Source organism: Minwuia sp. IMCC3060 (assembly GCF_029909435.1).
Lineage (GTDB): Bacteria > Pseudomonadota > Alphaproteobacteria > Minwuiales > Minwuiaceae > Minwuia.
The window spans coordinates 113,615-573,304 of sequence record NZ_CP123782.1 but is presented as its reverse complement, the minus strand read 5'-3'; the positions used below and the strand labels follow the sequence as shown (position 1 = coordinate 573,304).

420 protein-coding genes, 3 tRNA genes and 1 other RNA gene (2 of these 424 only partly in view) are annotated in these 459,690 nt (G+C 65.0%); 213 read left to right on the top strand and 211 right to left on the bottom strand.

Annotated elements, in window-relative coordinates; all coding sequences use genetic code 11:
- The 3 genes in view from QGV54_RS02635 to QGV54_RS02625 are tightly spaced (at most 37 nt apart) and all read right to left on the bottom strand, a layout consistent with a single transcriptional unit that may run on beyond the window.
- Positions 1-654, bottom strand: the 5' portion of a protein-coding gene (locus QGV54_RS02635; RefSeq protein ID WP_281018420.1) for a sulfite exporter TauE/SafE family protein. It extends 117 nt beyond the left edge of the window; only the first 654 of its 771 coding nucleotides appear in the window; the start codon lies at positions 652-654; the stop codon falls past the left edge of the window.
- Between the two features lie 37 nt (positions 655-691).
- Complete coding sequence (locus QGV54_RS02630) at positions 692-1,537, bottom strand: crotonase/enoyl-CoA hydratase family protein (protein WP_281018421.1); 846 nt, start codon at positions 1,535-1,537, stop codon at positions 692-694.
- Positions 1,538-1,557: 20 nt separating this feature from the next.
- The gene (locus QGV54_RS02625; protein ID WP_281018422.1) at positions 1,558-2,823 is read right to left on the bottom strand and encodes an MFS transporter; all 1,266 of its coding nucleotides are present in this window, start codon (positions 2,821-2,823) and stop codon (positions 1,558-1,560) included.
- A 100-nt stretch (positions 2,824-2,923) separates the two neighbouring features.
- Between QGV54_RS02625 and QGV54_RS02620 the strand changes: the two genes are divergently transcribed.
- Positions 2,924-3,436, top strand: coding sequence for a thiamine pyrophosphate-binding protein (locus QGV54_RS02620; protein WP_281018423.1), 513 nt, complete (start codon positions 2,924-2,926; stop codon positions 3,434-3,436).
- A gap of 7 nt (positions 3,437-3,443) precedes the next feature.
- Here QGV54_RS02620 and QGV54_RS02615 read toward each other — a convergent pair whose 3' ends face one another.
- Complete coding sequence (locus QGV54_RS02615) at positions 3,444-4,283, bottom strand: AraC family transcriptional regulator (RefSeq protein WP_281018424.1); 840 nt, start codon at positions 4,281-4,283, stop codon at positions 3,444-3,446.
- Positions 4,284-4,344: 61 nt separating this feature from the next.
- Between QGV54_RS02615 and QGV54_RS02610 the strand changes: the two genes are divergently transcribed.
- Entirely contained in the window at positions 4,345-4,938 is a 594-nt protein-coding gene (locus QGV54_RS02610; RefSeq protein ID WP_281018425.1) for a LysE family transporter, read from the top strand.
- Between the two features lie 36 nt (positions 4,939-4,974).
- Positions 4,975-5,583, top strand: a complete 609-nt coding sequence (locus QGV54_RS02605; protein ID WP_281018426.1) for a thiamine pyrophosphate-dependent enzyme — start codon at positions 4,975-4,977, stop codon at positions 5,581-5,583.
- A 9-nt stretch (positions 5,584-5,592) separates the two neighbouring features.
- On the opposite strand, the gene QGV54_RS02600 is transcribed toward QGV54_RS02605, so the two are convergent.
- A complete protein-coding gene (locus QGV54_RS02600; protein WP_281018427.1) occupies positions 5,593-6,135 on the bottom strand; it encodes a PAS domain-containing protein in 543 nt (180 codons plus the stop codon).
- Positions 6,136-6,322: 187 nt separating this feature from the next.
- Entirely contained in the window at positions 6,323-6,694 is a 372-nt protein-coding gene (locus QGV54_RS02595) for a cytochrome c family protein (RefSeq protein WP_281018428.1), read from the bottom strand.
- 261 nt (positions 6,695-6,955) lie between these two features.
- On the opposite strand from QGV54_RS02595, the gene QGV54_RS02590 reads away from it, so the two are divergent.
- From QGV54_RS02590 to QGV54_RS02570, 5 genes are all read left to right on the top strand, one after another.
- Positions 6,956-8,542 carry an ABC transporter substrate-binding protein gene (locus tag QGV54_RS02590; protein ID WP_281018429.1) on the top strand — a complete coding sequence of 529 codons (1,587 nt, stop codon included), beginning with the start codon at positions 6,956-6,958 and terminating at the stop codon, positions 8,540-8,542.
- A gap of 152 nt (positions 8,543-8,694) precedes the next feature.
- Positions 8,695-9,678 carry an ABC transporter permease gene (locus QGV54_RS02585; RefSeq protein WP_281018430.1) on the top strand — a complete coding sequence of 328 codons (984 nt, stop codon included), beginning with the start codon at positions 8,695-8,697 and terminating at the stop codon, positions 9,676-9,678.
- 1 nt (position 9,679) lies between these two features.
- A complete protein-coding gene (locus QGV54_RS02580; RefSeq protein WP_281018431.1) occupies positions 9,680-10,612 on the top strand; it encodes an ABC transporter permease in 933 nt (310 codons plus the stop codon).
- A 4-nt stretch (positions 10,613-10,616) separates the two neighbouring features.
- Entirely contained in the window at positions 10,617-11,606 is a 990-nt protein-coding gene (locus tag QGV54_RS02575) for an ABC transporter ATP-binding protein (RefSeq protein ID WP_281018432.1), read from the top strand.
- On the top strand, positions 11,603-12,613 hold the full coding sequence (locus tag QGV54_RS02570; protein WP_281018433.1) for an oligopeptide/dipeptide ABC transporter ATP-binding protein: 1,011 nt from the start codon (positions 11,603-11,605) through the stop codon (positions 12,611-12,613). The genes QGV54_RS02575 and QGV54_RS02570 overlap by 4 nt, the downstream gene beginning before the upstream one ends.
- A gap of 388 nt (positions 12,614-13,001) precedes the next feature.
- On the opposite strand, the gene QGV54_RS02565 is transcribed toward QGV54_RS02570, so the two are convergent.
- The 6 genes from QGV54_RS02565 to QGV54_RS02540 all read right to left on the bottom strand — a co-directional run bounded on the left by QGV54_RS02565 (position 13,002) and on the right by QGV54_RS02540 (position 16,646).
- Positions 13,002-13,388, bottom strand: coding sequence for a DUF971 domain-containing protein (locus QGV54_RS02565; RefSeq protein ID WP_281018434.1), 387 nt, complete (start codon positions 13,386-13,388; stop codon positions 13,002-13,004).
- Positions 13,388-13,585: a Trm112 family protein gene (locus tag QGV54_RS02560; protein WP_281018435.1), complete on the bottom strand. Its 198-nt coding sequence runs from the start codon at positions 13,583-13,585 to the stop codon at positions 13,388-13,390. Before QGV54_RS02560 ends, QGV54_RS02565 begins: the two co-directional genes overlap by 1 nt.
- Before the next feature lie 57 nt (positions 13,586-13,642).
- Positions 13,643-14,308: an LON peptidase substrate-binding domain-containing protein gene (locus QGV54_RS02555; RefSeq protein WP_281018436.1), complete on the bottom strand. Its 666-nt coding sequence runs from the start codon at positions 14,306-14,308 to the stop codon at positions 13,643-13,645.
- Between the two features lie 19 nt (positions 14,309-14,327).
- Positions 14,328-15,260 carry a thioredoxin gene (gene trxA / locus QGV54_RS02550; protein ID WP_281018437.1) on the bottom strand — a complete coding sequence of 311 codons (933 nt, stop codon included), beginning with the start codon at positions 15,258-15,260 and terminating at the stop codon, positions 14,328-14,330.
- 99 nt (positions 15,261-15,359) lie between these two features.
- Positions 15,360-15,863 (bottom strand): prolyl-tRNA synthetase associated domain-containing protein, encoded by a 504-nt coding sequence (locus tag QGV54_RS02545; RefSeq protein WP_281018438.1) that lies wholly within the window; start codon positions 15,861-15,863, stop codon positions 15,360-15,362.
- 24 nt (positions 15,864-15,887) lie between these two features.
- Positions 15,888-16,646, bottom strand: coding sequence for an enoyl-CoA hydratase-related protein (locus tag QGV54_RS02540; RefSeq protein ID WP_281018439.1), 759 nt, complete (start codon positions 16,644-16,646; stop codon positions 15,888-15,890).
- Between the two features lie 174 nt (positions 16,647-16,820).
- Between QGV54_RS02540 and QGV54_RS02535 the strand changes: the two genes are divergently transcribed.
- Positions 16,821-17,654, top strand: coding sequence for an MBL fold metallo-hydrolase (locus QGV54_RS02535; protein WP_281018440.1), 834 nt, complete (start codon positions 16,821-16,823; stop codon positions 17,652-17,654).
- A 65-nt stretch (positions 17,655-17,719) separates the two neighbouring features.
- Positions 17,720-18,538, top strand: coding sequence for a class I SAM-dependent methyltransferase (locus QGV54_RS02530; protein WP_281018441.1), 819 nt, complete (start codon positions 17,720-17,722; stop codon positions 18,536-18,538).
- 21 nt (positions 18,539-18,559) lie between these two features.
- On the opposite strand, the gene QGV54_RS02525 is transcribed toward QGV54_RS02530, so the two are convergent.
- Positions 18,560-19,498, bottom strand: a complete 939-nt coding sequence (locus QGV54_RS02525) for an AEC family transporter (RefSeq protein WP_281018442.1) — start codon at positions 19,496-19,498, stop codon at positions 18,560-18,562.
- A gap of 157 nt (positions 19,499-19,655) precedes the next feature.
- Here QGV54_RS02525 and argC point away from each other — a divergent pair, with 157 nt between their 5' ends.
- On the top strand, positions 19,656-20,717 hold the full coding sequence (gene argC / locus QGV54_RS02520) for an N-acetyl-gamma-glutamyl-phosphate reductase (protein WP_281018443.1): 1,062 nt from the start codon (positions 19,656-19,658) through the stop codon (positions 20,715-20,717).
- A gap of 67 nt (positions 20,718-20,784) precedes the next feature.
- Here argC and QGV54_RS02515 read toward each other — a convergent pair whose 3' ends face one another.
- The 5 genes from QGV54_RS02515 to znuC all read right to left on the bottom strand — a co-directional run bounded on the left by QGV54_RS02515 (position 20,785) and on the right by znuC (position 25,042).
- A complete protein-coding gene (locus QGV54_RS02515) occupies positions 20,785-21,582 on the bottom strand; it encodes a DUF169 domain-containing protein (protein ID WP_281018444.1) in 798 nt (265 codons plus the stop codon).
- A 73-nt stretch (positions 21,583-21,655) separates the two neighbouring features.
- A complete protein-coding gene (locus QGV54_RS02510; protein ID WP_281018445.1) occupies positions 21,656-22,690 on the bottom strand; it encodes a nickel/cobalt transporter in 1,035 nt (344 codons plus the stop codon).
- The gene (locus QGV54_RS02505; RefSeq protein ID WP_281018446.1) at positions 22,678-23,319 is read right to left on the bottom strand and encodes a DUF1007 family protein; all 642 of its coding nucleotides are present in this window, start codon (positions 23,317-23,319) and stop codon (positions 22,678-22,680) included. Before QGV54_RS02505 ends, QGV54_RS02510 begins: the two co-directional genes overlap by 13 nt.
- Before the next feature lie 50 nt (positions 23,320-23,369).
- Complete coding sequence (locus QGV54_RS02500) at positions 23,370-24,182, bottom strand: iron chelate uptake ABC transporter family permease subunit (RefSeq protein ID WP_281018447.1); 813 nt, start codon at positions 24,180-24,182, stop codon at positions 23,370-23,372.
- On the bottom strand, positions 24,182-25,042 hold the full coding sequence (gene znuC, locus QGV54_RS02495; protein ID WP_281018448.1) for a zinc ABC transporter ATP-binding protein ZnuC: 861 nt from the start codon (positions 25,040-25,042) through the stop codon (positions 24,182-24,184). The genes QGV54_RS02500 and znuC overlap by 1 nt, the downstream gene beginning before the upstream one ends.
- Before the next feature lie 202 nt (positions 25,043-25,244).
- Here znuC and wrbA point away from each other — a divergent pair, with 202 nt between their 5' ends.
- The 6 genes from wrbA (at position 25,245) to QGV54_RS02465 (ending at position 33,502) form a co-directional block, all read left to right on the top strand.
- Positions 25,245-25,847 (top strand): NAD(P)H:quinone oxidoreductase, encoded by a 603-nt coding sequence (gene wrbA, locus QGV54_RS02490; protein ID WP_281018449.1) that lies wholly within the window; start codon positions 25,245-25,247, stop codon positions 25,845-25,847.
- Between the two features lie 284 nt (positions 25,848-26,131).
- On the top strand, positions 26,132-28,789 hold the full coding sequence (acnA, locus tag QGV54_RS02485; RefSeq protein ID WP_281018450.1) for an aconitate hydratase AcnA: 2,658 nt from the start codon (positions 26,132-26,134) through the stop codon (positions 28,787-28,789).
- 102 nt (positions 28,790-28,891) lie between these two features.
- The gene (locus tag QGV54_RS02480) at positions 28,892-29,653 is read left to right on the top strand and encodes a DUF1223 domain-containing protein (RefSeq protein ID WP_281018451.1); all 762 of its coding nucleotides are present in this window, start codon (positions 28,892-28,894) and stop codon (positions 29,651-29,653) included.
- Between the two features lie 151 nt (positions 29,654-29,804).
- Positions 29,805-30,662 (top strand): FAD binding domain-containing protein, encoded by an 858-nt coding sequence (locus QGV54_RS02475; RefSeq protein ID WP_281018452.1) that lies wholly within the window; start codon positions 29,805-29,807, stop codon positions 30,660-30,662.
- A gap of 3 nt (positions 30,663-30,665) precedes the next feature.
- The gene (locus QGV54_RS02470) at positions 30,666-31,139 is read left to right on the top strand and encodes a (2Fe-2S)-binding protein (protein ID WP_281018453.1); all 474 of its coding nucleotides are present in this window, start codon (positions 30,666-30,668) and stop codon (positions 31,137-31,139) included.
- Entirely contained in the window at positions 31,136-33,502 is a 2,367-nt protein-coding gene (locus tag QGV54_RS02465) for a xanthine dehydrogenase family protein molybdopterin-binding subunit (RefSeq protein ID WP_281018454.1), read from the top strand. The genes QGV54_RS02470 and QGV54_RS02465 overlap by 4 nt, the downstream gene beginning before the upstream one ends.
- Before the next feature lie 14 nt (positions 33,503-33,516).
- Here the strand turns inward: QGV54_RS02465 and QGV54_RS02460 are convergent, their stop codons facing one another.
- Complete coding sequence (locus QGV54_RS02460) at positions 33,517-34,461, bottom strand: LLM class flavin-dependent oxidoreductase (protein WP_281018455.1); 945 nt, start codon at positions 34,459-34,461, stop codon at positions 33,517-33,519.
- A gap of 62 nt (positions 34,462-34,523) precedes the next feature.
- On the opposite strand from QGV54_RS02460, the gene QGV54_RS02455 reads away from it, so the two are divergent.
- From QGV54_RS02455 to QGV54_RS02405, 11 genes are all read left to right on the top strand, one after another.
- On the top strand, positions 34,524-37,346 hold the full coding sequence (locus QGV54_RS02455; RefSeq protein WP_281018456.1) for a [protein-PII] uridylyltransferase: 2,823 nt from the start codon (positions 34,524-34,526) through the stop codon (positions 37,344-37,346).
- A 116-nt stretch (positions 37,347-37,462) separates the two neighbouring features.
- The gene (locus QGV54_RS02450) at positions 37,463-38,419 is read left to right on the top strand and encodes an acetamidase/formamidase family protein (RefSeq protein ID WP_281018457.1); all 957 of its coding nucleotides are present in this window, start codon (positions 37,463-37,465) and stop codon (positions 38,417-38,419) included.
- A gap of 146 nt (positions 38,420-38,565) precedes the next feature.
- On the top strand, positions 38,566-39,021 hold the full coding sequence (locus tag QGV54_RS02445; RefSeq protein ID WP_281018458.1) for a hypothetical protein: 456 nt from the start codon (positions 38,566-38,568) through the stop codon (positions 39,019-39,021).
- Between the two features lie 101 nt (positions 39,022-39,122).
- Complete coding sequence (locus tag QGV54_RS02440) at positions 39,123-39,614, top strand: SUF system Fe-S cluster assembly regulator (protein WP_281018459.1); 492 nt, start codon at positions 39,123-39,125, stop codon at positions 39,612-39,614.
- Between the two features lie 3 nt (positions 39,615-39,617).
- The gene (gene sufB / locus QGV54_RS02435; RefSeq protein WP_281018460.1) at positions 39,618-41,087 is read left to right on the top strand and encodes a Fe-S cluster assembly protein SufB; all 1,470 of its coding nucleotides are present in this window, start codon (positions 39,618-39,620) and stop codon (positions 41,085-41,087) included.
- Positions 41,088-41,145: 58 nt separating this feature from the next.
- The gene (sufC, locus tag QGV54_RS02430; RefSeq protein WP_281018461.1) at positions 41,146-41,898 is read left to right on the top strand and encodes a Fe-S cluster assembly ATPase SufC; all 753 of its coding nucleotides are present in this window, start codon (positions 41,146-41,148) and stop codon (positions 41,896-41,898) included.
- Positions 41,899-41,905: 7 nt separating this feature from the next.
- Positions 41,906-43,135 (top strand): Fe-S cluster assembly protein SufD, encoded by a 1,230-nt coding sequence (gene sufD, locus QGV54_RS02425; RefSeq protein WP_281018462.1) that lies wholly within the window; start codon positions 41,906-41,908, stop codon positions 43,133-43,135.
- Positions 43,128-44,381 carry a cysteine desulfurase gene (locus QGV54_RS02420; RefSeq protein ID WP_281018463.1) on the top strand — a complete coding sequence of 418 codons (1,254 nt, stop codon included), beginning with the start codon at positions 43,128-43,130 and terminating at the stop codon, positions 44,379-44,381. Before sufD ends, QGV54_RS02420 begins: the two co-directional genes overlap by 8 nt.
- A gap of 10 nt (positions 44,382-44,391) precedes the next feature.
- Complete coding sequence (locus QGV54_RS02415; RefSeq protein WP_281018464.1) at positions 44,392-44,820, top strand: SufE family protein; 429 nt, start codon at positions 44,392-44,394, stop codon at positions 44,818-44,820.
- Positions 44,821-44,856: 36 nt separating this feature from the next.
- Positions 44,857-45,255 (top strand): SUF system Fe-S cluster assembly protein, encoded by a 399-nt coding sequence (locus tag QGV54_RS02410; protein ID WP_281018465.1) that lies wholly within the window; start codon positions 44,857-44,859, stop codon positions 45,253-45,255.
- Between the two features lie 40 nt (positions 45,256-45,295).
- Entirely contained in the window at positions 45,296-45,691 is a 396-nt protein-coding gene (locus QGV54_RS02405) for an iron-sulfur cluster assembly accessory protein (RefSeq protein ID WP_281018466.1), read from the top strand.
- 12 nt (positions 45,692-45,703) lie between these two features.
- Here the strand turns inward: QGV54_RS02405 and QGV54_RS02400 are convergent, their stop codons facing one another.
- The gene (locus tag QGV54_RS02400) at positions 45,704-46,303 is read right to left on the bottom strand and encodes a TIGR02444 family protein (protein WP_281018467.1); all 600 of its coding nucleotides are present in this window, start codon (positions 46,301-46,303) and stop codon (positions 45,704-45,706) included.
- A gap of 153 nt (positions 46,304-46,456) precedes the next feature.
- Between QGV54_RS02400 and QGV54_RS02395 the strand changes: the two genes are divergently transcribed.
- The 4 genes from QGV54_RS02395 (at position 46,457) to QGV54_RS02380 (ending at position 50,694) form a co-directional block, all read left to right on the top strand.
- A complete protein-coding gene (locus QGV54_RS02395) occupies positions 46,457-46,672 on the top strand; it encodes a DUF465 domain-containing protein (protein ID WP_281018468.1) in 216 nt (71 codons plus the stop codon).
- 212 nt (positions 46,673-46,884) lie between these two features.
- Positions 46,885-47,478 carry a superoxide dismutase gene (locus tag QGV54_RS02390; RefSeq protein WP_281018469.1) on the top strand — a complete coding sequence of 198 codons (594 nt, stop codon included), beginning with the start codon at positions 46,885-46,887 and terminating at the stop codon, positions 47,476-47,478.
- A 168-nt stretch (positions 47,479-47,646) separates the two neighbouring features.
- Complete coding sequence (locus QGV54_RS02385) at positions 47,647-49,368, top strand: long-chain fatty acid--CoA ligase (protein WP_348637638.1); 1,722 nt, start codon at positions 47,647-47,649, stop codon at positions 49,366-49,368.
- 126 nt (positions 49,369-49,494) lie between these two features.
- Positions 49,495-50,694 carry an aromatic ring-hydroxylating dioxygenase subunit alpha gene (locus QGV54_RS02380; RefSeq protein ID WP_281018471.1) on the top strand — a complete coding sequence of 400 codons (1,200 nt, stop codon included), beginning with the start codon at positions 49,495-49,497 and terminating at the stop codon, positions 50,692-50,694.
- A 26-nt stretch (positions 50,695-50,720) separates the two neighbouring features.
- Here QGV54_RS02380 and QGV54_RS02375 read toward each other — a convergent pair whose 3' ends face one another.
- From QGV54_RS02375 to speD, 3 genes are all read right to left on the bottom strand, one after another.
- Positions 50,721-51,851 carry a type III PLP-dependent enzyme gene (locus QGV54_RS02375; protein WP_281018472.1) on the bottom strand — a complete coding sequence of 377 codons (1,131 nt, stop codon included), beginning with the start codon at positions 51,849-51,851 and terminating at the stop codon, positions 50,721-50,723.
- Between the two features lie 82 nt (positions 51,852-51,933).
- Complete coding sequence (gene speE, locus QGV54_RS02370) at positions 51,934-52,803, bottom strand: polyamine aminopropyltransferase (protein WP_281018473.1); 870 nt, start codon at positions 52,801-52,803, stop codon at positions 51,934-51,936.
- Positions 52,800-53,249, bottom strand: coding sequence for an adenosylmethionine decarboxylase (gene speD, locus QGV54_RS02365; protein WP_281018474.1), 450 nt, complete (start codon positions 53,247-53,249; stop codon positions 52,800-52,802). The genes speE and speD overlap by 4 nt, the downstream gene beginning before the upstream one ends.
- 447 nt (positions 53,250-53,696) lie before the next feature.
- Between speD and QGV54_RS02360 the strand changes: the two genes are divergently transcribed.
- From QGV54_RS02360 to QGV54_RS02350, 3 genes are all read left to right on the top strand, one after another.
- The gene (locus QGV54_RS02360) at positions 53,697-54,743 is read left to right on the top strand and encodes a DUF2332 family protein (RefSeq protein WP_281018475.1); all 1,047 of its coding nucleotides are present in this window, start codon (positions 53,697-53,699) and stop codon (positions 54,741-54,743) included.
- A gap of 283 nt (positions 54,744-55,026) precedes the next feature.
- Positions 55,027-56,487: an OB-fold domain-containing protein gene (locus QGV54_RS02355; RefSeq protein WP_281018476.1), complete on the top strand. Its 1,461-nt coding sequence runs from the start codon at positions 55,027-55,029 to the stop codon at positions 56,485-56,487.
- A 182-nt stretch (positions 56,488-56,669) separates the two neighbouring features.
- Positions 56,670-57,872: an acetyl-CoA acetyltransferase gene (locus QGV54_RS02350; RefSeq protein WP_281018477.1), complete on the top strand. Its 1,203-nt coding sequence runs from the start codon at positions 56,670-56,672 to the stop codon at positions 57,870-57,872.
- A gap of 128 nt (positions 57,873-58,000) precedes the next feature.
- Here QGV54_RS02350 and QGV54_RS02345 read toward each other — a convergent pair whose 3' ends face one another.
- Both QGV54_RS02345 and QGV54_RS02340 read right to left on the bottom strand, forming a co-directional pair.
- A complete protein-coding gene (locus QGV54_RS02345; RefSeq protein ID WP_281018478.1) occupies positions 58,001-59,359 on the bottom strand; it encodes a PleD family two-component system response regulator in 1,359 nt (452 codons plus the stop codon).
- Positions 59,360-59,365: 6 nt separating this feature from the next.
- Positions 59,366-59,731 (bottom strand): response regulator, encoded by a 366-nt coding sequence (locus QGV54_RS02340; RefSeq protein ID WP_281018479.1) that lies wholly within the window; start codon positions 59,729-59,731, stop codon positions 59,366-59,368.
- Positions 59,732-59,969: 238 nt separating this feature from the next.
- Here QGV54_RS02340 and QGV54_RS02335 point away from each other — a divergent pair, with 238 nt between their 5' ends.
- From QGV54_RS02335 to ettA, 6 genes are all read left to right on the top strand, one after another.
- Positions 59,970-60,242, top strand: a complete 273-nt coding sequence (locus QGV54_RS02335; protein ID WP_281018480.1) for a DUF3572 domain-containing protein — start codon at positions 59,970-59,972, stop codon at positions 60,240-60,242.
- A gap of 94 nt (positions 60,243-60,336) precedes the next feature.
- Positions 60,337-61,506 (top strand): serine hydrolase domain-containing protein, encoded by a 1,170-nt coding sequence (locus tag QGV54_RS02330; protein WP_281018481.1) that lies wholly within the window; start codon positions 60,337-60,339, stop codon positions 61,504-61,506.
- A 22-nt stretch (positions 61,507-61,528) separates the two neighbouring features.
- Entirely contained in the window at positions 61,529-62,188 is a 660-nt protein-coding gene (locus QGV54_RS02325; RefSeq protein ID WP_281018482.1) for a hypothetical protein, read from the top strand.
- A 14-nt stretch (positions 62,189-62,202) separates the two neighbouring features.
- Positions 62,203-63,090 carry an ROK family protein gene (locus tag QGV54_RS02320; protein ID WP_281018483.1) on the top strand — a complete coding sequence of 296 codons (888 nt, stop codon included), beginning with the start codon at positions 62,203-62,205 and terminating at the stop codon, positions 63,088-63,090.
- 26 nt (positions 63,091-63,116) lie between these two features.
- Positions 63,117-64,355 carry a DNA polymerase IV gene (locus tag QGV54_RS02315; protein WP_281018484.1) on the top strand — a complete coding sequence of 413 codons (1,239 nt, stop codon included), beginning with the start codon at positions 63,117-63,119 and terminating at the stop codon, positions 64,353-64,355.
- A gap of 258 nt (positions 64,356-64,613) precedes the next feature.
- On the top strand, positions 64,614-66,293 hold the full coding sequence (ettA, locus tag QGV54_RS02310; protein ID WP_281018485.1) for an energy-dependent translational throttle protein EttA: 1,680 nt from the start codon (positions 64,614-64,616) through the stop codon (positions 66,291-66,293).
- A 299-nt stretch (positions 66,294-66,592) separates the two neighbouring features.
- Here ettA and rplS read toward each other — a convergent pair whose 3' ends face one another.
- The 5 genes from rplS to ffh are packed head-to-tail and all read right to left on the bottom strand — an operon-like array spanning position 66,593 to position 70,143.
- The gene (gene rplS, locus QGV54_RS02305; RefSeq protein WP_281018486.1) at positions 66,593-66,973 is read right to left on the bottom strand and encodes a 50S ribosomal protein L19; all 381 of its coding nucleotides are present in this window, start codon (positions 66,971-66,973) and stop codon (positions 66,593-66,595) included.
- A gap of 4 nt (positions 66,974-66,977) precedes the next feature.
- A complete protein-coding gene (trmD, locus tag QGV54_RS02300; RefSeq protein WP_281018487.1) occupies positions 66,978-67,685 on the bottom strand; it encodes a tRNA (guanosine(37)-N1)-methyltransferase TrmD in 708 nt (235 codons plus the stop codon).
- Positions 67,682-68,278 (bottom strand): ribosome maturation factor RimM, encoded by a 597-nt coding sequence (rimM, locus tag QGV54_RS02295; RefSeq protein WP_281018488.1) that lies wholly within the window; start codon positions 68,276-68,278, stop codon positions 67,682-67,684. The genes trmD and rimM overlap by 4 nt, the downstream gene beginning before the upstream one ends.
- 18 nt (positions 68,279-68,296) lie before the next feature.
- Positions 68,297-68,740, bottom strand: coding sequence for a 30S ribosomal protein S16 (gene rpsP / locus QGV54_RS19810; protein ID WP_348637639.1), 444 nt, complete (start codon positions 68,738-68,740; stop codon positions 68,297-68,299).
- 50 nt (positions 68,741-68,790) lie between these two features.
- Positions 68,791-70,143, bottom strand: coding sequence for a signal recognition particle protein (gene ffh / locus QGV54_RS02285; RefSeq protein ID WP_281018489.1), 1,353 nt, complete (start codon positions 70,141-70,143; stop codon positions 68,791-68,793).
- A 370-nt stretch (positions 70,144-70,513) separates the two neighbouring features.
- Between ffh and QGV54_RS02280 the strand changes: the two genes are divergently transcribed.
- A complete protein-coding gene (locus QGV54_RS02280) occupies positions 70,514-71,401 on the top strand; it encodes an alpha/beta hydrolase (RefSeq protein ID WP_281018490.1) in 888 nt (295 codons plus the stop codon).
- 3 nt (positions 71,402-71,404) lie between these two features.
- On the opposite strand, the gene QGV54_RS02275 is transcribed toward QGV54_RS02280, so the two are convergent.
- Positions 71,405-71,551 (bottom strand): DUF2256 domain-containing protein, encoded by a 147-nt coding sequence (locus QGV54_RS02275; protein WP_348637660.1) that lies wholly within the window; start codon positions 71,549-71,551, stop codon positions 71,405-71,407.
- Positions 71,552-71,688: 137 nt separating this feature from the next.
- Between QGV54_RS02275 and QGV54_RS02270 the strand changes: the two genes are divergently transcribed.
- Positions 71,689-72,882, top strand: coding sequence for an MFS transporter (locus tag QGV54_RS02270; protein ID WP_281018492.1), 1,194 nt, complete (start codon positions 71,689-71,691; stop codon positions 72,880-72,882).
- Here QGV54_RS02270 and QGV54_RS02265 read toward each other — a convergent pair.
- Entirely contained in the window at positions 72,866-73,435 is a 570-nt protein-coding gene (locus tag QGV54_RS02265; RefSeq protein ID WP_281018493.1) for a VOC family protein, read from the bottom strand. The two genes, QGV54_RS02270 and QGV54_RS02265, sit on opposite strands and share 17 nt — an antisense overlap.
- 82 nt (positions 73,436-73,517) lie before the next feature.
- Here QGV54_RS02265 and QGV54_RS02260 point away from each other — a divergent pair, with 82 nt between their 5' ends.
- From QGV54_RS02260 to QGV54_RS02250, 3 genes are all read left to right on the top strand, one after another.
- Positions 73,518-74,501 (top strand): Gfo/Idh/MocA family oxidoreductase, encoded by a 984-nt coding sequence (locus QGV54_RS02260; protein WP_281018494.1) that lies wholly within the window; start codon positions 73,518-73,520, stop codon positions 74,499-74,501.
- A gap of 72 nt (positions 74,502-74,573) precedes the next feature.
- Entirely contained in the window at positions 74,574-76,307 is a 1,734-nt protein-coding gene (locus QGV54_RS02255; RefSeq protein ID WP_281018495.1) for an amidohydrolase family protein, read from the top strand.
- A 24-nt stretch (positions 76,308-76,331) separates the two neighbouring features.
- A complete protein-coding gene (locus QGV54_RS02250) occupies positions 76,332-77,009 on the top strand; it encodes a TetR family transcriptional regulator (RefSeq protein ID WP_281018496.1) in 678 nt (225 codons plus the stop codon).
- Here the strand turns inward: QGV54_RS02250 and phnE (QGV54_RS02245) are convergent.
- The 4 genes from phnE (QGV54_RS02245) to phnC form a co-directional block, all read right to left on the bottom strand.
- Positions 76,971-78,311, bottom strand: a complete 1,341-nt coding sequence (gene phnE / locus QGV54_RS02245; protein ID WP_281018497.1) for a phosphonate ABC transporter, permease protein PhnE — start codon at positions 78,309-78,311, stop codon at positions 76,971-76,973. The two genes, QGV54_RS02250 and phnE (QGV54_RS02245), sit on opposite strands and share 39 nt — an antisense overlap.
- Positions 78,308-79,120, bottom strand: a complete 813-nt coding sequence (gene phnE / locus QGV54_RS02240; RefSeq protein ID WP_281018498.1) for a phosphonate ABC transporter, permease protein PhnE — start codon at positions 79,118-79,120, stop codon at positions 78,308-78,310. Before phnE (QGV54_RS02240) ends, phnE (QGV54_RS02245) begins: the two co-directional genes overlap by 4 nt.
- A gap of 153 nt (positions 79,121-79,273) precedes the next feature.
- A complete protein-coding gene (gene phnD / locus QGV54_RS02235; protein ID WP_281018499.1) occupies positions 79,274-80,182 on the bottom strand; it encodes a phosphonate ABC transporter substrate-binding protein in 909 nt (302 codons plus the stop codon).
- A gap of 55 nt (positions 80,183-80,237) precedes the next feature.
- Positions 80,238-81,062 carry a phosphonate ABC transporter ATP-binding protein gene (gene phnC, locus QGV54_RS02230; RefSeq protein ID WP_281018500.1) on the bottom strand — a complete coding sequence of 275 codons (825 nt, stop codon included), beginning with the start codon at positions 81,060-81,062 and terminating at the stop codon, positions 80,238-80,240.
- Positions 81,063-81,213: 151 nt separating this feature from the next.
- Here phnC and QGV54_RS02225 point away from each other — a divergent pair, with 151 nt between their 5' ends.
- Complete coding sequence (locus QGV54_RS02225; RefSeq protein ID WP_281018501.1) at positions 81,214-81,777, top strand: HD domain-containing protein; 564 nt, start codon at positions 81,214-81,216, stop codon at positions 81,775-81,777.
- A 15-nt stretch (positions 81,778-81,792) separates the two neighbouring features.
- Here QGV54_RS02225 and chrA read toward each other — a convergent pair whose 3' ends face one another.
- Both chrA and phnF read right to left on the bottom strand, forming a co-directional pair.
- Positions 81,793-83,097, bottom strand: coding sequence for a chromate efflux transporter (gene chrA, locus QGV54_RS02220; protein WP_281018502.1), 1,305 nt, complete (start codon positions 83,095-83,097; stop codon positions 81,793-81,795).
- A gap of 111 nt (positions 83,098-83,208) precedes the next feature.
- Positions 83,209-83,970 (bottom strand): phosphonate metabolism transcriptional regulator PhnF, encoded by a 762-nt coding sequence (gene phnF, locus QGV54_RS02215; protein WP_281018503.1) that lies wholly within the window; start codon positions 83,968-83,970, stop codon positions 83,209-83,211.
- A gap of 155 nt (positions 83,971-84,125) precedes the next feature.
- Between phnF and phnG the strand changes: the two genes are divergently transcribed.
- The 10 genes from phnG (at position 84,126) to QGV54_RS02165 (ending at position 92,259) form a co-directional block, all read left to right on the top strand.
- On the top strand, positions 84,126-84,542 hold the full coding sequence (gene phnG, locus QGV54_RS02210; RefSeq protein WP_348638780.1) for a phosphonate C-P lyase system protein PhnG: 417 nt from the start codon (positions 84,126-84,128) through the stop codon (positions 84,540-84,542).
- Positions 84,542-85,150, top strand: coding sequence for a phosphonate C-P lyase system protein PhnH (phnH, locus tag QGV54_RS02205; protein ID WP_281018505.1), 609 nt, complete (start codon positions 84,542-84,544; stop codon positions 85,148-85,150). Before phnG ends, phnH begins: the two co-directional genes overlap by 1 nt.
- Before the next feature lie 3 nt (positions 85,151-85,153).
- Positions 85,154-86,251 (top strand): carbon-phosphorus lyase complex subunit PhnI, encoded by a 1,098-nt coding sequence (locus QGV54_RS02200; protein WP_281018506.1) that lies wholly within the window; start codon positions 85,154-85,156, stop codon positions 86,249-86,251.
- A complete protein-coding gene (locus QGV54_RS02195; RefSeq protein WP_281018507.1) occupies positions 86,248-87,132 on the top strand; it encodes an alpha-D-ribose 1-methylphosphonate 5-phosphate C-P-lyase PhnJ in 885 nt (294 codons plus the stop codon). The genes QGV54_RS02200 and QGV54_RS02195 overlap by 4 nt, the downstream gene beginning before the upstream one ends.
- Entirely contained in the window at positions 87,129-87,917 is a 789-nt protein-coding gene (gene phnK / locus QGV54_RS02190; RefSeq protein ID WP_281018508.1) for a phosphonate C-P lyase system protein PhnK, read from the top strand. The genes QGV54_RS02195 and phnK overlap by 4 nt, the downstream gene beginning before the upstream one ends.
- A gap of 3 nt (positions 87,918-87,920) precedes the next feature.
- Entirely contained in the window at positions 87,921-88,628 is a 708-nt protein-coding gene (gene phnL / locus QGV54_RS02185; protein WP_281018509.1) for a phosphonate C-P lyase system protein PhnL, read from the top strand.
- A 72-nt stretch (positions 88,629-88,700) separates the two neighbouring features.
- Complete coding sequence (locus QGV54_RS02180) at positions 88,701-89,408, top strand: DUF1045 domain-containing protein (RefSeq protein ID WP_281018510.1); 708 nt, start codon at positions 88,701-88,703, stop codon at positions 89,406-89,408.
- A 1-nt stretch (position 89,409) separates the two neighbouring features.
- A complete protein-coding gene (locus tag QGV54_RS02175) occupies positions 89,410-90,552 on the top strand; it encodes an alpha-D-ribose 1-methylphosphonate 5-triphosphate diphosphatase (protein ID WP_281018511.1) in 1,143 nt (380 codons plus the stop codon).
- Positions 90,545-91,135 (top strand): phosphonate metabolism protein/1,5-bisphosphokinase (PRPP-forming) PhnN, encoded by a 591-nt coding sequence (phnN, locus tag QGV54_RS02170; protein ID WP_281018512.1) that lies wholly within the window; start codon positions 90,545-90,547, stop codon positions 91,133-91,135. Before QGV54_RS02175 ends, phnN begins: the two co-directional genes overlap by 8 nt.
- Before the next feature lie 113 nt (positions 91,136-91,248).
- A complete protein-coding gene (locus QGV54_RS02165) occupies positions 91,249-92,259 on the top strand; it encodes a glutathione S-transferase C-terminal domain-containing protein (RefSeq protein WP_281018513.1) in 1,011 nt (336 codons plus the stop codon).
- Positions 92,260-92,268: 9 nt separating this feature from the next.
- Here the strand turns inward: QGV54_RS02165 and QGV54_RS02160 are convergent, their stop codons facing one another.
- The 5 genes from QGV54_RS02160 to dctP all read right to left on the bottom strand — a co-directional run bounded on the left by QGV54_RS02160 (position 92,269) and on the right by dctP (position 97,486).
- Positions 92,269-93,570 carry a TRAM domain-containing protein gene (locus tag QGV54_RS02160; protein WP_281018514.1) on the bottom strand — a complete coding sequence of 434 codons (1,302 nt, stop codon included), beginning with the start codon at positions 93,568-93,570 and terminating at the stop codon, positions 92,269-92,271.
- Positions 93,567-94,307 carry a TlyA family RNA methyltransferase gene (locus tag QGV54_RS02155; protein WP_281018515.1) on the bottom strand — a complete coding sequence of 247 codons (741 nt, stop codon included), beginning with the start codon at positions 94,305-94,307 and terminating at the stop codon, positions 93,567-93,569. The genes QGV54_RS02160 and QGV54_RS02155 overlap by 4 nt, the downstream gene beginning before the upstream one ends.
- 25 nt (positions 94,308-94,332) lie before the next feature.
- On the bottom strand, positions 94,333-95,700 hold the full coding sequence (locus QGV54_RS02150; protein WP_281018516.1) for a TRAP transporter large permease: 1,368 nt from the start codon (positions 95,698-95,700) through the stop codon (positions 94,333-94,335).
- Complete coding sequence (locus QGV54_RS02145) at positions 95,697-96,329, bottom strand: TRAP transporter small permease (protein ID WP_281018517.1); 633 nt, start codon at positions 96,327-96,329, stop codon at positions 95,697-95,699. Before QGV54_RS02145 ends, QGV54_RS02150 begins: the two co-directional genes overlap by 4 nt.
- Before the next feature lie 107 nt (positions 96,330-96,436).
- Positions 96,437-97,486, bottom strand: a complete 1,050-nt coding sequence (gene dctP, locus QGV54_RS02140; protein WP_281018518.1) for a TRAP transporter substrate-binding protein DctP — start codon at positions 97,484-97,486, stop codon at positions 96,437-96,439.
- Positions 97,487-97,687: 201 nt separating this feature from the next.
- Between dctP and hpnC the strand changes: the two genes are divergently transcribed.
- From hpnC to hpnE, 3 genes are read left to right on the top strand one after another with little or no spacing between them, the layout of a single operon-like run.
- Positions 97,688-98,560 carry a squalene synthase HpnC gene (gene hpnC, locus QGV54_RS02135; RefSeq protein ID WP_281018519.1) on the top strand — a complete coding sequence of 291 codons (873 nt, stop codon included), beginning with the start codon at positions 97,688-97,690 and terminating at the stop codon, positions 98,558-98,560.
- A complete protein-coding gene (hpnD, locus tag QGV54_RS02130) occupies positions 98,557-99,405 on the top strand; it encodes a presqualene diphosphate synthase HpnD (RefSeq protein WP_281020052.1) in 849 nt (282 codons plus the stop codon). Before hpnC ends, hpnD begins: the two co-directional genes overlap by 4 nt.
- Entirely contained in the window at positions 99,405-100,658 is a 1,254-nt protein-coding gene (gene hpnE, locus QGV54_RS02125; protein ID WP_281018521.1) for a hydroxysqualene dehydroxylase HpnE, read from the top strand. The genes hpnD and hpnE overlap by 1 nt, the downstream gene beginning before the upstream one ends.
- Before the next feature lie 2 nt (positions 100,659-100,660).
- Here the strand turns inward: hpnE and QGV54_RS02120 are convergent, their stop codons facing one another.
- Together QGV54_RS02120 and gdhA are read right to left on the bottom strand one after the other, a co-directional pair.
- Positions 100,661-102,136, bottom strand: a complete 1,476-nt coding sequence (locus tag QGV54_RS02120) for an adenylate/guanylate cyclase domain-containing protein (protein ID WP_281018522.1) — start codon at positions 102,134-102,136, stop codon at positions 100,661-100,663.
- A gap of 76 nt (positions 102,137-102,212) precedes the next feature.
- On the bottom strand, positions 102,213-103,538 hold the full coding sequence (gene gdhA, locus QGV54_RS02115; protein ID WP_348637640.1) for an NADP-specific glutamate dehydrogenase: 1,326 nt from the start codon (positions 103,536-103,538) through the stop codon (positions 102,213-102,215).
- Positions 103,539-103,887: 349 nt separating this feature from the next.
- Here gdhA and QGV54_RS02110 point away from each other — a divergent pair, with 349 nt between their 5' ends.
- The 5 genes from QGV54_RS02110 to QGV54_RS02090 are packed head-to-tail and all read left to right on the top strand — an operon-like array spanning position 103,888 to position 112,915.
- Positions 103,888-108,681: an NAD-glutamate dehydrogenase gene (locus tag QGV54_RS02110; protein ID WP_281018524.1), complete on the top strand. Its 4,794-nt coding sequence runs from the start codon at positions 103,888-103,890 to the stop codon at positions 108,679-108,681.
- 32 nt (positions 108,682-108,713) lie between these two features.
- On the top strand, positions 108,714-109,400 hold the full coding sequence (locus QGV54_RS02105) for a glutathione S-transferase family protein (protein WP_281018525.1): 687 nt from the start codon (positions 108,714-108,716) through the stop codon (positions 109,398-109,400).
- A 20-nt stretch (positions 109,401-109,420) separates the two neighbouring features.
- The gene (locus QGV54_RS02100; RefSeq protein WP_281018526.1) at positions 109,421-110,659 is read left to right on the top strand and encodes an amidohydrolase family protein; all 1,239 of its coding nucleotides are present in this window, start codon (positions 109,421-109,423) and stop codon (positions 110,657-110,659) included.
- 10 nt (positions 110,660-110,669) lie between these two features.
- The gene (locus QGV54_RS02095) at positions 110,670-112,082 is read left to right on the top strand and encodes a phosphotransferase family protein (protein ID WP_281018527.1); all 1,413 of its coding nucleotides are present in this window, start codon (positions 110,670-110,672) and stop codon (positions 112,080-112,082) included.
- Between the two features lie 11 nt (positions 112,083-112,093).
- Positions 112,094-112,915, top strand: a complete 822-nt coding sequence (locus tag QGV54_RS02090) for an SDR family NAD(P)-dependent oxidoreductase (protein ID WP_281018528.1) — start codon at positions 112,094-112,096, stop codon at positions 112,913-112,915.
- Between the two features lie 107 nt (positions 112,916-113,022).
- Here QGV54_RS02090 and QGV54_RS02085 read toward each other — a convergent pair whose 3' ends face one another.
- From QGV54_RS02085 to yajC, 6 genes are all read right to left on the bottom strand, one after another.
- Complete coding sequence (locus tag QGV54_RS02085) at positions 113,023-114,000, bottom strand: acyltransferase (protein ID WP_281020050.1); 978 nt, start codon at positions 113,998-114,000, stop codon at positions 113,023-113,025.
- Between the two features lie 80 nt (positions 114,001-114,080).
- The gene (locus QGV54_RS02080; RefSeq protein WP_281018530.1) at positions 114,081-114,962 is read right to left on the bottom strand and encodes a squalene/phytoene synthase family protein; all 882 of its coding nucleotides are present in this window, start codon (positions 114,960-114,962) and stop codon (positions 114,081-114,083) included.
- Positions 114,959-115,336 (bottom strand): Mth938-like domain-containing protein, encoded by a 378-nt coding sequence (locus tag QGV54_RS02075; protein ID WP_281018531.1) that lies wholly within the window; start codon positions 115,334-115,336, stop codon positions 114,959-114,961. Before QGV54_RS02075 ends, QGV54_RS02080 begins: the two co-directional genes overlap by 4 nt.
- A 2-nt stretch (positions 115,337-115,338) precedes the next feature.
- Positions 115,339-116,283 carry a protein translocase subunit SecF gene (gene secF / locus QGV54_RS02070; RefSeq protein WP_281018532.1) on the bottom strand — a complete coding sequence of 315 codons (945 nt, stop codon included), beginning with the start codon at positions 116,281-116,283 and terminating at the stop codon, positions 115,339-115,341.
- 13 nt (positions 116,284-116,296) lie between these two features.
- Complete coding sequence (gene secD, locus QGV54_RS02065; RefSeq protein ID WP_281018533.1) at positions 116,297-117,898, bottom strand: protein translocase subunit SecD; 1,602 nt, start codon at positions 117,896-117,898, stop codon at positions 116,297-116,299.
- A gap of 57 nt (positions 117,899-117,955) precedes the next feature.
- Complete coding sequence (yajC, locus tag QGV54_RS02060; RefSeq protein ID WP_281018534.1) at positions 117,956-118,348, bottom strand: preprotein translocase subunit YajC; 393 nt, start codon at positions 118,346-118,348, stop codon at positions 117,956-117,958.
- Between the two features lie 132 nt (positions 118,349-118,480).
- Here yajC and QGV54_RS02055 point away from each other — a divergent pair, with 132 nt between their 5' ends.
- The 6 genes from QGV54_RS02055 (at position 118,481) to QGV54_RS02030 (ending at position 121,804) form a co-directional block, all read left to right on the top strand.
- Entirely contained in the window at positions 118,481-119,188 is a 708-nt protein-coding gene (locus QGV54_RS02055; RefSeq protein WP_281018535.1) for a methyltransferase, read from the top strand.
- Entirely contained in the window at positions 119,185-120,093 is a 909-nt protein-coding gene (gene ubiA, locus QGV54_RS02050) for a 4-hydroxybenzoate octaprenyltransferase (protein WP_281018536.1), read from the top strand. The genes QGV54_RS02055 and ubiA overlap by 4 nt, the downstream gene beginning before the upstream one ends.
- 75 nt (positions 120,094-120,168) lie before the next feature.
- Positions 120,169-120,245 (top strand) — tRNA-Arg (locus QGV54_RS02045).
- Between the two features lie 37 nt (positions 120,246-120,282).
- A complete protein-coding gene (locus QGV54_RS02040; protein WP_281018537.1) occupies positions 120,283-120,591 on the top strand; it encodes a hypothetical protein in 309 nt (102 codons plus the stop codon).
- Entirely contained in the window at positions 120,588-121,385 is a 798-nt protein-coding gene (locus QGV54_RS02035; protein ID WP_281018538.1) for an enoyl-CoA hydratase-related protein, read from the top strand. Before QGV54_RS02040 ends, QGV54_RS02035 begins: the two co-directional genes overlap by 4 nt.
- A 2-nt stretch (positions 121,386-121,387) precedes the next feature.
- A complete protein-coding gene (locus tag QGV54_RS02030) occupies positions 121,388-121,804 on the top strand; it encodes a hypothetical protein (RefSeq protein WP_281018539.1) in 417 nt (138 codons plus the stop codon).
- A 3-nt stretch (positions 121,805-121,807) separates the two neighbouring features.
- On the opposite strand, the gene QGV54_RS02025 is transcribed toward QGV54_RS02030, so the two are convergent.
- The 3 genes from QGV54_RS02025 to QGV54_RS02015 all read right to left on the bottom strand — a co-directional run bounded on the left by QGV54_RS02025 (position 121,808) and on the right by QGV54_RS02015 (position 125,167).
- The gene (locus QGV54_RS02025; protein WP_281018540.1) at positions 121,808-122,989 is read right to left on the bottom strand and encodes an SGNH/GDSL hydrolase family protein; all 1,182 of its coding nucleotides are present in this window, start codon (positions 122,987-122,989) and stop codon (positions 121,808-121,810) included.
- A 91-nt stretch (positions 122,990-123,080) separates the two neighbouring features.
- Complete coding sequence (locus QGV54_RS02020; RefSeq protein WP_281018541.1) at positions 123,081-124,259, bottom strand: VWA domain-containing protein; 1,179 nt, start codon at positions 124,257-124,259, stop codon at positions 123,081-123,083.
- Between the two features lie 50 nt (positions 124,260-124,309).
- Positions 124,310-125,167, bottom strand: a complete 858-nt coding sequence (locus QGV54_RS02015; RefSeq protein ID WP_281018542.1) for a MoxR family ATPase — start codon at positions 125,165-125,167, stop codon at positions 124,310-124,312.
- A 147-nt stretch (positions 125,168-125,314) separates the two neighbouring features.
- On the opposite strand from QGV54_RS02015, the gene QGV54_RS02010 reads away from it, so the two are divergent.
- Genes QGV54_RS02010 through QGV54_RS01995 form a run of 4 tightly spaced genes read left to right on the top strand, consistent with a single transcriptional unit; the run spans position 125,315 to position 127,685 of the window.
- A complete protein-coding gene (locus QGV54_RS02010; RefSeq protein WP_281018543.1) occupies positions 125,315-125,698 on the top strand; it encodes an Hpt domain-containing protein in 384 nt (127 codons plus the stop codon).
- A gap of 33 nt (positions 125,699-125,731) precedes the next feature.
- A complete protein-coding gene (locus QGV54_RS02005) occupies positions 125,732-126,100 on the top strand; it encodes a response regulator (RefSeq protein ID WP_281018544.1) in 369 nt (122 codons plus the stop codon).
- Between the two features lie 30 nt (positions 126,101-126,130).
- On the top strand, positions 126,131-127,054 hold the full coding sequence (locus tag QGV54_RS02000) for an NAD-dependent epimerase/dehydratase family protein (RefSeq protein WP_281018545.1): 924 nt from the start codon (positions 126,131-126,133) through the stop codon (positions 127,052-127,054).
- A gap of 7 nt (positions 127,055-127,061) precedes the next feature.
- The gene (locus tag QGV54_RS01995) at positions 127,062-127,685 is read left to right on the top strand and encodes an acetyltransferase (RefSeq protein WP_281018546.1); all 624 of its coding nucleotides are present in this window, start codon (positions 127,062-127,064) and stop codon (positions 127,683-127,685) included.
- 95 nt (positions 127,686-127,780) lie between these two features.
- Here QGV54_RS01995 and QGV54_RS01990 read toward each other — a convergent pair whose 3' ends face one another.
- The 3 genes from QGV54_RS01990 to QGV54_RS01980 form a co-directional block, all read right to left on the bottom strand.
- Positions 127,781-129,313: an acyl-CoA carboxylase subunit beta gene (locus tag QGV54_RS01990; RefSeq protein ID WP_281018547.1), complete on the bottom strand. Its 1,533-nt coding sequence runs from the start codon at positions 129,311-129,313 to the stop codon at positions 127,781-127,783.
- Between the two features lie 62 nt (positions 129,314-129,375).
- On the bottom strand, positions 129,376-130,107 hold the full coding sequence (locus QGV54_RS01985; RefSeq protein ID WP_281018548.1) for an ATP12 family protein: 732 nt from the start codon (positions 130,105-130,107) through the stop codon (positions 129,376-129,378).
- Positions 130,104-130,799, bottom strand: coding sequence for an HAD-IA family hydrolase (locus QGV54_RS01980; protein WP_281018549.1), 696 nt, complete (start codon positions 130,797-130,799; stop codon positions 130,104-130,106). Before QGV54_RS01980 ends, QGV54_RS01985 begins: the two co-directional genes overlap by 4 nt.
- A 55-nt stretch (positions 130,800-130,854) precedes the next feature.
- On the opposite strand from QGV54_RS01980, the gene queF reads away from it, so the two are divergent.
- The 3 genes from queF (at position 130,855) to QGV54_RS01965 (ending at position 132,256) form a co-directional block, all read left to right on the top strand.
- The gene (gene queF / locus QGV54_RS01975; RefSeq protein ID WP_281018550.1) at positions 130,855-131,304 is read left to right on the top strand and encodes a preQ(1) synthase; all 450 of its coding nucleotides are present in this window, start codon (positions 130,855-130,857) and stop codon (positions 131,302-131,304) included.
- Between the two features lie 4 nt (positions 131,305-131,308).
- Positions 131,309-131,908, top strand: coding sequence for a hypothetical protein (locus QGV54_RS01970; protein WP_281018551.1), 600 nt, complete (start codon positions 131,309-131,311; stop codon positions 131,906-131,908).
- Positions 131,909-132,040: 132 nt separating this feature from the next.
- Positions 132,041-132,256, top strand: a complete 216-nt coding sequence (locus QGV54_RS01965) for a hypothetical protein (protein ID WP_281018552.1) — start codon at positions 132,041-132,043, stop codon at positions 132,254-132,256.
- 141 nt (positions 132,257-132,397) lie between these two features.
- Here QGV54_RS01965 and QGV54_RS01960 read toward each other — a convergent pair whose 3' ends face one another.
- Together QGV54_RS01960 and QGV54_RS01955 are read right to left on the bottom strand one after the other, a co-directional pair.
- The gene (locus QGV54_RS01960) at positions 132,398-133,546 is read right to left on the bottom strand and encodes a GGDEF domain-containing protein (protein WP_281018553.1); all 1,149 of its coding nucleotides are present in this window, start codon (positions 133,544-133,546) and stop codon (positions 132,398-132,400) included.
- A gap of 282 nt (positions 133,547-133,828) precedes the next feature.
- Positions 133,829-134,251 carry a hypothetical protein gene (locus tag QGV54_RS01955; protein WP_281018554.1) on the bottom strand — a complete coding sequence of 141 codons (423 nt, stop codon included), beginning with the start codon at positions 134,249-134,251 and terminating at the stop codon, positions 133,829-133,831.
- Between the two features lie 157 nt (positions 134,252-134,408).
- On the opposite strand from QGV54_RS01955, the gene QGV54_RS01950 reads away from it, so the two are divergent.
- Positions 134,409-135,224, top strand: a complete 816-nt coding sequence (locus QGV54_RS01950) for a helix-turn-helix transcriptional regulator (RefSeq protein WP_281018555.1) — start codon at positions 134,409-134,411, stop codon at positions 135,222-135,224.
- Positions 135,225-135,284: 60 nt separating this feature from the next.
- On the opposite strand, the gene QGV54_RS01945 is transcribed toward QGV54_RS01950, so the two are convergent.
- Positions 135,285-136,106 carry a flagellin gene (locus QGV54_RS01945; protein ID WP_281018556.1) on the bottom strand — a complete coding sequence of 274 codons (822 nt, stop codon included), beginning with the start codon at positions 136,104-136,106 and terminating at the stop codon, positions 135,285-135,287.
- Between the two features lie 282 nt (positions 136,107-136,388).
- A complete protein-coding gene (gene tyrS, locus QGV54_RS01940) occupies positions 136,389-137,654 on the bottom strand; it encodes a tyrosine--tRNA ligase (protein ID WP_281018557.1) in 1,266 nt (421 codons plus the stop codon).
- 81 nt (positions 137,655-137,735) lie between these two features.
- On the opposite strand from tyrS, the gene QGV54_RS01935 reads away from it, so the two are divergent.
- Entirely contained in the window at positions 137,736-138,836 is a 1,101-nt protein-coding gene (locus QGV54_RS01935; RefSeq protein ID WP_281018558.1) for an anhydro-N-acetylmuramic acid kinase, read from the top strand.
- Between the two features lie 15 nt (positions 138,837-138,851).
- Here QGV54_RS01935 and QGV54_RS01930 read toward each other — a convergent pair whose 3' ends face one another.
- Positions 138,852-139,505 carry an alpha/beta hydrolase gene (locus QGV54_RS01930; protein ID WP_281018559.1) on the bottom strand — a complete coding sequence of 218 codons (654 nt, stop codon included), beginning with the start codon at positions 139,503-139,505 and terminating at the stop codon, positions 138,852-138,854.
- A gap of 229 nt (positions 139,506-139,734) precedes the next feature.
- Between QGV54_RS01930 and epsC the strand changes: the two genes are divergently transcribed.
- Genes epsC through QGV54_RS01910 form a run of 4 tightly spaced genes read left to right on the top strand, consistent with a single transcriptional unit; the run spans position 139,735 to position 143,129 of the window.
- Complete coding sequence (epsC, locus tag QGV54_RS01925; RefSeq protein ID WP_281018560.1) at positions 139,735-140,481, top strand: serine O-acetyltransferase EpsC; 747 nt, start codon at positions 139,735-139,737, stop codon at positions 140,479-140,481.
- Positions 140,482-140,512: 31 nt separating this feature from the next.
- Entirely contained in the window at positions 140,513-141,634 is a 1,122-nt protein-coding gene (locus tag QGV54_RS01920; protein ID WP_281018561.1) for a cysteine desulfurase family protein, read from the top strand.
- Positions 141,631-142,785 carry a cysteine desulfurase family protein gene (locus tag QGV54_RS01915; RefSeq protein WP_281018562.1) on the top strand — a complete coding sequence of 385 codons (1,155 nt, stop codon included), beginning with the start codon at positions 141,631-141,633 and terminating at the stop codon, positions 142,783-142,785. The genes QGV54_RS01920 and QGV54_RS01915 overlap by 4 nt, the downstream gene beginning before the upstream one ends.
- Positions 142,782-143,129: a 2Fe-2S iron-sulfur cluster-binding protein gene (locus QGV54_RS01910; RefSeq protein WP_281018563.1), complete on the top strand. Its 348-nt coding sequence runs from the start codon at positions 142,782-142,784 to the stop codon at positions 143,127-143,129. The genes QGV54_RS01915 and QGV54_RS01910 overlap by 4 nt, the downstream gene beginning before the upstream one ends.
- A gap of 80 nt (positions 143,130-143,209) precedes the next feature.
- Here the strand turns inward: QGV54_RS01910 and QGV54_RS01905 are convergent, their stop codons facing one another.
- Together QGV54_RS01905 and hppD are read right to left on the bottom strand one after the other, a co-directional pair.
- Positions 143,210-144,220, bottom strand: coding sequence for a fumarylacetoacetate hydrolase family protein (locus QGV54_RS01905; protein ID WP_281018564.1), 1,011 nt, complete (start codon positions 144,218-144,220; stop codon positions 143,210-143,212).
- A complete protein-coding gene (gene hppD / locus QGV54_RS01900; RefSeq protein ID WP_281018565.1) occupies positions 144,217-145,293 on the bottom strand; it encodes a 4-hydroxyphenylpyruvate dioxygenase in 1,077 nt (358 codons plus the stop codon). The genes QGV54_RS01905 and hppD overlap by 4 nt, the downstream gene beginning before the upstream one ends.
- Before the next feature lie 121 nt (positions 145,294-145,414).
- Here hppD and QGV54_RS01895 point away from each other — a divergent pair, with 121 nt between their 5' ends.
- Entirely contained in the window at positions 145,415-145,849 is a 435-nt protein-coding gene (locus tag QGV54_RS01895; protein WP_281018566.1) for a MarR family winged helix-turn-helix transcriptional regulator, read from the top strand.
- On the opposite strand, the gene QGV54_RS01890 is transcribed toward QGV54_RS01895, so the two are convergent.
- Positions 145,836-146,627, bottom strand: a complete 792-nt coding sequence (locus tag QGV54_RS01890; protein WP_281018567.1) for a methyltransferase domain-containing protein — start codon at positions 146,625-146,627, stop codon at positions 145,836-145,838. The two genes, QGV54_RS01895 and QGV54_RS01890, sit on opposite strands and share 14 nt — an antisense overlap.
- A gap of 74 nt (positions 146,628-146,701) precedes the next feature.
- Here QGV54_RS01890 and QGV54_RS01885 point away from each other — a divergent pair, with 74 nt between their 5' ends.
- The 5 genes from QGV54_RS01885 to QGV54_RS01865 all read left to right on the top strand — a co-directional run bounded on the left by QGV54_RS01885 (position 146,702) and on the right by QGV54_RS01865 (position 154,548).
- Positions 146,702-147,493: an enoyl-CoA hydratase-related protein gene (locus QGV54_RS01885; RefSeq protein WP_281018568.1), complete on the top strand. Its 792-nt coding sequence runs from the start codon at positions 146,702-146,704 to the stop codon at positions 147,491-147,493.
- Between the two features lie 6 nt (positions 147,494-147,499).
- On the top strand, positions 147,500-148,039 hold the full coding sequence (locus QGV54_RS01880) for a carboxymuconolactone decarboxylase family protein (protein ID WP_281018569.1): 540 nt from the start codon (positions 147,500-147,502) through the stop codon (positions 148,037-148,039).
- A 403-nt stretch (positions 148,040-148,442) separates the two neighbouring features.
- On the top strand, positions 148,443-152,474 hold the full coding sequence (locus QGV54_RS01875) for a calcium-binding protein (RefSeq protein WP_281020049.1): 4,032 nt from the start codon (positions 148,443-148,445) through the stop codon (positions 152,472-152,474).
- Positions 152,475-152,673: 199 nt separating this feature from the next.
- Positions 152,674-153,516, top strand: a complete 843-nt coding sequence (dapD, locus tag QGV54_RS01870; protein ID WP_281018571.1) for a 2,3,4,5-tetrahydropyridine-2,6-dicarboxylate N-succinyltransferase — start codon at positions 152,674-152,676, stop codon at positions 153,514-153,516.
- Positions 153,517-154,548: a DUF2125 domain-containing protein gene (locus QGV54_RS01865; RefSeq protein ID WP_281018572.1), complete on the top strand. Its 1,032-nt coding sequence runs from the start codon at positions 153,517-153,519 to the stop codon at positions 154,546-154,548. It abuts the gene before it with no gap.
- A 6-nt stretch (positions 154,549-154,554) separates the two neighbouring features.
- Here QGV54_RS01865 and ppk2 read toward each other — a convergent pair whose 3' ends face one another.
- Positions 154,555-155,553 carry a polyphosphate kinase 2 gene (ppk2, locus tag QGV54_RS01860; RefSeq protein WP_281018573.1) on the bottom strand — a complete coding sequence of 333 codons (999 nt, stop codon included), beginning with the start codon at positions 155,551-155,553 and terminating at the stop codon, positions 154,555-154,557.
- A gap of 119 nt (positions 155,554-155,672) precedes the next feature.
- On the opposite strand from ppk2, the gene QGV54_RS01855 reads away from it, so the two are divergent.
- The 4 genes from QGV54_RS01855 (at position 155,673) to QGV54_RS01840 (ending at position 159,878) form a co-directional block, all read left to right on the top strand.
- Entirely contained in the window at positions 155,673-156,368 is a 696-nt protein-coding gene (locus tag QGV54_RS01855) for a VOC family protein (RefSeq protein ID WP_281018574.1), read from the top strand.
- A gap of 106 nt (positions 156,369-156,474) precedes the next feature.
- The gene (locus tag QGV54_RS01850; RefSeq protein WP_281018575.1) at positions 156,475-156,933 is read left to right on the top strand and encodes a biotin/lipoyl-containing protein; all 459 of its coding nucleotides are present in this window, start codon (positions 156,475-156,477) and stop codon (positions 156,931-156,933) included.
- Between the two features lie 3 nt (positions 156,934-156,936).
- The gene (locus QGV54_RS01845) at positions 156,937-158,544 is read left to right on the top strand and encodes a carboxyl transferase domain-containing protein (RefSeq protein WP_281018576.1); all 1,608 of its coding nucleotides are present in this window, start codon (positions 156,937-156,939) and stop codon (positions 158,542-158,544) included.
- A gap of 110 nt (positions 158,545-158,654) precedes the next feature.
- On the top strand, positions 158,655-159,878 hold the full coding sequence (locus QGV54_RS01840) for an EAL domain-containing protein (RefSeq protein ID WP_281018577.1): 1,224 nt from the start codon (positions 158,655-158,657) through the stop codon (positions 159,876-159,878).
- A gap of 17 nt (positions 159,879-159,895) precedes the next feature.
- On the opposite strand, the gene QGV54_RS01835 is transcribed toward QGV54_RS01840, so the two are convergent.
- The 3 genes from QGV54_RS01835 to QGV54_RS01825 are packed head-to-tail and all read right to left on the bottom strand — an operon-like array spanning position 159,896 to position 162,188.
- Positions 159,896-160,759, bottom strand: coding sequence for an alpha/beta fold hydrolase (locus tag QGV54_RS01835; RefSeq protein ID WP_281018578.1), 864 nt, complete (start codon positions 160,757-160,759; stop codon positions 159,896-159,898).
- 2 nt (positions 160,760-160,761) lie between these two features.
- Positions 160,762-161,568, bottom strand: coding sequence for an enoyl-CoA hydratase-related protein (locus QGV54_RS01830; RefSeq protein WP_281018579.1), 807 nt, complete (start codon positions 161,566-161,568; stop codon positions 160,762-160,764).
- A complete protein-coding gene (locus QGV54_RS01825) occupies positions 161,565-162,188 on the bottom strand; it encodes a 2-hydroxychromene-2-carboxylate isomerase (RefSeq protein ID WP_281018580.1) in 624 nt (207 codons plus the stop codon). Before QGV54_RS01825 ends, QGV54_RS01830 begins: the two co-directional genes overlap by 4 nt.
- 167 nt (positions 162,189-162,355) lie before the next feature.
- Here QGV54_RS01825 and QGV54_RS01820 point away from each other — a divergent pair, with 167 nt between their 5' ends.
- Complete coding sequence (locus QGV54_RS01820; protein WP_281018581.1) at positions 162,356-163,270, top strand: alpha/beta hydrolase; 915 nt, start codon at positions 162,356-162,358, stop codon at positions 163,268-163,270.
- Positions 163,271-163,309: 39 nt separating this feature from the next.
- Here the strand turns inward: QGV54_RS01820 and QGV54_RS01815 are convergent, their stop codons facing one another.
- Genes QGV54_RS01815 through QGV54_RS01805 form a run of 3 tightly spaced genes read right to left on the bottom strand, consistent with a single transcriptional unit; the run spans position 163,310 to position 166,822 of the window.
- Entirely contained in the window at positions 163,310-164,014 is a 705-nt protein-coding gene (locus QGV54_RS01815; RefSeq protein ID WP_281018582.1) for an SDR family oxidoreductase, read from the bottom strand.
- Between the two features lie 37 nt (positions 164,015-164,051).
- Positions 164,052-165,290 (bottom strand): MFS transporter, encoded by a 1,239-nt coding sequence (locus tag QGV54_RS01810; RefSeq protein WP_281018583.1) that lies wholly within the window; start codon positions 165,288-165,290, stop codon positions 164,052-164,054.
- A complete protein-coding gene (locus tag QGV54_RS01805) occupies positions 165,287-166,822 on the bottom strand; it encodes an acetyl-CoA acetyltransferase (protein WP_281018584.1) in 1,536 nt (511 codons plus the stop codon). Before QGV54_RS01805 ends, QGV54_RS01810 begins: the two co-directional genes overlap by 4 nt.
- Before the next feature lie 153 nt (positions 166,823-166,975).
- On the opposite strand from QGV54_RS01805, the gene QGV54_RS01800 reads away from it, so the two are divergent.
- Together QGV54_RS01800 and QGV54_RS01795 are read left to right on the top strand one after the other, a co-directional pair.
- Positions 166,976-167,221, top strand: a complete 246-nt coding sequence (locus QGV54_RS01800) for a type II toxin-antitoxin system ParD family antitoxin (RefSeq protein ID WP_281018585.1) — start codon at positions 166,976-166,978, stop codon at positions 167,219-167,221.
- A complete protein-coding gene (locus QGV54_RS01795; RefSeq protein WP_281018586.1) occupies positions 167,211-167,510 on the top strand; it encodes a type II toxin-antitoxin system RelE/ParE family toxin in 300 nt (99 codons plus the stop codon). The genes QGV54_RS01800 and QGV54_RS01795 overlap by 11 nt, the downstream gene beginning before the upstream one ends.
- Positions 167,511-167,546: 36 nt before the next feature.
- On the opposite strand, the gene QGV54_RS01790 is transcribed toward QGV54_RS01795, so the two are convergent.
- The 3 genes from QGV54_RS01790 to QGV54_RS01780 form a co-directional block, all read right to left on the bottom strand.
- Positions 167,547-168,698: an NADH:flavin oxidoreductase/NADH oxidase gene (locus tag QGV54_RS01790; protein WP_281018587.1), complete on the bottom strand. Its 1,152-nt coding sequence runs from the start codon at positions 168,696-168,698 to the stop codon at positions 167,547-167,549.
- 11 nt (positions 168,699-168,709) lie between these two features.
- Positions 168,710-169,513, bottom strand: a complete 804-nt coding sequence (locus tag QGV54_RS01785) for an SDR family oxidoreductase (RefSeq protein ID WP_281018588.1) — start codon at positions 169,511-169,513, stop codon at positions 168,710-168,712.
- 81 nt (positions 169,514-169,594) lie between these two features.
- A complete protein-coding gene (locus QGV54_RS01780; protein ID WP_281018589.1) occupies positions 169,595-170,443 on the bottom strand; it encodes a 3-hydroxyacyl-CoA dehydrogenase family protein in 849 nt (282 codons plus the stop codon).
- 161 nt (positions 170,444-170,604) lie between these two features.
- On the opposite strand from QGV54_RS01780, the gene QGV54_RS01775 reads away from it, so the two are divergent.
- The 4 genes from QGV54_RS01775 (at position 170,605) to QGV54_RS01760 (ending at position 174,331) form a co-directional block, all read left to right on the top strand.
- The gene (locus QGV54_RS01775; protein ID WP_281018590.1) at positions 170,605-170,871 is read left to right on the top strand and encodes a hypothetical protein; all 267 of its coding nucleotides are present in this window, start codon (positions 170,605-170,607) and stop codon (positions 170,869-170,871) included.
- Positions 170,872-170,963: 92 nt separating this feature from the next.
- Complete coding sequence (locus tag QGV54_RS01770) at positions 170,964-171,197, top strand: hypothetical protein (protein WP_281018591.1); 234 nt, start codon at positions 170,964-170,966, stop codon at positions 171,195-171,197.
- Between the two features lie 330 nt (positions 171,198-171,527).
- Positions 171,528-172,733, top strand: a complete 1,206-nt coding sequence (locus tag QGV54_RS01765; protein ID WP_281018592.1) for an acyl-CoA dehydrogenase family protein — start codon at positions 171,528-171,530, stop codon at positions 172,731-172,733.
- Between the two features lie 74 nt (positions 172,734-172,807).
- Positions 172,808-174,331, top strand: coding sequence for a carboxyl transferase domain-containing protein (locus QGV54_RS01760; protein WP_281018593.1), 1,524 nt, complete (start codon positions 172,808-172,810; stop codon positions 174,329-174,331).
- Between the two features lie 197 nt (positions 174,332-174,528).
- On the opposite strand, the gene QGV54_RS01755 is transcribed toward QGV54_RS01760, so the two are convergent.
- From QGV54_RS01755 to QGV54_RS01740, 4 genes are read right to left on the bottom strand one after another with little or no spacing between them, the layout of a single operon-like run.
- Positions 174,529-175,875, bottom strand: a complete 1,347-nt coding sequence (locus QGV54_RS01755; RefSeq protein WP_281018594.1) for a glutamine synthetase family protein — start codon at positions 175,873-175,875, stop codon at positions 174,529-174,531.
- Positions 175,872-176,630: a gamma-glutamyl-gamma-aminobutyrate hydrolase family protein gene (locus QGV54_RS01750; RefSeq protein WP_281018595.1), complete on the bottom strand. Its 759-nt coding sequence runs from the start codon at positions 176,628-176,630 to the stop codon at positions 175,872-175,874. Before QGV54_RS01750 ends, QGV54_RS01755 begins: the two co-directional genes overlap by 4 nt.
- The gene (locus tag QGV54_RS01745) at positions 176,627-177,244 is read right to left on the bottom strand and encodes an outer membrane lipoprotein carrier protein LolA (RefSeq protein WP_281020048.1); all 618 of its coding nucleotides are present in this window, start codon (positions 177,242-177,244) and stop codon (positions 176,627-176,629) included. Before QGV54_RS01745 ends, QGV54_RS01750 begins: the two co-directional genes overlap by 4 nt.
- 14 nt (positions 177,245-177,258) lie before the next feature.
- Entirely contained in the window at positions 177,259-177,456 is a 198-nt protein-coding gene (locus QGV54_RS01740) for a DUF1674 domain-containing protein (RefSeq protein ID WP_281018597.1), read from the bottom strand.
- Between the two features lie 129 nt (positions 177,457-177,585).
- On the opposite strand from QGV54_RS01740, the gene htpX reads away from it, so the two are divergent.
- The 7 genes from htpX (at position 177,586) to QGV54_RS01705 (ending at position 185,722) form a co-directional block, all read left to right on the top strand.
- Complete coding sequence (htpX, locus tag QGV54_RS01735) at positions 177,586-178,542, top strand: zinc metalloprotease HtpX (RefSeq protein ID WP_281018598.1); 957 nt, start codon at positions 177,586-177,588, stop codon at positions 178,540-178,542.
- Positions 178,539-179,852, top strand: coding sequence for a transcription antitermination factor NusB (locus QGV54_RS01730; protein ID WP_281018599.1), 1,314 nt, complete (start codon positions 178,539-178,541; stop codon positions 179,850-179,852). Before htpX ends, QGV54_RS01730 begins: the two co-directional genes overlap by 4 nt.
- Before the next feature lie 76 nt (positions 179,853-179,928).
- Entirely contained in the window at positions 179,929-180,624 is a 696-nt protein-coding gene (gene rpe / locus QGV54_RS01725) for a ribulose-phosphate 3-epimerase (protein ID WP_281018600.1), read from the top strand.
- A 14-nt stretch (positions 180,625-180,638) separates the two neighbouring features.
- Entirely contained in the window at positions 180,639-182,255 is a 1,617-nt protein-coding gene (locus QGV54_RS01720) for a heparinase II/III family protein (protein ID WP_281018601.1), read from the top strand.
- Positions 182,256-182,312: 57 nt separating this feature from the next.
- On the top strand, positions 182,313-183,899 hold the full coding sequence (gene purH, locus QGV54_RS01715; protein WP_281018602.1) for a bifunctional phosphoribosylaminoimidazolecarboxamide formyltransferase/IMP cyclohydrolase: 1,587 nt from the start codon (positions 182,313-182,315) through the stop codon (positions 183,897-183,899).
- Between the two features lie 220 nt (positions 183,900-184,119).
- The gene (locus tag QGV54_RS01710) at positions 184,120-184,956 is read left to right on the top strand and encodes a CoA-transferase (RefSeq protein WP_281018603.1); all 837 of its coding nucleotides are present in this window, start codon (positions 184,120-184,122) and stop codon (positions 184,954-184,956) included.
- Positions 184,957-184,960: 4 nt separating this feature from the next.
- Positions 184,961-185,722 carry a CoA-transferase gene (locus QGV54_RS01705; protein WP_281018604.1) on the top strand — a complete coding sequence of 254 codons (762 nt, stop codon included), beginning with the start codon at positions 184,961-184,963 and terminating at the stop codon, positions 185,720-185,722.
- Positions 185,723-185,786: 64 nt separating this feature from the next.
- On the opposite strand, the gene QGV54_RS01700 is transcribed toward QGV54_RS01705, so the two are convergent.
- The 4 genes from QGV54_RS01700 to QGV54_RS01685 form a co-directional block, all read right to left on the bottom strand.
- Entirely contained in the window at positions 185,787-185,981 is a 195-nt protein-coding gene (locus QGV54_RS01700) for a hypothetical protein (RefSeq protein WP_281018605.1), read from the bottom strand.
- 3 nt (positions 185,982-185,984) lie between these two features.
- Positions 185,985-187,703 carry a hydantoinase B/oxoprolinase family protein gene (locus QGV54_RS01695; protein ID WP_281018606.1) on the bottom strand — a complete coding sequence of 573 codons (1,719 nt, stop codon included), beginning with the start codon at positions 187,701-187,703 and terminating at the stop codon, positions 185,985-185,987.
- 17 nt (positions 187,704-187,720) lie between these two features.
- Positions 187,721-189,745, bottom strand: a complete 2,025-nt coding sequence (locus QGV54_RS01690) for a hydantoinase/oxoprolinase family protein (RefSeq protein WP_281018607.1) — start codon at positions 189,743-189,745, stop codon at positions 187,721-187,723.
- 234 nt (positions 189,746-189,979) lie between these two features.
- Positions 189,980-190,147: a YdcH family protein gene (locus QGV54_RS01685; RefSeq protein WP_281018608.1), complete on the bottom strand. Its 168-nt coding sequence runs from the start codon at positions 190,145-190,147 to the stop codon at positions 189,980-189,982.
- Positions 190,148-190,442: 295 nt separating this feature from the next.
- Between QGV54_RS01685 and QGV54_RS01680 the strand changes: the two genes are divergently transcribed.
- A complete protein-coding gene (locus QGV54_RS01680) occupies positions 190,443-191,138 on the top strand; it encodes a response regulator transcription factor CtrA (RefSeq protein WP_281018609.1) in 696 nt (231 codons plus the stop codon).
- A gap of 40 nt (positions 191,139-191,178) precedes the next feature.
- Here the strand turns inward: QGV54_RS01680 and QGV54_RS01675 are convergent, their stop codons facing one another.
- From QGV54_RS01675 to QGV54_RS01665, 3 genes are read right to left on the bottom strand one after another with little or no spacing between them, the layout of a single operon-like run.
- Positions 191,179-191,451: a PqqD family protein gene (locus tag QGV54_RS01675; RefSeq protein ID WP_281018610.1), complete on the bottom strand. Its 273-nt coding sequence runs from the start codon at positions 191,449-191,451 to the stop codon at positions 191,179-191,181.
- Complete coding sequence (locus QGV54_RS01670; protein ID WP_281018611.1) at positions 191,448-192,302, bottom strand: hypothetical protein; 855 nt, start codon at positions 192,300-192,302, stop codon at positions 191,448-191,450. The genes QGV54_RS01675 and QGV54_RS01670 overlap by 4 nt, the downstream gene beginning before the upstream one ends.
- Complete coding sequence (locus QGV54_RS01665; RefSeq protein WP_281018612.1) at positions 192,299-193,603, bottom strand: glycosyltransferase family 4 protein; 1,305 nt, start codon at positions 193,601-193,603, stop codon at positions 192,299-192,301. The genes QGV54_RS01670 and QGV54_RS01665 overlap by 4 nt, the downstream gene beginning before the upstream one ends.
- A 185-nt stretch (positions 193,604-193,788) precedes the next feature.
- Here QGV54_RS01665 and QGV54_RS01660 point away from each other — a divergent pair, with 185 nt between their 5' ends.
- On the top strand, positions 193,789-195,006 hold the full coding sequence (locus QGV54_RS01660) for a hypothetical protein (RefSeq protein ID WP_281018613.1): 1,218 nt from the start codon (positions 193,789-193,791) through the stop codon (positions 195,004-195,006).
- A gap of 22 nt (positions 195,007-195,028) precedes the next feature.
- Here the strand turns inward: QGV54_RS01660 and QGV54_RS01655 are convergent, their stop codons facing one another.
- From QGV54_RS01655 to QGV54_RS01645, 3 genes are read right to left on the bottom strand one after another with little or no spacing between them, the layout of a single operon-like run.
- Positions 195,029-195,391: a nuclear transport factor 2 family protein gene (locus QGV54_RS01655; protein WP_281018614.1), complete on the bottom strand. Its 363-nt coding sequence runs from the start codon at positions 195,389-195,391 to the stop codon at positions 195,029-195,031.
- Between the two features lie 44 nt (positions 195,392-195,435).
- Complete coding sequence (locus tag QGV54_RS01650; RefSeq protein ID WP_281018615.1) at positions 195,436-195,894, bottom strand: YcgN family cysteine cluster protein; 459 nt, start codon at positions 195,892-195,894, stop codon at positions 195,436-195,438.
- The gene (locus QGV54_RS01645; RefSeq protein ID WP_281018616.1) at positions 195,891-196,709 is read right to left on the bottom strand and encodes a LytTR family DNA-binding domain-containing protein; all 819 of its coding nucleotides are present in this window, start codon (positions 196,707-196,709) and stop codon (positions 195,891-195,893) included. Before QGV54_RS01645 ends, QGV54_RS01650 begins: the two co-directional genes overlap by 4 nt.
- Positions 196,710-196,856: 147 nt before the next feature.
- Between QGV54_RS01645 and QGV54_RS01640 the strand changes: the two genes are divergently transcribed.
- The 8 genes from QGV54_RS01640 to QGV54_RS01605 all read left to right on the top strand — a co-directional run bounded on the left by QGV54_RS01640 (position 196,857) and on the right by QGV54_RS01605 (position 203,987).
- On the top strand, positions 196,857-197,321 hold the full coding sequence (locus QGV54_RS01640) for a DUF2141 domain-containing protein (RefSeq protein ID WP_281018617.1): 465 nt from the start codon (positions 196,857-196,859) through the stop codon (positions 197,319-197,321).
- Between the two features lie 11 nt (positions 197,322-197,332).
- Positions 197,333-198,865, top strand: coding sequence for a carotenoid oxygenase family protein (locus tag QGV54_RS01635; RefSeq protein WP_281018618.1), 1,533 nt, complete (start codon positions 197,333-197,335; stop codon positions 198,863-198,865).
- Positions 198,866-198,932: 67 nt separating this feature from the next.
- Positions 198,933-200,252 (top strand): ActS/PrrB/RegB family redox-sensitive histidine kinase, encoded by a 1,320-nt coding sequence (locus QGV54_RS01630; RefSeq protein WP_281018619.1) that lies wholly within the window; start codon positions 198,933-198,935, stop codon positions 200,250-200,252.
- Between the two features lie 46 nt (positions 200,253-200,298).
- The gene (locus QGV54_RS01625) at positions 200,299-200,874 is read left to right on the top strand and encodes an ActR/PrrA/RegA family redox response regulator transcription factor (RefSeq protein ID WP_281018620.1); all 576 of its coding nucleotides are present in this window, start codon (positions 200,299-200,301) and stop codon (positions 200,872-200,874) included.
- 93 nt (positions 200,875-200,967) lie between these two features.
- Positions 200,968-201,516, top strand: a complete 549-nt coding sequence (locus QGV54_RS01620) for a response regulator (protein ID WP_281018621.1) — start codon at positions 200,968-200,970, stop codon at positions 201,514-201,516.
- 9 nt (positions 201,517-201,525) lie between these two features.
- On the top strand, positions 201,526-202,059 hold the full coding sequence (locus tag QGV54_RS01615) for a response regulator (RefSeq protein WP_281018622.1): 534 nt from the start codon (positions 201,526-201,528) through the stop codon (positions 202,057-202,059).
- Positions 202,060-202,212: 153 nt separating this feature from the next.
- Positions 202,213-203,463, top strand: coding sequence for a sulfotransferase (locus tag QGV54_RS01610; protein ID WP_281018623.1), 1,251 nt, complete (start codon positions 202,213-202,215; stop codon positions 203,461-203,463).
- Positions 203,460-203,987, top strand: a complete 528-nt coding sequence (locus tag QGV54_RS01605) for an adenylyl-sulfate kinase (RefSeq protein WP_281018624.1) — start codon at positions 203,460-203,462, stop codon at positions 203,985-203,987. Before QGV54_RS01610 ends, QGV54_RS01605 begins: the two co-directional genes overlap by 4 nt.
- Positions 203,988-203,994: 7 nt before the next feature.
- On the opposite strand, the gene QGV54_RS01600 is transcribed toward QGV54_RS01605, so the two are convergent.
- The 8 genes from QGV54_RS01600 to QGV54_RS01565 all read right to left on the bottom strand — a co-directional run bounded on the left by QGV54_RS01600 (position 203,995) and on the right by QGV54_RS01565 (position 210,479).
- Positions 203,995-204,705: a phosphocholine cytidylyltransferase family protein gene (locus QGV54_RS01600; RefSeq protein ID WP_281018625.1), complete on the bottom strand. Its 711-nt coding sequence runs from the start codon at positions 204,703-204,705 to the stop codon at positions 203,995-203,997.
- A complete protein-coding gene (locus QGV54_RS01595; protein ID WP_281018626.1) occupies positions 204,705-205,319 on the bottom strand; it encodes a gamma-glutamyl-gamma-aminobutyrate hydrolase family protein in 615 nt (204 codons plus the stop codon). Before QGV54_RS01595 ends, QGV54_RS01600 begins: the two co-directional genes overlap by 1 nt.
- Positions 205,316-207,631, bottom strand: a complete 2,316-nt coding sequence (locus tag QGV54_RS01590) for a PEP/pyruvate-binding domain-containing protein (RefSeq protein ID WP_281018627.1) — start codon at positions 207,629-207,631, stop codon at positions 205,316-205,318. Before QGV54_RS01590 ends, QGV54_RS01595 begins: the two co-directional genes overlap by 4 nt.
- Before the next feature lie 8 nt (positions 207,632-207,639).
- Positions 207,640-208,389, bottom strand: a complete 750-nt coding sequence (locus QGV54_RS01585) for a methyltransferase domain-containing protein (protein ID WP_281018628.1) — start codon at positions 208,387-208,389, stop codon at positions 207,640-207,642.
- Positions 208,390-208,498: 109 nt separating this feature from the next.
- Entirely contained in the window at positions 208,499-208,717 is a 219-nt protein-coding gene (locus QGV54_RS01580) for a hypothetical protein (RefSeq protein ID WP_281018629.1), read from the bottom strand.
- Positions 208,718-208,821: 104 nt separating this feature from the next.
- Positions 208,822-208,896 (bottom strand) — tRNA-Gln (locus tag QGV54_RS01575).
- A 52-nt stretch (positions 208,897-208,948) separates the two neighbouring features.
- Positions 208,949-209,452, bottom strand: a complete 504-nt coding sequence (locus QGV54_RS01570; RefSeq protein WP_281018630.1) for a MarR family transcriptional regulator — start codon at positions 209,450-209,452, stop codon at positions 208,949-208,951.
- Positions 209,453-209,543: 91 nt separating this feature from the next.
- Entirely contained in the window at positions 209,544-210,479 is a 936-nt protein-coding gene (locus QGV54_RS01565; protein WP_281018631.1) for a nitronate monooxygenase, read from the bottom strand.
- A gap of 85 nt (positions 210,480-210,564) precedes the next feature.
- On the opposite strand from QGV54_RS01565, the gene QGV54_RS01560 reads away from it, so the two are divergent.
- Both QGV54_RS01560 and QGV54_RS01555 read left to right on the top strand, forming a co-directional pair.
- Complete coding sequence (locus QGV54_RS01560) at positions 210,565-212,340, top strand: lytic transglycosylase domain-containing protein (RefSeq protein WP_281018632.1); 1,776 nt, start codon at positions 210,565-210,567, stop codon at positions 212,338-212,340.
- Positions 212,340-212,783: a hypothetical protein gene (locus QGV54_RS01555; RefSeq protein WP_281018633.1), complete on the top strand. Its 444-nt coding sequence runs from the start codon at positions 212,340-212,342 to the stop codon at positions 212,781-212,783. The genes QGV54_RS01560 and QGV54_RS01555 overlap by 1 nt, the downstream gene beginning before the upstream one ends.
- 124 nt (positions 212,784-212,907) lie before the next feature.
- Here the strand turns inward: QGV54_RS01555 and ppa are convergent, their stop codons facing one another.
- Positions 212,908-213,432 (bottom strand): inorganic diphosphatase, encoded by a 525-nt coding sequence (gene ppa, locus QGV54_RS01550; RefSeq protein ID WP_281018634.1) that lies wholly within the window; start codon positions 213,430-213,432, stop codon positions 212,908-212,910.
- Positions 213,433-213,515: 83 nt separating this feature from the next.
- On the opposite strand from ppa, the gene QGV54_RS01545 reads away from it, so the two are divergent.
- Complete coding sequence (locus QGV54_RS01545; protein WP_281018635.1) at positions 213,516-214,940, top strand: FAD-binding oxidoreductase; 1,425 nt, start codon at positions 213,516-213,518, stop codon at positions 214,938-214,940.
- 46 nt (positions 214,941-214,986) lie between these two features.
- On the opposite strand, the gene QGV54_RS01540 is transcribed toward QGV54_RS01545, so the two are convergent.
- The 3 genes from QGV54_RS01540 to nth form a co-directional block, all read right to left on the bottom strand.
- Entirely contained in the window at positions 214,987-216,177 is a 1,191-nt protein-coding gene (locus QGV54_RS01540) for an acyl-CoA dehydrogenase family protein (protein ID WP_281018636.1), read from the bottom strand.
- A 25-nt stretch (positions 216,178-216,202) separates the two neighbouring features.
- Positions 216,203-216,721 (bottom strand): MaoC family dehydratase, encoded by a 519-nt coding sequence (locus QGV54_RS01535; protein ID WP_281018637.1) that lies wholly within the window; start codon positions 216,719-216,721, stop codon positions 216,203-216,205.
- Between the two features lie 122 nt (positions 216,722-216,843).
- Positions 216,844-217,479 carry an endonuclease III gene (gene nth, locus QGV54_RS01530; protein ID WP_348637661.1) on the bottom strand — a complete coding sequence of 212 codons (636 nt, stop codon included), beginning with the start codon at positions 217,477-217,479 and terminating at the stop codon, positions 216,844-216,846.
- 172 nt (positions 217,480-217,651) lie between these two features.
- Between nth and QGV54_RS01525 the strand changes: the two genes are divergently transcribed.
- The 5 genes from QGV54_RS01525 to QGV54_RS01505 all read left to right on the top strand — a co-directional run bounded on the left by QGV54_RS01525 (position 217,652) and on the right by QGV54_RS01505 (position 224,058).
- Entirely contained in the window at positions 217,652-218,485 is an 834-nt protein-coding gene (locus tag QGV54_RS01525) for a mechanosensitive ion channel domain-containing protein (protein ID WP_281020047.1), read from the top strand.
- A complete protein-coding gene (locus tag QGV54_RS01520; protein WP_281018640.1) occupies positions 218,478-219,326 on the top strand; it encodes a hypothetical protein in 849 nt (282 codons plus the stop codon). The genes QGV54_RS01525 and QGV54_RS01520 overlap by 8 nt, the downstream gene beginning before the upstream one ends.
- Positions 219,323-220,651 (top strand): magnesium transporter, encoded by a 1,329-nt coding sequence (locus QGV54_RS01515; protein ID WP_281018641.1) that lies wholly within the window; start codon positions 219,323-219,325, stop codon positions 220,649-220,651. The genes QGV54_RS01520 and QGV54_RS01515 overlap by 4 nt, the downstream gene beginning before the upstream one ends.
- 83 nt (positions 220,652-220,734) lie before the next feature.
- A complete protein-coding gene (locus tag QGV54_RS01510) occupies positions 220,735-221,622 on the top strand; it encodes a DMT family transporter (RefSeq protein WP_281018642.1) in 888 nt (295 codons plus the stop codon).
- Between the two features lie 120 nt (positions 221,623-221,742).
- Positions 221,743-224,058 (top strand): xanthine dehydrogenase family protein molybdopterin-binding subunit, encoded by a 2,316-nt coding sequence (locus QGV54_RS01505; protein ID WP_281018643.1) that lies wholly within the window; start codon positions 221,743-221,745, stop codon positions 224,056-224,058.
- An 83-nt stretch (positions 224,059-224,141) separates the two neighbouring features.
- Here QGV54_RS01505 and QGV54_RS01500 read toward each other — a convergent pair whose 3' ends face one another.
- A complete protein-coding gene (locus tag QGV54_RS01500) occupies positions 224,142-224,879 on the bottom strand; it encodes an enoyl-CoA hydratase/isomerase family protein (protein ID WP_281018644.1) in 738 nt (245 codons plus the stop codon).
- A 183-nt stretch (positions 224,880-225,062) separates the two neighbouring features.
- On the opposite strand from QGV54_RS01500, the gene QGV54_RS01495 reads away from it, so the two are divergent.
- The 4 genes from QGV54_RS01495 (at position 225,063) to QGV54_RS01480 (ending at position 227,877) form a co-directional block, all read left to right on the top strand.
- Entirely contained in the window at positions 225,063-225,761 is a 699-nt protein-coding gene (locus QGV54_RS01495) for an ABC transporter permease (protein ID WP_281018645.1), read from the top strand.
- Positions 225,754-226,527, top strand: a complete 774-nt coding sequence (locus QGV54_RS01490) for an ATP-binding cassette domain-containing protein (RefSeq protein ID WP_281018646.1) — start codon at positions 225,754-225,756, stop codon at positions 226,525-226,527. The genes QGV54_RS01495 and QGV54_RS01490 overlap by 8 nt, the downstream gene beginning before the upstream one ends.
- Positions 226,527-227,333 (top strand): substrate-binding domain-containing protein, encoded by an 807-nt coding sequence (locus QGV54_RS01485; RefSeq protein ID WP_348637662.1) that lies wholly within the window; start codon positions 226,527-226,529, stop codon positions 227,331-227,333. Before QGV54_RS01490 ends, QGV54_RS01485 begins: the two co-directional genes overlap by 1 nt.
- Before the next feature lie 100 nt (positions 227,334-227,433).
- Complete coding sequence (locus tag QGV54_RS01480; RefSeq protein ID WP_281018648.1) at positions 227,434-227,877, top strand: isoprenylcysteine carboxylmethyltransferase family protein; 444 nt, start codon at positions 227,434-227,436, stop codon at positions 227,875-227,877.
- A gap of 1 nt (position 227,878) precedes the next feature.
- Here the strand turns inward: QGV54_RS01480 and typA are convergent, their stop codons facing one another.
- The gene (gene typA / locus QGV54_RS01475; RefSeq protein WP_348637663.1) at positions 227,879-229,696 is read right to left on the bottom strand and encodes a translational GTPase TypA; all 1,818 of its coding nucleotides are present in this window, start codon (positions 229,694-229,696) and stop codon (positions 227,879-227,881) included.
- Positions 229,697-229,833: 137 nt separating this feature from the next.
- Here typA and QGV54_RS01470 point away from each other — a divergent pair, with 137 nt between their 5' ends.
- The gene (locus QGV54_RS01470) at positions 229,834-230,217 is read left to right on the top strand and encodes a hypothetical protein (RefSeq protein ID WP_281018650.1); all 384 of its coding nucleotides are present in this window, start codon (positions 229,834-229,836) and stop codon (positions 230,215-230,217) included.
- 125 nt (positions 230,218-230,342) lie between these two features.
- Here QGV54_RS01470 and QGV54_RS01465 read toward each other — a convergent pair whose 3' ends face one another.
- The 5 genes from QGV54_RS01465 to QGV54_RS01445 all read right to left on the bottom strand — a co-directional run bounded on the left by QGV54_RS01465 (position 230,343) and on the right by QGV54_RS01445 (position 232,856).
- On the bottom strand, positions 230,343-230,882 hold the full coding sequence (locus tag QGV54_RS01465; RefSeq protein WP_281018651.1) for an ATP F0F1 synthase subunit B: 540 nt from the start codon (positions 230,880-230,882) through the stop codon (positions 230,343-230,345).
- Complete coding sequence (locus tag QGV54_RS01460; protein ID WP_281018652.1) at positions 230,882-231,367, bottom strand: hypothetical protein; 486 nt, start codon at positions 231,365-231,367, stop codon at positions 230,882-230,884. The genes QGV54_RS01465 and QGV54_RS01460 overlap by 1 nt, the downstream gene beginning before the upstream one ends.
- Positions 231,368-231,471: 104 nt before the next feature.
- Positions 231,472-231,699 (bottom strand): F0F1 ATP synthase subunit C, encoded by a 228-nt coding sequence (locus QGV54_RS01455; protein WP_281018653.1) that lies wholly within the window; start codon positions 231,697-231,699, stop codon positions 231,472-231,474.
- Positions 231,700-231,766: 67 nt separating this feature from the next.
- Positions 231,767-232,507, bottom strand: coding sequence for a F0F1 ATP synthase subunit A (locus tag QGV54_RS01450; protein ID WP_281018654.1), 741 nt, complete (start codon positions 232,505-232,507; stop codon positions 231,767-231,769).
- A 1-nt stretch (position 232,508) separates the two neighbouring features.
- Entirely contained in the window at positions 232,509-232,856 is a 348-nt protein-coding gene (locus QGV54_RS01445) for an AtpZ/AtpI family protein (RefSeq protein WP_281018655.1), read from the bottom strand.
- A 348-nt stretch (positions 232,857-233,204) separates the two neighbouring features.
- Between QGV54_RS01445 and QGV54_RS01440 the strand changes: the two genes are divergently transcribed.
- Both QGV54_RS01440 and parE read left to right on the top strand, forming a co-directional pair.
- Complete coding sequence (locus QGV54_RS01440) at positions 233,205-233,789, top strand: amino acid synthesis family protein (RefSeq protein WP_281018656.1); 585 nt, start codon at positions 233,205-233,207, stop codon at positions 233,787-233,789.
- A gap of 167 nt (positions 233,790-233,956) precedes the next feature.
- Positions 233,957-235,924 (top strand): DNA topoisomerase IV subunit B, encoded by a 1,968-nt coding sequence (gene parE, locus QGV54_RS01435; protein ID WP_281018657.1) that lies wholly within the window; start codon positions 233,957-233,959, stop codon positions 235,922-235,924.
- A gap of 376 nt (positions 235,925-236,300) precedes the next feature.
- Here parE and QGV54_RS01430 read toward each other — a convergent pair whose 3' ends face one another.
- The 3 genes from QGV54_RS01430 to hemH all read right to left on the bottom strand — a co-directional run bounded on the left by QGV54_RS01430 (position 236,301) and on the right by hemH (position 238,392).
- On the bottom strand, positions 236,301-236,747 hold the full coding sequence (locus QGV54_RS01430) for a MaoC family dehydratase (protein WP_281018658.1): 447 nt from the start codon (positions 236,745-236,747) through the stop codon (positions 236,301-236,303).
- 15 nt (positions 236,748-236,762) lie between these two features.
- Entirely contained in the window at positions 236,763-237,257 is a 495-nt protein-coding gene (locus tag QGV54_RS01425; RefSeq protein WP_281018659.1) for a MaoC family dehydratase, read from the bottom strand.
- 106 nt (positions 237,258-237,363) lie between these two features.
- Complete coding sequence (gene hemH / locus QGV54_RS01420; RefSeq protein WP_281018660.1) at positions 237,364-238,392, bottom strand: ferrochelatase; 1,029 nt, start codon at positions 238,390-238,392, stop codon at positions 237,364-237,366.
- 192 nt (positions 238,393-238,584) lie between these two features.
- Between hemH and QGV54_RS01415 the strand changes: the two genes are divergently transcribed.
- The 4 genes from QGV54_RS01415 (at position 238,585) to QGV54_RS01400 (ending at position 242,579) form a co-directional block, all read left to right on the top strand.
- Complete coding sequence (locus tag QGV54_RS01415) at positions 238,585-239,991, top strand: HAMP domain-containing sensor histidine kinase (RefSeq protein WP_281018661.1); 1,407 nt, start codon at positions 238,585-238,587, stop codon at positions 239,989-239,991.
- 155 nt (positions 239,992-240,146) lie between these two features.
- On the top strand, positions 240,147-240,875 hold the full coding sequence (locus tag QGV54_RS01410) for a sulfite exporter TauE/SafE family protein (RefSeq protein WP_281018662.1): 729 nt from the start codon (positions 240,147-240,149) through the stop codon (positions 240,873-240,875).
- A gap of 75 nt (positions 240,876-240,950) precedes the next feature.
- Positions 240,951-241,226, top strand: coding sequence for a DUF2312 domain-containing protein (locus tag QGV54_RS01405; RefSeq protein WP_348637641.1), 276 nt, complete (start codon positions 240,951-240,953; stop codon positions 241,224-241,226).
- Between the two features lie 42 nt (positions 241,227-241,268).
- Positions 241,269-242,579: a 3-hydroxyacyl-CoA dehydrogenase family protein gene (locus QGV54_RS01400; RefSeq protein WP_281018664.1), complete on the top strand. Its 1,311-nt coding sequence runs from the start codon at positions 241,269-241,271 to the stop codon at positions 242,577-242,579.
- Positions 242,580-242,807: 228 nt separating this feature from the next.
- On the opposite strand, the gene QGV54_RS01395 is transcribed toward QGV54_RS01400, so the two are convergent.
- From QGV54_RS01395 to ribA, 3 genes are all read right to left on the bottom strand, one after another.
- On the bottom strand, positions 242,808-244,262 hold the full coding sequence (locus QGV54_RS01395; protein ID WP_281018665.1) for a DegQ family serine endoprotease: 1,455 nt from the start codon (positions 244,260-244,262) through the stop codon (positions 242,808-242,810).
- A 286-nt stretch (positions 244,263-244,548) separates the two neighbouring features.
- A complete protein-coding gene (locus QGV54_RS01390) occupies positions 244,549-244,938 on the bottom strand; it encodes a hypothetical protein (protein WP_281020046.1) in 390 nt (129 codons plus the stop codon).
- A 195-nt stretch (positions 244,939-245,133) separates the two neighbouring features.
- The gene (ribA, locus tag QGV54_RS01385; protein ID WP_281018667.1) at positions 245,134-246,249 is read right to left on the bottom strand and encodes a GTP cyclohydrolase II; all 1,116 of its coding nucleotides are present in this window, start codon (positions 246,247-246,249) and stop codon (positions 245,134-245,136) included.
- Between the two features lie 256 nt (positions 246,250-246,505).
- Here ribA and QGV54_RS01380 point away from each other — a divergent pair, with 256 nt between their 5' ends.
- A complete protein-coding gene (locus QGV54_RS01380) occupies positions 246,506-247,195 on the top strand; it encodes a response regulator transcription factor (RefSeq protein WP_281018668.1) in 690 nt (229 codons plus the stop codon).
- Between the two features lie 62 nt (positions 247,196-247,257).
- On the opposite strand, the gene QGV54_RS01375 is transcribed toward QGV54_RS01380, so the two are convergent.
- From QGV54_RS01375 to QGV54_RS01365, 3 genes are all read right to left on the bottom strand, one after another.
- Positions 247,258-248,202, bottom strand: coding sequence for an AEC family transporter (locus tag QGV54_RS01375; protein WP_281018669.1), 945 nt, complete (start codon positions 248,200-248,202; stop codon positions 247,258-247,260).
- Positions 248,203-248,265: 63 nt separating this feature from the next.
- Positions 248,266-249,558: an adenylosuccinate synthase gene (locus QGV54_RS01370; protein ID WP_281018670.1), complete on the bottom strand. Its 1,293-nt coding sequence runs from the start codon at positions 249,556-249,558 to the stop codon at positions 248,266-248,268.
- Positions 249,559-249,600: 42 nt separating this feature from the next.
- A complete protein-coding gene (locus QGV54_RS01365; protein WP_281018671.1) occupies positions 249,601-250,734 on the bottom strand; it encodes an ATP phosphoribosyltransferase regulatory subunit in 1,134 nt (377 codons plus the stop codon).
- A gap of 189 nt (positions 250,735-250,923) precedes the next feature.
- Between QGV54_RS01365 and QGV54_RS01360 the strand changes: the two genes are divergently transcribed.
- Together QGV54_RS01360 and QGV54_RS01355 are read left to right on the top strand one after the other, a co-directional pair.
- The gene (locus QGV54_RS01360; protein WP_281018672.1) at positions 250,924-253,479 is read left to right on the top strand and encodes a helicase-related protein; all 2,556 of its coding nucleotides are present in this window, start codon (positions 250,924-250,926) and stop codon (positions 253,477-253,479) included.
- Positions 253,480-253,481: 2 nt separating this feature from the next.
- Positions 253,482-253,775 (top strand): RNA-binding S4 domain-containing protein, encoded by a 294-nt coding sequence (locus tag QGV54_RS01355; protein ID WP_281018673.1) that lies wholly within the window; start codon positions 253,482-253,484, stop codon positions 253,773-253,775.
- A 9-nt stretch (positions 253,776-253,784) separates the two neighbouring features.
- Here QGV54_RS01355 and QGV54_RS01350 read toward each other — a convergent pair whose 3' ends face one another.
- Positions 253,785-254,339 (bottom strand): sugar transferase, encoded by a 555-nt coding sequence (locus tag QGV54_RS01350; protein ID WP_281018674.1) that lies wholly within the window; start codon positions 254,337-254,339, stop codon positions 253,785-253,787.
- Between the two features lie 135 nt (positions 254,340-254,474).
- Between QGV54_RS01350 and QGV54_RS01345 the strand changes: the two genes are divergently transcribed.
- From QGV54_RS01345 to QGV54_RS01330, 4 genes are read left to right on the top strand one after another with little or no spacing between them, the layout of a single operon-like run.
- Positions 254,475-254,645: a hypothetical protein gene (locus QGV54_RS01345; RefSeq protein ID WP_281018675.1), complete on the top strand. Its 171-nt coding sequence runs from the start codon at positions 254,475-254,477 to the stop codon at positions 254,643-254,645.
- Entirely contained in the window at positions 254,642-255,700 is a 1,059-nt protein-coding gene (locus QGV54_RS01340) for a hypothetical protein (RefSeq protein ID WP_281018676.1), read from the top strand. Before QGV54_RS01345 ends, QGV54_RS01340 begins: the two co-directional genes overlap by 4 nt.
- Before the next feature lie 36 nt (positions 255,701-255,736).
- Positions 255,737-257,371 (top strand): cobalamin-dependent protein, encoded by a 1,635-nt coding sequence (locus tag QGV54_RS01335; protein WP_281018677.1) that lies wholly within the window; start codon positions 255,737-255,739, stop codon positions 257,369-257,371.
- A gap of 3 nt (positions 257,372-257,374) precedes the next feature.
- A complete protein-coding gene (locus tag QGV54_RS01330; protein WP_281018678.1) occupies positions 257,375-258,067 on the top strand; it encodes an acylneuraminate cytidylyltransferase family protein in 693 nt (230 codons plus the stop codon).
- On the opposite strand, the gene hisH is transcribed toward QGV54_RS01330, so the two are convergent.
- The 3 genes from hisH to QGV54_RS01315 form a co-directional block, all read right to left on the bottom strand.
- Positions 258,057-258,713, bottom strand: a complete 657-nt coding sequence (gene hisH, locus QGV54_RS01325) for an imidazole glycerol phosphate synthase subunit HisH (protein ID WP_281018679.1) — start codon at positions 258,711-258,713, stop codon at positions 258,057-258,059. The genes QGV54_RS01330 and hisH overlap by 11 nt on opposite strands.
- A gap of 4 nt (positions 258,714-258,717) precedes the next feature.
- Entirely contained in the window at positions 258,718-259,461 is a 744-nt protein-coding gene (locus QGV54_RS01320; protein WP_348637664.1) for an imidazole glycerol phosphate synthase cyclase subunit, read from the bottom strand.
- Between the two features lie 72 nt (positions 259,462-259,533).
- Entirely contained in the window at positions 259,534-260,865 is a 1,332-nt protein-coding gene (locus QGV54_RS01315; RefSeq protein WP_281018681.1) for an N-acetyl sugar amidotransferase, read from the bottom strand.
- A gap of 121 nt (positions 260,866-260,986) precedes the next feature.
- On the opposite strand from QGV54_RS01315, the gene QGV54_RS01310 reads away from it, so the two are divergent.
- Complete coding sequence (locus QGV54_RS01310; protein WP_281018682.1) at positions 260,987-262,201, top strand: CDP-glycerol glycerophosphotransferase family protein; 1,215 nt, start codon at positions 260,987-260,989, stop codon at positions 262,199-262,201.
- Positions 262,201-263,709: a lipid II flippase MurJ gene (locus tag QGV54_RS01305; RefSeq protein WP_281018683.1), complete on the top strand. Its 1,509-nt coding sequence runs from the start codon at positions 262,201-262,203 to the stop codon at positions 263,707-263,709. Before QGV54_RS01310 ends, QGV54_RS01305 begins: the two co-directional genes overlap by 1 nt.
- On the opposite strand, the gene neuC is transcribed toward QGV54_RS01305, so the two are convergent.
- Both neuC and QGV54_RS01295 read right to left on the bottom strand, forming a co-directional pair.
- Positions 263,703-264,860: a UDP-N-acetylglucosamine 2-epimerase gene (gene neuC, locus QGV54_RS01300; RefSeq protein WP_281018684.1), complete on the bottom strand. Its 1,158-nt coding sequence runs from the start codon at positions 264,858-264,860 to the stop codon at positions 263,703-263,705. The two genes, QGV54_RS01305 and neuC, sit on opposite strands and share 7 nt — an antisense overlap.
- Complete coding sequence (locus QGV54_RS01295; RefSeq protein WP_281018685.1) at positions 264,857-265,888, bottom strand: N-acetylneuraminate synthase family protein; 1,032 nt, start codon at positions 265,886-265,888, stop codon at positions 264,857-264,859. Before QGV54_RS01295 ends, neuC begins: the two co-directional genes overlap by 4 nt.
- Positions 265,889-265,990: 102 nt before the next feature.
- On the opposite strand from QGV54_RS01295, the gene QGV54_RS01290 reads away from it, so the two are divergent.
- Together QGV54_RS01290 and QGV54_RS01285 are read left to right on the top strand one after the other, a co-directional pair.
- Positions 265,991-267,799 (top strand): feruloyl-CoA synthase, encoded by a 1,809-nt coding sequence (locus tag QGV54_RS01290; RefSeq protein ID WP_281018686.1) that lies wholly within the window; start codon positions 265,991-265,993, stop codon positions 267,797-267,799.
- Positions 267,796-268,221 (top strand): GFA family protein, encoded by a 426-nt coding sequence (locus QGV54_RS01285; protein WP_281018687.1) that lies wholly within the window; start codon positions 267,796-267,798, stop codon positions 268,219-268,221. The genes QGV54_RS01290 and QGV54_RS01285 overlap by 4 nt, the downstream gene beginning before the upstream one ends.
- Positions 268,222-268,223: 2 nt before the next feature.
- On the opposite strand, the gene QGV54_RS01280 is transcribed toward QGV54_RS01285, so the two are convergent.
- Positions 268,224-269,387 (bottom strand): PLP-dependent aspartate aminotransferase family protein, encoded by a 1,164-nt coding sequence (locus QGV54_RS01280; protein ID WP_281018688.1) that lies wholly within the window; start codon positions 269,385-269,387, stop codon positions 268,224-268,226.
- Between the two features lie 24 nt (positions 269,388-269,411).
- On the bottom strand, positions 269,412-270,623 hold the full coding sequence (locus QGV54_RS01275; RefSeq protein WP_281018689.1) for a TauD/TfdA family dioxygenase: 1,212 nt from the start codon (positions 270,621-270,623) through the stop codon (positions 269,412-269,414).
- A 180-nt stretch (positions 270,624-270,803) separates the two neighbouring features.
- Here QGV54_RS01275 and QGV54_RS01270 point away from each other — a divergent pair, with 180 nt between their 5' ends.
- From QGV54_RS01270 to QGV54_RS01255, 4 genes are all read left to right on the top strand, one after another.
- Positions 270,804-271,550, top strand: coding sequence for an aldolase (locus tag QGV54_RS01270; RefSeq protein ID WP_281018690.1), 747 nt, complete (start codon positions 270,804-270,806; stop codon positions 271,548-271,550).
- A gap of 28 nt (positions 271,551-271,578) precedes the next feature.
- Positions 271,579-271,866 carry a DUF4031 domain-containing protein gene (locus tag QGV54_RS01265; protein ID WP_281018691.1) on the top strand — a complete coding sequence of 96 codons (288 nt, stop codon included), beginning with the start codon at positions 271,579-271,581 and terminating at the stop codon, positions 271,864-271,866.
- Positions 271,863-273,047, top strand: a complete 1,185-nt coding sequence (locus QGV54_RS01260) for an FAD-dependent oxidoreductase (RefSeq protein ID WP_281018692.1) — start codon at positions 271,863-271,865, stop codon at positions 273,045-273,047. The genes QGV54_RS01265 and QGV54_RS01260 overlap by 4 nt, the downstream gene beginning before the upstream one ends.
- Positions 273,048-273,123: 76 nt before the next feature.
- Complete coding sequence (locus QGV54_RS01255; protein ID WP_281018693.1) at positions 273,124-274,455, top strand: aspartate aminotransferase family protein; 1,332 nt, start codon at positions 273,124-273,126, stop codon at positions 274,453-274,455.
- 31 nt (positions 274,456-274,486) lie between these two features.
- Here the strand turns inward: QGV54_RS01255 and QGV54_RS01250 are convergent, their stop codons facing one another.
- From QGV54_RS01250 to QGV54_RS01240, 3 genes are all read right to left on the bottom strand, one after another.
- On the bottom strand, positions 274,487-274,762 hold the full coding sequence (locus tag QGV54_RS01250; protein WP_281018694.1) for a hypothetical protein: 276 nt from the start codon (positions 274,760-274,762) through the stop codon (positions 274,487-274,489).
- Positions 274,763-274,903: 141 nt separating this feature from the next.
- On the bottom strand, positions 274,904-276,667 hold the full coding sequence (locus tag QGV54_RS01245; RefSeq protein WP_281018695.1) for a PAS domain-containing sensor histidine kinase: 1,764 nt from the start codon (positions 276,665-276,667) through the stop codon (positions 274,904-274,906).
- Between the two features lie 21 nt (positions 276,668-276,688).
- A complete protein-coding gene (locus QGV54_RS01240; RefSeq protein ID WP_281018696.1) occupies positions 276,689-277,723 on the bottom strand; it encodes a 4-hydroxyproline epimerase in 1,035 nt (344 codons plus the stop codon).
- 99 nt (positions 277,724-277,822) lie between these two features.
- Between QGV54_RS01240 and QGV54_RS01235 the strand changes: the two genes are divergently transcribed.
- Together QGV54_RS01235 and pyk are read left to right on the top strand one after the other, a co-directional pair.
- Positions 277,823-279,094: a glycerate kinase gene (locus QGV54_RS01235; RefSeq protein ID WP_281018697.1), complete on the top strand. Its 1,272-nt coding sequence runs from the start codon at positions 277,823-277,825 to the stop codon at positions 279,092-279,094.
- Complete coding sequence (pyk, locus tag QGV54_RS01230; RefSeq protein ID WP_348637642.1) at positions 279,039-280,511, top strand: pyruvate kinase; 1,473 nt, start codon at positions 279,039-279,041, stop codon at positions 280,509-280,511. The genes QGV54_RS01235 and pyk overlap by 56 nt, the downstream gene beginning before the upstream one ends.
- A gap of 12 nt (positions 280,512-280,523) precedes the next feature.
- Here pyk and QGV54_RS01225 read toward each other — a convergent pair whose 3' ends face one another.
- The 5 genes from QGV54_RS01225 to QGV54_RS01205 form a co-directional block, all read right to left on the bottom strand.
- Positions 280,524-281,594: a serine hydrolase domain-containing protein gene (locus tag QGV54_RS01225; protein ID WP_281018699.1), complete on the bottom strand. Its 1,071-nt coding sequence runs from the start codon at positions 281,592-281,594 to the stop codon at positions 280,524-280,526.
- A 109-nt stretch (positions 281,595-281,703) separates the two neighbouring features.
- A complete protein-coding gene (locus QGV54_RS01220) occupies positions 281,704-283,740 on the bottom strand; it encodes an ASKHA domain-containing protein (RefSeq protein WP_281018700.1) in 2,037 nt (678 codons plus the stop codon).
- Between the two features lie 19 nt (positions 283,741-283,759).
- Entirely contained in the window at positions 283,760-284,683 is a 924-nt protein-coding gene (locus QGV54_RS01215) for a dihydropteroate synthase (RefSeq protein ID WP_281018701.1), read from the bottom strand.
- Entirely contained in the window at positions 284,683-285,591 is a 909-nt protein-coding gene (locus tag QGV54_RS01210; protein ID WP_281020045.1) for a methylenetetrahydrofolate reductase, read from the bottom strand. The genes QGV54_RS01215 and QGV54_RS01210 overlap by 1 nt, the downstream gene beginning before the upstream one ends.
- Positions 285,584-285,886, bottom strand: a complete 303-nt coding sequence (locus QGV54_RS01205) for a virulence factor (protein ID WP_281018703.1) — start codon at positions 285,884-285,886, stop codon at positions 285,584-285,586. The genes QGV54_RS01210 and QGV54_RS01205 overlap by 8 nt, the downstream gene beginning before the upstream one ends.
- A 204-nt stretch (positions 285,887-286,090) precedes the next feature.
- On the opposite strand from QGV54_RS01205, the gene QGV54_RS01200 reads away from it, so the two are divergent.
- On the top strand, positions 286,091-286,747 hold the full coding sequence (locus QGV54_RS01200; protein ID WP_281018704.1) for a DUF899 family protein: 657 nt from the start codon (positions 286,091-286,093) through the stop codon (positions 286,745-286,747).
- A gap of 17 nt (positions 286,748-286,764) precedes the next feature.
- Here the strand turns inward: QGV54_RS01200 and QGV54_RS01195 are convergent, their stop codons facing one another.
- From QGV54_RS01195 to QGV54_RS01185, 3 genes are all read right to left on the bottom strand, one after another.
- On the bottom strand, positions 286,765-288,438 hold the full coding sequence (locus QGV54_RS01195) for a sensor domain-containing diguanylate cyclase (protein ID WP_281018705.1): 1,674 nt from the start codon (positions 288,436-288,438) through the stop codon (positions 286,765-286,767).
- 112 nt (positions 288,439-288,550) lie between these two features.
- A complete protein-coding gene (locus tag QGV54_RS01190; protein WP_281018706.1) occupies positions 288,551-289,774 on the bottom strand; it encodes an ABC transporter substrate-binding protein in 1,224 nt (407 codons plus the stop codon).
- Positions 289,775-289,888: 114 nt separating this feature from the next.
- The gene (locus QGV54_RS01185) at positions 289,889-290,578 is read right to left on the bottom strand and encodes a YggS family pyridoxal phosphate-dependent enzyme (protein WP_281018707.1); all 690 of its coding nucleotides are present in this window, start codon (positions 290,576-290,578) and stop codon (positions 289,889-289,891) included.
- 20 nt (positions 290,579-290,598) lie between these two features.
- Here QGV54_RS01185 and QGV54_RS01180 point away from each other — a divergent pair, with 20 nt between their 5' ends.
- A complete protein-coding gene (locus QGV54_RS01180; protein ID WP_281018708.1) occupies positions 290,599-291,192 on the top strand; it encodes a thiamine phosphate synthase in 594 nt (197 codons plus the stop codon).
- A gap of 4 nt (positions 291,193-291,196) precedes the next feature.
- On the opposite strand, the gene QGV54_RS01175 is transcribed toward QGV54_RS01180, so the two are convergent.
- Both QGV54_RS01175 and QGV54_RS01170 read right to left on the bottom strand, forming a co-directional pair.
- A complete protein-coding gene (locus tag QGV54_RS01175; RefSeq protein ID WP_281018709.1) occupies positions 291,197-291,988 on the bottom strand; it encodes an enoyl-CoA hydratase-related protein in 792 nt (263 codons plus the stop codon).
- A gap of 47 nt (positions 291,989-292,035) precedes the next feature.
- On the bottom strand, positions 292,036-292,782 hold the full coding sequence (locus QGV54_RS01170; RefSeq protein WP_281018710.1) for an SDR family oxidoreductase: 747 nt from the start codon (positions 292,780-292,782) through the stop codon (positions 292,036-292,038).
- Between the two features lie 92 nt (positions 292,783-292,874).
- On the opposite strand from QGV54_RS01170, the gene QGV54_RS01165 reads away from it, so the two are divergent.
- A complete protein-coding gene (locus QGV54_RS01165; protein WP_281018711.1) occupies positions 292,875-293,633 on the top strand; it encodes a glucose 1-dehydrogenase in 759 nt (252 codons plus the stop codon).
- A gap of 88 nt (positions 293,634-293,721) precedes the next feature.
- Here the strand turns inward: QGV54_RS01165 and QGV54_RS01160 are convergent, their stop codons facing one another.
- Positions 293,722-295,083, bottom strand: a complete 1,362-nt coding sequence (locus tag QGV54_RS01160) for a pitrilysin family protein (RefSeq protein WP_281018712.1) — start codon at positions 295,081-295,083, stop codon at positions 293,722-293,724.
- Positions 295,080-296,465, bottom strand: a complete 1,386-nt coding sequence (locus QGV54_RS01155; protein WP_281018713.1) for a pitrilysin family protein — start codon at positions 296,463-296,465, stop codon at positions 295,080-295,082. Before QGV54_RS01155 ends, QGV54_RS01160 begins: the two co-directional genes overlap by 4 nt.
- A gap of 161 nt (positions 296,466-296,626) precedes the next feature.
- Between QGV54_RS01155 and QGV54_RS01150 the strand changes: the two genes are divergently transcribed.
- The 7 genes from QGV54_RS01150 to bmt all read left to right on the top strand — a co-directional run bounded on the left by QGV54_RS01150 (position 296,627) and on the right by bmt (position 306,549).
- Positions 296,627-298,363, top strand: coding sequence for an AMP-binding protein (locus tag QGV54_RS01150; RefSeq protein WP_281018714.1), 1,737 nt, complete (start codon positions 296,627-296,629; stop codon positions 298,361-298,363).
- Between the two features lie 81 nt (positions 298,364-298,444).
- Positions 298,445-301,120 carry a DNA mismatch repair protein MutS gene (gene mutS, locus QGV54_RS01145; RefSeq protein WP_281020044.1) on the top strand — a complete coding sequence of 892 codons (2,676 nt, stop codon included), beginning with the start codon at positions 298,445-298,447 and terminating at the stop codon, positions 301,118-301,120.
- Positions 301,110-301,808 (top strand): 7-cyano-7-deazaguanine synthase QueC, encoded by a 699-nt coding sequence (queC, locus tag QGV54_RS01140; protein ID WP_281018716.1) that lies wholly within the window; start codon positions 301,110-301,112, stop codon positions 301,806-301,808. The genes mutS and queC overlap by 11 nt, the downstream gene beginning before the upstream one ends.
- Positions 301,809-301,844: 36 nt before the next feature.
- Positions 301,845-302,417, top strand: a complete 573-nt coding sequence (locus tag QGV54_RS01135) for a VUT family protein (RefSeq protein WP_281018717.1) — start codon at positions 301,845-301,847, stop codon at positions 302,415-302,417.
- Positions 302,418-302,495: 78 nt separating this feature from the next.
- The gene (locus QGV54_RS01130; protein ID WP_281018718.1) at positions 302,496-303,947 is read left to right on the top strand and encodes a HAMP domain-containing sensor histidine kinase; all 1,452 of its coding nucleotides are present in this window, start codon (positions 302,496-302,498) and stop codon (positions 303,945-303,947) included.
- Positions 303,940-305,412, top strand: coding sequence for a HAMP domain-containing sensor histidine kinase (locus QGV54_RS01125; RefSeq protein ID WP_281018719.1), 1,473 nt, complete (start codon positions 303,940-303,942; stop codon positions 305,410-305,412). The genes QGV54_RS01130 and QGV54_RS01125 overlap by 8 nt, the downstream gene beginning before the upstream one ends.
- Before the next feature lie 120 nt (positions 305,413-305,532).
- Positions 305,533-306,549, top strand: a complete 1,017-nt coding sequence (gene bmt, locus QGV54_RS01120) for a betaine--homocysteine S-methyltransferase (protein WP_348637643.1) — start codon at positions 305,533-305,535, stop codon at positions 306,547-306,549.
- Positions 306,550-306,591: 42 nt separating this feature from the next.
- Here bmt and queG read toward each other — a convergent pair whose 3' ends face one another.
- A complete protein-coding gene (gene queG / locus QGV54_RS01115) occupies positions 306,592-307,761 on the bottom strand; it encodes a tRNA epoxyqueuosine(34) reductase QueG (protein ID WP_281018721.1) in 1,170 nt (389 codons plus the stop codon).
- The gene (locus QGV54_RS01110) at positions 307,742-308,416 is read right to left on the bottom strand and encodes a glutathione S-transferase family protein (RefSeq protein ID WP_281018722.1); all 675 of its coding nucleotides are present in this window, start codon (positions 308,414-308,416) and stop codon (positions 307,742-307,744) included. The genes queG and QGV54_RS01110 overlap by 20 nt, the downstream gene beginning before the upstream one ends.
- 118 nt (positions 308,417-308,534) lie before the next feature.
- Here QGV54_RS01110 and QGV54_RS01105 point away from each other — a divergent pair, with 118 nt between their 5' ends.
- From QGV54_RS01105 to QGV54_RS01095, 3 genes are read left to right on the top strand one after another with little or no spacing between them, the layout of a single operon-like run.
- On the top strand, positions 308,535-309,341 hold the full coding sequence (locus QGV54_RS01105) for an undecaprenyl-diphosphate phosphatase (RefSeq protein ID WP_281018723.1): 807 nt from the start codon (positions 308,535-308,537) through the stop codon (positions 309,339-309,341).
- A 45-nt stretch (positions 309,342-309,386) separates the two neighbouring features.
- Positions 309,387-310,223, top strand: a complete 837-nt coding sequence (locus tag QGV54_RS01100; RefSeq protein ID WP_281018724.1) for a TauD/TfdA family dioxygenase — start codon at positions 309,387-309,389, stop codon at positions 310,221-310,223.
- Positions 310,224-310,269: 46 nt separating this feature from the next.
- The gene (locus QGV54_RS01095; protein WP_281018725.1) at positions 310,270-311,064 is read left to right on the top strand and encodes an enoyl-CoA hydratase-related protein; all 795 of its coding nucleotides are present in this window, start codon (positions 310,270-310,272) and stop codon (positions 311,062-311,064) included.
- 35 nt (positions 311,065-311,099) lie between these two features.
- Here QGV54_RS01095 and QGV54_RS01090 read toward each other — a convergent pair whose 3' ends face one another.
- The 3 genes from QGV54_RS01090 to QGV54_RS01080 form a co-directional block, all read right to left on the bottom strand.
- Entirely contained in the window at positions 311,100-311,360 is a 261-nt protein-coding gene (locus QGV54_RS01090; protein ID WP_281018726.1) for a hypothetical protein, read from the bottom strand.
- Between the two features lie 176 nt (positions 311,361-311,536).
- Positions 311,537-311,761 (bottom strand): hypothetical protein, encoded by a 225-nt coding sequence (locus tag QGV54_RS01085; RefSeq protein WP_281018727.1) that lies wholly within the window; start codon positions 311,759-311,761, stop codon positions 311,537-311,539.
- Positions 311,762-311,849: 88 nt separating this feature from the next.
- Positions 311,850-317,723 carry a calcium-binding protein gene (locus tag QGV54_RS01080; RefSeq protein ID WP_281020043.1) on the bottom strand — a complete coding sequence of 1,958 codons (5,874 nt, stop codon included), beginning with the start codon at positions 317,721-317,723 and terminating at the stop codon, positions 311,850-311,852.
- 341 nt (positions 317,724-318,064) lie between these two features.
- Here QGV54_RS01080 and QGV54_RS01075 point away from each other — a divergent pair, with 341 nt between their 5' ends.
- Entirely contained in the window at positions 318,065-318,493 is a 429-nt protein-coding gene (locus QGV54_RS01075) for an MmcB family DNA repair protein (RefSeq protein ID WP_281018729.1), read from the top strand.
- Positions 318,494-318,525: 32 nt separating this feature from the next.
- Here QGV54_RS01075 and QGV54_RS01070 read toward each other — a convergent pair whose 3' ends face one another.
- The 5 genes from QGV54_RS01070 to QGV54_RS01050 form a co-directional block, all read right to left on the bottom strand.
- Positions 318,526-319,386 (bottom strand): VanZ family protein, encoded by an 861-nt coding sequence (locus QGV54_RS01070; protein ID WP_281018730.1) that lies wholly within the window; start codon positions 319,384-319,386, stop codon positions 318,526-318,528.
- Positions 319,387-319,570: 184 nt separating this feature from the next.
- Entirely contained in the window at positions 319,571-320,764 is a 1,194-nt protein-coding gene (locus QGV54_RS01065; protein WP_281020042.1) for a glycosyltransferase family 4 protein, read from the bottom strand.
- Between the two features lie 14 nt (positions 320,765-320,778).
- On the bottom strand, positions 320,779-322,092 hold the full coding sequence (locus QGV54_RS01060; RefSeq protein WP_281020041.1) for a UDP-glucose/GDP-mannose dehydrogenase family protein: 1,314 nt from the start codon (positions 322,090-322,092) through the stop codon (positions 320,779-320,781).
- Between the two features lie 91 nt (positions 322,093-322,183).
- Positions 322,184-324,199: an alginate lyase family protein gene (locus QGV54_RS01055; RefSeq protein WP_281018733.1), complete on the bottom strand. Its 2,016-nt coding sequence runs from the start codon at positions 324,197-324,199 to the stop codon at positions 322,184-322,186.
- Positions 324,199-325,374: a glycosyltransferase family 4 protein gene (locus QGV54_RS01050; RefSeq protein ID WP_281018734.1), complete on the bottom strand. Its 1,176-nt coding sequence runs from the start codon at positions 325,372-325,374 to the stop codon at positions 324,199-324,201. Before QGV54_RS01050 ends, QGV54_RS01055 begins: the two co-directional genes overlap by 1 nt.
- 260 nt (positions 325,375-325,634) lie before the next feature.
- Here QGV54_RS01050 and QGV54_RS01045 point away from each other — a divergent pair, with 260 nt between their 5' ends.
- The gene (locus QGV54_RS01045; RefSeq protein WP_281018735.1) at positions 325,635-328,076 is read left to right on the top strand and encodes a DUF4962 domain-containing protein; all 2,442 of its coding nucleotides are present in this window, start codon (positions 325,635-325,637) and stop codon (positions 328,074-328,076) included.
- Positions 328,077-328,158: 82 nt separating this feature from the next.
- Here QGV54_RS01045 and QGV54_RS01040 read toward each other — a convergent pair whose 3' ends face one another.
- Positions 328,159-329,343 (bottom strand): acetyl-CoA C-acyltransferase, encoded by a 1,185-nt coding sequence (locus tag QGV54_RS01040; RefSeq protein ID WP_281018736.1) that lies wholly within the window; start codon positions 329,341-329,343, stop codon positions 328,159-328,161.
- A 320-nt stretch (positions 329,344-329,663) separates the two neighbouring features.
- Here QGV54_RS01040 and QGV54_RS01035 point away from each other — a divergent pair, with 320 nt between their 5' ends.
- From QGV54_RS01035 to QGV54_RS01020, 4 genes are all read left to right on the top strand, one after another.
- Positions 329,664-332,450 carry a molybdopterin oxidoreductase family protein gene (locus QGV54_RS01035; protein WP_348638779.1) on the top strand — a complete coding sequence of 929 codons (2,787 nt, stop codon included), beginning with the start codon at positions 329,664-329,666 and terminating at the stop codon, positions 332,448-332,450.
- A complete protein-coding gene (locus QGV54_RS01030) occupies positions 332,447-333,181 on the top strand; it encodes a 4Fe-4S dicluster domain-containing protein (RefSeq protein WP_281018738.1) in 735 nt (244 codons plus the stop codon). Before QGV54_RS01035 ends, QGV54_RS01030 begins: the two co-directional genes overlap by 4 nt.
- Positions 333,178-334,104, top strand: coding sequence for a DmsC/YnfH family molybdoenzyme membrane anchor subunit (locus QGV54_RS01025; RefSeq protein WP_281018739.1), 927 nt, complete (start codon positions 333,178-333,180; stop codon positions 334,102-334,104). The genes QGV54_RS01030 and QGV54_RS01025 overlap by 4 nt, the downstream gene beginning before the upstream one ends.
- A gap of 225 nt (positions 334,105-334,329) precedes the next feature.
- On the top strand, positions 334,330-335,418 hold the full coding sequence (locus tag QGV54_RS01020; protein WP_281018740.1) for a PAS domain-containing sensor histidine kinase: 1,089 nt from the start codon (positions 334,330-334,332) through the stop codon (positions 335,416-335,418).
- Positions 335,419-335,432: 14 nt separating this feature from the next.
- Here QGV54_RS01020 and QGV54_RS01015 read toward each other — a convergent pair whose 3' ends face one another.
- The 6 genes from QGV54_RS01015 to QGV54_RS00990 all read right to left on the bottom strand — a co-directional run bounded on the left by QGV54_RS01015 (position 335,433) and on the right by QGV54_RS00990 (position 342,471).
- On the bottom strand, positions 335,433-336,344 hold the full coding sequence (locus QGV54_RS01015; RefSeq protein ID WP_281018741.1) for a hypothetical protein: 912 nt from the start codon (positions 336,342-336,344) through the stop codon (positions 335,433-335,435).
- A 98-nt stretch (positions 336,345-336,442) separates the two neighbouring features.
- Complete coding sequence (dusA, locus tag QGV54_RS01010) at positions 336,443-337,450, bottom strand: tRNA dihydrouridine(20/20a) synthase DusA (protein ID WP_281018742.1); 1,008 nt, start codon at positions 337,448-337,450, stop codon at positions 336,443-336,445.
- A 160-nt stretch (positions 337,451-337,610) separates the two neighbouring features.
- The gene (locus QGV54_RS01005) at positions 337,611-338,372 is read right to left on the bottom strand and encodes a nuclear transport factor 2 family protein (RefSeq protein WP_281018743.1); all 762 of its coding nucleotides are present in this window, start codon (positions 338,370-338,372) and stop codon (positions 337,611-337,613) included.
- A 13-nt stretch (positions 338,373-338,385) separates the two neighbouring features.
- On the bottom strand, positions 338,386-339,066 hold the full coding sequence (locus QGV54_RS01000) for a DNA-3-methyladenine glycosylase I (protein ID WP_281018744.1): 681 nt from the start codon (positions 339,064-339,066) through the stop codon (positions 338,386-338,388).
- 81 nt (positions 339,067-339,147) lie between these two features.
- Positions 339,148-341,523 (bottom strand): heavy metal translocating P-type ATPase, encoded by a 2,376-nt coding sequence (locus QGV54_RS00995; protein WP_281018745.1) that lies wholly within the window; start codon positions 341,521-341,523, stop codon positions 339,148-339,150.
- An 84-nt stretch (positions 341,524-341,607) separates the two neighbouring features.
- Complete coding sequence (locus tag QGV54_RS00990) at positions 341,608-342,471, bottom strand: DUF547 domain-containing protein (protein ID WP_281018746.1); 864 nt, start codon at positions 342,469-342,471, stop codon at positions 341,608-341,610.
- Between the two features lie 163 nt (positions 342,472-342,634).
- Here QGV54_RS00990 and QGV54_RS00985 point away from each other — a divergent pair, with 163 nt between their 5' ends.
- The 6 genes from QGV54_RS00985 (at position 342,635) to gltX (ending at position 349,454) form a co-directional block, all read left to right on the top strand.
- The gene (locus tag QGV54_RS00985) at positions 342,635-343,372 is read left to right on the top strand and encodes a hypothetical protein (RefSeq protein ID WP_281018747.1); all 738 of its coding nucleotides are present in this window, start codon (positions 342,635-342,637) and stop codon (positions 343,370-343,372) included.
- 59 nt (positions 343,373-343,431) lie between these two features.
- On the top strand, positions 343,432-343,674 hold the full coding sequence (locus tag QGV54_RS00980; protein ID WP_281018748.1) for an Lrp/AsnC ligand binding domain-containing protein: 243 nt from the start codon (positions 343,432-343,434) through the stop codon (positions 343,672-343,674).
- Between the two features lie 3 nt (positions 343,675-343,677).
- Positions 343,678-344,304, top strand: a complete 627-nt coding sequence (pncA, locus tag QGV54_RS00975; RefSeq protein WP_281018749.1) for a bifunctional nicotinamidase/pyrazinamidase — start codon at positions 343,678-343,680, stop codon at positions 344,302-344,304.
- Positions 344,305-344,421: 117 nt separating this feature from the next.
- Positions 344,422-346,341, top strand: a complete 1,920-nt coding sequence (locus tag QGV54_RS00970; RefSeq protein ID WP_281018750.1) for a PhoX family phosphatase — start codon at positions 344,422-344,424, stop codon at positions 346,339-346,341.
- Positions 346,342-346,453: 112 nt separating this feature from the next.
- The gene (locus QGV54_RS00965) at positions 346,454-348,115 is read left to right on the top strand and encodes an NAD+ synthase (protein ID WP_281018751.1); all 1,662 of its coding nucleotides are present in this window, start codon (positions 346,454-346,456) and stop codon (positions 348,113-348,115) included.
- 4 nt (positions 348,116-348,119) lie between these two features.
- Positions 348,120-349,454 carry a glutamate--tRNA ligase gene (gene gltX / locus QGV54_RS00960; RefSeq protein WP_281018752.1) on the top strand — a complete coding sequence of 445 codons (1,335 nt, stop codon included), beginning with the start codon at positions 348,120-348,122 and terminating at the stop codon, positions 349,452-349,454.
- A gap of 45 nt (positions 349,455-349,499) precedes the next feature.
- Here gltX and QGV54_RS00955 read toward each other — a convergent pair whose 3' ends face one another.
- Positions 349,500-350,381, bottom strand: coding sequence for a hypothetical protein (locus QGV54_RS00955; protein ID WP_281018753.1), 882 nt, complete (start codon positions 350,379-350,381; stop codon positions 349,500-349,502).
- 229 nt (positions 350,382-350,610) lie between these two features.
- Between QGV54_RS00955 and cimA the strand changes: the two genes are divergently transcribed.
- Positions 350,611-352,212, top strand: coding sequence for a citramalate synthase (gene cimA, locus QGV54_RS00950; protein WP_281018754.1), 1,602 nt, complete (start codon positions 350,611-350,613; stop codon positions 352,210-352,212).
- On the top strand, positions 352,212-352,991 hold the full coding sequence (locus QGV54_RS00945; RefSeq protein WP_281018755.1) for an RNA methyltransferase: 780 nt from the start codon (positions 352,212-352,214) through the stop codon (positions 352,989-352,991). The genes cimA and QGV54_RS00945 overlap by 1 nt, the downstream gene beginning before the upstream one ends.
- A gap of 10 nt (positions 352,992-353,001) precedes the next feature.
- Here the strand turns inward: QGV54_RS00945 and QGV54_RS00940 are convergent, their stop codons facing one another.
- The 6 genes from QGV54_RS00940 to QGV54_RS00915 form a co-directional block, all read right to left on the bottom strand.
- A complete protein-coding gene (locus tag QGV54_RS00940) occupies positions 353,002-353,565 on the bottom strand; it encodes a phosphoribosyltransferase family protein (RefSeq protein ID WP_281018756.1) in 564 nt (187 codons plus the stop codon).
- 18 nt (positions 353,566-353,583) lie between these two features.
- Complete coding sequence (locus QGV54_RS00935) at positions 353,584-354,885, bottom strand: HlyD family type I secretion periplasmic adaptor subunit (RefSeq protein WP_281018757.1); 1,302 nt, start codon at positions 354,883-354,885, stop codon at positions 353,584-353,586.
- Entirely contained in the window at positions 354,882-356,699 is a 1,818-nt protein-coding gene (locus QGV54_RS00930) for an ATP-binding cassette domain-containing protein (RefSeq protein WP_281018758.1), read from the bottom strand. The genes QGV54_RS00935 and QGV54_RS00930 overlap by 4 nt, the downstream gene beginning before the upstream one ends.
- 51 nt (positions 356,700-356,750) lie before the next feature.
- Positions 356,751-373,724, bottom strand: a complete 16,974-nt coding sequence (locus QGV54_RS00925) for a FecR domain-containing protein (protein WP_281020040.1) — start codon at positions 373,722-373,724, stop codon at positions 356,751-356,753.
- A 57-nt stretch (positions 373,725-373,781) separates the two neighbouring features.
- On the bottom strand, positions 373,782-375,083 hold the full coding sequence (locus QGV54_RS00920; protein ID WP_281020039.1) for a TolC family protein: 1,302 nt from the start codon (positions 375,081-375,083) through the stop codon (positions 373,782-373,784).
- Positions 375,084-375,550: 467 nt separating this feature from the next.
- Positions 375,551-375,871 (bottom strand): DUF1476 domain-containing protein, encoded by a 321-nt coding sequence (locus QGV54_RS00915; protein ID WP_281018761.1) that lies wholly within the window; start codon positions 375,869-375,871, stop codon positions 375,551-375,553.
- Positions 375,872-376,095: 224 nt separating this feature from the next.
- On the opposite strand from QGV54_RS00915, the gene purC reads away from it, so the two are divergent.
- The 8 genes from purC (at position 376,096) to QGV54_RS00875 (ending at position 383,799) form a co-directional block, all read left to right on the top strand.
- Complete coding sequence (gene purC, locus QGV54_RS00910; RefSeq protein WP_281018762.1) at positions 376,096-376,857, top strand: phosphoribosylaminoimidazolesuccinocarboxamide synthase; 762 nt, start codon at positions 376,096-376,098, stop codon at positions 376,855-376,857.
- Between the two features lie 64 nt (positions 376,858-376,921).
- Positions 376,922-377,188 carry a phosphoribosylformylglycinamidine synthase subunit PurS gene (gene purS, locus QGV54_RS00905; RefSeq protein ID WP_281018763.1) on the top strand — a complete coding sequence of 89 codons (267 nt, stop codon included), beginning with the start codon at positions 376,922-376,924 and terminating at the stop codon, positions 377,186-377,188.
- The gene (gene purQ, locus QGV54_RS00900; protein WP_281018764.1) at positions 377,185-377,850 is read left to right on the top strand and encodes a phosphoribosylformylglycinamidine synthase subunit PurQ; all 666 of its coding nucleotides are present in this window, start codon (positions 377,185-377,187) and stop codon (positions 377,848-377,850) included. The genes purS and purQ overlap by 4 nt, the downstream gene beginning before the upstream one ends.
- Positions 377,847-380,063: a phosphoribosylformylglycinamidine synthase subunit PurL gene (gene purL, locus QGV54_RS00895; RefSeq protein WP_281018765.1), complete on the top strand. Its 2,217-nt coding sequence runs from the start codon at positions 377,847-377,849 to the stop codon at positions 380,061-380,063. Before purQ ends, purL begins: the two co-directional genes overlap by 4 nt.
- 48 nt (positions 380,064-380,111) lie before the next feature.
- Complete coding sequence (locus tag QGV54_RS00890) at positions 380,112-380,345, top strand: BolA family transcriptional regulator (RefSeq protein ID WP_281018766.1); 234 nt, start codon at positions 380,112-380,114, stop codon at positions 380,343-380,345.
- A 50-nt stretch (positions 380,346-380,395) separates the two neighbouring features.
- Entirely contained in the window at positions 380,396-380,737 is a 342-nt protein-coding gene (gene grxD, locus QGV54_RS00885) for a Grx4 family monothiol glutaredoxin (protein ID WP_281018767.1), read from the top strand.
- Between the two features lie 43 nt (positions 380,738-380,780).
- Complete coding sequence (locus QGV54_RS00880; RefSeq protein ID WP_281018768.1) at positions 380,781-381,980, top strand: mechanosensitive ion channel family protein; 1,200 nt, start codon at positions 380,781-380,783, stop codon at positions 381,978-381,980.
- Positions 381,981-382,218: 238 nt separating this feature from the next.
- Positions 382,219-383,799 (top strand): ATP-binding protein, encoded by a 1,581-nt coding sequence (locus tag QGV54_RS00875; protein WP_281018769.1) that lies wholly within the window; start codon positions 382,219-382,221, stop codon positions 383,797-383,799.
- A 150-nt stretch (positions 383,800-383,949) separates the two neighbouring features.
- Here QGV54_RS00875 and rpsD read toward each other — a convergent pair whose 3' ends face one another.
- From rpsD to ffs, 6 genes are all read right to left on the bottom strand, one after another.
- A complete protein-coding gene (gene rpsD / locus QGV54_RS00870; RefSeq protein WP_281018770.1) occupies positions 383,950-384,570 on the bottom strand; it encodes a 30S ribosomal protein S4 in 621 nt (206 codons plus the stop codon).
- Between the two features lie 161 nt (positions 384,571-384,731).
- The gene (locus QGV54_RS00865) at positions 384,732-385,547 is read right to left on the bottom strand and encodes a division plane positioning ATPase MipZ (protein WP_281018771.1); all 816 of its coding nucleotides are present in this window, start codon (positions 385,545-385,547) and stop codon (positions 384,732-384,734) included.
- Between the two features lie 39 nt (positions 385,548-385,586).
- Positions 385,587-386,180, bottom strand: coding sequence for a recombination mediator RecR (gene recR / locus QGV54_RS00860; protein WP_281018772.1), 594 nt, complete (start codon positions 386,178-386,180; stop codon positions 385,587-385,589).
- Between the two features lie 24 nt (positions 386,181-386,204).
- Positions 386,205-386,528 (bottom strand): YbaB/EbfC family nucleoid-associated protein, encoded by a 324-nt coding sequence (locus QGV54_RS00855; RefSeq protein WP_281018773.1) that lies wholly within the window; start codon positions 386,526-386,528, stop codon positions 386,205-386,207.
- The gene (locus tag QGV54_RS00850; protein WP_281018774.1) at positions 386,525-388,324 is read right to left on the bottom strand and encodes a DNA polymerase III subunit gamma/tau; all 1,800 of its coding nucleotides are present in this window, start codon (positions 388,322-388,324) and stop codon (positions 386,525-386,527) included. Before QGV54_RS00850 ends, QGV54_RS00855 begins: the two co-directional genes overlap by 4 nt.
- A gap of 70 nt (positions 388,325-388,394) precedes the next feature.
- Positions 388,395-388,492, bottom strand: an RNA gene (ffs, locus tag QGV54_RS00845) — signal recognition particle sRNA small type.
- 121 nt (positions 388,493-388,613) lie between these two features.
- Between ffs and QGV54_RS00840 the strand changes: the two genes are divergently transcribed.
- Positions 388,614-388,868: a hypothetical protein gene (locus tag QGV54_RS00840; RefSeq protein ID WP_281018775.1), complete on the top strand. Its 255-nt coding sequence runs from the start codon at positions 388,614-388,616 to the stop codon at positions 388,866-388,868.
- A gap of 66 nt (positions 388,869-388,934) precedes the next feature.
- Here the strand turns inward: QGV54_RS00840 and QGV54_RS00835 are convergent, their stop codons facing one another.
- The gene (locus QGV54_RS00835) at positions 388,935-389,834 is read right to left on the bottom strand and encodes a DMT family transporter (protein ID WP_281018776.1); all 900 of its coding nucleotides are present in this window, start codon (positions 389,832-389,834) and stop codon (positions 388,935-388,937) included.
- 169 nt (positions 389,835-390,003) lie between these two features.
- On the bottom strand, positions 390,004-391,143 hold the full coding sequence (locus QGV54_RS00830; protein WP_281018777.1) for an EAL domain-containing protein: 1,140 nt from the start codon (positions 391,141-391,143) through the stop codon (positions 390,004-390,006).
- 71 nt (positions 391,144-391,214) lie between these two features.
- Between QGV54_RS00830 and QGV54_RS00825 the strand changes: the two genes are divergently transcribed.
- A complete protein-coding gene (locus QGV54_RS00825; RefSeq protein ID WP_281018778.1) occupies positions 391,215-391,793 on the top strand; it encodes a glutathione peroxidase in 579 nt (192 codons plus the stop codon).
- Between the two features lie 49 nt (positions 391,794-391,842).
- On the opposite strand, the gene trmFO is transcribed toward QGV54_RS00825, so the two are convergent.
- From trmFO to QGV54_RS00785, 8 genes are all read right to left on the bottom strand, one after another.
- Complete coding sequence (gene trmFO, locus QGV54_RS00820) at positions 391,843-393,207, bottom strand: methylenetetrahydrofolate--tRNA-(uracil(54)-C(5))-methyltransferase (FADH(2)-oxidizing) TrmFO (RefSeq protein WP_281018779.1); 1,365 nt, start codon at positions 393,205-393,207, stop codon at positions 391,843-391,845.
- Complete coding sequence (locus QGV54_RS00815; RefSeq protein ID WP_281018780.1) at positions 393,204-393,593, bottom strand: hypothetical protein; 390 nt, start codon at positions 393,591-393,593, stop codon at positions 393,204-393,206. Before QGV54_RS00815 ends, trmFO begins: the two co-directional genes overlap by 4 nt.
- The gene (locus tag QGV54_RS00810) at positions 393,584-394,513 is read right to left on the bottom strand and encodes a lipid kinase (RefSeq protein ID WP_281018781.1); all 930 of its coding nucleotides are present in this window, start codon (positions 394,511-394,513) and stop codon (positions 393,584-393,586) included. The genes QGV54_RS00815 and QGV54_RS00810 overlap by 10 nt, the downstream gene beginning before the upstream one ends.
- Before the next feature lie 41 nt (positions 394,514-394,554).
- Complete coding sequence (locus QGV54_RS00805) at positions 394,555-395,106, bottom strand: HNH endonuclease (RefSeq protein WP_281018782.1); 552 nt, start codon at positions 395,104-395,106, stop codon at positions 394,555-394,557.
- A gap of 209 nt (positions 395,107-395,315) precedes the next feature.
- Positions 395,316-395,795: a nuclear transport factor 2 family protein gene (locus QGV54_RS00800; RefSeq protein WP_281018783.1), complete on the bottom strand. Its 480-nt coding sequence runs from the start codon at positions 395,793-395,795 to the stop codon at positions 395,316-395,318.
- A gap of 26 nt (positions 395,796-395,821) precedes the next feature.
- On the bottom strand, positions 395,822-396,979 hold the full coding sequence (gene argE / locus QGV54_RS00795) for an acetylornithine deacetylase (protein WP_281018784.1): 1,158 nt from the start codon (positions 396,977-396,979) through the stop codon (positions 395,822-395,824).
- Positions 396,980-397,031: 52 nt separating this feature from the next.
- Entirely contained in the window at positions 397,032-398,105 is a 1,074-nt protein-coding gene (locus tag QGV54_RS00790) for a phosphotransferase family protein (protein WP_281018785.1), read from the bottom strand.
- Positions 398,106-398,211: 106 nt separating this feature from the next.
- Entirely contained in the window at positions 398,212-398,667 is a 456-nt protein-coding gene (locus tag QGV54_RS00785; protein ID WP_281018786.1) for a GatB/YqeY domain-containing protein, read from the bottom strand.
- Positions 398,668-398,884: 217 nt separating this feature from the next.
- Between QGV54_RS00785 and carA the strand changes: the two genes are divergently transcribed.
- The 3 genes from carA (at position 398,885) to greA (ending at position 403,862) form a co-directional block, all read left to right on the top strand.
- Positions 398,885-400,072: a glutamine-hydrolyzing carbamoyl-phosphate synthase small subunit gene (gene carA, locus QGV54_RS00780; protein WP_281018787.1), complete on the top strand. Its 1,188-nt coding sequence runs from the start codon at positions 398,885-398,887 to the stop codon at positions 400,070-400,072.
- A complete protein-coding gene (gene carB / locus QGV54_RS00775) occupies positions 400,065-403,313 on the top strand; it encodes a carbamoyl-phosphate synthase large subunit (protein ID WP_281018788.1) in 3,249 nt (1,082 codons plus the stop codon). Before carA ends, carB begins: the two co-directional genes overlap by 8 nt.
- 75 nt (positions 403,314-403,388) lie before the next feature.
- Positions 403,389-403,862: a transcription elongation factor GreA gene (gene greA / locus QGV54_RS00770; protein ID WP_281018789.1), complete on the top strand. Its 474-nt coding sequence runs from the start codon at positions 403,389-403,391 to the stop codon at positions 403,860-403,862.
- A gap of 118 nt (positions 403,863-403,980) precedes the next feature.
- Here the strand turns inward: greA and QGV54_RS00765 are convergent, their stop codons facing one another.
- A complete protein-coding gene (locus QGV54_RS00765; protein WP_281018790.1) occupies positions 403,981-405,138 on the bottom strand; it encodes a DUF2336 domain-containing protein in 1,158 nt (385 codons plus the stop codon).
- A gap of 83 nt (positions 405,139-405,221) precedes the next feature.
- Here QGV54_RS00765 and QGV54_RS00760 point away from each other — a divergent pair, with 83 nt between their 5' ends.
- On the top strand, positions 405,222-405,590 hold the full coding sequence (locus QGV54_RS00760) for a TraR/DksA family transcriptional regulator (protein ID WP_281018791.1): 369 nt from the start codon (positions 405,222-405,224) through the stop codon (positions 405,588-405,590).
- A gap of 3 nt (positions 405,591-405,593) precedes the next feature.
- Entirely contained in the window at positions 405,594-406,457 is an 864-nt protein-coding gene (locus QGV54_RS00755; RefSeq protein ID WP_281018792.1) for a DMT family transporter, read from the top strand.
- A 12-nt stretch (positions 406,458-406,469) separates the two neighbouring features.
- Here the strand turns inward: QGV54_RS00755 and QGV54_RS00750 are convergent, their stop codons facing one another.
- From QGV54_RS00750 to QGV54_RS00735, 4 genes are read right to left on the bottom strand one after another with little or no spacing between them, the layout of a single operon-like run.
- Positions 406,470-407,855, bottom strand: a complete 1,386-nt coding sequence (locus QGV54_RS00750) for a cystathionine beta-synthase (protein ID WP_281018793.1) — start codon at positions 407,853-407,855, stop codon at positions 406,470-406,472.
- Between the two features lie 37 nt (positions 407,856-407,892).
- Positions 407,893-408,897, bottom strand: coding sequence for a threonine/serine dehydratase (locus tag QGV54_RS00745; RefSeq protein ID WP_281018794.1), 1,005 nt, complete (start codon positions 408,895-408,897; stop codon positions 407,893-407,895).
- Positions 408,878-409,756 (bottom strand): alpha/beta hydrolase, encoded by an 879-nt coding sequence (locus QGV54_RS00740; protein ID WP_281018795.1) that lies wholly within the window; start codon positions 409,754-409,756, stop codon positions 408,878-408,880. Before QGV54_RS00740 ends, QGV54_RS00745 begins: the two co-directional genes overlap by 20 nt.
- Positions 409,757-410,446, bottom strand: a complete 690-nt coding sequence (locus QGV54_RS00735; RefSeq protein WP_281018796.1) for a haloacid dehalogenase type II — start codon at positions 410,444-410,446, stop codon at positions 409,757-409,759.
- 178 nt (positions 410,447-410,624) lie between these two features.
- On the opposite strand from QGV54_RS00735, the gene QGV54_RS00730 reads away from it, so the two are divergent.
- Together QGV54_RS00730 and QGV54_RS00725 are read left to right on the top strand one after the other, a co-directional pair.
- Entirely contained in the window at positions 410,625-411,668 is a 1,044-nt protein-coding gene (locus QGV54_RS00730) for an amino acid ABC transporter substrate-binding protein (protein ID WP_281018797.1), read from the top strand.
- A 43-nt stretch (positions 411,669-411,711) separates the two neighbouring features.
- Complete coding sequence (locus tag QGV54_RS00725; protein WP_281018798.1) at positions 411,712-413,679, top strand: ATP-binding protein; 1,968 nt, start codon at positions 411,712-411,714, stop codon at positions 413,677-413,679.
- A 51-nt stretch (positions 413,680-413,730) separates the two neighbouring features.
- Here QGV54_RS00725 and QGV54_RS00720 read toward each other — a convergent pair whose 3' ends face one another.
- The gene (locus QGV54_RS00720; protein ID WP_281018799.1) at positions 413,731-415,794 is read right to left on the bottom strand and encodes a lytic transglycosylase domain-containing protein; all 2,064 of its coding nucleotides are present in this window, start codon (positions 415,792-415,794) and stop codon (positions 413,731-413,733) included.
- 146 nt (positions 415,795-415,940) lie between these two features.
- Between QGV54_RS00720 and dapA the strand changes: the two genes are divergently transcribed.
- Both dapA and smpB read left to right on the top strand, forming a co-directional pair.
- Positions 415,941-416,816, top strand: coding sequence for a 4-hydroxy-tetrahydrodipicolinate synthase (gene dapA / locus QGV54_RS00715; protein WP_281018800.1), 876 nt, complete (start codon positions 415,941-415,943; stop codon positions 416,814-416,816).
- Between the two features lie 77 nt (positions 416,817-416,893).
- The gene (smpB, locus tag QGV54_RS00710) at positions 416,894-417,346 is read left to right on the top strand and encodes an SsrA-binding protein SmpB (protein ID WP_281020038.1); all 453 of its coding nucleotides are present in this window, start codon (positions 416,894-416,896) and stop codon (positions 417,344-417,346) included.
- A 19-nt stretch (positions 417,347-417,365) separates the two neighbouring features.
- On the opposite strand, the gene QGV54_RS00705 is transcribed toward smpB, so the two are convergent.
- The 4 genes from QGV54_RS00705 to QGV54_RS00690 are packed head-to-tail and all read right to left on the bottom strand — an operon-like array spanning position 417,366 to position 420,499.
- Positions 417,366-418,301: an AEC family transporter gene (locus tag QGV54_RS00705; protein ID WP_281018802.1), complete on the bottom strand. Its 936-nt coding sequence runs from the start codon at positions 418,299-418,301 to the stop codon at positions 417,366-417,368.
- On the bottom strand, positions 418,298-419,194 hold the full coding sequence (locus QGV54_RS00700) for a hypothetical protein (protein WP_281018803.1): 897 nt from the start codon (positions 419,192-419,194) through the stop codon (positions 418,298-418,300). Before QGV54_RS00700 ends, QGV54_RS00705 begins: the two co-directional genes overlap by 4 nt.
- The gene (locus tag QGV54_RS00695; RefSeq protein WP_281018804.1) at positions 419,191-419,628 is read right to left on the bottom strand and encodes a thioesterase family protein; all 438 of its coding nucleotides are present in this window, start codon (positions 419,626-419,628) and stop codon (positions 419,191-419,193) included. The genes QGV54_RS00700 and QGV54_RS00695 overlap by 4 nt, the downstream gene beginning before the upstream one ends.
- Before the next feature lie 40 nt (positions 419,629-419,668).
- Positions 419,669-420,499, bottom strand: coding sequence for an SDR family oxidoreductase (locus QGV54_RS00690; protein ID WP_281018805.1), 831 nt, complete (start codon positions 420,497-420,499; stop codon positions 419,669-419,671).
- 73 nt (positions 420,500-420,572) lie between these two features.
- On the opposite strand from QGV54_RS00690, the gene QGV54_RS00685 reads away from it, so the two are divergent.
- Entirely contained in the window at positions 420,573-421,085 is a 513-nt protein-coding gene (locus QGV54_RS00685) for a hypothetical protein (RefSeq protein ID WP_281018806.1), read from the top strand.
- Here QGV54_RS00685 and hmgA read toward each other — a convergent pair whose 3' ends face one another.
- The 5 genes from hmgA to QGV54_RS00660 all read right to left on the bottom strand — a co-directional run bounded on the left by hmgA (position 421,086) and on the right by QGV54_RS00660 (position 426,757).
- Complete coding sequence (gene hmgA, locus QGV54_RS00680) at positions 421,086-422,441, bottom strand: homogentisate 1,2-dioxygenase (protein ID WP_281018807.1); 1,356 nt, start codon at positions 422,439-422,441, stop codon at positions 421,086-421,088. It abuts the gene before it with no gap.
- Between the two features lie 80 nt (positions 422,442-422,521).
- Positions 422,522-423,664 carry a PA0069 family radical SAM protein gene (locus QGV54_RS00675; protein ID WP_281018808.1) on the bottom strand — a complete coding sequence of 381 codons (1,143 nt, stop codon included), beginning with the start codon at positions 423,662-423,664 and terminating at the stop codon, positions 422,522-422,524.
- Positions 423,665-423,788: 124 nt separating this feature from the next.
- The gene (locus tag QGV54_RS00670) at positions 423,789-424,925 is read right to left on the bottom strand and encodes an OmpA family protein (RefSeq protein ID WP_281018809.1); all 1,137 of its coding nucleotides are present in this window, start codon (positions 424,923-424,925) and stop codon (positions 423,789-423,791) included.
- 86 nt (positions 424,926-425,011) lie between these two features.
- Positions 425,012-425,539 carry a molybdenum cofactor biosynthesis protein B gene (moaB, locus tag QGV54_RS00665; protein ID WP_281018810.1) on the bottom strand — a complete coding sequence of 176 codons (528 nt, stop codon included), beginning with the start codon at positions 425,537-425,539 and terminating at the stop codon, positions 425,012-425,014.
- A gap of 3 nt (positions 425,540-425,542) precedes the next feature.
- Positions 425,543-426,757: an argininosuccinate synthase gene (locus QGV54_RS00660; protein WP_281018811.1), complete on the bottom strand. Its 1,215-nt coding sequence runs from the start codon at positions 426,755-426,757 to the stop codon at positions 425,543-425,545.
- A 171-nt stretch (positions 426,758-426,928) separates the two neighbouring features.
- On the opposite strand from QGV54_RS00660, the gene QGV54_RS00655 reads away from it, so the two are divergent.
- The 5 genes from QGV54_RS00655 to QGV54_RS00635 all read left to right on the top strand — a co-directional run bounded on the left by QGV54_RS00655 (position 426,929) and on the right by QGV54_RS00635 (position 431,878).
- On the top strand, positions 426,929-427,528 hold the full coding sequence (locus QGV54_RS00655) for an ABC transporter ATP-binding protein (RefSeq protein ID WP_281019848.1): 600 nt from the start codon (positions 426,929-426,931) through the stop codon (positions 427,526-427,528).
- The gene (locus QGV54_RS00650) at positions 427,525-428,319 is read left to right on the top strand and encodes an ABC transporter permease (RefSeq protein WP_281018812.1); all 795 of its coding nucleotides are present in this window, start codon (positions 427,525-427,527) and stop codon (positions 428,317-428,319) included. Before QGV54_RS00655 ends, QGV54_RS00650 begins: the two co-directional genes overlap by 4 nt.
- 133 nt (positions 428,320-428,452) lie before the next feature.
- On the top strand, positions 428,453-429,751 hold the full coding sequence (locus QGV54_RS00645; protein WP_281018813.1) for an MATE family efflux transporter: 1,299 nt from the start codon (positions 428,453-428,455) through the stop codon (positions 429,749-429,751).
- The gene (locus QGV54_RS00640) at positions 429,748-430,770 is read left to right on the top strand and encodes a sulfotransferase (RefSeq protein ID WP_281018814.1); all 1,023 of its coding nucleotides are present in this window, start codon (positions 429,748-429,750) and stop codon (positions 430,768-430,770) included. The genes QGV54_RS00645 and QGV54_RS00640 overlap by 4 nt, the downstream gene beginning before the upstream one ends.
- Positions 430,771-430,852: 82 nt before the next feature.
- Positions 430,853-431,878, top strand: a complete 1,026-nt coding sequence (locus QGV54_RS00635) for a TIGR03617 family F420-dependent LLM class oxidoreductase (RefSeq protein ID WP_281018815.1) — start codon at positions 430,853-430,855, stop codon at positions 431,876-431,878.
- 235 nt (positions 431,879-432,113) lie between these two features.
- Here the strand turns inward: QGV54_RS00635 and QGV54_RS00630 are convergent, their stop codons facing one another.
- Complete coding sequence (locus tag QGV54_RS00630) at positions 432,114-435,611, bottom strand: indolepyruvate ferredoxin oxidoreductase family protein (RefSeq protein ID WP_281018816.1); 3,498 nt, start codon at positions 435,609-435,611, stop codon at positions 432,114-432,116.
- Between the two features lie 168 nt (positions 435,612-435,779).
- Here QGV54_RS00630 and QGV54_RS00625 point away from each other — a divergent pair, with 168 nt between their 5' ends.
- The gene (locus QGV54_RS00625) at positions 435,780-436,181 is read left to right on the top strand and encodes a VOC family protein (protein WP_281018817.1); all 402 of its coding nucleotides are present in this window, start codon (positions 435,780-435,782) and stop codon (positions 436,179-436,181) included.
- A complete protein-coding gene (locus QGV54_RS00620) occupies positions 436,178-438,628 on the top strand; it encodes an FAD-dependent oxidoreductase (RefSeq protein WP_281018818.1) in 2,451 nt (816 codons plus the stop codon). The genes QGV54_RS00625 and QGV54_RS00620 overlap by 4 nt, the downstream gene beginning before the upstream one ends.
- Positions 438,629-438,707: 79 nt before the next feature.
- On the opposite strand, the gene QGV54_RS00615 is transcribed toward QGV54_RS00620, so the two are convergent.
- From QGV54_RS00615 to QGV54_RS00575, 9 genes are all read right to left on the bottom strand, one after another.
- Positions 438,708-439,364: a hypothetical protein gene (locus tag QGV54_RS00615; RefSeq protein WP_281018819.1), complete on the bottom strand. Its 657-nt coding sequence runs from the start codon at positions 439,362-439,364 to the stop codon at positions 438,708-438,710.
- A gap of 184 nt (positions 439,365-439,548) precedes the next feature.
- Positions 439,549-441,546, bottom strand: a complete 1,998-nt coding sequence (locus tag QGV54_RS00610; RefSeq protein ID WP_281020037.1) for an adenylate/guanylate cyclase domain-containing protein — start codon at positions 441,544-441,546, stop codon at positions 439,549-439,551.
- A gap of 123 nt (positions 441,547-441,669) precedes the next feature.
- Positions 441,670-443,571, bottom strand: coding sequence for an SUMF1/EgtB/PvdO family nonheme iron enzyme (locus tag QGV54_RS00605; protein WP_281018821.1), 1,902 nt, complete (start codon positions 443,569-443,571; stop codon positions 441,670-441,672).
- A gap of 127 nt (positions 443,572-443,698) precedes the next feature.
- Positions 443,699-444,502: a metallophosphoesterase gene (locus QGV54_RS00600; protein WP_281018822.1), complete on the bottom strand. Its 804-nt coding sequence runs from the start codon at positions 444,500-444,502 to the stop codon at positions 443,699-443,701.
- A 202-nt stretch (positions 444,503-444,704) separates the two neighbouring features.
- On the bottom strand, positions 444,705-445,205 hold the full coding sequence (locus QGV54_RS00595; protein WP_281018823.1) for a polysaccharide biosynthesis/export family protein: 501 nt from the start codon (positions 445,203-445,205) through the stop codon (positions 444,705-444,707).
- Positions 445,206-445,357: 152 nt separating this feature from the next.
- The gene (locus QGV54_RS00590; protein ID WP_281018824.1) at positions 445,358-446,572 is read right to left on the bottom strand and encodes an outer membrane beta-barrel protein; all 1,215 of its coding nucleotides are present in this window, start codon (positions 446,570-446,572) and stop codon (positions 445,358-445,360) included.
- 101 nt (positions 446,573-446,673) lie between these two features.
- A complete protein-coding gene (locus QGV54_RS00585) occupies positions 446,674-447,276 on the bottom strand; it encodes a hypothetical protein (protein WP_281020036.1) in 603 nt (200 codons plus the stop codon).
- 253 nt (positions 447,277-447,529) lie between these two features.
- Positions 447,530-448,786 carry a sugar transferase gene (locus QGV54_RS00580; protein ID WP_281020035.1) on the bottom strand — a complete coding sequence of 419 codons (1,257 nt, stop codon included), beginning with the start codon at positions 448,784-448,786 and terminating at the stop codon, positions 447,530-447,532.
- A 310-nt stretch (positions 448,787-449,096) separates the two neighbouring features.
- Positions 449,097-449,173 (bottom strand) — tRNA-His (locus QGV54_RS00575).
- A 229-nt stretch (positions 449,174-449,402) separates the two neighbouring features.
- Between QGV54_RS00575 and QGV54_RS00570 the strand changes: the two genes are divergently transcribed.
- Together QGV54_RS00570 and QGV54_RS00565 are read left to right on the top strand one after the other, a co-directional pair.
- Positions 449,403-450,227, top strand: a complete 825-nt coding sequence (locus tag QGV54_RS00570) for a protein-disulfide reductase DsbD domain-containing protein (protein WP_281018827.1) — start codon at positions 449,403-449,405, stop codon at positions 450,225-450,227.
- 141 nt (positions 450,228-450,368) lie between these two features.
- Positions 450,369-450,854 (top strand): peroxiredoxin, encoded by a 486-nt coding sequence (locus QGV54_RS00565; protein WP_281018828.1) that lies wholly within the window; start codon positions 450,369-450,371, stop codon positions 450,852-450,854.
- Between the two features lie 71 nt (positions 450,855-450,925).
- Here the strand turns inward: QGV54_RS00565 and QGV54_RS00560 are convergent, their stop codons facing one another.
- The 5 genes from QGV54_RS00560 to efp form a co-directional block, all read right to left on the bottom strand.
- The gene (locus QGV54_RS00560) at positions 450,926-452,275 is read right to left on the bottom strand and encodes a peptidoglycan -binding protein (RefSeq protein ID WP_281018829.1); all 1,350 of its coding nucleotides are present in this window, start codon (positions 452,273-452,275) and stop codon (positions 450,926-450,928) included.
- Entirely contained in the window at positions 452,275-453,414 is a 1,140-nt protein-coding gene (locus tag QGV54_RS00555; protein WP_281018830.1) for a hypothetical protein, read from the bottom strand. The genes QGV54_RS00560 and QGV54_RS00555 overlap by 1 nt, the downstream gene beginning before the upstream one ends.
- 3 nt (positions 453,415-453,417) lie before the next feature.
- Positions 453,418-454,377: an OmpA family protein gene (locus QGV54_RS00550; protein ID WP_281020034.1), complete on the bottom strand. Its 960-nt coding sequence runs from the start codon at positions 454,375-454,377 to the stop codon at positions 453,418-453,420.
- A gap of 121 nt (positions 454,378-454,498) precedes the next feature.
- Entirely contained in the window at positions 454,499-455,305 is an 807-nt protein-coding gene (locus QGV54_RS00545) for an inositol monophosphatase family protein (protein WP_281018832.1), read from the bottom strand.
- A 13-nt stretch (positions 455,306-455,318) separates the two neighbouring features.
- Positions 455,319-455,879: an elongation factor P gene (efp, locus tag QGV54_RS00540; RefSeq protein WP_281018833.1), complete on the bottom strand. Its 561-nt coding sequence runs from the start codon at positions 455,877-455,879 to the stop codon at positions 455,319-455,321.
- A 197-nt stretch (positions 455,880-456,076) separates the two neighbouring features.
- On the opposite strand from efp, the gene QGV54_RS00535 reads away from it, so the two are divergent.
- The 3 genes from QGV54_RS00535 (at position 456,077) to QGV54_RS00525 (ending at position 459,330) form a co-directional block, all read left to right on the top strand.
- On the top strand, positions 456,077-456,784 hold the full coding sequence (locus tag QGV54_RS00535; RefSeq protein ID WP_281018834.1) for an SDR family NAD(P)-dependent oxidoreductase: 708 nt from the start codon (positions 456,077-456,079) through the stop codon (positions 456,782-456,784).
- A 63-nt stretch (positions 456,785-456,847) separates the two neighbouring features.
- On the top strand, positions 456,848-458,374 hold the full coding sequence (locus QGV54_RS00530) for an altronate dehydratase family protein (protein WP_281018835.1): 1,527 nt from the start codon (positions 456,848-456,850) through the stop codon (positions 458,372-458,374).
- Complete coding sequence (locus QGV54_RS00525) at positions 458,374-459,330, top strand: alpha/beta hydrolase (protein ID WP_281018836.1); 957 nt, start codon at positions 458,374-458,376, stop codon at positions 459,328-459,330. The genes QGV54_RS00530 and QGV54_RS00525 overlap by 1 nt, the downstream gene beginning before the upstream one ends.
- A 27-nt stretch (positions 459,331-459,357) precedes the next feature.
- Here QGV54_RS00525 and QGV54_RS00520 read toward each other — a convergent pair whose 3' ends face one another.
- Positions 459,358-459,690, bottom strand: partial view of an NAD(P)H-dependent glycerol-3-phosphate dehydrogenase gene (locus QGV54_RS00520; protein ID WP_281018837.1) — the 3' portion only. The gene runs 570 nt beyond the window's last position; 333 of the gene's 903 nt are visible here — the last part of the coding sequence; its start codon lies off the right edge, out of view; its stop codon occupies positions 459,358-459,360.

The window sequence follows — 459,690 nt, the reverse complement described above, 5'->3', positions numbered from 1 at the left end:
GGCGCGCATGGCCACCGGGCAGACCGGAGCCAGAACCAGCGCGGTCAGCAGGTTGGTCTGGTTCAGCAGGCCCAGCCAGGCATAGGGCACCAGCTTGGCGTAGTTGACTGCCATGAAGAAGATCACCGTAGTGCCGACGAAGACCCGCTTGTCCAGCCGCAACGGCAGCAGATAGACCTGCAGCGGGGGGCCGCCCGCATGTCCGACAAAGCTGGTGAAACCCGAGACAGCCGCCCAGAAGATACCGCTGACCCGGTTCTCCGGCTTCGCCGCGACGACCGTGCCCCTGCCCCGCCATTGCCTGCGCCAGTGATCCAGCGAGAACAGCACCGCGATGGCCCCGACCATGACGCGGATCATGTGTTCATCCACCAGCCCCGCCGTCAGCGTGGCAATACCGATGCCCAGCACGGCCCCCGGCGCCAGGTAGAGCATCATCGAACGGCTCCAGGACCGGCGATAGCTCCAGACCCCGACCAGGTCCATCAGGCAGAGCAGCGGCAGCATGATGCCGATGGCGGTCAGCGGCGGAACCACCAGGGAGATCGCCGGGGCCGCGACGATGCCGATCCCCGACCCGAAACCGCCCTTGGAGATGCCGACAAGCATCAGGGCGGGGATCGCGACCGCATAGAAGACGGGATCGGTGATCATGGCGCGAGGGATCCGCGCTGACTGTTCGGGAACCGGATCAGTTGCTGCCAGGCCCCAGCGGTTCACCGGAATCGCGCTTGCGCACGGCCTCCTTGAAGCCGACCTGCTCGCTCAGTTCCTTGAACCAGAGCCCCTCCGGGCTGTGGCGGGTGATGCCGTCGAACAGGGTCGCGATCATCTGGGTGTTCTGCATGCCCTGTGCGTCGATGGCCTGATTGATCATCAGCTTCTGCATCATCAGCTGGTTCTTCGGCACGCCGGACATGCGCGCCGCCAGTGCCGTCACGCGCGCGTCCAACTGGTCTGCCGGAACCGACTCCAGCGCCAGACCGATACGCACGGCCTCCGGCCCGTCGATCAGGTCGCCGGTGAAGAGCATCCGCTTGGCCTGCTGCGCGCCGAGACGATGCACCCACATGCCGGTGGACGGACAGCCCCATACCCGTGTCGGCGGATAGCCGATCTTCGCGTCGTCGGCCATGACGATCAGGTCACAGCAGAGCGCGATGTCGCTGCCCCCCGCGACAGCAAAGCCGTGCACCTTGGCAATCGTCGGCTTGTAGCAGCGCCAGAGCGTGGAGAAGGCATCCGTGTTCGCCTTCATCAGGCGATAGTCGATCATCGGATCCCAGGGCATGGACTGGGTATAAACGTTCTCCTGATCGCCCTCCGCATATTGCTTCAGGTCATAGCCGGCGCAGAAGGCGCTGCCTGCACCCTGCAGGATGATCGCATGCACATCGTCGTCATCGTCGGCACGGCGCACTGCCTCTGCCAGTTCCCGCGGCAGGTCGTCGTTGATCGCGTTCATCCGCTCGGGGCGGTTGAGGGTGATCGTCGCCACCCTTTCGCTGACTGCGTAGAGGATCGTGTTCCAGCTCATGCCCGTGTCTCCCCTGCCGGTCAGCCCTGCGCGGCACCGAACCGCCGGGCCCGCCATTTCGCCGGTGCCGGCATCGCCAGAATGCAGAGCGCACCGACACCACACAACCCGGCACCGATGAGGATCGGCAGGTCATAGGTCTGTGCCGCGTCGTACATGTAGCCCGCGATCGGGTTGCCGATCAGCGCACCGATCGCGACGGAGGAATAGACGAACCCAAGGATGCCACCCGCATGACCGACACCGTAATAGTCTGCCACCAGGGCCGGCGCGAGCGCGACGAAGCCGCCGTAGAGCGTGCCGAAGACCACCCCGAAGAAGAGCAGCATCCAGAGCGAGACGGACAGGTACCAGAAGACGAAGATCGCGGCGAGACCGATGAAGAGCCCCAGTACCACCGGCTTGCGCCCGAAACGTTCGGCAATCGGACCCAGGATCATCCGCCCCAGGATGGAGCCGATACCGACCGAGCTGACGACCCAGATTCCCTGCTGTGCCGTCAGTCCCAGGTCCTGTGCGAAGGGTTTCAGGTGAACGAACGGCATGAAAAGACCGATGGAGACCAGCAGGGAGCCAGAATAGACCAGCCAGATCGGCAGGGTCCTGCGGGCGGCCTGGACATCCATTGATTCGGCGGCATCGGCAGCAGCCGGCGGGGTGGCGGCTCCATCGGGAAACTGGCCGCGCCGGGCCGGCGAATTCTCCAGCAGCAGGCCGCTGATCACCCCAAGCACCAGCACCACGCCCGCGAGCACCAGATAGGTCTGCCGCCAGTCGAGCAGCGTGATGAGTTCATGCGCCGCCATCGGGGCGACGAATGTGCCGACACCGATGCCGGTGATGGCCAGGCCGGAGGCTGTGGCGCGGCGGCGCGCGAACCAGCGCTGCACCGCACCGACAGCGGGCACATACATGCAGCCGACGCCGACACCGACCCCCAGCCCGTAGCCCCAGTAGACCTGTTCGATCCGGGTGGCCGTGGCCGCGAAATAGAGGCCCAGCGCCGCGACGATCGCGCCAAAGACCACCACCTGCTTCGGCCCCAGCCGGTCACCCGCGGGACCGGAGAAGGCCCCGAGGAAGAAATAGAGGAACCCGGCGATGCCGAAGACGAAGGATGTATCGCCGCGCGTCGCCCCGAACTCGTTCTGCAACGGGGTGAAGAAGGCGGGAAAGCTGTAGGCCGCGCCGAAGCTGACGAACAGGATGGTGAAGGCGGCCCAGACGATCACCCAGCCGTAGAACATGCCGCCCCCGGCACTTTCGCCTGTCTCTGCCTCTGCCAATTCTCGTCCCTCCCCGGATCGGCCGACAGTTTGTGTGGACGGCAGGCGGAGCGCAACTATCATCGGGGTCACGCTGGTATGACCGTGGGGAGGGGACCGCATGTCCGATTGGCCGGATCAGATCTTCGAGGCGCTGCAGGGTGCCGACGTGCGCCAGATCGCCTATGTTCCGGACGCCGGACACAAGCGGCTTATCGAGCGTGCGCGTGCGGACAGCACCATTCATGCCGTCTCCCTGACGACGGAGGCGGAGGGACCGGCGGTCCTGGCCGGAGCCTGGCTGGGTGGCCAGCGCGGCGCGCTGCTGATGCAGTCGAGCGGCGTCGGCAATTGCCCGAACATGCTGGCGACCACCCAGACCTGCCGCTTCCCGCTGCTGATGCTGGTGACGATGCGGGGCGAGTTCGGGGAATTCAATCCCTGGCAGCTTTCCATGGGGCAGGCCGCCGGACCGATGCTGGAGATGATGGGAACCCGCACCTTCCGGCTGGACGATGCCGCAGACGCGGGGCCGATGACCGCCGCCGCCGCCGCCATGGCGTTCGAGGGGCAGATGGCGGTCGCCGTGCTGATCGCGCAGCGGCTGATCGGCACCAAGAACTTCGGGAAATAGCCCCCGTTCAGTTCGCCTGCATGTCGCGCCAGCGTCCCGGGGTCAGGCCATAGGTCGCCCGGAAGTGCCGCGTCATGTGGCTCTGGTCGGCAAACCCGGCCGCGACGGCGACATCGGCGAGGGAGACGCCCTGCCGCAGCATGAGGCGTGCACGGTCAAGCCGCCGCAGCAGGATGAAGCGACTGGGCGTCACCCCGTATGCGCGCCGGAAGTCGCGGCTGAGGGTGAACCGGTCCACGCCGTGACGGCGCTCGAGATCGCGAATCATCACCGGCGCATCCGCCACCGACATCAGGTCCTCACGCACGCGCCGGATCAGCGGATCGATCCGTTTCCGTCGCCGTGCCTTTCCGGGTGAACCGTGCTGGTCCGAAACGCGCTCGAACAGGTCCGCCATCTGACAGACGGCATCATTGACCGCCAGTTCATCAGGCGCCCCCCCGGACCAGGCATCAAAGACCGAGAGGACGAGTTCGGAAACTGCCTGCGCGTCGTGGACCGGTTCCGGACTGAACGGAAGGGCGGACTGGTCCAGCGCCGCCAGCACATGATCCGGTGACAGGTAGACCGCGCGAAAACCGAATCCCGCCTCGGTTCCGGGACGTCCGTCATGTCTTTCGTCCGGATGCAGCAGAAAGACCTCCCCCGGCAGAGACAGCCTTTCGGCACCGCGATAGGTAAAGCGCTGCACACCCTTGCCCGTGACACCGACCACATAGCCATCATGGCGGTGCGGCGTGAACTGGTGCTCGGGAAAGTCCGCTGCCGCCCATTCGAGGCCAGGCGCGACCTCGCCCCCCGACCAGCGGTTCCCGGCCCGAATGTCCACATCCGGTTCGCTGCACATACGTTCTATCCCCACGCCTCACACACCAGTCAGACTGCGCCCCAGTCTGACGGAGGCGACGATGAACGAAAACCTGTTGGTGCTCTATCTGGCCGCGATCCCGCTGATGGGCAGTCCGGGACCGGCAACCCTGACCGTGGCCGCGACAGCGGCCGCCTTTGGCTCCCGTCCTGCCCTGCCCTACCTCTGCGGGATCATCCTCGGCACTGTCGGGGTGCTGTTGCTGGTCGCGACCGGCGTCACCGGTGCAATCCTGGCCGTGCCGGCACTTGGCTCCGTCATCGCCATCGTCGCGGCGTGCTACATCCTCTATCTCGCCTGGCGCATCGCGACCGCGCCCCCGCTCGGGCAAGGCATGGACGCGGGCAAGCGTCCCTCCCTGACCGCGGGCTTCCTGCTGGCCATTGCCAACCCGAAGGCCTTTGCCGCCATTGGTGCGGTCTTCTCCGGCCATCAGCTGATCGGCGGAGACGTGCTGACCGACAGCCTGGTCAAGATCCTGGCGCTGGCACCGCTGATCGTCCTCATCAACAGCGCCTGGCTCGCATTCGGTTCGCTGATCGCGTCGGCACTGCGGGACCCGCGCCTGTCACGCATGGCCAACATCTGCTTTGCAATCCTGCTCGTCATCTCCGTCGGTTTTGCCTTAGTCTGACGCCATACGGGGATGAGACTGACTGGGGATGACGCCATGACCGACCGCGCGAACAGCTTCGAGATCCGCCGCCGCGAGGTCGCGCAGCGGCTGCTGGACGACAATCCCGACGCCCTTGTCATTGCCGGACTGGGTGCCACGGTCTGGGATCTGACGGCTGCGGGCGACAGGCACAGCACCTTTCCGCTCTGGGGTGCCATGGGCGGTGCGGCGGCGATGGGCCTGGGGCTCGCCCTGGCGCAACCCGAGAAACGCGTGATCGTGGTGACCGGCGATGGCGAACAGCTGATGGGTCTCGGCGCGCTCGCCACGGTGGCGGTGCAGCGCCCTGCCAATCTGGCCATCGTCGTCTTCGACAACGAAAGCTATGGCGAGACCGGCATGCAGGCGACGCACACGGCCGCCGGTGTCGATCTGGCCGGGGTCGCCCGCGCGGCAGGCTTCCCCACCATCGTCAGCGCCAATACCAACGCGGAACTGGATGATGCGCTGCAGACCGTGTCCAGCGGCAAGGGACCTGTATTCGCGTGGCTGAAGGTGCGGGCAGAGGCGTCCCCCTTCGCCCTGCCGCCAAAGGATGGCGCATGGCTGAAGGACCGGTTCCGCCGTCACCTGCTGGGACCGGCTGCCGTCGGGGAGGGCTGAACCCGCGGTTCAGTGCCAGTCAGGACCGGTTTGGTCCCCTGGTGGCAGCTTCGGGTGAAACACCAGCCCGCCAAAGACCATGTCGATGGTCTCGCCATCCGTCGACAGGGGAAGATTCAGCGCCTCGTAGGTATAGAACTTCCTGTCCGGGTAGAAGCTTTCGCCATGCGTCCTGAGCGGTTGCCCGTTCTGGAACATCCAGCGAAAACTGCGATAGATGGCTTCAAGCAGCTCTGGCTCATAGATCTCGTCATAGAACTTGCCGGTTGAATTGCGCCGCATGACGTCGGTGATGCGGGTGCCGAGCAATCGGTACCGCAGCCGCAGCGGGTCGTGAAACACATCAATGAGGATGACGTTGGCCAGGTGAGGCACGATTTCCGCCGGATCGATATCCCGTCGGGACGGAAACTTCCGCCCCCTCTTCTTGCTTTCCCAATATCCGTGCAGTTCCTGCAGCGACTGATCGCGGCACACCATCCCCGGGTCCAGATTGACCCAGAGGTCCTGTGACGGTGATTCCTGATCATGAGCCGGTTCGGTTGAAACCATCTTCCGGGAGGCACCTTCCGTTTGCATCGGGAACAGCAAATCCACTCAGCGATACCATAATACTCCATCAACGCGCATGTGCCAGTGCCGGTGCAGAAGGGCGCGGAGCGGGCAATCATTTCAGAAACAGAATGGGGCGCCGTCTCCGGCGCCCCATGAATTCAATTCAGCTCGTTCCGAAAGCTTCTCACATCGTCTCCGCTTTCAGGAAGGCGATGATATTGTCCAGATCCTTCTGCTTCTTCAGACCGGGGAAGGCCATCTTGTTCTTCGGGATGTAACCGCGCGGATCGGCCAGATAGGCCGCGATGGTCTCCTCGTTCCAGACAATGCCGGAATCCTTCATGGCGTTGGAGAAGCGGAAGCCATCCAGCGTACCGGCAGTGCGCCCGAACACGCCATGCAGCGATGGCCCGACCTTCTTCTTGCCTTCCTCCAGCGAATGGCAGATCGCGCACTTCTTGTAGACCTTCTTGCCGGCCTCGGCATCGCCAGCGGCCTGTGCGGCGCCGGTGCCAAGCGCAAGCGCCATGGTGGCTGCAACTACAAACTTCTTCATGACAACCTCTTTGGTACGTTTATTGGAACCTGCCCCTCAGATAGTTGGCCCCGGACCGAATTCCCAATGGCCAAACGACGCACCGCACATGCTGCATGAACCCGGCCAAGGGGCCTTGCATGTTGACGCCGGGGCACCCCGCAACACCCTGAAAAATCCGACAAAGGCGTTGACGGTTGTTCCGGCAGACGCCCACTATGCCCGCGAAATGGCGTGCCAAGCGCCTGAAACATGTCTGGGAACCATAGCGGGAGACAATTCATGAATATCCGCAATACCTTGCTGGCCGGGGCGGCAGTCCTTGCACTTGCTGCCGGGGCGGCGCAAGCCAAGGAAATGACGTTCGCCTTCCAGGGGGACGCCAATTCCATGGACCCCTACAACCTGAATGAGACCTTCACGCTCGGCTTCATGGCGAACATCTATGAAGGCCTGATCCGGCGCGGTCCCAATCTGGAAATCGAACCGGCCCTGGCGGAAAGCTGGGAGATCATCGAGCCGACGCGCTGGCGTTTCCATCTGCGCAAGGGTGTGAAGTTCCATGGCGGCGAGGATTTCACGGCTGATGACGTGCTGTTTTCCGCGGACCGTGTCCGGGGCGAAGGTTCCGACCTGAAGACCCGCCTGGCCGGCGTCACCGATATCATCAAGGTCGATGACCACACGGTTGATTTCGTGACCGAGGCCGCGAACCCGATCCTGCACTTCGAATGGGCCACCTGGGCCATAATGTCGAAGACCTGGGCGGAAAAGAACGGTGCGGTTTCCGCACAGTCCGCGACCGGTGACCAGGAAAACTTCGCCACCCGCAACGCCAACGGCACCGGCCCGTTCATGCTGCAGAGTCGCGAGGCCGACGTGCAGACCGTGGCCGTCGTCAATCCGAACTGGTGGGACAACGCCAACAAGGAACACAATCTGACCAAGGTCACGCTGAAGCCCATCAGCTCCGACGCGACCCGTGTGGCGGCGCTGCTGTCCGGTCAGGTTGACATGGCCTATCCGATCCCGGTGCAGGACATGAACCGCGTCGACAGCAATTCCGGCACCTCCATGCTGGTGGGCCCGGAACTGCGGACCATCTTCCTCGGCATGGACCAGCATCGCGACGAGCTGCTGTACTCCAATATCAAGGGCAAGAACCCGTTCAAGGACATCAAGGTCCGTGAAGCCATGTATCGCGCCATCGACGTGGAAGCGATCAAGAAGAAGGTGATGCGTGGCCTGTCGGAGCCGAGCGCCCTGATGGTCGCCCCCGGCATCAACGGGTCCGATCCGGCCTTCACGCGGCTGGAACTGGATGTGGATCTGGCCAAGAAGCTGCTGGCTGACGCCGGTTATCCGGACGGTTTCGAAGTCGGCATGGACTGCCCGAACGATCGCTACGTGAATGACGAGGCGATCTGCCAGGCCGTGGTCTCCATGCTGGCCAAGATCGGCGTGAAGGTGAACCTGCTGGCCCAGCCGAAGGCGCTGTACTTCAAGAAGGTCCTGGCCCCCAGCCTGGATACCTCCTTCTACCTGCTGGGCTGGACCCCGGGCTCCTTCGACAGCTGGAACCCGCTGTTCAACCTGCATGGCTGCTACGACGCCGAGACCGGCAATGGCAAGTTCAACCTGGGTCGCTACTGCAACCCTGAAGTGGACGAGCTGACCGCCAAGGTGCTGTCGGAAACCGATGCGGTGAAGCGTAATGCCATGATCCGCGACGCGTGGGTGCACACCACCCGTGACATCGCCTACATCCCGCTGCACCAGCAGGCCCTGGCCTGGGGCGCACGGGACGGTGTGAACGTGAAGCAGCGTGCGGACAACCAGTTCGCATGGCGCCACGTGACCATCGACTGACCGATCAGGAACCGGATGGACTCCGCCGCGATACCCGGCATGGCGGCGGAGTCTCCGTTTCCGTTCGTTCGAAAGACGGCCTGACCGGTGGGAATCCGGTTCAGGCAAGGGTCGGCAACCGCCGCCCCCCTCTCATTTTCCGGGGAAGCTGAATGATCGCCTTCGTCATTCGCCGCCTCTTCCAGGCCCTGCTGGTCATGCTCGTGGTGGCGCTGATCGGGTTCACCATGTTCCGCTATGTCGGCGACCCGGTGGCCCAGATGGTCGGCCAGGACACCTCGCTGGAGGATCGCGCCAAGCTGCGCCAGGACCTGGGCCTGAACGATCCGGTGCCGCTGCAGTTCGCCCGTTTCATCGGCAATACGGTGCAGGGCAAGTTCGGCATTTCCTATCGTATCGGACGCCCGGTGGATGAACTGCTGGCCGACCGGCTGCCCGCGACACTGGAGCTTTCCCTGCTCGCCGCCCTTTTCGCCATCGTGGTCGGCGTGCCGCTGGGGGTCTATACCGGGCTCTATCCACGACGATGGCTATCGCATGTATTCCTGACGGTTTCGCTGATCGGCATATCACTGCCAACCTTTGTCATCGGTATCCTGCTGATCCTGCTCTTCGGCGTGACACTTGGCTGGCTGCCCACGTTCGGGCGCGGCGAGACCGTTGACATCGGCCTCTGGGATACCGGTCTGCTGACGGTCAGTGGCTGGCAGAGCATCATCATGCCGGCCTTCACGCTCGGCATGTTCCAGCTGGCCCTGATCATGCGCCTCGTCCGTTCCGAGATGCTGGAGGTGCTGCGGACGGACTTCGTGAAGTTCGCCCGCGCCCGCGGCCTGTCGAACCGCGCGGTGCACTTCGGCCACGCCCTGAAGAACACGCTGGTCCCGGTCATCACCATCACCGGCCTTCAGGTCGGTTCCCTGATCGCCTTTGCCATCATCACGGAGACGGTGTTCCAGTGGCCCGGCATGGGGCTGCTGTTCCTGCAGGCGATCCAGTTCGTCGATATTCCGGTGATGTCCACCTACCTGATCCTGGTGGCGTTCATCTTCGTGGTGATCAATCTGATCGTGGATCTGCTCTACTACGTCGTCGATCCCAGACTGCGGGTCGAACGCAGCGGCGGGGGTCACTGACATGGGTCCCGTCGCACGCATCCAGGACAACTTCGCGCGCTTCCTCGACAGCGACATCTGGTACAGCTTCCGCACCAGCCCGGTGACGGTAGTTGCCACCGTGCTGGCCATCGTGATGATCGTTGCCGCGGTCATCGCCCCGCTGATCACGCCGCAGGATCCCTTCGATCCGGCCTCCCTCGACCTGCTCGACGCCTTCACGGCACCGGTCTGGACGGAAGACGGGCAATGGCGCTTCCCGCTGGGCACCGATGATCAGGGGCGCGATCTCTATTCGGCGATCCTCTACGGCTCCCGCATCTCCATCGGGGTCGGCTTCGCCTCCGTCATCCTGTCGATCATCATCGGCGTCACGCTGGGACTGATCGCGGGCTATGTCGGCGGCACCACCGATGCCGTGATCATGCGTATCGCCGATGTGCAGATCAGCTTCCCCGCCCTGCTGGTGGCGCTGCTGCTGAACGGCGTACTGCGCTCCGTCCTGCCGGGCAGCAGCCACGAGACGCTGGCGCTGGTGGTCATCATCTTCTCCATCGGCATGTCCATCTGGCCCCAGTTCGCCCGAACCGTCCGGGGGTCGACGATGGTGGAGAAGAGCAAGGAGTACGTGCAGGCGGCCCGGGTCATCGGCCTGTCCAGCCGCGCCATCATGTTCCGCCACGTGCTGCCCAACGTCATGGGGCCGGTACTGGTCATCGGTACCATCAACCTGGCGATTGCCGTGCTGCTGGAGGCCACCCTGTCGTTCCTCGGTGTCGGGGTGCCGCCGACCGAGCCATCGCTCGGCACCCTGATCCGGATCGGGCAGGATTTCCTGTTCTCCGGCGAGTGGTGGATCGTGATCTTCCCCGGTGTCTTCCTGGCGCTGCTGGTCCTGTCGGTCAATCTGCTGGGCGACTGGCTGCGCGACGCCCTGAACCCGAAGCTGAGGTAGCACCATGGCCAATCCTCTGCTGGAAGTCCGAAACCTGCGCGTCGAGTTCCCGACGCGAAAGGGAACGCTGGTCGCGGTGGACGACATCTCGCTCAGTATCGCGCCGGGCGAAGTGCTGGGTGTGGTCGGCGAATCCGGTGCCGGCAAGTCCATGACCGGCGCCGCCATCATCGGCCTGATCGAACCGCCGGGCCGGGTCGCGGATGGCGAGATCCTGCTGGACGGTCGCCGCATCGACAACCTGTCCTATGACGAGATGCGCAAGATCCGGGGCAAGGAGATCGGGGCGATCTTCCAGGATCCGCTGACCAGCCTGAACCCGCTCTACCGGGTGTCGGAGCAACTGATCGAGACCATCACCACGCACATGGACCTGACCGAGAAGCAGGCCCGGGCGCGGGCGCTGGACCTGCTGAAGGAAGTCGGCATTCCCGCGGCGGAGGAACGGCTGGACCACTACCCGCACCAGTTCTCCGGCGGCATGCGCCAGCGCGTCGTCATCGCCCTGGCGCTGTGTGCGGAGCCACGGCTGATCATCGCCGACGAGCCGACGACGGCGCTCGATGTCTCCATTCAGGCCCAGATCATCACCCTGCTGAAACGGCTCTGCCGCGAACACCAGACCGCCATCATGCTGGTAACGCACGACATGGGCGTCATCGCCGAAACGGCGGACCGCGTGGCCGTGATGTATGCGGGACGCATCGCGGAGGTCGGCCCCGTGCAGGACGTCATCAAGCGGGCCCGGCATCCCTATACGGAGGGGCTGATGGGCGCGATCCCGACCATCGGCGGGCGCGATGACCTGCTGACCCAGATCGACGGCTCCATGCCACGTCTGACCGCGATTCCCAATGGCTGCGCCTTTCACCCCCGGTGTCCGAAGGTGCATTTCAAGTGCCACACCGTGCGTCCCGACCTGATCGGCGACGGCAGCCATTCCGCGTCCTGCTGGCTGATGGAGAAACAAGCGGCGCAGGGGGACAGCCAATGACCGATACCCTGCTGAAGGTCGACAATCTGGTCCGCCATTTCGATGTTTCACCGCCCTGGCTGAACCGCGTGATCGAGCGTCGGCCAAGGTCCGTGGTCAAGGCCGTCGATGGTGTCGGCTTCGAGATCGGGCGGGGTGAGACATTCAGCCTGGTGGGCGAGTCCGGTTGCGGCAAGTCCACGGTCGCCCGGCTGGTGGTCGGCCTCTACAACCCCACCGCCGGGAGCCTCGAATTCGACGGCATGGACATCTCCTCCGGTGCCGCGCGATCCCGCAATCGCACGGCCCAGCGCCGGATGCAGATGATCTTCCAGGATCCCTACGCCAGCCTCAATCCGCGCTGGCGGGTGATGGACATCGTCGCGGAGCCGATCCGGTTCAACCGGCTGGTGAAGGGTGACGCCGCGATCCGTGAACGGGTCGGCGAACTGCTGGAACAGGTCGGCCTGTCCGCGGCGGATGGCGAAAAGTACCCGCACGAGTTCTCAGGCGGGCAGCGCCAGCGCATCTCCATCGCCCGCGCGCTTGCGGGATCACCGGAATTCCTTGTCTGCGACGAGCCGACCTCGGCGCTGGACGTCTCGGTGCAGGCCCAGATCCTGAACCTGATGAAGAAGCTGCAGCGGGAACTGGGGCTGACCTACCTGTTCATCAGCCATGACCTGGCCGTGGTCTATCACGTCTCGACCAAGGTCGGTGTGATGTACCTGGGACGGCTGGTGGAATGGGGCGAGACGGAGGTGATCTTCTCCGCGCCACGCCATCCCTACACGCGGATGCTGCTGGACGCGATCCCGGATCTCGACATGTCGGGCCGCGCCCGTACGCCCGTCGCCGGGGAAGTGCCGAGCCCGATCGACCCGCCGTCGGGCTGCGCCTTCCATCCGCGCTGCCCGCTGGCAACCGACCGCTGCAAGCGCGAGGCCCCGAAACCGGTCAGTGTCGGCGCCGCCATGGTCGCCTGTCACGCGGTGGAGGAAGACCGCCTGCCGGAATGGCACGGCTGAGCGCACTGTCATCTGGCTGCGTGTGAAAGTGTAGGGAACACCGGCGTCACCACCCACACGGACGTTGCCGCCGGACCTGATCCGGCGGCCCGGTGTGCCGCACCGACCTCGGAGACTGGGCTCGCGGATCAAGTCCGCGAGCAGCGTGATGGGTGGGGCAGTCTCGCCGAACTCTCCCACCCCACCGACGTCGTACCCGGGCTTGACCCGGGTACCCAGGGTGCCGCACCGGCGTGGGAGACTGGACTCGCGGATCAAGTCCGCGAGCGGCGTGGAGGGAGGGGATCGGTCTCGCCGAACTCTCCCACCCCACCGACGTCGTGCCCGGGCTTGACCCGGGTACCCAGCGCGCCGCACTGGCGTGGGATAGGATCGCAGGGGCCGCTGATCAGGGCTCCCGGCTGAGGCCCATTTCGTCCAGGGTCTCGCAGTAGCGGTCCCAGATCTGCTCGTACTGGTCGCCATATTCATACAGGAAACCCCAGGAGTAGATCCCGGTGTCGTGCCCGTCGTCGAAGCGGATGCGGACAGCGTAGTTTCCGACAGATTCCAGGCTCTCGAAGCCGACATGCAGCTTTCCCGGCACCCACTGGCGCTGTGTCGGGCTGTGGCCGCGCACTTCAGCGGACGGGCTTTCGACCCGCAGGAACTCGGCGGGAAACACGAAGCTGCGACCGTCCTCGAAATCGATCTCCAGCACCTTCTCCGCCTTCTTCAGACGGATTTCGGTCGGCTGTGGCCGCCCGGCCTGATCATACATCTCCATGGATGTCATCAGGCGGCGCCCTCGGCGTCGTCCAGCTTGCGGGCTTCATCCACCAGCATGATCGGGATGCCGTCGCGCACGGGGAATGCCAGACCGGCACGGCGGCTGATCAGTTCCTGTGCCTTCGCGTCATAGTCCAGCGGCCCCTTGGTCAGCGGGCAGACCAGGATCTCCAGCAGCTTCGGGTCCAGCGTGTTCTGTGTCATCTCTTGCCCCATGCCCTGCCCCTGAGGGGCGGTTCCCATCCGGCCAGGCCGGTCGTTTCACTGCACCGGCGAGTCACCATCGCCGGCCATCAGCGACATCTCGATCAGCGTCGTCAGTATATCCGCGCGTTCCGGCACATTCGCAGCCTCCAGCAAGGCCTGCTTCTCGCTGGGGTCGAGCGGCAGCATCATCGAGAGCGAATTGATCAGCGCAACATCGCTCGCCCGTTCCGCAGCTTCCCAGTCCGCCTTCAGCCCCTGCCGGTCGAGGAACATCCGCAGGCTGCCCACCAGACGCTGGCGGTCAACGCTGCGCCCCGCGGTCTCTTCCTCGCCAAAGTCCTCCGGATAATCGGAATAGTCGGCCAGCACCTGTCGGTAGGCCGTGTCGCTTGCCACTTCCTGTGCCACCCTGAACCGGCAGACGCCCGTGAGCGCGATCTGGTAGCGCCCGTCGCCCGTCTCCGCGAATTCGGTGATGCGGCCCAGACAGCCGATGCCATAGATCGGCGGCGTGTAGGTTTCCTCGTCCGTCTCGCGCGGCTGGATCATGCCGATCAACCGGCCACCGGCCATCGCATCGCGGGTCATGGCGAGATAGCGCGGTTCGAAGATGTTCAGCGGCAGCCGCCCGCCAGGCAGCAGGATGGCGCCCCGCAGCGGAAAGATCGCGATTCGCTCCGGCAGGCTCTCCGGCCCGGTCGGGCGATCCGGATTGGCCATGCGTGCGACCTCCCCGGCCTCAGCTGAACATCAGGGTCGAGAGGCGCCGACGGGACTTGAGCGTCAGCGGATCCTTGTTGCCCCAGGCTTCGAAGAGCTGCACCAGCTTCTTGCGAACCGCCTGTTCCTCCCAGTCGCGGTCACGACGGAAGCATTCCAGCAGTTCCGCCACCGCTTCCTCGCGCTGGTCGGCGGCGAGCAGGGCATTGGCATGGTCGAACCGCAGCTGCATGTCGTCGGGCGCGGCCTCCAGCGCGGCGGCGAGGCGGCTGACTTCCTGCATCGCGGCCGGATCGCTCGTCTGCTGCGCCAGTTCCAGCGCGGATTTCGCTCCGGCGATCTCGCCATGGGTGGAAATCGCCACCGGCACCTGGTCGAGGATCTGCTGGGCACCGTCGAAGTCACCCATCAGCACATAGGCCCGGATCAGCCCGGCAAAGGCCTGCGGGCTTTCGGGATTGGCCTGGATCATCTGCGCGAAGGCACCGGCTGCGGTCTCGCCGTCGCCTGCTTCCAGCGCCGCCGTACCGGCCTCCAGGAACTGTTCCTCCGGGCTGGGGCCGATACCACCGGCCACCTTGTCGATGAATTCCCGCACCTGGCTTTCGGGCAGCGCGCCCATGAAGCCATCGACCGGCTGTCCGCCCTTGAAGGCAAAGACGGCCGGGATCGACTGGATGCGCATCTGCTGCGCGATTTCCTGGTTCTCGTCGATGTTGATCTTGACCAGGCGGACCTTGCCGCCCGCTTCCGTCACGACCTTCTCCAGAACCGGGGTCAACTGCTTGCAGGGGCCGCACCATGGCGCCCAGAAGTCCACCAGCACGGGGACTTCCTGCGATGCCTGGATCACATCCTCCATGAAGGTCGCGATGGAACTGTCCTTGATCAGGTCCGCTGCGGCGGCCTGCCCCGGTGCCTGTCCCTGCGGCTGTCCGATGATGGTTTCCATGTCTGTCCTACCTCTGCACGTCAATCCCGGCCCCGGTCGGCGGAGCTGGCCAAGATGTAGGGGGTTCGGCGGTGAAGGGCAATGCGCGGGTTGGGCCAATCAGTCCTGGCGCTCGTCGATCTGGCTCAGAACCGGCTCATGACCGCAGTCGCGGCAGAACGTCAGCAGGTCGGCGGGCGCGATCCGCGTCGTCGCCGTATTGACCAGCGGGTGGGCGTTGACCGGATCGTGCTGCATCAGGTCCGCGTCCAGAATCAGCTTCACCCGCCCCTCGGGGTCATTGATGACCGCAAGGGGCGTGACGGAACCGGGTTCCACGCCCAGAACCTCCATCAGCAGGTCCGGCTTGCCGAAGCTGAAACGGGGCGCCCCCAGCCGTTTCGACAGGGCATTCATGTCCACGCCGCGATCCTCCAGGCAGACAACCAGCCACAGGCCGCCCTTCTTGTCCTTCAGGAACAGGTTCTTGATGTGGCCGCCGGACATCTGGCCACGATGGGCCTTGGCTTCCTCGACCGTGAACACGGCCTCATGCTCGATGGTTTCCGTCGTGATCCCCAGGGCATCCAGGCGGGCCTGCAGGTCTGCGCGCGTTGCGGGCATCAGGTCTCTCCTTCCATGGCGGACTCAGGTGCCCCTGAAGACCGGCTTGCGCTTCGCGGCAATGGCGGCACGTCCTTCAAGGAAATCGTCGGAGGTAAAGCACTCACGCACCCCCTCCATCGCCCGGGCATAGTCCAGGTTGCCCCGCGCGCTGGCGTTCAGGACGTATTTCATCCCCTTGACGGCCAGGGGGGCCATCGCCGCCAGTTCCGCCACGTAACTGGTGACGAAGTCCGCGTGCTGATCCGGATCAATGGCATGATCCAGAAAGCCGCAGGCCTTCATTTCGGTCGCGTCGAAGGTCTCACCGGCCAGGTACAGCCGCTTGGCCGCCGACATGCCGATCCGCTCCTGCGCCCGGCGCAGCCCGTTGATCGGATAGTGGATGCCGAAGCGCGCCGGCGGGATGAAGGTCCGTGCCGTCGTCTTGCCGATTCGAAAGTCGCAGGCCAGCGCCAGATCGGTTCCACCGCCGTAGACGGCGCCGTTCAGGGCACAGACGGTCGCGAAGGGCAATGCCTCCAGCCGCGACGAGATCGTGTCCAGCGGGTTCTCCCACCAGGGAAAGTTCTCGTCCACGCCAGTCAGGTCGGCGCCGGCACAGAACGTCCGCTCCCCCGCCCCGGTCAGAACCAGCACACGGATGGTGCTGTCGGAGCCGAGGTCGTTCAGGGTGTCGGTCAGGTTCCGCATGGCTGCCAGATCCAGCGCATTGTGTTTCTCCGGCTGGTTCAGCCGCAGGGTGACAACACCGCCCTCTCGTGTGACCTGCAATGGATCCACGTGTCTTTCTCCCCCCGGTGGCCGAAAACCCGACCGGTATGTGCATACCGTCGCAGTTTCTTGGCTTTTCCTGTCCAAAAGCACAGTATACGTAGTCGAAGGACAGGCGCACTGTCCACGGGCGCCTGCAAGCCATCATTCAAATGGTCCGCGCACCTTCATCGGGGGAGCCACTTGGCCGATCAAAATGAATTCTCGGTACGGTTCTGGGGCGTAAGAGGCTCTATCGCCTGCTCGGCACAGGATGTGATCCGCTATGGCGGCAATACCTCGTCCCTGGAGGTCACGGCGGGCGACCGGACGTTGCTGTTCGATGCCGGTTCGGGCATCCGCTACCTGGGCAAGAAGATGGCGCAGCAGAAGCCGCACCAGGCCGACATGTTCCTGACCCACACCCACTTCGACCATGTCTGTGGCCTGCCGTTCTTCGTGCCGTTCTTCGTGCCCGGCTGGAACTTTCGTGTCTGGGCCGGACATCTGCTGCCCGACCACACGCTGTCCAGCGTGCTGGAAGACATGATGATCGCGCCCCTGTTTCCGGTGCCGCCCGCGATCTTCAATGCCAACATCGACTACATCGACTTCCGCTCCGGCGAGACGCTGGACCTGGGCGACGGCATCACTGTACGCACGGCCCCCCTGATCCACCCCAACAACGCCAGCGGCTATCGCGTGGAGTTCGAGGGCAAGTCGATCTGCTACATCACCGATACGGAGCATCCCGGCGAAGGCAATGACCCCGTTCTGGTGGAGTTCCTGCGCGACGCCGATGTGGTGATCTACGACGCCAGCTACAGCGACGAGGAATACAAGACCCGCGTCGGCTGGGGCCACAGCACCTGGGAGGCCGGCGTCCGCCTGTGTGATGAGGCAAATGCGAAGACCTACGTGGTTTTCCACCACGACCCGGAACATGACGACGACTTCATGGACGGTGTGGCAAGGGATGTGGAGAGCGCTCGGCCCGGCTCCATCGTTGCCCGTGAAGGCATGGTGATCGAGCCCTGAGCACCAGATCGAGCACCACTGGCACCGGCGCTGGCAAGCCCGACTTCGCCACACGCGTTCGCACGATGGCGGAGGCGACGCTGAACGGTGACGTGCAGGGCTGGTTCATCCCCTATCGCCACGCGGCGGAGGTGGTGACACCTGCACCGGCGCCTGTGGTCGCCTATCCCGCAATTGCTGACCTCTTTCACGCCGCACGGGGCGACTGCCTGAACCTGCTGCAGGTGATCAGCGGGTACAGGGAAGACCTGCTGGCGATCTCGGCCACCGATGACACGGCCCGGCCGCGCTGGCTGCAGGACTGGTTCGGCGGTCTCGACGCGGCGGCGGCCTATTGCATGGTGCGTCATCACCGCCCTGCCCGCATCGTCGAGGTCGGGTCGGGGCATTCGACCCGTTTCATGAAGCGCGCGGCGGACGACGGCGGCTACCCTGTCAACATGCTGGCCATCGATCCGGCACCGCGTGCCGACATTCACGACCTGGGCATCCGCATCCGGCAGACAGTGGTTCAGGCGGCACCGGCAGACAGCTTCGCCGATCTGGTCGCGGGCGATCTGCTGGCCATCGATTCGAGCCACATCCTGATGCCCGGCAGCGATGTCGATCACCTGCTGAACAATGTCATTCCCGCCCTGCCCGCCGGTGTGCTGGTCCACATCCACGACATGTTCCTGCCGGGCGGCTATCCGCGGAGCTGGGCCCTGCGCGGCTACAACGAACAGAACGGGGTGGCACCGCTGCTGAGTGGCGGCAGGCTGCGCGTCCTGTTCGGCAGCCGCTACTGCCTTGACCACATGGCCGACGACGTCGCGCGGCTGGCAGGCTTCATCCCGCGCCCGGTCCCGGTGCTGGAGAGCAGCCTGTGGGCCATCACCGCCTGACTGCTGCCGTCACCGCCCCCCTCAACCGGGTGGAAAGAAGATGAAATAGACCGAGATCGTCGCGACCGAGAGTACCGTGCTGGTCAGGATCATCGACGAGGTGCGCAGCACATAGACGCCGTATGCCTGCGCCAGCACGAAGCTGCCCGCCCCCGTCGGCAGGGCCGCCATCAGGATCGCGACCTTGGCCCACAGCGGATCAACCGGCAGGATCACCAGCACCATCAGTGCCGTGACCAGAGGCTGACCCACCAGCTTGGTCAGCGTCATCACGCCGACCTCCACCCGCCCCTCACTGCGGGGCTTGCCCACCATGAACAGGCCGATGGCGAACAGCGCACAGGGTCCCGCCGCGACCCCCAGGATATTGGTGAAGGAATCGACCGGCACGGGCAGGCTGACGCCGGTCGCCGCCCAGCACAGGCCCAGGACCGGTGCCACCAGCATCGGGTTGCGGGCCATGGCGGAGAGCACATTGCCCAGTACGCGGAACGGATTGCCGCCGCCCTTGGTCCCGAACTCGATCAGGAAGATGGCGACCCCCACCACCAGCGCGGTATTGATGACCGTGGCCACGATCGCGGGCAGCGCGGCGGCGTCCCCGAACGCGGTCAGCGCCAGCGGGATGCCCATGTAGCCGGAGTTGCCATAGACACCGTTCATGGCATGGATCGCCGCCTCCGCCAGATTGCGCCGGAACAGCAGGCAGGCCACGACCGTGGTGATGACCCCGATCAGCACGACAGCGCCGAGAAATCCCAGGAAGAAGCCAGGATTGTAGACCTGCGCCAGATCGACCGTCGCCATGGCCCGGAACAGCATCGCGGGCAGCGCCACCCAGTAGACGAAACGGTTCAGCGCAACCGAACTGTCCTCCCCCAGGAGGCCGCGCACACCACACAGGTATCCCGCGCCGACGATGGCGAAGACAGGCAGCACGATATTCAGGATCGGTTCCATCCGGGCTCCGGCAAGAGGGCCGCTTCAGCGCGGTGCGGCGGAACCTAGTCGGAATCGGTGCGGGAGGGAATTGGCAGTGGCCGCTTGCAACACTGCCCTGCAGTCCCGTAAAACCCGGCGGCTGCACGAACGCAGCGGACAATTCGGGACAGGAACAATGGCCAAGATGATCAAGGCGGGCATTCTGGGGGCAAGCGGCTATACCGGCGGCGACCTGGTGCGACTGCTGGTCCGCCATCCGAATGTCGAAATCAGCTTCATGACCGCCGACCGCCACGCGGGCAAGCAGATCGCGGAGGTCTTTCCGCATCTGATCGGCCTGGACCTGCCGAAACTGGTCAGCATCGACGAGATCGACTGGCCGACCGCCGATGCGGATGTGGTCTTCTGCGGCCTGCCGCATGGCACGACGCAGAACATCGTGAAACAGATCCTGACGGAGAATGACCGCATCCGGGTCGTGGACCTTTCCGCCGACTTCCGGCTGGACGACACCGCCGTCTATGCGGAATGGTACGGCCATGAGCACTATGCGCCGGAGATCCAGCCCCTGGCCGTCTATGGCCTGCCTGAGTTCTATCGCGAAGGGGTGAGGTCATCGCGGCTGGTGGCCAATCCGGGCTGCTATCCCACCGCCGCCCTGCTGGGTCTGGTGCCGCTGGCCGCCGCCGGGCAGGTCGATGTGGCCGATGTCATCATCGACGCCAAGTCCGGTGTTTCCGGTGCCGGGCGCGGCCTGAAGGAGAACCTGCTGTTCTGTGAGGTCGGCGAGGGCATTCATCCCTATTCCGTCGGCACCCACCGGCATGCACCGGAGATCGAGCAGGAGATTGCCAAGGCTGCGGGCGGCGCCGACACCCACGTCAACTTCACGCCGCACCTGATGCCGATGAACCGGGGTGAGCTGTGCACCTGCTACGTGCGCATGGTGGGCGGGGCCAGCGTTGACGACCTGCGCCAGACCCTCACCAGCCGCTTTGCCGACGAACCCTTCGTGAATGTGGTGCCGGAGGGTGTTTCCCCCGCCACCCGCAACGTCCGGGGGTCGAACTACTGCCAGATCGGCCTCTATGCCGACCGCATTCCGGGCCGCGCCATCGTCGTCGCGGTGATCGACAATCTGGTCAAGGGATCATCGGGTGAGGCGATCCAGAACATGAACCTGATGTTCGGCTTCCCCGAGACCACGGGCATCGAACAGATCGCCCTGTTCCCCTGAAACCTGCCTTTCCGCTCCTGCGGCGCGACGTGCGCCCAGGAGTGGAAAGCGCGGTATCTTCAGCCGTCTACCGGTCGCCGTAGGACGCCGACATGCCGGCGCGGACATCCATCTGGATGCCGTACTGCGGGATCGGATAGCGCAGGCCGTTGCCGGACAGGTGTGCCAGTCCGTCGATGACCTTGGGCAGGAACTTCGGCGGGATGGCCATCAGCAGCTCATCCTCCATGACGCCGCCATAGCGCCGCTCCGCGAAGCAGGGAATCGACAGGCTGGGTTCACCGGTGCTCAGCGCACGGCCCCAGCTGTCGGCGCAGGAGCTTTCCCCCACGCAGGCCCAGTCAAGCTTCCTGTATCCGGCCCACTGCAGGCCGTTGATGAACAGGATCATCTGTGCCGGGGTCGCATAGATCAGCGCAATGTCCGGCGGGTCCAGCCGCCCCGCCACCAGCGGGGAGCAGGCCATGGCCTCGTACTGACCGGCAGGAACCACATTCATCGCCCCCTGGTGCGCACGTGTATCGGTCTCCGTCTCGTACCAGACGCCGACCATGCCGCGACCCGACTGCCATTCGTCATCCTGCGGACGCAGGCCGATGACCGCGCCGCACTGCGCCCCCACCAGATCCGCCATCGTGATGCCGACGGTCCAGCCCAGCCGGGATGCCTGCCCGACGATCTGATCAGTCGTGTGGATGGCGCGCGGGCGACGGATGCGGGGTATCGCCTCCATCTCCTCCACCGTGCGGAACAGCTTCATGCCGATGGGTGTGGTGCGGAGCCTGAGATACTGGTTCAGGCCATCGACGATCGCCTTCCAGTCATAGGTGTCCGGTTCCGTTACATTCCAGGCGGTGTCTGCCATGTCCTTCATCCTCCCCGAGATTGACCGGGGCAGTATGACGGGCAGATACCTTGTGCAGCAAGCCGGACGAGGCTCAGATGCCAAAGGGTGAGCGCGGGGCACCCATGCTTGCCAGCAGGAACAGCGCACCGAAGGCCAGAAGCGCCAGGCCGCCGAACAGTCGCAGCCCGGTCTCGATCCGCCCCGCCCAGGACATGTCGCGCCGGGCGAAGCGCAGCACCAGGCCCTTCGATGTCAGCGTCAGGATGGCAAGGACGGAGACCGTCAGGCCGGTACCCAGCGACATGGCGAAGGTCGCTCCGATGCCGGCGAACACGAGCCCGTTCGTCAATGCGAAGACAAGCACGATCAGTGCCCCGCCGCAGGGCCGGATGCCGACGGCCAGAATGATCGGCACGGCCCGGCGCAGCGTCAGCCCCTGCCCGTCGCCACTGGCTGGCGGCAGCGCCACATGCCCATGATCGTGACCGTGGCTGTGGCTGTGATCATGCCCGTCGTGGTCATGACCGTGTCCCTCATGGTGGTCATGATCATGGTGATGATGCCCGCGACCGGTCAGCACCTGCCAGATCATGTAGAGGCCGACGGCGGCAATCAGGCCGAAGCTGAACTGTTCCATCGACCAGGCGCTGTCGAGCAGACGCTGCCCGGCGAGGTCGAAGACCCATGCCCCGCCCACGACAAGCACCACCGCCGTGACCCCCTGCATCAGCGACGAGAGCAGGGAAAGCACGATGCCCTGACGCACCGCGCGCTCGTTGGCCAGCAGGTAGGAGGTGATGACGGCCTTGCCGTGTCCCGGACCGACGGCGTGAAACACACCATAGAGCAGGCTGATCGCGATCAGGCCCCATGCCGTGGACAGGCTGTAGTCCTTCTTGAGGGCGCGCACGCCAAGTGAGAGTTCGCGATAGAGTTCCGACTGGACCTGCCGGACCTGGAACATGAGTCGCTCGTACATGCCAGGTTCACTGGCGGGCTCCGCGGCCGCGGGCTTGCCGGGCATCTGGAAGGGCGAGGCCTGTTGCGCCAGCGCCGCCGAACCCGCAAATCCGAGCCAGCCGAGCAGGAGCAGCAGCGGCAGGCACCTGGAAATCAGTCGGTGCATTCAATCGCCACCTTCGGCGCGAAGCTGGAGGCCCAGTTCTGATCCGCGGCCAGGCTCATGGCCAGGGAGTCGCTGACCGTCTTCGGCGTCTCTTCGGGTCCATAGGTCGCGACCTTGCATTCCGGCGGCATGTCCCCGGTGGCCACGGCCGGGCGCTCCGCGTCATTCTGGAACGCGATGTAGTAGCTGGGATCGACGCTGGACATGCGCAGCAGCTGCTGGCGGGGATCAACCGGCGTGACCAGAGGCAGCGTGAAACTGAACGTCAGGATGCCGTCATCGTTCACATTGCTGAAGCTGTCGACCGTGCCGACGGCAACCTGCACCCCATCCGCCAGAATGCTGGTGAAATAGTTCCACTGCTTCAGGTACTCGACATTGATGCTGCCGAGTTCGGTCAGTTCCTCCGGCGTGGTGACACCGTCGCGGTTCCCGTCGGCCCCCTGGATGGCGAAGGCCGAATAGAGGTCATCGAAGCGCCAGATGAGCGTCACGGCGCGGACCTGCCCGGAAGCATCGAACCGGAACGTCGCCGAACTGTCGATCCAGACATGGGGATGCGCCCGCACCCCGACGGTCAGAACGGTCCCCAGCAACAGAACGATGGCAGCGAGTGATCTTGACCGCATTTGCCCCTCCCAGAGCAGATGTGCGCGTGATTTCCGCACTCTACAGGTTTTCAGCGCCGCCTGTCAGTGCCGCCTGCGACCAGACCTGTTCCGGCAAGCACCAGCACGAAGAGAATGATCGCGGCCAGGACGATACTGGGGCCTGAGGGTGAATCGATCCACAGCGACAGACCAAGTCCCCCGCCAACCGAGATCGCCCCCAGCAATGCCGCGACCAGCGCCATGACTTCCGGCGAGCCACTCACCCGGCGGGCGGCGGCTGCCGGAATGATCAGCAGGGCTGTAACAAGCAGGATTCCGACGATCTTCATCGCCGCCGCGATCAGCAGCGCCACCAGCAGGGCGAAGATCAGACGGACCCGCCCCACCGGCACGCCCTCCGCCTTCGCCAGGTCGGCCTGTACGGTCGCAGCCAGCAGATCCCGCCAGATCAGGCCCAGGGCGAGCATGGTGATCGCGACACCGGCGGCGATCCAGATCAGGTCCTGGCGTCCGATGGCAAGGATGTCACCGAACAGATAGCTCATGAGGTCGATCCGCAGGCCGGGCACCGTGGAGGCCACCACCAGGCCCACGGCGAGACTGCCGTGCGCCAGCATGCCGAGCGCGGTGTCGCTCGCCAGCCACCGGAACCGTTCCAGCCAGAACAGGGCAAATGCAGCGATCACCACCACCAGCGCGACACCGATGACCGGCTGTATAGAGAGCAGCAGCCCGAGCGAGACACCCAGCAGCGCGGAATGGGCCATGGTGTCGCCGAAATAGGCCATGCGCCGCCAGACCACGAAGCAACCCAGTGGTCCCGCGACCAGCGCCACCATCACGCCGCCAAGCAGCGCCCGGAACAGGAAATCATCAAGCATCACTCATGCCCTGAATGCGAATGGTGGGCATGGTGACCGTGCCCGTGAGGGTCCGGCGCGTGATCACCGTCCGCTTCGTCGGCCACCACATGTCCATGCAGGTCGTGGTCGTGATCGTGTTCATGCCGGTACACGGCCAGCGTGGCCGCGGCCTGACGCCCGAAGAGACGCAGGAACTCGGGATGGCGGGAAACGTCCGACGGCACCCCGGCACAGCAGATGTGGCCGTTCAGGCAAAGCACCTGATCGGTCGCAGCCATCACCACATGCAGGTCATGCGAGACCATCAGAACCCCCAGGCCCATCTCGTCACGCAACTCACCGATCAGTGCATAGAGCGCCGCCTCGCCCGCGAAATCCACCCCCTGCACCGGCTCGTCGAGTACCAGCAGGTCCGGCTGCCGCAGCAGTGCCCGCGCCAGCAGCACCCGCTGCGTCTCGCCGCCCGACAGGCTGGCGACATCCGCGCGCCGCAGATGCGCCACGCCCACACGTTCCAGCGCCGCACCGATGGCGCTGGCGGAGGCTGGCGCCGTCAGCGTCATCAGCCGGTCGACCCGAAGCGGCAGGACGGCATCGACGCCGAAACGCTGCGGGACATATCCGATGCGGGTGCCCGGCATCAGTCGGGCGCTGCCCTGCGTCACGGAGATCAGGCCGAGCAGGGCCTTGACCAGGGTCGTCTTGCCGGACCCGTTCGGGCCGATGATGGTCACGATCTCTCCGGCCGCGATGTCCATGTCGACGCCGCTCAGTACCGCGCGCCCGCCGAACTGGACCTCCAGTGCCTGCGCACGGGCCAGCAGGCGGCGGTCGCCACCGTGGTTCTCCTGTCCGCCGATCACGGCTGCTGCGCCCATCCTGCTGCCCCGCACGTCAAGCCATGTTCCACGCAACAGATTGTTTACGGCATGGAAACACAAGCAAATTCAATTCATTAGACACCATTTCACCACTGCCGAAATGTTTGCCCCGTCAGCAATGTCGGCGCACCCCTGCCAAATGGACCGGTCCCGACCAGATGGATTTCCATCGAACATCCCAACGGAAGGATCCGGGACAATGACCAAGGTACTGGTGCTCTACTACAGCTCTTATGGCCATATCGAAAGCATGGCCAATGCAATCGCAGACGGCGCGCGCTCCGTCGACGGTACGGAAGTCACCGTCAAGCGTGTGCCGGAACTGGTGCCGGAGGAGGCGGCACGGAACGCAGGCATCAAGCTCGACCAGGCTGCCCCAGTCGCCGAGCCGTCGGAACTCGCCGACTATGATGCGGTGATCTTCGGGACCCCGACCCGGTTCGGCATGATGGCCGCGCAGATGCGCAATTTCCTCGACCAGACCGGCAGCCTCTGGGTGCAGGGCAAGCTGGTGGGCAAGGTTGGCAGTGTCTTCGCGTCCTCCGCCACCCAGCACGGCGGCCAGGAAAGCACCATCCTGTCCTTCCACACCACGCTGCTGCATCAGGGCATGGTCATCGTCGGACTGCCCTACAGCTTCCAGGGCCAGATGGGCCTCGACGAGATCAAGGGGGGATCGCCCTACGGTGCAACGACCCTCGCCGACGGCGACGGATCGCGTCAGCCGTCCGAAGTCGAGCTGGAGGGTGCGCGGTTCCAGGGTGCGCATGTGGCACGCACGGCGGCAAAGCTGTCCGCCTGAGGTTCCGAAGCGCCGGAACCGGGGATGCCGGTCGCGTCAAACAGGCGCGGTCGGCATTTTCCATGGCCCCGGGATACGGAAACTTCCCTGCCCGACTTGCCGAACGTCACGTAAATATTGCAAGAATACGGATACTGCTTCGTCTATTATCGACGCGAGCGACTGTTGCGGGACGACACGGCAGGCCGGATTCCGGCACCGGCGTCCGCATGGGGGGTCGCCCGTCGATGGTTCGGGTTTCATGAATTCTTGGGAAGAGGAGCTGGCTTGTGGGTCTGGACAGCTTGAAGACACGCCGCACGCTTAATGTTGGCGGCAAGGAGATTGACTATTTCAGCCTGAAGGCCGCCGAGGCCGAGCTGGGTGACATCTCCGCCCTGCCGAAATCGCTGAAGGTGCTGCTGGAGAACCTGCTGCGGTTCCAGGACGACCGCACGGTCAGCGTCGATGACGTCAAGGCCATGGCCGGCTGGCTGAACGACCGGGGCGCCAAGGGGCAGGAGATTGCCTACCGCCCGGCGCGCGTGCTGATGCAGGACTTCACCGGCGTGCCCGCCGTGGTCGACCTTGCCGCCATGCGCTCCGCCATCGAGGCGATGGGCGGCGACCCGAACAAGATCAATCCGCTGAACCCTGTCGATCTGGTGATCGACCATTCGGTCATGGTGGATGCCTTCGGCAACAACACCGCGTTCAAGACCAATGTCGATCTGGAGTACCAGCGCAACAAGGAACGCTACGAGTTCCTGCGGTGGGGATCGCAGGCATTTGACAATTTCCGCGTCGTGCCGCCGGGAACCGGTATCTGCCATCAGGTGAACCTGGAATATCTCGCCAAGGTCGTCTGGACCAGGGAAGAGGACGGCCGCACGGTCGCCTATCCCGACACGCTGGTCGGCACCGACAGCCACACCACCATGATCAATGGCCTGGGTGTGCTGGGCTGGGGTGTTGGCGGCATCGAGGCGGAGGCCGTGATGCTGGGCCAGCCGACCTCCATGCTGATTCCGGAAGTCGTCGGCTTCAAGCTGACCGGCAAGCTGAAGGAAGGCACCACTGCGACCGACATGGTGCTGACCGTGACCGAAATGCTGCGCGCCCGCGGCGTTGTCGGCAAGTTCGTCGAGTTCTACGGCTCCGGCGTCAGCCAGATGAGCCTCGCCGACCGGGCCACCATCGCCAACATGGCACCGGAATATGGCGCCACCTGCGGCTTCTTCCCCGTCGATGACGAGACCCTGGCCTACATGCGCTCCACCAACCGCCCGGCCGAACTGATCGAGCTGGTGGAAGCCTATGCGAAGGAACAGGGTCTGTGGCTGGACGATGCGGAGCCGGTGTTCACCGATACGCTGGAGCTGGATGTCTCCACCGTGGAACCGTGCCTGGCAGGGCCGAAGCGCCCGCAGGACCGGGTGCCGCTGTCGACCGCAGCGACCGCCTTCTCCAAGGCGGAGAAGGACGTGTTCGGCGTCTCCAACCCGGATGCGCGGTTTGCCGTGAAGGGCGCGGACTATGATATCGGCCATGGCGACGTCGTCATTGCCGCCATCACGTCCTGCACCAACACCTCCAACCCCGGCGTCATGCTGGGTGCCGGACTGGTGGCACGGAACGCGGCCAAGCTGGGACTGACCGTGAAGCCATGGGTCAAGACCTCGCTCGCCCCCGGCAGCCAGGTCGTCTCCGACTATCTGGAGAAGGCCGGACTGACCGACGATCTGGACAAGCTCGGCTTCAACCTGGTCGGCTATGGCTGCACCACCTGCATCGGCAACTCCGGCCCGCTGCCGGATCCGATCGCGAACACCATCAGCGAGAACGATCTGGTGGCCTGTTCGGTGCTGTCGGGCAACCGCAACTTCGAAGGCCGCGTGAACCCGCATGTGCAGGCGAACTATCTCGCCTCCCCCATGCTGGTAGTGGCCTACGCCATTGCCGGGTCGATGAAGGTCGATCTGTTCAATGATCCGCTGGGTCAGGACAAGGACGGCAACGATGTCTTCATGAAGGACATCTGGCCGAGCAACGAGGAAGTCGTCGAGACCGTCCGGAGCTGCGTGCTGCCGGAGATGTTCGAGGAGCGTTACGGCAATGTCTTCGCCGGTGACGAGGACTGGCAGAAGGTGCAGAGCAGTGGCGGCCTGACCTACGAGTGGGACATGACCTCCACCTACGTGCAGCATCCGCCGTACTTCGAAGGCATGAAGCTGGACCCGCCGGAAGGCTTCGAGGATGTGGAGAATGCCCGGATCCTGGCGATCCTGGCCGACTCGGTGACCACCGACCACATCTCCCCCGCCGGTTCGATCAAGGCGGACGGCCCGGCCGGCAGCTATCTCAGCGGCAACCAGGTTCCGACGCGTGACTTCAACTCCTACGGCTCCCGCCGCGGAAACCATCAGGTCATGATGCGCGGCACCTTCGCCAACATCCGCATCCGCAACGAGATGGTGCCGGGTGTGGAAGGCGGCATGACCCGCCACATTCCGTCGGGCGAGACCATGTCGATCTATGACGCCGCCCAGAAGTACGCGGAGGAGGGCCGCAAGCTGGTCGTCTTCGCGGGCAAGGAATATGGCACGGGCTCGTCGCGTGACTGGGCGGCCAAGGGAACCAACCTGCTGGGCGTCAAGGCCGTGATCGCGGAGAGCTTCGAGCGTATCCACCGTTCCAACCTGGTCGGCATGGGTGTCCTGCCGCTGGTGTTCCCGGAGGGGACGGATCGCAAGACGCTGGGTCTGACCGGTGACGAGATCGTCACGCTGAAGGGCATCTCCGACGGCATCAAGCCGCGCATGAATGTTCCCTGCGTGATCGAGCGCGCGGACGGCTCGACGGTCGAGGTTGACCTGCTCTGCCGCATCGACACGCTCGACGAGGTTGATTACTTCCGTCACGGCGGCATCCTGCAGTACGTGCTGCGCAGGCTCGCGGCCTGATCAAGGCGGTGTAACGAAAACGCGAGGGGGCGATATTTCACTGACAAGTGACTCGTCGCCCCCTCGTCCGCCGCCTACCTTCGCAGCATGCGAAATCACCTATTGAACAGACTCCCCGGTCGCGCACGTCGCGGCATCACCGCTGCCCTCATGCTGGCGGCGTCCGGCCTTGGCATGCTGGTGGCCGCACCGGATGCACGCGCGGCCGACCACCCCCTGGTCGTGGTGGAACTCTTCACCAGCCAGGGCTGCAACTCCTGTCCCCCTGCCGATGAACTGCTGGGCGAACTGGTGAAGCGCGACGATGTGCTGGGCTTCAGCTTTCACGTCGACTACTGGGATTACATCGGCTGGCACGACACCTTCGCGATGCCGGAGTCGGGGCAGCGCCAGCGCAGCTACGTCAGTCGCGTCGGCGGACGCTACGTCTATACCCCGCAACTGGTGATCGGCGGCAAGGAGCAGGTCGTCGGCCACGACAAGCGTGCGGTGGAGGCCGCGATCGAGGCCACGGCCAGCCGCCCGATGGTGAGCGTCTCGACCCACAAGGGCCGAGGCAAGGGCCAGTGGGTCGTCGATCTGGCGCCAGCCGATCTCGAAACGCCCGCCACCATCTGGCTTGTCGCCTTCGACAATCGCCACGATGTCGATATCCAGCGCGGCGAGAACCGGGGCAAGACGCTTGCCTACTACAATGTCGTCCGGAAGATGGAGCGCGTCGGCACCTGGGACGGCACGTCGGCCCTCAGCCTGCCGGTGGACATGCAGGCCGTCTGGGCCGAGGGCCGTGACGGCTGCGCCGTCATCGTCCAGGCCGACGGCTTCGGCCCGATCCTGGGGGCGGTGCGGGTTGGCGCCAACTGACCATTAGACATGCCTACGGCGCACTGCGCGTCGCTTGACGTTGTTCCCCTGTCCGCACTGACGAATACTCGCCGCTGTATCAGTTCGGCATTCCGGCGGTCGTTCCCATGACCGCGCGCGCCGTCAGACAAGGGTTGGCCGTCAAGTGGACATGACAGCAGGCAGCAGTTTTCTCACCCCCGCCACCATCGCGCAGGCCGTTTCCCTGCTGCGGGACCTGAACGGGACCGGCGTTGCGCTGGCCGGCGCGACATGGATCAGCCGCGCCCCCGTGCGCTGCGAGACACCGCCGCAGACCTATGTCAGCCTGGCGGGTATTTCCGCGCTGCACGAGATTCAGGTCGATGCGGAGCAGGCGTCCATCGGCTGTCTGGCAACCCATGCGCGGATCGCCAACGCCCTGGACAGTTGCGCCGACCTGCGGGCGCTGGCGATGGCTGCCGGATCGTCCGCCACGCCTGCCATACGCCGCATGGCCACCATCGGCGGCAACCTCTGCACCACCGGCTTTGCCCCGGCGGACCTGATTCCGCCGCTGCTGGTACTGGACGCGGAGATCGAGGTTCAGAACCAGGAAGGCATCGCGATCATGCCCGTCGCGGCATTCCTGGCGCAGCGTGGGGACATCACCCCCACCCACCTGGTCACACGCATCATCCTGCCCCGCCATGCCCGACGCAGCGCCCATGCGCGCCTGACGCTGCGCCAGGCGGGGGAGTATCCGGTTGCCCATGTCAGCATCGCCGTGGCCACCGGGGCGGACGACACCATCGCGGATGCCGCCGTGGCTGTGGGTGCCGTCGAGGCCACTGCCCGCCGCTGGCCGGAACTGGAGGCCGCGCTGGTCGGCGAACGGCCTGACCCTGACAGGATGAAGGCCATCTCCGCGTCCCGTGCCGGCGACTTCACCGGGCGCGATGCCACGGACGCACCGGGCTGGTACCGGGAGCGGGTTCTGCCGGGCCTGGTGGCCCGTGTCTTCACGGCGCTTGCCGAAAGAGAGGACTGATCCATGAGCGTGACTCTCAGCGTCAACGGGGAGGAACGCACCTTCACCGGCGACCCGCGCACTCCCCTGATCGATGTGCTGCGCGACCACATGCGCCTGACCGGGGCCAAGTCCGTCTGCCGGGAGGGGTTCTGCGGTGCCTGCACCGTGCATGTGGATGGCGAACCCATGGTATCCTGCCTGATCCCGGTGGGAACGCTGGCCGGGCGGGCTGTCACGACGATCGAGGGCATTGCCGGTGGCGGCGCGCAGCTCAACGCCGTGCAGCAGGCGCTGCTGGATCATGATGTGGTGCAGTGCGGAATGTGCTTTCCCGGCATGGTCATGACCCTCAGCGCCTTTCTGGAGACATCAGCCCAGCCGACCCGCGCGGCACTGAAGGCGGAACTTTCGGGCAATGCCTGCCGCTGCACGGGCTACGAACGCATCATCGATGCAGCCCTTTCCGTGACAGGGCAGGAGGTGGCAGCGCCATGACCGACGCAGGCCATGCCGAGAAGGCCGTGATGAACTTCCCGCGCCGGGATGCGCAGGACAAGATCACCGGCCGGACCCGCTACACCACCGATGTCGGCGGGTCGGAAGTGATCCATGCCGTACTGCTGCGCGCGGAGGTGGCTTCGGCGCGCATCGTGCGGCTGGATGTGGAGCCTGCCCGCCGGATGCCGGGGGTCCGCGCCATCGCCACCGCCGACGATGCACCGGGCCTGTACGGCATAGGCATTGCCGATCACCCGCTGCTGGCTAGGGATGCCATCCGCTATCACGGGGAACCCATCGTGGCACTGGCCGCCGACACGCTGGATCAGGCGCGGGCCGCGCTGGCCGTGATCGAGCTGGAGCTGGCCCCGCTTCCCGCCGTGCCCACGATGGCCGCCGCTCTGGCCGAGGATGCGCCGCTGGTGCACCCGGACTGGAAGAGCTACGAGGTCCTGGCGGAAGGCTCGGTGCGGCAGGGCAATGTGGCCTGGGAAGCCACCGTGACGCGCGGCGACTCCGATGCCGCCTTCGCCCGCCCGGACGTCACCATCGTGGAGGGCTGCTATCAGGTCGGACGGCAGAGTCATGTGCCCTTCGAACCGCGCGCGGCTGTGGTCTCCTACGAGGACGGGCGTTTCCACATCCACACCTCCACCCAGGTCCCATGGACCGTCCGCGATGTCACTGCCCGCGCGCTGGGGGTACCCGAATCGCAGGTGCGGGTCACCGTGCCCGCCGTCGGCGGCGGCTTTGGGCTGAAGTTCGATGCCTCCATCGAACCCTGCGCCGCGGTCCTGGCGCGCATGTCGGGTCGCACGGTCTCGATCGTCAATTCCCGCCGGGAGGAGCAGATGACTTGCCTCTCCCGCGAGAATGCCGAGATCCGCATCCGCTCCGCCGTCACACAGGAGGGGGAAATCGTCGGACGGGAAGCCACCGTGCTGATGGACTGCGGGGCCTATGGCGGGGAACAGGTCTTCCTGACATCCATGACCGCACACACGCTGGGCGGCAACTACAGGCTCGGCACGGCCCGCCTCTCCAGCCGCGCCATCTATACCAACACGCCGCCCAACGGGGCCTTCCGCGCCTGCAACGGCGTCTACAACACCTTCGCGCTGGAACGGCACACCGACGAGATCGCGGATGCCATCGGCATGGACCGCCTTGAATTCCGCCGCCGCAACGTGCTGGGTGACAAGGACCTCGGTTCCACCGGCCAGGTGTTCGAAGGCAACGTGCTGGGCCCGATGATCGACCGCATGGAGGCACTGCGCGCCAGCTCCGGCGACAGGAAGGCGCTGGCTGACGGAAGGCTCTATGGCCGAGCCACCACGGTCGGCACATGGTTCATCTTCGTCGGCCTGTCTGCCGCGACGGTGAACCTGAACTCCGATGGCAGCGCCACACTGGTCACGACGGGCGTGGAGATCGGACAGGGCACCATGATGCAGGCCCTGCCGCAGATCGTGGCAGCCAGTCTCGGCATCCCACCGGAGCAGGTCATCGTGAAGTCAGCCGACACCGACGCCGCCGGTCGCGATCTGGGTGTGGGCGGCGGACGCACCACGGTTTCCATAGGCGCCGCCAGCGTCGCCGCCTGCGAGGAGGTGAAGGCCAAGCTGCTGGATGTCGCCAGCGAGATGCTGCAGACCGACCGCAGCGAACTGGTGCTCGCCGATGGCCGCATCGAGATCGCCGGACGCCCCGGTACCGGCACCACCATCCAGCAGGTGATCGCGGAGGTGGAAAGCCGGACAGGCCCCGTCTCCGGCAATGGATCCTTCACTGCCCCCGGCGCGGTCTCCGCGCTGCCGGGCTGTGTTGCCGGGCATTTCCTGGACGCCATCGACCTGCCGGTCTTCGCCGTGCATGACTGCGAACTGGCCATTGATCCCGACACCGGTCAGGTCGAGATCCTCGCCTACCGCGTGGTGCAGGATGTCGGCCGCGCCCTCAATCCCCGCGCCATCCACGGCCAGATCCAGGGCGGTGTCGCGCAGGGGCTGGGCTATGCCCTGCATGAGGAAATCACCATCAATGACAGCGGTGCCTTTGACCAGCAGGGGTTCGAGAGCTATCACCTTCCCCTGGCAGCCGACGTCATCCCGGTGGAGTTCGACCTCTATGAAGGCGCACCGTCCTGCGGTCCGCTGGGGACGAAGGGCGCAGGAGAAGTGCCGATCCTGAATGTCGGTGCCACCGTCGCCTGCGCCGTGGCCGACGCCACGGGCACGAAGGTCTCCTCACTGCCGCTGACGCCGCCGAAGGTGATGGCTCTGATCGACGGCAGGCAACCGGAACTGCAGCACCATCACATCAGCCCGGTCTGGGTGGAGAACACGCTGCAGTCCGCCTGAGCCGGCAGCACGCCTCAGAGCAGGTCGGCCAGCAGCGGCTTCACCTCCGTCGCGAAGCGCTGAAGCTGGGCGTGGCTTTCGTCCAGCGGGCCGGTGTGGTCCAGCACCAGATGGCGGACACCTGCGGCATGGAACTTTCGCACGCTCTCGGCCACCTGCTCCGGCGTGCCCAGCGCGGCATAGCGCTTGGCGGGCTTTCGGAAATCCATGGCGTAGCGGGTCGACAGGTGGTCGGTCGCCTTGTCCCAGGCGGTGTCGAAGTCATCGTCGATGCGGAAGAACAGCAGGTGACCGGTCCCGAAGCCGTCAACGCTGCGCCCGGCCTCCGCCATGTTGGCCTGGATGGTGGCCAGCGACTCGGCGAACATCTCCGGTGTCACCACATACGAGATCCAGCCGTCGGAGAGCGTGGCCGCCCGGCGCAGCGCGGCGGGGGAGCGTCCGCCGACCCAGATCGGCGGGCCACCGGCCTGCACCGGGGCGGGCAGCATCCGCGTCGGCGGCAGCTCGAAATGACGGCCCTTGTGGGTGATCTCCTCCCCCGACCAGAGCTTGCGGATGACCTCGATGGATTCGGAGGTTCGGGCGCCGCGCTCCTTGTGCGGCACCCCGGCGGCGGCAAACTCCCCCGGGAACTCACCGCCGACACCGGTGCCGAAGATGAAGCGCCCGCCGGAGATGTGGTCCAGCGTCGCCGCCATCTTGGCGGTGGGCGTCGGGTGCCGCAGGGCAAGCAGGTAGACACCGGTCGCCACGGTCAGCCTGTCCGACAGGGCCGCAGCCTGCGCAAGCTGGATCAGCGGATCCAGGATCGGCACCGCGAAGACCAGGTGATCCCCCAGCCAGAGCGAGTCGAAGCCGTTGCGGTCCGCCAGGTCCACCACCGCGACGGCTTCGTCGCGGGTCGACATCCGCGCCATGAACCCCAGCTTCAACCCCTCGTTCAGCGTCATCGACATGGCTCACCCTCCCCGGATCGCAGTCATTTGGTCTACTTGAATGTTGCTGTATGTTGCGCCGCATGGAACAGGTTCGCAATCGCCGACAGATCATTGACCGCCGTGCCGTGGGCACCCGTATCGCCAGCCTCGCCGAGAAGCAGGAGGCGGATCTGCGCAATGCCGTCTTCGCCGAACTGCGCGAAGCGATGGAGGAAGGCCGCGCGGCGATCGAGCAGCGTTTCGTGAATGGGGAGGCCGGGGACCAGTCAGCGCGGGCGATGGCGTTTCTGGTCGATCAGATCATCCGGCTGCTCTACGACCACGCCCTGAACGACGTGTTTCACGCGGCCAATCCGACCGACGGCGAGCAGATGTCCGTCGTCGCGGTCGGCGGCTATGGCCGGGGCCAGATGGCGCCGCAGTCGGATGTGGATCTGCTGTTCCTGCTGCCCTACAAGCAGACCGCCTGGTCGGAGAGCATGATCGAATACATGCTCTACATGCTGTGGGACCTGAAGCTGAAGGTGGGCCACTCGACGCGCACCATCGACGACTGCATCCGCCTGTCGAAGCAGGACACGACCATCCGCACCGCACTGCTGGAAGCCCGTTTCATCTTCGGCGACCAGAACCTGTTCCTGGAACTGCAACGGCGGTTCCGCAAGGACGTGGTGCAGGGCAGCGGCACCGAATATGTGGAACTGAAACTGGCGGAGCGCGATGAGCGCCATCAGCGCTTCGGCGACTCGCGCTACGTCAACGAGCCCAATCTGAAGGAAGGCAAGGGCGGGATGCGCGACCTGCACACCCTGACCTGGATAGCCAAGTACGTCTACAAGGTGGCCGACGTCGGTGACCTGGTGGAACGGGGCATCATGACTGCCGCAGAGTACCGGCGCTTCGTCAAGGCGGAGCGCTTCCTCTGGTCGGTACGCTTTCACCTGCATCTGCTGACCAACCGGCCCGAAGAGCGCCTGACCTTCGATGTGCAGACCGAACTGGCAACCCGCCTGGGATATACGGACCGCGCCGGTGCGCAGGCCATCGAGCGCTTCATGAAGCATTACTATCTGGTGGCGCGGGACATCGGTGACCTGACGCGGGTCATCTGCTCCTCCATCGAGGCGGAGAACCAGAAGAAGCCGCTGTTCCGCCTGCCCCGCTTCGGCCTGCGCACGAAGCAGATCGACGGCTTCGTGGCGGAAGGCAGCTGGCTGAATGTCGAGGATGAGGAGATGTTCGCCGAGGACCCTGTGGCCATGCTGCGCATCTTCCAGGTGGCACAGGCGAACGATCTGGACATTCACCCCGATGCCCACCGGCTGCTGCGGCGTCACCACAAGAAGATCAATCGCGCGGTGCGCAATGATCCGGTAGCCAACCGCTGCTTCCTGGACATCATGACCTCCAGGAAGGACCCGGAGACCCACCTGCGGCGGATGAGCGAGGCCGGTATCCTGGGCCAGTTCATCACCGACTTCGGGCGGGTCGTGGCGCAGACCCAGCACGACATGTACCACCATTACACGGTTGACGAGCACACCCTGCGCGCGGTCGGGCTGGTCTGGAAGATCGAGCAGGGGGGGCTGGCGGAGGAGCATCCGCTGAGCCACGAGATCGTGCACCAGGTGCTGTCGCGCGAAGTGCTCTACATGGCGGTCTTCCTGCACGACATTGCCAAGGGCCGTGGCGGTGACCATTCGGTTCTGGGGGAGAAGGTGGCGCTGAAGCTGTGCAAGCGCCTCGGCTTCAGTGCGGGCGAGACGGAGATGGTGGCCTGGCTGGTGCGCGCGCATCTGCTGATGTCGGCAACCGCCTTCAAGCGTGACCTGTCCGACGCCAAGACCATCCAGGACTTCGTGGCCCTGGTGCAGAGCCCGGAACGGCTGCGCCTGCTGCTGATCCTGACCGTAGCCGACATTCGTGCCGTCGGTCCCGGAGTCTGGAACGGCTGGAAGGGCCAGCTGCTGCGCGATCTCTACTACCGGGCGGAGGAGGCCCTGTCAGGCGACATGCGCGCCAGGGGTCCGAAGCAGCGGGTCGCGGCGGCGAAAGAAGCCCTGGCCGAAGTCCTCAACACCTGGTCGGCGGAAGATCTGGAGGCGCATACGGAGCGTTTCTACGATGGCTACTGGCTCGGCATCGATACCGATACCCAGGCCTGGCACGCCGGGGTCATGCGCAAGGCGGACCAGAACCAGGAACAACTGGCCATCGCCACCCGCTCCGACCAGTTCAAGGCCATGACGGAGATACTGGTCTATGCGGCCGACCATCCGGGCCTGTTCAGTCGCATTGCCGGCGCCATGGCCGTGGCGCGGGTCAACATCGTCGATGCCCGCATCTCCACCACCCATGACGGCATGGCGGTGGATACCTTCATCGTGCAGGACATGGACGAGAACGCCCTGTCCGACCCGCAGCGGCTGGACAAGCTGCGCGAAGCCGTTGCCCGGACGCTGGCGGGCGAGGTCAGGCCGCGCGGCGTCATAGCCGAACGCAAGCCGGGCTATGCGGAACGCACCCGGGTCTTCAAGGTCGAGCCGGTCGTCCTGATCGACAACAATATCTCCAACACCTGGACGGTGATCGAGGTCAATGGCCGCGACCGCCCCGGCTTCATCCACGATGTTGCCTGGGCGCTGTTCAATCTGTCCCTGAACGTCGGTCGCGCCCGCATCGCCACCTACGGCGAGCGCGCCGTGGACGTTTTCTATGTCCGCGACATGTTCGGCCTGAAGATCGACGACCCCAACCGCCACGAACGCATCCGCCAGCGCCTGATCGAGGCGATCCAGCAGACGACAGCGGCACCGGCTGCGGCTACGCCTGCGAAATCGGCGGCCGCGAAGCCGGCAGCAACCAAGCAGACACCAAAGGCGCAGAAGGCGACAAAGCGCTAGGCAGGTTCCGTTGGCGGGCACGGAACCGCCAGCATCAGTTCGGCAATGTTCAGGACCCCGGGCACGCGCAGACCCCGCGTCGCGCAACGCGGTCCACAGACCAGGAGAAGGCGACCATGGCCCATTCGCTGCATGTTCCGGCAACGCCGGACACTGTTCATTGGGGCTATTTCGACCCGAAACTCCCTGCGGTTGCCTGGGTTCAGGCCGGGGAACAGGTTCTTGTCGAGACCGTCTCCGGCGGCGAGAGCGTGCTGCCACCTCCCCCGATGACGGTACGCGATGACCACCGGCGCATCCTGGACGAGGTCAAGCACAGGATGACGCCCGGCCACACGCTGACAGGTCCGGTCGGCATCAGGGATGCCGAATGCGGCGATGCGCTGTCGGTGAAGATCGAGAGCGTCGAGCTTATCTGCGACTGGGGCTGGAACGCGATCAGGCCCCTGTCTGGCACCCTGCCGGAAGACTTCGATGAATCGCGTCTGCTGCACATCCCGATCGATCAGGCGGCAAGGACCGCAAGCCTGCCCTGGGGCACGACGCTGCCCCTGTCTCCGTTCTTCGGTGTCATGGGCGTTGCGCCGCCCGATCACTGGGGCATCCAGTCATCGATCGTACCGCGCGCCTTCGGCGGAAACATCGACTGCAAACTGCTTGGCGCCGGGGCCACCCTGCATCTGCCTGTCTTTCAGGACGGCGCGCTGTTCTCCTGTGGCGACGGTCACGCGAACCAGGGCGACGGCGAGGTCTGCCTGACCGCCATCGAGACATGCATGAGTGGTGTGTTCTCGTTTCAGGTGGAGAAGGGCGCGGCCGAGAACATGCCGGGACCATGGATGCCGTGGGCGGAAACCGAGGACTCGTTCATCACTTTCGGTTTTGATCCCGATCTGGAGAACGCGGCGAAACAGGCGCTCCGGGCCATGATCCGGCTGATCTCAACGCGCGCCGGCCTGTCACGCGAGGATGCCTACACGCTCTGCTCGATCGCCGCGGACATGCACATCACCCAGCTCGTGAACCAGCACAAGGGCGCACACACCGTCCTGCGGAAATCGGCCCTCGGCTGAATTGCTGCGGACCTCTCTCGCGACCGCAAGCACTGGCGAGGCGACGATCCCGGACCCCGCGCGGATCCCTGCGGCATTGCTTCCGGATCATGTGCTGCGCCAGAATGCACGTGGTGCATGACCACAAGCGGGGGAGGACCCATCTGATGACCATGACAACCGAATTCGGAAACGGGAACATCCCGTGGCGGCCGTTCGCGGGCTTCGAGGGACTGTATTATCACCTGCTGTCGGTGGATGACCGCACGCAGGTCGTGGACATGCTGATGAAGTTCGATCCGCACGCGGAATGTGTGCCGCACCGGCATGTCGGACCGACAAAGACACTGGTGATCGAGGGGGAGCACCGGCTGTTCGAACCGGTGCTCGACCATGGCGCCCCGCATACCGCCCGCGTCTCAGCCGGTTTCGGAACCAACAATGGCGATGAGACGCATATCGAGGGCGGCGGCGAGAACGGTGCCACGATCCTGCTGCAGATGACCGCTGTGGACGGCGTCGTCTACGAGATCCTGGACGCCGACGGCAACATCGACCGCATCATCACCCTGGACGACTTCCGTCGCGGGCTGGCGAAGCAGCAGGCCCGCGCCGCAGCCTGAAACGGATCAATCCGTACTGTTCCGGTCTTGATTTATCACCGGCTTCCGGTAGATAGAGGACCAATGAAGTCCTGTTTCATGGCGCGGGGGCAGACCGGCTGATGATGCGATTGAGCAAACTGACGGACTACGCGGTGGTGATGATGGTCCACATGGGCCAGGTCAGCGAAGCCGCGACGGCAGATGTGCTGTTCACCGCCACCCGGCTGTCCGATGAGACCGGCGTGCCGCAGCCGACCGTGGCCAAGGTCCTGAAGTCCCTGGCCCGCGCCGGCCTGCTGCGTTCCGTTCGCGGGGCGCAGGGCGGCTACGTGGTCGAGCGGACGCCGGAGCAGATTTCCATCGCCGAGATCGTTCAGGCGCTGGACGGTCCCATCGCGCTGACCGCCTGTGTCGACGGGGCAGACGACAGCTGCAATGTGGAGAGCCTGTGCGGCATGCGCGGCAACTGGAACCGGGTCAACGAGGCGATCCGTTCCGCGCTGGGTCGCGTGACCCTGGCCGACATGGCCCTGACACCCATGGAATTTCCCGTACCTGACGCGCCCCGTCCGGCCTACGGGCACTCAACCAGCACCTCAAGGGGGGCCTGACGCATGGCTGCAACTGCCGAAACCATCCAGCAGGTCAAGGAACTGGGGGACCGCTACAAGTACGGTTTCTCCACCGACATCGAATCCGACATGGCACCGAAGGGGCTAAGCGAGGACATCGTCCGCTTCATCTCCGCCAAGAAGGAGGAGCCGGAATGGCTGCTGGAATGGCGGCTGAAGGCATACCGCCACTGGCTGACGATGCCGGAGCCGGAATGGGCCTTCGTCGACTTTCCCCAGATCGACTATCAGGACGCCTACTACTATGCGGCGCCGAAGACCGGCGACAAGCCGAAGAGCCTGGACGAGGTCGATCCGAAGCTGCTGGAGACCTATGCCAAGCTGGGTATCCCGCTGCGCGAGCAGGAAGTGCTGGCCGGGGTCGAGGGCGCACCGAAGGTCGCCGTCGATGCCGTGTTCGACAGTGTCTCCGTCGGCACCACCTACAAGAAGCAGCTTGAAGCCAAGGGCATCATCTTCTGCGCCATCTCGGAAGCCATCCAGACACACCCGGAACTGGTAAGGAAGTATCTCGGCTCCGTCGTGCCGGCGGCCGACAACAAGCATTCCTGCCTGAACTCCGCCGTCTTCACCGATGGCAGCTTCGTCTACATTCCGAAGGGCGTGCGCTGCCCCATGGAACTGTCGACCTATTTCCGCATCAATCAGGAGAATACGGGGCAGTTCGAACGGACGCTGATCATCGCCGATGAAGGCTCCTACGTCAGCTATCTGGAGGGCTGCACCGCGCCGATGCGCGACGAGAACCAGCTCCATGCGGCGGTGGTCGAACTGATCGCGCTGGATGATGCGGAGATCAAGTACTCCACGGTGCAGAACTGGTATCCGGGCGACGAGAACGGCAAGGGCGGCATCTACAACTTCGTCACCAAGCGCGGTGCCTGCCGGGGCCGGAACTCGAAGATTTCCTGGACCCAGGTGGAGACGGGATCGTCGATCACCTGGAAGTACCCGAGCTGCATCCTGCAGGGCGACAATTCGGTGGGCGAGTTCTACTCGGTCGCCATCACCAACAACCGCCAGCAGGCCGACACCGGCACCAAGATGATCCACATCGGCAAGAACACCCGGTCGACGATCATCTCCAAGGGCATCTCCGCCGGTCGCGCCAACCAGACCTACCGTGGTCTGGTGCGCATCCAGCCGGGGGCGGAGGGCGCGCGCAACTATACCCAGTGCGACTCCCTGCTGATCGGCGACCAGTGCGGGGCGCACACCGTGCCCTACATCGAGGCGAAGAACTCCAGCGCCCGTGTGGAGCATGAGGCCACGACCTCGAAGATCTCCGACGAGCAGCTGTTCTATTGCCGCCAGCGCGGGCTGTCCGACGAGGAGGCGGTGGCGCTGATCGTCAACGGGTTCTGCCGCGAGGTGATGCGGGAACTGCCGATGGAATTCGCGGTGGAGGCAACCAAGCTGGTGGGCATCAGCCTGGAAGGCAGTGTCGGCTGAGGCAACGGCCGACACCGAACCGCGCAACGCAACAGACAGACAAGCCGAAGGCGACAACATGCTGAAGATCGAGAACCTGCACGTCGAAGTGGATGGCAAGGAAATCATCCGGGGCCTGGACCTGGAAGTCCCGAAGGGCGAGGTGCATGCCATCATGGGCCCGAACGGGGCCGGCAAGTCCACCCTGTCCTATACGCTGGCGGGGCGCGACGGCTACACGGTGACCGACGGCAGGGTCACGTTCCAGGGCCGCGACCTGCTGGACCGGGAACCGGAGCAGCGGGCCGCCGACGGGCTGTTCCTGGGCTTCCAGTATCCGGTGGAAATTCCAGGTGTCGCGACGCTGACGTTCCTGAAAACCGCCGTGAACGCGGTGCGTCGCCAGCGCGGCGAGGAAGAATATGACGCCATGCAGTTCATGAAGCTGGTGCGCGGCAAGGCGAAGGACCTGAACATCTCCGACGAGATGCTGAAACGTCCCGTCAATGTCGGCTTCTCCGGTGGCGAGAAGAAGCGCAACGAGATCCTGCAGATGGCGGTGCTCGACCCGGCGTTCTGCCTGCTGGACGAAACCGACTCCGGTCTCGACATCGATGCGCTGAAGGTCGTGGCCGATGGCGTCAACGCCCTGCGCGGGCCGGAACGCGGCATGCTGATCATCACCCATTACCAGCGGCTGCTGGATCACATCGTTCCCGACCGGGTGCATATCCTGGCGGAGGGCCGGATCGTCGAGAGCGGTGACAAGAGCCTGGCGCTGGAACTGGAAAAGAAGGGCTATGCGTCCTTCGGCTCGGACCGGGCGGCCTGAGGCAGTCATGGACAGCACAGCCGAAATCCTTCTGGAACGCTTCAGCGGCGATGCCGATACCGACCGGACCGCAGCGCGCGACCGGTTCCGGGACGCGGGCCTTCCGACGCCGAAGCAGGAAGCCTGGAAGTTCACCAACCTGCGCCCGCTGGCCCAGTTCCTGGATGCGCGGACGGAGCCTGCGAACGACAGCCGTCCCGCCATTCCGGACACGCTTGTGGATGGGGCCTACCGGGTGCTCATCATTGACGGTCGTATCGACGGTGACCTTTCGGATGCCGGGATCGACGGCCTGAGCCTCGCGCAGGGCAGCGGTCTGCAGGCCGACACGGACAGCGGTCGTGCCCTGCGCGACCTCAGCATTGCGATGGCGGACGACGGGCTGCGCATCACGCTGGATGCCAACGCGACGCCGCCCCGGGCGCTGGAGCTTGTCTTCATCGGCACCGGCAGCCGTTCGGGCGGTCATCATTTCACGCTGGAGATCGCGCTCGGCAGCAACAGCGCGCTGACCGTGGTGGAACATCATCTGGGCAGCAACGCCTATGCCGCGACCCTGGCCACCGATGTACGGCTGGCGGACGGCGCGCGCCTGCGTCACGTGAAGCTGCAGGACGAAAGCACCGAGGCCTTTCACCTGTCGGACTGCGCGGTGGAGATCGGGCGCGACGCGAGCCATGAACGTTTCGTGCTGTCCGTCGGCTCCAGGCTGGCACGGGATGAGGTGCATGTCGCGCTGAACGGTCAGGGCAGTTCCGTGCGCCTGCTCGGGGCCTATGCAGGCCGTGGGCAGCAGCACCTGGACCACACCACCCACATCGACCACGCGGTGCCCAACACCAGCAGCCACGAAGTCTACAAGGGCGTGCTGGATGACCGGTCCCGTGGCGTCTTTCAGGGCGGCATCCGGGTGATGAAGGACGCGCAGAAGACTGCAGGGCATCAGTTGAACAAGGCCCTGCTGCTGTCGCGCCAGGCGGAGATCGATTCCAAGCCGGCGCTGGAGATCTATGCCGACGATGTGGTCTGCAGCCACGGCGCGACCGCAGGCGAGATCGACGAGGACGCGCTGTTCTATCTGCGCGCCCGCGGCATCGACGCGCAGGCCGCGAAGAGCCTGCTGGTGCAGGCCTTCCTGGACGAGGCCTTCGACGGTATCGCCGACGAAGGACTGCGCGAGCGCCTGAAGGACCGGGTGCACGGCGCCCTGCAGCTGGAGGGTGCGGCCCATGGCTGATACCGTTTCGGACCACACGAACAGTACCGTTCTGGATGTGGACGCGGTGCGCCGTGACTTTCCGATCCTTTCGGAGACCGTCTATGGCAAGCCGCTGGTGTTCCTGGATTCAGGGGCCAGCGCGCAGAAGCCGCGTCAGGTCATCGACGCCATGCGCCACTGCATGGAACACCAGTATTCCAACGTCCATCGTGGGGCGCACTACCTGTCCGCCGCGACCACGGATGCGTTCGAGCAGGCGCGGGATCGCGTCGCGCGGTTCCTGAATGCGGCCAGCCCGGACGAGATCATCTTCACGTCCAATGTGACCGCCGCCATCAACCTGGTGGCCCATGCCTATGGCCGCGCCTTCCTGAAGGCGGGGGACGAGGTCATCGTTTCCGAGATGGAGCATCACGCCAACATCGTGCCCTGGCAGCTGCTGGCGGAGGCGACGGGTGTCGTGCTGCGCGTGGCACCGGTGGAGGACGACGGCAGCTTCCGGATCGAGCGGTTCGCGGAACTGCTGAACGACCGCACCAGGCTGGTCTCCATCACCCATTGCTCCAACGTGCTGGGCACCAACGTCCCGGCGAAGGAAGTGGCGCGGCTGGCCCACGACGCGGGTGCGAAGGTGCTGTTCGACGGCGCACAGGCGGTCGTGCACGGCCCTGTGGACGTCCAGTACATAGACGCCGATTTCTATGGTTTCACCGCCCACAAGCTCTATGGGCCGAGCGGCCTTGGCGTGCTCTACGGCAAGCTGGATATCCTGAACAGCATGCCGCCGTTCCTGGGAGGCGGCGACATGATCGACAAGGTCTCCTTCAAGGGATCGACCTTCAAGGAAGCCCCGCACCGGTTCGAGGCCGGAACCCCTGCGATCGTGGAGGCCATCGGCCTGCATGCGGCGATCAACTATGTCGCGGACATCGGCTTCGACGCCATCCGCGCGCATGAGGCGGGCCTGCGCGACTATGCGCATGAACGGCTGTCCGCCATCGACGGAATGCGCCTGATCGGCACCGCGCCGGACAAGGCCGCCATCATCTCCTTCCTGGTCGACGGGCTGCACCCCTATGACGTGGCCGCCGTGCTGGACCGTCAGGGCGTTGCCTGCCGCGTCGGCCACCATTGCGCGGAGCCGCTGATGGACCGGCTGGGGATCATCGGCACCGTCCGCGCGACACTGGCGATGTACAACACGAAGGCCGAGATCGATGTGCTTGGGGAAGCCATCGAGAAGGCCAAGAAGATGCTGGCCTGAAGGGGGCACCATGGCACGAGAGGAATATGAGGATTTCGCGGAGACCCTGGAGGCGCTGGACGACGACATGCGCTTCGAGTTCCTGCTCGATCTGGCGAAGAAACAGGATGCGACAGACTTCCCGGAGGAATGGAAGACCGACGCGAACCTGATGCACGGCTGCATGTCGAAGGTGTGGCTGGTGCACGAGGAAAAGGACGGCCTGCACTGGTTCAAGGGCGCCTCCGAGGCGGCAATCGTGAAGGGGCTGGTGCACATGATGGTGCGGTCCTTCAGCGGCCTGACGTCGGAGGAGGTTCGGGAAATCAGCCTGGATGACGTGCGGCGGCTGAACCTGGGCGCCCTCACCTTCCAGCGCCAGGTCGGCATGATGGCAATGCTGAAACAGATCCAGAAACTGGCCGGCCAGCCGGTGGCCCGCGAAAGCGCCGGTGCCTGATGCGCACAAACCTGCTCTCCACACAGGGGAATTGAAATGACCATGACACCTGACCACAGTCCCGGCTTGCTGGACTTCATGGAAGTCCCGGACGTCGTCGCCTATGCGGGCGAGAAGCGGGAGGGCCTGAGCGAACTCGGCTCCGAACCGCTGATCGCGGCGATGAAAACCGTCTATGACCCGGAGATCCCGGTGGACATCTACGAACTCGGCCTTATCTACAGGCTGGAAGCGAAACCGGACGGCGATGTCGAGGTCGACATGACATTGACCGCCCCGGCCTGCCCCGTGGCGGGTGAACTGCCGCAATGGGTGGCGGACGCGGTGGCCACTGTCGAAGGCACCGGCCTCGTCACCGTGCAGTTGGTGTTCGAGCCGCCGTGGACGCCGGAGCGCATGTCGGACGAGGCCCGTCTCGCCCTCGACATGTTTTGAGTGACGCGGAATTCAGACCAACCTGTTCAGGAGTGAAATGATGTTCCAGACCGAGGGTGGCAAACCGATCCTTACCGTCACGCCGCGCGCCGCCGAGCAGGTGCAGCGGCTGATGCAGCGGGCGGAGGCCAAGGGCGACACGGCGCTCGGCGTGCGCGTCGGCGTCAAGACCGGCGGCTGTTCCGGCATGACCTACAATGTCGAGTATGCCACCGAGCAGAAGAAGTTCGAGGAAGTGGTGGAGGCCGAGGGCGCGCGCGTCTTCGTCGACCCGATGGCCACCATGTTCCTGCTGGGCGCGGAGATGGACTACGAGGAAACCCAGTTCCGCTCCGGCTTCACCTTCTCCAACCCGAACGAGGCGGAACGCTGCGGTTGCGGCGAGAGCTTCTCCGTCCAGCCGGCTGTGGGTGAGGCGGCGAAGCGGACGTCCTGACGGGTCTCTGCGTCAGCGACGACCGGCGCGCAACCTGAAGGCTGCCCCCGCGGCCAGGCTCTCGATGCGCCCCGGCAGTTCGTCGGGGAAGGCCGCGATCAGGATCTCGATCAGGGCGGCCAGGTCGCTGTCGTCGGCCTGGATACCGACCCGCGCCAGATAGGCGAAGAGGTTGGACAGTGAATCCTCGATCTGCCGCAGGCGGTCGAAGGTACCGGTGCCGGCCCGGGTCATGGAGGCATGCAGCATCAGCACCTCGACATGCTCCGCATGCAGTTCACTCTCCACGATCACCCGCCGCAGATCGTCGGACAGCGGCCGCGGTGCCGGGGCGGTATCGCCCTTCAGATAGAGTTTCAGACCGTGCAGCGCATTGATGGCATTGCCGCGCCAGTCCGCCACGGCCCGCAACGCCTGATCCAGTTCGCCGTCACGGAAGGTGCCGCGCCCGCTGGAGGCGACCCAGCAGCAGAACAGCATGACATTGACGTCCAGCCCGTGCCGGTCCTGCAGGGCCAGACAGGCCTGCTTCGCAGCGCCGCGCGCATAGACACGCGTGGCGTAGTCCCACAGGTCATTGGGGGGGAAGACTCCGGACGAGAATACCGCCATGAAACGATCCAGTGTTCAGCGTTCAATCGTGGTCCGGCGATGCCGCCGACCGTGATCCCGATGCGCGGTCATGTTACTCTTGGGGGATCAGCTGCATGCGCGCGGCGCGACTATGGCATGGCTGACGGGCACGGCAAAGGAGAGACCGGTGACATGACTGTAGCGGAGGGCGAGACACGGACCTACATCGAGAAGCGCCTGGCGGAACAGCGGATTGCGCACCAGGATCTCGACGCGGCAATCGCGGCCCTGGTGGAAAAGGGCGCCTTCGATGATCTGCAGATGCAGCGCCTGAAACGACAGAAACTGAAGGTGAAGGACGAGATCCTGCGGCTCGAAGGCATGCTGATGCCCGACATCATTGCCTGAATGCTGCGCAACACGGGCTTCACGACCGTCGCGGGCTTGACCTGAGACGGTCTGACGCCTTTATTCACGCGCGAAACGCACCAGATCGTACTGTAACGGACCAGAGTGCCCACCCGGGGACCGACAGCGGCAGGGCACAGAACGGAATTCACCGGCCATCACGCCAGCACGGCGGCGTGGCCAGAAGCAACCAACAGACGGAGAAAACCGACATGGCATTCGAACTTCCCCCCCTGCCCTACGCCGACAACGCGCTGGAGCCGCACTACTCCGCCAACACCTTCAGCTTTCACCACAAGAAGCATCACAATGCCTATGTGACGAAGGCAAACGAGCTGGTGGCCGGCACCGATCTGGACAAGGCCAGCGTCGAGGAAGCGATCGCGGAGGCCCACAAGGCGGGCAACCAGGGTCTGTTCAACCAGGTCGCCCAGATCTGGAACCACACCTTCTTCTGGAATTCCATGGCCCCGAACGGCGGCGGCGCGGCAACCGGTGACATCGCCGATGCCATCAAGGCCGACTTCGGCTCCACCGAGGAACTGGTCGCGGCCTTCAAGGCATCCGCAGTCGGCAACTTCGGTTCCGGCTGGACCTGGCTGGTGCAGGACGGCGGCAAGCTGAAGGTCGTCAATACCTCCAATGCCGGCACCCCGCTGACCGACGGGCAGAAGCCGATCCTGACCGTCGACGTCTGGGAGCATGCCTACTACCTGGATTACCAGAACCGCCGCCCCGACTTCGTGCAGGCGTTCTGGGACAACCTGGTGAACTGGGACTTCGCGAACGCGAACCTGAAGGGCTGACGTTCAGCTTCAGTTCTGTTGAAGGGGCCGCCGGGCAGCACTGTCCGGCGGCCTTTTTCGTTTCAATTCCGGCCTATTGCGTATTGCGGCAATTTGGCACGCGGGGTATGTCTCGGTGGAGAATACGGACGGCGAAATTGCTGCGAGGGCCGGACGATCCGGCGCCAGATGACAGGGAGAATTCGTGTGGGTGAACATCCGTGGCTGAAATCCTATTCCGCTGGCGTGGACTGGCATGCCCCGATCGACACCTTTCCCGTCTACCAGATCCTCGATGATGCGGTCTCGCGCTGGCCCGACCAGCCCGCCACGGACTTCATGGGCAAGGTGCTGACCTACCGCGAACTCAGCGACCTGGTCTCCCGCGCCGCGAAGGGCTTTCAGGCACTGGGCGTCGGACCCGGCGTCCATGTCGGCCTGTTCCTGCCGAACACCCCCCACTACGTCATCTGCTTCTACGCCATCCTGAAGGCCGGCGGGACAGTGGTGAACTATTCGCCGCTGGATGCCGCCAAGGTGCTGGAACACAAGATCGAGGACAGCCAGACCGACATCATGGTCACGCTGGACCTGACCGCGCTGTATCCGCAGATGGCGGAGATGCTGGGCAAGACCCGGCTGAAGAAGATCGTCGTCGGCGGCCTGCCCGACGTGCTGCCGTTCCCGAAGAACCTGCTGTTCCCGCTGGTGAAGTCGAAGGAGATCGCGAAGGTCCCGAACGACATGCACCATGTCCGGTTCAAGAAGCTGATCGCCAATGACGGCAAGTACAATCCGGTCGCGATCGGCGATCCGGCGGAGACCCTGGCCGTGCTGCAGTACACCGGCGGCACCACCGGCCTGCCGAAGGGCGCGATGCTGACCCATGGCAACCTGACCGCCGCGACCAGCATGTATGTCGTCTCCAACACCGGTGACGAGCCGACCCTGGTAGAGGGCAAGGAGAAGATCCTGGCCGTCCTGCCGCTGTTCCACATCTATGCGCTGCAGATCAACATGCTGCTGGCGATGCGGTTCGGGGCGGAGATCGTGCTGCATCCGCGCTTCGAGCTGGAGGCAGTGATCAAGGACCTGGGATCGAAGAAGCCGACCATGTTCCCCGGCGTGCCGACCATGTTCACGGCCATCATCAACTATCCCGGCATTCAGGACATGGATCTGTCGTCGCTGAAATTCTGTGCTTCGGGCGGCGCACCGCTGCCGGTCGAGGTGGCGGAGAAGTTCGAGAAGCTGACCGGCTGCAAGCTGGCCGAAGGCTGGGGCATGACGGAAACCAGCCCCGCCGGGGTCTCCACGCCGGTGCACGGGGTCGCGAAGCCCGGGTCCTGCGGCATCCCGATGCCGGGCATCGAGATCAAGTTCATCGACGTCGATGATCCGTCGAAGACCATGCCGATGGGAGAGCGTGGCGAGATCTGCATCCGTGGCGCGAATGTCATGAAGGGTTACTGGAACAAGCCCGAGGCGACGGCGGAGAGCTTCACCGAGGACGGGTACTTCCGCACCGGTGACGTCGGCTACATGGACGATGACGGCTACATGTACATCGTGGACCGCACCAAGGACATGATCCTGTGTGGCGGCTTCAACGTCTATCCGCGCAATATCGAGGAAGCGATCTACCTGCATCCGTCCGTCGAGGAGGTCTCCGTCATCGGCATCCACGACGATTATCGCGGCCAGGCGCCGAAGGCCTTCATCAAGCTGAAGGCAGGGGCTGACAGCTTCACCTTCGACGAACTGAAGGCCTTCCTGAAGGACAAGATCGGCAAGCACGAGATGATCTCCGAGATGGATATCCGCGCCGAGCTACCCAAGACCCTTGTGGGCAAGCTGTCCAAGAAGGAACTCTACGAAGAGGAAGAGAAGCGCCGCGCCAAGGCCGCCTGACACGGGCAGTCGGCTGCCATCCGGCGACCGTTGTCCGCCCGCCCGGGTAGGTCGTGGCGAGTCGCAAGGGACAAATAATACGCATGCGTATTGTCTCGTTGCCCTGTTCGCGCCAGATTGGGCGCCATGAGACATCCACGCGCCTTGCAGACAAGACTGATCCGCGAATCCATTGACCGCCTGAAAGCCCAGGATCCGCCACTCGCAGCCGGATCGGTGGAGGCGTCGGCCCGCCGCTACAGCGATACCGACTGGCTGTCGCGGGAAACCGGCACGATCTTCCGCAACGAGCCCCAGTACCTTGGTCTTGCAGGCGAAATTCCGGACGCCGGCGACTACATGACCCGCGAACTGCCCGGCGTCTCCCTGCTTGCCGTTCGCGGGAAGGACCAGCAGATACGCGCCTTTCGCAACCGCTGCCGCCACCGGGGCACCCGCGTTGCGGAGGGGGAAGGCAAGGCCCGCAGGTTCACCTGCCCCTACCACGCGTGGACCTATGGACTTGACGGCATTCTCGCCAGTGTTCCGGAAGCCTGCCACTTCGATACGGTCGAACCCGGCGTCGATGGCCTTTGTCCGGTCCCCATTCTGGAGTGGGCCGGAATGCTGTTCTTCCTGCCGCCAGGCACGGACGAGGCCACGGCACGCGCGAGGCTGCACCCCATCGTCAGCGAACTGGAGGGGTTCGACTTCCATGCCTACAGGTCACGCCGCACGTTCAGCACCGGAAAGCCGACGAACTGGAAACTCGGCGTCGATACGTTTCTGGAGGCCTATCACGTCCCCGTCCTGCACGCCCGGACGATCGGCAGGACACTGGTGGGTGGCTTTGCGCTCTACGAACCGTTGCAGCCCCACGCGCGTCTCGTCGCGCCGCGCCGCCCGATCCTTGATCTGACGGAAGAGCAGATCACCTCCGATCCCCTGCACCGCCATGCCATCATCGTCTACCGGATCTTCCCGAACACCGTCATCGTCTCGATGGAAACCCACGCGGAGATCCACCGCTTCAATCCGGTTCAGGGACAGCCGAACCGCATGACGTGGGATCTGACCGTCGCGGCCTCTCCCCTGGGGCAGTCGCTCGACATCGACTGGGACAGGATCCTCGATCTCGCCGCGGGTGTGGTGGAGCGCGAAGACCTGGTCATGATGGCGCAGATCCAGGCAAATCTGGACAGTGAGGGCCCGGAGTCCACCGTCACGTTCGGCCGCAACGAGCCTGCGCTGCAGGACTTCCACGCCGAGATCGACCAGGCAATGGGAGAACCGGAGCCGCTCAGGCGGCCGGAAGAAGGGCTTCCGGCCGCCCTGGCTGCGCGGTGACAGGTTTCAGACGGGGCGCCGCCTGATCAGATGCAGATGCAGGCCAGCGGCGGGAAGCCGTTGAAGCCGTTGGCGGCGTAGGTCGTCGTATAGGCACCTGTGGATTCGATCAGCAGGGTCTCGCCGATCTGCAGCGACACCGGCAGCATGATCGGCGTCTTCTCGTACATCACGTCGACCGAATCGCAGGTCGGGCCGGCCAGGATCATCGGCTCGAAGGCATCATCGTCATGATCGGTGCGGATGGGATAGCGAATGGCCTCGTCCATCGTCTCCGCCAGTCCGCCGAACTTGCCGATGTCGAGATAGACCCAGCGCATCGGATCATCGTCGGACTTGCGCGAGATCAGGACGATCTCGGAGCGGATGATACCGGCATCGCCGACCATGCCCCGCCCCGGCTCGATCACCGTCTGCGGCAGGCGATTGCCGAAGTGGCGGCGCAGTGCGTTGTGGATCGACTGGCCGTAGCGCCCGACCTCCGGCACGTCGCGCAGATAGCGCGTCGGGAAACCGCCGCCCATGTTGACCATGCGCAGATAGATGCCCTGATCCGCCAGGTTGCGGAACAGCGTCGCGCAGGTGGCCAGCGCGCGGTCCCACATCTCCGAATTCGTCTGCTGAGATCCGACATGGAACTGCAGGCCGAACGGCACCAGTCCCAGACCCGGCGCACGGGCCAGCAGGCGCTCCGCCATCTCCGGCACACAGCCGAACTTGCGCGACAGCGGCCATTCGGCGCCTTCGCCATCGCACAGCAGGCGGCAGACCACACGGCTGCCCGGCGCGACCCGCGCCAGCTTCTCCAGCTCCGCCTCGCTGTCGAAGGCATACTGGCGCACACCCAGCTGCCAGGCGCGGCCGATGTCACGCTCCCGTTTGATGGTGTTGGAAAAGGCGATGCGGTCGGCGGTCGCGCCCGCAGCCAGCGCCATCTCGATCTCCGGCACCGAGGCCGCATCGAAGCTGCTGCCCAGGTCCGCCAGCAGGGACAGGACCTCCGGCGCCGGATTGGCCTTGATGGCGTAGTAGATCGTCGTGTCCGGGAAGGCACGGGCAAAGCCCGCGTAATTCTCCCGCACCCGGTCCAGATCCACCACCAGGGTGGCACGGTCATGGGGGGTCGCGGACAGGTACTGGCGAATGCGGTCGGTCATGGGACGACGGCCTTTTCGAAAAAAGCAGGGTCGGGAAAACAAGGGAAACAGTGTCGGCAATGGTCGGTCTGGCGACCGGGTCTCAGTCAGGTTCGACGAGCTTTTCGACATATCCCGGTAACGCGAACGCGCCCCGATGGACTGCCGGCGTGTAATAGCCCGGCGCGAAGTCCAGTTCCGCCAGTCGTTCGGCCAGCGTCGGTTCACTGACATGCAGCAGGGCTGCATCATCCGTCCCGAATCCGAGTGCCATCGGTCCGCCGGTATAGGTCGGAACCGTGACGAGATAGCAGGTGGCCACCTGGAACAGCGACCGGAACGCCCGCATGGTGCCACGCAGTTCGTCCGGTTGCAGGAACGGCACCCCGTTCTGCGTCACGACGACACCGCCCGGGTTCAGCAGGCGCTGCACATGGCCATAGAAGCTGTCGGTGAACAGCACCTCGCCCGGTCCGATGGGGTCGGTCGAATCGACGATGACCACATCGAAGCGGTCCTGCGTGTCCCGCACGAAGGCGGCACCGTCGGCGATCACCAGGTTCAGGCGCGGGTCATCGAAGGCACCGTTGGAGACGCTGGGCAGCCACTCCCGCGAGAACGACACCACTCCGGCGTCGATCTCCACCATCGTGGCCTGTTCCACGGTCGGGTGCCGCAGCACCTCCCGCAAGATGCCACCGTCACCACCACCGATGATCAGCACGCGGCGGGCGTTGCCATGCGCCAGCATCGGCACATGGGTCAGCATCTCGTGGTAGACGAACTCGTCGCGCTCCGTCACCTGGGTGACGCCGTCCAGGGACAGCATCCGCCCGAAGATCGGATTGTCGACCAGCACCAGCCGCTGCTGCCCGGTCTCGGTATCGAACAGGACACGGTCCGCCCGGTAGCTGGAACGGAAGGCTCCGTGCAGCTGCTCGGTGATCCAGTTGTCCCAGTCGCGGAGTGTCATCCCACCAGGCCCTTGCCACGACGGACTTCGTCCACCAGCACTTCGCCGGCCCGGAAGGCGCGACGCAGGACCGGCACGGCGTTCTGCGGCTGTGCGTCACCGCACATGAAGACGTCCAGCGCCGCATAGCCGTACTCCGGCCAGGAATGGATCGAGATGTGGGACTCGGCCAGGATCGCGACACCGGACACGCCGCCATTGGGCGTGAAGTGATGCAGGTCGATCGACAGCAGGGAGGCACCGGCAGCGGTGACACACTCGCGCAGGGTCTTCTCGATGTGGTCGATGTCGTCCAGCCGGGACGCATCCTTGACGTCGATCAGCAGATGGGTGCCAGCGAAGTTCTCGCCGTCCTTGCTGATGAAGAAATCCTTCCGGCCCTCATCGGCCAGGGTGTCGACGTCGGTGATCTCGGCCGGAGCGAAGGTGGTGTTGGTGAAGTCCATTGTTTCATCCCCATGAACGCAGATGAGTACTGCCCATACGCCCGAGGGGTTCGGCGGGCGACGGGTGCGGTATTCCAGATATGGAAAATTGGGTGTGGCGGCGCATCCCGGGAAACGGGCGCTGCGGCGTCACGCATCGATCACGATGTCAGGTCTGTCTGCAGAACGGCACGGCACTTCTCCAATAGCCCCAGCCACAATGGCCAGATAAGACAAACTAAGCTCTCAGAGACGCTCACGCCGTGACGGGAACCGGGGGACTGCCGACGGGTCGAACAGCGGTCCGTCCAATGTCCGTGCGATTGCGTTCGAGGGGGCATCTAGCGTCTCTGAAGCCCCCTGTCAATGGCCATTCTTTCGCGAATGCGAACTGCCCTGTCGTGCACAGGGTGGCCGTGCCGGTCCCGCTCGCTATGATCGCCGCGAACCGGACAGGAGTTGATGGATATGGGAAGTCTGACCCGCCGCCATTTCGAGCGGCAGGCAGAGGTGTGCGGGGGCATGAACTCACCCTTCACGGCGCGGCTGCTGCACCTTGCCGGTGCGCGTATGAAGCCGGAAACGACATTCACGACACGGGTTCTCGACTGGCCGGACGACAGGATGCGCGATGACGCCCTTTCGCTGCGGTTCGCAGGTGCGCTGCACGCCTGCGTGCTTGCCGGGCGGTCCGAGGCGCTGGCAGGCTGTTATCCGCCCAATGCCGCACCGGTCGACGATGATGCCTTCTGGGACATCATTCGCCAGACGATGGTGGCGGATGACGAGTTCCTGAGCGCCTTTCTGGATCATCCGCCGCAGACCAACGAGACCGGCCGGGCCGCCGTGCTGCTGCTCGGGTTCCAGCGTGCCGCCCGGGACACGGGATACCCGCTGTCGATGCTGGAGCTCGGCGCCAGTGCCGGACTGAACCAGAACTGGGACCGCTTCGCCTATGACCTCGGCGGTACCCTTTGGGGCGACATGGATTCCGGCGTCCGCCTGGCCCCCGAATGGCGTGGACGCGCACCGGAACCGCTGGATCCGATCGAGGTTGCCGAGAGACGCGGCTGCGACCTCAATCCGTTGCAGCTCGACGATCCTGCACAACGGCTTCGCCTGCGCAGCTATGTCTGGCCTGACCAGCTGGAGCGTCTGGAACGACTGGACGCGGCCATCGGGATCGCACTGCAGCAGGAAACCCGGCTCGCCCGCGCCAATGCGGCGGACTGGGCGGAGGCCTGCCTGGCCATGCCATCAATGGGCAGGACAACCGTGATCTATCACTCGATCTTCTGGCAATACATGCCTGCGGAAATCCAGCGCTCCCTGCGTTCCACGATCGAGGTCGCGGGCGCGATGGCCACGGAGGAATCGCCTCTGGCCTGGGTCCGCATGGAACCGTTCGAGGACGATCCGAAATGCGCCGCGCTCTACTACACCCTCTGGCCTGATCCGGAGCGGCAGGTGCTGGCACTGTGCGACTATCACGGGCGCTGGATCGAACCCTGCTGACCGGCAGCCCCTTTTCGTGGTCGCGGTCTCCGCCAATCCCCGTCGATGATGCATCCCTGCCCTGTCGCCAGACGGGCACTGCCGGTCTTGCAGTGTCCTGTCAGGTCGGGTTAACTCAACGGCGAGCGACGGGGAGGGTCGCCTGAACGCTGCCACGGACCACTGGTCCCGGCGCGGCAGTCCCGAATCCTTCCGTCGAATCTTCTGTTTGTGATCCTGATGCGCGGTGCGTTTCCGCATGCAGTACAGGGTCAGGGCAACAATAGGGCGAGGGAAGAGGCGAATGGCAGGAATTACCGGTTTTGGTGGCTACGTGCCGCGGCTGCGGCTGCAGCGCAAGTCTGTGGTCGAGGCCAATGGTTGGTTCAATCCCGGACTGGCCGGTCTCGCCAAGGGCGAACGGTCCATGTGCAACTGGGACGAGGACAGTCTGACCATGGCCGTCGAGGCCGGGCGCGACTGCATCGGCGAGAAGGGTCCGGCGGACCTGCGGGCGATCTATCTCGCCTCCACCACCCTGCCCTTTGCCGACCGCCAGAACGCCACAGTGGCCGCAACGGCGCTGGATCTGGGCGAGGACCTGAAGACCGTTGACCTGACCTCGTCACAGCGGGCCGGCACCTCCGGCCTGATCGATGTGCTGGAGGGGATGGGCGAGCGCGACGGGCAGGTTCTCTTTCTCGCCGCCGACCACCGCCAGACCGCGGCCTCCGGCGCGCAGGAACTGCAGATGGGTGACGGCGCCGCCGCCATGCTGCTCGGCCAGAACAACGTGATCGCGGAGTATCTCGGCAGCCATCAGGTCTCCGTGGACTTCGTTGACCATTATCGCGGCCAGAACCGCGACTTCGACTACAACTGGGAAGAGCGCTGGATCCGCGACGAGGGCTATTTCAAGATCGTGCCGCGCGGCATCGATGCCCTGTTCGCCAAGGTCGACGTCGCCCCGTCCGACGTTGACGTGATGATCATGCCCGCGCTGATCCGCGGCGTGCCGCAGAAGATCGCCAAGGGCGCCGGCATTCCCGACACCGCCGTGCAGGACAACCTGCATGCGGTGATGGGTGAGGCCGGTACGGCCCACGCGCTGATCATGCTGTCGAAGGCACTGCAGAACGCCAAGCCGGGCCAGGTCATCCTGGTCATCGGCTGGGGTCAGGGCTGTGACCTGATGCTGTTCCGGACCACGGATGCCGTCACCAGCTTCAAGCCCGCACTGGGCGGTGTCGAATCGTCTCTGGCCCGCGGCAAGGCGGAAACCAACTACAACCGCTATCTCGCCTTCAACGACCTGATCGACCGCGACAAGGGCATTCGGGCGGAGACGGACGCGCAGACGGCACTGTCGACGCTCTACCGGAAGCGGGAGATGGTTCTGGGCTTCAAGGGCGGCAAGTGCACCAAGTGCGGCACCGTGCAGTACCCGAAGGCGCATATCTGCGTGAACCCGAACTGCGGTGCCTGGCACAGCCAGGAAGACTACCGCTTCTCCGACGTGCCCTGCACCGTGCAGAGCTGGACTGCGGATGGCCTGACCTACTCCCCGGACCCGCCCACCCATTTCGGCATGGTGACGTTCGAGGGTGGCGGACGGCTGATGGCCGACCTGACCGACGTGGACAAGGGCGGTGTCGAGGTCGGCATGCCCCTGCGCATGGTCTTCCGCATCAAGGTCGAGGACGAGCGCCGCGGCTTCAAGAAGTACTTCTGGAAGGCAGCACCGGACCATCGCAAGACGGCCTGACCTTTCCGGGACTGTATCGAGACGACAAGCGGCTCCGATCATTCGGGGCCGCTTTTCTTTTGGGACATCCGTGACAACGGGGTATCGCAGATCGGCCATGCCGACGAAGCTGTTTGACTAAATCGTTCGCAAGCGTACTTTTCCACTACGTGTTCACGCAAACATCCGGGGAGTGTCTGATCATGCCAGCAGGAATCAGGGATCGTGTCGCCATTCTGGGCATGGGCTGTTCGAAATTCGGCGAGCGCTGGGACTGCGACGCCGACGATCTGATCATCGAGGCCTATGAGGAATGCCTGAAGGATGCGGGCATCGAGACCAGTCAGATCGAAGCCGCGTGGTTCTCCACCGCAATCGAGGAAATCCATGTCGGCAAGTCCGCCGTGCCGCTGTCCGTCGCGCTGCGCCTGCCCTACATCCCGGTGACCCGTGTCGAGAACTATTGCGCCTCCGGCACCGAAGCCTTCCGTGGCGCGGTCTATGCCGTGGCCTCCGGTGCCGCTGACATCGCCCTGGCGGTCGGCGTCGAGAAGCTGAAGGACACGGGCTATGGCGGCCTGCCGCAGAACATGGCCGGCGCCGTCTCCAACATGACCTGGGCCAACGCCTCCGCGCCCGGATCGTTCGCCCAGCTCGCCACCGCCTACCAGAAGAAGCATGGCGTGAAGCCGGAAGACCTGAAGCGCGCCATGGCGCAGGTCTCCGTGAAGAGCCACGCCAACGGGGCCAAGAACCCGAAGGCACACCTGCAGAAGGAAATCGACACGGACGCCGTGCTGAACGCACCGATGATCGCGGAGCCGCTGGGCCTGTTCGACTGCTGTGGTGTGTCCGACGGTTCGGCCGCTGCCATCGTCACCACGCCGGAGATCGCGCGGAAGCTCGGCAAGAAGGATCTGGTGACCGTGAAGGCACTTCAGCTCGCCGTCTCCAACGGCATCGAATCCAGCGGCGAAGGCTGGGACGGTTCCTATTTCATGACGACCCGGAAGGCCGCCGAGCGGGCCTACGCCGAAGCCGGGATCACCAATCCCCGCGAACAGGTGTCCATGTTCGAATGCCATGACTGCTTCTCGATCACCGAACTGGTGACGGCCGAAGACCTCTACATCTCCAAGGAAGGCACGGCCTGGAAGGATTTCCTGGACGGTTTCTTCGATGCGGATGGCGGCGTACCGGCGCAGATCGACGGCGGCCTGAAATGCTTTGGCCACCCCATCGGCGCATCCGGCCTCCGCATGCTCTACGAGATGTACCAGCAGTTGCTGGGACGGGCCGACAAGCGCCAGCTGGCGGACCCGAAGATCGGCCTGACGCACAATCTGGGCGGCTTCCCGCACCACAATGTCTCGTCCATCGCCATCGTGGGGCTGGAGGGCGCCTGATCGCGGGCAGTCCTGCCGGAAACACGGCCCGGACAACAAGGCGCGGGTTCGCGTAACGGTCCCGAGAGTTCACCGTTCCCTGTATCGGCAGGGGACGGTGACCGGTCCTCTTCGGAGGGTGGCTGGACCTATTCGGCCATCACCATCTTGTTGCGGCCCGCATTCTTTGCCTTGTAGAGGGCCATGTCGGCGCGCTTCATCAGGGATGGTGGGTCTTCCCCATCCCGCAGCGTGGCCCCGCCGACCGAGCAGGTGACGTCGATCGAACCGACGTCCTCGCCGGTCCCGAAGGGCTCGACCTCCATGGCCCAGCGCAGGCGCTCGCCGACCTTTTCGGCCAGTACCCTGTCAGCTTCCGGCATCATGACCACGAATTCCTCGCCACCGAAGCGGGCGCAGAGGTCGAAGCCGCGCACGCTGCGCTCGATCCGCTCCGCGAACTGCTTCAGGATCTTGTCGCCGACGGCATGGCCATAGGTGTCGTTGACCGCCTTGAAATGATCGATGTCGAGCAGCAGGAATGACAGCGGCTTGCCTGCCGAGCGGTTGCGCTGCATCGCCATCTCGAGATGCTGGTCCAGATAGCGGCGGTTGTAGAGACCCGTCAGCGGGTCCGTCATCGCCATGGTGATGGAGGCCTCGACGCTTTCGCGGAGCTGGTCCTGGAACCGCTTCCGGCGCACCTGCGTCTTGGCGCGGGCGGTCAGTTCGTTGCCGTCGATCGGACGCAGCAGATAGTCCGTGACACCAAGCTCCAGCCCCTTGGCAATCCGCTCGTTGTCGCTTTCCTCCCCGATCATCAGGATGGGCACCTGGCGGGTCACGGCATCATTGCGAATGCGCGACGTCAGCCGCAGCGGGTCGGTGCCGCGGTGGTCGAGTGACAGGATGATCAGGTCGGGATTGCCTTCACGCGCCCGTGTGATCGCGGCTTCCGGCTCGGCCTCGAGGGTCAGGCTGAACTTGTCGCCCATGTGGCGCTTGACGTGCCGATTGTCGGACGCATTGTCGTCAATCACCAGAACCGGCGCGCCCTCCACCGTCATCTCGCTCTCGGTGGAATACATGCCCAGCCGCTCACCGGTCTGGCGGCGCAGCTTCAGCTCGTCCATCGTCATCTTGAGCCGGACCAGCGAACGCACGCGGGAGAACAGGGCCATGTCATTGACTGGCTTGGTCAGGAAGTCGTCGGCGCCGGCCTCAAGCCCCTGCACCCGGTCGGATGCGTCGGACAGGGCCGTCACCATGACGACAGGAATGTGGGAAACAGCGGGGTTGGCCTTCATCCGGCGGCAGACCTCGAAGCCATCCATGCCGGGCATCATCACATCCAGCAGCACGATATCCGGATTGTCGCGTTCAACGACTTCCAGCGCCTCCGGGCCGTTGCTGGCGGTGAACACCTGATAATACTCGCTGGAGAGCTTCGCCTCCAGAATACGCACGTTCGGCAGAACGTCATCGACCACGAGTACGCGGGCAGACATCTGCGATTAACCCAGGAACTGCTTGACCGTATCAATGAAGGTCCCGACAGAGATCGGCTTCGAGATATAGGCCTCGCAGCCACCGTCGCGAATCTTCTCCTCATCGCCCTTCATGGCGAAAGCCGTGACGGCGATAACGGGTATGGATCGCAGGTCATCGTCTTCCTTGATCCACTTGGTAACCTCCAGCCCCGAAACCTCCGGCAACTGGATGTCCATCAGGATCAGGTCAGGACGGTGCTCACGTGCCAGCTTCAGCGCCTCCATCCCATCCTTGGTCTGCACGGTGGCATATCCATGGGCATCAAGCAGATCATGAAACAGCTTCATGTTCAGCTCGTTGTCTTCGACGATAAGAACGGTTTTCGACATGCTATCCTCAAACGGCCTTCTGCCGCGTCATGTTCATCCTGTCCACCGGATCCGAACGATCCCCGATGAACGGCTTGGGCCCAGTGCCAACACTTCGGAACAACTGCGCTTTTTGCCCCGCAGGACGGATCATCGCAGTGGCGTGTAAAGCAAGAGTTAACGTTCCGGACCCAACGGGGTAACCTTGGTGTCGGGATCCAATCACACATTTCTGCATTTACGGGAACAGCAATCAATCATGGATCGTGACGCTGCGGAAGTGCTCGCCATCAACGCTCTTGGTTTCCTTGCCGCCGACGCGGACCGGATCGAGGCATTTCTGGCACTCGCCGGGGTCTCCCCGTCGGAGTTACGGCGTAGCGCCGGATCGCCGGAATTCCTTGCGGGTGTCATGGATCACCTGTTGCAGAACGAAGGCTTGCTGCTGGATTTCTGCGCCGATCAGGGGATCGATCCCGCCGAACCGGCCCGTGCGCGCAGGCAATTGCCGGGTGCCAGCTTCGATTACTGATCTCGCGCGAACCCTACCACATGCCTCGGCCTGTTGGCTATGATCCGTTTGGCCAGGACCGGTACTGGCGGCATGATCATCGGGGAGAAGTGACTTGGACGTTCAGCAGATACTCGATGCCCTTCTGGGCGCGGCAACCGATGCCGGGACCGTGCCCGGTGTTGTCGCGCTGGTGACGGATACCAACGGCACAACCTATCAGAACGCGTTCGGGGAGCGTGCGCTGGGTTCCGGCACACCGATGACCACGGATACCGTGTTCTGGATCGCCTCCATGACCAAGGCCATCACCGGGGCGGCGGTGATGCAGCTTGTCGAGCAGGGCCGTCTCGACCTCGACGCCCCTGCCCGCACGGTCCTGCCGGAAATCGGGGAACTGCAGGTCCTGGAGGGCTTCGACGCGGGCGGGCAGCCGAAACTGCGCCCGCCGCAACAGGACATCACCCTGCGGCACCTGCTGACCCACACGGCAGGCTGCGTCTATGACATGTGGTCCGACGACATCGCGCGGTGTGTCGAGGCTCTTGGCATTCCGCCGATCAGCAGCCGCAAGCGGGCGTCCCTGATGATGCCCCTGCTGTTCGATCCCGGGACCCGATGGGAGTACGGCACCGGCATCGACTGGGCGGGCCTGATGCTGGAGGCGGTCAGCGGTCAGACCCTTGGCGCCTACATGGCCGAGCACCTGTTCGCCCCCATGGGCATGACCAGCACCGCCTTCGCAAGCACCGACGAGATGCACAGCCGCAAGGCCAGGATGCATGTGCGCGGCCCCGATGGTTCGCTGCAGGTGCAGCCGGATTCTCCCCCATCCGACACGGCCGAGTTCGAGATGGGCGGCGGCGGCCTGGTGGGCACGGTGGAAGACTATGGCTGCTTCATCCGCATGATCCTGAACCGGGGTCAGGCCGGTGGCCGGCAGATCCTGAAGCCCGAGACCGTTGCGCAGATGTCGGTCAACCAGATGGGGGCCAGCCGGGTCACGAAACTGAAGTCGGCAGGCGGCGTCTCCAATGACGCCGAATTCTTTCCCGGTATCGAGAAGACCTGGGGCCTGTCGTTCATGATCAACGAGCAGGATGCCCCGACCGGGCGCGCCGCTGGCTCACTTGCCTGGGCGGGTCTGGCCAATACCTACTACTGGATCGACCCGAAGAACGGTATCGGCGGCGTCTATGCCACCCAGATCCTGCCCTTCGCGGACGACCAGGCCCTGCCGCACTTTCTTGCCTTCGAGAAAGCGGTATATGACTGCCTGAACTGAACAGCACGAGACAGGACTTCCCATGACCGAGCTTGACCCGGCGATCCGGGCGCAGATCGACGCCATCGACATCATTCCCGGTCGCCCGCTGGTGATCAGCGACGCGGACGAGGTACTGTTCGCGTTCATGGAAGGGCTGGAGCGGTACCTGAACAGCGTCGACCTGACTTTCGACTGGTCATCGTTCGGCATTACCGGCAACGTCCGTGACGCGGACGGGCGTGCGCTGGAGGGCAAGGAGGTCCGTACCCACCTCGGCACCTTCTTCGCCAACCATACCGCCGAGCTGACCCCCGTGCCCGGTGCCGCTGAAGCGCTGGCGCACCTGTCGGAGCGGGCGCAGATCGTGGTCCTGAGCAACATTCCGGCCAACGGGGCGGAGGGGCGGCGGCAGGCACTGCGCCGCCACGGCATGGACTTTCCGCTGGTCGCCAACGAAGGTCTGAAGGGGCCGGCGGTGCGCCTGCTGCAGCAGCGCGCGGGCGCGGAGGCGATCTTCATCGACGACATTCCGCACAACCATACCTCCGTGGCCAGGTCGGCAGTGGATGTGCATCGGCTGCACTTTGTCGCCGACCCCAGGCTGGCACCGATGCTGCCGATGGCGGAAGATGCGCACCACCGTGCCGATACCTGGCCGGAGGCCACCCCCTTCATCGAAGCCCGCCTGTTCGGCGACTGACCGGAGCAGACAGGATGCGCATCGGCGTTGATCTGGGCGGTACGAAGATCGAGGCCGTGGCGATGGACGCCCAAGGCACGATCCGCCTGCGCCGCCGCGTGGCAACGCCACAGACCGACTATGCCGCGACCGTGCGGGCCGTCCGTGATCTTGCTCTCGGGATCGAGGCGACGGTGGGTGAGACCTGCACCGTCGGTGTCGGCACACCGGGCGCCATCTCCCCCGCCACCGGCCTGATCAAGAATGCCAATTCGACCTGTCTGATTGGACAGACGCTGGACCGCGACCTTGCCGCCGCGCTGGACCGGCCCGTGCGCCTCGCCAACGACGCCGACTGCTTTGCCCTGTCGGAGGCCGTGGACGGCGCCGCCGCCGGGGCCTTGTCGGTGTTCGGTGTCATCCTGGGGACCGGTGTCGGCGGTGGTCTGGTCTGGCGCCAGCACCTGATCCACGGACCCAACGCCATCGCCGGGGAATGGGGGCACAATCCCCTGCCGTGGCCGCGCGACAGCGAACGCCCCGGCCCACCGTGCTACTGCGGCAAGCATGGCTGCATCGAGGCTTTCCTGTCCGGCCCGGCCGTAAGCGCCAGCTATGCCGCCTCCCACGGGCAACAGCGTCAGGCGGGCGAGATCACCGACGACCTGTTCTGGCGGACCTATGCCGACCGGCTGGCCCGGGCGCTGGCCAGCGTGATCAACGTGCTGGATCCGGAGGTCATCGTGCTGGGTGGCGGGCTGTCGAACATCGACCGGCTCTATCGCGATGTGCCTGAACGGCTTCCCGACTGGGTCTTCTCCGATCACGTCGCGACACGGCTGGTCCGGGCAAGGCACGGCGATTCTTCCGGAGTGCGCGGTGCGGCCTGGCTCTGGCCGCCGGACAGTGATCCGCGATCATGAGCTGGCTCTGCCGGGATTGTTTCGCGATGGCCGACAGGGCACCGGCGTCCGGCATCTGCCGCACCTGCGGATCACCGCGCGGCATTGCCCACGACGAACTGGACCGCCTCAGCCTGGCCCATGTGGACTGCGACGCCTTCTATGCGGCTGTCGAGAAGCGCGACAACCCCGACCTGGCCGACAAGCCGCTGATCGTCGGCGGCGGCACCCGTGGCGTGGTTTCCACCGCCTGCTACGTCGCCCGCATCTACGGCGTGCGGTCCGCCATGCCCATGTTCAAGGCGCTGAAGGCCTGCCCCGACGCGGTCGTCATCAAGCCGGACATGCAGAAATACGTCGCCGTCAGCCGCGAGATCCGCGCCCTGATGCAGGACCTGACGCCCATGGTGGAACCGCTGTCGATCGACGAGGCCTTCCTGGACCTGTCGGGCACCGCGCGCGTCCATCACGCCCCGCCGGCGGTCATGCTCGCCCGCCTCGCCGCGCGGGTGGAGCAGGAAGTCGGGGTCAGCATCTCCGTCGGCCTGTCCTACAACAAGTTCCTGGCCAAGCTGGCCTCCGACCTCGACAAGCCGCGCGGTTTCGCGGCGATCGGAGAGGCCGAAGCGGTGGACTTCCTGGCAAAGCGCCCGGTCTCCGACATCTATGGTGTCGGCAAGGCGTTTCACCGGAAGCTGAATGCCGACGGCATCCGTCTGATCGGCGATTTCCGCAAGTTTACGGAGGCTGACCTGATGCGCCGCTATGGCGCCATCGGCAAGCGGCTGCATGCCTTCGCCCATGGCCGCGACGCCCGCGACGTCAGTCCCGACAACCAGGCAAAGAGTGTTTCATCGGAAACCACCTTCAACAGCGACCTGCGTGATGCGGACGAACTGGCACGGCATCTTTGGCGTCTGTCGGAGCGGGTTTCCGCCGATCTGAAACGCAAGGATCTGGCCGGACGCACGGTTACCCTGAAGCTCCGTGCAGCCGACTTCTCCATCCGCACCCGCAGCCGGACCCTGGACAATCCGACCCAGCTTGCCGGTGTGCTCTATGACGCTGCCGAGCCACTGATGCGGATCGAGGCGGATGGCCGGACCGCCTTTCGCCTGATCGGCATAGGCGCCGCCGGACTGGTACAGGGTGCGACCGCCGACGCGCCCGACCTGCTGGACACCGACCGCCAGCGCCGCAAGAAGATCGAAAGCGCCCTGGACCAGGTCCGCGCCCGCTTCGGCAAGGCCAGCATCGGTGAGGGACGCGGCCGGAAGGAGAAATGAAGGCGCGCCCGTTCGTGGACCGTTCCACCACTCTCCCTTCCCTCCACGTCGCTCGCGGACCTGATCCGCGAGCCCAGTCTCCCACGCCCGAGCGGCACACTGGGTACCCGGGTCAAGCCCGGGTACGGCGTCGGTGGGGTGGGATGGAATGGTCAGCGCATCGATCCGCCACATAGATTGCCCGCCGCCGCCACATTCGCTACAACCCGCGCCAGCGGCATTCCCCGAACCGATGACCTGAGCCGAGAGGATCCAGAGATGGCGAGCTATCAGTACGTCTACACCATGCAGGGCCTGACCAAGAACTGGCCGGGCGGCAAGACGGTGCTGAAGGACATCAACCTCTCCTTCCTGCCCGGAGCCAAGATCGGCGTGCTGGGCATCAACGGCTCCGGCAAGTCCACCCTGCTGAAGATCATGGGCGGGGAAATCACGGAGTTCGGCGGCGAGGCCTGGGCGGCGGACGGTCTGAACGTCGGCTACCTGCGGCAGGAGCCGGAGCTGGATGAGGCCAAGACCGTGCTGGGCAACGTCATGGACGGTGTGGCGGAGAAGCAGGCGATCCTGGACCGCTACAACGAGATCTCCATGAAGTTCGCCGAACCCATGGACGATGACGAGATGAACGCCCTGATCGAGGAGCAGGGCCAGTTGCAGGAGGAGATCGACGCCGCCGACCTGTGGAACCTGGACCGGGAGGTCGAGGTGGCGATGGACGCGCTGCGCTGCCCGCCGTCCGACTGGGCCATCGACAAGCTGTCGGGGGGTGAGCGCCGCCGGGTCGCGCTGGCGCGGCTGCTGCTGTCGAAGCCCGACATGCTGCTGCTCGACGAGCCGACCAACCATCTGGACGCCGAATCCGTGCTCTGGCTGGAGCGGTTCCTGCACGACTATCCAGGCACCGTCGTGGCCGTGACCCATGACCGCTATTTCCTCGACAATGTCGCGGGCTGGATCCTGGAACTGGATCGCGGGCGCGGCATTCCCTACCAGGGCAACTATTCCGGCTGGCTGGAGCAGAAGGAGAAGCGCCTGCAGCAGGAATCCCGCGAGGATGCATCGCGCAAGCGCACGCTGGCCAGCGAACTGGAATGGATCCGGCAGAGCCCGCGGGCACGCCAGGCCAAGTCCAAGGCCCGTGTCTCGGCCTATGAGGAACTGCTGTCCGTCGAGTCGGAGGAACGCCGCGCCGAGATGCAGATCTACGTCCCGCCGGGGCCGCGCCTAGGCAACAATGTCATCACGTTCGAGAATGTCACCAAGGGCTTTGGCGACAAGCTGCTGATCGACGATTTCTCCGCCAAGATCCCGCCGGGTGCCATTGTCGGCATCATCGGCCCCAACGGCGCCGGCAAGTCGACCATGTTCCGCATGATCACGGGGCAGGAGCAGCCCGACAGCGGCAAGGTCGAGATCGGCGAGACCGTGAAGCTCGGCTATGTCGACCAGAGCCGTGACGCGCTGGACCCCAACAAGAACGTCTGGGAGGAAATCTCCGGCGGGGTCGACGTGCTGGAACTGGGCAAGCGCACCATCCAGTCGCGCGCCTACGTCGGTTCGTTCAACTTCAAGGGCGGCGACCAGCAGAAGAAGGTGGGGCAGCTCTCCGGCGGTGAGCGGAACCGGGTGCATCTGGCGCGGACACTGAAGTCAGGGGCCAACGTGCTGCTGCTCGACGAACCGACCAACGACCTGGACGTCGAGACCCTGCGGGCACTGGAAGAGGCCATGGTCAGCTTTGCCGGCTGCGCGCTGGTCATCAGCCATGACCGCTTCTTCCTCGACCGTATTGCCACCCACATCCTCGCCTTCGAGGGCGAGAGCCACGTGGAATGGTTCGAAGGCAACTTCGAGGACTACGAAGCCGACCGCAAGCGCCGCCTGGGTGACGACGCCGACCAGCCCCACCGCATCCGCTACAAGAAGCTGATCGCCTGACCATTCGGATGCACGGGCCACACGCGCCACGCTGCGCGCGGACCTGATCCGCGGGCCCGGCATCCCACGCCTGTGCGGCACGGCTGGGTACCCGGGTCAAGCCCGGGTACGGCGTCGGTGGGGTGGGAGATTTCAGTGAGACCGCTCGCCCCTCACCACGCCGCTCGCGGACTTGATCCGCGAGCCCAGTCTCCCACGCCGAACGGGGCAATACCGGACAACCAGCGCACCTCCCGCAACGAAAAAGGCCCGGAGCACGCTGTGCTCCGGGCCTTTCCGTTTCGGTCTGCGATGCAGGATCAGGCGGTCTTTTTGGCCCGCTCCGTCCGGCGCTCGGCGATACGGGCGGACTTGCCGCGACGGCCGCGCAGGTAATAGAGCTTCGCCCGGCGCACGACACCGCGGCGCACGACGACGATGGAATCAATGATCGGCGAGTAGAGCGGGAACACACGCTCCACGCCTTCATTGTAGGAAATCTTCCGGATGGTGAAGGAGGAATTGAGGCCCCGGTTGCGGCGCGCGATGCAGACGCCCTCGAACGCCTGGACGCGCTCACGGCTGCCTTCCGTCACCTTCACGTTGACGCGGACGGTATCACCGGCCTGAAAGGACGGGATCTCCTTGCCTTCGGTCACACGCGCGATCTCCTCGCGCTCGATCTCTTCGATCAGGTTCATCTGGTCACCTGTTTTCTTTTTCCTTGTAGCGTCGCCATAGGTCCGGTCTCCGTTCCTGCGTCAGGGCCTTCGACTGGTCCTGCCGCCAGGCATGGATGCGGGCGTGATCGCCGCTCAACAATATGTCAGGAGGGGTCAGCCCCTCCCATTCACGCGGACGCGTGTAGTGCGGATATTCGAGAAGCCCGTCCGCAAAGCTCTCTTCCGCCAGACTGGCGCTGTTGCCCGTTACCCCCGGCACCAGCCGGACAATGGCATCGAGCATCGCCAGTGCCGCAAACTCACCCCCTGACAGCACGAAGTCGCCGAGGCTGACTTCCATCACGGGACGGGCCTGCAGAACCCGTTCGTCCACCCCTTCGAAGCGACCGCAGATCAGGGTCACCTCACCGGCATCCCGCACCTGCTCCACCAGCGCCTGGTCCAGAGGACGTCCGCGCGGGCTGAAGTAGATCAGGGGAGCCGGCGCCACATGGTTCGCATCAATCGCCTGCGCAAGCAGATCAGGCCGCATCACCATGCCCGCACCGCCGCCGAAAGGGGCATCATCGACAGCGCGGTGCTTATCGCGCGCGAAGTCGCGGATGTCCACCACTTTCAGTGACCAGAGCCCCTTCTCCAGACCCTTCCCCGACAGGGCCGTCCCCAGCGGTCCGGGAAAGATATCCGGATAGATCGTCAGCACCGTTGCGCGGAAGGCTGCTTCGGTCATTCCCGGGCGGTCTCGTCACCGTCAGCGACCAGCGCCCCGTCCCCCTCCGAGGACGCGCCTTCCTCATCCTCGGGCCGGGCCTCGATCTCCTCCGGCGGGTCGATGGTCACCTGCCCGCCGGCCAGATCGACCACCGGCACGGCAGCCCTGGTGAACGGAATCAGCAGGGTCCGGCGCCCGGCGCGCAGCGACGGCTGGATCTCCAGCACCTCCCCCGCGCCAAGCGTGTGCACAGCCTTCACGCGGCCCAGCCGCTGGCCATCCACATGCACCGCCTCCAGCCCGATCAGATCGGCCTGGTAATAGTCTTCCGTATCATCCAGCGCGGGCAGCCGGTCCCGTTCCACATGCAGGGTGGTCCCCTTCAGCGCCTCCGCCTGGTCGCGGTTGCGGATGCCCGAAAGCTCCGCGATCACGCCCCCCTTGGTGGAGCCGGTGACACGCACGTCGAACTGCCGCTCCCCGCTCTCGTCGGTCAGCGGGCCGAAGGTGCCGACATTCTCCGGCACCTCCGTGAAGGTCTTCAGTTTCACGCGGCCGCTGACGCCGTGAGCGCCCGCGACCGCGGCAACGATGACCCTGGCTGACGGCATGGCGACAGACTCCGCTGCTTACGCTTCCGCTTCGGCGGCAGCTTCCTCGGCAGGGGCTTCCTCGGCCGGTGCAGCAGCAGCCTCGGCAGCGGCGGCAGCGGCATCAGCCTTGGCCTGCTCGGCCTCCTCGGCCTTCATCTTCGCGGCCTCCAGACGCTCCTGCGCCTTCGCCTTCGGCTTGGCCTTCTGGGGATTGTTGTGGGTACGGGCTTCCATCAGACCCGCGTCGCTGAGGAACTTCGCCACACGGTCGGTCGGCAACGCACCATGGCTCAGCCAGTGCTTCGCACGCTCCAGGTCAACCTTGACGCGGGCCTCGGAATCCTTCGGCTGCATCGGGTCATAGGTGCCGATACGCTCGATGAACTTGCCATCACGCATGGCGCGCACGTCGGCAACAACGATGCGATAGAAAGGACGCTTCTTCGCGCCGCCGCGGGACAACCTGATCTTGACTGCCATTTTCTCTGATCTCCGTATTTCTGAACTGGTATTCGTTGCGTTTCAGGGTGTTACATCTTGGGCAGGATTCCGGAGAGACCGGCGCGCATCATGCCCGACTTCCCCATCTTCTTGACCTTCTTCATCATCACCGACATCTGCTTCCACTGTTTCAGGACGCGGTTGACTTCCGGCACCGTGGTGCCCGAACCGGCGGCGATGCGCTTCTTGCGCGACCCGTTGATGACATCGGGGCGACGGCGTTCCTTCGGCGTCATGGAGGAAATGATCGCCTCCTGCCGCTTCAGCATCTTCGGGTCGATGTTTGCCTGGGCGAGCTGCTGCTTCATCTGCTTGGCGCCAGGCAGCATGCCGGCCAGCCCTTCCAGACCGCCCATCTTCTGCATCTGCTGCAACTGGCCGCGCAGGTCCTCCAGATCGAACTGGCCCTTCTTCAGCTTCTTCGCGAGCTTCTCGGCCTCGGCGGCCTCCATCGACTCGCTGGCACGTTCCACCAGGCTGACGACATCGCCCATGCCGAGGATGCGGTTGGCGATGCGGTCGGGGTGGAAGGCTTCCAGCGCGTCCAGCTTCTCGCCCACGCCCAGCAGCTTGATCGGCCGACCGGTGACCGCACGCATCGACAGGGCCGCGCCACCGCGCCCGTCACCATCGACACGGGTCAGCATGATGCCCGTCAGACCGACACGCTCGTCGAACTGCTTCGCGACATTGACCGCGTCCTGACCGGTCAGCGCATCGGCGACCAGCAGGGTCTCGCCCGGCGACACGGCGTCCCGCACCGCAGCGACCTCTGCCATCAGCTGCTCATCGACATGCAGGCGACCGGCGGTATCCAGCAGCACCACGTCATAGCCCTGCAGCCGGGCCGAGGCCATGGCACGCTTGGCGATCTCGACAGGCTGCTGTCCGGCGACGATCGGCAGGGTCGTGACCTCCGCCTGTTCTCCCAGTACCCGCAACTGTTCCTGCGCGGCGGGGCGACGGACGTCCAGCGACGCCATCATCACCTTCTTCTTCTCCCGCGTGCGCAGGCGATAGGCGATCTTGGCGGTGGAGGTGGTCTTGCCCGAACCCTGCAGGCCGACGACCAGGATCGGTACCGGCGGCACGGCGTTGAGGCTGAGGCCGTCGGACTCCTTGCCCAGCACCTCGGTCAGATGATCGGAGACGATCTTGATGACCATCTGGCCCGGCGTGACGGAGCGCAGCACATCCTGGCCCACCGCCTGCTTCTTCACCTCGGCAATGAAGTCCTTGACCACGGGCAGCGCCACGTCAGCTTCCAGCAGCGCCACGCGCACTTCACGCATCGCCTCCGACACGTCGCTTTCGGTCAGCGATCCGCGGCGTTTCAGGGCGTCGAAGACGCCGCCAAGCCGTTCGCTCAAGGATTCGAACATCGGTTCCCTTCCCGTGTTCAGCCAATAACCAAGGTCAGCAACAGACCGCCACGCAATGCGTTGCACACCGGCGGACGAAACTCGTCGGCCAGTGGGTACCTGTCCTCCGAAACCCTGACGAGCCCCTCGGAACCTGCACGGATGGTGTCTGCCATTACCGTAGAAGGGTTGGCTTGTACGCCTGCACCGTACCTGCGTCAAGCAGGCCGGGCGTTGCGGACCCGTCAGGCACATTCTCAGATGCCCCCACGAAAGTACGCTAGATCGGCCACTCCATCGCCCTGGGATCGATGTCGGAGTCTGACTTCGCCATCTGGCTGTGCAACAATTCCGTCAAGGCTGGGGACTGAAACACGATGGGGAGGACGGGATGCCATATGCAAGTTCGGACGGGGTGAAGCTCTACTTCGAGGAAACGGGATCCGGCACGCCGATCATCTTCGTGCATGAATTCGCCGCCGACTGGCGCAGCTGGGAGGCACAGGTGCGCCATTTCGGACGTCACTATCGCTGCATCGCCTACAGCGCGCGCGGCTATACCGGTTCCGATGTGCCGACCGACCAGAGCCTCTACAGCTATGAGCATTTCGCCGACGATATCGGCGTGGTGCTGGACCATCTCGGCATCGACAGGGCCTATGTCGTCGGTCTCAGCATGGGGGCCTATGCCGCGCTGCAGTTCGGCCTGCGTGCGCCCGAGCGGGTGCTGGGTCTGGTGCTGGCAGGCGTCGGTTCCGGCTCCCCGCCGGACGAGCGCGCCGCCTTCATGGAACAGACGGCAAAGCTGGCCGACCTGATCGAGGCAAAGGGGTCCGAGGGTCTGGTGGACGCGGTCGCGGAGGGACCGACCCGCATTCACCTGCAGAACAAGGACCCGCGCGGGTTCGAGGAATTCCGCCGCAACCTCGGCGAACATCCGGCGCTCGGTTCCGCCTACACCATGCGCAACTATCAGGGCCAGCGCCCGTCCCTGACGGACTTCACGGCAGAGCTTGCCGCAATGACCCTGCCGGTGCTGATCGCTGTGGGTGACGAGGACGAGCCCTGCATCGAGACCAGCCTGTTCCTGAAGCGCACCATCCCCGCCTCCGGCCTCTGGATGGCACCGAAGACCGCGCACGGCATGAACCTGGAGGAACCGGCGGCGTTCAACGATCAGGTGGAACGGTTCCTTCATGCCGTGGAACTGGGCAAGTGGGGCCCCCGCGATCCGCGCGCGCAAGGGAACGCGCCGATGCCGACGAAGGGCCAGGATTGAAGCTCAGCCCTTGCCCCGACGCGCGGATCGCAGACAGCGTTCGGAGCAGTAACGGACCTGCGCCCAGTTGAGCGCCCACTTGCGCCGCCAGGCAAAGGGGCGCTGGCAGGTGGCGCAGGTCTTGACCGGCAGATCGGATTTTCGCTGCATCTTCATGAATGCGCCTGTCCAGCAGGAGATTGCGCAAGACATACGAGCGGAATGCGGAACAGGATTGCTTCGGTGGAGCTGGTTCACCCTCCGGGAGATGCTCCCAACGACAGGATCAATGCCATGAGAGCAGACCATTGCCTGCCCTGACCACCTTTCCCCTGATCCCGCTGCTGATCGGCCTGTTCGTGCAGACGCTGGTCACCATGGCGGCCTATTCGGTGCCGGCCGCGGCACCGGCCATCGCCGCTGACCTGGGCGTGGCGGGGGAACGTGTGGGGGTGTTCATCTCCATCGTCTATGGCGTCGGAATGATCTCCGCCATCCTGTCGGTCAGCTTCATCCACCGCTACGGCGCGGTCAGGGTCAGCCAGGTGATCATCCTGGCGGGGATTGCCATGATCGCTGCCGCGTCACTGGGCGGGACAGTGCTGGCGCTGGGACTGTCGGCGGTGCTGCTGGGTCTGGGCTATGGCGCGACCGCCCCCACCAGTTCGCACCTGCTGATGAAGCGGACACCGCCGTCGATCCGCAATCTGGTCTTCTCCATCCGCCAGATCGGCGTGCCGCTGGGCGGCGTGCTGGGCGGCCTGATCGTGCCGCCGCTGGTGCTCGGCTTCGACTGGCAGACGGCAATCGGGGTGCAGATCATCCCGGCCCTGATCATGCTGGTGCTGCTGCAGGTGGTGCGCGGCACCTATGACACCGGGCGCAATCCGGCGCATGTCATCACCGCGTCCGGGCTGCTCGGCCCCTTGCGCCTGCTGCGCAGCCTGCCGGAGATCCGCAGCCTGACCCTGGCTGTCTTCTTCTACGCCGGCATGCAGCTCTGCTTCGTGTCGTTCATGAGCGTGCATCTGACCAGCCGTGCCGGGTTCGATCTGGTCGGTGCGGGCCAGATGCTCGCCGCCTACCAGATCTCCGGCGTCATCACGCGACCCATCTGGGGCGTGGTCGCCGACCGTTGGATACCCGCGCCGCGGATGCTGGCCGTGATGGGACTTGTGATGGGGGCCATGGGGGCACTTGCCGGCATGTTCTCGGCCGACTGGCCCTGGGGCGGCATCCTGCTGGTCGCCGTCGTCGCGGGGGCCACGGCCAGCGGCTACACCGGTCTCGCCTTCGCCGAGTTCGCCCGCATCGGCGGGCAGGAGAATGTGGCCGAGGCGGCGGGGCTGGGTGCCTTCAGCCAGTTCTTCGGCGTCATGGTCCTGCCCAGCCTGTTCAGCGTGCTGGTCACCCTGTCGGACTATGGTCTGGCCTACAGCACCATGGCCGTGCTTTCGGGACTGACCGGGATCGCCCTGCTGCGGATCAGACCGCCCGCCTGAACTGCGCGCCAAGGCGTTCCGGCTGGTCGGAGCGGAAGATCAGATCGTCCACGGCCTCGCCCGACCGATACCGCGCCACCAGCGCATCCGGATCGAACACCTCCCCCACCGGATTGGCGGCGAATGCCTCCGTGCGCATGAAGTCATTGGCCTGTTCCGGCGTCATGAGGTCGACCTGGAACTCCAGCCCATTGCCGTCGGGGTCGCAGTAGTACATCGACAGGGTAAAGCCGTGCCGGATCGGGCGGACCGGCAGGATGCCCTGCGCCTTCAGACGGCTGTAGGTGTCCAGCAGATCGTCGATCCCGGCCCAGGTGTAGGCCAGATGGTTGAGGCCGGCTCCGGCGCGCTTGCCCTGCTCGGCGTCGCCCGGTTCCTCCGGACCCAGATTGGCGAAGGCGAACCGGTGATGTTCGTCGTCGTAGGTCAGGAATGCCAGCCGCTTGCCCTGATGCTGCACCCGCGCCTCGAACACCACGGCGTACCAGTCGATCATCTGCTGATAGCGATGGGTGTTGAACACCACATGCGCGAACTTGGTCGGTGCGGCCATCGGTTCCTCCAGCCCTCTGCCATCCGAAGCCCAAACACTCTACGCTCCCGCTCCGATCAGGAACAACCGGAGGGTCAACGACATGACAGGACGCAGCGTAAAGCTCGGCATCATCGGCTGCGGCATAATGGGGGAGCGGATCATCCGCGCCACCCTTTCACTGGACCCGGACCTGATCACGCTCTCGGCGCTCTGGGACCCGGACCCGAAGGCGCGGGCGCGGCTGACCGCCGAAATGCCGGATCTGCCGTTCGTCGATCACGCGCCCGACGTCGCGGCAGCGGCGGACGTGATCTACATCGCGTCCCCCCCTGCCACCCACCTCGGCCATGCGCGCATCGCCCTGGGCGCCGGGCGCGCCGTGTTCACGGAGAAACCGCTGGCTGTCTCGATGGAGGAAAGCCAGGCATTCCTGGAAATGGTGGACCGGTCGGGGCTGGCAGCGGCAGTGAACTTCATCTTCGCCTCCTCCCCCGCCGTCGCTTCGCTGAAGAAATGGCTGGCGGAGGGCGTGATCGGCACGCCTGAACTGCTGGAGATCAGCACCGAGTTCGCCCAATGGCCCCGCCCCTGGCAGATGGATGCCGACGGCTGGCTTTCGCGCCGGGCGGAGGGCGGCTTCACCCGCGAAGTGGTCTCCCACTTCCTGTTCCTGACCCGCCGCCTCTGCGGGCCGCTGCGCCTGGGGAGCGCATCCGCGAGATTCCCCGGCGGCGACATGGCGGAGACAGCCATTGCCGCAGACATGACCGCCGGGGACCTGCCGGTCAGGCTGAAGGGCGGTGTCGGCACCACCGATCAGGCCGACCACAATCTCTGGACACTGACCGGCACGGATGGCGCGATCCGGCTGCGGGACTGGTCCTTTGCGGAGCGACTGACCGCCGACGGTAACTGGGTCGGAGACCCCGAAGCCCCCAGCCACGAAGTCGCCCGCCCGATGATCCTGCAGGGCCAGGTCACGAAACTGGCGGCCATGGTGCAGGGCGAACCCCATGATCTTGCCACGGTGGCGGAGGCGCTGGAGGTCCAGTCGGTCGTCGAACGCATTCTGGCGACCGGCTGAAGCTCGCACTGCTTGACACCGGAACCACCTTGATTGAACATTCGTTCAAATTGGTTCCGGGGAGGAAAGCACATGGCTAAATTTGATCGGGTCATCAAGAACGGGATGATCGTGGATGGTACGCGGGCGCCGCGCTATCGCGGTGACATCGGCATTCGCGACGGTGTCATTGCGGAGATCGGACACATCGATGCCGCTGACGGGGCGGAGGTGATCGACGCGACGGGCCTGATCGTTGCGCCGGGCTTCATCGACCTGCACACGCATTATGACGCGCAGCTCTTCTGGGATCCCTATTGCACCATTTCCGGCTGGCACGGCATCACCTCCGTCGTCATCGGCAACTGCGGTTTCGGCTTTGCCCCGGTGCATCCGGAGGCGCGGGAGCGGGCGATGATGTCGATGACACGGGTGGAGGCGATCCCGCTGCCGTCGATGGAGGCCGGGCTGCCCTGGGACTGGGTGACGTTCCCCGAATTCCTGGACAGCGTCGACCGGGCGCCGAAGTCGGTGAACATCCTGCCCTATGTGCCCATCGGGCCGCTGCTGATCTGGGTGCTGGGTTTCGAAGGGGCCAAGGCCGGACGGATGCCGACCGACGCCGAGCACGCGGAACTGCGGCGCCTGCTGCATGAGTCGCTGGATGCGGGCGGCTGTGGATGGTCGGCGCAGCGGATGCTGCCCACGGGTCCGGCGGCGGTGCAGCGCGACTTCGACGGCACCCCCATGCCGACGGATGTGATGCATGACGAGACCTGCCGCGAGCTCGCGAAGGTGCTGCGGGAGCGGAACGAGGGCTTCATGCAGATGCTGCTGGTCTCCGGTGACAACGACAAGGACCAGAAGTTCTACGAGGAGATGGCGGAGATTTCCGGCCGGCCCATGATCATGAATGTGGTGCAGGCCTTCGACCACCGCCCCGAGATCCATCGCCGCGTGCTGGCATGGCTGCAGAGCTGTCGCGAACGCGGCATCCAGGTGGTCGGCCAGGGTCTGACCACCGACGCCGGTTTCACCTTCACGTTCGAGGACTGGAACCTGTTCGACGATATCGAGGCCTGGTGCGAGGCGACGACCGGCACCTTCGAGGAGCGCAAGCAGAAGCTGGCCGATCCGGAACGGCGCAAGGCGCTGCGGGAGAACATGCCCCGCACCGCCACCGGGCCGCTGGACCAGATCGTCATCGTCGGGCCGAAGCTGGATCACAACCAGGAATGGCTGGACCACACGCTGGCCCTCGCGGCGGAGAAGATGGGCAAGCATCCGGTGGATGTCATGCTCGACATGGCCGTGGAGGAAAATCTGGAGACCGAGTTCTTCGCCGCACCGCCCAATGGCCGCATCGACTATCTGAAGGAGATCGTCGACGACCCCTACGTGCTGTTCGGCGTCTCCGACGGCGGTGCGCACACCAAGTTCCTCACCGCCGGGCGCTATCCGACGGAGACCCTGGTCAAGATCGTGCGCGAGCACGGCATGATCAGTCTGGAGGAAGCCCACTGGCGGCTGTCCGCCCTGCCGGCGCAGCTTGCGGGCTTCGTCGGGCGCGGTGTGCTGCGCAAGGGCGCACCGGCCGACATCCTGGTCTATGACTACGAGAATCTGGAAGTCCTGGAGCCGGAGATCGTGCATGATCTGCCGGCCGGTGAATGGCGCCGTGTGCAGCGTGCCTCCGGCTATCGCCACGTCCTGGTGAACGGCGAGGTGACGATCCGCGATGACCAGCCGACCAACGTCCATTCGGGTCGGCTGCTGCGCTTCGGTACCGGCATGGCACAGACCGACGGGGCCATGGCCGCCGAGTAGGCGGCGCAGGGGAGAGCACACCAGATGACGGCACAGACCGCCCGGACGACCGGGCGACGCGCAGGCTCCGCGTCAACGGCGGGTACCGAAGGGTCCGGGCGGGAGGCCGTGCTGAAATCGGCGCTGGAGGCGTTCTTCGCGCACGGGTTCCACGACACCTCCATGCGCAAGATCGCCGACGGTGCGGGCACCGCGATCTCCCACGCCTACTACTACTTCCCCTCCAAGGTGGAGATCCTGCGCACGCTGATGATCGGCGTGACAACGGACCTGATCCATGTGCTGGAGGCCGCGCGGGATGCGGCGGGCGACGACCCGGTGGAGCGGCTGGCCGCGCTGGTGCGCAACCATGTGCGCCTGCATACGGAGCGCCAGGCGGAATCCTTCGTCGCCAATACCGAACTGCGCAGCCTGTCGGCGGAGGAGCGGCAGGAGATCGTGGCCCTGCGCGACCATATCGCCACCCTGTTCAAGGACGCTGTGGACGACGGTCTGCGGCGCGGGTGCTTCCACACCGCTAACCGGGATGAGGCGGTCCTGGCCATCGTCACCATGTGCACCGCCGTCGCGAGCTGGTACCGAAGCGACGGGCCGAAGGCACCGGAGGTGATCGCGGATGGCTACGCCGCACTCGCCCTCGACATGCTCGGGTGCCGACGCGGGTCAGCGGTCGCCGGTAAACCGACGGCGCAGGCGGGTTGACAGGGCGTCCATCACGATCACCATCAGCACGGTCAGGATGATGATGTAGAGCGTGTTCTCCCAGTCGCGGGAGGTCTTGATCGTCTCCACCAGCATCAGCCCGATGCCCCCTGCCCCCAGCGCACCGATGACGGTGGCGGAGCGAGTGTTGGATTCCAGATAGTAGAACCCCTGCGAGATGAAGATCGGCAGGATCTGCGGGATGACACCGAAACGGTAGCTCTGCAGCTTGGAGGCCCCCGTGGCGTTCACCCCCTCCACCTGACGCCGGTCGATGTTTTCCAGCGCCTCGGAGAACAGCTTGCCCAGCGTGCCGGTATCCGTGAAGGCGATGGCCAGCGCGCCCGTCAGCGGGCCGAGCCCGAAGGAGCGAATGAAGATCAGCGACCAGATCAGCATGTCGATGCCCCGCACGAAATCGAACAGCCGGCGCACGAAGAATCGCACTGGTCCGGAGGGCGTGAAATTGCGTGCCGCCAGGAATGCCAGCGGCAGGGCCACGAAGACCGCCGTGAAGGTGCCCAGCACCGCCATCAGCAGGGTTTCCAGCAGCGCGACGAAGACATTGCCGTGCTGCCAGTCCGGATTGGTCCAGAAGGTGTCGAGGATCAGCAGCCAGTTGGCGGTGCCCGGCTCCAGTTCCTCGTCGCTCAGGGCCAGGTCCAGCAGTTCACCCGCCGTGAGGACGCTCAGCGGTGACCGGAAGGGAAAGAAGAAATTCTCCCAGCCCGCGAAGTAGCGGTGCACCTCCATCTTGGCGCGGGAGACCTGAACCCGGCGGCTCAGATCGGGACGGGCGTCGAACTTGGCGCTGGTGGCCCGCAGCCAGTCGGGTTTCCGCCCCGGCGGCAGTTCGGTGATGACCCGACCGTCCTGCACCGAAACCCTGATCAGGCCATAGTCCGGGACATCAAGGGTCAGGGAGGTCGCGCGCATGGTGACCGTGTAGCCGTCCTCCATGTCGATGGTCAGTTTCTCCCCATCGACGGCCACCCAGTCGGGCGGCGTCTCGTAGGTCGCCGTCCGCTCCCCCTCTATCGCGATGGACGTGGTGCCGCGTCGCAGCAGGCGGGTGACATGGACCTTGTGAGCCACAGCGTCGGTGGCCAGCAGCGCCGCCTGCTCCGGCTTGGCGCTCTTGATCAGGGCCGGGACGTCGAAGGCGAACCAGGTGTAGGTCAGATAGACCAGCAAGAGCGCCAGCATCGCGAAGCCGATCCGCGTGGTCCGGCGCAAGGCGCGGGCGACGGTATCGCGCTGCACGGTCAGACCGGAATCCAGGGTCATGCCGGTGGCGCTCATGTCAATGCCTCCGTCTGGGCAATGCGCTGTCGCATCCATGACGACGCCTGGTCGATCAGGAAGATGGTCAGGATCAGCAGCACGAACAGGGCCGCAGTCTCATCGCCGGCCCGCTGCCCCCAGCCGATGGTCCGCCGCAGTTCGGAACCGATCCCGCCCGCGCCGACAAAGCCCAGGATGGCGGAGGCGCGCACATTGATCTCGAACCGCATCATGAAATAGCTCAGGTAGTTCGGCAGCACCTGAGGCAGGACCGCAAAGCGCATCCGCTGGAACCAGCTTGCGCCACAGGCCCCCAGTCCCTCCACCGCGCGGGTATCGATGTTCTCGTTCACTTCGGAGAACTGCTTGCCCAGCGCCCCTGTGGTGTGGAACGCCACGGCGATCATTGCCGGGATCGGACTGGAACCCAGCACGAAGATCAGGAAGAGCGCGATGATCAGTTCCGGGAAGGCGCGCATCACATCCATGATCCTGCGCGCGACCGGCACGACCGGCGGCCAGACATTGAGGTTGCTGGCCCCCAGGAAGGCAAAGACCATGGCCCCGAGACCGCCCAGGATCGTTGCAACGGCGGCAATGTTCAGCGTCTCGATCAGCGCGGGCAGGAAGCGCCAGAGCAGGCCGGGAAACGCGGCCCCCGCATCCCAGGCTTCCGCGACGATCTCACCGGGATAGTCGAAGAACTTGGCCAGACCACTGATGAACCCGCCGGAGTTCATCTCGTTTGCCTGTCCGTACCCCCCCACCATGACGACAGTCAGCAGCACCACGATGGCTGCGGAATAGAGTTGGCGCCTGCGCTTCATCTGCAGGATTTCGTCTCTCAGGTGGGCAGATGCGATCATGAACGGGCGCACTCACGGCTGGACTGGAAGAAGGGTGATGGCAGGCAATGGCAACGGCGAACGGACGGCCCGGAACATTCCGGACCGTCCGCCCTCGTCGCGAACCGTGATGGCTCAGTTGGACTTCGCCTTGCGCGCGGCCACGATGACCTCGTAGTCGGCATGGCTGATCGGAGCGATCGCCTTGATCTTGCCGGCCATGAAGCCGTAGGCGCATTCCGGATCCATCGAGGGCAGGCTGGCCAGCATGGCCACCATCTTGATCTTCACATCGGCCGGCAGATCCTTGCGCAGCACGATGGGGCCTTCCGGGATGACCTTGGAGCGCCAGATTTCCACCAGCTGGGTCATGTCGACCAGACCGGCATCGGCGGCCTTGCGGAAGGCGCCGCTGTTGTAGCCGTCTTCCCAGTTGCCCAGGCCATCGGCCCAGCTGACACCACCGTCGATATCACCATTCTGCACGGCGACGATGGTCTGCTCATGACCGCCGGTGAAGACGACCTCACCGAAATGCTCACCGGACTTCATCGTGTAGCCGGCAGCGGGGATCTCGATGGACGGGATCAGGTAGCCGGAGGTGGAATTCGGATCACCGAAGCCGAACTTCTTGCCCTTCATGTCGTCCAGGTTCTTGATGCCGCTGTCGACACGGGCAAAGCCGATGGAGTGATAACCGAAGGAACCGTCGGCATTGATCTTGGTCAGGACCGGCTCAACCGCATTCGGGTCGGTCAGGTAGACCTTGGCATAGCCGGAAGCGCCCAGCCAGGCCATGTCCAGGTTGCCGCCCAGCAGCCCCTCGATCACGCCATTGTAGTCGGCGGGGGCGAACAGCTTGGTCTCGACACCCAGCAGGGCCTCGGTCTTCTCGACCAGGCACTCGTTGCTGCGCAGGCGGTCGGAGGCATTCTCGCCACCCAGGATGCCGATGCGGAATTCGCTGATGCCGCTGTCAGCCAGGGCGACGCCGGACAGCATCGTGGCTGCGGCGGCGAGTGTCGCGATACGGGTGAATTTCATCGTCTTGTCCCTCCAGAGAATTGACTGATGTGATGGTGGTAGTTGCTGCGTCGGATCAGGCGGGCACAGCGGCGGGGCCAAGTCCCTGCGGCTGTCGTGCCCCGCGACCCAGCGCGGTAGACGTCATGGATTCATCGATTTCGTGATCGGCACCGTAGATCTCGCGCACCGTCGCGGCACTCAGGGCGCTGGACGGACCGTCGAAGACCAGTTCTCCCTGACGCATCCCGATCACCCGGTCACAATAGGCACGGGCGGTATCCAGGGTGTGCAGGTTGCACAGCACCGTCATCTGGTCGCGTTCATGGATCTGGCGCAGCGACTTCATCACCGTCTCGGCGCTCAACGGGTCCAGCGATGCGATGGGTTCATCGGCCAGGATCATCTTGGGGTTCTGCGTCAGGGCGCGGGCGATGGCGACGCGCTGCTGCTGGCCACCGGACAGGGTCTCGGCCCGCTGCAGCGCCTTGTCGGCAATGCCCAGCCGGTCGAGTGCCGCCAGCGCGCGGTCAATGTCCTCGTCACTGAAGATGCTGAACAGGCTGCCGATCAGGCCATGGCCATTCAGCCGCCCGAGCATCACGTTGGTCACCACATTCAGGCGCGGCACCAGATTGAACTGCTGGAAGATCATGGCGCAGTCCCGCTGCCAGGCCCGCTTCTCCCGCCCCCGCAGTTGCAGCACATCAACGTCGTTGACCAGGACGGCACCGGCGCTCGCCGGTGTCAGGCGATTGATCATGCGGAGCAGCGTGGACTTGCCTGCGCCCGAGCGACCGATGACGCCGACCATCTGCGGACGCGCAACGTCGAAACTGACATCCTTGACAGCCACGACACCGCCGCCGAACTGCTTCTCCAGCTTTCGGACTTCCAGCATCAACCCCTCCTGAAGTTCGGGAGCAGGTCTAGTGGTGCGCCATGAAACGCAGATGACAGTCCTGTGAAGCTTTTTTGACGGTCGATGGTCATTGGGCTGCAACAGTCAGATGCGATAATCAGTTCCGTTTGTCTGTATCCGGGAGGTCGGAATGCCCACGAAAGCTGTCGAGCGCCTTTTCACCCGTCTGGCGGAGCGTGGCAGCGGCAGCTATGGCCTCTCCGACGTTTCCCAGCTGGAGCATGCGCTTCAGTCCGCCACGCTGGCGGAGGCGCAGGGTGGCGATGACGCCCTGGTGATTGCCGCGCTGCTGCATGACATCGGGCATCTGGTGACCGACACGGACGAGGCGCTGGCTGAAAGGGGTATCGATGACCGGCATGAAGTCGCGGGCGCGCGGACACTCGATCTCGTGTTCGGACCGTCGGTGGCCGACCCGGTGCGGCTGCATGTGGCTGCCAAACGCTATCTCTGCACGGTCGAACCGGACTACTTCGATCTGCTGTCCGCCGATTCCGTGCGCAGCCTGGAACTGCAGGGTGGCCTCATGGACGAGGCCGAGCGGACCGCATTCGAGGCCGAGCCGGGCCACCGCGCCGCGATCAAGCTGCGCCGCATCGACGACGCCGCGAAGGTGCCGGGGATGGAGACGCCTGTGTTGCAGGACTATCGGGACATGGCCGATGGTCTGGCCGCCGCGCATCAGGGCGGGTGATCCTCGACCCGCAGGTCACTGCATTTCTGCAAGGACCCATCCGGTCGCGGCAGAGATCGCCAGCACACGGCCGATTCCCCAGTGCAACCGCAGCAGCAGCACAGCACTCAACAGCGACAGCACCGGGACACGCCAGTCGATACTTGCCAGCTCCGGCTGCCACAAGGTCAGCGGCCCGACGGTCTGCCGTGTGACATTGGCGAACATCACATGCAGCGCGAACCAGATCGACAGGTTCAGCATGACCCCGACCACCGACGCCGTGATCGCGGCCAGCGCCCCCCGGAGGCGCGGCTGGCCGGAGATCCATTCGATGTAGGGCGCCCCGGCGAAGATCCAGAGAAAGCATGGTGCGAACGTCGCCCATAGGGTCACCATGGCTCCGGCGAGCCCGAGCCAGAGCCCGCCGCTCCGGAACCCGGCGAGAAAGCCGACGAACTCCGTCACCAGTATCAGCGGCCCCGGCGTCGTTTCCGCCAGACCAAGCCCGTCCAGCATCTCCCCTGCACTCAGCCAGCCGAATCCCGTGACGACCTGCTGCGCCATGTAGGCCAGGACCGCATAGGCGCCACCAAAGGTCACGACCGCCAGCTTGGAGAAGAAATGGCCGATCGTGGCGAGTACCGGGGCCGCCGCCAGCAGGTCCAGCAGCAGCAGCGGCGCCCACCAGACGAACAGCCAGAGCAGGACCGTCTGTCCCGTTGACCTGACAGAAACGGGGGCGGGCGCAGCACGCCCTGCCTCCCGCGCATCCGCCGCACCGGGCCGCAGGCTGAACCCGACGACCGCCGCGGCGACGATGATCAGCGGGAACGGCAACTCGAACAGGAATATCCCGCCAAAGGCCGCACCGGCGATGATCCAGCCGGTCAGACGATGCAGGGCCCGTCGCGCCACCTTCAGCAGTGCTTCCACGACGATCACCAGGACCGCAGCCTTGATGCCCAGAAACAGCGTCGCCAGCAGCGGGGTCTTGCCGAAATGGGCGTAGAGAATGGCCAGGCCAAGGACCACGCAGGCACCGGGAATGACAAAGAGCATGCCCGCCAGCAAGCCACCCGGAACGCCGCGCAACCGCCAGCCCGCATAGGTCGCAAGCTGCATCGCCTCCGGCCCCGGCAGCAGCATGCAGAAGCTCAGCGCGTCGAGATACTGCCGCTCCGAAAGCCAGCGCTTCTCCTCCACCAGCACCCGGTGCATCAGAGCGATCTGGGCGGCGGGTCCCCCGAACGAAAGCAGACCGATGCGCCCGAACGCGCGGAAGACATCCGGCCAGGCCGGCGCTCCGGCGGGCAGACGGACGGAGGCGGATTCAGTCATGGCGTTCATCCATTGCATCGCCGCACCGGCGATGGGGTGCTTGGTGGAGGACAATTCCGGCCTGCAGCAGTTGCAGGTCATCGCGAAACTTTCGTGACAGACCGGCCTCTCTCAGGCCTGATCTATCACGATCTCGACGCGGTCGGCGGCGAAGCGGGTTTCCGAAAGCTGGATCGGGGCGCCGTGCAGATCCACATTCAGGGCGCGCGCAACCATGACGAGACCGTCATCCGTCAGGTCGAGCTCGGTCGCCTCCACCGGCAGGGCGCGTCGTGCCTCCAGCACCGTGGAGCGGCGTACATAATCGGCAACGCCGCAGGCCGCGAGGGCCCGGGTTATGGAGCCGGTGCGGTCCAGATGTACAGGCAGGTCTGCGAAGCGGGCGGCATCGAACCAGTGTGTGGCGAAGCTGATCGGCGTCTCCTCCGCCATGCCACGGGTCTCCAGCATCACGACGTCGGCCCCGACGGCGAGCCGCAGCGCCTCCGCTACCACCGCGTCGGCCGCGACCCGCGCGTGGCGCAGCAGCAGCAGCCGGCCCGAACTGTTCTGCGCCTCCAGCGCCGTGGAGAATCGCGTACGGCGGCCGATCGGATAGGTGATGCGCGGACGCCGCACCACGAAGGTTCCGCGCCCCCGCTCGCTGCGGATCACCCCTTCGCGACCGAGTGCGGAGAGGGCAGCCCGCACGGTATGGCGGTTGACGCTGAAACGGGTGGCAAGCTCGGCCTCGGAAGGCAGACGGCCGTCCCGCTCCGCCGACCACAGCGCCAGATCCTGGCGAATCCGGTCCGCGATCTGGCGCCAGAGCGCCACACCGCTGCGGCGGCCCACGTCAGCCGTATCCGTCATCTTGTCTGTCAGTTCCGTCACCTGTCGTGGTCCCTGTCACATGGCTGTCACGCCGACACTATAACCGGATGACAGGGAAACAACAGTTGTCTATACAAATAGACAACTATGACGACCGGCATCGGAGCAGACCCGTGAGCACCACCGAACCAGACCTTCAGCCCAGGCGCGACCGCATGGCCGTGCTGGCCCGTGCGGAGGGCAAGCAGTTGCGCGAACTCTGGGGCGGTCTCGGGATCGATCCGGCCTTCGAGATGGTGCGCGGACCGGAGACCGGACTGGCCACCGTGCGCGGCCGGATCAGCGGCGATGGTGCCCCCTTCAACTTCGGTGATGTGACCGTCACCCGCGCCAGCGTCCGGTTGCAGGACGGCGCGGTCGGTCATGCCTATCGCCTCGGCCGTGACCAGGGGGCAGCCCGACTCTGCGCCGTCATCGACGCGTTGGCCGATGACGCGGCGATGGCGGCGACCATCGACAGCCGGCTTGTGGAGCCGCTGCGCGAAGCACTTGCCGCGCGGGACCGGCAGCGGCAGGCGGAGACCGCTGCAACGAAGGTTGATTTCTTCACGCTGGTGCGGGGAGAGGACTGATGGCCGAAACGGATTTCCTCTCGGGCGGCCTCGCCGATCCGGTGATTGCCGGCCAGTCAGCCTTCCGCGCCATCATGCAGGCCATGGCGGAACCCGGGACGATCCAGGCCATTACGGATTGCCCGACGCCGCCGAAAGGTCTGCGTCGGACCATGGCCTCCATCGCGACCACGCTCTGTGATGCCGACACGCCGATATGGCTGGATCCTGAACTGGCGGGCAATCCGCTGGTCGTGAAGTGGCTGGCGTTTCATACCGGCGCGCCGGTCACGGCAGACAGTGCAGCGGCCATGTTCGCCTTCGTCAGCGACCCGTCTTCCATGCCTGCGCTGGATCGCTTTGCCAAGGGCACGGATGCCTACCCGGATCGCTCCACCACTTTGGTACTGGCGGTGGACGGCTTCGACAGGGGCACGCCACTGTCGCTCACGGGACCCGGAATCGAACACCTGCGCCGGTTCACCTTCGCCCCCATGCCGGAGGCCTTCATCGACCAGTGGAGCGGGAATCGCGCCCTCTTCCCCCGCGGCGTGGACCTGATCCTCGCCGGGCCCGAAGCGGTCGCCTGCCTGCCGCGCTCGACGCGGATCGGGAAGGGAGAGGACTGAGCCATGTATGTTGCCGTGAAGGGTGGCGAGACCGCCATCGACAATGCCCACAAGCTGCTGGCCGACCGCCGTCGCGGCAATCGGGACGTGGCCGACCTGGGTCTGGACCAGATCATGGAGCAGCTTTCGCTGGCCGTGGACCGGGTGATGAGCGAGGGCGCGCTGTATGACCGTGAACTGGCCGCGCTGGCCATCAAGCAGGCGCGGGGCGACCTGATCGAGGCGATCTTCCTGGCCCGCGCCTATCGCACCACCCTGCCCCGCTTTGGCTATACCCAGCCCGTGGATACCGGCCGGATGCAGGTGGAACGGCGCATCTCGGCCTGCTTCAAGGATCTGCCGGGGGGACAGCTTCTGGGACCCACGTTCGACTATACCCACCGCCTGCTCGACCCGGCGCTGGCGGGTGGCGCCGCTCCTGAGACACCTGAGGTGCGCGACCCGGACGGTGCCCCGATGATGCGCGTCTCCGACTTCCTGGGGCAGGAGGGGCTGCTGGAACCCGCACCCGACGCCGCGGACAAGCCGGTGCCCGACGACATTGCCCGCAACCCGATGAGCTATCCGATGGACCGGGACGCCCGGCTGCAGGCGCTGGCGCGCGGCGACGAGGGCTTCCTGCTGTCGATGGGCTACTCCACCCAGCGCGGCTATGCCCGCAGCCACCCCTTCGCCGGAGAAATCCGCATCGGGGAGGTGGAGCTGGAGATCGCGGTGCCGGAACTGGATTTCGCCGCACCGCTGGGCCGCATCCAGGTCACCGAGTGCCAGATGGTCAACCAGTTCCAGGGCTCGGCCAAGGCCCCGCCCCAGTTCACCCGCGGCTATGGTCTGGTCTTCGGTCAGGCGGAGCGCAAGTCCATGGCCATGGCCCTGGTCGACCGGGCCCTGCGCGCCACGGAACTGGGGGAGGATCTGACCGCCCCGGCGCAGGACGAGGAGTTCGTCATCGCCCATTCAGACAACGTCCAGGCGACCGGTTTCGTGGAGCATCTGAAACTGCCCCACTACGTCGATTTCCAGTCGGAACTGAACCTGGTCCGGCGGATGCGGGCAGAGGTGGAAGCGCGCACTGAAACACATCAGGAGGCGGCGGAATGAGTGCCCTCGACGCCGGAAACGAACAGGTCATCGCGACCTACAATTTCGCCTATCTGGACGAGCAGACGAAGCGCATGATCCGCCGCGCGCTCCTGAAGGGGATAGCCGTGCCGGGCTACCAGGTGCCTTTCGCCAGCCGGGAAATGCCGATGCCCTATGGCTGGGGCACCGGCGGCGTGCAGGTCACCGCCGCGATCATCGGACCCGACGACCGGCTGAAGGTCATCGACCAGGGCGCCGACGACACCACCAACGCCATTTCGATCCGCAAGTTCTTCGAGCGCACGACCGGTGTCGAGACCACCACGGCCACGGCAGAGGCCAGCATCATCCAGACCCGCCACCGCATCCCGGAGACACCGCTGACCGCAGGGCAGATTCTCGTGTTTCAGGTGCCGATTCCGGAGCCGCTCCGGTTCCTGGAACCGCGCGAGACCGAGACCCGGACCATGCACGCGCTGGAGGAATACGGCGTCATGCATGTGAAGCTGTATGAGGACATTGCCCGCCACGGCCACATCGCCACCACCTATGCCTACCCGGTGAAGGTGGAGGGGCGCTATGTCACCGACCCCTCCCCCACACCGAAGTTCGACAATCCGAAGATGCACCGCAATCCGGCGCTGCAGCTGTTCGGGGCAGGGCGGGAGATGCGCATCTATGCCATTCCGCCATGGACGGAGGTCGTCAGTCTGGATTTCGAGGATCACCCGTTCGAGGTGCAGGCATTCGATCGGCCCTGCGCGCTGTGTGGCGCTGAAGACGTGTTCCTGGACGAGGTCATCACCGATGACCGGGGCGGGCGGATGTTCGTCTGCTCCGACACCGACCATTGCAACAGGCGTCAGGCAGAGGGCCATGCGGGGGAGCAGGCGGCATGAGCATGCAGGACAATGATCCGCCGCTGATGCGTGTCAGCAACCTGACACACATGTACGGTGACCGTATCGGCTGCCGCGATGTCAGCTTCGATCTCTATCCGGGGGAAGTGCTGGCGGTCGTCGGCGAATCCGGTTCCGGCAAGACCACCCTGCTGAACTGCGTTTCCGGCCGGCAGCACTGCACCGCAGGCACAATCAGCTACCGCATGCGGGACGGTCGGCTGCAGGACCTCAATGCCCTGTCAGAGGCGGAGCGGCGGTTCCTGATGCGCACCGACTGGGGTTTCGTGCACCAGAATCCCGCCGACGGGCTGCGCATGAACGTCTCCGCCGGGGCGAATGTGGGGGAGCGGCTGATGGCGGTGGGGCAGCGCCACTATGGCCGCATCCGCGAAACCGCCGACGACTGGCTGGGACGGGTGGAGATCAGCCATGACCGTATCGACGACCGCCCCGGGACCTTCTCGGGCGGCATGCGGCAGCGGCTGCAGATCGCACGCAATCTCGTCACCGGACCACGGCTGGTCTTCATGGATGAGCCGACCGGAGGGCTGGATGTCTCGGTTCAGGCGCGGCTGCTGGACCTGTTGCGGGGTCTGGTCGATGACCTGGGCCTGTCTGCCATCGTCGTCACCCACGACCTCGCCGTGGCGCGGCTGCTGTCCCAGCGGATGATGGTCATGAAGGACGGACAGGTGATCGAGACCGGCCTGACCGACCGGGTGCTGGACGATCCCCAGGCGCCCTACACGCAGCTTCTCGTTTCCTCCATCCTGCAGGTCTGAGCCATGACACAGCGCCTTCTTCTGACCGGTGTCGACAAGTCCTTCACCCTGCATCTGCGCGATGGCGTGACCCTGCCGGTCGTTGCCGGGGTCAGCTTCCATGTCGATGGCGGCGAATGTGTTGTCCTGGGCGGACAGTCCGGGGCGGGCAAGAGTTCGATCCTGAAGATGGTCTATGGCAACTATGGCGTCGGTGCCGGGCAGATCCTGATCACCCATGCCGGTGACCAGGTCGACATGGCCAGCGCGGACGCGCGGCTGGTGATGCAGGTCCGGCGACAGACGCTGGGCTATGTCAGCCAGTTCCTGCGCGCCATCCCGCGGGTTGCGGCCATCGACGTGGCAGCGGAACCGCTGGTGCGTGCCGGTGTCACCGCCGAGGCGGCGCGGGAGCGCGCGGCGGCACTGTTCGCGCGCCTCAATCTGCCCGAACGGCTCTGGTCCCTGCCACCCGCGACCTTCTCCGGCGGGGAGCAGCAGCGCGTGAACATCGCGCGCGGTTTCCTGCCCGATCTGCCTGTCCTGCTGCTGGACGAGCCGACGGCATCGCTCGACGCCCGCAATCGCCAGGTGGTGATTGACATGATCGCGGAGAAGAAGGCGAACGGGACCGCACTTCTGGGTATCTTCCACGACGCGGATGTCCGTGAAGCCGTGGCCGACCGAATCGTTGATGTCAGCCGGTTCGCAACCGCTGCGGTGGCCGCATGACCGGTCGCGAAGCTGTCATGACGATCAGGTATTCGATGCGCGAATCGGGCTGACGTAGAAAGGGGTCCAACGATGCGACATGCCATCTACTTCGTGCCACCGCCGGAGGATCCAATGGGCCGGATCGCGACCCAGTGGCTTGGCCGGGATGTCTTCACCGGTACCGTCAGTCGCAATCCTGCGGTCGGCAACCTGAGTTCGGCCGACGTCGCCTTCCACACCGCAGCCGCCCGGCGATACGGCTTTCATGCGACCATGAAGGCACCTTTCAGGCTGGCGCGGGGCCGCGGCGAATCAGAACTGGTGCAGGCCTTTCTGGACTTCTGCCTTGATGAAACCGCCTTCATCGTGCCGCACATGAAGATCGCCCGCATCGGTCGATTCTTCGCCCTGGTTCCGGCCCGGCCCTCGCTGGAGATCGACGCCCTGGCCTGCAAGGCAGTGTTGGCATTCGAGCGGTTTCGCGCGCCATTGAGCGAAGCTGAACTGGCCCGCCGCCAGCCCGGTTCCCTGACCATCGCGCAATTGCGCAACCTGCATCGCTGGGGCTATCCGCACGTGCTGGATACCTTCCGTTTCCACATGACCCTGACCGGACCCGTGCCCGACTCCGACCGTGCGACCGTGGAGCATGCGTTGCAGGAATGGTTTGCACCCGTGATCGATCTGCCGATGACCCTCGGCAGCCTGGCCCTGATGCGGGAGGCGGAGCCGGGTGCGCCGTTCCGCGTCCACGAACATGCCCCGCTGCAGCAGCTGAATGAACGGATGACCGCCTGAAATGAGCCAAGAGACACTGTTGAAGAATGCCCGCCTGGTGCTGGAGGACGAGGTCGTGACCGGCTCCGTGCTGCTGCGTGACGGTCTGATTGCCGATGTGGGCGGCGCGTCGGAAGCTGCAGGAGACGACATGGGTGGGGACTACCTGCTGCCCGGTCTGGTGGAACTGCATACCGACCATCTGGAGGGTCATTACGCCCCCCGGCCCAAGGTCCGCTGGAACCCCTTTGCCGCCGTGCAGGCGCATGATGCGCAGATCGCAAGCTCTGCCATCACCACGGTCTTCGACGCGCTGCGGGTCGGCAATACGGACGGAGATCATGATCTGGTCACCGACGACATGGTGGTGCTGGCCGAGGCCATACAGAGCGGCATGGCGACCGGGCGACTGCGCGCCGACCATTTCCTGCATCTGCGGTGCGAGGTCTCATCACCCGATTGCCTGGCCGCCTTCGAAAGGCTGGGCGGCAAGCAGGGGGTGCGTCTCGCCTCCCTGATGGATCACGCGCCGGGACAGCGGCAGTTCGCCAATCTGGATGCCTACAAGATCTATTACCAGGGCAAGCTGAAGATGACCGATGCCGAGTTCGCGGCGTTCTGCGACATGCGTGTGGACCAGTCGCGGCAGAACTCCGACCACAATCGCGGCGCCATCGCCGAAATCGCGCGGCAGCGTGGCATCGTGCTGGCCAGCCATGATGACGCCACCCGCGAACACGTCGACGAGGCGGAGGACAATGGCGTGCGCGTCGCCGAATTCCCGACGACCGAGGCCGCCGCCAGATCGTCCCATGAGCGCGGCATGGCCGTCCTGATGGGCGCACCCAACGTTGTCCGCGGCGGTTCCCATTCCGGCAATATCGCGGCGCAGCACCTCGCGGAACTGGGACTGCTCGACATCCTGTCGTCGGACTACATCCCCTTCAGCCTGATCCAGGCGACATTCCAGCTTGCGGAGACCGTAGACGGCATCTCCCTGCCCCAGGCCGTAGGCATGGCGACACACCAGCCCGCACGTTCGGTGGGACTGGACGACCGGGGCGTGATCGCGGTAGGCAAGCGCGCCGATCTGGCGCGCGTCCGTGTCCAGGATGGCGTACCTGTGGTGCGCACGGTCTGGCGTCAGGGGGAACGGGTTGTCTGAACAGGGTGGCGGCGACAGGGACGGCGATACAGGCGGCGCGCTGCTGGTCATCGTCGGGCCGAGTGGCGCGGGCAAGGACACCCTGATCGACGGACTCCGGCTCCACTTCGCCGACGATGCCCGTGTCCGCTTCGTGCAGCGCACCGTGACTCGAAAGGCCGACCCGAATGCCGAGGCGCACGCGAGCATGACCGTGGCCGACTTCGAGGCCGCGCAGCAGGCCGGAGCCTTCTCCGTGACCTGGGACGCCAACGGCCTGAAATACGGTCTCCCTGCTGATGTTGCCGACCATCTGGCCAGCGGCGGGCTGGCCATCGCCAATGGTTCCCGTCAGGCGCTGCCTGCGATCCGTGCCGCGTTCGCCCGCGTGATCGTGGTTGCCGTGACCGTCGCCGAGGCCGAACTCGCGCGCCGTCTTGCCGCCCGTGGACGGGAAACTGCCGAGGAGATCAGGGCCCGCCTGCAGCGCGCCCGAGACCTGAAGGTCAGCGGCGATGACGTGCTGCACCTGGACAACTCCGGTCCGCCGGAAGTCGCGACGGCACGGCTGTGTCGCGTGGTCGAGGATGCGCTTCAGCCCTGAAACGGGTTCCGGAGCGCCCATTTGTCCATGACACGCCGCTCCATTGTGTAGGATGATCCCGGTGAAACTGCCGCCATGGGGAGGCGACGGTTCCTGTTGGGGAGATACAGACAATGACTGATCCGATCCGGTTGCTGGGCGGGCTTGGCTCACCCTATTCGATGAAGATGCGCGCGATACTGCGCTACCGGCGTCTGCCCTTCATCTGGGAACTGCGGAACATCGAAAGCAGGGCGGAGACAGCGCATGTGAAGCCGCAGGTCATCCCCATGGTGCAGTTTCCCGATGATGTGGCCTGGCGGGTGGATTCAACCCCCATCGCGCATGAGCTGGAGCAGCGCCATACGGAACGCTCCATCCTTCCGGAAGATCCGGTACATCGCTTCCTCGCCAACCTGATCGAGGACATGGCCGATGAATGGCTGACCAAGGCCATGTTCCACTATCGCTGGTTCTATGCCGCCGACCGGGACTTCGCATCCTGGTGGATCGCTTCCGACAATGTCCCGGCCGCCGCCCCGCTGGAGGAACGCCGCGCCTTTGCCCGCGACATCTGCGAGCGCCAGGTGAGCCGCATGCCGATCGTCGGCTGCACGGAGGAAAATCGCCCGGTCATCGAGGAAACATTTGCCCGCACCGTTGATGCGCTGGAAACCCATGTTGGGCTTGGCAACTACCTGTTCGGCACCCGGCCCTCGATCGCCGACTTCGGCCTGTTCGGCCAGTTGCGCACCCTGGCCGACGACCCGACATCGATGACGGAGATGCGCCGCCGCGCCCCGACCGTGGTCCACTGGATTCGCCAGACCGATGACCTGTCTGGACTGGAAGGGGACTGGGGCACGTCGGATGCCGAACTGCCGCAGGCCGTGCATGACCTGCTCGCGCTCTGCGGTCAGGCCTATCTGCCCTTCCTTGCCGCCAATGCGGAGGCGCTGGAGAGCGGCGCGGAGGAAGTGCGCATGACCATCTTTGGCCGGCCCTACGCACAGGCGCCGTTCCGCTATCAGGGCAAGTGCCTCAGTCGCCTGCGCAGCCTCTACGGCCGCCTGAAGGGAACCGACAAGGCCCGTGCCGACGCCCTGCTGTCCCCATCCGGCTGTCTGGAGGTCCTGGCCGAATAGATCGGGCCATCACGCCAGTTCGAACAGGCCGAAGAGTTCGATTTCGGGGGACCAGTGGAACTGGTCGAACGGCGTGAGCGAAACAAGACGGTAGCCGCCATCGATCAGGATGCGGGCGTCCCGGGCAAATGTTCCCGGCGCGCAGGACGCGTAGGCAATGCGCGGCACCTGCGCCCCCGCCCCCGCCAGCACCTCCACCTGCGCCCGCGCGCCCGCCGCGGGCGGGTCGAGGATCACCAGATCCAGCGGGGCGATCTCGACCGCGCTCAAGGGATCACGTGTCAGGTTGCGGACACTGGTGGTGATATTGGTGCGTCGCGCCTTGTCCGCCCCGGTGCGCAATGCCTGCACGGCGTCGGCCGCACTGTCGATGGCCAGCACCTCCGCGCCCGTCGGTATGCCTGCGGTCAGGGTGCCGACACCGCAGAACAGGTCCGCGACAGAACCGGCACCCGCCGACGCCAGACCGACGCGGCGGCGCATTTCCGCTTCCACCAGCCGGTCGGTCTGCAGGAAGGCCCCCGGCGGCGGCGCGACAGTCAGACCCGGCCATTCCAGCACCGGCTGACGCCGTGCGCCGATCGGCGTTTCACCGTTCCTGCCTGTCAGCGTCAGGCGCGCCAGATCATGGGTCTCGGCGAATTCCGCCAGATCCATGAACAGGTCCGCCCCCTGCCGCATCTCCGCCTCCAGCAGCATGTCCGCACCGCTGTCGGTCATGTTGATGGAGATCCGGGCGGATTCCTGTGGCGCCAGATGCGCCGCCAGCAGGGACCGCAGCGGCGCGATCAGGGCTTCCAGCGCCGGCTCCAGCACCGGACAGGGTCCGATGTCGACCAGGTTCCTGCTGCCACGCTCGTGAAACCCGATGGCCACGGACTTCCGCCCGCCGACCTGCGAGGTCAGGCTCACGCGCCTGCGGCGTCCCGGCCCGCCCAGGAAGGTTTCATCAACCGCCACATCGCTGATCCCGCGCCGCTCCAGCGCGGCGACGACCTGGTCCCGTTTCCAGTCCGCCAGGAAATCCGCCGACAGATGTTGCAGGGCACAGCCCCCGCAGCGCCCGAAATGCGGGCAGGCCGGTTCCACCCTGTCCGGACCCGGCGAGACCTGTTTCACGACACGGGGCCGTGGCGCGGCAGCGGCTTCCGGTCGCCCCTTGCCCCGGCCCTTCGGCTTGCGCGGCGCACGCGGCTGTTCAATCACCACCACGTCGCCCGGCGCGGTGAAGGGCACATGCACGGTCCGGCCGTCCAGCGCGGCGATACCGTCACCGGCACTGCCCAGCCCTTCGATTCTCACTTCACTCATGTGCCGCGCTCTCCCGCCAGCAGAAATTCGATATTGCCCTTCGGGCCCGTGATCGGGCTTTCGATGCTGCCCAGCACATGCCAGTCCGGCTGTTCCGACAGCCATTCCGTCAGGCGTTGGCGCACCTCATCGCGCACTTTCGCGTCACGTACCACCCCGCCCTTGCCCAGGGCTGCACGCCCGGCCTCGAACTGCGGCTTCACCAGCGCGATCACCCGTGCACCCGGCGCGGCCAGCGCCAGCGCCGGGGCAAGGACCAGCGTCAGACTGATGAAGCTGGCGTCACAGACAATCAGGTCCGGTTGATGCGGCAGGTCATCCAGGGTCAGCTCGCGGGCGTTCATCCCCTCAAGCGAGGTAACATCCGGCCGCTGGCTCAGACTCTCGTGCAACTGGTCCCGTCCGACATCGATGGCAGTCACATGACGCGCGCCACGTTGCAGCAGGACATCCGTGAAGCCGCCGGTCGAAGCACCTATGTCCAGGCAGTTGCAGCCTGTCGGATCCATCCGGAAATGGTCCAGCGCCGCCACCAGCTTCAGCGCCCCCCGACTGACATAGGGATGATCCGGCTCCGACAGGGCCAGAACCTGTTCAGGCTCCACGATCTCCGCCACCCGACCGACCGTCTGGCCGTCCAGCGTGACCTTGCCAGCCTCGATCAGGGCCCGCGCACGGCCCCGGCTCTGTGCAAGACCCCGCGCCACGAGTTCCAGGTCCGCCCGGCGTCCGCTCATGACGCCGGGCCGGACGGATGCAGGATCAGTTGAGCATCTGGTTGGGCAGCCAGGTGATGATGGCGGGGAACGCCACCAGACCGGCAACCGTCAGCACGTCGGCGATGAAGAAGGGGCCGATACCCCTGAAGACATCCGACAGCGGTATGTCCGGTCTGACGCCGTTGACGACGTAGCAGTTCAGACCGATTGGAGGCGTGACCAGACATATCTCCACCATCTTCACGACAATGATCCCGAACCAGATGGCAACATCGTTGCTGCCCGGATCGAACCCGAGCCCCGGGCCAAGCGCCACGACAGCCGGATAGACCACAGGCAGGGTCAGCAGCAGCATCCCGATGGCATCCATGAACATGCCCAGCACCGCATAGGCAAGCAGGATCAGGATCATGATGGTCCAGGGATCGAGCGGCAGGGTCACGATCCAGTTGGCGAAATTCTCCGGCAGACGGGCAAATCCGAGGAAGCGCACGAAGATCAGCACGCCCCAGATGATGGAGAAGATCATCACCGTCAGCTTGGCCGTCTCCAGGATCGCGTCCTGGAACTGATGCCACTTCATGCCCCGGACAGCTGCCATCACCAGCACGACGAAGGCGCCGAGCGCGCCCGCCTCGGTCGGTGTCGCGAGGCCGAGGTAGATACCGCCGATGATGATCGCGATGACCAGCAGGATCGGCGTGGTACCCGGCACGCTCTCGAACCGCTGCTTCCAGGTATAGCCCCGGATCGGGCGGCCCAGTTCCGGATTGCGCCAGGCACGGTAGATGATCAGCAGGGCATAGACGACAGCGGAGAACAGTCCGGGCAGGAAACCGGCCAGCAACAGCGCGCCAACCGATTGTTCGACGATGATGGCGTAGATGACCAGGATCGCACTCGGCGGAATCAGTGATGCCAGTGTGCCGCCCGCGGCGACCACGCCTGCAGCCAGGCGCCTGTCGTACCCCGCCGCCAGCATTTCCGGAATCGCGATCCGGGCGAAGACCGCCGCCGTGGAGGTGGAAGCACCGGAGACCGCGGCGAAGCCGGCGGTCGCGAACACGCTGGCCACGGCGAGTCCGCCCGGCACCCAGCCGATCCAGCGCCGCGCAGCCTCGAACACCGCCTTGGTGATGCCCGCATGAAACGCCAGATAACCGATCAGGATGAACATCGGCAGCACACTGAGCGTATAGGCGACCGATTTGGAATGGGGGGTGAGCCCGGCAAGCCCGGCCCCGGCCATGAAGGCCTTGGCAAGATCGAAGTTGGGCTTCGCGTAGAGCACCGCGATGATACCGACCATGCCGACCAGGGCGCAGGCGAAGACGACGCGCATACCAAGCGCGATAAGGCAGAGCAGCGCCACCATGCCGATGATGCCGATTGTCAGTGGATCGGTGATCATGCGCCTGCTCCCCGGTTGGCGGCATTGTTGTCCCTGTCCTCGTCACCGGTGCTCTCGATGTCCTGACGGGCCACATCCTCGATTGTCGGAATCGTCGGCACGCCGACCGGCGTCTTCGAAGGATCGAGAAACAGGCGCATGTAGCCGATCAGCTGCAGCAGCAGGCGCAGCCACAGCAGGCTGAAGGCGACCGGCACGATCAGCTTCGACGGCCAGACCGGGAAATTGGCATCAATGGTGGAGTCACCCTGCTCGAAGGCGCGCTCGAAGTGGGTATAGCCATAGGCGATCAGCACACCGACAACGATCAGGGACAGGACAATCGCGAGGGATTCGGCCAGCCAGAGCCACCGTCCCTTGAGACCACGAATAGCCAGATCCATGCGCACATGACCGCCAGCCCGCTGGCAATAGGCGATACCCATGAAGGCGAAGACCGCGATGGATTGCTCGACGAAGTCGATATAGCCCCACATGGGGTAGCCGACGGTACGCAGGAAAATCTGCGAAACGCCAAGCAGCATGAGAAAGACAATGGAGTAGGCCGCGACCAGGTTGAAGATCGTCTCAACGCGGCCCAGCGTACGATCGAGCTGGCCCATGTTGGACTCGCCCTGCGTTGCGTCCATGCTCGCCCCTCCCCGGGAAACGAAAACAGCTATATCGTTCTGAAATTGTTCAAGGAAATGAAAGGGGCGGACCCGCCAGGAGCCCGCCCCGAATCATGTCACTGCCTTCAGGAACCGGCAGCCTTTTCGGCTTCGGCCAGCAGGAAGTCCAGCAGTTCCTGCGCCGGAATCTTGTCGCCGTAGGCATCGACGAAAGCTTCCTTCCACAGGGGCTCACCGATTTCCTTGCGGAAGGTGGCCAGCTCGTCCTTGGTGAAGCGGATTTCGGTCAGCTGCTTCTGGAACATCGGGATGTTCACCTTGTCAGCCGCCTCATAGGCTTCGCGCATCTTCTCGTAGGCCGGCCATTTCAGCTCCAGCAGCAGGTCGCGATACTGCTGCGGCAGGGCGTTCCAGGCGTCGATGTTGAAGACGGTCGGGCAGTCAGCCGTGCCGGGCTGGAAATTGCCCGTGAACCAGTCGGCAACCTCGTTCACCTTGTAGGCCGCATGGGCATAGGTGTAGGGGAAAGACACCGCATCAACCGTGCCGCGTTCCAGCAGCGTGTAGACCTCGGTCGCCGGCACGCTCATCAGCGTGGCACCCAGCTTCTCCATTGCCTGGGCGACACCGCCACCGGCGCGGACACGCATGCCGTTCCAGTCCTCCAGGGACTTCGGCGGCTTGCCGCGGCCCAGGAATTCATACTGCGGCAGGATGCCGGCCATGTAGATCACGGCATTCCAGTTGGCCATTTCCTTCTTCACATGCGGATGCTGGTAGAAGGCGTCCGATGCCTTGATCCGCACGTTCCAGTCACCGATGGGCAGGAACGGCAGGGAGAAGATCATAGACGAAGGCGTCTTGTCCGGGCTGTAGAAGTTGCAGAAGTTCGCCCCTTCGAACGCGCCGAGCTGGATGCCATCCAGGTTCTCGCGCGGCTTGGACAGACCACCGTAGGACAGCTTCAGCTGGAACTTGCCACCGGTCCGGCGGTCCAGCTCGGCCACGATGTATTCCAGGCCGGCCGTGAATGCCCGGGGCTTGCCCCAGATGGAATGGTTCCAGGTGACGGCCGGGCCGTCGACCATGTCGGAATGGCTGCCGGCCTGCGCGGCCCCGGCCATTCCCAGCGCAACAGCAATCGCCGCCACGCCTTTCAGCGTCTTGTGAAACATGTGTTTCCTCCCTGAGTTTGACACTTTGATGTCTTTGTTGGCGCAGAGACTATAGGGGCCGGGTGCCGTGATCAATCGGCTTCGCCCATCGGTGCCAACAGTTGAACAGCCGCCAATGCGCACCCTTCTCCATCACCCTTGCTTCCTGTACACCCCTGCAGGTCGGACATGGGTGCGACGGATCGGGGGAACGGGACCGAAATGACGGCTGAGCTGCAGATGTCCCGACAGGTGGACCCCGCCGCGCAGGCACGGGAGGAGAATTTTCCCGTTGGATCAGTGCTGCTGCCGCGCGGACTCCGGCCACACGTCGCGACGTTCTATGCCTTCGCCCGCACCGCCGACGACATTGCCGACGCCCCTGATCTGACAGCCCCTGCGAAGCTTGAGCGGCTCGACGCGCTGGAGGCCGCCCTGATCAATGGCAGCGACCTGCCAGCCTGTGCCGTGGCGGACCGGCTGCGCCGCAGCCTGCTCGCGACAGGGGTCACCGACACCCATGCACGTGACCTGCTGGCCGCCTTTCGCCGCGATGCCCGTCAGGACCGTTGTCGGGACATCGAACAACTGCGCGACTACTGCAGACTCTCTGCCTCCCCCGTGGGCCGCTACCTTCTCGACCTGCATGGCGAGGACCGGCGTGGCCATGCCCTTTCCGACCCGCTCTGCGATGCCCTGCAGATCATCAACCACCTGCAGGACTGCAAGGAAGACTTTCAGCGCATGAACAGGGTCTATCTGCCTCTCGACTGGCTGCAGGATTCGGGGACGGACGAATCATCGCTGCTGGCCGGTCGCAGTTCACCTGCCCTGCGTGCGGTTCTCGACCGTTGCCTCGACCTCTGTGACACCCTGCTGGAGAAATCACGCCCGCTGCCGCACAGCCTGAAGAGCGCGCGGCTGGGGGCGGAGGCGGCGGTGATTCATGCGCTGGCGCGCCGGATGGCAAGGCGGCTGCGGAACCGCGATCCATTGTGCCAGCGCACCCGGCTTTCGAAACCGTCGGCCCTGCTTGTCTCCGTTCTGGCTGCCGGGCGCTTCGCCCTGACCCGCGCCTTCGGATCCCGCGCATGAGCAGCCTTGCGGAGGCGGATCGCCACGTTCGCATGGTCGTGGACCGCTCCGGCACCTCCTTCGCCATGGGCATGCGCGCCCTGCCCCCTGCCGGGCGGCGGGCGATGTACGCGATCTATGCCTTCTGCCGGGAGATCGACGACATCGCCGATGAGCCGGGTGAGGAAGGCATGAAGCGCCAGGCACTGTCCGACTGGTCGGAGGAGATCGAGGCGCTCTACGCCGCGCGCCCGGGTCGACCGACGGCTGTTGCGCTCGCCGCCGCGGTCGAGGGCTATGACCTGCCGAAAGCCGAATTCCACGCCCTGATCGACGGCATGCTGATGGATGTGGACATGGATTTCGGCGCAGCACCGCCGCTGGACCATGCCGGACTGCACCTCTATTGCCGCCGCGTCGCGGGCGCGGTCGGCATGCTGTCGGTCCAGGTTTTCGGGGAACCGCGCGCAACGCAATATGCGCTGGCGCTGGGGGATGCGCTGCAACTGACCAACATCCTGCGTGACATCGGGGAGGATGCGGCGGCGGGCCGCCTGTACCTGCCCGCTGACCGGCTGGCCCACCACGGCATCGCCGTCACCACGCCGCAGGAAACCCTGTCCCATCCGGCGGTACGGCTGGTCTGTGAGGAACTGCTGGCGGAGGCGGAGAGCCGCTTCCGGGACGCCGACACGCTGTCGGCCCGGCTGGACCGGCGGAAGCTGCGCCCGGCCCTGCTGATGGACATGATCTACCGCAGCCACCTTGCCAGGCTGAAGCGGCGCGGCTTTGCCGAGCCGACCAAGCGGCTGCGCCTCTCCCGCCTCGCCAAGCTGGGACTGGCCCTTCGTGCGCTGACGGTCTGATGAGTGGCCCGCAGACGATCATCGTCGGGGCCGGGCTGGCCGGACTGGCCGCCGCACTGCGGCTGTCGGCGCGCGGGCGCCGCGTCACGCTGCTGGAGGCTGCACCTGCCGCAGGCGGGCGATGCCGCAGCTTCCACGATCCGGCGCTGGGACGCGTGATCGACAATGGCAACCACCTGATGATGACCGCCAACGAGGCTGTGTTCGACTATCTGGCGGAGGTTGGTGCGCTGGACCGGGTGACGATCGGCGAACCCGCAGCCTATCCCTTCATCGACACGGTGACCGGCGCGCGCTGGACAGTCCGCCCCAACGCCGGCCGGGTGCCGTGGTGGGTCCTGCGGCGATCCCGATCCGTGCCCGGGGCACGATTGCGGGACTGGCTGGCGGGGCTGCGGCTGCTGCTGGCGGGACCGGACGCGACGGTCGCCGATTGCATTCCCGGGGACACATGGCTGTGGCGGCGGTTCTGGGAGCCCCTGTCCGTCGCGGCCCTGAACACGGCAGCCGACGAAGCCTCCGCGCAGTTGCTCGCAGCCACCTGCCGCCTCACCTTCGCCCGCGGTGAACGCTGGTCGCGTCCGGTCACGGTGCGCGACAGCCTGGCGGATACGCTGATCGATCCGGCCATCGAATGCCTGCGCGACAGGGGCGTGGAGATCAGTTTCGGTGAGCGGGTCCGGTCGATGCAGCGCACCCCGACCGGCGGGGCCGTCAGCGCCATCGAGACATCGCGCCGGACGCTGGCCGTTGGTCCCGACGACCGGGTGATCCTGGCGGTGCCCTCATGGAACCTGCCCGATCTGCTGCCGGACGTCCCGGTCCCGGAAGGCAGCCGCATGATCCTGAACCTGCACTTCGATGCCACTGGCCATACCGCACAGATGCCACCGCTGACCGGGCTGACCGGTGGGGTCGCACAATGGCTGTTCTGCCGCGACGGTCTGGCGTCCGTGACGGTCAGCGCGGCGGATCGCTTCGCCGATGATACCGCAGAAGCACTCGCCCGCCGGATCTGGCCGGAAGTCGCCATCGCACTGGGCGACCGGACGATGCCCCTGCCCGCATTTCGGGTCGTGAAGGAACGCCGTGCGACCTTCGCCGAGACACCCGCGAACGAGCCGCGGCGTCCCGGCCCCGACTGCACGGTGCCCAACGTGCTGCTGGCCGGAGACTGGAGCGTACGCGGCCTGCCCGCCACCATCGAGGGCGCGATCCGGTCAGGCCGCATGGCGGCTGATCGGATTACCTGACATCATGCCAGCACCCGCCAGACCGAGATCTCGCGGGCACGGCCACGGATGGGGACCTTGCCGAGTTCTTCGAAGCGGAAGGAATCGCCCGCCGCGCTGCGGGTCGTGCCGCTGACCAGGATCGGGCCGCCCATCTCCTTGGCCAGCCCTTCCAGCCGCGAGGCGACGTTCACGCTGTCGCCGATGATCGTGTAGCCGAGCCGGTCACCGCCGCCCACCGCACCTGCGGCCACCGTGCCTGTATTGATGCCGATGCGGGTCACAAGCCGGATGTCCCTGCCCGGGCCGAACCGCTTCCCCTCCAGCGCCTGTTCGATCGCCAGTCCGGCACGGATGGCGCGGGCGGCGTGGTCATGGTGGGGAACCGGTACGTTGAAACTGGCGAAGATCGAATCACCGATGAAGGCATTCACGGTCCCGCCCTCGGCCCGGATCGGCTGCAGAACCACTTCGAAATAGTCGTTCAGCAGGGCGATGGTCTCCGCCGGGCTGAGCAGCTCCGAAATGCCCGTGAACCCCTGGATGTCAGTGAACATGATGGTGGCGATACGTTCCTCGCCCGCCAGCACGCCGGGGTCCCGGATCAGTTGCTCCGCCACGGCCTCCGGCACGTACTTGCCAAAGGTCTCCCGAATCGCCTGACGTTCGTTCAGCCCGTCCACCATCTCGTTGAACCGCGTGGTCAGGGCACCGATCTCGTCGTTGGAGGTCACCGGCGCACGGACGGTCAGGTCGCCCCGTGCCACACGTTCCACTGCCGCCACCAGAATCTCGATGGGCCGGGTGAGCGAGAGGGGCAGAAAGACGATGACAATGCCGATCAGCAGGAAGCTGACGGCAATGTCCATGATGATGGCATTCTCCATCGGCAGATCCAGCCCGCCACCGTCACGGTAACGGACGAACCAGAAGAATTCGGTCATGAGCAGGAGCAGCGGCATGATCGAGATGACGCTGATGACGACAATCATCCGCCGCCGCAGGTTGCCGCCACCGCCGGGCAGGATGAGCCCGCGTGTGGCGAAGAGGTGCAGCTTGATCCTGGTCACCAGCGTGTTGAGCAGGAAGAAGACGAGGTATCCCGCCACGGCAGCCAGTACCAGCGAGACGAAATAGACATAGTCGAGCGGCAGATCGAAGTTGCCGCCGTAGGAACCGGCCAGGGGGCTGAGAAAGAACCCGATGGGGAAGAACAGCATATAGAACCCGACGGCCCACATGGCCGTTCGCAGCGGCAGCCGCTCCAGCGCCAGCCGTGCCTCCGGTGTGTCGTCGCCCGCGATCAGCCCCGCAACGGGCCGGAACAGGAACCGGCGCGCCAGCAGGATGTTGAGGGCGACAAGGACCGTGCCGTCATAGAACAGGGTCCACAGCAGATACCCTGGCTCCCCCGATGTCGCGGAGAACAGGGCGTTGGCGAATATGTTGCCGCTGGCCGGGATGGCCAGCGCGATCGCGAACTGGCGTGCGGCGTTCATGGAAATGAAAAACGCCCGGCCCCGAGGATCGGGACCGGGCGCAATTCCGTCAGCATGTGCTGTTCCGACAGGCGGATCAGACCACGCCGAATGCCATCATCGCGTCGGCGACCTTGGCGAAGCCGGCAATGTTGGCACCGGCGACATAGTCGGTCATGCCCTCACGGCCATAGTCCTTGCCGTAGGTCTGGCAACGGCCATGGATGTCTTCCATGATCTGGCGCAGCTGCTCCTGCATCTGGTCGACACCCCAGCTGATGCGGGCCGAGTTCTGGCTCATTTCCAGACCGGACACGGCAACGCCACCGGCATTGGCCGCCTTGGCCGGACCGAAGATCACCCCGGCATCCAGGAACGCGTCGACGCCTTCGTTCGACGTCGGCATGTTCGCACCTTCCGACACGGCCACGACGCCGTTCTTGATCAGCATCTTGGCTTCGTCGAGGTTGAGCTCGTTCTGCGTCGCGCAGGGCATGGCGATCTCGGCGGGGACTTCCCAGGGGCGCTTGCCCTCGTGGAAGGTGGTGCCGCTGAACTCGTCACAATATTCGCTGATGCGACCACGACGGACGTTCTTCAGTTCCTTGATCCAGTCCAGCTTCTCCTGCGTGAAACCGGCCGGGTCGTGGATGTACCCACCGGAGTCGGACAGGGTCACCGGACGGGCACCAAGCTGCATCAGCTTCTCGGCGGCATGGGTGGCCACGTTGCCCGAACCGGACACCACGGCAACCTTGCCGGACACGTCGTTGCCCGCTGCCTTCAGCATGTTCTGCAGGAAGTAGACGGCGCCGTAGCCCGTTGCCTCGTTGCGGACCAGGGAGCCACCGAATTCCAGGCCCTTGCCGGTCAGCACGCCCTCGAACGAGTTCGTGATGCGCTTGAACTGGCCGAACATGTAACCGATCTCGCGCGCGCCGACACCGATGTCACCGGCGGGCACGTCAACGTTCGCACCCACATGACGATACAGTTCCGTCATGAACGACTGGCAGAACCGCATGATCTCGTTGTTCGACTTGCCCTTCGGATTGAAGTTGGCGCCACCCTTGCCGGCGCCCATCGGCAGACCGGTCAGGCTGTTCTTGAAGGTCTGCTCGAAGGCAAGGAACTTCAGAACCGACGTGTTCACGGACGGATGGAACCGCAGGCCGCCCTTGTAGGGGCCGATGGCGTTGTTCATCTGGATCCGGTGACCACGGTTGACGCGGATGTTGCCCTCGTCATCCTCCCAGCAGACGCGGAAGGAGATGACACGATCCGGTTCCGCCATGCGTTCCAGGATCTGCATCTCGCGATACTTCGGATTGTTGTCCAGGAACGGAATGATGGTGGCCGCGACCTCCATCACCGCCTGGTGGAACTCGGGTTCGCCCGGATTGCGCTTCTCCAGGCCTTCCATGAAATTTTGCAGCGCAGCGTTACCTGATGCCATTTGTGATCCCCCTCAAGAGCATGGGCACGTCTTCCCGACGGCCCTCGTGAATATTCCGGATCTAGACCGGTATTTGTTGCAGTAGCCGGACAGTCGGCACGGCGGCTCCATGGCGCAGCCGCACCACTTTCCCGGTGTTCGATCCAGCCCCTCGGGATCCAGTGTCGGTTGCCATTGCCGCCCGGTCAATACTCGGCTTCGTGGATGTAGTGTGGTTTAGTGGCGATGCGCACAGATCAGGCGCCCGTCACAGGCGCGTCAGGAACAGACGGCACCTTACCGGGGAAAGCCGCAACGTGCCGAGGGAGAGCAAGCAATGGATCCGACCGCTGAAGCGATAGCCAGCGAACTTCTGGACAAGATCACAGCCCATTGCAGGCAGCGCCTGAAGCCTGACGAGGCGGAGGCGCTGATCGCGTTCGCAGCACACATGGCGCCGCACATGACGACGGACGAGACGGAGCCGCGTGATCCCGACGATGCCTACGCGTCGCTGCTGTCATTCTGGAAGTTCGCCGGGAAGCGCAAGCCCGGGCGGGCGCTTGTCCGGGTCTATAATCCGCGGCTGGACGAACATGGCTGGAGTTCGCCCCACACCATCGTCGAGATGGTCAATGACGACATGCCTTTCCTGGTCGATTCAATCCTTTCGGCCCTGAACCAGAATGACCATCAGATCCACGGTCTGGCGCATCCGGTCATGGAGACGACGCGCGACGCGGACGGCAATCTCTGTCAGCCGGACGAGAATGCCACCACGCTTCGGGAGAGCTACATTCAGGTCGAGATCGGCAGCCTGAGCGACCCGGACGCGCTGTCCGCGATCCAGCAGACCCTGTCGAACACCTTGGACGATGTGCGCGTGTCGGTCAGTGACTGGCCGACGATGATAGACAATGCCCGCGCCATCATCCGTGACCTGGAGGAGAACCCGCCACCGCTGGAAGAAACCGAAGTGGCCGAAGGCAAGGCCCTGCTGGAATGGATGATCGCGGACCATTTCACCTTCCTCGGCTACCGCGAGTACGACTATGAGGCCAGCCAGGAGAGCGAGCGGCTGGAGATCGTGCAGGGCACCGGCCTGGGCCTGCTGCGCAATTCGGAACGCCGGGTGATGAACCGCCATTCCGGCGGCCCCACCCTGTCACCGGAAGTCCGCGAATTCCTGCAGCGACCGGAACTGGTCATCGTGACCAAGACCAACTTCCGCAGTCCGGTCCACCGTCCGGTCTACCTGGACTACATCGGCATCAAGCGCTTCGACGCCAAGGGCGACGTGGTGGGGGAACGCCGGTTCGTCGGCCTGTTCACCTCCGCGGCCTACAACCGGACCCCGCGCGAGATTCCCTACCTGCGACGCAAGGCCGACCGGGTCATCGCGCGGTCGGGTTTCGACCGCCGCGGCCATGCCGGCAAGGCGCTGGTCAATGTCATCGACACCTATCCGCGCGACGAGCTGTTCCAGGTCTCCGAGGATGAACTTCACGACACGGCGCTGGCCATTCTGGCGCTGCAGGAACGCCCGCGTATTCGCCTGTTCGTCCGTCGCGACCGGTTCCAGCGGTTCTATTCCTGCCTGATCTTCATTCCGCGCGACCGCTACGATTCCGAGCTGCGGCGCAAGTTCGAGAAGATACTGGCGAAGGGCCTGGGGGGCCGCATTTCAGCCTTCTACACACAGATCGGCGACTCCGCGCTGGCCCGGCTGCATGTCATCGTCGGTGGCAGCCCGGATGGTGCCGGGGTCGAGTACGCGGTGCTGGAACAGCGGCTGGTGGAGGAGGCGCGTTCCTGGGACGACGCCCTGGCCGAGGTGCTGACCGACGCCCATGGGGAGGAAGCGGCATCACGCCTTCTGCAGCGCTATGGCACCGCCTTCACCTCTGCCTACCGGGAGGAATTCTCGCCCGGCATGGCGCGGATCGACATCGATCGGATCGAGCGCTCCGCCGTGGACCGTCTCGGTATCAACCTCTACCGCAAGGTGGAGGATGACGATGATGTGGTGCGCCTGAAACTGTTCCGGAGGGGACCGGCACTGGCCCTGTCCGACGTGCTGCCAATGCTGGAGAACCTGGGGCTGCGGGTCCTGTCAGAACAGACCTATCCCGTGGGCGACCCGGTCGACCCCCTGTGCTGGATTCACGATTTCCGCATGGAGAGTGTCTCGGGCCGTGCCCTGGCGCTGTCGGCAGCCAAGGCCGGTTTCGAGGACGGATTCCTGCGGATCTTCAATGGCGAGACGGAGGATGACGGATTCAACGGCCTGATCCTCGGCCTGGGCCTGACCGCGCCGGAAGTGACCATGCTGCGGGCCTACTGCAAGTTCCTGCGCCAGGCGGGCATCCAGTTCAGCCAAGCCTATATGGAGGATACGCTGGCCGCGAACCCGGCTGTCACCGAACTGCTGGTGGAACTGTTCCGCGTCCAGTTCGATCCGGCCACTGCCGGCGACCGTGATGACCTGTCCCAGACCATCGTGGAATCGGTCGAGGTGCTGCTGAACGACGTCGATAGCCTGGATCAGGACCGCATCCTGCGCCGGTTCCTCAACGCCATCCGCTCCACCCTGCGCACCAGCTTCTACCAGCGCCTGGATGACGGCAGCGCCCGCACCTACGCCTCCTTCAAGTTCGACAGCCAGGCACTGGATGACCTGCCCCTGCCCCGGCCACTGCGGGAGATCTTTGTCTACAGCCCGCGGTTCGAGGGCGTGCATCTGCGCGGCGGACTGGTGGCCCGTGGCGGTCTGCGCTGGTCGGACCGGCGGGAGGATTTCCGCACCGAGGTACTGGGTCTGGTGAAGGCGCAGATGGTGAAGAATTCGGTCATCGTGCCGACGGGATCGAAGGGCGGCTTCGTGCCCAAGAACCTGCCGGTCGGAGGGGATCGGGAGGCCATTCAGGCGGAGGGTATCGCCTGCTACCGCAATTTCATCTCATCGCTGCTCGACATCACCGACAACATCGTCGAAGGCACAATCGTGCCGCCGAAGGACGTGGTGCGCCGGGATGGCGATGATCCCTATCTGGTGGTCGCCGCCGACAAGGGCACGGCCACCTTCTCCGACTACGCCAATCAGGTTGCGGTCGATTACGGCTTCTGGCTGGGCGACGCCTTCGCCAGCGGCGGTGCCGCCGGGTATGACCACAAGAAGATGGGCATCACCGCGCGTGGTGCCTGGGAATGCGTGAAACGGCATTTCCGCGAGATGGGCACCGATATCCAGACCCAGCCCTTCACCACCGTGGGTGTCGGCGACATGTCGGGTGACGTGTTCGGCAACGGCATGCTGCTGTCGGAGCAGACGCTGCTGATCGCCGCCTTCGATCATCGCCACATCTTCATCGACCCGACACCCGACGCCGCCACCAGCTTCGCGGAGCGGCAGCGGCTGTTCGACCTGCCGAGGTCGAGCTGGGAAGACTATGACAAGGCGAAGCTGTCGGCAGGCGCCATGGTGATCGACCGCAAGGCCAAGCGTGTCACGCTGACGCCGGAGGCACAGAAGGCGCTGGACATTGCCGAAACGGAACTCAGCCCGTTCCAGCTGATCCAGGGCGTCCTGCGCGCGCCTGTGGACCTGCTGTGGTTCGGCGGCATCGGCACCTACGTCAAGTCCACCGACGAGAGCCATGGCGATGTCGGCGACCGCGCCAGCGACATGATCCGCATCGATGCCGACGAGCTGCGGGTAAAGGTCGTGGGCGAAGGGGCCAACCTGGGCATCACCCAGCGGGCGCGGATCGAGTTCGCCCAGGAGGGCGGGCGCATCAATACCGACTTCGTCGACAATTCCGCCGGGGTCGACTGTTCCGACCATGAGGTCAACCTGAAGATCCTGCTCGGCGCCGTCGAGAGTGCGGGCGAGATGACGCGGAAGCAGCGCGACCGCCAGCTGGTGGAAATGACCGACGATGTGGCGGCACTGGTGTTGCGCGACAACTATGTGCAGGGCCAGGCGATCACCCTGGCGGAGAGCGCTGGACGCGGCAACGTCGGGCCGCTTGGCCGGATGATGCGATCCTATGCGCGCACCGGCCTGCTGAACCGGGAGGTCGAGTTCCTGCCCGCCGATGACGAACTGGCGGACCGTACCGGCGGACTGACCCGTCCGGAGATCTCGGTGCTGTTGTCCTATGCCAAGATGGCGCTGAAGACCGAACTGCTGGAAAGCGACCTGCCGGAAGAGCCGTCGCTGGAGACCGATCTGGTCACCTATTTCCCCCACGACCTGCAGCAGAAATACGTGGCGGAGATCAAGGCGCATCGCCTGCGGCGGGAGATCATTGCGACCCAGGTGGCGAACTTCATCGTCAACCGCGCGGGACCGGCCTTTGCCCGGCTGGCGCAGGATGACCTTGGGGTCAGCGCCGCCGACGTCGCCCGCGTGACCATGGCGGTGCGTGACATCTTCGATCTGCAGCCGCTGTGGGATGCCATCGACGCGCTGGACAATGTGGTGCCTGCCGCCGTGCAGACCCGCATGCTGAACATGGTGCAGGGCCTGATGGAGCGTGCGGGACAATGGTTCCTGCGCAATGCCGTGCGTCCCATCGACAGTGCACGGATGGCGCAGCGGTTCCGCCCGGCCATCGATCAGGTGAAAGGCAGCCTGGCCGAGCAGCTTGGTCCGATGGAGCGCGCCGACTGGGAGCGGGTGCGGGAGAGCCTGCTGGCCGACGGCGTCCCCGACGACCTGGCCGGTCAGGTCGCGGCCCTGGCACCGCTGGCCACCACGCTGGATATCGTTGATGCGGCGGAAAGCGTCGGGCAGGAGATGCGTACGGTTGCCGCCGCCTACTTCGCACTCGGCGGGCGCCTTGGTCTCGACTGGCTGCGGGCGCAGGCGAACGGCCTGAACATGGAAAGTGCCTGGGACCGGCAGGCCGTCGCGATGCTGGTGGATGACAGCTATACGCAACAGCGCAGGCTGGTTGTGCAGGCCTTCGCGACCGGTCAGGATGCGCCGCTGGCGAGCTTCGAGTCGGAGTTCGCATCGGGGCTGCAACGGGTTGATCAGGTGATGAACGAGCTGAGGGCATCCGGCGGCGTGGATATTGCGCGGCTGGTGCTGGCAAATCGCCAGATTGCCCGGCTGCTGCCCTGACCGGAGCGGATGACCAGGGGAGATCGCGAAAGATGACTATCAGGATGTTCGACCTTTGCGGTGCGGAGCCGGAGCGGCGTTTCAGCCCCTTCTGCTGGCGCTCCAGACTGGCGCTGGCGCACAAGGGGCTGGAGGTCGAGGCCGTTGCCTGGAAGTTCACCGACCGGGAAGCCATCGAGTCGCTGGGCGCGAAGACCGTGCCCACCATCGTCGATGGCGAGACGGTGGTGACCGACTCCTGGGCCATCGCGGAGTATCTGGATGACACCTATCCGGACAGGCCGACCCTGTTCCCGAACGGACGGTCGGAAGCCCGGTTCATCAAGTCCTGGACGGAGGCCGTGCTGACCGGCGGCGTGGCGCAACTGGTGCTGCACGACATCCACGAACATCTCGATCCGGTTGATCAGCCCTATTTCCGCGAGAGCCGGGAGAAACGTTTCGGCAAGACGCTGGAGGAAGTGCAGGCCGGGCGCGAGGAACGGGTGAAGGGCTTTCGCCAGGCGCTGATGCCGCTGCGCCTGACCTTGCGCAACCAGCCCTGGGTCGCGGGCGAAGCACCCGCCTTTGCCGATCACATGTGCGCCGGTCCATTCCTCTGGGCCAGGGCCATCTCACCCTTCCGGCTGCTGGAGGAGGATGACCCGATTGCCGAATGGCTGGGCCGGGTGCTTGACGCCTACGGCGGCGTGGCACGCTCCGCCCCCGGTTACGATTGAGACAAGGGAAAGACAAGCAGATGACTGACGACGCAACACTCTATGCCGGTGGACTGGTGTTCGACGGACTGAACACCCCAACCGAGGGCCAGGCAGTGCTGGTGGAGAATGGCCGCATCACGAAGGTCGCGCCCGCCGCTTCCTTCGAGGGCTTTGCCGGGCAGACTGTCGATACGACCGGGGCCACCCTGATGCCCGGTCTGATCGACTGCCACGTCCACATCTGCCATGGGGCGGAGGCCAATCCGGCGGAGGGCGTGGATCGCCTGACTGCCTCCGGTGTCGGCCTGCGCGCGCTGGAGCACGCGAAGCGTACGCTGGAAGGCGGGATCGTCGCCGTGCGCGATTGCGGCGGCAAGGACTACATCGACCTCGACGTGCGCGATGCGCTGAATGCCGGGCGCTTCCCCGGTCCGGTGATGCGGGCATCGGGGCGGATGATCTGCATGACCGGCGGGCATGGCAACCGCTGGGGCCTGGTGGCCGACGGCGTCGAGGACGTGATCAAGGCCGTGCGTACCAATGTCCACAAGGGCGTCGACGTCATCAAGATCATGGCCACGGGCGGCGTCATGACGCCCGGCGTGAACCCGGAGGATGCGCATTACACCGCCGAGGAAATGAAGGCCGGAATCGCGGAGGCCCGCCGGTTCCAAAAGCGCACCGCCAGCCACGCGCAGGGCGCGGAGGGAATCCTGAACGCCGTGCGGGGCGGTATCCATTCCATCGAGCATGGCATCTTCATGAACGAGGAATGCATCGCCGCGATGATCGATGGCGGTGTCTTCCTGGTGCCGACGCTGGCTGCGGTGAAGAACATCCTGCTGAACCGCGACAAGGGCATCCCGGCATGGGCCGTGGAGAAGTCGGAGCGCGTCTACGACATCCATCTGCAGGCCTTCAAGGACTACATCGCCGCCGGGGGCCGTGTGGCGATGGGTACCGATGCCGGCACACCGTTCAACATCCATGGTGCCAATGCCTGGGAATTGGCCTACATGGCCGAGGCCGGAATGCCCGCGCTGGATGCCCTGATCGCGGGCACGTCCAATGCGGCGGAACTGGTCGAGCCCGGAGACCGTGGCGTGATCCGCGACGGTGCCGTGGCGGACTTCCTGCTGGTGCCCGGCAATCCGGTGGACGACATCACCGCCGCCGCCGACCGCACCCGCCACCTGGCGGTGATCAAGGATGGCCGCACGGTTTCCGGCAGCACCGCCGACAGCCCGGCCGCGCGGATGCAGGCTGCCGCCATCTGAGGCTTCGGCAATGCAACTGGCTGAGGCTGTCGAGAGCTATCTGAGCCGCCGGATCGAAGGATTCCGGCGGCTGGTCTCCTGTGATCGCCTCTCCGGCGGGGCCAGTCAGGAAACCCATCGCGTCGAGATCGAGACCGATCAGGGCACCCGCCTGCTGGCGTTCCGCCGTGCGCCGGGCGGCGGTGATCCGGGCGTGGACCGCACCGGTCCCGGTCTGGATGTGGAGGCCGCGCTGATGCAGCTTGCCCGGCAGGCCGGCGTGCCGGAGCCGGAGGTGGTGGCGGTCCTTGACGGGACCGAGGGCATGGGCCCCGGGTTCTTCATGGACTGGCTGGAGGGCGAGGCCCTGGGTGCCCGCATCGCCCGGTCCGATACCTTTGCGAGCACACGGCCGATCCTGGCACGCCAGTGCGGCGAGATCCTGGCCCGTATCCACGCCCTTGATGTGACGTCAGCAGGCATCGCCGACCGGCTGGAGCGCTGGACGCCGGAATCCTACATCCGCGAGTTCTGGCAGGACTACCAGTCCTTCGGCAGCCCGCAACCGATGATCGACTATACCGCGCGCTGGATGCTGGAGAACCTGCCCGACAGTGACCGGATCGCGCTGGTCCACAACGATTTCCGGAACGGCAACCTGATGATCCGGCCCGAAACCGGCGTGGTCGCGGTGCTGGACTGGGAAGTGGCAACCCTGGGCGACCCGATGCGGGATCTCGGCTGGATCTGCACCAATTCCTGGCGCTTCGGTGTCTCGCACCTGCCGGTCGGCGGTTTCGGCACCTACGACGACCTGTTCGCGGGCTACGAGGCTGTCTCGGGACAGCCGGTCAACCGTGACCACGTGCATTTCTGGGAGGTCTTCGGCTCCTTCTGGTGGGCGGTCGGCTGCCTGCGCATGGCGGACCGCTGGCGCAACGGTCCCGACAGGACGGTGGAACGCCCCGGCATCGCCCGGCGCACCTCCGAATGCCAGATCGATTGCGTCAATCTCATCATTCCCGGCCCGCCCGGCGTGGCTGTCGAGGGCGGCGACGGTGACGACATCAACATGCCGCGCACCGATGAACTGACCACCAGCGTGCGCGATTTCCTGCGCGCCGACGTGATGGAGGCGACGGAGGGGCGGACCAGCTTTCTCGCCCGTGTCGCCGCCAACTCGCTGGACATCGTGCTGCGCGACGCGGCACTGGGGCCGGAGAGTCGGCGGCTGGAACATGAAGGCCTGAAACGGCTTCTGGGGCGTGACGGCGGACGTGCCGAACTGCTGCAGGTGCTGGTGGATGGCCTGCGCGACGGCTCCATCGCGCTTGACCATCCCGGGCTTGCCATGCATCTGCGCGAATGCGTCATTCGCCAGGTCGCCATCGACCAGCCCGGCTACTCGGGCTACAAGAATGCCATGGAATTCAGCGCATCATAGGGGAGGATCAGATGGGAATGCTGGACGGAAAGGTTGCACTGGTTACGGGCTCCGGTCGGGGCATCGGGCGTGAAGTGGCACTGCAACTCGCGGGCTTCGGCGCGTCTGTGGTGGTCAACGATCTGGACGAGGCACCGGCCAACGCGGTCGTGGCGGAGATCAAGGCTGCGGGTGGTCAGGCCATAGCCTGCGCCGGAAGCGTGACGGAGGACGGCTTCGCCGACCGCTTCGTCAATACGGCCATCGAGACCTATGGCAACCTGCACATCATCGTCAACAACGCCGGCTACACCTGGGACGCGGTGATCCAGAAGATGAGCGACGACCAGTTCGACGCCATGATCGACGTGCATCTGAAGGCCCCGTGGCGCATCCTGAAGGCCGCATCCGAATTCATCCGGGTGAAGTCGAAGGAAGAGGTCGAGAAGCAGGGAGAGGCGGTGATCCGCAAGGTCGTCAACATCTCCTCCGTCTCCGGCACCCGCGGCAACGCCGGGCAGACCAATTACTCCGCAGGCAAGGCCGGTATCGTCGGTCTGACCAAGACGCTGGCGAAGGAATGGGGCCGCTATCAGGTCAACGTCAATGCTGTCGCCTTCGGCCTGATCGAGACCCGCCTGACCGAGGCCACCGACGAGAAGAAGATGATCGAGGTAGAGGGCAACAAGGTCCCCATCGGGGTGCCGGTGCAGAACATCGAAGCCGCCAACCGCATGATCCCCATGGGTCGCGGTGGCAAGCCATCAGAGGCTGCTGGCGCGGTGGTCATGCTCTGCCTGCCGCTCTCCAACTACGTCAGCGGCCAGATGCTGGAAGTCACCGGCGGCAACTGATCGCGGCGACCTGTTCAGGACATCGAGGGGGCGGGCGAACCGGAAGGTTTCCCGCCCCTTCTGCATCTGGAGTGGGCCGGTGATGCCTCCATCATTGATGGACCGGTCTAGTCTCCGATACGGATCCTGCGTGACTGGCGCAGGGCAGGCACTTCGATCAGGCGCCAGAACAGCCAGGAGAAGGCGAGCGCGACAGCCATTGCCGCGCCGATGATGACCAGATCCAGCGCCGGGTCCTGGACGAAGCGCTTCATCAGATTGACGACACGACCCCCCGTCAGCACGTGGGTCAGGTACAGGGAATAGGACACGGTGCCGAGCCAGAGCAGGCGCCGGTCAACCCGGACACTCCGCAGCAACCAGATGGTCGCGACGGTCAGGACCGCAACGATGATCGTCTTCTGCCCGCCGAACCAGTAGATCGCGAACAGTGTCGCCAGGATCAGCACTGCGGTCAGCGTGCGCTCCCGCTCCAGCACGTACCAGCGCATGATGAGGAACCCGACGAGGAACTCGAACAGGCGGTAGTCCACCTTTCCCCAGATCAGGAAGACAGCCAGCAGCGCCAGCCCGCCTGCAGCCATGGTGTAGAGGACCGAACGGCCGATCAGCCAGCTGAAGGTCAGCCCCATGGTGATGTAGAAGACGAACTCATAGGCCAGCGTCCAGTAGACCGGCCCCAGCCATTCGTACCCAAGCAGGGGTGTCAGGTAGAACAGGTGCGACAGGATCTGGCCGAGCGTGTAGTCGGGGTCAGAGCCCTGAAACCCCGGCATCATGGTCGAGACATGCCAGAGGACGATGGTCAGCAGGATGCTGATCACATAGGGGGGCTCCAGCCGGACGATGCGCTTGGCCATGAAACGCGGAAACATGCCGAACCGGTAGTTCATGCCGTAGAGCGAATAGGGAATGACCACGCCCGAGATGATGAAGAAGGCATCGACGCCCAGCCAGCCCCAGGATGTCAGGAACACGGAAACGCCCGATGTGAGCTGGTTGGCGAAATGAAACAGGGCCACGGCCAGCGCGGCCAGACCGCGCACCAGTTCTATGATCTCGATCCGTTCCGTCGCGCGCGCCATGCCGCACCTGCCTGCCATCACTGAAATTGCCCGGTGTGCGCCTGGCCGACTGCGGGCGAATGCCCCTGTCTACGACAGAATCAGTATCTCCGCAGGAAGTTTCGGAACAGCAGCCGGGAGATGCGGTTGAAGTTATCCGGATCGAGACGCGGACTTGATAGATCATGTTCCGCGCGGCGGATGCGGTTCAGGTACATCTCCGCCAGCGCGCGATGAAGCAGCACGGGCCGCGCCGCCCCCACAACTCGGATACCCCGCGCCGCCTGCCGTGCGGCAACAAGCGACTCCGCCGCCTGATCGGCGAGCACGCTCACCGCCTTGCGCATCCGTTCAGGGTCGCGCCGTGACGCACTGTCCGTCGCGCCGACACGCGCCAGCACGTCCTGCGGAATCAGCATCCGCCCGACCGTCCCGGCAAAGGGGATGGCCCGGATCAGGCCGGTGATCGCATAGGCGGTCCCGACATGGCGGGCGACGGGTTCGATTCCGCGTTCAGCCGCCCCGGCCGCAAACAGCCCCAGCTCCAGCAAGGTCCCCCCGGTCGCGGCAGCATAGTCGCGGAAGCTGTCGAGCGTCGGGAAGGCACTGTCCTCCAGATCCAGTTCCCGTGCCGTCAGGATTGCGTCCAGCCGCGTCCTGATTCCGGCCGGAATGTCATCCCCCAGCCAGTCGTTCAGCGCCACGCAGACCGGATGGTTGCGCACATTGCCCGCCGCCATCTCGTCCAGCGCTTCCCGCCACCATTGCAGCCGGATCTGGCCCAGCATCGGTTCCGATACCCGCTCCCGCGTGCGTGCCACTTCCAGGTTGAAGGCGTAGAGAGCCAGCAGCCGCTTGCGTGGAGCCGGTGCCGCGAACATGGCGGTATAGAACCGGTCGGCATCACCGGCACGCAGGTCCGCCGCAAGCGGGTCAAGGCCGTGCGGACCGGTGGCGGCGCCGCTGGTTCCGCCGTCGGTCATTCCACCGCGATCAGGGCAGCGGCGACCCTGCGATCCTCCGACAGCAGCACGTTGTAGGTCCGGCAGGCAGCGCCCGTGTCCATCAGGTCGGCGACAATGCCGTGATCCTTCAGCAACGCACGCAGATCAGGTTTCAGGAAGGCGATGGATGCACCGCAGCCGAGCAACAGCACCTCGACCGCCGCCGCGCGATCCAGAACCGGGCGGAAGTGATCGGCGGTCAGATCCCCCATTGCAGGCACGGACCACGGCAGGGTCTCGGTCGGGAACACCAGTACCGAGCCTTCACGCCGCTGGTGACTGATCCGGAAACCGCCACCGCCATAGCCGTCGATGACCTGGCGACCGGCGGGTATGGCCGGGGTGATGTCCATTGTCAGGCAGTCGCCTTGTCGCCCTGTTCGTCCTCCGCGTCCCGCGTGCCACGCTTCAGGCCAAGCACCATCAGAACCGGTGCCGCCACGAAGATGGAGGAATAGGTACCGATCACCACACCCCAGATCATGGCGAAGGCAAAGCCGCGAATGACCTCACCGCCGAAGATGAACAGGGCTGCCAGTGCCAGCAGGGTGGTGACGGAGGTCATCACCGTCCGCGAGAGCGTGTCGTTGATGGAAACGTTCAGCAGGTCCGGCAGGGGCATCTGCTTGAATTTCCGCAGATTCTCCCGGATGCGGTCGTAGACCACCACGGTGTCGTTGATCGAATAGCCGACGATGGTCAGAATCGCCGCGACGGAGGCCAGATTGAACTCGAGCCCCGTCACCGCAAACATGCCCAGCGTGATCACCACGTCATGCACCAGCGCAATGACGGCACCGACGGAGAAGTGCCATTCGAACCGCAGCCAGATGTAGATCAGCATGATGACGACGGATGTCAGGACGGCAATCGTCGCCGCCTCCACCAGTTCACCTGATACGGTTGGCCCGACGAACTCGACCCGGCGGTAGCTGATGCCGGGAAACTCGGGATCCAGCGCCGCCTTGACGGTATCGACCGCTGTCTGCTGCGCCTCCGCACCACCCGGCTGGCGTTCAACGCGGATCAGCACATCGTCAGGCTCTCCGAATTCCTGCAGCGCGACCTGCCCCAGGCCGAGACCGTTCATCAGGCCACGCATGGCGGCCAGGTCGGCGGGCCCCTCGGTCTTGACCTCGACCAGGATACCGCCTTCGAAGTCGATGCCCCGGTTCAGTCCCTGACCGAAGTACATGACGATGGACCCCAGGATCAGCAGCACGGACAGCACGAAAGCTATCTTGCGGCGTTCCATGAAGCGCAGGCTGGTCTTCTCGGGAACGAGTTTCAGACGAAACATTGGCGTATCCTCCTCAGACCGTCAGCACGTTGGGGCGCTTCCGGCGGAGCCAGAGCGCAACAATCATCCGGCTGAGCAGGATGGCGGTGAACATGGAGCAGACAATGCCGAGGAACAGCGTCACCGCGAAGCCGCGCACCGGGCCGGAGCCCATGGCGAACAGCACGGCTGCGGCGAACCCGGTGGTGACATTGGCATCGACGATGGTGGTCAGCGCACGACGGTAACCGGCCTCCACCGCGTTGAACGGGGAACGACCGTTCGCCAGTTCCTCCCGGATGCGCTCGAAGATCAGCACGTTGGCATCAACCGCCATGCCGATGGTCAGCACGATACCGGCGATGCCCGGCAGGGTCAGCGTCGCCTGCAGCGCGGACAGCGCACCGATGATCAGCACCAGATTGGTCACCAGCGCGGTATTGGCCGCGATGCCGAACACGGGGCCATAGGCCAGGAACATGAAGAACACGACCGCCGCGAAACCGATGACGGCCGCCGTTTCGCCCGCCGCGATGGAGTCAGCACCGAGATCGGGACCGACCGTGCGTTCCTCCAGAATGGTCAGCGGCGCAGGCAAGGCACCGGCACGCAGCAGGACAGCCAGATCGTTGGCCTCCTGAACCGAGAATCCTCCGGTGATGATGCCGGAGCCCTGAAGGATCGCGCTCTCGATCCGTGGCGCCGAAATCACCTTGTCGTCCAGCACGATGGCGAACGGACGGCCGACGTTCTGGCTGGTGATCTGACCGAACTTGCGTGCACCGACAGCGTCGAAGCGGAAGGACACCACCGGGCGACCGTCCTGGTAGTTCGGCTGTGCATCCACCAGATGCTCGCCCGAGACCTCGACCTTCTTGCGCACGGCCCAGGGGATACGGGCCTCGCCGTCTTCCTCGTAGAGCACCATGGTGCCCGGCGGCAGCCGTGCGGCGTTCGGATCGGCACTCAGGTCAACCAGATGGAAGGTCATCTTGGCCGTACGACCAAGCAGTCGCTTGACACGGTCGGGGTCATCAAGACCGGGCAGCTGGATCAGGATGCGATCATCACCCTGGCGCTGGATCGTCGGTTCGTTGACGCCGGTCTCGTCGACCCGGCGGCGCACGATCTCGATCGACTGCTGCACCGCCGACGACAGACGGGCATTGATCCCCGCCTCGGTCAGCGTCGCGATGAAGCGGTTGCCGTCCGTGGTGATCTGCAGGTCCGGCCCGCCGGCACCGACGGAGATGCCGCCACCGATCTGGGTCACCAGACCGCGCAGGACCTCCCGCACTTCCTCCATGCGATCCGTGTCACGCACTTCGAACGATACGGAAAGGTCGCCGACCCGGAAGCCGGAACGGCGGATACGCGGGCGGATCTCGCCCAGGTCGTTGCGCATGCTTTCCGCCAGATCCGTCAGCCGGTCCCGCAGCACCGCTTCCCGGTCGATCTGCAGCAGCAGATGCGAGCCGCCCTGCAGGTCGAGGCCGAGATTGATCGACTGGTTCGGCAGCCAGTCGGGGATCGACTGTCGCGTCTCCGACGTCAGGAAATTCGGCACCGTGAAGACGAGGCCGATCAGGCAGACGGCAGCGATAACCGCAATCTTCCATTTGGCGAAATAGAGCATGAGCTTGATCGGCTGCCTTTACGTCACGATGCAGGGAACGCGAATGGTCGCGTCAGCTTACTTCTTGAAGCCGAGCTTGCCGAGCAGGCCGCCCTTGTCCTCGTTCGCCGGGGCTGCCGGCTTGGCATCGCCGCTGGCGGGCTGCGACTTGGTGCGCACCTCGGTCAGCGTGCCCTTGACGACATCGATCCGGACATTCTCCGAGATCTCGACCTGGATCGTGGCCTCGTCCTTGACCTTGGTGACGCGGCCGATGATGCCGCCACCGGTGACGACCGTGTCGCCGCGGCGCACGTTCTCCACCATGGAGCGATGCTCCTTCATCTTCTTCTGCTGCGGACGGATCAGCAGGAAATAGAAGACGCCGAAGATGAGGACGAGGGGCAGGATGGCGGAGAAAATGTCGCCACCGCCTCCGGCGGCCTGCGCGTAGGCCGGGGAAATCAGCATTTGGTCGCTCCATGCACGGAGATCAGGTGACCCGCACCAGGCGGGCTTGATGAAAGTGCCGGGAATATAACCGTCGCGCCCCCGATTTCAACCAAAGCTGCAGTAACGTGACTGCGACGCTATAAGCAGCGGATGATTGAATCGATCCACGACCGTACCGCGTTCATCCGCGCCAACACCGCCCTGCTGCCGTCACCACTGGTGCCGGAGGTACGGCTGCATCTGGCGACGGAGGCCGTGCCGCTGTGGCAACTGACCGAAGAAGCCTTGCAGGAGAAGGGGTTGCCGCCACCGTTCTGGGCCTTTGCCTGGGCCGGAGGGCAGGCCCTGGCACGCTACATTCTGGACAATCCGGAGGTGGTGCAGGGCAAGCGGGTCGTTGATTTCGCCGCCGGGTCGGGCCTGGTGGCCGTCGCGGCGGCCATTGCCGGCGCCCAGTCGGTGCTGGCCGTGGATGTCGATCCCTTCAGCCTTGCCGCCACGGAACTGAACGCCACTGCCAACAAGGTCGTCGTGACAACACGCGGCGATGACATCGTCGGACAGCCCCTGCCGGACACGGATGTTCTGCTGGCGGGCGATATCTGCTACGAACAGCCGCTCGCGGGACGGGTCGAACACTGGTTCCGCACCCTGGTCGCCGCCGGGACCCCCGTCATCATGGGGGACCCCGGCCGGACCTACCGCCCGAGTGGCGGCATGCGGCGGCTGGCACACTATGCGGTGCCGACGACGCGGGAGCTGGAGGACAATGACGTCCGCTCCACCGATGTCTGGCTGTTCGAAACGGATCAGCAGGCGTCGGCGGCGGTCGAAGCAGCTACGGAGGCTGATGCATGAGCATCATCGCCGATGCGCGCGGCGACAACTGGGTTGACCGCCATGCGCCGGAATTCCTGAAGCCCTGGTTCAAGCTGGCACGTTTCGACCGGCCGGTGGGCACCTGGCTGCTGCTCTGGCCCTGCTGGTGGTCGATCATCCTTGCCCGCCCGGTGCTGGATCTGGAGACGCTGCGCCTGTTCGTGCTGTTCGGGCTGGGCGCGCTGATCATGCGGGGTGCGGGCTGCACGGTGAACGACATCGCCGACCGCAACTTCGACGGCAAGGTCGAACGGACGCGGCTGCGCCCGATCCCGTCGGGTCAGGTGACAGCGAAGCAGGCCGTGCTCTGGGCCGCGTTCCTGGCGCTGCTGGGCCTCGTGATCCTGCTGCAGCTCGGGCAGACGGCAATATGGCTCGGCGTCTTCTCCCTGTTCCTGGTGGTCGTCTACCCCTTCACCAAGCGGGTCACCTGGTGGCCGCAGGCCTGGCTCGGCCTGACCTTCAACTGGGGGGCCGTGATGGGCTATGCCGCCGCGGTGGGTACGGTCGAACTGCCCGCCCTGCTGCTCTATGCAGGTGGCTTCTTCTGGACCATGGGCTACGACACCATCTATGCGCACCAGGACAAGGAGGACGACGCGCTGATCGGCGTGAAATCCTCCGCCCGGAAGCTGGGCCACCGCACCCGCCCGGCACTCTGGATCTTCTACGGGCTCACCGTCGTGCTCTGGGCGCTGGCGGCGCGGGAGGCCGGTTTCAGCCACTGGTTCCTGCTGGGCTTCGCCGCCGTCGTGGCCCACCTGGTCTGGCAGGTCGTGCGCGTCGACATCGACAACAGCCGCGACTGCCTCGCCAAGTTCAAGTCCAACATCGGCATGGGCTTCATCATGCTCGCCGCCCTGCTGATGGGCGGGCTGGCCTGAGCAGGCGCATCTGCCCTGCGCCTGCGCAGAGGCTCTTTTCGCGGCCCCGAAGCACTGATAGGTTCCGCCCTGCGTGGTCCCGTAGCTCAGCAGGATAGAGCAACTGATTCCTAATCAGTAGGTCACAGGTTCGAATCCTGTCGGGATCACCAGTCATTCCTACCCGCCACCGGAACGGGACCAGCCACCATGACCAGTGATGCCGACGTTTCAGATGCCCAGACGGCCGGGCTGCTGCTGGCTGTAGCCGCCCTGATTGGCAGTCTGCGGGCAAAGGGCACCCTGAGCGAGGCGGAGATCGACAGCGCGCTGGGGGCGCTGGCGGGGGATGTCGGGGGATCGAAGCTGGCCACCGCTGTGCCGGATGACCCGCTGATCGCGGCAACGCTGGCACCGATCGAGCGGCTGCGGCGGATGAACGCCATCTTCGATCCGGCGAGCGGCACCTTCCCGGACTGGATCGGCAAGGCGGATACACAAGGGGAGAACGAAGCATGAGTGTCGTCGAGACGGAGATTGACGGACGCGGCGTGGCGACGGTCTGGCTGAACCGGCCGGAGCGCAACAATGCCTACAACGGCGAGATGATCAGCGCCCTGCTGGAGACCTTCGGCAGGCTTGCGGCGGACGACGCCTGTCGGCTGGTCTTGATCCGGGGCCGCGGCAAGCATTTCCAGGCGGGCGCCGACCTGTCCTGGATCCGCGAAGTCCGGGTGAAGGACTGGAACGCCAACGCGGAGGTATCGCGCAACACGACCCATGCGGTGCAGGGCCTGACCACCTTCCCGAAGCCCACCATCGCCCTGATCCACGGCGGCTGCTTCGGCGGCGGCGCAGGGGTTGCGGCAGCCTGCGACATCATCGTCGCGGCACGGGATGCCATCTTCTCGATCACGGAGGCCCGCTGGGGCCTGATGGCCGCGCCGATCTTCCCGCAACTGATCTCCCGCATGGGTCCGGGGCGGACGCGGCGCTATTCGCTGACCTGCGAACGGTTCAACGGTGAGCGGGCGATGGAGATCGGACTGGTGGACGAGGTCTGTGACGCCGCCGATCTGGATGCGACGGCAGCCCCCATCATCGATGCCCTGCTGCACTGCCCGCCGGAAGCCCTGGCGCAGTCCAAGGAGTCGATCCTGAAATATTCAGCGCTCTATTTCTCCGCGCTGGAGATGGAGGAGATGGTCCGCCCCCACGCCGCCAAGCGCCTGACGCCGGAAGCGGACGAGGGTCTGGCCAGCTTCCTGGAGAAGCGGGAACCCAACTGGTATCCGGCGGAAGGCAAGGGCTGATCATGCGCTCCCCCCGCGCGCTGCTGCTCTGGTTCATCGCGGGCTGCATCGGTGTGCTGGCCGGGCATCAGATCGTGCTGATGCTGCTGCACAATGCCGGAATCGCCCCCTTCGCCCCCTTCCCCATGCAGCCGGTGGAGCCGTTCGGCGTGCCGCAGCTTGTCTCCATCACCTTCTGGGGTGGTGTCTGGGGTATCGTGCTGGGCCTGATCGCGCCCTGGTTCGGGCGCGGCCTGAAGTACTGGATCCTGGTCGCCATCTTCGGCGCCGTGGGTCCCACCCTGATCGCCGTCGCGGTGGTCTTCCCGATGAAGGGCATCGAACCCACCGGTGATCCGGTCATGGGCCTGATCACCGGCCTGTCGGTCAATGCGGCCTGGGGCGTGGTGACAGCAGTAGCGCGGAAGGCATTCCGGTAGGGATCAGCCGCCCGGTGCCGCGAGAAATTCACTGATGGCCGGATCGATGCAATCGGCCAGGGCACGAACACCGGCGTCCCGCAGATGGTCGTCCTGCAGATAGTAGAGTTCCTTCGGATCGCCCTTTGAGGCGATGCAGTCCGTCGTGTCGAGAAACGCGAAATCATGGTCCTTCGCGGCGTTGGCGATGATCCTGTTCGGGGTCATGACGTCCACGTCCTGCGGGCCCATCGCGTAGCGCTCCGTCATGCCCCCCAGTCGCTCGGCATCGAGCTGAAACACGTTCGGCACGACGATCACCAGCGACGCGAACCCCAGCCGGTCCTGCATCTCGTCCAGACGCCGGAACTGCTCCGCCAGCAAGTCGGCAGCCTGCTGCTGCATGACCTGCTGCCGTGCGTCGAGCATCAGGATCGAGGGATGCACGAGGGGTACGCCGCCGTCGTCCTGCGCGCTGGCGTTCAGCGTGTTGAGCAGATAGCGGCGGACAAGCTGGATGGCATAGGACCGCTTCAGCACCGGGTTGTAGTAGACGAACGCATTGACACGGGAGAGGAAGCGCTGGGACGAGCTGGCTTCCTTGGCGTGTGCGACGACATCGACCTTTCGTTCCGGCGCCGCTTCGCCCGGCACGCCTCTGAAAAGGTCGAGCAGGTCATTGCCCGTATAGACGAAGAAGACATAGCGGTCGGGGCTGCCGATCTCCTGATGCCGGTTGCGCAGGAAATATAGGTGCTCGGCCAGCGCCGTGCCCGGCACACCGAGATTGAGAAACCGCCATTCGCGGTGCCTTCCCGCCAACCGCGAGGCGATTGTCTGGTCATCCGCGACGCCGATCCCGAACACGAAGGAATCACCCAGCAGGGGCACGACGGGCGCGCCGGCCTCTGGTGTCGGCACGGTGACACGGCCTGACATCTCGTCGATATGCGCGGTCAGGTCGTACTCGAAGTGGCTGACCGCCACCTCGCTTCCCGCCCGGAACTTGAGGAAATTGCCGTCCTTGCTCTCGTAGGACCAATTGGTGTCGGACCCGAAGCCGGCATTCTCGCCGTCCGGGTTCAGTTCGGCCATGCGCTGTTCCAGCCAGGGCTCGGCGGTGAGCCGGACCAGCCCCTCGACCAGCAGCAGCCCGACCAGCAGCGACGCCAGCATGACGGCGGAATTGACGAGAAACTTCTTCATGAGCCAGAATCCGTTCGGGCCTGCGGCGGCTGGAACTGCCCCTGCATCAGCCTCTGCCTGTCGCTGAGGGCGTGCCAGCGCACCGAGAAACCTACTTCGACAGTTCCTTCATGCCCTTTTCCAGGCCTTCCAGCGTCAGCGGGAACATGCGGTTGCCCATCAGTTCCTGAATCAGCTTGATCGAGGGCGTGTAGTCCCAGTATTTCTCCGGCACCGGGTTCAGCCAGATGGCGCGCTGATAGATGTCGAGGAAACGCTTCATCCAGACCTCGCCGGATTCCTCGTTCCAGTGCTCGACGGAGCCGCCGGGATAGACGATCTCGTAGGGGCTCATGGTCGCGTCACCGACAAAGACGACCTTGTAGTCCGATGGATAGGTGTGCAGCACCTGCCAGGCATCAACGAACTCCGAATGGCGGCGCTTGTTGTCCTTCCACAGCTTCTCGTAGAGGCAGTTGTGGAAGTAGTAGTGCTCCATATGCTTGAACTCGGTCTTCGCGGCCGAGAACAGCTCCTCGCAGGTACGGATGTGGTCGTCCATCGAGCCGCCAATATCCAGCATCAGCAGCACCTTGATGGTATTGCGACGCTCCGGCACCATCTTCAGATCCAGAAAGCCCGCGTTCTCCGCCGTCGACTTGATGGTGTCCGGCAGGTCCAGTTCCATGTCCGCGCCCTCGCGCGCGAAGCGGCGCAGGCGACGCAGGGCCACCTTGATGTTGCGGGTCCCCAGTTCGACGTTGTCATCCAGGTTCTTGAAGTCGCGCTTGTCCCAGACCTTCACCGCCCGGCGATGGCGGCTTTCCTTCTGGCCGATGCGGACACCTTCCGGATTGTAGCCGTGGGCGCCGAATGGCGAGGTGCCGGCGGTGCCGATCCACTTGTTGCCGCCCTGGTGGCGCTTCTTCTGCTCCTCCAGGCGCTTCTTCAGGGTCTCCATCAGTTCCTCGAAACCGCCGAGGGACTCGATCTCCGCCATTTCCTCTTCGGTCAGTACCTTCTCGGCCAGCTTCTTCAGCCATTCCTCGGGAATTTCCTGCTCCACCTGGTCGGACACGAAGTCCAGGCCGTTGAAGCACTTGCCGAAGATCTGGTCGAACTTGTCGAGGTTCTTCTCGTCCTTCACCAGCGTGGCGCGGGACAGGTAGTAGAAATCCTCGACACTGTAGCCCGCCACCCCGCGCTGCACGGCCTCGATCAGGGTCAGGTACTCGCGCAGCGTCGCGGGCACCTTGTTCTCGCGCAGTTCCAGAAAGAAGTTCACGAACATGCAGTTACCTCCTGATCGGACCGTTCATCGCGCGAAGTGACGATGTGACCTCAGTTCTTGTTCTGCTCCCGACGGGCGAGGAACGCCAGTCGCTCGAACAGATGCACGTCCTGCTCGTTCTTCAGCAGCGCGCCATGCAGCGGCGGAATCAGCTTCTTCGGGTCGCGGCTGCGCAGCGTCTCCGCCGACAGGTCTTCCGCCATCAGCAGCTTCAGCCAGTCCAGCAGCTCCGACGTCGAAGGCTTCTTCTTCAGCCCCGGCACTTCGCGGATATCATAGAAGATCTTCAGCGCCTCCGACACCAGTTCGGACTGGATGTTCGGATAATGCACCTCGATGATCTCCTGCATCGTCTCCGTATCCGGGAAGCGGATGTAGTGGAAGAAGCAGCGGCGCAGGAACGCGTCCGGCAGTTCCTTCTCGTTGTTGGAGGTGATGATCATCAGCGGGCGCTGCTGCGCCACGATGGTCTCGCCGGTCTCGTAGACGAAGAACTGCATGCGGTCGAGTTCCAGCAGCAGATCGTTCGGGAACTCGATGTCCGCCTTGTCGATCTCGTCGATCAGCAGCACCGGGCGCTGTTCCGCCGTGAAGGCATCCCAGAGCTTGCCGCGCTTGATGTAGTTGCGGATGTCCTTCACCCGCTCCTCACCCAGCTGGGAATCACGCAGCCGCGAGACCGCATCATATTCGTACAGGCCCTGCTGGGCCTTGGTGGTGGACTTGATATGCCACTCGATCAGGTTGGCGTCGAACGCCTTTGCCACTTCGTGCGCCAGCACTGTCTTGCCGGTTCCCGGTTCGCCCTTGATCAGCAGAGGCCGTTCAAGGGTGGCTGCGGCATTCACCGCTACCATCAGATCCTCGGTCGCCACATAATTGCTGGTGCCTTCGAAACGCATCGCCATCCCCTTCTCGCCTCAGTCAGTTTCCCTGCACATGTTGCGCGAAACTAGGTGTACCCGCTGGTTGGATCAAGTGCGCATGAGTAGCGACACCGCCGTGCGGATTGCAGGTCTCGCATTCTGCATGCCGTTCGGGTAGCGTCACCATGATTGGCGGCTCTGGAATTTGGAGATGTGACGGCCATGTCAGAACACTTTGATGCGACGGCGTTCGAGGCGCTGAAATCCAGTCTGGGTGACCAGTTGGTGGAGATGCTCCTCGGCAAGTTTCTGGTACAGATGCAGGAGAAGGTGGCGCTCCTGCAGGCAGCTATCGATTCGCGGGACATGGAGGGGGTGCGCCAGCAGGCACATGACCTGACATCCAGTTCCGGATCCGTCGGCCTCGGGGCCATGAAGGAAAAGGCAAGCGCCTGCGAAATCGCGGTCAAGCAGGGCAACGAGCAGGAAGGCCTGACTCTTGCACAGGATTTGGTAGACATGGCGCCGGAAACGGCTGCCGCGGTCCGCGCCGCATACCCGGGTCTGGGTTGAGCGCCGACTGCGCATTGGGAAACTGGGGAGCAGATGGAAAAGCGTATTCTGGTCGTTGAGGACAATATGCTGGTGCAGGAAGTCTATGCTTCTGCCCTGCAGCAGCTCGATTGTGACGTGGTGACAGCCGATGACGGGCAGGAAGCCCTGGAACTGGCGGCGGAGGAAACGCCCGACCTGATCATCATGGACGTCATGCTGCCGGGCGTGTCCGGCCTGGATCTGGTCCGCCAGATGAAGGCTGACCCGGCGCTGAAGGACGTGCCCATCATCGTGGTGACGACGATGGCGACTGCCGGGGACGAGAGCAAGGTGCTGGAAACCGGCGCGGATGCCTATCTGGCGAAGCCGATCCAGGTTGACCAGTTCATCGAGGCGGTGCGCACTACGCTGGGCCTCTGAGCCCCAAGACAGATCGGGAGACTTGATGCGATGGCACACTGGCTTGTGACCGGGGGATGCGGCTTCATCGGCTCGCATCTGACCGAATTCCTGATGAAGCGCGGCGACAAGGTCACCATCGTCGATGACCTTTCGACCGGCAAGCGGGAGAACGTGCCGGAAGGCGCGGAGATCGTCGTCGGGGACATTTCCGACGCCGCGCTGATGGAGCGTCAGTTGGCCGGCAAGGATGGCTGCTTCCACCTCGCCGCCGTCGCCTCCGTACAGCGCTGCACGGAGGAGTGGGTTGCCAGCCACCGCACCAACCTGACCGGCACCATCACGGTCTTCGACGCCGCCCGTACGGCTAAGGACGGCAAGGCCATACCGGTAATCTACGCCTCATCCGCCGCGGTCTATGGCGACAATGCCAATGTGCCGCTGAACGAGGATGCGATCACCAAACCCCTTTCCGCCTATGGCGCGGACAAGCTGGGGTGCGAACTGCATGGCCGGGTGGCGCATGGTGTTCATGGCGTACCGAACACCGGCTTCCGCTTCTTCAATGTCTTCGGGCCGCGCCAGGACCCCAAGTCCCCCTATTCCGGCGTCATCGCGATCTTCACCGACCGGATCAAGGCCGGTCAGGGCATCACCATCTTCGGGGATGGCGGACAGGTTCGCGATTTCGTCTTCGTCGGCGATGTGGTCCGGCATCTGGTCGCGGCCATGGATGCGGGCGGCGGCGCGGGTGCGGTCTACAATGTCTGCACTGGCAAATCGACATCGGTGCTGGAACTGGCCCACATGGTGGCGGAAATCTGCGGAGCAACGGCCGACATCACCCATGCGGACGCCCGCACCGGCGATATCCGGACCTCCATCGGTGATCCGGCCCGCGCCATGGCGGCCTTCGATGTTCCGGCCGAGATGGTGTTCCGGGACGGCCTGCGCCTGACCCTGGAAAGCGACTGACGCCCGCATGACCGCCCCGCCCCTGCTGATCATCGGGACAGGCGGGCATGCCCGCGAATGTGTCGAGGCAGCACAGGCCGCAGGGCGGCAGGTCGCAGGCCTGCTGGATCAGGACAGCACCATGTGGGGCAAGACCCTGCCGGGTGTGCCGGTGCTGGCCGGGGACCCCGCCGAACACAGGTCCCGGGACGCCGAATGGCTGGTTGCCGTCGGCGACAATGACGCCCGCGCCAGACTGGCGACAGCCCTGGACGGGTGCGCGTTCGCGACCCTGATCCACCCCTTTTCCTGGGTCTCGCCGTCGGCCGTGATCAATGATGGCTGCATGATCTTCGCCGGCACGGTGCTGCAGACCGGCGTGCGGCTGGGTCGCCACGTGATCATCAACACCGGCGCGACGGTCAGCCACGATTGTCAGGTCGGCGACTGCAGCCATGTCGCGGTCGGTGCGCATCTGGCCGGCAATGTCGGCATTGGCGCGCGCGTGCTGTTCGGTGCGGGGGCGGTGGCGCGGCCCGGTGTCGCCGTGGGTGACGGTGCCACCATAGGTGCCGGGGCCGTTGTCGTTCAGGACGTTGCGGCGGGTGTCACGGCTGTCGGCGGTGGTGTGGCGCGACCGCGCAAGGGCTGAAGGGCTTCTCAGGAAGAGACGCTGTCAGAAGGCAAACGCCGGGAATTGGAGACGGCGGGTTGGCCGACCTTGACCAACCCCAACCCGCCTGCTTCCTAGAGTGGAATATTGTCGTGCTTCTTCCAGGGGTTCTCCAGCTTCTTGGTCTTCAGCATCCTGAGGGACTTGATGATCCGGAAGCGGGTGTTGTGCGGCATGATGATGTCGTCGATGAAGCCCCGTGCACCGGCGATGAAGGGATTGGCGAAGGTCTTGCGGTATTCCTCCGTCCGCGCCTCGATCTTCGCGTCATCGCCGATGTCGGCGCGGAAGATGATCTCCACCGCCCCCTTGGCACCCATGACCGCGATCTCGGCGTTCGGCCAGGCCATGTTCACGTCACCACGCAGATGCTTGGAACTCATCACGTCGTAGGCGCCGCCATAGGCCTTGCGGGTGATCACCGTGACCTTCGGCACGGTGGCCTCGGCATAGGCATAGAGCAGCTTGGCCCCGTGCTTGATCAGACCGCCATATTCCTGCGAGGTGCCGGGCAGGAAGCCGGGCACATCGACCAGCGTCACCAGCGGGATGTTGAAGCAGTCGCAGAAGCGCACGAAGCGCGCGGCCTTCTTGGAGGAGTCGATGTCCAGGCACCCGGCCAGCGCCATCGGCTGGTTGGCGACGATACCGACCGTCTGCCCCTCCATGCGGCCAAAGCCGACAATGATGTTCTTGGCAAAGCCGGGCTGGATCTCGAAGAAATCGCCTTCATCGACGATCTTCTCCACCAGTTCCATCATGTCGTAGGGCTTGTTGGGGTTCGACGGAACCAGGGTGTCGAGGGAGGCTTCCTGACGTTCCGGATCGTCGAACGTGGGACGGACAGGCGCTTCCTCGCGGTTGGAGGCAGGCAGGAAATCGATGAACCGGCGCGCCTGCGCGATGGCCTGCATGTCGTTGTCCAGGGCCAGATCGGCAACGGAGGACTTGGTGGTATGCGTGATCGCGCCACCGAGCTGTTCCGCCGTCACGGTCTCCGCCGTCACCGTCTTCACGACGTCGGGGCCTGTCACGAACATGTAGGACGTGTCCTTCACCATGAAGATGAAGTCCGTCATGGCCGGGCTGTAGACGGCACCACCGGCGCACGGCCCCATGATCATGGAGATCTGCGGCACGACGCCGGAGGCCAGCACATTGCGCTGAAACACGTCCGCGTAGCCCGCCAGGCTGTCGATGCCTTCCTGGATACGGGCGCCGCCGGAATCGCACATGCCGATGACCGGCGCGCCAACCTGCAGCGCCTTGTCCATGATCTTGCAAATCTTGCGGGCATGCATCTCCGACAGCGCGCCGCCGAAGACCGTGAAGTCCTGCGAGTAGACGAAGATCAGCCGACCGTTCACCGTGCCATAGCCGGTGATCACGCCGTCGCCGGGGATCTTGTTCTCGCTCATGCCGAAGTCGGTGCAGCGATGTTCGACGAACATGTCCCATTCCTCGAACGAGCCTTCGTCGAGCAGCAACTCGATCCGTTCCCGCGCGGAAAGCTTGCCACGCGCATGCTGCGCCTGCACCCGGCGCTCGCCGCCGCCCGCGCGCGCCTTGGCCCGCTTCTCCTCCAGCATCTGAACGATATCCTGCATCGAATGCTCCCCGCCCGTTGTTCTGTCTCGCGAATCTGAATTTTCAGATCATAGGTAATTGGTCACGAAGTGCCAGCGGCTCCGGCGGGCGGCATGTCTGCGTCATCCAGGGCACGGCAGAACCGCTCCACCGCCTGGAATTCAGTCACGATACCCGCCCGGCGCCGCCGCGCCTCGTCATCCTCGCCCCATTCCTCGATCTGGAAGGTTTCGTCAAGCTGTGCGGCGTCGAAAGCCTGCTCGGCATTGATGCGTCCCATGACCAGCGCCAACCCGATGACCAGTGATCCGGCAGTGCCGGTCGCCACCGAAAGCGGCACCAGACGGAAGCTGTCGAGGCGGTGCACATGCTGGTGCAGGGCGCGCAGACTCTGCGGTGGCTGTTGCTGCGCGTGGATGTCGGAGGTCACGGCCAGGGGAGCGTCGAACGCCTGCTCCAGCCATTCGAGCAATGGCCGCCACGTTGCCTGCTGGCGTTCCACCAGCTTCTGCGGTTCCGCGGCCCAGAAACAGACCATGTCCGTCTCCGCGTAGCGCGCGACGGCATCGGCTGTCTGGTCGCGCATCCCTGCCAGATCGTCGATGGCCGTACCCGCCATGCGCATCAGCGGCATGGCGCGACGGTCGATCTCCTCCCCCTGGGCATCCCATTCCGCCGCGATGGCTTCCGCCAGGGTCAGGCTGGGCACCACAAGGGGCCTGCGCGCCGGTGTGCGGATCAGGCGACCGTCCAGCAGCACGGCATGACCACCGTCCGCGACCTCCGTCCCGACTGACTTGTAGAACCGTTTCATGCCGCATCCTCTCCCGGCAGGATGCGCTGCACCGCAAGCGCAATGTCGCGCGGGTGCGCGACAGTTTCAGCCGCACCGGCGTCCCGCAACTCATCCACCCCATGATAGCCCCAGGCAACGCCGACCGGCGTCGCACCCGCACGGCGTGCCATCTGCATGTCGAATGTCGTGTCCCCGATCACCACGGTCGCGGCCGGTTCGATACCGGTCTCCGCGCAGGCCTTCAGGCACATGTCGGGCGCAGGTTTGCCCGCCGCCACATCATCGGCCGTCTGAAGGGTCTGGAACCGCGCCCGCATGCCGTGCCGCTCCAGCACCGCGAACAGGCCCCTGCGGCTCTTGCCGGTTGCGACGCCCAGAATCGTGTCGGGCCGGTCCAGTTCCAGCACGGCAGCCTTGATGCCTTCGTACAGCGGTTCCTGCAGTTCGCCGGAAAGCCGCAGGTTGCGGAAGGTTTCCTTGTAGAGCGCGGCGACCCGCAAGGCGTCGGACTGGCCCAGCTCCGGTGCCAGCCGGCGCACCGCGACATCCAGGCTGAGGCCCACGACGCGCTTGACCCCCTCCGGCGGTGGTGCAATCAAGCCGAAGCTGAGGAATGCGGTCTGCATGGACGTGACAATGCCAGCCTGGCTGTCCACCAGCGTGCCATCGCAGTCGAAAAGAACAAGTCGCGGAATCATGGGGGCGGACATTGCCACAGCTGCTGGCAGGACGGAACCGGATGCGCAATCAGGATACGGCGGAAACATGCAGGACGATCTGAAACACCTGGGACAGCAAAGCCCCCTGCCGGACGACCCGGACGAGGCAGTACTGGATGCGGTGCCCAATCCACATGTCGGCCACCCCTATCTGGTGCGTTTCACCGCGCCCGAGTTCACGTCCATCTGCCCGGTCACCGGACAGCCCGACTTCGCGCGTCTGGTGATCGACTATGTGCCGGACCGGGAGATCGTGGAGAGCAAGAGCCTGAAGCTGTTTCTCGGCGCCTTCCGCAATCACGGTGCGTTTCACGAGGATTGCACGATCCTGATCGCGCGCCGGATCGTGGACTGCATCGCACCGGTCTGGCTGCGCATCGGCGGCTACTGGTATCCGCGCGGGGGTATCCCGATCGACGTCTTCTACCAGACCGGGGAACCCCCGGCCGGGGTCTGGCTGCCGGATCAGAACGTCGAAACCTATCGCGGTCGCTGACAGCTTGTCCGACCCCGAACTGAACCGGATCTATCGCTCCGCCCTTCCCGGCATCGACGGCCAGCCGCTGTCGAAGATGCCGCGCAATCTCTATGGCTATGTCTGGGCCGTGGGCGCGGGACAGCAGATCCGGCTCTGCCTGCTGACCCTGGTGGTCTTCCCGCTGTCGCTGGTTCCCATCGAACTGCAGCGCCGCATCGTCGACGATGCCATCGCCAATGGCGCCACCCGGTTACTGTTCCTGCTGGGGGGAATCTATCTGGCCGCGCTGCTGACCCATGGCGCCCTGAAATACGTTCTGAATGTCTATCAGAACAAGGTGTCGGAAGGGGTGATCCGCCGCCTGCGCAACCGCTTCGTCGACGATCCCGCCTCAGGCGAGGAACCCGGCACCCGACAGGCGATCGTCACGGCGGAGGCGGAGCGCCTGGGCGGGTTCGTGGGCGAGAGCCTGTCCTTTCCCTTGCTGCAGGGCGGCATGGTCGCCAGCGTCATCATCTACATGCTGATCGTCGATCCGCTGGTCGCCGTCGTGGCCATCGGTTTCTTCATTCCCGCCCTGATCATCGTTCCCCTGATGCAGCAACGCATCAACCGGCTGTAGGAGAAACGCACGACACGGCTGCGGGAACTGAGCGACCAGATCGGCAGCGACGAAGAGAACGACACCGACCCGCACGATCTGATCGACGGCATCTACCGCCTGCGCATCCGAATCTTCCTGCTGAAACACTTCATGAAGTTCGTGAACAACCTTCTGGGACACCTCGGTCCACTGGCCATCCTGATGGTCGGTGGCTGGCTGGTGATCCAGGGCCAGTCGGAGATCGGGACCATCGTCGCCTTCATCTCCGGCTACGAGCGGCTGACAGGTCCCGCCCGCGACATCCTGGGCTTCTATCGCCGCATGTCGGCGATGCGGATCCAGTACCGGCTGATCCGGGACGCATGAACCTGCCCAACTCAAACGGGCCTGACAGAAACAACATCAACGCCTTGATGAAAAATACCCGAATTCACAATGCTACAAATCATGTGAAATTCATGAAAATTAGACATATAAATAAAACAAAATAGTTACTTCGAACAAATATCACACGTTCATGGTTACAAAATTTCTTCCTTTTCTCTTTGATTCATACAAAGCCCTGTCTGCATGTTCAAAATATTCCTTGATTTCCTCACCCGGTTTCGGGATCCAGGTTACCGCACCAATCGATATTGTGAGAAATCTCGAGTTCGGATTTGTCTCATGTGGAATTGAACGGGCCTCGACTGCGGCCCGAATTCGGTTCCCGAAGGGAATGATACTCTCTTCATTTGCCTGCATTATGACGACACAGAATTCTTCCCCTCCGAAGCGAAACAGAAAATCGCCTGGCCGGGCACAGGTCTGTCGCAATGTATCGGCAACCTTCTTGAGGGCCTCATCACCTGCCAGATGCCCATAAAAATCATTGTACTTCTTGAAATAATCAATATCGATCATGTACAAGGCGACGCGCTCCTTGTTTCGCGCCGCCCGCCTGATTTCCCTGTCAATCATGTTATCCAATTGATGGCGATTGAACAGTCCGGTCAACTGGTCCGTCACCGAAATCACTTCCAGCTTTCTGTAGGCCGCCTTCAACATCTCTTCGGTCCTGATTCGAGAATTGCGCTCCTGAATCATGTAAAGAGTTGTCTTCGACAAATTTTCATACATATTCAATACAGCATCGATCAGATCCTGTATTTCTCCTCCCATTTTAATTTCAGCATTTCGCTTTGCTGATTCAATGGAATAGCCGCTATCCATATCCAAAATGACAAAGTACATCTTCTTGTCGCTTTCGATGATGTGCGAAGCCAGCCAGCGTATCAGGAATCTTACTATTTCCTCGACTTCCTGCTCCGAAGATTTATCCGCAAATCTATTTCGAATATCCTCAAGTCTGACCAGGAAATTTTCGTGTGATTTCCGGTGCCCTATGAACCAGGGGTCATCTCCGAAATGCTCCATCCAGATTTTTTCTTCATCATGAAAATGCACGCTCGCATAATCATGGAGCGCCCTATATTGATCGTCCAATTCGATATCTTCGTCCTGAATCAGGCTGTATGCCAGCCTGTTCAGAAGAATGACCAGATTTCTATGTTGATCATCAATTATCTCGTTCCCGGTATTGAAACTCGGATGCCACGGGAAAATCTGAAAATCTTCAAATTGCCATTGTCCGCCGACAGAACCCACATCATCCACTTGTCATCTTCCTATACTGCACTGCCTTGCTGGCCCCGAAACTCAGACCTTCCCGAGAACCAGTGTACAGGATCAGTGCGGCATTCCATGAAGATTGAGTCCGCTTCAATTCCAAACACGCGAAAGCTGTTCGGAAGATCGGCTTCCTGTTTCCAGGATGCGGGTGCCGAGACCGGAATGCTGGAGGGGCACCTGGCGAGGGTGGCTGCCAGGATCGGCCCCCCCAACGTTGAGGCGGCGAACTTTCGAAAGACTATCGCTTGCCGCCAACGCGGATGCGGTTCACGAGGTCGTGGCAGTCCGCGTGGCACCACCAGCCGACAGCGCCCGGCGCAGGCCGACGATTTCCATCTCCGCGAAGACGGCTACGGCAACGCCGATGCCCGCGATCAGCAGGTAGCCATAGACCGTCGGCGCCACGATTCCGCTGGCCAGGAAGATGATGGTTCCCACGGCCCAGGCGACGTTCAGGCCAATGACCATCTGCACGCCCTGGCGCGGCGGCGTGGGGCAGCGCAGCACCCAGCCCAGCAGGATCAGGAAGGGCACGAAGACCAGTCCGGTACCGAGCACCAGCAGATGCGGCAGACCCGCCAGCTCCGCCAGCGGCACGGACGCGGCAATCAGGGCAGATGTGCAGACAAGGGAAATGCCGAAGTCGATCTGCAGGGCCCGGCGCAGGAAGTCGTTCTGTTTCGGTGTCATCGAAAGCTCCCGTTCATTGATGAACCATCAGGCCAATCTGGCCGCGGAAGACCGGCACCCGGCCTCCCTGCCCCGAAACATGACGAAGGGCGCCGTATGCTCTCAATTACCCGTCAGGTCATTGGTCCCGCGCGTTCCGGGTCCTATTCTCTGCGCCATGAACAAGCATGTTTCCGATTTCGGCCAGCATCTGCGCGCGTGGCGGCAGCGGCGGCGCCTCAGCCAGCTCGATCTCGCCTGTGATGCGGGGATCTCGACACGGCACCTGAGCTTCATGGAGACCGGACGGGCCAGACCCAGCCGGGAAATGGTGCTGCGTCTGAGTGACTATCTCGACGTGCCCCTGCGACAGCGCAACGTCATGCTGACGGCAGGCGGCTTTGCGCCGGTCTATCCGGAACGGGCGCTGGACGATCCATCGCTGGAGCCTGCGCGCAAGGCGGTCGAGCTGGTGCTGGAGGGCTATCACCCCTACCCGGCGCTGGCGGTGGACCGGCACTGGAACCTGCTGCGGGCCAACCGGATGGTGCAGGTCATGCTGCAGGGCGTGGCCGCACATCTGCTCGAACCGCCATGCAACGTGCTGCGTCTCAGCCTGCACCCGGAGGGACTGGCACCCCGCATCGTCAACGTTGGCCAGTGGCGCGAACATGTGCTGCACCGCCTGCGCCAGCAGATCGACACCAGCGCGGACACGGAGCTGGAGGCCCTGCTCGAGGAACTGGCCGGGTATCCGGTGCCGGAGGAAACGGATGATGCAGCCGACGCATTCCCCGCCGACATGATCGATTATGTCGTGCCGCTCCGGATCCGCACGGAAGGTGGCGCGGTCCTGTCGCTGTTCAGCACGACGACGATGTTCGGCACACCGGTCGATGTCACCCTGTCGGAGATCGCCATCGAGGCCTTTCTGCCTGCCGATGCCGCGACAGCGGACGCCCTGCGGCAGGTGGCGGCAGGCCTGCCGGGCTGAATCGAAAGGGCCCCGGCGATTGCCGAGGCCCTGTCCGTTTCAGTTGGCTGGCGCCGGGGCCTAGCCGAAGAGGCCGAGGATGCTCTGCGGCGCCTGGTTGGCGATGGACAGCGCCTGGGTGCCAAGCTGCTGCTTGATCTGCAAGGCCTGCAATCGGGCACTTTCCTTCGCCAGATCCGCATCGACCAGATTGCCGACACCGGAGGTCAGGCTGTCGATCAGCTTGTCCACGAAACCCTGATGGATCTCGATGGACTTGGCGCGGGTACCCAGCTGGGCGAGCTGCTGGTTGGCCGTATCGATGGCCGAGTCGATTGCGGAGCGCGCGGCCGCTGCGTTGGTTGCGGTCGCCAGCGACAGGGCCGACAGAGCCAGTCCGGCGGTGCCGGTGGTCATGTTCTGGGCCGTCACGGTGATGGTATCACCATCCGGATTGGCCAACACGGCGATGGAGGAGGCAGAGCCGTCCAGCATGTTGAAGCCATTGAACTCGGCATTGCCGGAGATGGTCCCGATCTGGTCACGCAGGGCTGCAAAATCGTTCTGCAGCGCGTTGCGGCTGGAGGTATCGAGGCTGGAGTCCAGGGCGGCAACCGCCTTCTCCTTCATCTCGATCAGCAGGTCCGAAATCGTCTGCCCGGCGGCCAGTCCCACATCGACGACGCTGACCGCGTTGTCCAGGGCGGTCTTCACCGCCTCGAACCCGGCGATCTCGCCGCGCATGTTCTGGGCGATGGCATAGACCGCGCCATTGTCCTTCGGACCGGCAACCTTCAGGCCGGTATTGATACGGGTCTGAACCTCCGCCATATCGCGATTGGTTGCGTTGAGCTGCTGAAGGGCCACCATCGCGCTGACATTGGTGTTCACCGAAAGTGTCATTAGGTCTTCTCCTGTTCGTGGGGACCTTCTTCTCTGGTCCCCCGGTACACCTGTTGAGCGCCTTGGCGCCGTGTACCGAACTGATTTCAACCTATGTGCCAACTATGCCAGAACCGTCTTTCCTTTTGTTTTTATTGATTTATTCCTGTTTTTCGAACGAAATCCAGTCGGACCGCACCCGGCAGTTGCTGCCGGGTGCGGCGCTGCTTGCCAGGGCAATCAGGTAAAATTTTCCGAATCCGGCAATTGAGTCCGGGCTACGGCGGAGGCGGATCGGCCGGATCAGTCGGCAATCCGTACGAGGACATGCCGCTTCTTGCCGACGGAGAGCTTCACGCTGCCGCCGCCAAAGGCATCCGCGTTCAGGGTCAGCCCCTCATCGGCAACCTTCTCGTCCGCCAGGCGGACCCCGCCACCGCGGATCAGCTTCCGGGCCTCACCGCGCGACTTCGCCATTCCGGCACCGATCATCAGATCGATCAGGGCCGCGCCCTCCGCGACCGAAGCCGCCGATACATCCAGCGTCGGCAGGCCGTCGGCGCTGTCACCTTCCTCGAACGCCTTGCGGGCGGTCTCGGCGGCAGCAGCGGCAGCGGCGGCACCATGCACCATGGTGGTGGCGGCGTCGGCGAGACGCTTCTTGGCCTCGTTCAGTTCCTGCCCCTCCAGCCGAGACAGCCGCTCGATCTCGTCCAGGGGCAGTTCGGTGAACAGCTTCAGGAAGCGGACGACGTCGGCATCCGCCGTGTTGCGCCAGAACTGCCAGTAGTCATAGGCGCTGAGCCGGTCCTCGTTCAGCCAGACCGCACCCTGCGCCGTCTTGCCCATCTTCTGCCCGTTGGCCAGGGTGATCAGCGGTGACGTCAGGCCGTAGATCTCGCGCTGATCGATGCGGCGGGTCAGTTCGACACCATTGACGATATTGCCCCACTGGTCCGATCCGCCCATCTGCAGCAGGCAGCCGACACGGCGCGACAGTTCCAGGTAATCGTAGCCCTGCAGGATCATGTAGTTGAATTCCAGGAACGTCAGCGACTGTTCCCGGTCCAGCCGCAGCTTCACCGAATCAAAGCTCAGCATCCGGTTGACGGAGAAATACCTGCCCACATCCCGCAGGAACGGAATGTAGGCCAGCCCGTCCAGCCAGTCGGCATTGTTGACCATGATCGCGTCGGTCGGCCCGTCGCCGAAGGTCAGGAACTTCTCGAACACCTTGCGGATGCCAGCCATGTTGCGGGCAATATCCTCATCGGTCAGCAGTTGCCGCGCGGCATCGCGCCCTGACGGGTCACCGATCCGCGTCGTGCCACCGCCCAGCAGCACGATGGGCTTGTGGCCGGTCTTCTGCAGCCAGCGCAGCATCATGATCTGCACCAGGCTGCCGACGTGCAGGCTGTCCGCCGTGCAGTCGAACCCGATATAGGCCGGGACCACCCCTTCGTTCAGCGCGGTATCAAGTCCTGCCGTATCGGTGCACTGATGCACATAGCCACGGCTGTGCATGGCATTCAGGAAGTCGGAGCGAACAGCGGTATCGGGACTGGTCATCGTGTTGCCTTCGGGTACTGGATCGTCCTGCCGTGGCGAAGCTGCCTTGGCGTTCGGTGGCGGCTGTAGCACACTCCCCCCATGACCGGAAGCGATGCCCCCATGACCGTGCTTGGACTGATGAGCGGAACCTCCGTCGATGGTGTCGACGTGGCGCTGCTGACCAGCGATGGCGAAACCATTGCCGAACTCGGGCCCCGTTCCGGATACGGCTATCTGCCGGAGGAACAGGCGGCGATCCGCGCCGACTTCGGCCAGCCCGTCGCCTCCGATACGGCGGGAGCGGCCGTGACGGCGGCCCATGTCCGTGCCATCGACAGCTTTCTGGCGGAATTTTCGGACGCCCGTCCGCAACTGATCGGATTTCACGGTCAGACGACCTTCCACGATCCATCGCGACGGGTGACCGTGCAGATCGGTGACGCCCTGGCACTTGCCAATCGCTATGGCCTGCCGGTCGTCACCGAGTTCCGCAAGGCGGATGTGGCAGCGGGTGGGGAGGGTGCGCCCCTTGCACCGCTGTTCCATGCCGCCATGACCGCCGGTCTGCCCCGGCCTCTGGCCGTGCTGAACCTGGGCGGGGTCGGCAATGTCACCTGGATTGGCGAAGGGGCGGATGAAATCCTTGCCTTTGATACTGGCCCCGCCAATGCCCTGATCGATGACTGGATGGCGCGGCGTACCGGTACGGGCCGAGACACGGACGGCAAGGCAGCGGCGGCCGGTCAGGTGGATGCGGACTGGCTGCGCGGGCTGATGGACAATGCCTATTTCGACCGACCGCCGCCAAAGTCACTGGACCGGGAAGCGTTCCAGCCCGAAAGCTGGCCGGAAGGACTCTCGACCGAGGATGGGGCGGCGACACTCACGGCGTTCACGGCGCAATCGGTCGCGCGTGCCCTGCCGCACCTGCCGCAGCCGCCGCTGCGTTGGCTGGTCACTGGCGGCGGGCGCAACAATCCGACACTGATGCTACGTCTGGCGGAAGCTCTGGGCGTGCCCGTGGAACCCGTGGAGGCCATCGGCCATGACGGCGATGCGGTGGAGGCCCAGGCCTTCGCCTTCCTGGCCGTCAGGGCATGGCGGGACCTGCCGCTCAGCCTGCCCGGCACCACAGGTGTGCCACATCCCATGCCCGGCGGAGAAGTCGTATGGCCGGGTCAGAGATCAGCGGCGGAATGACCGTCTGCAAGTGACTCAGAGCCCCTCGATCGCGGCGCGGCGGCGATCGACGTAGCTGCCGACCAGTTGGTCGACCTCATCCATCTCCTGCTCATAGAAGTGATTGGCGCCATCGATCTTCTCATAGTCGATGATGATGCCCTTCTGCGTCTTCAGGCGATCCACCAGCTTCTGCACATCCGGTTCCGGCACCAGATCGTCTTCCGTGCCCTGCACGATGATGCCCGATGACGGACAGGGGGCAAGGAAAGTGAAATCGAACATGTTCGCGGGCGGGGAGACAGAAATGAAACCTTCCACTTCCGGGCGGCGCATCAGCAACTGCATGCCGATCCAGGCCCCGAAGGAATAGCCGGCGATCCAGCAGGCGCGCGCATCCGGTTTGATCTGCTGCATCCAGTCGAGGGCGGAGGCGGCATCGGAAAGTTCGCCAATGCCCTGGTCGTGTTCACCCTGACTGCGGCCGACACCCCGGAAATTGAACCGCAGCACCGCGAAGCCGCGCGCCTTGAAGAGCTGAAACATGTTGTAGACAAGGCGGTTGTTCATGTTGCCGCCGTAGAGCGGGTGCGGATGCAGGACCAGGGCAATCGGCGCCGTCTCGTCCTCGACATGATGGTAGCGACCTTCGAGGCGACCTTCCGGTCCATTGAAAATGACTTCGGGCATGGGGACTGAATGATCCTCAGACAGATTTGGGGGCATCGCCTGCAATGCTGTGGGCACAGCGCAGGAATCCGCGGGGCGGCGCCTGATATACGCCCATTGTCGCAGCGATTCCAGCTTTCCGGACACCGGTCCGTGAGCCAGTGGTGGTTTGACGAACAAAATGCGTAGAATATATAGCTGGTATCGGGTGCTGTTCCGCATCCGGAACAATGCACCGGGGAGTGACGCCATGTGGCAGTCTCTGCGATCTGACATCAAGGCCATCATGGCGCGGGATCCCGCCGCCAAGTCGATGCTCGAAGTCGCGCTCTGTTACCCCAGCTTTCATGCCGTGCTGATCTATCGTGCCGCGCACTGGCTGTGGCAGCGCAAACTGCATCTGGCCGGGCGGTGGCTTTCCCAGATCGGGCGGTTCCTGACGGGCATCGAGATTCATCCGGGCGCCACCATCGGCTCCGGCTTCTTCGTGGATCACGGCATGGGTGTCGTGATCGGGGAGACAGCGGAGATCGGGAACAATGTCACCCTGTACCATGACGTGACGCTGGGCGGCGTCGCGCCGTCCGTGAACTCCGCGGCGCAGGTTGGCCAGAAACGGCATCCGACGCTGGAGGATGACGTCATCGTCGGCTCCGGTGCGCAGGTGCTGGGTCCGATCATCGTCCGCAAGGGCGCACGCGTCGGTGCCAATGCCGTGGCCGTGAAGGAAGTGCCGCCGGGCGCGACCGTGGTCGGCATCCCCGCCGAAGTGGTGAACAAGTCCAAGCCGCGACTGGTGGAGAACCCCGAAGATCACATGCCGACTTTCGCCGCCTACGGCATGCCGACGGATGGCTCCACCAATCCCATGGCCCAGAAGCTGTCGGCGATGCTGGCGGAGATGGAGGCCCTGCGGGCACGGGTGGACGAACTGGAAGCGCAGCAGGCGAAGGATGCCGAGCCGCTGGTGCGCGTCATTTCCAGTGGTGAAGATTGACCGCACCGCGCGCCGGTGCTGATCTGGCACCATGCTGAAACAACGGCACTATCTGGATTTCAACGCGACCGCACCGCTGCGGCCAGAGGCCAGGGCGGCGATGCAGGCCGTCATGGACAGTTCAGGCAATCCGTCCAGCGTGCACGCGGAGGGCCGTGCCGCCCGCGCGCGTCTGGACAAGGCCCGCCGTCAGGTTGCGGCACTGGCTGGCTGTCGGGCCGCGGACGTCTGTTTCACCGGTGGCGGGACCGAGGCCAGCAACTGGGCGCTGTCGGCCTGGCCGGACCGGCGGGTTCTGGTCTCGGCGGTCGAGCACGACGCCAGCCTGCGCACCGCGGAACGGCTGAACGGCGACATTGTTCCCGTTGACGGGAACGGGCGTGTCGACCTGGACGCCCTGCGCACGCTGCTGGTTTCCAATGATGACGCACCGGCACTGGTCTCCGTCATGGCCGCCAACAATGAAACAGGTGTCGTGCAGCCGATTGCCGAGGTCGCCGCGATCTGTCGCGAGACCGGTGCGCTGCTGCATGTCGACGCCATTCAGGCCGCAGGCAAGATGATGCTGGCCGACCTCGTCGCCGTGGCGGACATGATCAGCCTGTCCGCGCACAAGATCGGTGGCCCCGCCGGGGTTGGCGCCCTGATCGTCCGTCCCTCCCTGCAGATCACGCCGATGATCGTCGGTGGGGGACAGGAAAGCTGGCGGCGGGCGGGTACGGAGAACCTGATCGGCATTGCCGGTTTCGGTGCGGCAGCCGAGGCGACGCTGGCCGGTCTCGAGGCCGGCATCGAACGGATGAAACAGATGCAGCAGGCCCTGGAAGCGGGACTGCGCGCGGCCTGCCCCCCGGTCGAGATCATGGCTGAAGGGGTGGCACGGCTGCCTAACACGACATGTGTGCGAATGCCCGGCGTCGCGGCAGAGACCCAGGTCATGGCGCTGGATCTGGCCGGGATCGCGGTCAGTGCCGGATCGGCCTGTAGTTCCGGCAAGGTCACACCGTCCCACGTGCTGACAGCCATGGGGCGGAGCAAGGAATCCGCGACCGAGGCGATCCGCATCTCGACCGGCTGGACGACAACGGCTGAGGATATCGACGCCCTGCTCTCTGCCTGGAGCGATCTCTGGAACAGGAAACGCGCCGCGTGAGTGACGCCATCTACCTGGATCATCATGCCACCACCCCCGTCGACCCCGATGTCCTGGCGGAGATGCTGCCGTGGTTCACGGAACGGCCGGGGAACCCGCATTCGCGCCACCATGAGCATGGCTGGGCGGCGGAGGCCGCGGTCGATCTGGCGCGGATGGAGATCTCGGAGCTGCTTGGCGGGTCACCCGATCAGGTGATCTTCACCAGCGGCGCGACGGAGGCGAACAACTGGGCCCTGACCGGCATCGCCGCCGGCCTGCCGCCCGAACACCGCCGCATCCTGACCACCAACGTGGAACATCCCTGTGTGCTGGAGACCGCGCGGCGGCTGGCGCAGGAGGGGTGGCCGGTCACCGTCATGGCGGTCGAGCCGGGTGGCGGCATCGATCCCGAGACGGTCGCCGCCGAACTGTCGGGCGGTGACGTGGGACTGGTCTCCGTCATGCTGGCCAACAACGAGATCGGCACCATCCAGCCGGTGGCGGACATTGCCCGCGCCGCACACGCGCATGGTGCCCTGATGCATTGCGACGCGGCACAGGCCCTGGGCCGCATCCGCATCGACATCGACCGGCTGGGTGTCGATCTTATGAGCATCACCGCACACAAGCTGCATGGACCGAAGGGCATCGGCGCGCTTGTCCTGTCGGAGGCCGCACGCACGGCCATCCGACCGATGATGGCAGGCGGCGGGCAGCAGGACGGGCTGCGGTCGGGCACGGTGCCGACACCGCTGGCGGTGGGCTTCGGGGCGGCCTGCCGGTTGGCGCAGGATCATCTGGCGGACGACATGACCGTGATCCGTGGTCTGCGCGACCGGCTCTGGCTCGGCCTGTCGGAGAGGGTGGACGGGCTGCACATCAACGGCGCGCAACTGATGCGCCTGCCCGGCAACCTGAACTTCCGCGTCGAGGGCGCCGACGCCGATGACATCATCCGCGCGGCACCGGAGGTGGCCATCTCGACCGGGTCGGCCTGTTCCTCCGTGTCTTCCGCCCCGTCACACGTGCTGCAGGCCATCGGCCTCAGCGAAACCGCTATCCGCAGTTCGTTGCGTATCGGCTTGGCACGAACCAACGATCAGGATCAGATAGACCGCACCATTGATATCCTCAGTGATGCCATCGGAAAGGCCAGGCAGAAAGCATGAACGACCAGAGAACTGTTCGGGTGACCTTCGTCAAGGCGGACGGAAAGCGTATCGAGGCGACAGGCAAGCCCGGCGAATCCCTGCTGGAGGTGGCCCATCGCTTCGATGTGCCGATCGAGGGGGCCTGCGAGGGCTGCATGGCCTGCTCGACCTGCCATGTCATCGTGCAGGACCCATGGTACGACCGCCTGCCAGAGCCACGGGAAGAGGAGGAGGACATGCTCGACCTCGCCTACGACCTGCAGGAAACCTCACGCCTCGGCTGTCAGGTCCTGCTGGCGGAGAAGCTCGACGGCATGGTGCTGCGCCTGCCGCGCGGCAGTCACAACGTGCTGCTGGGATAGCAACCGTGCCTGCTTCCCCCCTTTGCGGGGGAAGGGGCATTTCAGCGTTCGCGCTGCAAGCAAACAGCAGGCGTCCCGGCTCAGGCCTGCACGACCTTCTGGTCGATGGCCCCGAAGATCGACTGGCCTTCGCCGTCCTGCATCTCGATGCGGATCCGGTCGCCGAAACGCATGAAGGATGTGGCGGGCTTGCCATCCCTGATGGTCTCGATCATGCGAATCTCGGCGATGCAGGAATAGCCGAGGCCACCCTGCGCCACCGGGCGACCGGGGCTGCCATCCGGGTCCAGGTTGGAAACGGTGCCCGATCCGACGATGGTGCCGGCCGACAGCTTCCGGGTCTTCGCCGCGTGGGCGATCAGTTGCGGAAAACTGAAGGTCATGTCCTGGCCCGCCTCCGGCTTGCCGAACAGATCACCGTTCAGCGTGGAGAGCAGCGGCAGGTGGACTTTCGCACCATCCCAGGCATCCCCCAGTTCGTCAGGTGTCACCGCTACGGGGCTGAAGGCGCTGGACGGCTTGCCATGGAAGAAGCCGAAGCCCTTGGCCAGTTCACCGGGGATAAGCCCGCGCAGGGAAACGTCATTGACCAGCATCAGCAGGCGGATGTGCTCTCCGGCCTGCTCGGGCGTGGCGCCCATCGGCACGTCGCCGGTGATCACCGCAACCTCTGCCTCGAAATCAATGCCGAAATCCTCCGACGCCACCGGAATGTCCTCCCGGGGTCCGAGGTAGGTGTCGGAGCCACCCTGGTACATCAGCGGGTCGGTCCAGAAACTCTCCGGCAATTCCGCACCGCGGGCCTTGCGCACCAGTTCCACATGATTGACGTAGGCTGATCCGTCCGCCCACTGGTAGGCCCGCGGCAGGGGAGATGCGAGCTGCGCCGGGTCGAGGTCGAAGGCGTCGCGCGCGCCGCCGACGTTCAGCGAGTGATAGGTGGCGTCCAGCAGCGGCGCCGCGTGGTCCCAGTTGTCCAGCGCCGCCTGCATGGTGGGCGCGATCTCGGCCACGGGTGCGGCACGGGTCAGATCACGGCTGACAACGACCAGGCGACCGTCACGGCCTTCGTTCAGGGAGGCAAGTCTCACGAGGTCGCTCCATCCTTGATGTATCCGCGCTTTATCTGATCGAGTTCGATGGATTCGAACAAGGCCTTGAAGTTGCCCTCCCCGAAGCCCTCGTTGCCCTTGCGCTGGATGATCTCGAAGAAGATCGGGCCGATCACCGTCTGGGTGAAGATCTGCAGCAGCAGGCCACCGCCCTGCCCTTCGCCGCCATCGATCAGGATATTGTTGGCCTGCATCCGGGCCAGATCCTCGCCGTGGCCCGGTACGCGGCCCTCGACACCCTCATAGTAGGTGGCGGGAGTCTCCTGAAACGGCACGCCCAGCGACCGCATGTGCTCCACCGTCGCGTATATGTCGTCGGTGCCGAAGGCGATGTGCTGAATACCTTCGCCATGATATTCCTCGAGATATTCCTGGATCTGGGACTTGTCGTCGGAGCTTTCGTTGATCGGGATGCGGATCATGCCGCAGGGGCTGGTCATGGCCTTGGACTTCAGCCCCGTCACCTTGCCCTCGATATCGAAATAGCGGATCTCGCGGAAATTGAAGAGCCGCTCATAGAATTCCGACCATTCGTCCATGCGCCCGCGGTGCACATTGTGGGTCAGGTGATCCAGATATGTGAGGCCCGCACCCGCCGGTTTCACCTCGGCCCCCGCCACCGGTTCGAAATCCACATCGTAGATCGAACCCTTCGCGCCATAGCGGTCGACCAGATAGATCAGCGAGTCACCGATCCCCTTGATCGCCGGAATGTTCAGTTCCATCGGCCCGGCGTGGGTCTCGACGCCCCAGGCGCCCAGTTCAAGTGCCCGCCTGTAGGCAGCGGCGGCGTCCTTAACGCGGAAGGCGATGGCACAGGCACTGGGGCCATGCAGCGCCGCGAAGGAGCGGGGGAAACCGGACTTCTCGCCATTCACGACCAGGTTCACATCGCCCTGCCGGTACAGGGTGACATCCTTGGAACGGTGCCGTCCGACGGCAACGAAGCCCAGCATCTCGAACACCTTGCCCAGCTTCTCCGGCTCCGGCGCGGTGAATTCCACGAACTCGAAGCCATCCGTCTGCATCGGGTTTTCCCAGAGATCAGCCATGTCCGCTCTCCTCCACATGAATTGAACCGTTCGTTGCCTGACCGTTGCGCGCACGCAATTCCATCAGTCGATGCCGCGTCAGGGGTTGACGGGACAATAGTTTCATTTGAAACTAAATTCAATGCCTGATCCTGATGTCATCGACCTGCCGAACTTCCTGCCCTACCGCCTGGCCGTGGCCACGGACGCGGTCAGCGGCCGGCTTGCGCGCCGCTACAGGGAAGAATTCGATCTCAGCATCCCGGAGTGGCGGGTGATGGCCGTCCTCGGGCGGTTCCCCGACATTTCCGCCAACGAGGTCGCGGCCCGCAGTGCCATGGACAAGGTCCAGGTCTCCCGCGCCGTTGCACAGTTGCTCCGCAACGGACATCTGGACAGGCGTGCCGATGAAGAGGACCGACGCCGCACCATACTGTCGCTGTCAGCCAGCGGGCAGGAGATCTACCGCCGGATCGTGCCAATGGCCCGCGCCTACGAGCAGGACCTGTTCGCGCGTCTGTCAGCCCCGGAGGCTGAAATCCTCATGCGGGCACTGGCGCAGCTCAGTCAGCCGTGAAGGTGATGAACATGCGGCGGAACGGGAACACGGTCACACCGTCATCGCCCATCGGGTAGGCCTGTCGCAGCCGCGCGCGATAGAGTTCGGTGAAGGTCTGGAAGTCTGCGGAAGACAGGTTCTCCTGCACAGGCAGCAGGGCCGTGCCGCGTACCCATTCGAGTACCGGATCATCGCCGGTGAGGCTTTGCAGGTACTCCGTCTCCCAGACATCCACCTGGCCCGGCAGGGCGCGCAGCAGACTGTGGTAGAAGGAGGCCGGCTGCACGAAATCTCCCAGAAGCCGGCCCGCAAGCGCCGCCTGGAACTCCGGCCGCTCCGCAATCTCGCTGATCAGGCTGTGCGAGGGGGCGGCGAAATTGTTCGGCATCTGCACGGCCAGTATCCCGCCGGACGGCAGCGATCGGGCCAGCCGCGTGAACAGGTGGGCGTGATCCGGCACCCAGTGCAGCGAGGCATTGGCGAAGATCACGTCGGTGTCGCCCACCGGTTCCCAGTCGGCGATGTCGGCAAGCTGCCATGCGATCCCGGTGTCGATCGCCGAAGCCTTCTTCAGCATTGCCGGGGAATTGTCGACGCCGCAGACTTCAGCGCCGGGCCAGCGCGCGCTCAGCAGCCGGGTGGAATTGCCGGGCCCGCAGCCCAGGTCTACGGCGCGGCGCGGCCCGTCATGCATCACCCGGTTCAGCAGATCGACGGCGGGCCGGGTGCGCAGGTCGCCCATAGCGCCTTTCATGTACTGATCGGGATTCCACTGGTCGCTGCCGCCCTTGCCCATTGCCTTGCCCTCCGCCGATTGACCTTTGCCTGCAATGCGCCGGATACTCCACTTGTGACTGGGGAGGCACAATCATGAAATTCGAAGACTACAAGACCATCAGTTTCAAGCGGGACGGCAAGGTCCTGACCGTGACCCTGAACCGCCCGGACGTGCTGAATGCCGTCAACGGCGACCTGCATACGGAACTCAGTCATGTCTTCTATGACGTGGCAACCGACCCGGCGGACATCATCGTGCTGACCGGCGCGGGGCGGGCCTTCTGCGCCGGGGGTGACATCGACTGGATGCAGTCGGGCGTCGATGACCCTCTCGGCTTCGATACCGTGGTCTTCGAGGCCAAGAAGATCATCTTCGGCCTGCTGGACTGCGAGAAGCCCATCATCTGCCGCCTGAACGGCGATGCGGTCGGCCTGGGTGCCACCATCGCCCTGTTCTGCGACATCATCATTGCCAACGACAGTGCACGCATCGGCGACCCGCATGTCTCGGTCGGGCTGGTGGCGGGTGACGGCGGCGCGGTGATCTGGCCGCAGCTGATCGGCTATGCCCGCGCCAAGGAATATCTGATGACCGGCAAGCTGATGACCGCGGAGGACGCGGTGGCGATGGGCATGATCAACCACGCGGTCCCGGCCGGCGAACTGGACGAGGCCACGGATCGCATGGCGTCCCGCCTGGCCAATGGCGCAGCACAGGCGATCCGCTGGACCAAGGTCTCGGTCAATATCGGGCTGAAACAGCTCGCCCACAGCATCATGGATACCTCACTGGCCTATGAATCACTCTCGAACCGGTCGAAGGATCATCAGGAAGCGGTGAATGCGTTTCGCGAGAAGCGCCGCCCCGTGTTCACCGGGGAATAGAGGCAGATGGCACGCATACCCTATGTCGATCCGGCCACCGCGCCGGAGAAGGTCGCGGACCTGCTGCAGCAGCTTCCTGCCATGAATGTCTTTCGCATGCTGGCCCATGCCGCACCCGAGTTCAGGCGCTTCATTGCCTTCTCCGATGCCCTGCTGCGCAAGTCCGCGGTGGACAAGTGGTTGCTGGAACTGGCCATCCTGCGGGTCGGTCACCTGTCCGGCGCCCCCTACGAGATCCAGCAGCATGAACCGATGGCGGCAGCGGTTGGCGGCGCGGCGGAAAAGATCGCTGCCATCGCATCCTGGCCCGGAACCGACGTGTTCGACGAGATCGAGACCCTGGTCCTGCGCTACACCGATGATGTGGTCGCCAACGTGCGCGCCAGCGACGAGACCTTCGGGCCGCTGGCGGAGCGGATGGACCATCAGCAGATGGTGGAACTGACCATGGGCATCGGCTGCTACATGATGGTCAGCCGTCTGCTCAACACCTTCGACGTGGATCTGGAGGCTGCGGACGGTCCTGCGATCACGCTGGATCGCTGAGGGCATTTCGTCCGGCTGCGTGTGCGACCATGCTACCCAGAGTTGAAGACCGGCAATCCGCAAAATGCGAGAATCAGGTGTCCTGCATGCCGACACCCGGGGCCTCGCGTGCCTTGGGCACGTGCGACGCACACCCGGCAGGATTTCCTAAAATCCGTCTCAAATTTCCGTATCATTTTATATTTCTCTATTAAATCAAATACTTATACGATTTGTTCAGATTCTTGCGCTTCAATGATCGTGAACCGGGACAAGAGTCTCATGGCTTCGGGCTGCTGGTACGAAACTGGCAACCATCCCGTCATCAGGGTCTGGAAGGGGTTGCGCTGTCCGAAAGCGCGACATTCCGGAGGGGCAAGATGCGAAATTGTCCAGAAACGGGACAGACGTAGGAGAGTTCGGCATGTCACTACTCGCACAGATGATTGGCCTTGATGCCAGCCAGCGCATTGCTTTTGCGACCATTAATGGTGACGGGACCGACGAGAGCCTGCAGGGCACCAACGACGACGACCGGATCTTTGGCGGCGGCGGCGACGACAGCATCGGCGGCCTTGCCGGTGACGACACGCTGCGCGGCGACGAGGGCAACGACAACATCAACGGTGGTGGCGGCGACGATGTGCTGCGCGGCGGTGACGATGATGACCGGCTGTTCGGCGGCGGCGGCGATGACGTCATCCAGGGTGATGATGGCAACGACTCCATGTCCGGCGGCGCGGGCGACGATGACCTGCGCGGCAACAATGGCGACGACACGATCAAGGGCGACGCGGGCGATGACGACATCGCCGGTGGCGCGGGCCGTGACGAGGTCGACTATCGCGACACCGATGGCGATGTGACCGTCGATCTGGGCGCCAACGGCAACGACGATGGCACCGCCAGCAGCGACGACTTCGGTAACGACACGCTGGAATCCATCGAGATTGTGAAGACCGGCGGCGGCAACGACACGGTTGCCGGTGACGATGCCAACGAGGAACTGTTCGGCGGTGACGGCGACGACGTCCTGGTCGGCAATGACGGCGACGACCTGCTGGATGGCGGTGCAGGCAATGACGAGGCCTTTGGCGGCAATGGCCAGGACACGGTCCGTGGCGAGGACGGCGACGACTACGTCGAGGGCGGTACCGACGACGACGATCTGTTCGGTGGCCTCGGCGCGGACGAACTGCTGGGCCAGGACGGCAATGACACGCTGTCGGGTGACGAGGGCGACGACTACCTGGTCGGTGGCGACGGTGATGACACCATCAACGGCAACGACGGCAATGACGACATCGACGGCGGCAACGGCAACGACAACCTGCGCGGCAATGACGGTGACGACACCATCGAATCCGGTAACGGCGACGACAATGTGACCGCCGGGAACGGCAATGACTTTGCCAATGGCGGCAACGGCAACGACACCCTGCGCGGCAATGGCGGCCTGGACGACCTGGTCGGCGGGCTGGGCAATGACCTGCTGTTCGGCGGTGAGGATGGCGACATCCTGAACGGCGACGGCGGTGATGACTCCCTGTTCGGTGAGGACGGGGACGACGATCTGGACGGCGGCGACGGCAACGACTCGATCAATGGCGGCAACGGCAACGACATCGCCTTTGGCGGCCTGGGCGACGATATCCTGCAGTTGCTGTTCGGCGATGACTTTGCCGAGGGCGGTGCCGGTCAGGACATCCTCCGTGGTGGTGACGGCGACGACACGCTGAATGGTGATCAGGACGACGATACCGTTCGCGGCGATAACGGCGATGATGTCGTGGCCGGTAACGACGGCAACGACTCTGTTACCGGTGGTCAGGGCCAGGACGTTCTGACGGGTAACGCGGGCAACGACACCCTGTTCGGTGACGAAGGCAGCGACACCCTGGACGGTGGTCTGGGTGACGACGATGTGCGCGGCAACGACGGCGACGACGTGGCGACCGGTGACTGCGGTGAGGACACCATCGACGGCGGCGCGGGCAACGACCTGCTGTCGGGTGGCGAGAACAACGACACCGTTCTCGGCGGTGATGACAATGACACACTCTTCGGTGACGGCGGCGACGACGTGCTGCGCGGCGAGGCAGGTGATGACGTTGCCCACGGCGGCTATGGCAACGACATCCTGGCTGGTGCCGACGGCAACGACTCCCTGTTCGGTGATGAAGGTGCCGACGAACTGGACGGCGGCGTCGGCGATGACGCGCTCGACGGCGGCGAGGGCGATGACCTGATCGACGGCGGTGACGGCGACGACACCATGATCGGTGGCGATGGTGCCGACGAGATGATCGGCGGCGAAGGCAATGACGTGGCCGTTGGCGATGCCGGCGATGACACGATCTTCGCCAACAAGGGTGACGACACTGCCTACGGTGGTGACGGTCTGGATGCCATCTCCGGCGGTGAGGGCGACGACCTGATCAGCGGCGGCGACAACCGCACGTTCCTGGGTGACGACCTGCTCGGCGAATTCACCAGTGACGCAGACGACAGCAGCTCGGGCGGCGGATCGTACGGCGGCCATGGCGGTGGTTCGCACGGCGGCTGGGGCTGGGGCGGTGGCCACCATGGCTGGGGCGGCGGCTGGAACAGCTGGAAGGGCAGCAAGTACGGCAAGAGCAACAAGCACGACAGGCACGACAGGCACGACAGGCACGACAGGCACGACAGGCACGACAGGCACGACAGGCACGACAAGCACGACAAGCACGACAAGCATGACAAGCATGACAAGCATGACAAGCATGACAAGCATGACAAGCATCACAAGCATGATCGCCACGACGACAACGACAGCGAAGAGACGCTGTCCCAGACGGTCGAGGTCGATTGCACCGGCATTTTCCGGCTCGAGCTTGATCTGACCAGCGAGTCCTCGAACTGCTGGGGTCGGCGCGGCGACAACGGAAACATCGAGATTCGTGTCGGTGGTGAAGTCGTCGCGGTTGTCAGTGCCGCCAGTGCGGGCACACAGCATCTGAGCTTCGATGTTCTCATTCCGCTCGGCACGACCGAGATCGAGATCGTGGGCCAGAACATCAGTGAAGTGCTTCAGGATGCCTCGCTCAAGAAGGTCCACAAGGAAGAGCTGTTCGGCAACGAGGGTGATGACACGATCTATGGTGACGCTGGCGACGACTTCGTTGACGGCGGCGACCAGAACGACCACGTGGACGGTGGCGAGGGAGACGACCTGGTCTGTGGCGGCGACGGTGATGACACCATTGTCGGCGGTACCGGTCAGGACACGCTGCACGGCGGCGAGGGTTACGACATTGCCGACTATCACGGCGCGTCGGAAGCCGTTGCCCTGGCCCTTTCGGACGTCGATCACTACGGCATCGGCGGCCACTTCAAGGGTGCCGAGGAAGGTGGCCTGGCCGGTGAGGCCGAGGGCGACACCTTCATCGAGATCGAGGAGATCAACGGCTCCTGCTTCGACGACACCATCCAGGGCGCCGACGTCGCCATGACCTTCACGCTGAACGAAGGCGACGACATCTTCGACACCAACAACACGAGCTACGCAGAAGACACGGTTGACGGCGGACAGGGCAACGACACGATCTGGTCGGGCCGTGGCGATGACGTCATCAGCGGTGGCGAGGGCGACGACTACCTGTTCGGCGAGAAGGGCGATGACCTGATCACGGGCGGTGCCGGTGACGACGTCATGTATGGCGGTGACGGCAGCGACACCTTCGTCTACGAGGACGGCAACTTCGGCAACGATGTCATCAAGGACTTCGACGAATGCCGCGACGTGCTGGACTTCAGCAACTCCGGTCTGACCTTCTCCGACCTGACGATCTGCAATGACGGACGCGACCTGCTGATCACGCTCGATGCCGACAACTCGGTCCGGCTGAAGGGTGCCGCGGGCCTGCGCCTGACGGACGACATCCTGAAGATCGACGGGCTGGACGCCAACCTGATCACCGGAACAGGCGGTCGCGACTACCTGAACGGCAGCAACGATGACGACCGGATCCTGGCCGGCGGCGGCAACGACTTCGTGCGCGGCAACTATGGTGATGACACCATCGCGGGCGAAGGCGGCAACGACCGCCTCTATGGCGGCAGCGGCAACGACGTGATCGATGGTGGCGCAGGCTGTGACGTGCTTTCCGGCGGCTGGGGCAACGACACCCTGAACGGCGGCGCGCACAATGACTGGCTGACCGGCGGTTCCGGTGCCGACGTGTTCGTCTATGACGACACCGCCTTCGGCAACGACACGATCACCGACTTCTCCAGCTATCAGGGTGACCGCATCGACATGTCGAACCTGAACCTGTCGTTCGAAGACCTCAACATCTCCCGCTCCGGCTGGTGGGGCCGGGACACGGTGATCGAGGTCGAGGGTGGCGGATCCATCACGCTGAAGGATTTCCGGGCGGATTGCCTGGATGAGGACGACTTCATCGGTCTCGTCTGATCCTGCCGCGACAGATCATGCGACCGGGGCCGGTCGGGGAAACCCGACCGGCCCCGTTCCGTTTCATGGCGGTTTGCATGAAACGGCCGAAATCCCTTCCGGGCCGTCTTTTCCTTCCCGGCAGAACCGGCTAGGTTCCGCGCCAACTGCAACCGCTTGGCGGTCGCACCCTGAACATTTTCACACCGGAGGGGCAGACGTGAGCCTGGACGCACTGGAAAAGACCATCGAAGCCGCCTGGGAAAACCGGGACAGCATTGACACCACGACCACGGGGGAGGTTCCCGAAGCGGTCAACCAGGCCCTGGACGCGCTGGACTCCGGCGAGGCGCGTGTGGCGGAGAAGGTGAAGGGCACCTGGGTGGTGAACCAGTGGCTGAAGAAGGCGGTGCTGCTGAGCTTCCGCCTGAACGACATGACCCCGATCAGTGGCGGTCCCGGTGACATGACGAACTGGTTCGACAAGGTGCCGAGCAAGTTCGCCGGCTGGGGCGATGCGGAATTCCGCAAGGCCGCCTTCCGCGCCGTGCCGAACTGCATCGTGCGGCGCAGCGCGCACATCGCACCCGGTGTCGTGCTGATGCCCAGCTTCGTCAATCTGGGTGCCTATGTGGACAGTGGCACCATGGTCGATACCTGGGCCACGGTCGGGTCCTGTGCCCAGATCGGGAAGAACTGCCACATCTCCGGCGGTGCCGGTATCGGTGGCGTGCTGGAGCCGCTGCAGGCGGAGCCGGTGATCATTGAGGACAATGTCTTCATCGGTGCCCGCTCCGAAGTGGCCGAGGGCGTGCTGGTCGAAGAAGGCGCGGTGCTGTCCATGGGCGTCTACATCGGTGCCTCCACCAAGATCGTCGACCGGGAGACCGGCGAGGTGCATCGCGGTCGCGTGCCAGCCTATTCCGTTGTCGTGCCGGGCGCCTTGCCCGGGCCAGTGATCGACGGCAAGCCGACACCCAGCCTCTATTGCGCCGTGATCGTGAAGAAGGTCGATGCGGGAACCCGCGCCAAGACCTCCATCAACGAACTGCTGAGGACCTGAATGGGCGCCTTCCTCCGCCGCTGGATCGGGCCGCTCGTCCTGCTGCTCGTGCTCGGCGGGGGTGTTGGCTACTGGTTCTACTGGAACCATCTGGCGGAAGGGCTGCGGGCAGGTCTTGACCGCTGGGTTGCCGACCGCCGGGCGGAGGGCGTCGATGTGCGCCACGGCCCGGTGGAGGTTTCGGGCTTTCCCTATCGCCTGCTGCTGACCGTCGACACGCCGGCAATATCCCTCCCCCGGCAGCCCGCGGCCCCCTCCTGGTCGGCGGGCGCTCTGGATGTCTACTTCCAGCCCTGGAACCTGCGGCACGTGATCCTGCAGCCTCAGGGCGCGCAGCAACTGGGCTGGAACGCCCATGACGGTCGGAAGGCCGCGGTGATCCGCAGCGCCGACACCCGCATCTCCGTGCGGTTCAGCGATGCCGGCCACCTGGAGACCATCGCGACCGACGTCCACGAGATGGTGGCGGATGGCGACAGCCCTGTCCGCCAGGCCGGGCGATTGCAGTTCCATTACCGCGACAATGACGGACAGGCCCCTGAGCGGCCGAAGGACAGCACCAACCTGGCGCTGACCGGCGACGACATCGTGCTGACCGCTGGCCTGGTTCCCATCGGCGACACCTATCAGCAGGCCGCGCTTTCCGTCCTGCTGCGCCCGCTGCCCGCCGGGACGACGCCTGCGGCCCTGGATGCCTGGCGCGACGCGTCCGGCGTCATCGACGTCTCACGCATTGCCTTCCTGACGGACCGCCTGCGGGTCAGTGGCGACGGTACGGTCGCCCTGGACCTGAACCGCCGTCCCGAAGGGGCCATGACCTTTGTCGTGCATGGCGCGGACCAGTTCATCGATGCCCTGACCGCGCAGGGACGCATGTCGGAGATCGCACGTGTCGGCCTGCGCATGGCCGTGTCGGCGCTGGAGAAGACAGACAAGGAAGGCAACCGCACCGTCACCCTTCCCCTGACCATCCAGGACGGAATCGTCTCCCTGCTCGGGTTCAAGCTGTTCCCGGTGCCGCCGGCCTACTGATCAGGGTCAGTTGCGCGGGCCACCCGGCATGGCCCCGCCCTTGATGACATATTCGCCCGATCCGACGATCAGCGGGTCGGGATGCCCGACCACGTGGCGGTCCTTGGTGTCGTAGGGGACGGCATTGAGAAAGTGGCGCATGCAGTTCAGCCGTGCGCGCTTCTTGTCGTCGGACTTGATGATGTTCCAGGGCGCGTCCGCCGTGTCGGTGTGGAAGAACATGGCTTCCTTGGCTTCCGTGTATTCATCCCACTTGTCGATCGACAGCCGGTCGATGGGCGACAGCTTCCAGCGTTTCAGCGGCTCCCGCTCCCGCGCCTTGAAGCGGCGAAGCTGCTCCTCCCGCGTCACCGAGAACCAGTACTTGAACAGTCTGATGCCGGAACGGACCAGCATCCGCTCGAACTCGGGAGCCTGGCGCATGAACTCCAGATAGTCGCGCGGTTCGCAGAACCCCATTACCCGCTCCACCCCCGCCCGGTTGTACCAGGACCGGTCGAACATCACGATCTCCCCCGCAGAGGGCAGATGCTGCACATAGCGCTGGAAGTACCATTGCCCCTGTTCCCGCTCCGTGGGCTTGTCGAGGGCAACGACCCGTGCGCCGCGGGGGTTCAGATGCTCGGTGAACCGCTTGATGGTGCCGCCCTTGCCGGCCGCGTCCCGCCCCTCGAACAGGACCAGGACACGTTCGCCGGTGTTCTTCACCCACTCCTGCAGTTTCAGCAGCTCGACCTGCAGCTCGGCCTTGTGGCGTTCGTAGTCGGGTCGCTTGACCTTGCCGCGATAGGGATATTCACCGGTCTCGAACAACCGCCGGACCGTGGCCGGATCGTGCCGCATCTCGGCCACCCGGTGCGACCCGGTGTTCGAACGGACAAGCGCACCTGAACCTTTCGCCGGAGCAACGCCACTTTCTGCGCCGGTGCCGGACGCATCCTCCGCAACAGTATCCTCGTCATCCTGCATGACCGCCCCCTTCACCTGTTCCTGCTGGTGAACCATGGCCCAGCAGTCGGCAACAATGCTTGATGTGAATCAAATCCCGCTCGGCGGGTTCGGGCCGCATCTGACACCACTACCCGGTGATGCTACGCTGTCGCGGGTGATAGAGGAGAGGCATGATGAACAAGGTTGGCGGACTGCACCACATCGCGATCACCACCGCGGACATGAAGGGACAGATCGAGTTCTTCACCGACAAGCTGGGCATGGAACTGGTCGCGCTCTACTGGATGCATGGGGTCGAGAACACCTTCCATGGCTTCCTGCGCCTCAACGACGAGAGCTCGGTCGCCTTCGTCCACAATCCACAGATCGGTGAGATCCCCGTGGAACTGGGCCAGACCCACGCAGGCAATCCCGGCGCGAACTGCGCCAGGGGCACGATGCAGCACCTGGCGTTCAGGGTCGCGGATGTGGAGGAACTGCTCGCCATGCGCGACCGGCTGCGGTCGAAGGGTGTGCCGGTCATCGGGCCGAAGGATCACGGGTTCTGCATGTCGATCTATTTTGCCGGACCGGAGAACCTGTCGCTGGAGCTTTCATGCTCTGCCGAACCGATCAACGCGGAAGCCTGGATCGACCCTGAGGTCGTGGGCCTGTGCGGCATCAGTGACGCTGAACTGGCCCGCTACAAGCAGTCCTCCGACTATCGCAACGATGGTCCGCCGGTACCGCAGCCCGGCATCGACGCACCGGGGCCGCACATGACGAACTATCCGCCGAAGGTCTACGAGGCGATCCTGCGCACCTCGGACGAGAAGATGCTGGCCAACAGCGAGAACCAGCCACCCGTGCAGCTGGATGCCGCCGACTGACACCCGTCAGGCACGAGATTCCACGATGGCCGCCAGACAAATCTGACGGTTGTTGCGGACGGACCGCTCGCGCTACCCTCTTTCGGGGCAGGAGAGGGAGGCACGGATGACGTTTCGTCTGGATCTGGACGGCACGACGCACACCATTGATATCGTTGCGCGCAAGCCGGAGGCCGTACTTCGGGTGGATGACACCCGCACGGTCACCGGTACGGTTTCCGGAAACGCGCAGGTCGCGCGCGACGGCGACCTGGCCTGGGTACGGCTCAATGGCCGCACGTTTCGGGTCCGGGTGGAAGACCCGGTTGCCGCCGCACAGGAAAGTGCAGGTGGCTCGGACGAGTTGCGTGCGCCTATGCCGGGATCGGTGATCGAGGTGCTGAAGGCTGCCGGGGACTCTGTCTCGCGCGGCGACAAGATCATGGTGATCGAGAGCATGAAACTTCAGACCACCCTCGCCGCACCGCGCGATGGCGTGCTGGCGGAAGTGCTCTTCGCCGTGGGTGAGACATTCAACAAGGATGCCGCCGTCGCCCGTCTGGAACCGCTGGCGGAGGAGGGCTGAACCATGCGCCGCATATCATCCGCACTCTCCACCAGTGACGCCACATTCCGCAGCAACACGGTGCACAACCGCCGCCTCGCCGACGAGCTGCATGCCATGCAGGAAAAGGCACGGCATGTCCGCCCGGAACGCGATGTCCAGCGCCTGACGAAGCAGGGCAAGATGATGCCACGGGAACGGGTGGAGAAGCTGCTCGACCCCGGCACCCCCTTCCTGGAGCTGTCCACGCTCGCCGCGAACCGCGCCTATGACGGGGAATCGCCGGGGGCCAGCATCATCACCGGGATCGGCATGGTCTCGGGGCGGGAAGTCATCATCCATGCCGATGATTCCTCCATCAAGGGCGGAGCCTGGTATCCCCATTCGGTGAAGAAGATCGTCCGCTGCCTGGAGATCGCCATCGAGAACCGTCTGCCGGTGGTGCACCTGTGTGACTCAGCCGGCGGCTTCCTGCCGTTGCAGTCGGAGGTCTTTCCCGACAAGCACATGGCGGGACGCATCTTCCGCAACCAGTGCAAGCTGTCGAAGATGGGCGTGAAACAGCTCTCCCTCGTCTTCGGGCAGTGTACGGCGGGTGGTGCCTATATCCCGGCGCTGTCGGACTACAATGTCATCGTGCGCGGAACGGGCGCGGTGTTTCTGGGCGGCCCGCCGCTGGTGCGCGCCGCCACGGGGGAGGAAGTGGGCGTCGAGGAACTGGGCGGCGCGGACATGCACACGTCGATGAGCGGTGTCTGCGACTACGCGGCGTCGTCCGAGGACGAGGCCATCGCCATCGGGCGGGAGATCGTCGACCAGTGGGACCGGCCGAAGAAGTGGGACTGCCAGCGGGATGCGGTGGAGGCCCCCTACTACGACCCTGCCGAGCTGTATGGCATCCTGCCTGACGACATCAAGAAGGGCTTCGACATGCGGGAGGTCATTGCCCGCATCGTCGATGGCAGCCGCTTCCATGAATATCAGCCGAACTATGGCCAGACCCTGATCTGCGGCTATGCCAACATCTGGGGCTGGAAGGTCGGCATCCTTGCCAACAATGGTGTGCTGTTCAACGACAGCTCCCTGAAGGGCGCCCATTTCATCGAACTCTGCAACCAAAACAACACCCCGATCGTCTTCCTGCAGAACATCACCGGCTACATGATCGGCAAGGAGTACGAGCAGAAGGGCATCACAAAGGACGGTGCCAAGATGATCATGGCCCAGGCCTGTTCCCGGGTGCCGAAGTTCACCGTCATGTGCCACGGCTCCTTCGGTGCGGGCAATTACGGGATGTGCGGCCGTGCCTTCGATTCACGCCTGCTGTTCAGCTGGCCCAATCACCAGATCGGCGTGATGGGCGGAGAGCAGGCGGTGAACACGCTTGCGGATGTGAAGGCGGCACAGATGCGCCGTGGTGGCCAGGAAGTCGATGCCGAGGTGATCGCGGCGCTGAGAGAGGAAACCGGCTCCGCCTATCTGGACCAGCTCTCCGCCTACTACGCCACCTCGGAACTGTGGGATGACGGGATCCTGGATCCGGTGGACACACGCAATGCGTTAGGGATGGCCATCACCGCGTCGCTGAACGCGCCGCTGGAGGAACCCGGCTATGGCGTCTTCAGGTTCTGACGGAGATGCCGCGTGCCGGTGGTCACATAATACCGCGCAATTAGGTGGCCGCTATCACAACAGGCGTGTAGACTCACGGTTTGGCAACCATTCCAACCCATGTTGTATGAATGCCGGAGTTCATTCACGCCAGAGACGTCGATGCGGGAACCCTTCTGTTTCAGGAGGGTGACCGGGGCGATGATGCGTTCATCATCGAGGAAGGCCTGATCGAGATATCGATTCAGTCCGAAGGCGACCGGAAGCTGATCGCCGCGCTGGGTCCGGGCGAGATCTTCGGCGAAATGGCCCTGATCGCGAACACACCGCGATCCGCCAGCGCCCTGGCGCGGGAGCGCACACGCCTGCTGGTGGTACGCCGCGGTCGCCTGACCAAACCCATCGAGAACGCCGACCCGGTGATGCGTCTGATGATCCAGATGATCGTGGAGCGCCTGACGGACGCGTCCCGTTCCATGACCGGCACCAACGAGATGGTGCCCCAGGCCATGCAGGAGGCACGGCGCCGGGCGTTCGAGGAAGTCCGCGACATTGCTCTGCGCCGGGTCCAGATCGAACGGGAACTGCGCCGCGCCGTCGAGACCCCGCAGTTCGAGCTTCACTACCAGCCCATCATCTCCATGGCCGACAGCACCATTGCCGGATATGAGGCATTGATGCGCTGGAACGACCCCAAGCGGGGGCAGGTTTCCCCCGGCAACTTCATCGGTCTGGCCGAGGAGACCGGCATGATCGTCGAGATGGGGCGCTGGGCGCTGCAGAAGGCGCTGGCCGATCACGCGGCAATGGTGCCGGTCTGGCAGAGATGCTGGCCGGACAAGCCGATCCCCTTCGTCAGCGTCAATGTCTCCAGTGGCCAGTTGATCGAACCGGGCGAGATCTCGCGCCTTTCCGCGATCATCCAGAAGTCCGGCGTGTCGCCCGGGCAGATCAAGCTGGAGGTCACCGAAAGCCTGATGATCCACGATCCGGAGGCGGCCGTCGCTGCCCTGACGGAACTGAAGGGACTGGGCGTCTCCATTGCCATCGACGATTTCGGCACCGGCTATTCAAGCCTGAGCTACCTGCACCGCTTCCCCATCGACACCCTGAAGGTCGACCAGTCTTTCGTCTTCAACATGCTGAACGACACCACCAGCGGGCGTCTCGTCCGGTCGATCATCCACATGGCGGACGACCTCGGCCTGACAACGGTGGCGGAAGGGATCGAGACGCAGGAACATTTCGACCAGTTGCGCGATTCCGGCTGCACCCTGGGCCAGGGATTCCTGATGGCCCGCCCCTGGCCGCGCTTCGATATCGAGGCGATGCTGGAGACCGGATGCTCCTGGTAGCCTAGCGCGCCCGCCTCTCAGAGATGCTCCATGAACCAGTCCCGCGCCGCGCCCGCCGCAGCCTCGCGATGGCTGCTGTAGGGATCATAGTGGCGGCAGGGCAGACCCAGCATCTGTTTCGGCTCTCCCGCCAGTTCGAACGCTTCCTTCTGCCAGGCAGTCGGCGTCTGGGTATCGTTCTCCGCAATCACCATCAGCAAGGGCGTCGGCGCGATGCGTGAAACGAAACTGTGGGGCTCGTACTCCCGCAGCATCTCCAGACTGCGCAGGGTCAGGGCGTTGACGTACTTGCCCTCGACATCCGTTTCAGCCACCCATTCCGCCGTCTCCGTACCCTCGATCGCGGCAGGCACGGTTTCCGGTTCCGCGCCCGCGTAACGGGCCGCGCGATCATCCATGAAACGTTGCATCAGCCGGGCACGCGCCTTCTCCGGCACCCAGCTTCCGAACGTCCGCTCCCCGTGGGTGAAGGGGACCTGTGAAACCACGGCCTTCACCCGCCGGTCCAGTGCCGCCACGGTCAGGACATGGCCACCGGAATAGCTGGTGCCCCAGATGCCCAGCCGCGCCGGATCGACGCCGGGCAGGGTCTGGGCGAAGCTGATGGCGTCGCGCATGTCACGGACCTGCGCCCAGGGATCGGCTTCCTGTCGCGGGTTGCCGCCGCTGTCGCCGAAACTGCGGTGGTCGTAGAGCAGCACCGCGAGACCGGCTGCATTCAGGTCGCGCGCAACCGCATCCAGGTTCATGCGCCGGATCGCGGAAAGACCATGGCTCATGACCACGGTCGGCGCCGCTGCCCCGTCCTGCCCTGCCGGGTAGAACCATCCGGCCAGCTCGACGCCGTTCGCCGGGATCGTCACATCCTGTCGCTCTGTCATGCTCATGTCCCCGTATAGACCGGCGGCCGCTTCTCGATGAAGGCGCGCACGCCTTCCTGGAAGTCGGGGCCCTGGGCGCAGAGGATCTGGTTGCGGTCCTCCATGGCAACGGCCGCTTCCAGGCTCGGCGCATCGGTCGAGAAATTCATGCATTCCTTGGTCAGGCGCAGACCGAGCGGCGAGGCATTGAGCAGATCGGCGACCATGGTCTCTCCGGTCGCCTCCAGTTCGTCATCCTCGACCACCTCCGACACCAGCCCGGTCGCCAGTGCCCGGTCGGCATAGATGTAGCGGCCCGTCATCAGCAGTTCGGACGCCACCGTCACCCCCACCAGTCGCGGCAGGAAATAGGAGACCCCGATGTCACAGCCGGAGATGCCGAGGCGGATGAAGGCCGCGTTCATCTTGGCGCTGCGTCCGGCAATGCGGATGTCACTGGCCAGCGCGATGGCGAACCCGCCACCGGAACAGCCGCCATGGATCAGCGAAACGATGGGCTGCGGCGCCCGGCGCATCCGCATGACGATCTCCGAGATCCGGCGCTGCGACCGCAGGCCATCGGCGCTGGAGCGCTGGTCATCGGCGGGACTGTTGCTCGCCATCCGCTGCTTCAGGTCCAGACCGGCGCAGAAGCCGCGACCGGCACCGCGCAGCACCACGACCCGCACCTCGTGGCGGAAATAGAGCCCCTGGAAATAGTCCAGCAGTGCGTCGATCATGTCGGGGCTGAGGCTGTTGTAGGCGTCGGGGCGGTTCAGGGTGACCCATTCGGCATCCCCCTTCCGCTCGATCAGCAGCGGCCCGCTCATCGGCGGGGTCCGCCGGCGGGGCGGCCCTGCACGGCCCACTCGATCAGGTCCATGCGGTCATTGCCGAAGAACATGTCGCTGTCGTTGATGAAGATGGTGGGGGAGCCGAAGCCGCCGCGATCCACCACCTGCTGGGTATAGTCCTTCAGCCGCTGCTTGATCGCCGAGTCCGCGGTCGCGGCCACGGTGGCATCGCCGTCGAGCCCCACGTCGGCGGCGACACGCGCCACTTCCGCATCCTGCGAGATGTCGCGATCCTCGCCCCAGTAGGCATGGCAGAGCCGCATCGCGAAGGCCTCCGCCTTGCCTTCATCCAGCGCATGGATCGCCGCACGCATCCCCTTCACTGCATTGACGGGGAAGATGCTCGGCCAGCCGATCTGCACCCCCTGCATCGCGGCCCAGTCCATTAGGTCCTTGCGCATGTACTGGTACTTCGGGTGATCGGGGTTGGCGCGGTTCTGGTACACCTGCTCGTTCACCTGATTGAAGATGCCGCCGACCAGCACCGGCCGCCAGTGCAGTTCGGCATTGTTGCGCCGGGCCAGATCGCCGATGCGGCTGATCCCCAGATAGGTCCACGGACTGGAACAGTCGAAATAGAACTCGATCTTCGCCATCAATTCTCTCCCCTGGCAGATCATGCAAACGGACGCAGCCTCCCTCGCCCGACCGGCATTCTAGCCTGCTCCGTCACCTGTTGGCACTACCGGCCATGCGCCCACAGCATTGCGTGGTACCGGCACCGCACGTTCCCAAACGCCGGAATCCAGCCTAATCATGAGGCATGACAGAGATTGATTACCTGACAGTCCAGGCTCCCGCCCCGGACTGGTACCGGGAGGCAATGGCCCGACCCGGCACCGTGCATCGCGTGAACAGTGACGGCTGTGACATCCAGTATCTCAGGTGGTCACCGCCGGAGGGACGGACCCCGCTCGGCGGCATGCTGCTGGTGCATGGCGGCGGCGGGCACGGCCACTGGTGGAGCCATATCGCACCGATGCTGGCGCAGGACTATCACGTCCTGGCCATGGATCAGGCCGGGATGGGCGACAGCGGCAGGCGGGAGTCCTACGATTCCGACAGCCGGGCCGAGGACATGCTGGCGGTCATCGACGATGCCGGGCTGGGACCGGACGCCTTTGTCGTCGGCCATTCCTTCGGCGGCCTGATGGCCATGCGGCTGGGCCAGCAGCATGGTGAGCGGCTGGGCGGTATCATCATCGCCGACTCGCCCGTGCGCCCGCCGGAACTGCAGGACCAGGACGAGCACCGACGCCCCAGGATGGGCAACAAGCGCCACTACGCGGACTTCGAGACCGCCCTCGCCCGCTTCCGCCTGATGCCGGAACAGACCTGCGACAATGGCTTTCTGGTGGAGCACATTGCCCGCCGCTCCCTGAAACAGGACGCGGAGGGCTGGTGCTGGAAGTTCGATGGCGACGCCATGGAGAACCGTCGTTTCGGAGAGCCGTTTCACGAGTATCTGGCCGGCATGAAGGGCCGCCGCGCCTTCGTCTATGGTGAGGACAGCGCCCTGATCCAGCCCGAGACCATCGACTGGATCCGCCGCACCCTCGGCCCCTCCGCCCCCATCGTCGGCGTGCCGAAGGCCCAGCACCACCTTTTGCTCGACCAGCCCCTCGCCTTCGTCACCACCATCCGCGCGATACTTGCGGGGTGGCTGGCGGCAAAGTAGCGGGGCGGGCACCATCCACCGCCCCGCAACCTTAGATCGTCACGACAGCAGCCAGCCGCCGTCCACGTCGATGGTGGTGCCGGTGACGAAGTCGTTCTGGACCATGAAGGTGATGGCCTGGGCGACCTCGTCTGCCGTTCCCGCGCGCGGGATGACGTGGCTTGCCGTCATCTGCTTGTAGAGGTCTTCGCGGGCCTGGCCTTCCAGGGCGACCATCGGAGTATCGATGGCACCGGGGGAGACGACGTTGAGGCGCTTCGGCGCGATTTCCGGGGCCACGGCGCGGACCATGGCCTCGACGGCACCGCCGACGGAGCCGATGGCGACCTGGCCCGGCTTGGTCTTGCGCGCCGGGGTGCCGCTGACCAGCACGATGGAGCCATGGTCGGTCATGTGACCGGCGCCATAGCGCACCACGTTCGTATAGCCCCAGAGCTTGGCGAAGGATGCCTGATAGCCGTCCATGTCCATTTCCATGAACGGCCCGACGGCGCGGGTGCCGCCGGTCGCGGCGCTGATCAGGATGTCGAAGGGCGCGCACTCGGCAAACAGCGCCTGCAGCGCGTCGCGGTCCAGCGTATCGCACTTTTTCGTGGTGATTCCGGCGGGCAGGTCACCTGCACGATCCGGGTTGCGGCTGACGGCGATGACCTCGGCGCCCAGCGCCGCAAGCTGCTTCGCGGCGGCCAGACCTATGCCCGAGGTGCCGCCGAACACGATGGCCTTCTTGCCTGCTACGTCCATTTCTCGTTCCCCCTGTTGGTTTCTTCTTTTCCGGTGCTCAGGCCGCGCTTCTGCGGATGTCGCGCAGAATGGCGATGGTCGCGATGATGCCCAGCCCGACAACTGTGCCGAACGGCACCATGTATCCCCCGGAAAGCTCGATCAAGCTCCACATGATCAGCGGCGATGCGGTCCAGCCCAGGGCGGCCAGCGAATAGGCCCGTCCCGTGACCTCCGCCAACTGCCCCTCCGGCGCGCGACGCCCGACGATCATGGCAAAGATCGGTGACCAGGTATTGCCCGAAAGGCCCGCCAGCAGGGCCACCGGATAGAGCATCCAGATCGGTGTATCGGGGGAGATCATCATGGCGAGCACGACCGACGTGCTGGCGGCCATGGCAATGCCCAGCAGCACCAGTTCCGGCCGCCCCCAGCGATCCGACAGCCAGCCCATGACGGGTCGGCCGACGATGGCCACCAGCTGGATGATGGCGAAGAACTGTCCGGCCAGCACCGGTGAGAGGCCGATATCCTCCAGCAGGTAGATATAGACGAAGGTGAACAGCGTCGTGTGGATCACGGCCAGCAGCACCGCGATGAAACCCAGCAGGCGCAGGTTCGGCGGCAGTACGAAACTGGCGGCAAGACGGCGCGGGAAGGTGCGGTGCAGTTCGGTCTGCATCGTCGGCTGTTCCGCGGTGACACGGAACACCGGCGCGAACAGCAGGGTCATGACGATGGCCGCGACCAGCACCCCGATCATCGCCCAGACGCCAAGCTGCCAGCCCACCGCGACCATGATCGGCGGCAGGATGAAGCCGCCGCCCGCGCCCGCCAGCGAGACCCCGCTCTGGCGGATGGCGAGGAACAGGCCGACCCGGCGCTTCGGCGTCTTGCGCGTCACCACCGTGATGTTGGCAGGGCCGTAGGGGCCATAGAACAGCCCGTAGAGAAAGGCCGCCAGCATCACCGTCGCCCAGGTGCCGAACAGGGCGATCAGGGCGACAGCGGCCATGCCCGACAGGGTGATGACCATGGTCCCGACGCTGCCGAAGCGGCGCATCATCCGCCCGCAGAGCGGGCTGGCCAGGGCGGAGCCGAGGAAGATGAAGGAGAAGGCGAGGCCGAAGTCCCGCTCGTCCTGCCCGGTCTCCAGCGCCAGTCCGGGGGCCAGCAGGCTGAAGGCGATGAAGCCGAAGGCCGCCGCCCCCTGGGTCAGGAACGTGCCCGCGAGCGCGGTCAGCGCACCCCGGGTGACCGTTTCCGGCAGGGCATCGGGCGCGACCGTCTGGCTCACGCGGGGTGGAAGATGTTCTGGCGACCGTCATTGCCGACCCGGCCCTTCCGGCCCAGCCAGTCGGTGTCGATCATGTCGGCCAGCAGGTCCGGGTCATCGGTGGTATTGGCGACGAACCGTGTCCCGTCATCCATCCGCCCGAACAGCAGACCCCAGGTCGGCCCCTTGCGGTCATGCATGACGGTATAGGTCTCGACCTCCGCCGCGCCCTCGGCCAGGTCGGTGAAGGGCGGATGCGGCACCTGGTCCAGTTCGGCCTGATAGGTCGCGGGGTCAACGGGTGCAAAGACCTTTTCCGGCATGTCGGTCGAATAGATCCCGGCGGAATGCTTGGTGACATAGTTGCCGTTGGCGGTGACCAGCCCCTTCATGCCCGGCTGCTGCCGCACCCGCTGCATCATCTCCGCGATGGAGTGGGTGACGTAATTGTTCCCCGGTCCACCGAAGTAGGGCAGGCCGCCGGTGACCGTCAGCCCGCGCGGGTCGTCGGGGCTGAGGCCGATTTCCTGACAGGCGATCTGCACGGCGGAGGTGAAACAGCTGTAGAGGTCGATGGCGCCGATCTGGTCCAGCGTCGTGTCCGCCATGCGGAAGGTTTCCTGATAGACGCGGGAGATCGCGGGGGAGGAATGGAAGTCGCGCCGGTCGCTCAGATACCAGTGGTCATGCGCATCGGCGCAGCCATGCAGGAATACCCATTTCTCCCGCGGTATGCCCAGCTCCTTCGCCTTGGCGACGCTGGTCAGCACCACCGCCGCGCCCTGGTCGATGAAGGCATTGGCGTTCATCAGCCGCGTGTAGGGAAAGCCGATATAGGGATTGTCGGGCCGGACCTCCGAGATCTGCTCCGCCGTGAAGCCGTCGCGCCGGTCGGCCAGCGGGTTCTGCGCGGCCACATCGGCGAAGTGGGCCAGCATCTGCCCCATCGCCTTCTGGTGTTCGGGGATCGTGCGGCCCAGATTGCCGCGAATGGCATTCTCGATCATCGGATAGGCGAAGATCGCGCCGCGCGCACCGTGGATGTCCTCCACGTCCGACCAGCCGATCTTCTCGACGCCCCAGGCCTCGTACTCGCCACCCGCGTCCTCGCTCCAGTCGAGGTCCAGCTTGGCGCGCTGGGCGGCCTTCTGCGTCGCCAGCGACTCGCCCCCGGCGACCAGCGCGGCCTCCACCTCGCCGCGCACAACCATCTCCGACAGCCGGTTGAGGCAGTACTGGGGCATGTTGCCCCCGGCCCAGGTATAGACCAGCCGCTTCGCCTGTTCCGCGCCGACCCGGGCGGCCAGCGATTTCGGCGGGTTGGTGACCTTGCCGAAGGGGCTGGCAAAGCGCCAGCTTGTGTCGGAGAAGGCGCGGATGACGATCACCGTATCCAGCGCCGCCATCAGCGCGGCCCCCGCGCCACTGTCCTCCGCCGCCACCTGCACCGCCTTCGCGGTCAGATCCATCGGCGACAGCGCCTGCGCCGGATCCGGCTCCCGCTGCGTGAACTGGCCACTGCCCACCAGTACCGGAATGCGCGATTCGTCCATGACGTCCTCCCCAGGAATTGCCAGGCGATCCTAACGCGCCGCACGCCCGGATGCGACTGTCCACTGGCGCGCGGTAGCCATGCCGCCATAGCGGAAGCTATGGTGCTTTACCAATTATTGGTACTATCGGGAAAGCTTCAGGAGCAGCACACGATGGCACGCAATACCTCGGTCTCGCTTGGTGATCATTTCACCGGCTTCATTGACAGTCAGGTTCGGGACGGTCGCTACGGCTCCGCCAGCGATGTGGTCAGGGCTGGTCTGCGGCTGCTGGAGGAACATGAAACCAGGGTCCGAGCCTTGCAGAACGCCCTGATCGCCGCAGAGGAATCCGGTCCCCCAGAAGCTTTCGACAGCGATGCCTTCCTGGAGGAAATGCGGAAGAAGCATGCCGGATAGCGATCCGGGCTACCGGCTTTCTCCGCTCGCGAGAACCGATCTGGAAGACATCTGGCGCTACACCTTCGAGAACTGGTCGCTTGAACAGGCGGATCGCTACCATGGCACGATCATGACCGCGATCCTGGCGTTGGCTGATGGCTCAGTATCGGGTAGCCGCGCCGACGTCCGTGAGGGCTATTTCAAGCTAAGAGCCGGTTCCCATGTCCTGTTCTACCGAAAGGCCGACACCACTCTGGAGATCATGCGCATCCTGCATCAGCGCATGGACGTGGATCGACACCTCTGACCTGAGCAATCGGACACGCGCTCTTCCCCACCCCCTCTACTTCAACTGCCGCATGTCACCGATCGTGTCCGGCGCGGTCTCGCGGCGGTGGGCGAAGGCCTGGGGCCAGCGGGAGGGTTCGGCGCGGGCGTACTGCGCGGGATAGGCGACCGTGGCACCCAGCGCCTCCGCCGCGTGCCAGGCCCAGCGCGGATCGTACATCATGCCGCGCGCCAGCATGACGAAGTCGGCCTGGCCGTCACGGATGATGGCCTCCGCCTGGTCCGGATCATTGATCATGCCGACGGCCATGGTGGTCATGCCGGTCTCACGTTTCACCGTCTCGGCGAACTCAACCTGATAGCCCGGCCCGACCGGGATCTTCTGGCGCGGATCGACGCCGGAGGTGGTGATGTCGGCGAAGTCGCAGCCGATCTGTTTCAGGGCCTGCACGAAGGCCACCGTTTCCTCCACCGTCCAGCCGCCCTCGACCCAGTCGGTGGCCGAGACCCGCACACCCAGCGGGCGGCCGGCGGGCCATACGGCCTTCACCGCCTGAAACACCTCCAGCGGGTAGCGCATCCGTCCTGCCAGATCGCCGCCATATTCATCATTGCGCTGGTTGCTCAACGGGCTGAGGAACTGGTGCAGCAGATAGCCGTGACCGACATGGAATTCACAGACGTCGAAGCCCAGCCGGGCGGAGCGTTCCGCGGCCTGCACGAAGTCGGCCTTCACCCGGTCCAGCGCCGCACGGTCCATGGCCTGCGGCGTGTGCCAGCCGGTGTCGTAGGGCAAGGCGCTGGGACCAACCGTCTGCCAGGCCCCCTCCGCCGCCGTCAGCGGCTGTGCGCCATCGGCGGGGCGATGCACCGAGGCCTTGCGACCGGCATGGGCCAGCTGGATCCCGATCTTCAGGTCCGGCCCGCCATTGTCCCGGCTGAACCGCATGAAACGATCGATCGCCGCCTCGTGCGCGTCGGTCCAGAGCCCGAGGCACTGGGCACTGATGCGCCCTTCGGCACTGACCGCCGTCGCCTCCGTGAACAGCAGCGCCGCGCCACTCATCGCCAGATTGCCATAGTGCATCAGGTGCCAGTCGGTGGCGGCACCATCCACGGCCATGTACTGGCACATGGGGGAGATGACGATCCGGTTGGCGAATTCCACATCACCAAGCCTGATCGGCGAAAACAGGGCACTGCTCATTTCCGGCCCTCTCAGCGCTGGTCGAACCTGGACAGCAGCTTGCGCATGCCACCGATCCAGCGGTCGTAGTTGCCGGTCTTGCGCTGGATGTAGTCGCGCACCTGCGGATGCGGCAGGATCAGGAATTCCTCCCGCGCCATGGTCGCCACGACGTCGGCGGCCAGGTCATCGGGCTCGACGATGCCGTCGACGCTGGCCACCCCTTCCCCGTCGCCGATCATCGGCGTGCGCACGGCCTGCGGGCAGAGGCAGGAGACCCGGATGCCCTTGTTGCCATAGTTGATCGACAGCCACTCGGCGAAGGCCACGGCACCATGCTTGGTGACGGCATAGGTCGCAGAATCCACCTGGGAGAGCAGCCCGGCGGCGGAGGCGGTATTGACCAGATAGCCTCCGCCCCGCTCGATCATGCCCGGGATCACGGCGCGGGCCGCGAAGACGTGGGACATGACGTGGATGTCCCAGTTGAGCTGCCATTCGGCGGTGGGCACGGTCTCGTCCCCCAGCCGCGCGATACCGGCGTTGGAGCAGAAGATGTCGATGGGACCGGCCAGCCGCTCCGCCTCCGCCACCAGATGACGGATTGCATCCTCGCTGGTCACATCGGTCTGTACGGCATGACCGCCAACTGAATCCGCCACCTTCTGCAACGGCCCCATGTCCAGGTCCGCCACCACGACGGCCTTTGCCCCCTCCGCGTGGAACTTCCGCGCCATGGCGGCACCGATACCGCCCGCGCCGCCGGTGATCACACAGACCTTGCCCTTGATGTCCATCGTCGTCTCCCCTTGTGCGTTCTTCGTGGCCTGTTCCATTCCTCTCCCCCTCCCGGCCACCCACGCAAGTATCCTGAAATGGGTGGCCGGGAGGGGGAGAGGGATGGAACAGGCAGAAAATCAGTCGTAACTCTTCCAGCCCTGCCCGGTCTTGCGGCCATTGTGGCCAGCGCGGACCTTCTGCTTCAGCAGCGGGCGCGGGCGGAACCGTTCTCCGTAGGACCCGTGCATGATCTCCTGCGCCTGTTCGCAAAGGCTCAGCGTCACCGCGTCCATCAGCTCGAACGGCCCGATGGGGTGGCCCAGGCCCAGCTTGCAGGCAGTGTCGATGTCCTCCGGCGTGGCAACACCTTCCTCCACCAGCCGCACCGCCTCGATCATGAAGACATGCAGCAGGCGATTCACGGCGAAGCCGGTCACATCCTTGATGCGGATCGGATGCTTCTCGGCGGCCTTCAGGTGGCCGAACATCTCCTCCACCACGGCTTCATCCGTCTCGAAGCCCGGCATCACCTCCACCAGTTTCATCCGGCTGACGGGCGAGAAGAAGTGCGTGCCGACGAACCGCGGGCGCCGCGCCACCGAGACATGCGCCGCCAGCGTCGAGATGGCGATGGTCGAGGTATTGGTGCAGAAGATCGTGTCAGCGTCGCAGATCCCGTCCAGCAGCGCCCAGGCGTCGCCTTTCACCTGCTCATCCTCGAAGACCGCTTCGAACACGATCTGACGGTCCGCGAAGCTCTTCAGATCGGCACTGAAACTCATCCGATCCAGCGGCGAGCCCGCGTCCTCCGAATAGAACCCGCGCGCCAGACCCTTGTTCCATATGCCGTTCAGCCGCGTCCGCGCCGCCTCCAGCAGTTCGTCGCTGCGGTCGTTCAGCAGCACGTCATAGCCCGCACGGGCAAACTCGAACGCGATCTCCGCGCCCATCAGCCCGGCACCCACGACACCAATCTTCTTCAGCATTCTCGGCCCTCCCCATCCATTGCGCGACAATGCGCGAGCGGATGCGGGGGATCAAGCATCGGGTGGGCTCCGGAAACCGAATTCGGTATTTTTCCTCTTAGACATTGCATTCGGTCTTTTTACCGATATACTGGTTGCATGAAACATCAGGAGGACACGCGATGACCCTGAATGACCTGATCGAGGAGCGGGAGCGGCTGCTGAAGCAACGCATGGACATCCTGCAGGCCGCACTGAAACCGGTGCAGGAATCCGACCTGGATGACGCCTGCCGCACCGAACTGCAGCTGCAGTTCTCAGAGGCCCTGGATGACGCGTTCCACAACCTGCTGACGCCCATCGAAACCGATCTGGATGATCTGCAGCGACGGGCGTCCATCCGCGCCGTCTCCAGCGACCTCGCCGCCCTGCGCCGACGTCAGGTCTGAAGGGACTGAAGCACATCAGGGTCACGCAGCCGGGGCTGCGGGCCGATCATGATACCGGATGCAACAGGAACGGACAGGCCATGGAACCCATCATGCTTGAACTCACCACCCAGTACCGCGACGAGAATGATGAACTTGTGACCGTGATCCAGTGCGGCAACGAGGTGACGCTGGAATCCGTGCGCGGCGGTCGCATCTGGCTGCAGCGCGCGGACGTGGAACGGATCGCGGAACTGTTTCGCCGCCACGATGTGGCCTGCCGCCTCATCATGGAGGACCTGCCCGCGCTGAGCGAACGACGGGACAGCTGCGGGGACGCGGGCTGATGCCCCCGGCCCGCCGCCTGCGCCCCGTCGCGCCCGTGACGCTCCGTGAAATCACCGAAATTACCGGACGAAGCCGCATCTCGATCTGGCGTTACCGTCGGGCGGGCCAGTTCCCCGAACCCATCGGAAGTCGCGGCAAGTCCCTGATCTGGGACGGGCGCGCCGTACGCCGCTGGAAGATGACGGGACGCTAGACCGGTCCGCGGCCCCGATTGCAGCGCAAGCCGAAGCCCGCCGCGCAGCCCCCACCCCCGCGCGTCGGGCTTCTGGTCCGCGCGCAGTTCCGCTATACCTGTCTGCAACAGTCTCAAGCGTCGAGGGAGGACGACAATGGATCTGTCGCTGACACCGGAGGAAGAAGCGTTCCGCAGCGAGGTACGCGACTTTCTCGATACCGCAATGACCGAGAACGCGAAGGAAGCCGGCAGGCTGACCGCGGGGGTCGTTTCCGACTTCGAGGGCTCGATGGACTGGTACCGCGCCCTGTCGAAGAAGGGCTGGATCGCGCCGTTCTGGCCGGTCGAGCATGGCGGCACCGGCTGGACGCCGATGCAGCGCTACATCTTCGATTCCGAATGCCAGCGCGCCAGCACGCCGCGTCTGTTCGCCATGGGTGTGCGCATGGTCGCGCCGGTCATCATGAAGTTCGGCACGCCGGAGCAGAAGGAAACCTACCTGCCGAAGATCCATGGCGGGGAGCACATCTGGTGCCAGGGCTATTCGGAACCCGGTTCCGGGTCCGACCTGGCCAGCCTGCAGTGCCGCGCCGACCGTGACGGCGACGACTATGTCATCAACGGCACCAAGATCTGGACCACCGGCGCGCACCACGCGAACATGATGTTCTGCCTGGTCCGCACCTCGAAGGAAGGCAAGCCGCAGCAGGGCATCAGCTTCATCGTCTTCCCCATGGACCTGCCCGGCATCAAGGTCGATCCGATCCTGACCATGTCCGGCGATCACGAGGTCAATCAGGTCTTCTTCGACGATGTGCGGGTGCCCGTGGCCAACCGCATCGGCCCGGAGAACGAGGGCTGGACCGTCGCCAAGTACCTGCTGGAATTCGAACGCGGCGGCTCTGCCTACAGCCCCAGCCTGCATGCGATGCTGGAGAAGCTGAAGAAGATCGCGGCAGAGGAACCGGCCGGCAATGGCGAGGCCCTGATTCAGGACGCGGACTTCCGCTCCCGACTGGCCGATCTGGAGGCCCAGGTCGTGGCGCTGGAATACTTCGAGAAGAAGACCATGAGCGCGCTGACCACCGGGCAGAACCCGGGTGCCGCATCGTCTATCATGAAACTGCGCGGCTCCGAATGCCTGCAGGCCACGGCGGCGATGACGGTGGAGGCCATCAGCTACTACGCCAACCCCTACGAACCGGAGACGCGGACCCCGTTCTCCAACGCCATTCCCGTCGGGCCGGATCACTCGGTCGGCGTCATGGCCAAGCATCTGAACAGCCGGGCCGCCACCATCTATGCCGGTGCGTCGGAGGTTCAGCGCAACATCATGGCGAAGCTGGTCCTGGGACTGTGAGCAAGGGCGACAGGACTCCTCCGTCCAATTCGGACTGGGGAGAACGCATTGCGGCGATTCACGAGCGCCGCGAGATGGCGAAGGCCCATGGCGGGCCGGAGGCCGTCAGGCGCCAGCACGACAAGGGCCGCCTGACGCTGCGCGAACGCATCGACCGCCTGCTCGACCGGGGCAGCTTTCACGAGATGGGCATGGGTGCCGGGGCGGCGGAGACCGATGCGGACGGCAACTTCGAGAGCCTCAGTCCCGCCAACTTCATCCTCGGCTTCGGCAAGGTGGATGGCCGGACCTGCATCGTGGGGGGGGAGGATTTCACCGTCTCCGGCGGCTCGCCCAACCCGGCGGGCCTGCGCAAGTCGATCTATACCGAGGAGATGGCGCTGCAGTACCGCGTGCCGCTGATCCGCCTGCATGAAGGTGGTGGCGGCTCCGTCGCAGGCGCCGGGGGCAAGAAGGGCGGCGGCAGTTCCGGACCCGTGGGGGAGCCGCCCTATACTCCGCACAGGTTCCTGTCGGTCGCCCGCACCATGGGCACGATCCCGGTCTGTGCCGCCGCTGTCGGTCCGGTCGCGGGCCTGCCCGCCGCGCGACTCGTCGCCTCCCACTTCTCCGTCATGACACGGGAAACGGCACAGGTGTTGGTCGCCGGTCCGGCGGTGGTGGAGCGTGCCCTGGGGCACAGGATCAACAAGGAGGAACTGGGCGGCGCGCGGGTCCACCTGAAGAGCGGTGCCATCGACAATGGTGCGGTGGACGAGGATGACGCCTTTCGCCAGATCCGCCAGTTCCTGAGCTACATGCCGCCCAACGTCGACCAGTTGCCGCCGACCATCGCCTGCAGCGATCCGGTCGATCGCTGCGACGACAGGCTGGCCAGCATCGTGCCGCGCGACCGTCGCAAGGCCTACGACATGCGGAAACTGATCGCCATGGTGGTGGATCAGGACAGCTTCTTCGAGACCGGTCGTCAGTACGGACCGGGGCAGATCGTCGGACTGGCGCGCATGAACGGCCAGCCGGTGGGCATCTACAGCAACGACTGCCGCTATTACGCCGGGGCCATGTCCGCCGCCGGTGCACGCAAGGTGAAGCGTTTCATCGAACTCTGCGAGACCTTCCACCTGCCGATCATCGCGCTGGTGGACGAACCCGGCTTCATGATCGGGCCGGAGGCGGAGGCCGAAGGCACGATCCGACCCGGCACGGCCGCCGTGCTCGCCGCCGCCGACTGCCAGGTCCCCTGGGCGTCGGTCATCATCAAGAAGAACTTCGGCGTCGCGGCTGCGGCCCACTATGCCAGCCAGTGCCATGTCATGGCCTGGCCGTCGGCCGAGTTCGGCCCCCTGCCGGTGGAAGGGGGTGTCGCCGTCGCCTTCGGGCGGGAGATCGCGGCCCACCCGGACCCGGATGCCCGCAGGCTGGAGCTGGAAGAGATGCTGGCCGCGCGCCAGTCCCCCTTCCCGCGCGCCGAGTCCTTCGCGTTCCACGAACTGATCGACCCGCGCGAGACCCGGCCCATGCTCTGCCGCTGGCTGGAGGTCAGTTCGGAACGGCTGAAGGGCCTGACCGGCCCCCGCCTCTATCCGATGCGACCGTAACACGCCGGGTTCTCGTTCTCGCTGAAGCAGCCTTTTTTTCCTTCCCCCCCTGTGGGGGAAGTGGCCGCCTGGCGGTCGATGGGGGGTGAAGCCGCAGGCTGCCGCACGATGGATCAACCCCGTTTCGGCTGCGCCGCCTCACCCCCATCCCGGTCTTCCCCCGTCGAGGGGGAAGGAGGGAAGCGGTCGGGCCCGGCTCAGACGTGGAGCAGCAGGTGCTCGCGTTCCCAGGCGCTGATGACGCGGTTGAAGGCTTCCATTTCGGTTTCCTTCACGTCGATCAGCGCGGCCACGAAGTCCTCGTGCAGCACTTCACGCAGGGGTGCGGCATAGCGCAGGCGCTGCAGCGCGTCGGACAGGAACCGTGGCAGGCTGAGCTTGCGCTCGGAAGCATCGATGGACAGCGGGTCACTGGCTTCCAGTTCCTCCACCATGCCCAGATAGCCGCAGGCCAGTGATCCGGCGACGGCGAGATAGGGATTGGCATCCGCGCCGGGTACCCGGTTCTCGACCCGTCGGCTGGTGATGCCGGAACGCGGCACCCGGATGCCGGTGGTGCGATTGTCGTGGCCCCAGTGGGTATTGACGGTGGAACCGCTGTCCGACACCACGCGGCGGTAGGAATTCACGTTCGGCCCCAGCAGCGGCATGGCCGCCGGCAGGAACTTCTGCAGCCCGGCGATGTGATGCAGCAGCAGCGGGCTGTCGCTGCCGTCGGGCAGGGAAAACAGGTTCAGGCCGGTTTCCAGATCATGCACGCTCTGGTGCAGATGCATGGCGCTGCCCGGTTCGTTCTCGTGCGGCTTGGCCATGAAGGTGGCATAGAGGTCATGGCGCATCGCCGCCTCCCGCACCGTGCGTTTGAACAGGAAGGCCTGGTCGGCGATCCTGATCGGGTCGCCATGGTCGATATTGACCTCGACCTGGGCCAGCCCTTCCTCGTGGATCACCGTGTCGATCTCGATCTGCTGCGCCTCGCAGAAGTCGTAGATGTCGTCGAAGATCGGATCGAACTCGTTCACGGCATCGATGCTGTAGGGCTGGCGGCCGGTCTCCGCCCTTCCCGAACGGCCGATGGGGGCCTGCAAGGGATAATCCGGGTCGGTGTTGCGGGCGACGAAGTAGAACTCCAGTTCCGGTGCGACCTCGGCCCGCCAGCCCCTGTCCGCATAGAGCCTGACCACCCGGCGCAGCACCTCGCGCGGGGAGAAGATCAGCGGCTCCCCGTCCATGGTGACCGCATCACAGATCACCTGCGCTGTCGGTTCATTGTACCAGGGCAGGATGCGCAGCGTCGCGAGGTCGGGCACCAGCACCACATCCGGGTAGCGCGGGTCCAGCATCCGGCTCTCCAGCCAGTCACCGGAAACGGTCTGCAGGAACACGGACTCCGGCAGCCGCAGCGAGCCGTCCTTCACCGCCTTCAGAAAGCGGGAGATCGGCAGCACCTTGCCACGCGGCACGCCGGTGATGTCGACGATCAGGCACTCGACTTCCTCGATCCGGCCGGCACGCAGCCATTCGGCGGCTTCCTCGATGTTCATCCCTGCCGCCTTTCCAGAAATGCGGCACAGGCCGCCCCGAAGGACCTGAATATCGCTGCATGCAGAGGATAGTTCTCGGGCTGCACCTCGGCGTGCCACTGCACCGCCAGCATCCACCCCAGCGCGCCGGGGAAGGTCACGGCCTCCACTGTTCCGTCCGGTGCGGTTGCCTCCACCTGCAATCCCGCGCCCAGCCGGTCGATCCCCTGGCCATGCAGGCTGTTGATGCGGGTCTCGGTCGTTCCGGCCAGTTGGTGCAGCACCCCGCCGGGCAGGATCGAGATGTCATGCCGGGGCACGATCTGCTCCTCGAACGGCTTTTCACGCGGGCGGCGATGGTCGAAGCGGCCCGGCACATCCTTGAGGTGCTGGTGCAGGCTGCCGCCCAGCGCCACGTTCACTTCCTGGATGCCGCGACAGATGCCCAGCAGCGGCACGCCGTCTTCCAGCGCCGCACGGGTCAGGGCGATGGCCGTCGCATCGCGGCCCGGATCGCGAACGCCGCTCTCCGGCTCCTCCTCCTGACCGAACAGATGCGGCTGGATATTGGCTGCACCGCCGGTCAGCACGATACCGTCGAGACGCGGCAGCAGGATCTTCGCCTGATCCGGGTCCTCCGATCCTGGGATCAGCACGGTCTCGGCACCGGCAAACGACCGGACGGCCGACACATAGGTCGCAGCGGTCGCATGCAGCGGCAGCGGAATCTCGCCCGGTTCCCGCCAGGAGGAGAGTATGCCGACCAGCGGTCTCAACGGTCGTTGTCCCAGGGCCGCTGCGGCGCGCGGAAGGTGAAGCTGCCCAGGGGCAGGTCGATGTTGGTCACGATATCCGCCAGGGCGACCGCCGTTTCCTGCCCCTGCGCATCGACGACACGCCATCCGGTCAACCGATAGGGCTGTTCCGCGAACTCCAGCGTGATCGTGCCCTGCTCCGGGTTGTCCGGGTCGCGCAGCCGGAAACTGACCTGGCCACCGGTGCGTGTGACCTGGTCGATATCGGCCTCCGCCATCAGGTCCAGCTGTTCCGGCACCAGATACGACAGCGGTGTCTGCGACAGGGGCCACTGGCTGACCTGTCCGACCTCATAGTCGATGAAGGAGACGAAGGCCCCGTCGGAGACCAGCAGCACCTTGGCGGGCGGGCTGTAGTTGAAGCGGATCAGACCCGGGCGTTTCAGCAGCATCGTGCCGACGGCCTGCCCCCCGCCACCGACCTGGACGAACCGCGCCGACAGGGTCTCGACGGACTGCAGCCAGTCCTGGGCCTGCAGCACCGTTTTCTGCTCGGCCTCGGTCAGGGCCTGCGCAGGCAACAGACCGGCGATCAGCAGGAACGCGCCAAGGCACAGCGAAACAAGGGATTTCATGATACCATCAACCATCAGAAGTCGCTGATGATCCCCTTCTTTTCCCAATCGCCATAGCGGGTGGGCTCGGGGCCGTCGCGGCCATCGCGCTCCCCCGGTGTCTGTGACAGCTTGTGGGCGGCGGAACGTCGGCGCAGCTTGCCCGCCTCGGTCTCCTCGAAGGCATCCTCGTCGGTTCCGGCCTTGTCCGTGCTGCGATCCTTGTCGGTCATCGTCGCTCTCCGCTTCCGTCTGGCTTGAAGGGGTCGGCTTCCTGCCTAGATATCCTCTGACTTCCCTAGATAGCAGGTGCAAGGACGCTTGCAATGGCTGCGGCCCTACGACGGAGATCCTGAAACACGATGAATTATGCCCGGACTGCACTGCTGCTGGCTGCCATGACGGCCATCTTTCTTGTGGCGGGATGGCTCATGGGCGGCTCCGGAGGCGTGGTCATTGCCCTGGTCTTTGCCTTCGCGATGAACCTGTTCTCCTTCTGGAATGCCGACAAGATCGTGCTGCGCATGTACCGCGCAAAACAGGTCGACCGGCATAGCGCGCCCGAGTTCCACGGGCTGGTGGAGGAACTGGCCCGGCGCGCCAACCTGCCGATGCCGAAGGTCTACATCATCCAGAACGACCAGCCGAATGCCTTCGCCACCGGTCGCAACCCCGAACGCGCCGCCGTCGCGGCCACGACGGGCCTGCTGCGTACCCTGAACCGCAACGAGATCGCGGGCGTCATGGCGCATGAACTGGCGCATGTGCAGAACCGTGACACGCTGACCATGACCATCACCGCGACCATCGCCGGTGCCATCGGCATGCTGGCCAATTTCGCCATGTTCGCCGGCCTGTTCGGCCGCTCCGACGACCGTAGCCCGCTGGGCGGTATCGGCACCCTGCTGGTGGCGCTGCTGGCCCCGTTCGCCGCCATGGTGGTGCAGATGGCAATCAGCCGCAGCCGCGAATATGTCGCCGACCGGCACGGGGCGGAGATCTGTGGTAATCCACTCTGGCTCGCCAGCGCGTTGCAGAAACTGGAGGCGGGCAGCCGTATCGACAACCACAAGGCAGAGGCCAATCCGGCCACAGCACACATGTTCATCGTCAACCCGCTGCATACGAAGAAGTCCGACAACCTGTTCTCGACGCATCCGTCCACGGCCAACCGGGTGGCGGCGCTGCAGGAACTGGCGCGCACCATGTCGGGACCATCCAGTTCCGAACCGGCTCGATCCGGACCGTCCGGACCGCGTCCGGCGGGGGCTGTTCCCGTGACCGAGCAGCCAGCCCGACGCCGTGGCCCCTGGCGGTGAGTGGCCATCAGGAAACATCCGTCGATTCCCCGATACCCTCGGCGCGGCAGGCGGCAATCACCCTGATTTCGCGCGTGCTCGACACCTCGGCCGGACTGGACGAGGTCCTGGATGAAACCGTGCGCGGGATGGAAGCCCGCGAACGACGCTTCGCCCACACGATCGCGCTGGCCACGCTGCGCCACAAGGGATCGCTGGAACAGCACCTGAAACACCTGCTGGACCGCCCCCTGCCCCGCTCCGGGCGGTTCGCGCATCTGATCCTGCTCTCCGGCATGGCCCAGATCATCTTCCTGCAGAGCCCTGCCCATGCGGTCGTCAACGAACATGTCGAGATGCTGCCCGAAGGCAGCAAGTTCCGGGGCGTGGTCAACGCCATCCTGCGCAAGGTCGACCGCCAGGGCGCAGCCCGGCTGACCCGCCCGGACATGGCACGCCGGGACACGCCGCTCTGGCTCTGGAAGCGCTGGGCAGCGCATCTCGGGCGCAGTAATGCCAACGCCCTGGCCGCCGCGCACCGCGATGACACGCCGACACCGCTGGACCTGACCGTGCGCGAGGATGCCGCCGGGTGGGCAGAGCGGCTGGGCGGTGAGCTGCTTTCGACGGGAAGTGTCCGGCTGGGCAGCCACGTCGCCGTGCCGGAGATGCCGGGCTACGCCGATGGCGCATGGTGGGTGCAGGATACCGCCGCCACCCTGCCGGTGCGGCTGTTCGGTGATCTGCAGGGGCGCAGCCTGCTGGACGCCTGCGCGGCACCCGGCGGCAAGACGGCACAGGCCATCGCGCTGGGGGCGGAGGTCACGGCCATGGACCGGTCGGGCCGCCGTCTGGAGGTACTGCAACGCAACCTCGACCGTCTGCGGATGCAGGCGACCGTGGTCCGCGCCGATCTGCGCCAGTTCAGTCACGACGATGGCTTCGACGCGGTGCTGCTGGACGCCCCCTGCTCCGCCACCGGCACCATCCGACGTCACCCGGAAATCGCCTGGACCCGCACGGAGGGCGATGTCCAGGGCATCGCCGAACAGCAGCGGATGATGATCGGCAAGGCCACGGCGCTGGTCCGCCCGGGCGGCAGACTGGTCTATTGCACCTGTTCGCTGGAACCGGAGGAAGGCGAGGCGCAGGCGGAGTGGCTGCTGCAGGAGTTCCCGCAATTCACGCGCGTCCCGATCGATCCGGCCGCGTTGGGGCTGGGACAGGAAGCCATGACCGAAGCCGGTGACCTGCGCACCCACGCCGGCCTGATGGCCGGACAGGGCGGCATGGACGGGTTCTTTGCCACGGTGATGCAGCGCGCCGACTGATCAAATCGCCGTTTCCGCCCCGATCCGGCGCGCGCCGCCGTTGCCGCAACGGGGGGAAGCTGGTAGGGGGTTACCCATGAACTCAGCAATCATCTCACCATCGATTCTCTCCGCCGATTTCGCGAAATTGGGCGAGGAAGTGCGCGCCATCGATGCAGCCGGTGCCGACTGGATCCATGTCGATGTGATGGACGGACACTTCGTGCCCAACCTGACCATCGGCCCCAATGTGGTGAAGGCGCTGCGCCCGCACTCGGCGAAGCCCTTCGACGTGCATCTGATGATCTCCCCCGTCGATCCCTACATCCAGGCCTTCGCCGATGCCGGTGCCGACATCATCACGGTGCATCCGGAGGCCGGTGCCCATACCCACCGCACGCTGCAACTGATCCGCGGTCTGGGGCTGAAGGCGGGACTGGCGCTGAACCCCGGCACACCGTGGCAGGTGGTCGAGCCGCTGCTGGACCAGCTGGACCTGATCCTGGTGATGAGCGTCAATCCGGGCTTCGGCGGCCAGAAGTTCATCGCCAGCCAGCTGGAGAAGATCGCCACCCTGCGCGGCCTGATCGATGGCGCCGGGCTGGACATCACGCTGGAGGTCGATGGTGGCGTCAATGCCGACACCATCGCGGACGTTGTCGCCGCAGGGGCCACCGCGCTGGTGGCCGGGACAGCCGCGTTCCAGAATGGCCCCGACCACTACGCCCGGAACATCGCCACCCTGAAAGAGAAGTCGTCCACGGCACTCGCCCGGACCAGCACCGACGACTGAGGAGCCTGCGAGCCATGAGCGGCGTCAGAGACCTTGTCTATCGCAGCCGTCTCTACCAAATGTCGCTGCGCGGTCGCTTCCCCCATGGCCTCGCCTACTATCCCGAGAATCTCTGGCCCGGCGACCCGGCCCGCGCCAATGAGCTGTTTCGCGGTCGCTTCGATCTGGCCGGAGAACTGGTGGAGGTCGGGTCCGGCCCGCCCTGGGTCGGAGTCACCGCATCGGAATCCTGGCAGGCGGAACTGCAGGGATTTGCCTGGCTGCGCCACTTTCAGGCGGCGGGGGGAGAAGCGGCAACCCGCGCGGCGCGGTCACTCGCCGGATCATGGCTGACGCACAATGCCGAATATGATGCCTTCAACTGGCGCTCCGACATTCTGGCGCGGCGGCTGATCAGCTGGTGCCTGCATGCCGATATCCTGTTCAAGAACGCGGAACTGACCTACCGCTCCGACCTGCTCAGGTCCATGGCCCGGCAGGCGCGACATCTGGCGCGGGTGGCGGAGAAGACACCAAACGGGGTTCAGGCGGTGACCGCGGCGACGGGTCTCGCCTTCATCGGTCTCTGCCTGCCGGAGAGCCGTAACTGGACCGAGAAGGGTCTGGTGCTGCTGACGGACCAGATCAGGCGGCAGTTGCTTTCCGATGGCGGACACATCTCCCGCAATCCACAGGTGCTGCATCATGTGTTGCAGGATCTGATCCTGCTGAAACGCACGATGATGAACATCGGCGAACCCCCGCCCGAGCCGCTGATCAATGCCATCGATCGCATGACCCCGACGCTGCGGATGCTGCGGCACGGCGATGGCGGGCTGGGTCTGTTCAATGGCGCGACCGAAGGCACGGCGGCGGATATCGAGCAGACGATCCGCCGTTCCGGCATTCGCGGCAAACCCAACCTGTCGGCACCGAAGGCGGGCTTCGAGCGCCTGCAGGGGGGCAATACCGCACTGATCGCGGATTTCGGTGGCCCCGCCCCCGAACCGGGCGTCGGCTTCGCGGGACTGCTGAGTTTCGAGATGAGCCACCGGCGGGAGCGGGTGGTGGTGAACGGCGGCGCGGCACGCCCCCCGTCGCCGGAATGGGAGCGGGCACTGGCCTCCACCGCAGCACATTCGACACTGACGATCGCCGACACCAACGCGGTCGGGGTACCGGATGCCGGACGGCGCCGGCGACGGCGGCTGGAGGCCGAGGCGCTGCGCACCGAATCGGCGGACGCAACCTGGCTGGACATGATGCATACCGGCTATCAGGAACGGTTCGGTGTGGTGCATCGGCGACGGCTGTACCTGGATCGCGACGGACGCGACCTGCGCGGGGAAGACCGGCTGGAGGTCGCGGACCGACGGAAGCCCAACCATGTGCCCTTCGCCGTGCGCTTTCACCTGCACCCGGATGCCAGCGCGGTGCTGGCCCAGGGGGGCAACGCAGCGCTGATCCGCCTGAAGTCCGGGCGTGGCTGGCGGATCCGGGTCGCGGGCGCGGACCTGAAACTGGAGGACAGCGTCTATCTGGGCGACGGGTCGCCGCGCCGCAGTCAGCAGGTTGTGGCAAGTGGCGATCTGGACAGCACGGACATCACCGTGCAATGGGCACTCACCCTGATCGACGGCAGCGATTCCTGACCGCCGATCCCACCAAATCTTGTCCTATCGAACAAGCGACGCAGGAGACCTGATCCCATGACCGAAACGAACATCGTGCCGAAGCGCGCGCTGATCTCCGTTTCCGACAAGACCGGACTGGACGTGCTGGGCCGGTTCCTGAAGCAGCAGGGGGTGGAGATCCTGTCCACCGGCGGCACCGCCCGTGCCCTGTCCGACATGGGCTGCGACGTGCGCGAGGTCAGTGCCCATACCGGATCACCGGAGATGATGGACGGGCGCGTGAAGACGCTGCACCCGAAGATCCACGGCGGCATCCTGGCGCTGCGCGACAATGCCGACCACCAGAAGGCCATGCAGGATCATGACATCGCCGGGATCGACCTGGTGGTGATCAACCTCTACCCCTTCGAGGCCACGGTGGCCTCCGGCGCCGACCGTGCCACGGTGATCGAGAATATAGACATCGGCGGCCCTGCCATGATCCGCTCCGCCGCCAAGAACCACCAGTTCGTGGCCGTCGTGACCGACCCGGCGGACTATGGCCGGCTGATCAGCGAATGGCAGGACCAGGGCGGGCTGGGGCTGGCGTTCCGCCAGGACCTTGCGGCCCGCGCCTATGCCCGCACCGCCGCCTATGATGCGGCGATCACCGGCTGGTTCAGCCAGTCCGCGGAGGGGATGCCGCATCGCTTCGCCCTGTCGGCAGGTCCGGCGCGGTCGCTGCGCTATGGCGAGAACCCGCACCAGATCGCCGCCTTCTACCCCAGCGGCGATCCGCGCCCTGGCGTGGCGAGCGCCCGCCAGGTACAGGGCAAGGAACTCAGCTACAACAATCTGAACGACACCGACGCGGCCTTCGAGCTGGTGGCGGAGTTCGACCCGGCGGAGAGCGCCGCCGTGGCCATCATCAAGCACGCCAACCCCTGCGGTGTCGCGGTGGGATCGACGGTGCTGGAAGCCTACGAGCGGGCGCTGGCCTGTGACTCGGTCAGTGCCTTCGGCGGCATCATTGCCCTGAACCGGCCGCTGGACGCGGATGCGGCCCGCAAGATCACCGAAATCTTCACGGAGGTCATCATCGCCCCCGGCGCCAGCGAGGAAGCCATGAAGCTGGTGGCCGCCAAGAAGAACCTGCGCCTGCTGCTGACTGACGGGCTGCCCGATCCGGCGGCACCCGGCATGGCCTTCAAGGCGCTGGCGGGCGGTATCCTGGCCCAGTCCCGCGACAATGGCCGCATCGCCGCCGCCGATCTGAAGGTGGTGACGAAGCGCCAGCCGACAGAGGCGGAACTGCGCGACATGATCTTCGCCTTCCGCGTCGCCAAGCACGTCAAATCCAACACCATCGTCTATGTCCGCGACGGGCGCACGGTGGGTGTCGGCGCGGGGCAGATGAGCCGGGTCGATTCCGCCCGCATCGCCGCGCGCAAGTCCGACGAGGCGCGGGAAGCCGCCGGTGACACGGCAAGCTGGACCGAGGGCTCGGTCGTGGCCTCCGACGCCTTCTTCCCCTTTGCCGACGGCCTGCTGGCGGCAGTGGATGCAGGCGCGAAGGCCGTCATCCAGCCCGGCGGCTCCGTCCGTGACCAGGAAGTCATCGACGCCGCCGACGCGGCCGGTCTGGCCATGGCCTTCACCGGGATGCGCCACTTCCGGCACTGAGCCGGGGGCACTTGATGGTGGACCGTTCCGCCCCTCCCCCCCTCCCGACCACCCGTTAAGGATACTCCCGTGGGTGGTCGGGAGGGGGAGAGGGGCGGAACGGTCAGCACAACTCCGACTCCGCCATGCTCAAGGCCGTGCGTGGCCATGCCGCGATGCGCCATTGTTCGCGCCCCTGCCGATCTGATACAAACAACACTTCAAATGGGAGGAATATGCGATGACCGGTATCGTTCATGACTCAGTCGACAGTCTGGCGGCTCTGATCCCCGATGGAGCGAAGATCGTGGTGCCTGCGGATTACACCGGCATCGCCATGGAACTCACACGGGCCATGGTCCGCCGTGGTGTGCGCGACCTCTACCTGGTCTGCCTGCCGGTGACGGGCCTGCAGGGCGACATTCTGATCGGTGCCGGCGCGGTGAAGACCATCGAGACCTCCGCCGTGACCCTGGGCGAGTTCGGCGGCGCGCCGCGGTTCCAGGCCGCCATCGGCGACGGCAGCCTGAAGATCAAGGACGCGACCTGCCCGGCGATCCATGCCGGTATCCAGGCGGGGCAGAAGGGCATTCCCTACATGCCGCTGCGTGGCATGATCGGCTCCGACGTTCTGGCCAACCGCGACGACTGGAAAGTGGCGCAGAACCCCTTCAGTGACGAGGAAGATCCCATCGTCCTGCTGCCGGCCATCCGGCCGGACTTCGCGCTGATCCATGCCAAGAAGGCGGATCGCCACGGCAACGTCTACATCGGCATCCGCCGCGAGGTCATGGCGCTGGCCGGAGCGTCGCGCCAGACACTGGTGACGGTGGAGGAGATCGTCGACGGCAACCTGCTGCGTGACGACGAGACGGCGGCGGGCACCCTGCCCGCGCTCTATGTCGGTGGCGTGGCGGAAGCCCGGAAGGGCGCATGGCCGCTGGCCTTCTGGGACGAATACCCGGCGGATGAGGCCCACATGACGTCCTACGTCGCCGCCGCCCGCTCCGCGGAAGGCTTCCAGGACTATCTCGACCAGTTCGTGACCGGCGATTCCCGCGCCGCAGCGGCGGAGTGAGCCTGTGAGTGATTTTCCCGCACCCGACGAGATCCGTACCGAAGAGCTGCTGATCGCCATCATCGCCCGCCTGCTGGAAGGGTGTCGGCTGGTATCCAGCGGCGCATCCTCTCCCATTCCCGGCGGCGGCTGCCTGCTGGCACGGCATCAGTCAGGCGGGGCCATGCACGTGAATGTGCTGGGCAGCCGCGCGAACAACCTGATGACGAACGGCGGTGTCGAGCTGTTCGACTGGGCCGCACAGGGACGGCTGGATGCCTTCTTCCTGGGTGGCGGACAGATCGACGGTCAGGCCAACATCAATCTTGTCGGCATCGGTGACTATCCGCAGGCGAAGATCCGCTGGCCCGGCTCCTTCGGTTCCGCCTACCTCTATTATCTGGTGCCGCGCGTCATCCTGTTCCGGGAAGAACACACCCGCCGCGTCTTCGTGGAGAAGGTGGATTTCATCTCGACCCCGGGCACCAGTGATCCGGAGGTCTATCGCACAGGCGGGCCCTACGCGATGGTGTCTCCGATCTGCCAGATGGGCTTCGACAAGGACCGGCGGAAGTTCCACCTGGTCTCCGTCCATCCCGGCCATACGGTCGAGGAAGTGCTGGACAATACCGGTTTCGACATCGATGTGCCGGAGCATGTGCCGGAGACCATCCTGCCGGACCGCGCAACGCTGGACATCATCCGCCAGCAGATTTCCCTGGAAATCGCCGAATGCTACCCCCGCTTCGCCGCCAAGGTGTTCCCTGAGGCGATGAACGCGGCCTGAACAGGCTGCCACACCAGCGAAATCCTGCCCCTTCCCCCTCGACGGGGGAAGGTCGGGGTGGGGATCAGCCCGTCTTGATCCTCGGGGCCTTGTTGCCATTCACGCGCTGTGTCCGCCAGTCGACGCACCAGTCGGAGCAGAAGGTCTGCCCTTCCAGCTTCGGGTCGCTGGCCTTGACGCCCTCGTCATAGACCAGCACGCCGCAGTTGCCGCACTTGATGTAGCGTTCGATGTAGTAGCCGGTGTCCGAGAAACGCATGGATCAATCCCCCCCGGCGCCGAGGCCATAGTCGGCCTTCGCGCGTTCTGCCGTGACATAGCCTTCGGCCACGTCTTCCTGCACCAGTTCCGGATCACGTTCTGCGGGGCTGCCGTAGCCGCCGCCGCCCGGTGTCACGATCTCCACCCGGTCACCCGGCTTGATGACCACGTTGGACCACTTGCTGGTGGATGCCTTGCCGAAGGCCTGCATCATGTTCTGCCATTCGTTGCTTCCCGCCGCCATGTAGAGCGTCATGCCGGACGTGCCGGAGCCGCCGCCGTTCAGGCCCCAGGCCTGATGCACATGCCGGTCGGTGAGCTGGCTGCAGGTGATTTCCGCATCCAGACAAGTCCAGATGCGCCGGGTGCCCAGTCCGCCACGGGTTGCGCCCGCCCCGCCCGAGTCTGGGATCAGGCTGACTTCCTCCGTCAGCCAGGGGTAGCGGGTCTCGAACACCTCCACCGGCGTCACGCGGCAATTGCCGTTGATCGCGTCGGTGGCGTCATTGCCGTCGGCGTGGCGCGTCGCGCCCCAGCCCACGACCTCGATGTCATAGCAGGCGAAATATTCGTCGTTCGCCTTGTCCTGACCACCGAAGACGAAGTTCAGGTGCGTGCCGCCCTCGGAGGCGAAGGCCCGCTCCGGCGACGCCGGGGCCAGCGCCCCGATGACCGCCCCGGCGATACGGGGATGGGTCTCCGTATTGCCACCGACCTCCGGTGCCGGATAGTCGACATTGACCACGGTCCCCGCCGGTGCCAGCACGTGAATGGGCCGGAAGCAGCCGGAATTCTTCGGGATCGAGGGATCCGTCAGATGCAGGATCGCATTGTAGGCCGCCGACCAGGTCACGCCGAGCGTGGCATTGATGGGACCGCCGACCTGTGGCGAGCTGCCTTCGAAATCGACCACGATCTCGTCGTCCTGAATGAAGCATTCGACGTTGATGCGGATTTCCTGATCGGTCACACCGTCATTGTCCATGAAGTCATGGAACGGATAGGCGCCGTCCGGCAGGTCGCGGATCTCCGCCCGCATCCGGGCCTCAGAATAGTCCATCAGGTCGGCGCAGATCTTGCGGAAGTGATCCACACCATACTTCGAGATGGTCTGGGCCAGTCGCTCCGCGCCCACCTCGACACCGCTGATCAGGGCGCGCATGTCGCCGTAGTTGTAGCGGGGCGTGCGGACGTTCGCGAGCCAGAGCTTCCAGACTTCCTCCACATCCTCGCCGCGCTTCTTGATCTTCACCGGGGGCACGCGAATGCCTTCATGGAAGATCTCGGTCGCTTCCGAGGCGAAGCCGCCCGGCACCATGCCGCCGACTTCCGCCACATGACCGATGGCGACGGTGAAGGCGACAAGCTGGTCATCCACGAAGACCGGGCAGAACAGCGTGTGCTCCGGCGTGTGCAGGCCGCCGCGATAGGGGTCGTTGTGGACGATCACGTCGCCGGGGTGGATGGTGTCCAGCGGGATTTCCTTCAGGCTGGAGCTGATGATCAGCGGCATGCCGCCGATCTGTGCCGGGCAGAATTCCGCCACGGCCCACATCTCGCCCTCGGCGCTGGCGATGGCGCAGGTGAAGTCCAGCGCCTCGTTGAAGATCGTCGAATAGGACGTCTTCATCAGGGTGATCCCCATCTCCCGGCACGCCGAGATCATGGAGCTTTCGATGATGTTCATGGTGACGAAATCTGTGGCTTTCGACGTTCCCATGGCCTCGTCTCCTCTGTTCAGCGGTTGCGGATGATCAGGTTGCCGTGACCGTCGACCGTCAGCGTCTGGTCAGGGCGCAGCACGGTGACGGAAGCCGGTTCCTCGACCAGGGCCGGTCCCTCGATCACCGCACCATCACCCAGGCTGGCACGATCATAGACAGCGGCCTGCATGGCACCGTCATCATAGTGCACCTGCCGGTGAGCCGTCGGTTCCGGCAGACCCGCGGCTTTCGGCAGGGTCGGCAGGGTCGGCGTCTCCCGTACCGAGATCGCGGTGACCTTGAAGGTAATGACCTCGATCACCTCCCGCGGGATATTGAAGCCGAAGCGCGACTTGTGCAGCGCGTGGAACGTCGACCAAGCCTTCTGCACCGTCTCGGCGTCGAAGGTCTCGAACTCCACCGGCACTTCCAGTTCGTAGTTCTGGCCGAGGTAGCGCAGTTCCAGCGTACGGCTGACACTCAGGCCCTGCTCGTAGCCCTGTGCCTTCAGGTTGCCCAGCGCATCGCTGACGAGCTGGCCCATGACCTCATTGGCGCGGTCCAGATCGAAGCGGCTGGAGGTCATCTGCACCGTCCGCTCCAGATCGACCCGCGCGTCGGTCATGATGAAGCCGAAGGCGGAGAACTGGCCGGGATGGTTCGGCACGACGCCGGTCGGGATCGACGCCTCTCCCATCAGATCGGCGACATGCAGCGGCCCGGCGCCACCGAAGGCCAGCAGCGCGAAGTCACGCGGATCGAGACCGCGCTCCGTCAGCACCGACCGCAGCGCACCGGTCATGTTGTTGGTGACGATGCGCAGCACCGCCAGCGCGGTTTCCTCCACGCCCAGCCCCAGCGGTTCGGCGATGGTCTGCATCGCCGCCCGCGCCTTTGCCATGTCCAGCGCCATGGTTCCGCCCAGGAAGTTCTCCGGGCTGATACGTCCCAGAATGACATTGGCATCCGTCACGGTGGGCTGCGTGCCCCCGAAGCCGTAGCAGGCCGGGCCTGGATTGGCGCCGGCGCTCTGCGGTCCGACCCGAAGCATGCCGCCCTTGTCGATCCAGGCGATGGAACCGCCGCCTGCACCGATCGTCCGGATGTCGATCATCGGCACCTGGATGGGCACACCGAACTCGATCTCGAAGTTGGTGGTGAAGCTCTCCTGCCCATCAACGACCGTGGAGCAGTCGGTGGAGGTGCCGCCCATGTCGAAGGTGACGAGATTCCCCACGTCAAGCTGCGCCGCGATATGGCGCGCCGCGACAACGCCGCCGGTGGGACCGGAGACCGTCATGTGGATCGGGGATGCGGCCGCCGCGTCGGTGGTCATCTCACCGCCATTGGACTTGATGATGGCGACATTCTCGACGCCGCCCCGCTCCTTCAGCCGCGTGCCGAGGTCCGTCAGATAGCGGCTGACGATGGGCTTGACGAAGGCATCCGCAATTGTGGTGGAGGCGCGTTCGTACTCCTTCCACTTCGGCAGCACTTCATAGGAGATGGAGACCGGCACGTCCGGCAGGGCCTTCGCCAGGATGTCGCGCACCGCGATCTCGTGATCGGGGGTGACATAGGAGAACAGCAGGTTGACGGCAATCGCCTCGATCCCGCCCCTGGCCGCGATCTCCGCTGCCATGGCTTCCACCTCGGCGGGGTCGATGGCCTTGTGGACCGCGCCGCTGGCCAGCATCCGCTCATCAAGCTCGAAGCAGTCACGCCTCTTCATCAGCGGCTTCGGCTTGACCCAGCTGGCGTCGTAATGGTGCTTGCGGTTGCCGCGCTGGATGAAGGGCACATCGCGAAAGCCCTTCGTCGTGACGTAGCCGACCCGCGCGCCGCGCCGTTCCAGGATCGCATTGGTGGCCACGGTGGTGCCGAGGCGCAGGTTGCGGATGCTGCCGGTGAGCTGTTGCAGCCCCTGCAGCACGCCGTCCGTCGGATTGTCCGGCGTGGAAAGATTCTTCCAGACCGTGACTTCCTTCCCTTCCGGGTCATAGGCCACGAAATCGGTGAATGTGCCTCCGACGTCGATTCCCACCGTCAAGCGTGACATGCGTCCCCCTGCAGACTGCTGGTTCACTGAATTGCGAACAGGGTAGTGCACTTGTCGGCAACCTTGCTTGGATGCAGATGCACTTGCACCATGTGGCGGACGCAACGGGGGCAGGCTGCGCTGCCGTCTGCGGCGCCACACGGACAGAATGCCGACGATACCAGGCGCTGTGACACAAAGGCCCTGCCAGTTGCCTGACAGGGCCCTCGGTCGGTCAGTCGTCGATGCGCGCGGTCAGGCCGCGTGTCGCTCCAGCATCGAATCCTTCAGCGAGAGTTTCTGCTTCTTCCATTTCGCCAACAGCGCTTCATCCGGTGCCGGGCGAGCCTCCTCAGCGGAGATCTTGGCCTCAAGCTCCGCATGGCGACGCTTCATCTGGTCTAGTGTTGGTTTGGATGACACGAGGTACTCCCTTCCGTCGTTCGGTGGGTAGAACCGGGTGACATCTGGGCACCCGGCCCTGTCACCTGAAAGTCTGCGCCCCGAAAATCGATCTGTCATCCCTGAATGACAGATTTCTGACATTTCCTGACGGCCGACACAAAACTGGAACGGGAATTGCGAAACCGCGGACAATCGTCACGACTGACGTCACGGAATGAGAATCAACAAGTGTTAACGCGGTTAACCCTTCGTTAGGATTAATGGAAGATTATCCTTCGCACGGGGTTAATGCGGTCAAGGAAGGAACGGTGCGATGCGCGTTTTGCTGATCGAAGATGATATGGCCATGTCGCGTGGCATTGAGACCATGCTGTCGTCAGACGGCTTCAACGTCTACTCGACCGATCTGGGCGAGGAAGGCCTGGATCTGGGCAAGCTGTATGACTACGACATCATCCTGCTGGACCTGAACCTGCCCGACATGCACGGCTATGACGTGCTGAAGAAGCTGCGCCTTTCAAAGGTCTCGACCCCGGTACTGATCCTGTCCAGCATGATGGACGTGGGCGACATCGTGAAGGGTCTCGGCTTCGGCGCCGACGATTACCTGACCAAGCCTTTCAAGCGTGAGGAACTGGTGGCCCGCGTGCATGCCATCGTCCGTCGCTCCAAGGGTCATGCCCAGTCGATCATCCGCACCGGCAAGCTGGTGGTGAACCTGGACACCAAGTCAGTCGAGGTCGATGCCCAGCGCATCCACCTGACCGGCAAGGAATACGCGATGCTGGAACTGCTCTCGCTGCGCAAGGGCACGACGCTGACCAAGGAAATGTTCCTGAACCATCTCTACGGTGGCATGGACGAGCCGGAACTGAAGATCATCGACGTCTTCATCTGCAAGCTGCGCAAGAAACTGGCGGCTGCGACCGGTGGCGACCATTACATCGAGACCGTCTGGGGACGCGGCTATGTGCTGCGTGACCCGGAAGAAGCGGAAGCCGCCGCCTGAGGCACCGGCCCGCAAGCCTTCTCTTTCTGCCCCTCCCTGATCAGCCGTCGGACTGTCGCACCAGTCCGGCGGCTTTCAGCGTTTCAAGGGCCACCGCAAGGTCACCCTGCAGCCGCTCCGCCGCCGCATCGGGAAAGGCCGCGGCGAAGGTCGCCTGAATCTCTTCCAGGCTCTGCGGCTGTTCCAGCAGGCGCCAGATCGCGGCCCCCATGGCATCCAGATGAACGATCTCGCCACTGACCGGCGCCACCAGGAACAGGTCATCGTCCATCGGGTTCTCGGATACGCCCGCGACACGTTCCCAATGGTTCATTCGTCTGGCTCCCGGATCAGGAATTCCGCCGCCTCGAAGCTGTCAGCATAGGCCAGATGCCGGCATTCGCAGGCCGTTGCTACCTGGCGCAGCCGGGTGAGCCGGGTCATCGGGTCCAGATGGGGGGCGAAGGTCACGGGGACCAGACGTTTCACGGTCTCGCCAATACTGCCCGGCGTCAGTTTCGGTGCCTGCGCCTGCCCTGACCGCTCCAGCGTGATCAGCCGGCGGACCCGCAGAACCTCCCCGAACGTCGCCTGCATCTCCTCTTCCAGCGCCAGATACACCATGCTCCCCTCCCGTGTCATACCGCGCGCTTCCACCAGGGTGGCGAACCGGGACGGGGCACTGTCCGGCAGGGGCAGACGCAGCTTGGGCCGAAGTCCGAGGGCAAGACCCTGCATGTCCCGCGAAAGCGGCAGACGGTCATCGCACCAGAGCCGCGCGCCTCCTGCCGCCAGGGCCATGGCCAGGGTGCTCTTGCCCGCCATCGTGTCCCCCAGCAGGACCGTCAGGCCCCGCCGTTCGCCGTGGCCAAGGGCAACTGCCGCCGCATGCAGGCAGATCCAGTCCGGATCGGCCGCGGTGAAGGCCCCGATGACGGTGCCGATCAGCCCGTTGGCGGCCAGCAGGCCCGGCGGCAGCACCACATCCGGTGCCGCGTAGCTGCTGGCCGTGAACCGGACGGAGCCATCGTCCGCTGTCAGGGCGGTGACATGAGCAGCATCGTCCGCGCCCTCCGCTTCCGGCCAGTGCGGTGCCTGCGCGCGGGTCAGGTCGAGCAGGGCCTGCGGGGCATCCACGATCACCGGTCGCGTCGGACTGGCAAAACCGGAGGCCCTGTGTGTCATGGCTGACTCGATGTCATGGCTGGCTCAGCGACGGCGGCGGCGGCCGGGCCGGGCCGGGCCGGGGGCTTCGGCGGGGACAGGACCGGCGGCAGCGCGCCGGAGGCAACCGCCTTCAGCAGGCGGACATGCTTGGGCAGCGTGTCCTTCAGCGCATAGTTCTTCAGCACCACCTCCCGCGCCGCCTCCTGCAGCGGCTTCAGCGCTTCCCGGTTGTCGAGCGCTTCCGCGATCCGCTGCGCCAGCCCGTCGACATCGAAGAAGTCCACCAGCAGACCCTGCTTGCCGTCGCGAATGACCTCCCGCACCGGCTCGGTGTCGGAGGATATGATGAGGCACCCCGTCGCCATGCTCTCGATCAGCGACCAGGACAGCACGAAGGGCACGGTCATGTAGACGTGGGCGTGGCTGGCCTGCAGCACCTTCAGGTACTCGCCATAGGGCAGCAGTCCGGTGAAGTGGACCCGGCTCATGTCCAGTTCCAGTTCCTCCAGCATCTTCTGCTTGAAGGTTCGGCCATCAGGCAGCTTCCGGCCATAGGCCACCCGGTCCTGGCCGACGATGACCGCGTGCATGTCGGGCCGCACCTTCTGCAACTGCGCCACCGCCTCCACGAACTGCGGGAAGCCGCGATAGGGCTCCATCCCGCGCGTGGCGTAGGTGACGATCTCCTTCGCGCCGCTCAGGTCCAGATCGCCGACCTTCATCACCGCATCCGGGTCCGGCTTGAAGAAATCCGTATCGACGCCGTCATGCAGCACGGTCAGCTTGTTGTGGAAGATCTTCGGGAACTGGTCGCGCTGGAACAGCGTCGGACACAGGCCCCAGTCGCAGTTCGCCAGATCCAGCAGGATCGCGGCGTTGCGGGTGCGGATGCGGCATTCATCGTCGGAGGAAATCTCGCTCTCCGGCAGGTAGTCCGCGTCGGAACCATGCGCGTGGTAGAACCATTCGAAGTAGCTCAGGACACGGGTGTCGGGGAACGCATCCTTCACATACAGCGTCGGACCCCAGCCGGAATGGCCGCAGACCAGGTCCGGCACGAAGCCCTGGCGTTTCAGGTCCATGCACATGCGATAGACCGACTGGCCGTTCAGCACGGCGCTTTCCAGGTTGCGGACATAATGATGCGTCTCCGCCCGCACCTCCCGCGCCGGCTTGTAGAACGCCTTGGTCACCCCCGGAATCTCGCCGTTCTTCGCCTGGGTGCCGAAGACAAGCTGGTGCCCCTGCTCCGCCGCCAGACTGGTCGCCACATGCCGGTACTGGGCCGGAAAATTGTTGTGCAGGAACAGGACACGCATGGGTGGCTATGCCTCCAGTGAATTGGGTTGTCCGACAGGCATCAGCCAAGCCGGGCCGCAGGTCAATCCCTGATGCATCCCGCCGCAGCCATTGTCGGCCGGTTAACCAGTTCTAAAGCCACCTGTGCGACGGTTCCGTTTCAGGCAGAACCGGGCGCAGAACCCGAAACGCGGAAAGTGAGTCAATGAAGGCGCGGACAGACCAGGAAATCCGGCTGCTGGACTTTGCCGAGCGACTGGCGCGGCACACGGATGATCGCATCGCGGTCCATATCCACCTGTCGCGGCTGGGGGCGCATTACCGGCGCGCGCACCACATGCGTATTGCTGCCAACAGTTTCGAACTGCTGGCCAAGCGCTTCGACGGCCAGCTCTTCATGATGTCGAACAACGATCTCATCTTCGTTGCCCGCGGCGCGACCCCGACCGAGGTCGATGAGGTCGTGACCCGCCTGCGCTATCTGTTCAACGAAGACCCCCTGACCCACGATGACGCCTATGACACCGGGAAATTCTGCACCTGGTATGACCTGGACGATGAATATGATGCCTTCGTCGCCCTCGCCCGTTCGCTGAAGCAGCAGGCAGAGAACGAACGCCTGATCGAGGCGGAGCGGCGCAAGGCCCGCAAGAACCAGCAGCCGCCGAAGGTCCCGATGCGACCGGAACATCTGGGGCGCCTGGTCGAGCAGATCACGTCGATGGACATCACCTCCCTGATGCGGCGCCAGCCGATCTGCGCCATGGCACCGGACGGGACGCTGCGCCCGGTGTTCAACGAACTGTTCGTCTCCATCGGTGACCTGAACCGGATGGTGATGCCGGAGGTCAACCTGACCGCCAATGCCTATCTGTTCAGCTATCTGACCCAGTACCTGGACCTGCGCATCCTGAAGGCCCTGCCGGAGATCGAGAACGCGGTGCCGCTCTCCACCTCCATCAACATCAACATCGGCACCATCCTGTCGCCGGAGTTCCTGGAGTTCGATCACCGCCTGCGCGCCCTGACGCGCAAGACGATCGTGCTGGAGGTGCAGCCGAGCGACCTGTTCGCCGACGTCAGCAGCTTCATGTTCGCGCGTGATTTCGTGCGCAATCGCGGTTACCGCATCTGCGTCGACGGGCTGACCCACCTGACCTTCCCGCTGGTGGACAAGCGCAAGCTGGGCCTGGACATGCAGAAACTCATCTGGTCCGCCGACGCACTGGAAGACGGCGGGGCGGAGCGGCGCAAGGAACTGGTCGAAGCCATCCGCCGCACCGGTACGTCCCGCGTCATCCTGTGCCGCTGCGATTCGGAGGAAGCCTTCGAGTTCGGCCGCTCCATCGGCCTGTCCCTGTTCCAGGGCCGCCTGGTCGATCAGCAACTGGCCGAGATGAACGCCAACCGCAAGGTGGCGTGAGGCACCGGTCAGGCAGCGGAACCTAGCGTTCGAGTTCACCGAAGAATCCGATGACCTTCACGATCTTTCCGGCGTCATTCACTTCCGTGACGTCAAAGCCTGACATCAGCAGGCTGTCGCCCTGGTGTATGGCCCAGTGATACCGGCAGTGATTGTTCTGCAAGTCGACATTGCTGGTGCGGGTGTAGCGTGCCCCGGGGATCTGCTTCTGGATCTGTTCGACCATCGCCAAAAAAGCCCTGCGACCGATGATGTTGTGGTTGGGGTCGACGAAGTGGACGTTGTGTTCCAGCGCGGCGTCGGTCAGCGCGGCCCTTTCCGACAAATCCGAGGTGTTCCAGACGGCCAGCATCCGGTCCAGATTCTCGATATGTGCATTCATCATTCCAGCCTTTCACGTGTCAGGAACCAACTGGTGACGCGCCGCGATCACGGCTCCCCGTCAAGCGCGTGGTTCTCAAGGTCCTCGTCGGCTTCGTCTTCGGAGATGCAGCGGCCCCGGATCGAAATTCCCGCCCAGTGCACGCTGTCCGGATCGCCGCTGACCAGCGGGTGCCAGGGTTCCAGCGGCTTGCCCTCGTAGAGCAGGCGGTAGGCGCAGGTGGAGGGCATCCAGCGCAGCTTGCCGACGTTCTCCGTGTCCAGCGTCAGGCAGTCGGGGACGACGATGGAGCGGTTGGCATAGTCGCCACAGCGGCAACTCTCATGATCCAGCAGGCGACAGGCGACATTGGTGAAGACGATCTCACCCGTGTCGATGTCCTCCAGCTTGTAGAGGCAGCACTTGCCGCAGCCGTCGCAGAGCGATTCCCACTGGCCCTGCGTCATGTCCTCCAGACGTGTCGTCTCCCAGAAGGGGCGCTCGTCCTCATCGGTGTTCGTGTTCATGACCAGCCGGCCTCCCTGACCGCAGGCAGATATGTACGGCTGACCGGCACTTCCAGCCCGTTGCGCAGCAGCAGCCAGGTCTTGCGGTCGCGCCGCACGACATCCTGCACCGCGTCCTCGGCAATCCACCAGGACCGGTGTACCCGCAGGCCCCGCAGCCCGTCCAGTTCCTCCACGGCGTCGGAGAACCGGTGCAGGACCAGGTCGTCGCCCAGTGCCGTATGCACACGGACGTAATGATCCTCCGCCTGCAGGCAGAGCAGGTCCCGGCCCAGGCGGGTGGGCACACGCAGCAGGAATCGCGGTGCCGCGCTGGCCACCAGCGTTCCGTTCCCCTGCGCATCATCACCCTGCGCATCCTCGCCCTGCGCCGACAGCGCCGCTTCATCCGAAGCCGTTGCCGGCGCCGAACGGCTCATGAAGAAATGCATGATGGGAATCGTGATCGCCAGCGACAGGACGAACACCTGCGGATAGAGCCAGAGAAAACCGATGTGTTCCACCGTCTCCGGTCGGAAGGTGCTCTCCAGCCAGATGACCTCGAACGTTGCCGGCACCGATGCCAACGCACAGGCCCCCACCGTCGGAAGCCAGAATCTGGATTCGCCCAGCAGGCGGTGCAGGAAGAAATGCGCCAGGCGAATCTGCAGCCAGTTGAGCGCGATGCTGATACCCCAGTACTGGATCAGTTCCAGGGGTGTGAGCGCGCTGAACGTGCCGAACGGACCGATCATCACCGCCAGGAACCAGACGCCCCCGACGGCCAGCCCCTCCAGCAGGATCGCTTTCAGCCGTTCCCATTCACGAAGCGCCAAGTGCACAGTGTCCTGTTTCACGAAACCCGGGACGCATTTGCCGAAGGAGAGGCTTCACCCCTCGGCGTCACACGCGAAATCTGTCGACGCCAAGAGGTACATTCATCGGCGAAAGGACACCAGCCCATGTTCGGACGAACTTCTGTCATGCCTTCATCATCCCGCCGCACCGGCGCCGCGCGGTCCGCGCGCGCTGCCATGCTTGCCGTGACGATGCTCACATTGCCCGCTGCCATGGCGCATGCGGGCGAGTTGCGCATCGCGGTGGAGAACATCGTCGGCAGTGACGGCCACCTGCGGGTTGCCCTCTACGCGGAGGGATCGGAGTTCCTGAAGTCCGGTCAGGAGACGGCGGCCAGCTTCCGTGTCGCCGCCCCCGGCACGATGACCTTCAGCTTTCCCGACCTTGCAGCCGGGCGCTATGGCGTTGCCGTGTTTCACGATGCCAACGCCAATGGCGAACTGGACAGCAACCTGCTGGGCATTCCGACGGAGGGTGTGGCATTCAGCAATGCGGCGCGGGCGAACTTCGGCCCGCCCTTCTTCGACGATGTTGCCGTGACGGTGCCCGTCGAGGGTACCGTGACCACCCGCGCACCGCTGACCTATTGAGAGACCGCATCATGATGGACCGACGCACGTTCATGACCTCCATCGCCGTCGCCGGACTCGGGATCGGCGGCATCTCCGGTGCCGCGCTGGCCGACGCCAATGCCATGCGCCATCGGGCACTCAACTTCCAGGTCGGCCTGCGGGAGCGGCCATGGCTGCTGGGCTGGCAGACGCTGGAGGCACCGACCGTTGCCGCGGACAGCAGCGAGATACACGTGGAGGGGCAGATTCCCGCCGACCTGAAAGGGGACTTCTGCCGCAACGGTCCTGCGGGGCACGAGGTCTTCGGCCATCGCTATCGCCACTGGTTCGACGGCGACGGGCTGGTCCACCGCTTCCGCCTGGCCGACGGCACGGTGCGCCACGAAGGGCGGATCATCGACACCCCGAAGTGGCGGGCGGAGCAGGCCGCGTTCCGGCCCCTCTACGACGCCTTCGACACCGACGTCGACGGTGCCGCCATCAGTTCACCCGATGCGCTCAACCCCGGCAACATCAGCATCATCCGGCATGGGGGTCGCCTGCTGGCGCTCTGGGAGGGTGGATCGGCCATCGAGCTCGATCCGCAGACGCTGGCCTTCCGGGACTTCGTCACCCTGGCACCGGAGGCGCGCGGCATGCCCTTCTCCGCGCATCCGCGGCTGGACCGGGACGGCACACTCTGGAGCTTCGGCTACGCCGGATATGCGGGCAAGATCGTGCTCTACCGGGTCAATCCGGATGGCGGGCTGCACAGTCTGCACCTGCTGGACGTCGCACCGACCCCCATGGTGCATGATTTCCTGATCACGGAGCGGCATGTCGTCTTCATCCTGACACCCTGGCGCTATGACGGGACAGCAGGGGCGACGTTCCTGGAAAGGCATGTCTGGCAGCCGGAGACCGGCGGTCAGGCCCTGATCATCGACAAGGATGACCCGAGCCGCCGCCGGATCGTCGAGCTGCCCGCCTTCTGGGTCTATCATTTCGGCAATGCCTGGGAGGATGCGGCAGGCATCATCCGCTTCGACTATTGCCACTATGCCGATCCGTCCATGACCACGGAGGCTTTCCGCCAGGTGATGAACGGGGAGGCCCCCACGGGCACCGGCGCCAGCTATCGCAGCGCCAGGATCGACCCTGCGAAGGGCAGTTTCAGCGAATCCCCCCTGATCGACGGCCCCGCGACGGAGTTCCCGCAGGTGCATCCGGGCCGCATCGGTCGTCGCACGGACCGCGCGGTCCTGCTGCTCGCCGACCCGGATGCCGGGGTGGATCACCCCCTGTTCTCCACCACGGCGATGGTGGATCAGGCGACAGGGCGCATCGACGCCTTCGTCCATGGTCCGACCGAGATCGCCGAGGAGGCGATTCTGGTTCCCGCTGACGGCGGCGATTCGGATTCAGCGGCTGGCTGGGTTCTGCAGACGGTGCTGGACTACGCGGCGGCGCGCACCCGGCTGAAGATATTCGACGCCACGGATCTGTCCTCCGGCCCCGTCGCGGTGGCGACCCTGCCCTATGCACTGCCCGCCGGTCTGCATGGCAGTTTCATGAAAGCCTGATTGCGGGCGACCCGAAACGGGCTATCTTCCGCCGGAGCAGAACTGACCCTCGGCGGAAGAATCCCGCATGAACGACCGACAGATGGCAATCCAGGACCTGTTTGTCGTCGGCACCAGCCCAGGTGTCAGCGGATCCGGACGCGTGCGCCTGCAGACCCTGGTCCTGATCCGCTGGATCGCCGTGCTGGGCCAGAGCTTCTCGGTCCTGCTGATCCGCTTCGGGCTGGATTTCGAGTTTCCCTTTCTGCCCTGCCTGCTGACCATTCTCGCCTCCGGCGTGCTGAACATCGTCCTTGCGGTCCAGTATCCCGCAACGGCGCGCCTGTCGGACCGGGGGGCGGCGCTGTTCCTGGCCTATGACCTGCTGCAACTGGCGGCCCTGCTGTACATGACAGGTGGTCTGACGAACCCGTTCGTCATCCTGATCCTGGTTCCGGTGACGATCTCCGCGACGATCCTGTCGGTGCTCAGCACGGCGGCACTCGGCCTGCTGGCGCTGGTCTTCACCAGTCTGCTGGCCTTCTGGTACCTGCCTCTGCCGTGGGCCGGCGCGGGGCTGCATTTTCCGACGCTCTATGTCGGCGCGATCTGGATGGCGCTGGCTCTCGGGATCGCCTTCATGTCGACCTATGCGGGCCGTCTCGCCTTCGAGACCAAGCGCATGTCCGACGCCCTGCGCGCCACGCAACTGGCGCTGTCGCGGGAGCAACAGCTCAGCGCGGTCGGGGGAATCGCCGCCGCCGCCGCGCACGAACTCGGCACCCCGCTCGGCACCATCCACCTGGTCGCCAGGGAACTGCAGCGCGACCTGGAGACGGGAAGCCCGCTGACCGAGGACATCGACCTGCTGGTCAGCCAGACGGAGCGCTGCCGCGATATCCTGGCTGAACTCTCACGACGACCAGGCGACGGGGACGATACCTTCCGCAAGACCACCATCGTCGGGCTGGTGGAAGCGGCGGTCGAGCCCTATGGCACCGCAGAGGTCAGTATCGTGATCGAGCCGCAGACCGGCCACCCGCCGGAGGTGCCGCGCAGTCCCGAAGTCCTGCATGGTCTGGCCAACCTGACCGAGAATGCCGTCGATTTCTCCAGGCGACAGGTACGCATCGAAATCTATTGGGACACGCCGGAAATCACCATCCTGCTGGAGGATGACGGACCCGGCTTTCCGCAGGATGTCTTGAAGACACTGGGCGAACCCTATACCACCACAAGACGGCAGCGCGGCGGCATGGGACTTGGCGTTTTCATCGCGACAACGCTATTGGGTCATTCCGGGGCGACTGTCGACTTCAGCAACCGGGTCGAGAATGGCGTACCGTGTGGCGCACGCGTTGCCATTCGCTGGCCCCATGGCATTATTGAGCAGGGTACGTGGGGCTGACGGGGGACCGTCCGGCATCCGGCACCCAACGACGCAGAAGGGGACCATGCGTATGGCGAAGGACGGTGACGAGGAGATGCTCGACATCAATGACCTCGAGGATCGCTCCCTGCTGATCATCGATGATGACAAGGCGTTCCGTCTGCGACTGGCCCGCGCCATGGAAAAACGCGGCTTCGATGTGGAGGCGGCAGAGACGGTCGAGGAGGGCATCGCCATGGTGCGCAGCCTGCGTCCCGCCTTCGCCGTCGTCGATCTGCGGCTGGAGGATGGCAACGGCCTGGATATCGTCGGTGTCCTGCATGAGGTCCGTCCCGAGGCGCGGGCGGTCATGCTGACCGGCTATGGCAACATCGCGACCGCCGTCGCGGCGGTGAAGGCCGGCGCCATCGACTATCTGGCCAAGCCGGCCGATGCAGATGATGTGGCGAATGCCCTGCTGGCCGTCGACGGGGAAAAGCCGGCACCGCCGGAGAATCCCATGTCCGCCGACCGTGTGCGCTGGGAGCATATCCAGCGGGTCTACGAGCTTTGCGGGCGCAATGTGTCGGAAACGGCGCGGCGGCTGAACATGCATCGCCGGACCCTGCAGCGCATTCTGGCGAAGCGCAGCCCGCGCTGAGGCTGATTAACCAAAGCGAAAGCCTTCAGTACTAGGGTTCACGGTGTATGCGCGGATGGGCGCGCGTACCGTGGACCTGTCTGTGGTGACGCCTTGAAGTACCTCGATCTCAGCATGCTCTCGGTCATGGTGGCGGACGACAACCGCCATATCCGGGACATCATCGTGCAGATCTTGCGGGCGCTGGGCGTACGGACCATGCATATGGCGGAAGACGGCGTGAGCGCCTTCCAGATCCTCTGCTCCCAGCCCATCGACATCGTCATCATCGACAACCGGATGCAGCCGATCTCCGGCACCGACTTCACCCGTCTGGTCCGCCGGAGCGAGGAAAGCCCGAACCCCTATGTGCCGATCCTGATGGTCACCGGCTATGCCGACAAGCGCACGATCATCGAGGCGCGCAACGCCGGTGTCCACGACATCATCGTGAAACCCCTGTCGGCGGCACTGGTTTCCACCCGCCTGTCGGAAGTGATCCTGAACCCGCGCAACTTCGTGCGGACCAAGACCTATTTCGGTCCTGACCGGCGTGATGGTCATGGTCTCGATTCCGGTGATCGCCGACGCACCCTCGACGCCACGCCCATACTTGACGCACTTGCGGCCCTGCCCCCGATGCCCGTAGCAGGCAATGTCTGAGGCCATGTGATGGGCAAGGATAAACTCGACCTCAGCAGCATCTCCATCCTGGTCGTCGATGACAACAGGCAGATGCGGGCGCTGATCGTGCGCATACTCGAGACGCTGCGTGTGAGCATGGTCCAGGAAGCCGCAGATGCCAACCAGGCGCTGCGCCGCATGAAGCAGGCGGTACCCGACATCTTGCTGCTGGACCATCGCATGGACGGCATGTCGGGCATCGAACTGGTCCACTACCTGCGCAACGACGAGAAGAGTCCCCACCCCTTCCTGCCGATCATCATGATCTCGGGCGCTGGTGACCATGACGGCGTGATCGGCGCGCGCGACGCCGGTGTCACCGAATTTCTGGCCAAACCCCTTTCGGTGGCGGTACTTGCCCAGCGCCTGACAGCCGTGATCGAGAATGCCCGCCCCTTTGTCCGCACCAATGATTTCTTCGGACCCGACCGTCGTCGACGCACAGTCCCCCCTGAAGACGCCCCGCGCCGCCGTGCGGATGATCTGGAACAGGATGAATCCGACAGCGTATTCGCTGCCTGACCCGCGTCCGGCCCCCTGCCTGGCCCGCAAGACGGTTCCTTGATCAATTCCGATTCTCCCTCCAGATTGGAGACCAGATTCGAGGCCTCTGCTTCACGACACTGCGTATCCGTCGCCAGCGGGGATCTGCCAGCAGGATAGCGGACACCGTGAATGAGCAGCCTGACCTCCGACAAGACCGCCAGTCCTGACGGGACGGCAATGGACGCACTGCCAGCACGCGCGGATATCCGCGATGCCGCCGACCGCCTGAACCTGATCGTCATCTCGCCCCTTGGACGATCCGGTTCGTTCCTGATCCAGTCCCTGTTCGACGGCCACCCGGAGGTCGTCTGCTTTTCGGAGGTCGCACAGCACTGGCATCACGCGGACAGTTTCAGGGCGGCTGGCCAGGACATCTCGGCATGGCTCGATGCCCATCCGGAATTCCATGATGGCCGGAGCTTCGCGGGCGAAGACGCCTCCATGGCCGATGCGCTGGCGACCTGGTTCCGGCAGCGCCGCCCGCAGTTCGAGGATGCCTTCCGGCTGGCCTGGGAAACCCTGAACGACAGCGCCGAGGAGAGGCGCCTCTACGTCAGTCTCGCCGTGGCGTGGGCCGTCGTTCGCGGGCAGGATCTGGATCGTCTGCGGTACGTGGTACTGCAGCATCACAACAATCGCGCCATTGCAGGCGACATGCCGGCGATCCTGCGCGCATTTCCCGAGACCCGGATCCTGGCAACCTGCCGCCACCCCATCGAGAGCGGCCTCAGTTTCCTGACCCTCGACCGGCGGACGGGACATGCGTCGTTTCGCAACTATTGCCGCAACGTCCGGGGCTGGTCAGTCACATGCTGGCGCAACATGGAGGCGGTGGCCGCGCAGCTGTCCGACGAGTCCCGCCTTCGACTGCTTGACCTGAACACCCTGCACGAGGATCCCGACGGGATCCTGCGCCGCCTGGCCCTCTGGCTCGGCATCAGCGACGATCCGGCGCTGCATGCGTCATCGGTCTGTGACATTCCGTGGCTCGGCAACAGTGCCGACGGTGCACCCATTCCGACCTTCGAACACAAGCGTGCAGCGCTGATCTATCCCGCCACCATCGGGACGCAGAAAGGCCTGAGCCGGAACGAGTACCGGTTCGCCGAATGGTTCACGCGCCCTTTCCTCAGGAGCGCAGGCTATGCGGACCCGGCAACGGTGGGCACCACATCGCTGGCTGGTTTCCTCTGGATCCTGATTTCGCACATGGAATGGTTCCGCGCCGATACCATTGCCCATGACAGGGGTCTGAAGCGTTTCGCACGGCGACTGGGGCTGGTGGAGACAGCACTGGTCCTGAAGGAACTGCTGGCGCTGCGACGGTCCGTCCGACGCCCGCTGGCCCATCTTCGCCTCGACCGCGACCCTGCAGCATGAAGACCGGTCGCACGATCTGGATCACCGGCCTGTCCGGTGCAGGCAAGTCGACTCTCGCCGGGCCTGTCGCGGACGGGCTGCGCCAGTCGGGGGAAATTGTCGTGTTGCTGGACGGGGACGAGTTGCGTGCCGTCTTCGGGCCGACCGCGACGTCGGCGGCAAGCCACACCCGTGCCGCGCGACTCGATCTCGCCCTGCGCTATGGCCGCCTGTGCGGCATGTTGAGCAATCAGGGTCTGACTGTCGTCATCGCGACCATCTCCCTCTACCGCGAGGTTCAGGACTGGAACCGGCAGAACCTGCCCGGATATACCGAGATATTCCTGGATGTACCGCTGGCGGAACTCAGGCGGCGTGATCCCAAGGGCATCTATCGCCGGTTCGACGCGGGCGAGATCACCGATGTGTCCGGACTGGATGTCGCCGTGGACTATCCCACCGCACCCGATCTGCACCTGCGCTGGGACTCCGGGGTGGGCATTGATGATCTGACCGTGCAGGTCCTGTCGCTGCTGCGGAAGTGAGCGCGGCCTACTGGTAGCTCGCCAGGTCCGTCGCCGTGTCTATCTCTCCCCAGCCATCGCGGTAGGCAAGCGCGCGCACAGGCACCCGACCGGCGGCAATGATACGCCCCAGCAGGCCGGTCATGTGGGTGCGGTTCCGTTCCGCCTCCGGCAGTTCCGACCTGATGCGCTGCACCTCCGCCCAACCGGTCGGCGTGAAACGCAGCAGGCCCATGTACTGGCCCTCGACCTCCGCGACCGTCTGCGGTCGGTTGCCGATCTCGACCACGCGGTCGCCGTCGAGCCGGAACGTCTCAGCGTCCTCCAGCGGGTCGTCGAAACGCTTGCTCCAGACCTCCAGCCAGTCCGGGTCATGCGTGATGGCGATATCCGCCTTGCTCCCGCGCAGCAGTTCGACGGCAGAGGATTCGTAGAAGATGTCCGAATAGCTGACGATGCATGGCCCTTCGGTGAGCCAGCTGTCAGCGGCAGCAAGCGAGGAAACCATGTTTGTGGTCTCCCAGAGCGGGTTGTGGAACTCGACCAGCCCGTAGGGCTGCAGCTTCTCCCGCTTGTAGCCCGTGACGATGCCGATCTCGCTGATACCGCCACCGCGCAGGGCCTCGATCTGTCGCGCCAGCAGCGGCTTGCCATGCAACTCGGTCAGGCACTTCGGCTGTTCCTCTGTCAGTGTCTGCATGCGGCTACCGCGACCGGCGGCCAGGATGATGGCGCGCATCACGGCGTCCCCACTGCTGTCTGATGAAAATGTGCCCGTGCCAGGTCCAGATGACCCTGATCGAACGGTCTCTCCCGCTCCGGATGCCACATCCAGCCGACAACCGGGTGGGTCGCGTGCTGCATGGCCTCGATCTCGCCATCGGCTGATCTGGCGAGCACGCCGTACCCGGTCGGGCATCCGGCCAGCGCGCTGTCGTGATAGCTGTTCACATCACCGAAAGGGGCCGCGAGCTGATGCCGGGTCCGGACATGGCCTGAAACCTGTTTCAGTTGTCCGCCCGCCGCCACGGCCAGCATCTGCATGCCCCGGCAGATGCCCAGAAGCGGCCGCCGATTGTCCAGCGCCCAGGCGATGAGATGGCGCTCGACCGCATCCCGGTCCGCACAGGTGCCGATGTCATTGCCACCGGAAAGGACCACACCCAATGGGTCGACCATTGCCAGCCAGTCGCCCAGTTGCTCGCCAGTCCAGGAATTTGCCACCGGCAGGCCGGTGAAGCCCGCGTCCGCCAGCCAGTGTATCAGTGCCTGATCCAGGGCGTCCCTGCGCTCCCCCCGGTCAGGGTAATCGTCGATACGCTGGGTAACGGCGATGACAGGCTGCCGGCTCATGCGATGATCTCGACCAGTTTCCCCGCGCAGTCGATATGCAGGCGATGCGCGGTCGACCACTTCTCGAAATTGACCTCACCCGCGCCGATGACGGCGGGCAGCCCCAGTTCCCCGGCGCGGATGGCCATGTGCGAGTTCGCCCCGCCCCAGGCGGTGACAAGACCGGCGATCCCGCGGGAGAACAGCCAGTCGTAGCCGGGGTCGGCATTGGGGATGCAGACAATGCATCCGGCCAGTGCGTCCCGCTGCTCCAGATCGCCAACCTCCGCCGTCACCTGCCTGCGGGTGATGAAGTTCGGGTTGATCGCAGGATACTCGAAGCCCCAGACGTCCTCCGGTCGCTGGATCAGGGGCGGCAGCGAAAGCGTCAGCGTCTCCGCATAGCGCGCGCGCCCGCCCTCGATGCTGCGGGCCAGCACTTCCTTCGGGCCCAGGGCCGCGATCTGCAGTTCCTTGATCGTCGTGATGTCGCAATAGGAGAGGTCATCACGGCTGAAGCCATGGCTCTCACCGAAGTCCTGCAGCAGGGACAGGATGTCGGACAGGTTCCGCGTGAAGGCGAATTTCGCCTGTTCCCGCAGTTCGATTCCGGCCTGCAGGAAATTGAACAGGCCCACCGGATCGATCTGCAGACCATGCTCGTCCAGCAGCCGCCCGATCTCCCTCATCTGCGGCAGGCTGATGCTGAAGGGCCGGGCCGCATCGACCGGTTCCGGCCGCTCCGACCAGTTGAAGTAGAGGTCGGGCGCCTCGTCGTAGCGACGGGAAAGAATGTCGTAGGTACCGGGGCGCAGGTGTCCGTACTTCTGCAGGAACACAGAGCGCGACAGGCGGGAGCGATCCGCCGCCATCTGGCTTGTCACGGTGGAGGTGGATTGCAGGAAGGCATCCGTGTCCTCCGGCGAGAAGACGCCGACCTTCTCCAGGGAGCGCAACAGCTGGACCGCAACGAACCCGGCCCGTGCGAGGCCCGCGAACGGCAGGGTGCCATAGCGCTTGGTGTCTTCCAGCAGCCAGTAGATGCGATCCACGGGACTTGTGTCCGCGGCCAGAAGTTCCTCCCGCCGCCGCTCCAGCGTCTCCAGCTTGGCGGCGTCGGTGCGCCACAGTCCCTTTTCCGGGTCGATGATCCCGTTCGTCAGATCACGCAACGCATCCGCGATCTGACCGGTCTCGGTCTCGGTGAACCCGGCTTCCCGCAGTGCGCGGGTGCGGTCGGCGATGTCCAGGGAATAGCAGGACAGTACGATCTCGAACTCGATCCGGTCGTGCAGGGTCGGCTCCGCCAGCAGACGCGAGACATAGTGATCGACCAGCCGTCCGGCGATGCCATCATCCAGCGCGGCAGGCACGAAGGAATTGAAGGACAGCCGCACGTCAATGTACGGCAGGCCGTGGAAGTGCAGCATCAGCGGGCAACTGCGCAGGTTGCGATAGCCGTAGTTGTGACGCTGATACGCCCAGATCGAATCCGTCACCAGGTCGCGATAGAGAGACAGGGCCAGCGGTCGGGGCCGCAGGCCGATGATCTCCGCCGGATTCCAGTCAGGCATGACGCCAAAGACGGTCCTGCCCCCCTTCACGAACGGATGCGGGCGCATGCCGCGCGCCACCAGTTCCGCCGCATGGCCCAGCAGACGCGCCTGTTCCAGGGGGTCCTGGGCCGGTCGGTCAAGGATCAACGGCCGCGCCTGCAACAGCCACAGCCTCTCCCCATCGCCCTCTTCGCGGGTAACGGCGAACTCCAGGTCAACCGGGCGACCACCGGAGCGCAGCAGCATGTCGTCGAGCAGGACAAGCACCGGCTCCAGTTCGGCGGGCGGGTCGACTTTCGACCATGCCGCCTGCTGCCAGGTACGCACATGCTTGCCGCCGGTAACTGCCGTTGTGTCGGTGCCCTCGACCCAGTTGATGATGCGGTAGGGGGCTGCCGTGCTCGGATCATGGGAGAAGGCCACGCCGGACCGGACAACCTGGCGCAGCATCGGCTGTACCAGCACCTGATCGGCCCCGTCCGTCACACCATAGGCTGCCACCACCTCGTCGATCGCAGCAGCCCGGTCATCCTCCGCAACATCCAGCAGGGACAGAAAGGCACCGGCATTCGAAGCCTGTTCACCGTCCTCGCGCCCGCAACTGGACCGCACGATGACCGCAACCGGCCCCAGTCGGGCGGAAAGGGTCTCCAGGATCGCGTTCCGGTTCTGCTGCCACTCCACCACCGTGAAATGGACCTGTGGCGCGATCGACGCCGTGGTCAGGTCCCCGCGGAGTGTTTCCAGTGTTTCCGCCTTGGTGGAGAAATGCAGCATCTGCCCCGTCAGCTCAACTGAGCGACCCAGATATTGGTACGATAGGGCACCATGATCGACGAACCCGGCAGGCCATCCAGATAGGCCTCGATGGCATTGACGACGTCATGGAACTTCTCGCCCGCCTGCCGTTCCAGGGTGGCATGAGACCGCCAGGCCTCGACGCAATCGACCTTCGACTGTTCATGCACCACCTTGCCTGACACCGTCACGACACTGCGGAACAGGCCAGAGGCCTCGATCACATTGGTCTGGTCTTCCCGCCGGGTGCCATAGCCATAGCCCGGCACACCGTCGCGGATGATCCCTTCGATCCGCGACTGGATCGGATCATCCAGTTCGCGATGGTTCCACATGCAGGCGAACCAGCCACCCGGCACCAGAATGCGTTTCGTCTCCGCAAGCGCCTTCGGCCGGTCGCAGACATTGAAGGAGCTGCCGAATGTGACGAGGTCATAGGCCCCGCCGTCCATCCCGGTCGCCTCCCCGGTGCCCTCGAACCAGCGCACATCGGTCATCGTGCTGGTGCGCTTGATGCCATTCGCGCGCATGGCATCGTTCGGCTCCACCGAATCGACCTTCAGCCCACGCTCGGCGAGCTTGATCGTCAGATGGGCGACACCCGCACCGACGTCGCACACCCTTGCCCCCGCGCCGACATCCGCCAGGCGCAGCATCGCATCAATCGCCGTGTCGGCGTAATCCGGTCGCTTCAGATAGGCGTCCGCAAGATCGCTGTAGTCCCAATCAGTCTTCACCGGCCAAGCCCCCGAATAGCGTCACGAATCTGTCATGAAGAGACTTGTTACATCTCCCGACAGCATGTTTCCAGCACCGGTTCAGCCGGGAGAGGGATACCCTGCGGTATCAGGGGCGCATGAAGGCGTGTTCGGCATCCGGGTCCAGATTGTCGATCTCGTGGCGCAGTTCCGCCGCGATCTCGTCGGTGGAGCGGTTTTCCTTGTAGATGTTGGTCACGAAGGACAGCATCGAACGGGCGACTTCCTCCCGCGAGTAACCTGTTTCAGCCGCTTCCGCGATGGCGGCATCGACATGCTTGCGAACGATGGACGAGATGGAGGCCATGGCAATTTCCTGCGTGGTGGTGAATGCGGCGTCGATTGATGCACACAAATTCCACTGCGGAATTGATCCAGCGCAAGTCGTGCATCACGGGCCTGGCGGGATGTTGGCTGGGGCGCCAGGATTCGAACCTGGGAATGACGGGATCAAAACCCGTTGCCTTACCACTTGGCGACGCCCCAGCAACGGCGGAGTTCTACCCTTGGAAAAGCCCCGACTGCAATACCGATCCGGTCAGTCCGGGTCGCTGGACAGCATGACATCCAGGTGGTCGTTGGCCCGCTGCAGGTAACTGATCAGCTGCGCGAATTCCTCATCGGTGAAGATGCTGCGGACCGCGTGCGCGATCTCCGACACCTGCGGCAGCAACTCCCGCGCCAGTGCGGCGCCCTCCGCCGTCAGGTCGACGATGATCTGGCGCTTGTCATTCGGGTTCTCGTGGAACGTCACGATGCCGCGCTTCTTCAACTGATGGATCGTGCGGCTGACATGGGCAGGATCCAGCGCCGTGAGCTCCGAGATCTGCCGCGCCATGCCGGGGCCGAAGACGAACATGATGGCGATGACCCGCCATTCCCGGATCGACAGGTTCTTTGGCGCCAGCGCGCGCCGCAGGATGGAAAGACCGAGCTTGTTGCCCAGTGTCACCACCTGAATCTGGAGAAGGTCATCGAAGTCGATATCCTGATCGCCCCCGGTGGCAACCGACCGACGCCCCGACCCGGACGTGTCATGCATGTCACCCACTCCGTTCCCGCTACAACAGGAACACTAGGCACATAATTGCCCAGGCAAGGGAAGCGCTTTTCTGCTGCCGCGCGGGCGCCAGTCAGCGTCCTGGATGCATTCGCGCCTGCCGGTACTGGTTCGCGACCTCCCGGACCAGTTCGGCGACAGGCTGGACCCTGTGCACGCCCTCGACCGAATGCCCGCCGGACCAGATGTCCTTCCACCGACGCGGCGCATCGGGGTTGATGTCCTTCGATATCTCGATGCTGTCGCGCGCGGGCAGGTTCTTCGGATCCAGCCCCGCCGCGATCAGCGACGGGCGCAGGATGCTGGTGTCCAGTCCGGTGATCGCGTCGGTAAGCTGCACATCGTCCAGGCTGGCGGCCACCAGCATGTCCTTGTAGCGCTGCACCGCCATGCTCTCCTCCGTCGCGATGAAACGCGTGCCCATGTAGCAGAAGTCGAAACCCAGGACCTCCGCCGCCGCGATGGCCCGACCGTCGGAGACACCCCCGGCCACCACCATCGGTCCGTCATGGATCGCGCGGACACCGCGTGCGAATGCGAAGGGATTGGCCCAGCCGGTCTGTCCGCCCGCACCGCCCGTCAGCAGGATCAGGCCGTCCGCCCCTGCGGCGATGGCCTTCTCCGCATGCCGCATGGAGGCCACATCGGCCCAGACCTGCCCGCCATAGTCACGGATACGGTCGATGATCGGTGCCGGGCTGCCCACGCTGGCGATGACGATCTCCGGCCTGTGGCGGCAGATGACCTCCAGATCATCGGCGAGTCGGCTGTTGGTGCGGTGAACAATCAGGTTCGGCACCACCGGAGCAGTCGCCGGACCCGAGGCAGCCATCATCTGCGACATCCAGTCATCCAGCTGTTCCACGGTCCGGCAATTGGCCGTCGGAAACGATCCCATGACGCCGGCCTGAACCGCCGCAATCACAAGCTCCGGCCCGGAAACAAGGAACATCGGAGCCGCGATCACAGGTACGCTCAACCGGTCCCGCAAGCCTGCCAGTTCAACCATTTTTTCCATCTCCCCATGGATTGTTCATCACAGATGACCTAGCGGCAGGCTTGCCCCCGCCCCCCACTATGACTTGAATGCGCCGATGAACAGGTCGCGCCAGAATTACCTCTCCGTCAATACCCGCTGCTGGCCGGCCAGATGGCTCGTGCTGGTCATGGCCATGATCGTGGTCCTGCAAGCGGCACCGGCGCGGGCGGCGGAGGTCAGTCTGCCGACCATCCTGAGCACCGCCGATCAGGACCGCTATCGCCAGATCTTCGTGCTGCAGCAGACCGGGCGCTGGAATGAGGCGAGCAAGCTGATCCGCCAGCTGGAGGATCCGCTGCTGATGGGCCATGTCAGCTATCAGCGCCTGATGCATCCCACCGCCTGGCGCTCCAGCTATCGCGAACTGCATGAATGGATGCGCGACTACGCCGACCACCCGCTGGCGGACAAGGTCTACAGGCTGGCGGAGCGCCGCCGCCCGGCCAGTGGCTGGAAGGCGCTGCAACCGCCCAGCCCGAGACCGCTGCGGCTCACCGGCGAGGTCGCCGCGACGGGTCAGCCCGATACGGTACGACAGAATGTGGCCAACCTGTCTCGCCACGACCGGCTGATGCTGCGGTCGATCCGCCGACTGGTCTACCGGAATGCCCCGACACGGGCACTGAAGACCATGGAGACACGCGAAGGGTGGCGCATGGGCTCGGACGCACGGGCGCTGGCCCATGCACTGATCGCGCGCGGCTATCTGACGGCCGAATATGTCGACAAGGCGATCAATGCCGCCACCCTGGCCATGCGGGGCACAGGTCCCGGACAGATGAAGGGGGCTTTCCTGGCCGGTATCGGATACTGGGCCCAGGGCCGCAAGGAAGAGGCCCATGCGGCGTTCGGCCTGGCGCTGGGCAAGGATGGCGATCCCCTGACCGGACTCGAATCCGCCGCCGGAGTCTGGCGTGCACGATCCGCACTGGCGACAGGCGACTTCCTGAACGTGCTGCCGGCCTTGCGCCGGGCCAGCGCCTCCCCCCGCGACATGTATGGCCAGATCGCCAACCGCCTGCTGGCGCGGCAACCCGGCTTCGACTGGAAGCCGCCCAGCCTGCCCCAGGAGCAGCTCTCGGCCATGCTGGCCTTCCCGGGGGTACGTCGGGCGCTGGCACTGGCAGAGGTCGGGCAGATCGTGCGCGCCGACATGGAACTGCGGCTGATGGCGGACGGCGCGAACCGTGCCGGACTGGACGCCGTCCTGCGGCTGGCCGCGCACATCGATGCGCCCGCCACGGCCCTGCGCTTTGCCCGCAGACGCCTGAACAGCCACGGGGAGCGGCATGATCCCGCGCTCTATCCGGCCCCGGCATGGCCCCTCTCACCGGAGGTGCATGTGGACCGCGCGCTGGTCTATGCCATCGCGCGCAGGGAGTCGGGCTTCGACCCGCTTGCCCGCTCCAGCGCCGGCGCGCGGGGCGTGATGCAGCTGATGCCCACCACGGCCCGCTATGTCGCCCGTATCGCGGGGCAGCCGCGCCCGACCAACAGTGCGCTGCATGATCCGCACCTCAATATCCGGCTGGGACAGGCCTACATCCGCTACGTCCTGAAGGCGGTCAAGCCGGAGGACAACCTGCTTCTGGCCATCGCCGCCTACAACGCCGGGCCGGGCAATGCCGCCCGCTGGTCGACCAATACGAACGTGCAGCAGGACCCGCTGCTGTTCCTGGAGATGATGGGCTCCGCCGAGACCCGGACCTTCGCCCGTGACGTGCTGTCGGCGCTCTGGATCTACCGCGACCGGCTGGGTCAGCCCGCCCCGTCCCTTGACGCGATGGCCGCGGGGCGCTGGCCGATCTACCAGTCACTGGATGACGGCTGATGCGTGGCCTGCTTGTCGCTGCCTGCCTGTTGCTGGCCACGACCGGCGCCCACGCCGGTTGGCGATATGCCGACTGGGGCATGACCGACCGGCAGATCATCGCCGCATCGAATGGCGCGGCGGCACGGCACTACGAACATGACCGCGCCCGCTGGGGCGAGTACCCGTCGGTCAAGGCCCGGGCGCATGAGATGGGCCAGGATTTCGAGGTCTGGTTCTTCACCGACCCCCTCGACGGCCTCTACGCCATCCGGCTGGTCCCGACAGGCATCTACTGGTGCATCGACATCCGTGAAAGCGCCATGGCGCGCTGGGGATATCAGGTGCAGTTCGCCGATGGCGATCCCTACTGGGACGATACGCGCAGCGGCAACCGCGCCTCGGTCATCGGATTCAGGGGCTGCACCGTGAAACTGGAACCGCTGCCGGAGCAGCGCGACTGACGGCGTGCAGGAGTCGTTTGCGGGCCCCGGCCAGCCCTCTCCCCCTCCCGACCACCCACGGGATTATCCTAATGGGTGGTCGGGAAGGGGGAGAGGGCTGGCCGGGGTCAGTCAGACAGACTCCTCAGCCTTCGGCCTTGATGGCGCTCTCGATCAGCTTGCAGGCCTCGCCTGCCTCGCCCCAGCGCTGGACCTTGACCCACTTGCCGCTTTCCAGATCCTTGTAGTGCTCGAAGAAGTGGGCGATCTGGTCCAGCAGGATCTGCGGCAGCGCCCGATAGCTCTCGACGTTGGAGTAATAGGGATGCAGGGAGTCATGCGGCACGGCCAGCAGCTTCTCGTCCAGCCCGGCCTCATCTTCCATGATCAGCACACCGATGGGGCGGGATCGCACCACGGCGCCCGGCACGACCGGGACATTGCCGGCCACCAGCACATCCACCGGGTCGCCGTCATCGGCCAGCGTGTGCGGAATGAAACCGTAGTTGCAGGGGTAGAACATGGAGGTGTGGAGAAACCGGTCCACCACCATCGCCCCCGACGCCTTGTCGATCTCGTATTTCACGGGCACGCCGCCGATGGGGATCTCGATGATGACATTGATGTCCCAGGGTGGATTCTTGCCGACGGGAATGTTGTCTATGATCATGTTTCTGTCCTGTTGAGCGGTGGCATTCCATACCATGATCCGCGCGGCTTCCGGGACAGGTAATATGAGGGAAGGACAGTTTCGTGAATGATCTGGCGCCTGGAGTTCTTGAACGGCTGAAGAATGTGGTCGGGCCGAAGGGGTTCGTCGACCGGCCGGACGACATGCTGCCCTACACGACGGAACACCGGGAGAAGTGGCAGGGTCTCTCCCCGCTGGTGGTGCGGCCAGGCACGGTGGCGGAGGTGCAGCAGGTGCTGGCCATCTGCAACGAGACCCGCACGCCCGTGGTGCCCCAGGGCGGCAATACCGGCCTCGTCGGCGGCTCCATCCCCTTCGGCAATGGCGATGAGGTGATCCTGTCGCTGGGCCGCCTGAAGGCCGTGCGGGCCGTGGATGCGCTGAACGACACCATCACGGTGGAGGCCGGATGCGTGCTGCAGGACGTGCAGGCCGCGGCGGATGCGGCCGACCGGCTGTTTCCCATGCGCATCGCGTCGGAAGGCACCTGCCAGATCGGCGGCAATCTCTCCACCAACGCCGGTGGCACAGCCGTGCTGCGCTACGGCAACATGCGCGATCTGGTGCTGGGGCTGGAGGTCGTGCTGCCTGACGGCACCCTGTGGGAGGGGCTGCGCGGCCTGCGCAAGGACAATACCGGCTATGACCTGAAGCACCTGTTCGTCGGCGCGGAGGGCACGCTGGGTGTGATCACCGCCGCCGTCCTGAAACTGTTCCCGAAACCCGCCGACCGGCAGGTGGCCTTCGCCGCCCTGCCCGACCCGCGCGCGGCGGTCGAACTGCTCGGCCTGGCGAAGTCCGTCTCCGGCGGGCAGGTGACGGGCTTCGAGATCATGCCCCGGCTGGGTCTCGACCTGTCACTGCAACTGCTGCCCGATGCGCGTGACCCGATGGCGGGCACCCATCCCTGGTACGTGCTGATGGAATTCTCGTCCGGTGAGGGCGACGGCGCCCTGCGCGCCGCGCTGGAACGCACCCTTGAACTCGGCTTCGAGAAGGACCTGGTGCTGGACGCCGTCGTCGCCGAGTCCGAGGCACAGACAGCGGCGCTCTGGGCGCTGCGCGAAAGCCTGTCGGAGGCGCAGAAGCTCGGTGGCGGGTCGATCAAGCATGACGTCTCCGTGCCGGTGCCGCTGATGCCCGACTTCATCGCCGCCGCCGACACGGCACTGCAGGACGTGGTGCCGGGCTTCCGCTCCGTCGCCTTCGGCCACATCGGCGACGGCAACGTCCATTACAACCCGCTGCAGCCGGAGGGGGGCGACAGGCAGGCGTTTCTGGACCGGTGGGAGGATGTGGCCCATGTCGTCCATGACATCGTCCACCGCATGGGAGGCTCCATCAGCGCAGAGCACGGCCTTGGCCGCCTGAAACGCGACGAGATCGAACGCTACAAGTCACCCGTGGAACTGCAGATGATGCACCGGATCAAGCACACGCTGGACCCCAACGGCATCATGAACCCCGGCAAGCTGCTGAACTTCTGATCGGGCTCCTTTCTTGGGAAGCGGCGCCAGCCCGTCTCCCCCAACCCTACGCCGGGTTCCGGGCGATCAGTTGGCGGGCGATGATGATGCGCTGCATCTCGTTGGTGCCCTCCCCAATGCACATCAGCGGCGCGTCGCGGAAATAGCGTTCGACGTGATATTCCTGGCTGTAGCCATAGGCGCCATGGATGCGCATGCATTCGGTGGCGTTCTCCAGCGCGGTTTCTGATGCGAACAGCTTGGCCATCCCGGCCTCCATGTCGCAGCGCTCCCCCCGGTCATAGGCGCGGGCCGCGTCCTCCGTCAGCAGGCGCGCGGCGCGGCAGCGGGTGGCCATCTCGCCCAGCTTGAGCTGGATCGCCTGATGCTCCGCGATCGGCTTGCCCATGGTCTCGCGCACCTGGGCGTACTCGACGGCACGGTCCAGCGCCGCCTGGGCCACGCCCACGCCACGTGCCGCGATGTTGATGCGCCCCAGTTCCAGCCCGCCAACTGTCTGACGGAAGCCCTGGCCCGGCACGCCGCCGATCAGATTGTCGGCGGGTACGCGATAGTCCTCGAAGACCAGTTCGGCGGAATCGATGCCCTTGTAGCCAAGCTTCTTCAGCTTGCGCCCGGTGCTGAAGCCCGGCCCCTTCTCCGCGATGAACAGGCTGATCCCCTTGTGGCGCGGCTCGATGTCCCAGTCCGTCTTCACCAGCAGGGCAACGGCCCCGCCCTCTATCCCGTTGGATATCCAGGTCTTGGCGCCATTGATCACGTAGTCGTCGCCATCGCGCACGGCCCTTGTGCGGATGGCCTGAAGGTCGGTGCCGCAGTGGGGTTCCGTCAGCGCCAGGCCGCCGCGCAGTTCACCACTGGCAAAGCGGGGCAGGAAGTGCCGTTTCTGTGCCTCGGTGCCGAAACGCTCCACCGCCGCCGCCATCATCAGGTGGGAATTGAAGATGCCGGTGAGCGACATCCAGACCTCCGAGATCCGGCTGACGATGCGGGAATAGGTCTGGGCGGGCAGCCCCAGCCCCCCCCATTCGCGCCCGACGGTAGCACCGAACAGCCCGAGATCGCGCATCTGCGCCACCATCTCGTGCGGATATTCGTCGGCGTGTTCCAGGTCCAGCACCCGGTCGCGCACATCGCGCTCCAGCCAGCGGTCGATGGAGTCCAGCAACTGGCGTTCGTCCGATTCACTGATCGACTCGCCGGAGCGCCCGACAATCTCGCGATCTGTCTCACTCATGTCCTGTTCCCCTCCCCAGGGCTGTTCAGTCGATCTCGTGCCCCCGGCGCGGCACCAGAACGGTGCGCCGATAGGCGATGACCAGTGTGCCGTCCTGCTTGAAGCCGCGCGTTTCCACCGTGACGATCCCGTCATTGGGGCGGGAGGCGGACTCCCGCATCTCCAGCACCTCCGACTCCGCCGTCAGCGTATCACCGTGAAACACAGGCGCGGGCATGCGGATGTCGGTCCAGCCCAGATTGGCCACCGCCTTCTGGCTCACGTCCGAAACACTGAGCCCCGTGACCACGGCCAGGGTGAGGGCGGAATTGACGATCGGCTTCCCGAACTCCGACTTCGCCGCATAGGCATGGTCGAAGTGCAGCGGATGCTGGTTCATGGTCAGCAAGGTGAACCAGGTATTGTCCGCCTCCGAAATCGTGCGACCGGGACGGTGTTCGTAGATATCGCCAACCACGAAATCCTCGAAGCAGCGTCCGAAGGATTCCCGCAACCGCCGGCCACCCTGATCATTGCCACCGTGATCCTCTATCGTCCTGACCATGCTGCATGTCCCTCCCCGGATGCGTTGACCGTTGGCTGATCCATCCCTGTCCCCCACCAGGGACTCCCGTAGGCAGTCGGGTGGGGAGAAGGACAGAACAGGTCGCAGAAGATAACCTTCCCCTACTCTGCCGTCTTCTCCCTGAACTGGCACACGTCGATGACGCGGCAGCGGCCACACTCGGGCTTGCGCGCCTTGCAGACATAGCGCCCGTGCAGGATCAGCCAGTGGTGCGCATGGCGCAGGAACTGCTTCGGCACCCGCTTCTCCAGCAGCAGCTCGACGGCCAGAGGCGTCTTGCCGGGCGCCAGCCCGGTGCGGTTGCCGACCCTGAACAGGTGCGTATCGACAGCGATGGTCGGTTGCCCGAACCAGATGTTGAGCACCACATTCGCGGTCTTTCGGCCCACACCCGCGAGTGCCTCCAGTTCCTCCCGCGTATCGGGCACCTCACCGCCGTGGCGATCCAGCAGCTGCTGCGACAGCAGGATCACGTTCTTTGCCTTGTTGCGGTAGAGACCGATGGTCTTGATGTGATCGCGCACCGTGTCCTCGCCGAGCGCCAGCATCTTCTCCGGCGTGTCGGCACGCTTGAACAGCGGACCTGTCGCACGGTTGACCCCGACATCCGTTGCCTGGGCCGAGAGAACCACGGCCACCAGCAGCGTGTAGGCGTTCACGTAGTCCAGTTCCCCCTTCGGCTCCGGATCCGCGTCCGACAGACGCTGGAAGAACACCTCCACATCAGCCTTCTTCATGCGTGCCATCCGGTCTCTCCCCCCTCCGATCCCTGGCGTCGGGTGTTCTGTATCCGACACGAATTCAAATGACAGCGACACGAAACAATGGTGCAGTCTGATGCACGCAACGCTAACCCGATGCCCATCAAGAAGTAGCGTAAAAAAACCTGTTCAAGGAAATTTGCCGAACATGGAAAAGATGTCCGGACTTTCGGAGTCAGTGCTGGAGACACTTTCGGGCCTGCTGGCACAGTTTATCGCCTTTCTGCCAAACCTTGTCGCTGCGGTCGTGCTTGCCCTTGTCGGCTGGCTTGTCGCACGGCTGCTGCGGGCGATCACCCTGCAGCTGTCCGGCGGCTTGAGCCGTCTGACCGACCGCATGCCTCTCGGACTTTCCGACGTGGCGGGCGGCAGGCCCATAGGGCGCATCCTGGCGGATGTCGTCTACTGGGCGGTCCTGGTCCTGTTCCTGGCAACCGCCGGCAGCATGCTGGGCCTCGACGTTCTCTCCGCCTGGCTGGAGGAACTGATCATCTGGCTGCCGAGCATCCTCTCCGGCCTGCTGATCATCGCCGCCGGACTGGTGCTGGGCAATCGGGCCTACCGGATCTCGATCAATGCCCTGACCACCCTCTCCACGACACAGCGCGAGGTCACGGGCCGGACCATCCAGGCCGTGACGGTCGGGATGCTGCTGATCGTGGGTGTGGATCAGGTCGGTATCGACGTCACCATCGTCATCACGGTGGTGGGCATCGTGCTGGCCGCCATACTCGGTGGCGCGGCGCTGGCGTTCGCGCTGGGCGCACGCACCCTTGTCGCCAACCTGATCGGCGCCCGCCATCTGGGCGCGGATTACCGGGTGGGGGAGCGTATCCGCGTCGGGGAGCATGAAGGCACGATCCTCGCCCTGACAGCCACCGCCATGATCATCGAGACAGCGGAGGGCCGGGTCTCGGTTCCTGCCAAGGCGTTCCTGGAACAGTCGAGCACCATCCTGGGCCAGGAGGTCGATCATGAGTGACACGCTCACCCATGTCGTCAGGCAGTTCATCATCGAGCACCCCAGCGCCGCGGCCCGCGCCGTCGCGGAATGGGAGCCTGCGCGCATCGGCGCAACCATGGGGCGGCTCGACCGGGAAAGCGCGCGCAAGCTGCTCGACCATCTCGACCCGCTCCGCGCGGTTCCCGTGCTGCTCGGCATGTCGGACGAGGATCGCGCCACGCTGATCCGGGGCATGGCCCCGTCGGACATCGGGCGCATGCTGCGACAGGCGAGCGATGAAGATGCGGCGGCCCTGCTCGAAAGCCTGCCGAAGACCCTGCGTGCGCGGGTGGCGCTGGTCATGAGCCAGCCGAAGTCCTCCGTCGGTGCCCTGATGGCGACGGAAGTCGCCAGGGCACGCGGGGCCGAAACGGTGGAGACAGTGACCGCCCGGGTACGGCGTGCGCGACCGGTCGGCTGGGCACCGATCTATCTGGTCGATGGCGCGAACCGCCCCACCGGCGCCCTGTCGGCGCTGGACCTGATGCGCGCCACGCCGGACGCGCTGATCGGCGATCTGCCGATCACGGATGTTTCCGCGATCCCCGCTGCAGCGGCGGTCCACATGGCGGCGGAGGACGAGGACTGGCTGGAGCATGAGATTCGGCCCGCCGTAGACCGGCGTGGACGCCTGGTGGGCTGCATCGGCTATGGCGACCTGCGCCGCGCCATGATGGCGGGCACGGCCGCCAGCGCCGGCAGCTCCGGTGATCGCTCCGCACTGGATACGATGGTGCTGCTGGAAACCGGGCTGACCGGAACGATGACGGCCCTGCTTGCCGGCCGGACGGCGGACAGTGGACGGGAGGAACGGGCATGAACGCGACCGTCGCCGGGACTGCCGCACCGGATTCGGACCTGCTGCATCTGGTCGGGGCCTACGCCCGCAGCTTCCCGCGCGAAGCGGCAGCGGGGCTGGATGAGCTCGATGCGGATCAGGTCGCCACGGCCCTCGGGACACTGCCACCGGAAAGTCTGGTCGCAAGCTGGCGGCACATATCATCCGGTCAGGCATCCGCCGTGGCCCCCCTGCTGGACGACGAGACAGTGGTCCTGCTGGTCCAGCAGATCGACCGGGGTGACGCGGCCCGTCTGCTGGCATCGTTCGAGAAGTCGCGCCAGGAAAGCATCCTCGGGGGGCTGAGCGACGGCATCCGGCGGGAGATCGACGAGATCCTCAGCTACCCGCCCGGAACGGCCGGCAACCTGATGCAGACCGGCGTCATCATCCTGCGCGGCTCCGCCAGTGTCGATTCGGCGATCCGTCTGCTGCGCCAGACGCCGGACTACGGGCCTGTCTCCATCCTCGTCACCAACGATGCAGGTGTGCTTGCCGGGCGTGTCCAGTGCAAGGCGCTGCTGCTCGCCGATCCGGCTCAGGAACTGTCGGAGCTGAGCGTGGGCGTGCCTGCGGCCCTCAGTCCAATGGACCCGCAGACCACCATCGCCGAGACCTTCGAGAAGCTGCATATCGGTGAACTGCCGGTGATCGGCCCCGACGGGCGCCCCATCGGCCTGGTGGGCAACCAGGCGATGATCGAGGCGGTGCGGGCGGACGCCACGGCAGCGGCCCAGATGATGGTCGGCGGCGGACGTGACGAGAATGCGCTCTCGACCAGTTTCTTCGCCGTGCGCAAGCGACAGCCCTGGCTGCAGATCAACCTGCTGACCGCGTTCCTGGCCGCATCGGTCGTCGGCGTGTTCGAGAATACCATCGCGCAGGTCACGGCCCTTGCCATCCTGTTGCCGGTGGTCGCCGGTCAGTCCGGCAACGCCGGGGCACAGGCGCTGGCGGTCACCATGCGGGGGCTGGCCCTGCGGGAGATCCGGGTTGCCGACTGGGTGCGCGTCACCCGCAAGGAGGTTCAGGCCGGTCTGATGAACGGCATCGGCATCGCGATCACCTGTGGTGTCGGGGTGCTGATCTGGAGCGGCAGTCCGGGGCTGATGCTGGTCATCGTCATATCCATGATCATTTCCATGGTGGCGGCGGGAACCTCCGGCGCACTGGTGCCGATCATCCTGGCAAAGCTGAAGCAGGATCCGGCGGTAGCGTCGTCGATCATCCTGACCACGGTGACGGACATCGTCGGCTTCTTCTCCTTCCTCGGCATCGCGACGGCCCTGTTCTCCATGCTGGTCTGACAGGCGGGACACAATCTTGCGGCGGGACTGAAAAGCTGCGATCAGTCCCGCCGCAAGGCTGACCGTCAGGGGGGACCGGGTCCGTGCGCCGCTTGTTCGATCTGCCATACCTGCTGCTGGTGCTGACGCCGCTGTTCTGGGCCGGGAATTTCCTGATCGGGCGCATGGTGCACGAGACTGTGCCGCCGGTGGGACTGGCCTTCTGGCGCTGGGCGGTCGGACTGCTGATGATCCTGCCCTTCGCCTGGCCACAGCTCCGCCGCGACCTGCCGGTCTATCGCGCCAACTGGCCGATCATCCTGATCCTGTCGGTTCTGGGGGTGAGTTGCTTCAACACCATGGTCTATATCGGCGTCGCACGGACGGAGGCGCTGAACGCGTCCCTGCTGCAGTCCACCATGCCGGTCTGGATCGCGGTGCTGTCCTTCCTGCTGTTCCGGGACCGGCCAGGCCCCTGGCAGGTGGCAGGCATCCTTGTCTCCCTGACCGGTGTCGCGACGATCATCGCCCGGGGCGATCCGGCCTACCTGTCGCAACTCCGCTTCAATCCCGGTGACCTCTGGGTACTGACCGCAGTGATCTGCTATGGCGGCTATTCGGCGCTGCTGCGCAGCCGGCCCGCCGTCGGGCCCCTGGGCTTCCTGGCCGTGACCTTCGCGGTGGGCGACCTGGTGCTGCTGCCGTTCTATGTGCACGAGATGGTGGTGCTGGACCGCTTCGTGCCGCTGAACGTCGTGGCGCTGGCCTCCGTCCTCTATGTCAGCCTGTTTGCCTCTGTCCTCGCCTACATGTTCTGGAACCGGGGGATCGAGCTGCTGGGTGCCAACCGCGCCAGTGTCTTCATCCATCTGGCCCCGGCCTTCGTCGCCATCGGCTCGGTGATCCTGCTGGACGAGCATCCGCAGCCGTTCCACGCCGCCGGTGTGGCCCTGATCCTGACAGGTGTCTTCCTGACGACGCGCCGCCGCTGACCCTGCGCGTCTGTCTCTGCGGGCTTGCCAAAACGCGCGTCATACCTAACATCAGGACGAACGGCCCCGTCGGCTGAGTCTGCGGGGCCGCGCCTGTTTCTGCTCTGAGGGGATCAAGACATGACCAAGTTCGGTATCGCGCAGGCTGTGCGCCGCGTCGAGGATGTGCGCTTCATTACCGGACACGGCAACTATTCGGACGATCACCAGTTCCCCGACCAGCTCTACGCAATGGTGGTGCGCTCGCCACACGCCCACGCGACCATCCTGTCGGTGGATGTGGAAGACGCCAAGCAGATGCCCGGTGTCGTGGACATCATCACCGGTCAGGAACTGGTCGACGCCGGTGTCAGCGGACTGCCGAGCCTCTGGCCGGTGAAGAACAAGGACGGCTCCGGTCGCGCCGAGCCGCCGCATCTGGCGCTGGCCGTGGACAAGGCCCGGCATGTGGGTGACGGCATTGCCTTCGTGGTGGCGGAGAGCATGGCCGCCGCACGGGATGCCGCCGACGCGGTGATGGTGGACTATGATCCGCTGCCCGCCGTTTCCGATGCGCGCGCCGCCAAGGAACCCGGTGCGCCGCTGCTGCACGAATCGGCGCCCGGCAATCTCTGTTTCGACTTCGAGCATGGCAACAGGGCCGAGACCGAAGCAGCCTTCGCCAAGGCCGACAAGGTCGTGCGGGTGGAGGTCATCAACCAGCGCGTCGTCGCCAATTCGATGGAAGCCCGGGTCGCCATCGCCACCTGGGATGCGGAGGGGGATCGCGTCACCGTCTATACCCCGACGCAGGGTGGCTGGGGCATCAAGCGCCAGCTCGCCGGGTGCCTGGGGATCGAGGCGGATCAGATCCGCATCGTCACGCCGGACGTGGGCGGCGGCTTCGGCATGAAGCTGTTCTTCTATCCCGAACACATCCTGTCGGCCTATGCCGCGCGAAAGCTGAAGCGGACCGTGCGCTGGACCTCCGAGCGGCAGGAAGCCTTCCTGACCGACACGCAGGGCCGCGACCACTGGTCCTATGCCGAGATGGCCATCGACGCGGACGCGAAGTTCCTGGGGCTGCGGGTCCATACCACCGCCAATCTGGGCGCCTACCTGTCCACCATGTCCTGCCTGATTCCGACGGCGGCCCATGCCAAGGTGCTGCCCGGCGTCTATCACGTGCCGACAATGTATCTGGACGTGCATGGCGTCATGACCAACACGACGCCCGTGGACGCCTATCGTGGTGCGGGCCGGCCGGAAGCGATCTATCTGATCGAGCGGCTGGTGAACCGGATCGCGGCGGAGACAGGTCTCGGGCCGGAGGAGGTGCGCCGTCGCAACTTCGTGCAGCCGGAGCAGATGCCCTACACCACCGCGACGGGGGAGAAATACGATTCCGGTGACTTCCCGCGCATCATGGAGCGCGCACTGAAGGAAGCCGACTGGGACGGTTTCGCCGCCCGTCGGGCCGAGTCCGAGGCCCGTGGCTGGAAGCGCGGACGCGGCATCGCCTATTACGTGGAGGCCACCGCAGGCATGCCCGAGGAATCGGCTGCGATCCGGTTCGAGGATGACGGCATGGTCTCCATCTTCGTCGGCACCCAGTCCAACGGTCAGGGGCATGAGACCGCCTTCACCCAGATCGTCAGCGACCGGCTGGGGCTGGATGCGGAGCGGATCCGCATCATCATGGGCGACACGGACGCGATCCCGACCGGTGGCGGCACCGGCGGCTCCCGCTCGCTGGTCTCCACCGGCACCGCAATCAACAAGATGTCCGACACGGTGATCGACAAGGGCAAGGCAGCCGCGGCGGAACTGTTCGAGACCAGCGCGGTGGACATCGAATTCGGGGAAGGCAACTTCCGCGTCGTCGGTACCGACCGGGCCATCGACATTGTCGATCTGGCGGAGAAGGCCAAGGAAATGGCGCTGGCCGGGCAGATCGAGACCCTGGACACGCGCGAGACCACGGCGCTGAACCCGATCACCTATCCCAACGGCTGCCACGTGGCGGAGATCGAGGTCGATCCGGCGACGGGCCGGGTCAACATCGACCGCTGGTCGGTGGTGGATGACTTCGGACGCGTGGTGAACCCGCTGTTCGTCGAGAGCCAGGTCCACGGCGGCATCGTGCAGGGTGTCGGCCAGGCCCTGCTGGAACATGCGGTCTACGACGAGGACGGGCAGCTGGTCGCCGGTTCCTTCATGGACTACGGCATGCCCCGCGCCGACGACGTGCCCTACTTCACCTTCAATCGCGAAGAGATCCCCTGCCAGTCCAACATGCTGGGCACCAAGGGCTGCGGCGAGGCAGGTTGCGTCGCCGGACCGCCGGTGGTGATCAATGGCATCATCGACGCGCTGTCCGATCTGGGCGTCACGACCATCGACATGCCGGCCACGCCCCAGGCCATCTGGCGCGCCATCAACGCCGCACAGGGCTGAGCCAGAGACCACCGGCACGCAGGGGAGCGGGCCGGTGATGTGATCAGAATGTGGACCGCTGCCGCCATTCAGGCGGCGGCAGTTCAGCCCTTCCCGAAGGCCTTCAACCGTTCCTCGACCTCGGCGCTGCGGCCAGGGCTGTTGCGGCGTTCGAATTCCAGGGCGCCCCAATGGCCGTGGTTCTGACCCTGGTTCACCAGCATCTTGTCGGCACGCAGGGTGAACCAGGAATTCTCCAGGAACGACCGGGCCATCGCCGTGACATGCCCCAGCAGGTCCGCGTCGGGCACGCATTCCAGCGCCAGACCGATGGCGACGGCCTCCGCGCCGGAGACCGGAGCGCCCGAATACATCATCTGCTTGGCCCGCTGCACACCGACCCGCTGCGGCAGGCGACGACTCATGCCCCACTTCGGCGACATGCCCCACTTGCCGTGGGTGTCGCAGAACTTCGCCGATTCCCCGGCAACGATCAGGTCCGCGGCCAGCGCCAGTTCCAGCGCCCCGGTGTAGCAGTGCCCCTGCACGGCACAGATCACCGGCTGCGGCAGGTTCTCGATCAGGTCGATGGTGGAGGACTGGAAGGTCGGTACCGGCGGCACGTCACCGCTCTGGATCGCCTTCAGGTCATTGCCGGCGGAGAACGACCGTCCCTCCCCGCGCAGGATCACGACGCCGATCTCCTCCGACTGTTCGTTGAGTGCCTGCACATGGGCGTCCAGTTCAACGAACAGGCTGGGTGACAGCGCGTTCAGCGCCTCCGGCCTGTTGAGACTGAGTATCGCCAGCCCATTGTCATCCTGTCGTGTCACGAGCGCCATGATCCATCCTCCCCGGCATCAGCAGCCGATATTGAAGGCCGCGCGGACTTCTCTGTCCACAGGAGAACAGGCATGTCCGTCGCACAGGGGACCGATGCCGACGCATTCGGAAGCGTGGCCGACCATGCGGAAATGTGAGAGAAACAGGGGAACTTCACGCACACACAAGCAGCGGACCACAAGATGGGTGACGCAATCGCAGAGGCCTTCCGTCTGATCGCCGTCGGTGACGCCGCATTGTGGGAGATTGTCTCCCTGTCCCTGCGGGTCAGCCTGACGGCGGTGGCGCTTGCCTGCCTCATCGGTCTGCCGCTGGGTGCCCTGCTGGCCATCGCGCGGTTTCCGGGGCGCGGTGCGCTGATCGTGGCCACCAACTCGCTGATGGGCCTGCCGCCGGTACTGGCGGGGCTGCTGGTCTATCTGCTGCTGTCACGGGCCGGTCCGCTGGGGCCGCTGGAACTGCTCTATACCCCCACGGCCATGATCATTGCCCAGACCGTGCTCGTGACCCCGATCATTGTCGCCCTGTCGCGGCAGGTGATTGCCGACATGCACCAGGAATATGACGAGCAGCTGCGCAGCATGGGCATCACCACCATGGGCGCGGTGCTGACCCTGCTCTATGACGCGCGGCTGTCGCTGCTGACCGTGGCGCTGGCCGGGTTCGGCCGTGCGGCGGCGGAGGTGGGGGCGGTGATGATGGTCGGTGGCAACATCAACCATGTCACCCGCGTCATGACCACGACCATCGCGCTGGAGACGTCGAAGGGCAATCTGGCGATCGCCGTCGGGCTGGGTCTGGTGCTGATGCTGATCGCGCTGACCGTCAATGGCGCGCTGATGGCATTGCGCGGAACACAGGGGGTGGCACGGCATGTCTGATGCGCTTGTCACCAGCGGTCGCCGCACGCTGACCCCGGCGCGGGGACCGGATTCGGTACTGCCCGTGGCCATGGACGGGGTTGGCTACACCATTGATGGCGTCACCCTGCTGGACGATGTCTCGCTGCGCATCCGCCCCGGAAGGCTGACGGCCATCATGGGCGCGAACGGCGCGGGCAAGACCCTGTGCCTGCGCCTGATCCAGGGGTTGCTGCAGCCGACCGTGGGCACGCTCAGCCATGCGTCGGGACCGGTGACACTGACCGGTCGCCGCCGGATCGCCACGGTCTTCCAGCGCCCGGTGCTGCTGCGCCGCTCCGTTGCCGGCAACCTGCGCCATGCGCTGAAGACCTATCGGGTGCCGAGGGCGGAACGTGCGGCCATGCTGACGGATCTGCTCGACCTCGCGGAGCTTCGCGCGCTGGCCCACCGGTCCGCCCGCGTGCTTTCATCGGGGGAACAGCAACGGCTGTCCATCGTGCGCGCCCTGGCCGCCGATCCCGACCTGTTGCTGCTCGACGAGCCCACCGCCAACCTGGACCCCTATGCCACCCGCATGATCGAGACCCTGATCCGACAGGCGGAGGCGCGGGGCGTGACCGTGGTCCTTGTCACCCATGATGTCGGGCAGGCGCGGCGCCTGGCTGACGATGTGGTCTTCCTCAACCGGGGCCGGGTCACGGAGCAGACACCAGCGGGCAGCTTCTTCGACGAACCCCAGACGGCGGAGGCCGCCGCCTATCTGGCCGGGAGACTGCTGCTGTGATCCTTCGCGTCCTTCTTCTGCTGACCCTCGTTGTTCTGGCCCCGCTGGCGCAGGCGAGTGAGCGGTTCATCGTCGTTCAGTCCACCACATCGACCGAGAACTCCGGCCTCTACGGCTGGCTGCTGCCGCAGTTCACCGCGGAGAGCGGGATCGAGGTGCGCGTTGTCGCCGTCGGCACCGGTCAGGCACTGCGCAATGCCCGCAATGGCGACGGGGACGTGCTGATCGTCCACGCGCGGGCAGCGGAAGATGCCTTCGTGGCGGATGGCCATGGCGTGAAACGTCACGACCTGATGGTGAACGACTTTGTCATCGTCGGCCCAGGTGCGGACCCCGTCGGTCTGGGGGAATCGCCGGGCGCGACGGCGGCGCTGAAACGTATCGCCGACACCGGCGCGAAATTCGTCTCGCGCGGGGATGACTCCGGGACCCACAAGAAGGAACTGGCACTCTGGCGCGCGGCCGGGCTGGACCCGACCGGGGACGGTGGCGAGTGGTACCGGGAAAGCGGCTCCGGCATGGGGGCAACCCTGAACATTGCCATCGGCATGGACGCCCATACCCTGACCGACCGCGCCACCTGGGTCAGTTTCGGCAACAAGGGCGATCATGCCATCCTGGTGGAGGGCGACCCGGCCCTGCAGAACCCCTATGGCGTCATTCTGGTGAACCCTGAGGTACATCCGGGCGTCAGGGCCAGTGATGGCCAGATCTTCATCGACTGGCTGCTGTCCCCCACCGGACAGGCCGCTATCGCCGCGTTTCGCGTGAACGGTCAGCAGCTGTTCTTCCCCAGCGCCCGATAGACACGGCCCTCGCGGGGATACAAACGGAAACGAAACCCGGCTACCCTGTTACACGCTCCCATGGCGGGATGACCCTCCAGTACATCGGAGGAGATGAAACATGAAATGGCTGCTGCCGCCGTTGCTGACACTGATCCTGCTGATCGTGCAGGTGCTGCTCTCCGTGCTCATGCCCGTTCCGGGCATGCTCGGTCCCGGCGCAAGCGAGATCGGCTACCTGCTGATCGTGGCCGGGATCCTGCTGATCTTCTGGGGCGCAGGGCATTTCAGGAAGGTCAGGACCAACATCAACACCTTCCGGGACCCGGACGTGCTGGTCACGGGCGGACCCTTCCGCTTCACCCGCAACCCGATGTACCTCGGCTTCTTCCTGATCCTGTTCGGCGCCGCCGTCGTCTATGACGCCGCGGCGGCCCTGCTGCCGGTCGCTGCCTTCTTCGCCGCCGCCAACTGGTGGTACATTCCCTACGAGGAACGGGCGGCGGAAAACGCGCTTGGCGAGGCCTATGCCGAGTACCGCAGGCGGGTGCGCCGCTGGCTGTAGGTCAGCTTGCCTCCCGGCGCTCCGACTTCTTGCGCTCGTGGCGGTCCAGGTAGCGCTTGCGGATGCGCACGTGGTTCGGCGTCACCTCGACCAGCTCATCGTCATCGATGTAGGCGATGGCCTGTTCCAGGGTCATGCGGCGCGGCGTGGTCAGAACCACCGCATCGTCCTTGCCGGAGGCACGGACGTTGGACAGCTTCTTGCCCTTCAGCGGATTGACCTCCAGATCGTTGGGGCGCGCGTGCTCCCCGATGATCATGCCGTCATAGATGTCCTCACCCGAGCCGATGAACATGAAACCGCGCTCTTCCAGGTTCCACAGCGCATAGGCCACCGACTTGCCGGTTTCCAGGCTGATCAGCACACCGCTGCGGCGGCCCTGGATCGGGCCGCGCCACGGCTGGAACTCATGGAACACGCGGTTCATGATGCCGGTGCCGCGCGTATCGGTCAGGAACTCGCCGTGATAGCCGATCAGGCCGCGTGACGGGGCGTGGAAGGTGATGCGGGTCTTGCCGGTGCCGGAAGGCACCATGTCCGTCATCTCCGCCTTGCGGGCGGCCATCTTCTCGACGACCACGCCTGCATATTCCTCGTCCACATCGACGACCACTTCCTCGATGGGTTCCAGGCGCTCACCTGCCGGGCCGGTCTGGAACAGCACACGCGGGCGGGAGATCGAAAGCTCGAAGCCCTCGCGCCGCATGGTCTCGATCAGGACGCCGAGCTGCAGTTCGCCACGGCCCGCGACCTCGAACGCATCCTTGTCCGCCGTCTCCGTGATGCGGATGGCGACATTTCCTTCCGCTTCCTGCAACAGGCGCTGTCGGATCACGCGGCTCTGCACCTTGGAGCCATCGCGGCCCGCCAGCGGCGAATCATTGATGCCGAAGGTCACGGCCAGGGTCGGCGGATCGACCGGGCGGGCATCGATCGGCTCGGTCACCGAGATGTCGGCCAGCGTGTCGGAAACGCCTGCCTGGGTCACGCCGGCGATGGCAATGATGTCTCCCGCAACGGCTTCGTCGATGGGCTTGCGTTCCAGCCCCTCGAAGGCCAGCAGCTTGGTGACCCGCAGGGTCTCCACGGTCTTGCCGTCGCGGCTGAGCGCCTTGATGTTGGTATTGGTGCGGATGCGCCCGTCATGCACCAGCCCGGTCAGGGTCCGGCCCAGGAACGGGTCCGAATCCAGCAGGCTGGCCAGCATGCGGAACGGCTGGTCCGGATTGCCGGAAGGTGCCGGCACATGCGCGACGATCATGTCGAACAGCGGCGTCAGGTCTCCACCACGCTTCTCGGGATCGTCGGAGGCCCAGCCTTCACGGCCCGAGGCATAGAGCATCGGGAAATCGAGCTGCTCATCACTCGCGCCGAGCGCGTCGAACAGTTCGAAGACTTCCTCATGCACCTCGTCGGGGCGGCCATCGGGCCGGTCGATCTTGTTGACGACAACGATGGGGCGCAGGCCAAGGGCCAGGGCCTTGCCGGTGACGAACTTGGTCTGGGGCATCGGCCCCTCCGCCGCATCCACCAGCAGGATGACGCCGTCCACCATGTTCAGGATACGCTCCACCTCGCCGCCGAAGTCGGCATGGCCCGGCGTATCGACGATGTTGATACGGTGGTCGCCGAACTGGACGGAGGTGCACTTGGCCAGGATCGTGATCCCGCGCTCCCGCTCCAGATCGTTCGAATCCATGGCCCGTTCCGCCAGCTGCTGATGCGAACGTACGGTTCCGGACTGGCGGAACATCTGATCCACCAGAGTTGTCTTGCCATGGTCGACGTGGGCGATGATGGCAATGTTGCGGCGCGAAATGTCTGTCATGGCGCGGGGTATACAGTGTCCGTGTCTCGGCTACAACAAGAGCCTCGTCGTTTTTGTTGCGTTGCAACAAATTCGTCATACCCGCCACGGCTCTGGACGTGGGCCCCGGCATTGCGCATATCGGACATATGGACAGTCCCCGACGCAGTCTCCGGACGGATTTCCTGGCCCTGACAGGTGCCCTTGGCCTGTCCGCGCTGGCCGTCGCGTTCCTGTTCTGGCTCTTGGCAGCCCCGGATGACTACAGCGGTCGCATGATCGTGCGATTCGGGGACAGGCCCCCGACGCTGGAGGCCGTGCAGCGGATCATCGACAGCGGCGCGACACCGGTCCGCGCCATGCCGTTCCTCAGCGCCTGGGTCGTGCGGGCAGATACGGGCAGCGTCCCGGCCCTGAAGGCGCAGGGTGCCTGGCTGACCGTGCGTGATCTGGGGTTCGATGCGACCTTCGCCGGATGCCTCGGTGCCGCGACGGGCCCGGCCCGTCCGCCATTCGGTGTGTCTGGCAGATAGTTCGTTCCAACTGACTACGGGCCGCTCCAGGTCCGTCGGTTCCCACGCCGGCCATGGTCGCAAAAGCAAAACGCCGCCGGATCGGGACCCGACGGCGTTTCGGAAAAATCCTGCCTGCGGCTGGATCAGTGCAGATGCTTGCCCAGTTCGTCGATGGAACTGTCGATCAGCGCCGAACCGCTCGCACCCTGCATGTCTTCCTTCAGGATGTCGGTCGCTGCGGCAATGGCGATGTTCACCGCCTTCGCCCGCACCTCGTCCAGTGCCTGCTGCTCGGCCTGGGCGATCTTCTGCTCGGCCTGCTGGCGGCGACGCTCGATCGAGGCCTCCAGATCAGCGCGCGCCTTCTCGCCGACCCGCTCGGCTTCCTCGCGGGCGTGGGCAACGATCCGGTCCGCTTCCTTGAGGGCGTCCTCGGCCTTGCGCTGATATTCGGCGTAGAGGGACTGGGCCTCCTCGCGCAGACGCTTGGCCTCTTCAAGCTCGTTGCGGATACGGTCAGCACGGGTATCGAGCTGCGCCGTGATCTTGCCCGGAAGCTTGAGGTAGATGATGAGGGCGATGAACAGGATGAAGGCGAGAGCGACCCACACGGTCGGATCCTCGAAGAAACCTTCAGCGTGCTCCGCACCCTCGGTCGCAGCCATCGCGGCACTGATGAACATCAGCGACCCTCCCCGACCGTAGCAACTGCGGAGGCGACACGATCCTGATCGGACTTGCCGGTCAGACGCTCCAGCACGGCCGCAGTGGCCTGCCTGGCGACCTCATCCAGCGAGCCCAGAGCCGCTTCACGCTGTTCCGCGATCCGGCTCTCGGCCTCTGCCTGACGCTTCGACAGGTCGGCGTCGATCTCGTGACGACGTTTCTCCGTCTCCGCAGCCATCTCGGCCTTCATCTCGCCGATGATCCCGTGCGCGCTGGCGCGGGCCTCGGCAAGGCGGGATTCATACTCGGCCATGGCCTTGTCAGCGTCGGCCTTGAGTTCTTCCGCCTTGTCCAGATCACCGCGAATGCGTGCCTCGCGATCCTCCAGTATCCCGCCGATCCGCGGGATGACCACCCGGGACATGATGAGATACAGGACCACGAAGGTGATCGCGAGCCAGATAAGCTGCGAAGCAAAGGTTTCTGCTGCTAGCTGCGGCATGACCGATTACGCCTCGTTCATTGGTACACTTGTCCCCGGGCAGTCCAATGACTGCCCGGTATCCTGTCTTCGTTCCGAAAGGCTCCCCGACCGGGGAGCGCGGATCAGAATGCGAACAGGATCAGGAACGCGATAACCAGCGCGAACAGCGCAACGGCTTCCGTCAGGGCAAAGCCCAGCAGGACGTTGCCGAACACGCGGTTGGCTGCGCCGGGATTGCGCAGGGCGCCCGCGACGAAGTTGCCGAAGATGTTGCCGATACCGACGCCAACACCTGCGAGCGCGATGGTGGCCAGACCGGCACCGATCAGCTTTGCGGCTTCTGCTTCCATTGTACTAACCCTCTTCGTTCCAGATTGAGGTTGATGCGAATTGTTGTTTCAGTTCCCGACTGCCAGATCAATGCCCAGGATGCAGGGCGTCATGCAGATACAGGCAGCTCAGGATGGTAAAGACGTAGGCCTGCAGCATCGCGATACCGATCTCCAGACCGGTCAGCGCGACCAGGAAGGCCAGCGGGGCCCAGCCCGCGACGAAACCCAGCGAGATCACGAAACCGCCAAAGACCTTCAGCATCGTGTGGCCGGCCATCATGTTGGCGAACAGACGCAGGCTGAGGCTGATCGGGCGCACGAAGTAGGAGATGATCTCGATCGGCACCAGGATGAACAGCAGCGGGATCGGCACGCCGGACGGCACGAACAGGCGGATGAAACCCAGCCCGTTCTTGGCAAAACCGATGATGGTGACCCCGATGAAGACGACCAGCGCCATGCCGAAGGTGACGATGATGTGGCTCGTCGGCGTGAAGCTGTAGGGGATCATGCCCAGCAGGTTGCAGAACAGGATGAAGAAGAACAGCGTGAACAGGAACGGGAAGTACGGCTTGCCGCCGGAACCCGCATTGTCACGAATCATGTTGGCAATGAACTCGTAGGACAGTTCCGCCAGCGACTGCAGCCGCCCCGGCACCATGGCGCGCCCGCGCATGCCCATGGTGAGCAGCAACGTCGCCGCCGCGATGGCAATGACCATCCACAGGGCCGAATTGGTGAAAGAGATATCGACGCCGCCCGCGTTAAGCGGAATGAGCTGCTTGATCTCGAACTGCTCAAGAGGGCTGTGACCGCCTGCTGCCACTTTATCTGTCCTCTGTTCCTTCGGCCTCCGCGGAGATGTTCCGCGCGACCCGATACACATTTCTTATACCAACCGTGCCGCCAAGCAAGAGCCCGACGATCAGGAAGGCCGGTCGGGTTCCCGACCACTCGTCTATCCAGTAACCGACGAAACCGCAAAACAGAAAGGCGGCCACAAGTTCCGCCGAAATCCGCCAGGCCAGCCCGTCAGCCCTTGATCTCTCCCGACGTTCCAGCCGCGCCCGGTCCCGGCCATCCGGCCCGGACTGTCGCGCGGCCTTCAATCGGGCCTCCAGCGCATCCCTGCGATCCTTGTCGCCGGCGCGCCGCCCATCAGGGTTCTCGACCATGCCCCACACCTTCCGACACATTCACATCCGAAGGATAGCACCCCGATACATGGAGTGTCCCGCGATCCGGGAAGTCATGGCCCCCGCCTCAAACCCGGTCAGACCGGACCCTGTCAGGCACTTTCCACCAGACCCCTCATACTCAACGCACTGCGAACCGGCCCCGGTGGAAGGCGGGCGAAACCTAAGCTCCCGAGCCAGATACGGTCAACGCGAGCCTAACGGACCAAATGACGCACCGCCGCAGGCACCGCCGACAGACACCGACCGCGCCTTGCTTGACAAGGAATGCAACGCGTCTGACCCTTCCCCCGAGCCACAGTCACCGACTGTCAGGGGAGCATCACAATGGCCGCCGAAATCCGCAAGATCGCTGTCTTCATCGAGGAAATTCATCAGGAGATGGGGCAGACCATCAGCCCGCCGACACGCAAGGCAGCGGCAGTCGCGGTCATCGCGAACCCCCTCGCGGGCCGGTTCGAGGAGGACCTGGAGCCTCTGATGGCGATCGGTGAGGAACTGGGCGGCCTGCTGGGCGACCGCTGCGTCACGGCGCTCGGGATCACCCCGGCGCAGGCGGAAAGCTACGGCAAGGCGGCCCTGGTCGGCGTCGATGGCGAGCTGGAACATGCCGCGGCCATCCTGCACCCGCGCCTGGGCAAGCCCCTGCGCGCGGCGGTCGAGAAGGGTGCCGCCCTGGTGCCCTCCTCGAAGAAGCGCGGCGGTCCGGGCCAGGTTCTCGACGTGCCTCTGGGCCACAAGGGTGCTGCCTATGTCCGCAGCCATTTCGACGGCATGGAGGTGATGCTGTCCGATGCCCCGCGCGCCAACGAGATCCTGGTGGCGGTCGCGGTCACCGACAGCGGTCGTCCCCTGCCCCGTGTCGGCGGTCTGACGGCAGCGGAGGCGGAGGGCAAGGACGGCCTGCGCTGAACCGGCGCCTGTCTGATCGCTGAACAGGGGCCGCACCGGGGCGCTGCACCGATCCGGTGCGGCCATGGCTCAGAAAAGCCCTGAAGCCCATATCTCGTGGCTCGATTTTTTGTTCACGCCTGATATGGTGCCGCATCCTGTATCTGCGGTCCGAATCGATGAATGACATGACTGATCTCTTTGCCCCTGCGGCCAGTGCGCCAAGCGGCAATGACTATTCCGCCAAGGACATCCGCGTGCTGGAGGGGCTGGAGCCTGTCCGCCAGCGCCCCGGCATGTATATCGGCGGCACCGATGACCGTGCGCTGCATCATCTGGCCGCCGAAGTGCTGGACAATTCGATGGACGAGGCGGTGGCCGGTCACGCCACCCGGATCGAGGTCTCGCTGGACGCGGAGGGCTGTCTGACCGTTGACGACAACGGGCGCGGCATTCCCGTCGACCCACACCCGAAGTTTCCCGACAAGTCCGCCCTGGAAGTCATCCTGACGACGCTGCATTCCGGCGGAAAGTTCGAACAGGGCGCCTATCAGACCGCCGGCGGCCTGCACGGTGTCGGCGTCTCCGTCGTCAACGCCCTGTCCGATGACATGGTGGTGGAGGTGGCGCGGGACCGGCAGCTCTATCGCCAGTCGTTCTCCCGCGGGTTCCCGCAGGGGCCGCTGGAAACGCTCGGGCCGGTGCAGAACCGGCGCGGCACCCGCATCCGTTTCCACCCGGACCCGCAGATCTTCGGCGACAAGCTGGTGCTGAAGGCATCGCGGCTCTATCGCATGGCGCGCTCGAAGGCCTATCTGTTTCCGGGCGTCGAGATCCGCTGGCGCATCGATCCGGCGCTCGCCACCGATGACACCCCGGCGGAGGCGGTGCTGCACTTCCCCGGCGGGCTGGCCGATTTTCTGGTGGCCACGCTCGGCGAACAGACCCTTGTCGCGCCGGAGGCCTTTGCGGGACGTGTCGAGCTGCCCGACAATCGGGGCCGCGTCGAATGGGCCCTGCAATGGCTGGAGTACGGCGATGGCTGGACCAGTTCCTACTGCAACACCATTCCGACCCCCATGGGCGGCAGTCACGAGAACGGCTTCCGGTCCGCCATCTCGCGCGGGCTGAAGGCCTATGGCGAGTTGACCGGCAACAAGCGCGCGGCCCAGGTCACCGCCGACGATGCGCTGGCGGGGACCACGGCGCTGCTCTCGGTCTTCATCCCCGACCCCCAGTTCCAGGGCCAGACCAAGGAGAAGCTGGCGACGCCCGAGGCGGCGCGGCTGGTCGAGGCCACGGTGAAGGATCACTTCGACCATTTCCTTTCCGCCGCGCCAAAGGTGGCCGAGCGGCTGCTGGAGAACGCCATCGACCGGGCGGAGGAGCGGCTGCGGCGACGCAAGGAAAAGGAAGTCGGACGCAAGACCGCGACCCGGAAGCTGCGCCTGCCGGGCAAGCTGGCCGACTGCAGCGCCCGCGAACGGGAAGACACCGAACTGTTCATCGTCGAGGGCGATTCGGCGGGCGGCTCCGCCAAGTCCGCCCGCAAGCGCGAGACCCAGGCCGTGCTGCCGCTGCGGGGCAAGATCCTGAACGTGATGAGTGCCGGCGCCGACAAGCTGGCGCAGAACCAGGAACTCGCCGATCTCAGTCTGGCGCTGGGCTGCGGCACCGGCAGCCGCTTCAACGAGGATGACCTGCGCTACGGCAAGGTCATCATCATGACGGACGCGGACGTGGACGGGGCGCATATCGCCGCGCTGCTGATGACCTTCTTCTTCCAGGAAATGCCGGGGCTGGTCGATCTCGGGCGGCTCTACCTCGCCTGCCCGCCGCTCTACCGTCTCAGCCAGGGGGGCAAGACAGTCTATGCCATCGACGACGCCCACCGCGAGCAGCTGATGGCCGATGAGTTCAGTGGCCGCGGCAAGGTGGAGGTCAGCCGCTTCAAGGGTCTGGGCGAGATGCCACCACAGCAGTTGCGCGACACCACCATGAACCCGGCGAAGCGCAAGCTGCTGCGCGTCGACATCCCGGCGGAAGCCCGCGCAGACACCATCAACCTCGTCGAACGGCTGATGGGCCGCAAGCCGGAGAAACGCATGGAGTTCATCCAGCAGAACGCCCGCTTCGTGCAGGACGTGGACATCTGAGGGGCACGCGGACACTCGCCCGATCACGACTCTCGCGTACCTGATCCGAGAGGCCGGTCTTCCACGCCGGTGCGGCACCATGGGTACCCGGGTCAAGCCCGGGTACTGCGTCGGTGGGGAGTGAAACGCCTGACCCGCCAAGGCGTCGGTGGGGTGGTCGCACGGACTCTCCGACGCCCGCCTCACCACGTCGCTCGCGGACTTGATCCGCGAGCCCAGTCTCCCACGCCAGCGCGGCACCATGGGTGCCCGGATCAAGTCCGGGCACGGCGTCCGTGGGGTGGCGGCGCAGATGCCCCGCCCCACGGCACGACGCTCGCGGGACTGCCGCTTGCCGAACACCCCACGCGCACGCGGCGGCGGCGCGGGGGCTGTCTCAGTTCAGGATCTCGGCCAGGGCATCGCCGGTGGAGACGGTCTCGCCGCGCTGGTTGGTGACGGTCAGGCCGCAGACCAGCCACTTGCCCTTGCGGGTCTCGCGCTTGTCCTGCACCTCCACCCGCACCTGTATCGTGTCGCCGGGATAGACCGGGCTGCGGAACCGGGTCTCCAGCCGACGGTGGTTGCCATTGTCGGGCCAGAGCCAGTCGGTCATCGTCCGGACCATGAAGGAATAGGTCATCAGGCCGTGGCCGATCACGGTGTCGAACTTCTTGCCGTTGGCGAAGGTCGTCTCCGCGATGAAGTCATCGTCCCAGTGCAGCGGGTTGTTGTCGAAGGAGGCCATGGCGAACTCCTTGATCATCTCCCGCGTCACGTCGACCTTCACGCCGTCGAAACTGTGCCCGACCGCAATGTCCGCATACGAGAATTCTGCTGTCATGATGCTCTCCCCCCCTCAATACGGACGCATGGTCCAGCCGCGACCGGAGCAGACGACCGTGTCGTGCTGGTTGCGGAAGACATTGTCGTGGATGGCAAAGGTGTTGCCCTTGCGGATCACCTTGTCGAGGCAGCGCGCCGTCAGGGTGATCGTGTCGCCGGGCCTGACCGGGTGCTGGATCCACCAGTTCTGGCCCATGTTGACCGTGCCCGGCGTGCGCATGAAATGGTCATGCGTGGTACAGGCGAAGAGGAACAGCGCGTGGATGCTGGGCGGCGAGATCAGGCCGCCGAACCGCGTCGTCTTCGCATATTCCTCGTCGAAGTAGAGGGGGTTCATGTCCCCGATGGAGCGGGCATAGCGCTGGATGATGTCCGCCGTGATGGTGACGGGTCTCGATTCCACCACCTCCCCCGGTTCCAGATCATCCCAGCCCGCGCGCTTCTCCGCGTCTTTCCAGAAATCGTAGTCGAAATCCTCGGCGCTGAACGCTGACGATGTTTCGCTCATCCTGCCCTCCCCTGTTGCCCGGACGGGGCAACTCTAGCGCCAAGCAGGGAGACGGCACACCACCATCCACGCATTTCGGCCATCCCGTCATCCCGACGGCCCAGGGTCAGAGCCAGCCGGAAAGCTCCCGGCGCGTGATGGCTTCCAGCATGTCGACATGATCAGCGCTGTCATTCAGGCAGGGCAGCATCCGGAATTGCTTGCCGCCCGCCGCCTCGAAGGTCGCACGACCCTCGATCGCGATCTCCTCCAGCGTTTCGACGCAGTCCGCCGCGAAACCGGGTGTGAGCACTGCAACGTCCGTGTGTCCGGCTGCCGCCAGTTCCTGCAGCGTCACGTCCGTATAGGGCTCCAGCCAGGCCTTCGGACCGAAGCGGCTCTGGAAGCTCAGGCGCAGGTGTTCCGGGCTCATGCCCAGCCGCTCCCGCAGCAGCCGCGCTGTCTTGTGGCAATGACAGTGATAGGGATCGCCCTTCTCGAAATAGGCCTGCGGCAGACCGTGGAAGGACGCGAGCAGCACGGTGTCGCCGTCCTTCCCGAGACCCGCCGCGTCCACGGACGCGGCCAGCGCGTCGATATAGGCAGGATCATCGTGATAGGGGGGCACGAAGCGGATGGTCGGCTGCCAGCGCATCCCGCGCAGCGTGTCCGCCACCTTGTCCACGACGGTCGCCGTCGTCGTGGCGCTGTACTGGGGGTAGAGGGGAAATACCAGGATGCGCTCGGCCCCGGCATCCTTCAGCGCTGTCAGCCGATCGGGTATCGACGGCTGCCCATAGCGCATGGCCCAGTCGACGATGACGGCACTGTCATCCGCGAACCGCGCCGCCAGTGCCTCCGACTGTTGCCGCGTGTAATAGCGCAGAGGCGATTCATTGCTCTCCGTCCGCCAGATCTTGGCATAGGCCTTCGCGGTCTTCGGTGACCGGAAGGTGACGATGAAGAGGTTCAGGATGAACCACCAGATGACCTTCGGGACCTCGATCACCCGCCGGTCACTCAGGAACTCCCGCAGATAGCGCCGGATCGACGGTACATCGGTGCCATCCGGTGTGCCCAGATTGACCAGAAGCACGCCGACGCGACCGGTGCTGACAGCCGGATGGCCGGTGGGCAGGTTGTTGTTATCGCTCACTGTTCGTCCCCTGATGATCGCGCGGGCGCAGATGCCGCAGGCCCGGATTTAGCAGATTGTTAACCGCTGCGGTGCTTTTCTGACAGCCGTTCGAGATTCGATGTGCCCCGGTCAGAATGCCGGATGCGGCAGGGGCGGTGTAGTGGCCGCTCCGACCAGCCCGGTACATACGCAAGGGGAAAGAGCCTGGATTTGCGCAAGCTGCTGCACGGTCTGATGAATGGCGGTCCGGAAATGACTCCGGAAATGGCCCGGGAGTTCAATGTCGTGAGCGTCCTGCGCCTGAACCGCAACCAGATCTTCGGCGGCATTGCCTCCAGCATCAATCCGATCGCGCTCTCCGTTGGTCTCTGGCAGGACAATCTGGCCCTGATCCTTGGGCCCTGGTGCCTCATCGGCCAGTTCTTCGCGATGGCCCAGATCTTTGGCTGGTGGAAGAACCGCCGCAAGCCGAGGCCGACATCGGTCTCTGAGCGCAGTTTCCGGAAGGCCAACGTCATGGCCGCCGCCGCGGGCCTCTACTGGGCAGCCATTGTCGTGCTCTGTGTTCCCGTCGTGACACCACCCGAGGCCCTGATCGTGGTGCTCACCGCCTTCGGCACGTCGATGGTGGCTGCTGCATTGTTGAGCCCCGCACCGCTCGCGGCCTTCATCTTCTTCTTCGTCACGGTGATCTCCGGCCTGGTCAGCCTGACCATTCAGTACCCGTCAATCACTGTGCCGCTCTGGCTGCTTGGCTGCACCTATGTCATCTTCGTGCTGATGATGATCGTGATCGCTCATCGCGACTTCAAGGCGCTTGTCGCCAGACAGGTGGAGAACAGCCAGCTCGCGCTGGAAGCCCGCAATGCCAGCGAGGCGAAATCCCGCTTCATCGCCAACATGCGCCACGAATTGCGGACCCCGCTCAACGCCATCATCGGCTTCTCGGACATGATGCAGGCGGAGACCTTCGGCCCGGTCGGCCATCGCAAGTACCGGGAATATGTCGGCGCCATCAGCGACAGCGGCAACCATCTGATGGACATCATCAACGACGTGCTCGACATCTCGCGCATCGACGCGGGGTCAGAGGACATTCGCGAGAGCGACGTCCGGCTTGGTGCATTGCTGGCCCGTTGCCGCTTGCTGTTCACGGAGCGCGCGGCACGCAGTGGTGTCGACTTCGAGGCCGATTCGGCGTTCGAAAGCCTGGTGCTGCATGTCGACGAGAGACTGATCGTCCAGATTCTCATCAACCTGGTCTCGAACGCCATCCGGCACACGCAGCAAGGGGGACAGGTTACCCTGAACGTGTCCCTTCGCCCGCAGTACGGTGTGCTGTTCGTGATCGCGGACAATGGACGAGGCATGACACCGGAGGAGCTCTCCCGCGCGCAGGAGCCCTTCGGTTCCAGTGGCAATTCCTGGGTCAGTCGCGGAGATGGTGCCGGACTGGGCCTGCCGATCTCCCACCGGTTTGCCGCGCTGCATGGCGGGCATCTGAACGTCGAGAGCACCTTCGGCAAGGGAACCCGCTGTACCCTGCGCATCCCGGCCAGCAGGATCCGCAGCACGGTTGCCGACAGCAGCCTCGACACCATGATGTCCGCTGGCTGACTCTCCGCGACCGGGAAAGGCCATATCCTGCGCGGCTGCCCGAGCGGACAGTGCATACCTGCAACCGTCACAGCGATGGCCGGATGAGGTAGCGACCGGACGCGGTTCCGTCTACGGATGGGCACACCTGACCCACGCCGCGCGGAGCCCCTTACGTGATCGAACCGGATTTCTCTCTCGCCATCGCGCTGGGCCTCTCGCTCGCGGCCGGACTGATGCGCGGCTTTGCCGGTTTCGGCTCCGGCATGATGCTCTCCCCCATCCTGGCCATCCTCTATGGTCCGGCGGAGGCCGTTCTGATGATCGCGGTCATGGAGATCGTGGTCAGCGTGCAGCTGGTGCCGAAAGCCCTGCCCGACGCGCAGTGGCCGTTTCTCGGGCCGCTGATCCTTGCCGCCATCATCGGCATGCCCCTCGGTGCCTGGCTGCTCGCCACCACGGAGCCGGAACTCATCGCCCGTTTCATTGCCGGAATTGTCATGGTCTTCGTGATCGTGCTCGCCGTGGGCTGGCGATATCAGGGGCCGAAGCGGCTGTTGCCGACCCTGGGTGTCGGGGGCGTTTCCGGTGCGCTGCTGACCGCCACCAGCGTCGGTGGCCCGCCGGTACTGCTCTATATCCTGTCCGGTCAGGACAGCGCCCGGACCAATCGCGCCAACATCATTCTCTACTTCGCGATTGCGGAGATCATCACACCGATCTTCCTCTATCTGCAGGACCTCTTCGCCCTGGAGGTCGTGATCCGCGCCCTGGCGCTCTGCCCCGCCTACATGGTCGGCGCCTGGGTCGGCAGCCGCCTGTTCCGGGAATCGTCGGAACAGATCTACCGGCGCGTGGCGCTGATCTTCCTGAGCATGATCGCGCTCTACGGTATCCTGCACTGACAGAATTCCGCCCGGTGTCGCAAAGCGTGTTGAGCGCCCCCGGCACGCGGTCTATGGTCCGCGCCGCATCAATGCATGGTTCAGGGAGAGACGGACATGACCGAAGCGGTCGCGGCAGATCACTTGCGGCAACTGATCGAACGCGTGGAGCGCCTGGAAGAGGAGAAGGCCGCCATGGCCGCCGATATCCGGGAGGTCTATGCGGAGGCCAAGTCGAACGGTTTCGAGCCAAAGATCATGCGTCAGGTCATCAAGCTGCGGAAGATGGACCGCGACGACCGGCAGGAGCAGGAAGCCGTGCTGTCGCTTTATCTGGAAGCACTGGGTGAGGCCACGCCCGGCTCGGCCTGAGCCGGGCGCAACGGCAGGCAGCTATTGGAGCAGGGGGCAGTCATGACTCGCGAGATCAATTCCGTGGCGGTACTGGGCGGCGGCACGATGGGTGCCGGGATCGCCGGAATCTGTGCCCAGATGGGCTGCAAGGTGCTGCTGCTCGACATCGACATGCCGACGGCGGAGGCTTCGCTGGACCGCATCGTCAACGGGCGCCCGCCCGCGCTGGACGATGCCGACAAGGCCAGCCTGATCACCCTCGGCACGCTGGCCGACGACCTGGAGAAGATCGCGGACTACGACTGGATCTGCGAGGCCATCGTCGAGGATGTGGACACCAAGCGTGCCCTGTTCGAACGGCTGGAGCCGCTGCGTCGGCCCGGCTCCGTCGTCTCCACCAATACCTCCGGCATTCCGCTGCGCGAGATCTGCGAGGGGCTGCCGCTCAGTCTGCGGCGCGACATCGGCGTCACCCATTTCTTCAATCCCGTGAAGGTCATGCGGCTGATGGAGCTGGTGCCGGGCACCGACACCACACCTGATGTCATCGACGCCTTTGCGAACTTCCTGGGTGACCGGATGGGCAAGGGCGTGGTTCACGCCAAGGACACGGTCAATTTCATCGGCAACCGTATCGGCTGTTTCCTGATGCTGTCCGGCCTGCATGTCGCGGGGAAGGCACGTGCGGACGGGCTCAGCCAGGAAACCATCGACGCTCTCATGTCAAAGCCCGTCGGCCTGCCGCCGACCGGCCTCTACGGCCTGATCGATCTCATCGGCCTGGACGTGATGTATCTGGTGGGCGTGAATCTGGCCGCCAACCTGCCTGCGGGCGACACCGGACATGCCTTCACCGCTTTCCCGCCGATGGAACTGCAGATGTGGGAGCGCAAGCAGCTCGGTCGCAAGACCGGCGGTGGCTTCTATCGCATGGTGAAGGATGCCGACGGCAATCGTGCCAGGGAGGTCTTCGATCTGGACAGCGGTGCCTGGCGCCCGGAAGTACCTGTCACCCTGGCCGACAGCCAGATGAGCGCCGGGTCGCTGATGTTCGAGGATTCCGTGGAAGGCCGCTTCGTCTGGGACCTGATGGGGGGCACACTTTGCTACGCCGCCGATCTGGTGCCGCAGATTTCCGACGATGTGGTCAATATCGACCGCGCCATGCGTTGGGGATTCGCCTGGCAGAAGGGTCCGTTCGAACTTCTCGACGAACTGGGTCCGGCAAGGGTGATCGCGCGGCTGAAGGCGGAGGGCAAACCCGTACCGGCGATGCTGCAGGTTCTGGAAAAGGCCGGTGCCGACAGCTTCTACCGTGCGGAGGGGTCGGAACACCTGGGCCGCGACGGCGCCTGGCACAAGGTCGTCTGAGGCCGCTGCCGGTCAGGCGGGGTCGATCGGACCCGAAGTCCCGGAAAAGATAGCCGTCGGGCGCCGGCGCTCAGGGTTCGCCTCACAACGGCACCTTTCCGTCCGTCTCACGCAGCAGTTCCCGGGTAATTGTGGCGCGGATGCGATCCCCGCCCGTTCCGGTCACGAAGCAGGCCGGTGGCATGTGACCACCGGCCTGTCTCAAGCCAGTTCAGGCAACTTTCGGGATCAGCTCTGCTTCAGGCGTACCGCGACGAACAGCCGGTCGTCGCCACGGACCACGAGCAGCAGGACGGAGCGGCCCTTGCGTTCCTCGATCTCCGCCACACGACGGGCGACATCACCGGGGCCCTGCACGGCTTCCTGATTGACCTCGATGATCACGTCGCCGGCACGCAGCCCCTTCTCCGCCGCAGCCGAGTCGGGAACAACCTCGGTCACGACCGCGCCATCCTCCATGCTGATGCTGAAACGCTCCCGCACATCGTCGGTCATCGGGCTGAGCTTCATGCCGAGGGACGCCAGATCACTCTCCCGCGAGACCGGCTCATCAACCGGCTCTTCGCTGGAAGCCAGCGCCTTCTCGGCCTTCTCGAGCTCGCCCAGCGTCACCGTGAACTGTTCCAGCTTGCCCTTGCGCCAGACAGTCACCGGGACGGCCTTGCCAACGCCGGTGCCCGCAACGATCCGCGGCAGTGCCCGCATCTCGTCGATGTCCTGTCCATTGAACTCGACGATCACGTCACCGGACTGGATGCCCGCGTCGCCTGCCGGGCTTTCGTCGGTGACACCCGCGACGAGGGCGCCGCGCGGCTCATCCATGCCCAGGCCTTCCGCGATCTCGTCCGTGACGGACTGGATGCGAACGCCCAGCCAGCCACGCTTGGTGCGGCCGAACTGGATCAGCTGTTCCGCCACCGGGCGGGCCAGGTTGGAAGGCACCGCGAAACCGATGCCGATCGACCCGCCGGACTGGGAGAAGATCGCCGTGTTGATGCCCACGACCTCGCCATCGACATTGAACAGCGGACCACCGGAGTTGCCCTTGTTGATCGAGGCATCGGTCTGGATGAAGTCATCATAGGGACCGGAGCGGATGTCGCGGCCACGCGCGGAGACGATACCGGCGGTGACCGTGCCACCGAGGCCGAGCGGGTTGCCGATGGCAATCACCCAGTCACCCTCCTCGGCGGTGTCGGAATCGCCCCAGGGAACCGCCGTCAGCTGCATGCCCTCGTCGGGTTTCACCCGCAGCACGGCAACATCCGTCTTCGGGTCGGTGCCGACGAGTTCGGCGTCCAGGCTTTCGCCATCGCTGAAGAACACCCGGATCTCGTCCGCGCCATCGATCACATGATTGTTCGTGACGATCAGGCCATCCGCATCAACCACGAAGCCTGAGCCAACCGAGATCAGGGGGCGGGAGTGCGGGTTCTGCTGGCGGCGCTTGTCGAAGAAGTCCTTGAAGAATTCCTCGAACGGCGATCCCGGCGGAACCTGCGGAATCTGCGGGGCCTGTCCCGGGCTGGCCTTGCCCGGCTGCTGGGTCACCTGGATGTTGACCACGGCGGGTTTCAGCTTCTTCACCAGCGGCGCGAAACTCTCGGGCGCGCCGCGGGCGAAGGCACTTCCGGCCGCAACCAGAATGGCCAGCAATACGAACACTGCCGTCAGACGCATCATCAATGCGGAATTCGCGTCCTGTCGCGCCATTGGGATGGCGCGCGCAACGGTGCGACCGCGCGTGAACTCTTCTCTTGTCTCGTGACTCACTTGCACATGCTCCAACACTCGATCCAATCCTCTTGCCCGCACTATCTGGGCACCGACCGCCGGTTCTGCAAACCCGGCAACCGCAATTGATATGCACCCCGGATTATGACCGAACTTTGCCCGGAGTGTGAAACATGTGGCGTCGCAGTGACATTTTCTGCCCCGCTGTCGCAGAAGTGAGCACGGAACAGGCCGCTCAGGGGGCCTCGATCACATAGTCGAGACGGGATTCAGTCTCGGGGGTGCCCAGTTGCTCATAGGCATGCCTGGCGCGTTCAAAGCGCAGGTCACCTGCTGTTCTGCCCGGCACTTCGCCTGGCGACTCATCGGCCAGTGCCATGAGGTGATCGCCGATGTCCTTGCCGGTTGTCTCATCGATGATGGCATTGGCGATGGAACTCACCAGCCCCAGCACGCCCCCGAACAGGAATCCGCCTGCGATGCGGGCCGGGTTGCCGATCCCGTCGCCCGTGACTTCCCGATAGACCGTCGAGACAATGGGGATGTGCTGCAGCGGGTTCACCGCGTCCAGAACATCCAGGAAACCGAAGCCATCGTCCCCTGCCGAATCTGCCGCGTCCGGCATCCGGGCGCCGGTCGCTCGGCTTTCGTCCGTGAAGGACGACACGGATGCCGGGGGCGTTGTGAATTCGCTCTGGAAGATCATGACCGGATCGAACGCAAGGCCCGGACCAGACCGGGAACCCTGATTCCTCAACGGGTTACGATCACTATCGGTTGGCCGGACCCGGCAGCTCTTGCCGGTCCGGCATCGCAGGCCCTACAGAAAATGCCCGGTGCGGCTCTTCTTGGTGGCGAGATAGTCGGCGTTGTGGGGGTTGGACGGAAACTTGTGTGGCACCCGCTCCGCCACCGAAATCCCCTCGGCCTCCAGGCCGGACACCTTCTCGGGATTGTTGGTCATCAGCCGCACGCTGGAATATCCGAGACGGCGCAGCATCTCCGCCGCAGGCCGGAACAGCCGCTCGTCGGTCTCGAAGCCGATACGCTGGTTCGCATCCACCGTGTCGAAGCCACGATCCTGCAGGGCATAGGCCCGGATCTTGTTCATCAGCCCGATGCCGCGTCCCTCCTGCGCCAGATAGAGCAGGATGCCCTCCCCGGCCTCACCGATGGCCTCGATGGCGCCACGCAACTGTTCACCGCAATCGCACTTCATCGACCCCAGCAGGTCCCCGGTGAAACACTCGCTGTGAATCCGGGTGAGCACCGGCCGGTCGCGCGGCGGATCCCCAGTCACCAGCGCCAGGTGCTCCAGCCCACCGTCTGCGGGACGATAGGCATGCATCCGGGTGTTCTCCGCCCCCCACAGCGGCAGCCGCGCGGCAGCCACAGGCTTCAGGATGTTGCCCGTATGGGTCGCGATGGCGGCAATGCTCCCGGCATCCACCGCGGCCAGGCCTGCCGCCTGCCAGTCGGCCGTGTCGGACAGCGCCGCAACCAGCACCGCAGGCAGCAGGCGCGCGTGACGCGCCAGACCGACGCCGGCACTGGCCCAGTCGGGCGGCGCATCCTTCACCTGCCGGAACGGCCCCCGCATGCCGCCGTCCAGATCGTGTGCCGGATCGGCGAGTTCGCTGGCGAGCTGGCGGGACAGGGTCGCGTCGATCGGGACCAGTTGCACGTCGTGGCCTGATGGCAGGATGTGCAGCACGTTCGCGCGCCGCGCCGTCAGCGCCAGGCTGACTCCGCCCTCGGCCATCGCCAGAAGCTCCCCGTACTCCTCCGCCGTCGCCGTCTCCGCCGAGACAATGATCCCGGACTGCGCCGCGCCGCGGACGATGACAGGCATGCCCCGCCGCAGGTCCGCCGCGGCACGATCCACCTGCCGCACGTGACGCAGGTCGCTGGTTTCATCTTCGCTCTGGCGCGCCAAGGGGGCTGTCCTGATAAGTGATCGCGATGTGACCGCCACTGTATATCCCGCCCCCCCGGACTGTTGAAGCTTTCACTGCCACAGGTCAGACTTGCGCGCGGGAACAGGGTGTCGGGACGCCACGCATGACGATCAACCGGTTGTCACGTGTCGGTGAGGCTGTTCTCCCACAACGGAACCGGACTCTTGAACCGGGCGGCGGCAGACCAATCTCTGGTCAGTCGATGGTCCGGCGGTGATTGGGAGAAACGAGAAGATGATGGGTGGCAAGAAGATCCTGCTGATCGACGACGACGACGCCTTGCGCGAGACGCTGGCCGAGCAACTCGAGCTGCACGAGGAATTCGAGACCCGACAGGTCGGTTCCGGTCAGGCCGGCATCGAGGCCGCGCGGAAGGAACATTTCGATCTGGTCCTGCTGGACGTCGGCCTGCCCGACTCGGACGGACGCGAGGTCTGTCGGGCCCTGCGCAAGAACGGTTTCAAGATGCCGGTGATCATGCTCACGGGCGCGGATTCGGATGCCGAGGAAATCCTGGGCCTGGAATCGGGCGCCAACGACTACATCACCAAGCCGTTCAAGGTCGGCGTGCTGCTGGCCCGCATTCGCGGCCAGTTGCGCCAGCACGAACAGAGCGAGGATGCCGTCTTCACCATCGGCCCCTACAGCTTCCGCCCGGCGCAGAAGATGATGGTGCACAAGGAGACGGAGAAGAAGGTCCGCCTGACGGAGAAGGAAACCTCCATCCTGAAGTACCTGTTCCGTGCGGGCGAGACGGCAGTCGGACGCGATGTGCTGCTGCACGAGGTCTGGGGCTACAACGCCGGGGTCACCACCCACACGCTGGAAACCCACATCTATCGCCTGCGCCAGAAGATCGAACCGACACCATCGGAAGCGGAAATCCTGGTCACCGAACCGGGCGGCTACAAGCTGGTGCCGTGACAGCGTTCCGTCTCTGACCGTTCGTGGTGCCGCTCCATCGATCGACTGATCTGCTCTTCTCTTCAGACCGTCTTCAGCCAGGCGATCAGGAGTGACAGGGTGACCACGCTGAAGACCGTGGAGAGCAGGATCACGGAGGCGGAGCGCTGGGTGTAGGTGCCGTAGAACCTTGCCAGCAGGAAGGAGTTGATCCCTGCGGGTGTCGCGGCAGTCACCGTCGCAACGGCGACGTAGAGCGGATCGCTCTGGAAGATGTAGCTGGTGAAGATGAAGACCAGCGCGGGCAGCAGTGCCAGCTTCATGATCACCAGCGTCAGGCTTTCCTTCAGGTCACCGGCAATACGGAACTGGGTGAGGGAGGCCCCGAGCGCACAGAGTGCTGCCGGGGTTGCCGCCCGGGAGAGCATGTCGATCAGCCGGTCGACCATCGACACCAGTTCCAGCCCCGTCGCACTGAAGGCCAGCCCGCTGCACAGGCCGAGGATGACCGGATGCACCGCCAGACTTCTGAAGGTGGAGAACAGGACGGTCCCGATTCCCTGCCCCTTCTGGCCGCGCAGGGCCTCCACCATGATGGTGGACAGCGGGATGAGGATCATGGGGTGGAACGTCACGATCATCATCATCGGGATCAGGCCCGGCTCGCCGAAGGTCGTGTAGACCAGCGGCAGGCCCATCAGCACGGTGTTGGAGAAGCTGGAGGCCATGCCCATCAGGCCGTACTCGACCGGCGGATTGCGGAACACGTACCGCCCCAGCGCCACCGTGAGCGCGAAATGCAGCAGCGCGGCACCGAAATAGCCGAAGATGATCGACCATTCGATGCCGTCCTCCGGCAGGCCCCGGCTGAACAGGCGGAACAGCAGGGCCGGAATGGCGGCATAGAAGACGAAATTCGTCAGCGCCTTGATCCCGACGTCGCCCCCCAGCAGGGGCGAGCGCCCCAGCGCGTAGCCGATGCCCATCAGCGCGAAGACCGGGAAGACGATGTCGAGAACGGCACCCATCAGCCGCGCCCCGGAAGGTCAGCCAGTGCGGGACCTGCAGGGGCGGGGCGACCGGTCATTCACTCAGCCTTCGAACGGGTGACGGACGACGATGGTATCCTCCCGTTCGGGACTGGTCGAAAGCAGGGCCACAGGCGCGCCGATCAGTTCCTCGATCGCGCGGACGTACTTGACCGCCTGCGCCGGCAGGTCGGCCCACGACCGCGCACCATATGTGGTGTCCGACCAGCCCTCGAAGGTCTCGTAGACCGGGCGGATGTTGGCCTGATCGGCCATGTTGTAGGGGTAGAAGTCGAGGCGCTTGCCATCCAGTTCGTAGCCGACACAGACCTTCAGTTCCTTCAGCCCGTCCAGCACGTCCAGCTTGGTCAGCGCCACACCGTCGATGCCGCCGGTACGGATCGCCTGCCGCACCATCACCGCGTCGAACCAGCCACAACGGCGGGCGCGGTTGGTGACGGTACCGAACTCGCGGCCCTTCTCCCCGAGGTGCCGCCCGATCTCGTCATCCAGTTCGGTCGGAAAGGGGCCGGAGCCGACGCGGGTGGTGTAGGCCTTGACGATGCCGAGCACGAAATCGATCACCTTCGGCCCGCAACCGGAACCGGGGGCCGCCTGTCCGGCGACGGTGTTGGAGGACGTGACGAACGGATAGGTGCCGTGGTCGATGTCTAGCATCGCCCCCTGCGCGCCCTCGAACAGGATGCGCTTGCCCTGGCGATTGACCTCGTCCAGCGTGCGCCAGACATGCGCGGCGAAGCGCAGGACGTCGTCGCTGACCGCATTCAGTTCAGCCTGGATGTCGTCCTTGGCGATCTCCGGCTGGGACAGGCCACGACGCAGAGCATTGTGGTGCACCAGCAGGCGTTCGATCTTGCCGTCCAGGGTCACCGGATCACCCAGGTCCGCGACCCGGATCGCCCGCCGGGCAACCTTGTCCTCGTACGCCGGGCCGATGCCGCGTCGGGTGGTGCCGATCTTGGCACCGCCGGCGGCCTCTTCCCGGATCGCGTCCAGGTCCCGGTGCAGGCTGAGAATCAGGCAGGCATTGGCGGCGATCTGGAAATTCTCCGGCGTCACCTCGACACCCTGCTTGGCCAGACGCCCGATCTCGTCCATCAGCGCGGTGGGATCGATGACCACACCATTGCCCAGGATGGAGAGCTTGCCCTTGCGCACGATGCCGGAGGGCAGCAGGCTCAGCTTGTAGGTCACACCGTCGATGACCAGCGTATGTCCGGCATTGTGACCGCCCTGATAGCGCACGACCACGTCCGCCATCGCCGACAGCCAGTCGACAATCTTGCCCTTGCCCTCGTCACCCCACTGGGCGCCGACCACCACGACATTGGTCATGTCGGGATCCTTTCCTGATGCATTTTCGGGCCGAAACCCGCCTCAGATGTCCTTGACCTCGATCTTGTGCCAGATCGCGGTGCAGCCAAGCCTTCGTGCCTCTGCCTCGGGATCGGCTTCCGGCTCCAGGCCGGCAACCACCCGATTGCCCTGTTCGCGGCAGCGCCGCGCATCGTCGGGGGCCGTGCCGAACGGCAGATAGACCCGGAGCGCGCTGACCGTCACCGGCAAGGCCCGCAGCACCGAATCCAGATAGACCGTGGCCCCGACCGCCGGCTCGCCGGTCTCGCTGACATAGCGGCCACCGCGCCCGATCTCGCCACGAACACCTGGGGCAAAGACACTGAAGGCCACACCGGTCTGATATTCGAAACCGCGGTACTCGCCCGGATCGACCGTCAGGCTCAGATCGGGCTCCACGGCCCGGATCCCCGCGATGGTCTCCGCCAGGCGGGCGATCTGCTGACCGGCAAGACCGCTGATGTCCAGGGCCTGCAACCGCGGCATCGCCGTCTCCGCCGGGCCGACCGCTTCCAGCAATCCGAAGATCAGCGGGTCATCACCAACGATACCACGCAGTTCCCCCGCGTCCTTGCCGTCCAGTGCCTCCCTCGCGGCATCCGCCGTCGCCCCCTCGTGCCCCTGCCCGGTCAGCACGGCGGGCGCCAGGGAAGGGACTGTCAGGTCGATGCTCAGATCCTGCAGCCCGGCAGCGCGCAGCGCCGCAACCGTCAGCAGCACGATCTCCACATCCGCCTTCACGGCGTCGGAGCCGAACAGTTCGATCCCCGCCTGCGTGAACTGCCGTTCCGGGCGCAACTGGTCGCCCCGGACCCGCAGCACCTGCCCGGAATAGCAGAGCCGGAGCGGACGTGCCGATCCCGCCAGTCGGCTGGCCGCAATGCGCGCGATCTGGGGGGTGATGTCTGCCCGCAGGCCCATCATCTGCTGCGAGATCGGATCCATCAGCCGGAACAGCTGCTGCGCCAGTTCGCCGCCAGGCCCGCTCAGCAGGCTCTGTTCGAACTCCATCAGCGGCGGTTTGACGGTCTGATAGCCCTCTGCGCGGAACGCATTCATCAGGCTGAAGACGGCCGTCGCCTCGCGCTCCGCCTCTTCAGGCAGGGCGTCGCGCAGACCGGCTGGCAACAGGGCCTTGTTCACAGGTTCATTCATGGCGGGCCTTTGGTACTGCATCGGCTGTGTTCGTCAACGACTTATCGAGGCACGGCTTCGGCGGTGATTCGCCAATCGACGCCTTCATGTCATCCCCCTGTCACATTCGACAACACCGAAGCTGTTGAAATTTCGGTATTTTTCACAATCTGACTTGTCAGACACGCAACAACACCGGACAGTTCTCCCATGACCAATGAAGGCATCTCGGGTCTCAGGGGACGAACGGTCGCACTGCTCGGCCCCACCAACACGGGCAAGACGCATCTGGCCGTCGAGACGATGCTGACCCATGCCAGCGGCATGATGGGCTTCCCCCTGCGCCTGCTGGCGCGGGAGGTCTACGACCGGGTTGTCGAGGCGCGCGGTCGCTCCAACGTCGCGCTGGTGACGGGGGAGGAGAAGATCATCCCCGCCAACCCGCATTATTTCCTCTGCACCGTCGAGGCCATGCCGACGGGCCGCAGCTTCGACTTCGTGGCGGTGGACGAGATCCAACTGGCCGCGGACCCGGAGCGGGGCCATACCTTCACCGACAGGCTGCTGCACGTGCGCGGGCTGGAGACCACCATGTTCCTGGGGGCCGCCACCGCGCGCGGCCTGATCCAGCGGCTGCTGCCCGACACCACGATCATCACGCGCCCGCGACTGTCCTCTCTGGCCTATGTCGGACAAAGCAAGCTGTCCCGCCTGCCGCGCCGCAGTGCCGTGGTCGCCTTCTCCGCCTCCGATGTCTATGCCATCGCCGAGCTCATGCGGCGGCAGCGGGGCGGCGCGGCGGTGGTGCTGGGCGCGCTCAGCCCGCGCACCCGCAATGCGCAGGTGGAGATGTATCAGGCCGGTGAAGTGGATTTCCTGGTCGCCACCGATGCCATCGGCATGGGGCTGAACATGGACATCAACCATGTCGCCTTCGCCGCGACCCACAAGTTCGACGGTGCCCGGCGGCGTGCCCTCAGCCCCGCCGAGATCGGCCAGATTGCCGGGCGGGCCGGCCGTTTCATGCGCGACGGCACCTTTGGCGTCACCGCGGATGCGCCGCTGCTGGAACCGGAACTGGTGGAGGCGGTACAGGAACACCGCTTCGATCCGCTGACCCAGCTCCGCTGGCGCAACACCAGGCTGGACTTCAGCCATCCGAAGGCGCTGATCCGGTCGCTGGAACAGCCGCCGCCGTTCCGCTGGCTGGCCACACCGCGCCGGGCAGAGGATACGGAGACCCTGAAGGTGCTGGCCCGCGACCCGGAGATCATGGCGCTGGCTGAACTCAATCCGGCCAACATGCATCTGCTCTGGGACATCTGCCAGGTGCCCGACTTCCGCAAGACCATGCATGACAACCACGTCAAGCTGGTGGGGCGGATCTACCTGCAGATCGCCACGAAGGGCCAGATCGACCGCGACTGGATGGCGAAGCATCTCGAACAGCTCGACCGCACCACCGGCGACCTCGACACCCTGCAGGGGCGCCTGGCCCACATCCGCACCTGGACCTATATCTCCCATCGCGCGGCATGGCTGGACGATCCGCTGCACTGGCAGGAACGGGCCAGGGCCATCGAGGAACGGCTTTCCGACGCGCTGCACCAGTCCCTGACACAACGCTTCGTCGACCGGCGCACCGCCGCACTGGTCAACCGGCTGCGCGACCGGGAGGAGGTGCTGACCGCCATCGACCCGGACGGCAATGTCACGGTGGAAGGGCAATATGTCGGGCGCATCAGGGGGCTTGTCTTCGCCGCCGACCGCTCCGCCTTCGACAACAAGGCGCTGAAGGGCGCTGTCCGCCAGGTGCTGGCCTCTGCCCTCGTCGCGCGCGGACGCAGGATCGCGGGTGCGGCGGATGACGCCTTCACGCTCTCGGATGACGGCGACATCTGCTGGCAGGACGAGATCATCGCGCGGCTGGAGGCAGGCGATCATGTGCTGCGCCCCAGGGTTCGCCTGAATGTCAGCGACCAGCTCGACAGCCGCACCTCCGAAGAGATTTCCACCCGCCTCGGCGCGTGGGTCGAAACCCGGATCGGACAGTTGCTGCGACCACTGACGGAGCTGGAGAACCGCAATTTCAGTCCTGCTGCCCGGGGCATCGCCTTCCAGATCGTCGAGCGTCTCGGCATCCTGCCCCGCAAGGCGGTGCAGGAGCAGATGCGCCAGCTCGACCCGAAGGACCATGGCCGCTTCAAGTATGCCGGGGTGCAGGTGGGCCGGTCGGCGATCTTCTGCCCCGCGCTGCTGAAACCCGAACCGACCCGCTGGCGCATGATCCTGCACGGGCTGCAGGGCGGCCTGATGCTGCCGACGGACCAGCAGGGCCGGGTTTCCTTCGACACGGACCGCAAGGGCGATGCCGACGCGCTGCTGGTCTCGGGCTATGCCCGCTTCGGCACCACAGCCGTGCGCGTCGACATGGTGGAGCGGATTGCCGACCATGCGCACAAGGCCACACGCAAGGGCCCGGCGGAGGCCGACCATGCCCTGATGTCGATGCTGGGCGGCGGGCCGGAACGCCTGGGACCGATCCTGACCGGTCTGGGCTATCGCACGGAGCGACAGGGTGACGACGCGCCCCTGCTGTTCCATCCGCGCCCGACGCGCGAGCAACGCAAGGCCCGCAATCAGGCACGACCCGCATCGTCCGATCGCACCAAGCAGGCCCCGCCGAAGCGCAAGCACCGGCGGGAAACCCGACCCCTCAACCCCGATTCCCCCTTCGCCGCACTGGCTGTCCTGAAGAACAGGTGACCATGGAAACTCCCGCCCAAGGCTCGATCCGCATTGATCTCTGGCTCTGGTACGCGCGTTTCTTCAAGAGCCGAAGTCTGGCCGCACGGGCGGTGAAGGGAAGCCGGATGCGCCTGAACCGGCAGGTCATCAGGAAGGTCAGCCAGCCGCTCAGGGTCGGCGATGTGCTGACAATTCCCTGGAACGGCGAGATCCGGGTGATCGAGATCGCTGCCCTCGGCGAACGCCGCGGCCCGGCCAGCGAGGCGCAGGCGCTCTATCGTGACCGGACGGTGGCGGATACCGCGGCGAAATGAGGTCAGCCCTCAGATGCCGCCCTTCGAGAGTACCTGTCGGGCGGTCCACCAGAGGATCTTCAGGTCCAGCCACAATGACTGCTCGCGGACGTAGCGCAGGTCCATTTCCGTGCGCTCCGCCGGGGTCGCGGTTGACCGTTTCAGGGCCTGGGCGAGGCCGGTGACGCCGGGACGCACCCGGTGGCGCAGAACCCAGTCGTCGGGCGCATAGTCCGCCTCCTGCGCCGGCACGTCCGGACGGGGACCGACAAGGCTCATGTCACCGGAGAGCACGTTCAGCAGCTGCGGCAGTTCATCCAGGCTGGTCTTGCGGATGAAGCGCCCGACCCTGGTGATTCGGGCGTCACCGGCGGCTGTGGAATGGCCGCCGATCCGATCCGCGTTCGCCACCATGGAACGGAACTTCAGCATCCCGAACGGGCGCCCGCCGCGACCGACCCGAATCTGGCGATAGAACGGCGATCCCGGACTGTCGAGCCGGATGGCGAGGGCCAGCGGCAGGAACAGCGGCAGGCTGCACAGCAGCAGCAGGGCGGCAATGATGATATCGAACAGGCGCTTCATGCATCGGATGGGTGCCACAAACGCTTCCGCGACACCAGCGGAACGCGCATCTGCTGGACAGGAACCTGCGGAAACCCTATGACTTTTCGCAGATGAACCGCTCCGCAAGGGGCCCACCGAAAGAGGCCAGACGCCATGTCGAACGATGTATTGCGCGGCAATTTCCAGACCCGTGACAAGGTCGAGATCAAGCAGTCCGAGGAAACCCTGGAAGACCGGTTCGAGATGGAGGCCAAGAAGCGTCTCGGCGGTTCCATCGCCTTCGTGTCCAAGAAGAAGGTCATGTGGGATACCGACAAGAAGTGACCACGCCCGCTTCCCAATCTGCGGGACAGCGTGACGGTCGCCTGCTGCTGCGGCTGCAGCAGGAAATGTCGGCGATGACGGAGGCGCGGACCCAGGACATGTGCCTGGCCAACGTCGCGCAGAACGCGCCTTACCTGAAGCAGGGACGGAGCCTGCGCGACCTGCACGAACTCGGCCTGGGTGCCGGGGACAGCGGCGTCGTCATTGCCGCCGGTCCAAGCCTGCGCCGTCGCGATCCGGTACCGGTACTGAAGCAGCGCGACTTCCGGGGAGCTGTCGTCTGTACGGAGAGTGCGATCTCCCACTGCCTGCGCCAGGGTCTGATGCCGACGGTCGCCGTCTCGGTCGATCCGCACCCCCTGCGCATCGTGCGCTGGTTCGGTGACCCGGAACTGGACCAGGCACGTATGCAGGCAGACGACTATTTCCGCCGTCAGGAACAGGATCCGAGCTTCGCCGATGAGGTCGCAAAGAACAATGAGCTGCTGTCGCTGATGGCCGAACACGGCAAGGACATCCGTATCGCGCTGGGCACGACGGCTTCGCCGGATGTGGTGAAGCGCGTGCACGAGATCGGCATGCAGGTGTTCTGGTTCAATCCGATGCTGGATGACCCGGACAAGCCGGGCAGCGTGACGATGGAACTGCATCGCCAGAACGGGCTGCCCTGCATGAATGCAGGCGGCAATGTCGGGGGTGCCTGCTGGATGGTGGCCCACGCCGTTCTGGACAAGAGCCGTGTCGCGGTCACGGGCATGGATTTCGGCTACTACGCCGACACACCGCTGCTCAATACCCAGTACTATTACGAGGCACGGGACCTGGTGGGGGGTGACGAGAGCCGCATCGGTGAGCTGTATATCGACATCCACAACCCACACACCGACGAATGGTACTATACTGACCCCGCGTACTACTGGTATCGCTCCGCCTTCATCGAAATGGCGGCAGATGCGGACTGCACGACATACAACTGCAGCGGCGGCGGTACCCTGTTCAGCGATCACGTCCATTGGGCATCGCTGGAGGAATTTCTCGACGGCGCGACCACCTAGGCGTCCCCTGATCCCCCGAGAGAAGAGGCAACTTTCATGGCAAAGATCCTGCTGATCAACCCGACGGTGCGGGAGGAAGACGTCCCCCGGCATGTGCCCTACGGGATTGCGCTGCTTGCGGCCATCGCCATGGAGAAGGGGCATCTTGTCCAGGTCTATGACGAGAATGCCTGGCGTCAGGGTGACGAGACGACAAAGGCCGTCTGTGTCGCCGACGACTGGGACATCATCGGCTATGGCGGCATCACAACGACCTACGCCTCGGTGAAGCGCATCGCGCGCATCGCGCGGGAGTATGCGCCGCAGGCCGTACAGGTCATGGGCGGTGGACTGCTGACGTCCCTGCCGCGCGAGATGATGTCATGGATCCCACAGGTCGATGTCGGCTGCGTGGGCGAGGGTTTCATCACCTTCCCCGAGATCTGCGACATGGTCGATCGTGGTGGCAGAGAATTCTGGGACATCAAGGGCACCGTCTCGCGGAAGCCCGGCGGTGGTCTGATCATGTCGCAGATGCGGCCGCTGATGCACGATCTGGACAGCCTGCCGTTCCCGGCATGGGAGCTGTTTCCGCTGGAGGAGGTCTATTTCAAGAACAGCCAGGTGCTGTTCTCGGAGGAAGGCATGCTGGCGTCGCGCCGGCTGGACATCAACACGAGCTATGGCTGCTCCCTGATCTGCCGCTTCTGCTACCATCTCGGCATCGCCGGCGACATGCGCTACGAGGAGGACGAGAACGGCGATCTGAACGTCGCTTTCGACCAGCCCGGCACCTACACGCGCAGCATCCGCTATCACTCGCCGGAGTATGTCGGCGCCCTAGTGAAGCATGCCTACGACAAGTTCAACATCAACTTCATCGGGTTCCTGGACGAGAACCTGATGACGATGGACAAGTTCTCCGGCCGGACCTGGATGAACGACATCTGCAACCAGTGGCACGATCTCGGCTTCGCGCCGAAGGCCAATGACGACGGCACCTGGACCGGCATCCACTGGGCGGGGACCAGCCACGCGACGCTGTGCACCAAGGAGGTGCTGAAGACGATGCGGGAAGCCGGCTGCTCGCATCTGGTCTACGGGTATGAATCCTTCGCGCCACATGTGCTGAAGACCATCGGCAAGGGTGCCACACGCGAATCGAACCTGCGCAGCTTCTTCTGGACGCTGGAGGCCGGTATCCGCCCGGTGCCGAACCAGATCATCGGCTTCCCCAACGAGGATTTCGACTCGATCCGCATGAACATGCACGCCTGGGACGACCTGGGCATCCAGGTGAAGCCGCATTTCGCGACGCCCTATCCGGGCTCCGAATGGTTCACGACCTATCGCGAACGCATCAGCGGCCAGTACGACGGTGACATGGAGCGTTTCATCCTTGATCTGGGCGATGCCTCCAGCATCTCCGCCGTCATCAGCCACAACTTCAATGCCGTCGAACTGCTGGGCCTGCGAGAGGCGATGCTGCAGCTCAACTACCGCCGCATCGACGAGTACGAGCAGATCTGGCGCAAGAACCACCAGATCCCGGACGGTGCACCGTCGACACTGCTGTCGGAGAACATGACCGGCGCGTTCCTGCGTGATGCCGACAAGGTGAAGTCGGCGATCAAGGACTCGGAGCGGCAAGACGCGGTGGCGGAAACGACCGGCGCCGCCAGCACGCACTGATCCATGTCAGCGACGGGTCACCGAGCGCTCGGCGTGATCTGCGCCCGTGGTGGCTCGAAGGGACTGCCTGACAAGAACATCCTCGATCTCGGCGGCAAGCCCCTGATCGCCTGGACCGTCGCGGCGGCCCGGGGCGCGACGCGGCTCGACCGCGCCATCGTTTCCACGGACAGCCCGCGCATCGCCGACGCGGCGCGGGCGCATGGTGCGGACGTGCCCTTCCTGCGCCCACCGGAACTGGCCAGCGACACGGCGAAGATCACCGATGCACTGATCCATGCGGTCGAGACGCTGGGGGGCGGCTACGATGTCATCGTGCTGCTGCAGGCCACCAGCCCGTTCCGGACATCCGCGGACATTGACGCCACGGTTGCGGCCCTCCTCGACACCGGCGCGGAGAGTGCCGTCACCTTCACGGAGCAGGCTAAGTCCCCAGACCTGTTCGTCACCGTGGACCCGGACCGCCGCGTCCGCCCGCTCAACCCCGAGGGGCTGCTGAAACGGCGGCAGGACCTGGGGCACCTCTACGCCCCCAACGGCCTGTGCTATGCCGTGCGCACCGACTACCTGCTCCGCACCGGCAGGGTCTACGGCGATGACACGGTAGCGGTCATCATCCCCCCAGAGCGCGCCATCGACATCGACAGCCCCTTCGACCTGGAAATGGCCCGTGGCCTGATGGCGGTCAGAGGCTGAGGAACGATCGAATGATCTGCAGCCCGGACGGACCGCTCTTCTCCGGGTGAAACTGGACGCCGCAGAGGTTCTCATGCCGGACGGCAGCGCAGATCTCGTAGCCGGCATAATCCGTGACCGCCAGAACATCGGAGGCGTCGGTCGGGCGGGCCGAGAAGGAGTGGACGAAATAGACGTCCGTTCCAGGTGCCGTTTCACCCAGCACAGTCCCCTTCCAGCCGTCACCGGTCCGCGCGTCGGGGGGCTGAAGGGGCGACCAGCCGATATGAGGTACCTTGCGGCGGTTGCCGGCAGCATCAACGCGCGGAATGCCCGCGACGATGCCGGGCAGCAATCCCAGACCGGGTTGCTGGCCGAATTCCTCGCTGCCATCAAAGAGCATCTGCATGCCGACGCAGATCCCCAGGACGGGCCGCTCCCGCGCCGTCACCACTTCCCGCACGACATCCTCGAAACCGGCGGCGCGCAGGGCGTCGACGCAGGACCGGAAAGCACCAACGCCCGGAATCACCAGACGTTCCGCGCGCGCGGCCTGGCCCGGGGTCTCGGCCAGCTCCGGTGAGGCACCGCTGACCTCGAACGCCCGCGCGACACTGCGCAGATTGCCGACGCCATAGTCCAGGATCGTCACATGCCGTGCTGTCATCGCCCTATCCCGCCGAGGGGTTGCGGAGCGACAGGCCAGCGCCGGACAGTTCCGACCGCAGGTCCATCAGGTTGATACGATCGAAATGGATCATGTCGGCGACGGCCACCGCGTCAGCCTGACCGTCCGAAACCGCTGCCGCAACATGCGCGGGGGAGCCTGCACCGCCACTGGCAATGACCGGAATGTCGACAACCGCGGTCACCGCGCGGATCAGATCGATGTCGAGACCCTTGCGCGTCCCTTCCCGGTCGACGGAGGTCAGCAGGATCTCGCCGATACCCAGAGCCTCGGCCTCCTGCACCCACTCGACCACGTCGCGCCCGGTATGCTCCCGGCCATTGTCGGTATAGGCTTCCCATCCCCCGTCGGCGCGCAGCTTGGCCTCCACCGACAGCACGATGCACTGCGATCCGAACTGCCGCGAGAGTTCGTTGATCAATTCGGGGCGATGCACGGCAGCGGTATTGATGGCCACCTTGTCGGCACCGACGCGCAGCAGGCGATCGGCATCCTCCACACTGCGCACACCGCCACCGACCGTGATCGGGACGAATATGTGCTCCGTGGCATGGCGCACCACATCGACCAGGCTGTTCCGGCCATAGAGGCTCGCCACCACGTCCATGTAGATGAGTTCATCCGCGCCTTCGGCGTAGTAGCGCGCCGCCCGCGACTGCGGGTCACCGATCTTCCGCAGGCCTTCCAGCCGCACACCCTTGATCAGGTTCGGCCCCTTGATATCCATGCGGGCAATCAGGCGGGTACGGCGTTGCAAGTGACAGTGTTCCTGTAGCGGGGGCGGCGGACAGTTCCAGCCTCAATCCTTGAGTTCGCTGGCCTCTTCCCAGGGCTTGTGACGCAGTTCCCACTTGCCATCCTTCTGCATCCACAGATGCGGAGAGCGGAACCGGTCACAGAGGTTGTCGAAGTAGGCACGGTCCATGATCGGCTGCCCGAACTGCTTCGACGCGACCGGATACTGTTCCGGCGGCAGGGACAGGTACTCGAAGATCTCCTTCGCGAACCGTTCCGGGAACTCTCCGTCATAGCGCTTCACGAGCGCGACCCCCTCATCGAACTCGATGTCGCCAGAGCGAATTTCCTGGCTGGCGTCATACATGCAGCGCCCGATGCCGAACTTGATGTAGGTCGTGTAGTAGTGGAAATCGTCGATCTTGTCGTCGATGGAATTGTACTTGGAGTACGTGCCCGCGGTCCGCTCGGGCGAAGCCTCGAATCCGCCATGCTCGACGGAGTAGTAATAGGCACTCTGCGGGTGCCACTGCATGTAATAGCCCAGGTAATGGACCTCGATACCCGCGTCGCTCATCTGGTTGGGATCCGGAGGCAGATAGGGTTCCAGGTCAACCCGGTCGAGACCGAAGTCACCGACCAGCTCGCTGACAGATGACCCCCCCAGATAGACATCCTCGTCATCCTGCCGTGCGAAATAATCCCAGGCGCGCTGGGCCTGCTCCGCATCTTCCTTCGGGTTGCCGTACTCGGCCTCGCTCTCGCCGTACATGACCAGCGGAATGTTGAACAGGGTCGCGAGCTTCGGCGCCAGCTGCTTCTGGCCCAGAATGAACGGCTGAAACGGATGCAGGATGTTCTCCACCGCAAGGCGGGTCAGCAGCCGATGCACGCGCCCGTTGGGTGTCATCAGGTAGTTGTCGAAACCGGCATGGATCCATGCCTGCTGATTGCGCCAGCCCCAGTCCGTATACATGTGCGGCGCCCAGGTGACTGTCAGCGGATGCATGCCGAATTCGTACTTCAGAACGTGCGCGGCATAGAAGCTGTCCTTGCCGCCCGAACCAGGCACCAGAATGTCGTAGTGACCGTCGTTGCGGCGGTGCTTCGACAACACTGCCTCCAGTTCATCGCGCCGCGCCTGCCAGTCGATGCCACGCTTGCGCTGTGCCACGTGCCAGGCGTCGGAAATGCCATTCTCGTCGAAATGGACGGTTTCCTTCTTCGACTCGCGGCGATGCTTGAATTCGACGGCTGAATTCGGGCGCTGATTCGAGATCAGGCTCTTCCGGCAGAACCGGACCTCTTTCGGCAAGCCGTAGAAGACTTCCGGGTCGTTCAGATCGGGGCTGTAGCGTGCAGGATCAATGTCAACGCGCGCCGGATATTTCGCCATGTCTTGAACCGCTCTTTGCTGAAGGATTGTCCGGGAATGACCATGGACAGTCGGGCGACCGGACTATAGCTATCAGCTTCGGGCGTTCAAGAGAACGCGGCCAGTCGGGATATGCCTTTCGATGACGAAATACCGCATCCTGTTCGCTTCCTACGGTGCCAGCCACATCAACATGGTCATGCCTGTGATGCGCGCCCTCCGGCAGCGCGGGGACGTGGACCTGCGCATCCTGGCGCTGACGACAGCCCATGCGGTCGCGGAATCGGCCGGATTCGAGCCGGTCGGTTTCAGGGATCTCTGGCGCCCCGGTGACGACATTGCGCGACAGCATGGCAAGCGGCTTGCCGCGGGAATGGACTCCAGCCTTGTCAGCATCCCGGAAACGGAAGCCTACATGGGGCTCAGCTACGCCGAGCTCGAAGCCAGCGCGGGCAAGGAGTTCGCCGCGAAGGAATTCGCCGAGAAGGGCAGGGCCGCATTCCTTCCCGTCCGGACAGTCGGACGTCTGATCGACGACTGGAAACCGGATCTCGTGGTCACGACCAATTCCCCGAGAGCGGAAAGAGCCATGATCCTTGCCGCCGGCCTGCGTGGTGTCCCCTCCCTGGCGATGGGCGATCTGTTCCTCGACTTCGAATGGCAATGGATGGCGGACAACGGGTTTGCGACGCGGGTGACCGTGCTGGGTGAATCCGTTCGCCGCCACCTGATCGCAAAGGGCAGATCCCCCGCCACCATCGCGGTCACCGGCAACCCGGCCCTTGATCAACTGGTCAGTGAGACAGCCGTGGCGAGCGGCATTGACCTGCGGACGCGACTGGGCTGGCAGGATCGGTCCGTTATCGCGTGGACCCTGCCTGCCGTGACGACGGGTGATACCCGGATTGCCCCGGTCGCCGACAAGCTCGATATCCTTCGGACCATGCTCGATCGGGACGCCAACCTGCGCATCATCCTGCGGGCTCATCCAAATCAGCGGATGGACTTCGGCAGGCTGGACGATCGCTACCATGTCAGTCCGCGCGAGGAGAGCGTGCATGCGGTCATCCATGCGGCAGACGTATTGTTCACCGAGTTCTCGATGGTGGGCCTTGAAGCGGCTCTGGCGGGAAAGCCGGTCGTGACCAACAGTGCCGACGATGCCATTCCCTACGGTCCGCTGGGTCTGAGCACCGATATTGCCACGATCGCAGACCTTGATGCCGCACTCACCACCGCTCTGCGCGAGCAGCCGGAACCACGGCTCGACCTGCTGGGCGCCCCACCAACCGGTACTGCAACGGCCAATGTCATCAAGGAGATTGATCGCCTGCTGCTTCGTCAGAGAGACGACTGATGCTCGCCGCCGTCCTCAGGTCCGGCGCGGCCGTTGCCCTCGCCCTGCTGATCGGGCGGCTGCTGGGGTTCGGGCGGGAGGCGACGATCGCGGCGTCGTTCGGGCTGGGGCGGGAGGCGGATATTGCCGTCTTCCTGGTTGGTCTGCCGGATTTCCTGATCAATGTGCTGGGGGCGGGCGGTGTCACGGCGGTCCTGGTCGTGGCCTTCAGACAGCGCGCCGGTGTTGCCAGTCAGCTTCTGTTCCAGGCCAGTCTGGCGATCTTCGCCATCATCGGCCTGCTTGCGCTGCTGCTGATCGCGGTGCGGTCGGGCATGGTCGATCTGCTGGCCCCCGGGTTCGACGCCATCGCCCGGCAGCGCACCATCGACCTGTTGCCGCTGGTCATTCTGGCGGCCCCGATAGCGGCCATCAACGCGGTGACCATCGCGTGGCTGCAGGCTGAGGACCGGTTCTTCCTGTCGGCCATCGGCACAGCGGTCATCAATGCGGTGCTGATCATTGCCCTGCTCGTGGACGGGCGGGACGGATCGGTGGCCTGGCTGGCTGCAGCGGTGATCGGCGGTGTGCTGCTGCGCTGGCTGATCCAGATGGCCGCCATAGGCCGACGCGCCTTCGGCGGCCTGAGCCTCACGCCATGGCTGGTCGATCGCCGGATGATCCTGGGCATGGTGCAGACATCGGCGGCGGAGTCCGTTGTCTTCTTCTATCCGTTCGCGCTGCGGGCCTTCGCGACCCTGTTCGGCATCGGCGCGCTGGCTGGCGTGAATTATGCGACCCGCCTGGTCCTGCTGCCGCTCGGCGTCGTCATCATGACCCTGACCATCATCCTGCTGCCGCGGCTGGCCGGCCTGGCACCGGGCGGCGCGGAGCAGGACCGTGGCGCCTTCCTCAGCCTCGTGCGGCAGGGTCAGACGTGGATCCTCGTGCTGTCCGCCATGGCCTTCGGCGCGCTGGTTCTCAGCCGGGACCTGATCACGTCGCTGGTCTTCGGCTGGGGTGACATCACGGCGACAGAACTGTCGGTGATCGCCGGTCTGACCGCCACCTACGCCATCAGCCTGATCCCGCTGGGCCTGAATGTCTTCTATCGGCGGGTCCTGAACGCCATGGATGATACCCGATCACCCATGCTGGGCGAGGGACTGGGGTTCATCGCCTTCCTGATCGCGGCGCTGGCGGTCAAGGCGATGGGCGGGTCCCTGATACATCTGATGCTCGCCGCGGTATTCGGAGCGTTCGTCAGCAGTGTCTATCTGTTGCTGAAGACGGCCCACCGGGACGTTCCCATGGCGGCCATGCTTGCCCAGCCGCCGACATGGATCACCGCAATACTGGCCACGGTCGCCATGGCTGTCCCGATCCTGCTGGAGCAGCAGTTCGAGGGCAGCACGGCCACGACCGGACTGATCGCCCTGCTGGCCGGCGGGCTCTTCGGCATCGCCACCGCCATCGCCGTCAACCGTGATGCGCGCACTGCCGTGAAGGGCCTGCGGCAGCGTCAGTAGCTGTTGAGTTTCCTGAAGACCGCGGGGACCAGATCAACCTCCGCCAGGAAGCTGGCAATGCGCGGTGCGCTTCGGCCATCGCCCCAGATGTTGGGCCAGTCCTGCCGTCCCTGCCGCAATGCCGTCGCAATGGCGGCGGATACCGCCTGCGCGCCGATGGTGGGCACGTCGATCACATTGCTGTTGCGGTCCCGTGCCATCTGGCGGTCCCCCAGGTTCACACAGGGCAGACCGAGGCTGGCGGATTCGATGATCCCGCTGGAGGAATTGCCGATCAGCAGGTCTGCAGCGGCAAGCCAGGCCAGATAGCGCGCACGCGGCAGATGGCTGATCAGCCGGACCTGGCCCGGGTGGGCGGCACCCACCCGCTGCATCACGTCAGCGATCCCCGAACCGCCGGCGTCGGCGTTTGGCGCCAGCGCCAGCACCTGAACCTCCGCCGCCAGCAGACTGTCGAGCATGGTCTGCATCTGCCGGGCCGCATCCGCGCCGTCCTGCACCACCGGATGAAACACCGCGACGGTGATGGGTCGGGCGGGATCGAACCCGACGTCCTTCGCGAGCGCGGCGCGGTCCACCGCATCGCGGTTCGCCAGATCATCCAGCCCCGGCGCCCCCACGGTGTGGATGCGCCAGTCATCCTCCCCCATCTGGCGCAGCCGCGTCGCCGCCTGCTCCGTTGCGGTCAGGTGGAAATGGGCCAGCTTCGAGATGGCGTGGCGTACCGGTTCATCGACCGTGCCGGAGCGTTCCCCGCCATGAATGTGCACGGTGGCACAGCCGAGATGCAGCGCACCGATGGCCCCTGCCAGCATCTCCCCCCGGTCGCCGAGCAGCAGCACCAGGTCCGGCGGGGCCGCGCGAAAGGTCTCGATGAATCCGCGCAGGGTTTCCGCAAGCGCCAGTGCCATCTCGCCCCCGTCCGCGCCACTCAGTTCAACCGGCCAGCAGGCGGCGATCGGCAGTCCGTCCGCCGCGATTTCCCGCACGGTTTCCCCATAGGCAGGCAGCAGGTGCATGCCGGTGACGAACAGGCTGAGGTCGAGCGCCGGATGGGCATCGATGCGACGCAGGGTCTCGCGCATCAGGCCATAGTCGGCGCGGGTGCCGGTGACATAGACGATCCGTCGTGTCCCGGCAGGTCCGCTCATTCAAGGTCTTCCGGCAGGATCGGCGCGCCCTGGCGCAGGGGACGCCGCAAGGTCCGGCCCGGCAGATCGTCGATCAGGTGCGGCGCGAACCCGGTCTCCGGCCGCAGCACGGCAATATCCTCCAGCCGCAGCACCGTTCCGGCCCCCATGTCACGCGCCGCCTTCAGGCCCCGCCGCGCAACCCGGCGTGTATCAAGCTCGCTGCCGCGCGGGGCCTTCACCCCATCACCCAGCGCGGTTCCAACCGCCCGGATCGCGGTCACCATCTCCGCGAATTCATCCGGTTCCAGCGACGCGGCGTGATCCGGTCCGGGCAGGCCGCGATCCAGGGTCAGATGCTTCTCGATGATGCGCGCGCCCAGCGCCACGGCGGCAGGCGCGGCGTGAATGCCGAGGGTGTGGTCGGAATAGCCGATGGGCAGGGCGTAACAGGCCTCCAGCGTGCGGATCGCCAGCAGGTTCGCTTCCGCCATCGGCGTCGGATAGGCCGAGACGCAGTGCAGCAGGCTGATCCGGTCCTTCAGCGGCGCCAGCGCGGCAATGGCCCTGTCGATCTCCGCCAGGTCGGCCATGCCCGTGGACAGGATCACCGGCAGGTCGAAGGACGCCAGATGGCGCAGCAGCGGGATGTTGGTGACATCGCCGGAACCGACCTTCAGCCGCTTCACCCCAAGCCGGACCAGCATGTCCGCCGATCCGGCATCGAACGGGGTCGAGATGAACTCGATCCCCAGGTCCGCGCATTGTGCAAACAGCGCCTCATGCGCCGGCACGTCCAGCACCAGACCGCGCAGCATCGCCTGCTGGTCGTCGCTGCCGGTGGCCCGCTTCTGGTAGGCGGCGGTCTCCGCCCCTGCACTGACCAGCGCATCGGGGTCGAAGCTCTGGAACTTCACCGCATCCGCCCCGGCCTGCTTCGCCGCCACCACCAGCTCCGCCGCCAGCGCCGGGTCGCCATTGTGGTTCACCCCCGCCTCCGCGATCACGAAGACAGCCTCCCCGGCCGGCATTGTCAGGTCATGTTCCATGGTTTCGCGTGTACCCTGTTCGCTGCGGACTGTCGAGCCAGCCGGTCCTTGCCGCATCGCCGCTGTCGTGGCATCAGGACAGTCCGGGGTGGGAGAGACAGCATGACAGACGTGACCTTGAACGGACTTCGGTTTCTTGCCCGGCGGGCCGAGCTGGAACACCGCGACGATGGGGCCATGATCCTGCGCTCCCCCGTGCCCCTCGGCGACTACCCGGCAACGCTTGGCGCGGTGCTGACCGCGCAGGCCGCGGCAAACGGCGCGCGGACCTTTCTGGCAGGACGCGACGGTGACGGCTGGCAGACGCTGACCTACGCGGAGGTTCATGCCCGCGCGGCAGGTATCGCGCACCATCTGCTGGCTGCGGGCCTCGGCCCCAAACGGCCGCTGATGATCCTTTCGGGCAATTCCGTCGACCACGCCCTGATGACGCTGGGTGCTGTACTGGCGGGCATTCCCGCCGTGCCCGTCTCCCCCGCCTACAGCCTGATGAGCGCCGACCACGCCAAGCTGCGCCACATCGCCGACCTGACCCGCCCCGGCCTGGTCTGGGTGGAGGATGCAATCCCGTTCGCCCCGGCCCTCAAGGCACTGGCGGAACAGGGCTTCGCAACGGTGATGACCAGCGCCGACATGGATGCGATCCCGACTGCCGGGAACGCGCCGGACGTTGCCATCGCACCGGATGCGGTCGCCAAGATCCTGTTCACCTCCGGCTCCACCGGCATGCCCAAGGGGGTGATCAATACCCACCGGATGCTGTGCGCCAACCAGGCCATGCTGGCCGCCGCCTGGCCCTTCGTGCACGACATGGCGCCGGTACTGGTCGACTGGCTGCCGTGGAATCACACCTTCGGCGGCAACTTCTGCTTCAACCTGACCATGTTCAATGGCGGCACCTTCCACATCGACGATGGCAAGCCCGCGCCGCCGCTGATCGGGCGCACGGTGGAGAACCTGCGCCTCGCCAGTCCGAACCTCTATTTCAACGTGCCTGCCGGATTCGCCGCGCTGCTGTCCGCGCTGGAGCGGGACGCCGACCTGCGCGACAGCTTCTTCCGCAACCTGAAGGCCATCTTCTATGCCGCCGCAGCCCTGCCGCACGATCTCTGGGACCGGCTGGAGCGGGTGGCGGACCAGTCGGGCCATCCGCGCCCGCTGATGCTGTCGGCCTGGGGATCGACGGAGACCTCGCCGCTGGCCACCCTGGTCCATTTCTCCATCCCGCGCGCGGGCAACATCGGCCTGCCGGTGCCGGGGTGCGAGCTGAAGTTCCAGCCCAGCGGCGCGAAGTACGAACTGCGCCTGCGGGGACCGAACATCACCCCCGGCTATCACGACCGACCCGACCTCACCGCCGCCGCGTTCGATGACGAAGGCTTCTACTGCATGGGTGATGCAGGACAGCTCGCCGACCCCGATGATCCGTCAGCCGGTGTCCTGTTCGACGGGCGGGTGGCGGAGGACTTCAAACTGACCACCGGCACCTGGGTCAGCGTCGGCGCACTGCGGGTGGGCGTGGTCGGGGCCTGCTCCCCGCTGGTGCAGGATGTGGTGGTGACCGGCCATGACACGGACAGCATCGGCCTGCTCATCTGGCCTGCCATGGCCGCCGTCGCCGCTCTGGACCCGGATGCAGGCGACGACCCGGCAGCGCTCTGCGCTTCGGACGCAGTGCGTGCCGCCATCGCGGAAAAGCTGGCAGTCTGGAACGCGGCGAACCCGGCGTCCTCCACCCGCATTGCCCGCTTCGTGCTGATGGCGGAGCCCCCCTCCATCGACGCCAACGAGATCACCGACAAGGGCTACGTCAACCAGCGCGCCACGCTGGAACGGCGGGCCGGACTGGTGGACGCGCTGCGGCGCGGTACACTGGGCATCATGGTTCCCGCAGCGGAGAAAAGACGATGACGAAGATGAAGATCGACGGTGCCTGCCTCTGTGGCCACATCACCTACGAGGCCGAGATCGATCCGGACCGGATCGCCATCTGCCACTGCACGGACTGCCAGATCAACAGCGGCACCGCCTTCCGCTATGGCGTCCTGGTACCAGCGGCTGATTTCCGCCTGCTCAGCGGCAAGCTGAAGGTCTTCATCAAGACCGCCGAGAGCGGCAGCCAGCGCGCCCTGTCCTTCTGTCCCGAATGCGGCACCTCGATCCACGGCGGCGCGCCGGTCGATCCGGACGCCTTCTCCCTGCGCCTCGGCACGGCCCGCCAGCGCAACGAATTGCGCCCGTCGATCCAGATCTGGTGCCGGTCAGCGCTGGACTGGGTGGATGACATCGGCGAGATGCGAGGGCTGCCGGAACAGGGCCGCCCGGCCGGCTGACATCAGCCCAACGCCGAGTCGATCTCGGCCAGCAGATCCTCGACATTCTCCACGCCGACACTGAAGCGGATCAGCGTATCGGAGATGCCGAGTTCGGCCCGGACCTCGGGCGGGACGGAGGCGTGGGTCATGATGGCGGGGTGTTCGATCAGGCTCTCGACGCCGCCCAGGCTTTCGGCCAGCGCAAAGATCTCGCAGCGTTCCAGGAACTTCCGCGCGTCTTCGATGTCGCCCTTGATGAAGGCGGTGATCATGCCGCCGAAGGCATCCATCTGCCCCTTCGCCAGGGCGTGCTGCGGATGGCTTTCCAGACCGGGATAGATCACCCGCTCGATCTTCGGATGCGCCTCCAGATGCCGCGCCACGGTCAGGGCGCTCTCGCAATGCTGGCGCATGCGCAGGGCCAGGGTCTTCAGGCCGCGCAGCGCCAGGAAGCTGTCGAAGGGGCCGAGGATGCTGCCGACCGCGTTCTGCAGGTAGAACAGGCGATCCTTCAGGTCCGCATTGTCACCGATGATGACAACGCCGCCGACCACGTCGGAATGGCCGTTGAGATACTTGGTGATGGAATGGACGACGATGTCCGCGCCGAAGTCCAGCGGACGCTGGCAGTAGGGCGTGGCGAAGGTATTGTCGCAGACCATCAGGATGTTGTTGGCCTTGGCGATGCGGCTGATGGCGGCAAGATCGACCAGTTTCAGCAGCGGATTGGTCGGGCTTTCCACCCAGACCATGCGGGTCTTCGGCGTGATCGCGGCTTCGAACTGCGCCGGGTCCGACAGATCGACGAAGCTGAAGTCCAGCGCCGCCGAACGCTTCCGGACATTCTCGAACAGGCGATAGCTGCCGCCGTAGAGATCGTCCATGGCAATGACGTGGTCACCGCTGTCCAGCAGTTCCAGCACCGTGCCCATGGCGGCCAGGCCGGAGGCGAAGGCGAGGCCGTGTGCGCCATTCTCCAGATCCGCCACGCAGGCTTCCAGCGCGTGACGGGTCGGGTTCTGGCTGCGGCTGTACTCATAACCCTTGTGAACGCCCGGGCTTTCCTGGACATAGGTGGAGGTGGCGTAGATCGGCATCATCACCGCACCGGTTGTCGGGTCCGGCCGCTGGCCTGCATGGATGGCGCGGGTCGAAAACCCCTGCCGGTTCTTCAGGTCAGCCATTGATCATCGCTCCTTCGATCGGTTTCAGGTTCCGGTTGCGGCTCCGGCTCTTACCCTTCGGGCGGCCATGCGCAGCGCGGATTCAAGCTCTTCCCGCTCCAGATAGCAGCCCCTGAGCCAGCGTCTACCCTCTGCGGCATCGAAAGCCTCCCGCCCGTGCAGGATACGCCGGTTGTCGAACAGCATCAGGTCACCGGGCAGATAGTCGAACAGCATCCGGTAGCGCGGGTCCAGCAGCTTTTCGTGCAGCAGCCGGTCCGCCGCATAGAGATCCTCCACCAGGTCGAAGGGCGCATTCAGCGGCCCGCGCAGGAAATAGATGCTCCTGATCTCCGCGACCCGCCTGGCCTGATCCAGCACGATGGCTGGGGAATTCCAGCGATAGTCGCTGTCGGCGGCCCGGTTCGACATGTGCCATGGCACCGTGGTCAGCAGGTGAAACGCTGCCGGTGCCTCTGTCCGCAGATCCTCGGCGACGCGAAAGCCGTCGATCATCATGGCCCGCCCGCCCCGGGTCGAATTCTCCACACAGTGCAGGATCTGCAGGCCGGGCTGGTACTCGCGGGTCGCCAGATCGACATGCGGGGCCAGTTCCAGCGCCGTGTAGGCGTTGCTGCCCGATCCCGGCTCGACCCGGACATTCCAGATACGGCCGAAGTTGTTGTCGCGGATGACACCGATGCGGCTGGCGAACCGTTCGGCGAAGTCCGGGTCGGCCGGTGCATTGCGCAACCGCGCCAGCCCGTGGCTCGCCACAGCGGTCAGGAACGCCGTGAAGGTCGCGTCATCGTCCAGGATACCCGCGCCGTCGAACGTCGGCGGCTCCGGACACTCCGCCGTGGTCCAGAGCACCTTCGCCACCGCCGCATCGTCGCGCCGCCCGCCATTGGAATAGTCATGCAGCCGCAGCCAGCCGGGATCGAACAGGGCCGCGTGCCCCTCCGGCTGGAACACCAGACCGACGGCCCCGTCAGATCGCACCGAGACCTGTTCGATCCGCACCTCGGCCGGCAGGTCCAGCGGACTGCGGGTGATCTCGCGCGTGTCCAGATTGAAGGTCTCCGGATCACAGCTGTTCATGCGCAGCCAGATCGCGTGATAGCGGCCGGTCAGGCCGTCGGACCATTCCAGGGTCAGGATGCGCCCGTCGGTGGTCGCGCTGCGGATCGTCTCCGTCACGGGATAGGTATCGAAGTCCGGCGTCAGCGCCACCTTGTTCATGCTCTCACCCGGCATGGGTTCCTCCCCTATCCTGTCCCGACATCCCCGGAGAATCGGTCGCGCGCCTGCTCGGGAAAAGACCTGATCGCGACCCGCAGTGTCGCCGGGAGGCCTGTGAGGTCGCAACACAGGTTTCAGTCGTTCCGAAACTGCGGCACACTGCGGGACGAATGCATCAGCAGGGAGATTGGAGCCATGACACAGACCATGCAGGAAATGAGGCAGGACCTGGCCTGTGCCTTGCGCTGGGCGGCACGCCTGGACCTGAACGAAGGGGTCTGCAACCACTTCTCCCTCGCCGTACCGGACGAGGATGGCGTGGTGCGCGGCAACCGCTTCCTGATCAACCCCTACGGCTGGCACTGGTCGGAGGTCACGGCCTCTTCGCTGGTCCTGCTCGACGACAAGGGCAATGTGCTGGAGGGGGACGAGGTGGTGGAGGATACCGCCTTCTCCATCCATCGCGGGATCCACGTCGCGGCCCCGAACGCGACCTGCGTGCTGCACACCCACATGCCCTACGCCACGGCCCTGACCCTGCTGGAAGATGGCGAACTGAAGATGTGCGAGCAGAACGCCCTGAACTTCCATGACCGCATCGCCTACGACACCGAATACAACGGCCTGTCGCTGGCGATCGAGGAAGGCGATCGCATTGCCTCCAAGCTCGGCAACCGCGCGGTACTGATGATGGCGAGCCATGGGGTGACCGTGACCGGCGCATCGGTGGGGGAAGCCTTCACCGACCTCTACTATCTGGAACGTGCCGCCATGTTCCAGGTGCTGGCCCGCTCCACCGGGGGCAAGCTGCGCACGATCCCGGAAGAGGTGCAGCAGATGACGGCGCAGCAGATGGCGGAGGAACGCCCGCTGATCGCGGAGCGGCACTTCGGGGCGCTGCGGCGGATGCTGCAGAAGCAGGAACCGGACTACATGAACTGACCGCTCCGGTCGAAGACGGAACCGGAACATGGTGGTGATGGACCGGCCGCGCCGCCTGCCGGACGGGCGCATCACCGCGCACCTGCTGTCGGACCTGCATGGCGACGCGGCCTACCGCGAACTGCTGCCCGTGGCGCTGGCGCTCGGCTGCCACCCCGCGTTCTACCAGTATCCGGGCCGCTACAAGGCCCATTTCGACCTGATCGGTCAGCTGCGCATCAAGGCCGCGCTGGCGCATCCGGCCATCGAGACGGTACCCCGCCGGCGCATCGCCGAGATCCTGCGCCGCCGGAAGCTGCTGGAGGAGGGCGTGTGACCCGGTCCAGCGACATCGCCATCATCGGCGGCGGCGTGATCGGCGCGGCCATCGCCTGGTGGCTGAAGGCGCATTTCGCCTTTCCGGGATCGGTGACGGTGATCGAACCGGACCCGACCTACGCGGAGGGCGCGACGGGCCGTTCGCTTGGCTCCCTGCGCCAGCAGTTCTCCATGCCCGAGAACATCCTGCTCTCCCGCTTCGGCCTGGCGTTCGTGCGCGACATCCGCAACCGCATCGACCTGCCGGAGGACGAGGCGCCGGACGTGCAGTTCCGTGACGGCCATTACCTGTTCCTGGCGACGGAAGCGGGCGCGGAGGCGCTGCGCAGCAATGTCGCCGCACAGCAGGCGACCGGATCACCCGTGGCGCTGCTGACGCCGGAAGAGGTCCGGCAACGCTTTCCGTGGATCCGGGTGCACGACATCGCGCTGGCGGCGCTGGGGCTGCGGGACGAGGGCTGGCTGGACCCGCACGCGCTGTTGCAGGCCTTTCGCAGGGGTGCGCGTCGCGCCGGCGCAATGTTCCTGCAGGATCGGGTCACGGCAATCCGGTGCGCCAAGGGTCGCGTCTCTGAACTCTCGCTCGGCTCCGGCGAAACCATGGCGGTCGGTCAGGTGGTGAACGCGGCGGGGCCCTGGGCCGGGGCCGTCGCCGCCATGGCCGGGATTGCACTGCCGGTGGTGCCGCGCAAGCGCACCGTCTTTCACGTGACCACACCGACTCCGCCGACCGATCCGCTGCTGATCGTCGATCCCAGTGGCGTCTATGTGAGACCGGAGGGCAATGGCTTCCTCACCGGTTCCTCCCCCCTGCCCGGTGAGCCGGACCCGGACGGCGGCAGGCTCGACCCGGACTACGACCAGTTTGAGGGGCGCTGCTGGCCTGCCCTGGCGAACCGCTCGGCGGCCTTCGAGGCGCTGCGCATGACCGCTGCCTGGGGTGGCTTCTACGACTACAACGGCTTCGATCAGAACGCCGTGCTGGGGCCGCATGCGGAGATCACGAACTTCCACTTTGCCAATGGTTTCTCCGGCCATGGCGTGCAGCAGGCCCCGGCGGTCGGGCGGGCGCTGGCGGAGTGGCTGCTGCAGGGCCGCAGCGTCAGTCTGGACCTCGGACTGTTCAGCCATGACAGGATCGCCGCCAATCGCCCGGTGGTGGAACGCGGCATCATCTGAGCAGATCTGCATCTCCGCCCCTTGCGATCCGGCGTCAGGTGCAAAAGACTGGCGGTTCGGCCAACAGGAGGGCGCCATGTATCCCGATCCCGACTCCCGATCCGCGAAGCTGACCCAGCGCGCGATGGCGGTGCTGCCCGATGGCGGCAGCCGTTCCACCATTCGCCTGTCCCCACATGCAATCTACGTGCAGAAGGGATTCGGTTCCCGTGTGACCGACGTCGATGGCAATGAGCTGATCGACTTCAACAACAACTACACCTCCCTGATCCACGGCCATTCCCACCCGGACGTGGTTGCCGCCCTGCAGGAGCAGGTCGGGCGCGGCACCGCCTTCGCCTTCGCGACGGAGGCGGAGATCGAGCTGGCAGAGATGCTGACGGCACGGGTCGATGGCTTCGACATGATCCGGTTCTGCAATTCGGGATCGGAAGCCGTCATGAACGCGATCAAGGCAGCCCGCGCCTTCACCGGTCGCCCCAAGATCGCGAAGTGCGAGGGCGCCTATCACGGCTCTTACGACTTCGCCGAAGTGTCCCTGTCCGCCGGGCCGGAAAGCTGGGGACCGGAAGAACAGCCCAACAGCGTCCCCTACAGCCACGGCACACCACAGGGCGTGCTGTCGGATGTGGTGGTCATCCCCTTCAACGATCCCGAGCGGGCGGAGGCCATTCTCGACGCCCATGCGGATGAGCTGGCGGGCGTCCTGTTCGATCCGGTCTCGACCCAGGTCGGGCTGCTGCCACCGACAGCGGCCTTTCTGGACATGCTGTCACGGTTCCGGGAACGGTCCGGCGCACTGCTGATCTTCGATGAGGTCATTGCCTTCCGTCAGGCCTATGGCGGCAGTCAGGCGATACTGGGAATCCGGCCCGACATCTCGTCCCTCGGCAAGATCATCGGCGGTGGACTGCCTGTCGGGGCCATCGCCGGACGGCGGGAGGTCATGCAGGTGTTCGAAGTGGACGGCGCCAAGGCCCGGCTGCCGCATGGCGGCACCTTCAATGCCAATCCGATGACCATGGTGGCGGGACGTGCCGCGATGGCCAACTGGACGGAGGATGCGGTGGAGGACCTGAACCGCATGGGGGAACTGTGTCGGGAGAGCCTGCGGGAGGCCGTTCGGGTGGCCAATGTGCCGGGCCAGGTCACCGGCAGCGGCTCACTGTTCCGGTTCCACACCCATGGACGCGCGATGACCACCTATCGCGATACCCATCCTCAGGGGCAGGAGGGACAGCGAAACGAGCACCTGTTCAGGCATCTTGTTTCATCAGGCATCTATTCGACGCCCTACGGCCTCGGCTGTGTCTCGACGGCGACCGGAAAGGATGACGTGGAACGGCTGGCGGATGCCACCACCGACGCCCTGCGCACGATGCGGGAGGCGGGGCTGTTCGACGGCTGAGCCGGACCTGCGTCGGCCCCGTCGGCTGGTCTCAGCCGCGCTGGGCCTGCAACCGGGCCCGTGCGCGCTTCTGAGCCTCCGCGATCTCCGCGGCGCTCATCATCTCGGCCATTTCCTTGCGCTCCGTGCGGGCACGGGCGTCACCGGCGATGGCGGCGATGTTGAACCACATGTGGGCAAGGATCAGGCACTCGGCGCTGGTGTCCTCGGTCGCGTAGTAGAGGCCCAGGGTGTACTGCGCACCCTTGTCCCCACGCTCCGCGCGGATCAGAAGTTCCTTCGGAATTGTCGGATCATAACTTGCCATCTCAAGTCCTCCTTCGTGTCGGCCTTTCTGCCGGACTGGAGGTAAATTCTGGGCGGGGCTTCGTTAACGTTGGGTATCCGAAGGGTGAAGCAGTGATTAACACGGTCGCTTTTTCGGGTGATCCAGACGGTACTTCTGCAATCAACCGGCGGAGTCCGATGCTTCTTCCGTCACGCCACCGGCCGGAAAGCGCAGCGTAACGACCGTGCCGACACCCGGTTCCGAGGTGAGTTCGAGGGTACCGCCATGCAGCGCAATGAAGGACTGCACCAGCGGCAGACCCAGTCCGGTGCCGTCCTGTCTGCGCGACAGTCCCGCATCGGCCTGGCCGAAAGGCTCCAGAACACGCGGGATGTCCTTGGCCGCGATCCCGATTCCGGTATCCCTGACGGTCAGTGTCTGATCGCCCGAGGGCTCGGCGGTGATGCTGATCGTGATCTGGCCCCCCGGATCCGTGAACCGGATCGAATTGCCCAGCAGGTTCAGGATCATCTGTCGGATGACACGCTGGTCGCCCAGGATCGTCGGCAGATCCTCGGGCGCTTCCACCACCAGACGCAGCTGGGCCTCGTCCATCTTGGCCTGCATCAGCCGGACCACGGAGTCCGCCAGATCGCTCAGGTTGCAGTCATCGACATTCAGCTCGAAGCGACCGGCATCGACCTTGGACAGATCAAGGATGTTGTTGATGACGTGCAGCAGATGCAGCCCGCCCTCGTGAATGTCGCTCGCATATACCCGGTAGCGCTCGTCGCTGTGCGGGCCGAACATCTCGTTCATGAAGATCTCGGCGAACCCCAGAATGGCGTTCAGGGGTGTCCGCAACTCGTGGCTCATCATGGCCAGGAACTCGGATTTCGACGAGTTGGCCGACTCGGCCGTCACCTTGGCGCGGATCAGTTCCGCCTCGTTCTCCTTGAACACGGTCAGGTCGATCAGTGTCGTCACGACACCGCCCCGGCCGGCCTGGCGATGCCCGATGCCCAGCCAGCGTCCGTCCGGCAGGGCAACCACCTGCTGGCCATCGCAGGCATGGTACCGGGCGACCTGTGCGCTGATCCATTCCGGTGAAAAGTCTCCGTCCGCATTCTTCAGCAGATCCTCGAAGCTGCGACCCGACCGGGTAATCTCCGGCTTCAGTCGCAGCAGTTCGGCAAACCGGTCGTTGGCAACCACCAGACCGCCCTCCGAATTGAACAGGGCAAAGCCCTCGGTCGAACTGGCGATGGCGTCCAGCAGGTCCTGGCGTGCGGCGGAGAGTTCGGTCAGCAGCCGCTCTGTCGCCACCCGCCCGCGCACGCTCTCGACGAAGGAAATGTAGAAACTGCGCGCAGTCGTCAGCAAGGCCACCGTGTAGATCAGCGTCATGGCCGCCAGGGAAAGGCTGAGCACATCGTCGTGCAGCGCCAAGCGTACCGCGAAGGGCAGTAGACAACCGACCGTGTAACCGATGGATGCCGCCGGCAGGGTCGCGAGGATGGACGCACCGGCCGCGGCCATGCCCGCCTGCACCATGCCAATCAGCATCTGCTCCGTGCCCGGCATGATCGGGAACATGATGGCACAGCCGATGCCCCAGATCGTACCCTGCACCGTGGCCGCGATCGCGATGCGCCTGGGTCCACGCTCGCTGACGCGCTCCGGCGATTGCTTGCGCCGCCGCGCGACCCAGCGCAACAGGCCAGCCATGGAGAGCGCCACCATGATGATTGTCCAGACCAGCGCGAACACCGGCTGCTGTACCGAGCCCGCCACGCCGCCGGTCAGCAACGCATTGGCGGCAACCGCGATGAAGATCACAGGTGTGCGTCGCGACAGGATCGCCATCTGCTGCACACGGATTTCGTTGCCGGTCGCGGACTGACCGGTATCGTGTGCCACCCAGAATGTACTGATTCCGCCCATGCTGACTGCAACCCTTACAGATCAGGCCAACTGAAAGCCATGGGCATAGGGGTCATCTAACGTGATCATGATGGTATTCAGGCCAGTGATATGGGCCGTACCGCTGACTGACGGAATGATCGCGGCCTGACTTCCGATTTCCGTCGCGGCTTCCACCCGGCCATGAAACAGCGATCCGATGATCGATTCGTGGACGAAATCATCACCGACCGACAGCCGTCCGCGCGCCACGAGCTGTGCCATCCGGGCCGAGGTGCCGGTGCCGCAGGGCGAGCGGTCGATGGCCCGCTTGCCATAGAGCACCGCGTTGCGCGCATCCGCACCCGATACCGTCGGTGCACCGGTCCACATCACGTGGCTGACCCCCTGGATGGCCGGATCATCAGGATGGCTGACGCTTACGGCCCGGTTCAGCGCATCCCGCAGGGCGTTGCCCTGCGCCACCAGCCAGTCGACCTGATGATCGGCCAGATCGCGGAACACCGCCTGAGGCTCGACGATCGCATAGAAGTTGCCGCCATAGGCGATATCGACCGTCACCGGTCCCAGACCGGGCACCTCGACGGTCACATCCCGGGAATGCAGGAAAGCCGGCACATTCGTGATCCGCACGGAGGTCACCCGCTCCCCGTCCATCTCGCAGGTGGCGACAACCCGCCCGGCAGGCGTGTCGAGTGAAACTGTTCCCGGCACCTTCGGGTGCACCAGATGGCGTTCCAGTGCGACCGTCACGGTCCCGATGGTGCCATGGCCACACATCGGCAGGCAGCCCGAAACCTCGATGAACAGGATGCCGATGTCGCAGTCGTCGCGCGTCGGAGGCATCAGGATTGATCCGGACATGACGTCGTGACCACGGGGCTCGAACATCAGTCCGCTGCGGATCCAGTCGTGGTGCGCCAGAAAATCCGCCCGCCGGGCCATCATGGTGTCGCCCCGCAGCGCCGGCGCACCGCCCGCGACCACGCGCACCGGGTTGCCGCAGGTATGGGCATCGACGCAGAAGAAGGTCCCCTGCTTCCCGGTTTCGTCCCCATGCGGCGTCCGATCCGTCAATCCGCCCTGCCTTTCCTTCTCCGCGCGCCACCATTGCCAGCAGACACCGGCACTCCCTATTCTGGTCACTCCGCAACTGACCGCAATGGCCCGCGAGACATGAACGCCTTGACCAATGACCGCGCGCTGCTGGAGCGGCTGTTCCAGGCTGCGGTGGCGCGGGTACATCCTTCCCGGTGCGTGCCCGACCACCTGCCGGAGCCGCCGAAAGGCCGCACAGTCGTCGTTGGCGCCGGAAAGGCCGCGGCGGCGATGGCCCTCGCCTTCGAGACTGCCTGGCAGCATGATCTGACGGGTCTGGTGATCACCCGTTACGGCTTCGCCATGCCGACGGAACGGATCGGGGTTGTCGAGGCCGCACACCCCGTGCCTGACGACAACGGCATCGCAGCGACACGGCGCATCCTGGAAATGGTGCGCGGGCTGGGGCCGGACGATCTGGTGGTCTGCCTGCTGTCCGGTGGCGCTTCCGCCCTGCTGACAGCGCCCGCCGATGGTCTGACACTGGCTGACAAGCAGGCCGTGACCCAGGCCCTGCTGCGCAGCGGTGCCCCGATCCAGCACATCAACACGGTGCGCAAGCACCTCTCCGCCGTGAAGGGCGGCGGGCTGGCACGTGCGGCGGCCCCGGCGCGGCTGGTCACGCTGGCGATCTCCGACGTCGTGGGCGACGATCCGGCCATCATCGGTTCCGGCCCCACCGTCGCGGACCCGTCCCATGCCAGCGATGCGCTGGCGCTGATCGCGCACTACGGCATCCACCCGCCGGAGGCTGTCATGTCCCACGTGCGCGCGCGGCTTGATGTCGCCACGCCGCCCCTGCCGACCCCTGACTACCGCCTGATCGCGAGACCGCAGGATGCGCTCGACGCCGCGGCGACCCTTGCCGTCGCGGAGGGGCTGGAGCCGGTCATGCTGGGCGACGGGCTGGAAGGGGAGGCCCGGGACGTCGCCTGCCTGCATGGCGACATGGCCCGCAGGCTGCTGCACCGGCAGCGGCCATCCATTCTGCTGTCCGGTGGCGAACTGACGGTGACGGTGAAGGGCAATGGCCAGGGCGGCCCGAACCAGGAATATGCCCTGTCACTGGCGCTGGTCCTGGATGGCTGCGGCGGCATCACGGCGCTGGCCGCGGACACGGACGGGCTGGATGGCAACGGCGATGCGGCGGGTGCGTTCGTCGATACGGACAAACCGCTGTGGAACGGGCATCATGGCAGCAGCCCGGCGTCGGCACTTGCCGCGAACAACGCGGGCCCGGCGCTTGATGCGCTTGGTGCCCTGTTCCGTCCCGGACCAACCAACACGAATGTGAATGATTTCCGTGCCATCATCGTCCGACCACCAGAGGAGCCGTATCTTGCACCGTAAACGTCAGACGAAGATTCTCGCCACCCTGGGGCCATCCAGCTCGACCGCGCACAGGATCGCGGAGCTGTTCGATGCCGGGGTGGATGTCTTCCGGCTCAACTTCAGCCATGGCACCCATGCCGACCATCGCCGCCGCCACCGTGTGGTGCGCAGCCTGGAGGAAGCCCGTGGCCGCCCCATCGGCCTGCTCGCCGACCTGCAGGGGCCGAAGTTCCGGGTCGGCACCTTCGCCAATGGATCGGTCGAGCTGACCGCCGGATCGACCTTCGTGCTGGACATGAAGGACACGCCAGGCACCGAGAAGCGCGCGCCCCTGCCGCATCCTGAAATCTTCAAGGCGCTGCAGGCCGGATCGAACCTGCTGCTGGACGATGGCCGGATCCGCCTGCGGGTCGTGGACTGTGGCCGCACCAGCGCCAAGACGGAGGTCGTCACCGGGGGCAGCCTGAGCGACCGGAAGGGCCTGAACCTGCCCGACGTGGTGCTGCCGCTCGCCGCGCTGTCCGACAAGGACCGCAAGGATCTGGAGTTCGCCGCAGGCCTGGGGGTGGACTGGATCGCCCTGTCCTTCGTGCAGCAACCCGACGATGTGGCCGAGGCCCGCAAGCTCGCCGCCGGTCGCGCCGCCATCATGGCGAAGATCGAGAAGCCGGCCGCCGTGGAGCATATCGACGAGATCCTGGAACTCGCCGACGGCATCATGGTGGCGCGCGGCGACCTGGGTGTCGAAACCCCGGTCGAAGAGGTCCCGGCAACCCAGAAGCGGCTGATCCGCCGGGCGCGCCGCATGGGCAAGACGGTCGTGGTGGCGACACAGATGCTGGAATCCATGGTGGTCAGCCCCTTCCCCACACGGGCGGAGGTCTCCGACGTGGCGACGGCGGTCTATGACGGCGCGGACGCGGTGATGCTGTCGGCTGAGACCGCCTCCGGCGATCACCCCATCCTGTCGGTCGAGACCATGAGCCGGGTCATCGGCAGCGTTGAACGCGATGGCCACTATCGCGGCATTCTGGAGGCGGACCACGCGATCCCCGAACCCACCGCCTCCGACGCGATCACGGCGGCGGCCCGACAGGTGGCGGAGACCATCAAGGCCGCGGCCATCGTCACCTACACGACGTCAGGCTCGACAGCCCTGCGCGCCGCGCGGGAGCGTCCCTCAACCCCGATCCTGGGCCTGACACCCCGGGTCGAGACCGCGCGTCGGCTGGCGCTGGTCTGGGGCGTGCACTCGGCAGTGACGGAAGATGCCCAGAACTTCGCCGACATGGTGGAAAAGGCCTGTCATGTGGCCCGTCGCGACAGCTTCGCCGAACCGGGCCAGCGGCTGGTCATCACCGCCGGTGTCCCCTTCGGCACGCCGGGTGCCACGAACATCCTGCGAATCGCCTGGATCGGCGACGATCCGGCCTGATCCCGACCGGCTTCATTCGTTCCTGACGGCAGGCAGGGCGAAGTCGGTCAGCACCTTGACCGGCACCTTCCAAGCCTGCGGGTCATTGTAGTTGCCCGCGAAGACCACGACGGTCAGGCCGCTTTCGAGACCGATGGAAAGGCGCTGTCCGCCATTGCCGAAAGCGGCGACCCCCAGTGGCGGATCGCCCTTCGGGTGCAGCCACCAGAAGAAGCCGTAGCGCAGGCCACCCTGCAGGCTAGCACGTGCCCTGAAAGACTGTTTCAGCCAGTCTTCGGGCACGATCTGTCGCCCGGCGTGTCGTCCGCCGTTCTGGATCATCAGGCCGATGCGGGCCAGGTCCGGTGCGGTCATGCGAAGGCCTGATGCGGCGGAAGGTTCGCGATCGCCGCCCCGTCGCCATTCGAAGCGCAGGATACCCAATGGTTTGAACAGCTTGTCCCGAGCGTAGGCATCGAGGGGCATCCCCGCCCCTTTCGCGATCAGCCGCCCGATGAGAGCGGTTGCGCCACCGCTGTAGTTCCATTGTTCGCCGGGCGTGCTGATGACCGGCTGTTCCAGCACGTAGCGATAGCGATCCGGCGCCAGTTCCATGGCGATTTCGCTGTTGCGCGGATCGGTGTAGGGCAAGGTCTCGTCCCACGCCGTGCCCATGCGCATGGACAACACATGCCGGATCAGGATCGCCTTCCGCGCCGGATCCGCCGCCAGATCGGCATACTCGGGGAACTGGCTGACGACGGGTTCATCGACGGATGGCACAAGGCCCTCCGACAGGGCGATACCGTAGAGCAGGCTGGTGATGCTCTTGGTCACGGATCGCAGGTCGTGCAGGCTGTCCGGACCATGTTCGCGCACACCAAGCGCCCGGCCCCAGCTCTCGTCCGCACCCGGGAAATAGAGCTCGGCCAGAGTCTCGCCCCTGCGGATGATCAACGCGCTGTGCAGCCCGGGAAGTTCGCCGCTGGTGAAGGCTCTGGTCAGTTTCGCTTCCAGCGCCTGGTCGTTCGCCAGAGCCGCGCAGGCCTGCATCAACAGCGCCGGTGCCAGCACTATGGCCACCAGCCAGGATCTGATCGCCATGTCCAGGCACCTCCCCGGAATCATCCGACGTCCTGTCATCGCCGGACGCGACGGTCCGCAAATACTATAACCGGCGCGGAAGCGGAAGGAGAGCGTCCGTCGTCCGGTGTCAGCCCCGTTCGCGGCTGCGGCGACGTCGGCGACCACCGCCCGGGCTACTGCCGTCTGACGTGTCACGCCGCGCGGGCAGGTCCACGGCGGCGGCCAGGTGGGGAAAGGGTTCGATCTTGTTGGGCAGGGCCATGGCATTGACGAAATGCTCCTGGAACTTCGGTTCCAGCGCGGTTTCGATCTTCTCCACGTCCTTGACCAGTTGCTCGACCTCCCGGCGGTGCCCGCGATTGAGCAGCGCCATGCGCGCCCCCGTCCCCGCCGCATTGCCCACCGCAGCAACATGTTTCAGGTCGCAGTCGGGGATCAGGCCCAGCACCATGGCGTACTTGGGGTCGATGTAGCTGCCGAAGGCCCCGGCCAGGCGGACCCGTTCCACTGTCGCGACCTCCAGCTTGTCCATCAACAGCCGGATACCGGCATAGAGCGCGGCCTTGGCAAGCTGGATTGCGCGCACATCGTTCTGGCTGATGCTGATCTCCACATCGCCGCGCCAGAGCACATAGGAGAAGGTGCGCCCGTCCGCCCGGATGCGGTCGCTCTGCGCGACACGGGTGCCATCGATCACCCCATCCTCCGTGATGATCCCGGCCAGGAACATCTCTGCGATGGTCTCGACGATGCCCGAGCCGCAGATGCCCGTGACCCCGACAGCCGGAACATTGGTCGCGAAATCCGGTGCGTCCGACCAGTCGTCGCAGCCGATCACCTTGATGCGCGGCTCAAGGGTCACCGGGTCGATCCGCACCCGCTCGATGGCGCCGGGGGCCGCCCGCTGGCCGCAGGAAATCTCCGCACCCTCGAAGGCCGGGCCGGTGGGGGAGGAACAGGCAAGCACCCGCTCCCGGTTGCCCAGCACGATCTCCGCATTGGTGCCGATATCGACCAGCAGGGTCAGTGCGTCCGCCTTGTGCGGTGCCTCCGCCAGGGTCGCTGCGGCGGCATCTGCGCCGACGTGTCCCGCGATGCAGGGCAGGACGTAGACCCGCGCCCCGGGATGCAGGGTCAACCCGATCTCCCGCGCCGGCAGGGCAACCGGCCCCGAAACGGCAAGCGCGAAGGGCGCGCCGCCCAGCTCCCGCGGGTCGATGCCGAGGAACAGGTGATGCATCACCGGATTGGCAACGAAGGTCGCCTCCATGATGTCCGCAACGGTCGTGTCTGCCTGCGCCGCCACCTTCGCCGCCAGACCGGCGATGGCGCCGCGCACGGACTCGGTCAGGGCCGGCAGACCCTCCGGGTTCATCATGACGTAGGACACCCGGCTCATCAGATCCTCGCCGAAGCGGACCTGCGGATTGGCCGTCCCGGCGGAGGCCACTGTGCGCCCGCTCATCAGGTCGATCAGGTGCGCGGCGATGGTGGTGGAGCCGATGTCGACCGCCAGTCCGAACATGCGTTCCCGCAGGCCGGGCCAGAGACCGGTCAGGACCGGCCCGTCCCCATCATCATGAACAGCTGCGGTCACCTTCCAGTCACCGTCGCGCAGGGTGCGCTGCACCTGCGCCAGCAGGGGCGGATCGACGGTGATCCCGTCGATGCCCCATTCCGCCCCGAGCGCGGCCTTCAACCGGTCCAGGTCACCCAGCGGATTGGCCATGTCGGGCTGTTCCACCTCCACCAGCACCAGCCGGGTTGCCGGATCGCGTTCGATATCGCGAACCTCGGCGCGCTTGCGGATGACCTGCGCGTTGATGGCGGAATCGGTCGGCACATCGATGACCAGATCGCCCAGCACCTTCGCCTGACAGCTCAGCCGCCGGTCAGCGGCGAGGCTGCGGCGCCGGGTATAGCGATTCTCCGTCTCGTCCACCGGGGTGAGGTGATCGAGAGAGGACGTGATCTTGTGCTTGGCGAACTGCCCTGCCGTCGGTGTCACCTGACAGCGGCCACAGATGCCCCGCCCGCCGCAGACACTCTCCACATAGACGCCCAGTGACCGCGCGGCGTCGAGCAGGGGCGTGCCATGCGGAAACCGCCCGCGCCGACCGCTCGGCATGAACAGGACGAGCGCGTCAGCGACTGGATCGGTCATGTCAGGTTCCCGGACAGGGTCAGGCGGCGGAGCGACGGCGACGTTCACTGCCACGACGGCTGCGACGGCCTTCCCCCTCGCCACCCGTGGGGGCGGCATTCGGATCCCGGTTGGCGTTGAGCCAGGTCCGGCAATCCGGGTCGAAACCGTTCAGCACATTGGCGGCGCGGATCGCGTTCATGTCCTCCGCATGCAGCGGGTTCATGATGGCGGAGGTCATGCCCATCGCCGACGCCATGGAGAGGAAATGGCCATTCATCACCCGCCGGTTGGGCAGGCCGAAGCTGATGTTGGACGCGCCGCAGGTCGTGTTGACCTTCAGCTCCTCCCGCAGCCGCCGCAGCAACCGGAAAACCTGCCGCCCGGCATCATTCATCGCGCCGACCGGCATGACCAGCGGATCGACCACGACGTCGGAGCTGGGAATACCGTAGTCCGCGGCCCGCTCCACGATCTTCTTCGCCACCGCATAGCGCACGTCCGGATCGGTGGAGATGCCGGTCTCGTCATTCGAGATCGCGACGACTGCGGCGCCATGCTTCTTCACCAGCGGCAGGACGCGGTCGAGGGACTCGTCCTCGCCCGTGACCGAGTTCACCAGCGCCTTGCCCTGGTAGACGGCAAGCCCCGCCTCCAGCGCGTCGATGATCGAGCTGTCGATCGACAGCGGCACATCGACCAGCGACTGCACCAGCTGGATCGTCTCCGCCAGGATGCGCGGCTCGTCCGCCAGCGGAATGCCCGCATTGACATCCAGCATGGTGGCACCGGCTGCGACCTGGGCCAGTGCGTCGGCTTCCACCCGGCTATAGTCGCCTTCCTTCATCTCGGCGGCGAGCAGCTTGCGGCCCGTGGGATTGATCCGCTCCCCGATCACACAGAAAGGCTGGTCAAAGCCGATCAGGACTTCACGCGTGGCGGAACTGACAAGGGTTCGGGTCATCAACGGGCCTCGATCTGGATGGGCTGTGTATCTGTGGCGACGGCGAGACCATTGACCCAGGAGCCACGCTCATGCAGCCACTCGCTGGTCTTCTTCAGTCCGCCAAAGGGGAAGACATGCATCTGGCGCACGGGACCGGCCGGATCGGCGGCCCAGGCCGCCTCCAGCGGTGCCACCACCGGCTCCGGCGAGAAACCGGTGGCCAGCGCGGTGATCGCGCTCGCCCGCTTCTTCAGGAACCCGAGCGACGGCCCGACACCGCACATGGCGGCATATTTCAGCAGGGTCGTGATCTTCGACGGGCCGGCGACACCCATGTGGAACGGCAGCCGGTTGCCCGCCGCCGTGATGCGGTTGGCCCAGTCAACGAAGCTGTGCGCATCGAACCCGAACTGGGTGACGATATACAGGTCGGCATCGGTGCGGGTCGCGAAATCGTTCTTCTGCTGGATGGCCAGATCCAGCACCGCGTCGGAAATGTCGGGGCTGCCTTCCGGGTGACCGGCGACGCCGATGCGGACATAGCCGTAGCGGTCGAACAGGCCGCTCTCCAGCATCTCGATGGAGGCGGAGATCGGCCCCGCCTGACGCTCCGGGCTGCCCGCGATGGCCAGTGCCTCGTTCACGCCCGCCTCCTCCGCGAAGGCACGGATGCGTGCCTCCAGCGCCTCCCACGACGGCTGCCGACGGGCGGCGATGTGCGGCACCGCAACGAAGCCGCAGTCCTGCAGCACGCGGGCGGCACGCACCAGCCGCGCGGTATCGTCGGTACCAAGGTCGGTCAGATAGACACGGGTACCGACGGGAAACAGACCGGACAGATCCGCCGTGTCCAGAACCTGCTTCGGCGTCGCCTCGATGGAGGCGCCGATGCGCGGCGTGCCGCCGAAATGGATCATGTCAGTCATGGGCGTAGCCTCCGTTCGCGACCAGGGAGTTGAGATGCTCGTGCGAGAAAGTCGTTTCGAGCATGGCCGCGGCCTGCGCCGCCTCCTGCTCCAGATCGTCGCTGCAGCTTTCCGGATCGCCGCGCCGCCATGCCTCCAGATAGGCATCGGTGTCGCGGGCCCCGACCTTCATTGCTGTCCGGTCAATTGCCTTGATGAAACGTTCCGGCAGTTCGACGGTTGCGCGCTTGCGGCCCTTGCGCACGATCACCTGCGCCGGGATATCCCGCCAGTAAACGATGACTTTCTCGGCCATGATCTCTGCCCCTGCCATGGGAACGTCCTGAATCGAATATGGTCACCACGACGGCCTTCAGCATGGCTTCTGCACGACCAGTGGAAGTCGCTTTCGCGACAAAATGACCGAAATCCGACAGACAAGGCAGGAAGTGCCGTCGCTGTTCCCCGCCAGCAATGAACGCTACGGTGAACAGAATGTCTTTCACCGGAGGCGCATCGGATGAGCATGACCTTCCCCAACGAGAGCGCAGATTATCGCGCAGCGCGAACCAGACTGCTGGAGGCTGAGGCAGAACTGCGACAAAGGACAGAGGAGGTCGCGGCCCTGCGCCGGGCCCTGCCGCCGGGCGGCGAAGTGCCGGAAGACTATCTGTTCCTGCGAACCGGCGGCCAGACGACACGGATGAGTGACCTGTTCGCGACCGGACAGGATACCCTGGCCATCTACAGTTTCATGCTGGGTCCTGCCGCGACAGCACCCTGCCCGATGTGCGCCGCCTTCGTCGATTCCCTGGACGGCAATGCCCCGCATATCTGGGAGCGCCTGTCGTTGCAGGTGGTCATCAGCGGATCACCGTCACAGGCCGAAGCACTCGCCACCGGCCGTGGCTGGCGCAACATCGTGCCCCTCTCCGCCGCAGGCAGCTCGTACAACAGGGACTATCACGGCGAAGCACCCGATGGATCGCAATGGCCGATGCTGAACGTGTTTGAGAGACGCGAAGGGATCATCCGGCATTTCTGGTCGTCGGAACTGCTGGGAATGGAATGGGACAACCATCCCCGCCACATGGATCCGGCATGGCCACTCTGGACGTTCCTCGACTGGTCACCGGGCGGGCGCGGCGACTTCTTCCCGACCCTCGACCATGACTGACCGGGGATGCCCGGCCGTCAGTCCGGTGCAGCCTCGACGCGATTGCGCCCGTTCTTCTTGGCCTTGTAGAGCGCGTCGTCGGCACGCTTCATGGCCTCTTCCAGACTGGTCTCGCCATTCCTGAACAGGCTGATGCCGAGGCTGACCGTCAACCCGAATGTCCGCCCGTCATGCCTGACCTGAAGCTTCTCCACCGCCGAACGGATACGCTCGGCCACGCGCCTGGCACCTGACAGATCGGTCTCGGGCAGGATCACGGCGAACTCTTCACCGCCGACGCGCCCCAGCACGTCGATGGGCTGTCTCAGGCAGTCCGACACCGTGCCGGCAAAGGCCTTCAGGGCCTGATCGCCGCCCGCATGGCCGTACCTGTCGTTGACCGACTTGAAATGATCGATGTCGCAGACAATCACCGCCAGGCCGTGCCCATATCGCATGGCGCGACGGGCCTCCGCATCGGCAACGCGCGAGAAGCGATGGCGGTTCGCCAGGCCGGTCAGCGCATCGGTATCCGCCGCGCGGCGCAGCTCGGCCTCCAGCTCCTTCTGCAGCGTCATGTCGCGCACCACGCTCCCGATGCCGAGCACCTTGCCTTCCGCATCACGCAATGTGGTGGACCGCAGTTCCATCGGGATCCGGCGTCCATCCTTGTGAAGGGCCTCGGTCTCCAGGACGACCGGCTGACTGTTCTGCTGTACTTCCCGGATGTATCTGGCCATCAGCGCGACCCGATCGTCGGGACGCAGCATCGATGAAGGCTGGTTCAGCATTTCCTCCTTGGTGTGGCCATAGACACGCTCGCAGGCGCTGTTGACGTAGCCAATGGTGCCATCAGGGCGGATGTGGAAGACCGGATCGCTCAGATTCTCGACCAGATCGGCGAGCAACTGTGCCCGTTCCGCCGCCTGACGTTCCCGTTCCTCCAGCGCCATACGGTCACTGATATCAAAGGACACGCTGGCCATCGCCGTGATCTTGCCATCATCATCGATCAGTGGCGTGACTCTGAGGTGAACGGGAATCTGGATGCCGTCACCACGGCGGCGCCACGTATCGATCTCCACCGGCTTCTTGTCGCGCCTGATCGCCATACCGAATTCGGCCAGACGCGCCGTCTCGGACTCAGGAATGAAGATGTCATTGGGCTGACCGAGCATCTCCTCCCGCGACATGAGGTAGAGGTCGCAAGCGGCCTGGTTGCAGTAGATGATGCGCCGTTGGTTGCTGATCAGGATGATCGCGTCCATCGAACGGTCCAGCAGAAGGCTCAGATCGTCGGCCCGTTTCTCCGTCTCTCGCTCTGCAGTGACGTCCTGGGCCGTGCCGACCCTGAGATGCAGGGATCCATCGGCATTGTACAGGCTGCGAGTCGTCCATGAGAGGTGGATGGTCCGATCATCCCTGGTCCGCCAACGGCTCTCGAAGCGCCGTCCGTCAACATTCACCTGAAAGTTCCGCGAACCTTCCTCGATCTCTTCCGGACAGCGGAATTCCCAGACCTTCCTGCCCACGGCCTCATTGAAGGAATAGCCGGTGATTCGGGAAAATGCGGAATTGACCCACGCGATGGCGCCATCGGGCCGGACCGCCGTGAAGATGGCGTCGGTCGTATCGACCCGCGCCTCCAGGAAAAACGACTCCTGAAGGTCATCGTCCAATGCTTTGGGCGGGCCTGATACCTGCTTGCTCATGTCCCGAACCTGCACCCGAATGCATTAAGATTCTGTTCAGGAACATGACATGCAAACAGGGGCGACACCCGCGCCGCCCCTGTCCAACCCTGTACTGAACCCGATCGACGGCTCAGTCGATGTCATCCTTCGGGCGGATCTTGTTGACCACGTCCGGGCCCGGCAGGACGTCCTGACCGGAGACATAGCGCCAGCCGACCATCTCGCCCTTGCCGTCCCGGTTGAAGGTACGACCGACATAGGCACCCATCGTCGACTGGTGGTCGACACGACGGAAATAGATGGTCCCCAGCGGAGACTCGAAGCCGAGCCCGCGGAACGCCTGCACCAGCAGTTCGGTCTTGGTGGTCTGGCCCTTCTCGATTGCCGCGGCAATGGCCTGGATGGTCATGTAGCCCACCAGCGAACCGGTCTTCGGATCCTCGCCCCAACGGGCCTGGTAGTCACTCACGAAGGCCTTGTGCTCAGGCTTCTCGATGCTCGCCCAGGGATAACCGGTGACGATCCAGCCGTTCGGGGTTTCCTCGCCCAGCGGCTCCAGATACTCCGGCTCACCCGTCAGCAGGCTGGCAACCTCGCGCCCTTCGAAAAGGCCGCGCAGATTGCCCTCACGCACGAAGGCCGCCAGATCGCCGCCGAAAGTGACATTGTAGATCGCGTCGGGCTTCGCAGCCTCCAGCGCGCGGACGGTGACACCCGCGTCGATCTTGCCAAGTGCCGGCCACTGCTCCTCGACGAACTCGACTTCCGGCTTCAGTTGCTTCAGCACTTCCTTGAACACGGCAACCGCGTCCTGGCCATACTTGTAGTTGGGGGCAATCGTCGCCCAGCGCACGGCGTCCAGATTGGCCGCTTCCCGTGCCAGCAGGGCTGACTGCACGTAGGTCGAGGGACGCAGGCGGAAGGTGTAGCGGTTGCCCTTCGACCAGACCAGCGCGTCGGTCAGAGGCTCGGCAGCCAAGAACAGGACCTGCTTCTGTGCCGCAAAGTCGCTGACTGCGAGGCCGATGTGGGAGAAAAAGGTGCCTGCGAACAGATCAACACGTTCGCGGCTCAACAGTTCCTCCGCGATCTTCACGGCATTGCCCGGCTTGCCGCCATCGTCGCGGCTGATCACTTCCAGCTGGCGGCCCATGACGCCGCCTGCAGCATTGATCTGCTCGACGGCCAGTTCCCAGCCCTTCTTGTAGGGCTCGGTAAAGGCAGGCAGGGCCGAATAGCTGTTGATCTCGCCGATCTTGATCGGCCCTTCGTCCTGGGCCAAAGCACCCGACAGGCCCGCCGCCACTGCTGCAACCCCGGCAAAGGCTCCAAGCACACTTCTGCGCGTCAGCATGGTATCCTCCATAAACTCGTATCGAAGCGCCATACGACGCAACGCGATCAGTGTGAATCTTAACCAAAGCGCGCTATGTCGCAACCCTCGCGTGACAAACGTCACAGGTCTCGATCAGACGATCGGCGCGCGGTGACCGAATATGGCGGTGCCGACACGGACCAGCGTGGCGCCGAACTGGATCGCCACCTCGTAATCGGCACTCATCCCCATCGACAGCCCCCGAAGCCCGTTCCGCTCCGCGATCTTCGCCAGCAACGCGAAGTGCGGTGCCGGTTCCTGATCCGCCGGGGGAATGCACATCAGGCCCGCTAGCGGCAGATCATGGACCGCGCGGCAGCGTTCGATGAAGGCATCGGCATCCGCAGGCACGACGCCGGACTTCTGCGGTTCCTCCCCCGTGTTCACCTGGATGAAACAGGCGGGACGGCGGCCGAGTTCCGCCATCGCACGGGCGGCGGCGGCGGCAACCTTCTCCCGGTCGATGGAATGGATCACGTCGAACAGGGCAACCGCCGGAGCCACCTTGCGGCTCTGCAGGCCGCCGATCATGTGCAGTTCGGTCTCCGGAAAATCCGCCTTCAGCGTAGGCCACTTGTCCTCAGCCTCCTGCACCCGGTTCTCGCCGAAGATCCGCTGCCCCGCATCGATGGCGGGGCGGATGTGGTCCGCCGGATGGGTCTTGGAGACGGCGATCAGCGAGACCTCCGCCGGATCCCGGCCGGCGTCTCGGGCAGCCGCGTCGATGCGATCCCGCACTTCCTGCAGGGCGCGTGCAATGTCATGTTCGGCAGGTTCGGTCATGGAAGGCAGGGAATCACGGCGTGGGAACTGTTGCAACAATCCGTTCTGTCGCGGACCTGCCCGCCATTGCCATGCCCACCGACCTGTCACGCGTTCCCGACCCGGTTGGCGCGTCGCGCGGCCTGCCGGCAGGCGCGGCGATCATCCTGCGCGATGCCGGGCATCCCGACCGCCTGGCATGTGGCATTGCCCTGCGGCGTTCGACGCTGGCGCGGGGACAGGTGCTGCTGGTCGCCGGTGATCCGGCACTGGCGAAGGCACTGAATGCCGACGGCCTGCATGTTCCGGAACGCATGGCCGGGACCAAAGCGGTCCGTCACTGGCGGCGGGCAAACCCCGGACGGCTGATGAGTGCCGCCTGTCATTCCCTCGCCGCCCTGCGCCGGGCGGAGCGGGCAGGCGCGGACTTCGCACTGCTGTCGCCGGTCTTTCCAACGGCCAGCCATCCGGGTGGCCGCGTGCTGGGCCTCTACCGGGCGGCAGCGCTGGCTGCGGCGACCGACCTGGCGGTGCTCGCCATGGGTGGTATCGAACGGGGCAATGCCAACCGGTTACCGAAGGTCTTCGCCGGCTTCGCCGCCATCGGCATGTTTGCCGACGGCGGCGAGACGTGACGGCTTACCGCTTGTAGTGCTTGCGGAAATCAGGCTTCCGCTTCTCGGCCAGGGCGTTCACACCCTCCTTCGATTCGTCGGTGTCGTAGTAGAGTTTCAGGGCCTGGAACGCCATGCCGGAGATACCCCGTATCAACTCGGTATCGGCATTGAACGACTTCTTGGCCAGTGCGATCGCGGTGGGGCTGCGCTCGTTCAGCTCGTCACACCAGGCGCGCACTTCGGCGTCCAGATCCGGTTCCGGGACGACCTTGTTGACCAGCCCCATGGCTTCGGCCTCTGCCGCCGGGTAGCGACGGCACATGTACCAGATCTCGCGCGCCTTCTTCTCGCCGACCGAGCGGGCAAGCAGGGCCGTGCCGAACCCCGGATCGACGGAGCCCATCTTCGGTCCCACCTGGCCGAAGATCGCGGTATCCGCCGCGATGGTCATGTCGCAGAGCGTTGCCAGCACATTGCCGCCGCCGATGGCATAGCCGCGCACCTTGGCGATCACCGGCTTTGCCACATCCCGCAGCGCGGTGTGCAGCTCCTCCACCGGCATTCCGACGGTGCCACGGACACCGCCCTGGTACTGCCCGTCATGGTTCTTCTGGTCGCCGCCGGTGCAGAAAGCCTTCTGCCCCGCGCCGGTCAGCACGATGGAGCCGATGTCGGGATCATACCCGGCGGTCATCAGCGCATCGATCAGTTCCACCACGGTGTTGTAGCGGAAGGCGTTGTAGACCTCCGGCCGGTTGATGGTGATGGTCGCGGTATGGTCCTCGACCTCGTACAGGATGTCTTCGTAAGCCATGAATCTGGTTTCCTCACATGTTCTCGGTTCTGGTGGGCGCTGCTGTCTCAGCCGCTCATGCTCAGGCCACCGCTGACGCTGATCACCTGACCGGTGATGAAGGCCGCGTCGTCGGACAGCAGGAATGCGATCATGCCCGGGTAGTCCTCCGGCTGCCCCACCCGGCGCAAGGGGATGGCCCGCTCCAGCGCCGCGACGATCTTCCCCTCCGGATCGAAGTCCCGCAGCAGGGCCGTATCGGTCGGCCCCGGACAGACCGAGTTGCAGGTGATGCCCTGCCGCGCATGTTCGCGCGCCAGCGTCTTCATGAAGGCGATGACACCGCCCTTGCAATAGGAATAGACCGCCTCACCCGTCGATCCGACACGCCCGGCGTCGGAGGCAACGGACACGATGCGGCCTTCGCCACGTTCGGCCATCCGGGTCAGCACGGCATGGGTCACGTTGACCGGGCCGAACAGGTTCACATCGACGATGCGCTTCCACAGTTCCGCATCGCTCTTCAGGAACGGCACCATCTTGTCCCAGCCGGCATTGTTGACCAGACCACCGATGGGGCCGAGTTCGGCCTCCACCCTGTCGACCGCGGCGATGACCGCCGACTGATCCGCAATGTCCAGTCCGATGCCCATGGCACCATTGCCGATCTCTGCCGCCGCAGTCGCGGCACCGTCTCCGTTCAGATCCAGAATGGCGACCTTTGCGCCCTCCTCCGCCAACCGTCCGGCGGTCGCACGACCAATACCACCGGCTCCGCCGGTGAGAATGATCACCTTGTCCTTCAATCCACGCACATCGCCCTCCCCTTATTTGGACTTCACCTCAACCTTACAGATGATACGCTGGCTTACAATCGTGTGAAATTGGCGACCAGGGGAGGAATGCCATGCTGCAAGGAAAACGGATTCTCATAACAGGCGCGGGGGGCGGCATCGGCCAGGCTGCGGCCGTTCTGGCCGCGGCTGAGGGCGCGAAGGTCATGATCGCCGACGTCAATCAGGCCGGGCTGGAAGAGACGCTGGAGACCATGAAGGCCGCCGGTGGCGACGGGCAGATGCGGGTCACCGACGTGACCAGTGAAAAGGATGTCGAGGGACTGGTTGCCGACACCATCGCCGCCTTCGGGGGCCTGGACGGTGCCTACAACAATGCCGGGATCGAGGGCGACTGGGCCAAGACCGCCGAGTCGTCGCTCGACAACTTCAACCGTGTCGTCTCGGTCAACCAGACCGGTGTCTTCCTGTGCATGCGGGCCGAGATCCAGGCGATGCTGAAGGCGGGCACGCCGGGCTCCATCGTCAATACGGCTTCCATCGCCGGGATCGCCGGTGCGCAGTACATGCCAGCCTATGTCGCCTCCAAGCACGGGGTCGTCGGGCTTACGGCCAGCGCCGCCATGGAGTATGCGCGCAAGGGCATCCGCATCAATTGCGTCTGCCCCGGTCCCATCGAGACCCGGATGCTGAATTCACTGGCCAGCAATCATCCGCGTGCGGGCGATGCCCTTTCGGCCTCCACCGCCATGAAGCGGCTGGGTCAGCCGGTCGAGATTGCCCAGGCTGCCTGCTGGCTGATGTCGGATCGCGCATCCTACATCACCGGCGTCGCGCTGCCGGTCGACGGCGGGATGATCGCCGGTCCGTGAGGCAAGACGCTGCTCCGAACTGAAGTAGACCACGCCGTGCCCGGGCTTGCCCCGGGCACCCGGTCTCCCACGCCGCTGACGACCGGACCTACTGGCCTGTGGCCAGACCCACGGGCTGCCCGACCGCGACGGCCAGCATGCCATCCAGATCGAGGATGCGGCGGGCGACACGTTTCACGTCGTCGATCGTGACCGCATTGATCAGTTCCGGACGGCGCGCGACATAGTCCTTGCCCAGATCATAGCGCTGCAGCGCCACCAGCAGACCGGCAATGCCCTTGTTGGAGGTCAGGCGCAGCGGGAAGGCCCCGTTCATGTTGGCCTTGGCGTTCGCCAGCCGCTCCGCGTCCGGGCCGGTCTCCGCATACTCCCGGATGGTCTCGCGCAGCACCTGCCAGGCCTCGGCAGCCCTGTCGTTGCTGGTCGACAGTCCACCAAGCCAGAGGCCATCGCGGTCACTCGGCCGCAGATAGCTGTAGATGCCATAGGTCAGGCCACGCTTCTCCCGCACCTCTTCCGTCAGCAGGCTGCTGAAGCCGCCGCCGCCGAGCATGTGGTTCATGACACGGGCAGCGTCATAGTCGGGATCGTCGCGTTTCAGCCCCGGCAGGCCGAAGATGAAGGATGTCTGCGAGGTCGGAAAATCGGAAACGGTCAGGCCCCGTTCCGGCTGCATTGAAACATCACCCAGGCCCAGCGGCACCGCACGCTCCGGCAGGCTGCCAAAGGCCGCGTCCAGCAGATCCTTCAGTGCCTCCGGTGAAACATCACCGACGACCCCGATGATCAGGTTGTTGCGTGCCAGGCGCTGCGCCACGAAATCACGCAGATCATCCGGTCCGATGGCGGCAACCGTTTCAAGTGTCCCCTCCACCGGGCGGCCATAGGGATCATCGCCATAGGCCAGAGAAGAGAACAGGCGACCGGCAATGCTGTTCGGATCCTGCGCCGAACGGGCGATGCCGGTCAGGATCTGGCGGCGGATGCGCTCCACGGGCTCATCGTCGAAGCGCGGGCTGGTCAGGGCCTGCCCGGTCAGCCGAAACGCCTCGGCCGCGTTCGCGGTCAGGGTCTGCAGTGACAGGGAGAAACTGTCCCGCCCGGCATCGAAACTCAGCCGCACGGCAAGATCATCCAGCCGCTGCTGGAACGCCTGGGAGTCGAGGTCCCCCGCCCCCTCGTCCAAGAGGCCGGAAACCAGGTTGGCGCGTCCGGTCAGCGCCGCCGGATCAGAGACCGCGCCGCCGTCGCGCCATATTGCGGAGACGGCGATCATCGGGATCGAGGGTTCCTGTTTCAGCCAGGCAACCACACCCCGGTCGCTGACCACTTCGATGATGTCGCTGTCGGCGGCCTGTGCCTGCACAGGTCCCTGCAGGACAGCGAGACCGAGACACAGGGTCAGACCGGCAACTGCGGCCCGGTGCAATCCGGCAAGATGAAAACTCATGACTTCTCCTCCGGCGACAGGATCGCGGTAACGGAACGTTCCATCCTGAAGACTGCCCGCGCGGCCTCGACCACATCTTCCGAGGTCACGGCGCGGACGCGGTCGGGCCAGCTCTCCACATCGTCCACAGTTGCGCCAGCGGTCAGGGCATTGCCGAAGATGCGCGCGCCCGTGAACAGGCTGTCACGGGCGTAGATCGCATCGGCCAGCAGCCCGGTGCGCGCGCGTTCCAGTTCCGCCTCAGTGACGCCATTGGCGATGATCTCAGCCAATGCGGCATCCATCGCGGCCTCGACAGCCGCAACGTCAGTGTCCGGTGCAGGCGTCGCGTAGAGGCCGAAGTTGCCCGGTCCGCGACTGACACCCGAATACCAGGCGCCTGCAGAGACCGCGATGCCCTGATCCACCACCAGCGCACGATAGAGGCGGCTGGTGCTGCCACCGCCCAGGATCTCCGACAGGAAATTGAGCGGCGCACTGCGTGACCGCTCGCCCCAGCCGATGCTGTCCGCCAGATACTGGCGCTGCCACGAGGTCACGGCGACGCGGGGATCGCTGTGCAGCACCCGCCGCGCCGCACGGTGCGGCGGCTCCAGCGGCAGCGGTTCCACGACCGTGTCCGGATTGGCCGGGATGACACCATAGTACTTCTCCGCCAGCGGTTTCAGGTCCGCGGCGGTGATGTCACCCGCCACGATCAGGATCGCATTGTTCGGCGCGTAGTAGCGCTTGTAGAACGCCATCGCGTCCTCGAGGCTCAGCTTCTCGATCTCCTCCTGCCAGCCGATCACCGGTCGGCCATAGGGATGCTGCAGGAACAACGCCGCGCGCGCCTGCTCACCGAATTGTCCCTGGGGTGTGGAGTCGGTGCGCTGGCGCCGTTCCTCCAGCACCACGTCACGCTCCGTCGCCACATCGTTCTCGTCCAGGCGGAGATTGACCATCCGGTCCGCCTCCATCTCCATGACAAGTTCCAGCCTGTCGCGGGCAATCGTCTGGAAGTAGCCCGTATAGTCGAGCGAGGTGAAGGCATTGTCGCGCCCGCCATTGGCCGCAACGATCTTGGAGAAATCCCCCGGTGCGATCTTGTCCGTCCCCTTGAACAGCAGATGCTCCAGGAAGTGCGCGACACCGGATCGGCCCACCGGTTCATCCGCCGAACCCAGCCGGTACCAGACCATGTGGACCACCACCGGCGCCCGGTGGTCGGGGATCACCACGACCTCCATGCCATTGTCGAGACGGAAGGTCTCCGCGTTGAAGAGCCCGGCAGATGCACGATCCACGGGCCAGATCAGCAGCAGCGGCAGCAGCAGCAGAAGGGCAAGCAGGGGCAGACGGGCGGGGGTGGAGGCAGGCGTGGGCAGCGGTACGCGGGACAAGCGATCTCTCCGTGTGCGGTACAGGCGGTCGGCTTTCGTATCCGCAACATGTGGCCAGATGGAGGCAGTTTGACAAGTCACGCCTCGGCGACCGCGCCACCTTGACTCGACCAGACCGGGGCGGATGATCGGCAGGAACCATCTGGTGGAGGAAACAGCCCATGAACGAACAAAGCCCCGTCAAGGGTCAGAGCCATGATGCAACGCCGCGTGGCGGCGTCTCCCATGTCGTCGGCGACACCTCCGTGCCGCTCTGGCACCGGACCATTCCCGATGTGTTTGCGGAAACCGCGACGCGTTGTGCCGACCGCGATGCGGCCATCTTTCTGGAACAGGGCATCCGCTGGTCCTGGTCCGATCTGGCCGCCGAGGTCGATGCACTGGCGCAGGGTCTGGCCGGGCTTGGCCTCCGCAAGGGTGATCGCATCGGCATCTGGTCACCGAACCGTGCCGAATGGCTGCTGACCCAGTTCGCGACCGCACGGCTGGGGCTGGTGATGGTCAACATCAATCCCGCCTATCGCCTGTCGGAGCTGGAATACGCGCTGAACAAGGTCGGATGCCTGGCGCTGGTCACCGCCGCGACCTTCAAGACCTCCGACTATCTGGAGATGATCCGCACCCTGGCGCCGGAGATCGACACCTGCGCGCCGGGTGAACTGAAGTCCGCGAAGCTGCCCACGCTGCGCAGCGTGATCCGCATGGGCACCGAGAAAAGCGCCGGCATGTTCAGCTTCGACGACATTGTGGCGGCCGGACGCGCCCACCCCTCCGCCGATCTGGACGCCATCACGGCCAGCCTGGACCCGGATGACGCGATCAACATCCAGTTCACCTCCGGCACGACCGGGGCACCGAAGGGTGCCACGCTGACCCACCGCAACATCATGAACAATGCGCGCTTCGTGGTCGGGGCCATGCATTTTACCGAACAGGACCGGCTGTGCATTCCCGTGCCGCTGTACCACTGCTTCGGCATGGTCATGGGCACGCTGGGCTGTGTCGCCACCGGGGCCACCATGGTCTTCCCGGCGGAAGCCTTCGATCCCGAGACGACGCTCGCCGCCGTGTCGGCGGAAAAGTGCACCACCCTGTATGGTGTGCCGACGATGTTCGTTGCCGCACTCGGGCACCCGGACTTCGCCAGCTTCGACTTCTCCCACCTGCGCACCGGCATCATGGCCGGCGCCCCCTGCCCGACAGAGGTGATGAAGCGGGTGGTGAGCGAGATGAACATGTCGGAGGTCACCATCGCCTACGGCATGACGGAGACCAGCCCGGTATCCTTCCAGAGCAGTACCGACGATTCGCTGGACCGGCGCGTGTCCACGGTCGGGCGCATCCATCCGCACGTCGAATGCAAGGTGGTGGACGAGAACGGGGCCACCGTCGCGCCGGGCGTGCAGGGGGAACTGTGCACCCGCGGCTATTCGGTCATGAAGGGATACTGGGACGACCCGGAACGCACGGCGGAAGCCATCGACGCCGATGGCTGGATGCATACCGGCGACCTGGCCACCATCGATGCGGAAGGTTTCTGCAACATCACCGGGCGCGTGAAGGACATGCTGATCCGGGGCGGAGAGAACGTCTATCCGCGGGAGGTCGAGGAGTTCCTGTTCCGTCACCCGAAGATCGCCGACGCCCAGGTCTTCGGCATTCCCGACGAGAAGTACGGGGAGGAAGTCTGCGCCTGGGTGGTGCTGAAGCCCGGTCAGACGGCCGACGAGGATGAGGTCCGTGCGTTCTGCAAGGGCCAGATCGCGCATTACAAGATCCCGCGCCATGTCCGCTTCCGCACCGAACTGCCGATGACCGTCACCGGCAAGCCGCAGAAATTCCGCATGCGCGACGCGATGATCGAGGAACTGGGCCTGACCGTCGCCAAGACGGCTTGAAGCCAGCCCGCTTGACCGCTACGCAGTGACCATTGGCCCCGTCCGGGGCCAACGCGAATTGCAGGTGCAGGTACCCAGGGCATGAACGCCGCCGCCGACCAGCCGACACCCATGATGGTGCAGTATCTGGAGATCAAGGCCGCGCATCCCGGCGCGCTGCTGTTCTACCGCATGGGCGATTTCTACGAGCTGTTCTTCGACGACGCCCGGCAGGCCGCCGCCAGCCTCGACATCGCGCTGACCAAGCGCGGCAAGCATCTGGGGGAGGACATCCCGATGTGCGGCGTGCCGGTCCATGCCGCCGACCAGTATCTGGCCCGCCTGATCCGGGACGGGTTCCGGGTCGCCGTCTGTGAACAGACCGAAGACCCGGCAGAGGCGAAGAAGCGCGGTTCCAAATCGGTGGTGCGGCGCGATGTGGTCCGGCTGGTGACCGCCGGAACCCTGACCGAGGATTCGCTGCTCGACGCGCGGCGCAACAACTACCTGCTGGCGCTGGCCCGCAGCGGCACCGGCCGCAGTGCCACGTTCGGCCTGGCCTGGCTGGACATGTCGACGGGGGAGTTGCGCACCACCTGCGTCGCGCCGGAGCAGCTCGGCGCGGAACTGGCGCGGCTGGGTCCGGGCGAGATCCTGGTGCCGGAGACCCTGCTGGAGGCACTGGACGCGCAGATCGGTGACTGGTCCGACAGTTTCACACCGCTGCCCGCCCCCCGCTTCGACAGCCAGAGCGGGCAGAAGCGTCTCGCGGCGCTGTACGGCGTCGGCACCCTGGACGGTTTCGGCGCCTTCGAACGCGTTGAGGTCGCGGCGGCGGGCGCCGTGGTCGACTACGTCGAACTGACGCAGAAGGGACGGCTGCCGCCGATCCGGCCGCCGGTGCGGGAGGATACGGGGGCCACCATGGGCCTCGACCCCGCGACACGGCGCAATCTCGAACTCACGGAGACCCTGTCGGGCGAACGGCGCGGCAGCCTGCTTTCGGTCATCGACCGCACGGTCACCGGCGCGGGCGGGCGACGGCTGGCCACCGATCTCGCCGGACCGCTCACCGACCCCGCGGCCATCGACCGGCGTCTCGACATGGTGCAGTTCTTCGCCGACGGGGACACACGGCGACAGGATCTGCGGGATGCCATCCGACGCGCCCCGGATATCGAACGCGCCCTGTCACGGCTGGGCCTGGACCGGGGCGGCCCCCGCGATCTGGCACACCTGCGCGACGGTCTGCTGGCCGCGGCAGTCGCCCGTGACGTCCTCGGCAGCGATGGCCCTGCGGGTGTCACCGGGAACGCGGCGGCGCTGGTGGGCCATGGCGACCTGATCGACCGTCTGCGGGATGCCCTTGTCGACGAGCCACCGCTGCAGCGCCGCGACGGCGGTTTCATCCGCGACGGCTTCGACCCGACCCTGGACGAACTGCGCAGTCTGCGCGACGAGAGCCGTCGCCTGATCGCCGCGCTGCAGAAGCGCTATGCCGACGCGACCGGCGTCGCGTCACTGAAGGTGAAGCACAACAACATGCTGGGCTTCTTCGTCGAGGTGGCGCAGCGCCATGCCGAGCGGCTGGGCGACGATTTCATCCACCGCCAGACCATGGCGCAGGCCATGCGTTTCACCACCACGGAACTGGGGGAACTGGAGGGCAGGATCCGCTCCGCCGGTGACCGGGCGCTGGCGCTGGAGGAGACGCATTTCCGCGCATTGGCCGACGCGGTGCTGGCGCGTGCCGGGGCACTGGCGGATACCGCGTCAGCCATCGCCGCGCTGGACGTCGCCGCCGGTCTCGCCGAACTGGCGCGGGATGCGGATTTCTGCCGCCCCGTGGTCGACAGCTCACTGGATTTCACGATCGGCGCCGGACGGCATCCGGTCGTGGAGGCCTTCGCGACACCCGAAGACGGTGCGGGATTCCAGCCCAATGACAGCGATCTCGGCCCTGCCGCCGCCGGGGGCGACGCGGACACGTCTCCGGGACGGCTCTGGCTGCTCACCGGCCCGAACATGGCGGGCAAGTCCACATTCCTGCGCCAGAACGCGCTGATCGCCATCCTGGCGCAGATGGGCAGTTTCGTGCCAGCCGCCACGGCCCGGATCGGCGTCGTCGACCGGCTGTTCAGCCGGGTGGGGGCCGCCGACGACCTGGCCCGGGGCCGCTCCACCTTCATGGTTGAGATGGTGGAGACAGCGGCAATCCTGAACCAGGCGAGCGAACGCAGCCTCGTCATCCTGGACGAGATCGGGCGTGGCACGGCCACCTATGACGGGCTGGCCATCGCCTGGGCCACTGTCGAGGCACTGCATGAAACCAATCGCTGCCGGGGCCTGTTCGCCACCCATTACCATGAGCTGACGGCGCTGGCGGAACGGCTGGAGCAGGTAACCTGCCGCACCATGCGGGTGATGGAATGGAAAGGCAGCATCCGCTTCCTGCACCAGGTCATCCCCGGCGCGGCTGACCGGTCCTATGGCGTGCAGGTGGCGCGGCTGGCAGGCCTGCCGACCGCCGTGATCCGCCGGGCCGAGGCGGTGCTGAAACGGCTGGAGGCCGAGGGGGGTGGCCGCCGCAAGGTCAGCTTTGCGGACGACCTGCCGCTCTTCGCTGCCGCGCCCGCACCGGCACCTGCGGCCGACGCGACAGACACGAAACTGCGGCAGGCCATTGACGCCCTGCGCCCCGACGACATGTCGCCGAGGGACGCGCTTGAGGCACTCTACAGCCTGCGCGAGATGCTGGAGAGCGACGATGGAGAGTGACCGGGCGCTGGTGCTGCTTTCAGGCGGCCAGGATTCCGCCACCTGCCTGGCCTGGGCACTCGACCGCTTCCGGCATGTGGAGACCATCGGTTTCAACTACGGCCAGCGCCATCTGGTCGAGCTCGATTTCCGCGCGCATCTGCGCGACGCCATGGCCGGGATGAAACCTGAATGGGCGGCACGGCTGGGCGAGGATCACATGCTCGATCTCGGACTGCTGGGCCAGATTTCCGATACCGCCCTGACCCGCGAGACGGAAATCGCCATGCAGGCCGATGGCCTGCCCAATACCTTCGTGCCGGGCCGCAATCTCGTCTTTCTGACCATGGCGGCGACGCTGGCCTATCGCCGGGGCCTGCGCCACATCGTCGGCGGCATGTGCGAGACCGACTATTCAGGATATCCCGATTGCCGCGACGACACCATCAAGGCGCTGCAGGTGGCGCTGGGGCTGGGTATGGATCGCCGTTTCGTGCTGGACACACCCCTGATGTGGCTCGACAAGGGCCAGACTTGGAAACTGACGGAGTCCCTTGGCGGCGAAAGTCTGGTCGCCCTGATCCGCGATCACACGCTGTCCTGTTACATGGGGGCGGCCAGCGTCCTCAATGTGTGGGGTCGGGGATGCGGAAAATGCCCGGCTTGTGACTTGCGGAGCCGCGGCTATCTGGCGTATCGAAACCAATGATTGAATGTCAGCATCACTCGAACCCGGGATCGTGCCTTGACGCTTGACGCACTGGAACGCAAGAGATCCAGGGAAGGCCTGATCGCCCTCGTTGGTTTCGCCCTGTGCATTCCCGCCGCGAACTGGCTGATCGGGAATGTCGGGACGAAATGCCTTGAGAATGGACCCTGCCTGATCCCGGTCGCCCCGGGCATCTCCGCCCCCAGCGGTGTGCTGATGATCGGTCTGGCGCTGGTGCTGCGTGACATCATCCAGCGCCGTCTCGGTCCCGGCTGGGCGCTGGGCGCGATCGTCGCCGGCGCCGTCCTGTCGGGCATGGTTGCACCGCCGTCGCTGGTCTTCGCCTCCGCCTTCGCCTTCTTCCTGTCGGAAGGCGCGGACATGGCAGTCTATACCCCCTTGCAGAAGAAGCGGCTGATGCTTGCGGTCGTGCTCTCCAGTATCGTCGGGCTGCTGGTCGACAGCGTCATCTTCCTCTATCTCGCCTTCGGCAGTCTCGACTTCCTGTCCGGGCAGATCGTCGGGAAGTTCTGGATGGTGCTGCTGGCCCTGCCCGTGATCCACTGGCTGCGCCGCCGCGATGAGCGGATCGGTATGGGACCCGCCTGATCCGAGCACCCCGCGACCGGCAATCCCCGGCCCTCGTGATTTACCTTTTCTTACCGCCTCGAGTGCAGAATCAGGGGCATGCACCCGGTCAATCCCGCCCCACGCTCCGACCTGATTGGCGCAGCGCCATTTGCCCGGCTGCTGCGCGGTGTGCTTGACGCGCCGGAGGTCGAGCGCAAGCAGATCCTGATGATGGCCCGGCGCATCCGCGTCGACAGCATGACGCGGTTCGTCTTCGGGGGCATGATCACCATCGTCCTGAGCCTGACGACCTTGCTGGCAACCGAGGAATCAGCGCCGGGCGCGATCATGTGGTTCGTCCTGTTCATCTGCCTGTCGCCCGTCATGTTCCTCACGGGAACCTGGTTGCTGAAGCGCGCGCCGGAGGATTTCTCGCTGCGGCGCTGGCGCTTCGTGTTCATGACGCTCTACGCCGCGAACGGCATCCTCTGGAGCCTGCTGCTGCATTTCGCCTGGGCGGAGGAGAGTGCTTCAACGCAGGCGTTCGTGCTGCTGGTCGTCATCGCGCACCTGACCACCTATCTGGTCAATCTGGGATCGCACCTGCTGTCGTTCCTGACGACGACGATCACGGTCGCCGTGTTCAGCGAGATCCTGCTGCTGGGCAAGCCCTCCGACATCGCCACCCTGATCAGCGTTGTCTTTCCCATATTCAGCGTCTATCTGCTGGTGCTGGGTTACGACGCGAACCGGCGTCTGGGCGCGAGCCTGCGGCGCAGTGTCGAACTCAAGCGCATGGCCAGCGACCTGGAGGTTGCCCGCACCGAGGCGGTGGATGCGGGCCAGGCGCGCTACCGCTTCTTCGCCTCGATGAGACATGAGCTGCGCACGCCCCTGAACGCGATCATCGGATTTGCCGAGATGATGACGCACCGTATCCACGGCGAGCTCGGTTCGCCCCGATATGACGGGTACGCACGGGACATCCACAAGAGCGGCCATCACCTGCTGCAACTGGTGAACGACCTCCTCGACCTGTCGAGTGCGCATCACCAGCGCATGGAGATCCGGCGTGAGGAGGTCGAACTGGACTCCCTGCTGGAGGAGGCAGGCGCGGCACTGGCGCCCGCCGCGCGGGAAAAGGGCGTACGCTTCATTCTGGACGTTCCTGAAGGCACACGGGTCTCCCTCGACCCGATCCGCATGCTGCAGGTTCTGATCAACATCGGCAGCAACGCGATCAATTTCAGTGATCACGGCGGTCGTGTCAGTGTCCGGGCGGAAGCACGACCCGGCCAGACCCTGGTGATATCGGTGCAGGACGAAGGGGTTGGCATTGCGCCTGACGACCTCGCCCGGATCATCGATCCGATGACCCACGCAAGGCCCCGCGAATTGACGCAACATCAGGGCAACGGCACCGGTCTCGGCCTCGCCGTATCGCGGGAGATGGTCGAGCTGCACGGCGGCGGTCTGCGGATCGAGAGCGAGGTCGGGCTGGGAACCACCGTGACCCTGTCGCTGCCCGGCGCGCTGCTGGACCGGCACGGGGCCGAGCCTGATGACTGACGCGCGCGCCGCCGGCGGGTTGCGGGCCTGGCAACACCTCCACAGGCACTTCAATCGCCTGCGCCGCCATGTCGGTGGCCTGCTGATCGACCGGGAGGCCGTGGAGCGCCAGCAGCTGCTGATGCTCGCCCGCCAGTGTCAGATCGATGCCTTCAGTTCTGCCTTCTTCGGCCTTGTCCTGTGCGTCTTCCTGGATTCGCCGCTGGCACTCTTCGACGCCGCCCACCCGGGTCAGGTCTGGATCTGGTACGCGGTCTTCATCATCTGGGTTCCGACCATGGTCCTGACCGGCAGGCGGCTTCAGGGAACCGACCCGCCGCGGATCCGGGTACGGACCTGGCGCTGGCGCATGACGCTGCTCTACCTGCTGAACGGCATGGTCTGGATCAGTTTCATGTACGCCGCCTGGTCAGAGGACAATGTGGCGGTCCAGGCGCTGGTGATGATTGTCATCCTGGGTCATCTGACCACCTATCTGGTCAATCTGGGGCCGCACATGCTCGTCTTTCTGTTCCCGGCGGTCGCGGTCCTGACCGGTGCGGAAGCGCTCATGCTGCATTTCGATTCGGAACTGGCGGCTTTCGGTTCCGTCACCTATCCGCTCTACGGTCTCTACCTGCTGCTTCTGGGGCGCGACGCCCATCGCCGGCTGTCAGCGGCCCTGTTGCGCTCCACGGAACTGCAGGAAATGGCAGACAACCTGGAAGAGGCCCGCGCCCGTGCGGTTCGCCAGGGAGAAGCCCGGTCACGGTTCTTCGATGCGATGAGCCACGAGCTCAGAACCCCGCTCAACGCCATCATCGGCTTTTCCGAACTGATGCAGCAGCAGGTCCACGGTCCGATCGGTCACAGGAGCTATCAGGGGTACGTCGGCGACATCTCCAGCAGCGGTCGCCATCTGCTGCGCCTTGTCGATGACCTGCTCGACATGTCCAGCGTGGAGCAACAGAGCCTGGTCGTGACACCGGAACGGTCGGACCTTGATGAGCTTCTGGCCCAGGTGCGCATGGTTCTCAGCCCTCTGGCCGACCGCAAGAACCTGACTCTGGAGCTCATGTCCGCCGATGGGGTCCAGGCAACATTCGACCCGTTCCGCATGAAGCAGGTCCTGATCAACCTCGGGTCCAACGCCATCAAGTTCACACCGGACGGCGGACAGGTGCGCCTGACCTGGAAAACGGATGCGGCAGGTGCCCTGCTGCTGATCATCAGCGACAATGGTGTCGGCATCGGCCCCGACGACCTGGCACTGGTGTTCGACCCGTTCCGGCAGGTGCAGTCGGCGGGTGTGGCGCGCAAGGTCAATCATGGCACAGGGCTGGGCCTGACCATCTCCCGCGGGCTGGTGGAACGCCACGGCGGCACGCTCATACTGCAGAGCCAGCCCGGGCAGGGGACCCGTGCGATCGTGCGCCTGCCCAATGCGGAGATCGGGACGGAACCGCGATCCCGGTTCGGCACCTGAGACAGGTCTCCCGTCACAGGTCTCCGGTCAACGGCTGTCGCATTGGCAGCGCCTTCCTTCGCAAACAGGACAGGCGATTCTGCCGGAAACGGGATATAAAGAAATCTACATGTCATCAGGATGAGTATTGCCGTGCTTGAGAAACTGCTTGCCGAACGGGACGTGCTGCTGGCCGATGGTGCCACGGGAACCAACATGTTCGCCCTCGGGCTGCCTGCCGGTCACGCGCCGGAGGACTGGAACATTGTCGAGCCGGACAAGGTTCGCGCACTCTACCGCGGGTTTGTCGAAGCCGGCTCGGACATCATCCTGACCAACAGTTTCGGCGGCACGGCCTTTCGCCTGAAGCTTCACAACCTGCAGGACCGGGTGGTGGAACTGAACCAGGCCGCCGCAATGCTGGCCCGGGAAGTCGTGGCCGATGCCGGCCGCCCGATTGTCGTCGCCGGGTCGGTTGGTCCGACCGGCGAACTGCTGGCGCCGCTGGGATCGATGACCTACGACGATGCCGTCGCGGCCTTCACCGATCAGATCACGGGGCTGAAGGCCGGCGGCGCAGACGTTGCCTGGATCGAGACCATGTCCGCACCGGAGGAGATGCAGGCCGCTGCGGAGGCCGCGATCAGCGTTGGCCTGCCCTATGTCTATACCGCCAGCTTCGACACCGCCGGGCGCACCATGATGGGGCTGCCGCCTGCCGACCTGGCAAACGTCACGGCCAACCTTGCTGAAGCACCCGTCGCCTTCGGCGCCAACTGCGGCGTCGGCGCTTCCGACCTGCTGCTCGCCATCCGTGACATGCCGACCGGGGACCACACCGTCGTGGCCAAGGCCAATTGCGGCATTCCGCAGATACGCGGCGACAGCGTCGTCTATACCGGCACGCCCGAGCTGATGGCGGACTATGCGCGCCTTGCCATGGATTGCGGCGTCCGCATCATCGGCGGCTGCTGTGGCACGACGCCGGAGCATGTGCGCGCCATGCGCGACGCCATCGACAGCCACGCACGCGGACCACGCCCGGAGATGGAAGAGATCATCAGGCGGCTGGGCCCGCTGATGGCGCCGCCTGCCAGCGGCGACCGGACCAGTGAGCGTGGTGACCGCAAGGGCCGCAGGCGGCGCAGCGCCGCCTGACCGGTCCGAACCTCTCAGGTCCGGCGTTTCAGGCCCGGCATCTCAGGCCAGACGTTTCAGGCCAGCATCCCATTCAGCCCTGACCCCGGCATCCGGTTCGGCCGCCTGTCGCGCCATGGCCTCGTTACGGAACAGCGTGGCATCGCCGAACCGGCTCAGCGCCCAGACCGCCATGCCGCGCACCAGCGGCGACCCGTCGCCAAGCAATGCCCGGACCTGCTGCAACAGGGCCGGACTGTCCGCGTTCCCGGCGGCCACCAGGACATTGCGCAGGAACCTTGCCCGCCCCAGCCGCTTCACCGGCGTTCCGGCAAATCGCTTCCTGAAGGCGGCATCGTCAAGCGCCAGCAGTTCGGCCAGCGGTGCCAGGTGCAGATCTTCCCGCATCTCCAGTCGCGCATCCCGGCTCTCGGTCGCGAAACGGTTCCACGGACAGACCGCCAGACAATCGTCACAGCCGAAGATGCGATTGCCGATGGCGGTCCGGAAGCGGTCCGGAATCTGGCCCTGATGTTCTACCGTCAGATAGGCGATGCAGCGCGTGGCATCCAGCTGGTAGGGCGCGGGAAACGCCGCGGTCGGACAGACGTCCAGACAGCGGCGGCAGGAACCGCAGTGGTCCCCCGACGGTGCATCCTGCGGCAGGTCGAGCGTGGTGAAGATCGCGCCGAGAAAGGTCCAGGACCCGTGACGGCGGCTGACCAGGTTGGTGTGCTTGCCCTGCCAGCCGAGACCCGCCTGCGCCGCCAGCGGTTTTTCCATCACCGGGGCCGTGTCGACGAAGACCTTGATCTCCGCAGCCGCACCAGCCTGTCGCGCATCAGCCAGCAGCGACTGGCCAAGCTGTTTCAGGCGGCCCTTGACCACATCATGATAATCGCGCCGCGCGGCATAGACGGATACGGCGCCCCGGTCCGTCCGGGACAGGCTGTCGAGAGGGTTCACGGGTGGGGCGAAGCTGGTCGCCAGCATGATGATGCTGCGCACCGCCGGCCAGAGTGCCGCCGGATCCCCCCGCCATTCGGCGCGGTCGCGCAGCCAGTCCATGTCGCCATGGCGTCCGAGTTCGATGAAGTGTGCCAGACGGGTCGCGGCCTGCGTCATGCCCGATGGCCCCGTGATCCCGATGTCATCGAATCCCTCTGTCCGGGCGCGCGCCAGCAACCGGTCCCGCAGTCGCTGCCGCGCCGCGTCAGAAATCGAGGTCGGCATAATGTGCGGGCGGCGGATAGCCGCCGATGCGGTCCTGCAACAGCGGGCGGAAGGACGGGCGGGACTTGATGCGGCTGTACCAGTCGCGCGCATGCGCGTTCCGGTCCCAAGGCACATCACCGAAATAGTCAGGCACCGAGAGATAGGCTCCCGCGGCAAGATCAGCGACGCTGAAACGGTCACCCCCGAGCCAGCGGCGGCGCATCGCCAGGTGGCCGATGTAGTCCAGATGGACCTGGATGTTCCATCGCGCGGCACGGATCGCGGCCGCATCCGGGCTGCCATCCCGCATCAGGCCGCGCAGCACCCGCTCCCGCAGCAGCGGGCCGCTGACTTCCTGCTCGAACTTGTCCACGAACCAGCCCGTCAGGCGCCGGACTTCCACACGCGTCTCCGCGTCCGGGCCGATCAGGTTCGGCTCCGGAAAGGCCTCCTCCAGATATTCGATCAGCGCCCGCGTCTCGGAAAGCGCCGCCGCCTGTTCCGAAATCTTCAGGACAGGTACGGTTCCGGCAGGGTTGAGGCGCAGGAACGCCTCCGGTCGCTCCCAGAACCTGACCGGTTCCAGCCTGAACCCGACCCCCTTCTCCGCCAGCACCAGCCGCAGCAGCCGACATGCCGGTGACAGGGCAAAATGGAACAGGCTCGGCGTCAATCGGCTACCTTTCCGGACCGGGGTGGGGGCGTCAGGCCGCAGGCCATGCGCCGCACGGGGCTTGTGCAATCGCTTGATAAGAGCTTACACGAACAATTCAAGCATCGGAGTGGCCACCATGACCCTGCTGCAACTGATCATCATCGCTGTCGTGCAGGGCATCACCGAATTCCTGCCGATCAGCTCGTCAGGGCATCTCTATCTGACCTCCAACCTGCTGGGCTGGGCCGATCAGGGCGTAATGGTCGATGCGGCGGTGCATCTGGGGACGCTGGTGGCGGTGCTGATCTACTGCTGGCGCGACATCGGACGGATGATCGGCGGCTTCTTCCTCGCCTTGCGGGGGCGCAGCAGCGCGGGCGGGCGCATGTTGCTGTTCCTGATCATCGCCACCATCCCGCTTGTCATCGCCGGCGGGGCGCTGGTCTATCTGGGTGCCACCGATATCTTCCGCTCCATCGAGGTTGTGGCCTGGGCAACGCTGGGATTCGGCCTGCTGCTCTGGCTGGCCGACATCAGCGGCATGACCGTGCGCCGGATCGAGCACATGACAATCGGCAGCGCGCTCACCATCGGTTGCTTCCAGGTCCTGGCCCTTATTCCGGGAACCAGCCGGTCCGGCATCACCATGACCGCCGGAAGGCTGCTGGGGTTCGAGCGGGCGGAGGCGGCCCGGTTCTCCCTGCTGCTGTCCATCCCAGCCATCCTCGCCTCCGGGGGCCATGCGGTGAAGGAGATCGCCGAAAGCGGCAATGCCGCCCTGACAGAGAATGTCGCCATCGCCATGGCGGTTGCCTGCCTGACCGCCCTGCCCGCCATTGCCCTGATGATGGCCTGGCTGCGCCGATCCGGGTACGGCATCTTCGTCATCTATCGGGTGGTTCTGGGTCTGGGTCTGCTGGCTGTCGCCTACGGTTTCGTGTGATAGGCTGAGGCTGCTCGGTACCAGCGACGGAGGTCACGCCAGATCATGAGCGCATCCCTGCACCCGGTCAGTCCCGGTTGTGGCGTCGAGGTTCGCGGTGTCGAACTTGCACGCCTGTCCAATAGCGACCTGAGCCTGATCCGCGACGCCTTCCACGAACATGGCGTCATCTTCCTGCGCGACCAGACATTTACCCCGGAAGATCACCTGGCCTTTGCCCGCCGCTGGGGGGAGATCGTCATCAACGAGCATTTCCCCGAACTGGCCGACACGCCGGAGATCGCCGTGGTGATCAAGGAAGCCGACCAGAAGACCAACATCGGCGGCGGCTGGCATGCGGACCATTCCTATGATCCGGCCCCGGCGCTGGGATCCATCCTGGTCGCACGCGACGTCCCGGAATGTGGTGGCGACACGATGTTCGCCCATATGGCGCGGGCCTTCGACACGCTCTCCGACGGGCTGAAGGCCAACCTGCGCAGCCTGCGCGCGCTGCATTCGTCCCGCCAGATCTACGGACCCGGCGGGGCCTACGATGGCACGGACCTGAAGCAGGTGCTGAAGGCCGACGGGGCACTGTCGGACGCGATGCATCCGGTGGTGATCCGGCATCCGGAGACCGGGCGGGAAGTCCTCTACGTGAATCCGGCCCACACCATACGGTTCGAGGGCTGGACGCGGGAGGAGAGCCTGCCGCTGCTGAACCACCTCTATGCCCACGCCACGAAGCCGGACTTCACCTGTCGCCATCGCTGGACGCCCGGCTGCGTCGCCATGTGGGACAATCGCAGCACCTGGCACTATGCCCTGAACGACTATCAGGGCCAGCGCAGGGAGATGCATCGCATCACCATCGCGGGCACCCCGCTGGCCGCTGCCTGAAACGGCGGCAACCGACGCAACACTCATCCTGGGGAGGATCTGAAAGATGAGCTATTCGTACATGAAGTTCGAAGTGACCGAGGGCGTGGCCCTTTGCACCTTCGACCGTCCCGATGCAGCGAACGCCATGCATCTGGGCATGATGGAAGAGATGTTCGATATCGCCGTGCGCATCGACGAGGATCCGGCCATCCGCGCCGCGGTCTTCACCGGCACGGGCAAGATGTTTTCCGCCGGCGGCGACCTGAAGCACTTCCAGACCAAGGGCGATGACCTGCCCGCCGAAGTGAAGCGGATGACCCTGTTCCTGCACGGCGCGATCTCGCGCATGCATCGCATGGATCCGCCGGTGATCTGCGCCGTGAACGGTGTCGCGGCAGGGGCGGGATTCAGTTTCGCGATCCAGGGCGACCTGGTTGTTGCGGCAGAGTCAGCCAAGTTCACCTCCGCCTATACCCGCGCGGGCGTTTCCGGTGATGGGTCCTCGACCTATTTCCTGCCGCGCCGGGTCGGCACCAAGCGCGCGCTCGACCTGATGCTGACCAATCGCGTGCTGAGCGCGGCGGAAGCGCGGGACTGGGGTCTGGTGGACTACATCCACCCGGACGACCAGATGCTGGACAAGGCAATGGAACTGGCAGGCACGCTGGCCAAGGGACCGACCGCCACATACGGCACGGTGAAGTCGCTGATCCTGGAAAGCATGAGCGAGTCACTGGAGAGCCAGATGGAACGGGAAACGACGGGCATCGCGGAAGCCATGCGCCGCCCGGACGGCAAGGAAGGCATCGACGCCTTCGTGTCCAAGCGGCCTGCCAACTTCACCGGCAAGCGCCACTGAGCGCAGTCAGGAGCGTACGGTTCGGCCCGGGGGCTCTACTTCTTCTTGAACGCGTTTGAGTTCGGGTTGTTGTTCGGGTTGTTCCCGGTGCCACCGCCACAACCTCCGCCGCCGCCCTGTCCGACGCCACCGCCCTGTCCCAGGCCAATGCCCGGACCGCCACCGCAGCCACTGGGGAACGCGGCCCGGGCACTGTCGAGGCGTGTAACCAGTGGTGCTGCATAGACAGCAGTGGCGACAAGCCCGAGCCGAGCCAGCGCGTTGCGGCGTGTCAGGGTCGGTCCATGCTTGGCCATTGCAAAATCCTCCGATGGAAGGGAAAGGGTTCCCGTCCTCAAAGGATCATATGGTAGGTATTCAAACACTACACAAGGGGTGGTGCCGAAACATTTCCCGGTGAAATGATGGGCGTCACGTTTCTACTGAGGCGAGAATTGTGGGCTGCGACAGTAGCTCCCCGCACCCGAGAGGGTTACTGGCAACCAGCCCCACCGCCGCCGCCGGTAGGTGCAGGCGCCTGGGTTCCGCCGCCCGCACAATTGCTCGGGAAAGCGGCCCTGGCGCTGTCGAGGCGCGTCACTGTCGGTGCCAGATAGACCGCGGCCGCGCCGAGTCCCAGCCTGGCAAGCGCTGCGCGACGGTCGGCACGGGCCGCGTCGGAGCCTGTCTGCTGTTTCCGGATCGGTTCTTCGGTCATTTCTCGGTCCCTCCTGAACTCAGATGGGCATGTTGCTTTCTCGTCATCGGCGGGCGCGGTCGTCCGCCGAATTCACACCTATTAACGATCAGATCGTAAACAACAGGTTGCTTTCGTCGTCGAGCAGATCGATGCCGGCGACACCGTTGTTCAGCAAGGTGGTGGCTGTCGTGACGGTTCCACCCAGCGTGTCGAGCAGATTGAGCTCAGTCACCGCGTCGGCATCGAAGGTGATGGAACCGGACCCGTCGTTGAACGCGACATTGACGATACCGCCGCCGAGGTCCGTGAAGGCCAGTTCACCCAGGTCATCGACACCGAAGATGTTCAGCGTGTTGCCCGCGCCGGAGTCGACGATCGTGTCATCGTTGACATCCAGGTCGGTACGGCGACCGAACAGGTAGGTGTCCTTCTGGCCGTTGCCGCCCGTCAGCGTGTCGGAACCATTGCCGCCGAACAGCGTATCGAAGCCGACATTGCCACGCAGATCGTCGTTGCCGTCGCCACCAGCCATGAAGTCATCACCGTTGTCGCCGGTCATGAAGTCATCGCCCGCGCCGCCGTCCATGCTGTCGGCACCTTCCTGACCGCGCAGACGGTCATTCCCGGCACCGCCGAGCAGTGTGTCATCGCCGCCGGCACCAAACAGCTCGTCATTGCCCTCGCCACCATCGACGAAGTCCTTGCCGCCATCCGCATTGATGAAGTCATCGCCGCCGCCGCCGAACAGGTCATCCCCGTTCAGGCCGCCACGGATACGGTCAGCACCCTCGCCGCCCTCGATCGTGTCCTCACCGTCGTTGCCACGCAGCACGTCATCACCCAGGCCGCCGAACAGGGCGTCGTCCCCGTCCTCGCCATCCATGAAGTCATTGCCGATGCCGCCGTCGAGCTGGTCATTGCCCAGGTTGCCACGCAGGTTGTCGTCGCCCTCGCCGCCGGTCAGCGTGTCGTCGCCGTCACCGCCGCGCAGGCTGTCCGCCCCTTCGTCGCCGAACAGGACATCATCGCCGATGTCGGAGACCATGAAGTCGGCATCCAGGCCACCGTGCATGGTGTCATTGCCGTCGCCGCCACGCAGCACATCCTCGCCCGCATCACCGAACAGCTCATCCTGGCCACCGTCGCCGCGCATGGTGTCGTTGCCTTCACCACCCTCGACCCGGTCGTTGTCCGTGCCGCCTTCCATGAAGTCGGCACCCAGGCCGCCCAGCAGCGTGTCATTGCCGGCATTGCCGCGCACGGTGTCGTCACCTGCGCCACCGGAGACCACGTCGTTGCCCGCGTCGCCCAGCACCTTGTCGACGCCATCGCCGCCGTCGACCGTGTCGTCACCGTCACCGCCTTCGACCTGGTCGTCGCCGTCGCCGCCGGACACCACGTCATTGCCCGCGTCGCCCTTGACCACATCGGAACCGACACCGCCGTCGAGCACGTCGTCATCGGCGCGACCGCGCAGGATGTCATTGCCCTCGCCACCGACCAGGCTGTCCGCACCGTCACCGCCGTCCAGGAAATCGGCACCGGCGTCACCCACCAGGGTGTCGTCGCCCGCGTCGCCCTTGGCCGTGTCGTTGCCGTCGCCGCCGAAGATCAGGTCATTGCCGTTCTCGCCCAGCAGGCTGTCTGCCCCGCCGTCGCCGAACAGGGTGTCGTCACCATTGTTGCCGCGAACAGTGTCGTCGTCGGCGTCGCCATGGACCACGTCATTGCCGTCGCCGCCGCCGACGGAGTCGGCGCCAAGGCCACCGAAGACGAAATCGTCGCCCGCGCCGCCGTCCACATCGTCATTGCCATCGTCGCCAAAGACCGTGTCGGAGCCGTCGTTGCCGGCCACCCGGTCATCGCCATCGCCGCCGAAGACGCTGTCATTGCCGCCATTGCCTTCCACGAAGTCGTTGCCGGCGTCGCCATAGGCCACGTCGTCATCCTCGAAGGCGCAGACCAGATCGTCGCCCTCACCGCCATAGAGCAGGTCGTCGCCCTGGCCACCGAAGACGGTGTCGTTGTCGAAGCCGCCGTACTGGGTGTCATTGCCATCATTGCCGATGACGAAGTCCGCATTCGGCCCATCGAAGGGCAGCAGCACGGGCAGGCCCGCAAAGACCACGTAGCCGGTATAGACGTTGCCGCCGTTCGGGCGATCCGCGCCGGAGTCGTTGATTTCCTTCTTGATGTCCTCGACCGCGAAGTTCGCGCCGCCGGACTGGTAGCTGACGAACTGGTCCGGCTCGAACGACAGTTCGCCCGCGGAGGCGTCGGTCAGCGCACCGTTGAACTCGATCGCCTCGACGAACAGGTTCCGGTCCTCATTGCATTCCGGGCCGAAGGAATTGTCGCAGTCGCCTCCATCGGTGGCGTCGTTCAGGAAGCTGATCTTGACCTCGCCCGCGCGCTGCGCCTCGGTCAGGCCGGAGATGTCGAAGCCATAGGGGCTGAGCGACTGCGTGACCTGGGCCGTGCCGACGACCACGCCCCCGACAGAGACCTCCATCACCGGGAAGACACCGTCCAGCGGCGAACCATGCGCATGGACAATCAGCGTGTCGGTGTCGCCATGGCTCGCGGTGACGCCGTCACCGAACATCAGGTCGGCACCGTCATTGCCACGGATATCGTCATTGCCGCCGCCGCCGATCAGCGTGTTCTCGCCGTCATTGCCGGTGATGCGGTCGTCGAAGTCGGAGCCGATGGCGCTGTTGAAACCGGTCAGCGCGATGTCCAGGCCGTTGGCATCCTGCGCCAGGTCGTTCTGCAGCGCGATCAGCACACCGCCATCCGCACTCTGGAAGGAGACCGTGTTGTTGCCGGCGCCGCCATCCATGGTGTCCGCGCCACCAAAGCCGTCGATGGTGTCATCACCATCGCCGCCCAGGATCACGTTCGCACCTTCATCGCCCAGCAGGGAATCATTGTGGTCGGAGCCGGTCAGATTCTCGATATTCTCCAGGCTGTCGATCCAGCCATCGCCGTCCTTCTCCGCGATGCCGTCATTCAGGCTGGCCAGCACCGTGCCCTGCGCGCCGGAATAGTCGGCCGTGTCGATCCCGGCCCCGCCATCCATGACGTCGGCACCGGCATTGCCCGCCAGCAGATCATCGCCATCACCGCCCAGCAGGGTGTCGCAGCCCATGTCACCGGCCAGCGTGTCATTGTCGGCGTCACCGGAAATCTGGTCGTCACCGCGATTGCCATTGATCAGGTCATCACCCGCGCCACCGCTGATCGTGTCGTCGCCATGGGTGTCGGTGGAGGTCTGGTTCGTCAGCCCGCCGGAGAAACCCAGCAGCACGTCATAGGAAAGTTCCGTGTCGGCACTGTCAGGCAGGGGCAGGTCAGCCTCGGTCACCGAGTCGTCGAGGATGAAGAGTTCACCCTCGCCCGGCCCCAGTTCCGGGTCACTGTTGGACCCCGCCTTGATCGAGATCGCGACCAGGCTGCTGCCGGGGAAGGTGGCCTCCACGAAGGACGCGATGGGCAGCGTATTGGGATCGTGGATCTCGTCAGCGCCTTCGGGGAAGTCCTCCAGCTTGATCTTGGTCACCGAGACGGTGCCTTCGCCATCGGCCAGATAGAGCACGATGTTGGAGATGGCATTCCCGAAGACCGGCAGCTCGACCGGATCACAGGTCAGTTCGCTGTCATCGTCGCCAATGATCGTGTCATTGCCGTCGCCGCCGGAAATCTCGTCCGAGCCGCCGCCACCGGCAATCGAGTCATCGCCCTGGTTGCCCGCGATCAGGTCATCGCCCAGACCACCGTCGATGGTGTCGTCATGGCTGGTCTCGCAGCCTTCCGTCGTCGTGACATCGACCTGCCAGTTGACGTCGTCAAAGTCGTTGTCGCCGCCATTCTCCAGATCTTCCCAGTTGGAATTGCCGGCAAGCTCGCTGCCGCTCTCATGATCGAGACCGTCGCCGTTCAGGCTGGCGTCCGAGAAGAAGACCGGGCCGTGCCCCCCAGCCGCCGCAACGGGCGTACCATCCACCAGCGCCTGCAGTTCGCCATTGCCGTTGTCGGCGAAGGTCACCGCGTCGCCATCGGCGAGTCCGGGGTTCTGGTTGCCGCCGTCCGGGATCAGGAACAGGCCAAGCTGTGCCGCGCCGCCAAGCTGTGCGGCGTCCAGCGTGAAGGTCAGGACATCCGCGCCCTCAGCGGCGTCAGAGGTCTTGACGTCCGCCTTGACCACCTCACCGGAGATCGGCGTGCCGTTCTCGTCGGCCAGGTAGAAGCCGAAGCTGTTGTGGAACGACGCCTCGCCGCCCAGGAAATCCATCGTCAGGGTGATGCTGTCGCGGCCCGCCACGTCGTAGAGACCGTTCTCGCCCTGCGGAATGGTGATCTGCTCGACACCGCCGGAAGCGGTGCCGCTGTCGCCCGTGATCGTGTCATTGCCGGTGCCGCCGTCGATCACGTCATTGCCAGCGCCGCCGTCGATCAGATCGTTGCCTTCGTCGCCAGACAGTGAGTCGTCGCCGCCATTGCCGTTGATCTCGTCGTCACCCAGGCCGCCGTGGATGGTGTCGCTGTCGCCATCACCGCAGTCATCGACGACCACAGAGGTGGTGAACTTGATCGAGTAGAGAAAATAGTCGCTGGAATCCGAACCGCCGACATCGTCGCCATCCGCATAGGGCAGCGCCGAGAGCTCGATGGAGGCGAAATCGCCAATCCCATCGATGGTGAAACGACCGACGGCGGGAATGTCGCCCAGATCATGATCGGTGATCACGTCGTCCGGACCGAAGGTGCCGGTGGCCACCTCATTGCCGTCCGCATCCAGGGCGCGCCACTGGCCGGTCTCGCCGCCATTGCCCTCGTCGGGGAAGAAATGCGTGACGGTCACCGTCGCGCTGTCGACGTTCTGGCCGAAGTCCGCCATCAGCGTCTGGCTCTCGCCCGAGCTGGCGTGATTGATCTGATCGCCGACCGGGCTGCCACCCGCCACACCGATGCCATGGCTGACGTCGGTTACGGTGGCGGCACTGCCGTCAAAGTCGGTGGCGGACAGGCTGACGCCGACCGCATCGAAGCCGGCAATCCCGTTCTCGGCGCAGAACTCCTCGCCGCCGGTCGAACCGGAACCCTCGCCATCGGCGCCGCCGTTCAGGGTGTCGTTGCCTTCACCGCCCTCGATCAGATCCTCGCCTTCGCCACCATCGATGAAATCGTTGCCTTCCTCGCCATCAATGGTGTCCTCACCGGCACCACCGGCGATCACGTCATCACCCGGCACATCCTCGACGACAACCGTGGCGGGACCCACCAGAGAGACGCTGTCGATGAAGATCGCGTGTTCGTCACAGCTCTGGATCCTGAACTCGAGCTGATCGCTGCCGTTGCCCGCACCGCCTTCGACCTCGAACTCGTAGCCGCACCAGTTGGTTGAAGTCTGCTCGATGCAGGCGATTTCCTCGCCGCCGAAGAAGACCTGCACCACTTCGCCATAGTCGCCATCGCGGTTCAGCAGGGAGAAATTCAGCGTGTAGCTCTCGCCATCCAGAAGACCTTCGACATTCTGGAAGACGTTCGTGTTGCTGAAGAACGGATCCGTGCCGCCGCCGTCGATCTCCAGCTTGAAATTGCCATCCAGTGCGGCGGGTGAGTTGTCGATACCGGTCCAGTCGCCATGAATCTCGATATTGTCGCCACTGGTCTGCCAGCCGGGCACGGCCTCGTAGAATCCGACTTCCGTGCGGTCATGCACGTCGTCGTGATTGCTGTTGAACGTGGTGAGCATGGTGGGACTGCCGGAGCCGTCCGCCACCGCCTCGAACGAGCCATTGACGATGAAATCGCGGATCTCGACCGTGCCGCCATCAGTGTTGCCGTCGCCACGGATGCTGTCGTTGCCGGCACCACCGTCGATGGTGTCATTTTCGCCGCCGCCGACAATGATGTCGTCCGCTTCCGTACCTGAAAGCGTGTCCGCGTCCGGTGTTCCGATGATGCCGTCAGTCATATGCCCTGCTCCACCCGTCGCGCCGGTTCCGTGGCGCATTGGTTTTGGTTCCAGAAGGTGTCACAGCAAGAGACGGGCCAGATTGTCGCAAGATGACCATGCCCGTGGAGGCTGCAACTGCTGACCGTGTCATGATCGTTTCACGGTCATTCATCCACTTTTACCCCAACATTTTGTGGCACGCAGGCTGCCAGCTACGAGACAACGGAACATTGCGCCGATGCTCAGACGGCTTGAATCTGCAGGACGCGATTCTCTGTCTTATTTCGAGACAAGGAAGTAACAGGATTGCATCCGCGCCACATATCTGAAACGATCATGATATGTTCCCGAATGTTCCCATGCGACCTGATGGTGTCGCCATCGCCCGTGGGGTGGTGCGGATGCTGGCGCAGCATGACCGGCCCGCCCTGACGGAGGTCACCCTGCGCAACAGCCGCCGGGCGGACGTGATGGCCATCGGGCGGGACGGGACCGTCTGGATCGTGGAGGTGAAATCCTCGGTTCCCGACTATCGTTCGGATGCCAAGTGGCAGGAGTATCGGGATTTCTGCGACCGCTTCTTCTTCGCGGTGCCGCCTGACTTTCCGGCGGAGATCATTCCCGACGACTGCGGCCTGATCATCGCCGACACCTATGACGGAGCCATCGTTCGGGAAGCACCCGACCTGAGGCTGAACGCCGCCCGGCGCAAGGCGGTGACACTTCGGTTCGCGCGCATGGCCGCTGAACGGCTCACCCGTCTGAACCTGGAAATGTCGGCTGTGTGAGTGCCGCTGCGGCTGTCCCACCCGATGGACGGTCAGTGACGTGACCTGCCCAGCCTGTTCCATAGCAGCAGCGCCAGGGTGGCAATCAGGACGCTTCCGGTTCCGCTGGCCAGATTGACCGAGACGTCGAACAGGGTTGCCGTTCGGTTCGGGCTGAAGAGCTGCAGCATCTCCGCCACCAGCCCGAAACACGCCGTGAGACCAAGCGCGAGAAGAAGGCGACGTACCCCCACGGCCCGCCGCCAGCCGATTGCAAACACGAAGGCGATCCCGACCGTTGCGAACATCAGCACATGTCCCGTCTTTGCCAGCGAGAACAGGTTGGTCGACAGGGCGGCCTCCGCCGCGCGGCCGGTGTGTCCCGCCATGCCTGCCAGGTCCAGGCTGCGCGCGACGCCGAGCCTGAGCGGCCCGGTGAGCGCAGCCGGGGCCGCGCTGAGCAGCAGCACGGGGGCAGCCACCAGATAGACCAGTCCGGGACGCCAGCGACGCTGCCGGACCGAGCCGAAGACCCAGCCACTGATCATCAGTGCCAGCAACAGCCAGCACCCGGCAATGAACATCGATCCCCTGGAGAAACCGGGGCGTTCCTCCAGGGGCTTCAGCCGCAGGCTCTGCAGGTCGAGTGTGCCTTTCGTGCTCAGGATCTCCGCCCGCAGCAGGACCGCGACGGTATCATCCGCCATGCGGAAGGTGGCGCGATGGATTCGGCCGGGCCGATCCCCGCTCAGACGCGCCACCACATGCGGCAGATCCACCTGCAGCCGACCGTCCGGCCTGACCTGGAGCGCGACCAGCCGCCCCTGCTGCCAGCTCCGGTCACCGCGCACAATGCCGGTTGCCGCAAGCCGCGACTCGATCTGCAGGAACGCCGCCCCCTGTCTGGGGTACATGATCTCCAGGCGTGCAAACGCTGAATCATGATCGCTGGCGTCCAGGCGTACCGGACCCGTTTCAAGAAGGCTGACCGGTTGACCGGCAGGCTGGAATCTCGGCATGCCATGAAAGTGCAACAGTGTCAGACAGACCAGCAACAGGGTCGCACCGATCAGGAACGGTGCAGCGGGAAGCCCGCGGTCAGCGGCTGAAGAGGTCGTCATAGGCGGCCAGCAGGCGCGGGACTTCGTGCTCCCACGAAAGTTCGTTCTCCACGCGGGTGCGGCCGAACTGCCCCATCTCCGCCCGACGCTCGGGATCGGCCAGCAGCGCCAGGATCTGTTCCGCCATGTCCACCGGATCATTGCGCTTCGCATAGACCGAGGCCTCGGCAGCGGAGAACCGGCCCTCCGTCAGGTCGAACTGCACGATGGGCTTTCCGAGGGCCATGTACTCCATGATCTTGTTCATGGTGGACTTGTCGTTCATCGCGTTGAAGCGGTCGGCATTGACGCAGACGTCCGCCGTGTTGAGCATCTCCAGCAGGTCCTGATCCGGTACCCGGCCGGTGAAGGTCACATATTCGGCGACGCCCAGTTCCACCGCCTGTGCCTTCAGCACCTCCAGTTCCGGCCCGCCACCGACGAGACCGAAATGAACATCCGTGCGCCCCTTGTCATGGACGATGTAGCGGACGGATTCGAGCAGCAGATCCAGCCCTTCCTGCGCGCCCATCACCCCGACATAACCGACCAGGAACGCGCGGCCCTGCTTCAGCGCCGGAACCGGCGGGATGATCTTCAGTCGCTCCAGACTGGGGCCGGAGCGGACCACATGCACGCGGTCAGGGTCCATGCCGCCCCGCTCGATGGCGATCCGGCGATAGCTCTCATTGGTGGCGATGGAGACGCTGGCGGTGCGGAACGTCCAGCGCTCCCACGACAGCATCAGCCGGTAGAAGATGTCGCGTCGGCCGAACTTGGCCTCGTAGAGCTCCGGATTGATGTCGTGGTGGTCGAAGAGGAACTTCTTGCGCAGCAACAGCTTGAAGAAGCCGCCGACCAGAAAGATGTTGTCCGGCGGGTTGCAGGCATGGATCGCGTCGAAACCCCGGGTCAGCAGCACCTTCCAGGTCAGGAAGAACTCCCAGAACAGGGCCGCGGAATATTCCAGCAGGTAACCCAGCGCCCCCCGCGCATCCAGCGGCAGGTTGTGGCGGTAGATGTGGATACCGTCGATGGTCTCGTACTTCTTCTCGTAGCCCTTGCCGGTAGGGCAGATGATCGAGACCTCGTAGCCATGGGCGTGGAGCGTCGTCGCCTCCTGCCAGACCCGCCGGTCAAACGGGCTCGGCAGGTTCTCGACGATGAACAGGATGCGACGGGGACGGGACACGCTGTCGATCCGCCTTACCAGGCGACGCCGTCATAGCGGCCTTCGATGCTCGGCCCCTCGCTGATACGCACGAAATCGACCAGTTGCTGGCCGTCGCGCATCCGGTCCGGCACCTGACGGAAGGCGGCATCGCCATTGCCGACCACCAGTACCTCGGCATGATCCAGAACCTCGTCCACCGTCTCCACCATCAGGTTGGAGATATGGGGGATCGTCTTCAGGATATAATCGCGGTTGGCACCGGTCAGCCGGGCCATGCTGACGTTGCGGTCATAGAGTTTCAGGTCGATGCCCTTGCCCAGCAGCCGTTCGATCACTTCCACCATCGGACTTTCGCGCAGGTCGTCGGTATCGGCCTTGAAGGAGAAACCGAGGACTCCGACCTTCCGCTTGCCCTTCGACAGCACCATCTCGACACCCGCCTCCACCTGCCAGCGGTTCGACGGCAACACGCCGTTCAGCATCGGCACCGGCAGATCGAGTTCACGGGCCTTGTAGGTGATGGCGCGCAGGTCCTTCGGCAGGCAGGAACCACCGAAGGCAAAACCGGGACGGAGGTAGTTCTTCGAGATGTTGAGCTTGGTGTCCTGGCAGAAGATGTCCATGACCTTGTGGCTGTCGATGCCAAGGCGCTTGCAGATGCCGCCGATCTCGTTGCCGAAGGTGACCTTCACCGCGTGCCAGGCATTGTCGGCATATTTCACCATCTCCGCGACCTCGATATCCGTGCGGATCATGGGTGCGTCGAGCGCGGCATAGAGGCTGGCCAGCATGTCGCCAGAGCGCGGATCACTCTCGCCGATCACCGTCTTGGGCGGTTCGCGAAAGTCGCGCACGGCGGAACCCTCGCGCAGGAATTCCGGGTTGTTGCAGACGCCGAAATCCCTGCCGGCGACCTTGCCCGATGCCGCTTCCAGCGCCGGGATCACGGTTTCCCGGATCGTACCGGGCAACATGGTCGAGCGGACGACCACCACATGAAACGCGTGCTTGGTCTTCAGACAGGCGCCGATGTCGGCGCAGACGCGTTCGAGATAGGTCAGGTCCAGATTGCCGTTCACCTGGCTGGGCGTACCGACACAGACCAGCGACAGATCGGTCTCCGCAATCGCCTCCGCCGCGTCGGTGGTGCCGCGCAGCCGACCGGAACGCACGCCGTCCGTCACCAGTTCCGCCAGCCCCGGTTCGACAATCGGGGACGCGCCCTGGTTGATCAGGTCGATCTTCACCGCGTTGGGATCGACACCAATGACCGTATGGCCGTCGGCCGCAAAACAGGCGGCTGAAACATTGCCGACATAGCCCATCCCGAAGATACTCAGACGCATGTGAAGACCCCTTCATGCTGTCGCATTCCATTGCTCGCCCGGCGGATCATAGAGACCGGCCAAGGTGGTGCAATCACCACCGGTACAGCGATCATTGTCCGACCTCGTGGATCTCCAGGTCGAAGACCGCTTCCCGGCCCACTGTCAGTTCCCCGGCGAAGACGATACGCGGCGCGGGCGCGCGCACCCCGAAGGACGGCGAATGCCAGCCACGCTCCGGCCCGGAGCGACCGGTCTCCAGCCACCCCGCCAGCCCCCCCGCATGGCGGATGGTCAGGACCACGCCCCGTTCGTCGCGGATCCGGAAACCGGTCCCCGCAGCTTCCACCTCGAACGTGGGCGAGACCAGGAAGCCGATCTCCACCCGCTGGGGCGCCGCATGTCCGCGCAGGGTATCGGTGATGCGGTAGAGCCCCGGCCCGGCGCGTTCCACTGTCCGGACATGCGCGATTCCATGGCTGGCCTGATAACCGTCATGTTCCGCGCTGACCAGCCAGTCGTCGGGCGAGTCATTCACGCGCAGAACGCGTGTCTCTGCCTTGCGCGCCCAGTTGAAGGGACCGGAGATCTCCGAACTGTTCTCCCCGCCGAGCGTCAGCGTGTTGTGCGCCACCGTACCCCGGAAGTGGTCCCGCCAGGCGTGGCCTGCATGATAGAGATAGGTGCCGGCATCGATCAGGACCGGCTGCCCCTCCACATGCAGCCAGACCGACAGCGTGTCGGCGTGGCCATGCGCGGCAATGGAGAGATAGCCGATCGGACCATGGTCGAAGACCAGCAGATGATCCGCCGCGCCCTTGCCGAGATGCCGCTGAACGGAATAGCCGCCTTCGCTGAAATGCCGGAAGCCACCGGGCCAGATGCCGTTCGGGGGCGGTGCCGGCATCAGGGCATGGCGCAGGTGCCGGACAGGGACGGGGGGACTGATCTCGGGCCGGTCCGTGGCCTGCGCAACCGCAGCCATGACGGAATTGATGGTGGGCTCGACCCCCATGCCGTTGCCGAAGACATGACTGTCATCGTCATCGCCGATGCGCGGCTGATGGCCTGCGGAATCCGTCATCCACTTCAGGAATCCGCCGGCCCGGGCGATCCGGGCCCAGAAATCAGGGCTGAAACCCTGGCCCAGCCTTCGTCCCAGATCACCGCTCAGCAACAGCCATTCCACGGTAAGCGCGGCATAGGCAGGCGACTGTTCCGCGCCGACCCCATCAGCGTGGATCTGGCGCTGGCATTCCCGTTCCAGCACCGCGCGGCCATAATCCGCCCAGCGGCGCGCGCCTGGCAGACCCGGGCACAGTGCGCCCAGCATGAAGAGCCCTCCGGCCTCCGCCACCAGGTGATTGTTGGCGGATGAATGACGGGACGGGAACCGCGCCAGCCACCAGCCGTGCTGATAGAGGCTGCGCATCAGCGTTGCGCGGGCCTCCGCGCGGAACTGGCTGCCGACAAGGCTGAGGATCACCAGCATGCTGACGATGCGGAAGGCCACCTCGATCCCAGATGACCAGTGCACCCCCCGGTAGACCGGATTGGCCGCCACCCAGGATGTCAGATGTTCCTCGCAGACGGCCACGGCGGCCGCATCCTCCGACACCAGGGCATAGGCCGCGACAGGCTGCAGGTACTGCAGGCGCGAGAGTTCCCAGACGTTCTTCACGTCACCGAACTCATCCGCATGCCGATAGGAAATGTCGAAACAGTAACGGTCATCGGGCCAGCGCTGTCCCGTTGCCGGGTCCAGATGCCAGTCCGGCAGGGCATCCGCCGCGGCCCCGTCGGGTTTCGGCCAGTCGATGCCGAGGAACGAGAGTTCTCCCGCACGTACCAGTCGGGCATTCTCGGCCCAGCCGGAAAGCAGCCCCGCATCCCCGGCGATGCGGCCAACCCCGTCGGCCAGCCCCGGCCAGACCGGCAGGTCAAAGCCCGCACCGTTGAAACCGGTGACCGATCCGGGCAGGTAGATCCGGCTGATGCGCCGCCGCGCCTGCTCCTCCATCCGGTGGGCGATCTCGGCGGCGGACATGGCGGCAAGCCGGTTGCGGTACCAGCGCGCCTTGCGCACCAGTCGCACCAGATTCTCGCTGCTTCCATGTCCGGTTGCCATCAGGCCTTCCGTGCCAGCAGTTCCAGATATGCCGCCGCCAGTCGCTCCAGCACGACCTCGGCAACGAAGGTTTGCCGCACACGCTCCTGCGCGGATCGTGCCAGTTGCAGTCTCAACGCGGGATCATCCACCAGACGCCGGATCGCCCCTGCCAGTGCATCCGCATCGCCTGCGGGAATGACCAGTCCGTCCTTGCCGTCGGTGACGATCTCCGGCACCGCACCGACCGGGGTGACCACGGGCGCGAGCCCTGCCGCCATGGCTTCCAGCAGGCTGTTGGGAAAGCCCTCGCCATAGGATGGCATCAGGAAGACGTCACCGCTGCGCATCCGCTGCAGCAGGTCCGCATGCGCCAGATAGCCCTCGCGCGTGATCCGCTGCGGCAGGGCGGCAGTCGCGAATTGAGACTCCAGCGGCTCGATAATCGCCGCAAGATGTAACTCGGCGGCGATATCGGCCATGTCGGGCCGCTGCAGCGCCTCGATCAGCACATAGGCACCCTTGCGCTTGCCCTCCGTCCCCGCCGCGAAGATGAACAGCGGTATCTCGTTGCGGGCCTGATCCAGCGATACCACCGATGATCTCGGCACCGAATTGTAGAGGATCAGCATCGGCCCGGTGCGGCCAAGCCCCGTCAGATAGTCCCGCCACCCCTCCGACTGCACGATCAGGATATCGGGCGACGCCACCCCGGCACGGATACCCCGCTGCATCCGAGGGGACGACCCCTCGTAGAACTGATCGAAGATGCCGCCCAGGCGCATCATCGTCAGCCGCCCCAGACGCTTGGCCATCCAGAGATAGACGCAGGATTCCCAGAAGGTCTGAAAGTCCGAGGACTGGATCTGCACGATGTCGATGCGCCGGAACCAGAGCACGAAGGGAAAGGAGACGAGGTGCCACAGCGTCGCGAAAGCGGCGATGAACAGGCGCAGCACACCGCCCTTCAGGATCGCGGCATAGCCATAGTTGTCGACCACGTTCTTCTTCGGTGGACGGGATGTGGTGTGCGGAACGAATTCGAACCGCTCCGCCAGGTCCGATCCCATGAGGTTCAGCATGAAGGTGGTCACGCCACCGGTTGTCGGCGGAAACGGCCCCACCAGCAGCACGCGCGGCTTCCCGCCGGATCGCGTTCGGACCGGTTCCGCTGACTTGTCACTCTGGGCAGTCATCGTTTCCCCGTCTGGCCGTGGTCACAGCAGGATGTGGCCATCACCCGCGACCGGACGCTATAAGCTGAGCATTCCGCGCGGAAGTGCACATGCTGCCCCTGTAGGGCGCGATGATGACAACTGTCAACCGGACGATGGATGGGAATCCGCAACAGACCAGCACTTCCGCGCCGCCAGGCAGCACCGGATCGGACACTCGGCAGGAAACTTGAATGCGGGAACGGGATGCGCCCCCCGCACGACATCGCAGGAGATACCTGATGGAATTTCGCACCGGTTTTCGTGCACTGGCCCTCGCCGCACTCGCAATCTGCATCGTGACGGCGTCCCGTGCCGAGACAAAGGGCAGCAATATCGATGTCTGGCTGGACTACGTGCAGCGTTTGCCGAAACCGCAGGAAGTGACTGATTTCCTGTCGCCGCAGACGGCGCTGGAATTTCCGGTCTATCCCGCCAACGGCACCATCGCCGCACAGAATCCGCCAGTGTTTCACTGGCGTTATGATGCCGTGGACACGACCTATGAGCTCGAGATCCTCCATGAGGACGGCACCCGCGTCCATCGTCTGACGCCGGACAACCACCTGATGCTCGACGCGCCACTGGCGAAGGGAAACTGGCGCTGGCGCGCGCGCCTCTGGCCCGCGGGCCAGCCCGCGGGGGACTGGAGTGAATGGCGGACGTTCACCATTCACCCGCATGCCCATGTCTTTGTCGCCCCGTCGGTCTCGGAAGCCTGGAAACTTGCGCTGGACCGCCGCAATCCCCGGGCGATGCCGCCGAAACAGGAATTCGGGTTGCTGCGCCGTGACCTGCGGCAGGGCGAGCGCAAGCCGCTGTTCAACAGCGTCAAGCGGACGGTCGAGCAGAAGTGGATCGGTGACGAACTGACCAAGGAGCCGCCGGTCGCGACTTTCGAGGTGGAGGACTTCTACGAGCGTATCCGCGTGGCCCGTTTCATTGCCAGCGAGGTCAATCGCGCCACCGTGCGATTGTCCGCGCTCACCTATACCTACTGGCTGACACGGGACGAGGCGACGCTGGGCGAGAGCTGGCGAAGGGCGGCGAACCTGCTGTCATGGGACCCAGACCATTCGACGGGTCTCCGGTCGTCGGACCTGTCGAACCTGCGCATCTCCCTGACGCTGGCCCTGACCTATGACATCACGAAGCGCTGGCTGACCGACGAGCAGAAGGCCGAGACGATCAAGATGATCGAATACCGGACGCAGGCCGCGTTCGACCGCTACATCGTCGATCCGCGCCGCCAGCTGGAACGCAAGCCCTACAACAGTCACGGTTTCCGCCAGGCCGGTGCCATCACCGCGATCGCCATCCTGCTGGCCGGTGACTCGCCCCGCGCCAAGAACTGGTTCTTCCGCACCTATCCCATCTATCTGGCCACCAACAATCCCTGGGGCGGCGACGACGGCGGCTTCGGCAATGGCGTCAACTATGGTGTCTGGGACGCGATGAACAGCATGCAGTACTGGGACGTGCTGCGGAATGCGATCGGTGTCGATCCGGTCAACATGGGCTGGCCCAAGCAGGCCGGCATCTTCTTCAGTTACCTGATCCCGCCAGGCACGCCGAACAGCGCTTTCGGTGACGGCGGCGAGTATGAACGTTCCACGGCCTGGAGCCTGCTGTCGAAGCTCTATCTGCAGCGGGTGGACACACCGATCAGCCGCCGCCTGGCCTCCCTCTGGAACGAGGCCGAGACCGACGAGGAATATTTCGTCCACCTCTATGGCCCCCTCTACCAGCCCGCGAAGCCGTTCGTGGCGGAGGAGCATGTATCCCTGCCCGACACGGCCGTATTCCCCTCCATCGGCTGGGTGGCGATGCACAGTGATCTGGACGATCCGGACCGCTATTCGATCCTGTTCAAGTCCAGCCCCTATGGTTCCTTCAACCATTCCCATGCGGACCAGAACAGCTTCATCATCAACGGTCGCGGCGAGTCGCTGGCCATCGACAGTGGCTATTACGACACCTGGAAATCGGCGCACCACGAGAGCTGGACCATGCGCACCAAGGCCCACAACGCGATCACCTACGACGGGGGTGAGGGTCAGCCGTATCAGGACCGCTCCGCCCAGGGCGCACTGCGCAACTTCGCGCGCTGCGGTGACATGGACATGGCGGTCGGCGATGCCACTGCGTCCTACAAGGGCGAGCTGAGCCGGGCGGTGCGCACGATGATGTACCTCAGGCCCGACGTGGCGCTGATCTACGACGATCTTGCCTCCGAAACCCCGCGCCGCTTCGAGTGGAACCTGCACAGCTGGACCGAGATCGAGCGTCAGGGCGCCAATGGCCTCAACATCGCCAAGGGTGAGGGCAAGGCCTGTTTCACGGTGCTCAGTGCGCCGGACTTCGGTATCGGCCAGACCAGCGAGTTCCCCGCGAACCCGGATGAGTTCTTCGTACCCGACTGGCAGCCGCAATGGCATGCCACGATCGCCACGACGGCAAAGGTGAATTCAGCCGAATTCCTCGTCGCGGTCGATCTGGGCTGCAAGGGCAATGTGGCGGAAGCCGTGGCGGCCAAACCCGGCGGCGGCTTCACCCTGCAGATCGCCGGTCACCAGGTCTCCATCGACGCGAACGGCGGCATTGCAACCCCGCTCGGCCCGACCAGCAGCCCACAGGTCTGCAAGGTCCCACCGCTGGAAATCGCGGCGCGGGAGCAGGAATAGAAGAAGGTGCGGCATCCCTGCGGACACCGCCCCTTCCTCTACTCGTTCGGCCAGACGCCCGGAGGCGTCCGGGTCAGTCAGATCACGCGACCTCGAACAGGCCCGCGGCCCCCTGACCGCCGCCGATGCACATGGTGCAGACGACGTACTTGGAGCCGCGACGCTTGCCCTCGATCAGGGCGTGGCCGACCATGCGGGCACCGGACATGCCGAAGGGGTGACCGATGGAGATCGCGCCGCCGTTGACGTTCAGGATCTCGTTGGGAATGCCCAGCTTGTCGCGCGAATACAGGACCTGCACCGCGAAGGCCTCGTTCAGTTCCCAGAGGTCGATGTCGTCCATCTTCAGACCGGTACGCTGCAGCAGCTTCGGCACGGCATAGATCGGGCCGATGCCCATCTCGTCCGGCTCCAGACCCGCAACGGCAAAGCCACGGAAGATGCCCAGCGGCTGCAGACCCTTCTGCTCGGCGACCTTGGCGTTCATGACCACGGCAGCGGAGGCACCGTCGGAAAGCTGCGAGGCATTGCCGGCCGTGATGAAGCCATTGTCACCGATCACCGGCTTCAGGGAGGACAGGCCTTCCATGTTGGTGTCGGCGCGATTGCCCTCGTCCTTGTCCAGGGTCACCTGAACCTCGGAGGTCTCGCCGGTCTGCTTGTCGGTGGCGATCTTGGTCGTGGTCATCGGCACGATCTCGTCATCGAACTTGCCGGCCTGCTGGCCCGCGGCGGTGCGCATCTGCGACTGCAGACCGTACTCGTCCTGATACTCACGGCTTACGCCATAGCGGTTGGCCACGACTTCCGCCGTCTGGATCATCGAGTAGTAGATGCCCGGGTGGGTCTTCTCCAGCCACTCGTCCTTGGAACGGTAGCGGTTGGCATGTTCGTTCTGCACCAGGCTGACCGACTCCAGGCCACCGGCGACCAGCACATCGGCCTCGTCGGCGATGATCCGCTGGCTCGCCATGGCGATGGTCTGCAGACCGGAGGAGCAGAAGCGGTTGACCGTGGCACCCGGCACATTGACGGGAAGACCCGCACGCAGCGCGATCTGGCGGGCGATGTTGCCGCCGGTGGTGCCTTCCGGATTGGCGCAGCCCATCAGCACGTCCTCGACTTCCGCGCCTTCGATGCCCGCACGCTCCACGGCGTGCTTCACCACATGGCCGCCCATCTCGGCGCCACCGGTATTGTTGAACGCACCACGGAACGCCTTGCCGATCGGCGTCCGGGCGGTTGAAACGATGACTGCATCAGCCATGAGTGATCTCCCCTTGTTTCTGTGACAGGTCCTGTCGTTCAGCGTCAGTTGCTGCGCGGAACATAGCGCGGCCTGTCGTCCGGGACAAAACCGAATTGCGCCTTGGTCCGTGGCCTCGCGAATGCCTGCCATGGGAGCCACTGCCTTGCGTCCGGCCCGCTGCTTCGTCCAAACTCCACCGGCAGGGTGTCAAATACCCTGAATCGCTGCGAAACCCGCCGCGTGGCCGTTAGGGAGACACCGTGAACGCACCCTCCGAACACAAGCCGACGACCCCTGGGTCCGGCGCAGAACGGCGGGTCGAGAAGACGACCTGTTACATGTGTGCCTGCCGTTGTGGCATCGATGTCCATCTGGAAGGCGACCAGGTCCGCTATATCGGTGGCAACCGCGACCACCCGGTGAACAAGGGCGTGCTGTGCGCCAAGGGTTCTGCGGGCATCATGCAGCATTACTCCCCCGCCCGCCTGCGCAAGCCGCTGAAGCGTGTCGGCAAGCGCGGCGAGAACCGGTTCGAGCAGATCGAGTGGGAGGAAGCGCTGGACATGGCCACCGCCTGGCTGGCCCGCGCCCGCGCCACCAGCCCGAAGCGCCTGGCCTTCTTCACCGGTCGCGACCAGAGCCAGTCACTGACCAGCTTCTGGGCGCAGCAGTTCGGCACCCCGAACTATGCCGCCCATGGCGGCTTCTGCTCCGTCAACATGGCCACGGCCGGCATCTATACCATTGGTGGCGCGTTCTGGGAGTTCGGCCAGCCGGACTGGGACCGCACGAAGCTGTTCCTGCTGTTCGGCGTGGCGGAGGACCATGATTCCAATCCGATCAAGGCCGGCATCGCTAAGCTGAAGCAGCGCGGTGTCCGCGTCGTTTCGGTCAACCCGATCCGCACCGGCTATTCGGCGGTGGCCGACGACTGGTTCGGTATCCGCCCCGGCACTGACGGGCTGCTGGTGCTCAGTCTGATCCACGAGCTGATGCGTAACGGGCGCGTCGATCTGGACTATCTGATGCGCTATTCCAACGCCGCCTGGCTGGTCATCGACCGTCCTGGTGCCGCCGATGACGGCCTGTTCCTGCGCGACGCCGACGGCAAGCCGCTGATGCTGGATCGTGACAGCGGAGAACCGGTCACTGCCACGAAGCGCCCCGCCCTGAAGGGCCGCCTGGAACTGCCGGAAGGCGGCAGCGCCCGGCCCTCGTTCGAGCTGATCGCCGAGACCGCGCTGGACCCGGCATATGCGCCGGAGGCCGTGGCGGGAGAGACCGGGATCAGCGCGGACCGTATCCGTGCCCTGGCAGCGGAGATCGGCCGGGTTGCGTTCGAGGAGGAGATCCGCATCGACCAGCCCTGGACGGACATGGATGGGGAGCAGCATGACGGCTTCACCGGTCGTCCGGTGGCATTTCATGCCATGCGCGGCATCTCTGCCCACTCGAACGGTTTCCAGACCTGCCGGGCACTGCATCTGCTGCAGGTGCTGATCGGCGCGGTCGACTGTCCGGGCGGATTCAGGTTCGAACCTCCCTATCCGAAACCGGTGGACGTGCATCCGAAGCCCACCGGGGCGGGCGTCTCGGGGCGCATCCTGCCCAACCAGCCGCTGGCCGGGCCGCACCTCGGATTCCCGCGCGGGCCGGAGGATCTGCTGCTGGACGATGACGGCAAGGCCATCCGCATCGACAAGGCGTTCTCCTGGGACGCGCCCCTGTCGGCCCATGGCATGATGCACATGGTCATCGCCAATGCCTTCAACCGCGATCCCTATCCGGTCGATGTCCTGTTCCTCTACATGGCCAACATGGCCTGGAATTCGTCGATGAACACGGCGGGTACCATGGAGATGCTGACCGCCACGGATGATGACGGGAACTACGTGATCCCGAAGATCATCTATTCCGATGCCTATGCCTCGGAGATGGTGGCCTATGCCGACCTTGTGCTGCCCGACACGACCTATCTGGAACGGCACGACTGCATTTCCCTGCTTGATCGGCCGATCGCGGAGCCGGACATGGTGGCAGATGCCATCCGCTGGCCGGTGATCGAACCCGACAGGGACGTGCGCGGATTCCAGAGCGTGCTGATCGACCTGGGTGCCCGACTGGGCCTGCCCGGCTTCGTCGGGGAGGACGGGGCGCCGACCTATGACGATTATGCCGACTACATGGTCAATCACCTGCGCAAGCCCGGCATCGGCCCACTCGCCGGTTTCCGGGGTACCGACGGCATGAGTGCGGGCCGCGGCGACATCAACCCGGACCAGCTTGACCGCTACATCGCCAACGGCAGTTTCTGGAGCCGGGAGATCCCGGAGGAAGCGCGGTTCTACAAGTTTGCCAACCGGGCCTATCAGGACTTCGCCGTGGAGATGGGATTCTTCGACAAGCCCGCGCCGGTGACGTTCCAGCTCTATCTGGAGCCGTTGCAGAAGTTCCGGCTGGCGGCACTGGGTCACGGCGACCGCCAGCCCCCGGAGCATCTGCGGCAGCGCATTGCGGACACCTTCACCCCCCTGCCCCGCTGGTATCCGCCGTTCGAAGGGGAAGGAATCGAGGATGCGGACTTCCCCCTGCACGCCCTGACCCAGCGACCCATGGCGATGTACCACAGCTGGGGGTCGCAGAATGCCTGGCTGCGCCAGATCCACACCGCGAACGCGATGCACATTCCGGCGGGCCTGTTCGATGAGATGGAACTGGCGGACGGTGACCTTGTCGACGTCGTCTCTCACCATGGGCGCATCCGCGTGCCGGTCAAGCGCATGGCCGCCGTCAATGACCGCACGATCTGGACCTGGAACGCGATCGGCAAGCGATCCGGCGCCTGGAACCTCAGCCCCGACGCGCCGGAGGCCGAGAAGGGGTTTCTGCTCAACCACCTGATCCATGAACTTCTGCCCGACCGGGGTGACGGTCAGCGTCACGCCAACTCGGACCCGATCACCGGGCAGGCCGCATGGTTCGACCTGCGGGTCCGGCTGGAGAAGGTGCGGGACGGCGATACGGCGCGCACCATGCCGCGTTTCGCGGCGCAGCCACCCCTGGATGGCGCACCGCCGCAACCGGCGGCCAGCGCCTGGCACCCGGACAGGACCCGACGCACATGACCGCCCTGCCTGCACATACGGAAAAGAAACTGGGGCTGGTGATCGATCTCGACACCTGCGTCGGCTGTCATGCCTGCGCCGTGAACTGCAAGGAATGGAACACGGGTGGCGATCTCTCACCGCTCTCGGACACGGATCCCTACGGCGCGGATGTCTCCGGCACCTGGCTGAACCGTATCCACAGTTTCGAGGTGACGGACGGGGATGATGCCCGGCTGGTGCATTTTCCCAAGTCCTGCCTGCATTGCGACGACGCGCCCTGCGTCACGGTCTGCCCCACCGGCGCCTCTCTGAAGCGCACCGAGGACGGGATCGTTCTGGTGGACGAAGACCGCTGCATGGGCTGCGGCCTGTGTGCCTGGGCCTGTCCCTACGGCGCGCGCGAAATGGACCCGGTGGCCGGGGTCATGAAGAAATGCACCCTCTGCGTGGACCGCATCTACAGCGAGGACCTGCCTGAGGAAGACCGGATTCCCGCCTGCGTGCGCACCTGCCCCTCCAGCGCCCGCCATTTCGGAGACTTCGCCGATCCGGACTCGGAGGTCAGCCTGCTGGTCGCGGCGCGCGGCGGCTATGACCTGATGCCGGAACAGGCCACACGCCCGGTCAACAAGTACCTGCCACCGCGGGAGCGCACGGTCCTGCCGACGCTGGCACGCTCGGCGGATGACGGCCCGCCGCTGACAGGGTTCTGGAAGTGGCTCGACGGCGCGCTGGAGAAGCTGCCATGAAGCCGGCATTCTCCGTCATCTGTTTCACGGTGCTGTCGGGAACCGGCTACGGGCTGGTGGTCTGGCTGGCCCTGAACGCCCTGCTGCAGCCCGACCTCGCATTGGCGCGGCTCGGCTACCCGCTCGCCTTCGTCATGATCAGTGCGGGGCTGCTCAGTTCCACCCTGCATCTGAAGTCGCCCGCCCGGGCACGTTTCGCCCTCAGTCAGTGGCGGACAAGCTGGCTCAGTCGCGAAGGAATCGCGGCTCTGGCGACCTATCTGCCACTGCTCGTCGTGTTCTGGGGACTGTTCATCGAGGGGCGTCACTGGCACGTCGCGGCAGTGCTTGCCGCAGTCGGATCAATGCTCACCGTGTTCTGCACCGGCATGATCTATCAGACCATCCGGGCCGTGCGCGCCTGGGCCACGCCCATGACCAGCGTGGTCTACCTGCTGGCCGCCCTCACCGGGGGCGGGGCATTCTGCGTTGCCTTGCAGACCATTGTCGGCACCCCTGTCCCGATGCCGGTCAGCCTGGTCATCGCGCTGGCACTGGTCGGACTGATGGCAACGAAGCATCTCTGGTGGCGCAATCTGGCCGCGCCCTCGGCATCGACGGTCGCGACGGCAACCGGACTGGGACAGCCCGGCGACGTCAGCCTGTTCGAGCGACCGCATGTGACCGAGAACTGGCTGACCGAGGAAATGGGCTTCCGGGTCGCACGAAACCACGCGGCGCGGCTGCGACGGATCTCGCAGGGACTTCTGGCCGTGCCATTGGCGGCGCTGCTGGTGTCCCTGATCCTCGGCGTCACGGATGTGCCCATCCCGGCGGCCCTGGCCACCGGCCTCTTCCTGCTGGGAGCATTCCTGGAGCGATGGCTGTTCTTCGCGGAGGCGCGCCACACCGTGGGACTCTATTATGGGGCAAACCATGCGTAAGTCACAGATCCACAATTAACAGTTTTGTAGGATCAGATAGACTATACAGGAGTTGACGCAAGGAAAGCAGTTTCAACGAAATCTCCAGCCAAGAGGAGCGGTTCGCGCGCATCAGTCATGTCCCCTGAGTCATCAACCAAATCGTCCTCGGAGATTCCGGCGCCCTACAGTACCGACCGGCGTCTGCTGGACTTTGCATGGGCAGGAACGGACTGGTTCTGGGAGATGGACTCCGCGCTGAGGTTCTGCTGGTTCTCTGATCAGTTCGAGGAAGTCACCGGCGTCTCACCGCGCGCCCTGCTGGGGTACAGCAGACGGGAGATGCTGGAACAGGGCGACCCGGTTACCGATGATGTGACGTCGCTGGCCGACTGGTGGAACCACGTCGCGCAACTGGAAGCCCATGAACCCTTTCGCGACTTCGTCCACCCCCGCATGCATCCCCGCAAGGGCAAGGTCTATGTCTCGATCAGCGGGACACCGGTGTTCGACACCGATGGCCGGTTCGCAGGCTATCGCGGCAGCGGTCGCGATGCGACGCGGGAGATCATGACCGAGAAGCAGCTGATGGAGGCCAAGGAAGAGGCAGAGCAGGCCAACCAGGCCAAGACCGCCTTCCTGGCCAACATGAGCCACGAACTGCGCACGCCGCTGAACGCCATCATCGGTTTCGCGGAGCTTATCGAGCAGCAGATCGCAGGCCCCATCGGCAACGAACGCTATTCGGAATATGCCGCCGACATTCGCCAGAGCGGTCGCCACCTGCTGGGAATAATCAGCGACATCCTGGACATCGCCAAGGTGGAGTCCCGACAGATCGAACTCGCGACCGATGTGGTCCCGCTGTGTGAACTCGTCGATGCCGCAATGAACAACGTCCGGCCACAGGCCAATCGGTCAGATGTGGAGCTGTGCCCGGCTGATGAAGCACCGGATGTCATGCTGCGATGCGACGAAAGGCGGTTGAGTCAGGTACTGGTGAACCTGCTGTCCAATGCCGTGAAATTCAGCGATGCGGGCGGCAGGGTCACCGTCACTGCCGGGTTCGCGGATGATCGTTTCGCGATCACGGTGACTGACACGGGTATCGGCTTGACACCAGTGGAACTGGAACTGGCGATGCAGCCGTTCGGACAGGCCGCCAATCACACCACCCGCGATCATGAAGGCACCGGACTGGGCCTCAATATCGCGGAGAATCTCTGTCAGTTGCACGGCGGCACTCTCGAACTGGTCAGCACACCAGGCGAAGGCACCTCTGCCAGCATCCTGCTGCCTGTCGATCGTGTCCTGTCCCCACGGGGACAGTCCTGAGCGCACGGACGTGGTCAGCGACGACCGCTGAAGAACCCCAGAAAACCGGAACGCTTCGGTTTCCGCATTTCAAGCTGGCCATCCGCAATCAGCGGCTGCGCCCCGCCATCAAGCCGGTCCATGCGCTGCGACAGTCGCTGAACCGCTCGCTCCACGGGGCCCAGCCCACCGGGTCCCGCCTCACGCAGGTCGCGTATCTCGCGGCGCAGGTCGGCAATCTCCCGACGCAGGGTCTCGACCTCCGACTTCATCGCGGACGCATCAGCGCGGCCCGATCCGGCGACTTCCCGGACAGCACTCCGCGCCACATCCGGTGCACTGCCGCGCCGTGTCGCCGGCAAGCCTGACGCATCGGCAGCGGCGGTGTTCCGGGGCGCTTCCTGCTGGTCATCCGCGCTTCGGCGGCGTGCGGACTGGCGCGGGTGCGATACGGCGCTCTCCCTGGGCGGGTGCCGTTCTTCGTCAGGATATGACGGGGCCGTCACGGGACGGGTCAGATCAACCTCCCCCACGATCTCCCCGGTCGTTGTCTCGATCTCGACGTCTTCAGGCAAATCGAAAGCCGGAACGGCCTCCGGCGGGGCTGACTCCATCGGGTGCATCTGCGGCGCCGTGGCAGTCGTCACAGGCTCCTCGGCGGGAACACGTGTCCCCCTTCGGCGCAGCAGGTTGGTACGGGCCGTTGACAGACGGTTGATCCGGTCGCGCAGGCTGGTATCGACGTTGCCGGTCTCGGGAGCCTTGGCGGAAGCCGGCTCGGCAGTCCGGGCCGGCGCTGCGGGCTTCTCCGCCCCGGCCGCCCCGGGTGCAGCACGATCAGCGGGCGCCTTCTTCTGCCCCGAGCCACCACGCCGAGCCCTGCCAACGGGCGGCGTGTTCAGGCTGCGGCGGATGCCAACCGTTGATGTGTCGTTCAGTGCTGACATGTCCTGTCGTCCCTCCGGAGACTTCGTTGCACCATAACACTAGGCAAGACGCGGGCCACATTGCAGTTTCGGTCTGCGTTCGGAAAGTCAGGCCTTGCTCAGGCAGCCACCGGGGCTGACGTGACATCTACTGCAGCAAGCGCACGGCGGATCGTTTCCGGCCCCGCGCCGGGCTGACGGGACTCCTCGCCCAGAATCCGGCGGAAGGTTCTGGCGCCGGACAGGCCATGCGCCAGTCCCAGCATGTGGCGGGTCATGTGCGGCAGCGGAGTGCCCGACAGCATCTCGCGCTCGACATGCTCCAGATAGCCCTCGATGACGGTTGCCAGATCCGGTGGCGGTGTCGCCTCACCAAAGAAGCGCCGATCCACCTCCGCCAGCAGCATGGGCCGGTGATAGGCGGCCCGGCCCAGCATGACGCCATCCAGGCGGTCCATGTGCGCCGCCGCCGCGTCCAGCGTTTCCAGCCCGCCATTCAGGATGATTGGAAGCTTGGGAAAGCCCTCCTTCAGCCGATGCACCAGACCATAGTCCAGCGGCGGCACATCGCGGTTCTCCTTCGGGCTGAGACCCGAGAGCCATGCCTTGCGCGCATGCACGATCACCGCGTCAGCACCTGCATCCGCCACCCGGCGCACGAAGTCCGGCAGCACCTCCTCCGGTTCCTGCTCATCAACGCCGATCCGGCATTTGACGGTGACCGGAACCGGGACACGCGCCTTCATCGCCGCGACACATTCCGCGACATGTCTTGCATTTCGCATCAGGACCGCGCCGAAAGCGCCATTCTGCACACGGTCGGAGGGACAGCCGCAATTCAGGTTGATCTCGTCGTAGCCCGCATCCGCGCCCATCGCCGCACAGTCCGCGAGATCAGCGGCATCCGAGCCGCCAAGCTGCAGCGCCACCGGATGCTCCGACGGGTCGAACCGCAGCAACCGCTCCCGCGGCCCATGGATCAGCGCGCCTGTCGTCGCCATCTCCGTATAGAGCCGCACCCGCCGCGAGATCAGGCGCAGCAGGTACCGGTCATGCCTGTCCGTCCAGTCCATCATCGGGGCGACGGAGAAGCGGTGGGACTTGCATGATGTCGAGCAGGATTTCATATCTCACCGAACAGCAGGCGATTCCGGCCAGCTGGCCTCTCGCGTTCCTTGCGACATGTTGCGTCGGCTTCGCGCGATGGCCGCGCCACATGAGGCAGTGCACATAGCATGCGCAGGATCAGCTTTGAACCGCCTCGGTCCTCGACCGCTGCCCTGCCTGTCAGAACTTCCCGTTCGAATTCCTCCATTCGCTGCGCGGGGCAATTGGCGAAACCGTGTTCCAGTGCTCGACAATCCGGCCGTCGGCGACACGGAACAGGTCATACAGTCCCGCATGGAGACCATCCTTGCTGCCCTCGATCATGCACAGCACGAAATTGCCCTCGGCAAGGACGCGATGCACCTGTTGGTAGATGGTGCGCCACGAGCCGTCCGACCGCCGGGACTCAAGCGATGCCCGTAACGCGGCAATACCGTCGGCGATCTCCGGATCATGCTGGATCAGGTCATCGGCGACGAAGGCATCCAGCCGGTCAAGCCGCCGTGCGACAAGCACCTCGCGCGCAAAACCGGTCACAAGCTCCCGATTTTCTTCGGTCTTGCCCAGATCGACAATGGCGGTCTCGCCATCCAGCATGGTGTGGCCTGACGGGTTCGGAGGCTGCTTCATCTGGATGTTGTCCCAGTGCTCGACCGCCTTTCCGTCCTCGAAACGGAAGACCTCGAAGGCCACTTCCACGCCCGCGAAGTCGTACTCGTTGTGGGCAAATGCGAAATCGCCATCCTCGAAGACACGCACAAAGGTCACACGCGGGTTCGTCTTCGCAAGGCGGGCAAACAGGTCGGCAAGGCCCAGGCTGCCCTCCCCTGTCCGTGGATTGTGCTGGATGTACTTCGCCTCGTTGACGACAGTGGCCGCTTCCGGATCTCCGGTTTCAATGCCCTTGCGAAGCTTCTGAAGCAGTTCCTTCCTGGATGTCATGCACAGGCCTCCATCAGGCTGAAGCATGGTCGATGCTGAGTGCAAGGGTCTGGCTGATGGCGGTCAGGCCGCGACCGGACTGGGCCGACCAGGTGTTGAAGGCATCCTGGACCGCCCGCATGTCCCGCTGCGCGGTGGGGGGCCGGTCGACCACCCCTTCCGCGATCAGCCGCGCCACCACGTCCTGTGAGAGAATGAAGCTGTCGCGGCCCATGCTGCGCAGCATGCGCTGGCCCGTCACGGCACCCAGCCGGCTGCCGCGCTTCGCGATCAGTTGCAGCAGATCGACATAGTCGGCATTCGGCCAGGTGGCGAAGGCCGCGCCCGCGCTGCCATGTTCCTGCGCCAGTTCCTGCAGGAAGCGGGCATTCGCGATCACGGCGCTGATCTTGGCGGCGTTCCTGACGATCCCCTTGTCGGCGAGCAGCCGGTCCATGTCCCCGTCGTGATAGAAGGCGACACGGGCCACATCGAACCCGTCGAAGGCGGCTTCGAAGCCCGGCCACTTCTTCTCGATCACCGACCAGTTGAAGCCTGCCTGGAACAGGCACTTCGCCATTGCCGCCAGCCAGCGGTCGGCAGGAACCCGAGCCAGTTCTGCCGCCGGAACGGGCCGCGTCAGCCGCGCCTCCAGCATCTCGGGACCGCCGTGGCGGTCAGCCGCAATCCGGTAGATCGCATCGAAATCCTGCATCCGCAGCCTCCTGAAAGAGCAGGCGCACCCGGTCTCAGCCTCTTTGAGGTGCGCAGCCCGTCGCCTGAGACATCATATAGCTCAGTCCCGGTCGAGTTGCAGCGCCCGGAGGCGCAGGGCATTGCCGATCACGGAGACGGACGAGAGGCTCATGGCCGCCGCGGCCAGCATCGGCGACAGCAGCGCGCCGGTCAGCGGGTAGAGCACGCCTGCCGCCACAGGCACCCCGACGCTGTTGTAGGCGAAGGCGAAGAACAGGTTCTGGCGGATATTGCGCAGGGTTGCCTGGGACAGCCGCCGGGCACGCAGCACACCCTGCAGGTCGCCTTTCAGCAGGGTGATCCCCGCGCTCTCCAGCGCCACATCCGCGCCGGTCCCCATGGCCAGCCCGACCTCCGCCGTGGCCAGCGCCGGGGCGTCATTGACGCCGTCACCGGCCATGGCGACCCGATGGCCGCGGGCCTGAAGTTCCTCCACCAGGGCCTTCTTGTCCTCGGGCAGCATGCCGGCGTGGACATCGTCGATTCCCAACCGGTCGGCGACGGCCTGCGCTGTCCGCATGTTGTCACCCGTGGCCATGACGATATGCATCCCGGCGGCGCGCAGGGCATCAACGGCCTGCGCGGCACCGGGCCGGACAGGGTCCGTCACTGCCAGCATGCCTACCGCCTGCCCGTCCACCGCCACGTGCATGACCGTGCAGCCGCTGTCACGCAGGGTATCGGCCCTGGTCTCTTCCATGGACAGGTCGATACCGAGATCCCGCATCATCGCGGCATTCCCGAGCGCAACCGGCACCCCGGCGGAGATCCCCCTGACGCCCTTGCCCGACACGGAAACGAACCCGGTGACGCTTGCGGCGCTGATGCCGCGATCGGCCACGCCATCGACAATGGCGCTGGCCAGCGGATGCCCCGATCCACTCTCCAGCCCCCGGGCGATGGCCAGCATCGCGCCCTCGTGCAGGGTACCGGTCACGACCACCTCGGTCAGGGTTGGCCTGCCCATCGTCAGGGTTCCGGTCTTGTCGACGATGATCGCGTCGACATGGGCAAGATGCTCCAGCGCCTCCGCGTCACGGACAAGCACACCCGCCCGTGCCCCACGTCCCGTGGCGAGCATGACCGACATGGGCGTGGCCAGCCCCAGCGCGCAGGGACAGGCGATGATCAGTACGGAGACCGCGGCGATGATCGCATGTGCCAGTGCCGGTTCCGGCCCCAGCAGCAGCCAGACGGCGAAGGCCGCGAGGGCCGACAGGACAACCGCAGGCACGAACCAGGACGCGACCCGATCCGCCAGCCGCTGCATCGGTGCCCGGGACCGCTGCGCCGCCGCCACCATGGCCACGATCCGGGCCAGCATGGCATCGTCACCCACCTTCTCCGCCCGGATCAGCAGGCTGCCATCGCCATTCATGGTGCCGCCCGTGACAATGTCTTCCCGGTCCTTGGCCACCGGCAGGGACTCGCCGGTCAGCATGCTCTCATCCACCGTGGAGCGGCCTTCCAGCACCACGGCATCGACCGGAACCGATTCACCGGGCCGGACCCGCAGGGTGTCGCCGGTGATGATGTTCTCCAGCGGGGCGTCATATTCGTCGCCATCGGGCAGCACCCGGCGCGCTGTCTTCGGGGCCAGGTCCAGCAGGGCCCGGATCGCATCCCCCGTCTTCTCCCGCGCGCGCAGTTCCATCACCTGCCCCAGCAGGACCAGGGTCACGATCACCACCGACGCCTCGAAGTAGACCGGCAGTTGCCCGCCCGCCCCACGCAGGGTGGGGGGAAAGAGCTGCGGCAGGTAGGTCGCGGCCATCGAATAGAGATAGGCCGTGCCGACACCGATCATGATCAGTGTCCACATGTTCAGATTGCCGGTCCTGACCGAGGTCCAGCCGCGATGGAAGAACGGCCGCGCCACCCAGATCATGACCACGGTCGCCAGCAGGCTTTCCAGCCAGGTCGCCAGGGGCTCGCCAATCCAGCCGCGCGCGGGGATACCGACCATCGGTGCCATGGTCAGGATCAGCAGCGGCACCGCCATGGCCAGACTGATCCACAGCCGCCGGGTGAAATCGATCAGTTCGTGGTTGGGGCCGTCCGACACGCCGCCCATCGGCTCCAGCGCCATGCCGCAGACCGGGCAGGTGCCGGGACCTTCCTGCACCACCTCCGGGTCCATGGGACAGGTGAAGGTGGCATTCTTCGGTGCTGTCTTGTGCTTGCGGGCCTTGTTGCCGGAGAGATGGAACCAGGGATCATTGCCGAACTTCGTGCAGCAGCCCTTGCCACAGAAATGGAACGTGTGACCCTTGTGCGGGAAGCTCGGCTTGCCCGCGTCGAGCGCCACCGTCATCCCGCACACCGGATCCTTCACCGCGCCATCGACCGGCACGGTGGCATCACGAATAATGTCGGCGGACCAGCCCTGCTCAGCCGGCCCCGATCGTGTCGTCATCTGGTGGATTCCCGTTCGCGAAACACGAACACATTCATGCAGCTTCCAGTAACCGGAAGGTCAACCGGCTCCAGGCCGACCGGATCAGTCCGTCTTGTCGAGCACGATCCCGTTCAGCCGCCAGTCATAGGCGTCGCCGGCAATCTCGCTGGTCGTGATCAGGTGATTGCGCAGGCCGCCGTCGGCGTAACGCAGCATGTGCTCGATCACGCCTTCCTCAGTTCCACCGAAATCCTCCCTGAACCAGACATAGATCGAGGAGACCTGGAGGCCACCGTGACCATCGAGATGTGCCCCCCGGCTGTGGTTGATGTAGGCGCGCGCCTGTTCCTCCAGCTGCACGTCCAGCTTCTCCGGCTCATAGGCCTCTGCCCGCAGGTCGGGGCAGCCGATCGAGGCGCAGTTGACGGCGTAATGGATGCGCGGATCATCGAATATCGGGCGCAGGATGCGGTGTTCGATGTCGTTCAGTGTCAGCGCCTGTCCCTGCACGGTCACCAGTTCCGCCCCCCAGGGGCCTGACGCGAAGAGACCGGGCGAGATGTCGATGTCGCGAATGCTCTCCACATCCGGATGGTCCAGCACCACACGCACGGTCAGCGCATTGTAGAGATTGATCCAGTAGGCAAGCTGATCCGGGCGATCCAGGCTTCTGACCTCCGTCGCGGCCAACCGCGCCACATAGCGATCCAGCACCGCCCGGTCACGCGCGAAACCGGCATAATCCACGCGCATCACCCCGTTGGGCCCACGCACCAGATGCGCCTTCAGCAGCCTGTCCCAGTCCGCGTGATCCACATGCTGTTCCGAAGACGGCGTGTAGGGGGTCCAGATCTTCCAGAGTTCCGCATCCGGCGCAAACAGACGCTCCCAGGGGGCTGAACTGGCAGCGAACGGCAGAAAGGCGAGGATCAGCAGAACCATCAGGCTCGGGCGACGACGGGGCATGAAACGGATCCTGGAAGCTGTTCGCGAACCCTTCGGATATCGCGTTCGGCTATCAGGCAGACAAGGTCATCAACGAAAAATGAAGCGGCCTGACCGAATCAGGCCGGGCATGACATCATCGAAAGTTCATTCGGATATTCACCCCGGAACGGACCCACGCCAGATGCCTGCCACGATCGGCCTTCTATCGACGGAGCAGCCGCCGACCGCCCTCGTGCTGGCGCTGGCGCCCGTGCTGGCCGCGTCTGGTGTGCAGGTGGTGGCGGCGCTGGATGACTTCCTGGCCTTCGACATCGACCGCCGGTCCACGGCGGGCCTGATGCTGCTGCCCGGATCCGGCGCGGCGATGGCGGAGCGGATCCCGGCGGAGCGTGTGTTCTGGATCGGGGAGCCACCCTTCACCCGCGACCTGCCGGTCGGGCGGACGCTGGGCAAGGCCCGCTTTCACGAGGTGGTCGGCCTGCTGAACGGACGCGCCAGCGGCGGCAACCTGCATCGCGCGGTGCTGGAGACGGGTGCCTTCATCCTTTCCGGCATGCGGATCTTCGACCAGACCAGCGCCGGATATGCCATCGACGGGGCACTGAAGTCCGGCACGGCGGCGGAGCGTTTTGCCGCCATGTTCGGCCAGGACGTGATGAGCGAACCCGGTCTGCTTGCCCCGCTTGGCCCGACACGTCGTGACGTCATCGCACCCCGGCGCGGCAAGGTTTCCGGCTGGAAGACCGGCCCCATGCGGGCGGCACTGCTGGCGCTGGGCGGTGGCGGGGCAATCGGGCGGATCGTGCCGGTCGGCACCGCCACCAGCCCCCGCAAGCCGGTTGCCAGGCTCTACGGCAACGACGCGGAGCGGGTGGAGCGCGCCGAAACGCTGCTGGTGGACGCCCTGCAACTGGCGTAACAGGAACCAATCAGACAGACTGCGGCCAGCGGCCAGCCGTCAGCAAAGGGAACGCCATCATGCAGACCATCTTCATCTGGGTGAAATGCCAGTTGGGCCAGGCCTACAAGGTCGCCGACGAGGCCGTGGAGAACGTCGAGCAGGTGTCGGAGGTGCATTCGGTCTCCGGCGAGTGGGACCTGCTGATGAAATGCTACCTGACCGACACACAGGACATCGGGCATTTCGTGAACGAGGAGATCCAGATGCTGCCCGGCGTCAAGGACACCTTCACCACGATCACCTTCAAGGCCTTTTCCTGACCCATGGTCGCCATCGACCCGGCAACCGACCTGCTGCTGCTGATCGACATCCAGAATGATTTCTGCCCCGGCGGTGCCCTGGCTGTTGCCGATGGTGATGCGGTGGTCCCGGTCGCCAACGCGCTGATCGACCGCTTCAGCCATGTCGCGCTGACACAGGACTGGCATCCCGCCGGGCATTCCTCCTTCGCCTCCAGCCATGCCGGCGCAGCGGCCTTTTCGACCGTCGAGACCGATCACGGGCCGCAGACACTCTGGCCTGACCACTGCATTCAGGGCACCAACGGTGCCGCGTTTCACCCGGACCTGACCATCGACCGTGCCGAACTGGTCATCCGCAAGGGGTTCCGCCCGGAACTCGACAGCTACTCGGCCTTCTTCGAGAACGATTGCAGGACGCCGACCGGCCTTGCGGGTTATGTCCGCGACCGGGGCCTTACCCATATGGTCATGGCGGGACTGGCCACCGATTTCTGTGTTGCCTGGTCCGCACTGGATGCCCGCAGGCTGGGCCTGGACGTCACCATGATCCTGCCCGGATGCCGCGCCATCGACCAGGATGGCTCACTGGCACAGGCCACGCAGGACCTGCGCGCGGCAGGTGTCGTGCTGGCAAGCCAGGTGACCTGATCGGGGCGGCAGCCCCCCTGCCCCAGCAGTCCTGTCACAGTGCTGAAAGATGATTCTGGCAGATGCATCACCCATGACCTGTGGGGAACAGGTCGCCCAACATGCAGGTGAAATCAGATGCCAGATACCATTCCGACGTCCAGCGAAGAACTCTCGTTCGACGCATTCGATGAAGCCAACAATCCGCGTCCGGCCACGACCGACTTTGAAACCGTCGTGGCGCGCGCGATGTCCCGCCGCCGCTTCCTGGGTGGCTCGATCGCCTTCGGTGCCAGTGCCTTCGTGATGGGTACGACGGCACTGACGCCGATGGAGACGCGGGCCGCCGCAAGCACTGCCGCCAGCCGCCTCGGCTTTGGCGCGGTTGCCGCCAACGGCCTCGACACGGTCACGGTGCCGGAGGGCTACAGCTGGCACATCGTGGCCCGGTGGGGCGACCCCATCTTCCCCGATGCACCCGAATTCGATCAGGCAACCCGCGGCACGGGAGCCAGCCAGGAGCGTGCCTTCGGCGACAACAACGACGGCATGGCCATGTTCAGTCACAATGGCCGCACCATCCTGGCCGTGAACAACGAGTACACGAACCGCGGCATCATGTACGGCAACCGGGCGTCCGGCCTGCCGGAGAACGCCGACGACGTGCGCAAGGGCAAGGCCGCCCATGGCGTCAGTGTTGTCGAAGTGGCGGAGCAGGACGGTTTCTGGAGCATCGTCACCGACTCGCCGTTCAACCGCCGCATCACCGCCGACACACCGATGGAGATCACCGGCCCGGCGCGCGGTCACGCACTGCTGCAGACGGCAGCCGACCCGACGGGCACCCGGTCGCTGGGCACCTGGAACAATTGCGGCAACGGGCGGACCCCCTGGGGCACCTATCTGACCTGCGAGGAGAACTTCAACGGCTATTTCTCCTCCAGCGATCCCGATCTGAAGGTTCCGGCAGAGATGGCCCGCTATGGCATCGGGCTGAAGGACTGGGGCTACGCCTGGGCCACGGCGGACGAACGCTTCGACATCGCCAAGCATCCGAACGAGGCAAACCGCGCCGGATACATCGTCGAGATCGATCCGACGGACCCGACCTCGACCCCGAAGAAGCGCACCGCGCTGGGCCGCTTCAAGCATGAGAACGCAGAGGTCGTCGTGGCCGCGAACGGTCATGTCGTCGTCTATCTCGGCGACGACGAGCGTGGCGAGTTCCTCTACCGCTTTGTCAGTGCCGACACCTACGGCCTGGGTCGGGACAACAGTGACCTGCTGGAGAACGGCCGGCTCTACGTCGCGAAGTTCACCGATGACATGCGCGGCACATGGGTGGAACTGACCCCTGAGTCCACGGGCATGGCCACGGATGCCGAGATCCGCATCCACACCCGCCAAGCGGCTTCCGCGGTCGGTGCAACCACGATGGACCGGCCCGAATGGGTCGCCGCCAACCCGCACCGGGTCGAGGCCTATTGCTGCCTCACCAACAACAAGAACCGCGGCATCAAGCCGAACGCGGGCGGCGACGAGACCCCGGTCGGCGGCCCCAACCCGCGCAAGGCCAACCTGTACGGCCAGATCGTGCGCTGGGTCCCCGACAATGGCGACCACACGGCTGACGGTTTCGGCTGGGACCTGTTCGTCACCGCAGGCAATCCGAGCGTGCATGACGATGCCAATGCCGGATCGGCCAATGTGACGCCCGAGAACAGTTTCAATTCTCCGGACGGCCTCGGCTTCGACAGCAAGGGGCTGATGTGGATCCAGACTGACGGCAACTATTCCAATGCCGGGGACTTCGCCGGGCAGGGCAACAACCAGATGCTGGTCGCCGATCCGGTGAGCGGCGAGATCCGCCGTTTCCTTGTCGGTCCGAAGGAATGCGAGATCACCGGCATCACCTTCTCGCCTGACCGGCGCACCGTCTTCATCGGTGTGCAGCATCCGGGCGAGAAGGGCGACAGCCACTTCCCGGACGGTGGCCAGAGCGTTCCGCGCTCAGCCGTTGTCGCTGTTCGCCGGGACGACGGAAGGCCCGTCGGCTGACCGGTTCCGGAAATCGTGCAGCGAAAGGGGGCGTCTCCCGCCGGGGGCGCCCCTTTTTCGTGTGACACCCTCACCGCTTGCAGGCGACGCGGCACGCGGCTAATGAAATCACATGACAGACAAGCTTCAGATCGCGCTGGCGCAGGCCAACCCGACCGTCGGCGACGTGCAGGGGAATCTTGCGCTTGCCCGTGAAATCCGCAGCCAGTCCGCCGCCCTTGGGGCGGACCTCGTGCTGTTTCCGGAACTGTTCCTGATCGGCTATCCGCCGGAGGATCTGGTGCTGAAGCAGGCGTTGCAGGATGACGCCATCGCCGCCGCCGAGACCCTGGCGGCGGAAACCGCCGATGGCGGCCCCGCGATGCTGCTGACCACCTGCTGGCGGGAGGACGGCAAGCTCTACAATGCCGTGCTGCTGCTGGACGGTGGCGAGGTCAAGGCCGCACGCTTCAAGCATGACCTGCCGAACTATGGCGTGTTCGACGAAAAGCGGCTGTTTGCCTCCGGCGCGCTGCCCGGGCCGATCAACTTCCGCGGCGTGCGGCTGGGCGTGCCGATCTGCGAGGATATCTGGACCCCCGACGTGGTCGAGTGCCTGGCGGAGACCGGCGCGGAGATCCTGCTTGTCCCGAACGGCTCCCCCTTCGAGGATGACAAGGTGGACACCCGCCTGAACCATGTCGTCGGTCGGGTGACCGAATCCGGGCTGCCGCTGGTCTATCTCAATCAGGTGGGTGGCCAGGACGAACTGGTCTTCGACGGCGGCTCGTTCGTCATCAATACCGACCGCTCCGTCGCCGTGCAGATGCCGGAGTTCGAGAGCGCGCTGGTGCTGACCACCTGGAACCGGACCCCCGACGGCTGGGTCTGCGAGAAGGGACCGGATGCCGCCCCCCGCTCCAGGCTGGAGAGCATCTACCGGGCAATGATGCTGGGCCTGCGGGATTATGTGAACAAGAACGGTTTCCCCGGTGTTCTGCTGGGCCTGTCAGGCGGCATCGACTCCGCGTTGAGTGCCGCGGTCGCCGCCGACGCGCTGGGTCCGGAGCGGGTCTGGTGCGTGATGCTGCCGTCAAAGTACACCAGCGAGGAAAGCCTGAAGGATGCGGCGGAGAATGCGCTGCTGATGGGGGCGAAGCTGGATACGGTCTCCATTGCCGACACCGTGGACGCCGTGGAAGGCGCACTGGCGCATGTCTTCGAAGGACGCGACCCGGACATCACGGAGGAGAACATCCAGTCCCGTGCCCGTGGCCTGATCCTGATGGCCATGTCCAACAAGTTCGGTCACATGCTGCTGACCACCGGCAACAAGTCCGAGATGTCCGTTGGCTATGCCACCATCTATGGGGACATGGCGGGTGGCTATTCGGTGCTGAAGGACCTCTACAAGACCACGGTCTTCGCCCTGGCCGACTGGCGCAACCAGCACCGCCCCTCCGACGCTCTCGGCAGGGAAGGTCGCGTCGTGCCGCAGAATGTCATCGACAAGCCGCCCTCGGCGGAACTGCGCCCGGATCAGAAGGATGCGGACAGCCTGCCGCCCTACGACCAGCTGGACGACATCCTGCACTGCCTGGTGGAGAAGGAGATGGCGTTCGAGGCCATCGTCGACCGGGGGCATGCGCCGGAGGTGGTGAAGCGGATCGAGCATCTGCTCTACATCGCCGAATACAAGCGCCGCCAGGCCCCGCCGGGTGTGAAGATCACCACCCGCAGCTTCGGCCGCGACCGCCGCTACCCGATCACCAACCGCTTCCGCGACGCGATCTGAGGTGATGCCGGGAACACCACGCGTCAGGTTCGCGCCCAGTCCGACCGGGGAGCTGCATCTCGGCAACATCAAGGCGGCGGTGATCAACTGGCTGTTCGCGCAGGCGCATGGCGGCAGTTTCCTGCTGCGCATCGACGACACCGATACCGAGCGATCAACACAGGCTTTCGAGGACGCGATCCTGCGCGACCTGAGATGGCTCGGCCTGGACTGGGACAACTTCGCGCGGCAGTCGGACCGGACCGCCAGCTACGAGGCCGCCATTCAACGGTTGCGGGACAGCGGACGCCTCTATGCCTGCTACGAGACACCGGAGGAACTGAACCGGAAGCGGGGCCTGCAGCGGGCCGCCGGTCGCCCGCCGGTATATGACCGGGCCGGTCTGCGCCTGACCGATGCCGAACGCGCCGTGCTGGAGGCCGAGGGTCGCCGCCCGCACTGGCGCTTCCTGCTCGACCGGAAGCGGGTCGGCTGGGACGATCTGGTGCGTGGTCCCCAGGATGTGGATGCCGCCTCCCTCTCCGACCCCGTGCTGATCCGCGCCGATGGCCGCCCGCTCTATACCATCACCTCCGTCGTCGATGATGGGGAGATGAGGATCAGCCATGTCATCCGGGGGGAGGATCACGTGGCCAATACCGCGGCCCAGATCCAGCTCTTCGAGGCGCTGGGGCATCCGGTTCCGGTCTTCGGGCACTTCGCCCTGATCGTGGAGACTGACGGCTCCCCCCTGTCGAAACGGGAAGGCAGCCGCACCGTTCAGGCCCTGCGCGAACGGGGCATCGAGCCGCTGGCGCTGGTCAGCCTGCTGTCACGGTTGGGCACGGCGCAGCCGGTCGAGGCCTTTGCGGACCATGCGGCCGCGGTCGCCGGGTTCGACCTGTCCACCTTCGGGCGGGCCGCCGCGCGCTTCGATGAGCGCGAACTGGCGAAACTGTCGGCGACGCTGGTTCACGGGCTGGATGTTTCCAGGGCATCGGCGCGGCTTGGTGACGGGATCGATCCGGCGCTCTGGGAGGCCGTGCGCGGCAATCTGGAACGGCTGGAAGACATCCGCGACTGGCAGGCCGTCGTCGGGGCCGAACTGGCGCCGGTACTGGAGAACCCGGACCTGACGGCACGCGCCGCCAACCTGCTGCCGGACGCACCGCTCGACGGCGAAAGCTGGGGCACCTGGACGAAAGCGGTCCGGGCCGAGACCGGGGCGAAGGGGCGTGACCTGTTCCGTCCCCTGCGCCTCGCCCTCACCGCCCGCGAACACGGCCCGGAGATGAAGGCCCTGCTGCCGCTGATCGGGCGCGAGCGGGCTGAGCGGCGACTGAGAGGCCAGACGGCCTGACGCCCAGTCCGCCAGACGCCCAGACAGCCTGACGCCAGGTGACCGTCAGCCGTCACAGTCGGAACCGTCATACCCGAAGGAAATGGCAAGGCTGCCGTCAGGGTCGAGAATGTCCACGGTGACTCCGACACCCTGCGAGAGAAGGTCATCGATGCCCGGCAGCCTGCAGAAGACGCCTGTGTAATAGTGCGCATCCGATTCCCGGTGAATGAACCAGTCCGACGTCTCCAGACGGATCACGAGGTCCGTCCCCTTGACGGCGATTTCGGCGAAGGTGAAGGCGTCATTGAGGGCATAGGGCGCATCGACCTCAGCCACGAACCGGTCAAGCCCCTCCGCGAGCCGTTCCTGCCGTACCTGCTTCTCCGCCTCCGCAGCCGCGCGTGCCTGCTCCGCTGCGATCCTGGCGACCTCAATGGCCAGCCGCTCCGCCTGTTTCTCATTCACGATGCCGCCCGCGATACAGAAGACTGTCAGCACGAAGATCAACCGTATCCCGTTCGCCCCGGTGACCTGGCGGTGAAACCAGCCCGTGTCCGAAGCACCTGATGACAGGGGAGGCGCGATCAGCAGCCAGAGATTCAGCAGCGGCACGTTGAGCAGAAAGCCCGCCCCGGTGCGCCCGCAGGCGTCCCTGCTCCGCGCCGCGGCGGCGGCGCCCAGCAAGACAAGTGTCAGCAGCACACCACCAGATTGCAGGGTCGCGAACCGGCCAGCATCCCAGTCCGCACTGTCCAGGGCACCACGGAAGCCGATTGCCAGGACGAGTTGGGTCAGGAAGAGCAGGGCCAGAAGGCAGAGCAGGAACGGAATGCGTCCCAATCGCCAGTCAGTGCGCCATGTGGTGACGAGCTGGCCGACGACGAACGCGACACAGAACGATACGCCGATGATGAGTCCGATATTCGGTGAATCCAGTATCGTCATTCCTGCCTCGCCCTTAACCCTGGACTGATATTCTTTCTTATCAGCCACTCAAGGTTGCAGGTATTGCTGGAATTTGACAAGGGGGAATTGGCCGCTGCCGCCGATCAGGGGCCGTCCGGTCGGGCCCGGCCTCGCCCCGGAACCACGCCACACTTGCCATGGCGCGGCACACCCCTTAAGGCAACCGGGCCGGTAACGGCATTCCCTCGAAGTACTGAAGACCCAGCAAATGACCAAAGATCGCCTCTATCTGTTCGACACCACCCTGCGCGACGGGGCCCAGACCCGTGGCGTCGATTTCTCGGTCGAGGACAAGCGCACGATTGCCCGTGCGCTGGATCAACTGGGCATTGACTACATCGAGGGTGGTTGGCCCGGCGCCAACCCGACCGACACGGCCTTCTTTGCCGATCCGCCGACCCTCGACCGGGCGAAGCTGGTCGCCTTCGGCATGACCCGGCGTGCAGGCATGTCGGCCTCCAACGATCCCGGTCTGTCCGCCGTTCTGAACGCGGACACGGCAGCGGTCTGCCTGGTGGGCAAGTCCTGGGATTTCCATGTCGATGTCGCACTGAATGTCCCGCGGGAGGAGAACCTCGCCTCCATCCGCGAGAGCATTGCCGCCGCCGTCGCGCGCGGGCGCGAAGCCATGTTCGATGCGGAGCACTTCTTCGACGGCTATCGCGACAACCCTGACTACGCCATCGCCTGCATCAGGGCGGCGGTGGAGGGTGGCGCGCGCTGGGTGGTGCTGTGCGACACCAATGGCGGCACCCTGCCGGGCGACGTGGAGCGGATCGCGGCAGAGGCGGCGAAGCATGTGCCCGGCACCAACCTGGGCATCCACGCGCACAACGATACGGAGAACGCAGTCGCCAATTCGCTGGCCGCCGTGCGCGCGGGCGTGCGCCAGGTCCAGGGCACCCTGAACGGACTGGGGGAGCGTTGCGGCAACGCCAACATGATCTCCCTGATCCCGAGTTTCTGCCTGAAACCGCTCTATTCGGATCACCTGACAACCGGGGTCGGACCGTCGGAACTGCGCCACCTGACCGCCACGTCGCGGCTGCTGGACGAACTGCTGAACCGGGCACCGAACCGCAACCAGGCCTGGGTGGGTGAATCCGCCTTCGCGCACAAGGGCGGCCTGCATGTCTCCGCCGTGCAGAAGGACCCGAAGACCTATGAACACATCGAGCCGGAGCTGGTCGGCAACCGCCGCCACGTTCTGGTCTCCGATCAGGCCGGGCGGTCCAACATCCTGGCGCGTCTGGCGGAGGTCGGGATCGATGTGGACCCGAAGGACAGCCGCATCAACCGCCTGCTGGAGCAGGTGAAGCAGCGCGAATTCGAGGGCTATTCTTATGACGGCGCGGAAGCCAGCTTCGAGCTGATGGCGCGGCGCGCGCTGGGCCAGGTCCCGGACTACTTCAAGGTGGACCGGTTCCGGGTGCTGGTGGAGCGGCGCTACAACGCCCGTGGCCAGTTGACCACGGTGTCGGAGGCCACCGTGAAACTGTTCGCGGGCGGCAAGGAGCATCTGACGGTGGGGGAAGGCAATGGCCCGGTCAATGCGCTCGACATGGCGCTGCGCAAGGGCATGCCCGTCTATTCGGACGTGCTGAAGAGCCTGCATCTGGTGGACTACAAGGTCCGCATCCTGAACGGCGGTACCGAGGCGGTGACCCGTGTGCTGATCGAAAGCGCCGATACCTCCGGGGAACGCTGGTTCACCGTCGGCGTCTCGCCGAACATCGTCGAGGCCAGCTTCGATGCGCTGCATGACGCCATCACCTTCAAGCTGTTCCGGGACGGCGCGAAGGCAATCTGATGGCGGGAACCGACAGTCGGATGCAGGATGCGGAACTGGCGCAGCCCGCCATCATCCTGGTGCGCCCGCAGATGGGCCAGAACATCGGCGCCGCCGCCCGCGCCATGCTGAATTTCGGCCTGGGGGAGATGCGGCTGGTCGCCCCCCGCGACGGCTGGCCCAACCCCGACGCCCGCGCCATGGCCTCCCGCGCCGACGAGGTGCTGGATGACGCGCAGGTCTTCGGGACGGTCGAGGAAGCCATCGCGGACCTGCATCTGGTCCTGGCCACCACGGCGCGCGGGCGCGAACTGGAAAAGCCGATCCTGCAACCCCGTCAGGCGGCGGAACAGGGACACCAGGCCATGGCCAGCGGACAGCGTGTCGGCTTCCTGTTCGGGGGCGAACGGGCCGGACTGGACAACGACGACGTCGCCCTGGCCAATGCCATCATCCACGTCCCCGCCAACCCGGCCTTCGCCTCCCTCAACCTGGCGCAGGCCGTGCTGCTGGTGTCCTACGAATGGCGCATGGCGGCGGGCCTGCCGGTGCGCATGCACGGCCAGATGCCGGAGGCCGAACCGGCCACGTCAGGTCAGATGCAGGCGTTCCTGGACTTCATCAGCGGCGAGCTGGACAGCGCCGGCATGTTCACCCGCATCGAGGACAAGCGCCCCACCATGCTGCGCAACCTGCGCTCCATGTTCCATCGCGCCCAGCTGACGGAACAGGAAGTCCGCACCCTGTTCGGCATGATGCGCTCCATCAGCGGTCACCGGCAGAACCAGCGGAAGCGGTAGACCGGCGGCCTCAGCCCTCCGCCTTCATCGCCCGGTTCAGGTCGGGGTGGGCCTTGTGGCGGGCGATTTCCTCAGGCGTCAGGCCGTCGATCTCGTGCGGGAAGACCAGCCACTTGTCGGTCTGGTGGACGTAGTAGTCCGGCACCCGCTCGGTCTTGTTCAGGTGGGGCTTCCAGTAAACCGTGGCGACACGGATCTCGTCGGGGGTATTGCGGCGGCACTTGCGCCGCAGCTCCTGGATCACGGCATCGATGCTGCGCCCTGAATCGAAGGTGTCATCGACGATCAGCAGCTGATCGTCCGCCGAGATATTGTCGATGATGTAGTTCAGGCCGAAGACACGCACCGTCGATGCCTGCTCCCCGGGGCGCAGGTACGACGCGGTGCGGATGGCGATGTGGTCGTTCTGGACGCCGTAATAGTCCAGCACCTCGTGCACCGCGATGCCGATGGGGGCACCACCGCGCCAGATGCCGACAATGAAGGATGGCCGGTACCCACTCTCGTAGATCCGCAGACCAAGTTCGAAGGAGTCACGCAGCAGTTCGTCGGCGGAGATGAATGTCTTGTCCAAGAGAGGCCCGTCCCGTGCTCAGCGCTCGCGGAAGCCTTCCTGTTTCAGACGCAGGAAGGGCTTCAGCAGAAACGTCATCACTGACCGCTCCCCCGTATGGATGTCAACTGCGGCCTGCATGCCGGGCGTGATCGGCATCAGCGCACCGGACTTGTCGACGAAGCCGCCGGTGGTCTCCACCACCACGTCGAAATAGGGCTCCCCCGTGGACGGCAGCCGGTTGGCGTCCGCGCCGATGCGGATCACCCGCCCCTCCAGCGCGCCATACTGGAAGAAGTCATAGGCGGTGATCTTCACCATCGCCTTCTGCCCCACCTCGACATAGCCACGGTCGTTCGGGTTCAGGCGGGCCAGCACGATCAGGGTCTCGTCCAGCGGCACGATCTCCATGATCGCGTCACCTGACCGGATGACACCGCCGATGGTATTGGCCACGAGGTTCTTGACGACGCCGGCAATCGGGCTGCGGATGGTGGCGCGCAACTGCTGGTCATTGGCCTCCGTCAGCAGTTCCGAGAGGCGACCGATCTCCTGCTCCGCCTTGGCCAGCGCCTCCGAAGCCTCGGAGCGGAAGCGGAGTTCCTCCTCCTTCAGCAATTCGCGCGCCTCATCGATTCCTGCAGTGATCCGGGGGATGGACCTGTTGGCCGTGTCCAGCTTGCCCTCCAGATCCGTGACCTCCGCCTCCAGCTCCAGATGGTCCAGTTTCGGCGTCAGTTCACGCTCCAGCAGGCGCTTCGACATCTCGAAGCGTCGCTTCTGCACCGCCAGGTTGCCGTCGATGCTGCGCCGCTTGGACTGCAGCTCGGCCAGTTCGGCCTGGCGCTGGCGCAGCTTGGCACGCAACGCGCCCAACTGGGTCTGGTACTGGGCATTGCGGGACCGATAGGCATCGATTTCGTTCTGCACCAGTTCCGGGCGACGCTCCGCCACCTCCGGCGGCAGTTCCAGCTGTTCCCCCGTCGCCAGCGCACGGTGCCGGGCCGCGTTCAGCATCAGACCGTCGATGCGATAGCTGATCTCCTCCCGATTGGCCTGGCTGGGGGCGAGATCGATCTGGACCAGCGGCTGGCCCTCCTCCACCACGTCGCCTTCCCGCACCAGCAGCGCCTCGACAATGCCGCCTTCCAGATGCTGGATCAGCCGCACCTTGCCCTGCGGTTTCACTTCACCCGGCGCGACCGCCACCTCGTCCAGCTTGGCCGCGGCAGCCCAGACGCCAAAGCCGGACAGCAGCAGGATGACAATCAGCGCAATGACCCGCCAGAGCGTGGCGCGGGCCTGACGCTGCATCTGTTCGATACGCTCGTCAGTGGTCATTTCGCGGCCTCCGTCACGGCATCGGACCCATCGGCCTTCGACGTTTCAGACGCTGGCTTGGCGGGCGCGGCAGGCGTAGCAGGTGCGGCGGGTGCGGCGACCGGCTTTGCCACGGCAGGCTTGCGCTGTGACAGGCTGGGCAGCACCTGATGCGCCGGGCCGCCCTTCACGATCACGCCCTTGTCCAGGATCACCACATTGTCGCAGGCCCCCAGCAGGATCGAACTGTGCGAGACCATGATCACCGTGTGATCGCGCGAAAGCTGTTTCAGCCGGTCACGCAGCGCTTCCTCCGCCGCCCGGTCAAGACTTGCCGACGGTTCGTCCAGCAGCAGCACGGGCGGATTGCCGATCAGGGCGCGCGCGATCGCCAGACGCTGGCGCTGGCCGCCGGAAAGGGTCCGGCCGCCTTCGCCAACGACGGTACCGTAGCCTTCGGGCAGATCGACAATGAACTCATGCGCGCCAACGGCCTGTGCGGCTGCCAGAATCGCATCATCGTCAATGTCTTCCCGCCCACGGGCCAGGTTCTCGCGAATGGTGCCGGCCAGCAGCACATTCTCCTGCGGGACATAACCGATCCAGCGGGCGTACTGGGTCAGCGGGAACTGGGTGATGTCCGCCCCATCCAGCAGGATGCGTCCGCTGACCGGCTCATAAAGCCCCATCAGCAGCTTCAGCAGCGTTGTCTTGCCGGACCCGTTGGGACCTACGACAGCGTGCATGCCCCCTGCCGGAAACTTCAGCCGGATCTCGCGCAGCACCGGTTCCTGATCCGGGGCGAAGGCGAAGGTCATGCTCTCGACACTCATCGCCCCTTCCGGCCGGGGCAGGTCCATCACCTGTTCCTGGTGATCATCCGGTTGCGACAGCACCTCCGTCAGACGACGACCGGACTGTCGTGCCATGACCAGCACCCGCCATTGCGTCACCAGTTGCGCGAAGGGACCGACGATGCGGGACGCCAGCATGTTCGTCGCCACCAGCGAACCGATGGAGATCTGCTGGTCCATGATGGCGAGCGCGCCGGTTGTCGTGATGGCGATGGTGGTCATGACAGTCAGGCTGACACCGACATTGCCGTAGGTATCGTTGATGCGCCCGCGATCCATGGCGCTGTCGATGGCATCCACCTGCTTGTCGCGCCACATGGGCCGCACCGCCCCCTCCAGCGCCAGTGCCTTGATGGTGGTGCGATTGGCGATGATGTCCGCCAGAAAGGCATCGCGACCGATGGAGGTGCCGCGTTCCTTGTTGGCCGCCGCACCAATGGCAAAGCCCGACCGGAGGGCGAAGAGGACGAAGACCGCCGCCGCGACCAGCACGACCCAGACCAGCGGTTCCGCGACGACATAGATGATCATGATGAACATGACCGCGAACGGCAGGTCCACCAGCATGATCACGGGCGGACCGGCAACGGCGTTGCGGACCATGTCGGAGTCGCGGAACAGTCCCTGCCAGAAGGCCGCGGGCCGGGACTCCAGCACCCGAAGGGGCATGCGGCCCAGCTTCTCGAACAGCACCTCCCCGAAATGCAGGTCAAAGCGCAGAGACGCGCGCTGAACGGCGCGGCTGCGGGTCTGGCGCAGAAGGAAATCGAACAGGATCACCACGGCCATGCCGATGGCCAGACCCTGCAGGGTCGTCAGCCCGGCCTTGGCCACGACCCGGTCATAGACCTGCAGCACGAAGACCGGCACAGCCAGCGCCAGGATGTTGATGAACAGGCTGAGCAGCAGCAGTTCGCCCGTGGCGGGCCAGACCGGTCTGATCAGAGCCCTGAATCCGCCCTGTTTCGCCGGTTCAGCCATTCAATTGTCCAGTGCCCCCAAGGTTCTCACCGATCACGTCCGATGATCTTATCAGAATTCCCCAGGGTTCAGACTACCACCGAAGAACGTGATGTCATTTGCCGCGACCGAACCACCGTTCATATTCGCGATCACCTGATAACCTTCGGCGGCGAGGTCATCATCATAGATCAGATGCGTTCCATCGAAGATATAGGCGGCACTGCCCTGGGCGCCACTGTTCGTGCCGTCATAGTCGACGCCGATCACCTCGAACGTCGTCAGCTCCTGGTCGATGGACTGGAAGCCACCGGTCTCGTCAAATGACAGCAGGTCGATCCCGGTCGAGAAGTCGTCGATCAGGTCCACCGACAATCCCGATGCGGCGACCGTGACATTAGCATTGACCGATGTGATGTCCAAAAGGCTCGCATGCGCGAACTCGTCCGAGCCGGTTCCACCGACCAGCGTATCGACGCCGCCGCTGCCTTCCAGCACATCATCGCCGCCATCACCGACCAGCAACTCGTCGGCATCGCTGCCGAAGATGTCGTCGTTGGCCGCGCCACCGACCACATGCTCGATGCTGATCAGCGTGTCGGTATCGCCAAATGTATCCGTTGCGGTGCCTGCGACCAGATCAACGGTGACCCCCAGAATGCCGGCTTCATTGTCGTAGGCGACGGCATCGAAACCATCACCACCGTCGATGGTGTCGTTGCCTGCGTCGCCCTGCACGCTGTCATCACCCGCGCCCAGGTTCAGCACACCGTCGCCGTCGCCACCGATCAGCGTGTCGTTGCCGTCACCGCCGAACAGGCTGTCGAAGCCGCCCAGGCCACCATGCAGGGTGTCGTTCCCGGCATTGCCGATCAGGGTATCGTTGAGGACACCGCCGACCAGTTCGTCATTTCCGGAGCCGCCCGTCAGGCTGACGAACTCGAACCCGGAGATCGTCTTGGAATCACCGATCTGGTTCAGGATGGTCGCCTGCGTGATGTCATTGTCGGTGCCTTGGGTAACGACACTGTTCACGCTACCGGAGAAATCGGCAATCAGCAGGTCGATACCGTCACCGCCCGACAGCGTGTCATTGTTGGTGCCGGCGTTGATCGTGTCATCGCCCAGGCCGCCATCAATCGTGTCGCTGAGGTCGATGGTCGAGAAATCGACACTGTCATTGCCGGAGCCCAGCGTGGCGTTCAGCGCCTCGATGGAGGTGATCGACGTGCCGTCCGCGAAAACGTCCGTGCCGTCGTCTGCGGCCAGCACCATGTCCTCGCTGATCGAGGAGAAGTCACCGGCCAGCCGGTCGGTACCCGCCCCACCGTCGAAGGTGCCGGTCGCCGATCCGAACAGGTTGTCGTCGCCGTCGCCGCCATCGATCTGGTCTGCGCCGCCCGATCCACCATGCAGCGTATCGTTGCCGCCATTGCCGATCAGCGTGTCATCGAAGGCACCACCAACCAGTTCGTCAGTGCTGATGCCGCCGGTCAGATTGACGATCTCGAACCCGCTGACGGTCTTGGAATCGCCGATCTGATTGATGATCGTCGCCTGGGTGATGTCGTCATTGGTGCCCTGGGTGACAACACTGTTCACGCTGCCGGAGAAGTCGGCAATCAGCAGGTCGATACCGGCGCCGCCCGACAGCGTGTCATTGTTGGTGCCCGCATTGATCGTGTCGTTGCCCGCACCGCCGTCGATTGTGTCGCTGAGGTCGATACCCGCGAAATCGACACTGTCGTTGCCGGAGCCCAGCGTGGCGTTCAGCGCCTCGATGGAGGTGATCGATGTGCCGTCCGCGAAGATATCCGTGCCGTCGTCGGCCGCCAGCACCATGTCCTCGGCGATCGAGGAGAAGTCACCGGCCAGCCGGTCCAGCCCTGTCCCGCCATCGAAAGTACCGGTCGCGGAACCGAACATGTTGTCGTCGCCGCCGCCGCCGTCGATCTGGTCCGCACCGCCCGATCCGCCATGCAGCGTGTCGTTGCCGTCATTGCCGATCAGCGTGTCATCGAAGGCACCACCCACCAGTTCGTCATTGTTGATGCCGCCGGTCAGACTGGCGATCTCGAACCCGCTGACGGTCTTGGAATCACCAACCTGGTTGATGATCGTCGCCTGCGTGATGTCGTCATTGGTACCCTGCGTGACAACACTGTTCACACTGCCGGAGAAGTCGGCAATCAGCAGGTCGATGCCGGCACCGCCCGCCAGGGTGTCATTGTTGGTACCGGCGTTGATCGTGTCGTCACCCAACCCGCCGTCAATGATGTCACTGGCGTCGGTGTTCGAGAAATCGACGGAGTCGTTGCCCGAGCCAAGTGTGGCATTCAGCACCTCGATCCCGCGGATCTCGGTCCCGTCGACCAGGCTGGTGATGGTGCCCTGATCGTCGATGACGATGTTGTCGGTCGCCGCCGCCAGATTGATGGTCAGCTTGTCGATCCCGTCGCCGCCATCGAAGGTCGCCGTGCGCGCTCCGAGCAACTCGTCATCGCCGCTACCGCCGACGATGGAGTCGCTGCCGCCCGCGCCACCATTCAGGGTGTCATTGCCAAGGCCGCCGAACAGGCTGTCTTCCAGATCGCCGCCGACCAGTTCGTCGTTGCCATCACTGCCTGTCAGACTGACACGTTCGAAACCGGAGATGGTCTTGGTGCCGCCCACCTGGAACAGGGAAGTCGCCTCGACGATGTCATCGGCGGTGCCCTGGGTGTTGACACCGTTGGCGGTGCCGGAGAAATCGACGATCAGCAGGTCATTTCCGCCTGCGCCACCATCCAGCAGGTCAAAGCCGGCACCGGCATCAATGGTATCGTCCCCGTCCCCGCCGAACAGGGTGTCATTGCCGGCCAGGCCGGACAGGATGTCGTTGCCGCCGCGTCCCTCGAACCGTTCCGATTCAGCAGTGCCGGAGATGGTGTCATTGCCGAGCAGGGAGCCACGGATGGATTCGATGTTGGACAGGAAATCGACGAAATCCAGTCCGTTCTGCCGCACATTCGCCGTTCCGGCGGTCAGATCGACATTGACGAATTCGACCGAGGCCCGGTCGTAGCGGACCAGGTCGAAGCCGCCGGCCCCGTCAACCGTGTCATTGCCCTCCCGGGTGATGAAGCGGTCATTGCCGGTCGAGCCCGTCATGATGTCGGTATTGTCGGAACCGCGGAACTCGTCGACATTGGAGAAAGTATCGACCCCGCCATCGCCGTCGCCGTCCGTCAGGCCGAGTTCGATATTCAGATTGATGCCGCTTGCGGCGTTGATGTAGTCGAGCCGGTCGAAGCCTGCACCACCGATGAAGGTGTCGTTGCCCTGGCCGCCACGGAACTGCACGAACTCGTTCTGGTCGATCAGATCCACGGTGAAGCTGTCGTTGCCCGTGCCGCCGGTGATCAGCAGACCGCCGACCGTTCCGTCGATGACATCAACATCCACCAGCGTGTCTGTGCCGTTCGCCTTCACCACCGTCCCGCTGGTATTGCCGATATTGCCAACCAGTCCGGTGGTCTCCGCGCTGTAGTCCAGGTTGAAGAAGCCGAGACCCGCACCGTCGAAGCTGACCAGGTCATCGCCCGTGCCGGTGATGATCACCTCGCCCGTGCCGTCGTTGCTGCCGGGCAGCAGCGTGTCATTGCCCGCACCGCCGTCCAGCGTGTCGTTGCCGACGCCGCCGCGCAGCAGGTCGTCATCATCGCCGCCAAGCAGACTGTCATTGCCCAGAGCACCGATCAGCGTGTCGTTGCCGGCGAAGCCGTTCAGCACATCGTCGCCCTGTGCGCCCACCAGCAGGTTGGCATTGGCATCACCCAACAGGGTGTCGGTGAGATCGCTGCCGACCTGCGCCGCACCGGTGTTGTCGGTGCCGAAGACGATGAAGGTTCCCTCGTACAGATTGTAGCCGTTGGGGTTGTAGTAGGAACTCACCGCAACATCGTCGAAGCCGTCGCCGTTGACGTCCCCGATGATCGCAACCTCATGTCCGGTATAGGTGCCGGTATCCGGCCCGCGGATCAGCAGGCCGTTCAGGCCATCGAACGCGTCCGGGTGCAGGGTTGCCGCGAAACCCGCGTCGGACCCGAAGACGACATAGGCCTCACCCAGTCCGTAATTGCCCGAATAACTGGCGTTGCGGGCACCGATGATCAGATCACTCAGGCCATCGCCATTCACGTCACCACCGCCATCGACGGAGAAGCCGGCGTTGTCACCTTCCGAGCGCCCGAAGATCACGAAACCATTGCTGCCGTCCAGATCGATGGAGGTATCAACATCGGTCCGTGCCGCACTGCCGAAGATGACAAAGGCTGCACCGGCACCGTCGGCGTAGGCATCATTGTAGGGTGAGCCGACGATCACATCGTCAAGACCGTCGCCGTTCACGTCCCCGGCGCCGCTGACGGCATGTCCCAGCGCGTCACCGGCAAGGGCACCATCAATCTGGATGGCGCCATTGGCGACAAGCAGGCTGTCCAGTGTTCCGCTGGCAGGAGCGGCCGAGCCAAAGATCACGAAGGCCTGGCCCGCGTAGTTCGCGTCCGGAGCGCCTGCGATGATGTCGTCGAAACCGTCACCGTCGAAGTCACCGGCAAAATCCACGGATTCGCCAAGGCGGGCAAAGGTCTGCTGCCCGTCGATCACAATGGCATCGCCCGATCCCACCAGATCGCCGATGTTGTTGATCGCCGGGAAGCCGTCCGTACCACCGAACACGACATAGATCTCACCGGCAGCATTGGCCTGACCGTAGGAACTCGCAGGGGCGCCAATGATCAGATCATCGAAACCGTCACCATTGAAATCGCCCTCGCCGGCAATGGAATAGCCGAGCGCATAGATGTCGTAGTCGTTGGCCCGGATGACGAAGCCGTCCGTCCCGTCCAGATTGCTGACGTCGATATCGCCTGTCAGACCATTGGCGGAACCGAAGACCACCGTGACCTCACCGGTTCCGTAGGAGTTACGGACATATTCATTGCGGGCAGAGATCGCGAAGTCCCGGAACCCGTCCCCGTTCAGGTCGCCGATGCCGGCAACGTCGTAGCCGAAGATGGAGAATGACGAGGCTTCCGACTGGTAGGGCTCGAAGCCACGTCCACCCAGGTCCAGATCGCCGGCACTCTCGACGAACTGCGGTGTGCTGTCACCGAACAGCACGAAGGCCTCGCCGGTCAGCTGTGCGTTGGTACTGCCATAGCTGGCACCGACCAGAATGTCGTCCAGGCCGTCTCCGTTGATGTCGCCGATACCGTCGATCGCCTGACCGAACTTCTCGTTGGTGTCCGGGTTGGCGAAGATGAACCCGGAAGTGGCGTCGAAGTCGTCCCGCAGGTCGAGCAGCGGGTCAATCGGTTGTGCATCCGCAAAGATGAAGTCATCTGCGGCCAGGTCGGCGACCAGCACATTCTGGAGAACGAGGGAATCCGAGAGGCCAAGCTGCAGCGTGGTGTCGGTGCCATCATCGCTGGCGACCTGCAGCAGGGACGAGAAATTCAGGAAGCCGAACTCGGACACATCCACCACGTCATCGGTGGCGGCACCGGCCGTGAAGTCCGAAATGAAGTTGCCCACGCCCATGCGTCCGACAGCGATGAACAGGTCATCCCCGGCATTGCCGGTGAAACCCGTCCCGGAGCCGAAGGTGAACTGGTCACCCTGATCGGAGCCGACGACCAGTTCGATGCCGGTCACGGTCTCCACATTGCCGAAACCGTCGTTGGTCACAGTGCCGAGCGTCAGATCGACGATGACGCCTTCCGTGCCGTCGGATGCGACGTAGATGTCGAAGCCGTCGCCGCCGTCGATGCTGTCCGTCCCGTCACGGCCGATCAGCGTGTCGTCGCCCAGGCCGCCGCTCAGGATGTCATCGCCACCGCGTCCGTCAAGCTGGTTGTCGTTGGCATCACCGGCAATCGTGTCACTGCCGGTACGCGAGCCACGGATCGATTCGATGCTGATCAGGCTGTCGACGGTATCGAACTGATTGCCCGTGAACCGCACATTGGCGACTTCGGCGGAAAGATCCACATCCACGAAGTCGATATTGGCCCGGTCATAGCGCACCAGATCGAAGCCGTCGCCACCGTCAACCGTATCGTTGCCCCGCCGGGTGATGAAGCGATCATCCCCTGCCGACCCGATGAAGCTGTCGGCATTGTCGGAGCCGCGGAACTCGTCGATCTGGCTGAAGCTGTCGGTGCCGCCATCGCCATCATCGGTGGTCACTCCGGCGGCGATATCGATGGTCACACCCCCAGCCGCACCGACATAGTCCAGACGGTCGAAGCCACCGCCGCCCGTGATCGTGTCATTGCCGGCGCCGCCACGGAACTGGAAGAACTCATTGGCGTCCAGCAGATCGACAGTGATGACATCGTCGCCGGTACCGCCCAGCACCTGCAGTCCGCCCAGGATGCCGTCAATCAGATCCACACCCTGCAGGGTGTCCGTGCCGCTGGCCTTGGCAATGGTGCCATCGGTGTTGCCGATGTTGCCGACAATTCCCGTTGTCTCGGCTGTGTAGTCCAGGATGAAGAAGCCCCCACCCGGATTGACGAAGGAGACCAGGTCGTTGCCCGCGCCTGTGTTCAGCAGATCGCCGTTGCCGTCGTTCGTGCCCGACAGCAGCGTGTCGTCGCCATCGCCGCCCAGCAGCGTGTCGTTGCCGTCGCCGCCGTCGATGAGGTCATTACCGCCACGTCCGTCGAGCAGGTTCGCCAGCGCGTCACCGGTCAGCGTGTCGTTGCCGGTGCGGGAGCCGCGAATGGACTCGATGTTCAGCAGCGTGTCTGTCGCGGTGCCCAGTGCCCCCACGAACTGAACGGTCGCGGTATTGGCCGACAGGTCTACGTTCACGTTCTCGATGTTGCTGCGGTCATAGCGCACCAGGTCGAAGCCGCCCGCGCCATCAACCGTGTCATCGCCCTGCCGGGTGATGAAGCGGTCATTGTTCTCGGAACCCGTCAGCGTGTCGCTGTTGTCCGAACCGCGCACCTCGTCGATCTGGCTGAAGGTGTCCACGCCGCCGTCACCATCATCCAGCGTCAGGCCCTGGGAAATGTCGACATTCACGCCTGCGGCCGCACCCACATAGTCGAGCCGGTCGAAACCGGCACCGCCGGTGATGGTGTCATTGCCCGCACCGCCGCGGATCTGGATGAATTCCTCATTCGACTGCAGGTTCGCGGTGAAGACATCCGCGCCGCTGCCGCCATTGATCTGCAGGCCGCCGACGGTGCCGTCGATCAGGTTCACGCCCTGCAGCGTATCGGTGCCGCCGATCTTGGTGACCGTGCCCTCGACAGCGCCGATGTTGGCGACGATGCCGTTGACCTGGTCGGAATAGTCGACGATGAAGAAGCCCGCGCCCGGCGCATCGAAGACGATCAGATTGTCATCCACACCGGCCTGGACGAAGTCACCGACGGAGCCGTCATTGCTGCCAGGACGCAGCGTATCTACGCCCGCGCCACCGATCAGCGTGTCGGCGCCCGCACCACCATCCAGCAGATCGTCACCGTCACCGCCCACCGCGCTGTCGTCGCCGATACCGCCACGCAGCACGTCGTTGCCGACCAGACCGGAAAGGGTGTCATTGCCCTGCGCGCCCACCAGCAGGTTGGCGTTCTCGTCGCCGGTCAGATCGTCGTTGCCGGCCCCACCCACCAGCGCCTCGCCGGAACTGTCGCGCCCGAAGATGATGAAGGTCGAGTCATAGACAGCCGCACCACCGTTGTAGACGAAGCCGCCGCTGGACGAGAATGCGATGTCATCGAAGCCGTCACCGTTCACGTCCTCGACAAGCGCAACAGTGCCGCCGATTTCGGTAACACCACCGCCACCGCGAATGACCAGCCCGTCGGTCCCGTCCAGAACCCCGGGGGCAATGCTGGAGGCGAACCCGTTGCTGCTGCCGAAGATGACGATGACCTCACCGGTCCCAGCGGCGTCATAGGCACCTACGACGATGTCGGCAATGCCGTCACCGTTCACGTCGCGACCGCCGTCAACCGAGTTGCCGACCCGTTCCAGGGCCGTGTCGCCCAGAATGGAGAAGCCCTGCAAACCGTCGACCGCAAGCTGGGACGCATCCACATTCTGCGGATTGGCGCTGCCGAACACCACGTGCGCCGCGCCGCGATTGTTCAGACCGGCATCCGTGCCGCTGGCCCCGATGATCAGGTCATCAAAGCCGTCATTGTTCAAATCACCTGCCGCACTGACGGATTCGCCCAGCCGGTCAGCGAACTCGCCCGCCGTTATCTCGATCGCACGGGCCGAGCCTTCCAGCACGTTGGTGATCGTCGTGTCGATGGTCAGATTGGCAGCACCGAAGATGACGTAGGACTTGCCGCCCGCACTGCCGAACGGTTCGCCCACCACCAGGTCGTCGAAACCGTCCCCATCGAAATCACCAATGATGTCAACGGAATAGCCGAATTGTGCGCTGGCCGTATCACCCGTCACCGTGGTACCGGCGACTGTATTTCCGATATCATCGCTCGAGAAATCCGCCACGAACCCGTTGGTCGATCCGAAGACGATCAGGATCTCGCCCCGGCTCCCGTTGGTGCCAGGCGCACCGACAACCAGATCGTCGATACCATCGCCATTCAGATCGCCGCCACCGGAAATCGAAGCGCCCAACTGTTCCGGACCGAAGTAGCCGGAATAGAACGAGAAACCGTTGGTGCCATCCAGATTGTCGAGGTCGAGATCGCCACTCAGACCATCAGCATCGCCAAAGACAACCGCGATCGCACCTGAGCCCCGATAATAGCCATTGTAGACGCCCGGACCGCCCACAGCGAAGTCAGTGAAGCCGTCACCATTGACATCACCAATGGCGGCGACCGCCCGGCCGGCATACTCGCCCGGCCCGACCGACGTCGCCGTGATGCCGAAACCGGAGCCGTCACCCGCAAGATTGCCGTCCTGCACCTGAACGAACCCCGGGGCTGCGTCCCCGAACAGCACGAATGCCTCGCCTGCCCCGCCATTGCCATAGGGTGAACCGATCAGCAGATCGCCCAGGCCATCACCGGAAACATCGCCGATCCCCGCAATGGCACTGCCGAAACCGAACTCCGCGGTCGCATTGCCGAACAGGAAGCCGTCATCGCTGGTTGCCGCACCGAGTTCAAGCAAGGCCGGGAACTGGTCGGCATTGTTGCCGAAGATGAAGTCGTCATCCGCCAGATCCGCGACCAGTACATCCGTCAGCAGGATGGAATCGGTGGCCGAGAGCTGGATCGTGGTGCTGGTTCCGTCGTCGCTGGACTCGGCCTGAACCTCGGCCAGATTGCCGAAGCCGAACGACGACAGGTCGATGACGTCTTCTGTTCCCGTACCAGCCGTGAAATCGCTGATCACGCCACCGGTGCCGATTCCCGTATTGACGGTGAACAGGTCATCGCCCGCGCCGCCTGCAACCTGGGCATCCAGACCAAGCGTGAAACTGTCCGCGAAGGTCGAACCGATGGCGTTCTCGATCGAGAAGACCGTGTCCGTGTTGCCAAAGCCGTCGTTGGTCAGTGTCTGCGCCGCAATGTCGAAGACAACGCCTTCCGTCGCGCCCGTGAATGCCAGGGTATCGGAACCGGCATTGCCACTGAGATCATCGACCCCGTCGTCGGCCACGAACAGGTCATCACCGTCCCCGCCGGCCACGGAGTCGTCACCATCCCCGCCGCTGAGGGTGTCGTTGCCCTGATCGCCGAACAGGGTATCCGCCCCTGCGGCACCACTGATGCTGTCAGCGCCATCACCGCCGCCCAGCACGTTCGCCTGAACGTCACCAGCAAGCGTGTCATCGAAGTCGGAGCCTTCGACATTCTCGATTCCCGTGAGGGTATCTGTGGATTCGCTCGCATCCAGCGCCGTACCGGCAGCGAGATCGACGTTCACACCGGCAAGGTCGCCAATGTAGTCGGCGGTATCCGTACCGTCGCCACCATCAAGGCTGTCGGCGCCATCGTCGCCGGCCAGCGTGTCGTCACCCGCGCCACCCGACAGGATGTCCGCACCACTGTCACCGGCAAGGTCGTCGTTGCCGCCACCGCCGAGCAGGGTGTCATTGCCAGAGCCGCCGTCGCCGATGTCGGCACCGTCGTTCAACTGGAAGAGATTGTCGGCCAGATCGCCGACCACATTGTCCGCGAAGTCGGTCGCGATGACATTCTCGATCCCCGACAGCGTGTCGTTGCCCAGAGCCTGGCCGCCATTCGCGGTTCCGATCACCAGGTTGACATTGACCGCTTCGACTGCGCCACCGAAGTCGGCGGTATCGGTTCCGTCACCACCTGTCAGGACGTCATCACCTTCGCCGCCGATGCCGCCGACCAGGGTGTCGTCACCGGCACCACCGTCCAGGGAATCGTTGCCCTGACCGCCGCTCAACGAGTCACCACCCGCGCCGCCCTCGATCGTGTTCGCGCCCGCGCCGCCCTGCAGCGTGTCGTCAAATGCCGAACCGATCAGGTTCTCGATGCCCGAGAGCGTATCGAAATTGCCGAAACCGTCAGTCGCGCCGAACGCCACCAGCTCCGCGAATACACCGTTCGGGTCATTGGCGAAGGACGCCGCGTCGATGCCGTCACCGCCATTCAGGATGTCGCTGCCATCGCCGCCTTCCAGCGTGTCGTTGCCCGAAGTCACGTCATTGATGACTGCTGTGGATTCCACCCGGCCAACGCCGCCAAGCAGGACCGCGGTGGCGGAATCTGCCGTCTGGTCGAGGGCAAAGTTGAAGCCTTCCTCGTCGAAATCGAGATAGAGCTCCAGTCCAGCCTCGTCGCCGACGAGGAGATCGTCCAGAGCGCCGGAAATCTCCTGCTCCGAACGCACGATGGACCAGATCCGCGCCTCGTCCATCGTCCCCTGGAACCGACCGAAGGCATCGTCGATGTTCGATTCACCGAGTGTCAGGGGCGTATTCGTGGAAATATCGACACCATTGAGGGCCGAGATGTTCACCGGCGCACCGCTCGCGACACCATTGACGAACAGGCTCATCAGCCCGTCACGGTCAAAGGTCACGGCAAAATGCTGGGCAGCTCCGGCCCCCGGCGCCAACAGGTCACTTGTGACCTCGAACGCCTGTCCATTGCCCGCGATACGGGCCACGGCAACCAGCCCTTCGCCCTGCGCGGAGCGGAAACCGAACATCAGTCCGGTTTCAACACCCTGCGGATCCTCGCGGGTGTCGAACACCGCCATGTCCTGCACGGCACCCGGCGCCAGCCAGGCCTCGAACGTCGCATCGTCCGTACCTGACAATCCGGTGAAACCGGGCAGAATGGCGGAATCGTCGATACCGTCGAACGTCAGCGCCAGATCCGCGTCCGGAACGCTGTCGCCCTCGATAGTGTCGTCGCCGGCGCCGCCATTCAGCAGGTCGTTGCCCGCATCGCCCTGAAGCTCGTCCGCACCCGCATCGCCGAAGAGCGTGTCGTTGCCGCCGCCGCCTTCGAGATTGTCATTGCCCGAACCCGCATTGATGAGGTCATCGCCAAGCTGGCCCAGAAGCGCATCGGAGGCGTTGTCGCCGCCCGTCAGCGTGTCGTTGCCGGCACCGCCAACGGCCGCCTGGCCGTCAATGCCATCAGCGAGGCTGATGTCGTCAGCCTGCGCGGTGCCCTGAACGATCTCGATGTTCGTCAGGGTGTCGGTGCCGGAATCCGCGCCTGTCGCCGTGCCCGCGCCCAGATCGACCGTGACACCGGATGCCGCATCGGAGAAATCCGCCACATCCAGGTCGGCGCCGCCGTCAAGACTGTCGTCCCCGGCACCACCGGCAAGCAGATCCTGCCCCGCATCACCGGCCAGGTTGTCCGCACCCGCGTCGCCCTGCAGCAGATCGGTGCCTGCACCGCCACTCAGCGTGTCATCGCCGACGCCGCCGAAGATCGCGTCCTGGCCCGCGTTGCCCTGAACAACGTCATTGCCCTGGCTGCCCAAGATCACGTCATCGGCAGCGCCGCTCTCCACATTGATCGCCGCATCCGACTTCAGTGCAGCGTCAATGAACAGCGCGCTCGTGACGGCCGCCAGTGCTGAGGCATTGATACCGATCGTGCCCGAGTTGTTGATCTGGCCGTTGCGCAGGGTCAGATCCGTCTCCGCATCATCCAGCAGTTCGACATTCTCGAACCCGGTGACGCTGTCCAGCGCCGTGCCGCCAATGTCGCCGCCACCCGAAACCTGCAGCAGATCCGTGCCGTCGCCGCCCTTCAGGACATCATTGGCGTCCAGCGCGGCATTGTTCACCACGACCGTGTCGTCACCGACACCACCATCGATGAACATCGTGCCGTCGCCCGCGTTCAGCAGATCGTTGCCTGCCCCGCCGACCAGATCATGCGCCTGGCCCGCACCCGCCGTCAGCGTGTCATTGAAGGCGGAGCCAAGCAGCCCCTCAACGGCCACAAGCGTGTCCGTGTCATTGCCGGAAACCGCCGTATTGGTCACCAGACTGGCATTGACCGCCTGATTCAGATCGGCAAACGACGCCGTGTCGAAATCGGCACCGCCGTCGATGACGTCAGACCCGCCGTTACCCTGCAGCGTGTCGGTGCCATCACCGCCGCGCAGCGTGTCTGCAGCCTGGCCGCCGTCCAGTTCGTCGTCCGCCGCGCCACCCTGAATGCTCAGGTTGCCTTCCTGCTCGGCACTGCCATTGACCACCAGGGTACTGGTGTTCGAGACAAGCAGCGACCCGTTCACGAACAGGGTCTGCTCGGCACCGATCATGGCATCGGACAGGGTGATGTCGATGGCCTGATCCGTTGTCGGCAGCAGGGTCTCGATGTTCGTCACGCCTGAAAGCGCGGCCTCATCGATGGTTCCGCCGAGTTCGATGGCCAGGGTATCGACACCCGCGCCACCATCGAGCACATCTTCCGCACCGAGCACCGTTGCATTGACCGCAAAGATATCATTGCCGTCGCCACCAAGCGCCGTCGTCGTGTCGTCCGCCAGCAGGTTGAGCAGATCGTTCCCGGCGCCGCCATCAAGCGTGTCCGCGCCACCGGCACCCAGCAGGGTGTCGTTGCCAATGCCACCGCGCAGCACGTTGTTCTGCGCATCGCCGGTCAACTGGTCACTGAAGTCGGAGCCGGTGACATTCTCGATCCCGGCAAGCTGGTCGGTATTGCCGAACTCGTCCGTCGCGGTTCCGGCCGTCAGGTTGACGACGACCCCGGTCTCGCCGCCATAGGTGAACAGCGCCGTGTCGGTACCTGCACCACCATCGATGATGTCATTGCCCGCGCCGCCGTCGAAGAAATCGTCGTCGGCACCGCCGAACAGCTGGTCCGCGCCCGCGGCACCGAACAGCGTGTCCGCGCCAGCGTCACCGCTCAGCGTGTCGTTGCCGTCGCCGCTGTTCATGGTGTCGTCGCCAGCGCCGCCGAAGATTAGTTCGGCAGCCGCCGCGCCGGTGACCGTGTCACTGGCACCGGACAGGACCAGGGTCTCGACACTGCTGATCAGGTCATTCCCGTCGCCGGTAACCGTCCCGGCCGCCAGATTGACGTCAAGCGCCGCAGCCGCATCGGAGAAATCAGCCGCGTCCGTGCCCGCGCCGCCATCGATCGTGTCATTGCCCGCGCCACCGATCAGCGCATCATCACCGTCGCCTGCGGACAGGCTGTCGTCCCCGTCACCGCCCTGCAGGGTGTCATTGCCCGCACCGCCGATCAGGAGATCATTGCCGGGATCGATACCGACGGCAGCCGAGCCGCCGGTCGTTACCTGAATCGTCCCTGTCGTGACCTGGAAAGTGACGGCAATGTCGCCTTCACTGAGACTGCCGCCCTCATCATTGATGCCAGCAACTGCCTCATCCAGATCAAGACTGAAGTCACTGACCGCAAGCACATAGTCACCTGCGGGCAGATTACCGATCTCGTCGCCGGTATTGATGATCGCATTGCTGAACGAACCTGCTGGCAGACCGTCGTCATCGTCAGACGCCAGAAAGTCCTCGGCGTCCAGACTGCCATCGTCGTTGAACAGGAAGATTTCCGGATCCGTCGTCGGCCCATCGGTGGTGATGGTGATGGCGGTTTCCGCACTCAGCGTGAAGAAGATGAACTGGACCGACCCCTCGCCGCCATCGTTGGCAATCGAGACCGTCACGGTCGCCGGTGTGTGCCCGTCACCAAAGATGGTCTGTCCGGACAGATCAGCATCGCCGCTGAGGAAGTCGGCGCCATCGCCGCCGGTCAGCGTGTCATTTCCGTCGCCACCGGCAATCAGGTCGTCGCCGCCGGCGCCAAGCAGGCTGTCCGCGCCCGCGCCGCCATTGATCTGGTCGGATTCCGCACCACCGAGTGCCGTGTCGTCACCCGCGCCGCCGTCCAGCGTGTTGATGCCGGTACCGCCGTCCAGGGAGTCATTGCCTGCGTCGCCGCTCAGACTGTCCGCGTCGGCACCGCCCAGAAGGGTGTCGTTGCCATCTCCGCCGCTGATCACGTCAGTGCCAGCGCCACCATCCAGTGAATCCGAGCCCGCGCCACCATCCAGGCTGTCGACGCCGGCACCGCCAAAGATGCTGTCGTTGCCTGCGCCGCCATCCAGCGCATTGCCAAGGGTATCGCCGGTGATCTGGTCACCCGCGTCGCCGCCGGTGACATTCTCGATACCGGTCAGGGAGTCCGTGCCGGAGGTCTCGCCGTTTGCCGTGCCTGTCAGCAGGTTTACGGTCACACTGGAGGTCTCGCCGGCGAAGCTCGCCCGGTCAGTGCCCGTGCCGCCATTCAGCGTGTCGTTGCCCGAACCGCCGTTCAGTTCATCGTCACCGGCGCCACCAACCAGATTGTCCGCACCGGCATTGCCGACCAGGGTGTCGTTCCCGGCATTGCCGGTCAGGACGTTGGCCACTCCGTTGCCGGTCAGGCTGTCGCCTCCGGCACCACCGGTGATGTCCTCGATCGCAATCAGGGTATCCGTGTCGACCTCGTTGGCGCCGATCGATTGCGCCCGACCGGTCACCAGATTGGCGGCAACACCGTTCGACGTGCCGGAGAAATCAACGGCGTCGGTACCGTCGCCGCCATCCACCACGTCATTGCCGTCGACGCCGGTCAGAGTGTCATTGCCTGCGCCACCCAGCAGGCTGTCGTTGCCGGCCCCACCGAACAGTCGGTCGCTGCCCGCACCGCCATCGATCGTGTCGTCGCCGGCACCGCCGTCAACGGTGTCATTGCCGGCAGCCGCGTTCACATTGTCGTTGCCGCCGCCCAGCGTGACATTGTCGCCGCCGCCGGTGAATCCGTTCGGATCAACAACAATGACCAGATCATCATTGTTGTTGGTGTTGGGCTGTGGATCCGTACCGCCCTGGGTCCCGCCAGTCGTCCCGCCCGTTCCGCCGCCTGCCGGCGGGGTCGTGGAGCCAAGAATGTTATTCTGCTGGTTAGTGAAATTGTCGTTGGTCTGGCCACCTGTACCTGCCGCGCCGGTGCCCGGTGTCCCCGTGCCAGTACCCGGTGTCCCCGTACCAGTGCCAGGGGTCCCGGTCCCGGCACCCGTTCCGCCACCTTCACCACCCGACCCGCCATCTGATCCGCCGCCGCCTGAGCCACCGCCGCCGTCAGGGCCACCGTCAGCCGTGCCACCATCCGTTGCGCCGCCGCCCGTCGCACCGCCGCCGTCCGGCACATTCTCGGCGTCGCCGCCACCGCCGCCACCGCCGGTCTCGCCCTCGCCATCCTCGCCGCCGCCTTCGCCATCGGCGCCGTCGCCGTCGGGACCGCCGTCACCTTCGGAGCCGCCGTCGCCGTCGGCACCACCATCCGGTCCGCCATCCGGACCACCATCGCCGTCGGCCTCGCCGCCGCCCTCGCCCTCAGGGCCGCCGTCGCCCCCGGGGCCACCATCCGGGCCGCCGTCACCTTCGCCTTCGCCGTCAGCGCCGTCGCCCTCTTCCTCGCCGTCGCCCTCGCCCTCTTCTTCCCCGTCGCCTTCGCCTTCACCCTCGCCCTCGGCCGCGGCTTCTCCATCGCCCTCGCCCTCGGCGTCTCCTTCGCCTTCACCTTCCGTCTCACCCCCAGCGCCGCCGCCGTCGTCGCCACGACGGTCACCACCGGAGTCATTGTCATTGCCGCTCTGACCCACCTGCGGCGTCCCCGGCAGGTTGCTCAGCGCATTGCCGAACTTCGATTCAATCTCCGTCCGGCTGAATATCCGCGGCGCTGCAGGAGCCTGGAACTGGCTCGACGTCTGCGTGCCCTCGAACGCCTGGTTCAGTTCCACACCGCCAGCCGCGTTCGAGACAAAGATCCGTCCCGTCGTGCCGTCTTCCTGCGGCAGGTTCACGACCTCCGACTGCTCACCCTCCTGCGCGCCCTTGCCGCCCACGAAGGTGCCGCGCACACCGATGGTCAGCACCGGTGTCTTCACCGTCAGCGCGTCATCGCCGGTCTTCGCCACCGCGCCCGAGACAAACGAGAACGAGCCCTGCAGCACGTTGACCACCGCGCTGCCCGTGTTCGCCGCCGGGTCGTAGACGAAGTCGTCCAGCACCATCCGGGCGTCGCCGCCGATGGAGAATGTCGTGTCGTCATTGAAGCGGATACCCGCAGCGCCATCCTCCGACGTCTCCACCACGTCATCGGTGAAGACCGGGTCGCCGACCTGGACCTGTTCGCGGGTGCCATTCACGCGGGTGACGAAGACGGCCCCGTCAGCCTGCTCGATAACGCCAATGGGATCGCCAAGTGCGCCGTCACCCTGCTGCGCCAGGCCCGTGGCGCGGGGACCGGACAGCAGTTCGGCCAGGCTGCCGTCGATGCGGGCGCCGTTCAGGGTGTAGAGATCGGGCGGGTTCTCGGTGGAGAAGAAATTGATCACCAGGACCCGGCTGCCGTCCTTGCCCACCAGAATCAGGTCAGGACCGGAACGCACGAACTGCGCCGTAAGCAGAAGCAGACCCTGGTCTATGACAAGACTGGTCTGACCCGTCGCGTCAACGACAGCAACAAACTCGGGTGTCGCTCCACCGTCACCGGAAAGTGGCGGGAATTCGTTCTTCGACATGATCAACTACTCCACTGGAGTCCCCGACCACTCCAGTTTTCAAAAACTCCAGACGACTCAATCCCCGACGCGGTATTCATCCTTGCCAGCCTTGAACCCACACTGTTCCACCACTGTGGACTGCTCCACAGGCTGGGAATTCGCGACCGCCCCCCGGTCGAGTTCTCCCAGCGTGTTCAGCACGCGATAGGCCGCAATCTCGGAATCGAAAACTGCATTCACGAAGTTGATGCAGGCATTGTAGAGCTGGCTCTGCGCATCCAGCACGTTGATCGCGGTTTCCTTGCCGGCTTCGCGCAGTTCAAGCCGGGAGGCGAAGACCTCCGCCGCGATGTTCATGGCATTGCGCAGCAGTTCCGCGCGTTCGTCGGCAACTTCCATCTGGTGCCAGGCGATTTCCATCAGCTCGATGGTCTTGCGGGTCACATTGCGCCCGTTCTGGATCGCCTCCTGATAGCGCGCCGCGGCGGCACCCGTGTTGGCCGGCGTCAGCAGGCCGTCGAACAGGACCCAGCGCGCCTCCAGCTTCAGCGAATAATCGTGCCGGACATCCTCGGCGCCCGACAGGTTGTTCTCGATGTTCGCGCGGGCGACGACGTCAAGCGACGGCCAGTATGTCGATGCCGCACGATCACGTTCATGCAGCGCGGAACTGACCTGCGCCTGCGCGATCTGGATGACCGGATTGCCCTTCTGGATCAGGGCAATGCCTTCTTCCTTGGTCGCCGGCAGGCTTTCCTGTGCCGGCGTGACCGCCCGCATCTCGTCAAGCACCGGCGCATGGCCGAAGACCTGGATATAGTTGGCGACCGTGTCCTTCAGCGCACCCTGGAACGCCACGCTCTGTTCCCGCGCGATCTGCAGACGGCTCTTGGCCTCCAGAACATCGACCGCGATGCCGGAGCCGCGCTGAACGCGCTCATCCTCGAGCTGCAGCTGTTCCTGGATCGCGCGCTCGTTGCCCCGGTTCAGCCGGACGAGTTCGCGGTTGCGCAGGACATTCATGTACGTGGTCACGGCCTCCAGCACCACGTTCTGGGTCACCGCCGTCAGCGTTTCCTCTGCGGCACGCGTCAGCGCACCGGCACTGCGCACGCCGGATCGGGTACCGAAGCCGTTGAAGACGTTCTGGCGCACTTCCAGTGTCGCGTTCGTGGCGAAGAACTGCACATTGTCCTGACCTGCGGCACGGGTCGCCAGCGAATCGGTGTGTTCGTAACCGGCACCCGCGGTGCCTGTGACGGTCGGCAGATAGCCTGCGCGTTCCCGACGCTCACCCTCGGTACCCGCATCGACAGCACTCTGCGCCGCGCGAATCTGCGGATGATCGCCGAGCAGACCCTCGACTTCCGATTTCAACGATTCGGCACTCGCGCCGTTCCACGGCAGCATCAACAGCGCCAGCGCAATCCCACTCGCCGCCTGCGCTACACTGCCCCTCCTGACGATCAGCATTATTACTGTCCCATCCTGTCTGGCAGAATCCCTGCGTGCCTGTCCAAGCAAAGCCAAGACAAACATGATCGGAACACTACTGCACGATCGCGCAAAATCAGAAGCGACGAGCGCAACGTTCAGCCCCCTGAGCTCCGAACTGAAGCAATTCGACCACTTATCGTCATCATGACTGACGAATGGTGCTCACGAAGTGACCATGGTCACGCCCACGTTCGCTGAAAACGAGAACGAAATCCGATCAATATCCCGTAAGGGGTGCAATTACAGCCCCGCCGGCAGCAACCGAATCAATCGTCAGTTGCCCGCACACACGCAATCGGCCGAGGCATCAGCCCCGGCATCCGACAGCAGGACTGGTCGCGAAAGGCCTATTCGGACGCGATCTGCCGCCGGGCGTCTTCCAGAAGATCGGCCATGTGCTTGCGCAGGCGATGCTCGGAGATGTCCAGGCCCTTCTTGTCGATGTCAGCCTTCACCTTGCGGTAGACATCCTCGTCGCCCGGCTCCTCGAAATCGGAGGCGATCACTTCGCGGGCATAGGCATCGGCGTCGGCGCCGGACATGCCCATCTGTTCCGCCAGCCAGAGCCCCAGCAGCTTGTTGCGCCTGGCCGTGGCCTTGAATTCCTTTTCGCTGTCCAGTGCGAACTTGCCCTCAGCGGCCTTCTTGCGGTCGTCGAACCCAGCCATGTCTGCCCTCGTCAAAAAAAACTGCGCCGGATTGGGCGCTGCACCGAGAAGAGACATAGTCCGCGAATGTGACAGGTTCAACCAAGCGACGCCCGGCGAAGGACCCACGCGGCATTTCGCGCGCATCCGGCACGTTGCGCCGATTGCGGATTGCGCCCGCGTTCTGTATGGTCCGGCCGCTTCAGGGAAGCCCCCCACTGCCACTTCGGAAAGCGAGAATCACGATGGCCCGTCGCAGGAAGCTCTATGAGGGCAAGGCGAAGATTCTCTTCGAAGGCCCGGAACCCGGCACGATCGTGCAGTACTTCAAGGATGACGCCACCGCGTTCAACGCCCAGAAGAAGGGCGAGATCACGGGCAAGGGCGTGCTCAACAACCGGATCTCGGAGTTTCTGATGACCCGGCTGAACGAGATCGGGGTGCCGACGCACTTCATCCGCCGCCTCAACATGCGCGAGCAACTGGTGCGGGAAGTCGAGATCGTGCCACTGGAAGTGATCGTGCGGAATGTGGCCGCCGGTTCCTTCTCCGAACGCTTCAAGATGGAGGAAGGCACCGCCCTTCCCCGCTCCATCATCGAATTCTGCTTCAAGAATGACGAGATGGGTGACCCGTTCGTGACAGAGGAGCACATCACCGCCTTCGGTTGGGCCACGCCGCAGGAAATCGACGACATCATGGCCCAGACGATCCGGATCAACGATTTCCTGACCGGACTCTTCCTGGGCATCGGCATCCGCCTCGTGGACTTCAAGATCGAGTTCGGGCGCATCTGGGAAGGCGAGATGATGCGGATCATCCTTGCCGACGAGATCAGCCCCGACAGCTGCCGTCTCTGGGACGCCTCGACCAACGAGAAGATGGACAAGGACAGGTTCCGGCGCGATATGGGCGGAATCGAGGAAGCCTATCAGGAAGTCGCGCGCCGACTGGGCGTGATGCCGGAGAATCAGGCCGAGTTCAACGGGCCGAAACTCGTCCACTGACGGGTAACGGGCCGTTGCCGGGCAACGAACGACAGATTGCTATTGAGTACAGGATGAGGGGCCGATGCAGGCACGGGTTTTTGTCACGCTGAAGAACGGGGTGCTCGACCCCCAGGGCAAGGCGATCGAACATGCCCTGCGCGGGCTCGGTCACGACGGGGTGGAGAAGGTCCGTCAGGGCAAGATGTTCGAGATCGAGCTGGCGGATACGGATGCCGCCGCTGCCGAACAGCGCCTGAAGGTCATGTGCGAGCGACTGCTGGCAAATACGGTAATCGAGAACTACCGCATCGAGATCGGCGGGGAAGGCCAGGGCACGGGCGCATCATGAAATCGGCAGTGATCGTCTTTCCGGGCAGCAATTGTGACCGGGACGCCGCCGTGGCGCTGCACCAGGCATCGGGAAAACCCCCGGCCATGGTCTGGCACGGTGACAGCGACCTGCCCGATCTGGACCTGGTCGTCCTGCCCGGCGGCTTCAGCTATGGCGATTATCTGCGGGTCGGTGCCATCGCGGCACTGAGTCCGATCATGGCCGCCGTCGTGCGCCATGCGGAGCGGGGCGGCGCGGTCTTCGCCATCTGCAACGGTTTCCAGATGGCCTGCGAGGCGGGACTGCTGCCCGGGGTGCTGATGAACAATGCCGCCGGAAAGTATGTCTGCCGCCATGTCGCGATGCGCGTCGAGGATACGCAGAGCCCCTTCACCGCCGGTTATCAGGCAGCGCAGCGCATCTCCATTCCCGTGGCGCATCACGACGGCAACTACTTCGCCGATGAGGCGACGCTGGACCGGCTGGAGGGTGAGGGTCTGGTGGCCTTCCGCTACGACAACGACAATCCGAACGGGTCCTGCCGCGACATCGCGGGGATCCTGTCCGCGAACCGGCGCGTGCTCGGCATGATGCCGCATCCGGAGCGGGCGGCGGACCCGGATCTGGGCGGCACGGACGGCGCCGCCATGTTCCGGTCACTTGTGGAGACCCTGGCATGAGTACCGATCCCGACAGCATCGAGATCACGCCGGAGATCGTGGCCGAGCATGGCCTGACCGCGGAGGAATATGACCGGGTGAAGAGTGCCCTCGGCCGGGAACCGAACCTGACCGAACTGGGCATCTTTTCCGTCATGTGGTCGGAGCACTGTTCCTACAAGTCGTCACGGGTCTGGCTGAAGACCCTGCCGACGGAAGCCCCCTGGGTGATCTGCGGACCGGGTGAGAATGCCGGCATCATCGACATTGGCGACGGCGACGCCGCGATCTTCAAGATGGAGAGCCACAACCACCCGTCCTTCATCGAGCCCTATCAGGGCGCGGCGACAGGCGTGGGTGGCATCATGCGCGATGTCTTCACCATGGGCGCCCGCCCGGTGGCCAACATGAACGCGCTGCGCTTCGGTGCACCGGATCACCAGAAGACGCGGCAACTGGTCAGCGGTGTCGTTGCCGGCATCGGCGGCTATGGCAACTGCATGGGCGTGCCGACGGTGGGCGGGGAGGTGAACTTCGACCCTGCCTACAATGGCAACATCCTGGTCAACGCCATGTGTGTCGGGCTGGCAAAGACCGACCGCATCTTCTATTCGGCTGCGGCGGGCATCGGCAATCCGGTGGTCTACGTCGGCTCCCGCACCGGTCGCGATGGCATCCACGGCGCCACCATGGCCTCCGCCGAGTTCGACGACCAGTCGGAGGAGAAACGCCCCACGGTGCAGGTCGGAGACCCGTTCACCGAGAAGCTGCTGCTGGAAGCCTGTCTGGAACTGATGGCCACGGACGCCATCGTCGCCATTCAGGACATGGGCGCGGCAGGCCTGACCTGTTCGTCAGTCGAGATGGCGGACAAGGGTGGTGTCGGGCTGGAACTGGACCTGGACAAGGTGCCCCAGCGCGAAACCAACATGAGCGCCTACGAGATCATGCTGTCCGAAAGCCAGGAACGCATGCTGATGGTGCTGGAACCGGGGCAGGAGGATGTGGCCCGCGCGATCTTCGCCAAGTGGGGTGTCGAGTTCGCCGTCGTCGGCCATCTGACCGATACGGGTCGCTTCACCCTGAAGCAGGGCGGCAGGATCGTCGGCGACATCCCCGTGCGACCGCTGGTCGATGACGCCCCGGCCTACGAGCGCCCGTGGCAGCAGACGGAAAAGCGTGCGCCCCTCGCCCCGGCCGATGCTCCGGCACCGAATGACATGGCCGATGCGCTGATGCGCCTGGTCGGCGGCTTCGACGGCTGCTCACGCCGCTGGATCTGGGAACAGTACGACCACATGGTCATGGCCGACACCATCGCCTGGCCCGGCGGTGACGCGGCACTGGTCCGGGTGCACGGCACCAACAAGGCGCTGGCGATCTCCACGGATGTCACCCCGCGCTATTGCTTCGCCGATCCTGTCGAGGGGGGCCGCCAGGCCGTCGCCGAATGCTGGCGCAACATCACGGCTGTCGGCGCCACGCCGATGGCGATCACCGATTGCCTCAACTTCGGCAACCCGGAGCGCCCGGAGATCATGGGCCAGTTCGTGGGCTGCATCGAGGGGATGCGCGAAGCCTGCGAGACACTGCAGTTCCCGGTCATTTCCGGCAATGTCTCCCTCTACAACGAAACCAATGGCGTCGGAATCCTGCCCACACCCGCCATCGGTGGTGTCGGCCTGCTGAAGGATGCGAGCCAGCGTGTTGGCGTGGCATTCCCGGCGGCGGGCCAGACCATCGTGCTGCTGGGGGAAACCCGTGGCCATCTGGGCCAGAGCCTGTATCTGCGCGATATCCTGACCCGCGCCGAGGGGCCACCCCCGCCGGTCGATCTGGCGCAGGAGCGGCGCACCGGGGACGTGGTCCGCGGCATGATCCGCAGCGGACTGGCGACAGCCTGCCACGACCTGTCGGACGGCGGGCTGGCGGTGGCGCTTGCCGAGATGGCCATGGCAGGCGGGATCGGTGCCCGCATCGACCTGCCGGAATCGGATGTGGCCCCTCACGCTTTCCTGTTCGGAGAAGATCAGGCACGATACCTCGTGACTGTGACGAATCCGGATGTGATCCTGGCAATGGCTGAGGCCAGCGGCGTGAAGGCGACAATCCTGGGTGAAACCGGTGGCGCCGAGTTGACTGTCAGCGGTTGCCTGACCATATCCGTCGCGGCATTGCGGGATGCGCACGAACGTACGTTGCCGGAGCACATGGCGGCTGCGGTCGCTTCCTGACAGTGCCGACGGCACCTGAACGACGAACCGAGCTGATGGAGGAATGACATGGCAATGGACCCGGGCGAGATCGAGGCCCTGATCCGAGATGCCCTGCCGGACGCGGAGGTGACGATCACCGACCTCGCCGGCGATGGCGATCACTATGCTGCCCATGTCATCTCCAGTGCTTTCACGGGCAAGTCCCGCGTTCAGCAGCATCAGCTGGTCTACAAGGCCCTGCGCGGACGGATGGGGGAAGAGCTTCATGCCCTGGCCCTGCAGACGTCCGCACCTGCCTGAGACCAATCCCCCCATCCTACGGCACATTTTTTCCGAGAAGGATCAGACACATGACTGACACGGCCACCAGGGACCGCATCGATGCGGAAGTAAAGGCAAACGAAGTCGTCCTGTTCATGAAGGGCACGCCGGTTTTTCCGCAGTGCGGTTTCTCCGCCGCGACGGTGCAGATCCTGAGCTACTTCGGCGTCAAGTTTTCCTCCGTCAACGTGCTGGAGGATGCCGACATCCGCCAGGGCATCAAGGAGTACTCCGACTGGCCGACCATCCCGCAGCTCTACGTGAAGGGTGAGTTCGTCGGCGGCTGCGACATCGTTCGCGAGATGGCCGAATCCGGCGAGCTGCCGCAGCTGTTCCGTGAAAAGGGCGTCGCCTTCACCGAAGCAGCCTGATACACCGAGTCCTGATCGAACGAAGCGGGACTGAGGGACAGCAATGAGTGAGCTTGGCCAGTTCTGGGCCCAGGTACGTGAGGTCTGGGACCAGGGTGCCTTTGGCGTCGAGGCCGACAGGATCATCGTCGCCATCGTGGTCTTCATGGCCTTCGTGGTGCTGCGGGGACTGGTCAGCGGCTTCCTGCTGAACATGCTGGAGCGTCTGGTGGGGCGCAGCAGCAACCGCTTTGACGACGAACTCGTCGTCGCCCTCAGTGGTCCGATCCGCTTCGTCTTCCTTGTCGTCGGTCTGTTTCTGGCGAGCCGCGTCGCGCCCCTGCCGGACGAGATCGACGCGGCGATGGCCAAGGTGGTGCGGTCCCTGATCGCCTTCACCATCTTCTGGACCTTCTATCGTTGCGTCGGCCCGCTTTCGTTCGTGCTTGACCGGGCGATCACGTCCGTCGGCGGCGAGGGCATGGCGTCGACCCTGAAGAATTTCGCCGTCCGGCTGATCCGCGTCATCATCACCGTGCTGGGGGCCGCCGCGATCCTGCAGGAGTGGGATTTCAACATCGGCGCGGTGCTCGGTGGCCTCGGCCTGATCGGCATGGCCGTCGCCTTCGGCGCGCAGAACCTGATCTCCAACCTGTTCGGCGGCGTCGCGATCTTCGTCGACAAGATCTTTGTCGAAGGTGAATGGATCAAGACAACGGACGTCGAAGGCACCGTCGAGACCGTCGGTTTCCGTACCACGAAGATCCGCCGGTTCGACAAGGCACTGGTCACCGTGCCGAACTCGGATCTGGCCGACAATGCCGTGACCAATTTCTCCCGCATGACGAACCGCCGGATCTACTGGATGGTCGGGCTGGAGTACCGGACGACCAACGACCAGCTGAAACAGGTGGTGGACGGACTGAACGACTATATCCGCGGCAACGACGACTTCGAGACCGATCCAGCCAAGGTATCGACGCTGATCCACGCAGACAGCTTCAACAGTTCCTCCATCGACATCATGCTCTACTGCTTCACCACGACGACGAAGTGGGCCGAGTGGATGAAGGTGAAGGAAGAACTGCTCTATCACCTGAAGACACTGGTGGAAGACGCCGGTACCAGCTTTGCGTTCCCGTCATCGTCGATCTATGTCGAGACCATGCCCTTCGGCACACCGGAGTCCGTACCGGCCCGCAACGAGGACGGTTCGCAACGGATGCCGGCCAGTGACAGGGGACCGGTTGTCGAGAAGGAATAGCCCCGTCACGGCGAGGTCGCCAGGGCCTGCCGGGCACCGGGAACTGCCCATTCCCAGGGTCCCGGAGATCTCTTCCGCACCTGTGCCGGCCCGCACAGCGGCCATCCCCGCATAGCGGTCGCGACCGGGTCCCCGGGCGCTGCGGCACGGGGCAAGGAAAAAGCCAGCGTCCCTGAACACTTCATTAAGCCGGACATGACAGGCTCGTGCATCTCGTTCCGATATGCGTGCAAAGCCCATGTCATACCGACCATTCTGGCTGCAGGTTGTCCGCGACACGGTTGACCGCCATGTGCTGCAGCGCATGGCCCGACGACCGCTGGCAAGCGCCTCGATGTTTCTGGTCACAGGAGTGATCCTGACCGGAATCCTCTCCTGGCAGGTCCTCGACAATCTGAGAACCCGCACGGCGACCGAGACCGCCCGCACCTACGCGGCCTCGCTGGAAATGGTCCGCGACTACTACACACAGGAAATCGTCCCCCGGGCGAAGGAAGCCGGCGCGGAAGTCCGTCACGACTACCGCAAGGTTCCGGGTGCGATCCCGATGCCCGCAACCGTCTCGATCGAACTGGGCCAGTGGATTGATCCCCGCATGCACTTCTACAGCCCCTGGCCCTATCCCTATCGCGAAGACGGGGGACCGAGAGACGATTTCGAGAGACGTGCCATTGCGGCACTGCAGGACTCCGACAGCAAGCCCATCATTCAGGTCAATGCCGGGTTGACCGGGGGCGTGCTGCGCTATGCGGAGCCGGTCGTGATGCGCGCGGGCTGCGTCGGCTGCCACAACAACGACCCTCTTTCGCCCAGACAGGACTGGGTCACGGGCGAGGTCGGCGGTGTCCAGGCCGTCTCGGTCACGCTGCCTGCCCTTCTGCCGGGCTTCGGCACCGGTGTTGTCAGACCGGACATGCCCACGACCCTGACCATGATCGGTCTGCTCGTGGGCCTGCTTGGCGTGACCGGGCTGCTGTTCCTGCTGCTGCGGCGGCTCAACCGGTCCCTGCGCGCGGCGGCAAGCCGCAACCAGCGCCTCTCGATCGCGCGGGAAGCCGCGGAGAATGCGAATGCCAGCAAGACCCGCATCATGTCCAACATCAGTCACGAACTGCGCACCCCGCTGAACGCCATCATCGGATTCTCCGAGATGATCTCGCATGAGGCGCTCGGCAGTGTCGGCAATCCCCGCTATCGCGACTATGCCGCTGATATCCATGACAGCGGCGAGCGGCTGCTGGCCATCATCGAGAACATGGTCAGCTTCGCGGAGATCGACTCGGGACGCGTTTCCCTGATCGATGCCGAGATCGAACTGGCAGGCGAACTTGAACGTGTCCGGTCGATGATGGCCCCGCTCTCCAGCGCCCACCCCCACCCCATCTCCATCGTCATTCCGCCGGTGTTCCCGGCACTGCGCATGGACCGGAGAGCCCTGCGGTCCATCCTGGCCAACCTGCTGGCCAACGCTGTGCAGTACTCGGGCGAGGGTGCGGAGATCTGGCTCATCGCCAGCCATCACGCGGACGGTGTCACCATTGAAGTGCGTGACAATGGGGTCGGAATCGCGCCGGGCGATCTGAAACGCATCATGAAGCCCTTTGAACGTGTCGGCGATCCGTCCCTCGCCAATGTGGAGGGGATCGGTCTCGGACTGAGCATTGCCCAGGAAATGGCTGCGCTGCACGGCGCCGGCATCACGCTGGAGAGCACGCCCCTGAAGGGCACCGTTGCAAGCCTGAACGTGCCGTCGGCACGTGTCATCACAGCCGGTTCCGCCGATTCCCCCGGCCTGGCCAGAGCGTCAACGCCCGCCTGACCGCATTGCACCTGCAGACGAGGTCCGGGGCCGCGCCAGGCCCCATCCCCGCTTCGCACGACGACCGCAGCCGTCCGTCCCGAAACGCAGAACGGCGCCGCTCCCGCGACGCCGTTCCGGATTCTTCAGTGTCGGCCCGCAGGCCCCTGATCAGCGCGAGTAATACTCGATGACCAGGTTGGGTTCCATCTGCACCGGATAAGGCACATCGGCCAGCTTCGGCACCCGGATGAACTCACCGCGCAGCTTCTCGTGATCGACGTTGATGTAGTCCGGGACCTCACGCTCGACCGAGTCGACCGCTTCCAGGATCAGCCCCATCTCCCGCGACTTCTCGCGAACCTCGATCACATCGCCTTCCTTGCAGCGATAGCTCGGGATGTTCACGCGGCGGCCGTTGACCTTCACATGGCCATGATTGACGAACTGACGCGCGGCAAAGACCGTCGGTACCAGCTTCATCCGGTAGACCACGGCGTCCAGACGCGACTCCAGCAGGCCGATCAGGTTCTCGGAGGTATCACCGCGGCGACGCACTGCCTCGCCGTAGATACGACGGAACTGCTTCTCGGTGATGCTGCCGTAGTAGCCCTTCAGCTTCTGCTTCGCGCGCAGGTGCAGGCCGAAGTCGGAAACCTTCTTCCGCTTGCCGGTCTGGCCATGCTGGCCCGGACCGTAGTCGCGCCGGTTCACCGGGCTCTTCGGACGACCCCAGAGGTTTTCGCCCATCCGGCGATCGATCTTGTACTTCGCACTAATCCGCTTTGACATCAGCTATCCGGTGCCCGTTCTGTGTAAAATTCTGTTCCCGTATTCAAACAGGAAAACGCGGCCAAAAAGCACTTTGACCGCGGAGCCGGACGTATAGGGGCCGCCCGTTATCCTGTCAACGCCTGAATCGGCGGTGCCGCCAACCTCGATGCCCGGACCGGTCAGGCCGGGACTGCTTCCGCCGACGCCGGCATTTCCAGGTTCAGTGAATCCATCAGGTCACGCAGTTCCTGACGTGCCGCCAGATGCGACATGGTCACATCCACCCCGGATCCGTCCGCCATCACGTCCAGCAGGGTCAGACCATCCAGGAACAGTTCCCTGTATATCACGCGCTCCGTCAGGCCCGGCACGACACGATAGCCGATACGCTCCGCCAGCCGCTCCAGGACGTCCCCCACGCGGCGCTTGTTGCGGGCATCCAGATGGGACAGGCGGTTGCGCAGCACGACCCAGTCGATCGATCCACGGTCCCGCAGCATGCGGCGCTTCTTCTCCTCCCAGACCATCTCGGCGTAGCGGCTGGGACGCCGGATGTCGAAGCTCTCCGGTTCGACATCGGCCAGATTGTCCAGGTCGATGAAACTGTCGTTCAGCGGCGTGATCAGCGTATCGGCGAAATTGTGGCCCAGGCGGCTGAGCGGGTTGTCGTGGCCGGGGCAGTCGATCACCACGAAGTCGTTGAAGGGTGCCAGTTGCTGCAGCGCGCTGAAGAAGGCCTGCGCATCCTTCTCGGCATCGCCGCTGGCGGCCACGGTCTGATGCGCCGGCCATGCCAGCGCAATGCCCTTCCGGGTGGCTGTTGCCCTGCGGTTCTCCACATAGCGGGTCAGCGTCCCCTGCCGGGCATCCAGGTCGACGGAGCCAACCCTGCAGCCCCGATGCAGCAGGGACACGATGATATGCATCGCGGTGGTGGACTTGCCGGTACCGCCCTTCTCGTTGCCGATGACGATGGCATGTGCGCTGGACGCCATGATTGCTCCGTACTCAGGAATGGTTCAGATGATTGAGGTTCAGATCGGCTTGCGGCTCGACAGCGCTGTCAGCAGCGTTCCGTCGTCCAGATAGTCCAGTTCGCCGCCAACCGGCAGGCCGCGCGCCAGCCGTGTGATGCTGACGCCGCTGTCCGCCAGCCGGTCTGTCAGATAATGGGCCGTGGTCTGGCCGTCCACGGTCGCATTGGTCGCAAGAATGATCTCCGAGACATCGGCAGCCATGGCCCGGACCATCAGGGATTCGAGATTCAGATCCTCCGGCGTCACGCCGTCCAGCGCCGACAGCACACCACCAAGCACGTGATACCGGCCCCGGAACGCATTCGCACGCTCCAGCGCCCAGAGATCGCCGACACCCTCGACGACGCAAATCACGCTGTGATCCCGGCGCGGATCGACACAGATGGCACAGGGGTCGGAGGTATCGATGTTGCCGCAGGTGGTGCAGATCCGCACGGCCGCCGCCGTCGCCGACAGCGCCTCCGCCAGCGGCTCCATCACCGTTTCCCGCTTCTGTATCATGTGCAGTGCGGCTCGGCGCGCGGACCGCGGGCCAAGCCCCGGCAGCTTCGACAGCAGACGGATCAGCCGCTCGACATCATTGCCGGCCATGGCACCCCACCCTGTGCGTGGGCATCAGAACGGCAGCTTCATGCCCGGTGGCAGTTCCAGTCCGCCTGTCAGCTCGCCCATCTTCTCCTGCGTTGCCGCGTCGGCCTTGGTGCGGGCGTCGTTGTGGGCAGCGGTGATGAGGTCCTCCAGCACTTCCGGATCCTGCGGATCGATCAGGGTGGGGTCGATCTTGATCCCTCGCATGCGGCCCTTGGCAGTCAGGGTGACACGCACCATGCCCGCAGCGGACTCACCCTCGACCTCCAGCGTCTCCAGTTCCGCCTGCGCCCGCTCCATGCGTTCCTGCATGGCCTTGGCCTGCTTCATCAGATTGCCGAGATTCTTCATGGTTCCTCGCTCTCATCATCCAGTGCGTCCGCGTCCATCCCGTCCGATTCGGCGGTCACGAGCGGCTTGATACCCAGCAATCGCGCTTCGGGGAAGACTTCCAGCACGGCACGCACCAGCGGATTCTCCATCTGGCGCTCCGCTGTATCGCGTTTCGTCGCCTCATCCTGCTCGTGCAGGGTCGCGGCATCCGATTCAGAGGCTATCGCGACGCTCCACTGCGACCCGAAGTGCTTTCGGATCACACGCACCAGCCGATTGGTGATGTCGGGCTGGGCCTTGTCCGTCAGCGCGATTTCCAGCCTGCCGGGACGATAGCTGACCAGCCGGACATTGTGGGTCAACTGTCCGGCCAGGTTGATCTGCCCCTGATCGGCGACCCAGGCCACCAGGGCCGGGAAATCTTCCGGCGGAGCGGGCGGGGGCGGCTGCTGCGGTTCCGGGGCCTGCGCGATCTCGACATGGGGCTCCGGCACCTCCGGTTCCGCCTGCGGGCGCGGGGCGATCCCCCCGCTGCCACGGAAGGCGACCACCGAACCACTTCCGCCCGAACCGGACGATGATGCAGACGAGGCAGGCCCTGATGAGGGCGATGGCGAAGGCGCGGACGCACCGCCCTGTACGCCCCCGGCCGAAGCGCCGCCATCCTTCAGGCGTCGCAGCAGGTCCGCCGGATCCGGCAGGTCGGCGGCATAGGCCAGGCGGATCAGGGTCATCTCGGCCGCAGCCATCGGTGCGGGGGCGATCCGGCACTCCTCCACCCCCTTCAGCAGCAGCGACCAGGCCCGGCTCAGCGCGGGCATGGAAAGGGACGCCGCCAGTTCGGCCCCCTTCTCCCGCTCCGTTCCCGAACGCGCCTCCGGCGGTTCGTGGCCAGGTGCCAGCCGTTCCGCAGACAGCCAGTGCGTGACCTCCAGCATGTCCTGCAGCACGACCTGGGCATCCGCCCCCGCGTCATGCAGTTCGCGCAGCAGCAGCAGCGCGTCACCGGCCTGCCCCCGCATCACGGCGTCATAGAGGTCCAGGACCCGCATCCGGTCCGCCAGTCCCAGCATGTCGCGTACCAGCGCCGTATCGGCCTTGCCCGCCCCGTGGGCGATGGCCTGATCGAGCAGGGAGAGGGAGTCGCGCACCGATCCCTCCGCGGCGCGGGCAATCAGTTGCAGCGCGCCCTCATCGACCTCGGCGCCCTCCTTCTCCGCGATGCCGCCCAGATGCGCGATCAGCTTGTCCGCAGGCACCCGGCGCAGATCGAAACGCTGACAGCGCGACAGCACGGTCACCGGCACCTTGCGGATCTCCGTCGTGGCGAAGATGAAGATGACGTGCTCCGGCGGCTCCTCCAGCGTCTTCAGCAACGCATTGAAGGAGTTCGACGAGAGCATGTGGACCTCGTCGATGATGTAGACCTTGGTGCGGGCCTGAACGGGCAGATAGGGCACACCGTCCAGCAGCTCCCGCATCTGCTCCACCTTGGTGCGGGACGCGGCATCCAGTTCCTGCACATCGATATGGCGGCCATCGACGATGGCACGGCAATCCTCGCAGGTGCCGCAGGGCGTCATCGTCGGGCCATCCGCCGTGCGGCAGTTCAGGGCCTTGGCGATGATGCGGGCCGTGGTGGTCTTGCCGACGCCGCGCACCCCGGTGAGCATGTATCCATGGTGCAGCCGGTTGCGCGCGATCGCATTGCCCAGCGTGCGGACCAGCGCTTCCTGCCCGATCAGTTCGTCAAAGGTCTGGGGTCGGTATTTCCGTGCGAGGACCTGGTAGGGTACAGCGTTCGTGCCGCTCATGTCCCGCGCACCTCGAATTCCCTGAATTGCAGCATCGTCATGGGCGCTGCTCGCGCGATGATGCTTCAGAAGCAGGAGGCTGCCAGATGACCCGCACCGAATTCGTTACGGCTGCTTCCTTCCGGATCTGACCGGGTTGGCGAGTGGCACGTCCACCGACAACCTCCCACGCGGGTTATGCCGTGTTTGCCCCATGGAACGCAAGAGGGTGCTAGACTTCCGTTGCAGCGGTGTGGCGTCGGCCATGCCGCAACTGTATCTTAACCCTGAACCCCCTAGGATGAAGGACATGAGAACGGTGTACAAGAACAGCCCCCGCGCAGGCTCCCACTATGTCCCCAAGGTCAAGGTGGATGCCCTGCTGCTGATGACGGATGGGACGGAGATCGAAGGCAGTGTCTTCATCCGGGCCACCGAACGCGTGCTGGACCTGCTGAATGGTCCGGGCGACTTCTTTCCCGTGCTCTGCAATCGGACTGGCGAGATCACCATCGTGAACAAGCGGGCGATCAACAACCTGAAACCGATGGACGCCAAGGACTGAGTGCAGGCCAGTGCCCGCCGGTCAAGGCAGCGATCAATCAACAAATGAAGATGTTCGGACCGGCCGTCAGTCGGCCCCGGACGATGCCAGTGCGGCAGCCTTTGCCTCCGCTGCGGCGCGCTGTTCGCGGTAGAGGATGAACAGGCCGCTGGCCATGATCACTGCCGCGCCGACCAGCATGCCGATGCCGGGAATCTCGCTGAAGAAGATCGCACCGGCGACGATGGACCAGAGCAGTTCCGTATAGACGAACGGCGCGATCATCGACGCCTCCGTCTGCTCGAACGCCTTGATCATCAGGAAATGCCCGGTGCCACCGATGAGCCCCATGCCGGCGAACATCAGCCAGTGCAGCGGCTCCGGGTCCTGCCAGATGAAGGGCAGCGGAATGGTCGCCACGACGGCACCGACAATGGCCGTGTAGAACAGGGAATTGAGCGGCGGGGCCGCGCCACGGATCAGGCGCGTCATCACCATGAAGGTGGCGTAGCAGGTCGCCATGGCCAGCGGCAGCAGCGACCAGAGGCTGAAATTGGCCTGATCGGGCCGCAGGATCGCGATGACCCCGACAAAACCGATGCCGACGGCCAGCAGACGCCTGGGTCCCACCTTCTCCTTGAGGATGAGGAAGGACATGATGGTGACCATCAGCGGCGCGACGTAGCCAATCGCCGAGACCTCGGCCATCGGCATGATGCTCAGGGACGTGAAACCGAACGCGGTTGCGGCGAAGACCACCACCGACCGGGTGATCTGCAGGCCAAGCCGCCTGGTCTTGAACAGGCTGCCGATGCGGCGCGGAAACATCAGGACAATCAGCAGCACATGAAAGAAGTACCGCGCCCAGATCACCTGCTCGATCGGATAGATCGCGGCCAGTGTCTTGGCCAGCGTCCCCATGCCGACAAACAGCACGAGGGCCAGGCAATAGAGGCCAACACCCCGGATCGGACCTTCGATACTCATGGAAAGGACCAGTCTCTGGAAGGGACCTGCGGGAGCGATTTGTTGCACTGCATCAGACATGTTCCGAAAATGCAGATATCTTCGCAACCGCACAATCGACAAGAACGCGCGAAGCCATGCGCAAATTGCATGACAACGCTAATTAATCTGTAACGTCAGAAAGTTGCAATCAGGCATCCGCGCGCATCGGGCGTGGTTCGCCGAACAGGTAGCCCTGCGCCAGCGTCAAATCATCCTCGACCAGATCCAGCACCTGATCCTCGCTCTCCACCTTGGCGGCGATCAGGACCATGCCGCGCGCGCGCAGCTTTTCCACCAGCAGGGGCAGGGGCCGGTCGGCATGCCCGAGTTGCTTCAGCACACCGACATCCACCTTGGCGAAGACCGCCCCGGCATCGACCAGGGCGAGCAGATCGATGTCCGCGCGGTCGATATTGTCGACGGAGAGGCGGAACCCGATCCGTTTCAGGCTGTCCAGATGCTCCCGGACTTTCGGTGTGGCCTGCAGCAGCCGGTCGGCTTCAAGCTCGAACACCAACCGGCTGGCGAGGTCCCGGTTGGCCACCAGGAATTCCAGAAACTGCTCGAAGAAACCTTCGTCCTCCAGCGTCGCCATGGACAGGTTGCAGAAGAAACCGAAGCTGGAATCGTCGTTGCGCCGCCGCTTCAGGGCCTGGACGCAGCGGAACAGGGAAAGGTTGTCGATCGTCGCGGTCAGCCCCGCCTGCTCCGCCACCGGCAGATACTGGCCCGGCGCGATGAGATGGTTCTCACCGTCACGCAGCCGAGTCAGACATTCGTGGAAGGCCAGACGACGCTGTGGCAATTGCACCACCGGCTGCAGGTAGAGGTCGATGCGGTTGTCCTTCAGGGCAGAAAGCACCGCCTCGATGAGGGGCTGGCCCTCCAGCTCGACCGGCCCTGCATGGCGCGGAGCACCAGAAGCCTGCCCGGCCGACGACCCGCCGGCGGCGATGCGGGCCAGCTGGGAGCGGACCATGCGCATCTCGGCCACCAGTTCCTCCTGGTCGCGATGCTTGCGCAGGCCATCCAGTTCAGCCGTCAGTTCGGCAATGGCTCCCGCCTGGCCCTCGCGTGCCGCGCGTTCCGCCTCCAGGCTGCGCATCAGCAGCCGACGTTCGAGCCGACGCGCCGCGCCCTCGCCGGACAGGACGCCAAGCGCCAGGACAAGCAGGCCGGTAAAGGCCGCGTCATACATCGACGTTTCAGGGATGAAACGGAAAGTCGCGACCCCCACGGCCCCCGCGATCAGCAGGCTGGCAAGGTGAAACAGGGTTAGCGCCGTCAACGGCATGCGATCCATAACCTTCCGGAAATCGTATAGACTCGTGCACAGTGATACCGGGATGGGGTTACGTCATGGTTAACGGAATACTGTCTTCGCGCCGTCAGCTTCTCGGCCTCGGACTGGGTCTTGCCGCCACTCTGGCCGGTGGCAGCGCGCTGCACGCCGCCGAGACCAGCGCCCATGACTTCAGCTTCACCTCGATTGACGGGACCCCGATGCCGCTCAGCCACTACCGGGGCAAGGCGATCCTGCTGGTCAATACAGCGTCGCGGTGCGGTTACACCCATCAGTACGACGGGCTGCAGGCGCTCTGGGACTCCTACCGTGACCGCGGGCTCGTGGTTCTCGGCGTACCCTCCGACGACTTCAATCAGGAACTGGACTCGGAGGCTGCGATCAAGCGCTTCTGCGCCGTGAATTTCGCCATCGACTTCCCGATGACCGAGCGCCAGACCGTCCGCGGCCGCGACGCGCATCCCCTGTACCGCTGGATCGCCGACACCCGCGGGCGCAGCGCCGCGCCGCGCTGGAACTTCTACAAGTACCTGATCACCCCGGACGGACAGATCGCGGGCAACTGGCCCAGCAGCACCGCACCGGAATCAAGCGAACTGCGCAGCGCGATCGAAGCGGTGTTGCCACAGGGCTGAGGCATGCGGTTCCAGTCATAGATCCGGGCCAGCCCTCTCCCCCTCCCGATCAGGCGGCTTCGGACACCTCGCCCAGCCAGGCCGAAAAGGCACCCAGCGCCCGGTCACTCAGCGCCTTGCGCTTCAGGCGGTGCTTGTCCCGTCCCCTGAACCGCTCTTCCAGGGGCGGAAACAGGCCGAAATTCACGTTCATCGGCTGAAAGGTCTTCGCGTCCGCGCCGCCGGTGATATGCGCATGCAGGGCACCCAGCGCGGTCTCCACGGGAGGGGCCGCGAGATCCTGTCCCAGCCGCTCCGCCGCAGCCAGCCGACCGGCGAGCAGACCGATGGCCGCGCTTTCCACATAGCCCTCGACCCCGGTGATCTGTCCTGCGAACCGCAGCCGCGGCTGGGCCTTCAGACGCAACTGCTCATCCAGCAGACGCGGACTGTTCAGGAACGTGTTGCGGTGCAGGCCGCCAAGACGGGCAAAGGTGGCGTTCTCCAGCCCCGGGATCATGCGAAAGACCTCGGTCTGCACGCCATACTTCAGCTTCGTCTGGAACCCGACCATGTTGTAGAGGGTCGCCAGCTTGTTGTCCTGGCGCAGCTGCACGACCGCATGGGGGCTGCTGCCCGTGCGCGGATCCGTCAGCCCCACCGGTTTCATCGGGCCATAGCGCAGGGTATCGACACCGCGCGATGCCATCACCTCGATCGGCAGGCAGCCCTCGAAATAGGGCGTGTTCTTCTCCCACTCCCTGAACTCGGTCTTCTCCCCATTGATCAGCGCATCCAGGAACGCGAGATACTGCGCCTCGTCCATCGGGCAATTGATGTAGTCCGCGCCATCGCCGCCGGGGCCGACCTTGTCATAGCGGGACTGGAACCAGGCCACGTCGAAATCGATCGACTCCCGGTCGATGATCGGCGCGATGGCGTCGAAGAACGCCAGCTGGTCCTCCCCCGTCAGGTCGAGCACGGCCTGGGTCAGGGCGGGCGACGTCAGGGGGCCGGTGGCCACGATGACACTGTCCCAGTCGGCAGGCGGCAGTCCGGCGACTTCGGCCCGCGAGACCGTGATCAGCGGCTCCGCCGCGATCAGGGCGCCCACGGCGTCGGAGAAGGCATGCCGGTCCACGGCCAGCGCGCCCCCGGCCGGAACCTGATTGCGGTCGGCGGCGGCCATGATCACGGATTGCGCCCGCCGCATCTCGGCATGCAGCAGGCCGACGGCATTCTGTTCGGCATCGTCGGAGCGGAAGGAGTTGGAACAGACGAGTTCCGCCAGACCCTCGGTCTGATGGGCGTCTGTCATCCGCTCCGGCCGCATCTCGTGCAGCACGACAGGCACTCCGGCCCGTGCCGCCTGCCAGGCGGCCTCCGATCCCGCAAGACCGCCACCAATGACATGAAGCGGCTTCAACTGGTTCATTTCCCGATCACCTTCCGCATCGCGTCCGCCAGGGGCCGGGCATCATCCGGCAGGTTGCCTGCGTGCTGGTCCAGCACCAGGGAGAGGTCCCTGTACCATTCGTCCCGCACGTCGGCGAGGTTGTCCACGATTGCCAGCCTGACACGCATCGCCGCAGCATCGACCAGCAGGGCCTCGTCCGACGGTGCCGAGGGAATCTCGTCCTCGTCCTCCGCCCGCTGGCGCTCGGCGAGTTCCTCCGCCAGCCGGTCCACTTCATCCGCCGGGTCGGAGAAGACATCACTGTCGATGATTTCCGATGCATGGCGCAGCCGCGCGGCCAGCCGACGGCTTGCGGCCACGATCTCGTTCAGCGCCACTTGGGCATCATTGCGTATCAGGTCCATCCGGCTTCCCTTGCAGCATTTCCTGCAGTTCCCATCGACCATGTGGGGTCCGGGACGTGAAACTCCAGCGCGCGCGGCATGATATCGAAGACAGCCGGTGTGGTCTCGACCAGTTCGCCGTCCACGTTGAGCTGCTGTTCCGGCTCCGCCTCCACCTTCAGCCAGTGCAGCCGATGGGTCCGGATATCGCGCTTGTGGCGGATCGCGCCGAACCGCAGCAGCGGCAGGACCTTCAGCATGCCCAGCGGGCCGAGGGGCCGCACGTAGAAGACATCCAGATTGCCGTCATCGATGGCCGCATCCTCGACGATCCGCATCCCGCCGCCGTAGAAAACGCCATTGCCGATGGCGAACAGGGTTGTCCGGGTCGACTTCGTCTTGCCGTCCCTGTCTGTCAGGCGCACGCGGAACGGTTTCGTGTCGCGTTGCGCATCCAGCCAGCTCACGGGGTAGCTCAACAGCTTCAGCCGCCGTTTCCGTTCCCCCGTGTGGTGGCGGGCAACGTTGGCGCTGAACCCCATGCTGGCCACGTTGAAATAGGGTCGGCCGTTCACGAGACCCAGATCGATGCGTTTCGTGCGCCCGCGCACGATCACGCCCGCCGCGTCGGCCAGGTCCGCGGGAATGCCAAGCGTCCGGGCCAGATCATTGGCGGTCCCCATCGGCAGCAGACCGACGGGACGCCCCGCATCCAGCAGGGCCTGGGCCGAATGCAGCATGGTGCCATCGCCGCCGCCGACGATGATCCGCGCGCAGTCCGGGCCACGCTCCCGGATCACTTCCGAGATCTGTTCGGGTCTGTCTGGACGCGCGAGCTGCGGCTTCAGGCCCGCTTCACGCAATACAGCCAGGGCGCGGGTGACATCGCGCCCGGCACCGCCGCCCTGTCGGTTGATGATGACCAGTGTCTCTGACTTCATGGTCCGCCCTGTATCCGGGATCGGGCGGGAAACCACAAGTGTCAGGGTTCCAGTTCGGAATCCCAGTAGAGATAGTCACGCCAGCCGTCATGCAGGTAGTTCGGCGGGAAGGCACGACCGATGCGGTTCAGGTCCTGCATGGTCGGACGCACGGGCGGGCGGTGCGGGTGCATGTTCGCGCGATCCGGCATCCGTCCCCCCTTGGCGATGTTGCACGGCGCACAGGCAGCCACGACATTCTCCCACGTCGTCCGGCCACCGGCACGGCGCGGGATCACATGATCGAAGGTCAGATCCTCGGTGGCATTGCAGTACTGGCAGCGGAACCGGTCACGCAGGAAGACATTGAACCGGGTGAATGCCGGATAGGCAGCCGGGCGCACATATTCCTTCAGCGCGATGACGCTGGGCAGCTGCATGGTCAGCGACGGGCTGGAAACCGTGCGGTCGTAGAGCTGGATGATATTGACCCGATCCAGGAATGACGCCTTCACGGCCTCCTGCCAGGGCCAGACCGATAGCGGAAAATAGGACAGCGGCCTGAAGTCGGCGTTGAGCACCAGCGCCGGGAACTTTTCAGGTCTCAGGTACATGGCACATCCATCCCCCTCGAACGCTCGATCCGCCTGAATCAACACGACCAGACACCGAAAGTGTTACCGGGTAGCCGACAAAGAGCAACCACGCAGAAACCCATATCGGGTGTGCATGTCGATTCGATGACACAATATGGCGTCCGTCGGCGCGAGAGCATGCAGGCCGGACAAGCCTGCCAGGCTGTCGCTCAGGGTACGGCTGTCGTTCAGGTATGGCGGTGCGGTGCGGCCTCGTCGCGGGCAAGCAGTTCGTCGGCCCAGCGCCGGGACCGTTTCGCCATCCGTTCCGGCTCCACCCCGAGCTGGGACATGGCGGCGGCACCATGCGCGGTCTCCCGATAACTCGCGATCATGCCATCGGCGTCGAAATGGAAGATCGACGTGCCCTCCAGCACCACGCGCCGCCCCGGATAGGCCGGCATGACGGAGGTGAAGCTGAAGAGATAGCGGGCATAGCCGACACGTCCGTCACAGACGGGATCGATCATCTGCCAGCGAAACGCCTCCGCATCCCCCCAGAAGTGGTTGTTCAGCATCTGCCCGATGGCCTCGCGCCCCTGGAAGGGTCCGTAGAGATAGTCGTTGTAGACGCCGTCCTCGGCGAACAGGGCCGCAAGCCCGGGGCCGTCATTGCTCTCCACCGCCGCGCAGAACCGCTCCAGAACCGAACTGAAATCCACCATCATCCGTGCCTCCCCCAGGGCTGTGCCGGTCAGGCCGAGATATGGGTCCGCAGACGGTCCATCAGGTCCATGCACTGGCTGATCTGATCCACATCCACGAACTCGTTGGGCTGGTGCGCCACGGCGATGTCGCCGGGTCCGCAGACCACGGTCGAAATGCCCGCAACCTGGAACACGCCGCCTTCCGTGCCATAGGACACGGTCTCGGTATCATTGCGCTGGGCCAGCAGCTTGATCAGCGTCTCGGCAGGGCCATCCTTCTCCGGGAACAGGCCCACGACCTCCGCGATCGGCTCCGTCACGATATCGGCTCCCGGTGCGACCGCCCGCATCCGGGGCAGCAGGTCCGTGTCGATGAATTCCTGCACGCGCTGCTTGATATCCGACCCGTCGTCGCCTTCGACCGCGCGGAACTCCCAGACGATCTCGCAGTCCTGGGGCACGATGTTGACCGCCGTGCCGCCATGCATCATCCCGACATGGACGGTGGTGTAGGGCGGATCGAAGTTCGGATCGACCTGCTGCTTGCGCTCCTCCGCCAGCTTCGCGATGAAACCGACAAGCTCCGCACCATAGATCACCGTGTTGACGCCCATGTGGGTCAGGGAGGAATGCACCTCCTTGCCCTTCAGTCGCGTGATGAAGGTCGCCGCGCCCTTGTGGGCATTGACGACACGCATCATCGTCGGCTCACCGACAAGGCAGATCGCGGGCTTGAAGCCCTCCGCCTCGAACAGGTCGACGATGCCGTGAACACCGAAGCAGCCGACTTCCTCGTCGTAGGAAAAGGCCAGATGCACGGGCCGCGTCAGCTTCGCCGCCACCAGATCCGGCACGGCAGCCAGCGCGCAGGCGATGAAGCCCTTCATGTCCGAAGAACCGCGCCCGAAGAGCTGGTCGCCCTTGCGCGTCAGGGTGAAGGGGGCCGTCTGCCAGTCCTGACCGTCCACGGGCACGACATCGGTATGGCCCGAAAGCACGATTCCGCCATCGACCTGCTCGCCGATGGTGGCGACCAGATTGGCCTTGCCGCCATCCGCGTCCATCACCTTGATGGAGGCAACGCCGTGTTCTTCCAGATAGGCCGCGACCCAGTCGATCAGCGGCATGTTCGAATCGCGGCTGGTCGTGTCGAACCCGACCAGCCGCTCAAGAATGCCAATGGCACTGTCAGTATGTCTGTTCATGCCTCGGGACGATAACGCCTCCGTCCCCGTTGGCAATGATCAGGTGCGCGACCTAGCCCGCCTTGATCACCTTCTCCGCCTGCGCCCAGGCGAATTCGGCCAGCGGGCGGATGCGGGCAACCTGTTCCTTCGCATGGTCGGAGGCTGCGGTCCCGTCGCGCACCCGACCCGCGATGCCCTGCAGGATCGCGGCGATACGGAACATGTTGTAGGCGAGGTAATAGTCCCAGTTGCCGATGCCGTCGCGGCCCGTGCGCTTGCAGTAGGCCTCCACGTAGGCCTGCTCCGTCGGGATGCCCAGCGCCTCCAGGTCCAGACCGCCGATACCCCGGAACAGCCCCGGCGGCAGGCGCCAGCTCATCACGTGGTAGGCAAAGTCGGCCAGCGGGTCACCAAGGGTCGAGATTTCCCAGTCCAGCACCGCAACGATGCGCGGCTCCGTCGGGTGGAACATCAGGTTGTCGAGGCGATAGTCGCCATGCACCACCGTGGTGGAATCGGAGTCCGGCACATTCTCCGGCAGCCATTCCATCAGCCGGTCCATTTCCGGAATCGTGTCTGTCTCCGACAGCTTGTACTGCTTCGACCAGCGGCTGACCTGGCGCAGCACGTAGTTGCCGGGCCGACCGAAGTCCTCCAGCCCCACCGCCTTGTAGTCGACCGAATGCAGCCGGGCGATGACGTCGTTCATGGCATCGTAGTAGGGGGCGCGTTCGCTGCGCTCCAGATGCTCCAGGCTCTGGTCCCAGATCACCCGGCCCTCGACCAGATCCATGACGTAGAAGATCGTGCCGATGACGTCCTCGTCCTCGCACAGGCACCAGGTCTTCGCGACCGGTACGTCCGTGTGGGCGCCAAGGGCGGTCAGGACCTTGTATTCACGATCCACCGCGTGTGCGGAGGGCAGCAGCTTTCCCGGCGGCTTGCGGCGCAGCACGAATTCGCGCCCACCCGCGCGCAGGGCATAGGTCGGATTCGACTGTCCGCCCTTGAACTGGCGCACCTGCAGGTCGCCACTGAAACCGTCGATGTTTTCCTTCAGGTATGCCGCGAGCGCGCCTTCATCGAAACGAAAGCGCTCATCGACCTCCTTCGTGCCGGAGAACATGCTGCTTGGATCGCTCATTCGTCTTCCTCCCCCGAGAAACCGGAGAATCAGTTACAGCACATCCGGCGGGGGGCGGCAATCGGGCGAACCATGCCACTGGCGCGACGCAGCCGCCGGACGACCCTCAGGTCAGCAACTGTTTCATGGTCTGGCTGGCACGGCCCATGTCGACACGACCGGCGTAGCGATCCTTCAGCACGCCCATGCAGCGTCCCATGTCCTTCAGGCCGGTGGCACCGAGTTCCTGTTTCACCTTCGCGGCGACCTCCGCCACCTCGTCCGCAGAGAGCTGTTTCGGCAGGTAGCCTTCGATCACCGCAATCTCGGCCTGCTCCTGTTCCGCCAGGTCCATCCGCGCGCCTTCTTCGTACATGCGGATCGAATCTCGCCGCTGTTTCACCATCTTGGCCATGATCAGCCGGATCTGCTCATCGGTGATCTCATTGTCTCCGCCTTCCGCGCGGTCGACGATCTCCTGCTCCTTCACCGCGGCGAGGATCAGGCGCAGGGTTCCCATGCGTCGGGTGTCCTTGTCACGCATCGCGGACTTCAGATCTTCGTTCAGTTGCTGTCGCAACATCGGCAAGCTCCTATCAACAGGAGGCGGACTCTAGACCAAAATGCCGCAATCAGCAATTTCTCAATTTTCTCCAACATATTGATATTGCTACATTATTCACTTCGGGCTGCGACTTGACCCAACCCATTGAAATCACTATCGTCCGGCAACTTTGCGCTGGCGTCACCGCCAGGTGCCCGCCCTTGAAGCTGCCCCCTAGACTCCAGGTCCACGACCAATGACCGAACAGATGACGACAGCCGCGCCGACGCCCACCCCGGGCGACGGCCCATTGGCCACGGGCGCGCTCGCGCTCGCCGATGGCACCGTGCTCTATGGAGCCGGTATCGGTGCGCTGGGAACCACGGTGGGGGAGGTCTGTTTCAACACCTCCATCACCGGTTACCAGGAGATCCTGACCGATCCGTCCTATGCCGGTCAGATCATCAACTTCACCTTCCCCCACATCGGCAACGTCGGCACCAATGACGAGGATATCGAGACCTCGACGACAGCCGCGCGGGGTCTGATCATCCGCATGGACATCACGGAGCCGTCGAACTGGCGCGCCACCCGGCACCTGGATGCCTGGCTGAAGGCGCGCAACCTGATCGGCATTGCCGGGATCGACACCCGCGCCCTGACCCGCCGCATCCGTGACGGCGGCGCGCCCTCCGGCGTGCTGGCCCATGCCACCGACGGGCAGTTCGACACCGCCGCCCTGGTGGCGGAGGCGAAGGCCTGGCCGGGGCTGGAGGGGATGGACCTGGCGAAGGACGTCACCTGCGAGACCACCCATCACTGGACCGAGGGCACCTGGACCCTGGGCGAAGGCCACGCGAAGGCAGGCAAGCCGAAGCGTCGGGTCGTCGCCATCGACTATGGCTGCAAGCGCAACATCCTGCGCTGTCTGGTCAGTGCCGGCTGCGAGGTGATCGTGGTGCCCGCGAACGCCACGGCGGCGGAAGTGCTGAGCCACGATCCGGACGGCATCTTCCTGTCCAACGGGCCGGGCGATCCGGCAGCGACCGGTGTCTATGCGGTGCCGGTCATCCGCGAGCTGGTCGACAGCGGCAAGCCGATCTTCGGCATCTGCCTGGGCCACCAGATGCTGTCCATCGCACTGGGCTGCCGTACCGCGAAGATGAACCGCGGCCATCGCGGCGCCAACCAGCCGGTCAAGGACCTGACCACGGGCAAGGTGGAGATCACCAGCCAGAACCACGGCTTCGTCACCATGCGCGACAGCCTGCCGAAGGGCGTCGTGGAGACCCACACATCGCTGTTCGACGGCGTGCTGGAGGGGATCCGCATGGAGGGTCGCCCCGTCTTCTCCGTCCAGTACCACCCGGAAGCCAGCCCGGGACCACGGGACGCTCACTATCTGTTCAAACGTTTCACGGACCTGATCGACGCCAATGCCTAAACGCACCGACATACGATCCATCATGATCATCGGGGCGGGGCCGATCGTCATCGGCCAGGCCTGCGAATTCGACTATTCCGGTACCCAGGCCTGCAAGGCACTGCGGGAGGAGGGCTACCGGATCATCCTGGTGAACTCCAACCCCGCCACCATCATGACGGACCCGGAATTCGCCGACGCCACCTATGTGGAGCCGGTGACACCTGAAGTGGTCGCCAAGATCATCGAGAAGGAGCGCCCCGACGCCCTGCTGCCCACCATGGGCGGGCAGACGGCGCTGAACACGGCGCTGGCGCTGGCCGACGACGGCACGCTGGATCGACTGGGTGTCGAGCTGATCGGCGCCAGGCAGGAAGCCATCTCCATGGCGGAGGACCGGGACCTGTTCCGCGCCGCCATGACCCGCATCGGCCTCGCCATGCCGAAGAGCGCCGTGGTCGAGACCCTGGCCGAAGCGCGTGACGTGATGGCGGAGATCGGCCTGCCCGCCGTCATCCGCCCGTCCTTCACCATGGGCGGCACCGGCGGCGGCATCGCCTACAACCGCGACGAGTTCGAGCAGATCGTGGCCAGCGGCCTGGACGCCTCCCCCACCACGCAGGTGCTGGTCGAGGAATCGGTGCTGGGCTGGAAGGAATTCGAGATGGAGGTGGTCCGCGATCATGCGGACAACTGCATCATCATCTGCTCCATCGAGAATGTGGACCCGATGGGCATCCACACCGGCGACTCCATTACCATCGCGCCCGCGCTGACCCTGACCGACAAGGAATACCAGATCATGCGCGACGCCTCGATTGCGGTGTTGCGGGAGATCGGCGTGGATACCGGCGGGTCGAACGTGCAGTTCGCGGTCAACCCCGACGACGGACGGCTGGTGGTGATCGAGATGAACCCCCGCGTCTCGCGGTCGTCGGCACTGGCGTCGAAGGCGACGGGCTTCCCCATCGCCAAGGTCGCGGCGAAGCTGGCGGTCGGCTACACGCTGGACGAGCTGGACAATGACATCACCCGCGTGACCCCGGCGAGCTTCGAGCCGACCATCGACTATGTGGTCACCAAGATCCCGCGCTTCACGTTCGAGAAGTTTCCCGGTGCCGAGCCGTACCTGACCACCTCCATGAAATCGGTGGGCGAGGCGATGGCGGTGGGCCGGAACTTCCACGAGAGCCTGCAGAAGGCACTCCGGTCGATGGAGACCGGTCTCGACGGCCTGGACGACCAGCTGGTCGAGGGCGACGACGAGGATGCGCTGATCGCCGCGCTGGGCCGCCCGACCCCGGACCGCCTGCTGATGACGGCGGAGGCGCTGCGTTTCGGCATCGAGAAGGAACGCATCGTCCGCATTACCCGCTATGACCCGTGGTTCGTCGACCGGCTGGACGAGATCGTGACAGCCGAGGAGCGGGTGCGCGAACAGGGCCTGCCGACCACGCCCTGGGGCTGGCTGCAACTGAAGAAGATGGGTTTCGGCGATGCCCGCATCGCGAAACTGGCCCGGACTTCCGAGTCGCGTGTGGCAGCGGCCCGCCGCATGGCCGGTGTGACGCCGGTCTACAAGCGCATCGACACCTGCGCCGCCGAGTTCGAATCGGCCACGCCCTACATGTATTCGACCTATGAGGGCTTCCCCTCCCCCAGCGGTGAACTGGTCGGCGGAGAATGCGAGTCCAAGCCGACGGACCGGCGCAAGGTGATCATCCTGGGGGGTGGTCCGAACCGCATCGGCCAGGGCATCGAGTTCGACTACTGCTGTGTCCATGCCTGCTTCGCGCTGAAGGAAGCCGGTTACGAAACCATCATGATCAACTGCAATCCGGAGACGGTCTCGACGGATTACGACACCTCCGACCGGCTGTATTTCGAGCCGCTGACCATCGAGACGGTGCTGGAGATCGTGCGGACGGAAGAACAGTCCGGCGAAGTCGTCGGTGTCATCGTGCAGTTCGGCGGCCAGACCCCGCTGCGCCTGGCGCAGGGGCTGCTGGATGCCGGAGTCACCATCCTCGGCACCTCCGTCGATGCCATCGACCTGGCGGAGGACCGCGACCGCTTCCAGGACCTGCTGCAGCGCCTCGACCTGCGCCAGCCGCCCAACGGCATCGCCCGCAGCAATGAGGAGGCGAAGGCCGTGGCGGAGAGGCTGGGCTTCCCCGTGCTGCTGCGTCCGTCCTATGTGCTGGGTGGCCGCGCCATGGAGATCGTGCACGACATGCCCGGTCTGGAGCGCTACGTGCGGGAGGCCGTGCGGGTCTCCGGCACCAGCCCGGTGCTGGTCGATTCCTACCTGGGCAATGCCTCCGAGGTGGATGTCGATGTGCTGTGCGACGGGACGGAGACCTTCGTCGCCGGCATCATGGAACATATCGAGGAAGCGGGCGTGCATTCCGGCGATTCGGCCTGTTCCCTGCCGCCCTACTCACTCAGCGATGCGACGATCGCGGAGATCCGCCGCCAGTCCGATATTCTGGCGCGCGAGCTCAATGTCGTCGGCCTGATGAACGTCCAGTTCGCGGTTCAGGACGGGGTCGTCTACATCCTGGAGGTCAATCCGCGCGCCTCCCGCACGGTTCCCTTCGTCGCCAAGACCATCGGCAAGCCCATCGCCAAGATCGCCGCACGGCTGATGGCGGGCGAGAAGCTCGCCGATTTCGAGCTGCCGAAGGACGCGCTGGACTTCGACTACATCGCCATCAAGGAAGCGGTCTTCCCGTTTGCCCGCTTCCCCGGCGTCGATGTCATCCTGGGGCCGGAGATGCGCTCCACCGGTGAGGTCATGGGCCTGGCCCAGGACTTCGAGATGGCGTTCCTGAAGTCACAGCTCGGCAGTGGCACACGCCTGCCGGAAAGCGGCACGATCTTCGTTTCCGTCCGTGACAGCGACAAGGCGATGTTCGCGGAACTGGGCCGGGATCTGGTCGGCATGGGTTTCTCCCTGGTCGGTACCCACGGAACCGCGCGGTTCCTGACCGACCACGGCGCCGCCTGCAAGCCGATCAACAAGGTGCTGGAGGGCCGCCCCCACATCGTTGATGCGATCAAGAACCATCAGGTGCAGATGGTCATCAACACCACCGACGGTGAGCAGGCGATCCGCGACTCCTTCTCGCTGCGCCGGACGGCGCTGCAGGAACGCGTGCCCTATTACACGACAGCCGCCGGTGCCCGTGCCGCTGTTCAGGCATTGAAGGCGCTGAAGACCGGTCGTCTTGAAGTCGCGCCCTTGCAGTCCTACTATTGAACCTTCGAATGCGCCGGTTGCTGCATGACAGCGACCGGCGCCTGTGTATCTCCCGGGTCCAGAGAAGGTATCGGCGTGGAACGTGTCCCAATGACGCTGAAAGGCCAGCAGCGCCTTGAAGCGGAACTGAAGAATCTGAAGTCGGTGGAACGCCCGGCCGTGATCCAGGCCATTGCCGAGGCGCGTGCGCACGGCGATCTGTCCGAAAACGCGGAATATCATGCCGCGAAGGAGAAGCAGGGCTTCATCGAGTCCCGCATCATGGAACTCGAGAGCGCGCTCAGCCGGGCGGAGGTGATCGACACCACCAAGATGTCCGGCGATACGGTCCGCTTCGGTGCCACGGTCGGCCTGGCCGACGTGGATACGGACGAGGAGAGCGAGTATCAGATCGTCGGCGTCGATGAAGCGGATATCGACAGCGGCCTGATCTCCATCACCAGCCCCATCGCGCGCGCCCTGATCGGCAAGTCGGAAGGTGACTCCGTCGACGTGCAGACACCGCGCGGCGAGAAATCCTACGAGATCATCGGGGTGAAGTGGGTCTGAGGGCGCTGCGACGCGGCTCGGCACAACCGTCTGTGACTTCGGCTGAAAAGCCCCGGACGTCTGTCTGAGCAGTCAGCCGGACGACCCGCAAGGGGATGTGGCGGCGGGAACGGGACGGTCAGGCGCGGGCGCGCGAGGCGCCGCCGGACCCGTCGGCGCGTCGCCGCAGTCGCGCCAGGACCTCTTCCAGACCTGTCGGGCTGATGTTGCTGTATTCATCGCTGATGCGGGAAATGATCCGATGAATGAAGGTCGGTTCGTCCATGCCTTCCCGCCGTTTCCGCGCCGCGGCAATCTCGTCACGGGAAACCCGGAAGGCGTGGAACATCAGTGAATCCAGACCTGATGCCTCGTAGAGGCGGCGGAAACCATCCAGACCGGCCCCATCCATGGCCCCCTTCACCCGCTGTTCCGGCCAGCCGCTGAGAGCCGTCATGCCGGCAATGAAGAACTGGTGGTCGCCCCCTGCCAGCACGCGCAGCATCAGGCTGGTGGACAGGCGGCCCTGCGCCTTCATGCGGGCCGCGAGTTCCTGCACTTCGGCAATGTCGTCGGAATTCCTGATGACCGACGCGACGGAGCGCTCCATGCCGTGCACGAAGATGTCCTCTGCCAGGATCGGCGGCAGGTCGCTGCGTTTCACCAGCGCATCCATCATCATGTCGGAGACGGTGCGGATGCACTGCTCGCTGACCACCAGGGAGACCAGCCGCTCCGCGGTCTTCAGCGGCAATCCGGGACGGGCGGCAACCGCGCCCATGACATGGGTGGATTCCTGAAACCGGTCGATGGCCCGGTCCAGGGCACCTGCCTGCAGGTCCGCGCCCGTGTTGCGGACAAGGGTCCCGACCGCCTGCTCCGTCCCGACGGAGACGATACGCTCCGAGACCACCGCGCTGACCGACTCCCGACCGGCGACGGCCACCTGATAGTCTTCGCCGCGCTCCAGTTGCTCCAGCAGCACGGCATCGTCCAGCAGTGACGACAGCCGCACGATGGGCAGGGCCACCGCATCAACGTCCGCGATCAGCCGTTCGATCATCGGTCGGGGCAGCATGGGTGATTCGGCAATATGTTCAGCCAGGGACTGGCGCACCGCCACGACGGAGTCCGCGACAAGCTGATCGACCAGTTCCAGTGCCACCCGCAGTTCCCGGGGCGAAAGCCCGGAACTTTTCATCAGGCGACCAACCTGCGCCGCCACCGTGGTCTTGTTGTCGGCGGACAGGGCACCGATGAGTCGCTGGACTTCCGAAACGTCTATCTGTGCGGTCATTACTTCGCTCCCAATGACACCTGACGATAGGCGGGGAGGCTTAATGCGGGATTAATGTGACGGGCGACGGCACAGCCTGATATATGCTGGCGATCCGAGATCAGGAGCGTGGCGTGCCGGATAATATCGAGGTACTGAGGGCGGCATTGCTGCAACGGCGGGACAGCCTGACAGGGCTGAGTGCCCTGTCGGCCAGTTCCCGCGATGCTGTCGAACTCGACCAGTCGCGCGTGGGCCGGCTTTCGCGCATGGACGCGCTGCAGCAGCAGGAGATGGCAAAGGCCTCGGAAAACCAGCGGACCCAGCAGGTCGCCCGCATCGATGCCGCACTTGCCCGCATCGCGAGCGGGGATTTCGGATATTGCGTCGACTGCGGGGAGGAGATCGCGGCGAAGCGCCTGGCCGTTGACCCCGCGACCCCGCTGTGTATCGACTGCGCCTCGGGTCGGTGAACCATGGATGATCACGTCAAGGGCCTGCTGATAACAGCGGGCGGTGTTCTGGCGATTACGCCGGATGCGCTGCTGATCAAGATGTCCGGCATGGCCGCGCCTTCGCTGTTCTTCTGGCGCGGAATGCTGGTGGCACTGATGATGACGCTGCCGTTCGTCTTCATCTGGCGCGGTCAGTTCATCGCCAACTGGCGCGCCATCGGCTGGCCCGGCATCGGCGTCGCCTGCTGCTACGCGATCAGTACCGGCTGCTTCGTTGCCGCGAACACCATGACCGTTGCCGCCAACGTCCTCGTCATCGTGGCCACGGCCCCGCTGTTCTCCTCCATCTTCTCCACCCTGCTGTTGCGGGAACCGACACCGCCACGCACATGGATCGCCTCCATCGTCGCCCTGGCCGGTGTCGCCCTTGTCGGCGCGGACGAGATCAGCCGCGACGCCGGTCTGGGGGAACTGCTGGCCCTCGGCTGTGCCGCCTTCGTGTCCCTGTCCTTCGTCATCATCCGCAAGGCCAAGTCGGTCAGCATGATCCCCGGCACGGCGCTCGGGGCCTTCATCATGGGGCTGGTCGGCTGTTTCTGGTTCGACGTGCCCGCCGGTGAGACCGAGTGGATGGCGGTGCTGGTCAGCGGTCTGTTCTTCATTCCGCTGGCCTATCTCGGCCTGACTGTCGGCCCCCGCTACATCTCCGCGCCGGAGGTGGGCCTGTTCCTGCTGCTGGAGACGGTGGTCGGCCCGATCTGGGTCTGGCTGATACTGGCCGAGACCCCCAACCAGTGGGGCCTGATCGGCGGCGCGCTGATCCTCAGCGCCCTGCTGGGCAATACGATCCTCGGCCTGCGCAACCGCTCCAGACGCTCCGCCTGAGGGGCCGGCGGGTCAGCCCTCGACCGCCTCCGCCATGTGGCGGCGCATGTTGTTGATCATGTCGACCTTGGTGATCAGCCCGAAGAACGTGCTGTCGCTGGCCACAATCGCCACCTTGTCGGCCCGCAGGATCGGCATCAGCTGCTCCAGCGGGGCATCGGGCGAGATGGTTTCCAGCCGGGTGACCATGAATTCGGAGACCGGACTCTGGAAGTTCTCCTCGTGACCGTGCACGGCCAGCAACAGGTCACTCTCGTCGATGATGCCGACAATGGCCCCGTCGGAGAGCACCGGCAGCTGCGAGATGTCGAACATGCGCAGGCGTGAATAGGTCGTCAGCAGGGTGTCGTCCGGGGAGACACTGACCACATCGCCCTCGTCAGCACGGCGAATGATCAGGTCGCGCAGATCGCCGTGCTTCTCCCGTTTCACCAGCCCCTGATCGACCAGCCAGGCCCTGTTGTAGGCCTTGCTGAGGTACTTGTTGCCGGTGTCGCAGACCAGGGTCACGACCCGTTTCGGTTCCGTCTGCTCCCGGCAGTAGCGCAGGGCCGCGGCGAGCAGTGTGCCGGTGGAGGAACCGCCCAGGATCCCTTCCTTCGACAGCAGCAGCTGGATCGCTTCGAACGCCTCCGTGTCCGAGACCGTGATACCGCGGCTGATGACGCTCAGATCACAGTTGGGGGGGATGAAGTCCTCCCCGATCCCCTCCACCAGCCAGGACCCGACCTCATTGGGGACATTGCCGGTATTCGCCGCCTCCGCCACGACAGAGCCCTCAGGGTCGGCAACCACCATCTCCGTTTTCGGCGAGTTTGCCCGCATGAAGCGGCCGATACCGGTGATCGTGCCGCCGGAGCCCACGCCACAGAACACCGCATCCACGTCGCCGTCCATCTGCGCCAGGATCTCCGGCCCGGTCCCGGTCTCATGCGCCTCCGGGTTGGCGGGATTGGAGAACTGATCGACCCAGAATGCCCCCGGAATCTCCCGCTGCAGCCGCTCCGCAATGTCCTGGTAGTACTCCGGATGGCCCTTGCCGACGTCGGAACGGGTCAGCCGCACCTCGACCCCCAGCGCCTTCAGGTGCTGGATCTTGTCCAGGCTCATCTTGTCGGGGATGACCAGGATCAGGCGATAGCCCTTCAGTGCCGCGACAAGCGCCAGGCCCAGGCCGGTATTGCCCGCCGTCGCCTCGATCAGGGTGCCGCCCGGCTTCAGCCGCCCGTCCCGTTCGGCGGCCTCGATCATCGACAGGCCGATGCGATCCTTGATCGAGCCACCGGGATTCTGGCTCTCCAGCTTGGCGAACAGCCGACAGGGCCCGGTATCCAGATTGGTAAGTTCGACCATCGGCGTGTTGCCGATCAGTTGCAGCACGGACGTGGGTACAGGCATGACAATCTCCCCCGGATTTCGGGGCAGCATAGCTCTCTCAGGATGCCGGCGCGAGGGTATCGGCAAAAAGGGCCGGATCGACGTTGCCGCCCGACGCCACCACCACGACTGTCCGGCCCGCGACCGGCAGCTTGCCCGACAGGACCGCCGCCAGAGCGACGCAGCCCCCGGGCTCGATGACGACCTTCAGTTCGGCGAAGGCGTCTGCCATTGCCTGCCGGACTTCCCCGTCGCTGACCGTGAGACCACCGGAGAGTGTCCGCTGATTGACAGGAAACGTCAGTTCTCCCGGCTGTGGCGTCATGATCGCGTCACAGATGCTGGCCGGCGTGGCCGTGTTGGCGACCCGGGTTCCGGATTGCAGGGAACGCGCCGTATCGTCATATCCCTCCGGCTCCACTGCGAACAGCGCCAGATCGGGAAAGGCCGCCTTCATGGCTGTGGAGAAACCGGCCATCAGGCCACCCCCGCCTGTCGGCGCCAGCGCCAGATCCGGCACGGCGTCCAGTTCCGCACACTGCTGTGCGCATTCCAGGCCCGACGTGCCCTGCCCGGCCATGATCAGCGGATCGTCATAAGGCTTCACCAGCGTCAGCCCCTGCTCCGCCGCGATCTGTCTGCCGATGGCCTCCCGGCTTTCGCCATGCCGGTCATAGAGCACGATTGCGGCACCATATTCAGCCGTGTTGCGCTGCTTCATGGCCGGGGCATCGCGCGGCATGATGATGGTCGCCGGGACGCCGAACATCTGCGCCGCGCGGGCGACACCCTGGGCGTGATTGCCGGATGAATAGGCGAGAATCCCGCGGGCGCGCACCTCCGGATCCATGGCGGCCAGCCGGTTGTAGGCACCGCGGAACTTGAACGACCCGGTGTGCTGCAGGCATTCCGCCTTCACCAGCAGCCGACCACCGATCCTGTCGTTCAGCCGGGCGGATTCCAGCAGGGGCGTGCGGCGGACGATGCCATCGATGCGTGCCGCCGCGGCCTGTATGTCGGACAGCGCAAATTCGGTAACGGGTTCAGTGGTGGCCAGTGTCATCGCAGCGCTCCAGAAACGCGAGAATTCGAGGCAGGCAGGCAGGTTCGGTCATGGAGGGGGCATGACCGCGGTTTTCCAGCGTGACCAGTTCCAGATCAGGTTTCTCGCGCTGCATGCGGGCGACGGTCTCGGCCTTCAGCACATCCGAGAGCGCCCCGTGAACCAGAAGTGCCGGCAGATGGGCCAGACCCCGGAACAGCGCCCAAAGGTCCGGCAGGGCACCCGACTTCGCCTGCTCGGCCAGGGCATCGCGCAGCTTCAGGTCATAGTCCAGCTTCCAGTTGTTCGCGACCGGGTCATGGGTATAGGTCCCCTCCGCATTGGTCAGCCAGTCCTCCTCCGACCAGTCGGGAAACGCGGCCCCATAGGTCTGGCGCATGGCTTCCGCCGCCTTCGCCAGCGTGGCGTGGCGCTGATCGACACCCACGTAGTCGAGGATCCGTGTCTGTCCGTCGGCCGATATGTCCGGTCCGACATCATTGATCACCAGTCCGGCCAGCGCCGCCGGAATGGCCACGGTCAGCGCCATCGCCAGCAGTCCGCCGAGCGAGGTTCCGATGACGATGACCCGGTGAATGTCCTCCACCGCCAGCAGGTGCATGACATCACTGATGTAGCTGCCGGGCGCATAGGTGCGGTAGTCGGCATGGGCGGACTGCCCCCGCCCGCGATAGTCGGGACAGAGCACCAGCCGGTCCTGCCCCAGCCGCGTTGCCAGCTTGTTGAAGTCCTTGGAATTCCGCGTCAGTCCCGCAAGGCACAGCACGGGTGTCCCGTCGAGCGCGCGGTCACCATATCGCCGGTAGTGAATGCGGGTCCCGTCCTGGGCCGAGAAGTGATGCGTGCTGAAATCCGACACTCAGACAGCTCCTACGATGCGCGCGAGACCGGACAGATCGCTGATCTGCATGTCCGGCCGGGACGGTATCCGTTCCTCCGCCTGTCCGAAGCGATTGACCCAGACGACGTTGAACCCGAAGGCCTTTGCGGCATGGGCATCCCATGCATTCGATGACTGGAAACTCATCTCCGACCGCTTCAGCCCGAAGGTTTCCTCCGGCAATCCATAGACCGACGGATGGGGCTTGAACACACCCACCGCCTCCACCGTCAGCACCGCATCCAGCAGATCACCGATCCCCGCGTTGCTGACTGCCGCATCCAGCATGTCCGGGGACCCGTTCGAGAGGATGGCCGTGCGAATCCCGGCGGCCTTCAGGTCGCGCAGCATCTGCGGCACCTCCGGATAGGCATCCAGCCTGAGGTAGAGATCGGCCAGCTCATCGCGCAGCGCATCATCCCGGATCGACAGCGATGCCATCGCGTAGTCCAGCGCATCCAGGGTCACCTGCCAGAAGGTTGCATGATGCCCCATCAGGCCGCGCAGCCAGGTGTACTGCAGCTGCTTGGCACGCCAGGTCTCCGCCAGCGGCTGCCACTTGTCGCCCAGACTGTCGGCGCAATGCCTGGCGGCTGCATTCACGTCGAACAGCGTGCCATAGGCATCGAAGACGCAGGCGCGTATTCCCGGCAAATGCTTCTCGGTCATTCGAAATCTCCATGACGCAGGCCAATCCGGCCTGGTGCGGCGTCAATGTAGTGCAATCGGCCCCGGGGCTGAAACCGGTCAGGCATTTCCATTCAATGCCTGTTCGGGCAATCATATTTTAACCAACCGTGGGGAATGATGCGATCCCGCCCCGAATGCCGCCGCCCGGGAGAAGTTCATGATACGCCGCCTCCACTGCCAGAACAGCGTGGTCTTCGCCCTGGTGATCGGCCTGTGCCTTGCCGTCCTGCCGCACAGACCCTCCGATGCCGGCCCCGTGCTTGAACGCATCCAGGTGGATGGTGTGGTTCGGTGTGGCGTCACGGCCAGCGGCGTCGGCCTCTCCGAGGTTGGCGTTTCAGGCAAGTGGGAAGGCTTCTTCGTCGATTTCTGCCGCGCACTGGCTTCCGCTGTTCTGGACGACCCGGAGGCATTCGAACCGGTTGAGGTCGATGACATCGTACGGTTTCAGGCACTGGCCAATGGGGCGTTCGATGTCCTGATGGCCAATACCACGTGGACGATCGGGCGCGACACGGCGCTGGGTATCACCTTCGCCGATGTGCTGCTGTATGACGGACAGGGATTTCTCGCGCACCGGTCCCTGGGTGCAACCTCGCTGGCCGAGGTCAAGAGCGGCACGGTCTGCGTGCCCGGCGGCACCACGACAGTGAAGAACCTGTCGGAGCTGACGGCCGGCCTGAATGGCCGGATCAGGGCCATCGAGTTCAATTCGTCCGAAGCGCTCTACGATGCCTTCTTCTCGCGGCGCTGTGACATCATCACCTATGACCTCTCCCCGCTGGCGTCCCTGAAGCAGACCAGGGCAAATGATTCGGACAACTTTGTCCTGTTCCCCGACATCGTCTCCAAGGAACCGCTGTCTTCGGTGATCCAGCGTGGCGACGATGAATGGTTCCACATCGTGCGCTGGGTCAGCCGCGCCCTGGTCGCCGCCGAGGAACTGGGCATCACGAGCGCCAATGTCGAGCAGATGCGCGAGAACGGTACGCCCGAAATTCGGCGGCTGCTGGGGTCCGACAGCCAGATCGGACTGGGCATGGGGCTCAGCAATGACTGGGCCTATCGCATGATCCGGGACCTCGGCAACTACGGTGAGATCTACGAACGCCACCTTGGCGAAGGCGGGCTGGGCATTCCACGGGGGCTGAACGGTCTCTGGCGTGATGGTGGCCTGCACTACGCTCCGCCGATTCGTTGAGCTATCATGCAGGAATCAGCATCTGCGGCCGGGAGGCATCGCGTTGACACGGCTTGACCGGAAGGTTTCGGTTTCGACCAAGTTCTCTGCTGCGCTTGTCCTGACCCTGATGGTCATGGTGGGGGCAGGCGGTGTCGCGCTCTATTCCCTGACGCGTCTGGCAGACGGTTACGACAGTGTCGCGACCCGGACCATCCCGAAGCTGACCAGCGCGGCGCGTCTTGACCGCATCTCGAGCTCCATTGGGGCAACCGCTTCGCGACTGGTGGCAAGCAAGTCCGACTATGTGCGCATGACGATCGCAAACCGGCTCGACGACAATATCAAGGCCCTGGACGAGGCGCTTGAGACCTTCGACCTCGGACCTCTTGCCGGCGGCATCGGAGATCGCAGCCTTGTGCTGCAGGTCAGCGAGAACCGCGACAGCATGCGCGAGAACCTTGCGGAACTGAGCCTGATCGTCGCCAGGCGGATCCGGACTGAGGAGCAGATCGAGCGCATCCTGGACCAGGCGGATCGCCTGACCGACGAGATCACGGACCGCCTGTCACAGTCCAGCGATTCCGCCTTCGGAAAAGAATGGCTGATCAACCTCGGCTGGGCGCTGGAGTCGATGGTTTCCGTGGGCAATGCCGAGAGCCGCTTCCAGATCGACCGCGCGCAGCAGAAGTATGTCACAAGCCGCCACGCCGGACTCACGGGCCTGAGCGGCAACGATTTCGGCGCAGCGGATGATTCCACGGAGGCGGGCCTGCGCGCCGCCGAACTGAAGGAGCTTGGCTGGCGGCTGTCGCGCTATCTCGGCAGCAACCATCATGTCTTCGAACTTGCCCGGGTGCGGCTGGCGCTGATGGCGCAGGAAAATGGGCTGCTTTCCCGCAACAAGCGCCTTTCAAGTCGACTGACGAGTTCGGTCTCCGACCTGTTCCACACCATGCAGGAGCGCATCGACAGCCGGAACGCGGAACTTGGCAAGCTGGAGCGGGAGAGCGAAATGACCCTGCTCTTTGCCTTTCTGGCCGGTGTTGCCCTGATCCTCGGCCTGCTCGCCTACCTGCGGCTGAGCGTGCTGAAACGCCTTTCGGAACTGCAGCGGGCAATCCTGCGTCACGTCGATGGGGACAGGGTCGAGATCCCGGTACAGGGCCAGGACGAGATCGCGGATATCGGACAGTCCCTGCGCTATCTCGTCGGCATGCTGTCGGAACGCGAGCAGAACCTGCGCAACGCGAAGCTGAATGCCGAACACCTGGCCGACAGGGCCGAGGCGGCCAACAGGGCGAAGTCGATGTTCCTGGCCAACATGAGCCACGAACTGCGCACACCGCTGAACGCCATCATCGGCTTCTCGGAAATGATCACCCTTTTCGTCAACAAGCCGGAACGGAACCAGGAGTACGCGAATTACATCAGCACCAGTGGCAGGCATCTGCTGACCGTGATCAACGAGGTGCTGGACTATTCGAAGATCGAGGCCGGCAAGATGGAACTGACGCGGGAGGATGCGCGCTTTGCCCACATCCTCCGCGAGACCCATCCGCTGATCGAGTTCCAGTTGAAGACGGCGGGCCTGACCCTGCGTCAGGACGTGCCGCAGGACCTGCTGATCAATGTCGATCCGCAGGCATTGCGCCAGATGCTGGTGAACCTGCTTTCCAATGCCATCAAGTTCTCGCCCAACGGTCGGGAGATCCTGCTGCGCGTGCGGCTGCAACCGGACGCCTGCGAGATAGCCGTCATCGACGAGGGGGTTGGAATCCCCAGCGCCCAGCTCGATGCGGTGATGATGCCGTTCCAGCAGGCGCGCAACGACTATGTCGCAACCGGTGAGACCGGGACCGGCCTGGGACTCGCCATCGTCGACAATCTGATGCGCCTGCATGGCGGAACCGTACGCATCGAAAGTCAGGAAGGTGTCGGCACAACCGTGCGGTTGCTGTTTCCCGCCGATATCGTGGTCCCGAATTCGTCGAAGCAACCAAAGCTCACTGTTGTCGCTTCACGCACCTGATCGTCCAACCAGGCGGTGGCGGGCGGCCCATGGCTGCCCCTTGCCCAACCCTCAACGCAACACGATGCGCAGACCGTCGGAGCGGATACCAAGGTCACGTGCCAGCCGCAGGTCATGACCGCCTTCCATGCGTACGCGATAGACCTGAAGCGACTCCAGCACCCGCTGGACATAGTTCCGCGTCTCCGAGAACGGAATGCGCTCCACCCAGTCGACCGGGTCGACGGTTCCGTTGCGGGGATCGCCATGTGCCTCGATCCAGCGTTTCACCCGATGCGGCCCGGCATTGTAGGCGGCAATCGCCATCGGCAGGTAACCATCGAAGTCACGGATCTGCCACGCCAGGTAGGTGCTGCCCAATCGCGCATTGTAGGCCGGATCATCCGTCAGACGGCGCGGCTGGTACGCCGCTTCCGTCTCCCGCGCGACCAGCCGCGCGGTGCCTGGCATCAGCTGCATGAGCCCGCGTGCGCCCGCATGGCTGACGGCCTTCGGGTTGAAGGCGCTTTCCTGCCGCGCGATGGCGTGGGCCAGTGCCGGTCCGACCTCCAGATCACCAGTCAGGTCCGCAGTCAGCGGCCAGGTGATGGAAGGCAGCATGACCTGATCCAGCGCCGCCAGCTTGCCCGCCAGAACCTGCAGGTCGGCACGCTCCAGCCGCTGCGCCATGTCCCCGAGCAGCAGACGGCGTTCGGCACCGGTTGCCGACTGCCCCATGTGGGTCAGGAACATGCGGGCCAGATGGTCCTGCCCGACCTCCACCAGCAGCCGCGTTATCTGCACCAGCGGCAACTGGTCGAATTCCGCGCGCGCGGCGGCGCTGATCGCAGGCTCCGCCGGCAGTTCCAGACGCCCGCCGCCAATGGCCAGCCGGCCCAGCTGCCCATAGTAGGTGCCCACATGGGTGGCGGCGCGACGGAACCATTCGGCGGCACGGGCCGGGTCCTGCAGCGCCTGGTGCGCCCGGGCAATCCAGTAGGCCCCCCGAGCGCGGCTGACCGGATAGGCAACATTGTCGAACAGGGTCTCGAAGTGGCGCAGGGCAATCCGCGGCCTGTCCAGATAGCGCAGCGCGATCCAGCCAGCCTCGAACTCGCCCTGGGCGAAGGCCGCACCGCGCTCCATTCCGTGTTCGCTGGCAATGCGCCAAGCCTTCTCGTAGGCATCATCGGCGAGCAACTCGCGGATCTGTATGCGCCGCTCGATCCACCAAAGGTCAGGACGCGCGCCATGGTCGGGACCGGAAAGCAGGATTTCCTGCGCCCCCTCATGCCGCCCCGCACGACGGCGCCAGCGGGTCCGGTCATACAGCAGTCCGGGATCGCGCTGCAGGTGCGCGGGCACTGCCGCCAATGCGCTGTCGACATTCGGACGCCTGTACATCAGGGCGAGACGCGCCCTGGCCAGCCGTTTCAGGTCGTCGGGAACCAGCGGCAACATCCTGGTCGCGGCGGCGCGGTGCTTCGACCACAGCAACCGGTCCAGGCGCGCGGCATGATCTTCGGCTGTCAGCCCGCTGCGAAAGCCGGAAAGCAGCCTGCGCTCATCAGCCAGGTCGAAATCCGCATCGCGCCAGAGGTCGCGCGCGATCTTCGTGGCGCCGGTCGGGTCCGATGACTTCTGTACCAGGGCGAGATGCAGCTTGCCCAGCCGCGTCAGCGCAGGCCGGCTGGCGAAGTGGCTGTTGATCGCCGCCGCATCCTCGGTCGCCAGCACGGCCTCTTCCAGGCGGATCGCCAGCCTGGTGTGTCCGGGCATGTCCGGCTGTTCCGCGATGAACTGCCGGATGGCATCCGGATCGTCCTGCCGTCCGTTGCGTATCCGCAGCCAGTCCAGCACCGGCACAAGCCGCCGATCCTGCACGGGCGCCAGCAGCAGCGGCACCGTTTCCCACAAATGTCGCTGTCCGGCCGCGAAGGCGGCACGGTAGGCGATGACATCCGCATTGGAGAGCTCACCACTGCGAAGCGAGTCCGCACGGAAGGGGTTGGGCGGTGGCACAGGCGTGGTCCCGGCCCGGGATGACGCCCCGGGCACAGCCAGCACCACAAGCACGGAGAGAGCGGCAAGCCCGGGCAACAGTCGGATGCGAAACACGACAGATGGCTCCATCATTCGAATCATCCGCGCTACAATAGCGATGCAAACCGCCAACCGTCTTCACAATGCGGTTGTCGCGGTGTTGCCAGTACAAATACAAATGCACTAGAAGTGCGCGGCCCGCAGACGCGCGGGTCAACGAAATCCTGGGAGCGAAAGTCATGGACATCAAGGGGTCGATACCGGCACTGATCACGCCGTTCACGAACGGCGCCGTCGATGAGAAGGCCTTTCGCGACCATTGTGACTGGCAGATCAGGGAAGGCAGTCATGGCCTGGTGCCCACCGGCACCACCGGCGAATCCCCGACACTGAGCCACGCGGAGCACCGCCGGGTGGTGGAACTGTGCATCGAGGCTGCGGCCGGTCGTGTGCCGGTCATCGCCGGCACGGGCTCCAACAATACGCTGGAGGCGGTGGCCCTGACCCGCCACGCCAAGGAAGCCGGTGCCGACGCCGCGCTGGTGGTCACGCCCTACTACAACAAGCCGAGCCAGGAAGGCATGTACCGTCACTTCGCGGAAGTGGCCGCCGTCGGCCTGCCGATCATCATCTACAATATCCCGCCCCGGTCGATCGTCGACATGACGCCGGAGACCATGGGCCGTCTGGCAGAACTGCCGGAGGTCATCGGGGTCAAGGACGCGACCGCGAAGCTGGACCGCGTCTCGCTGCAGCGCATCACCTGCGGTACCGGCTTCATCCAGCTTTCGGGCGAGGACGGGACCGCGCTGGCGCACATGGCGCATGGTGGCCGAGGCTGCATCTCGGTGACCGCCAATGTCGCGCCGAAGCTCTGCGCAGCCTTCCAGGAGGCCTGCCTGGCCGGTGACTACGCCACCGCGCTGGAATTGCAGGACCGGCTGATGCCGCTGCATGTCGCGCTGTTCCTGGAGCCCAGCCCGGCCCCGGTGAAATATGCGCTGTCGCGCGTTCGCGAGGTGTCGGACGAGGTCCGGTTGCCCGTGGTCCCCGTCGGCCAGGAAACCCGCGACCGGGTTGACGCCGCGCTGCGTCATGCCGGACTGCTGAACTGAACGGGCTCCTGCCCCGGTCCCGCTGCTGACGGGATCGCGGCGGGAACCTTCCAACACGGTACAAGGACGCCTGCCTCGTGGGACGGACAATCGCGGAAAATCGCAAGGCCCGGTACAACTACTTCATCGAGGATACGATGGAGGCCGGGATCGTCCTGACCGGAACCGAGGTCAAGGCACTGCGCCAGGGCCGCGCCAACATCGCGGAATCCTATGCGTCACCGGAGGGTGACGAACTCTGGCTGATCAACGCGCATATCCCCGAGTACAAGGCAGGGAACCGCCACAATCACGAACCGACACGCCGCCGCAAGCTGTTGCTGAAACGCAAGGAGATCGAGCGGCTCGCCGGCGCCCGCAACAAGCAGGGCATGACCCTGGTGCCGCTGAAGCTCTACTTCAATGATCGCGGGCTGGCGAAACTGTCGGTCGGTCTCGCCAAGGGCAAGAAGCTGCATGACAAGCGGGCCACGGAGAAGGACCGCGACTGGAACCGCCAGAAACAGCGTCTGATACGGGAAAAGGGTTAGGCCGGTTCCGGCGGACGGCTCAGCCGCCCATGTAGATCAGGATGCCGGAGACGCTCAGGACAGCTATCCCGGTGGTGACCAGGACAATCGTCGAGGCACGTGCGCTGGCCACGCCATACTGCGTTGCAAGCACGAAGATGTTGGCCCCTGACGGCAACCCGGCGATCAGAACGATCAGCGCCACCGTCTCGTCGGGCAGATCGAGCAGCAGGGCGCCCGCCACCCAGGCCAGCAGGGGCATCAGCGCCAGTTTCAGGACCACCGCGAAGCCGACCTCCCCCTTGCCCTCCGCGATGGGGCGGCCATAGAGCGACCCGCCAAGCGCGAACAGGGCGCACGGCCCGGCGGCACCGCCCAGCAGACTGCCGAAGCGATCCACCGGCTCCGGGATCGGAATCCGGAGGATGCCGATGACCACGCCGACCAGCATCGCGATCATGAAGGGGTTGCGCAGGAACCCCCTGAACACCTGGGCAAACAGCCTTGGTACGGAAATCGGCCCCGGGGCCGCAGCCTCCATGCAGAACATGGTCAGGGAGATGATGATCAGATTGTCTGCCACCACGATCATGCCTGCCGGCGGCCCGGCGGCGGGGCCAAGCGAAGCCAGGGCCAGCGGAATGCCCAGATAGACGATATTGCCGAACGACGATGCCCCGGCGATCACCGCGCGTTCCTGAAACGTGTTGCGGAACAGTGCCGCCCCACCGAGCAGTGCAATCAGGAAGACCGTCACCGAAGTGCCGGAGTAGGCCACGATCACCCGCCAGTCGAACAGGTCCAGGATCGGCGCCCGCGCCATGGTGAAGAACAGCATTGCCGGCAGGGCAAAGAAATAGACGAAGGTATTGAGGCCGTTCAGCGCGGCCTCCCCCATCAGGCGAAAGCGCATGGCCGCGAAACCGACCAGAACCATCGCGAACAGGGGCAGGACCGCATTGATGACAGAGGTCATGCGACGGGCTGCATCAACAGCTTCTCGGCCCTTTTCCTGTATTCATCTCCCGGCGTTGCGGGCTGCCCCGTCTGCCGGTCAAAGAACGCCAGCACATAGTCGACCACAGCAATCGGACGGTCGTTTCCCACGTCGTGAATCAGGTGCCGGAAGCTGCAGGACCGCTTGCCGAAACCGACAAGGCCGGTGTGGGCGGTCAGCAGATCGCCCATGGCCGGAACATGGAACTGGGTGACCTGCAGCGCGTTGACGCCTGATGCGAAATGCGACCCGGTCACCAGATCGCGGGTCAGACCAGCCTCGATCTGCGTCGCCCAGAGACCCCGCGTCACCACATCGAACAGGGCCCGCGGGGTCATGCGACCGGACGGGTCGCCATCACGGGTCTCCACCGTCCCGAGCCAGCTCTGCCGCATTGCCGGATCACGGGCGGGCGGGTGCGTGACTTCCGGCATGGCGCGCAAGGGCGCCACAGGTTCCGCGCCGCCCATGACCACCGGCTCGAGGAACGCACCGGTTTCGACGTCGAACCGGTCGATCCCCGTCTCGAAGCAGGTCAGCACGACATTATCGTGACTGCGCAGCAGGCGACCGCTGAGTCTTCCATGGCCATCAGCCGTTTCGGCCACCTTGCCAACGATGAAACCGGCATCCCCGGCGGCCATCTCCCGGCGATAGTCGATCCGCAGGCGGCGGGCGCCGAAGCCGACCCCCTCCGACCGGGCGTCAAAGGGATTGATGCCGGCCTGCAGCAGCCAGCCCTGACGCGCGTCGTCGATGGCGTGCGCGGTATGCTGGATGTTCACATGCACGCCAAGGCCGCGTTGCCACTGGTTGAAGGTGCCGCGCCAGAGCGATGGCAGCCCTTCCCAGCTCCCGGTGTCGTCACTCATGCCGCCAGATCCTCCGCCGTGCAGATGAAACGGCTGGCCAATGCGACCACATCGTCGGGCAGTTCCGTGCGACGACGCAGTGCCAGGTCAATCGGCGTACCAATCGATTGCGCCGTCAGCGCCAGCTTGCCATCGGTCAGACGCGTCATCCTGTGCGCCGTGATGACCCGCCCGGGCTCGAACACCAGAAAGCCGGTCTCCACGCGAAACAGGTCCCCCGCGCGCAGTTCGCGCCGATAGTTCAGTTCCATCTTCGTCGCCGCGATCCCGAGCTTTCGGTCCTGTATCGCCTGCCGGTGCAGACCGATCAGCGACATCATGTGGAAGTAACCGTCCGACAGGGCGGCATCATAGAACTGCACGTTCATGTGCCCGAAGTGATCGCACTGGTCCGCCCGCACGACACCGCGCACGGTTTCCGTCATTCCCGTCATCCGCTACCTGCCGATCCGTTTCATCCTGTGGGGCCTGCACTCAGCCGGTGGTGAGACCACCGCCGACCACCAGCGTCTGGCCCGTGATGTAATCGCTTTCGGGGATGCAGAACAGATAGACCCCGTTCGCAGCGTCCTCGGCAGTGCCGAGCCGCTGCAGCGGGATCAGACGTGTCAGATCCTCCTGCTGCTCCTCAGGAAAGCCGACCTTGTGCGCCCGGCCCTCGACCTCGATGGTCGGGTGGGCATTGCCGAACCTCTGGGTCAGGCGCGTGTCGATATAGCCGAAGGCGACCGAATTCACGGTCACCTGCAACCGCCCCCACTCCCGCGCCAGCCCGTTCGTCATGCCGACCACGGCCCCCTTGCCCGCCGCATAGGACACGGCGGCAGGCATGCCGTAGACGGCAGCCATGGAGGAGATGTTGACCACCTTCCGCACCACCCGTTGCCCCTCCGCGCTTTCCGCCCTGAACCGTTCGCGAAAATGCGGCTGGGCCGCACGCAGGATGCGGATCGGTGCGCCCGCATGGACGTCAAGCATGGCCGCGATCTGCTCATCCGTCTGGTTCTGGATCGTCGAGTTCCAGATATAGCCCGCGTTGTTGACGATGATGTCGAGGCCACCCAGTGCATCCAGCGCGCCGCCGACCAGCTCGTCGGCAAAGCCGTCTCCTGTGACCGATCCGGCAAGCCCTGCCGCCACGCCACCGGCGTCACCGATGGCCTGGATCACGTCCTGCATCGGTTCCGCATCCAGGTCATTGGCAAAGACCCGCGCCCCCTCGGACGCCAGCTTCATGGCCACCGCGCGGCCGATGCCGCGCCCCGCGCCGGTTACCAGCGCCACCTTGCCTGCCAGCTTCGTCATCTTGTCCCTCCCCGGAATAGGTCCACAGCATTCCCCATCCGGCGCGGGTACGCAATTCGGCAGCGCGCATAGCATGACTGCTGATGAACCCGGCATCGTGAATGGAGCTCAGATGATGGCCGCCCCTGCCAGCCGACGCTTCAGCCTGATCACCCTGCCGACCACACCCACACAACGATTGTGGCTGGTGATCTTCATCGATCCTGCAAGGCCTGGTCCCGGCGCAAGCCTCCGGGTCCGGCTGCTGCACCTGCTTCTGCGTCCGCTGCGGCCCGGTTACCGGCATGTCATGGCCATCAGCCCGGAAGGACCGGATCATCGCTGGCTGATGGTCAATCCGGCAAGTGACACGCTTGCGGTCGGTTGCCTCCACAGCACCAGCGTGATCAGCGAACTGAGGGCTGCCGTGGCGGCCGGACGGGCACATGTCGTGGCGGTCGATGCAAGGCAGCCCCGGACGTGGAAATTCCGGGGCCTGTTCACCTGCGTCGCCACGATCGCCCACCTGACCGGGACCGAGGCTGGCCCTTTCACCACACCCTGGCGGCTCCATCGGCGCATGACCGGGTGCGAGGCCCCCGACTGATCAGTCCTTCGTCCAGTCCCGCCGGTCGGGGTCGAAGTTACGCTCCAGCCCGCGCCAGCAATCGAAATAGCGTTCCTGCCGTGTGGGCAGGTCAGAGGCATAGCGGGTCAGATGCTGCGGCAACCGCGTCTCGAACATGAACGCCATGGTATTGCCCAGCTTCTCCGGTCCGAGTTCCTTCCACGACGCAGCGTTGAAGGCATCATGATCCGGTCCGTGCGGGATCATGCAATTGTGCAGCGACATGCCGCCGGGCACGAACCCCTCGGGCTTTGCATCATAGACGCCATGGATCAGCCCCATGAATTCCGACATGACATTCATGTGGTACCAGGGCGGGCGGAAGGTATTCTCCGCCACCAGCCAGCGCGGCGGGAAGATCACGAAATCGACGTTGGCCGTACCCGGTTCGCTGGTGGGCGAGGTCAGGACGGTGAAGATCGACGGGTCCGGATGGTCCACCAGAATCGCGCCAACGGGGGCGAAGCGATCTAGGTCGTACTTGCAGGGGGTGTAGTTGCCGTGCCAGGCGACAACGTCCAGCGGTGAGTGCTTCAGCTGGCACTGCTGGAACCGGCCGCACCATTTCACTGTCACGGTGCAATCCATGCCGTCCTTGTCTTCCCATGCGGCCACGGGCGCCAGGAAGTCACGCGGGTTGGCGAGGCCGTTGGCCCCGATCGGACCGCGTTCCGGCAGGGTCAGGGGCGCGCCGTAGTTCTCGCAGACGTAGCCGCGCGCGGTCTCGCAGTCCTCCAGCGCCACGCGGAACTTCACCCCGCGAGGGATGATCGCGATCTCGCCGGGGCGGATCGCGACGATACCCATCTCGGTATGGAACCGCAGGCCCCCCTGCTCCGGCACCACCAGGAACTCACCGTCCGCATTGTAGAAATAGTCATCCACCATCGAGCGGGTGATGCCATAGGTGTGGATCGCGTAACCCACATGGGTCCCCACGTCTCCGCCGGTCGTGATCGTGCGCATGCCGGTGACGAAGGTTGCCGCACCGTCCGGCAGCGGGGTGGCGTCCCAGCGCAGCGGGTTCAGGGGCAGGCTGCTTTCCCCCACCGTCGGGGCGGAGCGGAACAGCGGCAGATCGACATCGGCCATGGCCCCCGTATGCAGCACCGAGGGCCGGATGCGATAGAACCAGGTGCGCAGGTTGGTCGCTTTCGGTGCGGTGAAGGGCGAACCGGAAAGCTGTTCCGCGTAGAGCCCGTAGGGCGCACGCTGCGGTGAATTCTGCCCCTCGGGCAATGCGCCCGGCAGAGCCTCCGTCGCGAATTCATTGCCGAACCCGGACATGTAGCCCGTCCCGGTACCCTTGCCTGCCTCTGCCGTATGCTCCGTCATGCCGATGCCCGATCCAGTTCTGGGTGCGCGTTTCCTGTCGGATCATACCGACCGCGCGACCGCGACCTCAAGGTGGCGTTTCAGAGCAGGCGAAGCTGGTCCCCCGGCGCCGGCGGCACCGCGAACTGCGACGGATCGAGGCGCAGGCGGCGGGCGTTGAGACCCAGCCTGGCGGTCGCGACCCTGAACCGCTTCGCCACCAGCGCGGCATAGGGACCGGTTCCGACCATCCGCAGGCCGAAGCGGGCGTCATAGGCACGACCGCCGCGCATCTCCCGCACCAGCTTCATGATCCGCGCGGCCCGGTTCGGGACCTCATCCTCCAGCCATTCACCGAACAGGTCGGCGATCTCCAGCGGCAGCCGCAGCATGATGTATCCCGCCTCCGTCGCTCCGGCTTCCCGCGACGCCTCCAGAATGCGTTCCAGCTCCGGCTCGTTCAGGCTGGGAATCATCGGCGCGGCCAGCACACCGACGGGGATCCCCGCGTCGCTGAGCGCACGCACGGCATCCAGCCGCTTCCGGGGTGTCGCGGCGCGCGGTTCCATCCGCCGCGCCAGACCGGCATCCAGCGTGGTCACCGAAACCGCCACCTTGGCGAGTCCGCGCGTGGCCATGTCGGAAAGAATGTCGATGTCGCGCCGGATCAGATCCGACTTCGTGACGATACCGACCGGATGGTTGAAACGCTGCAGCACCTGCAGCACCGAACGGGTGATGCCATGCTCCCGTTCCAACGGCTGATAGGGATCCGTATTCGTGCCCATCGCGATGGTCCGGCAGTCATAACCGGGTCGGTGCAGCTCCGCCTCCAGCAGCCGCGCCGCCTCCGGCTTCATGAACAGGCGGGTCTCGAAGTCCAGACCGGGCGAAAGGCCGAGATAGGCATGCGAAGGCCGCGCGAAGCAGTAGATGCAGCCGTGCTCGCAGCCCCGGTAGGGATTGATGGAGCGGTCGAAACCCAGGTCCGGCGAGGTGTTGCGCGCGATGATGCTGCGCGAGGAATCCACGCTGACCTGCGTGCGGATGGCGCGGCCCTGTCCCTGCCACTCCTCCGGCCCGCCCCAGCCGTCATCGACAGTCAGCCGCTGCTCGCTCTCATATCGCCCGACCGCGTTGGACCGCGCGCCGCGTCCCCGGACGGCATCGGGTGCCGCACGGGTCGTGAAATCGAAATCCACCGTCCCCGACCGGCCCCTGTCGCGTGGGCTTGCCTCCGTCATGTTCTGTTTTTGTTCCATGCCGGAAACAACACCATGGAACGCAGGTGCGGTCAACCGCGTTCACACCAACGGAATGGTGGACAAGGAATCTGTCAGATCAGTCCGGAACAGCGGCGGTGCAGGATCAGTTCTGCTGCTTCATCATGCCGTCGCCATCGCCCTGAACAACGATCTCGACCCGGCGATTGAGCTGATTGGCGACACCGTCAGCGGTCGGAACCTCCGGTTCGGTCTCGCCCTTGGCATAGAGCCTCATCTCTGCCGTCACACCATTGTTGCGCAGTTCGAGTGCCGTACTTTCCGCCCGGCGCTGCGAGAGCCGCAGGTTGTAGGGGGCAGGACCGGCCCGGTCGGTATGACCGGTCAGTTCGATCAGCTTTGCCTTGTCAGCCATTGCCTGGCTGCTGGCCCTGGCGACGGTTCCCCGCGATTCGGGCGACAGGGCCGCGCTGTCGGTGGCAAAGAACACGACATAGGTCTGGCGCAACTGCATCGCGGCCTGCGCCTGGATGGCGGGCAGGGTCTGTTCAGCCGCACGCGTGGCCGGGGGCGGCGCAAGACGCCGCGGACGCGGCTGTTCCGTGCGCGCGATCGGACGCACGACCGGCTTCTCCGCGGCCTGCACCACCCGTTGCGGGGAGGAGCCGAAGCGGTAACGCATCCCGATCATCGCGGTATGATTCGAATAGGAGGACTGGAGGTTGGCGTTCGCCGAATTCACGAAATCAGCGTCTTCGGTGAAGAAATACCGGTACTCCGCCGTCATTGACAGGTTGGGCGTGACCGCGAAAGCCACGCCGGCCAGCCCCTGATAGGCCATTGTAAAGTCCGAGTCGTCCAGTGTCTGGGCACCCAGATTGATATCGGTGGCGGAGAGATGAGCCAGCCCGATGCCCGCACCGATATAGGGATAGATGCCGGAACTGTTGTCATACTCCCAGATCAGGTTGCCCATGCCGGCAAGGCTGCTGAGATCACCACTGGTCGCGGCATTATTGAAGGAATCGCCACCGTTGTGGCGGAAGGAAATCTCCCCCTCGAAGCGGAAACCGCTCTCGAACTGATATCCTGCTGCCACCAGTCCGCCCAGCCCGAGGTTGAGTTCCAGGTCGCCCACGTTGGCACCTGTCAACTCACTGTCACGCGGCGATGTCCCGAGAACTCCGGCGCTCAGGTAGGGGCCACTCAGTTCCGCCTGGGACGGCGCGCTGAAGCCCGCCAGCGCAAGGGACGCGACACACATTCCGAGAATTTTTTTCAAAGTGGGTCCCTCCTCGTCACGCAACATACCAGAACAGACTGCTTCGTACAGGCTTTTCAAGGGGATATGCACACCCCATGCCGCAATCAGCGTTCGGTCAGGCGCGGCAGCAGCTCCACGAAATTGCAGGGCCGGAACCGTATGTCCAACTGGGTGGAAAGGATCATGTCCCAACCATCGCGGCACGCGCCGGGCGACCCCGGTAACGCGAACAGGTAAGTGCCCCCGGCGACACCCGCCGTGCACCGAGACTGGATCGTGGAAGTGCCGATCTTCTCGTAGGAAAGCTGTCGGAAGAGTTCGCCGAAACCGGCGATTTCCTTTTCCCACACCAGTGCGAAGGCTTCGGGCGTCACATCACGGCCCGTGACCCCGGTGCCACCTGTCGAGATGACGACGTCAATGCCGTCGTCCGCGATCCAGTCGTTCAACTGTCCGGTGATGCGGTCGATGTCGTCGCTGACGATGGTCCGTGCCGCCAGCAGATGCCCCGCCACGGTCAGGCGTTCCACCAGGGCATCACCGGACTTGTCCGTCTCCGGCGTTCGCGTGTCGGAGACGGTCATGACCGCGATATTGACGGCGACGAATTCCCGGCTGGTATCAACGGGCATGGCCTATTTTTCCCGGCCCAGCAGCCGCAGACGCAGCGCGTTCAGCTTGATGAAGCCCTGCGCGTCCCGCTGGTCATAGGCCCCGGCATCATCCTCGAATGTCACGATGGCCTCGTCATAGAGGCTCCTGGGCGACTTGCGGCCGGTGATCATGACATTGCCCTTGTAGAGCTTGGCCCGGACCGTACCGGTCACCCGCTCCGATGCCTTGTCGATGGCGGCCTGCAGCATCTCCCGCTCCGGGCTGAACCAGAAGCCGTTGTAGAGCACTTCTGCGTAGCGCGGCATCAGTTCGTCCTTCAGATGCATCGCGCCGCGTTCCAGCGTGATCGACTCCATGGCCCGGCGCATGTGGAACAGCACCGTGCCGCCCGGCGTCTCGTAGACGCCACGCGACTTCATGCCGATGAAACGATTCTCCACGATGTCCAGGGCACCGATCCCGTTGGCCCCGCCCAGTTCGTTCAGCTTCGCCAGCAGGGTGGCGGGCGACATGCGCTGGCCATTGATTGCCACCGGATCCCCTTTCTCGAAGTCCAGCGTGATCTCGGTCGGCGTGTCCGGGGCATCCATCGGCGAGACCATGCGCGACAGGATCAGGTCGTAGTCCGCCTCCTCCCACGGGTCCTCCAGGATGTTCCCCTCCGAGGAGATATGCAGCAGGTTGGCGTCCTGGCTGAACGGTGCCTCGCCGCGCTTGTCGCGCGGAATCGGAATCTGGTTCTGTTCGGCGAACTCGATCAGCTTTGTCCGGGAGGTCAGATCCCACTCGCGCCAGGGGGAGATCACCTTGATGTCCGGGTTCAGGGCGTAATAGCCCAGCTCGAAACGGATCTGGTCGTTGCCCTTGCCGGTCGCACCATGCGCCACTGCATCCGCGCCGACTTCACGCGCGATCTCGATCTGGCGCTTGGCGATCAGCGGCCGTGCGATGGAGGTTCCCAGCAGGTAGGTGCCTTCGTAGATCGCGTTGGCACGGAACATGGGGAAGACGTAGTCGCGGACGAATTCCTCCCGCAGGTCCTCGATGAAGATCTCCCGGATCCCCAGCATCTCCGCCTTGGCCCGCGCCGGCTCCAGTTCCTCGCCCTGCCCCAGGTCAGCCGTGAAGGTGACAACCTCGCAATCGTAGGTCGTCTGCAGCCATTTCAGGATGACGGAGGTGTCCAGACCGCCGGAATAGGCCAGCACCACCTTGTTGATCTTGTCCTTGTCCATGACCCTTGGTCCCCCTGAAGCCATTGAATGTCGCCGTGGCGCAGGAAGTACAGGATGCGCGTGCCCGCTCGCAAGTGCTGTGGTGTCGCTTCAGACGAGGACGTGCATCGCGTTGCGGTGATTTCGGCTATCGTGGCGGCCAGGGGACAGCGAAGGCTGGCAAGAGTGGCTATGAATACCGGTCTGCAAATCCGACACCTCACGTCAACCATCATCGACGTGGCGGACATTGCCGTGCGCCCCGGCGCGCCGGTGGCGCTGGTTGGCCGGTCGGGCAGCGGCAAGTCCAGCCTGATGCGGGCCATCGTCGATCTGGACCGGAACGAGGGCGAGATCCTGCTGCATGGCGTCAGCCGGTCAGGCATGAGCGCGCCGCTCTGGCGCCAGCGCGTCGTCTATGTCCCGGCCGAACCCGGATGGTGGGGGGAGCGTGTCGGGGACCATCTGACCGGGCCGGACAGCGCCGGAACGCGGGCCGCGCTCGGCCTCGACCACATCCGGCCGGATCAGCCCATCGACCGCCTCTCCACCGGGGAACGGCAGCGGCTGGCGCTGGCGCTGGGTCTGGCCCGGCAGCCCCAGGCCCTGCTACTGGATGAACCGACCGCCGCCCTGGACGAGACCAGCCGCGACATGGTGGAGACCCTGCTGGACCCGATGATCGCCGCCGGGCTGGTGCTGATGATGGCCACCCACGATCCGGAGCAGGCGCGACGTCTGGGCCTGCAACGGCTGGAGATCGACGGTGGCCGGATCAGGGGGGCGACATGACCATCGATCCCGGCAATGGCGCGGTCATGCTCGCAGCGATCTTCCTGGTCCTGAACGCGGGCCTGTCGCTGGCCCTGCAACTGGGATTCGTGCGCAGCATGCTCGTCGCCGCCCTGCGCATGACGGTACAGCTCGCCCTTGTCGGGCTGGTGCTGGAAGTCGTCCTGACCAGCGCCTCCGCCTGGCTGACCTTCGGTGTCATGGGCTTCATGGCCGCGGTTGCGGGCTACGAGATCATGGCACGGCAGGAGAGGCGGTTCGCCGGCCTCTGGGGCTATGGACTGGGGGCGACGACCATGCTGCTCGGCTCCGCCATCGTCACGGTCTTCGCCCTGACGGTGCAGATCGGTCCCGACCCCTGGTACGCCCCGCGCTATGCCATTCCGCTGTTCGGCATGATGCTCGGCAACGCCATGACCGGGATCGCCCTGGGTCTCAATGCCCTGACCGGAGAAGTCACGGCGCGGCGACGGGGGATCGAGGCGCATCTGCTCAGCGGCGCCACACGCTGGCAGGCCATGACGCCGGCCATGCGCCGCGCGGCGACGGCGGGGATGGTGCCCATCATCAACGCCATGACCGCCACCGGGGTCGTGGCGCTGCCCGGCATGATGACGGGCCAGATCCTCGCCGGTGCCGACCCGCACCAGGCCGTGCGCTATCAGCTGATGGTGATGTTCCTGATCGCCGGAGCCACCGGGCTTGGCCTGATCGTCGCGGTCATGGGTGGCGTGATCCGCCTCACAGACAACCGCCATCGCATCAGGCTCGACCGCCTGCGCGGATCGTGACGCTGGACAGGGCCACGCAGGCAACCGATTCTCCACGCCTGAATCGCGCTCAACGGAGCATCTCGCCATCGACCGCCCACCACAGGAAATCTCGGTCTTCAGTCGCCTGCGCCACGGGGCCCTGTTCGGGCTGGTGAACCGTGCGTCGCTGGGCGTGCTGAACATTGCCGTGGCCGTGGTACTGACACGCCTGCTCAGCCCGGCCGATTTCGGCTTCTACACCGTCTTCGTGCAGATCATGGCTGTGGGCGCGATGATCCAGAGTTTCGGCATGCAGACCGGCGTGACCAAGCTGGCCGGTGTCGCGGGGGGCATCCAGGCCTGGGACCGGGCGCGGGATGTGCTTCGTGCCACGGTGAAGCTGTTCGCCATCATGGCCGTGGTGACCGTGACACTGTTCCTGCTGCTCTGGCCGACGCTGGAGGTGCACCTGTTCGCCCGCCCGCTCGGCTGGACCATCGGCGGCCTGACCGCACTGATCATCCTGACCCGGGCGGCGGAGGAAATCGGCGCCGCTTACCTGCGCGGAGTCGGGCGCACCCGCGCAGGCGCACTGCTGCTCAGTGCACCGCGGGAGGGTATCGTGTTCGCCGTCGCCCTCGCCGTCCTGCTCGCCTCAGGCAGTTTCGACGTGCGCGACACTGTCACCACCTATGCGGCGGCCTCCGCCCTGATCGCGCTCGCGGCCCTGCTGGTCTGTCTGCGTTTCGCGGTCCGCCACACCGGTGGCCCGGCCATCGCCGAACCCTTCGGCATGCGGCAGCTGGCGATCCTGTCAGCGCCGATCCTGATCCACAGCGCCGGGGCGCTGGTGCTGAAGGCCACGGATGTCTGGATCCTGAGCCTCTATCGCCCGGCGGAGGATGTCGCGTTCTACGGGGCCGCAGTCCGGGTCACGAACCTGGTGCTGTTCGCCCTCAGCGTCATCAATATCGCCCTGCCGCAATTGCTCGCGACCCTTCACGCGCAGGGTCGTGCCGCGGATTTCGAACGCATCGCCCGCACCGCCGCGACATGGTCGACCGTGGTCTCGGTGCCGCTGTTCATCGTGGTGCTGTTCTTCGCGGAGCCGATCATGGTGATCCTGTTCGGCGCGCCCTATGCGGCGGGCGCCACCGTGCTGATCATCCTCGCCGCAGGCCAGACCGTCAGCGCCATCGTCGGCTCGCCAGGCATGATGCTGCAGATGACCGGGCACCAGAATCTGATGTCTGGACTTACACTCGGCGCCCTCGTGGTGAACGTCATCGCCAACCTGCTGGTGGTGCAGGACCACGGCATGATCGGTGTCGCCATCGTGACGGCCTGCACGATCACCGGGCGCATGGCGCTGCACACCTGGTTCGCCTGGCGTCTGACGGGCGCCCTGTCCCTGCCCGATCCAAGAACGCTGACGCCGTCCGCCCTGAAGGCTATGTTACGCAGGCAATGACCATTCCGCTTCCCAATCGCCAGATCATCTTCCTGATGTACGAGAACCGTTCCGGTTCCACGTTCCTCGCCAGCCGTCTGGACCTGCACCCGGAGGTCGGGGTCACCATCGAGACGGAGACCTTCGCCGACCTGCTGGAGACCGGGCCGGTGCTGCGCGACGACGCCGACCTGCAGCGCATGGTGCGGATCTTCATGGGGGAACGGAAGTTCCAGGAGTGGGAGATCACCGAGGATGCGCTGCGACAGGCGCTGGGCAACCTGCCGCGTCCTGCCGACTTCGACGCGGTGTTGCGTGCCGTGCTGGATCTCTATTTCCAGGGCGCAGACATTCCCTATTACCTGGTCAAGGGAACCCGCCTGACCCACCATATTGCCCGCCTGCGCCAGGCCAGTCCCGGCGCGCGGTTCCTGCACATCATCCGCGATCCGCGCGGCGTCTTCGGCAGCCAGAAGCAGTCCCTGGGTTCCGAGACCGCGACCGCGATGAACGAGGATGCCCATGACGCCGCCCGTCGCTGGGCGGCGAACGCCCGCCGGGTTGACCGGGTCGCCGGCCCCGATCTGCTGGAAGTCCGCTACGAGGATCTGATCACCGACTACGAAGCGACGCTGGACGGGATCCGCGCCTTCATGATGCGCGACGGCCTGCCCGCGCTCGAAGCACCGGGGGAGATGGACGGGGAGGCCTATCTGCAGCGCATACCGGAGGGCCAGCGCCACCTGCACCAGAACCTGGTGCGCAAGCCGCGCGCGGACCGGATCGAGGCCTGGCGGACGGAACTGACGGCTGTCGAGATCGCCCTCAGCCAGTCCGGCGCGGCAGAGGTCCTGCGCGCCAAGGGCTATGCCATCGACGAGACGGCCGCCGCGCGGGCGGGCCGACTGACGCTGCTGCTCACCCGCCTGCGGCTGACGCTGGCGACCCTGGGCCGACGGCTGCGCAACGGGCTGAGATACGCGCGGGAGGGGCGGCTGCTGTGGCGCATCCGGGTCGTGCTGTTCCGGCTGCGGGCCTGATCCGCGCATTTTTCCTTTGCCAGCAGGCCCCTGCCCCCGAAACAATGGCTGACAGTCGGACGCCCTGGGGAGGAACGGAAACATGACACTCAAGATCGATACGCAGCTGCGCGGCTTTGATTTCAAGCGCGTTGGTGCCCACGCACAGCAGCTGGAGAAGATGGGCTTTGACGCCATCTGGACCTTCGAGGCCGGGCAGGACGCCTTCACGCCGCTGATCCTCGCCGGGGGCCAGACGGAGAAGATCCATCTCGGCACCAACATCGCCGTCGCCTTCGGGCGCAGCCCCTTTTCCATGGCGCAGACCGCCTGGGACCTGCAGCGGCTGACGGGCGGGCGGTTCCACCTGGGCATCGGAACCCAGGTCCGCGCGCATATCGAGCGCCGTTTCTCCATGCCCTTCGACCAGCCGGCAAAGCGCATCACCGACTATGTGCATTGCCTGCGCGCCATCTGGGACAACTTCCAGAACAACACCAAGCCGGACTATCGCGGGGAGTTCTACCAGTTCACGCTGATGAACCCGTTCTTCAACGCCGGTCCCATCGACCATCCCGACATCCCCATCTATCTGGCCGGGGTGAATGAGCGCATGTGCCGCGCCGCCGGGGAATGCGCCGACGGTTTCCACGCGCATCCGATCCACACCATCGGCTACCTGCGTGACGTGGTGCGCCCCGCCATCGACGCGGGCGCGAAGACGCGCGGCAAGTCCGTCGATGACCTGCACATCCAGACGATGGTCATGATCGCGTCCGGCGAGACCCAGGCGGAGATCGACAAGGCGGTCGAGGATGTGCGGATGCAGATCGCCTTCTACGGCTCCACCCCGAACTACCGCGCGGTGCTGGAACACATCGGGGAGGGTGCTCTGGGCAAGGAACTCAGCCAGATGATGCGCTCCGGCCAGATGGACCAGATGGCCGCCAGGATCCCGGACAGGATCGTGGAGCAGGTCGCGGTCATCGGCAATCTGAAGGACGCCGGGCGGATCGTCCGTGAGCGCTACACCGGTGTCGTCGACCGCATCGCCTACTACTACCCGGTGCCGGAAGGCGACCCGGTCGAGAAGTGGCAGGCCTTCACCCAGGCCGCGCGGGCGGCGTGAGGCAGGATTCGATCAGTTGATGGCTCGACAATGACCACAGCCGCTCCCAACCCACGGCGCGCCCGGGCTTGACCCGGGTGCCCAGCCTGAGGCGATAGCGCGGCACCATGGGTACCCGGGTCAAGCCCGGGAACGCCGAATGGAGAGGCGCTACCGCCTGTCCCTGCTCTCCTCCCGCAAACGGCAGAGGTCCCTTCCAGAGGGAAGGGGTATTCAGGCTCCCTCGCGCGCCGGCCTACTGCGCCGCCGCGGCCCGGGTCTCGGGATTGCGGAAGGCGTGCAGTAGCGCGGACTGGCGGGCCTTTGCCGCTTCCACACTGGCTTCCTTGATGTGGCCGAAGCCGCGGATCTGTTCCGGCAGGGCCGCGATCTGCACCGCTGTCACGTGGTTTGCGGCGTCCAGGCTGCCCAGCACCTCCTCCATCATCGCCATGTAGTCGGTGATGAGCTGGCGCTCCATCTTCCGCTCCTCCGTGCGCCCGAAGATATCGAGGCGCGTTCCGCGCAGCCCCTTCATCTTCGCCAGCAGACCGAAGGCCGACATCATCCAGGGGCCGTACTCGCGCTTGGTCAACTGACCGGTCTCCGGGTCGCGGGCGGCGGCAATCGGCGGGGCAAGGTGGAACTTCACCTTGAAGTCGCCCTGGAACTGGCGATTGATCTTCGCCCTGAAGGCCGGATCCGTGTAGAGGCGCGCGACCTCGTACTCGTCCTTGTAGGCCATCAGCTTGTAGAGCGAACGGGCGACTGCCAGTCCCAGACCATCGCGGCCAGAAGCCCTGGACTTCTCCGCCTGGATCGCCTTGTCGACGAACTGCCGGTAGCGGTCGGCATAGGCGGCGTTCTGGTACGCGGTCAGCCGCTGCACCCGGTCCGCGATCGTTTCCTCCAGAGTCAGTTCACGGCGTGCCGGGGTGGCCATGCGGGGTGCCGCAGCCTTCTCCACCGCCGCCATGTCATGCGCCGCCAGACGGCCCCAGGCGAAGCTCTGACGGTTCATGGCGACCGCGACGTTGTTGATGGCAATGGCCTCGTCCAGCGCATCGAAGGACAGCGGCACCAGCCCCTTCTGCCAGGCGAAGCCCAGCAGGAACAGGTTGGCGGCGATGGAATCGCCCATGATCGCGGTGGCCAGGTTGGTGGCGGAGATGAAGTCCGCATGGTCGTCGCCCAGGGCCTCCACCAGGCGGTCCACAGTCTCCTTCTCCCCCAAGTCCATGTCATTGTCGGTGACAAAGGCGGCGGTCGGCTGCAGGGCGCTGTTCAGCACCGCGCGGGTGACGCCCTGTTCCATCGTCGCGATGGCGTTGGGGCTGGCCGCAACCACCATGTCGCAGCCGAGGACGAGATTGGAGCCACCCGCCGAGATGCGCACGGAGTAGAGATCCTCCGGCTTCGGGGCCAGACGGACATGGCTCATCACCGCGCCGTTCTTCTGCGCCAGACCGGTGAAGTCCAGCGCCGTGGCACCCTTGCCCTCCAGATGCGCCGCCATGCCGATCAGGGCACCGACGGTGATCACGCCGGTACCGCCGATGCCGGTGATCAGGATGCCATAGGGCTCGGTCAGGTCGCGCACCTTCGGCATCGGCAGGTCGGCGAACGGATCGGCGTCGGCCCCCACCAGCTTCAGGTTCGGCTTCCGGCCCTTGCGCACGCCCCCGCCCTCGATGGTGACGAAGCTGGGGCAGAAGCCCTTCAGGCAGGAGAAGTCCTTGTTGCAGTCGGACTGGTCGATGCGCCGCTTGCGGCCCAGATCGGTATCCAGCGGCTTCACGGAGACGCAGTTGGACTGTGTCGAGCAGTCGCCGCAGCCCTCGCACACTTCCTCGTTGATGAAGACGCGCTTGGCCGGGTCGGGGAAGGTGCCGCGCTTGCGGCGGCGGCGCTTCTCTGCGGCGCAGGTCTGGTCATAGATCAGCACCGTCAGGCCGGGCGTCGCGCGCAGTTCGCGCTGTACCTGATCCAGCTCGTCGCGGTGATGGATGGTCAGGCCCGGCGCCCAGTGCAGGCCGCTCGGGTACTTGTCGGGTTCGTCGGTCACGACGACGACGCGCTTCGCCCCCTCCGCATAGACCTGCAGGGAAATGTCCCAGACCGTCAGCGTGCCGTCATGCGGCTGCCCGCCGGTCATGGCGACGGCATCATTGTAGAGGATCTTGTAGGTGATGTTCACACCGGCAGCGGAGGCCGCACGGATCGCCAGCAGGCCGGAATGGTAGTAGGTGCCGTCGCCCAGGTTCTGGAAGATGTGCTCTTCCTCCGTGAACGGCGACTGACCGACCCAGGTGACACCCTCCGCGCCCATGTGGGTCATGGTCTGGGTGCGGCGCTCCGGCATCCAGATCGCCATGCCGTGACAGCCGATGCCGGCACCGGCGCGGCTGCCGTCCGGCACCTTGGTGGAGCTGTTGTGCGGACAGCCGGAACAGAAGAACGGCGTGCGCATGGTCTTCGGCGGCGGGGCCGACAATGCAGCTTCCTTGGCCTCGATCCGGGCCAGGCGCTGTTCCATCGCCGAATCGGTCAGATCGCGCTGCCGCAACCGCTCCGCGATCGCGCGCGCCACCATGGTGGGCGAGAGCTCGCCGGTCGAAGGCATCAGCGGCTTGCCGCGTTCGTCGGTCTTGCCGACCACACTCGGGCGCCTGTCGGCGGGGACATGATAGAGCAGCTTCATCAGCTGATCCTCGATCAGCCCGCGCTTTTCCTCCACCACGATGACTTCTTCCAGCCCTTCGGCAAACTTCAGTGCGCCTTCGCGTTCCAGCGGCCAGGTCAGGGCCACCTTGTAGATGCGCACGCCCATCTCGTTCAGGCGATCCTCCGGCAGGCCGAGGTCCGACAGGGCCTGGCGCAGGTCCAGATAGCCCTTGCCCGTCGCCATGATGCCGATGCGCGCGGGCCGGGTCGGCTCATGCACGATACGGTCGAAACCGTTTGCCCTTGCGAAGGCGGCCACAGCCTCCATCTTCGGCCCCATCAGCCGGGCCTCCTGCACCATCGGTGCATCACCCAGGCGGATGTTCAGCCCGCCCGCCGGCATCTCGAAATCGGTCGGCATGTGGATTTCCAGCCGGTTAGGATCGACGTGGACGGAGGCACTGCTCTCCACGGTCTCCGAGATCGCCTTGAAGGCAGTCCAGGTACCGGAATAGCGCGACATGGCAAAGCCCAGCATGCCCAGGTCCAGATATTCCTGCACGCTGGCCGGATTCAGCACCGGAATCATCGCCGCCTCGAATACCTGCTCCGACTGGTGCGGCAGGGTGGAGGACTGGCAGCCATGGTCGTCACCCGCCAGCACCAGCACGCCGCCATGCCTGGACGAGCCAGCGGCATTGCCGTGCTTCAGGGCATCGAGGGAGCGGTCGACACCCGGTCCCTTGCCGTACCAGATGCCGAAGACACCATCGACCGTGGCCTTCGGGAACAGGTTGGTCTGCTGGCTACCCCAGACAGCGGTAACGCCCAGATCCTCGTTCAGGCCGGGCTGGAAGTGGATGTTGTTCTCCGCCAGATACTGCTTCGCCCCCCACAGCGCCGCGTCGTACTGACCGAGCGGCGAACCGCGATAGCCGGAAATGAAGCCGCCCGTATTCAGACCGTGGGCCAGATCACGCTGCCGCTGCATCATCGGCAGACGGACAAGCGCCTGCACACCCGTCAGATAGATGCGCCCGCTCTCGACGGTGTACTTGTCGTCCAGCGCCACCTTTGCCAGCTCGGCCATTTCCGCGTCCTCCCCCGATTCCGTCACCATGCATTCCTGCCCGCATCATGACGGCGGTTCGCCCCGGTGGGAAGTAGCCGCAGCCTGCACCCACCCCTGCCTTGCGCGGGTGGCGGATCACCCGCATCCTGCCGTAATCGACAGATGAGCGCACAGGGGGCGAGGCAGGTGTTTTCGCACATCTTCATCGGGATCAATGATTTCGAAGGCGCGTTCGGTTTCTATCAGCCTCTGGCTGTTGCCCTGGGACTGAACCTGCGCTTCAGCGATGCGGAAAAAGGCTGGGCGGCCTGGAACAGGGGGGAAGGGTTCCGTCCGCTGCTGGTCATCGGCCGGCCCTTCGACGGCAAGCCGGCAACACCCGGTAACGGTCAGATGACCGCCTTTCTGGCCGAGAGCCGTGCCATCGTCGACGAATGCCACAGGTTGGCGCTGGTCCATGGCGGCACGTCCGAAGGCGAACCCGGACTGCGCCCGCACTATCACCCGGACTACTACGGTGCCTACTTTCGCGACCCGGAGGGCAACAAGCTCTGCGTGGTCTGTGACGCGCCGGAGACGTCCGCATGAGCATCCGACCGCCGGAGCAGGCGCGCGCCGTCATCGTGGGTGGCGGGGTCTCCGGCTGTTCCGTTGCCTATCATCTGGCGCAACTGGGCTGGACCGAGATCGTGCTGCTGGAACGCCAGCAACTGACCAGCGGCACCACCTGGCACGCCGCAGGCCTGATCGGTCAGTTGCGGGCGTCCCGCAACATGACACGGCTCGCGAAATATTCCGCTGACCTCTATGCGAAGCTGGAGGCAGAGACCGGCATCGCCACGGGCATGCGCCGCACCGGATCGATCACCGTGGCGCTGACCGAACACCGGCGTGCGGAGATCCTGCGCCAGGCCACGCTGGCCCGGGCCTTCGATGTGGAGGTGCACGAGATTTCCCCCGCCGAGGTCAAGGCGCTCTATCCGCACCTGAATACCGACGGCGTGACCGCGGGCGTGCATCTGCCCGGCGACGGCCAGTGCGATCCGGGCAATATCGCGCTGGCGCTGGCGCGCGGGGCGCGGATGGCGGGCGCGACGGTGATCGAGCATGTGAAGGTGACCGGTGTCGAGACCGTTGCGGGACAGGTCCGTGCCGTGACCTGGGAAGCCGGAGGGGAAGCGGGGCGCACTGCGACCGATGTGGTGATCAATTGCGCCGGGATGTGGGGGCGCGAGTTTGCCGCGCAATCCGGTGTGACCCTGCCGCTGCATGCCTGCGAACACTTCTATCTGGTGACGGAACCTGTGGCCGACCTGGGTCGGCTGCCGGTGCTGCGGGTGCCGGACGAACATGCCTATTTCAAGGAAGACGCCGGCAAGCTGATGCTGGGAGCCTTCGAGCCCAAGGCCAAGCCCTGGGGCATGGACGGCATTGCAGAGGACTTCTGCTTCGACCAGTTGCCAGAGGATTTCGATCATTTCGAACCGATCTTCACCACGGCAGTGAACCGTATGCCGCTGCTGGAGAAGGCCGGGATCCACACCTTCTTCAACGGACCCGAGAGCTTCACGCCCGATGATCGCTACTATCTGGGGGAGGCCCCCGAGCTGAAGGGCTACTGGGTGGCCGCCGGGTACAATTCCATCGGCATCGTCTCGTCCGGCGGGGCCGGATATGCGCTGGCACACTGGATCGCGGAGGGGGAACCGCCCTTCGACCTCTGGGAGGTCGATATCCGCCGCGCCCAGCCGTTTCAGCGCAACCGAACCTATCTGCGGGAGCGGGTGAGCGAGAGCCTGGGTCTGCTGTATGCCGACCACTACCCCTATCGCCAGCCCGACACCGCGCGCGGCATCCGCCGGTCCCCCCTGCACGGTGCCCTGGCAGCCGAAGGTGCCGTATTCGGAGAGGCGGCAGGCTGGGAGCGGGCCAACTGGTTCGCCGAAGCGGGCGAAGTCGCCCGTTATGACCATGACTGGCATCGCCAGAACTGGTTCGCCAGTCAGGCGCGGGAACACAGGGCCCTGCGCGAAGGTGCCGGTCTCTACGACATGTCCTCATTCGGCAAGATCAGGGTCGAGGGCCGGGACGCCCTGCCCTTCCTGCAGACTCTCATGGCCAACCAGATGGATGTTGCCGAGGGCCGCATCACCTACACGCAGATGCTCAACCCGCGCGGTGGTATCGAGTCGGACCTGACGGTGACCCGGCTCTCCGAAACCGCGTTCCTGCTGGTCGTACCCGGCGCGACGCTGGTCCGGGACATGGCATGGCTGCGTCGCCACCTAGATCCGGATCTGCATGTGACGCTCACCGACGTGACGGCGGCGGAGGCGGTGCTCTGCCTGATGGGACCGGACGCGCGGGCCGTGCTTCAGGCTTGCTCCCCGGATGACTTCGCGGATACGGCGCAGCCCTTCGGGACGGCCCGGCAGATCGAGATCGGGATGGCGCTGGCGCGGGCACACCGCATTTCCTATGTCGGAGAGCATGGCTACGAGCTCTATGTCTCGACGGAGATGGCCATGCATGTCTTCGAGACCCTGCGGCAGGCCGGACAGGACCACGGCCTGCGCCTCTGCGGGCTTCACGCCATGGATTCATGCCGCATGGAAAAGGGATTCCGCCATTTCGGCCATGACATCACGGACGAGGATCATGTCCTCGAAGCTGGCCTGGGATTCGCCGTGCGCACGGACAAGGGGCCCTTCATCGGTCGTGAGGCCGTTCTGCGGAAGCGCGAAGACGGGCTGGAACGCCGTCTGATGCAGTTTCTCGTCACGGATCCGGAGGCGATGATCTTCCATAACGAGGCGATCATGCGTGATGGCCGGATCATCGGCACGATCACGTCAGGGGCCTACGGTCACACGCTGGGGGGCACACTCGGCATGGGATATGTGCCCTGTAGCGGACAGAGTTCCGATGACCTGCTTGGATCCGACTACGAGATCGAGATTGCCGGCAGACGCTTCCCTGCCAGAGCATCGTTGCGACCGATGTACGACCCGCAGTCGACACGCGTCAGGGGCTGAACGCCGCGCCGCAGGGGCAGACCGGCGGTCAGACCCACCTGACACGCGGAAGCGGATCAGAACGTCACGGCAGTCCGGCTTACTGTGTCCCGGCGGGTGCGCGGATGCTGCCGACCATGCGACGGGCCTGTTCACGGCACCCGTGCTGGGCCATCCAGACGATGGTCTCCAGATCGCCGCCCACATGTTCCGGCACCTTCAGGATCGTGACCTCGGCTGCAGATCGCGCAGCCTCCACCTTCATCAGGAAGGTCGTACCGTCAGCGGTGGAAAGCGTCGGCGGCCAGCCGAGTTCCCGGTCTCCCTTGCGCCAGTAGGCGACCAGAGGCTCATCCGAGCTAGACCAGTCCTTGACGGAGAAACGGGTATCACGGTCGAGCGAACCGGGACGCCAGAACTTCGGGCTGGCAGCAGGCGGCAGACAGAATGTCGTGTTGCGCGAAACATCAATGGCAAGCGGGTCCCGCAGCAGGTCATCCTTGGAGAAGGCGCGCACGGCGCCGAGCTGGGAACGCTCCCGCTCGTCTTCCTTGACCAGCTGTCCGAGCATCGACATGACGCCACCATCGCCCGCAGGCGCGTCGGATGCCACGGCACCTGTATAGGGTCCACGCAAGACCCGGGTGCCGCCGGCACTGTCCATCAGACTGATGCTTCCACCATCGGGAATGTCCACATAGGCATTTGCCGGCAAGGACGTCCCCGGTGAAAACGCGGAGATGGTTGAATCAAGCACGATCACATCTGCCGCGTGCGCACGGGGCGCCCAGGCCGTGATCGCAATCAGAGCAGCGAAGGCGAAACCAAGCGCTCGTCGAGATCCAAATACACGCACTTTTTTCATATCCATCACACTTTATCCCAGACCCAAGCGGCAATATATCCGAACTCTGCCCCGATTTCACGTACAACGGTCACGTTTACTTCTCTAGCAGTTCGAAGGTCGCGCCAGTCTCACCGGCCTCAAGACGCCGCAGATGCAGCGCCGCCAGCGGATGAACCGCAAGGCCTTCGCCAATCGCAGTCAGCAGCGCAGCGGCCCGTGCCGCATCACCATCCATTGCCACATAGGCATTCCGGTAGTCCGCTGCAACCGTGGTATCCATATCCTGCAAGCATGTATAGACCGTTACCGGCTGTTTCTTCCCCTTCAGGATCACATTGCCGATCGGCAGGATCGTGGCATCGTCCAGGACAAGTTTGTCCCCGTGCGATTCGGGAAATGCCCGGGACAGCGAAGCCTCGCTGACCGCCACGCGGGTTCCGAAGTGCTTGTTGGCGGCCTCCAGCCGGGCCGCGATGTTCATCGAATCGCCCATGGCCGTGTAATCGAACCGATTGGCGCCCCCGAAGTTGCCAACGATGGCTTCGCCGCTGTGGACACCGATGCGGGTGATTCCCATCGTCACATCCGCATTCTCGATTCGATACCGCTCGGAGAACACGTCCATCTCGATCGCACAGCGAATGGCCCGCATCGCATGGTCGTCCATCGCGGTCGGTGCGCCGAACAGGGCCACGACGGCATCGCCGATGAACTTGTCGATCGTGCCACCGTGCTTCAGCACGATCTCGCTCATGCCATCGAGATAACCATTCAGCAGGCTCGAAAGCCGTTCCGGTTCCAGGCGCTCGCTGAGTCCGGTGAAACCGGCAATGTCGGAGAACAGAAAGCTCATCTCCTTCCGCTCGCCGCCCACCTTCAGGCGTTCGGGATGGCGGGTCAGTTCATCCACCAGTGCCGGTGCCAGATATTGCGAGAAGGCATCACGGATGAAGCGCCCGTCACGCCGCGCAAGATAGGCGCGCAAGGTCGTCGTCGCCACGAACGCCAGGATCAGGATTGCCACGGGGCGGGAAGCCGGGAGCAAGGGCAGATTGCCGATCGCCGAGTACCAGACAAGAAAGGCGTAGCCGCCAGCCAGAACGACGACACCAAGCAGGCGCACCGCCATCGACATCTCGAGCACGCCGAGCAGCGCCCCCAGAAACGAGACGAGAATGATGATCAGCCAGCGCTGTGTCTCGTCCGCTTCGGGGACAGAGCGCGCATTGACGATCTGGTCGATGATGTTTGCATGTATCTCGACACCCGCCGTCAGCACCGGAACCGCAGGGTTCAGGGATGCGGACAGACTGGTGCGGTGGCGGTCCTGTTGCGGCAGATCCGCACCAACCAGCACCAGGCGCCCCTCCAGCGCGGGCTTCAGCGCGGCAGGGCGGATCCTGGAGATGGCGAGCACGCCCTGACTGGCCAGCACGGGGAAGGCCTGGGAGTTGGCATCGGCTGGCGTACGCCAGCTGATCAGTCCTGATTCCGCCGCAGGAAAGCCGTGACCATTGGCCTTCAGCATCGCGCCGGGAAGGCTGAGAATATCCGTCCGCGGCAGATTGAGATCATAGCGGCGAACCAGACCGTCCGTGTCGATCGTGACATTGGCAAAGCCGGGAATGGCGCCGCTGCGTGCGATGAAATCGTCAAGCCAGGCGGACTGGGCCTCGATCAGCCCGGCACGTGCATCGGCCCAGGCGACGATCACCGGCCCCGGAAATCGCTGAATGGCGTCGATCAGGCGCTGATCCTTCTCCGGCTCGGTTGGCTGGTCGAACAGGATATCGAACCCGACCGAGCGCACGCCGACCTTCGCCAGACCATCCAGCAGGTCGGCAAGAAACCCGCGGTCCAGCGGCGAACGGTAAGGCAGGCTGGCGAGTGTCGTCTCGGTGAAGGTGACGATTGCCACCGCAGGCCTGGACTCGGGATCGACCTGAACCGAATTCACCAGAAGGAAATCGTTCAGGCGCTGATCCATGAACTCAAGGCCCGGTACGGCACGAAAGGCCATCTCCGTAACCGCCAGAGTGAGCAGGGTGACGATAACCGTCAGGGCGAGACGGTGACGCAGAAATCTAAGCATCGTGCAACCGCAGCTGGCAGGCCGCGCCAGGTGAAACGCCAATGTCAGGAAGGATGCTCATTTCCGGAGACGGAAAAGGGGCCGGATCATGTTGCAATGATCCGGCCCCTGAACGGTCAGGTATCAGGGCAGCGTGCGAGCGACGCGGAAGCCCAGGTTCTCGGTTCCCTTGTAGCCCCTGGCGCGCTCGCCCATGTTCTTCGGCGTCACCATCCACGAACCGCCGCGCGTCACGTGATAGTCACAGCGCTGCGCGACATAGGCGCTGCCGTCGGAGGCAATCGTGCCGTACTTGCGGGACCAGCAGTCCTGAGTCCATTCGGAAACATTGCCGATCATGTCATGCAGGCCGAAACCGTTCGGTGCATAGGAGCCGACCGGCGCGGGACGGACATAATCGTCATCGCAGTCGACTGCCGGGAAGATCGGGAAATAACGGCCACCGTAGTAGTCCATGACATTCGCGTGGCGGCAGATCTCGTCCTGTTCGTCGCCGAAATAGAAGGTCGAGGACGACCCCGCACGCGCGGCATACTCCCACTCTGCCTCCGTCGGCAGACGAAGCGCATCAGGCTGACCGGTCAGACCGAGACGACGGTTCGCCCATTCCAGGAACGCCTGGGTGTGCTTCCATTCGACGTTCATCACCGGCCGCTCGCCACGGCCTTCGCCGTCGTCGCTCGGGCGATAGCCAAGGCAGCCACCCTCGTCAACGCAGGCATCCCACATGTCGAACGTGACCTCGAACTTGCCCAGTGCAAAGCGATGGGCGATGCGGACAGTCGTCCCGGGAGCGCCCGAAGCCTGCATGACCTGGAAAGGTGCCGGGTTGATCGTGACCATCTCACCCACCGTCGAAGCGAGCAGCGCCGAATCGATCCTGGGTGCGGCAGGCGCGGAAGTCGCCGGCGGTGCGACGGTTGCGGCGGCCACCCGTACCGGCTCAGGCGCAGCGGGTGCGGCAGCCACCACGGCGGGTTCAGGCGCGACCGAGGTTGCGGACTGACCTGTCGTGCGCGACGGGGAAACCATTGCCACAACCTGTTCGGACTGGGCAGGCGGTGCCGTCTCGATCGACTGCAGGGCAGGCGGAGCAGATGCGACCGGTGCCGGTGCGGGGGCCTGCGCGGCAACCGGCTGCTGTGCCGGGGCGGCGGGCGCCGTATTCAGCCAGCCACTGGTCTGCGGCGCGGCTGCGGGCGGCGGTGCAACTGGCTGCGTCTGGGGCTGCAGCGCGGCAACACGCACCGTGGATTCCTCACGCGGCTCCACGAAGAAGAACTCGTCGTTCAGCGATTCCTCGGTCCAGGGAGTCTGCGCGCCGGACGTCTTGCGGCGGACATCCCTGCGAACCTCACGCAGGATCTCGTAGAGCGGGCGGTCAGGCTTCTCGAGCGCACGCATCAGCGATTCGGTGAAAAGGCCGTTGTTGCCTTCGCCGTCGAACGCCACTTGTCCCGGGTCAGCTGCATAGGCAATGAAGGTGCCATTCGGCGCCTTCATGCGACCAAGACCACGGGTGGCGCCGGAGGATCGGGTGTCACTGGGCAGTGGGTTGTCGCGGCAGGCGTCGAGCATGACGATATTGGTACCGCCCTGCCTGCGCTCCAGCCGCTCCATGAGTGAACTGACAGAAATCGCGAAGTCGGGGAGGTCGAGGGCCGTCTGGATATCGGAGTCGTCCGTCGGCACCATCCAGTTCGTGCCATGTGCGCCAATGCCGTGTCCGGCATAGAAGATGAAGGCCGTGTCGTCGCGTCCGACCTCAGAGCTGAAACGCCGGACCAGCCGGGCCATTTCCACACGGGTGACATTCTCGTGGTGTGTGCCGCCGCTGAGTTCGAAACCAAGTTCCTTCAGCCGCTTGGCCATCGACCGTGCATCGTTCACCGGGTTCCGGAGGTCGGGAGCCTTGGTGTAATCAGCGTTGCCGATGATGAGTGCAACACGCCGTTCCGCCTGCGCCGCTGCGGACAGCGTCAGCGCGATGATCGTGCCTGCAATGAAGCCGGTCAGCTTTCTCATGCTTCAGATCCCCTGATAGAACAATTGACAAAATATGCCTCCGACCCGCAGGAGTCCAGCGATTCACCGCCGAACTGTGACCGGCACCACCCAAGAACTTCCCGTGAACCGGATGAAGGGCGACAGGTCAGGTCTGCAGGAACCGGATACTGCCGCTGGCGATGCGGGCGCAGGTCAGATGGCCGGAGAAATATGCCCCTGTATCGACATTGACCTCACGGGGCCGCAGGACAGGCCCGTCCACCACCACGTGACCATGGACCACGATGTAGGGATAGTCCGGTGCCGGCGCAGCCGTACCCTCACCCCACATCAGGGTTCGCGGTGACTGGTTTCCGATTTCCTGGTCCGGATCAACACCGGCATGACAGAAATGGACGTTGCCTTCGGTATGTGTCAGCCGCGTCTTCTCCAGGAAGTGGAGGTGGTCTTCCGGCAGCTGGCGGGCCAGCGTCGCCGCCGCTTCGACCAGGCGTCCCTCCGACATGCTCTCGGAAACGTTGGGGACACCATAGCTCATCAGCGTGGACAGGCCGCCGAAACGGAGCCAGGCCGCACCCCCGACGGGGTCGGAGAGGAACGTCATCATGGCGTCCTCATGGTTGCCACGGAGAAAGACGGTCTCATCCCGCCAGAACGCAGCAATGTCAGTGCAGATGTCGAGGACCGCGCGGCTCTCGTCACCCCGGTCGATATAGTCGCCAAGGAAGAGGAGAACCGGCGATCCCGCCGCCGTGCCGGATACATCCTCGCTGATCACTTCGATCAGGCGCTGCAGGCAGTCGGCCCGGCCATGGACGTCGCCGATCGCGTAGATCGTGCGGTGATCAGGCAGTTGCGGGGACGCGCGGTCCTGGCCGGGTCCCGTGGTCTCCCCGTCGGCGGACGGACCGAGAACAAGCGAGCGAAGAATGGAACCTATTGTGGGCATGCAGGTCCTTGGCTTCCGAAGTTTGCGCAGGCCATCAGCTTCAGGAGGGCAGGTCTGCGCTCACGTCTGACGGAAGCCCTTCGACCGGGCCGATTGGCGCGCACGACCTTCGTGGTCTCTTCAAGGGACACTGACAAAGGGCCCAAAGGCGAAACTGACGGCGGATGCGATAGGGAGGCCGACTGACACGCCCATCCGGAGATCAGAAGAAACGTTCCTCGACCCGAACGATGTCGCCGGGAAGCACGATCGTGGTCGGTTTGACGGGCTGCCCCTTGCCATCCGGATCGACGGCGTCTGTTCCCCGCTGGATGGTGATATCGTCCTCATCGGCCCGGGGGGTGTAGCCCCCTGCCAGCACGACTGCATTCAGGACCGTCATGCCTGCGCGGTAGGGATAGCTTCCGGGCTCGTTCACTTCGCCCAGAATGTAGAAAGGCCGGTAGTTCAGGACGTCGATACTGACCTTGGGATTTCGCAGATACCCGTCAAGCAGCAATTCGACAATCCGGGCTTCGGCTTCGCGCAGGGACCGATCCTGAAGATCGACGACACCAATCAGAGGCATCGAGATCCGGCCATTGCCATCGACCTCGAACTCGCCGGAAAGGTCTTCTTCGCCAAAGACCAGGACCCGCAGATTATCACCGGGTCCCAATTTGTACTGCAGGTTTGATTGCGCCAGAACGGCGGTCGATACCATCGAGAAGACAAGGACAATGCAACTCAGAAAACTGCGCCGAAACCAAACTACACAACGCATCCTAGAATTGCCTCCCTTAAGTTCAAATAAGCTCCTGGTCCCGCAGAAAGCAAAACGGACTGTCCCTCTTGGAACAGTCCGTTTCAGTCAACTCAGAAGCGAGCAGTGACGGTCGCCTGCACACGGTTCTCGGAGAAGCCGTTGCCTGCGAGGTTGGAAATCCGGCGGGCGAAGCGGTACTTGGCACCGACGGAGAAGTTCCGGTTGATATAGTAGTCAGCCTGAGCGCTCGCCTCGTAACGGTCATCTTCACGATTGCTCGTACGACCCTCGAAGAGGCGATTGGAGTACGCGACGTCACCGCCGAGAACCACGTTGCGGCGCAGCTGATGGCGGACACCAAGACTTCCGCTCCAGGCCAGTTCCGACGAAGAATTCGCGTCGGTCGTCTGATCGATGCGGCGTTCAACACGCCCCGTGACCGTGGTGAGCGCGCTCAGCTCCCAGGCAAGGACACCGTTGACCGCAAAACCGTCAACCGAGCCGAACGCGTTATTGTCAAAGTTCTCGACAATGTAACCGGCCCCGATCGTGGCTTCCGTCCGTGCGGTCGGCTTGTGGGACACACCAACCAACGCGGAGAACACGTCGGAGTCGCGCTTCTGCCCGACAACCGCATCAACATTGTCGAAGTCGATCATCGAGTACGTCCCCTTCACGAAGACGTCTGTCTTCGAGCGGAACTCGTACGCGACCTTTGCCGACGTGTCGAGACGCAGGCGGTCACGATCGTTCTGGGCCGCCTGACCACCACCGGTAAGGGGAATGTCGTCGAAATCGGAATAGGAAACGCCCGCACCAGCTTCGAGAGTGACCCGACCCGCCTTGTAGATCGCGTCCACCTTACCGGCCATCACGTCAAACGTGGACGGTTCGGCAGCAAGAGCGTTGACGTTGTTGTCACCACGCTGCTCGGATGCAGCCCTGTACGAAACCTCCGGAAGAATGCGCAGCGCACGGGTCGCCTCGATGGTACCGCCAAGTCGCGCAACAAAGTCCAGGGTATTGTCATCGCTGTTGGTGCTGTGGAACGTGGCGTCGCCAAGGAACGATGCCACGACCTCATGACGCTTGAAGTTCGAACGCGCCAGGATACCGGGGCGGACACGCGCGATGGTGTCGTCTTCCGTATTGGTATCCTCAAGGAACGCGTTGTCGGTGTACTCGAGACCAACCGTCAAGGACGGAAAGACCGTGAAGCTGCCAACCCGCGCCCCATTCGGCTGATAGTCGCGAGACTGTGCATGCGCGGCACCAGCAACACTGAGCGCAGCAACCGCAACCAGACTTCCCCAAACAATTTTCATCTCAATCAGCCCCCTCGGACTTACTCGAACTTCGAACTCTCACCAGAGAACCGATCAATCGGCCTGGCACAAACTTTGTTAGGCACCGAAATCCAAGCCTATCAGGCGCTTGAGCTTTCGTCCTCACCACCGGAATTCAGCGACTCGGTATCGTCGCCACTAACCTCGGCCGCGGCTGCAGCAAGATCACCTTCGTCCTGGCCGGTCGCGGCAGCAACCTCGGACACGATCGACTCGATCGATGCACCAGAAGACGTCGCAGCAGCGACAACAATCTGAGCTGACTGCTCAGGCACGACGACCGCTGCGGCGGCAGCAACAGCACCCGGGGAAACTGCTGCGGGCAGGACCGGAGAAGCAACGATGCCCCCGACGATCAAGGGCGCAGAAGCAGGCTGGCTCGCGACAGCCGCCTGAACAATCACCGTCGCCAGGCTCGGGTTGGCGGCAATGGCCGCAGCGGCCGCATCAGCCAGATCTTCCGGCGCCGCATCGGCTTCGGACACCCCGAGGGCCTCCAATTCCGCAAGAAGAGCGGCGCGGCCCTGTTCAGCGGTCTGCGCGAAAGCCATCTGAGGGGCCGCGACAACCAGACCGAGCAGCAGTACGAACGAAACCAAAATCTTACGCATCTCAAGTCTCCTGATATGAGTTGCAGGAAACTTATCGGCGGCTTGGAGACGGGTCAACGTAAAACTGTCCATCTCCGCCCCGCCCCTCACGCATCCGGGGCAACCCGCCGCCCTTCTGCGGGAACATATTTCTTGAAGTGATTTCAAACAATTACACGACACCCCTGCGAATCCGGATGCTCCGGCCGCGGGACAGTGCCCCAGCTCCGGTCCGGTCCCGGCACCTGTTTCATCTGATTGTTGCAGAAAGAGCGCATACCCGTCGTCGTCCGGCTGGCAATGGCCGCGTCAGATTGAGGACAGGCATGGCAATCCGCCAGGACCGTCAGCGTGAGCCCCGCCCGGTAGCCATGACATGTATGGTCTTGAGAACAATGAGAAGATCCAGCCAGGGCGTGAAATGCTTTATGTAGTAGAAGTCGTAATGCAACTTATCCGTGACATCCTCGACCTCGGCCGCGAATCCCTGCTGCACCTGTGCCCAGCCCGTGATTCCAGGCCGCACGATATGGCGGTAGCTGTAGTGGGGAATCTCGCGATCATACCACTCCGAGAGTTCAACTGCTTCCGGACGCGGCCCGATCAGGCTCATCTCGCCCCACAGGATATTGACCATCTGCGGCAGCTCGTCGAGCCGGTAGCGCCGCAACATGCGCCCCACCCGTGTCACACGTGGGTCAAGCGCCTGGGTGAATTTCGGCCCCTCCGGCACATCGCGCATCGTCCTGAACTTCAGCATGGTGAAGGTCTTGCCACGATATCCCATGCGGACCTGGCGAAAGATCACCGGCCCCTTGCTGTCCAGGCGAATCATGATGGCGATGATACCGGCAACGAGCAGAAGCAGCGGCGAAGCGATCAGTACAGCACCCGATTCCAGAGTTCGCTTGATGGCCACATATTCAGGCGACGGGATCAGGGCCCCCAGCGTGTTCTCCGACAGATGCTCGATACGGACACGACCGGTCAGCGACTCGCTGACCTGTTTCATGTGGTAGACGGGCGTTCCGTTCAGGGCACAGGCGGCAAGGAAGCGCTCCCACTCGGGCGGAAACTCGGAGCGAAGATCCGCCACCACGGCATCGGCCCTCGTGCCGGAAAGCGTCGGCGCCTCCAGCACATGCAGCCGGACCCCTCCGGTATGTTCACTGAGACTCTGATAGCTGCCAAACGGTGCCACCGCCAGTTCGGGTGTGCTGCGCAACCGGTTCACATACCAGACGATGTAGCACCAGATGATCGACATGCCGAAACTGCCCAGGATCTGGCTGCGCGCGAAGCCGATGCGCCAGAAGAACATGATCAGCACCAGCAGGCCGAAGGTGAACAGGAAACACGGCACGATGTAGCCGGACCCCTGCACGCCGGGAAAGCGACTGAAGCGCCTGAGCAGAAGCAGGCCGAAGCCGAATGCGATCGCGGTGCCGGTAACGGAAGGATACTGCCCGGGGTTGATTTCCGTAACGAGTCCGATGTCCCAGCGCACCAGCGCCGGCAGAATCACCGCAACGAGGAGACCGGCAATCAGCTGGACCGGAAAGGACTGGATCAAGCGCGAATGCCAACGCCGTCGTCCGCTCATGCCACGCGTGGCAGAGTCTGGTCGCGTCGACCTCTGAGCAGGCACATTCATACGCGCAGGATTCCCGTCATCCACCTGACCAACCGACCCACGACCCTCGCGTGAACTAGCACAGCTGACATGAAGGTCACAAGCCTGCCCCATTGCATTGCGAGGGAATACGGACGATTGCAACAAGGGGAAAGCGAATTGACAAACCCGCACGAAGCGTCGAGCACCGCAGCCTCGGCCCGATGTCGGGCGCCTGGCTCAGGCCCGCTACCATCTCCACATCGGCACGTTGCAACCGTCGCGCGAATCCGCAGGAAAATGGGGCGAGTGACCGGAATTGAACCGGCGACCTCCAGAGCCACAATCTGGCGCTCTAACCGACTGAGCTACACCCGCCACGGTGACGCGGTCTTTACCGAGGGCGGGGGTCGCGGTCAAGCGGCCCTGTCCCATGGGAGACAAAAAAGACACTCACACGTATTGTTGTTTGCATTGTCATGGGCCAATGACAGCCGCCGGTGCAAATCTGCAGTGCAGGATCAGAACGGGTGGCCTTTGCATGACTCACATACAGCAGACACATGACTCCCCTGGCGGAAGCCGATGGCTTTCCGGGACAGTTCTGTTGCTGGTCACCGCCATTGTCCTGCTGACCCTGGGGCGACATGAGGCTCTTGGTGCGCGCAGCACGTCTGACTGGAGCGGCATTCCGGAGGCGGAAGTCAGGCTCATCGCTGGTGCAACGGCGACAGGACAGGAGATGATTGCGCTGGAATTCGTCATTCGCCCGAAGTGGAAGGTCTACTGGCGCAGTCCCGGCGATGCCGGCTATCCGCCGGTCGCGGACTGGGATGACAGCGAAGGGGTCACACCCGGCGCGATCTCCTGGCCGCTGCCGGATACCTTCGAGTTCTGGGGGCTGCGGACCTATGGCTACGCCGATCGCCTGGTGCTTCCCGTTGCCCTGGATGGTCGGGACCGTGACCGCCCCACGACAGTGCGGGTCGCCCTCAGCTACGCCGCCTGCGCCGACATCTGCGTGCCCGTCGAGGCCCGACTGTCACTCGAACTGCCTGCCGACGACCTGCCGAAGAACCGGCATGGCATTGCCATCGCCAGTTCACTCGCCGCGACACCGGCGAGGATGCCCGGTGTCCTGCAGGCAGCGAGACTTTCGCGCACGGGGGACGAGGATCGCGGAATTCTTCTGCTGGACCTCGCACCGCCTTTCGAAATCGGGTCACCATCGGTCATCATCGAGGGGAGCCGTGACGTGGTCTTCGGCAGGGACGCGTGTCACACGGCGGCACCGGGGCGGATCCGCTGCACCGTTCCGGTCGACGGCAGCGACCACGCCCTGCGTGCCCTGCCCGGCAGCGAACTGACCGTCACCCTGCATGGCGCCGGTCGGGCGATCGAGACCACCGGAGCCATCCAGACCGACCCGTGACCGGCGCACCGGTTCGATGTCTCGGGGCGGCAGCAGCCTTCACCGGCACTGCCGCGCAGTTCAGCTTTGCAACCACAGACGCGTTGCGCCATCCTGCGCCCCGTTCAAGAACACCATCGTGACCATTCAAGGAGACACAAGATGACCATCCAGGTTGGAGATACCGTGCCCGAAGGCATGCTGATGCGCATGACCGCCGAAGGACCCGCACCGATCAGCACAGATGAACTGTTCAGCGGCAAGAAGGTCGTCCTGTTCGCGGTGCCCGGCGCCTTCACCCCGACCTGCTCCGCCAAGCACGTCCCCAGCTACGTCTCGAATGCCGAGGCACTGAGCGCGAAGGGTGTCGATACCGTGGCCTGCCTGTCCGTCAACGACGTGTTCGTCATGGGCGCCTGGGGCAAGGATCAGGGCGTGGGCGACAAGGTCATGATGCTGGCCGACGGCGTTGGCGAATATACCGCGAAGCTGGGCCTGGAACTTGACCTCTCCGCACGCGGTCTCGGCAAGCGCGCCACCCGCTTTGCCATGGTTGTCGACAACGGCAAGGTCTCGCACCTTGCCGTCGAGGAAAATCCGGGCGAGATGTCCGTCTCCGGCGCCGAAGCGGTCCTGGGCAACCTCTGATTCGACAAGTGTCGGCCCGGCCCCGCAGTCACGGCTGCCGGGCCGGGCCGACGATCAGTCCGACGGGTCGCTTACCGTTCCGTCAGTTTCAGTTCGATACGGCGATTCCGGCGCCGCGCCAGTTCACTGTCACCCGGCTCGATCGGGTGGAACTCGCCAAAACCGGTCGGGGCCAGACGGTCCGGCGGCAGCCCCTGCAGGATCAGATACTTGGAAACCGCGATGGCGCGCGCCGCCGACAGTTCCCAGTTCGACGGGAACCGCGGGGTGCTGATCGGCACGCTGTCCGTGTGCCCGTCCACCCGCAGGATCCAGTTGATGTCATCGGGAATCCTGCGGGAGATATCGATCAGCGTTTCGGCCAGCTTGGTGAGCTGGATGCGTCCGGCGACCCCCATCTCGGCGCTGCCGGAACCGAACAGGACCTCCGACTGGAACACGAACCGGTCGCCCACGATGCGGATGCCCTGCTGCCCGCGCAGCACTTCCCGCAGTCGTCCAAAGAACTCCGAGCGATAGCGCGACAGCTTCTCGACCTGTGCCGCCAGCGCCCGGTTCAGACGCTGCCCGAGATCGGCAATGGTCGCCTTGTTCTCGGCATCCTTCGCCTCGAACTCGTCCAGCAGGGCCTGGATCTGCGCCAGTTGCTTGCGCAGGTCGGCCAGTTGCAGGTTCAGCAGGTTCACCTGTCGGCGGGCTGCCTCCGATATGCGCTGCTCCTCGGTCAGTTCGGCCTGGCCCTGCTGGCGCGCGTCACGCTCCTGATCCAGGCTCTCGCGTGTCCGGTCGAGCTCGGCAAGGGTTGTGGTCAGCCGGTTGCGCGCCGCCGTCAGATCGGCATTGAGGTCGGCGATTTCCGTCTGCCGTTCCAGCACACGGTTCTCCAGCTCGGTGATCCTGTCCTGCGCCTCGAAATAGAGCGCCTGAAGGTCATTGAGTTCCTGATCGGAGCGGGCGCGGGCACTGTCGGATTCGTCGCGACGACGGGCCAGGGCGGCTTCCCGGGCCAGCAACTCCGCGATGCGGGCCTCCATCTCGGCCCGATCCGCCTCCGAGAACTCGGGACGTTCGTCCAGGCGGCGCTCGGCATCGGAGGCGCGGCGTTGCAGGTCGGCGATCTGCAGCGTCAGCAGGTCACGCGCCGCCGTCGATTCATTCAGGGCGGCGGAAAGCTGGGAAACATTCTCCCGCAGGTCCTCGTTGGCGCTGCGCTCACTGGACAGCAGCGACTGCAGTTCCGACAGTTCCGCCGTCAGCCGGGAAAGTGCCTCATCCTTGCCGGACAGCGAATAGCTGAGGACGAACTGCGCCAGCGTGTAGATCACCATCATGAAGATGAAGGTCAGCAACAGCGCCGACAGGGCATCCACGAAGCCCGGCCAGATGTTGTTCTCTACACGTTGCCTGCGATGCCGGGGCATCAGCGACCTTCGTCGGCAATCGCCGCAATGGTCCGGGTCAGCACCTTGATCTCGGAACGGAGTTCATCGACCGTCTGCTGCCGTCCGGTCACCGTTTCCTCCAGCAGGCGGGTCACATAGACATCGATGTTGCGCAGGTGCGTATCCGCGGCGCTGTCGCCGGAGCCCTGTTCCGTGGCCACGGCAATGCGCTGCAGGATCGGTTTCAGTTCCATCTGCCCTTCGGCCAGCTTCACCATCAGGTCACGTTCAGTGCGCATCTGATCGGTCAGACTGGCCAGACGTTCCGAAAGCTGCAGCAGGGTCTGGTTGCCGGAAACGCGCGATTCCTCCGACCGTGCCATGATCCGCTGCAGGTTCTCCAGACTGTCCGCCGTCTGCTCCAGCAGGGCCTGCACATAGACAGGCACCGAGCCCTCACCCTCCGCGATGCCGCCCGCGGCACCGCTGGACAGGCGCGTGAAGCTGGAGAGCCATTCCTCCAGGTCGTTGTAGAACCGGTTCTGCGACTGGCTGGCCTGCAGTTCGATGAAACCCAGGACGACGGAACCGGCCAGACCGAACAGCGACGACGAGAACGCCGTGCCCATGCCGTCCATCGGCTGCAGGATCGCCAGCTTCAGCGCCTCGAAGATATCGCCGACGTCATCGCTCTCCACCGTCAGGCCGCGCACCGAGCTGCCGACGGAGGTAATGGCGTCGATCAGGCCCCAGAAGGTGCCCAGCAGGCCCAGGATCACCAGCGTCCCGATCAGGTACCGCGAGATGTCACGGGATTCGTCCAGCCGGGAGCTGATCGAATCGAGCAGCGACCGCAGCGACATGGTGGACAGGCTGACCCGTCCCTTCTTCTCCTGCAGCATCGTGGCCAGCGGCGACAGCATCGACGGGGCGGTCTGGATCGACAGGCTGGGGTCATTGCGGCGGAACGATTCCACCCAGCGCACGGCAGGGCGCAGCAGCAGCACCTGACGTATGACGTAGACCACTCCGATCAGCAGCACACCGAGGATCAGCCCGTTCAGCACCGGATTGGTCATGAAGATGCCGAGCAGCGCCTCGTGCAGAGCCGCCACGACACCCGCGACAATGACCAAAAAGATCGCGATCCGTGTCAAATAGACAGAAGGCTGGATCATACGCTACCTGCTTTCAGTGATGAGATCGACGCGATTGCCCGGGCCGCCATCGGTCGGTGCGCCCAGTGCACGCAGCAGTATCCTGAAACTCTGGACACCTTCGTCCAGCAGCGCCAGGCGGACATTGTTGCCACGGCGCAGCGACAGGCGCCGTTTCCAGCCCTCTGTCTCGGTTTCGCTGTCGGCATAGGCCCTGATCTGGATACGGTCGCTGGTGTCCTTCAGGCTTGCGGCAACGTCACGGATCGCCGCGCGGCCCGCCGGATCAAGATCCTCGGACGCCCCCTGAAACAGCACACGCGTCGCGCCCGCTGCGGCAGAAGCCGTCGCGGCGGGTGCCGCGGTGGCAACCTGGCGGGGCGGGGCCGCAGGTTCGGCACTGGGCGGTGTCGGGGCTGCCGCCGGAGCCTCCACCGTGGCCGGCGCCGTCGGGCGGATGACGCGCGGCTCGGTCCTGGCCGGCTCAGGTTCGCTGGTCGTGGTTGCAACGGGTGGCGGCGTCGGAACAGGCGTGACCGCAGCAGGCGGTTCAACCTGTCTTGCGACGGTTCTCTCCGGCGATGTTGCCGGGGCGGGGGCAGCGGCGGCAGGCTGCCGGGCGACCGTCACGGGCGCACGTGGTGCAGCAGGCGGCGACAGGACCGGTGCCCGCCCCGCCGTCGCACCGACACTGCTGCTGTTGCTATTGCTGTTGCGCGCGCCCGGCGGCGTCAGCCGTACAGGCCCGGACGGCTTGTTGAACGGCAGCCGATAGCGTTGCGGACCCGGAGACACAAGGCCCGGCTGCAGCTGCGAGACAGAGGTATCGCCAACGATGTCGGGATTGATCCAGACCGAACCCTGTTGCGCCATGACAGGCGCACTGAACGACAGCGCACCGATGCCGATCGCGAACACCATCATCGATGCCGCGCGCGCACGTTTCGTTTCAGGCGTCTGCCTGCCCTCGCCGCAGGTTGCCAAGTTCACTGCCCTCCAGACCTGTTTGGGCGGACATTACTGCATCGCTCGTCCAGATCAAAACCCGCCATGACCCCCCGGTACCCAGCGGATTGCCGATGATCCGGTAAGCCTGTGGCGAAAATCAGGCAGCCTTGCGTTTCGACGCATCCTTCAGGGCCTGCAGCAGCGGTTGCTGCATCTGCCCGTTTCCGGCGACAATGCTGCCGGTCTGCAGCATCTTGCGGCCACCGTTCAGGTCCGTCACCAGGCCACCGGCCTCACGGACCAGGACAATCCCGGCGGCCATGTCCCAGGCCTTCAGGTCACGCTCCCAGAATCCCTCGAACCGGCCGGCGGCGACATAGGCCAGGTCCAGCGAGGCGACGCCCAGCCTGCGAATACCGGCGACCCGTCCGGTCAGTTCCTGCATCTCGCGATGGAACGTGGCGTGGCCGTCCTTGCCGATGTGCGGGATGCCGGTACCGAACACGGATTCATCCATGCGCGTGCGGCCCGAAACGCGCAGGCGCTTGTCGTTGACGAAAGCACCCCGCCCCTTTTCCGCGTAGTACATCTCGTCACCGACCGGGGCCAGCACCATGCCGGCAACCAGTTCACCATGCTGCTGCAGGCCCAGCGAGATGGCGAAATGCGGAATGCCGTGCAGGAAGTTCGTGGTGCCATCCAGCGGATCGATGATCCAGAAGCTCTCCGGATCCGCGCCTTTCACTTCCCCGCCTTCTTCCAGCAGGAAACCGAAGTCGGGGCGCGCACGCTGCAGTTCCTCGCGCAGGATCCGTTCCGCCTGCAGGTCGGCGTTGGTGACGAAGTCGCCGGGCCCCTTGCGGGACACCTGCAACTGCTCGATCTCGCCGAAGTCATGCAGCAGCGACCGCCCAGCCTTTCGGACAGCGCGCTCCATGACATTGATCAGGGGGGATTTACGCACCGCGTTCAGCCTCTCAGGCGCGGCTGACGTAGGTGCCTTCGGCCGTGGCGATCACGACCTTCTCACCAACGCCAACGAAAGGGGGCACCATGCAGCGCATGCCGTTGTCCAGGATGGCGGGCTTGTAGCTGTTCGCGGCTGTCTGCCCCTTCACCACCGGCTCCGTCTCCGTCACTTCCAGCGTCACATGCTCCGGCAGGATCAGGCCCAGGGCCTCTTCCTCGTACATCTCCACCTGCACCATCATGCCGTCCTGCAGATAGGCCGCCTGCTCCCCGACCAGGGAAGCGGCGATGCTGATCTGTTCGTAGCTGTCGGTGTCCATGAAGGTCACCAGCTCACCGTCGGTGAAGAGGTACTGGTAGTCCTTCTGCTCCAGCCGGGCGCGTTCGACCGTCTCGGCGGAGCGGAACCGTTCGTTCAGCTTCGACCCGTCGCGCAGGTTCTTCAGTTCCACCTGCAGGTAGGCGCCACCCTTGCCGGGCTGCGTATGCTGAATGCGGACAGCCCGCCAGAGGCCGCCCTTGTGTTCGATCACGTTGCCGGGACGGATCGCATTGCCGTTGATCTTCATGCTGGAAAATCCGGTTGCTGAGAAGGTTCTGGATATGGGTGAGCGGCGCGGAACCTATCCTTTCCGCCCGCCGCTGTCGAGCCATGTTCGCGGCCTGCCGCCAATACCGGGTCTCTGGCGGTGATCCCTCCTGCCCGGGATGCGTAGAACGGACAGCAGCCGGAGCCTCCGGAGGTGACCGTCGCAGGAGTCCCGTCATGCCCTCGGAAACGACCGATCCCGCACTTGCCGTCATCATCGGCGGTGGCGGCGGGATCGGCAGCGCGCTGGCCGACGGTCTGGAAAGGTCCGGCAACTGGCAGGACGTGTGGCGCACCACCCGTGCCGGAAAGAACCGCGTCGACCTGCTGGAAGAGGAAACCATCGCCGACCTGGCGCGGCGCATCCGGGCTGGATCCCTGCCCCTGCGGCTGGTCCTTGTCGCCAGCGGTTTCCTGCATGACGCGCGCTACCGGCCCGAGAAGACCTGGCGACATCTCGACCCGGAGCACATGGCGAAGGCCTTTGCCATCAATGCCATTGGCCCGGCACTGGTGATGAAGCACCTGCTGCCCCTGCTGCCTTCCAGCGGCCAAGCCGTCTTCGCCGCGCTGTCGGCGCGCGTGGGAAGCATCGGCGACAACAGGCTGGGCGGCTGGACCAGCTACCGCGCCTCGAAGGCGGCGCTGAACCAGATCATCCGCACGCATTCCATCGAGCTGCAGCGCCGCAACCCCGACGCCATCTGTGTCGCCCTGCATCCCGGCACGGTCGCAACCAGCCTATCCGCCCCCTTCGCCGCGCGTGGACTGAAGGTACGAAGCCCCGAAACCGCCGCAACGGAGGTGCTGTCGGTGATCGACAGGCTGACACCTGCCGAGAACGGCGCGTTCCTGGACCAGAACAGCAAGTCAGTCCCCTGGTGACATCCCCTTCGCAAAGCCGTGGATAGGGCCTATCCTTGCCCGCAAAACAGGGGAGGACGGGGAATGACCGAAGCTCTGACGATCCGGCTTGACGGGGCCGACAACGTGGCCGTGGCACGGGTGGACATCCTGCCCGGTACGCGGATCGCGCCCTATGGCGTCACGGCGAACCACCATATTCCCGCCGGTCACAAGATCGCGCTGGGCGGAATCAGTCCCTGCGATCCGGTACGCAAGTACAATCAGATCATCGGCTTTGCGGAGGGCGGAATCGCGCCCGGCGACCATGTCCACACCCACAACTGCCTGTTCGGCGATTTCGAGCGGGACTATGCCATCGGCCAGGACGTGCGGCCCACGGACCATTTCGCGGAGCATGAGCGCGCCGTGTTTCAGGGCTTCCGGCGTGACAATGGCCGCGCGGCGACCCGCAACTACATCGGCGTGCTGACCTCCGTGAACTGCTCCGCCACGGTGGCCCGCTATGTCGCCGACCATTTCCGCAGCCCCGAGATGCTGGCCGCGTACCCGAACGTCGACGGCGTGGTGGCCCTGACCCACGGTACCGGCTGCGGCATGGCCTCCGACGGCGAGGGCATGCGGATGCTGTCGCGCACCTTTGCCGGATATGCGCGCCACCCCAACTTCGCCGGGCTGCTGTTCATCGGTCTCGGCTGCGAGGCCGCCCAGCTGGGCATGATGATGGATGTGGAGGGGCTGAAACCCGGGCCGCTGCTGCACATGTTCACCATCCAGGACTCCGGCGGCACCACAGCCACCGTGAAGAAGGGCATCGATCTGGTGAAGGAGATGCTGCCCCACGCCAACGCCAAGGCACGGGAACCGATCCCGGCATCCGAACTGATCCTGGGCCTGGAATGCGGCGGCTCCGATGCCTACTCCGGCATCTCGGCCAACCCGGCGCTGGGTGCGGCCGCCGACCTGCTGGTGCGCCACGGCGGCACCGCCTGTCTGGGCGAGACACCGGAGATCTATGGTGCCGAGCACCTGCTGACCCGCCGCGCGGTATCGGAAGAGGTGGCGCAGAAACTGATCACCAAGATCCACTGGTGGGAAGACTATGTCGCCCGCAACAGCGGCTCCATGGACAACAATCCCAGCCCGGGCAACAAGGCCGGTGGCCTGACCACCATTCTGGAGAAGAGCCTGGGCGCGGCGGCCAAGGGCGGCACGACGAACCTGGTCGATGTCTACAGCTACGGCGAGAAGATCACCGCCAGGGGCTTCGTCTTCATGGATACCCCCGGCTATGACCCGGTCTCCGTCACCGGCTTCGTCGCGGGCGGGGCCAATGTCGTCTGTTTCACCACGGGGCGCGGCTCCGTCTTCGGCTGCAAGCCGACGCCGTCGATGAAGCTGGCCACCAACACGGCGATGTATTCGCGGCTGTCCGACGACATGGACATCAATTGCGGTCTGGTGGTGGATGGCGAGAAATCGGTGCAGGAGATGGGGCAGATGATCTTCGACCGGATCATAGAGGTCGCCTCCGGTGACCTTACCTGTTCGGAGCGGCTGGGCTTCGGCGATGACGAGTTCCTGCCCTGGCAGATCGGGGCGGTGATGTGATGGCGACGGCGGACAGCATGAACAGCACGGATCATTTCATCGACAGCAGCCTGCCGGGACTGAAGACGGCCCTGCGCAACAAGCATCAGGACGCGGAAGGTCCGGCGGTCCTGTTCATCCATGGCGCGACCTACCCCTCCACCATCATGTTCGACTATCCGGTCGAGGGGGTGTCCTGGATGGACTGGATGGCCGCCCGTGGCTTCGATGTCTGGTGCATTGACCTGCCCGGCTATGGCCTGTCCGACCGCCCGGCCGAGATGGCAGCCCCGGCGGAGGACAATCCGCCGATCATCCGCACCGCGGTGGCCGAACAGGACGTGGAGCGCGCCATCGACTTCATTCTGGCCCGGCGCGGCCTTCAGCAGCTCGACCTGGTCGGCTATTCCTGGGGAACCGCGATTGGCGGCGGAGTCGCGGCACGCAACCCGGACAAGGTCCGTCGACTGGTGCTTTCCGGGGCGCTCTGGTGCCGGGTCTCGACACAGGGGATCGGTGCAATGGGTATCCCCGGCGCGTGGCGGAAGGTCGAGGCGGAGGCGGTGGTCAGCCGCTGGTGCATCGGTCTGGACGAGGATCAGAAGGCGGCGATCAGCACACCGGAGGCCATGCGCGCCTGGGCGGACGCCGCCGTGGCCACCGACCCGGAAGCCGGGAGCCACCAGCCACCGTTCCTGCGCGCACCGGCGGGTGTGGTGCAGGACGTGCAGCAGCACTGGCTGAAGAATGACCCGACGTGGGATCCGTCACGCATCACCTGCCCGACACAGGTCGTGGTGGGCGAATGGGATCATGAAACGACACCGGAACAGGGCCGCGATGTCTTCGACCGGCTGGCTTCGGCGCAGGAGAAGCGTTTCACCCTGATCGGCGGCGCGACCCATTCCATGTTGCTGGAAAGCTGTCGCCACGCGCTCTACGACACCGTGCACGATTTCCTGAAGGCCGAAATCTGAGGCCGTCGGCAGCCTGACGGCGGACACTCAGTTCCCTGCTGCGCCCACAGGACGCGCGAGCAGGTCGGCCACCGCCTGACGCAGCGGTGTGCCGAGGTGCAGCACCTCATGCACGGCCATGGCGATGGGCAGCTCGACCCCCAGCGCAGCCGCGCGCTGCACCAGCGGTTCGACCGAATGCACCCCCTCGACCAGTACATCGGGCAGATCACCGTCACGCCCCAGCGCCGCACCGAAGGCATAGTTGCGCGAGGTCTCGTCGGTACAGGTCAGCACCAGATCGCCGAGCCCGGAGAGACCGGCGAGGGTTTCATCGCGGGCACCGATGGCGCGGCCGAGACGGCGCAGTTCCGCCAGCCC

Excerpts from the sequence above, each read along its gene's own strand:
- QGV54_RS02630 (WP_281018421.1), bottom strand. The coding sequence starts at position 1,537 with ATGAGCTGGAACACGATCCTCTACGCAGTCAGCGAAAGGGTGGCGACG.
- QGV54_RS02620 (WP_281018423.1), top strand. The coding sequence starts at position 2,924 with ATGTCCGATTGGCCGGATCAGATCTTCGAGGCGCTGCAGGGTGCCGAC.
- QGV54_RS02615 (WP_281018424.1), bottom strand. The coding sequence starts at position 4,283 with ATGTGCAGCGAACCGGATGTGGACATTCGGGCCGGGAACCGCTGGTCG.
- QGV54_RS02610 (WP_281018425.1), top strand. The coding sequence starts at position 4,345 with ATGAACGAAAACCTGTTGGTGCTCTATCTGGCCGCGATCCCGCTGATG.
- QGV54_RS02605 (WP_281018426.1), top strand. The coding sequence starts at position 4,975 with ATGACCGACCGCGCGAACAGCTTCGAGATCCGCCGCCGCGAGGTCGCG.
- QGV54_RS02600 (WP_281018427.1), bottom strand. The coding sequence starts at position 6,135 with ATGGTTTCAACCGAACCGGCTCATGATCAGGAATCACCGTCACAGGAC.
- QGV54_RS02595 (WP_281018428.1), bottom strand. The coding sequence starts at position 6,694 with ATGAAGAAGTTTGTAGTTGCAGCCACCATGGCGCTTGCGCTTGGCACC.
- QGV54_RS02590 (WP_281018429.1), top strand. The coding sequence starts at position 6,956 with ATGAATATCCGCAATACCTTGCTGGCCGGGGCGGCAGTCCTTGCACTT.
- QGV54_RS02585 (WP_281018430.1), top strand. The coding sequence starts at position 8,695 with ATGATCGCCTTCGTCATTCGCCGCCTCTTCCAGGCCCTGCTGGTCATG.
- QGV54_RS02580 (WP_281018431.1), top strand. The coding sequence starts at position 9,680 with ATGGGTCCCGTCGCACGCATCCAGGACAACTTCGCGCGCTTCCTCGAC.
- QGV54_RS02575 (WP_281018432.1), top strand. The coding sequence starts at position 10,617 with ATGGCCAATCCTCTGCTGGAAGTCCGAAACCTGCGCGTCGAGTTCCCG.
- QGV54_RS02570 (WP_281018433.1), top strand. The coding sequence starts at position 11,603 with ATGACCGATACCCTGCTGAAGGTCGACAATCTGGTCCGCCATTTCGAT.
- QGV54_RS02565 (WP_281018434.1), bottom strand. The coding sequence starts at position 13,388 with ATGACATCCATGGAGATGTATGATCAGGCCGGGCGGCCACAGCCGACC.
- QGV54_RS02560 (WP_281018435.1), bottom strand. The coding sequence starts at position 13,585 with ATGACACAGAACACGCTGGACCCGAAGCTGCTGGAGATCCTGGTCTGC.
- QGV54_RS02555 (WP_281018436.1), bottom strand. The coding sequence starts at position 14,308 with ATGGCCAATCCGGATCGCCCGACCGGGCCGGAGAGCCTGCCGGAGCGA.
- trxA (WP_281018437.1), bottom strand. The coding sequence starts at position 15,260 with ATGGAAACCATCATCGGACAGCCGCAGGGACAGGCACCGGGGCAGGCC.
- QGV54_RS02545 (WP_281018438.1), bottom strand. The coding sequence starts at position 15,863 with ATGCCCGCAACGCGCGCAGACCTGCAGGCCCGCCTGGATGCCCTGGGG.
- QGV54_RS02530 (WP_281018441.1), top strand. The coding sequence starts at position 17,720 with ATGGCGGAGGCGACGCTGAACGGTGACGTGCAGGGCTGGTTCATCCCC.
- QGV54_RS02525 (WP_281018442.1), bottom strand. The coding sequence starts at position 19,498 with ATGGAACCGATCCTGAATATCGTGCTGCCTGTCTTCGCCATCGTCGGC.
- argC (WP_281018443.1), top strand. The coding sequence starts at position 19,656 with ATGGCCAAGATGATCAAGGCGGGCATTCTGGGGGCAAGCGGCTATACC.
- QGV54_RS02515 (WP_281018444.1), bottom strand. The coding sequence starts at position 21,582 with ATGGCAGACACCGCCTGGAATGTAACGGAACCGGACACCTATGACTGG.
- QGV54_RS02510 (WP_281018445.1), bottom strand. The coding sequence starts at position 22,690 with ATGCACCGACTGATTTCCAGGTGCCTGCCGCTGCTGCTCCTGCTCGGC.
- QGV54_RS02505 (WP_281018446.1), bottom strand. The coding sequence starts at position 23,319 with ATGCGGTCAAGATCACTCGCTGCCATCGTTCTGTTGCTGGGGACCGTT.
- QGV54_RS02500 (WP_281018447.1), bottom strand. The coding sequence starts at position 24,182 with ATGCTTGATGATTTCCTGTTCCGGGCGCTGCTTGGCGGCGTGATGGTG.
- znuC (WP_281018448.1), bottom strand. The coding sequence starts at position 25,042 with ATGGGCGCAGCAGCCGTGATCGGCGGACAGGAGAACCACGGTGGCGAC.
- wrbA (WP_281018449.1), top strand. The coding sequence starts at position 25,245 with ATGACCAAGGTACTGGTGCTCTACTACAGCTCTTATGGCCATATCGAA.
- QGV54_RS02475 (WP_281018452.1), top strand. The coding sequence starts at position 29,805 with ATGACAGCAGGCAGCAGTTTTCTCACCCCCGCCACCATCGCGCAGGCC.
- QGV54_RS02470 (WP_281018453.1), top strand. The coding sequence starts at position 30,666 with ATGAGCGTGACTCTCAGCGTCAACGGGGAGGAACGCACCTTCACCGGC.
- QGV54_RS02465 (WP_281018454.1), top strand. The coding sequence starts at position 31,136 with ATGACCGACGCAGGCCATGCCGAGAAGGCCGTGATGAACTTCCCGCGC.
- QGV54_RS02460 (WP_281018455.1), bottom strand. The coding sequence starts at position 34,461 with ATGTCGATGACGCTGAACGAGGGGTTGAAGCTGGGGTTCATGGCGCGG.
- QGV54_RS02455 (WP_281018456.1), top strand. The coding sequence starts at position 34,524 with ATGGAACAGGTTCGCAATCGCCGACAGATCATTGACCGCCGTGCCGTG.
- QGV54_RS02450 (WP_281018457.1), top strand. The coding sequence starts at position 37,463 with ATGGCCCATTCGCTGCATGTTCCGGCAACGCCGGACACTGTTCATTGG.
- QGV54_RS02445 (WP_281018458.1), top strand. The coding sequence starts at position 38,566 with ATGACCATGACAACCGAATTCGGAAACGGGAACATCCCGTGGCGGCCG.
- QGV54_RS02440 (WP_281018459.1), top strand. The coding sequence starts at position 39,123 with ATGATGCGATTGAGCAAACTGACGGACTACGCGGTGGTGATGATGGTC.
- sufB (WP_281018460.1), top strand. The coding sequence starts at position 39,618 with ATGGCTGCAACTGCCGAAACCATCCAGCAGGTCAAGGAACTGGGGGAC.
- sufC (WP_281018461.1), top strand. The coding sequence starts at position 41,146 with ATGCTGAAGATCGAGAACCTGCACGTCGAAGTGGATGGCAAGGAAATC.
- sufD (WP_281018462.1), top strand. The coding sequence starts at position 41,906 with ATGGACAGCACAGCCGAAATCCTTCTGGAACGCTTCAGCGGCGATGCC.
- QGV54_RS02420 (WP_281018463.1), top strand. The coding sequence starts at position 43,128 with ATGGCTGATACCGTTTCGGACCACACGAACAGTACCGTTCTGGATGTG.
- QGV54_RS02415 (WP_281018464.1), top strand. The coding sequence starts at position 44,392 with ATGGCACGAGAGGAATATGAGGATTTCGCGGAGACCCTGGAGGCGCTG.
- QGV54_RS02410 (WP_281018465.1), top strand. The coding sequence starts at position 44,857 with ATGACCATGACACCTGACCACAGTCCCGGCTTGCTGGACTTCATGGAA.
- QGV54_RS02405 (WP_281018466.1), top strand. The coding sequence starts at position 45,296 with ATGTTCCAGACCGAGGGTGGCAAACCGATCCTTACCGTCACGCCGCGC.
- QGV54_RS02400 (WP_281018467.1), bottom strand. The coding sequence starts at position 46,303 with ATGGCGGTATTCTCGTCCGGAGTCTTCCCCCCCAATGACCTGTGGGAC.
- QGV54_RS02395 (WP_281018468.1), top strand. The coding sequence starts at position 46,457 with ATGACTGTAGCGGAGGGCGAGACACGGACCTACATCGAGAAGCGCCTG.
- QGV54_RS02390 (WP_281018469.1), top strand. The coding sequence starts at position 46,885 with ATGGCATTCGAACTTCCCCCCCTGCCCTACGCCGACAACGCGCTGGAG.
- QGV54_RS02385 (WP_348637638.1), top strand. The coding sequence starts at position 47,647 with ATGACAGGGAGAATTCGTGTGGGTGAACATCCGTGGCTGAAATCCTAT.
- QGV54_RS02380 (WP_281018471.1), top strand. The coding sequence starts at position 49,495 with ATGAGACATCCACGCGCCTTGCAGACAAGACTGATCCGCGAATCCATT.
- QGV54_RS02375 (WP_281018472.1), bottom strand. The coding sequence starts at position 51,851 with ATGACCGACCGCATTCGCCAGTACCTGTCCGCGACCCCCCATGACCGT.
- speE (WP_281018473.1), bottom strand. The coding sequence starts at position 52,803 with ATGACACTCCGCGACTGGGACAACTGGATCACCGAGCAGCTGCACGGA.
- speD (WP_281018474.1), bottom strand. The coding sequence starts at position 53,249 with ATGGACTTCACCAACACCACCTTCGCTCCGGCCGAGATCACCGACGTC.
- QGV54_RS02360 (WP_281018475.1), top strand. The coding sequence starts at position 53,697 with ATGGGAAGTCTGACCCGCCGCCATTTCGAGCGGCAGGCAGAGGTGTGC.
- QGV54_RS02355 (WP_281018476.1), top strand. The coding sequence starts at position 55,027 with ATGGCAGGAATTACCGGTTTTGGTGGCTACGTGCCGCGGCTGCGGCTG.
- QGV54_RS02350 (WP_281018477.1), top strand. The coding sequence starts at position 56,670 with ATGCCAGCAGGAATCAGGGATCGTGTCGCCATTCTGGGCATGGGCTGT.
- QGV54_RS02345 (WP_281018478.1), bottom strand. The coding sequence starts at position 59,359 with ATGTCTGCCCGCGTACTCGTGGTCGATGACGTTCTGCCGAACGTGCGT.
- QGV54_RS02340 (WP_281018479.1), bottom strand. The coding sequence starts at position 59,731 with ATGTCGAAAACCGTTCTTATCGTCGAAGACAACGAGCTGAACATGAAG.
- QGV54_RS02335 (WP_281018480.1), top strand. The coding sequence starts at position 59,970 with ATGGATCGTGACGCTGCGGAAGTGCTCGCCATCAACGCTCTTGGTTTC.
- QGV54_RS02325 (WP_281018482.1), top strand. The coding sequence starts at position 61,529 with ATGACCGAGCTTGACCCGGCGATCCGGGCGCAGATCGACGCCATCGAC.
- QGV54_RS02320 (WP_281018483.1), top strand. The coding sequence starts at position 62,203 with ATGCGCATCGGCGTTGATCTGGGCGGTACGAAGATCGAGGCCGTGGCG.
- QGV54_RS02315 (WP_281018484.1), top strand. The coding sequence starts at position 63,117 with ATGGCCGACAGGGCACCGGCGTCCGGCATCTGCCGCACCTGCGGATCA.
- ettA (WP_281018485.1), top strand. The coding sequence starts at position 64,614 with ATGGCGAGCTATCAGTACGTCTACACCATGCAGGGCCTGACCAAGAAC.
- rplS (WP_281018486.1), bottom strand. The coding sequence starts at position 66,973 with ATGAACCTGATCGAAGAGATCGAGCGCGAGGAGATCGCGCGTGTGACC.
- trmD (WP_281018487.1), bottom strand. The coding sequence starts at position 67,685 with ATGACCGAAGCAGCCTTCCGCGCAACGGTGCTGACGATCTATCCGGAT.
- rimM (WP_281018488.1), bottom strand. The coding sequence starts at position 68,278 with ATGCCGTCAGCCAGGGTCATCGTTGCCGCGGTCGCGGGCGCTCACGGC.
- rpsP (WP_348637639.1), bottom strand. The coding sequence starts at position 68,740 with ATGGCAGTCAAGATCAGGTTGTCCCGCGGCGGCGCGAAGAAGCGTCCT.
- ffh (WP_281018489.1), bottom strand. The coding sequence starts at position 70,143 with ATGTTCGAATCCTTGAGCGAACGGCTTGGCGGCGTCTTCGACGCCCTG.
- QGV54_RS02280 (WP_281018490.1), top strand. The coding sequence starts at position 70,514 with ATGCCATATGCAAGTTCGGACGGGGTGAAGCTCTACTTCGAGGAAACG.
- QGV54_RS02275 (WP_348637660.1), bottom strand. The coding sequence starts at position 71,551 with ATGCAGCGAAAATCCGATCTGCCGGTCAAGACCTGCGCCACCTGCCAG.
- QGV54_RS02265 (WP_281018493.1), bottom strand. The coding sequence starts at position 73,435 with ATGGCCGCACCGACCAAGTTCGCGCATGTGGTGTTCAACACCCATCGC.
- QGV54_RS02260 (WP_281018494.1), top strand. The coding sequence starts at position 73,518 with ATGACAGGACGCAGCGTAAAGCTCGGCATCATCGGCTGCGGCATAATG.
- QGV54_RS02255 (WP_281018495.1), top strand. The coding sequence starts at position 74,574 with ATGGCTAAATTTGATCGGGTCATCAAGAACGGGATGATCGTGGATGGT.
- QGV54_RS02250 (WP_281018496.1), top strand. The coding sequence starts at position 76,332 with ATGACGGCACAGACCGCCCGGACGACCGGGCGACGCGCAGGCTCCGCG.
- phnE (WP_281018497.1), bottom strand. The coding sequence starts at position 78,311 with ATGAGCGCCACCGGCATGACCCTGGATTCCGGTCTGACCGTGCAGCGC.
- phnE (WP_281018498.1), bottom strand. The coding sequence starts at position 79,120 with ATGAAGCGCAGGCGCCAACTCTATTCCGCAGCCATCGTGGTGCTGCTG.
- phnD (WP_281018499.1), bottom strand. The coding sequence starts at position 80,182 with ATGAAATTCACCCGTATCGCGACACTCGCCGCCGCAGCCACGATGCTG.
- phnC (WP_281018500.1), bottom strand. The coding sequence starts at position 81,062 with ATGCTGGAAGTCCGAAAGCTGGAGAAGCAGTTCGGCGGCGGTGTCGTG.
- QGV54_RS02225 (WP_281018501.1), top strand. The coding sequence starts at position 81,214 with ATGCCCACGAAAGCTGTCGAGCGCCTTTTCACCCGTCTGGCGGAGCGT.
- chrA (WP_281018502.1), bottom strand. The coding sequence starts at position 83,097 with ATGACTGAATCCGCCTCCGTCCGTCTGCCCGCCGGAGCGCCGGCCTGG.
- phnG (WP_348638780.1), top strand. The coding sequence starts at position 84,126 with ATGGCCGTGCTGGCCCGTGCGGAGGGCAAGCAGTTGCGCGAACTCTGG.
- phnH (WP_281018505.1), top strand. The coding sequence starts at position 84,542 with ATGGCCGAAACGGATTTCCTCTCGGGCGGCCTCGCCGATCCGGTGATT.
- QGV54_RS02200 (WP_281018506.1), top strand. The coding sequence starts at position 85,154 with ATGTATGTTGCCGTGAAGGGTGGCGAGACCGCCATCGACAATGCCCAC.
- QGV54_RS02195 (WP_281018507.1), top strand. The coding sequence starts at position 86,248 with ATGAGTGCCCTCGACGCCGGAAACGAACAGGTCATCGCGACCTACAAT.
- phnK (WP_281018508.1), top strand. The coding sequence starts at position 87,129 with ATGAGCATGCAGGACAATGATCCGCCGCTGATGCGTGTCAGCAACCTG.
- phnL (WP_281018509.1), top strand. The coding sequence starts at position 87,921 with ATGACACAGCGCCTTCTTCTGACCGGTGTCGACAAGTCCTTCACCCTG.
- QGV54_RS02180 (WP_281018510.1), top strand. The coding sequence starts at position 88,701 with ATGCGACATGCCATCTACTTCGTGCCACCGCCGGAGGATCCAATGGGC.
- QGV54_RS02175 (WP_281018511.1), top strand. The coding sequence starts at position 89,410 with ATGAGCCAAGAGACACTGTTGAAGAATGCCCGCCTGGTGCTGGAGGAC.
- QGV54_RS02165 (WP_281018513.1), top strand. The coding sequence starts at position 91,249 with ATGACTGATCCGATCCGGTTGCTGGGCGGGCTTGGCTCACCCTATTCG.
- QGV54_RS02160 (WP_281018514.1), bottom strand. The coding sequence starts at position 93,570 with ATGAGTGAAGTGAGAATCGAAGGGCTGGGCAGTGCCGGTGACGGTATC.
- QGV54_RS02155 (WP_281018515.1), bottom strand. The coding sequence starts at position 94,307 with ATGAGCGGACGCCGGGCGGACCTGGAACTCGTGGCGCGGGGTCTTGCA.
- QGV54_RS02150 (WP_281018516.1), bottom strand. The coding sequence starts at position 95,700 with ATGATCACCGATCCACTGACAATCGGCATCATCGGCATGGTGGCGCTG.
- QGV54_RS02145 (WP_281018517.1), bottom strand. The coding sequence starts at position 96,329 with ATGGACGCAACGCAGGGCGAGTCCAACATGGGCCAGCTCGATCGTACG.
- dctP (WP_281018518.1), bottom strand. The coding sequence starts at position 97,486 with ATGTTTCACAAGACGCTGAAAGGCGTGGCGGCGATTGCTGTTGCGCTG.
- hpnC (WP_281018519.1), top strand. The coding sequence starts at position 97,688 with ATGACGGCTGAGCTGCAGATGTCCCGACAGGTGGACCCCGCCGCGCAG.
- hpnD (WP_281020052.1), top strand. The coding sequence starts at position 98,557 with ATGAGCAGCCTTGCGGAGGCGGATCGCCACGTTCGCATGGTCGTGGAC.
- hpnE (WP_281018521.1), top strand. The coding sequence starts at position 99,405 with ATGAGTGGCCCGCAGACGATCATCGTCGGGGCCGGGCTGGCCGGACTG.
- QGV54_RS02120 (WP_281018522.1), bottom strand. The coding sequence starts at position 102,136 with ATGAACGCCGCACGCCAGTTCGCGATCGCGCTGGCCATCCCGGCCAGC.
- gdhA (WP_348637640.1), bottom strand. The coding sequence starts at position 103,538 with ATGGAAGGCCTGGAGAAGCGCAATCCGGGCGAACCCGAGTTCCACCAG.
- QGV54_RS02110 (WP_281018524.1), top strand. The coding sequence starts at position 103,888 with ATGGATCCGACCGCTGAAGCGATAGCCAGCGAACTTCTGGACAAGATC.
- QGV54_RS02105 (WP_281018525.1), top strand. The coding sequence starts at position 108,714 with ATGACTATCAGGATGTTCGACCTTTGCGGTGCGGAGCCGGAGCGGCGT.
- QGV54_RS02100 (WP_281018526.1), top strand. The coding sequence starts at position 109,421 with ATGACTGACGACGCAACACTCTATGCCGGTGGACTGGTGTTCGACGGA.
- QGV54_RS02095 (WP_281018527.1), top strand. The coding sequence starts at position 110,670 with ATGCAACTGGCTGAGGCTGTCGAGAGCTATCTGAGCCGCCGGATCGAA.
- QGV54_RS02090 (WP_281018528.1), top strand. The coding sequence starts at position 112,094 with ATGGGAATGCTGGACGGAAAGGTTGCACTGGTTACGGGCTCCGGTCGG.
- QGV54_RS02085 (WP_281020050.1), bottom strand. The coding sequence starts at position 114,000 with ATGGCGCGCGCGACGGAACGGATCGAGATCATAGAACTGGTGCGCGGT.
- QGV54_RS02080 (WP_281018530.1), bottom strand. The coding sequence starts at position 114,962 with ATGACCGACGGCGGAACCAGCGGCGCCGCCACCGGTCCGCACGGCCTT.
- QGV54_RS02075 (WP_281018531.1), bottom strand. The coding sequence starts at position 115,336 with ATGGACATCACCCCGGCCATACCCGCCGGTCGCCAGGTCATCGACGGC.
- secF (WP_281018532.1), bottom strand. The coding sequence starts at position 116,283 with ATGTTTCGTCTGAAACTCGTTCCCGAGAAGACCAGCCTGCGCTTCATG.
- secD (WP_281018533.1), bottom strand. The coding sequence starts at position 117,898 with ATGCTCTATTTCGCCAAATGGAAGATTGCGGTTATCGCTGCCGTCTGC.
- yajC (WP_281018534.1), bottom strand. The coding sequence starts at position 118,348 with ATGCTGATTTCCCCGGCCTACGCGCAGGCCGCCGGAGGCGGTGGCGAC.
- QGV54_RS02055 (WP_281018535.1), top strand. The coding sequence starts at position 118,481 with ATGATTGAATCGATCCACGACCGTACCGCGTTCATCCGCGCCAACACC.
- ubiA (WP_281018536.1), top strand. The coding sequence starts at position 119,185 with ATGAGCATCATCGCCGATGCGCGCGGCGACAACTGGGTTGACCGCCAT.
- QGV54_RS02040 (WP_281018537.1), top strand. The coding sequence starts at position 120,283 with ATGACCAGTGATGCCGACGTTTCAGATGCCCAGACGGCCGGGCTGCTG.
- QGV54_RS02035 (WP_281018538.1), top strand. The coding sequence starts at position 120,588 with ATGAGTGTCGTCGAGACGGAGATTGACGGACGCGGCGTGGCGACGGTC.
- QGV54_RS02030 (WP_281018539.1), top strand. The coding sequence starts at position 121,388 with ATGCGCTCCCCCCGCGCGCTGCTGCTCTGGTTCATCGCGGGCTGCATC.
- QGV54_RS02025 (WP_281018540.1), bottom strand. The coding sequence starts at position 122,989 with ATGAAGAAGTTTCTCGTCAATTCCGCCGTCATGCTGGCGTCGCTGCTG.
- QGV54_RS02020 (WP_281018541.1), bottom strand. The coding sequence starts at position 124,259 with ATGTTCGTGAACTTCTTTCTGGAACTGCGCGAGAACAAGGTGCCCGCG.
- QGV54_RS02015 (WP_281018542.1), bottom strand. The coding sequence starts at position 125,167 with ATGGCGATGCGTTTCGAAGGCACCAGCAATTATGTGGCGACCGAGGAT.
- QGV54_RS02005 (WP_281018544.1), top strand. The coding sequence starts at position 125,732 with ATGGAAAAGCGTATTCTGGTCGTTGAGGACAATATGCTGGTGCAGGAA.
- QGV54_RS02000 (WP_281018545.1), top strand. The coding sequence starts at position 126,131 with ATGGCACACTGGCTTGTGACCGGGGGATGCGGCTTCATCGGCTCGCAT.
- QGV54_RS01995 (WP_281018546.1), top strand. The coding sequence starts at position 127,062 with ATGACCGCCCCGCCCCTGCTGATCATCGGGACAGGCGGGCATGCCCGC.
- QGV54_RS01990 (WP_281018547.1), bottom strand. The coding sequence starts at position 129,313 with ATGCAGGATATCGTTCAGATGCTGGAGGAGAAGCGGGCCAAGGCGCGC.
- QGV54_RS01985 (WP_281018548.1), bottom strand. The coding sequence starts at position 130,107 with ATGAAACGGTTCTACAAGTCAGTCGGGACGGAGGTCGCGGACGGTGGT.
- QGV54_RS01980 (WP_281018549.1), bottom strand. The coding sequence starts at position 130,799 with ATGTCCGCCCCCATGATTCCGCGACTTGTTCTTTTCGACTGCGATGGC.
- queF (WP_281018550.1), top strand. The coding sequence starts at position 130,855 with ATGCAGGACGATCTGAAACACCTGGGACAGCAAAGCCCCCTGCCGGAC.
- QGV54_RS01965 (WP_281018552.1), top strand. The coding sequence starts at position 132,041 with ATGAAGTTCGTGAACAACCTTCTGGGACACCTCGGTCCACTGGCCATC.
- QGV54_RS01955 (WP_281018554.1), bottom strand. The coding sequence starts at position 134,251 with ATGACACCGAAACAGAACGACTTCCTGCGCCGGGCCCTGCAGATCGAC.
- QGV54_RS01950 (WP_281018555.1), top strand. The coding sequence starts at position 134,409 with ATGAACAAGCATGTTTCCGATTTCGGCCAGCATCTGCGCGCGTGGCGG.
- QGV54_RS01945 (WP_281018556.1), bottom strand. The coding sequence starts at position 136,106 with ATGACACTTTCGGTGAACACCAATGTCAGCGCGATGGTGGCCCTTCAG.
- tyrS (WP_281018557.1), bottom strand. The coding sequence starts at position 137,654 with ATGACCAGTCCCGATACCGCTGTTCGCTCCGACTTCCTGAATGCCATG.
- QGV54_RS01935 (WP_281018558.1), top strand. The coding sequence starts at position 137,736 with ATGACCGGAAGCGATGCCCCCATGACCGTGCTTGGACTGATGAGCGGA.
- QGV54_RS01930 (WP_281018559.1), bottom strand. The coding sequence starts at position 139,505 with ATGCCCGAAGTCATTTTCAATGGACCGGAAGGTCGCCTCGAAGGTCGC.
- epsC (WP_281018560.1), top strand. The coding sequence starts at position 139,735 with ATGTGGCAGTCTCTGCGATCTGACATCAAGGCCATCATGGCGCGGGAT.
- QGV54_RS01920 (WP_281018561.1), top strand. The coding sequence starts at position 140,513 with ATGCTGAAACAACGGCACTATCTGGATTTCAACGCGACCGCACCGCTG.
- QGV54_RS01910 (WP_281018563.1), top strand. The coding sequence starts at position 142,782 with ATGAACGACCAGAGAACTGTTCGGGTGACCTTCGTCAAGGCGGACGGA.
- hppD (WP_281018565.1), bottom strand. The coding sequence starts at position 145,293 with ATGGCTGATCTCTGGGAAAACCCGATGCAGACGGATGGCTTCGAGTTC.
- QGV54_RS01895 (WP_281018566.1), top strand. The coding sequence starts at position 145,415 with ATGCCTGATCCTGATGTCATCGACCTGCCGAACTTCCTGCCCTACCGC.
- QGV54_RS01890 (WP_281018567.1), bottom strand. The coding sequence starts at position 146,627 with ATGGGCAAGGGCGGCAGCGACCAGTGGAATCCCGATCAGTACATGAAA.
- QGV54_RS01885 (WP_281018568.1), top strand. The coding sequence starts at position 146,702 with ATGAAATTCGAAGACTACAAGACCATCAGTTTCAAGCGGGACGGCAAG.
- QGV54_RS01880 (WP_281018569.1), top strand. The coding sequence starts at position 147,500 with ATGGCACGCATACCCTATGTCGATCCGGCCACCGCGCCGGAGAAGGTC.
- QGV54_RS01875 (WP_281020049.1), top strand. The coding sequence starts at position 148,443 with ATGTCACTACTCGCACAGATGATTGGCCTTGATGCCAGCCAGCGCATT.
- QGV54_RS01865 (WP_281018572.1), top strand. The coding sequence starts at position 153,517 with ATGGGCGCCTTCCTCCGCCGCTGGATCGGGCCGCTCGTCCTGCTGCTC.
- ppk2 (WP_281018573.1), bottom strand. The coding sequence starts at position 155,553 with ATGGTTCACCAGCAGGAACAGGTGAAGGGGGCGGTCATGCAGGATGAC.
- QGV54_RS01855 (WP_281018574.1), top strand. The coding sequence starts at position 155,673 with ATGAACAAGGTTGGCGGACTGCACCACATCGCGATCACCACCGCGGAC.
- QGV54_RS01850 (WP_281018575.1), top strand. The coding sequence starts at position 156,475 with ATGACGTTTCGTCTGGATCTGGACGGCACGACGCACACCATTGATATC.
- QGV54_RS01845 (WP_281018576.1), top strand. The coding sequence starts at position 156,937 with ATGCGCCGCATATCATCCGCACTCTCCACCAGTGACGCCACATTCCGC.
- QGV54_RS01840 (WP_281018577.1), top strand. The coding sequence starts at position 158,655 with ATGCCGGAGTTCATTCACGCCAGAGACGTCGATGCGGGAACCCTTCTG.
- QGV54_RS01835 (WP_281018578.1), bottom strand. The coding sequence starts at position 160,759 with ATGACAGAGCGACAGGATGTGACGATCCCGGCGAACGGCGTCGAGCTG.
- QGV54_RS01830 (WP_281018579.1), bottom strand. The coding sequence starts at position 161,568 with ATGAGCGGGCCGCTGCTGATCGAGCGGAAGGGGGATGCCGAATGGGTC.
- QGV54_RS01825 (WP_281018580.1), bottom strand. The coding sequence starts at position 162,188 with ATGGCGAAGATCGAGTTCTATTTCGACTGTTCCAGTCCGTGGACCTAT.
- QGV54_RS01820 (WP_281018581.1), top strand. The coding sequence starts at position 162,356 with ATGACAGAGATTGATTACCTGACAGTCCAGGCTCCCGCCCCGGACTGG.
- QGV54_RS01815 (WP_281018582.1), bottom strand. The coding sequence starts at position 164,014 with ATGGACGTAGCAGGCAAGAAGGCCATCGTGTTCGGCGGCACCTCGGGC.
- QGV54_RS01805 (WP_281018584.1), bottom strand. The coding sequence starts at position 166,822 with ATGGACGAATCGCGCATTCCGGTACTGGTGGGCAGTGGCCAGTTCACG.
- QGV54_RS01800 (WP_281018585.1), top strand. The coding sequence starts at position 166,976 with ATGGCACGCAATACCTCGGTCTCGCTTGGTGATCATTTCACCGGCTTC.
- QGV54_RS01795 (WP_281018586.1), top strand. The coding sequence starts at position 167,211 with ATGCCGGATAGCGATCCGGGCTACCGGCTTTCTCCGCTCGCGAGAACC.
- QGV54_RS01790 (WP_281018587.1), bottom strand. The coding sequence starts at position 168,698 with ATGAGCAGTGCCCTGTTTTCGCCGATCAGGCTTGGTGATGTGGAATTC.
- QGV54_RS01785 (WP_281018588.1), bottom strand. The coding sequence starts at position 169,513 with ATGGAACAGGCCACGAAGAACGCACAAGGGGAGACGACGATGGACATC.
- QGV54_RS01780 (WP_281018589.1), bottom strand. The coding sequence starts at position 170,443 with ATGCTGAAGAAGATTGGTGTCGTGGGTGCCGGGCTGATGGGCGCGGAG.
- QGV54_RS01775 (WP_281018590.1), top strand. The coding sequence starts at position 170,605 with ATGACCCTGAATGACCTGATCGAGGAGCGGGAGCGGCTGCTGAAGCAA.
- QGV54_RS01770 (WP_281018591.1), top strand. The coding sequence starts at position 170,964 with ATGCTTGAACTCACCACCCAGTACCGCGACGAGAATGATGAACTTGTG.
- QGV54_RS01765 (WP_281018592.1), top strand. The coding sequence starts at position 171,528 with ATGGATCTGTCGCTGACACCGGAGGAAGAAGCGTTCCGCAGCGAGGTA.
- QGV54_RS01760 (WP_281018593.1), top strand. The coding sequence starts at position 172,808 with ATGGCGAAGGCCCATGGCGGGCCGGAGGCCGTCAGGCGCCAGCACGAC.
- QGV54_RS01755 (WP_281018594.1), bottom strand. The coding sequence starts at position 175,875 with ATGAACATCGAGGAAGCCGCCGAATGGCTGCGTGCCGGCCGGATCGAG.
- QGV54_RS01745 (WP_281020048.1), bottom strand. The coding sequence starts at position 177,244 with ATGAAATCCCTTGTTTCGCTGTGCCTTGGCGCGTTCCTGCTGATCGCC.
- QGV54_RS01740 (WP_281018597.1), bottom strand. The coding sequence starts at position 177,456 with ATGACCGACAAGGATCGCAGCACGGACAAGGCCGGAACCGACGAGGAT.
- htpX (WP_281018598.1), top strand. The coding sequence starts at position 177,586 with ATGAATTATGCCCGGACTGCACTGCTGCTGGCTGCCATGACGGCCATC.
- rpe (WP_281018600.1), top strand. The coding sequence starts at position 179,929 with ATGAACTCAGCAATCATCTCACCATCGATTCTCTCCGCCGATTTCGCG.
- QGV54_RS01720 (WP_281018601.1), top strand. The coding sequence starts at position 180,639 with ATGAGCGGCGTCAGAGACCTTGTCTATCGCAGCCGTCTCTACCAAATG.
- purH (WP_281018602.1), top strand. The coding sequence starts at position 182,313 with ATGACCGAAACGAACATCGTGCCGAAGCGCGCGCTGATCTCCGTTTCC.
- QGV54_RS01710 (WP_281018603.1), top strand. The coding sequence starts at position 184,120 with ATGACCGGTATCGTTCATGACTCAGTCGACAGTCTGGCGGCTCTGATC.
- QGV54_RS01700 (WP_281018605.1), bottom strand. The coding sequence starts at position 185,981 with ATGCGTTTCTCGGACACCGGCTACTACATCGAACGCTACATCAAGTGC.
- QGV54_RS01695 (WP_281018606.1), bottom strand. The coding sequence starts at position 187,703 with ATGGGAACGTCGAAAGCCACAGATTTCGTCACCATGAACATCATCGAA.
- QGV54_RS01690 (WP_281018607.1), bottom strand. The coding sequence starts at position 189,745 with ATGTCACGCTTGACGGTGGGAATCGACGTCGGAGGCACATTCACCGAT.
- QGV54_RS01680 (WP_281018609.1), top strand. The coding sequence starts at position 190,443 with ATGCGCGTTTTGCTGATCGAAGATGATATGGCCATGTCGCGTGGCATT.
- QGV54_RS01675 (WP_281018610.1), bottom strand. The coding sequence starts at position 191,451 with ATGAACCATTGGGAACGTGTCGCGGGCGTATCCGAGAACCCGATGGAC.
- QGV54_RS01670 (WP_281018611.1), bottom strand. The coding sequence starts at position 192,302 with ATGACACACAGGGCCTCCGGTTTTGCCAGTCCGACGCGACCGGTGATC.
- QGV54_RS01665 (WP_281018612.1), bottom strand. The coding sequence starts at position 193,603 with ATGCGTGTCCTGTTCCTGCACAACAATTTTCCGGCCCAGTACCGGCAT.
- QGV54_RS01660 (WP_281018613.1), top strand. The coding sequence starts at position 193,789 with ATGAAGGCGCGGACAGACCAGGAAATCCGGCTGCTGGACTTTGCCGAG.
- QGV54_RS01655 (WP_281018614.1), bottom strand. The coding sequence starts at position 195,391 with ATGATGAATGCACATATCGAGAATCTGGACCGGATGCTGGCCGTCTGG.
- QGV54_RS01650 (WP_281018615.1), bottom strand. The coding sequence starts at position 195,894 with ATGAACACGAACACCGATGAGGACGAGCGCCCCTTCTGGGAGACGACA.
- QGV54_RS01640 (WP_281018617.1), top strand. The coding sequence starts at position 196,857 with ATGCCTTCATCATCCCGCCGCACCGGCGCCGCGCGGTCCGCGCGCGCT.
- QGV54_RS01635 (WP_281018618.1), top strand. The coding sequence starts at position 197,333 with ATGATGGACCGACGCACGTTCATGACCTCCATCGCCGTCGCCGGACTC.
- QGV54_RS01630 (WP_281018619.1), top strand. The coding sequence starts at position 198,933 with ATGAACGACCGACAGATGGCAATCCAGGACCTGTTTGTCGTCGGCACC.
- QGV54_RS01625 (WP_281018620.1), top strand. The coding sequence starts at position 200,299 with ATGCGTATGGCGAAGGACGGTGACGAGGAGATGCTCGACATCAATGAC.
- QGV54_RS01615 (WP_281018622.1), top strand. The coding sequence starts at position 201,526 with ATGGGCAAGGATAAACTCGACCTCAGCAGCATCTCCATCCTGGTCGTC.
- QGV54_RS01610 (WP_281018623.1), top strand. The coding sequence starts at position 202,213 with ATGAGCAGCCTGACCTCCGACAAGACCGCCAGTCCTGACGGGACGGCA.
- QGV54_RS01605 (WP_281018624.1), top strand. The coding sequence starts at position 203,460 with ATGAAGACCGGTCGCACGATCTGGATCACCGGCCTGTCCGGTGCAGGC.
- QGV54_RS01600 (WP_281018625.1), bottom strand. The coding sequence starts at position 204,705 with ATGCGCGCCATCATCCTGGCCGCCGGTCGCGGTAGCCGCATGCAGACA.
- QGV54_RS01595 (WP_281018626.1), bottom strand. The coding sequence starts at position 205,319 with ATGAGCCGGCAGCCTGTCATCGCCGTTACCCAGCGTATCGACGATTAC.
- QGV54_RS01590 (WP_281018627.1), bottom strand. The coding sequence starts at position 207,631 with ATGCTGCATTTCTCCACCAAGGCGGAAACACTGGAAACACTCCGCGGG.
- QGV54_RS01580 (WP_281018629.1), bottom strand. The coding sequence starts at position 208,717 with ATGGCCTCCATCTCGTCCATCGTTCGCAAGCATGTCGATGCCGCCATC.
- QGV54_RS01570 (WP_281018630.1), bottom strand. The coding sequence starts at position 209,452 with ATGCATGACACGTCCGGGTCGGGGCGTCGGTCGGTTGCCACCGGGGGC.
- QGV54_RS01565 (WP_281018631.1), bottom strand. The coding sequence starts at position 210,479 with ATGGTTGAACTGGCAGGCTTGCGGGACCGGTTGAGCGTACCTGTGATC.
- QGV54_RS01560 (WP_281018632.1), top strand. The coding sequence starts at position 210,565 with ATGAACAGGTCGCGCCAGAATTACCTCTCCGTCAATACCCGCTGCTGG.
- QGV54_RS01555 (WP_281018633.1), top strand. The coding sequence starts at position 212,340 with ATGCGTGGCCTGCTTGTCGCTGCCTGCCTGTTGCTGGCCACGACCGGC.
- ppa (WP_281018634.1), bottom strand. The coding sequence starts at position 213,432 with ATGATCATAGACAACATTCCCGTCGGCAAGAATCCACCCTGGGACATC.
- QGV54_RS01540 (WP_281018636.1), bottom strand. The coding sequence starts at position 216,177 with ATGAGTGAGACAGATCGCGAGATTGTCGGGCGCTCCGGCGAGTCGATC.
- QGV54_RS01535 (WP_281018637.1), bottom strand. The coding sequence starts at position 216,721 with ATGGTCAGGACGATAGAGGATCACGGTGGCAATGATCAGGGTGGCCGG.
- nth (WP_348637661.1), bottom strand. The coding sequence starts at position 217,479 with ATGAAGAAGGCTGATGTGGAGGTGTTCTTCCAGCGTCTGTCGGACGCG.
- QGV54_RS01525 (WP_281020047.1), top strand. The coding sequence starts at position 217,652 with ATGGAAAAGATGTCCGGACTTTCGGAGTCAGTGCTGGAGACACTTTCG.
- QGV54_RS01520 (WP_281018640.1), top strand. The coding sequence starts at position 218,478 with ATGAGTGACACGCTCACCCATGTCGTCAGGCAGTTCATCATCGAGCAC.
- QGV54_RS01515 (WP_281018641.1), top strand. The coding sequence starts at position 219,323 with ATGAACGCGACCGTCGCCGGGACTGCCGCACCGGATTCGGACCTGCTG.
- QGV54_RS01505 (WP_281018643.1), top strand. The coding sequence starts at position 221,743 with ATGACCAAGTTCGGTATCGCGCAGGCTGTGCGCCGCGTCGAGGATGTG.
- QGV54_RS01500 (WP_281018644.1), bottom strand. The coding sequence starts at position 224,879 with ATGGCGCTCGTGACACGACAGGATGACAATGGGCTGGCGATACTCAGT.
- QGV54_RS01495 (WP_281018645.1), top strand. The coding sequence starts at position 225,063 with ATGGGTGACGCAATCGCAGAGGCCTTCCGTCTGATCGCCGTCGGTGAC.
- QGV54_RS01490 (WP_281018646.1), top strand. The coding sequence starts at position 225,754 with ATGTCTGATGCGCTTGTCACCAGCGGTCGCCGCACGCTGACCCCGGCG.
- QGV54_RS01480 (WP_281018648.1), top strand. The coding sequence starts at position 227,434 with ATGAAATGGCTGCTGCCGCCGTTGCTGACACTGATCCTGCTGATCGTG.
- QGV54_RS01470 (WP_281018650.1), top strand. The coding sequence starts at position 229,834 with ATGGACAGTCCCCGACGCAGTCTCCGGACGGATTTCCTGGCCCTGACA.
- QGV54_RS01465 (WP_281018651.1), bottom strand. The coding sequence starts at position 230,882 with ATGTTCATCAGTGCCGCGATGGCTGCGACCGAGGGTGCGGAGCACGCT.
- QGV54_RS01460 (WP_281018652.1), bottom strand. The coding sequence starts at position 231,367 with ATGCCGCAGCTAGCAGCAGAAACCTTTGCTTCGCAGCTTATCTGGCTC.
- QGV54_RS01455 (WP_281018653.1), bottom strand. The coding sequence starts at position 231,699 with ATGGAAGCAGAAGCCGCAAAGCTGATCGGTGCCGGTCTGGCCACCATC.
- QGV54_RS01445 (WP_281018655.1), bottom strand. The coding sequence starts at position 232,856 with ATGGTCGAGAACCCTGATGGGCGGCGCGCCGGCGACAAGGATCGCAGG.
- QGV54_RS01440 (WP_281018656.1), top strand. The coding sequence starts at position 233,205 with ATGGCCGCCGAAATCCGCAAGATCGCTGTCTTCATCGAGGAAATTCAT.
- parE (WP_281018657.1), top strand. The coding sequence starts at position 233,957 with ATGACTGATCTCTTTGCCCCTGCGGCCAGTGCGCCAAGCGGCAATGAC.
- QGV54_RS01430 (WP_281018658.1), bottom strand. The coding sequence starts at position 236,747 with ATGACAGCAGAATTCTCGTATGCGGACATTGCGGTCGGGCACAGTTTC.
- QGV54_RS01425 (WP_281018659.1), bottom strand. The coding sequence starts at position 237,257 with ATGAGCGAAACATCGTCAGCGTTCAGCGCCGAGGATTTCGACTACGAT.
- QGV54_RS01405 (WP_348637641.1), top strand. The coding sequence starts at position 240,951 with ATGGTTCAGGGAGAGACGGACATGACCGAAGCGGTCGCGGCAGATCAC.
- QGV54_RS01400 (WP_281018664.1), top strand. The coding sequence starts at position 241,269 with ATGACTCGCGAGATCAATTCCGTGGCGGTACTGGGCGGCGGCACGATG.
- QGV54_RS01395 (WP_281018665.1), bottom strand. The coding sequence starts at position 244,262 with ATGATGCGTCTGACGGCAGTGTTCGTATTGCTGGCCATTCTGGTTGCG.
- QGV54_RS01390 (WP_281020046.1), bottom strand. The coding sequence starts at position 244,938 with ATGCCGGACGCGGCAGATTCGGCAGGGGACGATGGCTTCGGTTTCCTG.
- QGV54_RS01380 (WP_281018668.1), top strand. The coding sequence starts at position 246,506 with ATGATGGGTGGCAAGAAGATCCTGCTGATCGACGACGACGACGCCTTG.
- QGV54_RS01375 (WP_281018669.1), bottom strand. The coding sequence starts at position 248,202 with ATGGGTGCCGTTCTCGACATCGTCTTCCCGGTCTTCGCGCTGATGGGC.
- QGV54_RS01370 (WP_281018670.1), bottom strand. The coding sequence starts at position 249,558 with ATGACCAATGTCGTGGTGGTCGGCGCCCAGTGGGGTGACGAGGGCAAG.
- QGV54_RS01365 (WP_281018671.1), bottom strand. The coding sequence starts at position 250,734 with ATGAATGAACCTGTGAACAAGGCCCTGTTGCCAGCCGGTCTGCGCGAC.
- QGV54_RS01360 (WP_281018672.1), top strand. The coding sequence starts at position 250,924 with ATGACCAATGAAGGCATCTCGGGTCTCAGGGGACGAACGGTCGCACTG.
- QGV54_RS01355 (WP_281018673.1), top strand. The coding sequence starts at position 253,482 with ATGGAAACTCCCGCCCAAGGCTCGATCCGCATTGATCTCTGGCTCTGG.
- QGV54_RS01350 (WP_281018674.1), bottom strand. The coding sequence starts at position 254,339 with ATGAAGCGCCTGTTCGATATCATCATTGCCGCCCTGCTGCTGCTGTGC.
- QGV54_RS01345 (WP_281018675.1), top strand. The coding sequence starts at position 254,475 with ATGTCGAACGATGTATTGCGCGGCAATTTCCAGACCCGTGACAAGGTC.
- QGV54_RS01335 (WP_281018677.1), top strand. The coding sequence starts at position 255,737 with ATGGCAAAGATCCTGCTGATCAACCCGACGGTGCGGGAGGAAGACGTC.
- QGV54_RS01330 (WP_281018678.1), top strand. The coding sequence starts at position 257,375 with ATGTCAGCGACGGGTCACCGAGCGCTCGGCGTGATCTGCGCCCGTGGT.
- hisH (WP_281018679.1), bottom strand. The coding sequence starts at position 258,713 with ATGACAGCACGGCATGTGACGATCCTGGACTATGGCGTCGGCAATCTG.
- QGV54_RS01320 (WP_348637664.1), bottom strand. The coding sequence starts at position 259,461 with ATGGATATCAAGGGGCCGAACCTGATCAAGGGTGTGCGGCTGGAAGGC.
- QGV54_RS01315 (WP_281018681.1), bottom strand. The coding sequence starts at position 260,865 with ATGGCGAAATATCCGGCGCGCGTTGACATTGATCCTGCACGCTACAGC.
- QGV54_RS01310 (WP_281018682.1), top strand. The coding sequence starts at position 260,987 with ATGACGAAATACCGCATCCTGTTCGCTTCCTACGGTGCCAGCCACATC.
- QGV54_RS01305 (WP_281018683.1), top strand. The coding sequence starts at position 262,201 with ATGCTCGCCGCCGTCCTCAGGTCCGGCGCGGCCGTTGCCCTCGCCCTG.
- neuC (WP_281018684.1), bottom strand. The coding sequence starts at position 264,860 with ATGAGCGGACCTGCCGGGACACGACGGATCGTCTATGTCACCGGCACC.
- QGV54_RS01295 (WP_281018685.1), bottom strand. The coding sequence starts at position 265,888 with ATGGAACATGACCTGACAATGCCGGCCGGGGAGGCTGTCTTCGTGATC.
- QGV54_RS01290 (WP_281018686.1), top strand. The coding sequence starts at position 265,991 with ATGACAGACGTGACCTTGAACGGACTTCGGTTTCTTGCCCGGCGGGCC.
- QGV54_RS01285 (WP_281018687.1), top strand. The coding sequence starts at position 267,796 with ATGACGAAGATGAAGATCGACGGTGCCTGCCTCTGTGGCCACATCACC.
- QGV54_RS01280 (WP_281018688.1), bottom strand. The coding sequence starts at position 269,387 with ATGGCTGACCTGAAGAACCGGCAGGGGTTTTCGACCCGCGCCATCCAT.
- QGV54_RS01275 (WP_281018689.1), bottom strand. The coding sequence starts at position 270,623 with ATGCCGGGTGAGAGCATGAACAAGGTGGCGCTGACGCCGGACTTCGAT.
- QGV54_RS01270 (WP_281018690.1), top strand. The coding sequence starts at position 270,804 with ATGACACAGACCATGCAGGAAATGAGGCAGGACCTGGCCTGTGCCTTG.
- QGV54_RS01265 (WP_281018691.1), top strand. The coding sequence starts at position 271,579 with ATGGTGGTGATGGACCGGCCGCGCCGCCTGCCGGACGGGCGCATCACC.
- QGV54_RS01255 (WP_281018693.1), top strand. The coding sequence starts at position 273,124 with ATGTATCCCGATCCCGACTCCCGATCCGCGAAGCTGACCCAGCGCGCG.
- QGV54_RS01250 (WP_281018694.1), bottom strand. The coding sequence starts at position 274,762 with ATGGCAAGTTATGATCCGACAATTCCGAAGGAACTTCTGATCCGCGCG.
- QGV54_RS01245 (WP_281018695.1), bottom strand. The coding sequence starts at position 276,667 with ATGGGCGGAATCAGTACATTCTGGGTGGCACACGATACCGGTCAGTCC.
- QGV54_RS01235 (WP_281018697.1), top strand. The coding sequence starts at position 277,823 with ATGAACGCCTTGACCAATGACCGCGCGCTGCTGGAGCGGCTGTTCCAG.
- pyk (WP_348637642.1), top strand. The coding sequence starts at position 279,039 with ATGATTTCCGTGCCATCATCGTCCGACCACCAGAGGAGCCGTATCTTG.
- QGV54_RS01225 (WP_281018699.1), bottom strand. The coding sequence starts at position 281,594 with ATGGCGATCAGATCCTGGCTGGTGGCCATAGTGCTGGCACCGGCGCTG.
- QGV54_RS01220 (WP_281018700.1), bottom strand. The coding sequence starts at position 283,740 with ATGACCGATCCAGTCGCTGACGCGCTCGTCCTGTTCATGCCGAGCGGT.
- QGV54_RS01215 (WP_281018701.1), bottom strand. The coding sequence starts at position 284,683 with ATGACCCGAACCCTTGTCAGTTCCGCCACGCGTGAAGTCCTGATCGGC.
- QGV54_RS01210 (WP_281020045.1), bottom strand. The coding sequence starts at position 285,591 with ATGACTGACATGATCCATTTCGGCGGCACGCCGCGCATCGGCGCCTCC.
- QGV54_RS01205 (WP_281018703.1), bottom strand. The coding sequence starts at position 285,886 with ATGGCCGAGAAAGTCATCGTTTACTGGCGGGATATCCCGGCGCAGGTG.
- QGV54_RS01200 (WP_281018704.1), top strand. The coding sequence starts at position 286,091 with ATGAGCATGACCTTCCCCAACGAGAGCGCAGATTATCGCGCAGCGCGA.
- QGV54_RS01195 (WP_281018705.1), bottom strand. The coding sequence starts at position 288,438 with ATGAGCAAGCAGGTATCAGGCCCGCCCAAAGCATTGGACGATGACCTT.
- QGV54_RS01190 (WP_281018706.1), bottom strand. The coding sequence starts at position 289,774 with ATGCTGACGCGCAGAAGTGTGCTTGGAGCCTTTGCCGGGGTTGCAGCA.
- QGV54_RS01185 (WP_281018707.1), bottom strand. The coding sequence starts at position 290,578 with ATGACCGAACCTGCCGAACATGACATTGCACGCGCCCTGCAGGAAGTG.
- QGV54_RS01175 (WP_281018709.1), bottom strand. The coding sequence starts at position 291,988 with ATGGCTTACGAAGACATCCTGTACGAGGTCGAGGACCATACCGCGACC.
- QGV54_RS01165 (WP_281018711.1), top strand. The coding sequence starts at position 292,875 with ATGCTGCAAGGAAAACGGATTCTCATAACAGGCGCGGGGGGCGGCATC.
- QGV54_RS01160 (WP_281018712.1), bottom strand. The coding sequence starts at position 295,083 with ATGAGTTTTCATCTTGCCGGATTGCACCGGGCCGCAGTTGCCGGTCTG.
- QGV54_RS01150 (WP_281018714.1), top strand. The coding sequence starts at position 296,627 with ATGAACGAACAAAGCCCCGTCAAGGGTCAGAGCCATGATGCAACGCCG.
- mutS (WP_281020044.1), top strand. The coding sequence starts at position 298,445 with ATGAACGCCGCCGCCGACCAGCCGACACCCATGATGGTGCAGTATCTG.
- queC (WP_281018716.1), top strand. The coding sequence starts at position 301,110 with ATGGAGAGTGACCGGGCGCTGGTGCTGCTTTCAGGCGGCCAGGATTCC.
- QGV54_RS01130 (WP_281018718.1), top strand. The coding sequence starts at position 302,496 with ATGCACCCGGTCAATCCCGCCCCACGCTCCGACCTGATTGGCGCAGCG.
- QGV54_RS01125 (WP_281018719.1), top strand. The coding sequence starts at position 303,940 with ATGACTGACGCGCGCGCCGCCGGCGGGTTGCGGGCCTGGCAACACCTC.
- bmt (WP_348637643.1), top strand. The coding sequence starts at position 305,533 with ATGAGTATTGCCGTGCTTGAGAAACTGCTTGCCGAACGGGACGTGCTG.
- queG (WP_281018721.1), bottom strand. The coding sequence starts at position 307,761 with ATGCCGACCTCGATTTCTGACGCGGCGCGGCAGCGACTGCGGGACCGG.
- QGV54_RS01105 (WP_281018723.1), top strand. The coding sequence starts at position 308,535 with ATGACCCTGCTGCAACTGATCATCATCGCTGTCGTGCAGGGCATCACC.
- QGV54_RS01100 (WP_281018724.1), top strand. The coding sequence starts at position 309,387 with ATGAGCGCATCCCTGCACCCGGTCAGTCCCGGTTGTGGCGTCGAGGTT.
- QGV54_RS01095 (WP_281018725.1), top strand. The coding sequence starts at position 310,270 with ATGAGCTATTCGTACATGAAGTTCGAAGTGACCGAGGGCGTGGCCCTT.
- QGV54_RS01090 (WP_281018726.1), bottom strand. The coding sequence starts at position 311,360 with ATGGCCAAGCATGGACCGACCCTGACACGCCGCAACGCGCTGGCTCGG.
- QGV54_RS01085 (WP_281018727.1), bottom strand. The coding sequence starts at position 311,761 with ATGACCGAAGAACCGATCCGGAAACAGCAGACAGGCTCCGACGCGGCC.
- QGV54_RS01080 (WP_281020043.1), bottom strand. The coding sequence starts at position 317,723 with ATGACTGACGGCATCATCGGAACACCGGACGCGGACACGCTTTCAGGT.
- QGV54_RS01075 (WP_281018729.1), top strand. The coding sequence starts at position 318,065 with ATGCGACCTGATGGTGTCGCCATCGCCCGTGGGGTGGTGCGGATGCTG.
- QGV54_RS01070 (WP_281018730.1), bottom strand. The coding sequence starts at position 319,386 with ATGTACCCCAGACAGGGGGCGGCGTTCCTGCAGATCGAGTCGCGGCTT.
- QGV54_RS01060 (WP_281020041.1), bottom strand. The coding sequence starts at position 322,092 with ATGCGTCTGAGTATCTTCGGGATGGGCTATGTCGGCAATGTTTCAGCC.
- QGV54_RS01055 (WP_281018733.1), bottom strand. The coding sequence starts at position 324,199 with ATGGCAACCGGACATGGAAGCAGCGAGAATCTGGTGCGACTGGTGCGC.
- QGV54_RS01050 (WP_281018734.1), bottom strand. The coding sequence starts at position 325,374 with ATGACTGCCCAGAGTGACAAGTCAGCGGAACCGGTCCGAACGCGATCC.
- QGV54_RS01045 (WP_281018735.1), top strand. The coding sequence starts at position 325,635 with ATGGAATTTCGCACCGGTTTTCGTGCACTGGCCCTCGCCGCACTCGCA.
- QGV54_RS01040 (WP_281018736.1), bottom strand. The coding sequence starts at position 329,343 with ATGGCTGATGCAGTCATCGTTTCAACCGCCCGGACGCCGATCGGCAAG.
- QGV54_RS01035 (WP_348638779.1), top strand. The coding sequence starts at position 329,664 with ATGTGTGCCTGCCGTTGTGGCATCGATGTCCATCTGGAAGGCGACCAG.
- QGV54_RS01030 (WP_281018738.1), top strand. The coding sequence starts at position 332,447 with ATGACCGCCCTGCCTGCACATACGGAAAAGAAACTGGGGCTGGTGATC.
- QGV54_RS01025 (WP_281018739.1), top strand. The coding sequence starts at position 333,178 with ATGAAGCCGGCATTCTCCGTCATCTGTTTCACGGTGCTGTCGGGAACC.
- QGV54_RS01020 (WP_281018740.1), top strand. The coding sequence starts at position 334,330 with ATGGACTCCGCGCTGAGGTTCTGCTGGTTCTCTGATCAGTTCGAGGAA.
- QGV54_RS01015 (WP_281018741.1), bottom strand. The coding sequence starts at position 336,344 with ATGTCAGCACTGAACGACACATCAACGGTTGGCATCCGCCGCAGCCTG.
- dusA (WP_281018742.1), bottom strand. The coding sequence starts at position 337,450 with ATGAAATCCTGCTCGACATCATGCAAGTCCCACCGCTTCTCCGTCGCC.
- QGV54_RS01005 (WP_281018743.1), bottom strand. The coding sequence starts at position 338,372 with ATGACATCCAGGAAGGAACTGCTTCAGAAGCTTCGCAAGGGCATTGAA.
- QGV54_RS01000 (WP_281018744.1), bottom strand. The coding sequence starts at position 339,066 with ATGCAGGATTTCGATGCGATCTACCGGATTGCGGCTGACCGCCACGGC.
- QGV54_RS00995 (WP_281018745.1), bottom strand. The coding sequence starts at position 341,523 with ATGACGACACGATCGGGGCCGGCTGAGCAGGGCTGGTCCGCCGACATT.
- QGV54_RS00990 (WP_281018746.1), bottom strand. The coding sequence starts at position 342,471 with ATGCCCCGTCGTCGCCCGAGCCTGATGGTTCTGCTGATCCTCGCCTTT.
- QGV54_RS00985 (WP_281018747.1), top strand. The coding sequence starts at position 342,635 with ATGCCTGCCACGATCGGCCTTCTATCGACGGAGCAGCCGCCGACCGCC.
- QGV54_RS00980 (WP_281018748.1), top strand. The coding sequence starts at position 343,432 with ATGCAGACCATCTTCATCTGGGTGAAATGCCAGTTGGGCCAGGCCTAC.
- pncA (WP_281018749.1), top strand. The coding sequence starts at position 343,678 with ATGGTCGCCATCGACCCGGCAACCGACCTGCTGCTGCTGATCGACATC.
- QGV54_RS00970 (WP_281018750.1), top strand. The coding sequence starts at position 344,422 with ATGCCAGATACCATTCCGACGTCCAGCGAAGAACTCTCGTTCGACGCA.
- QGV54_RS00965 (WP_281018751.1), top strand. The coding sequence starts at position 346,454 with ATGACAGACAAGCTTCAGATCGCGCTGGCGCAGGCCAACCCGACCGTC.
- gltX (WP_281018752.1), top strand. The coding sequence starts at position 348,120 with ATGCCGGGAACACCACGCGTCAGGTTCGCGCCCAGTCCGACCGGGGAG.
- QGV54_RS00955 (WP_281018753.1), bottom strand. The coding sequence starts at position 350,381 with ATGACGATACTGGATTCACCGAATATCGGACTCATCATCGGCGTATCG.
- cimA (WP_281018754.1), top strand. The coding sequence starts at position 350,611 with ATGACCAAAGATCGCCTCTATCTGTTCGACACCACCCTGCGCGACGGG.
- QGV54_RS00945 (WP_281018755.1), top strand. The coding sequence starts at position 352,212 with ATGGCGGGAACCGACAGTCGGATGCAGGATGCGGAACTGGCGCAGCCC.
- QGV54_RS00935 (WP_281018757.1), bottom strand. The coding sequence starts at position 354,885 with ATGACCACTGACGAGCGTATCGAACAGATGCAGCGTCAGGCCCGCGCC.
- QGV54_RS00930 (WP_281018758.1), bottom strand. The coding sequence starts at position 356,699 with ATGGCTGAACCGGCGAAACAGGGCGGATTCAGGGCTCTGATCAGACCG.
- QGV54_RS00925 (WP_281020040.1), bottom strand. The coding sequence starts at position 373,724 with ATGTCGAAGAACGAATTCCCGCCACTTTCCGGTGACGGTGGAGCGACA.
- QGV54_RS00915 (WP_281018761.1), bottom strand. The coding sequence starts at position 375,871 with ATGGCTGGGTTCGACGACCGCAAGAAGGCCGCTGAGGGCAAGTTCGCA.
- purC (WP_281018762.1), top strand. The coding sequence starts at position 376,096 with ATGGCCCGTCGCAGGAAGCTCTATGAGGGCAAGGCGAAGATTCTCTTC.
- purS (WP_281018763.1), top strand. The coding sequence starts at position 376,922 with ATGCAGGCACGGGTTTTTGTCACGCTGAAGAACGGGGTGCTCGACCCC.
- purQ (WP_281018764.1), top strand. The coding sequence starts at position 377,185 with ATGAAATCGGCAGTGATCGTCTTTCCGGGCAGCAATTGTGACCGGGAC.
- purL (WP_281018765.1), top strand. The coding sequence starts at position 377,847 with ATGAGTACCGATCCCGACAGCATCGAGATCACGCCGGAGATCGTGGCC.
- QGV54_RS00890 (WP_281018766.1), top strand. The coding sequence starts at position 380,112 with ATGGCAATGGACCCGGGCGAGATCGAGGCCCTGATCCGAGATGCCCTG.
- grxD (WP_281018767.1), top strand. The coding sequence starts at position 380,396 with ATGACTGACACGGCCACCAGGGACCGCATCGATGCGGAAGTAAAGGCA.
- QGV54_RS00880 (WP_281018768.1), top strand. The coding sequence starts at position 380,781 with ATGAGTGAGCTTGGCCAGTTCTGGGCCCAGGTACGTGAGGTCTGGGAC.
- QGV54_RS00875 (WP_281018769.1), top strand. The coding sequence starts at position 382,219 with ATGTCATACCGACCATTCTGGCTGCAGGTTGTCCGCGACACGGTTGAC.
- rpsD (WP_281018770.1), bottom strand. The coding sequence starts at position 384,570 with ATGTCAAAGCGGATTAGTGCGAAGTACAAGATCGATCGCCGGATGGGC.
- QGV54_RS00865 (WP_281018771.1), bottom strand. The coding sequence starts at position 385,547 with ATGGCGTCCAGCGCACATGCCATCGTCATCGGCAACGAGAAGGGCGGT.
- recR (WP_281018772.1), bottom strand. The coding sequence starts at position 386,180 with ATGGCCGGCAATGATGTCGAGCGGCTGATCCGTCTGCTGTCGAAGCTG.
- QGV54_RS00855 (WP_281018773.1), bottom strand. The coding sequence starts at position 386,528 with ATGAAGAATCTCGGCAATCTGATGAAGCAGGCCAAGGCCATGCAGGAA.
- QGV54_RS00850 (WP_281018774.1), bottom strand. The coding sequence starts at position 388,324 with ATGAGCGGCACGAACGCTGTACCCTACCAGGTCCTCGCACGGAAATAC.
- QGV54_RS00840 (WP_281018775.1), top strand. The coding sequence starts at position 388,614 with ATGAGAACGGTGTACAAGAACAGCCCCCGCGCAGGCTCCCACTATGTC.
- QGV54_RS00835 (WP_281018776.1), bottom strand. The coding sequence starts at position 389,834 with ATGAGTATCGAAGGTCCGATCCGGGGTGTTGGCCTCTATTGCCTGGCC.
- QGV54_RS00825 (WP_281018778.1), top strand. The coding sequence starts at position 391,215 with ATGGTTAACGGAATACTGTCTTCGCGCCGTCAGCTTCTCGGCCTCGGA.
- trmFO (WP_281018779.1), bottom strand. The coding sequence starts at position 393,207 with ATGAACCAGTTGAAGCCGCTTCATGTCATTGGTGGCGGTCTTGCGGGA.
- QGV54_RS00815 (WP_281018780.1), bottom strand. The coding sequence starts at position 393,593 with ATGGACCTGATACGCAATGATGCCCAAGTGGCGCTGAACGAGATCGTG.
- QGV54_RS00810 (WP_281018781.1), bottom strand. The coding sequence starts at position 394,513 with ATGAAGTCAGAGACACTGGTCATCATCAACCGACAGGGCGGCGGTGCC.
- QGV54_RS00805 (WP_281018782.1), bottom strand. The coding sequence starts at position 395,106 with ATGTACCTGAGACCTGAAAAGTTCCCGGCGCTGGTGCTCAACGCCGAC.
- QGV54_RS00800 (WP_281018783.1), bottom strand. The coding sequence starts at position 395,795 with ATGATGGTGGATTTCAGTTCGGTTCTGGAGCGGTTCTGCGCGGCGGTG.
- argE (WP_281018784.1), bottom strand. The coding sequence starts at position 396,979 with ATGAACAGACATACTGACAGTGCCATTGGCATTCTTGAGCGGCTGGTC.
- QGV54_RS00790 (WP_281018785.1), bottom strand. The coding sequence starts at position 398,105 with ATGAGCGATCCAAGCAGCATGTTCTCCGGCACGAAGGAGGTCGATGAG.
- QGV54_RS00785 (WP_281018786.1), bottom strand. The coding sequence starts at position 398,667 with ATGTTGCGACAGCAACTGAACGAAGATCTGAAGTCCGCGATGCGTGAC.
- carA (WP_281018787.1), top strand. The coding sequence starts at position 398,885 with ATGACCGAACAGATGACGACAGCCGCGCCGACGCCCACCCCGGGCGAC.
- carB (WP_281018788.1), top strand. The coding sequence starts at position 400,065 with ATGCCTAAACGCACCGACATACGATCCATCATGATCATCGGGGCGGGG.
- QGV54_RS00765 (WP_281018790.1), bottom strand. The coding sequence starts at position 405,138 with ATGACCGCACAGATAGACGTTTCGGAAGTCCAGCGACTCATCGGTGCC.
- QGV54_RS00760 (WP_281018791.1), top strand. The coding sequence starts at position 405,222 with ATGCTGGCGATCCGAGATCAGGAGCGTGGCGTGCCGGATAATATCGAG.
- QGV54_RS00755 (WP_281018792.1), top strand. The coding sequence starts at position 405,594 with ATGGATGATCACGTCAAGGGCCTGCTGATAACAGCGGGCGGTGTTCTG.
- QGV54_RS00750 (WP_281018793.1), bottom strand. The coding sequence starts at position 407,855 with ATGCCTGTACCCACGTCCGTGCTGCAACTGATCGGCAACACGCCGATG.
- QGV54_RS00745 (WP_281018794.1), bottom strand. The coding sequence starts at position 408,897 with ATGACACTGGCCACCACTGAACCCGTTACCGAATTTGCGCTGTCCGAC.
- QGV54_RS00735 (WP_281018796.1), bottom strand. The coding sequence starts at position 410,446 with ATGACCGAGAAGCATTTGCCGGGAATACGCGCCTGCGTCTTCGATGCC.
- QGV54_RS00730 (WP_281018797.1), top strand. The coding sequence starts at position 410,625 with ATGATACGCCGCCTCCACTGCCAGAACAGCGTGGTCTTCGCCCTGGTG.
- QGV54_RS00720 (WP_281018799.1), bottom strand. The coding sequence starts at position 415,794 with ATGATGGAGCCATCTGTCGTGTTTCGCATCCGACTGTTGCCCGGGCTT.
- dapA (WP_281018800.1), top strand. The coding sequence starts at position 415,941 with ATGGACATCAAGGGGTCGATACCGGCACTGATCACGCCGTTCACGAAC.
- QGV54_RS00705 (WP_281018802.1), bottom strand. The coding sequence starts at position 418,301 with ATGACCTCTGTCATCAATGCGGTCCTGCCCCTGTTCGCGATGGTTCTG.
- QGV54_RS00700 (WP_281018803.1), bottom strand. The coding sequence starts at position 419,194 with ATGAGTGACGACACCGGGAGCTGGGAAGGGCTGCCATCGCTCTGGCGC.
- QGV54_RS00695 (WP_281018804.1), bottom strand. The coding sequence starts at position 419,628 with ATGACGGGAATGACGGAAACCGTGCGCGGTGTCGTGCGGGCGGACCAG.
- QGV54_RS00690 (WP_281018805.1), bottom strand. The coding sequence starts at position 420,499 with ATGACGAAGCTGGCAGGCAAGGTGGCGCTGGTAACCGGCGCGGGGCGC.
- QGV54_RS00685 (WP_281018806.1), top strand. The coding sequence starts at position 420,573 with ATGACTGCTGATGAACCCGGCATCGTGAATGGAGCTCAGATGATGGCC.
- hmgA (WP_281018807.1), bottom strand. The coding sequence starts at position 422,441 with ATGACGGAGCATACGGCAGAGGCAGGCAAGGGTACCGGGACGGGCTAC.
- QGV54_RS00675 (WP_281018808.1), bottom strand. The coding sequence starts at position 423,664 with ATGACGGAGGCAAGCCCACGCGACAGGGGCCGGTCGGGGACGGTGGAT.
- moaB (WP_281018810.1), bottom strand. The coding sequence starts at position 425,539 with ATGCCCGTTGATACCAGCCGGGAATTCGTCGCCGTCAATATCGCGGTC.
- QGV54_RS00660 (WP_281018811.1), bottom strand. The coding sequence starts at position 426,757 with ATGGACAAGGACAAGATCAACAAGGTGGTGCTGGCCTATTCCGGCGGT.
- QGV54_RS00655 (WP_281019848.1), top strand. The coding sequence starts at position 426,929 with ATGAATACCGGTCTGCAAATCCGACACCTCACGTCAACCATCATCGAC.
- QGV54_RS00650 (WP_281018812.1), top strand. The coding sequence starts at position 427,525 with ATGACCATCGATCCCGGCAATGGCGCGGTCATGCTCGCAGCGATCTTC.
- QGV54_RS00640 (WP_281018814.1), top strand. The coding sequence starts at position 429,748 with ATGACCATTCCGCTTCCCAATCGCCAGATCATCTTCCTGATGTACGAG.
- QGV54_RS00635 (WP_281018815.1), top strand. The coding sequence starts at position 430,853 with ATGACACTCAAGATCGATACGCAGCTGCGCGGCTTTGATTTCAAGCGC.
- QGV54_RS00630 (WP_281018816.1), bottom strand. The coding sequence starts at position 435,611 with ATGGCCGAGCTGGCAAAGGTGGCGCTGGACGACAAGTACACCGTCGAG.
- QGV54_RS00620 (WP_281018818.1), top strand. The coding sequence starts at position 436,178 with ATGAGCATCCGACCGCCGGAGCAGGCGCGCGCCGTCATCGTGGGTGGC.
- QGV54_RS00610 (WP_281020037.1), bottom strand. The coding sequence starts at position 441,546 with ATGCTTAGATTTCTGCGTCACCGTCTCGCCCTGACGGTTATCGTCACC.
- QGV54_RS00605 (WP_281018821.1), bottom strand. The coding sequence starts at position 443,571 with ATGAGAAAGCTGACCGGCTTCATTGCAGGCACGATCATCGCGCTGACG.
- QGV54_RS00600 (WP_281018822.1), bottom strand. The coding sequence starts at position 444,502 with ATGCCCACAATAGGTTCCATTCTTCGCTCGCTTGTTCTCGGTCCGTCC.
- QGV54_RS00595 (WP_281018823.1), bottom strand. The coding sequence starts at position 445,205 with ATGGTATCGACCGCCGTTCTGGCGCAATCAAACCTGCAGTACAAATTG.
- QGV54_RS00590 (WP_281018824.1), bottom strand. The coding sequence starts at position 446,572 with ATGAAAATTGTTTGGGGAAGTCTGGTTGCGGTTGCTGCGCTCAGTGTT.
- QGV54_RS00585 (WP_281020036.1), bottom strand. The coding sequence starts at position 447,276 with ATGGACAGTTTTACGTTGACCCGTCTCCAAGCCGCCGATAAGTTTCCT.
- QGV54_RS00580 (WP_281020035.1), bottom strand. The coding sequence starts at position 448,786 with ATGAGCGGACGACGGCGTTGGCATTCGCGCTTGATCCAGTCCTTTCCG.
- QGV54_RS00565 (WP_281018828.1), top strand. The coding sequence starts at position 450,369 with ATGACCATCCAGGTTGGAGATACCGTGCCCGAAGGCATGCTGATGCGC.
- QGV54_RS00560 (WP_281018829.1), bottom strand. The coding sequence starts at position 452,275 with ATGCCCCGGCATCGCAGGCAACGTGTAGAGAACAACATCTGGCCGGGC.
- QGV54_RS00555 (WP_281018830.1), bottom strand. The coding sequence starts at position 453,414 with ATGATCCAGCCTTCTGTCTATTTGACACGGATCGCGATCTTTTTGGTC.
- efp (WP_281018833.1), bottom strand. The coding sequence starts at position 455,879 with ATGAAGATCAACGGCAATGCGATCCGTCCCGGCAACGTGATCGAACAC.
- QGV54_RS00535 (WP_281018834.1), top strand. The coding sequence starts at position 456,077 with ATGCCCTCGGAAACGACCGATCCCGCACTTGCCGTCATCATCGGCGGT.
- QGV54_RS00530 (WP_281018835.1), top strand. The coding sequence starts at position 456,848 with ATGACCGAAGCTCTGACGATCCGGCTTGACGGGGCCGACAACGTGGCC.
- QGV54_RS00525 (WP_281018836.1), top strand. The coding sequence starts at position 458,374 with ATGGCGACGGCGGACAGCATGAACAGCACGGATCATTTCATCGACAGC.